The 341,317-nt window shown below is 63.1% G+C and carries 323 protein-coding genes, 2 tRNA genes, 1 pseudogene and 2 riboswitches; of the genes and pseudogenes, 163 read left to right on the top strand and 163 right to left on the bottom strand.

What is annotated here, in order from left to right; genetic code table 11:
• Nucleotides 1-127: 127 nt before the first annotated feature.
• Complete coding sequence (locus DTX69_RS10390) at nt 128-688, bottom strand: cupin domain-containing protein (protein WP_119301456.1); 561 nt, start codon at nt 686-688, stop codon at nt 128-130.
• Nucleotides 689-853: 165 nt separating this feature from the next.
• On the opposite strand from DTX69_RS10390, the gene DTX69_RS10385 reads away from it, so the two are divergent.
• A complete protein-coding gene (locus tag DTX69_RS10385) occupies nt 854-2,221 on the top strand; it encodes an aspartate aminotransferase family protein (RefSeq protein ID WP_119301455.1) in 1,368 nt (455 codons plus the stop codon).
• Nucleotides 2,222-2,312: 91 nt separating this feature from the next.
• Nucleotides 2,313-3,431, top strand: coding sequence for an alanine dehydrogenase (gene ald / locus DTX69_RS10380; protein WP_119301454.1), 1,119 nt, complete (start codon nt 2,313-2,315; stop codon nt 3,429-3,431).
• 22 nt (nt 3,432-3,453) lie between these two features.
• On the opposite strand, the gene DTX69_RS10375 is transcribed toward ald, so the two are convergent.
• Nucleotides 3,454-4,368 (bottom strand): LysR family transcriptional regulator, encoded by a 915-nt coding sequence (locus DTX69_RS10375; protein ID WP_119301453.1) that lies wholly within the window; start codon nt 4,366-4,368, stop codon nt 3,454-3,456.
• 103 nt (nt 4,369-4,471) lie between these two features.
• Here DTX69_RS10375 and speB point away from each other — a divergent pair, with 103 nt between their 5' ends.
• Nucleotides 4,472-5,275, top strand: coding sequence for an agmatinase (gene speB / locus DTX69_RS10370; protein ID WP_119301452.1), 804 nt, complete (start codon nt 4,472-4,474; stop codon nt 5,273-5,275).
• 5 nt (nt 5,276-5,280) lie between these two features.
• Here speB and DTX69_RS10365 read toward each other — a convergent pair whose 3' ends face one another.
• The gene (locus DTX69_RS10365; protein WP_119301451.1) at nt 5,281-6,015 is read right to left on the bottom strand and encodes a helix-turn-helix transcriptional regulator; all 735 of its coding nucleotides are present in this window, start codon (nt 6,013-6,015) and stop codon (nt 5,281-5,283) included.
• Nucleotides 6,016-6,083: 68 nt separating this feature from the next.
• Here DTX69_RS10365 and DTX69_RS10360 point away from each other — a divergent pair, with 68 nt between their 5' ends.
• The gene (locus DTX69_RS10360) at nt 6,084-6,416 is read left to right on the top strand and encodes a hypothetical protein (protein ID WP_284735676.1); all 333 of its coding nucleotides are present in this window, start codon (nt 6,084-6,086) and stop codon (nt 6,414-6,416) included.
• A 9-nt stretch (nt 6,417-6,425) separates the two neighbouring features.
• Complete coding sequence (locus DTX69_RS10355) at nt 6,426-7,577, top strand: DNA alkylation repair protein (RefSeq protein WP_119301450.1); 1,152 nt, start codon at nt 6,426-6,428, stop codon at nt 7,575-7,577.
• A 171-nt stretch (nt 7,578-7,748) separates the two neighbouring features.
• Here the strand turns inward: DTX69_RS10355 and DTX69_RS10350 are convergent, their stop codons facing one another.
• The 3 genes from DTX69_RS10350 to DTX69_RS10340 all read right to left on the bottom strand — a co-directional run bounded on the left by DTX69_RS10350 (nt 7,749) and on the right by DTX69_RS10340 (nt 10,198).
• On the bottom strand, nt 7,749-8,420 hold the full coding sequence (locus DTX69_RS10350) for an acyl carrier protein (RefSeq protein WP_119301449.1): 672 nt from the start codon (nt 8,418-8,420) through the stop codon (nt 7,749-7,751).
• Nucleotides 8,421-8,479: 59 nt separating this feature from the next.
• Complete coding sequence (locus DTX69_RS10345; protein ID WP_119301479.1) at nt 8,480-8,989, bottom strand: isoprenylcysteine carboxyl methyltransferase family protein; 510 nt, start codon at nt 8,987-8,989, stop codon at nt 8,480-8,482.
• Between the two features lie 135 nt (nt 8,990-9,124).
• A complete protein-coding gene (locus DTX69_RS10340) occupies nt 9,125-10,198 on the bottom strand; it encodes a type III polyketide synthase (protein ID WP_162917061.1) in 1,074 nt (357 codons plus the stop codon).
• Between the two features lie 468 nt (nt 10,199-10,666).
• Between DTX69_RS10340 and DTX69_RS10335 the strand changes: the two genes are divergently transcribed.
• The 4 genes from DTX69_RS10335 (at nt 10,667) to DTX69_RS10320 (ending at nt 13,293) form a co-directional block, all read left to right on the top strand.
• Nucleotides 10,667-10,921: a G protein-coupled receptor family protein gene (locus DTX69_RS10335; RefSeq protein WP_119301447.1), complete on the top strand. Its 255-nt coding sequence runs from the start codon at nt 10,667-10,669 to the stop codon at nt 10,919-10,921.
• A 108-nt stretch (nt 10,922-11,029) separates the two neighbouring features.
• On the top strand, nt 11,030-11,425 hold the full coding sequence (locus DTX69_RS10330; RefSeq protein ID WP_119301446.1) for a hypothetical protein: 396 nt from the start codon (nt 11,030-11,032) through the stop codon (nt 11,423-11,425).
• Nucleotides 11,426-11,534: 109 nt separating this feature from the next.
• On the top strand, nt 11,535-11,870 hold the full coding sequence (locus DTX69_RS10325) for a hypothetical protein (protein WP_119301445.1): 336 nt from the start codon (nt 11,535-11,537) through the stop codon (nt 11,868-11,870).
• 160 nt (nt 11,871-12,030) lie between these two features.
• Nucleotides 12,031-13,293, top strand: coding sequence for an MFS transporter (locus tag DTX69_RS10320; RefSeq protein ID WP_119301444.1), 1,263 nt, complete (start codon nt 12,031-12,033; stop codon nt 13,291-13,293).
• A gap of 201 nt (nt 13,294-13,494) precedes the next feature.
• Here DTX69_RS10320 and DTX69_RS30085 read toward each other — a convergent pair whose 3' ends face one another.
• From DTX69_RS30085 to DTX69_RS10310, 3 genes are read right to left on the bottom strand one after another with little or no spacing between them, the layout of a single operon-like run.
• Nucleotides 13,495-13,665: a hypothetical protein gene (locus tag DTX69_RS30085; RefSeq protein ID WP_162917060.1), complete on the bottom strand. Its 171-nt coding sequence runs from the start codon at nt 13,663-13,665 to the stop codon at nt 13,495-13,497.
• Nucleotides 13,666-13,718: 53 nt separating this feature from the next.
• Nucleotides 13,719-15,119: an ATP-binding protein gene (locus tag DTX69_RS10315; protein WP_119301443.1), complete on the bottom strand. Its 1,401-nt coding sequence runs from the start codon at nt 15,117-15,119 to the stop codon at nt 13,719-13,721.
• 5 nt (nt 15,120-15,124) lie between these two features.
• The gene (locus tag DTX69_RS10310; RefSeq protein ID WP_119301442.1) at nt 15,125-15,898 is read right to left on the bottom strand and encodes a response regulator; all 774 of its coding nucleotides are present in this window, start codon (nt 15,896-15,898) and stop codon (nt 15,125-15,127) included.
• 222 nt (nt 15,899-16,120) lie between these two features.
• On the opposite strand from DTX69_RS10310, the gene DTX69_RS10305 reads away from it, so the two are divergent.
• From DTX69_RS10305 to DTX69_RS10280, 6 genes are all read left to right on the top strand, one after another.
• On the top strand, nt 16,121-17,605 hold the full coding sequence (locus DTX69_RS10305; protein WP_119301441.1) for a DegQ family serine endoprotease: 1,485 nt from the start codon (nt 16,121-16,123) through the stop codon (nt 17,603-17,605).
• Between the two features lie 290 nt (nt 17,606-17,895).
• Entirely contained in the window at nt 17,896-18,339 is a 444-nt protein-coding gene (locus DTX69_RS10300) for a PAS domain-containing protein (protein ID WP_162917059.1), read from the top strand.
• A gap of 174 nt (nt 18,340-18,513) precedes the next feature.
• Nucleotides 18,514-19,269 (top strand): cupin domain-containing protein, encoded by a 756-nt coding sequence (locus tag DTX69_RS10295; RefSeq protein WP_119301439.1) that lies wholly within the window; start codon nt 18,514-18,516, stop codon nt 19,267-19,269.
• A gap of 7 nt (nt 19,270-19,276) precedes the next feature.
• Nucleotides 19,277-20,740: an N-acyl-D-amino-acid deacylase family protein gene (locus DTX69_RS10290; RefSeq protein ID WP_119301438.1), complete on the top strand. Its 1,464-nt coding sequence runs from the start codon at nt 19,277-19,279 to the stop codon at nt 20,738-20,740.
• Between the two features lie 215 nt (nt 20,741-20,955).
• Nucleotides 20,956-21,993: a FecR family protein gene (locus tag DTX69_RS10285; RefSeq protein ID WP_162917058.1), complete on the top strand. Its 1,038-nt coding sequence runs from the start codon at nt 20,956-20,958 to the stop codon at nt 21,991-21,993.
• Nucleotides 21,994-22,002: 9 nt separating this feature from the next.
• Nucleotides 22,003-24,312 (top strand): CHASE2 domain-containing protein, encoded by a 2,310-nt coding sequence (locus tag DTX69_RS10280; RefSeq protein WP_119301436.1) that lies wholly within the window; start codon nt 22,003-22,005, stop codon nt 24,310-24,312.
• A 3-nt stretch (nt 24,313-24,315) separates the two neighbouring features.
• On the opposite strand, the gene DTX69_RS10275 is transcribed toward DTX69_RS10280, so the two are convergent.
• Together DTX69_RS10275 and DTX69_RS10270 are read right to left on the bottom strand one after the other, a co-directional pair.
• The gene (locus DTX69_RS10275; RefSeq protein ID WP_119301435.1) at nt 24,316-25,464 is read right to left on the bottom strand and encodes an arginase family protein; all 1,149 of its coding nucleotides are present in this window, start codon (nt 25,462-25,464) and stop codon (nt 24,316-24,318) included.
• Between the two features lie 83 nt (nt 25,465-25,547).
• On the bottom strand, nt 25,548-25,796 hold the full coding sequence (locus tag DTX69_RS10270) for a PepSY domain-containing protein (protein WP_162917056.1): 249 nt from the start codon (nt 25,794-25,796) through the stop codon (nt 25,548-25,550).
• A 202-nt stretch (nt 25,797-25,998) separates the two neighbouring features.
• Between DTX69_RS10270 and DTX69_RS10265 the strand changes: the two genes are divergently transcribed.
• Entirely contained in the window at nt 25,999-27,231 is a 1,233-nt protein-coding gene (locus tag DTX69_RS10265; protein ID WP_162917055.1) for an adenylate/guanylate cyclase domain-containing protein, read from the top strand.
• 2 nt (nt 27,232-27,233) lie between these two features.
• Here the strand turns inward: DTX69_RS10265 and DTX69_RS10260 are convergent, their stop codons facing one another.
• The 5 genes from DTX69_RS10260 to DTX69_RS10240 all read right to left on the bottom strand — a co-directional run bounded on the left by DTX69_RS10260 (nt 27,234) and on the right by DTX69_RS10240 (nt 33,933).
• On the bottom strand, nt 27,234-27,524 hold the full coding sequence (locus DTX69_RS10260; protein ID WP_119301432.1) for a DUF1330 domain-containing protein: 291 nt from the start codon (nt 27,522-27,524) through the stop codon (nt 27,234-27,236).
• A gap of 216 nt (nt 27,525-27,740) precedes the next feature.
• Nucleotides 27,741-30,425, bottom strand: a complete 2,685-nt coding sequence (gene ppdK / locus DTX69_RS10255) for a pyruvate, phosphate dikinase (RefSeq protein ID WP_119301431.1) — start codon at nt 30,423-30,425, stop codon at nt 27,741-27,743.
• 20 nt (nt 30,426-30,445) lie between these two features.
• Nucleotides 30,446-32,554 (bottom strand): glycine--tRNA ligase subunit beta, encoded by a 2,109-nt coding sequence (glyS, locus tag DTX69_RS10250; RefSeq protein ID WP_119301430.1) that lies wholly within the window; start codon nt 32,552-32,554, stop codon nt 30,446-30,448.
• Nucleotides 32,555-32,557: 3 nt separating this feature from the next.
• On the bottom strand, nt 32,558-33,478 hold the full coding sequence (locus DTX69_RS10245; protein ID WP_119301429.1) for a glycine--tRNA ligase subunit alpha: 921 nt from the start codon (nt 33,476-33,478) through the stop codon (nt 32,558-32,560).
• 107 nt (nt 33,479-33,585) lie between these two features.
• Nucleotides 33,586-33,933, bottom strand: a complete 348-nt coding sequence (locus tag DTX69_RS10240; RefSeq protein WP_119301428.1) for a four-helix bundle copper-binding protein — start codon at nt 33,931-33,933, stop codon at nt 33,586-33,588.
• A gap of 192 nt (nt 33,934-34,125) precedes the next feature.
• On the opposite strand from DTX69_RS10240, the gene DTX69_RS10235 reads away from it, so the two are divergent.
• The 7 genes from DTX69_RS10235 to DTX69_RS10205 all read left to right on the top strand — a co-directional run bounded on the left by DTX69_RS10235 (nt 34,126) and on the right by DTX69_RS10205 (nt 40,245).
• Nucleotides 34,126-34,878 carry a DUF305 domain-containing protein gene (locus DTX69_RS10235; RefSeq protein WP_119301427.1) on the top strand — a complete coding sequence of 251 codons (753 nt, stop codon included), beginning with the start codon at nt 34,126-34,128 and terminating at the stop codon, nt 34,876-34,878.
• Between the two features lie 123 nt (nt 34,879-35,001).
• Nucleotides 35,002-35,271, top strand: coding sequence for a helix-turn-helix transcriptional regulator (locus DTX69_RS10230; protein ID WP_119301426.1), 270 nt, complete (start codon nt 35,002-35,004; stop codon nt 35,269-35,271).
• A 174-nt stretch (nt 35,272-35,445) separates the two neighbouring features.
• Nucleotides 35,446-36,858, top strand: coding sequence for a circularly permuted type 2 ATP-grasp protein (locus DTX69_RS10225; protein ID WP_322090884.1), 1,413 nt, complete (start codon nt 35,446-35,448; stop codon nt 36,856-36,858).
• Entirely contained in the window at nt 36,852-37,793 is a 942-nt protein-coding gene (locus tag DTX69_RS10220) for an alpha-E domain-containing protein (protein ID WP_119301425.1), read from the top strand. Before DTX69_RS10225 ends, DTX69_RS10220 begins: the two co-directional genes overlap by 7 nt.
• Before the next feature lie 2 nt (nt 37,794-37,795).
• Nucleotides 37,796-38,623 carry a transglutaminase family protein gene (locus tag DTX69_RS10215; protein WP_119301424.1) on the top strand — a complete coding sequence of 276 codons (828 nt, stop codon included), beginning with the start codon at nt 37,796-37,798 and terminating at the stop codon, nt 38,621-38,623.
• A 174-nt stretch (nt 38,624-38,797) separates the two neighbouring features.
• Nucleotides 38,798-39,553 (top strand): peptidase, encoded by a 756-nt coding sequence (locus DTX69_RS10210; protein ID WP_119301423.1) that lies wholly within the window; start codon nt 38,798-38,800, stop codon nt 39,551-39,553.
• A gap of 56 nt (nt 39,554-39,609) precedes the next feature.
• Nucleotides 39,610-40,245, top strand: coding sequence for a glutathione S-transferase family protein (locus DTX69_RS10205; protein ID WP_284735675.1), 636 nt, complete (start codon nt 39,610-39,612; stop codon nt 40,243-40,245).
• Between the two features lie 11 nt (nt 40,246-40,256).
• Here DTX69_RS10205 and DTX69_RS10200 read toward each other — a convergent pair whose 3' ends face one another.
• The 4 genes from DTX69_RS10200 to DTX69_RS10185 are packed head-to-tail and all read right to left on the bottom strand — an operon-like array spanning nt 40,257 to nt 41,998.
• Nucleotides 40,257-40,502 carry a PP0621 family protein gene (locus tag DTX69_RS10200; protein ID WP_119301421.1) on the bottom strand — a complete coding sequence of 82 codons (246 nt, stop codon included), beginning with the start codon at nt 40,500-40,502 and terminating at the stop codon, nt 40,257-40,259.
• Between the two features lie 42 nt (nt 40,503-40,544).
• Nucleotides 40,545-41,300: a tRNA1(Val) (adenine(37)-N6)-methyltransferase gene (locus DTX69_RS10195; protein ID WP_119301420.1), complete on the bottom strand. Its 756-nt coding sequence runs from the start codon at nt 41,298-41,300 to the stop codon at nt 40,545-40,547.
• A 33-nt stretch (nt 41,301-41,333) separates the two neighbouring features.
• The gene (locus DTX69_RS10190) at nt 41,334-41,759 is read right to left on the bottom strand and encodes an ASCH domain-containing protein (protein WP_284735685.1); all 426 of its coding nucleotides are present in this window, start codon (nt 41,757-41,759) and stop codon (nt 41,334-41,336) included.
• 5 nt (nt 41,760-41,764) lie between these two features.
• A complete protein-coding gene (locus DTX69_RS10185; protein ID WP_119301418.1) occupies nt 41,765-41,998 on the bottom strand; it encodes a putative signal transducing protein in 234 nt (77 codons plus the stop codon).
• A 173-nt stretch (nt 41,999-42,171) separates the two neighbouring features.
• Here DTX69_RS10185 and DTX69_RS10180 point away from each other — a divergent pair, with 173 nt between their 5' ends.
• From DTX69_RS10180 to DTX69_RS10140, 9 genes are all read left to right on the top strand, one after another.
• Nucleotides 42,172-43,191 (top strand): polyprenyl synthetase family protein, encoded by a 1,020-nt coding sequence (locus DTX69_RS10180; protein WP_119301417.1) that lies wholly within the window; start codon nt 42,172-42,174, stop codon nt 43,189-43,191.
• 80 nt (nt 43,192-43,271) lie between these two features.
• Entirely contained in the window at nt 43,272-44,162 is an 891-nt protein-coding gene (locus tag DTX69_RS10175) for a LysR substrate-binding domain-containing protein (protein WP_284735674.1), read from the top strand.
• A 107-nt stretch (nt 44,163-44,269) separates the two neighbouring features.
• The gene (locus tag DTX69_RS10170) at nt 44,270-45,205 is read left to right on the top strand and encodes a dimethylarginine dimethylaminohydrolase family protein (protein ID WP_119301415.1); all 936 of its coding nucleotides are present in this window, start codon (nt 44,270-44,272) and stop codon (nt 45,203-45,205) included.
• A 313-nt stretch (nt 45,206-45,518) separates the two neighbouring features.
• Nucleotides 45,519-47,120 (top strand): ABC transporter substrate-binding protein, encoded by a 1,602-nt coding sequence (locus tag DTX69_RS10165; RefSeq protein WP_119301414.1) that lies wholly within the window; start codon nt 45,519-45,521, stop codon nt 47,118-47,120.
• A gap of 162 nt (nt 47,121-47,282) precedes the next feature.
• On the top strand, nt 47,283-48,878 hold the full coding sequence (locus DTX69_RS10160) for an ABC transporter substrate-binding protein (protein WP_284735673.1): 1,596 nt from the start codon (nt 47,283-47,285) through the stop codon (nt 48,876-48,878).
• Nucleotides 48,879-48,990: 112 nt separating this feature from the next.
• Nucleotides 48,991-49,968, top strand: a complete 978-nt coding sequence (locus DTX69_RS10155; protein WP_119301412.1) for an ABC transporter permease — start codon at nt 48,991-48,993, stop codon at nt 49,966-49,968.
• Nucleotides 49,965-50,864 (top strand): ABC transporter permease, encoded by a 900-nt coding sequence (locus DTX69_RS10150; protein ID WP_119301411.1) that lies wholly within the window; start codon nt 49,965-49,967, stop codon nt 50,862-50,864. The genes DTX69_RS10155 and DTX69_RS10150 overlap by 4 nt, the downstream gene beginning before the upstream one ends.
• The gene (locus tag DTX69_RS10145) at nt 50,861-52,531 is read left to right on the top strand and encodes an ABC transporter ATP-binding protein (RefSeq protein WP_119301410.1); all 1,671 of its coding nucleotides are present in this window, start codon (nt 50,861-50,863) and stop codon (nt 52,529-52,531) included. The genes DTX69_RS10150 and DTX69_RS10145 overlap by 4 nt, the downstream gene beginning before the upstream one ends.
• Before the next feature lie 49 nt (nt 52,532-52,580).
• Nucleotides 52,581-52,886 carry a DUF2185 domain-containing protein gene (locus DTX69_RS10140; protein ID WP_119301409.1) on the top strand — a complete coding sequence of 102 codons (306 nt, stop codon included), beginning with the start codon at nt 52,581-52,583 and terminating at the stop codon, nt 52,884-52,886.
• A gap of 88 nt (nt 52,887-52,974) precedes the next feature.
• On the opposite strand, the gene DTX69_RS10135 is transcribed toward DTX69_RS10140, so the two are convergent.
• Nucleotides 52,975-54,552: an alkaline phosphatase D family protein gene (locus DTX69_RS10135; RefSeq protein WP_284735672.1), complete on the bottom strand. Its 1,578-nt coding sequence runs from the start codon at nt 54,550-54,552 to the stop codon at nt 52,975-52,977.
• A 303-nt stretch (nt 54,553-54,855) separates the two neighbouring features.
• Between DTX69_RS10135 and DTX69_RS10130 the strand changes: the two genes are divergently transcribed.
• From DTX69_RS10130 to DTX69_RS10115, 3 genes are all read left to right on the top strand, one after another.
• Nucleotides 54,856-54,932, top strand: a tRNA-Pro gene (locus DTX69_RS10130).
• Nucleotides 54,933-55,129: 197 nt separating this feature from the next.
• Nucleotides 55,130-55,513 (top strand): nuclear transport factor 2 family protein, encoded by a 384-nt coding sequence (locus tag DTX69_RS10125; RefSeq protein ID WP_162917054.1) that lies wholly within the window; start codon nt 55,130-55,132, stop codon nt 55,511-55,513.
• Between the two features lie 509 nt (nt 55,514-56,022).
• Nucleotides 56,023-57,246: a zinc-dependent alcohol dehydrogenase gene (locus tag DTX69_RS10115; protein WP_119301407.1), complete on the top strand. Its 1,224-nt coding sequence runs from the start codon at nt 56,023-56,025 to the stop codon at nt 57,244-57,246.
• A 53-nt stretch (nt 57,247-57,299) separates the two neighbouring features.
• Here the strand turns inward: DTX69_RS10115 and DTX69_RS10110 are convergent, their stop codons facing one another.
• The gene (locus DTX69_RS10110) at nt 57,300-57,827 is read right to left on the bottom strand and encodes a hemerythrin domain-containing protein (protein WP_119301476.1); all 528 of its coding nucleotides are present in this window, start codon (nt 57,825-57,827) and stop codon (nt 57,300-57,302) included.
• Nucleotides 57,828-57,918: 91 nt separating this feature from the next.
• Complete coding sequence (locus tag DTX69_RS10105) at nt 57,919-58,617, bottom strand: winged helix-turn-helix transcriptional regulator (RefSeq protein WP_119301406.1); 699 nt, start codon at nt 58,615-58,617, stop codon at nt 57,919-57,921.
• Nucleotides 58,618-58,875: 258 nt separating this feature from the next.
• Here DTX69_RS10105 and DTX69_RS10100 point away from each other — a divergent pair, with 258 nt between their 5' ends.
• Complete coding sequence (locus tag DTX69_RS10100; RefSeq protein ID WP_119301405.1) at nt 58,876-60,024, top strand: acyl-CoA dehydrogenase family protein; 1,149 nt, start codon at nt 58,876-58,878, stop codon at nt 60,022-60,024.
• 46 nt (nt 60,025-60,070) lie between these two features.
• On the opposite strand, the gene DTX69_RS10095 is transcribed toward DTX69_RS10100, so the two are convergent.
• From DTX69_RS10095 to DTX69_RS10085, 3 genes are read right to left on the bottom strand one after another with little or no spacing between them, the layout of a single operon-like run.
• A complete protein-coding gene (locus DTX69_RS10095; RefSeq protein WP_119301404.1) occupies nt 60,071-60,337 on the bottom strand; it encodes a hypothetical protein in 267 nt (88 codons plus the stop codon).
• 50 nt (nt 60,338-60,387) lie between these two features.
• On the bottom strand, nt 60,388-60,633 hold the full coding sequence (locus tag DTX69_RS10090; RefSeq protein ID WP_119301403.1) for a hypothetical protein: 246 nt from the start codon (nt 60,631-60,633) through the stop codon (nt 60,388-60,390).
• Between the two features lie 10 nt (nt 60,634-60,643).
• Entirely contained in the window at nt 60,644-60,967 is a 324-nt protein-coding gene (locus DTX69_RS10085) for a hypothetical protein (protein WP_162917053.1), read from the bottom strand.
• 126 nt (nt 60,968-61,093) lie between these two features.
• Between DTX69_RS10085 and DTX69_RS10080 the strand changes: the two genes are divergently transcribed.
• Genes DTX69_RS10080 through DTX69_RS10060 form a run of 5 tightly spaced genes read left to right on the top strand, consistent with a single transcriptional unit; the run spans nt 61,094 to nt 64,995 of the window.
• Nucleotides 61,094-62,455: an FAD-binding oxidoreductase gene (locus tag DTX69_RS10080; protein WP_119301401.1), complete on the top strand. Its 1,362-nt coding sequence runs from the start codon at nt 61,094-61,096 to the stop codon at nt 62,453-62,455.
• Nucleotides 62,456-63,496 (top strand): proline racemase family protein, encoded by a 1,041-nt coding sequence (locus tag DTX69_RS10075; protein WP_119301400.1) that lies wholly within the window; start codon nt 62,456-62,458, stop codon nt 63,494-63,496.
• Between the two features lie 28 nt (nt 63,497-63,524).
• The gene (locus DTX69_RS10070) at nt 63,525-64,010 is read left to right on the top strand and encodes a MarR family winged helix-turn-helix transcriptional regulator (RefSeq protein ID WP_284735671.1); all 486 of its coding nucleotides are present in this window, start codon (nt 63,525-63,527) and stop codon (nt 64,008-64,010) included.
• A gap of 55 nt (nt 64,011-64,065) precedes the next feature.
• Nucleotides 64,066-64,353 (top strand): YciI family protein, encoded by a 288-nt coding sequence (locus DTX69_RS10065; RefSeq protein ID WP_119301398.1) that lies wholly within the window; start codon nt 64,066-64,068, stop codon nt 64,351-64,353.
• A gap of 21 nt (nt 64,354-64,374) precedes the next feature.
• Nucleotides 64,375-64,995: a DNA-3-methyladenine glycosylase I gene (locus tag DTX69_RS10060; RefSeq protein ID WP_119301397.1), complete on the top strand. Its 621-nt coding sequence runs from the start codon at nt 64,375-64,377 to the stop codon at nt 64,993-64,995.
• Nucleotides 64,996-65,037: 42 nt separating this feature from the next.
• On the opposite strand, the gene DTX69_RS10055 is transcribed toward DTX69_RS10060, so the two are convergent.
• From DTX69_RS10055 to DTX69_RS10010, 10 genes are all read right to left on the bottom strand, one after another.
• Nucleotides 65,038-66,144, bottom strand: coding sequence for a DUF2336 domain-containing protein (locus DTX69_RS10055; RefSeq protein ID WP_284735670.1), 1,107 nt, complete (start codon nt 66,142-66,144; stop codon nt 65,038-65,040).
• A gap of 79 nt (nt 66,145-66,223) precedes the next feature.
• Nucleotides 66,224-67,582, bottom strand: a complete 1,359-nt coding sequence (locus DTX69_RS10050) for an aspartate aminotransferase family protein (protein WP_119301395.1) — start codon at nt 67,580-67,582, stop codon at nt 66,224-66,226.
• Nucleotides 67,583-67,596: 14 nt separating this feature from the next.
• Nucleotides 67,597-68,196 carry an ABC-type transport auxiliary lipoprotein family protein gene (locus DTX69_RS10045; protein WP_119301394.1) on the bottom strand — a complete coding sequence of 200 codons (600 nt, stop codon included), beginning with the start codon at nt 68,194-68,196 and terminating at the stop codon, nt 67,597-67,599.
• Nucleotides 68,193-69,131, bottom strand: a complete 939-nt coding sequence (locus DTX69_RS10040) for an MlaD family protein (protein WP_119301393.1) — start codon at nt 69,129-69,131, stop codon at nt 68,193-68,195. The genes DTX69_RS10045 and DTX69_RS10040 overlap by 4 nt, the downstream gene beginning before the upstream one ends.
• Nucleotides 69,132-69,147: 16 nt before the next feature.
• A complete protein-coding gene (locus DTX69_RS10035) occupies nt 69,148-69,921 on the bottom strand; it encodes an ABC transporter ATP-binding protein (RefSeq protein ID WP_119301392.1) in 774 nt (257 codons plus the stop codon).
• A 1-nt stretch (nt 69,922) separates the two neighbouring features.
• Nucleotides 69,923-71,047: an ABC transporter permease gene (locus DTX69_RS10030; RefSeq protein ID WP_119301391.1), complete on the bottom strand. Its 1,125-nt coding sequence runs from the start codon at nt 71,045-71,047 to the stop codon at nt 69,923-69,925.
• A 90-nt stretch (nt 71,048-71,137) separates the two neighbouring features.
• The gene (locus DTX69_RS10025) at nt 71,138-71,590 is read right to left on the bottom strand and encodes a host attachment protein (protein WP_119301390.1); all 453 of its coding nucleotides are present in this window, start codon (nt 71,588-71,590) and stop codon (nt 71,138-71,140) included.
• Nucleotides 71,591-71,782: 192 nt separating this feature from the next.
• Nucleotides 71,783-72,916 (bottom strand): type III PLP-dependent enzyme, encoded by a 1,134-nt coding sequence (locus DTX69_RS10020; protein WP_119301389.1) that lies wholly within the window; start codon nt 72,914-72,916, stop codon nt 71,783-71,785.
• Nucleotides 72,917-73,171: 255 nt separating this feature from the next.
• Nucleotides 73,172-73,993, bottom strand: coding sequence for a glycosyltransferase family 2 protein (locus DTX69_RS10015; RefSeq protein WP_119301388.1), 822 nt, complete (start codon nt 73,991-73,993; stop codon nt 73,172-73,174).
• A gap of 3 nt (nt 73,994-73,996) precedes the next feature.
• Entirely contained in the window at nt 73,997-74,509 is a 513-nt protein-coding gene (locus DTX69_RS10010; protein ID WP_119301387.1) for an Lrp/AsnC family transcriptional regulator, read from the bottom strand.
• A gap of 156 nt (nt 74,510-74,665) precedes the next feature.
• On the opposite strand from DTX69_RS10010, the gene DTX69_RS10005 reads away from it, so the two are divergent.
• The 3 genes from DTX69_RS10005 (at nt 74,666) to DTX69_RS09995 (ending at nt 76,187) form a co-directional block, all read left to right on the top strand.
• Nucleotides 74,666-75,181 carry an adenine phosphoribosyltransferase gene (locus DTX69_RS10005; protein WP_119301386.1) on the top strand — a complete coding sequence of 172 codons (516 nt, stop codon included), beginning with the start codon at nt 74,666-74,668 and terminating at the stop codon, nt 75,179-75,181.
• A gap of 78 nt (nt 75,182-75,259) precedes the next feature.
• Nucleotides 75,260-75,544 (top strand): hypothetical protein, encoded by a 285-nt coding sequence (locus tag DTX69_RS10000; RefSeq protein WP_284735668.1) that lies wholly within the window; start codon nt 75,260-75,262, stop codon nt 75,542-75,544.
• Between the two features lie 4 nt (nt 75,545-75,548).
• Entirely contained in the window at nt 75,549-76,187 is a 639-nt protein-coding gene (locus DTX69_RS09995) for a glutathione S-transferase family protein (protein ID WP_162917051.1), read from the top strand.
• On the opposite strand, the gene DTX69_RS09990 is transcribed toward DTX69_RS09995, so the two are convergent.
• Both DTX69_RS09990 and DTX69_RS09985 read right to left on the bottom strand, forming a co-directional pair.
• Nucleotides 76,184-77,383 (bottom strand): amidase, encoded by a 1,200-nt coding sequence (locus DTX69_RS09990; RefSeq protein ID WP_119301384.1) that lies wholly within the window; start codon nt 77,381-77,383, stop codon nt 76,184-76,186. The genes DTX69_RS09995 and DTX69_RS09990 overlap by 4 nt on opposite strands.
• Nucleotides 77,384-77,521: 138 nt before the next feature.
• On the bottom strand, nt 77,522-77,797 hold the full coding sequence (locus DTX69_RS09985; RefSeq protein ID WP_119301383.1) for a hypothetical protein: 276 nt from the start codon (nt 77,795-77,797) through the stop codon (nt 77,522-77,524).
• Nucleotides 77,798-77,925: 128 nt separating this feature from the next.
• Between DTX69_RS09985 and DTX69_RS09980 the strand changes: the two genes are divergently transcribed.
• Complete coding sequence (locus DTX69_RS09980; protein ID WP_119301382.1) at nt 77,926-79,389, top strand: pyridoxal phosphate-dependent decarboxylase family protein; 1,464 nt, start codon at nt 77,926-77,928, stop codon at nt 79,387-79,389.
• A 3-nt stretch (nt 79,390-79,392) separates the two neighbouring features.
• Here DTX69_RS09980 and DTX69_RS09975 read toward each other — a convergent pair whose 3' ends face one another.
• Nucleotides 79,393-80,256: a phosphodiesterase gene (locus DTX69_RS09975; RefSeq protein ID WP_119301381.1), complete on the bottom strand. Its 864-nt coding sequence runs from the start codon at nt 80,254-80,256 to the stop codon at nt 79,393-79,395.
• 252 nt (nt 80,257-80,508) lie between these two features.
• Between DTX69_RS09975 and DTX69_RS09970 the strand changes: the two genes are divergently transcribed.
• The 4 genes from DTX69_RS09970 (at nt 80,509) to DTX69_RS09955 (ending at nt 84,441) form a co-directional block, all read left to right on the top strand.
• The gene (locus DTX69_RS09970) at nt 80,509-82,005 is read left to right on the top strand and encodes a CoA-acylating methylmalonate-semialdehyde dehydrogenase (RefSeq protein ID WP_119301380.1); all 1,497 of its coding nucleotides are present in this window, start codon (nt 80,509-80,511) and stop codon (nt 82,003-82,005) included.
• A gap of 105 nt (nt 82,006-82,110) precedes the next feature.
• Nucleotides 82,111-83,160 (top strand): extracellular solute-binding protein, encoded by a 1,050-nt coding sequence (locus DTX69_RS09965; RefSeq protein ID WP_119301379.1) that lies wholly within the window; start codon nt 82,111-82,113, stop codon nt 83,158-83,160.
• A gap of 177 nt (nt 83,161-83,337) precedes the next feature.
• The gene (locus DTX69_RS09960) at nt 83,338-83,616 is read left to right on the top strand and encodes a DUF983 domain-containing protein (RefSeq protein WP_162917050.1); all 279 of its coding nucleotides are present in this window, start codon (nt 83,338-83,340) and stop codon (nt 83,614-83,616) included.
• A gap of 93 nt (nt 83,617-83,709) precedes the next feature.
• Nucleotides 83,710-84,441: a type 1 glutamine amidotransferase gene (locus DTX69_RS09955; protein WP_119301377.1), complete on the top strand. Its 732-nt coding sequence runs from the start codon at nt 83,710-83,712 to the stop codon at nt 84,439-84,441.
• Between the two features lies 1 nt (nt 84,442).
• Here the strand turns inward: DTX69_RS09955 and DTX69_RS09950 are convergent, their stop codons facing one another.
• Nucleotides 84,443-84,802 carry a cupin domain-containing protein gene (locus DTX69_RS09950; protein WP_119301376.1) on the bottom strand — a complete coding sequence of 120 codons (360 nt, stop codon included), beginning with the start codon at nt 84,800-84,802 and terminating at the stop codon, nt 84,443-84,445.
• A 234-nt stretch (nt 84,803-85,036) separates the two neighbouring features.
• Here DTX69_RS09950 and DTX69_RS09945 point away from each other — a divergent pair, with 234 nt between their 5' ends.
• A complete protein-coding gene (locus tag DTX69_RS09945; RefSeq protein ID WP_119301375.1) occupies nt 85,037-86,383 on the top strand; it encodes an MFS transporter in 1,347 nt (448 codons plus the stop codon).
• A gap of 11 nt (nt 86,384-86,394) precedes the next feature.
• Here DTX69_RS09945 and DTX69_RS09940 read toward each other — a convergent pair whose 3' ends face one another.
• From DTX69_RS09940 to DTX69_RS09930, 3 genes are all read right to left on the bottom strand, one after another.
• On the bottom strand, nt 86,395-88,548 hold the full coding sequence (locus DTX69_RS09940) for an ATP-binding protein (protein WP_119301374.1): 2,154 nt from the start codon (nt 88,546-88,548) through the stop codon (nt 86,395-86,397).
• 411 nt (nt 88,549-88,959) lie between these two features.
• The gene (locus DTX69_RS09935) at nt 88,960-89,502 is read right to left on the bottom strand and encodes a GNAT family N-acetyltransferase (RefSeq protein WP_284735667.1); all 543 of its coding nucleotides are present in this window, start codon (nt 89,500-89,502) and stop codon (nt 88,960-88,962) included.
• A gap of 9 nt (nt 89,503-89,511) precedes the next feature.
• The gene (locus tag DTX69_RS09930) at nt 89,512-90,453 is read right to left on the bottom strand and encodes an N-formylglutamate amidohydrolase (protein WP_119301373.1); all 942 of its coding nucleotides are present in this window, start codon (nt 90,451-90,453) and stop codon (nt 89,512-89,514) included.
• A gap of 154 nt (nt 90,454-90,607) precedes the next feature.
• Between DTX69_RS09930 and DTX69_RS09925 the strand changes: the two genes are divergently transcribed.
• From DTX69_RS09925 to DTX69_RS09910, 4 genes are all read left to right on the top strand, one after another.
• Nucleotides 90,608-90,970 carry a response regulator gene (locus DTX69_RS09925; RefSeq protein WP_119301372.1) on the top strand — a complete coding sequence of 121 codons (363 nt, stop codon included), beginning with the start codon at nt 90,608-90,610 and terminating at the stop codon, nt 90,968-90,970.
• Between the two features lie 408 nt (nt 90,971-91,378).
• Nucleotides 91,379-93,307, top strand: a complete 1,929-nt coding sequence (locus DTX69_RS09920; RefSeq protein WP_162917048.1) for a winged helix-turn-helix domain-containing protein — start codon at nt 91,379-91,381, stop codon at nt 93,305-93,307.
• A 92-nt stretch (nt 93,308-93,399) separates the two neighbouring features.
• Nucleotides 93,400-93,996 (top strand): DUF1326 domain-containing protein, encoded by a 597-nt coding sequence (locus DTX69_RS09915; protein ID WP_119301370.1) that lies wholly within the window; start codon nt 93,400-93,402, stop codon nt 93,994-93,996.
• Between the two features lie 4 nt (nt 93,997-94,000).
• Complete coding sequence (locus tag DTX69_RS09910; protein ID WP_119301369.1) at nt 94,001-94,768, top strand: DUF2182 domain-containing protein; 768 nt, start codon at nt 94,001-94,003, stop codon at nt 94,766-94,768.
• Nucleotides 94,769-95,030: 262 nt separating this feature from the next.
• Here DTX69_RS09910 and DTX69_RS09905 read toward each other — a convergent pair.
• Nucleotides 95,031-95,105, bottom strand: a tRNA-Val gene (locus tag DTX69_RS09905).
• 458 nt (nt 95,106-95,563) lie between these two features.
• Between DTX69_RS09905 and DTX69_RS09900 the strand changes: the two genes are divergently transcribed.
• On the top strand, nt 95,564-96,562 hold the full coding sequence (locus tag DTX69_RS09900) for a 2-dehydropantoate 2-reductase (RefSeq protein WP_119301368.1): 999 nt from the start codon (nt 95,564-95,566) through the stop codon (nt 96,560-96,562).
• Nucleotides 96,563-96,692: 130 nt separating this feature from the next.
• On the opposite strand, the gene DTX69_RS09895 is transcribed toward DTX69_RS09900, so the two are convergent.
• The 14 genes from DTX69_RS09895 to DTX69_RS09830 form a co-directional block, all read right to left on the bottom strand.
• Entirely contained in the window at nt 96,693-98,873 is a 2,181-nt protein-coding gene (locus tag DTX69_RS09895; protein ID WP_284735666.1) for an acetate--CoA ligase family protein, read from the bottom strand.
• Between the two features lie 170 nt (nt 98,874-99,043).
• Nucleotides 99,044-100,324, bottom strand: a complete 1,281-nt coding sequence (gene frc, locus DTX69_RS09890; RefSeq protein ID WP_119301366.1) for a formyl-CoA transferase — start codon at nt 100,322-100,324, stop codon at nt 99,044-99,046.
• A gap of 16 nt (nt 100,325-100,340) precedes the next feature.
• Complete coding sequence (gene oxc / locus DTX69_RS09885; protein ID WP_119301365.1) at nt 100,341-102,110, bottom strand: oxalyl-CoA decarboxylase; 1,770 nt, start codon at nt 102,108-102,110, stop codon at nt 100,341-100,343.
• A 93-nt stretch (nt 102,111-102,203) separates the two neighbouring features.
• Nucleotides 102,204-102,800, bottom strand: coding sequence for a GntR family transcriptional regulator (locus DTX69_RS09880; RefSeq protein ID WP_407643978.1), 597 nt, complete (start codon nt 102,798-102,800; stop codon nt 102,204-102,206).
• A 358-nt stretch (nt 102,801-103,158) separates the two neighbouring features.
• The gene (locus tag DTX69_RS09875) at nt 103,159-104,706 is read right to left on the bottom strand and encodes a tripartite tricarboxylate transporter permease (RefSeq protein ID WP_119301363.1); all 1,548 of its coding nucleotides are present in this window, start codon (nt 104,704-104,706) and stop codon (nt 103,159-103,161) included.
• Nucleotides 104,707-104,745: 39 nt separating this feature from the next.
• Nucleotides 104,746-105,252 carry a tripartite tricarboxylate transporter TctB family protein gene (locus DTX69_RS09870; protein WP_119301362.1) on the bottom strand — a complete coding sequence of 169 codons (507 nt, stop codon included), beginning with the start codon at nt 105,250-105,252 and terminating at the stop codon, nt 104,746-104,748.
• A gap of 96 nt (nt 105,253-105,348) precedes the next feature.
• Nucleotides 105,349-106,362, bottom strand: coding sequence for a Bug family tripartite tricarboxylate transporter substrate binding protein (locus tag DTX69_RS09865; protein WP_284735664.1), 1,014 nt, complete (start codon nt 106,360-106,362; stop codon nt 105,349-105,351).
• Between the two features lie 456 nt (nt 106,363-106,818).
• On the bottom strand, nt 106,819-107,037 hold the full coding sequence (locus tag DTX69_RS09860; RefSeq protein ID WP_119301361.1) for a hypothetical protein: 219 nt from the start codon (nt 107,035-107,037) through the stop codon (nt 106,819-106,821).
• A 330-nt stretch (nt 107,038-107,367) separates the two neighbouring features.
• Nucleotides 107,368-107,808, bottom strand: a complete 441-nt coding sequence (locus DTX69_RS09855) for a CBS domain-containing protein (RefSeq protein WP_119301360.1) — start codon at nt 107,806-107,808, stop codon at nt 107,368-107,370.
• Nucleotides 107,809-108,236: 428 nt separating this feature from the next.
• The gene (locus DTX69_RS09850) at nt 108,237-109,754 is read right to left on the bottom strand and encodes a malonate--CoA ligase (protein WP_119301359.1); all 1,518 of its coding nucleotides are present in this window, start codon (nt 109,752-109,754) and stop codon (nt 108,237-108,239) included.
• Entirely contained in the window at nt 109,751-111,178 is a 1,428-nt protein-coding gene (locus tag DTX69_RS09845; protein WP_119301358.1) for a malonyl-CoA decarboxylase, read from the bottom strand. Before DTX69_RS09845 ends, DTX69_RS09850 begins: the two co-directional genes overlap by 4 nt.
• Nucleotides 111,175-112,491 (bottom strand): TRAP transporter large permease, encoded by a 1,317-nt coding sequence (locus DTX69_RS09840; protein WP_119301357.1) that lies wholly within the window; start codon nt 112,489-112,491, stop codon nt 111,175-111,177. The genes DTX69_RS09845 and DTX69_RS09840 overlap by 4 nt, the downstream gene beginning before the upstream one ends.
• On the bottom strand, nt 112,488-113,012 hold the full coding sequence (locus tag DTX69_RS09835) for a TRAP transporter small permease subunit (RefSeq protein WP_284735663.1): 525 nt from the start codon (nt 113,010-113,012) through the stop codon (nt 112,488-112,490). The genes DTX69_RS09840 and DTX69_RS09835 overlap by 4 nt, the downstream gene beginning before the upstream one ends.
• A 79-nt stretch (nt 113,013-113,091) precedes the next feature.
• Nucleotides 113,092-114,090: a TRAP transporter substrate-binding protein gene (locus DTX69_RS09830; protein WP_119301355.1), complete on the bottom strand. Its 999-nt coding sequence runs from the start codon at nt 114,088-114,090 to the stop codon at nt 113,092-113,094.
• Between the two features lie 127 nt (nt 114,091-114,217).
• Between DTX69_RS09830 and DTX69_RS09825 the strand changes: the two genes are divergently transcribed.
• Nucleotides 114,218-114,907 carry a GntR family transcriptional regulator gene (locus tag DTX69_RS09825; protein WP_119301354.1) on the top strand — a complete coding sequence of 230 codons (690 nt, stop codon included), beginning with the start codon at nt 114,218-114,220 and terminating at the stop codon, nt 114,905-114,907.
• Between the two features lie 160 nt (nt 114,908-115,067).
• On the opposite strand, the gene DTX69_RS09820 is transcribed toward DTX69_RS09825, so the two are convergent.
• The 3 genes and pseudogenes from DTX69_RS09820 to DTX69_RS09815 all read right to left on the bottom strand — a co-directional run bounded on the left by DTX69_RS09820 (nt 115,068) and on the right by DTX69_RS09815 (nt 117,326).
• Nucleotides 115,068-115,631, bottom strand: coding sequence for a DeoR/GlpR family DNA-binding transcription regulator (locus DTX69_RS09820; RefSeq protein ID WP_284735683.1), 564 nt, complete (start codon nt 115,629-115,631; stop codon nt 115,068-115,070).
• 30 nt (nt 115,632-115,661) lie between these two features.
• Nucleotides 115,662-115,715, bottom strand: a pseudogene (locus DTX69_RS30600) (DeoR family transcriptional regulator); the annotation flags it as partial.
• 159 nt (nt 115,716-115,874) lie between these two features.
• On the bottom strand, nt 115,875-117,326 hold the full coding sequence (locus tag DTX69_RS09815) for a pyridoxal phosphate-dependent decarboxylase family protein (protein ID WP_162917047.1): 1,452 nt from the start codon (nt 117,324-117,326) through the stop codon (nt 115,875-115,877).
• 308 nt (nt 117,327-117,634) lie between these two features.
• Here DTX69_RS09815 and DTX69_RS09810 point away from each other — a divergent pair, with 308 nt between their 5' ends.
• Nucleotides 117,635-119,665 (top strand): BTAD domain-containing putative transcriptional regulator, encoded by a 2,031-nt coding sequence (locus DTX69_RS09810; RefSeq protein ID WP_119301353.1) that lies wholly within the window; start codon nt 117,635-117,637, stop codon nt 119,663-119,665.
• Between the two features lie 21 nt (nt 119,666-119,686).
• Here DTX69_RS09810 and DTX69_RS09805 read toward each other — a convergent pair whose 3' ends face one another.
• Nucleotides 119,687-120,481, bottom strand: coding sequence for an SDR family oxidoreductase (locus DTX69_RS09805; protein ID WP_119301352.1), 795 nt, complete (start codon nt 120,479-120,481; stop codon nt 119,687-119,689).
• Nucleotides 120,482-120,808: 327 nt separating this feature from the next.
• Between DTX69_RS09805 and DTX69_RS09795 the strand changes: the two genes are divergently transcribed.
• The 6 genes from DTX69_RS09795 to DTX69_RS09770 all read left to right on the top strand — a co-directional run bounded on the left by DTX69_RS09795 (nt 120,809) and on the right by DTX69_RS09770 (nt 128,886).
• Entirely contained in the window at nt 120,809-121,900 is a 1,092-nt protein-coding gene (locus tag DTX69_RS09795; RefSeq protein WP_119301351.1) for a fatty acid desaturase family protein, read from the top strand.
• Between the two features lie 27 nt (nt 121,901-121,927).
• A complete protein-coding gene (locus DTX69_RS09790; protein WP_119301350.1) occupies nt 121,928-122,245 on the top strand; it encodes a MocE family 2Fe-2S type ferredoxin in 318 nt (105 codons plus the stop codon).
• Nucleotides 122,246-122,251: 6 nt separating this feature from the next.
• Nucleotides 122,252-123,487 carry an NAD(P)/FAD-dependent oxidoreductase gene (locus DTX69_RS09785; RefSeq protein ID WP_119301349.1) on the top strand — a complete coding sequence of 412 codons (1,236 nt, stop codon included), beginning with the start codon at nt 122,252-122,254 and terminating at the stop codon, nt 123,485-123,487.
• 22 nt (nt 123,488-123,509) lie between these two features.
• Complete coding sequence (locus DTX69_RS09780) at nt 123,510-124,307, top strand: 3-methyl-2-oxobutanoate hydroxymethyltransferase (RefSeq protein WP_119301348.1); 798 nt, start codon at nt 123,510-123,512, stop codon at nt 124,305-124,307.
• 135 nt (nt 124,308-124,442) lie between these two features.
• Nucleotides 124,443-125,192 (top strand): DUF3750 domain-containing protein, encoded by a 750-nt coding sequence (locus DTX69_RS09775; RefSeq protein WP_119301347.1) that lies wholly within the window; start codon nt 124,443-124,445, stop codon nt 125,190-125,192.
• A gap of 340 nt (nt 125,193-125,532) precedes the next feature.
• Nucleotides 125,533-128,886, top strand: a complete 3,354-nt coding sequence (locus DTX69_RS09770; protein WP_119301346.1) for a PAS domain-containing protein — start codon at nt 125,533-125,535, stop codon at nt 128,884-128,886.
• A gap of 43 nt (nt 128,887-128,929) precedes the next feature.
• Here the strand turns inward: DTX69_RS09770 and DTX69_RS09765 are convergent, their stop codons facing one another.
• Nucleotides 128,930-130,510 (bottom strand): DEAD/DEAH box helicase, encoded by a 1,581-nt coding sequence (locus DTX69_RS09765; RefSeq protein ID WP_119301345.1) that lies wholly within the window; start codon nt 130,508-130,510, stop codon nt 128,930-128,932.
• A gap of 397 nt (nt 130,511-130,907) precedes the next feature.
• On the opposite strand from DTX69_RS09765, the gene betC reads away from it, so the two are divergent.
• A complete protein-coding gene (gene betC / locus DTX69_RS09760; RefSeq protein WP_119301344.1) occupies nt 130,908-132,506 on the top strand; it encodes a choline-sulfatase in 1,599 nt (532 codons plus the stop codon).
• A gap of 73 nt (nt 132,507-132,579) precedes the next feature.
• Nucleotides 132,580-133,356, top strand: coding sequence for an SDR family NAD(P)-dependent oxidoreductase (locus DTX69_RS09755; protein WP_284735662.1), 777 nt, complete (start codon nt 132,580-132,582; stop codon nt 133,354-133,356).
• A gap of 420 nt (nt 133,357-133,776) precedes the next feature.
• On the opposite strand, the gene DTX69_RS09750 is transcribed toward DTX69_RS09755, so the two are convergent.
• Nucleotides 133,777-134,634: a pirin family protein gene (locus tag DTX69_RS09750; protein WP_119301343.1), complete on the bottom strand. Its 858-nt coding sequence runs from the start codon at nt 134,632-134,634 to the stop codon at nt 133,777-133,779.
• A 131-nt stretch (nt 134,635-134,765) separates the two neighbouring features.
• On the opposite strand from DTX69_RS09750, the gene DTX69_RS09745 reads away from it, so the two are divergent.
• A complete protein-coding gene (locus DTX69_RS09745; RefSeq protein WP_284735661.1) occupies nt 134,766-135,470 on the top strand; it encodes a gamma-glutamylcyclotransferase in 705 nt (234 codons plus the stop codon).
• Between the two features lie 7 nt (nt 135,471-135,477).
• Here DTX69_RS09745 and DTX69_RS09740 read toward each other — a convergent pair whose 3' ends face one another.
• Together DTX69_RS09740 and DTX69_RS09735 are read right to left on the bottom strand one after the other, a co-directional pair.
• A complete protein-coding gene (locus tag DTX69_RS09740; RefSeq protein ID WP_119301341.1) occupies nt 135,478-138,657 on the bottom strand; it encodes an efflux RND transporter permease subunit in 3,180 nt (1,059 codons plus the stop codon).
• A gap of 6 nt (nt 138,658-138,663) precedes the next feature.
• Entirely contained in the window at nt 138,664-139,935 is a 1,272-nt protein-coding gene (locus tag DTX69_RS09735) for an efflux RND transporter periplasmic adaptor subunit (protein WP_119301340.1), read from the bottom strand.
• Nucleotides 139,936-140,223: 288 nt separating this feature from the next.
• On the opposite strand from DTX69_RS09735, the gene DTX69_RS09730 reads away from it, so the two are divergent.
• Nucleotides 140,224-140,526 (top strand): hypothetical protein, encoded by a 303-nt coding sequence (locus DTX69_RS09730; RefSeq protein WP_119301339.1) that lies wholly within the window; start codon nt 140,224-140,226, stop codon nt 140,524-140,526.
• A 13-nt stretch (nt 140,527-140,539) separates the two neighbouring features.
• Entirely contained in the window at nt 140,540-142,756 is a 2,217-nt protein-coding gene (locus tag DTX69_RS09725) for a N,N-dimethylformamidase beta subunit family domain-containing protein (protein ID WP_119301338.1), read from the top strand.
• A gap of 1 nt (nt 142,757) precedes the next feature.
• Here the strand turns inward: DTX69_RS09725 and DTX69_RS09720 are convergent, their stop codons facing one another.
• Nucleotides 142,758-143,489 (bottom strand): type 1 glutamine amidotransferase, encoded by a 732-nt coding sequence (locus tag DTX69_RS09720; protein ID WP_119301337.1) that lies wholly within the window; start codon nt 143,487-143,489, stop codon nt 142,758-142,760.
• A gap of 123 nt (nt 143,490-143,612) precedes the next feature.
• Between DTX69_RS09720 and DTX69_RS09715 the strand changes: the two genes are divergently transcribed.
• The gene (locus tag DTX69_RS09715) at nt 143,613-144,971 is read left to right on the top strand and encodes an aspartate aminotransferase family protein (protein ID WP_162917046.1); all 1,359 of its coding nucleotides are present in this window, start codon (nt 143,613-143,615) and stop codon (nt 144,969-144,971) included.
• A gap of 132 nt (nt 144,972-145,103) precedes the next feature.
• Here DTX69_RS09715 and DTX69_RS09710 read toward each other — a convergent pair whose 3' ends face one another.
• The 6 genes from DTX69_RS09710 to DTX69_RS09680 all read right to left on the bottom strand — a co-directional run bounded on the left by DTX69_RS09710 (nt 145,104) and on the right by DTX69_RS09680 (nt 149,001).
• Complete coding sequence (locus DTX69_RS09710) at nt 145,104-145,313, bottom strand: hypothetical protein (RefSeq protein WP_119301335.1); 210 nt, start codon at nt 145,311-145,313, stop codon at nt 145,104-145,106.
• 1,125 nt (nt 145,314-146,438) lie between these two features.
• Nucleotides 146,439-147,206 carry an MBL fold metallo-hydrolase gene (locus DTX69_RS09700; protein WP_119301333.1) on the bottom strand — a complete coding sequence of 256 codons (768 nt, stop codon included), beginning with the start codon at nt 147,204-147,206 and terminating at the stop codon, nt 146,439-146,441.
• Nucleotides 147,207-147,251: 45 nt separating this feature from the next.
• Nucleotides 147,252-147,905: a hypothetical protein gene (locus DTX69_RS09695; RefSeq protein WP_119301332.1), complete on the bottom strand. Its 654-nt coding sequence runs from the start codon at nt 147,903-147,905 to the stop codon at nt 147,252-147,254.
• Between the two features lie 89 nt (nt 147,906-147,994).
• Complete coding sequence (locus tag DTX69_RS30080) at nt 147,995-148,189, bottom strand: hypothetical protein (protein WP_162917045.1); 195 nt, start codon at nt 148,187-148,189, stop codon at nt 147,995-147,997.
• A 6-nt stretch (nt 148,190-148,195) separates the two neighbouring features.
• On the bottom strand, nt 148,196-148,507 hold the full coding sequence (locus DTX69_RS09690) for a hypothetical protein (RefSeq protein WP_119301331.1): 312 nt from the start codon (nt 148,505-148,507) through the stop codon (nt 148,196-148,198).
• Between the two features lie 227 nt (nt 148,508-148,734).
• A complete protein-coding gene (locus DTX69_RS09680; protein WP_119301329.1) occupies nt 148,735-149,001 on the bottom strand; it encodes a hypothetical protein in 267 nt (88 codons plus the stop codon).
• A 71-nt stretch (nt 149,002-149,072) separates the two neighbouring features.
• Between DTX69_RS09680 and DTX69_RS09675 the strand changes: the two genes are divergently transcribed.
• Nucleotides 149,073-149,828 carry a LexA family transcriptional regulator gene (locus tag DTX69_RS09675; RefSeq protein ID WP_119301328.1) on the top strand — a complete coding sequence of 252 codons (756 nt, stop codon included), beginning with the start codon at nt 149,073-149,075 and terminating at the stop codon, nt 149,826-149,828.
• A gap of 6 nt (nt 149,829-149,834) precedes the next feature.
• On the opposite strand, the gene DTX69_RS09670 is transcribed toward DTX69_RS09675, so the two are convergent.
• Nucleotides 149,835-150,194: a thermonuclease family protein gene (locus DTX69_RS09670; RefSeq protein ID WP_119301327.1), complete on the bottom strand. Its 360-nt coding sequence runs from the start codon at nt 150,192-150,194 to the stop codon at nt 149,835-149,837.
• Nucleotides 150,195-150,365: 171 nt separating this feature from the next.
• Between DTX69_RS09670 and DTX69_RS09665 the strand changes: the two genes are divergently transcribed.
• Entirely contained in the window at nt 150,366-150,746 is a 381-nt protein-coding gene (locus DTX69_RS09665; protein ID WP_119301326.1) for a hypothetical protein, read from the top strand.
• 9 nt (nt 150,747-150,755) lie between these two features.
• Here the strand turns inward: DTX69_RS09665 and DTX69_RS09660 are convergent, their stop codons facing one another.
• The gene (locus DTX69_RS09660) at nt 150,756-152,837 is read right to left on the bottom strand and encodes a putative bifunctional diguanylate cyclase/phosphodiesterase (protein WP_119301325.1); all 2,082 of its coding nucleotides are present in this window, start codon (nt 152,835-152,837) and stop codon (nt 150,756-150,758) included.
• A 320-nt stretch (nt 152,838-153,157) separates the two neighbouring features.
• On the opposite strand from DTX69_RS09660, the gene DTX69_RS09655 reads away from it, so the two are divergent.
• The 8 genes from DTX69_RS09655 (at nt 153,158) to DTX69_RS09620 (ending at nt 163,464) form a co-directional block, all read left to right on the top strand.
• Complete coding sequence (locus DTX69_RS09655) at nt 153,158-154,519, top strand: MATE family efflux transporter (protein ID WP_162917044.1); 1,362 nt, start codon at nt 153,158-153,160, stop codon at nt 154,517-154,519.
• Between the two features lie 23 nt (nt 154,520-154,542).
• The gene (locus DTX69_RS09650; protein WP_119301323.1) at nt 154,543-155,028 is read left to right on the top strand and encodes a YajQ family cyclic di-GMP-binding protein; all 486 of its coding nucleotides are present in this window, start codon (nt 154,543-154,545) and stop codon (nt 155,026-155,028) included.
• A gap of 23 nt (nt 155,029-155,051) precedes the next feature.
• Nucleotides 155,052-155,411: a hypothetical protein gene (locus DTX69_RS09645; RefSeq protein ID WP_119301322.1), complete on the top strand. Its 360-nt coding sequence runs from the start codon at nt 155,052-155,054 to the stop codon at nt 155,409-155,411.
• A 23-nt stretch (nt 155,412-155,434) separates the two neighbouring features.
• Nucleotides 155,435-156,853 carry an amidase gene (locus tag DTX69_RS09640; RefSeq protein WP_119301321.1) on the top strand — a complete coding sequence of 473 codons (1,419 nt, stop codon included), beginning with the start codon at nt 155,435-155,437 and terminating at the stop codon, nt 156,851-156,853.
• Between the two features lie 9 nt (nt 156,854-156,862).
• Entirely contained in the window at nt 156,863-158,068 is a 1,206-nt protein-coding gene (locus DTX69_RS09635) for a flavin monoamine oxidase family protein (protein WP_119301320.1), read from the top strand.
• A 159-nt stretch (nt 158,069-158,227) separates the two neighbouring features.
• Nucleotides 158,228-159,916, top strand: a complete 1,689-nt coding sequence (locus tag DTX69_RS09630; protein WP_119301319.1) for a thiamine pyrophosphate-binding protein — start codon at nt 158,228-158,230, stop codon at nt 159,914-159,916.
• Entirely contained in the window at nt 159,913-160,254 is a 342-nt protein-coding gene (locus DTX69_RS09625) for a DUF1491 family protein (RefSeq protein WP_119301318.1), read from the top strand. The genes DTX69_RS09630 and DTX69_RS09625 overlap by 4 nt, the downstream gene beginning before the upstream one ends.
• Nucleotides 160,255-160,332: 78 nt before the next feature.
• Nucleotides 160,333-163,464 carry a glycosyltransferase gene (locus tag DTX69_RS09620; RefSeq protein ID WP_162917043.1) on the top strand — a complete coding sequence of 1,044 codons (3,132 nt, stop codon included), beginning with the start codon at nt 160,333-160,335 and terminating at the stop codon, nt 163,462-163,464.
• A gap of 3 nt (nt 163,465-163,467) precedes the next feature.
• On the opposite strand, the gene DTX69_RS09615 is transcribed toward DTX69_RS09620, so the two are convergent.
• On the bottom strand, nt 163,468-163,851 hold the full coding sequence (locus DTX69_RS09615; RefSeq protein ID WP_119301316.1) for a RidA family protein: 384 nt from the start codon (nt 163,849-163,851) through the stop codon (nt 163,468-163,470).
• A gap of 4 nt (nt 163,852-163,855) precedes the next feature.
• Nucleotides 163,856-166,900: an aminotransferase class III-fold pyridoxal phosphate-dependent enzyme gene (locus tag DTX69_RS09610; RefSeq protein WP_119301315.1), complete on the bottom strand. Its 3,045-nt coding sequence runs from the start codon at nt 166,898-166,900 to the stop codon at nt 163,856-163,858.
• A 131-nt stretch (nt 166,901-167,031) separates the two neighbouring features.
• Here DTX69_RS09610 and DTX69_RS09605 point away from each other — a divergent pair, with 131 nt between their 5' ends.
• The 3 genes from DTX69_RS09605 to DTX69_RS09595 all read left to right on the top strand — a co-directional run bounded on the left by DTX69_RS09605 (nt 167,032) and on the right by DTX69_RS09595 (nt 170,535).
• On the top strand, nt 167,032-167,454 hold the full coding sequence (locus DTX69_RS09605; RefSeq protein ID WP_119301314.1) for an Lrp/AsnC family transcriptional regulator: 423 nt from the start codon (nt 167,032-167,034) through the stop codon (nt 167,452-167,454).
• Between the two features lie 121 nt (nt 167,455-167,575).
• Nucleotides 167,576-168,925, top strand: coding sequence for an SGNH/GDSL hydrolase family protein (locus DTX69_RS09600; RefSeq protein WP_119301313.1), 1,350 nt, complete (start codon nt 167,576-167,578; stop codon nt 168,923-168,925).
• A 185-nt stretch (nt 168,926-169,110) separates the two neighbouring features.
• The gene (locus DTX69_RS09595) at nt 169,111-170,535 is read left to right on the top strand and encodes a glycosyltransferase family 2 protein (RefSeq protein WP_119301312.1); all 1,425 of its coding nucleotides are present in this window, start codon (nt 169,111-169,113) and stop codon (nt 170,533-170,535) included.
• A gap of 91 nt (nt 170,536-170,626) precedes the next feature.
• Here the strand turns inward: DTX69_RS09595 and corA are convergent, their stop codons facing one another.
• The 3 genes from corA to DTX69_RS09580 all read right to left on the bottom strand — a co-directional run bounded on the left by corA (nt 170,627) and on the right by DTX69_RS09580 (nt 174,877).
• Entirely contained in the window at nt 170,627-171,598 is a 972-nt protein-coding gene (gene corA, locus DTX69_RS09590) for a magnesium/cobalt transporter CorA (RefSeq protein WP_119301311.1), read from the bottom strand.
• Between the two features lie 124 nt (nt 171,599-171,722).
• Nucleotides 171,723-173,945 (bottom strand): hypothetical protein, encoded by a 2,223-nt coding sequence (locus tag DTX69_RS09585; RefSeq protein ID WP_119301310.1) that lies wholly within the window; start codon nt 173,943-173,945, stop codon nt 171,723-171,725.
• 83 nt (nt 173,946-174,028) lie between these two features.
• On the bottom strand, nt 174,029-174,877 hold the full coding sequence (locus DTX69_RS09580) for a sulfotransferase family 2 domain-containing protein (protein WP_119301309.1): 849 nt from the start codon (nt 174,875-174,877) through the stop codon (nt 174,029-174,031).
• Nucleotides 174,878-175,152: 275 nt separating this feature from the next.
• Here DTX69_RS09580 and DTX69_RS09575 point away from each other — a divergent pair, with 275 nt between their 5' ends.
• The 4 genes from DTX69_RS09575 to DTX69_RS09560 all read left to right on the top strand — a co-directional run bounded on the left by DTX69_RS09575 (nt 175,153) and on the right by DTX69_RS09560 (nt 178,086).
• Nucleotides 175,153-175,740, top strand: coding sequence for a sigma-70 family RNA polymerase sigma factor (locus DTX69_RS09575; protein WP_119301308.1), 588 nt, complete (start codon nt 175,153-175,155; stop codon nt 175,738-175,740).
• A complete protein-coding gene (locus tag DTX69_RS09570; protein ID WP_119301307.1) occupies nt 175,737-176,396 on the top strand; it encodes an anti-sigma factor family protein in 660 nt (219 codons plus the stop codon). The genes DTX69_RS09575 and DTX69_RS09570 overlap by 4 nt, the downstream gene beginning before the upstream one ends.
• Before the next feature lie 87 nt (nt 176,397-176,483).
• A complete protein-coding gene (locus DTX69_RS09565) occupies nt 176,484-177,182 on the top strand; it encodes a cysteine hydrolase family protein (RefSeq protein ID WP_284735660.1) in 699 nt (232 codons plus the stop codon).
• 85 nt (nt 177,183-177,267) lie between these two features.
• Nucleotides 177,268-178,086 (top strand): dienelactone hydrolase family protein, encoded by an 819-nt coding sequence (locus tag DTX69_RS09560; RefSeq protein ID WP_162917042.1) that lies wholly within the window; start codon nt 177,268-177,270, stop codon nt 178,084-178,086.
• 12 nt (nt 178,087-178,098) lie between these two features.
• Here the strand turns inward: DTX69_RS09560 and DTX69_RS09555 are convergent, their stop codons facing one another.
• Together DTX69_RS09555 and DTX69_RS09550 are read right to left on the bottom strand one after the other, a co-directional pair.
• Nucleotides 178,099-178,932 carry a BKACE family enzyme gene (locus DTX69_RS09555; RefSeq protein WP_119301304.1) on the bottom strand — a complete coding sequence of 278 codons (834 nt, stop codon included), beginning with the start codon at nt 178,930-178,932 and terminating at the stop codon, nt 178,099-178,101.
• 15 nt (nt 178,933-178,947) lie between these two features.
• On the bottom strand, nt 178,948-179,793 hold the full coding sequence (locus DTX69_RS09550) for a squalene/phytoene synthase family protein (protein ID WP_119301303.1): 846 nt from the start codon (nt 179,791-179,793) through the stop codon (nt 178,948-178,950).
• A 102-nt stretch (nt 179,794-179,895) separates the two neighbouring features.
• Between DTX69_RS09550 and DTX69_RS09545 the strand changes: the two genes are divergently transcribed.
• Nucleotides 179,896-180,474: a urate hydroxylase PuuD gene (locus tag DTX69_RS09545; protein ID WP_119301302.1), complete on the top strand. Its 579-nt coding sequence runs from the start codon at nt 179,896-179,898 to the stop codon at nt 180,472-180,474.
• A 74-nt stretch (nt 180,475-180,548) separates the two neighbouring features.
• Nucleotides 180,549-182,447, top strand: a complete 1,899-nt coding sequence (locus DTX69_RS09540) for an O-linked N-acetylglucosamine transferase, SPINDLY family protein (protein WP_119301301.1) — start codon at nt 180,549-180,551, stop codon at nt 182,445-182,447.
• Here DTX69_RS09540 and DTX69_RS09535 read toward each other — a convergent pair.
• The 7 genes from DTX69_RS09535 to DTX69_RS09505 form a co-directional block, all read right to left on the bottom strand.
• Nucleotides 182,444-183,658, bottom strand: coding sequence for a DNA methyltransferase (locus DTX69_RS09535; RefSeq protein WP_119301300.1), 1,215 nt, complete (start codon nt 183,656-183,658; stop codon nt 182,444-182,446). The two genes, DTX69_RS09540 and DTX69_RS09535, sit on opposite strands and share 4 nt — an antisense overlap.
• A gap of 78 nt (nt 183,659-183,736) precedes the next feature.
• The gene (locus DTX69_RS09530; protein ID WP_119301299.1) at nt 183,737-184,120 is read right to left on the bottom strand and encodes an Mth938-like domain-containing protein; all 384 of its coding nucleotides are present in this window, start codon (nt 184,118-184,120) and stop codon (nt 183,737-183,739) included.
• A 35-nt stretch (nt 184,121-184,155) separates the two neighbouring features.
• Complete coding sequence (gene secF, locus DTX69_RS09525; protein ID WP_119301298.1) at nt 184,156-185,112, bottom strand: protein translocase subunit SecF; 957 nt, start codon at nt 185,110-185,112, stop codon at nt 184,156-184,158.
• A 12-nt stretch (nt 185,113-185,124) separates the two neighbouring features.
• Entirely contained in the window at nt 185,125-186,672 is a 1,548-nt protein-coding gene (gene secD, locus DTX69_RS09520; RefSeq protein WP_119301297.1) for a protein translocase subunit SecD, read from the bottom strand.
• A 36-nt stretch (nt 186,673-186,708) separates the two neighbouring features.
• A complete protein-coding gene (gene yajC, locus DTX69_RS09515) occupies nt 186,709-187,068 on the bottom strand; it encodes a preprotein translocase subunit YajC (protein ID WP_119301296.1) in 360 nt (119 codons plus the stop codon).
• Nucleotides 187,069-187,240: 172 nt separating this feature from the next.
• Entirely contained in the window at nt 187,241-188,581 is a 1,341-nt protein-coding gene (locus tag DTX69_RS09510; RefSeq protein ID WP_162917041.1) for a lytic murein transglycosylase, read from the bottom strand.
• Nucleotides 188,582-188,681: 100 nt separating this feature from the next.
• Nucleotides 188,682-189,458, bottom strand: a complete 777-nt coding sequence (locus DTX69_RS09505) for a TSUP family transporter (RefSeq protein WP_162917040.1) — start codon at nt 189,456-189,458, stop codon at nt 188,682-188,684.
• Between the two features lie 120 nt (nt 189,459-189,578).
• On the opposite strand from DTX69_RS09505, the gene DTX69_RS09500 reads away from it, so the two are divergent.
• The 6 genes from DTX69_RS09500 to DTX69_RS09475 all read left to right on the top strand — a co-directional run bounded on the left by DTX69_RS09500 (nt 189,579) and on the right by DTX69_RS09475 (nt 198,024).
• Nucleotides 189,579-190,460: a LysR substrate-binding domain-containing protein gene (locus DTX69_RS09500; RefSeq protein ID WP_119301293.1), complete on the top strand. Its 882-nt coding sequence runs from the start codon at nt 189,579-189,581 to the stop codon at nt 190,458-190,460.
• 95 nt (nt 190,461-190,555) lie between these two features.
• Entirely contained in the window at nt 190,556-191,443 is an 888-nt protein-coding gene (locus DTX69_RS09495) for a DMT family transporter (RefSeq protein ID WP_162917039.1), read from the top strand.
• Between the two features lie 3 nt (nt 191,444-191,446).
• The gene (locus DTX69_RS09490) at nt 191,447-192,703 is read left to right on the top strand and encodes an MFS transporter (protein WP_119301291.1); all 1,257 of its coding nucleotides are present in this window, start codon (nt 191,447-191,449) and stop codon (nt 192,701-192,703) included.
• Nucleotides 192,704-192,796: 93 nt separating this feature from the next.
• A complete protein-coding gene (locus DTX69_RS09485; RefSeq protein ID WP_119301290.1) occupies nt 192,797-193,519 on the top strand; it encodes a Crp/Fnr family transcriptional regulator in 723 nt (240 codons plus the stop codon).
• Between the two features lie 138 nt (nt 193,520-193,657).
• Nucleotides 193,658-194,842 carry an efflux RND transporter periplasmic adaptor subunit gene (locus DTX69_RS09480; protein WP_119301289.1) on the top strand — a complete coding sequence of 395 codons (1,185 nt, stop codon included), beginning with the start codon at nt 193,658-193,660 and terminating at the stop codon, nt 194,840-194,842.
• The gene (locus tag DTX69_RS09475; protein WP_119301288.1) at nt 194,839-198,024 is read left to right on the top strand and encodes an efflux RND transporter permease subunit; all 3,186 of its coding nucleotides are present in this window, start codon (nt 194,839-194,841) and stop codon (nt 198,022-198,024) included. Before DTX69_RS09480 ends, DTX69_RS09475 begins: the two co-directional genes overlap by 4 nt.
• Here the strand turns inward: DTX69_RS09475 and DTX69_RS09470 are convergent, their stop codons facing one another.
• The 4 genes from DTX69_RS09470 to DTX69_RS09455 are packed head-to-tail and all read right to left on the bottom strand — an operon-like array spanning nt 198,025 to nt 201,002.
• Nucleotides 198,025-198,768, bottom strand: coding sequence for a class I SAM-dependent methyltransferase (locus tag DTX69_RS09470; RefSeq protein ID WP_119301287.1), 744 nt, complete (start codon nt 198,766-198,768; stop codon nt 198,025-198,027).
• Between the two features lie 9 nt (nt 198,769-198,777).
• The gene (locus tag DTX69_RS09465) at nt 198,778-199,380 is read right to left on the bottom strand and encodes a CDP-alcohol phosphatidyltransferase family protein (protein WP_119301286.1); all 603 of its coding nucleotides are present in this window, start codon (nt 199,378-199,380) and stop codon (nt 198,778-198,780) included.
• 24 nt (nt 199,381-199,404) lie between these two features.
• The gene (locus DTX69_RS09460) at nt 199,405-200,262 is read right to left on the bottom strand and encodes a CDP-alcohol phosphatidyltransferase family protein (RefSeq protein ID WP_284735659.1); all 858 of its coding nucleotides are present in this window, start codon (nt 200,260-200,262) and stop codon (nt 199,405-199,407) included.
• A gap of 53 nt (nt 200,263-200,315) precedes the next feature.
• On the bottom strand, nt 200,316-201,002 hold the full coding sequence (locus tag DTX69_RS09455) for a phosphatidylserine decarboxylase (protein ID WP_162917038.1): 687 nt from the start codon (nt 201,000-201,002) through the stop codon (nt 200,316-200,318).
• Nucleotides 201,003-201,221: 219 nt separating this feature from the next.
• Between DTX69_RS09455 and DTX69_RS09450 the strand changes: the two genes are divergently transcribed.
• On the top strand, nt 201,222-201,680 hold the full coding sequence (locus DTX69_RS09450) for a hypothetical protein (protein ID WP_119301283.1): 459 nt from the start codon (nt 201,222-201,224) through the stop codon (nt 201,678-201,680).
• A 6-nt stretch (nt 201,681-201,686) separates the two neighbouring features.
• Here DTX69_RS09450 and DTX69_RS09445 read toward each other — a convergent pair whose 3' ends face one another.
• From DTX69_RS09445 to DTX69_RS09430, 4 genes are read right to left on the bottom strand one after another with little or no spacing between them, the layout of a single operon-like run.
• The gene (locus tag DTX69_RS09445) at nt 201,687-202,202 is read right to left on the bottom strand and encodes a GDYXXLXY domain-containing protein (protein ID WP_119301282.1); all 516 of its coding nucleotides are present in this window, start codon (nt 202,200-202,202) and stop codon (nt 201,687-201,689) included.
• Nucleotides 202,199-203,227: a DUF4401 domain-containing protein gene (locus DTX69_RS09440; RefSeq protein WP_119301281.1), complete on the bottom strand. Its 1,029-nt coding sequence runs from the start codon at nt 203,225-203,227 to the stop codon at nt 202,199-202,201. The genes DTX69_RS09445 and DTX69_RS09440 overlap by 4 nt, the downstream gene beginning before the upstream one ends.
• On the bottom strand, nt 203,224-204,240 hold the full coding sequence (locus DTX69_RS09435) for a DUF2157 domain-containing protein (protein WP_119301280.1): 1,017 nt from the start codon (nt 204,238-204,240) through the stop codon (nt 203,224-203,226). The genes DTX69_RS09440 and DTX69_RS09435 overlap by 4 nt, the downstream gene beginning before the upstream one ends.
• A gap of 29 nt (nt 204,241-204,269) precedes the next feature.
• Nucleotides 204,270-205,463 (bottom strand): LysM peptidoglycan-binding domain-containing protein, encoded by a 1,194-nt coding sequence (locus tag DTX69_RS09430; RefSeq protein ID WP_162917037.1) that lies wholly within the window; start codon nt 205,461-205,463, stop codon nt 204,270-204,272.
• 307 nt (nt 205,464-205,770) lie between these two features.
• Here DTX69_RS09430 and DTX69_RS09425 point away from each other — a divergent pair, with 307 nt between their 5' ends.
• The 3 genes from DTX69_RS09425 to DTX69_RS09415 all read left to right on the top strand — a co-directional run bounded on the left by DTX69_RS09425 (nt 205,771) and on the right by DTX69_RS09415 (nt 208,288).
• Nucleotides 205,771-206,358: an LOG family protein gene (locus tag DTX69_RS09425; RefSeq protein WP_119301278.1), complete on the top strand. Its 588-nt coding sequence runs from the start codon at nt 205,771-205,773 to the stop codon at nt 206,356-206,358.
• A gap of 133 nt (nt 206,359-206,491) precedes the next feature.
• Nucleotides 206,492-207,706, top strand: a complete 1,215-nt coding sequence (locus tag DTX69_RS09420) for an NADP-dependent isocitrate dehydrogenase (RefSeq protein ID WP_119301471.1) — start codon at nt 206,492-206,494, stop codon at nt 207,704-207,706.
• 126 nt (nt 207,707-207,832) lie between these two features.
• Complete coding sequence (locus tag DTX69_RS09415) at nt 207,833-208,288, top strand: peptidylprolyl isomerase (protein ID WP_284735682.1); 456 nt, start codon at nt 207,833-207,835, stop codon at nt 208,286-208,288.
• 12 nt (nt 208,289-208,300) lie between these two features.
• Here the strand turns inward: DTX69_RS09415 and DTX69_RS09410 are convergent, their stop codons facing one another.
• The 5 genes from DTX69_RS09410 to DTX69_RS09390 form a co-directional block, all read right to left on the bottom strand.
• Nucleotides 208,301-208,801: a PAS domain-containing protein gene (locus tag DTX69_RS09410; protein ID WP_119301276.1), complete on the bottom strand. Its 501-nt coding sequence runs from the start codon at nt 208,799-208,801 to the stop codon at nt 208,301-208,303.
• Between the two features lie 46 nt (nt 208,802-208,847).
• Nucleotides 208,848-209,354 carry a PAS domain-containing protein gene (locus DTX69_RS09405; protein ID WP_119301275.1) on the bottom strand — a complete coding sequence of 169 codons (507 nt, stop codon included), beginning with the start codon at nt 209,352-209,354 and terminating at the stop codon, nt 208,848-208,850.
• Nucleotides 209,355-209,430: 76 nt separating this feature from the next.
• A complete protein-coding gene (locus tag DTX69_RS09400) occupies nt 209,431-210,399 on the bottom strand; it encodes a PrsW family intramembrane metalloprotease (protein WP_119301274.1) in 969 nt (322 codons plus the stop codon).
• A gap of 72 nt (nt 210,400-210,471) precedes the next feature.
• Entirely contained in the window at nt 210,472-211,632 is a 1,161-nt protein-coding gene (locus DTX69_RS09395) for a pyridoxal phosphate-dependent aminotransferase (protein ID WP_119301273.1), read from the bottom strand.
• A 7-nt stretch (nt 211,633-211,639) separates the two neighbouring features.
• Complete coding sequence (locus DTX69_RS09390) at nt 211,640-213,202, bottom strand: gamma-glutamyltransferase (RefSeq protein WP_162917036.1); 1,563 nt, start codon at nt 213,200-213,202, stop codon at nt 211,640-211,642.
• A 183-nt stretch (nt 213,203-213,385) separates the two neighbouring features.
• Between DTX69_RS09390 and DTX69_RS09385 the strand changes: the two genes are divergently transcribed.
• Both DTX69_RS09385 and DTX69_RS09380 read left to right on the top strand, forming a co-directional pair.
• On the top strand, nt 213,386-214,786 hold the full coding sequence (locus DTX69_RS09385) for a M48 family metalloprotease (protein WP_119301271.1): 1,401 nt from the start codon (nt 213,386-213,388) through the stop codon (nt 214,784-214,786).
• 75 nt (nt 214,787-214,861) lie between these two features.
• Nucleotides 214,862-215,620 carry a DsbA family protein gene (locus tag DTX69_RS09380; RefSeq protein ID WP_284735681.1) on the top strand — a complete coding sequence of 253 codons (759 nt, stop codon included), beginning with the start codon at nt 214,862-214,864 and terminating at the stop codon, nt 215,618-215,620.
• A gap of 9 nt (nt 215,621-215,629) precedes the next feature.
• On the opposite strand, the gene DTX69_RS09375 is transcribed toward DTX69_RS09380, so the two are convergent.
• Complete coding sequence (locus DTX69_RS09375; RefSeq protein ID WP_119301269.1) at nt 215,630-216,040, bottom strand: VOC family protein; 411 nt, start codon at nt 216,038-216,040, stop codon at nt 215,630-215,632.
• Between the two features lie 171 nt (nt 216,041-216,211).
• Between DTX69_RS09375 and aroQ the strand changes: the two genes are divergently transcribed.
• Genes aroQ through accC form a run of 3 tightly spaced genes read left to right on the top strand, consistent with a single transcriptional unit; the run spans nt 216,212 to nt 218,472 of the window.
• On the top strand, nt 216,212-216,670 hold the full coding sequence (aroQ, locus tag DTX69_RS09370) for a type II 3-dehydroquinate dehydratase (protein WP_284735658.1): 459 nt from the start codon (nt 216,212-216,214) through the stop codon (nt 216,668-216,670).
• Complete coding sequence (gene accB, locus DTX69_RS09365) at nt 216,667-217,110, top strand: acetyl-CoA carboxylase biotin carboxyl carrier protein (protein WP_119301268.1); 444 nt, start codon at nt 216,667-216,669, stop codon at nt 217,108-217,110. The genes aroQ and accB overlap by 4 nt, the downstream gene beginning before the upstream one ends.
• A gap of 15 nt (nt 217,111-217,125) precedes the next feature.
• Nucleotides 217,126-218,472 (top strand): acetyl-CoA carboxylase biotin carboxylase subunit, encoded by a 1,347-nt coding sequence (gene accC / locus DTX69_RS09360; protein WP_119301267.1) that lies wholly within the window; start codon nt 217,126-217,128, stop codon nt 218,470-218,472.
• A gap of 76 nt (nt 218,473-218,548) precedes the next feature.
• Here the strand turns inward: accC and DTX69_RS30075 are convergent, their stop codons facing one another.
• Nucleotides 218,549-218,776: a hypothetical protein gene (locus DTX69_RS30075; protein ID WP_162917034.1), complete on the bottom strand. Its 228-nt coding sequence runs from the start codon at nt 218,774-218,776 to the stop codon at nt 218,549-218,551.
• A 74-nt stretch (nt 218,777-218,850) separates the two neighbouring features.
• Nucleotides 218,851-219,378 carry a DinB family protein gene (locus DTX69_RS09355; RefSeq protein WP_119301266.1) on the bottom strand — a complete coding sequence of 176 codons (528 nt, stop codon included), beginning with the start codon at nt 219,376-219,378 and terminating at the stop codon, nt 218,851-218,853.
• A gap of 89 nt (nt 219,379-219,467) precedes the next feature.
• Between DTX69_RS09355 and aat the strand changes: the two genes are divergently transcribed.
• Nucleotides 219,468-220,130, top strand: coding sequence for a leucyl/phenylalanyl-tRNA--protein transferase (aat, locus tag DTX69_RS09350; RefSeq protein WP_119301265.1), 663 nt, complete (start codon nt 219,468-219,470; stop codon nt 220,128-220,130).
• A 5-nt stretch (nt 220,131-220,135) separates the two neighbouring features.
• Here aat and DTX69_RS09345 read toward each other — a convergent pair whose 3' ends face one another.
• From DTX69_RS09345 to DTX69_RS09325, 5 genes are all read right to left on the bottom strand, one after another.
• On the bottom strand, nt 220,136-220,579 hold the full coding sequence (locus DTX69_RS09345; RefSeq protein WP_284735657.1) for a DUF2155 domain-containing protein: 444 nt from the start codon (nt 220,577-220,579) through the stop codon (nt 220,136-220,138).
• A gap of 11 nt (nt 220,580-220,590) precedes the next feature.
• A complete protein-coding gene (locus DTX69_RS09340) occupies nt 220,591-220,845 on the bottom strand; it encodes a hypothetical protein (protein ID WP_119301263.1) in 255 nt (84 codons plus the stop codon).
• An 18-nt stretch (nt 220,846-220,863) separates the two neighbouring features.
• The gene (gene mlaD / locus DTX69_RS09335) at nt 220,864-221,325 is read right to left on the bottom strand and encodes an outer membrane lipid asymmetry maintenance protein MlaD (RefSeq protein WP_119301262.1); all 462 of its coding nucleotides are present in this window, start codon (nt 221,323-221,325) and stop codon (nt 220,864-220,866) included.
• A 66-nt stretch (nt 221,326-221,391) separates the two neighbouring features.
• Nucleotides 221,392-221,745, bottom strand: coding sequence for an NADH:ubiquinone oxidoreductase subunit NDUFA12 (locus tag DTX69_RS09330; protein ID WP_119301261.1), 354 nt, complete (start codon nt 221,743-221,745; stop codon nt 221,392-221,394).
• 101 nt (nt 221,746-221,846) lie between these two features.
• Nucleotides 221,847-222,371, bottom strand: coding sequence for a GNAT family N-acetyltransferase (locus tag DTX69_RS09325; protein WP_119301469.1), 525 nt, complete (start codon nt 222,369-222,371; stop codon nt 221,847-221,849).
• Here DTX69_RS09325 and DTX69_RS09320 point away from each other — a divergent pair.
• The 3 genes from DTX69_RS09320 to DTX69_RS09310 all read left to right on the top strand — a co-directional run bounded on the left by DTX69_RS09320 (nt 222,361) and on the right by DTX69_RS09310 (nt 228,815).
• Entirely contained in the window at nt 222,361-223,278 is a 918-nt protein-coding gene (locus tag DTX69_RS09320) for a DMT family transporter (RefSeq protein ID WP_162917033.1), read from the top strand. The genes DTX69_RS09325 and DTX69_RS09320 overlap by 11 nt on opposite strands.
• A 271-nt stretch (nt 223,279-223,549) precedes the next feature.
• A complete protein-coding gene (locus DTX69_RS09315; RefSeq protein ID WP_119301259.1) occupies nt 223,550-227,248 on the top strand; it encodes a vitamin B12-dependent ribonucleotide reductase in 3,699 nt (1,232 codons plus the stop codon).
• 169 nt (nt 227,249-227,417) lie between these two features.
• Nucleotides 227,418-228,815, top strand: a complete 1,398-nt coding sequence (locus DTX69_RS09310; protein WP_119301258.1) for a DUF2235 domain-containing protein — start codon at nt 227,418-227,420, stop codon at nt 228,813-228,815.
• Here the strand turns inward: DTX69_RS09310 and DTX69_RS09305 are convergent.
• A complete protein-coding gene (locus tag DTX69_RS09305) occupies nt 228,812-229,330 on the bottom strand; it encodes a peptidylprolyl isomerase (RefSeq protein ID WP_119301257.1) in 519 nt (172 codons plus the stop codon). The genes DTX69_RS09310 and DTX69_RS09305 overlap by 4 nt on opposite strands.
• A gap of 43 nt (nt 229,331-229,373) precedes the next feature.
• Between DTX69_RS09305 and DTX69_RS09300 the strand changes: the two genes are divergently transcribed.
• From DTX69_RS09300 to DTX69_RS09280, 5 genes are all read left to right on the top strand, one after another.
• Nucleotides 229,374-229,802, top strand: coding sequence for a RidA family protein (locus tag DTX69_RS09300; RefSeq protein ID WP_119301256.1), 429 nt, complete (start codon nt 229,374-229,376; stop codon nt 229,800-229,802).
• A gap of 1 nt (nt 229,803) precedes the next feature.
• Nucleotides 229,804-230,595 carry a nucleotidyltransferase domain-containing protein gene (locus DTX69_RS09295; RefSeq protein WP_119301255.1) on the top strand — a complete coding sequence of 264 codons (792 nt, stop codon included), beginning with the start codon at nt 229,804-229,806 and terminating at the stop codon, nt 230,593-230,595.
• Nucleotides 230,596-230,682: 87 nt separating this feature from the next.
• Nucleotides 230,683-231,507, top strand: a complete 825-nt coding sequence (locus DTX69_RS09290) for an aspartyl/asparaginyl beta-hydroxylase domain-containing protein (RefSeq protein WP_119301254.1) — start codon at nt 230,683-230,685, stop codon at nt 231,505-231,507.
• Between the two features lie 6 nt (nt 231,508-231,513).
• Nucleotides 231,514-232,290 carry an SDR family NAD(P)-dependent oxidoreductase gene (locus DTX69_RS09285; protein WP_119301253.1) on the top strand — a complete coding sequence of 259 codons (777 nt, stop codon included), beginning with the start codon at nt 231,514-231,516 and terminating at the stop codon, nt 232,288-232,290.
• 144 nt (nt 232,291-232,434) lie between these two features.
• Nucleotides 232,435-234,201, top strand: coding sequence for a methyl-accepting chemotaxis protein (locus tag DTX69_RS09280; RefSeq protein WP_284735656.1), 1,767 nt, complete (start codon nt 232,435-232,437; stop codon nt 234,199-234,201).
• On the opposite strand, the gene DTX69_RS09275 is transcribed toward DTX69_RS09280, so the two are convergent.
• The 3 genes from DTX69_RS09275 to DTX69_RS09265 are packed head-to-tail and all read right to left on the bottom strand — an operon-like array spanning nt 234,198 to nt 237,290.
• Nucleotides 234,198-235,028, bottom strand: coding sequence for a carbohydrate ABC transporter permease (locus DTX69_RS09275; protein ID WP_119301252.1), 831 nt, complete (start codon nt 235,026-235,028; stop codon nt 234,198-234,200). The genes DTX69_RS09280 and DTX69_RS09275 overlap by 4 nt on opposite strands.
• The gene (locus DTX69_RS09270; RefSeq protein WP_322090883.1) at nt 235,025-235,996 is read right to left on the bottom strand and encodes a carbohydrate ABC transporter permease; all 972 of its coding nucleotides are present in this window, start codon (nt 235,994-235,996) and stop codon (nt 235,025-235,027) included. The genes DTX69_RS09275 and DTX69_RS09270 overlap by 4 nt, the downstream gene beginning before the upstream one ends.
• 13 nt (nt 235,997-236,009) lie before the next feature.
• Complete coding sequence (locus DTX69_RS09265) at nt 236,010-237,290, bottom strand: ABC transporter substrate-binding protein (protein WP_119301251.1); 1,281 nt, start codon at nt 237,288-237,290, stop codon at nt 236,010-236,012.
• 215 nt (nt 237,291-237,505) lie between these two features.
• Between DTX69_RS09265 and DTX69_RS09260 the strand changes: the two genes are divergently transcribed.
• Nucleotides 237,506-237,742 carry a ParB N-terminal domain-containing protein gene (locus DTX69_RS09260; protein ID WP_284735655.1) on the top strand — a complete coding sequence of 79 codons (237 nt, stop codon included), beginning with the start codon at nt 237,506-237,508 and terminating at the stop codon, nt 237,740-237,742.
• Nucleotides 237,743-237,746: 4 nt separating this feature from the next.
• Here DTX69_RS09260 and DTX69_RS09255 read toward each other — a convergent pair whose 3' ends face one another.
• From DTX69_RS09255 to DTX69_RS09235, 5 genes are all read right to left on the bottom strand, one after another.
• A complete protein-coding gene (locus DTX69_RS09255) occupies nt 237,747-238,550 on the bottom strand; it encodes a hypothetical protein (protein WP_119301249.1) in 804 nt (267 codons plus the stop codon).
• A 140-nt stretch (nt 238,551-238,690) separates the two neighbouring features.
• Nucleotides 238,691-239,581, bottom strand: a complete 891-nt coding sequence (locus DTX69_RS09250; RefSeq protein WP_119301248.1) for a protein-methionine-sulfoxide reductase heme-binding subunit MsrQ — start codon at nt 239,579-239,581, stop codon at nt 238,691-238,693.
• A 190-nt stretch (nt 239,582-239,771) separates the two neighbouring features.
• On the bottom strand, nt 239,772-240,017 hold the full coding sequence (locus DTX69_RS30070; protein WP_162917032.1) for a DUF1127 domain-containing protein: 246 nt from the start codon (nt 240,015-240,017) through the stop codon (nt 239,772-239,774).
• A 276-nt stretch (nt 240,018-240,293) separates the two neighbouring features.
• Nucleotides 240,294-241,283: a sugar-binding protein gene (locus tag DTX69_RS09240; RefSeq protein WP_119301246.1), complete on the bottom strand. Its 990-nt coding sequence runs from the start codon at nt 241,281-241,283 to the stop codon at nt 240,294-240,296.
• Between the two features lie 68 nt (nt 241,284-241,351).
• On the bottom strand, nt 241,352-242,332 hold the full coding sequence (locus DTX69_RS09235; protein WP_119301245.1) for an NAD-dependent epimerase/dehydratase family protein: 981 nt from the start codon (nt 242,330-242,332) through the stop codon (nt 241,352-241,354).
• Between the two features lie 253 nt (nt 242,333-242,585).
• Here DTX69_RS09235 and DTX69_RS09230 point away from each other — a divergent pair, with 253 nt between their 5' ends.
• The 5 genes from DTX69_RS09230 (at nt 242,586) to DTX69_RS09210 (ending at nt 248,117) form a co-directional block, all read left to right on the top strand.
• A complete protein-coding gene (locus tag DTX69_RS09230) occupies nt 242,586-243,326 on the top strand; it encodes an ATP-binding cassette domain-containing protein (protein ID WP_119301244.1) in 741 nt (246 codons plus the stop codon).
• A gap of 3 nt (nt 243,327-243,329) precedes the next feature.
• Nucleotides 243,330-244,328, top strand: a complete 999-nt coding sequence (locus tag DTX69_RS09225; RefSeq protein WP_119301243.1) for an ABC transporter permease — start codon at nt 243,330-243,332, stop codon at nt 244,326-244,328.
• 219 nt (nt 244,329-244,547) lie between these two features.
• Nucleotides 244,548-245,501 carry a sugar-binding protein gene (locus DTX69_RS09220; RefSeq protein WP_119301242.1) on the top strand — a complete coding sequence of 318 codons (954 nt, stop codon included), beginning with the start codon at nt 244,548-244,550 and terminating at the stop codon, nt 245,499-245,501.
• Between the two features lie 13 nt (nt 245,502-245,514).
• Nucleotides 245,515-247,143: a sugar ABC transporter ATP-binding protein gene (locus tag DTX69_RS09215; RefSeq protein ID WP_284735654.1), complete on the top strand. Its 1,629-nt coding sequence runs from the start codon at nt 245,515-245,517 to the stop codon at nt 247,141-247,143.
• Nucleotides 247,144-247,148: 5 nt separating this feature from the next.
• Nucleotides 247,149-248,117: an ABC transporter permease gene (locus DTX69_RS09210; RefSeq protein ID WP_284735653.1), complete on the top strand. Its 969-nt coding sequence runs from the start codon at nt 247,149-247,151 to the stop codon at nt 248,115-248,117.
• A 4-nt stretch (nt 248,118-248,121) separates the two neighbouring features.
• On the opposite strand, the gene DTX69_RS09205 is transcribed toward DTX69_RS09210, so the two are convergent.
• From DTX69_RS09205 to DTX69_RS09185, 5 genes are all read right to left on the bottom strand, one after another.
• A complete protein-coding gene (locus tag DTX69_RS09205) occupies nt 248,122-249,237 on the bottom strand; it encodes an ABC transporter ATP-binding protein (RefSeq protein WP_119301241.1) in 1,116 nt (371 codons plus the stop codon).
• A 28-nt stretch (nt 249,238-249,265) separates the two neighbouring features.
• Nucleotides 249,266-250,051 carry an ABC transporter permease gene (locus DTX69_RS09200; RefSeq protein WP_119301240.1) on the bottom strand — a complete coding sequence of 262 codons (786 nt, stop codon included), beginning with the start codon at nt 250,049-250,051 and terminating at the stop codon, nt 249,266-249,268.
• Nucleotides 250,048-250,959, bottom strand: a complete 912-nt coding sequence (locus DTX69_RS09195) for an ABC transporter permease (protein ID WP_119301239.1) — start codon at nt 250,957-250,959, stop codon at nt 250,048-250,050. Before DTX69_RS09195 ends, DTX69_RS09200 begins: the two co-directional genes overlap by 4 nt.
• 127 nt (nt 250,960-251,086) lie before the next feature.
• Nucleotides 251,087-252,295, bottom strand: a complete 1,209-nt coding sequence (locus tag DTX69_RS09190) for an ABC transporter substrate-binding protein (RefSeq protein ID WP_284735652.1) — start codon at nt 252,293-252,295, stop codon at nt 251,087-251,089.
• A gap of 328 nt (nt 252,296-252,623) precedes the next feature.
• Nucleotides 252,624-253,856 carry a phospholipase D-like domain-containing protein gene (locus DTX69_RS09185; RefSeq protein ID WP_162917031.1) on the bottom strand — a complete coding sequence of 411 codons (1,233 nt, stop codon included), beginning with the start codon at nt 253,854-253,856 and terminating at the stop codon, nt 252,624-252,626.
• Nucleotides 253,857-254,313: 457 nt separating this feature from the next.
• Here DTX69_RS09185 and DTX69_RS09180 point away from each other — a divergent pair, with 457 nt between their 5' ends.
• Complete coding sequence (locus tag DTX69_RS09180) at nt 254,314-254,640, top strand: hypothetical protein (RefSeq protein WP_119301237.1); 327 nt, start codon at nt 254,314-254,316, stop codon at nt 254,638-254,640.
• Nucleotides 254,641-254,650: 10 nt separating this feature from the next.
• Here DTX69_RS09180 and DTX69_RS09175 read toward each other — a convergent pair whose 3' ends face one another.
• Nucleotides 254,651-255,097, bottom strand: coding sequence for a VOC family protein (locus DTX69_RS09175; RefSeq protein WP_284735651.1), 447 nt, complete (start codon nt 255,095-255,097; stop codon nt 254,651-254,653).
• A complete protein-coding gene (locus DTX69_RS09170; protein WP_162917030.1) occupies nt 255,094-255,528 on the bottom strand; it encodes a VOC family protein in 435 nt (144 codons plus the stop codon). Before DTX69_RS09170 ends, DTX69_RS09175 begins: the two co-directional genes overlap by 4 nt.
• A gap of 133 nt (nt 255,529-255,661) precedes the next feature.
• Between DTX69_RS09170 and DTX69_RS09165 the strand changes: the two genes are divergently transcribed.
• The 4 genes from DTX69_RS09165 to DTX69_RS09150 all read left to right on the top strand — a co-directional run bounded on the left by DTX69_RS09165 (nt 255,662) and on the right by DTX69_RS09150 (nt 258,380).
• The gene (locus DTX69_RS09165; RefSeq protein ID WP_119301236.1) at nt 255,662-255,958 is read left to right on the top strand and encodes a hypothetical protein; all 297 of its coding nucleotides are present in this window, start codon (nt 255,662-255,664) and stop codon (nt 255,956-255,958) included.
• A 153-nt stretch (nt 255,959-256,111) separates the two neighbouring features.
• A complete protein-coding gene (locus DTX69_RS09160) occupies nt 256,112-256,576 on the top strand; it encodes a RidA family protein (protein ID WP_119301235.1) in 465 nt (154 codons plus the stop codon).
• A gap of 69 nt (nt 256,577-256,645) precedes the next feature.
• Nucleotides 256,646-257,140, top strand: coding sequence for a PAS domain-containing protein (locus DTX69_RS09155; protein WP_119301234.1), 495 nt, complete (start codon nt 256,646-256,648; stop codon nt 257,138-257,140).
• Between the two features lie 46 nt (nt 257,141-257,186).
• On the top strand, nt 257,187-258,380 hold the full coding sequence (locus tag DTX69_RS09150; protein ID WP_119301233.1) for a GNAT family N-acetyltransferase: 1,194 nt from the start codon (nt 257,187-257,189) through the stop codon (nt 258,378-258,380).
• A gap of 4 nt (nt 258,381-258,384) precedes the next feature.
• Here DTX69_RS09150 and DTX69_RS09145 read toward each other — a convergent pair whose 3' ends face one another.
• The 6 genes from DTX69_RS09145 to DTX69_RS09120 all read right to left on the bottom strand — a co-directional run bounded on the left by DTX69_RS09145 (nt 258,385) and on the right by DTX69_RS09120 (nt 263,878).
• On the bottom strand, nt 258,385-258,921 hold the full coding sequence (locus DTX69_RS09145) for a hypothetical protein (protein ID WP_162917029.1): 537 nt from the start codon (nt 258,919-258,921) through the stop codon (nt 258,385-258,387).
• A 113-nt stretch (nt 258,922-259,034) separates the two neighbouring features.
• Complete coding sequence (locus tag DTX69_RS09140) at nt 259,035-259,232, bottom strand: hypothetical protein (RefSeq protein ID WP_119301231.1); 198 nt, start codon at nt 259,230-259,232, stop codon at nt 259,035-259,037.
• A 23-nt stretch (nt 259,233-259,255) separates the two neighbouring features.
• Nucleotides 259,256-259,891, bottom strand: a complete 636-nt coding sequence (locus tag DTX69_RS09135) for a hypothetical protein (protein WP_119301230.1) — start codon at nt 259,889-259,891, stop codon at nt 259,256-259,258.
• Between the two features lie 392 nt (nt 259,892-260,283).
• Nucleotides 260,284-262,587 carry an ATP-dependent Clp protease ATP-binding subunit ClpA gene (gene clpA / locus DTX69_RS09130; RefSeq protein WP_119301229.1) on the bottom strand — a complete coding sequence of 768 codons (2,304 nt, stop codon included), beginning with the start codon at nt 262,585-262,587 and terminating at the stop codon, nt 260,284-260,286.
• A gap of 49 nt (nt 262,588-262,636) precedes the next feature.
• Nucleotides 262,637-263,002, bottom strand: coding sequence for an ATP-dependent Clp protease adapter ClpS (gene clpS / locus DTX69_RS09125; RefSeq protein ID WP_162917028.1), 366 nt, complete (start codon nt 263,000-263,002; stop codon nt 262,637-262,639).
• A gap of 159 nt (nt 263,003-263,161) precedes the next feature.
• Entirely contained in the window at nt 263,162-263,878 is a 717-nt protein-coding gene (locus tag DTX69_RS09120) for a hypothetical protein (protein WP_162917027.1), read from the bottom strand.
• Nucleotides 263,879-264,011: 133 nt separating this feature from the next.
• Between DTX69_RS09120 and DTX69_RS09115 the strand changes: the two genes are divergently transcribed.
• Entirely contained in the window at nt 264,012-265,436 is a 1,425-nt protein-coding gene (locus DTX69_RS09115) for a D-alanyl-D-alanine carboxypeptidase family protein (protein WP_119301226.1), read from the top strand.
• 33 nt (nt 265,437-265,469) lie between these two features.
• Here DTX69_RS09115 and DTX69_RS09110 read toward each other — a convergent pair whose 3' ends face one another.
• The 3 genes from DTX69_RS09110 to DTX69_RS09100 form a co-directional block, all read right to left on the bottom strand.
• Complete coding sequence (locus DTX69_RS09110) at nt 265,470-266,558, bottom strand: CapA family protein (protein ID WP_284735679.1); 1,089 nt, start codon at nt 266,556-266,558, stop codon at nt 265,470-265,472.
• Between the two features lie 120 nt (nt 266,559-266,678).
• Nucleotides 266,679-268,331 carry a response regulator gene (locus DTX69_RS09105; RefSeq protein ID WP_119301225.1) on the bottom strand — a complete coding sequence of 551 codons (1,653 nt, stop codon included), beginning with the start codon at nt 268,329-268,331 and terminating at the stop codon, nt 266,679-266,681.
• Nucleotides 268,332-268,343: 12 nt separating this feature from the next.
• A complete protein-coding gene (locus DTX69_RS09100) occupies nt 268,344-274,574 on the bottom strand; it encodes a HAMP domain-containing protein (RefSeq protein ID WP_284735650.1) in 6,231 nt (2,076 codons plus the stop codon).
• Between the two features lie 560 nt (nt 274,575-275,134).
• Between DTX69_RS09100 and DTX69_RS09095 the strand changes: the two genes are divergently transcribed.
• The 6 genes from DTX69_RS09095 to DTX69_RS09070 all read left to right on the top strand — a co-directional run bounded on the left by DTX69_RS09095 (nt 275,135) and on the right by DTX69_RS09070 (nt 281,470).
• Nucleotides 275,135-276,292: a glycosyltransferase family 4 protein gene (locus DTX69_RS09095; RefSeq protein WP_284735678.1), complete on the top strand. Its 1,158-nt coding sequence runs from the start codon at nt 275,135-275,137 to the stop codon at nt 276,290-276,292.
• Complete coding sequence (locus DTX69_RS09090; protein ID WP_119301222.1) at nt 276,292-277,278, top strand: hypothetical protein; 987 nt, start codon at nt 276,292-276,294, stop codon at nt 277,276-277,278. Before DTX69_RS09095 ends, DTX69_RS09090 begins: the two co-directional genes overlap by 1 nt.
• Nucleotides 277,275-278,336 (top strand): GNAT family N-acetyltransferase, encoded by a 1,062-nt coding sequence (locus DTX69_RS09085; protein WP_162917024.1) that lies wholly within the window; start codon nt 277,275-277,277, stop codon nt 278,334-278,336. The genes DTX69_RS09090 and DTX69_RS09085 overlap by 4 nt, the downstream gene beginning before the upstream one ends.
• Nucleotides 278,333-279,061 carry a PIG-L family deacetylase gene (locus DTX69_RS09080; RefSeq protein WP_162917023.1) on the top strand — a complete coding sequence of 243 codons (729 nt, stop codon included), beginning with the start codon at nt 278,333-278,335 and terminating at the stop codon, nt 279,059-279,061. The genes DTX69_RS09085 and DTX69_RS09080 overlap by 4 nt, the downstream gene beginning before the upstream one ends.
• Before the next feature lie 130 nt (nt 279,062-279,191).
• Nucleotides 279,192-279,950 (top strand): ABC transporter ATP-binding protein, encoded by a 759-nt coding sequence (locus DTX69_RS09075; RefSeq protein WP_284735649.1) that lies wholly within the window; start codon nt 279,192-279,194, stop codon nt 279,948-279,950.
• Complete coding sequence (locus DTX69_RS09070) at nt 279,947-281,470, top strand: permease (protein WP_162917022.1); 1,524 nt, start codon at nt 279,947-279,949, stop codon at nt 281,468-281,470. Before DTX69_RS09075 ends, DTX69_RS09070 begins: the two co-directional genes overlap by 4 nt.
• 7 nt (nt 281,471-281,477) lie before the next feature.
• Here the strand turns inward: DTX69_RS09070 and DTX69_RS09065 are convergent, their stop codons facing one another.
• Nucleotides 281,478-282,371 (bottom strand): DMT family transporter, encoded by an 894-nt coding sequence (locus DTX69_RS09065; RefSeq protein ID WP_119301218.1) that lies wholly within the window; start codon nt 282,369-282,371, stop codon nt 281,478-281,480.
• 91 nt (nt 282,372-282,462) lie between these two features.
• Here DTX69_RS09065 and DTX69_RS09060 point away from each other — a divergent pair, with 91 nt between their 5' ends.
• The 4 genes from DTX69_RS09060 (at nt 282,463) to DTX69_RS09045 (ending at nt 286,861) form a co-directional block, all read left to right on the top strand.
• Nucleotides 282,463-283,392: a LysR substrate-binding domain-containing protein gene (locus DTX69_RS09060; protein ID WP_119301217.1), complete on the top strand. Its 930-nt coding sequence runs from the start codon at nt 282,463-282,465 to the stop codon at nt 283,390-283,392.
• A 69-nt stretch (nt 283,393-283,461) separates the two neighbouring features.
• Nucleotides 283,462-284,583, top strand: a complete 1,122-nt coding sequence (ribB, locus tag DTX69_RS09055; RefSeq protein WP_119301216.1) for a 3,4-dihydroxy-2-butanone-4-phosphate synthase — start codon at nt 283,462-283,464, stop codon at nt 284,581-284,583.
• Nucleotides 284,584-284,601: 18 nt separating this feature from the next.
• Nucleotides 284,602-285,852, top strand: coding sequence for a DUF1479 domain-containing protein (locus tag DTX69_RS09050; RefSeq protein WP_119301215.1), 1,251 nt, complete (start codon nt 284,602-284,604; stop codon nt 285,850-285,852).
• A 103-nt stretch (nt 285,853-285,955) separates the two neighbouring features.
• Entirely contained in the window at nt 285,956-286,861 is a 906-nt protein-coding gene (locus DTX69_RS09045; protein ID WP_119301214.1) for a DMT family transporter, read from the top strand.
• Here the strand turns inward: DTX69_RS09045 and DTX69_RS09040 are convergent.
• Nucleotides 286,858-288,762: an AsmA family protein gene (locus DTX69_RS09040; RefSeq protein WP_119301213.1), complete on the bottom strand. Its 1,905-nt coding sequence runs from the start codon at nt 288,760-288,762 to the stop codon at nt 286,858-286,860. The two genes, DTX69_RS09045 and DTX69_RS09040, sit on opposite strands and share 4 nt — an antisense overlap.
• Nucleotides 288,763-288,840: 78 nt before the next feature.
• A complete protein-coding gene (locus tag DTX69_RS09035; protein WP_119301212.1) occupies nt 288,841-289,161 on the bottom strand; it encodes a hypothetical protein in 321 nt (106 codons plus the stop codon).
• Between the two features lie 125 nt (nt 289,162-289,286).
• Between DTX69_RS09035 and DTX69_RS09030 the strand changes: the two genes are divergently transcribed.
• The 8 genes from DTX69_RS09030 (at nt 289,287) to DTX69_RS08995 (ending at nt 293,527) form a co-directional block, all read left to right on the top strand.
• Nucleotides 289,287-289,592 (top strand): hypothetical protein, encoded by a 306-nt coding sequence (locus tag DTX69_RS09030; protein WP_284735648.1) that lies wholly within the window; start codon nt 289,287-289,289, stop codon nt 289,590-289,592.
• Between the two features lie 301 nt (nt 289,593-289,893).
• On the top strand, nt 289,894-290,754 hold the full coding sequence (locus tag DTX69_RS09025; protein ID WP_119301210.1) for an SDR family oxidoreductase: 861 nt from the start codon (nt 289,894-289,896) through the stop codon (nt 290,752-290,754).
• Nucleotides 290,747-291,085 (top strand): hypothetical protein, encoded by a 339-nt coding sequence (locus tag DTX69_RS09020; RefSeq protein ID WP_119301209.1) that lies wholly within the window; start codon nt 290,747-290,749, stop codon nt 291,083-291,085. Before DTX69_RS09025 ends, DTX69_RS09020 begins: the two co-directional genes overlap by 8 nt.
• A gap of 52 nt (nt 291,086-291,137) precedes the next feature.
• Entirely contained in the window at nt 291,138-291,722 is a 585-nt protein-coding gene (locus DTX69_RS09015; protein ID WP_119301208.1) for a uracil-DNA glycosylase family protein, read from the top strand.
• A 60-nt stretch (nt 291,723-291,782) separates the two neighbouring features.
• Nucleotides 291,783-292,169 carry a VOC family protein gene (locus DTX69_RS09010; protein ID WP_119301207.1) on the top strand — a complete coding sequence of 129 codons (387 nt, stop codon included), beginning with the start codon at nt 291,783-291,785 and terminating at the stop codon, nt 292,167-292,169.
• A 52-nt stretch (nt 292,170-292,221) separates the two neighbouring features.
• Complete coding sequence (locus DTX69_RS09005; RefSeq protein ID WP_119301206.1) at nt 292,222-292,611, top strand: response regulator; 390 nt, start codon at nt 292,222-292,224, stop codon at nt 292,609-292,611.
• A 107-nt stretch (nt 292,612-292,718) separates the two neighbouring features.
• A complete protein-coding gene (locus tag DTX69_RS09000; protein WP_119301205.1) occupies nt 292,719-293,054 on the top strand; it encodes a plasmid stabilization protein in 336 nt (111 codons plus the stop codon).
• Between the two features lie 11 nt (nt 293,055-293,065).
• Nucleotides 293,066-293,527 carry a DUF1772 domain-containing protein gene (locus tag DTX69_RS08995; protein WP_119301204.1) on the top strand — a complete coding sequence of 154 codons (462 nt, stop codon included), beginning with the start codon at nt 293,066-293,068 and terminating at the stop codon, nt 293,525-293,527.
• Here DTX69_RS08995 and DTX69_RS08990 read toward each other — a convergent pair.
• From DTX69_RS08990 to DTX69_RS08975, 4 genes are all read right to left on the bottom strand, one after another.
• Entirely contained in the window at nt 293,524-294,828 is a 1,305-nt protein-coding gene (locus tag DTX69_RS08990) for a UDP-glucose dehydrogenase family protein (protein ID WP_119301203.1), read from the bottom strand. The two genes, DTX69_RS08995 and DTX69_RS08990, sit on opposite strands and share 4 nt — an antisense overlap.
• Before the next feature lie 21 nt (nt 294,829-294,849).
• The gene (gene galU / locus DTX69_RS08985) at nt 294,850-295,734 is read right to left on the bottom strand and encodes a UTP--glucose-1-phosphate uridylyltransferase GalU (protein WP_119301202.1); all 885 of its coding nucleotides are present in this window, start codon (nt 295,732-295,734) and stop codon (nt 294,850-294,852) included.
• A gap of 133 nt (nt 295,735-295,867) precedes the next feature.
• Nucleotides 295,868-296,695, bottom strand: coding sequence for a division plane positioning ATPase MipZ (locus tag DTX69_RS08980; protein WP_284735647.1), 828 nt, complete (start codon nt 296,693-296,695; stop codon nt 295,868-295,870).
• Entirely contained in the window at nt 296,692-298,791 is a 2,100-nt protein-coding gene (locus DTX69_RS08975) for a molybdopterin oxidoreductase family protein (RefSeq protein ID WP_119301459.1), read from the bottom strand. The genes DTX69_RS08980 and DTX69_RS08975 overlap by 4 nt, the downstream gene beginning before the upstream one ends.
• Before the next feature lie 112 nt (nt 298,792-298,903).
• Between DTX69_RS08975 and DTX69_RS08970 the strand changes: the two genes are divergently transcribed.
• Together DTX69_RS08970 and DTX69_RS08965 are read left to right on the top strand one after the other, a co-directional pair.
• Nucleotides 298,904-299,788 (top strand): DMT family transporter, encoded by an 885-nt coding sequence (locus DTX69_RS08970; RefSeq protein ID WP_162917021.1) that lies wholly within the window; start codon nt 298,904-298,906, stop codon nt 299,786-299,788.
• Nucleotides 299,788-300,903 carry an NAD(P)/FAD-dependent oxidoreductase gene (locus DTX69_RS08965; protein WP_119301199.1) on the top strand — a complete coding sequence of 372 codons (1,116 nt, stop codon included), beginning with the start codon at nt 299,788-299,790 and terminating at the stop codon, nt 300,901-300,903. Before DTX69_RS08970 ends, DTX69_RS08965 begins: the two co-directional genes overlap by 1 nt.
• 60 nt (nt 300,904-300,963) lie before the next feature.
• Here DTX69_RS08965 and DTX69_RS08960 read toward each other — a convergent pair whose 3' ends face one another.
• The 3 genes from DTX69_RS08960 to DTX69_RS08950 all read right to left on the bottom strand — a co-directional run bounded on the left by DTX69_RS08960 (nt 300,964) and on the right by DTX69_RS08950 (nt 303,967).
• The gene (locus DTX69_RS08960; RefSeq protein ID WP_119301198.1) at nt 300,964-302,013 is read right to left on the bottom strand and encodes a TRAP transporter substrate-binding protein; all 1,050 of its coding nucleotides are present in this window, start codon (nt 302,011-302,013) and stop codon (nt 300,964-300,966) included.
• Between the two features lie 122 nt (nt 302,014-302,135).
• Nucleotides 302,136-303,458 carry a TRAP transporter large permease gene (locus DTX69_RS08955; protein ID WP_119301197.1) on the bottom strand — a complete coding sequence of 441 codons (1,323 nt, stop codon included), beginning with the start codon at nt 303,456-303,458 and terminating at the stop codon, nt 302,136-302,138.
• On the bottom strand, nt 303,455-303,967 hold the full coding sequence (locus DTX69_RS08950) for a TRAP transporter small permease subunit (RefSeq protein ID WP_119301196.1): 513 nt from the start codon (nt 303,965-303,967) through the stop codon (nt 303,455-303,457). Before DTX69_RS08950 ends, DTX69_RS08955 begins: the two co-directional genes overlap by 4 nt.
• 322 nt (nt 303,968-304,289) lie before the next feature.
• Nucleotides 304,290-304,399, top strand: a riboswitch (glycine riboswitch).
• A riboswitch (glycine riboswitch) is annotated at nt 304,400-304,521 on the top strand.
• Between the two features lie 55 nt (nt 304,522-304,576).
• On the opposite strand from DTX69_RS08950, the gene DTX69_RS08945 reads away from it, so the two are divergent.
• The 9 genes from DTX69_RS08945 to DTX69_RS08905 all read left to right on the top strand — a co-directional run bounded on the left by DTX69_RS08945 (nt 304,577) and on the right by DTX69_RS08905 (nt 315,849).
• Nucleotides 304,577-305,674, top strand: coding sequence for a GlxA family transcriptional regulator (locus tag DTX69_RS08945; protein WP_119301195.1), 1,098 nt, complete (start codon nt 304,577-304,579; stop codon nt 305,672-305,674).
• A 47-nt stretch (nt 305,675-305,721) separates the two neighbouring features.
• Nucleotides 305,722-307,095, top strand: a complete 1,374-nt coding sequence (locus DTX69_RS08940; protein WP_119301194.1) for a glutamine synthetase family protein — start codon at nt 305,722-305,724, stop codon at nt 307,093-307,095.
• Nucleotides 307,096-307,109: 14 nt separating this feature from the next.
• A complete protein-coding gene (locus DTX69_RS08935) occupies nt 307,110-308,498 on the top strand; it encodes an aldehyde dehydrogenase family protein (RefSeq protein ID WP_119301193.1) in 1,389 nt (462 codons plus the stop codon).
• A gap of 89 nt (nt 308,499-308,587) precedes the next feature.
• Complete coding sequence (locus DTX69_RS08930; protein WP_284735646.1) at nt 308,588-309,949, top strand: NAD(P)/FAD-dependent oxidoreductase; 1,362 nt, start codon at nt 308,588-308,590, stop codon at nt 309,947-309,949.
• Complete coding sequence (locus tag DTX69_RS08925) at nt 309,946-311,163, top strand: NAD(P)/FAD-dependent oxidoreductase (protein WP_119301192.1); 1,218 nt, start codon at nt 309,946-309,948, stop codon at nt 311,161-311,163. The genes DTX69_RS08930 and DTX69_RS08925 overlap by 4 nt, the downstream gene beginning before the upstream one ends.
• Nucleotides 311,153-312,586: an FGGY family carbohydrate kinase gene (locus DTX69_RS08920; RefSeq protein WP_119301191.1), complete on the top strand. Its 1,434-nt coding sequence runs from the start codon at nt 311,153-311,155 to the stop codon at nt 312,584-312,586. Before DTX69_RS08925 ends, DTX69_RS08920 begins: the two co-directional genes overlap by 11 nt.
• Nucleotides 312,587-312,656: 70 nt before the next feature.
• Nucleotides 312,657-313,814 carry a S1C family serine protease gene (locus tag DTX69_RS08915; RefSeq protein ID WP_119301190.1) on the top strand — a complete coding sequence of 386 codons (1,158 nt, stop codon included), beginning with the start codon at nt 312,657-312,659 and terminating at the stop codon, nt 313,812-313,814.
• A gap of 188 nt (nt 313,815-314,002) precedes the next feature.
• Nucleotides 314,003-314,578 (top strand): DUF1287 domain-containing protein, encoded by a 576-nt coding sequence (locus DTX69_RS08910; RefSeq protein WP_119301189.1) that lies wholly within the window; start codon nt 314,003-314,005, stop codon nt 314,576-314,578.
• Nucleotides 314,579-314,667: 89 nt separating this feature from the next.
• On the top strand, nt 314,668-315,849 hold the full coding sequence (locus DTX69_RS08905; protein ID WP_119301188.1) for an iron-containing alcohol dehydrogenase: 1,182 nt from the start codon (nt 314,668-314,670) through the stop codon (nt 315,847-315,849).
• A 623-nt stretch (nt 315,850-316,472) separates the two neighbouring features.
• On the opposite strand, the gene DTX69_RS08895 is transcribed toward DTX69_RS08905, so the two are convergent.
• Nucleotides 316,473-317,198, bottom strand: coding sequence for an NAD(P)H-dependent oxidoreductase (locus DTX69_RS08895; protein WP_119301186.1), 726 nt, complete (start codon nt 317,196-317,198; stop codon nt 316,473-316,475).
• 74 nt (nt 317,199-317,272) lie between these two features.
• Here DTX69_RS08895 and DTX69_RS08890 point away from each other — a divergent pair, with 74 nt between their 5' ends.
• A complete protein-coding gene (locus tag DTX69_RS08890) occupies nt 317,273-318,196 on the top strand; it encodes a LysR family transcriptional regulator (protein ID WP_119301185.1) in 924 nt (307 codons plus the stop codon).
• Here the strand turns inward: DTX69_RS08890 and DTX69_RS08885 are convergent.
• The 5 genes from DTX69_RS08885 to DTX69_RS08865 all read right to left on the bottom strand — a co-directional run bounded on the left by DTX69_RS08885 (nt 318,193) and on the right by DTX69_RS08865 (nt 324,119).
• Nucleotides 318,193-318,951, bottom strand: coding sequence for a sulfite exporter TauE/SafE family protein (locus tag DTX69_RS08885; protein WP_119301184.1), 759 nt, complete (start codon nt 318,949-318,951; stop codon nt 318,193-318,195). The genes DTX69_RS08890 and DTX69_RS08885 overlap by 4 nt on opposite strands.
• Nucleotides 318,952-319,020: 69 nt before the next feature.
• Nucleotides 319,021-319,248: a hypothetical protein gene (locus DTX69_RS08880; RefSeq protein ID WP_162917020.1), complete on the bottom strand. Its 228-nt coding sequence runs from the start codon at nt 319,246-319,248 to the stop codon at nt 319,021-319,023.
• Nucleotides 319,249-319,390: 142 nt separating this feature from the next.
• Nucleotides 319,391-320,326, bottom strand: a complete 936-nt coding sequence (locus tag DTX69_RS08875) for a cyclase family protein (protein ID WP_119301182.1) — start codon at nt 320,324-320,326, stop codon at nt 319,391-319,393.
• Between the two features lie 86 nt (nt 320,327-320,412).
• Nucleotides 320,413-322,809 (bottom strand): transketolase, encoded by a 2,397-nt coding sequence (locus DTX69_RS08870; RefSeq protein WP_119301181.1) that lies wholly within the window; start codon nt 322,807-322,809, stop codon nt 320,413-320,415.
• Nucleotides 322,810-322,835: 26 nt separating this feature from the next.
• Nucleotides 322,836-324,119: a cystathionine gamma-synthase family protein gene (locus tag DTX69_RS08865; RefSeq protein WP_119301180.1), complete on the bottom strand. Its 1,284-nt coding sequence runs from the start codon at nt 324,117-324,119 to the stop codon at nt 322,836-322,838.
• 124 nt (nt 324,120-324,243) lie between these two features.
• Between DTX69_RS08865 and DTX69_RS08860 the strand changes: the two genes are divergently transcribed.
• Genes DTX69_RS08860 through DTX69_RS08850 form a run of 3 tightly spaced genes read left to right on the top strand, consistent with a single transcriptional unit; the run spans nt 324,244 to nt 326,081 of the window.
• Nucleotides 324,244-324,750, top strand: coding sequence for an Lrp/AsnC family transcriptional regulator (locus tag DTX69_RS08860; RefSeq protein WP_119301179.1), 507 nt, complete (start codon nt 324,244-324,246; stop codon nt 324,748-324,750).
• Nucleotides 324,751-324,809: 59 nt separating this feature from the next.
• On the top strand, nt 324,810-325,436 hold the full coding sequence (locus DTX69_RS08855) for a gamma-glutamylcyclotransferase (protein ID WP_284735645.1): 627 nt from the start codon (nt 324,810-324,812) through the stop codon (nt 325,434-325,436).
• 33 nt (nt 325,437-325,469) lie between these two features.
• Complete coding sequence (locus DTX69_RS08850) at nt 325,470-326,081, top strand: glutathione S-transferase family protein (protein WP_119301177.1); 612 nt, start codon at nt 325,470-325,472, stop codon at nt 326,079-326,081.
• A gap of 2 nt (nt 326,082-326,083) precedes the next feature.
• Here DTX69_RS08850 and DTX69_RS08845 read toward each other — a convergent pair whose 3' ends face one another.
• The 3 genes from DTX69_RS08845 to def are packed head-to-tail and all read right to left on the bottom strand — an operon-like array spanning nt 326,084 to nt 327,808.
• On the bottom strand, nt 326,084-326,563 hold the full coding sequence (locus DTX69_RS08845; RefSeq protein ID WP_162917019.1) for a thiol-disulfide oxidoreductase DCC family protein: 480 nt from the start codon (nt 326,561-326,563) through the stop codon (nt 326,084-326,086).
• A 4-nt stretch (nt 326,564-326,567) separates the two neighbouring features.
• Nucleotides 326,568-327,251: a COQ9 family protein gene (locus DTX69_RS08840; RefSeq protein WP_119301175.1), complete on the bottom strand. Its 684-nt coding sequence runs from the start codon at nt 327,249-327,251 to the stop codon at nt 326,568-326,570.
• Nucleotides 327,252-327,256: 5 nt separating this feature from the next.
• Complete coding sequence (def, locus tag DTX69_RS08835; protein ID WP_119301174.1) at nt 327,257-327,808, bottom strand: peptide deformylase; 552 nt, start codon at nt 327,806-327,808, stop codon at nt 327,257-327,259.
• Nucleotides 327,809-328,011: 203 nt separating this feature from the next.
• Between def and rpsU the strand changes: the two genes are divergently transcribed.
• Entirely contained in the window at nt 328,012-328,215 is a 204-nt protein-coding gene (gene rpsU, locus DTX69_RS08830; RefSeq protein WP_119284384.1) for a 30S ribosomal protein S21, read from the top strand.
• Between the two features lie 64 nt (nt 328,216-328,279).
• Here the strand turns inward: rpsU and DTX69_RS08825 are convergent, their stop codons facing one another.
• The 3 genes from DTX69_RS08825 to DTX69_RS08815 all read right to left on the bottom strand — a co-directional run bounded on the left by DTX69_RS08825 (nt 328,280) and on the right by DTX69_RS08815 (nt 330,715).
• Nucleotides 328,280-329,080: an undecaprenyl-diphosphate phosphatase gene (locus DTX69_RS08825; protein ID WP_119301173.1), complete on the bottom strand. Its 801-nt coding sequence runs from the start codon at nt 329,078-329,080 to the stop codon at nt 328,280-328,282.
• Nucleotides 329,081-329,225: 145 nt separating this feature from the next.
• Nucleotides 329,226-330,125 carry a GGDEF domain-containing protein gene (locus DTX69_RS08820; protein WP_162917018.1) on the bottom strand — a complete coding sequence of 300 codons (900 nt, stop codon included), beginning with the start codon at nt 330,123-330,125 and terminating at the stop codon, nt 329,226-329,228.
• 242 nt (nt 330,126-330,367) lie between these two features.
• Nucleotides 330,368-330,715, bottom strand: coding sequence for a DUF6356 family protein (locus DTX69_RS08815; protein WP_284735644.1), 348 nt, complete (start codon nt 330,713-330,715; stop codon nt 330,368-330,370).
• Nucleotides 330,716-330,749: 34 nt separating this feature from the next.
• Here DTX69_RS08815 and DTX69_RS08810 point away from each other — a divergent pair, with 34 nt between their 5' ends.
• Nucleotides 330,750-331,211 carry an Lrp/AsnC family transcriptional regulator gene (locus DTX69_RS08810; RefSeq protein ID WP_284735643.1) on the top strand — a complete coding sequence of 154 codons (462 nt, stop codon included), beginning with the start codon at nt 330,750-330,752 and terminating at the stop codon, nt 331,209-331,211.
• Here the strand turns inward: DTX69_RS08810 and DTX69_RS08805 are convergent, their stop codons facing one another.
• The 3 genes from DTX69_RS08805 to DTX69_RS08795 are packed head-to-tail and all read right to left on the bottom strand — an operon-like array spanning nt 331,212 to nt 334,125.
• Entirely contained in the window at nt 331,212-332,606 is a 1,395-nt protein-coding gene (locus DTX69_RS08805) for an NAD(P)(+) transhydrogenase (Re/Si-specific) subunit beta (RefSeq protein ID WP_119301170.1), read from the bottom strand.
• 22 nt (nt 332,607-332,628) lie between these two features.
• A complete protein-coding gene (locus DTX69_RS08800; RefSeq protein WP_119301169.1) occupies nt 332,629-332,964 on the bottom strand; it encodes a proton-translocating transhydrogenase family protein in 336 nt (111 codons plus the stop codon).
• A gap of 12 nt (nt 332,965-332,976) precedes the next feature.
• Nucleotides 332,977-334,125: a Re/Si-specific NAD(P)(+) transhydrogenase subunit alpha gene (locus DTX69_RS08795; protein WP_119301168.1), complete on the bottom strand. Its 1,149-nt coding sequence runs from the start codon at nt 334,123-334,125 to the stop codon at nt 332,977-332,979.
• A gap of 380 nt (nt 334,126-334,505) precedes the next feature.
• On the opposite strand from DTX69_RS08795, the gene DTX69_RS08790 reads away from it, so the two are divergent.
• Both DTX69_RS08790 and DTX69_RS30065 read left to right on the top strand, forming a co-directional pair.
• Nucleotides 334,506-334,856 (top strand): PAS domain-containing protein, encoded by a 351-nt coding sequence (locus tag DTX69_RS08790; protein WP_162917017.1) that lies wholly within the window; start codon nt 334,506-334,508, stop codon nt 334,854-334,856.
• 106 nt (nt 334,857-334,962) lie between these two features.
• On the top strand, nt 334,963-335,118 hold the full coding sequence (locus DTX69_RS30065) for a hypothetical protein (protein WP_162917016.1): 156 nt from the start codon (nt 334,963-334,965) through the stop codon (nt 335,116-335,118).
• 9 nt (nt 335,119-335,127) lie between these two features.
• Here DTX69_RS30065 and DTX69_RS08785 read toward each other — a convergent pair whose 3' ends face one another.
• Genes DTX69_RS08785 through DTX69_RS08775 form a run of 3 tightly spaced genes read right to left on the bottom strand, consistent with a single transcriptional unit; the run spans nt 335,128 to nt 338,939 of the window.
• Nucleotides 335,128-335,772 carry a glutathione S-transferase family protein gene (locus DTX69_RS08785; RefSeq protein ID WP_119301166.1) on the bottom strand — a complete coding sequence of 215 codons (645 nt, stop codon included), beginning with the start codon at nt 335,770-335,772 and terminating at the stop codon, nt 335,128-335,130.
• A 10-nt stretch (nt 335,773-335,782) separates the two neighbouring features.
• Nucleotides 335,783-337,096 carry an ABC1 kinase family protein gene (locus DTX69_RS08780; RefSeq protein WP_407643977.1) on the bottom strand — a complete coding sequence of 438 codons (1,314 nt, stop codon included), beginning with the start codon at nt 337,094-337,096 and terminating at the stop codon, nt 335,783-335,785.
• A gap of 52 nt (nt 337,097-337,148) precedes the next feature.
• A complete protein-coding gene (locus tag DTX69_RS08775) occupies nt 337,149-338,939 on the bottom strand; it encodes a M3 family oligoendopeptidase (protein WP_119301164.1) in 1,791 nt (596 codons plus the stop codon).
• A gap of 171 nt (nt 338,940-339,110) precedes the next feature.
• On the opposite strand from DTX69_RS08775, the gene DTX69_RS08770 reads away from it, so the two are divergent.
• Nucleotides 339,111-339,644: a GNAT family N-acetyltransferase gene (locus DTX69_RS08770; protein WP_119301163.1), complete on the top strand. Its 534-nt coding sequence runs from the start codon at nt 339,111-339,113 to the stop codon at nt 339,642-339,644.
• The coding region (locus tag DTX69_RS08765; RefSeq protein ID WP_162917015.1) for an AMP-dependent synthetase/ligase at nt 339,641-341,317 on the top strand (1,677 nt) is incomplete at its 3' end. The genes DTX69_RS08770 and DTX69_RS08765, both read left to right, overlap by 4 nt.

Genomic DNA, 341,317 nt, shown 5'->3' with positions numbered 1-341,317 from the left:
TCCAGTGAATAGGGTCGTGACATCGATGCTGGCCTCCACCCCAGTCAGCATCTTGAATCACAAATCACCCCAGCTGGGAATCCCCACCAGATTCACACTTCGGGAAACGTGCTCTAGAAGCTGTATGCTAAAAACTGGGCGGCGAGTTGGCGGAGACGACTTCGCACTCTTCGTCGCCCAGATTGCGGAAGCGGTGCGGCGTGCGGCTGTCGAAGTAGTAGGCATCGCCGGAGCCGAGCACGCGCACCTGGTCGCCGACCGTCACTTCGAGCCGGCCGCGGATGATGATGCCGGCTTCCTCCGCATCGTGGGTCAGCATCTGCGCGCCGGTATCGGCGCCGGGGGCGTAGCGCTCGTGCAGCATCTGCATCGCCTTGCCCGAGAGATCCTGCCCAACCTGGCGATAGGAGATGGCACCGCCAGCCAGTTCCACCAGCTCCTTGGCGGTGAAATAGATCTGCGGCTTGGGCGGGGCCTCAAGGGCGAAAAACTCTGCTAGGGAGATGGGGAAGCCGTCGAGCAGCTTTTTCAGCATGCCGACCGAGGGCGAGGACCGGTTCTGCTCGATCATGGATATGATCGCGTTGGAGACGCCGGCGCGCTTCGCCAGTTCACGCTGTGAGAGATCGTGCGCCTCCCGCAGCGACTTGAGGCGACCGCCCAGATCGAACCCGGTGTCCTCGGCCATGTTAAATTCAGCATCCCAATGGCTTGGTCGCTTAATATAATGAACAACTGTACCCAGGATCAAGGCTCATCTGGCCTTAAATTGTAAACATCTGGGCACACTTGTTCGGTTTGTTGAACATTGCTATGGTGCCGCCAATTTCCACTGGCCTTGAGGACCAACCCCATGTCCGCCACCGCCAAAGCGGCCGCGCAGCCGTTTACTCCGAGCGCGTTCGAGCCCACGCCGAATAACCTCGAATCCTTCTGGATGCCGTTCACGGCGAACCGGCAGTTCAAGTCCAAGCCGCGCTTGTTCGTCGGCGCGGAGGGCATGCACTACACGACCATCGACAACCGCAAGGTCTTGGACGGCACCGCGGGCCTGTGGTGCGTGAACGCCGGCCACGGCCGCAAGAAGATCTCGGAAGCGGTCGCCAGGCAGATCCAGCAGATGGACTATGCCCCAGCCTTCCAGATGGGCCACCCCAGCGCCTTCGAGCTGGCCTCGCGTTTGACGCACCTAGTGCCAGGTGATCTCGACCACGTGTTCTTCACCAACTCGGGTTCAGAGTCGGTCGACACGGCGCTGAAGATCGCCCTCGCCTATCACCGCGTGAAGGGCCAGGGCGCGCGCACGCGCTTGATCGGCCGCGAGCGCGGCTATCACGGCGTCGGCTTCGGCGGCATCTCGGTCGGCGGCATCGTCGCCAACCGCAAGTTTTTCGGCCCGCTGCTGAACGGCGTCGATCACCTGCCGCACACCCACAATCTCGAGAAGAACGCCTTCACCCGCGGCCAGCCCGAGTGGGGCGCACATCTCGCAGACGATCTGGAGCGCATCGTCGCGTTGCATGACCCCTCGACCATCGCGGCTGTCATCATCGAGCCGGTCGCCGGTTCCACCGGCGTGCTGATTCCGCCCAAGGGCTACCTCGAGAAGGTCCGGCAGATCTGCGATAAGCACGGCATCCTGCTGATCTTCGACGAGGTCATCACCGGCTTCGGCCGTCTGGGCTCGCCATTCGGCGCCGAGCATTTCGGCGTGCAGCCCGACATGATCACCTGCGCCAAGGGCCTCACCAACGGCGCGGTTCCGATGGGCGCGGTGTTCGCGCGCAAGCACATCTATGACGCCTTCATGGAGAACGCCGCGGAGAACGCCATCGAGCTGTTCCACGGCTACACCTACTCCGCCCATCCGGTGGCGTGCGCAGCGGGTCTCGCCGTGCTCGACATCTACAAGGAGGAAGGCCTGTTCGAGAATTGCCGCGACCTCTCGAAGTATTGGGAAGATGCGGTGCATTCGCTGAAGGGCATCAAGAACGTCATCGATCTGCGCAACATGGGCCTGATCGCCGGCATCGAGCTCGAGCCGATCCCAGGCAAGCCGACGGCGCGCGCCTTCAATGCGTTCCTGAAGGCATATGACAAGGGGCTCCTGATCCGCACCACGGGCGACATCATCGCGCTGTCGCCACCGCTGATCATCGAGAAGAGTCATATCGACCAGATCTTCAGCATGCTCGCTGACATCCTGAAGAACCTGGACTGATATCGGCCGCGTACGCGCGGCCACTGAACCGAAACAACCGGTCGGCGGAGAGAGCTCCGCCGACTTATCCTTTAGACAGGGAGTGCTTACTATGCTGATTGGCGTGCCAAAGGAGATCAAGAATCACGAATACCGGGTGGGCCTGACGCCCTCCTCGGTGCGTGAGCTGGTCCATCACGGGCACAAGGTGCTGGTCGAGAGCAAGGCGGGCGCCGGCATCGGCTTCGATGACGCCACCTACCAGGCGGCCGGTGCCGGCATCGCGGCCAGCGCGGCGGAGGTCTTCGGTCAGGCCGAGATGATCGTAAAGGTGAAGGAGCCGCAACCGGTCGAATGCAAGATGCTGCGCAAGGGCCAGCTGCTCTACACCTACCTGCACCTGGCGCCGGATCCGGAGCAGACCGAGGGGCTTCTGAAGTCCGGCTGCACGGCCATCGCCTACGAAACGGTGACCAGCGCACGCGGCGGCCTGCCGCTGCTCGCACCGATGTCGGAGGTTGCCGGCCGCATGTCGGTGCAGGTCGGCGCGCACTACCTGGAGAAGGCGCAGGGCGGCGCCGGCATCCTGCTCGGCGGCGTGCCCGGCGTGCGCGCGGCAAACGTGGTTGTGATCGGCGGCGGCATCTCCGGCACCCATGCCGTGCGCATGGCGCTCGGCATGGAAGCCGTCGTGACCGTGATTGATAAGAACCTCGACCGCCTGCGCGAGCTGGATGAGGTATTCGGCTCCAGCCTCAATACGATCTATTCGACGGTCGACGCGATCGAGCAATACGTGGTCGAGGCGGACCTGGTGATCGGTGCCGTGCTGGTGCCGGGCGCCGCCGCACCCAAGCTGGTCACGCGCAACATGATCAAGAAGATGCGCCCCGGCTCGGTGGTGGTGGACATCGCGATCGACCAGGGCGGCTGCTTCGAGACCAGCCATGCGACGACGCATGCCGATCCGGTCTATGTGGTGGACGGCATCACGCACTACTGCGTGGCCAACATGCCGGGCGCGGTCGCGCGCACGTCGACCATCGCGCTCAACAACGCCACCCTGCCCTTTGCCGTCGCCCTCGCCAACAAGGGTGCCCGCAAGGCACTGGCGGACGATCCGCACCTCTTGAACGGCCTCAACATCCATGACGGCCAGGTGACCTACAAGGCGGTCGCGGATGCGCTGAAGCACAAATACGTGCCGGCGCAGCAGGCGTTGGGGATGTAGGCGCCCCGATCGAACGAGAGCATCAGGCGGGGCCGCGAGGCCCCGCCTTTTTCATGCCGAGGGCCGCGAGAAAGGCGCGCACCATCGGCGAGCGCGCGAGCGTGGTGCGCGTCGAGATATCGATCCGCCGGCTGAGCGGCGCGCCGCCGGGCGTGCGGATGACCACGCCCTTGGCGCCTGAAAACCGGAGCGCCAATTCCGGCACAAATCCGACCCCGAGCCCGGCCGCGACCATCCGCAGGACCAGGTCGTAATCATCGACCGTATGGGTGATCCGCGGCGCGAAGCCCGCCAGGGCGCAGGCGCGTTCGGCAAGCTGCCGGTCATCTGCTTGCCGCGATCCGACGATCCAGCCTTCCTGCGCCAGGCGTTTGAGGCTGATCGGCTCGCGGGCGCGCCGCCACCGCTCCGGCAGCGCCAGGAGCACAGGCTCGTGCATCAGCTGATGCGAAACGAGGCCGGCGATATCCGGTCGAGGCGCCAAACTGTAGGCGAAGCTCACCGCCAGGTGGCAGCGTCCGTCGCGCACGGCTTCGATTGCATCCGCCGACTCAAGCTCGTGGATGATCACGCGCGCCTCCGGATGCTTTTGCCGCATCCGGATCACGGCCGGCAGGAGGCGCGCCTTCGCGAAGGTTGAGAAGCTCGCGATCTCTAGAACGCCTTTGGGCTGGTCGGTGGAGGCTTTCAGGTCCAGCTCGGCCGCCTCGACCGCCTGCAGGATGGCTTCGGCATGCGCCGCCAGCCGGTCGCCTTCTGCGGTGAAGCGCACACGCCGACCGACACGCTCCAGCAAGGCGACCCTGGCCTCGCGCTCCAGAATCGCCAGTTGCTGCGACACGGCCGAGGATGTCATCCCGAATGCATGGCCGACTGCGGTCATGGTGCCGCGATGGGCCAGTTCCCGGAGCAGCCGGAGTCGAGTGAGATCGAACATGCAGTAAATCTAATAGATATCGTTAGACCATTGAAGTGGACCTAAGCGAATAGCAGGCGCTACAAGCGGCGACAGCTCCCATTTCCATCGAGGTAAGATCGAAATGACCGCCGTATCTCTCCTGGGAATCCCCCACGACGATAATTCTTCCTTCATGAAAGGCCCCGCGGAGGCGCCGCCGCTGATCCGCCGCGAACTGCAGAGCGATGCCTACAGCATCTGGAGCGAGATGGGCGTCGATCTGGGTGCGGCCGGCCGGCTCATCGATCATGGCGATCTCGTGTTCGACGCCGCCGCAGATCCATGGGGCGTCATCGAGCAGAATGTCGGACGCGCCCTGGAGTCGGGCGAACCGCTGATCTGCCTGGGTGGCGACCACGCCATCACGCACCCGATCATGCGCGCCGTGCGCCGCCGTCATCCCAGGTTGACCATCCTCCACATCGACGCGCACGCGGACATCTATCACGCCTACCAGGGCAATCCACGGTCGCATGCCTCACCGTTTGCACGGATCATGGAGGAGGGTCTGGCAGACCGCCTGATACAGGTTGGCCTGCGCACGATCAACGATCATCATCGCGACCAGTTCAAGCGGTTCGGTGTCGAGGTGATCGAGGCCGGCTGCTGCAGCCAGCCTTTCCGGCTCGACATCACGACGCCGGTCTATGTCTCGATGGATATCGACGGGTTGGATCCGGCCTACGCGCCGGGCGTCTCGCACCGGGAACCGGGCGGCCTGTCTCCCCGGCAGGTGATCGATCTTATCCACACCATCGATCAACCGATCGTGGCCGCCGATATCGTCGAATATAACCCGCGCTGTGATCTCTCGAATGTGACCGCGACGGTTGCCGCAAAGCTGCTGAAGGAGATCGCCGGCATGATGGTGAAGACCAGGAAATAGACGGTCTACAGCACCTCGATCCCTTCCTCGGCCTCGGCGAGGAAGGGGCGCGGGTCGGCCAGGCGGAAACTGGCTTGAAGCGGCTTCACCGACCTGATCCGGTCGATACGGAAGAAGCGGACAGCGCCGCGCAACCGGTCCCACGCCAGCAGATACCAGACCGGCACATTGAGGTAAAGGAATTGCGGCTCGACCTCACGCGAGGTGACCACGCCGTTCTGGTCGACGTATTCGATGGCAACGCATCTGGTGTTGAAGAAGGCCTCCGCGATGCCGGTGAGCGCGCTGCGCTGCGGCGGAGAGAACGATGCTATCACCCGTTCGGACGCCGGCGCGCCGACCAGGATCCGCTTGCGCAGCGCACGGATCTTGCCCTGGTAGCTTTCGGAAAAGGCGGCGACGATCTTGCGCTTGATCGCAGCCAGCTGCTGCAGGAGCAAGGGTGAGTTCATGCGTTCCGCGATCGCGATGCTGAGCAGCAAATCGATGGCTTCCGCCGGGCTGAGATGCAGGCGGCCAAGGGCCCAGTTGCGCTGCAACCGCAAGCCACCACCACGCCCGCGATCCGAATCGATCGGCACCCCGCTGTCACGGAGAATCTCGAGATCGCGGTTCAGTGTCCGGATGCTGACGCCAAGCTCGGCCGACAGCTCCGCTGCGGTCACGTGCTCCCGCGCTTTCAGGAGGCCCTTGAGTTCCTCCAGTCGGTGCAATCGTGACGGGATGGCGCGCCTGGTCATCGATCAAATATGCCATTAAGTGGCATATTCAGTAATAAGATGCCGGGGATTAAGGCAAGCAAGAACGGATGACGCAGATGAACGGACCTTATGTCATGTTGGCCCCGATTCAACTGAAGGACGGCCTGGGCGAGAAGGCGCTGATAGAGGCCTCCGACGCTTTCCAGACCCATTTCGTCAGCCGGCAGCAGGGAATCCTGAAACGCCTGCTTTTGCGGGCAAAGGACGGCAGCTATGCCGACCTCGTGTTCTTCGCGAGCAAGGGGGCCGCCGATCGGGTCGTCGAGGCCGAAAAGAGTTCAGAGGCTTGCCTGGATTACTTCAAGGTGATGGACATACCGGAGGACATGTCACCGGAGATGGGTGTGATGGGCTTCGAGCAGGTGAAAACCTACGAATAGGTCCTCTGCGTGGCCGAGCAGCTGAAGCACTTCTTCAACGAGCAGCTTGTCCGCTCCATTGCGGACGAGCTGCGGCGTGCGTATCCGTCGCTCCGCAAGGATCGCTTCGTGGCGGCGTGCATGAAGGGATTGACCGACCTCGAGCTCATCGCGCGCGGCTGGCACATTGCGGAGGTGATGCGTGCGTTCCTGCCGCACCCGTTCGCGGCGGCGGCCGACATTCTGATCGCCTCGCTGGGGCCGGAAGCAGAGCGGACCGGCGAACTCGGGATGGCGCCCTTCCGGTATCTGCCGCATGTACTGTTCGTGCAGAAATACGGCCTCGAGGATTTCGATCCGGCGATGCGTGCGCAGTATGAGCTCACCAAGCGGTTCTCCGCGGAATCGAGCATCCGGGCGTTTCTGGTGCACTACCCGGAGGCGACGTACGAGCGCCTCCAGACCTGGGCGCGCGATGACAACGTGCATGTGCGCCGTCTGGTTTCCGAGGGCACGCGGCCGCGATTGCCATGGGCGCCGCGCTTGCGGGCGTTCCAGGACGATCCGCGTCCGGTCATCGCCTTGCTTGAATTGCTTAAGGATGATGCCGAGCGGTATGTGCAGCGGTCGGTGGCCAACAACCTCAACGACATCGCCAAGGACCATCCGGACCTGGCGGTCTCGGTCTGCCGCGAATGGCTCCGTGATGCTTCGCCAGACCGCACGTGGATCGTACGGCATGCCCTCCGGTCGCTGGTCAAGAAAGGGCATCGCGGCGCGTTGGCTGTGCTGGGCGTCGGCGCAAAGCCGCAGGTCGACCTGTCGGGCGCGTGCCTGGTGCCGGCGAGTGCCAGGATCGGCGAAGAGATCCGCTTTTCCTTCGAGCTCCTGAGCACGGGCAAGCGGCTCCAGGAACTGCTGGTCGACTATGCCGTGCATTTCGTGAAGGCGAATGGCACGGCGCGCGCGAAAGTGTTCAAGCTCCGCAAGATTGCCTTGCCGCCATCCGGCCGCGTGGAGTTGGGAAGCGCGATCTCCCTCAAGGACATGACGACGCGGCGCCACTATCCCGGGCGCCATCAGATCGATGTGCTGATCAACGGCGTCCCCTACCCGCTCGGCGCATTCGATCTCCGCGCCGGCGCGGAACCATCGCGGGGCCAGAGGCGGTCCGCTCGTTGAGTGTCCTGTCCAACCATGCGCCTGCTGCTGATGCCGGCCGGAGTTCGCGGGGCTCAGCTTCTTGTCACGGTCGGGCCACACCCTCACCGTGCCGGGCACCTGCATTTCTGCACCACGAAGACGATGGGATTGTCGGCACGGTGATCATTGATCCCGCACCATAGTGCACAACTATCCGATCAAGATTGTCTGGCGGTCTATTGGATCTCTGCAGGCTGTGCTATCGCGCGCGATCCAGACGAGAGAAGACCAAACATCGCGTTCCCGTATTGCACCGTGCGACCGGGAGAGGGTCTGTGCATTCAGGGCGGCCACCGAGCGCGCCAGATCGCCGACGGTCTGAACAGGAAGGCTTCGGGTCGACCATATTGCCACGAGTATCGCCAGGGCTACAGAAAGCAAGGCGAGCCAGCCGCTTGAACGGCTTATTGCGACGAGTAACGGAATGCCTAAAAAGAGAACGAGAAAAAACAACGTGCTCCATAGGCCAAGTTGCAACGCAGGCAGTTTCAGCCCAGAAACCCGCTCCAACTTGCGCCACCAACCTGAAACCCTGCGGCCGCGCACGAGGTCTTTCAGAGGTGTGTCGGGACGAAGGTCCAAGCCAGGCCCGTCTTTGAGAATTGCCCTCTTGATGTGTCGATAGGCAGACGCGGAGAGGCACGGGAACGGGCCTCTCTCGACGGGATGCACGCGCCGGCACGTCGCGTCAAATACATCGCCGAACGTCAGCCACTTCTCCGGCTCCTCATTGCCGAATTTGATTCCGAATGCGGCTTCGATGGCCTCGATGAAGTCGACGTCGTCCAGATCCGGATTCTTGCCAAAGAGACTCTTCGTCATGACCGGCCTCAGAGGAGATCAAGCATGCAATTCTGGCACAATGGTTGGTGTAGGCATAGTTAACGCCGCGAAGCGAGCGCCGAGTTCTCGACCTTGATCCGCCATGCCAGCAGGATCACGTTCACGACGGTGAAACCGAGTGCCAGCGGCCAGGAACCGAGGGCGAGCGGCAGCAGCGCGATCTCCAGCACGACCACCAGATAGTTGGGATGCCGCAGGAAGCGATAGGGGCCGGCGCGCACCAGCGGTGCGTGTGGCACGACAATGATGCGCGTGGTCCAATAGCGCCCAAGGCTCGCCATGGTCCAGATGCGCAGCCCGAGCACCGTGAGATAGGCGATGGCGGCCCAGACCTGGAATAGCGTGAGGCCGAACAGCACGAACGCCCACAGTACGGCCAGCCAAGCAGTGTGGAGGAAGACGATGGCGGGGTAGTGCCCGCGCCCGATTTCATATGCGCCCTCCGCCAGCAGCGCCCGCGTGTTGCGGCTGGCGATCACGAGCTCGATCAGGCGCTGCAGCGTCACCAGCAGAAGCAGGCCGGCGCAAAAGAGCTGGTCCTCGGTCAACGACAATTCCCCAATCAGGCCATCGCCGGGTTCGCCCCGACGACCCAAGTGCGAAGCCACATAACGATAGCCTGGATCCCCAGGTCCCGCCACGTCGTGGCGATCCGGGGATTACAGGGCATAAGTATAGCAACATCACCCCTCAATGATCTGGAATCCGGCGCTGAAGCCGGGGCCCAAGGCGGACATCAGGTGACGGCCGGATAGGCCGCGCTGCATCGTCCGCTGCAGCACGAACAGGACGGTAACGGCCGACATGTTGCCATAGGCGCGCAGGATCTCGCGCGCTTCGGCCATCGTGCCCTGCGGCAGGCTGAAGGCCTGCTCGAGCGCGTCCAGCACCTTCACCCCACCAGGATGGCAGATATAGCCGGCGAGATCGCCTGCGCTGATCCCGCAGCGCGCGAGGAAGGAATCGGCGGCCGCACGCATCTCCTCCCGCACCAGGGTCGGGATGTCGCGCGAAAACAGGACGCCGAGACCGTCATCCTCCACGTCCCAGCCCATAACGCGCAGGGAATCGGGCCACGTCTGCATGCCGGCGGGACCAAGCCGCAGACCGGACGAGCCCGGCCGCCCGATCACCATGGCGGCGGCACCGTCACCGAACAGGGCCGCGCCGATGATGTTGCTCTTGGACATGTCGCTGCGCCGGAAAGTGACGGAGCAAAGCTCGACCGCGAGGAACAGCACGTCGCCATCCGGCACGGTGCGCGCGAGCGCCGCGGCGTGGCTGAGGCCGATCACGCCGCCCGCGCAGCCGAGGCCGAAGATCGGCAGGCGCAGAATCGTCGACGGCAGCTTCATGCGATTCAGCAGCAGCGCATCGAGGCTGGGAGTGGCGATGCCGGTGGTGGAGGCGACCACGACGGCCGCGATGTCGTCCGGTTTGCGCCCGGCCTGTTCCAGCGCCTGGCGGGTCGCGCTCTCCAGAAGCTCAACCGCATTCGCCAGGTACCGCTCATTACGCTCGCGCCAGCCGTGGGACTGGAAGTACCACTCCATCGGGACACAGGAATAGCGCGTGACGACCCCGGCATTCTCGAACACCGGCATCAGGCGTTCAATCTCCGAACGCTCGCGATCGAAGACCTGCATCGCCGCCCTTACCACGTCGGCCTGATCCAGGCGAAAGCGCGGGACGGCGGTCGTGACCGACAGAATCGCCGGCGGATCATTTTCGGCGAGGAGAGCCGCTCTTTTCATCATGCTTCCTCGCTCAGTGATCATGTGCCGCATCGGTGGCGAGCCTCTCTGCCTCTATCGGATGTTCTCCTTCGCTACGCGCCAGGACAACCGGCAGGTGATCAACTTCCCTTGAGCGAACTCGGCAGGCCTGAGGGACGCACAGAAGGCCGCCGCCAGCGTGTATTCGCGGCACGTTTCTCCTTTCCGGAGCAGAGCTGACAAAACCATGACGAGGCCGCTTTCACAACGAAGGGGCTCACGGGGTTGGGCGACGAACGAGAGTGTAATCCTGGCCCGTGGGTATGGTTCCCTCACCAAAAAACTGCGCGGCGGCCTTTGACACGGTCTGTTGCCAACTCCTCCGTCTGAGACATGCGCGCGTTACAAGCGACGCCGATATGTGCTGGTGCCGACGCGCCCCGACATCCGCGCCGACCCGCCCGCACCGCGGCGGAAAGCATCCGTGATGTCTCATGTTGGAGAATCCCTATGAAGAAGATTGTGATGGCCACCGCGATCGCCCTTGTGGCCGGCACGCCACTCGCCTTTGCCAAGCCCACGCCGATCAGCAGCCTCGAGTTGAGCACAATGCATTGCGGCCAGGCCGAGCAGGCGATCACACAGGATCGCGCTGCCTACAAGTCGTATTCCGACTTCCTGGTGGCGAAGCAGAATGCGCTCTCGGTATGCCACCAGGCCAAGAATAGCAACGACAAGGCACATGGCGGCCTGGCAAGGTCTTAAGGCGCCAACACAGCGAAAAGCCCCAACTCACTCAATCGTCGACCGCACCTTTCCCTCGCGGGAAGGGTGCGGCACAGCCTCAATCACCCGCACTCAAAGGAGAAACCGATGAACAAGCTCATTCTTGCGACCCTTGCCGCCACGATGCTGGGCGCGCCGTTCGCGTTCGCGGATAGCACTCCCGCCGCCGCAGCGCGCACCAACACTCTCTTGACGGCATCAAACCCCGGTGCGCGATGCGCGGCATTGGATGCACGTTTCGATCGGGTGGAGGCAACACACAAGGGCAGCCCCAACGTGACGGCTGCCCGCGCGCTCCGTACCGAGGGAGAGACCCTTTGCTCGTCTAACCAGCAGGTTGCCGGTGCCAAGTATCTCGCATCTGCGCTCAAGATGATCGAGGTTCAGCCAAGGTATCTCGCAGAACTTGAGGCGTCGGCCCCATGTCATCGCGCGTTACAGAACGTCCAGGCCGCAGAGACATGCGGCGCTACGCAGCTGTGAAATTGTTGCAACTGTCGACGCGAAGGACATCCACGCCGACACCTTCGAACCCGACGCCAGAGGCGTTGCGAGAAGGCTCCCTTGATGTCCGTATACGAAGGAGAGATCCGTGAGAAAGCTGATCATCGCGACCGCCGCCGCCCTCGTACTCGGCGCGCCGCTCGCACTGGCCGCCGACGCGGTCACCGCCACCCCGTTTCCGAACAAGCCAATCAGAACGCACCAGATGTATGCCGCGGCGTCCACCCTGCCGGAGCGTTGCACTGCCCTCGGTGCGCAGTTCGACAAGGCAGAAGCGACTCACAAGACCAACAAGAACTATGCGCGAGCGCTTAATCTGCGCAACGAAGCGCAGAGCATGTGCAGCACGCATCAGGCAGGTGCCGGCATCAAGAAGATCGAATCAGCCCTCACCATGATCGGCTTGAAGCCGATGAAGGGCTGAGCGTCGGCCTGCGTATCGCCCCTCTCACGCCAGGGAGGGGCGATTCACTTGGCGGAACTTGCCGCCCGCCTCCGGTTGCCGCTAAATGGCGGCGCATGTGCACACACGCTTCCGATCGCTTGTTCCGCACGACCCAGCGCTCTAGGCGCGGCTGGACCGCATGAGGTGGCGGCTGGGCGGCATCGGCGATGCGCTAGCCGATCGAAACTTCCGCATCTATACCGTCGGTTCCATCACGTCCTGGATCAGTTTCTTCGTCCAGGTAGTGGCGGTGTCGTGGACCGCGTGGGAGCTGACCCACTCCACAACCTGGCTCGCGATCATCGCGCTGCTGGATATCGCGCCGAATGTGCTGCTGGTGCCGCTCGCCAGCACGCTCGCGGACCGGATGGACCGCTTCCGCATCGTGATCGTGAGTTATGCGCTGGCGCTGGTGCAGGCGCTGGCGCTCACTGTCCTCGCTTATGCCGGATGGCTCACCATCTGGCCGCTGGCCGTCCTGGTGCTCCTGCACGGCGCGATCCACTCCTTCAGCGTGCCGGCGGCCTACGGCATGCTGCCGCGCTTCGTGGCACGCGAGCGGCTCGCCTCGGCGATTGCAGTCAACAGCGCTTATAACCAGGCCGCCATCGTCGCTGGGCCGGCACTCGCCGGTTGGCTGATCCTGCATCATGGCGTCGCCATCGCCTTCGCTGCCAACGTGCTGGGCTATCTGGTCTATCTCATCTCGGCCGCGTTCCTGCGCACGCCGGTGGACTTCAAGCAGCCGCCAAAGAGCGGCCGCTCGGTGATGGGCGATCTGACCGACGGTGCGCGCTACATCTTCGGACACCAGGGCATCAGCACGCTGCTGATCCTGATGCTGCTGGGCGATGTGCTGGCGGTTTCGCTCTATCACATGCTGCCGGCCTTTTCGGCCGAGACCCTGGGGCGCGGCGTGGAAGGCATGAGCGCGATCCTTACCGCCTATGGCGTCGGCGCGACGCTCGCGGCGCTCTGGCTGGCGCATGGCGGATCGGCGCGCGTCTCGCCGATAATCGTGCTGCGCGCCTTTGCGATCTATGCCTGTGCGATCGGCGGATTGATCCTGATGGGAAATCTGTGGCTTGCCGCTGGTGCGGCCTTGCTGTGGGGCATAGCCGGCCAGATCCGCAGCACCGGCACGATCGCGCTGCTGCAGACCTCGATCCCCGATGAGCAGCGCGGGCGTGTGATGGGCACCGAGTTCCTGTTTTCGCGGATCGCGGGAGGGATCGGCACCTATCTGGTCGGCAGCGTTGCCGAACGGCAAGGCCTGGAGCTGCCGATGCTCAGCGTGGTGGCACTATGCCTCGCAGCGTGGGGATGGGCGTATGCGAAACGCAACCGTATCGGTGCGGCGTTCGAGCCCGCAGCCGCCAGGGTGTCCCCGCCCGCGCCGTGAGGCCGGGTGCGCGCTCCGTTATCGCGCGACCGTGCCGGAGCAATGCGTATTCGCAGTCACTTCCCGCGCAAATGAGCCGATGCTGATCCGGGAGGGCAGATTGCGATCACCAGTGCTGCGAAGATGCCTGGCGCTCATCGGCATGTTCTATGGCAGAGGCCGAAACGTCCACCAGGACGTGCTGTGGCTCGGTGCCGCTCTCTAGTTGGTCACTTCCTGCTCGACCTTCTCGACGTCCTTCTGCAGGCCGCTACCGATACTCTCGACACCCTTTGCGGCACCCTTCAGCGTGTTGCAGGCGGTCATGGCCGGCAGCGCCGCGACCAAACCCACCACAAGCGCCCAGCGGGCCCATTGATTCGCGATACGCATGGCTGACCTCGTGCTCCGTGTCTCGAAAACCACAAATGCTGATGATAAGCCTTCTAGCCCGCCTTGGGCAATCTGACCAGCACCCGCAAGCCGCCTTCGGCGCGATTGGACAGGACAATGGTCCCGCCATGCGCCAAAACGACGCTGCGGGCGATGGCAAGGCCGAGGCCGGCACCACCGGACTCGCGGTTGCGGGATTCCTCCAGGCGCACGAACGGGCGGAAGACATCGTTAAGGCGATCTTCCGGAATGCCCGGCCCGGTGTCGTCGACCGTGACTTCGACCGCGCCGCCTCGATCGTGCAGCGCGATCTCGGCCGTGTTGCCGTAGCGAACGGCGTTCTCCACGAGATTATTGAAACAGCGCCGCAGCGCGACCGGACGCCCGCGCAGCGAGCAAGCTTCGCGCGTCGTTAGCCGTGCGGGCGGATGGCTTTCCGCCACCTCCTGGAGCAGCACCTGCAGATCGATGTCAGCAGTCGGCTCGTTGTCGCTGTCCTCGCGCGCAAACATCAAGGTGGAGCGGATGATCGCCTCCATCTGATCGAGGTCGGTCAGCATCTTCTGCTGCTCCTCCGCATCCTCGACGAACTCGGCGCGCAGGCGCAGGCGCGTGATCGGCGTCCGCAGATCGTGCGAGATGGCGGCGATCATCTGGGTGCGGTCTTCGATCATGCGGCGGATGCGCCGCTGCATCTGGTTGAAGGCGCGCGCCGCCTGGCGCACCTCGTCGAGGCCAGCCACCGGCACGTCGCCCGGTTTGGCGCCGCGGCCCAGCTGCTCCGCCGCATTGGCAAGGCTTGCGATCGGCCGCGTGATGACGCGCATGGCCCCGATGCCCAACGCCATCACGGCGATGATGCCCAAAGCGAGCGCCAGCAGATGCGACCATGAGGAGAAAGGCAGGCTCTTGACTGAGGCGAAACTGAAGTTGAGCCACGTCCCGTCCAGCAGTTGAAGCGAGACGGTAAAGGTCTCGCCGCGGTCCTGCAGCGATAGGATCTGATCGCTCCTTTTGTGCTCATCACTCCATAGGCTCGGGATCCACGACCACAGATGATCCGTGCCGCTATCCGGGCCGATGCCGTAGTTCACGCGTAGGTCGCGCCAGCGCATGTCGATCAGCCGCGCGGCGATGACGTCGCGCAGGCGCGCCGTCCGGTTGTCGGGCGGATGCGCGTTATCGACCATGCTAGCTGGCGTCGCGGCAATGAAGAGAGACGAGCCGCTGATGGATTCGGCGATCACCGGCCGCAGCGGCGGCGCGGAATGGTCCAGGAAGCGCGCAACGGCGGCGATGCGCTCGGCAGCGCGCAGATCCTCCAGCGCCGCGATCGCTTCGTCCCGATTAAATGCGTGAAAGGCGGAGACCGAGATGAGCGACAGCGAAATGCCGGCAGCCAGCACCAGCGCAAACCAGCTCAGCATGGAATGCGGCACCAGGCGGCGCAGCATGCGCGTCAACCTTTCGCAGCCGGCTTGGCGGAGCCAGACCTGGCCGTGTCGGAGCGCGTCACGCCGGCGGTGAACATGTAGCCGCCGCCGCGCACGGTGGCGATCAGCGCACCGCTCCCAGGTGCCGCATTCTCCAGCTTGCGGCGCAGGCGGCCGATCTGCACATCGATGGAACGGTCGAACAACGATGCCGCGCGGCCCTTGGTCAGGTCGAGCAGGCGATCACGGCTCAAGACCCGCTGCGGGCGTTCGACCAACGCCAGCAGCAGATCGAATTCGCCGCCGGTCAAGTCGACCGGCTGCCCGGCAGGGTCGAGCAGCTGGCGGCGGCCGGGGCTGATCGCCCAGCCGTCAAACGCCAGTGTGACCTCGGCTTCGGCTTCGACGCCGACCACCGCCGGCGCGCGATCATCCGCCCGGCGCAGGATGGCGCGGATGCGCGCCAGCAGCTCGCGTGGATTGAACGGCTTAGGCAGGTAATCATCGGCGCCCATCTCCAGCCCGATGATGCGGTCGGTATCTTCCGAGACCGCGGTCAGCATCAGGATCGGAATGGTCGTGGTGGCGCGCAGCTGGCCGCACAAGGTGAGGCCGGAATCGCCCGGCAGCATGACATCGAGCACGATGAGGTCGATCTTGGACTCATCCAGCATGCGGCGCATCTCGCGCCCGTCGGCTGCCACACTGACCCGAAGGCCGTTCTTGGTCAGGAATTTCGACAAGAGGGAGCGGATCTCCCTGTCGTCGTCGACCACCAGGATATGGGGGGAGCGGTCCATTCAGGCTTGCCCGAGACAGTGGTTCCAGCACGTTGGATGAATGCACCTGACCCGACGCCGGTAACAGCGGCCATTGCTGCATTGTAACGAATTGTAACAGGGCCCGTCCCGGTCGCAATCCGTTACCAAAACCGGCTTCCCAGGACACTGGCATGTTACCCGAGAGGCCCAACTTGTCCCTCAACAGGCTGCGCATGGCAGTCAAAACGATCGGAGGTGGCAATGAGTTCTCTTTCATCTTACGTCGGGTCCGGTCGCGCCCGAGCTATCGGCGGGATCGCCGCCGCGACCATTCTAGGCGCCGCCGTCGCCGCGCCGGGATATGCCGCGTCGGCTCCGGACAGCTTCGCCGACCTGGCGCAGAAGGTCTCTCCAGCGGTGGTCAATGTCTCCTCGACCCATGTGATGTCCGAGCAGGGCGTTCCAATGCCCTTCAACCTCCCACCGGGCTCGCCGTTCGAAGAATTCTTCAAGCACTTCCAGGGCCCGCAAGGCATGCAGCCCCAGCGGCATGAGCGCAAGGTCACGTCGCTCGGCTCCGGCTTCATCATCGATGCCAGCGGCTACATTGTAACCAACAACCACGTGGTCGATGACGCCAAGGACATCGAGGTGACGCTGACCGACGGCAGCGACTATCCCGCGAAGGTGATCGGTACTGATGCCAAGACCGACCTGGCGCTGCTGAAAGTCGAATCCAAGAAGCCCCTGCCCTACGTCACTTTCGGCGATTCCGACAAGGTGCGGACCGGCGACTGGGTGATGGCAGTGGGTAACCCGTTCGGGCTTGGCGGAACGGTCACGGCGGGCATCGTCTCGGCGCGCGGCCGCGATATCCACCAGGGTCCGTACGACGACTTCCTGCAGATCGACGCCCCGATCAACCAGGGCAATTCCGGCGGTCCGACCTTTTCGACCGACGGCAGCGTAGTCGGCGTCAACACCGCGATCTTCTCGCCGAGCGGCGGCTCGGTCGGTATCGGCTTCGCCATTCCGTCGAACCTTGCCAAGCCGATCATCGCGGAGCTCAAGGAGCAGGGTCGCGTCGACCGCGGCTGGCTCGGCGTTGCGATCCAGGAACTGACCCCGGACCTGACGCAGGGCATGGGCCTCAGCTCCGACAAGGGTGCCCTGATCGCTTCGGTGCAGCCAGGCAGCCCGGCGGCCAAGGCCGGCTTGAAGCAGGGTGACGTCGTGCTGGGCTTCGACGGTCAGACCATCGACTCGCCCAAGGACCTGTCGCGCGTCGTTGCCGAAACCGCGAGCGGCGCCACCGTGCCGGTGAAGGTCTGGCGCGACGGTTCGGAGCGCACGGTCGACGTCACCATCGCCAAGATGAAAGACGAGGTCGCGAGCGCCGACCAGAGTCGTCCCGACCACAGCGGTGGCCCGGCGGCGACCGACACGGTCCAGCAGCTTGGCGCAGTGCTGGCGCCGGTGACGGATGAAACCCGGCAGCAGTTCGGCCTCGCCGATGACACGCAGGGCGTGCTGATCGCTGACTTGGAGCAGGACAGCGCGCTCGCCGAGCAGGGTGTTCGCCCGGGCGACGTGATCGAGCGTGTGAACAACCGCAAGGTCACGAGCCCGAACGACGTGAGCGATGCGCTGCGCAAGGCACATGCCGATAACCGTTCGGTCGCGGTAATGCTGATCGACCGGGACGGTAGCGATCACTTCGTCGCGGTGCAGATCAGCCAGTCGTAAGGAGTGAAGTAAGAACGGTTCCCTAGGATCTCGAGCATGCCCCCCAACAAAGCTCGAGATCAACCGGCGGCCCTCATCCCCTCAGCTTGATCCCGGCTGAGTGGGCCGCCGAAAGTCCGGCGCGGTCTTCTCCCCCAAACTGTCCCGGGAGACCGCGCCGGTTCCTTTTCGCCCTCCCATTTCACACTGCCTTTTCACCGTGCGCGGCGGCGCGAAGGACGCTAGCTTTTGCCTGCGAGTCGGTCACCGTCCGAGTCGGTGGCTGGCGTTTTGAAACCGGGGGAAGCTCCTTGTCTCAGCCGCTCCGGAAGGAGTTCGAGGCGATCCAGAGCCGTTGGCAGGAGTTGTGCCGCAACGGCCACTTGCCGACGCGCGCAGATTTTCCGCCCGAAAGCCTCACGCCCTGGATGGGCCACATCCAGATCGTCGAGCGGGTGAACGAAGGCGACCAGGTGCGGCATCGCGTGCGCCTGGTCGGAACGCGCATTGTCTATTACGAGGGACGTGACAATACCGGTCTGTTCCTCGACGACGTGATCCCCACAGACCAGCGTGACGAAATCCTGGAGCCCTATCGCCGCTGCGCCGATACGCGCGCACCGGTCTACGGCGCATTCTATAGCTGCTCGGAGGCAGCCATTTCATCACAGCTCGAGCGGCTGATCCTGCCGCTAGCGACGGACGGCAAGACGATCGACCAGTTCCTCGTCGCGATCTATCGCGCGGGTACTTGAGGCGGGCACAAGACCCGGCCATCCAAGCCTGCTTCAGATCAACGCATCCAGGCGTGGATCACTGGGTCGACACTTACGTCGGCCGATGGGAGTGGGAGCGCGCAGGTGGTAGCGATTGTCGGCTGCGTACGACCTTGCTAGGGTGACCTGTCTTTCCAGAGCGGAGCGGCAGTCATGACTTCAGCGCGGTTGATGCGGATATTTCCCCATGCCGGCGGCGATGGGCTGGAGGACTGGGGCGAGATCCCGGCAGCGGACGTCAAATCCGGATCGCCGAAGCAGCACGGGCGCTACTACTTCAACGCGCCGGATATCGGTCTGAGTGCGGGCGTGTGGGACTGCACCGCCTTCGAAGGAACGATGGGCCCCTACTCGGTCGACGAGTTCATGTTTCTGCTCGAGGGCACCGTGACGGTGACGGAGGCCGATGGCCGCGTCACGCGGGTCGAGGCCGGCGAGAGCTTCATCATTCCGCGCGGGCTCAATTGCGCCTGGAAGCAGGATGGCTATGTCCGCAAGATCTTCGTGATCTATGAGAATCCCGCGATGCCGGTGCCCGCCAAGCCATCGGCGGATCATGTGATCAAGATGGATCTCGCCGCCAGGCTGGAACCCAGCGCCGGACCCGACCCCGCCATCTTGAATGGGCCGGAGCCGCGCTGCGCCGAGCGTGTTGTCTATACGGATGCCAGCGGGCAACTCGCGATCGGCCTGTGGTCGGCGACGCCCTATGATCGCAAGGCAGCGCCGTTCGGCCGGTATGAACTGATGCATTTCCTGGAAGGCCAGGTGGAACTCCATGACGGCGGAACCAGCGGCCAGGCGTTCCAGGCGGGCGAAACGATCTTCGTGCCCAAGGGCGTGCCGCTTGGCTGGCGCAACACGAGCGACGTGAAGAAGATCTTCGTGATCCTGATGCCGAAGCAGTGAGGACGATGTGACGGATCCCGACACCTGCGATCTCTTGATCCAACGAGTCTCGCTGTTCGACGGTTCGGGCGCGCCGCCTTATGTCGGCGATCTGGCGGTTATCGACGACAAGATCGTGGTGATCGGCGATCTGCACAACTGGCGTGCACGCGAAAAGGTGGATGGCCAAGGACTGGCACTGGCGCCGGGATTCATCGACGTCCACACCCACGACGACCGCGCGCTGCTGATCGGCGACATGGCGAACAAGACCAGCCAAGGTGTCACCAGCGTGGTGGTCGGCAATTGCGGCATTTCCCTCGCGCCGCTCTCGCTGCGCGCGGCGCCACCTCCGCCTTTGGACCTGATCGGCACGCAGGCCGACTACACTTACCCCACCTTCGCGGAGTACATGGACGCACTGGATCGGCAGCCGCCGGCAGTCAATGCAGCGTGCCTAGTCGGGCATTCGACCTTGCGCGTCGGGACGATGGATCGGCTGGATCGACCGGCCACGTCGGATGAGATCGCCGCCATGCGCGCGAAGTTGCAGGAGGCACTGGAGGCTGGCGCGATCGGGCTTTCGACCGGGCTCGACTATCAACCAGCGGAAGCGGCCCCGACCGAAGAGGTGCAGGCGCTGGCACAACTGCTGAAGCCGGCGGGTGCAATCCATACCACGCACATGCGCAGTGAAGGCGACCATGTGACCGAGGCGATGGACGAGGCCTTCGCGATCGGCAAGTCCGCCGACGTGCCGGTCGTGATCTCCCACTTCAAGGTGCATGGAAAGGCGAATTTCGGCCGTTCGGTCGAGACCCTGGCGAAGTTCGATACCCAGCGGCTGCGCCAGCCGCTGGGGCTGGATGCGTACCCTTACTCCGCATCCTCGACCGTGCTGAAATCACAGGAGCTCAGCGAGGCGCCCAAGGTGATGGTGACCTGGTCGACACCGCATCCCGAAGCGACGGGACGCATGCTCGACGAGCTTGCGACGGAATGGGGCTGTTCCCTGGAAGAGGCTGCGAAGAGGCTGCAACCGGCGGGCGCGGTCTATTTTGCGATGGATGAAGCGGACGTGCGGCGCATCCTCAGCTATCCGCACACCATGATCGGATCGGACGGGTTGCCGCACGATACCCATCCCCATCCACGCCTGTGGGGCAGCTTTCCGCGCGTGTTGGGGCACTATGCGCGCGAGGTGGGCCTGTTCCCGATGGAAGAGGCAATCCGGCGCATGACGTCGCTGCCGGCGGAGCGCTTCGGCCTCACCGGCCGCGGCCGCCTGAAGCAGAACTACGCCGCCGATCTGGTTCTGTTCGATCCGCAAAGCGTGAAGGACCGCGCGACGTTCGAGAATCCCAAGCAGGTTTCAGATGGCATCGTCGCAGTGTGGGTCAACGGAAAAGCGGTGTGGCGCGACGGCAGACCGACGGGCGCGCGACCCGGCCGCGCATTGCGGCGACAGCAGATGCAGACAGCACTTTCCTAAAATTCGATTGATCATCTGCATCACTTTTATAATGAATTTCTTGGTACTGCGATCTCATACATCGACCTGTATCGCTTCGGCAGTTCAGCGCCAAGCTTAACCAAGAAAAGTTAGATTCGATTAAGAAATTGGCCGCACGGTGGGGGTGTTCGTCGCGGGCCGTACGCATGGCCTCGTTGAACGGAGTGCTGGCGAAACCAACAACGAGAGTATCCATGTCGATCTCACCTCGCCTTGCGCGGCTTTGGCTCGGCCCCGTATTGCTCGCGCTTGCCGTGACGGCGACGGGCAGCGCCCGGGCCGATGACGGCATCCTCAACTGGATCGTCCGATCGATTTCCTTCAATGAGGATGGCGATGTCATCCCCGCATCGGCGATGCAAGTGCCGCAGGTCGGCACAGCACTCGCGAGCGGACAGCAGATTTCCACGGCCGGCGGCCAGCATATGGTCTTGGTCAACGGCCGCGATCTTGTGGAGATAAGCCCCAACACCACGCTTGTCATCGGCGACTCCGATTCCACGACATCGGACCCCAATCTCAATCTCGTCACCGGCACGGTTCACGTGGAGGTGGGAAAGCGCACGCCGGGGCAGACCTTCTCCGTCGGCGCGACCTATCTGGTAGCGACGGTCAAGGGCACGCAGTTCGACGTGAGCACGTCAAGCGCCGGCTCGGCCGTCTCCGTCACGGAAGGCGTCGTCGGCGTATCGTCGCTGCGGACGGGGAAGAGCGTCGATGTCACCGCCGGCAACACTGCCACGGTTAGGCGCGACGCGCCCGACGCGCCATCGCTCGTGCCGACCAACCGTTCACCCAGCAGCGTGGGCGGTGACACCAGCACCGCAAGCGCCGGCGCCAAATCCGGCAGCGACGGCGGTTCGGATGGCTCGGGCTCAGGCGGGTCGGGCTCAGGCGGGTCGGGCTCAGGCGGGTCGGACTCGGGCAGTTCAGATTCCGGCGGGTCGAGTTCCGGCAGCTCGGGCTCCAGTGATGGGTCGAGCGGCGGCGTCGGGGGTGCAGTCGGCGATACCGCGGACGCTGTTGGCGGCGCCGTCGGCGACACAGCGGATGCCGTGGGCGGCGCTGTCGGCGATGTGACCGGCGCCGTTGGAGATACCGTCGGCGGCCCTGTCGGTGGCGCGGTGTCCGGCGTGGGCGGTGCGGTCGGTGGCGCGGTGAGCGGTGTCGGCGGTGCGGTCGGTGGCGCCGTAGGCGGCCTTGGCGGGGCCGTTGGCGGATTGCTCAAGTAGCGATCGCCCGTGTCGCTCTCCCGCGCAGTGCGTCCGCTTCGGCGATACGGCCCGCGGCTCTTGCGCTGGTGCATCGGGCTCGCGGTCTGTGCGAGCATCGCCGCGCTCTATTTCACGGGCTCGCTCGCCTTCATCGAGCGTCCGCTGGCCAGCGCCCGCTTCCAGCTCGTGAAATCCGAGCCGTCCGGCGAGATCGTGCTGGTCGCGATCGATGCCCGCAGCCTGCGGGAGATGTCAGTCTGGCCGTGGCCACGATCCTGGCACGCCACGGTCATCGATCAGCTGCACGCAGCGGGCGCGCGCCAGATCGCCGTCGACATCGACTTCAGCGCAAGCTCTAGCCCGGGCGAGGACGACGCCTTGGCTGCGGCTTTGGCCCGCGCCGGCGGCACTGTCATCCTGCCGATCTTCGAGCAGCCCGCCGATGCCAAGAACAACGTGGCGGCGACTGCGCCTTTGCCGCAGTTCGCGCAGCATACGCGGATCGCATCCGCCAACGTCCGGCCGGACAGCGACGGAATCGTGCGGCGCCTGTCTCGCGTGGAATTGTGGTCCGGCACTCTGGTGCCGACCATGGCCGCCGCCGCCGCGGGTCTGCAGCCGAGCGCCATCGGCAGCTACTACATCGACTTCAGTTTCCGGCCGCAGGAGTTGAAGACCGTTTCCTATGTCGACGTGCTGCGCGGTGCGGTCGACCCACAAACCTTCGCGGGCAAGACCGTCCTGATCGGCGCTACTGCACTGGAGCTTGGCGATACGGTCGCCACACCGGCCGGTGGCGTGATGCCGGGCGTAATGCTGCAAGCGCTCGCAACCGAATCGCTGCTGCAGCAGCGCGACCTGCACAAGGTCTCGCGCTGGCTTGTGCTCGTGGTTGCCTGCATGCTGTTCTTCCTAATCGAGGCGATCTGCCGCGATCGTGGTTGGGTGCATGGCCTTGCCGCCGGAGGTGGCGTGCTGATCGCGGTCCTTCTGCTGCCGCTGGCGGTGCAAGCGAACCTGCCGCTGATGGTCGACACCGCGCCCTGGCTTGCGGCCCTGGCGGCTGCGTTCCTGGTGGCCATATTCGAGAAGCTGCGCGACCTCGATCTTCGGCTGATCGGCCAGGCGATCCTGCTGCGCCGCACGGACGCGCTGATGCGGCTGGTCGTTCAGAACAGCTATGACGGGCTTCTGATCATCGACGAGAACGGTATCGTACGCTCCGTCAATCCCGCAGTGGAGCGTATGCTGGGCCAGCCTGGCAAGGAGCTCGCCGGTCAGCACTTCTTCGACGTGATCGCGACGCCGAGCCACCAGCCGCCGATCCACAGCCTCTCGCGCATGGCCTACGCGGACCGCCCGAGCCAGGTGGAGTTGACAAGGCCGGACGGTACGACGCTGATCGCGGACGTGGCGCTGACGCGCCTGCCCGATCATCCGAATGCCGCATTCGTGGCGCTGCTGCACGATGTCACCGAGATGAAGATGCGCGAGGCGGAGCTGCGCGCAGCGCGCGACCAGGCGGAAGCCGCTAGCAACAGCAAGAGCCAGTTCCTGGCCAATATGAGCCACGAGCTGCGCACGCCGCTCAACGCCGTCATCGGCTTCTCGGAGATCATGAAGACCGAGCTGCTGGGGCCGATCGGGACCGAGACTTATCGCGGCTACAGCGAAAGCATCCACGACAGCGCCAAGCACCTGCTCGGCATCATCAACGACATTCTCGACATATCGTCGATCGAAGCGGGCACGCCGCGCTTGCATGAAGGCATCCATGAACCGGAGCAGATCTGCCAATCGGTGGTGGCGCTGGTGGCCGGCCGCGCCGAGACCGCGAAGGTGACCCTGGCTGTTCACGTCGATCCGGCCGCCGACCTGCTGTTTGCGGATGGACGCATGATGAAGCAGATGCTGATCAACCTGGTCGGGAACGCCATCAAGTTCAGCCCGAAGGGCGGCCTCGTCGAGATCCGTGTCACGGCGGCGAACGCCGAGCCGCACAGCGGCGTGATCTTCGCCGTCGCGGATCACGGCATTGGCATCGCCAAGGAAGACGTCCCGCGGATCCTGAAGCCGTTCGAGCAGGTCGAGACTGCCTTCGCCCGCAATTTCGATGGCGTCGGGCTGGGCTTGCCGCTGGTGAATTCAATGGCGCGGCTGCACGGCGCCGCGCTCACCATCGACAGCGAACTCGATGTCGGCACCACGGTGTCCATCCTGTTCCCGGCCGCCCGGACACGACCTCGCCCTTCCCTGGAAACCGAAGCCGCGCCGACTGGGGAATCCGAGCGACCCGCCGCCGAGGAGCGCAAATTGCGGATCGTCGCGGCGCAGTGAGCGTCAGCGGCGGGGCTTGGCCTTCGCCTTTTTCCAACCGAGGCCGCCGATCACCTCGACCGCGCAGCGCGCAGCCAGTTGGGCACCGAGGCCGTTCACATCGAAATCAGGGCCGAGGCACGCCATGTCGAACCCGATGACAGGCGGCCCCTCCTCGATCGCCAGGCGCAGCGCCTGCAGGATCTCGCGTGCGGTGAGACCGGCCGGATCGGGGTATTTCTGCGCCGGCAGGAAGGCGGGATCGATCACGTCGAGATCCAGCGAAAGATAGAGCGCGTCGACATCGCGGCAGATGCGCGCCAGCGCTTCGCGCACGCACTGGCGGATCCCCTTCTCTTCCACGTCCTGCAGAGTCCAGACGCCGATGTCGAGCTCGCGCGCTGCCTCATGCCAGGCCAGCGAGTTGCGCGTGCCGCGGATGCCGATCTCGGCGAAGTTCGCGGGATCGAGATAACCGCCCTCGAAGCAGCGGGCCCATTGCGAGCCGGCCCAGTAGCGCGGCTCCCACGCCAGGTCGTAGTGCGAATCGAACTTCAGAACGGCGATGCGCTGCTTGCGCTGGCGCACCACCGAGCGCACGCCGACATAGGGAATGGTGTCGTCGCCGCCTAGCAGGATGAGCGCCTTGTCCCTGCCAATCAGGCGTTCGATGCGGTCACCCGCCTTGTGCAGCATGACTTCCGCGTCGATCTCGTAATCGACGCGGATGTCGCCGCCGTCGGAGACCTTGATCCAATCCGCGATCTGGAAATCCGGTCCGCGCTCCGGAAACAAGCCGCCGGAATGATCCAGCGAGTAGTAGATCGCGTTGCGGCGGATCGCAGCCGGCGCGCCGGTCGCGCCGGTGCGCGAGTAGATCGCAGCCTGATGGGTCGCCTGTGCCGGCAGGAAACGGCGCGGATCGAGGATCTTCACGCCCTCATACGGCAGGCCGACGACCACGACATCCGCATCCGGCACCTCCTCGGCATGGGGCGCTTCCATGAAGGTCGGCACGTCCTCATAGAGAATGCGCTCCACACGCCGCACCACGCGATAAGGCGATTGCGCGGCCCTCGCCGATGCGCGCTGAAAGGCGGCTGCAATGGCGGCCTTGCTTTTCCGCGCAGGCGCGACCTGGCGCGGTGCCGACTTCTTTCCTTTAGATGGCATGTTGGATCCCCGTTCGTGTCGCAGCCGATACTGCCCAGGGATCGGCGCGATTGTCACGCTCTCCCGGCGTACAGGAGAAGAGATTACTCCATCGCCCGCAGAGCGCCGTCCGTGGGGTCGAGATAAAGCGTTCGCTTCGCGCCGGTGTTGTCGGTCGCCTGCACAACATAGCACTTCCGCTCGTTGGGCTTGATCGCACCGACATTCGTAAAGCCGTGCTGTTCCAGCATCGCCTTCACCTGCGCCGGCGGCAGCCACGCGGATTTGTCGGCGGTCGTGCATTGCACGTCGGCGGCGTAGGCGGTCGACGTCACAGCCAAACAGATTGGCACCAATAGGAGTATTCTTGAAACCGGCATGGATTGTTCTGTCCGAAGAGCCGTAGTCTTGCGTGCGAAGCGATCATAAATCATCGTGGCGGACCTTCAATCGGCCTTTTCCCGATCTGGTGGACCTCTTGCAACCGCCGGCCGTAATGTCCAACTTGGATAACCAAGCAATCAAGACTGCTCCTCTTCTGTGGATCACGATCTCATGGCGAGCGATGTGGATTCAGAAAGCAAGCTCATCTATGGGAAGCTGGCGGCCTGGCTCGCCGTGCATGCCTTGGGCGACACCGGGCTGGATGAGAGCGGGCGCCCGCTGAACAATATCGGCGCGCTGCCCTTTCCGGACTTGTTCGCAGGCTATTGCATCCGAATGGCGGAGTGGATTTGTCCGCTCTGGCGTTGTACGCTCGGGCTCGAAGTGCTCAATCCAGAGCTCAGCGGGTCGCAGCTCATCTGGCGCGATGGTGCGCTGACGCGCACCGAGATCGACCGCGCCGGCGTGATGTCGCGCGCCGATTACCTGAAGAGTCCCATCTATGTGGTCGACACCACCAACCGGCCGTTCCGGTGGCGCAAGCCGGACCCGCTGCCTGACATGGAGATTATTCAGCGGTTCCAGGAGTTCGGCCTAACCGATTACTTCGCCATGCCACTGCCGTTCCAGGATGCGACGCGCACCTGCGTCATGACCTTCGCCAGCACAGACGAAGGCGGGTTCTTCGACCTCGAGGTTGAGCGGCTGCAGATGGCGGCGCGGATCTGGTCATCGGTGGCGGAGCGCTGGCTTCTTCGCCACATCGCGCTCGACCTGTTGACGCACTATCTGGGCCGCGTGCCTTCTGAGCGGGTCTATGCGGGTCAAATCGAGCGCGGCGACGTCGCGCGCATCGAGGCCGCGATCCTGATCTGCGACCTGCGCGGTTTTACGACGATGACCGACCGGGCGCAGCATGGCGAGATCGTGACGTTGCTCAATCGCTGGTTCGAAGCGATCGGCGCCGCGATCGGCGCCCATCGTGGCGACATCCTGAAATTCATGGGCGACGGGCTGCTGGCGGTGTTTCCGCTGGAGGAGAGCCGCGCCACCACCTGCGACCGAGCGCTTGATGCTGCGCTGGCGGCCTTGGCTGGGACGGATACCCTGAATGCGGATCTCGCCAAGGAAGGACGCTCAGCGCTCGCGTTCGGGATCGGGCTGCACTGGGGCGAGGTCGAGTTCGGCAATATCGGCACGCGCGACCGGCTCGACTTCACAGTGATTGGCCCGGCCGTCAACCTCGCCAGCCGGCTGCAAGAGCTGACGAAGATTGTCGGCACGCCCATTCTGGCGTCCGCCGATTTCGCGGCAGCGACCAACCGCACGCTGCACGGCCTGGGCGGGCGGCGCGTGCGGGGATTGGGCGGCGGAGTCGAAGTCTTCGCGGCCTTGCCGGTCTGACGCTACTCGACCCCGTCCGCCACGATGAACTGGCATTCCGTGGCGTTGAGCCGGAGGGGAAGGATCTTCTGGTAGCCGGGCGAGTTGTACCAGTCCTCCGCCGCCTTGCGCGACGGGAACTCGAGCAGGGCGATACGCTCGAACGGCATCTCGCCTTCCCAAGCCGTGAACTTGCCGCCGCGCACCAGGAACTTGCCGCCATAGGCTTCGATCGTGGGCATCACTTGCTTGCGATATTCCTCGAACATCTTCGGGTCGTGCAGGCGCTCATAGACGATGCAGTAGGCTTTCATCGAACCGCTCCTTCCCGGAGACGTTGCAGTGTGCGACGCTCATCCCACACGTCATCCGGGACAGCCGCGAAACGACGTGATTCGGGATCCATTGAGCCGCCCGCACGAGCAGCTGAGAAATGGACCCCGGCTCCAGGCCGGGGTGACGGTAGAGTTGGTTGCCGTCGGCTTAGCATAACGCGGTCAATGTTAGCTGATAGAGCCCGGCTTAGCACCTCATCCCTCGCCCTTGCGGCCATCGGAGCCGGAGAGCGTGGCCTGGGCAGCTGCCAGCTTGGCGATCGGCACGCGATAGGGCGAGCATGACACATAGTCCAGCCCGACCTTGGCGCAGAAGTGGACCGACGCGGGATCGCCGCCATGTTCGCCGCAGATGCCGATCTTCAGCTTGGGGCGGACCTTGCGGCCGCGTTCGGTGCCGATCTGCACCAGTTCGCCGACGCCTTCGACATCGATGCTGATGAACGGGTCCTTCTTAATGATGCTCTGGCGCTCGTACGCAGTGATGAAGGACGCCGCGTCGTCACGGCTGAGGCCATAGGTCGTCTGCGTGAGATCGTTGGTGCCGAAGGAGAAGAACTCCGCCTCCTTGGCGATCTCGCCCGCCAGCAGGCAAGCGCGCGGCAGTTCGATCATGGTGCCGATCATGTACGGGAGCTTGAAGCCGGCCGCCTTCTCCACTTCAGCCGCGACGCGTTCCACCACGGCCTTCATCAAGGTCAGCTCCTTGGGGATGCCGACCAGCGGGATCATGATCTCCGCATCGACCGTCTCGCCGATCTCCTTGTGCACGGCGGCGGCGGCTTCGAAGATCGCGCGCGCCTGCATCTCGTAGATCTCTGGATAGGTGATGCCGAGGCGGCAGCCGCGATGGCCGAGCATCGGGTTGGTTTCGCGCAGCTGCGCCGTGCGGGCAGCGACCGCATCGGGCGTGACGCCAGCCGCCTTGGCGATCTCCGCCATTTCCTCCCGCGAGTGCGGCAGGAATTCGTGCAACGGCGGATCGAGCAGCCGGATAGTCACAGGCAGGCCGCGCATGATCTTGAACAGCTCCACGAAATCCTGGCGCTGCATTGGCAGGATCTTGGCGAGTGCCTTCTTCCGGCCTTCCACCGTGTCGGCCATGATCATCTCGCGCACCGCGACGATGCGGTCGCCGTCGAAGAACATGTGCTCGGTGCGGCAGAGGCCGATGCCCTCCGCCCCGAAATCCCGCGCCGTACGGGCGTCGGACGGCGTATCCGCATTGGTGCGCACCTTCAATTTGCGCACCTTGTCGGCCCAGGACATGAGCGTCGCGAAATCGCCGGACAGCGACGGCTGGATGGTCGGGATCTGGCCGATCATCACTTCGCCAGTGCCGCCGTCGATGGTGATGATGTCACCTTCGGCCACGCGCTGGCCCCTGACTACCATGAGCTTCTTGCCGGCATCGACCCTGATGTCGCCGGCGCCGGAGACGCAGGGGCGTCCCATGCCGCGCGCCACCACCGCCGCGTGGCTGGTCATGCCACCGCGGGTGGTGAGGATGCCGACAGCAGCATGCATGCCGTGGATGTCTTCCGGGCTGGTCTCGACCCGCACCAGGATGACGTCCGCGCCCTTCGCGGCGCGATCCTCCGCGTCGTCGGCGGTGAACACGACCTGCCCGGAGGCGGCGCCGGGACTGGCCGGCAGGCCGCGCGCGACCACTTCCTTCTTGGCCTTGGGGTCGAGGGTCGGATGCAGCAGCTGGTCGAGCGAAGCCGGGTCGATGCGCGCGACGGCGGTCGCTTCGTCGATCAAGCCTTCATTGCAGAGGTCGACCGCGATCTTCAACGCAGCGGCGGCGGTGCGTTTGCCGTTGCGGGTCTGCAGCATGTAGAGCTTGCCCTGCTGGACCGTGAACTCGACATCCTGCATGTCGCAATAGTGCTTCTCGAGCTGCGCGCGCACCTGGTCGAGCTGCTTGAAGACGGTCGGCATCACTTCTTCCATCGCGGGCAGCGTCGAGTTGTTCGCCTTCTTGCCGGCGATGGTCACCTGCTGCGGCGTGCGGATGCCGGCGACCACATCCTCGCCCTGCGCGTTGACGAGATACTCGCCGTAGAATTCCTTGGCACCGGTGGAGGGATTGCGAGTGAAGGCCACACCGGTGGCGCAATCCTCGCCCATGTTGCCGAACACCATCGCCTGGACGCTGACGGCGGTCCCCCAGTCCTCGGGTATGTGGTTCAGCTTGCGGTAGGTGACCGCGCGCTGGATGTTCCAGGAGCCGAAGACGGCGCCGATGGCGCCCCACAGCTGCTCCTTGGGATCCTGCGGGAAGGGCTTGCCGATCTCCTCCTCGACTTTCGCCTTGTAATCCTCGATCACCTTCTTCCAGTGCTCGGCCTTGAGCTTGGTGTCGGTGTCGAGGCCGAGGTCGGATTTGTGCAGCTCGAGGATCTCCTCGAAGCTGTGATGCTCCGCACCCAGAACCACGTTTCCGTACATTTGGATGAAACGCCGATAGGAATCATAAGCGAAGCGTTCATCGCCCGATTGCTTGGCAAGGCCTTTCGCGGTCTCGTCATTGAGGCCGAGATTGAGGACGGTATCCATCATGCCCGGCATGGAGACGCGTGCGCCCGAGCGCACGGAGACCAGCAGCGGCTTCTTGGCGTCGCCGAACTGCGCACCGACGATGGTCTCGATCTGGCGCAGCGCATCCTCGACCTGCACCTTCAGGTCCGCGGGATAGGTCTTTCCGTTGGCATAGAAATAGGTGCAGACCTCGGTCGTGATGGTGAATCCAGGCGGTACCGGCAGGCCCAGCGCGCTCATCTCCGCAAGATTGGCGCCTTTGCCGCCCAGCAGGTTGCGCATGTCCGCACTGCCTTCCGCGGAACCACCACCGAACCGATACACCCACTTCGCCATCTTCACTCACCCTTCGGTCGTTAAGCTTCGGCTTTGGCTTCGATCTTGGAAAAGTCCGCGACAGCGTTCAGCGTCGCGCGGATGGTGGAGAGCAGTCGCAAGCGATTGGAGCGCAGCGACGGATCGGGATCGTTGACTGTCACGCGATCGAAGAAGTCGTCGATCGGCGCACGCAGATTGGCAAGCGCACCCATGGCCGCCACGAATTCTTCGTTGGCGATGCGCTTTCGTGCAATTTGAGCTTCCTGTTCCAGGCCCTTGAAGAGCGTCCGCTCCTCGTCCTGGATGAACTTCGCGGGATCGGCGGCGCCGTCATAGCTGGCGGCGTCCTTCTTCTCCTCGATGCGCACAATGTTGCTGGCACGGCGATAGGCCGCCAGCAGATCGGCGCCCGCATCGCTTTCCACCAGATCCTGCAGCGCCTTTACCCGCGCCATCAGGCGGATCAGGTCGTCCTCATCGCCGAGCGCGAACACTGCAGCGATCAGATCATGCCGCACGCCCTGCTCTCTCAGTGCGACCTTCAGCCGGTCCGCGAAGAAGTCGAGCAGTTGGGCGATCACCGCCTTCGGTTGGTTCTGCTCGAACCCGCCCTGATCATAGAAGCCGCTGTAAGCAAAGCCGAACACGTCGCGCAGTTTCAACCTCAAGCCATTTTCCAGGATCAGCCGGATAACGCCCAGGGCTGCACGGCGCAGCGCAAAGGGATCCTTCGAGCCGGTCGGCTTCTCGTCGATCGCGAAGAACCCGACCAGACTGTCGATCTTGTCCGCCAGGGCCACGGCCAAGCTGATCGGCGCCGATGGACATAGATCGGTGGGACCGAGAGGCCGGTAATGATGGGCAATCGCATCAGCAATCTCTGGGGCGTGACCCTCGATCCCTGCGTAGTAACGCCCCATGATGCCTTGGAGTTCCGGGAACTCACCTACCATCCCGCTGGTAAGGTCCGCCTTGGCAAGGCGCGCGGCCTGGGCGGCCTGATCGGCATTGCAGCCCGGAATGAGGCCGGCCAGGTGACGGGCGAGCGCTTCAATGCGCGTGACCTTCTGGCCCACAGTCCCGAGCTGGGCATGGAAGATAATGTCCTTGAGCGCGGGCAGCCGATCCGCGAGATGCACTTTCTGGTCCTGTTCCCAGAAGAACATTGCGTCGCTGAGACGGGCGCGCAGGACGCGCTCATTGCCGGCAACGATCTGCGCGCCCTTGTCGGGCGTGTCCATGTTGGCAACCACTAGGAAGCGAGCCGCCAGCGTCCCGTTCTTGTCCTGGAGCGCGAAGTATTTCTGGTGGGTGCGCATGGAGGTGGTCAGCACCTCCGGCGGAAGAGGCATGTATTGCGGATCGATCCTGCCCATCAGCACGACCGGCCATTCCACCAAGCCGGTCACCTCATCCAGCAGCCCTTCGTCGGACTTGACCGTCAGCCCTTCCTTGAGCGCGCGGTCACGACACTGGGCCAGGATGAGGCTGCGCCGTTCCCTGGGGTCAGGAACAACTTTGGCGGCCTTGAGCTTGACGAGATAGTCGCTTGAATTTGCAACACTTATCTCACCTGGACTCAAGAAGCGGTGACCCCGCGTGCGGGAGGTGAAGGCGAGCTCCGTGTTGCCACCCATCGGCACGCCGCCTTCCAGTACCGTCCCGGCGAACACCGCCAGCACGTGGTGCAGCGGCCGCACCCAGCGCTGCGTCAAATCGGCGAAGCGCATGCTCTTGGGCCACGGCATCTGTTGGATGCAGTCGACGATGATCGCAGGAAGCACGTCCGCAGTCGGCCGGCCCTTCTTCTCGACGACAGCGAAATAGAACACGCCCTTGCCGGTATCGCGCTCCTCGCACTCCTTGATGGACTTGAGGCCCGCGGATTTCAGGAACCCGTCGATGGCGGCTTGCGGCGAACCGACCCGCGGACCCTTGCGCTCCTCGCGCACGTCGGGCTGGGCGGTCGGCAGCTCCTCGACCACCAAGGCCAGGCGGCGCGGCGTCACATAGGTGCGCGCCAAGGTGAAATGCAGGCCGGCCTCGTGCAACTTGTCCGACATCAGGCGCTGCAGGTCTTCGGCGGCGCGCGCCTGCATGCGTGCCGGGATCTCTTCAGAGAACAACTCGAGCAACAGTTCCGACATGGTTCAGGCCTTCCCCACGCGGACGTTCCCCCCGCGAACGTTCTCTGGGCGCTGGGTCGCTTCCCAGGCTTCGCAGCAGGCCTTCGCCAGGGTGCGCACGCGAGCGATATAGGCTTGGCGCTCGGTCACCGAGATCACGCCGCGCGCATCTAGCAGATTGAAAATGTGGCTGGCCTTCAGGCACTGATCATAGGCCGGCAGCGGCAGTGGCTGCGCGCCGTTCAGCAGCGCGATGCATTCCTGCTCCGCGTCCTTGAAATGCTGCAATAACAATGTGCTGTCTGAATTCTCGAAATTGTATTCTGAGAACTCGCGCTCGGCCTGCAGGTAGACATCGCCATAGGTCATGCCGTGGCCGTTGAAGTCGAGGTCGAAGATGTTCTCGACCCCCTGCACATACATCATCAGGCGCTCGAGACCATAGGTAAGCTCGGTTGAGACCGGGTTGCACTCAAGGCCGCCGACCTGCTGGAAGTAGGTGAACTGGGAGACCTCCATTCCGTCCAGCCATACCTCCCAGCCTAGGCCCCAGGCACCGAGGGTCGGGCTCTCCCAATCGTCCTCCACGAAGCGGATATCGTGGTTCATCGGGTCGATGCCGAGCGCCTTCAGGCTGCCGAGATAGAGATCCTGGCTGTCGATCGGCGAGGGCTTCAGAATGACCTGGAACTGGTAGTAGTGCTGAAGGCGGTTGGGGTTCTCGCCGTAGCGGCCGTCTTTCGGTCGGCGCGATGGCTGGACATACGCGGCGCGCCACGGCTTCGGCCCGAGCGCGCGCAGGGTGGTCGCCCAGTGGAAGGTGCCCGCCCCCATTTCCATGTCGTAGGGCTGCAGGATCACGCAGCCCTGCTTGGACCAGTAAGTCTGCAGTTTCAGAATCGCGTTCTGAAAGCAGGTCTCAGGATTGGGCTTCCGCCCCGTCATTTGCCCGCCCCACTGATTATGGTGCGGCGCACCATAATGACCGGGGCTGGAGTCTGCAAGGCAAGGAAGGGGCGGAATTTAGCCCTTTTTGGAAGCGCTCCAGCGCCTTAGGCGGCCAGCGCCCGGCTGGCCATCTGGCGGCACTCCTTGGCGCAGGCGCGGCAGGCTTTGACGCACTCCTCCATGCCGCCGATGTGTTCGCAGTCGGTGGCGCATTCCTCGCAGATCTTGGCACACAGGTCGCATTGCATCAGGTGGCTGGGCGAGCCGATCAGCATCAGTGCCGCCGAAGTCCGGCAGATCTCGGCACACGCCATCATCAGCTGGAAGTGCTTGGGCTCGGTGTGGCGGCCGCCGGCCTGCAGGCAGTGCTGCATGGCGGTCTGGAGGCAGACGGCATAGCAGCGCTGGCACGCATCGATGCAGGATTTCAATTCGCCTGAGAGCTTATGCATGGTGGCCTCACTTCACTGGAAATTCTCAACGCCGCCACGAAGGCGAGAGCCCCTCGCAATTCATGCTTCGTGGCCCAGTTAGAAACAAGTCTGACCCGTGGGAGAGTTCCGTGGGCTTACTGCAACCATGCATTGGAACGGCTGTGAGCGCCCCGCTGTTTGCACTGCGCGTTCAAGCGCGGAGGTGGATCGATGAAAACTCCAATCTGGGCAGCGATTCTCGCTTGTGCCGTTCTGCAGCCGGCGAGTTCGGCAGCAAGCCCTTATGAGGAGGACGAGGAAGAGCAGGGTCACTTCCCGGCTCCCGTTTATCGTTATTTCGATACGCGAGAAGCCGCAGAAGCAGCCATGAACCGCGACATCAAGTTCGCGGACGAGATGGGGCATCATCATCAAGGCGCAGTCGACATGTCTCGGGCCTATCTGGATGATCCGCGAGGCACCAATCCGTTCCTGCAGAAGATGGCCGGGGCCATCATCTATAATCAGGAGTTCGAGATCGCGTGGCTGGAAGACCTGAAGCGGCGGGTGAGTGCGGGACCCGATCCCCTGCTTCAGATAGGTGATATGGGCCTCATCCGTCTGCCGGCCGGTTTGACCGGAATGGAGCACAAGGCGCGCTTCCAAAAAGCGCCAGTCCTGTCCGTGATGGAACCGGTCAGCGCTCAAGTCCCGTCCGATTACGACGTGATGTTCGCCAAGGCGATGAAGATGCACCATCAGATGGGCGTGGAGATGGCGCACGAGTACAACAACGACCCAGCCGGCGGGAACAAGGTCATCCGTGAGATCAACATCGGCATCATCCGCGACCAAATGATGGAGATTGGCATCCTGTCCGACTTCATCGCGCAGTATCCGGGAAACCCCGACGCGATCCAAATCGAGCCGGAGATGCACGAGATGATGAAGATGCATGAGAGCGGGATGCCGCATCACAACTAGCGTTCCGCTCAGATTCGCATCAGAGCGGCGAACCTTGCCCAAATGCGATAGCGCGATCATTGGCCCGCTAAATGTCAGCCCGAAGAGTGCGATGGCACGCAGCCTGCCAAGGCTGAGCTCTCGGTGGCCGCCGTCGCCAAGCGCCAGGGCATCTCGCCGCGCTATTTGCACATGCTGTTCGAGTGCGAGGGAACCAGCTTCTCCCAGTTCGTGCTGGGGGAGCGCCTCGCCGCAGCGCGCCGCTTGCTCACAGATCCACGCCAGGATCATCGGACGGTCACGGAGATAGCCTACGCCGTTGGATTCGGCGATCTCTCTTACTTCAACCACGCCTTTCGCCGGCGCTACGGCGCCACGCCACGCGAGATGCGGGCGGTGAGGACAGGCCCGTGACGGCAGCGATGCTGCAGGGGCAATTAAGTTTCACGCGCAGATTCGCATCAACCTCCATGAACTTGCCTAAGATTTGAGCACCGCAGACCTCCGTCGCGCGATTTTCCTTGGCTTGGGACTGGCACAGCGCGTGCTACACTCTCCGGAAAACAAAGGGGGCGAGATCAGGGAGCGATGTCCCTCGACGAAATGAATGCGGAGGATGGCAGCGTCCGCGAGCCGTATGCGCGCGTGGCGCAATGGCTCGCGACCGTTTCGCCGGAGCAGCTGGAACGGCGGCGGGTCGAGGCGGAGCTGTTCTACCGCCGCGGCGGCATCACCTTCGCGGTCTATGGCGATGCGCAGGGCGAAGAGCGCATCATTCCTTACGACATCATCCCGCGCATCCTTTCGACCCAGGAATGGTCGAAGCTCGCTGCCGGGCTTGAGCAGCGCGTCAAGGCGCTCAACGCATATCTGCGCGACATCTACGGGCCGCAGGACATCCTGAAGGCTGGCATCGTCCCGCCTGACCTGGTGTGGCGCAATCCGGCCTTCCGGCCGGAGATGTGCGGCGTCGAGGCGCCGCACGGCATCTACGTCCATATCGGCGGCATCGACATCGTGCGCGTCGATGAAGAGGAATTCTATGTTCTGGAGGACAATGCGCGCACGCCCTCCGGCGTCTCCTACATGCTCGGCGGCAGGGAAATCTCCATCCGCCTGATGCCCGAGCTATTCCGCTCGCATCGCGTGGCGCCGATCGAGAACTATCCCAACGAGCTGCTGGCGACCCTGCGATCGGTGGCGCCGCGCGGCACGATGAGCGAGCCCACGATCGCGCTGCTGACGCCAGGCATCCATAATTCCGCCTTCTATGAGCACTCGTTCCTGGCCGATGGCATGGGCGTCGAGCTGGTCGAGGGCGTCGACCTCTTCGTGCGCGATGATGTCGTCTATATGCGCACCACCGAGGGGCCGAAGCGCGTCGACGTGATCTATCGCAGGATCGACGACGATTTCATTGACCCGCTGGTGTTCCGGCCAGATTCGGCGCTGGGCGTTCCCGGTCTCTACGGCGCCTACGTCGCCGGCAATGTCACGGTCGCGAACGCGATGGGCACAGGTGCTGCGGACGACAAGGTCATCTACTCCTATGTGCCCGACTTCGTGCGTTTCTATCTGGGCGAGAAGCCCATCCTGAAGAACGTGCAGACCTGGCGCTGCCGCGATCCGGAGGATCTGCGTTATGTACTCGACCATCTTGCGGAGCTGGTGGTGAAGGAAGTGCATGGCTCCGGCGGCTACGGCATGCTGGTCGGACCGCACGCCACCAAGGACCAGCGCGCGGATTTTGCGGAGCGGCTGAAGGTGCATCCTGAGAATTACATCGCGCAGCCGACGTTGGCACTCTCCACCTGCCCCACATTCGTCTCCAACGGGGTCGCGCCACGGCACGTCGATCTCCGGCCGTTCGTGCTGACCGGCGCCGATGGCGTGCGGATCGTTCCAGGTGGCCTCACGCGAGTTGCCTTGCGCGATGGCTCGCTGGTGGTCAATTCCAGCCAGGGCGGCGGCACCAAGGACACCTGGGTCATCGAATGCTGAGCCGCACCGCAGATAGCCTCTTCTGGTTCTCGCGCTATGTGGAGCGGGCGGACTATCTGGCACGGGTGCTGGAAGCGACGATCCGCCTCTCCTCCCTGCCGATCCGGCGCGAGGATGCGGAGAACGAATGGGCGAGCGCGCTGGCGACCGCCGGCTGCCGGGCGGACTTCGATGCGCTCTATGATTGGGTGTCGCCGGCAAAGGTGACGCGCTTCCTCGCCTTTTCCAAGCGCAACCCGACCTCGATCCGCAACTGCCTGCGCATCGCGCGGCGCAATGCACGCCAGGTGCGGACGGCGCTCACGGCCGAGATGTGGGATACCATCAACACCGCCTGGCTCGAGCTGAACAAGCTCGATTTCGACAACATGGACGCCAGCGCCATGGCGCGCTTCCTGGAGTGGGTGAAAGAGATCTCGCTGCGGGTCGACGGCTCGGGCTATCGAACCATGCTGCGCAACGATGCCTACTGGTTCGCGCGGCTCGGCATCTTCGTGGAGCGGGCGGACAACACGGCACGCATCCTGGATGTCAAATACCACGTGCTGCTGCCGGAGCATGTCGTGGTCGGCGGTGGGCTCGATTACTCGCAATGGGCGGCGATCCTGCGCGCCGTCTCCGCCCTCACCGCCTATCATCATGTCTATCACGAGAGCCTCAAGCCGATGCGCATCGCGGATCTGATGCTGCTCAATCCCAAGATGCCGCGCTCCGTCGCCTCCTGCTATGGCGCGATCTGCGCCAATCTCGACAGCTTAGCAGAGGCCTATGGCAGGCAAGGCGAGGCGCAGCGCATGGCGCGCAGCATGCACAACAAGCTGGAGAACGCGCGCATCGAGCAGATCTTCGAGACCGGGCTGCACGAGTTCTGCGAAACCGTCATTGCGGAGAACGTGCGGCTTGGCGCAGCCATCAGCGAGCAATACCTGGTCTGACCATGCGCATCTTCATCCAGCACCGCACACACTACGCCTATGGCAGCCCGGCCAAGGCCGTCATGCAGCTGCTGCGCCTGACGCCGCGCAATCATGACGGCCAGACGGTCAAGAGCTGGCGCATCGACCTCAATTGCGATGGTGTGCTGAAGGCCGGCGAGGATCCGTTCGGGAACCTGACCCACACGCTGGCGCTGAACGGACCCATTTCCGACCTCGAGGTCACGGTCGAAGGCGAGGTCGAGACTGAGGATCGCCACGGCATCGTGCGCGGCGCCTGCGAGCGCTTCCCAGCAGGACTCTACCTGCGCGAGACGCCGCTGACGGAAGCCGACGCGGCGCTCAAGGAGTTCGCGCACGACGTGACGTCGGAAGCCCGCAAGGACCGGCTCGAGATGTTGCACTGCCTGCTGGTCGGCATCTACAGCGCGATCAAGTTCGACACGACGCCGACCAACAGCGCGACCGCTGCGAGCGAAGCGTTCAAGTTGAAACGCGGCGTGTGCCAGGATCTGACCCACATCTTCATCGCCTGCGCGCGGCACCTGGGCGTGCCGGCGCGCTATGTCGGCGGATACATGCTCCGCACAGACGGCGTGACGCAGCAGGAGGCGGGCCACGCCTGGGCCGAAGCGGACGTCGAAGGACTGGGCTGGGTCGGCTTCGATCCGGCCAACGGCATCTGCCCGACCGAGGGCCACGTCCGGGTCGCCACCGGCCTCGACTACCTCGGCGCCGCCCCCATCCGCGGCACCCGCCAGGGCGGGGCGGAGGAGCAGATGCGCGTCGCCGTCCAGATCAATCAGGCGCGGTCGCAGTGGCAGAGTTGATGCTCCACAAACCGTCATCCCGGGCAGCCGCGACAGCGGCGTGACCCGGGACCCATTCGTCCTCTCCGCGTTGCGGCGATACCGCATGGGTCCCGGCGCTCGCTGCGCTCGGCCGGGATGACAGCGGAAGGACGCCCCGCTATAAATCCGGCCAGTCAGTCGAGGGGCCCTTTCATGACCTATTGCGTCGGCGTGCTGGTGCGCGACGGGCTGGTGATGATTTCGGATACCCGCACCAATGCGGGCATCGACAACATCGCCTCTTTCCGCAAGCTGCATGTGTTCGAGGAGCCGGGCGAGCGGGTGCTCACCGTCGCAAGCGCTGGCAATCTCTCCGTTACGCAATCAGTGCTGTCACTGCTGAACGAAGGATTCGCGCATCCGGATACCGGCGAGACTCTACTGCTGTCCAAGTGCGAGACCATGTTCCAGGCGGCGCAGCTAGTCGGGCGCGCGGTGCGCGAAGTCTACCGCATCGACGGGCCGAGCCTGGAGCAGCAGGGCGGGCGCTTCGAGGTCTCGTTCCTGCTGGGCGGACAGATGAAAGAACGACGCCTGCGCCTCTACATGATCTATGCCGCCGGCAATTTCATCGAGGCGACGTCGGACACGCCGTTCCTGCAGATCGGCGAGACCAAATACGGCAAACCGATCCTTGACCGCGCCGTCACCTTCAACACCGATCTCTATGACGCGCTGAAGATTGGGCTCATTTCCATGGATTCGGCCATGCGCTCGAACCTCGCGGTCGGGCTGCCGCTCGACATCATGGTGCTGCGGCGCGACGCGTTGCAAACGGAACTGAAGCATCGGATCGAGGCGGGCGATCCCTATTTCGAGGATCTGCGCCACCGCTGGTCTGAAGCGCTGAAAACCGCTCACCTCGCCATCCCGCGCCCGAGCTATAATAGCCTCAAGGCAAGCTCCTGACATTTATTGGCAGCATGCCGGACTAGCATCGGGTCAGTTTCAGGATGGAGACTCCCATGGACAAGATCATCTTCCATCACGCGCCGATGTCGCGCAGCAACATCGTGCATTGGATGCTCGAAGAGCTCGGCGTGCCGTATGAGCTCGATGCCATGAGCCTCGAGCGCGGCGATCACAAGAAGCCCGCCTATCTTGCCATCAATGCGATGGGCAAGGTGCCAGCCATCACGCACCAGGGCATCACCATCACAGAGGCGGCGGCGATCTGCGCCTATCTCGCCGACGAGTTTCCGGCGGCGAAATTGTCGGTGCCGATCGGCGATCCCAGGCGTGGTGTGTACCTCAAGTGGCTGTTCTTCGGACCGAGCTGCCTCGAGCAGGCGATCATCGACCGCATCCACAATCGGCCACTGGCGCCGCCGCAAGCCTCGTCCTATGGCGACCACGACACGGTCATGGAGACACTCGCGCAGGCGGTGGCCAAAGGTCCCTATCTGGTCGGCGGGCAGTTCACCGCGGCCGATGTCGTCATCGGGTCGGGGGTGCAGTGGGGCACGATGATGAAAGCGGTACCTGAGCGGCCGGAATTCGCCAGCTACATGGAGCGGCTGCGTGCCCGCCCCGCGGCGCAGCGCTCGTTCGCGAAGAACCAGGCGCTATACGAGCAGCTGCATCCAAAGGCGGCCGGCTAGCGCGCCGGGCACTAGAACGGGCAATTGGGGCGGCCGCAATTCTTCGCGCCGCTGGCGGGCACATAGGCCCCGCATACCTTGCACTGCGTCATGTCCTCAATCGGGTTGGCCGGCTTCGATTTCGCGCGGTTGCGGGGATTGCGCTCCAGCTCGGCCTGCTCGCGCTTCTTGATCTGGTTGCGGCGGTGCCACCACCAGACCACTGCGATCACCAGCACGATCAGCAGAATCTTGGGCAGGGTCGGAATCGTAAACATCGGGCCATTTAGCGGCCGTGACCCCGCCGGGTCAAGAAACGATCAGGCGCTGACGCTCATGGGCAACGGCGCGCCATCGCGCAACACGCGCTGCAGCACGGGCGAGAAGCTACCATCCGCCTCATGCAGGACGAGACCCGGCAGCAGCATGGCCGGCAGACGTTGATCGAGGCGGCAGGCGACGATCGTGCGATGCGCCGCCGCACCCGCTTTCGGATGCAGTGGCAGGACGACCAGTCCACCACAGCGCGCGCCCAGCAGCGCCAGCAGTTCCGGCAGCCGGTCAGCGCGGTGGATGAAGGTGATGGTGCCGCCGGGCCGGACGGCCTTTGCAGCTGCTGCAACCCACGCAGCGAGATCCGCATCGCCCTCGACATTGGCGAGCGCCTTCGCCGGATTGGCAGACGGCGTCGCCGTGCCACGCTTAAGGTAAGGCGGATTGACGATCACGTGATCCGCGGGCTCGGCATAGATCGGCAGCGACCGGTCGAGAATGTCGCCTGCCACGAAGCGCACGCGATCGGCGACCTTGTTCTCCTGCGCGTTGCGATCGGCGAGCGCTGCCAGCTCCGGCTGCAGGTCGACGCCGGTGCAGCGCACGTCCGCCACACGCCGCGCGAGGCACAGCGCGGCGGTGCCGACGCCGCAGCCGAGATCGACGATCGTCTCTCCTGCCTCGGCAGGGCACGCCGCAGCGAGCAGGATGGGATCAATGGCAACGCGGTAGCCAACCGCCGGCTGGTGCAGGGTGACTCTTCCGCCGAGAACCGTATCGAGTGTGGTCGGTGCGTCGTTCATGTCCGTGCGATCAGATAGACCAATGCGAAGCGCTCAAGGATAAACCGGCATGTCTGTGCTCGGTTCGCGGCCCAGGGCCGTGCAGCGCCGCGAGAAATAGTCCCAGTGCGCAGCGCGCCAGTAATCCGGCAAGCCGTCGCCCTCCCCTTCCGCGGCGGCGAAGACCTCATCATAGGAGCAAATCGCGACGTCCGTGGTGCGGATGATGAGCAGCGGTCCACCGGCATAGTCGGTGACGAGGCTATAGCCGCCGAGAACCGGCACTGTGGTGGGATCCGTCTCAGCCTCCCACAGCAAGCCCGCGGTCGCACGCTTCCGACCCTGCAGCACCAGATCAGCCAGCGCGCGTGCCAGCGTCTCGCTATCGCCAAAGTGCCAGACCTGATGGGCAGCTGCAGGCACCAGATCCGGCACTGCGTGGCACGCCATGCGCCAGAATTCCTGCTGCCGCGCTCTCATCGTGCTCACAGCCATCCGGTTTGTTCCGGCTCGTGCCACTCGCCGGCGCTCTTCAGGATCGCCACGGCCTCGTTATACTCGTCATCCGCCACCATCAGGCGCTGTGGCAAGACGCCGAGGCTGCCCTGGACGATGCTGGCATGGGTGTCGAACAAGACGGACGTGATGCCGCCATCGGCCAGCAGAGCGGACAGGAAGGACAGGCGGACTGGATCGGTGCTGCGGGCGATCTCTTTCACACGGACTCTCCCCGATTGACCACAAGGCCTGCGTCGATTGTTGGCATTGCGTTCGTTAATTGGGACATTATGCTGCCTACTGGCGTTCCGCACCAAATGAATGCGTGCCGGGCCGCCGCACTGGTTGAAGGGTTAAGGCGGCGCTTTGGGGAGGGCCGCCGGAAAGGGCTTGCGTGGCAGTCATCGTCAATCTGGAAACCGGGCGGGACAAGCAGCCGGACGCGCTGGATCGTCTGACGCAGTTGGTGCGCGACGATCTGGACCGGGTCAATGAGCTCATCCTGCAGCACATGCAGAGCCCGGTTTCGCTGATACCGCAGCTGGCTGGGCACATCATCGCCGCCGGCGGAAAGCGGCTGCGGCCGGTCCTGACATTGGCCGCCGCGCGGCTATGCGGACATCCCGGTCCGAGGGCCGCGGGCCTCGCAGCCTGCGTCGAGTTCATCCACACCGCCACCCTGCTGCACGACGACGTGGTCGACGAGAGCGACCTCCGCCGCGGCGAGGCCTCTGCCAACGTCCTCTGGGGCAACAAGGCCAGCGTGCTGGTCGGTGACTTCCTGTTCAGCCGCGCCTTCCAGCTGATGGTCGCGGACGGTTCGCTGCGCATCCTCGAAATACTGTGCAGCGCTTCGGCCAAGATCGCCGAGGGCGAGGTTCTGCAGCTGATGACGACCAACGACACCGCGACGACGGAGCAGGCCTATCTCGAAGTCATCAAGGGCAAGACCGCCATTCTGTTTTCGGCGGCGTGCGAAGTGGGCGCCGTGCTGGCCGATCGGCCGAAGAGCGAGCAGGAAGCACTCGCGAGCTTCGGCCTCAATCTCGGCATCGCGTTCCAGCTGATCGACGATGCGCTCGACTACTCCGCCAAGCAGGAAGCACTGGGCAAGAAGATCGGTGACGACTTCCGGGAGGGCAAGATCACGCTCCCCGTCATCCTCGCCTTCCTGCGCGGCGATAAAACCGAGCGCGAATTCTGGCGCCGCACGCTGGAGCATCAGGAACAGAAGGGTGGCGACCTCGCCGAAGCCCAGCGCCTCATCGCCAAGCACAATGCGCTCAGCGACACCGTGCAGCGCGCCGCGTATTACGGTGCCGTCGCGCGCGATGCCCTCGGCATCTTCCCCGACAGCGCCGATAAGCGCGCGCTGATCGAGGTGGTCGATTTCTGCATCCGCCGGGGACATTGAGCGAGTGGCCAGGTATCAGGGATCAGGGATCAGAAGGGCACGTTGCCCTCTGATTACTGATTTCTGATCCCTGACCTCTGATGCTGCCATCCACCAGCGCGCTCCGCGCTCTCGATGCCGTCGCGCGGCTCGGGAGCGTGACGCGGGCTGCCGCCGAGCTCAACATCACGCGCAGCGCCATTAGCCATCAATTGCGTTTCCTGGAGCGCGAGCTCGGCTTCGCCCTCATCGAGCGCGACGGACGTGGCGTCGTGCTGACGCCGCGGGGCGAATCCTATGCGCGCGAAGTGCGAAAGGCGCTGCAGACCCTGTCCGACGCACGCGCCAAGTCGGCCGATGCGGCGCTCAGCGGCCGGCTGGTGATCAGTTGCGCGCCCGGCTTTGCCAGCTTCTGGCTCTGCGCGGAGATTGGCGCCTTCCAGGACGCGCATCCACAAGCACGCATCAGCGTCGTCACACCGAAACGGTTCGACGACGTGAGCGCACCTGATATCGACATTTTCATCGCCTTCGGGCGCGGCGAATGGAGCGGCAAGTGGTACGAGCTACTCGCCAATTTGCATGAGACGCCGGTCTGCTCCCCCACCTTGATCAATGAGTGCGGGGGTTTGGGCGAACCCAACGACCTCGCCAAGGTGACGCTGCTGCATCTCGCCGACCACAGCGACTGGACACAGTGGCTGACGGCGGCGGGCGCCGACGAGGTCGATCCGGCGCAGGGCATCGTGTTCTCCGACATGCATCTGGTGATCGCCGCGGCGCTCGCGGGTCAAGGCATCGCGATCGGGGATCCGATCATCGCCGGTGGCGCGCTCTCCGCAGGCCGGCTAGTGCGGCCGTTCAGCCTCGCCATCCGCGCGCCCAACTCCTATTACCTGGTGGCTGAGCGCGGGAGGCTGCGCCAGCCGCTGGTGAAGGCGTTCCGCGGCTGGATCACCGCGCGGCTCGCCGAGGCGAGTGCACAGGACTAAAAATATCCTGTTCTGGTGAACAAAACTCACCATTTCAGCGAAATCTATTCGATTTTCTGCAAATCGCGTTCACGCTACAGTGCCTGGAAACGACAGGAGGCACGCCCATGAACGCACCCCTTGCCACTCCCGCCGCCGAGACCTTCAGCCTGAAGCGCCGCGTCGAGGGCGGCGGGACGCCGGTCATGAACTACTGGGGGTGCACGTCGGAATATGGCGTACTGACCGACGTGTTGCTGGGCAAGGCGGATCACATCAAGCATCTCTCCACCTCATCTCTGTCGCGCAAATATCTGCGCGAGGCCCCGTGCAACATCGAGGTCGCGAAGAAGCAGCATGCCGAGCTGATCGGCGCCTACGAGCATTTCGGCGTGCGGGTGCACTTCCATGACATCGATCCGAACCTGCCGTACCAGGTCTATGCGCGAGATTCGAGCTTCATGACGCCGTATGGCGCTGTGATCACCAACATGGCGAACTGGTGGCGCCGCGGCGAGAACTTCGCCGCCATCCGGACCTATCAGGCGATGGGAATCCCGATCTATGACATGATCACCGCCGGCCACTTCGAAGGCGGCGACTTCAACGTGATCGAGCCGGGGTGCGTGCTGATCGGCTGCGGCGGTGAGCGCACGCAGGACGAAGCAGTGCAGCAGGTGAAGGGCTGGTTCGAGAAGGAAGGATGGGAAGTGAAGCCCACCTATTTCGATCCCTTCTACGTCCATATCGACCTGATGGTGGTCATGATCGCGGAGAAGCTCGCGGCGGTGTGCCTGGAGACAACGGCACCGGATGTCGTTGCCTGGCTCAAGGCGAAGAAGATCGAGATCATCCCAGTGCCGTTCCAGGACACCGTAACGCTTGGCTGCAACGTGATGTCGCTGGGCAAGGACCGGGTGATCGCGCCCAAGCACAGCCGCGCCCTGATCGAGGCCTTGAAGGCCCGCGGCTTCACCGTCGCGGAGATGGACATGAGCGAGATCTCCAAGACCGGTGGCGGCATCCACTGCATGGCCCAGGCGCTGCGCCGGGATGAGGCGTAGCAAACTTAATCGGTCAACCAACCAAAAAAGGCGCGCCGAGGCGAAGATGGGTCGGAAAAAGTCAAGAAGTAGACCCGGAAAGCCGATGGGATAGATTGACGCTCTCACAGGCCAGTGACAGCGTACAGATTAAACCCGTGCGGGTGAGATCAGGCGCCACGCATCGGGAAACAAACAAGAACTGACACGCAGGGAGGGCCCACGAGCTGATGCGGAGCGACCGCCGGCCTGGCCTCTATGAAGAAGTCCCAGCCAACCCGCGCAAGGTCGCGGGCAGGATTGTTTTCGCCCAACTCGAAGGAGGGATGCATCAATGTCTGAGAGCCTGGAGAAACTGAAGCTGGCCGAGAGGCTGGTCGGCCGCGGGAAAGTCTCGCGCCGCCAGTTCGTCCAGTTGGCGCTGGCCGCCGGCTTCACGGCTGCCGCGGGCGAGGTCATGTTCGCCAAGGCCGCACGTGCGGAGCCAAAGAGGGGCGGCTCGGCCAAGTTCGGCTTGGCGCACGGCGCAACCACCGACACCATCGATCCCGCCGGTTACCCGGACACCGGAACGCAGATTCCATTCTCCGGCAGCATGTCGAACTGCCTGACCGAAGTGGATATCGCGGGCAACGTGAAGCCTGACCTCGCAGAATCGTTCGCGCCTGGCGACGACGCCTCGACATGGGTCTTCAAGCTGCGCAAGGGCTCCACGTTCCATAACGGCAAGAACGTGACGCCGGAGGACGTGATCGCCTCGTTCCAGTATCATATGGGCGAGGGTTCCAAGTCAGCGGCCAAATCGCTGCTGGGTGATATCGCTGAAATCAAAGCGGACGGTCCCGAGACCGTCGTCTTCAATCTGAAGGCCCCCAGTGCCGACTTCCCCTACGTCGCCAGCGAGTACCACATGGTCATCATGCCGGCGAAGGATGGGAAAGCCGACTGGCAGTCGGGCGTCCGGACTGGACCGTATGTCTATGGCGAATACGAACCGGGCGTCCGGGCGCACCTGACGCGTAATCCGAACTACCACAAGGAGGGCATGCCCTACTTCGACGATGTCGAGTTCCTCACCATTGCCGACGTGACAGCCCGCACTGCGGCGCTGACCGCCGGCACCGTGCATTGGATCGGCCGCGCCGACCTGAAGACGCTCAACCTGCTAAAGCGGAATCCCAATATCAATATCGTGGAAGTGACCGGCTACGGTCATTACACCCTGCCGATGCGCGTCACCGAGGCGCCGTTCGACAATGTCGACGTGCGCACAGCGCTCAAATACGCGCTGAATCGCCAGGACATCGTCGACAAGATCTTCCTTGGCCATGCCAAGCCCGGTAACGACAACCCAATCGCGCAGGGCGTGAAGTTCGCGATCGATCCCGAGCCGAAGCATACCTATGATCCGGACAAGGCAAAGTTCCACCTGAAGAAGGCGGGCATGGAGAACCTCAAGGTCAACCTGTCGGTGGCCGATGCGGCGTTCAACGGAGCTGTAGATGCCGGCGTTCTCTACCAGCAGCATGCGAAGGCCGCCGGCATCGACATCAATGTCGTGCGGGAGCCGAACGACGGCTACTGGGACAATGTGTGGCTGAAGAAGCCGTGGTGTGCCAGCTACTGGAGCGGCCGCCCCACGTGCGACTGGATGTTCTCGACCGCCTATGCCGCCGGCGCGGCGTGGAACGAGACCAACTGGTCCAATCCGCGGTTTAACGAGTTGCTGGCGCAGGGCCGCTCGGAAACCGACGACAAGAAGCGCGCCGCGATCTATGCGGAAATGCAGCAGCTGCACCACGACGATGGCGGCGGCATGGTGATCGTGTTCAACAACTATGTCGAAGCGACATCGAAGAAGATCGCGCACGGCCCCATCGCCGGCAACTGGGAAGGCGACGGCCTCAAGCTGGCCGAACGCTGGTGGTTCGCATGAGAGTTGCGAGGGCGGTGCTCGTGCGAGCGGCCGCCCCCGCGCCACTGATCGATGAAGTACGCTTCCCGGTGGTTACCTGGGAAGCGTGCCTTTAGAGGATGGTTGGCCCGCACAGGTAGCGGGCGGGATTGATTTGGCCCAACTCGAAGGAGGGGAGTTTCGATGTCTGAGAGCATGGAGAAACTGAAGCTGGCTGAAAAACTGGTGGGCCGGGGGAAGGTTTCGCGCCGCCAGTTCGTCCAGTTGGCGCTTGCCGCCGGGCTCACCGCCGGGGCCGCCGAAACGATGTTCGTGAAAGCCGCGCGCGCCGAACCCAAGAAAGGCGGATTCGCCAAGTTCGGCCTTGCCCACGGCGCAACCACGGATTCGCTCGATCCCGCCGGCTACCCCGATACCGCTACGCAAATTCCGTTCGCCGGCGCCATGTCTAATAACCTGACGGAGGTTGATGCGGACGGCAATATCCACCCGGACGTCGCCGAATCCTTCGAGCCCGGCGACGACGCGGCGACCTGGGTCTTCAAGATCCGCAACGGCATCACCTTCCATAACGGCAAGGGCGTGACTCCCGAAGACGTCATCATTTCGTTCCAGCACCATATGGGCCCGGACTCGAAGTCGGCTGCCAAATCGCTGCTGGCCGATGTCAAAGAGATCAAGGCCGACGGAAAGGACCAAGTCGTGTTTACGCTGACGGGCGCGAACGCGGACTTCCCTTACGTCGCCAGCGAATATCACATCCCGATCATGCCGGCGAAGGACGGCAAGGCCGATTGGCAGTCGGGCGTGCGGACCGGCGCCTATGTCTATGGCGAATATGAACCCGGCGTCCGGGCGCATCTGACCCGGAACCCGAACTATCATAAAACGGCATGGTTTGACGAGGTCGAGTTCCTGACGATCCCCGATGTGACGGCTCGCACCGCGGCGCTGACCGCCGGCCAGCTCCATTGGATCAGCCGTGCGGATCTCAAGACCCTGAACCTGCTGAAGCGTGATCCCAACGTCAATATCGACGAGGTGACCGGCCTCGGCCACTATACGTTCCCAATGCTGGTCGACGCTGCACCGTTCGACAATGTAGACGTGCGGACGGCGCTGAAATATGCGATCAATCGGCAGGACATTGTCGACAAGGTCTTCCTGGGTCACGCCGCGCCGGGCAACGACAATCCGATCGCTCCATCTGTCAAGTTCGCGATCGATCCCGAGCCGAAGCACACCTATGATCCGGAAAAGGCGAAGTTCCACCTGAAGAAGGCGGGAATGGAGAACCTCAAGGTCAATCTGTCGGTGGCGGATGCCGCGTTCAACGGCGCGGTGGATGCCGCCGTGCTCTACCAGCAGCATGCCAAGGCAGCGGGCATTGATATCAACGTCGTGCGCGAACCGAACGACGGCTACTGGGACAATGTGTGGCTGAAGAAGCCCTGGTGCGCCAGCTACTGGGGCGGCCGCCCCACCTGCGATTGGATGTTCACGACGACCTACGCCAAGGGAGCCGCGTGGAACGAGACGAACTTTGCTCATCCACGGTTCAATGAGTTGCTGATCCAGGGGCGAGCCGAGACGGACGAGAAGAAGCGCGCCGCCATCTATGCGGAGATGCAGCAGATTCAGCACGACGAGGGCGGTGCCATCGTCCTCGTCTTCAACAACTACGTCGATGCGTCCTCCAAGAAGCTCGCGCACGGCAAGATCGCGGGCAACTGGGAAGGCGACGGCTTCAAGATCGCCGAGCGCTGGTGGTTCGCATAGCGGTCAGTCACGTGGCCGGCCGGTTTGCCAATGTGCGAGCCGGCCGGTACAGTGAAGGCGACCTTTCCGGACGAGGCTTCGGGAAGGGACATTTTGGCTCTGAAGCAAGGCAATGAATCCAGTTCTGAGGACGATTCTGCAGCGCTTGGGGCTGGGCATCGCGACCCTGTTCGTGGTGTCCATCATCATTTCGCTCACCATCGAAATGCTGCCCGGCGATTTCGCGAGAGCGGTGCTGGGGCAGTCGGCGACGCCTGAGACCGTAGCTGCGTTCCAGCGGGAAATCGGCCTCGACCGCTCCCCGGTCGTGCGCTATTTCAATTGGATCAGCGGCGTGCTGCGCGGTGATTTCGGCGAGTCGTATGCGAGCGCGGGCAGCCTCGCCGGCCATCGCCGGCTGGTCGCCGAGATGATTGGGCCTAGGCTGCTGAACACGCTCTTCCTCGCCGGTGCCGCGGCGTTGATCGCCGTGCCTCTCTCCCTGTTCCTCGGCTTCATGGCCGCGCTCTACCGCAACAGCTTCTTCGACCGGGCAGTCAATGTCGTCAGCTTGACCTCGATCTCGTCGCCGGAATTCTTCCTGGCCTATATCCTGATCATGTTCCTGGCGGTCAAGTTCCCGATTTTCGTATCGCTGGCGAGCATAACGCCGAACATGCCGTTCCTGGACCGATTGCACGCCATTGCGCTGCCCACGCTTACACTTGTGCTGGTGATCGTCGCGCACATGATGCGGATGACCCGCGCGGCTATCATCAACCTACTCGCCAGCCCGTATATCGAGATGAGTCGCCTGAAGGGCGCAAGACCGATGCAGGTCATCTTGCGTCATGCGCTGCCGAATGCCTGGGCGCCGATCGCCAATGTCATCGCGCTCAACCTTGCCTACCTGGTGGTGGGCGTGGTGGTGGTCGAGGTGGTGTTCACCTATCCCGGTATTGGGCAATTGATGGTCGATGCGGTATCGAAACGCGATTTGCCGGTCGTGCAGGGCTGTGCCCTTGTATTCGCCGGGACATACATCCTGCTCAACCTTCTTGCCGACATCGTCACGATCGTCTCCAACCCGAGATTGCTGCATCCGCGATGACCGAGAGCGCGCACACCTCCGATAGACCTGTGGCGGCGGCGCAGCCACTGCCCGGCCGCCGCAGCAGGCGTGCGCGCGTCTGGCGCGTTCTGCGCAAGGCACCCCCAACGGCTTGGTTCGGGTTGATCGTCATCGGCCTGTATCTGTTCGTCGCGGTTGGCGCCCCCTGGCTCGCGCCTTATCCGGAAAGCGAGCTCGTGGGGGGCGCGTTCGAGCCCTGGGGAGGACAGTTCCTTCTCGGCACTGACCAGCTTGGTCGCGACATGCTCTCGCGCCTTATCTACGGCGCGCGCAACACGGTCGGTATCGCGTTCCTGACCACCATGCTGTCGTTTCTGCTGGGCGGCGGGCTGGGCTTGATGGCGGCCATATCGGGCGGCTGGCTCGACCAGGTGCTGGGCCGTGCGGTCGACGTGCTCATGTCCATTCCGCAGCTGATCTTCGCGCTGGTGCTGCTGTCCATCCTCGGTTCCTCGATCGTGAACCTGATCGTCGTCATTGCCGTGCTAGACTCCACGCGCGTGTTCCGGCTGAGCCGATCCGTCGCACAGGGCGTGGTGGTGATGGACTATGTCGAGGCAGCGCGGCTGCGCGGCGAGAAGCTGCCTTGGATCATGCGGCGCGAGATTCTGCCCAACATCATGCCGCCGCTGGTGGCAGAGTTCGGGCTTCGGTTCTGCTTCGTTTTCCTCACCATTAGCGCCCTCTCCTTCCTAGGACTCGGCATCAAGCCGCCGACGGCCGACTGGGGTTCGATGGTGCGGGACAATGCTGCTCTCATCACGTATGGGGACGTCACGCCGCTTTTGCCTGCCGGCGCGATTGCGCTGCTCACGGTCGCGGTGAATTTCGTGGTCGACTGGTTCCTGCACAAGACGAGTGGGCTGCGCGAATGAACGAGACCGCAAAGTCATCGAGGGGCGCCCGCACCAAGGGCGATGTGCTCTTGGAGATCCGCAATTTGCAGATCGAAGGCGAGAGCGACGAGGTCTGGCAGCCGATTGTGCGCGGCGTCGATCTAACACTGAAGCGTGGCGAGGTCCTGGGCCTGATCGGCGAATCCGGAGCGGGCAAGTCCACCATCGGGCTTGCGGCCATGGGATATGCGCGGGGCGGCTGTCGTATTTCGGGTGGCAGCGTCGTCTTCGACGGTATCGACCTGCTGACGGCGAGCGACGAGACGCGTCGCAAACTGCGCGGCACCCGCATCGCTTATGTAGCGCAAAGCGCCGCCGCCTCCTTTAATCCCGCCCATCGCCTGCTGGAGCAGACCATCGAGGCGGAGCTGCGTGAGGGCTTCCGCACAAAAGCAGAGGCCGAGAAGGACGCGATCGAGCTCTATCACCGCCTGCGTCTGCCGAACCCCGAGGAGATCGGCTTCCGGTATCCGCACCAGGTCTCGGGCGGCCAGCTGCAGCGCGCCATGACGGCGATGGCGATGACCTGCCGGCCCGACCTCATCATCTTCGACGAGCCGACCACGGCGCTCGACGTCACGACCCAGGTCGAAGTGCTGGCCGCGATCCGCGATATCGTGGAGCAGTTCCACACCGCCGCAATCTACATCACGCACGATCTGGCGGTGGTGGCGCAGATGGCGGACCGTATCAAGGTGCTGCGCTACGGCAAGTCGGTAGAGGAGGCACCGACGCGCGAGATGCTGACCAGCCCGCGCGAGGAATACACCAGGTCGCTCTGGTCGGTGCGCAAGCTCGGCAAGCAGGAGCAGCCGGGCGGCGAGCCAATCCTGCAGGTGAAGAACGTGACCGCCGCCTACGGCAACGCCGTGCGCGTGCTGAGCGACGTGACGGTGACGGTGCCGCGCGGCCGCACGGTGGCGGTGGTGGGCGAGTCCGGATCGGGAAAGTCCACGCTGGCGCGCGTCATCACCGGCCTGCTGCCACCGATCGAAGGCCAGATCATCTTCAATGGCAAGGCGCTGCCGCGGGCACTGAAGGAGCGCAATGCGGACACGCTACGCCGCATCCAGATGATCTACCAGATGCCGGACACCGCGCTCAATCCGCGCCAGACGGTCTATGAGGTGATCGGCAGGCCGATCGAGTTCTATCGGGGCCTGACCGGCGCCAAGAAAGAGGCGCGTATCAGCGAGCTCATGAAGCTGATCGAGATGGACGACAGCTATGTCGATCGCTTCCCCGGCGAGCTGTCGGGCGGCCAGAAGCAGCGCATCTGCATCGCCCGCGCCCTCGCCGCGGAGCCGGAACTCATCATTTGCGACGAGGTGACCTCGGCGCTCGACCAGATCGTGCAGGAAGGCATCCTGCAGCTGCTCATGCGGCTGCAGCGGGAGCTGGGCGTCTCCTACCTCTTCATCACCCACGACATCGCGACCGTGCGCGCCATCTCGGACGAGATCGTGGTGATGTTCCAGGGCCGCGTGGTGCAGCAAGGGCCGAAGACACAAGTGCTCTCGCCCCCGCACCCACCTTACACGGAGCTGCTGCTGTCCTCCGTGCCGGAGATGGACCCCGACTGGCTGACCAACCTCCTCGCCCGCCGCAAGGCGCAGCCCGAGGCGATGAAAGCGGGCGATCGGTAGTAGCGCGCCGCCATATGGCGACGAAACGCTTTGCCTTGGATCCTCGAACATGAAGCCACTGGCCGAGCGCCGAGGATCTTGCATCGCCTCCAACCGCATTACGGTGGACGGTCAGCGCGTCGGGTTCATGTATCGCGAGTTGCCTGACGATGACACGGATAGCGGCTGGCGTTTCTTTTCGAGCGAAGAAACGCAGGCATATGCCGACGATCCGGCCAACTTCGCGCTCTATGACGTCAACACCATCGCGAACTGCGATCCTGACATCATCAAGTATCTGGACGCTGCAGTCTTCTCCGCGTTTGAGCGCCATCCGGCGACGAACATGTTCGTTCCAACGGCATTTCCTGGATAAGCGGAGAAGCACCGACACCCGCCGGGCCGGTACATCCGCGGCCCGGCGGGGTGTCGGCAGCGGGCGACGATGCGGCGCCCGCTGATACTCACGCCTGCTCTGGCGTCAGATCGACCGACCACAACGCCGCGTCGGCAACGTCGCGCAGCGTGACGGTCATGACGCCGGTGTCGCCGGCGATCTTCACATGGCCGAAAAACTGCAGGCCAGCGGCCGGCGACAGGCCGTCGACGGTGCCGTCGGCCGATTTGGCGTATTTCACGTCCGGCCCAAAGGTCATGTCGAGCTCGTTGGGACCGAAGGTGCCGGCGTGGATCGGGCCGGACACGAACTCCCAGAACGGGTTGAAGTCCTGGAACGCCGCCTTGTTCGGATCATAGTAATGCGCGGCAGTGTAGTGCACGTCGGCGGTTAGCCACACCGTGTTGCGGATCTTCGCCGCCTTCATGAAGGAGAGCAGTTCCGCGAACTCCATCTCGCGGCCCCTGGGCGCGCCGGGCTCGTTGTTGGCGATGCCCTCGAAACCCTTCTTGTTCTCGGCGTCGTTCCAGATCAGCAGCGAGAGCGGCATGTCGGCGGAGATCACTTTCCACGTCGCCTTCGACGCCAGCAGCTCACGTTTCAGCCATTCGATCTGGTCGCGACCGAGGAACACGGTGTTGACGCCGGGTTCGGCCTCCAGATTGCCCCCGTTAGGCCCGCGATAGCGGCGCATGTCGACGAAAAAGACGTCGAGCAACGGCCCGTACGACACTTTGCGATAGACCCGGCCCTGTTCCGCGGCGACAGGTGCGATCGGCATGAATTCGTGGAACGCCCGCGCCGCGCGCGCCGCCAGCAGGCGCACGTTCTTCTCCGTGTAACGGTCGTCGAAGACCTTCGAGTCCGACCAGTTGTTGGTGACCTCATGGTCGTCCCACTGTGCAAGCATCGGCACCTGCGCGTTGAACGCGAGCAGGTTCTGGTCCATGAGATTGTATTTGTACTGAGCGCGGAACTCGGCCAAAGTCTCGGCGACCTTGGCTTTCTCCTCGATCATCACGTTCTTCCATTTGCTGCCGTCGGGCAGGTCGACTTCCGCCGCCAACGGGCCGTCGGCGTAGACGGTGTCGCCGCAATGGATGAAGAAGTCTGGCTGATGCTTCAGCATGGTCGCATAGGCCTTCATGCCGCCGCGGTCGAGATCGATGCCCCAGCCCTGCCCGGCCGTGTCGCCGGACCAGGTGAAGGAGACGTCGCGCAGGCCAGTGGGCGCGGTGCGGAAGCGGCCGCTCACGGGCTCGGAGATGGCATTCGCGTCGGCAAGATCAAAGAAGGTCACGCGGTAGAAGATATCGTGGCCAGCCGGCAGGTTCTCGACCAGCAGCTTGGCGACATAGTCGGTCTCCGGCAGCACATCGACATAGGGCAATGTCCGCGCGTCGCGGAACCCTTCCGTCGTCGCGACCTCGATGATCGCGCGAGCAGGCCGGTCGGCACGCGCCCAGATCACGCCGTGATCCACGCCGACGTCGCCCGCTTGCAGGCCGTGCGTCACCACCGGCCGGGAAACGGCGCGCGAGAGGCGGGGCATGGCGAGGCCGGCCGGGATCATGAGAGCGCCGGCACTGGCGACCTTCAGGAAGGTGCGCCGGGACTTCGGCCGAGAGGACGAGGTGCGAGGCATCGCGACTCTCCTTTGGGGTTCGTGCGGGTCGCGATGCTCGCCGCGAACCATGACGACCAGGAATCAACAGGATTAAGGTTTCGCGAACAAGCCCACACCCTGCCAGGGGACGGTGGCCCGCGCAGCACCGCCGTTTCCGGCACCTCCGGCGGTAGCGGAAGCGGCTGAATTCGCGGGATTTTCCGGGGAATCCTGCCATCCCCGAAAGACCCTCCGGGCGGGGCTTGCCTCAGGGCGATGGCGTCTGTATATACCGCTCGCCCAGAAGTTCCCGACCGGGGCTCATCGCCCCGTTTCATGTGTCGGAGTGTAGCTCAGCCTGGTAGAGCACTGTGTTCGGGACGCAGGGGCCGGAGGTTCGAATCCTCTCACTCCGACCATTCCCTCTGGCTTGATCCCCCTTTCATGCGGAGCCAGCGGGCGCAGTCTTGCGCCAGCAAACGCTCGCGCAGCGGAGAAAATGTCCTTTGTCAAAGGGGGCGAGGGCTGACACGCCTGAGCCATGCTTCCGCGCGCCATCTGTTAGCGCAAGCGGTCGGGTGCTGCTTCGCAGATGACGCTCTGGAAGGGAACAGCCATGTCAGTTCGCGCCGTCGAGAACGACCGCCGCCTGTTGCAACGGTCGCCCGCCGAAGTCTTCGAAGACCATCTGCGTCTCAGGGAGGCTGGCGCCCTCGAGGAGGATCTGCACCGGAACTACGCCGATGATGTGCTGCTCCTGACGTGCAACAGCATCCAGCGCGGCCATGATGGAATCAGGGAATCCGCCCGGCGGCTCAAGGCACAGCTGCCGAATGTTCATTTCCATTTCACGGCGCGCCAAGTCGCCGACCGCTACGCGCTGCTAGTTTGGGGTGCAAGTTCCAACAACTATCGTGTTGGCTGCGGCGTGGATACCTTCGTGATCTGCGATGGGAAGATTCGGGTGCAGACGATCCACTACGACCTCCTGCAGACGTAGACCAAGCCAGCTCGCTCTTTCTCGACACGCATTGCAGAATTTTATCGGTGCATAAAGCGGGCGACGGCGAAGGAGCGCGCTCGGGGGGACGGGCTTCGCCCTCGCCGCCGCCGTGGCTCAGCGATGTGAGGGGGTAAACTTCGCCAGCCACGCCACCACAAGTGGCCAACCAATAACAACTCACAAGCCGGGCAAAGGTTCCGAGCGGCTACACGTCTTCCTTGCGATGGGTGCTCACGGAGCAACGCAAGTTCTTGGTGACTGTTTTGCAGATGGAACAGTCATGAGGTCCTTGCGATGCTACGGGGACAGCAAGAGCTCCTACACCGGCAAGCAGAAGCGCAAAGCCGAGCACTACCACCAAGAGCTACAAGGAACGCGGTGTGTCGGGGAAGCGCGGGTCTGGCCGTGGCAAGACGGCCAGCAATGCCGCTGCACGCACTGGTGGACGCAAGGGCGGCAAAAAAGCCCCAAAGCGCAAGAAGTAACAAGTTTGGCGGAGTTCTTTCATGAAGGCAGTCGTATTCCACGGCATCGGCGACATTCGCATCGAAGACATTGCCGAACCCAAGATCGAGCAGCCGACCGATGCAATCGTCCGGATCACCTCCTCCGCGATCTGCGGGACCGACCTGCATTTCGTGCGTGGCACGGCGAGCGGGGTAAAGCCTGGCACCGTGCTGGGCCACGAAGGGGTTGGGATCGTGGAGAAGCTGGGCGAGATGGTGCGCAACCTGCAGGTCGGCGACCGCGTCGTGATACCGTCCACCATTGCGTGCGGCACATGCTCCTATTGCCGGGCCGGCTATTTCGCGCAATGCGACAACGCCAATCCCAACGGCAAGCGGGCCGGCACGGCGTTCTTCGGCGGGCCGGTCGCAAATGGCGGTTTTCACGGCATGCAGGCGGAGAAGGTGCGCGTTCCCTTCGCCAATGTCGGGCTGGTGAAGCTGCCAGAGGAGATCAGCGACGACCAGGCGATCCTCCTGTCCGACATCTTCCCGACCGGCTATTTCGCCGCCGAGATGGCGGAGATCGAGCCCGGCGACACTGTCGCGGTGTTCGGCTGCGGCCCCGTCGGACAGTTCGCGATCGCCAGCGCCAAGCTGATGCGCGCGGGTCGAATCATCGCTATCGACAACAAGGAGGACCGCCTGACGATGGCGCGGCGCCAGGGCGCCGAGATCGTGAACTTCGACCAGGAAGACCCGGTCAAGACCATCCTGGCGCTGACCGGGGAGATCGGCGTGGATCGTGCGATCGATGCCGTCGGCGTGGATGCGCAGCATGCCCATCACGGGCCGGCGGCCGACGCCGCGCGGAAGGAGGAGGAGAGCTTCGAACGAGAAGTCCAGGAGGTTGCGCCGGAAGCCAATCCCAACGACGAGAACTGGGTGCCGGGCGATGCGCCTTCGCAGGCGCTGCGCTGGGCGATCGACGCGCTGGCGAAGGCAGGGACGCTGTCGATCGTCGGCGTCTATCCGCCGAACGCCACGTCGTTCCCGATCGGCAAGGCGATGAACAAGAACCTCACCCTCAACATGGGGAATTGCCACCACCGGAAGTACATCCCGCTGCTGATCGATCTGGTGCGGACCGGTGCCGTGGACCCGGCGGAGATCCTGACGCAGGCCGAGCCTCTGAGCGGGGCGATCGAGGCCTACGAGGCGTTCGACCGGCGCGACCCGGGCTGGATCAAAGTGGAACTGGTGCCGGCGAGAGCGGCCGAATAACGTCGTGAACAAGCTGCCGGACGCCATGGCTGGCGTCCGGCATTAGAAGGAAATCAGGCGTCGCCCTTCAGCTCACGCATCAGCGCTTCCTTGCGGGCGGTGAGTTCCTGGCCGATCTCGGCCAGGTCCAAGTCGCTCTTGCGGATCTTCGGGAAGATCTGGCCCTCTTCTTCCTTCACGTGGTGCTTGACATATTCGCCCAGGACCTTGACGCGCGCCTCGAACAGATCGTCGTCGGGCGAGGAATCCTCGATCGCCGTGACCAGCTCCTTGATCGAGCCGTGCTCGACTTCCGCCTCGTCCAGAAGATCCTCGTCGCTGCGCATGGCCTCGCGCGCGGCGGGATAGAAGATCTCCTCCTCGATCTGCGCATGGACCGTCAACGCCATGCAGATATGCTTCGCAATGGCCACCTTGCGGTCTTTCGATAGCCGACCGCCTTCGAACTTTGCGACCAGGTCCGAGACTTCCTTGTGGTCCGCCTTCAGGAGCTTCAGCGCATCATTCTTTCCGCCGGTCGTGCGCTTGCGTGCGGCACTCCTCCGGCGGTTCGCGGTCGTGTGCTTTGCGGCAGTCGGCATGGGGCTCTCCATGTGTTGAAGAACAGGCCCTGGAGAACAAGCCTCCTGCATGGTTGGTTCCTGCGATGTTGTTCCGGCGCGATGGCTCGCTCTACGCCGCGCGGCGGTTCTTCTCGCCGGCGAAGGCGCTGAGGCCCAGCCATTGCTGCATGGAGCGCGCGAGCGCCCTATCTCCCGAGAGTTCGAGGCGGCCGGCATCGAGCTCCGCCTGGACAGTGGTCAGGCCCATCCAGATCATGGTCATGGCGCGTAGCGAGCACTCGACGAAGAGATCGACCTCGTAGCCAGGATCGACTTGGCAGAGATCGACGAGGTTGTTCTCGATCACCAGCCAATAACGCTGGCGCGAGGATGGCAGCTCCGGGAATTGGAACTGTATGGTGGAGCGCCTCGGCGAAATGGGAGTAACGTTCAGGCTTCGCCGCATGTCCCACATCAGCAGGGACGGATCGAGATTCTTCAGTGACAGTTGCGTCTCCACCCAGCGCTGCCCCCAGGTGCCCAGGGACATGACGATCGGGCGCAGCTCTTGCCCAGCCCCCGTCAGATGATACTCGACGATGCCAGGCTGGGCTGTCGGCCGCGTCTCCACGACGCCGGCCTGCTCGAGCTCCTTCAGGCGTTTTGACAGCAGGGTAGGCGACATACGCGGCACGCCGCGCCGAATGTCATTGAACCGCGTGCTGCCGCATAGCAGCTCACGCAGGATAAGCGGTGTCCACCGCGCGCACACAACCTCCGCCGCCATCGCGACGGGGCAAAACTGCCCGTAACCTCCGACCTGGTCCATGGCTCTCTCCCCTTCGTGCAAACTTCCACGTATTATGCCCAGGTTGCCACCAAATGCCACTCCAGATTCTGGACTGGTTTCACGCAGGGCTGCAGAAGTCCACTCGATTGGTTTCGAATTTCGCTTGTTTTTCAGTTAGTTGGTCAGGGAGTTCTGCCCCGCCATCAGACCGCTACAGATCCTGAACTAGATTGCGAAGGGCCACAGCGCGATGATTCGGCCCGTGGGCGTCGAGGTATCGATTTGAGGAGAGCACCAATGTCAGTCGTGGAATTGAAGACCCAGCCGGTGGTGGAGGATCTGGTCGCCGTGGCACGGCACCTGGGGCAGGATTTCGCCCAGCGCGCCGCGGAGATGGATGAGACCGACACTTTTGTCGGGGAAAACTATGAAGCATTGAAGTCCGCCGGGCTAGTCGAGGCCGGCGTGCCAAAGGAACTCGGTGGTGGCGGGCACGATGTGGATGCGCTGGCGACCATGCTGCGCGAGCTGGCGCATCATTGCAGTTCAACCGCCCTCGCCTTTGCCATGCATACGCACCAGGTGGCGATTCCCGCCTGGCGCTGGGTGCACCAGAAGGCGCCCGTGGAGCCGCTGCTGAAACGCGTGGCGGCCGAACGCATCATCCTGCTGACCAGCGGCGGGTCGGACTGGATCGCCGGCTCGGGCAAGGCGGAGAAGGTTGAGGGCGGCTATCGCATTACTGCACGCAAGATCTTCTCTTCCGGTGCGCCTGCCGGCAACCTGCTGATGACGAGTGCTGTCTGGGACAGTTCGGACGAAGGGCCGCAGGTACTACATTTCGGTGTCCCGATGACTTCGCCCAACGTGCGTATCATTCCGGTGTGGAAGACGCTCGGCATGCGCGCCACCGGCTCGCATGACGTGCTGATCGACGGGCATGTGGTGCCGGACTCCGCCGTCGCGCTGAAGCGCAAGGCCGGTGAGTGGCATCTGGTATTCCATACCATTGCGATGATCGCCTTCCCGTTGATCTACGCCGTCTATCTCGGCGTGGCGGAGAGCGCGCGCGATATCGCGCTGGAGCTGGCACGCAAGCGCCGGCCGGATCCGCATACCACCGAGTTGGCGGGCAAGATGGAGACCGAGCTGCGCGGCGCGCAACTGGCACACGCTGCCATGCTGGCGGCCGTGCGCAGCAACAAGCCCGGACCGGAAACCACCAACGAGGTTATGATCGGCCGCAGCCTGGTTGCCAGCCACGCCATTGCCACCGTCGAGCTGGCAATGGAGGCGGCCGGCGGCGCGGCTTTCTATCGCGCAGCAGGATTGGAGCGGCGTTTCCGCGACATCCAGGGCGCACGCTATCACCCGCTGCAAAGCGGGCCTCAGGCGGCCTTTGCAGGCAGCATCGCGCTTGGTTTGCCGACCAATCGGGTATTTTGAGGCCCATAGAGGCGAAAGCGGGAAGCACTTTGCTTCCCGCTCTCTCCTAATCGTGGTCGTAGTCGCGGTCGTAGTAGTAGTAATAACCGCCGTCGCCGTAGATCAGATCATCGCGATCGACGGGGACTGCCCGATACGTCGGGCGGGTATAGACCACCCTCTCGTCGTCATCATCGTCGACATAGTAGCGGTCTTCATAAGAAGGCGTGCGATACACGACATCATGATCATAATTGCGGTCGGACCTGGTACCGCCACATGCGGCCACGGTTGTTCCGGTAATGACGAGTGTCAGAAGCGCAAGCAGCTTCATGGCAAGCTCCTTTAGTCAGAATAGTGGCAGCGCGTTACTCGGTTCGCGCTTCAGTCAGGGTCGCAGTAGTAGTAGCCGTCGCCGCCGTAGATCAGATCATCACAAGCCGCAGGCACCGCCCGGTATGATGGGCGGACATATACCACCTCATCATCGTCGTAGCGATCTGCGGTGGCCCCATAGGCCGGCACGCGGTACATGACCTCGGCTTCGTTGCGGAGGGCGTCATGCGCCCCGCTGCATCCGACTACTGCAGTTCCTGCAAGGAGGAGCGTGAAGAGCGGAAGAAGCCTCATGGCAACCTCCCTAGTCAGTGTAATAGTAGTAGCGAGTTACTGGCCCGGTCGTGAAGGTCCGCTGGTAAACTGGCCGAGTGGTGACAGTTGCGTAACTTGGATCTGAGCTGATCACGCGATAGGCCGGTACCACTCGCTGATAGTAGACCCGCTCCTGATAGACCGGCGTCCGGTCCACGTAGACGACTTCCCGTTCTCTCGTCGGCTCGACGTTCTGCGACCGGTAGGCAACCACATGGTCATTGCTCTTCCCCGTTCGCGTCGGGACTGTGCCACACCCGGCGATCAGAGCGCCGGCAAGCAGACCGACCAGCACTTTTGAGAAGATGTTCATCGCCTTTAACTCCTTGTCGCCAAGCTCCCGTGCATAAACAGATGGCGCGACTATTCGTCCCCACCTCGACCGTGGTAGGCTCGGATGATTAAGATGCGCGCGGCTCATCATGGGTGGCGCTGCGTCATGTCCTTCGATCTCCTGAATTCATTGGGCGAAATGGTTTCGACCGAGCCGGCCGTGCTGGAGAAGCACGCCTGCGATTGGTCCAACGTGAACCGGCAGAGGCCGCTTGCCGTGTTGCGTCCCCGCTCGGTCGCGGAGGTATCGGCGGCGCTTAGCTTGTGCCATGAGGCCGGACTCGGCGTGGTACCGCAGGGCGGATTGACGGGCCTTGCGGGTGGCGCGACACCGCAGGCCGGCCAAGTCGTGCTCTCGCTCGAGCGGCTGAGGGGCATCGAGGAAATTGATCCCGACAGCGCGACCATAATCCTGCTGGCCGGCACGCCTCTAGAGACGGCCCAGAAGGCCGCCGAGGAAGCGGGGCTCTACCTCGCCCTCGATATCGGTTCCCGCGGCTCCTGTCAGATCGGTGGCAACATCGCGACCAACGCCGGCGGCAACCATGTCATCCGCTATGGCATGGCACGGGCGCAGGTGCTGGGCCTCGAGACGGTGCTGGCCGACGGCACGATCCTGACCTCGCTCACCAAGGTGATGAAGAACAATGCCGGCTATGATCTCAATCAGCTCTTCATCGGCTCGGAAGGAACGCTCGGGATTGTGACCCGCGTAGTGCTGCGGCTCTATCCGCGGCCGCGCTGCAAGAGCACGGCGCTGATCGCCACGAGTGGCTATGACGCGACCGTTCGTCTGCTGCGGCGATTGCAGCGCGAGCTAGGCGAAGTCAGCGCATTCGAGGCCATGTGGCCGGATTTCTATCGCTATGTGACGGACCATCCCGCGGCCGGCACCAAGCCGATGGTGGACACGCATCCCTTCTATGCCCTCACCGAGTTTCAGGGCAGCGACCCGGACCGCGACGGCGCGCGCTTGGAGGAATGCCTCGCCGCAGCAATCGAGGCTGGTGATGCGCTGGATGCGCTGATCGCACAGTCGGAGCGCGAGGTGCGCAGTTTCTGGACGATCCGCGAAGGCGAAGCGTTGGACCAGCTGCCCTATCTCATCAATTTCGACGTGAGCGCGCCGACCGCGCAGCTGGGTGGGCTGGCAGATCAACTCAAGGCGAAGCTCTCGACGCGCTGGCCGGGCGGGCTCTTCTTCGTTTATGGCCATATCGGCGACGGCAACATTCATTTGTCGGCATGGGTCGGCGAAACGCTCGAACAGGTGGCGCATGAAATGGACGAACTCGTCTACGACGAAGTGCGCCGGATCGGCGGCAGCATCTCCGCCGAGCACGGCATCGGCACCCTGAAGCGCGCCTATCTCGACCACAGCCGCTCCGCAGCCGAGATCGACGTGATGCGCCGCATCAAAGCGGCGCTCGATCCCAAGGGCATCCTCAATCCTGGCAAGGTGATCTGAATGCAGTCCATCTGCTCCATTTCCGTCGTCGGCTGCCATGCCGAAGGCGAGGTCGGCGATGTGATCACTGGCGGCGTGCTACCGCCGGCGGGTGCGACGATGTACGAGAAGATGCGCACGATGGAGCACGCGCACGACCATATCCGCAAGCTGCTGATGTGCGAGCCGCGCGGGTCGGTGGCGCGACATCTCAATTTCATCGTGCCGGCGACGCGGCCGGACTGCGATTTCGGCGTGATCATCATGGAGCCCACGGAATACGTGCCGATGTCGGGCTCCAACCTCATCTGCATCGTCACCGTGGCGCTGGAGACCGGCATCGTGCCGATGCGCGAACCAGCCACCGAGGTCACGGTCGATACGCCGGCGGGTCCGGTCGAGGCCGTCGCCACATGCCGCGACGGCAAGTGCCAGTCGGTCGAGTTCGGCAACGTGCCATGCTTCGTCGACAAGCTGGATGTGACTATCGAGATCGCCGGCATCGGATCGGTCACCCTCGACGTTGCCTATGGCGGCATGTTCTATGCGATCGTGGATGCGGCGAAGCTCGGCTACGCGATCACGCCCGACGAAGCGCGAGACCTAGCGGTGCTGGGCGAGAAGGTGCGCCTGGCGGCGCGTGAACAGTTGAAAGTCGTGCATCCGGAAAATCCCGGCATCGCCGGGGTCTCGATTGTGCAACTCAACCGCCCGTTCGAAGGTGTCGGCAAGGTGACGCGCAACACCTGCATCGTGGCGCCTGGGCGCTCCGACCGCAGTCCGACGGGCACCGGCACTTGCGCGCGCATGGCAGTCCTGCACGCGCGCGGGCAGATGAAGGTCGGCGATCACATGTACCACGAGAGCATCATCGGCTCGCGCTTCAAGGGCACCATCGCCGGCCAGACCACGATCGCCGGCCGGCCCGCTATCCTGCCCCGCATCGAGGGCCGCGCCTGGATCACCGGCTTCCACACCTACTGCCTGGACGCCAACGACCCCTATCCACAGGGCTACCTGGTCGCCGATAGCTGGGGCGTGACGGGGAGGATGCAGCAGTAGCACGACGCATCAGCGCCTTGCAGTCGGCTTGACGGGCGATGGCTCATCCCTGTATTATTCATATATGAATAAACCGAACACGCGGAACCAACACGGCATAAGTGGCAAGGACGATCGTCAGCTGATGTTCTCCCTGATCAACGCGGGGCGGGCGATCGAGCAGAGCCTGGAGGAAGCCTTGACACCGATTGGGCTGTCGCTCGCGAAGTTCGGCGCTTTGACGCATCTCGTCGAAGCGGGTGAGCCGCTCAGCCTGAGCGAATGCGCGAAAAAAATGACCTGCGTGCGCTCCAACATCACGCAGCTCATGGATCGGCTCGAGGCGGACGGGCTAGTGCGGCGCATCAAGGACCCGCAGGACCGCCGGACCGTGAAGGCAGCGCTGACGCGGCTCGGCCGCGAGCGTCAGAGCGCGGGCGCGAAGGAAGTGGCGAGGGTGCAAGCCGAACTTCGCAAAACGCTCGACGGCATCAATCAAGGCGCGCTGCGCCGCGCCCTTTCAGCGATCATGTAGTTTTGGCGAGAAGGCACAGGCTGGTCGCAGGACAGATCGAGAGGGGAAGGAATCGATGTTCATCGTGCTTTTGAGTTTTTCGGACAACAACAGCAAAGCCGGCCAATTCATGGACGGCCACAAAGAGTGGCTCAAACGCGGTTTTGATGATGGCGTGTTTCTGTTGGCCGGCAGCCTTCAGCCCAATCGGGGTGGCGGCATTGTGGCCCACAATACATCGCTGCCGGATCTGCAAAGCCGCGTAAACGATGATCCTTTCGTGGCGGAGAACGTGGTGACGGCCGAAATCCTCGAGATCACGCCATCAAGAGCCGATGCACGGCTGCAGTTTCTGCTCAACTAGCGCAAGCAGGAGGGCTGACATATGAGTGCAACGATCGCGGGGCCAGATGGGAAGTCACGGTGTCGCTGGTGCGCTGCCGCCCCGGGGTTTCTGGCCTATCACGACATCGAATGGGGCTTTCCCGTCGACAGCGATCGGCGCCTGTTCGAGAAGTTGTGCCTGGAGGGCTTTCAATCCGGACTGAGCTGGCGCACGATCCTCGCCAAGCGGGAGAACTTCCGGGCCGCCTTCCATGGCTTCGATTTCGACAAGATCGCGCGCTTCACCGAGCGCGACGTAGCCCGCCTGCTGAAGGACGAAGGGATCGTCCGCCACCGCGGCAAGATCGAGGCGGTCATCAACAATGCGCGGCGAGCCCGCGAGCTCGTCAAACAGGAAGGCTCGTTGGCAGCCTTTTTCTGGGGTTACGAACCGGACCCAAAACAGCACGCGAAGCCGCAAACCGCGTCGACCTCTGCGGAGGCGATCGCTCTTTCGAAAGACCTCAAGAAGCGGGGTTGGCAATTCGTCGGGCCGACGACCGTCTATGCGTTCATGCAGGCCATGGGCCTGATCAACGATCATGTCGAAGACTGCGTGATCCGAAGCAAGGTCGCGCGGGCGCGCAAAAGCTTCCGGCGCCCGGGAGCGCTGGCGTCCTAGCCGACGCGGCTTACCGCGGCGTCATGGGGCGCGCAGGCGGCGCTAGGCTGCCAGTTGCTGCAGGCGGTTGAGCAGATATTCGGCGTTGCGCTGGTCGAGCTGCTCGAGGCGCGTCAGGACGCGCTCGATCACCTTGGAAGCGAAGCGCTGGCGATCGCGATCGCCGCCGTCATAGTCCATGTCCCGCGCGACGTCGAAGGCGGCGCGGAAGGCAGGGAACAGGTCGAGCGGCAGGTGGGCGTACTGAAAGATCGACTGCATGCCAAGCCCGCCCTGATCGTGGATCAGGAGGCGGGCATTGATGATCGGAACTCCCGACAGCACCGACATGGCTGCCTCGAAAAAGGCGATGTCGCCGCTGCAGAGCGCGCGCAGCAGCAAGGTCGGCGACAGGCGGCCGGCGCTGTGCAGCTGCTGAGCAAACTCGATCACGTCGGTGCTCTTGGCGCCGGAGGGCAGCAGCATGATCGTCGCCTTCTCGCGTGCTGACAGCACCAGATCGGCGGCCATTTCGTCCGACATGTAGTGACACTGCACCAGGTAGTCGCGCAGGCTGCCTGAGACGATGTTCACGATGCGCTCGGATAAGGCGAGCGGCAGATTGGGACGGGCGACCAGGGAATTGGTCACCGTGGCGTCCGAACCGTGCTTGTCGAGAATCTTCTTCATCTCGGCATCACCGAGCGCGGCGCCCTTGTTGGCGGCCAAGGCGGCGACTACGCCGCTCGACTTGCCGTGATCGATGAGCGCGTTGGCAACCTTGCCGGAAACCTCGGCGCGCTTGGCGACCGCGGTTTGCTTCTCGGCGCTGGAGGAGCGCACGATCTCAATGAGGTCGGCGTCGCTCAACACCTTGGAGAACTCGAGAACGGGCAGCGCGACCTGCTCCACATCTTTCGCCATCTTGAGGGCGATGTCGTGCGGAAGATTTGCGCTCGACTTCAGATGGCTGGCGAGGGATTCGCGGACTTTGACCTCGGCGTCCTGCACCATCACGCGGAAGATCTGTTCGGCAAGCGCCCGCTCGCTAGCCGATAGTTCTCCCAACTCGAATGCTTCGGCGACCTTGACGGCGGTCTCGGCGCGCACCTCTCCACTTGGATTGGTGATCAACCGTTTGACGTCGGCCTCGGTCAGCAATTGTGCCATGAGCAAGCTCCGCTATTCGGGCGCGACTCCCTGGCTTCGCGCCGTTTGCCCAGTCAAACAAAGAAGGGTTAATAATCCGCTACTCCACGGCCCCTGCCGCGGCCACCGCACGGTCGAGCGTGCGCGAGAGTTTGTCAACAATTTCATCAACTTGCGGGTCCGCCAAAATGAATGGCGGGGCCAGGACGACGTGATCGCCACGGACGCCGTCGATACACCCGCCGGTAGGGTAGCAGACAATGCCCTCCTCGAAACCGATGCGCCGAACGCGTTGCCACAGCTTGGTCTTCGGGTCGAACGGCGCCTTGCCGTCGCGGTCCGCCACCAGTTCCAGCCCGATGAACAGGCCCCGCCCACGGATGTCTCCGACATGCGGATGCTGACCAAAGCGCTCCTGCAGCCGACCGAACAGCAAAGCGCTCAAATGCCGCACCCGCGCCAGCAATCCCTCCTGTTCAATCGCCTTCTGCACACCCAGCGCGGCCGCCACCGAGAGGGTGTGGCCCGCATAGGTATGGCCGTGCTTTAAGCTGCCTGAGCCCTCGGCAATGGCGTCGAAGATCTTCTGCGAGATCAACAGACCGCCAATCGGCTGATAGCCGCCGCCCAGTCCTTTGGCCATGGTGAGGATGTCCGGCGCGACGCCATCTTCGTTGCAGGCATACATGTGACCGGTGCGGCCCATGCCGCACATCACCTCGTCGAATATCAGCAGCACACCGTGCCGGTCGCAGATCTCGCGCAGGCGTTTCAGATAGCCCGGTACCGGCGGCGCGCAACCGAGCGAAGCTCCGACCACGGGCTCGCAGAAGAAGGCAGCGACATTCTCCGCGCCCAGGCGCTGGATCGCACGCTCCAGCTCATCGGCGACGCGGAGCCCATATTGCTCCGCGCTTTCATCAGCGCGGCGGTCGCGATATTCGTAGCAGGGCGCGATATGCGTCACGTCCATCAGCAGAGGCTGATAGGGCGCGCGGCGGTTTGCATCGCCGCCGAGCGCCAGTGCGCCCAGCGTGTTGCCGTGATAGGAGCGCTCGCGCGCGATGAACAGGCGGCGGGAGGGCCACCCAATCTCCAGGAAGTACTGGCGTGCCAGCTTCATCGCGGCTTCCACCGCTTCCGAGCCGCTACCGACGAAGAAGGTCTTGGTGAGACCGGCCGGCGCCTGAGCCACCAGGCGCTGCGACAACTCCTCGATTGCCGGCGTGGTGAAGAACATCGAATAGGCATAGGCGACGGAATTGAGCTGGCGCTTGATCTCCTCCATTACCAGCGGGTGCGAATGACCGAGGCATGAAACCGCCGGCCCGCCCGAAGCGTCGAGATAGCGCTTGCCGTCGTCATCGACGAGATAGGCGCCCTCACCCTTCACGATGACCGGCACGGGATTCTCGAGGTCGCGTTGGAACAGCGCGCTTTTCTTGGGTTCCAGTAGCATAGGGATCCTGAAGTCTAGGTCTCGGCGGTCAGGACGCGGACCACCACATCCTCGAAGGCTTCGCCGGCGGCGCGGTCGAAGGCGCGGACGATCTGCGCCAGCGAGGTGCCCTCGGCTGGCACCTTCTGCTCGGTCAGGATATTGGCGACGATGCGCCGGTCCGGCATGCGCACCAGCTTGGCCGCCAGGCGCAGATGCGCAGTCGGTTTCCCTTCCGAATATTCCGCCTGGAAATCGCGAAGCTCCGACTGCAGCACGTAATCCGGCCGCAAGCCGACGGCATCGCGCCCGACGGCGACGATCGCCTTCGAGGCCTCGAAGCTTTCGATCAGCTTGCCTTGCAATAGAACCGGAGCGTAGTCGGCCCAGGCGCCATTTGCGTAGTATTCGATGACGCCCGGGGAGCGCGTCAGAGCAATGCGCGTGGTGTTGAGATCCGCCGACGCGACCGGCGTGCCGATCACCAATTGCCAATTGACCTTGGGCAACGACCGGCCGAAATCACGCACCGGCGACAAGGTATAGAGTGGAATTGGATTGTTCACTTCGGGAATGACGCCACAGCCCGCGACCGCCGCACCGCCGGCCAGGATGAAACGACGGCGGTTGATCATGGTGCGTCGACCCCGCTGCTGCGGTCTCTAAGGAGGAAGCGCGCGGGGTCCGTTTCGAGCTGGTGCGAGATACGGGTCATGGAGGCGACCAGCCGGCGCAGCTCACTGACCAGCTCGCCGGTCTCATAGAGGGTGGTGGCGGAGAACTGTTTCAAGGGTTCGCGATTGTCTTCGATCACGGCGGCAAGCTGTTTCGACGTCCTGTTGAAGCTGTCCGCCATCAGGGCGAAGTTGCGCGCGGCCTTGCTGGCATCACCGCGCACGTCGCCCACTGCACCGCGCAGTTCCATGGCCAGGGCGGAGAATTCCTTGGCCGCCTTGTTGAGCTCTTCGATTGCACCGCCGGCGCTGGTCATGACGCCTTCGGCCGAGCTTGCCCCGCCCACCAGCTGCCGGGTAATCGCCTCGAGATTGGCGAGGGAGTTGCTGAAGGCCTGGCGGTTTTCGTCGCTGAGCAGATCGCTCATGCGCTGAGTTATATCGTCGATCTTGGTCAGGAGATCCGGCACGCGGCGCACGATCTGCTCCAGCGCGGAGGGGCCTGCTGTGATCTCGCTACCGGGCTCCAGCAGCGTGGCCGTGCTCGTGCCGCGGCTGATCTGCACGACCACGCCGCCAGCGATGCCCTGGATCTCGAGCGTCGCCCGTGAATCGACGCGGATCGGCGTGCCTTCGCGGATGGCGAGATCGACGCGTGCCAATTCGCTGTTCTCCGGATCGATGCGCACGTCGGTCACGCGGCCGACCGGGATGCCGCCGAACAAGACCGTGCTGTCGACCCGCAACTGCGACACCGAACCGGCGAAGCGGACAAAGTACTTATAATACACGGCCTCGCCCTCGAAGCGGGCAAGCCAGAATACGAAGAACGCGATCGCCAGGAGGGAAGACAGGACAAAGGCCCCGATCGTGATGTGCTTGGCGCGGGTTTCCATGGGATACAGCCCTCGATCAATCCGCCGCAATGCCGGCGGCGCGCGCACGCGGCCCGTGGAAATAGCTCTGAACCCAGGGGTGCGGATCGCGCATCAATTCTTCCAAGGTCCCCACCTTGACCTTCTTGTCTACCAGGACAGCAATCCGGTCGCAAATCGTGACCAGCGAGTCGAGGTCGTGGGTGATCATGACGACGGTCAGGCCAAGGCTCTGCTGCAGGCTGCGAATCAGCTGATCGAAGTCGGCGGCGCCGATCGGGTCGAGGCCGGCGGTCGGCTCATCCAGGAACAGGATCTCCGGATCGAGGGCCAGAGCGCGCGCCAGGCCGACGCGTTTCTTCATGCCGCCGGAGAGCTGCGAAGGATATTTGGCCATCGCGTCGATCGGCAGGCCGACCAGCTTGACCTTCAGCCCGGCCAGCTCGTCCACCAGCTCCGGCGGGATGTCGCCGCGCTCGCGCATCGGCGCCTGGATGTTCTCCGCCACCGTGAGCGAGGAGAACAAGGCGCCGTTCTGGAACAGGACCCCCCAGCGGGTCTGCAAGCGGCGCAGCGCCTCGTCGTCTAGCTCGCGCGTCAATTGGCCGAGGACGCGAATGTCGCCTGCCGTGGATCGATTGAGGCCGATGATGGTGCGCAGCAGGACCGACTTACCGCTGCCGGAGCCGCCGACCACGCCCAGCACCTCGCCCCGCCGGATGTCGAGATCGAGACCGTCATGCAGCACCTGCTCGCCGAAGCGATTCACGAGGCCGCGTATTTCGATGATGTTCGCGCTTCGCTCCGCCATCTCAGATGCTCAGGATGGAGAAAAGGACTGAGAACAAGGCATCGAAGATGATCACCAGGAAGATGCCCTCCACCACCGCGCGCGTGGTCATCTTGCCGACGCTTTCGGCGCTGCCGGTCACACGCAGGCCCTCGAAGCACCCGACCAGCGCGATCAGGATGGCGAAGACGGGCGCCTTTACCATGCCGACCCAGAACATAGTCGGCGTGATCACGTCATTCAGGCGGGTCACATACTGGCCGAAGGTCTGATCGACCAGCACGGAATACATGATGCCGCCGCCAAACAATCCCATCAGGTCCGCGAAGAACGTCAGGATCGGCAGCGTGATGATGAGGGCCGTGACCCGCGGCAGCACCAGGACCTCCATGGGATCGAGCCCCATGGTGCGCAGGGCATCCACCTCTTCGCTTACCTGCATGGTGCCGATCTGCGCAGTGAAGGCCGAGCCGGAGCGGCCGGCAACAACGATCGCAGTGAGCAGGATGCCCATTTCGCGGAGGACGGAAATACCGACCATGTTGACGGTCAAGAACTGAGCATTGAATTGCCGCAATTGGTCCGCGCCCTGATAGGCAAGAACAACGCCCACCAGGAACGAGATCAGGCCGACGATCGGCAAGGCATTGATGCCGGTCTGCTCGATATGGACCAGCAGCGAAACCCAGCGGAAGCGGCGTGGGTTGGCAATGACGCGGCCGGTAGCCAGCACGAACTCGCCAAAGAAGGCGACGAGGTTCAGGCTCTCGGCCAGCACCTCCTCGACACCGGCGCCGACATCCGCCACCCAATCGGTGATCGTGCGTGCCCTCGGCCGTTCCGGCGTGACCTTTGGCCCTGCGGTCAGCACGCGCTCAGCCAGGGGCTGGAACTCCGGCGCCAGGTTTCGCCACGGTATCTCCTGGCCCTCGCCCTGGCCACTCGCGCGCGCCAGCAGCCAGGCACCGGCAGTGTCGATCGCGTCGATCTCTGTCAGATCCAGGACCTGTGCAGCGCTCTCCTTGGGCAGGGATTCGACCTGCCGGTCCAGGTCGGCCGCGTATTCGACCGTCCAGGCACCCCCCGCCTGTAACACGGCGCCGTCGCGCTCTTGCGCGAGTTTGATCCAGCCGGGTTGGTTGGTCATGCGATCGGAGATCTACCCTGCGCGGGGCCCGCTGCCCGCGCAGGGAGAATAGCAGGTCGGGAAGTTCGAACAATGGGAGGGGGCAGAACCTCAGACCGCCAGAACAGTCTCCAGATGTTGAGGCAGCTCCTGCTCGGCATGCCGCGTCAGATCCTTTGGGATCTCTGCCGTCACCATCTTGCGCGTCGCGTCGCTGAGCTCGGTCCGCAGGTCACCCAGCGTGGCAGGCGGTGCGATCAGGATCAGGCGGTCGAACACCTTGTTGGCGGCGGCGGCGTCGAGCACTCTCGCCATTTCGCGCGCAAACTTATGCTTCTCGAAGCGGTGCCATTCGGTCGGCGGTTCCATGGCCGATCGCCCACTGCCGACGCTGCTGAAGGCGCGTCCGGGCCTGTCAGTGAGGATGTCCCGGTCATGGTGGTGCAGATCGGCCTTGTGGGTCGCGCCCGAAACTGGCTGTAGCCCCTTGCCCACTCCGTGATTCGCGTAGAGGCGCGCCCGGGCGCCATCGGCGACCAGAATATATGTAACCGTCTTTTTCATAGTTTGCTCCGGAAATGCGGAAACCCCTCTGGCGTGGGCGCCTCTCGGTGCACCCTCAATGGCATTTAGGTGCTTCAACCGCTGGCGCAATGGGAAAACACGGGCAAACCGGGTGGGTTCCAAGCACAGAAAGGGCGATGCGGCCAGGATTGCACCTGGGCTGCATCGCCGATTCCTGAACGGAGCGCCTGCTTAGATGTAGTAGGCCTTCAGCGGCTCGAAACCGTTGAAGTTCACGGCCGAGTAGGTGGTCGTGTAGGCGCCGGTCGAGAAGATGCGCACGCGGTCGCCGATCTTGAGATCGCGCGGCATGTGATAGTTTGCCTTGTCGTAGAGGATGTCGGCGGAATCGCAGGTGGGACCCGCCAGGACGACCGGCCCCTCCTCCACGCCCATCTCGCGCACCGGGCGGATGCGGTAGCGGATACCTTCGCCCTCCACCTCGGCTAGGCCACCGAAGCGGCCGATATCGAGATAGACCCAACGACGGTCCTCTCTGTAGCTCTTCGTGGAGATCAGCACGACCTCCGCCTCCAGCACGCCGGCATCGCCGACCAGATAGCGGCCCGGCTCCACGATCATGCGCGGCAAGTCGTTGCCGAAATGCTTGGTCATTGCGTTCATGATCCCGGAGCCATAGGCGCCGATCGCCTCGACTGGGGCGTTGTAGTGGGCCGGGAACCCGCCGCCGAGATCGATCATCTTGAGATCGATGCCGGCCTTGGCGACCTGCTTGAAGACCTTCTTCACCGAGGCGACAGCGGAATCCCACTGGGCCGGCTGCGTCTGCTGCGAGCCGACGTGGAACGAGACGCCGTAGGGCTCCAGCCCCAGCTCGCGCGCCTGTATGAGCAGGTCGGCCGCCATCTTGGGTGCGCAGCCGAACTTGCGGTTCAGCGGCCACAGAGCGCCCTCGGCATCGATCAGGATGCGGCAGAAGACCTGTGCGCTCGGCGCAGCCTCGGCGATCTTCTCCAGCTCGGCCTTGCTGTCGAAGGCATAGAGATTGATGCCGCGGGCATAAGCCCAGGCGATGTCGGACTGCTTCTTGATGGTGCTGCCAAAGGAGATCCGCTCCGGCGCGACGCCAAGCGACAGCACCTGGGCGATCTCGCCGGCCGAGGCGGTGTCGAAACTGGCGCCCTGCTCGGCCAGACGTGAGAGGACTTCCTGCGCCGGGTTGGCCTTGACGGCATAGAACACTTCGGCGAGCGGCAGTGCGTTCGTCAAAGCGCGATACTTCTCCGCCACCACGTCCAGGTCGACCACCAGGCACGGGGTGGCGGGACGTCGCTCATTCAGGAATTGCTCGACTTTGTCGGACATTTCTTCGTTTCCTCCGCGGCCGCGTCCACCCCGAGCAGCCAAAAGGTCTTCGCCAAAATAGAAATCGCCGCAGGGGTGCTGCAGCCCGACCTTTACCCAGTCGGCGGTGCGCCCCTTGCGGCGATTGCCGTGTTGGCTTGCCCAGAATATGGCGACAGAGGTTTAGAATTTGTCACCGATCTGGCCGGCCAGAGCGGAATATTTGAATCCCGTGGCGGCCAATGAGCAGTACCAGGTTTCGGCGCGGATCAGGCGCTAAGCCGCTTTCTTGCGGCCGCGCCACCAGCGGCCCTCCTTGTGCCCGCGCCAAGCCGCCTCGCCGAGCTCAATGACGTCCACCGAAGACTGCAGCAGATGTTTCAGACCCGATGCCAAATCAGGCTCCGAGGTCCGATAATGGTGGCTCCAGTTGTTGGCAATATCGCGGGAACGGCGGGTCGTCTCCATCATGGCGTTGCGCCGCCGCAGGTAGTCGAATCCGAGCCACTTGTAGTGCAGGAGAAGTAGCTCGTCGCGTTTCGGGTAGACGACATTGCCGGCCGGCTCGGCGACGTGGCCGCCCGGACCGAAGTTCGTCTCCTCGAGAGCATTGGGATCGAACAGGCGCAGCTTGCTCATCATGCGATGCGGCACGCCACGTCGTACGGCGGAGAGCAGCGTCTCGTCCGGCTCCGGAAAGCGATCCGACACCATCTCGTAGCCAAGCGCCGGGATGCACGTCACGCCCCGTCTGCGGCACGTCCGCAAGTAACCGAGGAAGTCCGGATGGTGCAAGAACTCGTCGATGTCCGCGACGATCACCCAGTCGGCGGTGCCGCGGCTCTCCTTCCAGCAGGTGTTGTGCAGATCCTGCAGGCTCGTGATCATGGAGTCGGGTTGCGTCCAGGTGACCTTGCGAATCTCCACCTTCGGCGTCCGGCGCAACAACTCAAGGGAGCCATCCGTCGAATCGCTGTCGCAGATGACGAACCGCTCCACCCACTGCGCATAGTGCCGGAATAGGAAGGGCAACATCAGCTCTTCGTTCCATGCTGGTGCGTAATAGTGGATGCGCGGTTTGCGCCACCAGAAGAACATTCCCTATTCCTTCGCCTGCTCCACGGGCTCGATCAGTTCCTTCAGCGGATAGCCGGAGAACTTCTTTGTCTCCGCCATGATGACATTGGTCGTGACCGAGGCGATGTTCGGCTCCTCCTCGATCAGGCTGTGATGCAGCTCGACATAGTCGCCGACCGAGCGGCAGACGAAGTGGACGATGTAGTCGAAATTGCCGGAGATCTGATAGCAGGCGATCGCCTGCGGCGTGCGCTCGATCAGCCGCTCGAACGCGCCCTGCTGGGTGCGGCCGTGCTTGTGCAACGTTACGAAGGACAAGATCTCGACATAGTCGATGAGCTTGGAGAGGTCGACGTCGGCACGGTAGCCTTGGATCACCTTGCTGCGCTCCAGCGCGCGGTGGCGAGCGTGACAGGGGCTAGCGGAGAGGCCGGCCTTGGCAGCCAGCTCCAGGTTGCTCATCCGGCCCTGTTCCTGCAGGGCCGTCAGGATCTTGAGGTCGATCCGGTCGATCTTGTGTGACTTGCGCGCGGCCATTCCGTTCCCCTAGCCGGCCCGGGAGCGGACCGCATGGCGCGATGCTTAGGCAGAATGCGGCTGGATCGCAAGGCCCCGGGAGCCCTGTCCCGCTTTGCAAGGACGGCATGGGCTGTTATCTAGGGCCACGTCGCATTCCAGCCGCCAGGTGTCTCGATGGATCTCAAGGCCCATATCCGCCACGTTCCGGATTTCCCAAAACCCGGCATCCTGTTCTACGACATCTCCACCCTGCTGGCGCACGGGCCCGCGTGGAAGGAGACGGTGAATCGGCTGGTCACCGCCGTTACGCCGCTGGAGCCGGACCTGCTGGTGGGAATCGAGTCGCGCGGTTTCCTGGTGGCGGCGCCGCTTTCCTATCTGATGGGCTGCGGCTTCGTCATGGTGCGGAAGCGCGGCAAGCTGCCCGGCGACGTGATTCAGCATCACTACGATCTGGAATATGGGACCGACACGGTGGAGATCCAGGCGGGAGCCATTACGCCCGGCCAGCGCGTGGTCGTGCTCGACGATCTGTTGGCGACCGGCGGGACACTGCAGGCCGCGATCAGCCTGCTGCGCAAGGTCGGCGCCGATGTGGTGGGTGCCGCCTGCATCATCGAGCTGGCGTTCTTGGGCGGCCGCGGCAAGCTCGACGTGCCGTTCAGGTCGATGATCTCGTACGAGTCGTGAGGGAGAGCACACTGTGCCAACCGTCACGCTCTATCGCCCCGTCGGCCCCAAGGAGCTGGCGCTGATCGAGGCCAGCGGGTGGCGCGCATTTCCGCCGCGCCTGCCGGAGCAGCCGATCTTCTATCCGTCCTCAATGAGGACTACGCGATCCAGATCGCGCGGGACTGGAACGTCAAGGCGAGCGGCGCCGGCTACGTCACCCGGTTTGAGGTCGACGCGGATTTCGTCAAGCGCTACGCGCCGCAGGTCGTTGGCTCCGCCATGCACCGCGAGCTGTGGATTCCGGCCGAGGAGCTCGACGAATTCAATCGGCACATAGCCGGGCCGATCGAAGTGACGCGGGCGTTCGTCAAGAATGGATGACGCGATGACAGGTTTGAAAATCTATGGCACAGCGCGCTCGCGGACGGCGCGGGTGCTGTGGATGGCGACGGAGCTCGGGCTGCCGTTCGAACACACTCCGCTGACGATGGGCGATGGGGCGCTGAAACAGCCGCCGTTCCTCAAGATCAATCCGGCAGGCCGCGTGCCGGCGATCGACGATAATGGCTTCGCCATGTCGGAATCGCTCGCGATCAATCTCTATTTGGCGCGGAAATATGGCGAGCGCGCGACGCCATCGCTGGCACCGGCCTCGCTCGAGGAAGAGGCCAAGATCTGGCGGTGGTCGTGCTGGGCGCTGACGGACCTGGAAATTCCCCTGAACACCATTCACCTGCATCGCAACTTCTTTCCGCCGGACAAGCGCGATGCCAAGGCAGCCGAGGATGCGGAAGCGCAGGTACAACGGCCGCTGGCGATGTTAGACAAGGTCCTCGCGGAAAGTCCCTATCTACTAGGCTCGCGATTCACGGTAGCCGATCTCAATGTGGCCTGCGTGCTGTCGGCCTCGCGCCTGTCGGCTATCGACATTGCGGCTTTTCCTCAGGTGGCGGACTGGGCCAAACGCTGCCACGAGCGGCCGGCATCCCTGGCAGTGCAGGCGATGCGGAAAGCAGACGCTTAGGCGAGGGCTCTCGCTACCTGTTCCGTCAGCCGCAGCAACGCGCGATCGCTGCCACGCGGACCGATGAGCGACAGGCCGACTGCCGCGCCGCCGACCAGGCCGGCGGGGATCTGCACCTGCGGCAGACCGCCCAGCCCGGCGATCGAGGTCAGGCTTAAAGTACGGTCGCGGAAGTCGGCCAGCTCTTCCTTGCTGGCATCAAGGCGCGGCGCAATGGTGCCGGCCGTTGGAATCAGCAGCACACCATCAGGGCCGAGAACGCGATCGAGGTGCGCCGAGACTTTCGTGCGGAATTCCTGATCGTCGCCCTCGGGCGCTTCCGCGACTGACTTGGCGAGCGCGAAACGTTCGGCGATTTCGGGCCCGAATTTCGGCTTCGTGGATTCGATCCAGGCACCGTGGATGGCCCAGATCTCGCGCGGTTGCAGGCGGCGGAAGCGCTTCAGCCATTCGCCGAGGCCGCCCAGCTCGCTCGCCAAGTCCAGTTCGGCTGCAATCGACAGTGTCCCCGCTGCCCGCGACAGCGCCTGCCGCACGGCGTTCGCGACGCTCGGTTCCGCGAGCGCGAAGGCATCCCGTATGACATAGAAGCGGCTGAGCGCGATGCCGCTTCGGTCGGCCGGCAGCAGCACCTCGCCCGCACGGTACAGCGTGTGCGCGTCACGCGCGAACCAGCCGACAGTATCGAAGCTCGGCGCCAAAGGCATAACGCCGGAAATATCGACCGCGCCGTGGGTCGAGCGAATGCCGAACATGCCATTGAGGCAGGCCGGGATGCGCACCGAACCGCCGGTATCGCTGCCCAGCGCCAGATCGACAGTGCCATGCGCGACGGCGGAGACGGATCCGCACGAGGAGCCGCCCGGAATGCGCTCCGGCGTCAGCGCGTTGCGCGGCGTGCCATAGTGGAAGTTCTGGCCATTGAGGCTGAAGGCAAGCTCGTCGGTGATGGTCTTGCCGATCATGCTCGCGCCAGCATCGAGCAGCTTCTGCGCCGCCGGCGCGGTTGCGCTCGCCGGGCCATGGCTCGCGAGCCAATCGGGATTGCCGCAGCCGGTGACGCGGCCGGCAATATCGAAGATGTCCTTGGTGGCGAAGGTCAGGCCCTTCAGCGGACCGGAAGCGGCGCCGGCAATCTCGAAATCGCCGTGCGGGCAAAACGCACCGGTGGCAAGCGCGGCGGAAGAAAGGGCCATATGAAGATACGTTCTATTTCGTCATGGTCGGACTTGGTCTTACCATCCACGAGTTTCCATCGGCGAGACCGAGCGGACGCACATAGGCTCGTGGATGGTCGTGCCGAGCATGACCACGACGCAAGTTGGTGGACAATATCAAGTCTCGATCCCGTCGCCTTTGGTCTCGATCGGCTCCTCGTCCTGCGGATCGAGGCGGCGGATGATGATGTCGCCGTTGGGCAGGACCTCGGGCGCAGCGTAGCGCGGCACGGTCATGATCAACAGATCGAGCGCCTTCATCATTTTGGCGAGCGCTTCGTTGGCGAGGCGCTCGGCTTCGGCAGTGTTATTCTGGAACGAATCCGCGCCGGCGCTCGTAAGCGGCATGGCCAACAGGCACAAGGCAAAGAACGACAAGAGACGCGTGCGCATCGCGACCTCCCTCTCAAAACCCGAACTGCGCCTATCCTGACGCGATCCGCGCGCCAATACCAGTGCCGCATGGTCGCGGATCGCGATTCTTGCTCTAATGGCGCACCACTTGCAGGGGAGTTCGGGCTATGGTGGGGGATTCCAGGCATCCATTTGTGCTGGATCGGGAGCGGTTCGACGCGCTCGGGACTGAGACGATCAAGATGCTGGCCTCCTACCTGCGCGCCTTGCCGAACGAGCCGGTCGACCGGATCGTCCCGGAAGAGGTGCGGCAAAGGCTGATCTCGCTGCCCCTGCCCGAGTATGGACAGTCGCCCGAGGAGATTCTGGACTTCCTGCGGCGCGAGATCATGCCCTGGCCGATCGCCACCGGGCACAAGCGTTCCTACGGCTGGGTGAATTCGCCGCCCGCGCCGATCTCGCTATTGGCGGACGCCATCGCCAGCACCATGGATTGCGGGTTGGACGGCTTCGACCACTCCGCCATTTTCCTGATGAAAAGCCTAGGGCGCTGGATCATGGAGCTGGTCGGGTTTCCGACCGAGGGCAGCCTGTGCCTGCTCCTGAGCGGCGGGTCGTCAGCGACGCTGAATGCGCTGACCACGGCACGGCATCGCGCCGCCGCGCGCGATGGCTGGAACCTGCGCACCGAAGGACTGCAAGGCGGGCGCAAGCGCCTCATCCTTTATGCCAGCGCAGAGAGCCATTCCTCGATCCAGAAGTGCGCCGAGCAGCTTGGCATCGGGACCGACCATCTGCGCGCAATCGAAACCGAGCCGGATTTCCGCATGAAGCCACCGGCGTTGCGGACGGCGATCGAAGCCGACTTACAGGCAGGCCACCTGCCCTTCGCCATCGTGGCGTGCGGCGGGGCGACCAATACCGGCGCAATCGATCCACTGGACGAGATCGCGGACATCGCCGCGGCATTCGATATCTGGCTGCACGTGGATGGCGCGTTCGGCGCCTGGGCAGCGCTCGATCCCTCCTATCGCGACCGGTTCCGTGCCTTCTCGCGCGTCGATTCGGTCACGCTCAATCCGCACAAGTGGCTGCAGGTGCCGGTCGATTGCGGCGCGCTGCTGACGCGCCACCCGGAGGCGCACCGCGCCGCCTATTCCCTGACCCCGGACTACCTCGAGGCGGGGCATAGCGAGGCGCCATGGCCGTACGAGCATATGTTCCAGCTGACCTACGGCAATCGCGCGCTCAAGGTGTGGGCCGCGATCGCGCGCCTGGGGCGGAACGGCGTTGCCGAATTGGTGACGCGGTGCAATGCGCTCGCCAAGCTGCTGGAGCAGCGCGTGCGCGAGACAGCCGATCTTGAGCTGCTCGCGCCGGCTTCGCTGTCGGTCGTGAACTTCCGGTATCGACCGACGGCGCATGCCATGGATGACCCAGCGTTGGACGATCTCAACGGACGGATCTCGGAGGCCATCAGTGCCAGCGGCAAAGCGCACATTCCGACGACGCGCGTGCACGGGCGCATCGCGCTGCGCGCCTGCTTCCTGCACTATGAGAACGACGAGAGCGACGTAGAGCACCTGATTGCGCTGGTTCGCCGGCTGGGATTCGAACTCGGCAGGCGTTAGCAGCTACTCGCTGACCACAGTCCGTGCTTCCAACTCTTCGACCGACCGTGCCCGCTGGGCTTCCTCCTCCGACAGATAGAAGCGCGGACTCGCATCGAGAAAGTCGTGGACATGAATGACGATCGATTCGCGATCGGCCAGTACGATCGAATAGGCTGGCGGCTCGTGGCTGCCCGGAACACGCCTGCGGCCGCCCTCTCCCCCCTCCAGCGTGAACTGCAGCGCAACCTGATGGTTGAGTGCCCGCAGAGTCGAGAACGGTATGTCGCGCCAAGCGCCATGAATGGGTCGATGAACGTGGCCGAAAAAGATGTGGCGAACGGGATGCTTGGCAAGGACGGCGCCGAGTTCCGCCTTTTGCACGAGCCCGATCGCATCCAGTGCCGGAAGTGCAACATCGAATGGCGGGTGATGCATGGCAAGCATCGCCCGCTCGCCCTTCAGGGCCGCCAGCGTGCGGTCAAGCCAAGCGATGCGCCGGTCGCAGAACCAGCCAGCCGCCGTGCCGGGTTGATTCGTGTCGAGCAGCACCAGCGGCCCGGCCGGTGTTTCCACGACGGATTGGATGAAGCCATGTTCGTCGGTTGGGACCTCGGGGAAGGCATCCCGGAACGCCTGGCGGTCATCGTGGTTGCCGAGCATGAGATGCCAGGGGACCGTCAGATCCTCCAGCGCCCGCCTCAGGACGTTGTAGGCAGCAGGTTTGCCGCGATGCGTAAGATCGCCGGTGGCGAGGACGAATGCGGCGTCCGGCTGGTTCTTATTTATGTCGGCGACAGCGGCGCGCAGCCGTGCCTCCGGATCCAGACCATAGAGCCGCTCCCCGGCCGGGACCAAGTGAGGGTCAGTCAAGTGTATGAACTTCATCAAGCTCGCCCCACGATGATGCGGGAAATAGTCGGGTTTCTTGATGGCGATTTGATTAACCTGACGCCGCGGTGTTAAGTAAACTGATCATACGATTAATATCTTGACCAACAATCGCGAGTAATTATGATCACGAAATTCCTTCGCAGCCTGTCGCCACCAGCGCCATATGATGGCAAAAACGGCGCCCGATCAGTGCCCCGAAGAGTGCTGGCGGCGAAGGTCCAATTCCGAGCGTGAAAGGTGAGGCAGATGCGTACGATCAATCACTTCGTCGGCGGCCAAGAAGTCGCCGGCAAGAGCGGCCGCTTTGGCGATGTGTTCAATCCCGCGACCGGCGAAGTACAGGCCAAAGTGGCGCTGGCCAGCAAGGCGGAGGTCGACGCCGCCGTGAAGGTCGCGGCCGAGGCCTTCCCGAAATGGTCCTCCACCCCGCCCCTCATCCGCGCCCGCGTCATGTTCCGCTTCAAGCAGCTGGTCGAAGAGAACATGGATCAGCTGGCGCACATCGTGACCTCCGAGCACGGCAAGGTCCTCTCCGACGCCAAGGGCTCCATTACGCGCGGCCTGGAGGTGGTGGAATTCGCGACCGGCATCCCGCATATGCTGAAGGCTGACTACTGCGAGAATGTCGGCACCAACGTCGATTCCTACTCGATGCGCCAGGCGCTGGGCGTCGTTGCTGGCATCACGCCGTTCAACTTCCCCGCCATGGTGCCGATGTGGATGTTCCCCCTCGCGCTGGCCTGCGGCAACACCTTCATTCTGAAGGTCTCGGAGCGCGATCCCAGCGCTGCCAATTTCATGGCCGAGCTCATGAAGAAGGCCGGCCTGCCGGACGGCGTGCTCAATGTCGTGCACGGCGACAAGGAAGCGGTGGACGCTATCCTCACCAACCCGGACATCCAGGCGGTGAGCTTCGTCGGCTCGACGCCGATCGCGGAATACATCTACCACACGGGTACCGCGCACAATAAGCGCGTGCAGGCGCTAGGCGGCGCCAAAAACCATATGATCGTGATGCCCGACGCCGACATGGACCAGGCGACCGATGCGCTGATGGGGGCGGGCTACGGCTCGGCCGGCGAGCGCTGCATGGCGATCTCCGTGGCCGTCGCGATCGGCGACAAGGTCGGCGACACGCTGATCGACAAGCTGGCGCCGCGCGTGCGCGGCCTCAAGGTCGCGCCGGGCACCGATCCCGAGGCCGAGATGGGCCCGCTGGTCACCAAGCAGCACTACGAGAAGGTGAAGGGCTATGTCGATCTTGGCGTGCAGGAAGGTGCCAAGCTGGTCGTCGACGGCCGCAGCCTGAGGCTGCAGGGCTATGAGAACGGCTACTTCCTCGGCGGGTGCCTGTTCGACCATGTCGAGCCGCATATGCGCATCTACAAGGAGGAGATCTTCGGCCCCGTTCTCTCCGTCGTGCGCGTGCCGGACTACAACAGCGCGGTCAAGCTGGTGAACGAGCATGAATACGGCAACGGCACCGCGATCTTCACCCGCGACGGTGACGCGGCGCGCGAGTTCGCCTCCAAGATCAAGGTCGGCATGGTCGGCATCAACGTGCCGATCCCGGTGCCGATGGCTTTCAACAGCTTCGGCGGCTGGAAGCGCTCGCTGTTCGGAGACCATCATATGCACGGCCCGGAGGGCGTGCGCTTCTATACCAAGCTGAAGACCGTGACATCGCGCTGGCCGACCGGCATCCGCGCCGGCGCCGAGTTCGTGATGCCAACCATGCGCTGATTCAGAGGTCAGGGATCAGGGATCAGGGATCAGGAATCAGGGATCAGAATTGGAGGCGTAGAAACGTCCTTTTTCTGATGCCTGATACCTGATACCTGATTACTGATGACTGAACTATCTCGCCGCTCCTTCCTAGGCGCCGCAGGCTCCGCCGCCCTTCTCCATGCCTACCCGCGCGAGGCGCAGGCGGCGACGAAGGAGCTGACCATCGCGACCTGGGGCGCGGGTGAGATCAAGGATTTGACGGCGGCTTTCGCGAGACCCTTCACGAGCGAGACCGGTATCAGGGTTCTGTTCGACGGCGCGGGTCCATCCGAGGGCAAGATCAAGGCCATGGTCGACCAGGGCCAGGTCGATTGGGATCTGTGCGATGTCGACGGTTATGTCGCCGTGCGCCTCGCCAATGCCGGCGTGCTCAGCATCATCGACTACAAGAAGGTCCAGCGCGAGGCGGTGATGGCGCCGTTCGCGCTGGAACATGCCATCGCCGGCTACACCTACTCCTTCGTGCTGGCCTACAACACGGCCGCCTTCCCGAAACGGCCGCCGCTGACCTGGAAGGATTTCTTCGACCGTCGGACCTTTCCGGGCCGGCGCGCGGTCTGGCGCTGGATGATCGGCGGATTCGAAGCGGCGGCCATGGCGTCGGGCGCGGCGCGCGACAAGCTCTATCCGATCGACATTGAAGCCGCGGTGGCGAAGCTGGCAACCCTCGGCGACGACCTGGTCGTCTGGGAAAGCGGCGATCATGTCCGGCAGATGCTGCTCGACGGCACCATCACCATGGCGTGCATGTGGCATAGCCGCGCGGCGCAGCTGGGCGCGGAGAGCAAGGGCGCGATCGCCTGGACGTTCGAAGGCGGTCTGTTGTGCCCCGGCATGTGGGTCGTGCCGAAGAAGAATCCCGGCGGCAATGCCGCCTTCGATCTGCTGGCGGCGATGCAGCAGCCCAAGCGTCAGCTGGAATTGACGCGCCTGCGCGGCCTTGGCCCGTCCAATCCGGCGGCCACCGCCGCCATGCCGGAAAGCCTCCGCCCGATCGACCCGACGCAGCCGCAGAACCTGGCGCTGCAGGCCTTCAGCGACAGCAACTGGTGGGCGGACAATTACGACAAGGCGCGTCTCAAGTTTCAGGACCAGTTGGAGCGGCTGTAGCCGGCATGCGGCAGCATGGCACATTGCCCCGGACCGGCGGCGACGCCATTTGTGTCCCGTCGCCATTAGAGGCATTCCAAGGGCACCGTGATGGCATCCTCCCGTCAGAGCATGAGCGCACTTGAGACCGTATGGCGGGGGTTTCGCCGGCTGTGCCCGCGCTGCGGCGAAGGGCGCATGTTCGCAGGCTATCTCTCCGTCCGAGAGGCCTGCGCGGTTTGCAAGATGGCGTTCGAGCCGCTGCGCTCGGACGATGCCCCGCCCTATTTCACCCTGTTCATTGTCGGCCATCTGGTGGTCAGCCTCTATCTGCTGCTGTGGCCTTACATGCCCTTCCCGGACTGGGTGCATGCGCTGATCTGGTGCAGCCTCACGCTGGTGCTCAGTCTCGCGCTGCTGCCCTTCATCAAGGGCGGCGTGATGGCGGTGATCTTCCGGACCAAGGCGAGTCAGTAGTCAGGTATCAGGGATCAGTAATCAGAGTTGTCAGTTTCTCGCCTCCAAGCCAATATCTGACCTCTGATTTTTGACATCTGATCCCTGACAGCCATGCGCCTCCTGGTCTTCCAGCACATCGCGATCGAGCATCCGGGGGTCTTCCGTGAATTCCTGAAGGAAGACGGCGTTCGATGGGACGCCATCGAACTGGATGAGGGCCAGCCGATTCCGGACCTGCGCGCGTATGAAGCCTTGTGGGTCATGGGCGGCCCGATGGATGTGTGGGATGTCGAGGACCATCCCTGGCTGATCCCGGAGAAGCGCGCGATCCGCCAATGGGTGCGGGAGCTGCGCCGGCCGTTCCTCGGCATCTGCCTCGGTCATCAGCTGCTTGCCGACTCGGTTGGCGGCACCTGCGGGCCGCAGCGCCCTCCCGAGGTCGGAATCATGGAGGTCTCGCTGACCGAAGACGGCAAGCGCGACCCGGTGTTCGGCCGGCAGCCCGCAACCGCAAAGGCGCTGCAATGGCATGGCGTGCGGGTGGCACAACCGCCGGAGGACGCGGTGGTGCTCGCCTCCTCGCCCGCCTGCCGCGTGCAGGCCATGCGAGTTGGCGATCGCGCGTGGAGCGCCCAGTATCACGTCGAGCTGGAGGACAGCACGATCTCGGCCTGGGGTTGCGTGCCGGAATATGCGGCTGCGCTCGAGCGCACGCAGGGCGCCGGCGCGCTGCAACGCATGGCGGACGAAGCCAAGCCGCTCATGCCGAGCTTCAAGGACTGCGCGCGGCGGCTCTACCAGGACTTCATGAAATCCGCGAGCGCGATGGCGCTCGCACAGTGAGCTACGCCTTCCTGGCTTCGAAGATCGCGTACCACTTGCGGACCGGCTCGATCGTCTCCCACGTGCCTTCGAACCCAGCTGGAATGACGAAGGCATCGCCGGCCTTGAACTCCTGTGCCTCGCCGTCCGCATTGGTCAGGATCACGCGGCCAGACAGGATCCCGCAGAACTCGTTCTCGGCATAGGACACCCGCCACTTGCCAGGCGAGCTCTCCCAGATGCCGGAAAAGAACTGACCCGTGTCGTCGCTAAAGTAATTCTGCAGGCTCGTCATCGGGTCGCCGGATAGGATGTTGCCGGGCTTGCCCGTCTCGACCGGCGGCGGGTTGGCGCCGAAACGCACCACTTGCACGGCTGCCATGCGCAATCTCCCTCTTGCTGGAGCTGTTATCATTGAGGTGGCATAGCACGCACGCCATCACGGTGCCATGTCGCAATCGCCTTGATCCGTCGTCCAAGGGCATCCATTCAACGGATGCCATAAGCTGGCTGGGAGTCTGCTCTGAAGAATCAATCAACATCGCCAGGAATCAAGGCTGCGGAAGGCGCGCGCTGGATTGATCCGTTCAAGCACGGCCTAGCGCTCTACACCATCATGCTGAATGTCGGGATCGGGCTGCACGCGCTGGATGTCTTCATCATCGCGACGGTGATGCCGCGCGTCGTACGCGACCTTGGCGGCGCTGAATACTACACCTGGGCCACCATGCTCTACATGGTCGCCTCGATCATCGGCACCGCCGCGGGCAATCCGGTACGCCAGATGCTGGGCAGCCGCATCGGCTATGCCGTGGCGGCCCTGGTCTTTGCGGTGGGATCAGCCGCCTGTGCACTTGCGCCCACGATGGCGCTGCTGCTGGTCGCGCGCACGATCCAGGGGCTGGGGGGCGGCACCATGATCGCCCTGTCCATGAGCCTGATCAGCGAATTGTTCCCGCCGCATCTGCGCAAGCGCGTGCTGGCACTGGTGTCTGCTGCCTGGGGTGTCGCGTCGCTACTCGGACCCGGCGTCGGCGGCATGTTCGCCTCCGCGGGGATGTGGCGTGGCGCCTTTTGGATCAACGTGCCGATCGTACTGCTGTTCATGCTGGCCTGCATACGCCTGCCGAAGAAGAAGGCCCGCGAGAAAGCCATCCGCTTTCCCTACTTGCAGCTGGCCCTGCTCACCGCCGGTGTGGCAGCCGTGGCGATGGCGAGCCAGGTTGCGCAGGTCTGGGCGCAGGTCGGACTACTGGCATTGGCGGCCGTGGCGGTTGCGCTGACCATCCGGCTTGATCAGAGCAGCGACAATCGCATGTTCCCCAGTCACCCGCTGTCGCTGGCGCGGCCGATCGGAACGGCGAACTGGGTGCTGTCGCTGTCGTCCATCACGCATTCGGTGATCGGCGCTTATCTGCCGCTCAGCATGCAGATCCTGCACGGCGTTTCGGACGAGGCGGCAGGCTACGCGATCACGGCTCTTGCCTTGTCCTGGACCATCGCGTCGATGATGACGTCCCACATCCATGGCCCGGCGGCGATGCGCAGCATCGTGATCGGCCAGGCGCTGTGCGTGATCGGCCTCGGCGGAATGGCGCTTGCCATCGCCGACCTGCCCTTCTTGGTCATCGTCGCGCTCAACGTGGTGGTCGGGGCCGGGCTCGGCAGCTCCAACCTGCATCTGGTCGAGGCGTCGATGCGCCACGCGCCGTCGGGAGAAGAAACGACGACCGCGGGCGCTATTCCGACGATAAGGTCCCTGGGGATCGCGTTCGGCTCCGCAGGTGCCGGCGTGATCGCCAACAAGGCCGGGCTGACCGACGCCCTTGACTACCAGGACGTCGCGCGCGCGTCGCAATGGGTGCTGTCGATCGGCGCGCTGGCGCCGCTGTTCGCCATGGTGTGCGCCATGCGGTTCGTGCGCATGGTCGGCGCCCAGCCGAAGGCCGTTGCGGCGGATTAGACCGACTAGACCTAGTGCCCGGCCGCGTGCTTTCGCGGCATGGAGAGGATCTCCGCTATCGGATGTTCAGACGGGTGGTTGGGGAAGCGCACGATCACGCTGGTGCCCTGGTTAGGCTCGCTCTTGATCTCAAGCGTGCCGCCATGCAGTTCGACGATGCCCTTGACGATTGGCAGGCCGAGGCCCGTGCCCTCATACTTGCGCGTGAACTGGCTGTCGATCTGGCCGAACGGCGCCAGCGCGACATGCATGTCCTTCTCGTCGATGCCGATGCCGGTATCGCTGACCACGAATTCCACACCGTCATGCCAGGGCCGGCTGGTGAGCGTGACTGTGCCGTTCTCCGGCGTGAACTTCACGGCATTCGACAGTAGATTGATCAGCACCTGCTTGACGGCGCGCTTGTCCGCATGCAGCACGATCGGACGCTCCGGCAGGTCGATATGCATGGTCAAGCCATGCTCAACCGTGCGCGGCCGGATCAGGCGTGCGACGCTGTGCGCGATTTCGTTGCAGTCGACCTCCTCCATGCGCAGCTGGAAGCGTCCGGCCTCGATCTTCGACAGGTCGAGAATGTCGTTGATGAGGCTGAGGAGATGCTCGCCGCTGTTGCGGATGTCGCGCACATAGGAGACGTAGCGCTCATTGCCGAGCGGGCCGAACAACTCGCGCTCCACCACTTCCGAGAAGCCGATGATGGCGTTCAACGGCGTGCGCAGCTCGTGGCTCACATTGGCCAGGAATTCGGACTTGGAGCGGTTGGCGATGACGGCCTGCTCCCAGGCCTTCACCAGCTCATCCTCGTGCTGCTTCTGCGCGGTCAGATCGCTGCAGATCGCCATGTAGCCTTCATCGCCGATCGGCAGCCGCCGCACTGACAGCAGGCGGCCGTCGGCACGGCGATAGAGCCAGTGGCCGGTCTGTTCAAAGGCCTTTGGATCGGTCGCGGGCCTGCCCCGATCATCGGTTTCGAGCCGCTGCGCGCGTCCGCTCCCGGCGAGTTCGTCCAGCATGTCATCCATGGTGATGCCGGAGCGCAGGAAGCTCTCCGGAAACTGCCACATCTGCATATAGGCGCGGTTCCAGTGCTGCAGCTTGCGGTCGCGGTCCCAGACCGCGATGCCGTCTTCGATCGACTGGATGGTGGCGCCCAGCATCTGCGCCGACTTACGCAGCGCATCGTTGCGCGCCTCGATCACTTTCATCTGCTCGCGCGTCACGCGACGGATGGCGACGATCTGCCAAAGCACGAACAAGCCGATGGCGCCCAATACGATGAAAGCCAGGAGCGCAGCCGGCGCCAATGTCGCCATCAGTGATTGGCCAGGTGCGGCAGGTGCCCACACCAGCTGGCCGAGCACGGTTCCGTCGCGACCGGTCAGATTGATCTGCTCAGGCCGGCTATCGACGTTGTCCACCAGCGTAGCCGCCAGCCGCTGCTCCGAGGGCTCTGCGTGCCGCGGCTCCACAATGCGCGGCTCGACGATTCCGTAGATCGCACTGACTTGCTCGAGATACTCGGGCGTAAGGGAGCGCAGCATGACGAGAACGGAGATACCCGGGGATTGTGCGCTCAGTTCGGCCTTTTCATAGGGCATCAGCCCGGAGGCGGCGGCGATTGCAAGCTGGCCATTGTAGGAAAGGTACCCAGCTTGCGGCGTCGGGCCGGGTGATGTGTTGGAAGCATCGGCACGGGCGGCCTCTGCCAAGTCCGCCAGGCCGCCCTCCAACACGGTCGCGGCAGGATCGAGAATCTTCCCCTGCCATTTGGCGAACAGGATCTGACTGTCGGGGCCCAACAGGATGACGCCGTCGACCGACTCGTCAGGGCCGAGCACGGTGCCCTGCTCGAAGGTCGAATCCGCCCAGTCAGGATCGTATTGGACGTGGATCTTTTCGTACGCCTCGTCCCACCAGGCATAGTCCAGGGCCACAGTCTTAGCCGCGCTGCGGAGGTTCGCGACCACGAGTTTGATGCGGGCGGACGTATCCTCGGCATATTGCCGGTCGACTTCGCGGGCGCTGAACCAGACCATGATCCCGATGGTCGCGGCCATGGCGAAGATCAGACCGACGATCGGGAAAACCGTGGCGCGGATCGGCTGCAGGACCGGGCCTCTGCGGTCGGCTGTATAACCCGGCGGCGCTACGTGCGGCGGTTGCATCGTCACTGACACTTCAACTGACGTTTCCGACTGAGGAGTGGTTGTAGCACCATCCCTGAAACCGGCCCCTTGATCCCTGCGCAGATCATTCCAAAGATTCTGGTGCACATTGGTGCCGATTTGGTTAACGGATATGAAAGTGCGGCTCGTTGCAGAGGCGCCACTGTGCAGTGCAAAAAACAAAACATGGCGATTTCGTGGCGGTTAATACATTGAAAAAATTTGTGAAAAACGTTTCACCTGTCGCGTGAGATCGAGCTTGACTTCTCGCATGCGCAACATCATATTTTGCATCGCGGCAACTGGATATCTCCCCTGACATTCCGTTGTCGCATCGCCCTTATGGGCGTTTCCTCCCAGAACTTGGGCCGTGCTAAAGCACGGCCCATTTTTTTCCGCGGATACAAAGGGTTAAGCAAGCAGCGTGGTGTCGCCTGCGCCAAGAGAGCGCTGCATCAATACGCTGTCGACCCACCGGCCGTGCTTAAACCCGATCGACCTGAAGCTCCCCACCAGCTCAAAGCCGCAGGCGCGGTGCAGCGCGATGGATCCCGCGTTGCCGGAATCGCCGATGATCGCGATCATCTGGCGCTTGCCGAGATCGGTGCAGATGTCGATCAGCCGGCCTAACAAAGCGCGCCCGATCCCCCGCCCGGCCGCGCCTGGAGCCACGTAGACCGAATCCTCGACTGTGAAGCGATAGGCGCTCCGCGGCCGATAGGCGCCAGCATAGGCATAGCCGAGGATTGGGCCGGGGCCCTCGGTCGCACAGAGGTACGGCAGGCCGGCATCGACGATGGCACGCCAGCGCCGCGTCAGTTCGGCCGTGTCGGGCGGCGTTTCCTCGAACGAGGCCAGGCCGTGCAGAACGTGATGGGCGTAGATGGCCTGGATCGCCTCCAGGTCCGCGGCCTCCACCGGCCGGATGGATATGGTCGGGGCTGGTTCGCTCACGGCGAGCAATCAGGCGGTCTTGGCGAGCTGCAGCGCCGTATTGCTCATGCGCTCGATCAGCACCTTCAAGACATCCTGGACGGCGGTGAAGCTCTTGGCGGGTTCCAGTGTCGTTTCATTCATATAGAGCGCGCGGTTGATCTCGAGCTGCAGGACGTGAACACCCTGCGCTGGCCGGCCATAGGCCTGGGCAACATAGCCGCCGGAATAGGGGTTGTTGCGGCGGACCCTGGCGCCAAGTTCGACGAGACTTGCTTCCGCCGTCCCGGTCATGCGCTCCGCACAGGAAGCGCCGAAGCAATCACCGAGCACGTAGTCAACATCGATCCGTTGCCGCGTGTGCAGCCCGTCCATCCAGGCGCCCGCCGATGGCATGGAATGGCAGTCGAGCAGCACGCAGATGCCGAACTGGCGCTTGGTGGCCGCGACCAGATCGCCCAGCGCGCGGTGATACGGACGATAGAACAGATCCAGCCGCTGCTCCGCTTCGGCCGGCGGAAGCTTCACGGCGTAGATCTCCTGCTCGTTGGCGGCAAGGCGCGGAATGACACCAAGGCCCGCAAGGACGCGCGGCGAGCTCGCATTCACCGGCAGCGTCAGGCGCTCCGCGAACATCTCCTGGTCAAGTTCGGTCGCCTCGCGGTTGGGGTCGACAAAGATGCGGGGGAACAGTGCAGAGATCAGTGGCACGCCAAGTTTGGGAGCGGCAGCCACCAGGCGATCGACGAAGCAGTCCTCCGATTGCCTGAGGATAATCTCGGCAAGGCACGATTGCTGCGCGAACTCATCCGGATAGATCCGACCGCTATGAGGCGAGGCGATGATGAGCGGGCTTGCCTGGCGCGCCGGCGCGGTGACTTCGAACGGATGGCTCGCCAGATCGGCGAGGCTCGCCTGGCGGGCGGCAAGGTCGGCCAGGCTGGCCGGCCGGGCGGCGGAGAGATCGTTCATGGCAGGCAAGGTTTACTGGAAACGATCCGGCCTGTCACGACGCGGCAATGTCACTGCCTTGCGCAAAATGGCCTTGGTCCCGACTCGGCTATGAGCATCTAATCCGATGCCATCGATCCATGAAGGATCGGCAGTGCGGGGGCTCGCAGGAAAGATGGCACGAATTCTATTGGCAGAAGATGACGCGGAGATGCGCGCGTTCCTGGCTCACTGCTTGCGCCGAGCAGGGCACGATGTGAGCGCGACGGAGGATGGGGAAAGCGCAGCCAGCCAGTTGGAGCGGTGCGATTTCGATCTGCTGCTGGCGGACGTGGTGATGCCGGGGATCGATGGCGTCGAACTGGCCAAACGCGCGACGCGCATGGCGCCCGACCTCAAGATCATGTTCATCACCGGTTTTGCGGCGGTCGCGCTGAACCAGGAATTTGGCCCGGACGGGCGGCGCAATCCGGGTCTGTCCAAGCCCTTTCACTTGAACCGGCTGGTGAATGAGGTGCGCCAGTTGCTGGCGGCCTGAGAATGGTGGGCGGTAGTGGGATTGAACCAGTGACCCCTGCGATGTCAACGCTTAGACTAAGCTAGCGGGTCCGCAAAGTTTGGCCTGAATCCGGGGAAAACGAACCTTCGTCGGTCCCGTGACCTAACGGAGATCGGTGTTCCCCGCTGCCAACTGGTAGGTATGTGCCAGGAAGATCTCTTCGTTAAGGTCGGCTACGGCCTGTACCGCGCAGCCGATCACGAGGCGCACGCGAGCCGGGACGCGTCTGTCGCGAGGGCTTCGATCCACCGTTCAGCGGCCGCGCCACGCCGACTAATCCTGTCATGTCCATTCGACACGGTTGCGCTCTGATCGGCCCTGTTGACCATCGTGTCATTCGTTAGAAGTATCGTTAAGTTGCAGAGGGTATGGGCAAGGAACGAACGTTTGCCGAAAATCCGTGACAGGCTGTCGCGCAATACCGCAACCAGCATTCTCGGCCGTGATCACGAACTGGATGTGCTGACGCGTCTCCTTGGCGATGAGGCGCCTCTCGTCGTTCACGTGCATGGGGCATCCGGAATCGGCAAGACCACGCTGCTGCGTAGCTTTGCCACGCGGGCGCCCACGCGAGGATGCAGCGTCGTTCTCATGGACGGTGCCGCCGTCGAGCCGACCCCGTCGGGCTTCATGGCCGAGCTCGCGCGGCACCTAGGACAGCGCGATGTCACGATGGATGGCCTCGCCGGTAGAATTGCCAGCCACTCCCGCCTCATCCTGGTGTTGGACAATTACGAATCCCTGCGATTGCTTGACACTTGGCTGTGCCAGGAATTTTTGCCGGCGATGCCCGATAATCTCCGCGTCGGGCTAGCCGGGCGGCTACCGCCATCGTCGCATTGGCTCATTGCGCCGGAATGGCAGGGGCTGTTTCATCCCTTGCCACTCAAGCCCCTCAGCGATGAAACGGCGAGACGCCTAGTCGCGCGCTTTGGCTTGCCGGGCGAAACGGCGAGGCGCATCGTTGCCTTCGCGCATGGCAATCCACTGGCGCTGACCCTTGCCGCCCGGCTTGCGGCCAAGGAAACGCCCGAAAAGGGCGCCTCTCTTGATGGCGTATTGCACCACTTGTCTCGGCTTTATCTCGATGGCGTGGAAGACGAGACAGTGCGCGAAGGATTGCGGGCTACCTGCGTCGTGCGGCGGATCACCCGGCCGCTCCTCGAAATCCTGCGGCCGGCCGGAAGCGACAATCTCATCGAAAGGATTGCCCGCTTGCCTTTCATCGAGGGGGATGCAGGTGGACTGACCATGACCGAAGCGGTGCGCGAAGCGCTGGCTGCCGATTTCGAAGCCTGCGACCCGGACGGGTTTCGCGATTGCCGCCGCACGGCATGGCGGCATCTGGCGCAAGCTGCGTCTTCGGCAGGTGACAGCGATCTCTGGCGCTATACGGCTGATCTCATCTACATCCTGCGCAACCCGGTAGTGCGCGAGGCATTTTTCCCGCGCAACACCCCTTTGCTCAGCGTCCAACCCGCCCGGCCGGAGCATGCCGAGGCCATTCGCGCCATCTCCTGCCGCCATGAAACGCCGGAAGCGGCGCACCTCCTGGAGAACTGGTGGGCGCGCGCGCCGCGCCATTTTTCCGTCATCCTGCATGAGGATGGAGCAGTTGCCGGCTTCTACATCCTGTTTGACACCGCGCAGGTGCCCGAAACCCAGTTGCGAGACGATCCCATAACCCATCAATGGTGGCGCCACCTCAAGGATCACCGAATTCCGGCCAACCAAACGGCCCTGTTCATCCGCCGCTGGCTGGGCGAAATCGATGGCGAACGGCCTTCCCCGGTGCAAGCGGCTGCCTGGCTCGACATCAAGCGTCACTACCTCGAAATGCGTCCCCGCCTGCGCCGCGTCTATCTGGGCTTGGCCGATCCCGCTCCCTATGCGCAGGTGGCGGAGCGGCTGGGGTTCAGTCTGCTGCCGAAATATCGCGCCGAAGTCGGAGAAGCGACCTTCGAGAGCGCCGTGCTCGACATGGGGGCGGCTTCGGTCGAGGGCTGGCTCTCCTGGCTGATGGCGTGTGAACTCGGGGCGGATGAGGGTGAAGTTCTCGATATCGCGGGCAAGGTTCTGCGCATCCAGGACGAGACAATTCCGCTGACGCGGCTGGAATTCGAGGTGATGCGCTATCTCTGGCTGCGCCGCGGCGCGGTGGTGCCCCGTCAGGAACTGCTCGACAATGTTTGGGGCCATCACTTCGACGGCGGCAGCAATGTCGTCGATACGGTGATTGCCGGGTTGCGGCGCAAGCTCGGGAGCCGAGCGGATATGATCGGCACGCAGCGCGGCCAAGGCTATGTCTGTCGGTAAGGGACTGGTCCCGCAATTCTCATCTTCGCCTCATGAAGAGAAAAGCCGCCTGGATTAAGTTTCGACGTTACCTTTTAGTGGGAGGAAGAAACATGACCTGGGATGTGAAAGGGACCTATGCAGAAATTTGCACCTGCGAGGGGGCCTGTCCCTGCATCTATCTGCAACCGCCCACCGGCGGCTCATGCACGGCGCTCGTGGCTTGGCGCATCGAGGAGGGAGGCGATGGAGAAACCGATCTGCGCGGGCTAAATGTGGCCCTTGCCCTCTATTCGCCAGGGTCGATGTCCGAGGGGAACTGGCGCGTGGCGCTCTATATCGACAAGAAAGCTGACGACAAGCAGTACGAGGCGCTGACACGCATCTTTTCGGGGTCTGCGGGCGGACATCCGGCCAATCTCGCGCCCCTGATCGGCGAGGTTGCTGGGGTTGAACGCGCGCCGATCCAGTTCGAGGGCAATAAGGGGCGCTATGAGATTACGGTGGGCTCAATGGCCGAGGCGGCTTTCTCCGCAATCGAGGGCCAGAACGGCGGACCGGTGACGGTGAGCGGCCACCCACTGGCTGTCGCGCCCGGATTCCCGGCGACGGTGGCGCGTAGCCAACGGTTGAAGCTGAATGCGGCGGGCATCAATGCCGAGGTCAGCGGCCGCACGGCCTTTTATTCACCTTTTGCCTACGCGGACTGAGATCATGGTACCGCGTTTGGTACTAGGGCTGGCGACACCCGTGACGACTGGGTTGGTCGCCACTACGTTTGTCGCTTGGGGCATCACTCTCTGGCCGACCCTCGACATGGAAAGCCCCTTGGTGGGTCTGATGATGCCGCATCATGGGGGCTGGAGTGTCGCCACTGTCGTCGCCGTCTTCCTCATGTGGGCGGTGATGATGGCCGCCATGATGATGCCCGGCGCCACGCCGATGGTGCAGCTTTATGACAATCTGGCACGCCGCACCGAAACGATCGCCGTGGCAGGCAGGCGAACGAGCCTCTTCGTGGCGGCGTATCTTGCTCTGTGGAGCTTGTTCAGCTTGGGCGCCACGATGATGCAATGGGGGTTGCAAAGCCTGTTTTTGCTGACGCCCATGGGTGCAAGCACGAGTCCCGCCGTGACGGCGGCGCTGTTCCTCATCGCCGCACTCTATCAATTCACGCCGCTGAAACGCGCCTGCCTCACCGCCTGCCGCACGCCGCTCGGGTTTCTGACGACCGAGTGGCGGAATGGCGACAAGGGGGCCTTCCTTATGGGATTGCGGCATGGCGCCCTGTGCATCGGCTGCTGCTGGGCACTGATGGCGCTTATCTTCGCTGGCGGCACCATGAATCTCACCTGGATGGCCGCTCTGACGCTGGCTGTCACGGTGGAGAAGATGGCCGTCGGCCGAAAATGGTTCGACGTCGGTCTCGGAGTCGCGCTTCTCGCTGCAGGACTTGTGTATGCCACCCAAGCCGCGGCCTGAATCCCTGCCGATCGGATCAGGAAGAATTGGCGCTGACTTTATGCCGTCCCACTTCTGGCGAGGGCCGACACGACCGACGCGGATCGTAGAGTAGGGAAGCTGAGCGTGCGCTGGCGTAGAGAAAGGTGACGATTCCAGCAAGCTGTCCAACGCGGGATAGCTGGTCGCATTCAAAAGCGCTCGACGCCGTTGCAATCCTCGCGCTTGCTGCAGAGGAGCAAATGACGCGAAGCACCCGACAAGACGATGTTCGCGGCCGAAATGGTGGGCGGTACTGGGATTGAACCAGTGACCCCTACGATGTCAACGTAGTGCTCTCCCGCTGAGCTAACCGCCCGTGACCCGGAACCGGGGATGGCCGGCTCGATACGAGCCGCCCGCGAGACCGGGGCAAATAGCATCTAGACCCAGGGAATGCAAGGCTGGCCGTCTGTGTCGTCCGGCCATCAATCTTGGTGCTAAATCGCGGCGCCGAAGCCTTACAGAGGCAGTGGCGGCGAGCTCGTGCGTTGCGCGCCAGACGTCCAGCCGAGCTGATCCGGACCGGCACACCGAAACCGAGTTCAAAGGCAGCCTTGCGGATTCGTCGGCCCGAGTTCCGAACATCTTCTGCCGATCTGAGTCCTCGGAGGCCGGTCGCGAAAATAGCTTTTGCCATCCTGGCATTTTGTGTTATGGATTTTGTGTCCCAGATCGTCTGGAGCATACCTGTGGAACGCAGAGAAGGTCGGCTGAGCCTTCTCTCTGTCCGGGTGCTGCGTGGCGTAACACGCAAAATGCGTGAGAAGGGATCACATGAAGATCTGTGTCTTCGGTGCAGGTGCCATTGGCGGTTACCTCGCGGTCGAGTTGGCCCTTGCAGGCCATGACGTTTGCGTCATCGCGCGAGGCACACACCTTCGGGCAATCCGGGAGGCAGGCCTACGGCTCCGCATCGACGGCAAAGAAAAGATCGCACGGATTCCGGCGAGCGATGATCCGCGAGCGTTCGGGCCGCAGGATTTCGTCATCTGTGCGCTCAAGGCGCAGCAGGCGTTCGAGTGTGCCGCGCTCTTCCCGCCCCTTCTGGGCCCGCACACCGCCTTCGTCACCGCGATGAACGGGATTCCGTGGTGGTACTTCTACAAGAGCGGCGGGCAGTTCGAGGGCCGATCATTGGAAGCTGTCGATCCGGGCGCCCGGCAATGGAAATTGATCGGACCTGAACGCGCGATCGGATGCGTCGTCGATCCTGCGTGTGAGACAGTCGCTCCCGGCATTATCGAGCATCATCATCTCAATCGCTTCACGCTGGGCGAACCGGATAACAGCCGATCCGAGCGTGTGACGGCGCTTGCTGAGGCGATGACGTCTGCGGGCTTCGAGGCACCCGTTCGCCAAGGCATTCGCTGGAACATCTGGCTGAAGCTGTGGGGCAATGTTTGCTTCAACCCGATCGCCACACTGACTCACGCTCGATTGGATCGCATCACGTCGGAATCAGGCCTGCGCGCCGTTTGCATCGCGGCAATGGAGGAAGCACGGGCTGTCTGCCGCGCGCTTGGCATCGATATCCCCGAAGAGATGATGCAGCGTCGACTCGAAGCCGCGCATGCCGTGACAGGACACAAGATGTCCATGCTGCAGGATCTCGAACGGGGGCGCTCGCTGGAGATCGACGCTCTGGTGACGATCGTGCAGGAGTTCGGCCGCATGACGCGCGTTGCAACTCCGACGATCGACGTGCTTCTCGCGCTCGTGCAAGAACGCGCACGCCAGGCAGAGCTCTACACGCCAACTTGCCAGATTGCTTGAGCGCTGCGCCAGCAAGTAGAAAGCCGCCGATCGACAGACGGTCGGCTTTCTTTCAACACCTCAACACGTAAGCCACAGCCAAGAGGCGGTAAGCCCCGGGGGAGGTGCATCCGGCTCGCCGCGGGCAACCTCAGAGCAGGCCCGCTCCGCGCGCCCATTTGTATTTGGCGCCCAGCACCGCGACAGGGACCTCGGTCGAATACGGATAAGCCGGGATGCCATGGTCATAGAGATATTCCGAAGCCTCCTCGACCTGGACGTCGCCTGCCAGCGAGGCGACGACCGGCTTGTGGATTCCCTTCGCCTTCATCTCTTCGACCACCTCGGCGACCAGCTTCGCGAACACCATCGGCGGCGTGATGATCGTGTGCCAATAACCGAGGATGATCGAATGAATGCGATCATCCTCGAGGCCGAGCTTGATCGTGTTCTTGTAGGTCGTCGGCGGCTCGCCACCGGTGATGTCGACAGGATTGCCGGCCGCGCCGAACGGCGGAATGAACTTCCGGAACGCGGCGTCCAGATCAGATGGCATCGACATCAGCTTGAGATCGTTGTCGATGCAGGCGTCCGACAGGAGAACGCCCGACCCACCGGCACCGGTGATAATAACGACATTCTCGCCCTTGGGCGTGGGCAGCACGGGAATGCCGCGCGCGAATTCGAGCATGTCGCGCAGACCCTTGGCGCGGATGACGCCGACCTGACGGAACACATCGTCATAGATCTTGTCATTGCCAGCCAATGCGCCGGTATGCGAGCTGGCCGCCTTCGCGCCGGCAGAGGTTCGCCCGGCCTTCAGGACGACGACCGGCTTCTTCTTCGAAACCCGCCGCGCCACCTCCGCGAAGGAGCGGCCGTCCTTCAGATCCTCGCAATGCTGCGCGATGATCTGCGTATTGTCGTCCTGCTCGAAGAAGGTCAGCAGATCGTCTTCGTCGAGGTCTGACTTGTTGCCGAGGCCGACGATCGCCGAGACGCCCATCTTGGCCGAGCGGCTGAAGCCGATGATGGCCATGCCGATGCCGCCGGACTGCGAGGAAAGCGCCGCCTTGCCCTTGACGTCGTAGGCCGTGCAGAACGTCGCGCACAGATTCTTGTGGGTATAGTAGAAACCGTAGATGTTCGGGCCCATCAGGCGCACGCCGTACTTTCGCCCGATCTCCTGAATCTCCTTCTGCCCTTCCATATTGCCGGTCTCCGCGAAGCCGGACGGGATAAGGACGGCACCGGGAATCTTCTTCTCGCCACACTCGGTCAGGGCCTGCGCCACGAACTTGGCCGGGATCGCGAACACCGCCACGTCGATTTCGCCGGGCACGTCCTTGACCGACTTGTAGGCCTTGCGACCCATGATCTCGTCGGCCTTCGGGTGGATCGGATAAATCGTCCCCTGATAGCCGCCATTGATCAGGTTCTTCATGACCGAATTGCCGATCTTTCCGTCTTCCGCGGAAGCGCCGATCACGGCCACCGCATCGGGCTTCATGATGCGGTTCATCTGCCGGACGATGTCCTCGTGCTTCGGACGATAGCGGCTTTCCTTCGGCGCAAAATCCACGACGATGCGCACGTCGGCCGCCGTTGCGCCTTTTGCCGTGGCGAACACCGGATTGAGGTCCATCTCGAAGATCTCAGGGAAATCACTGACCAGATCGCCGACCCTCTGGATGACGTCCGCAATCGCGTCGCGGTTCACCGCCTCACCGCCGCGCACGCCTTTCAGCATCTCGGCGGCCTGCACGCCGTCGAGCATGGAGAGCGCATCTTCCTTCGATGTCGGCGCGAGGCGGAAGGTGATGTCCTTGAGCACTTCGACGAGCACACCGCCGAGACCGAAGGCCACCAGCTTGCCGAAGCTGCCGTCGGTCACGGCACCGACGATCACCTCCTGCCCGCCGGTCAGCATTTGCTGAACCTGCACGCCCTCGACCTTGGCGTCAGCCTTGTACTTCTTGCCGTTGGCGAGAATGGCATCGTAGCCCTTGGCGACCTCGTCGGCGCTTTTCAAACCGACCAGCACGCCGCCCGCTTCCGTCTTGTGCAGGATGTCCGGCGAGACGATCTTGAGGACGACCGGGTAGCCCATGCCGTCGGCGAGCTTGGAGGCTTCCTGGGCAGAGCGCGCGAGCCCTTCCTTCGGCACAGGGATACCATAGGCGTCACAGACCAGCTTGCCTTCCGGCGCGGTGAGTGCCGTACGCCCGTCGGCCTTGACCGTATCGAGGACCTTCCGGACCGCGTCTCTGTCGACTGTGCGCCGTGCGCCTGACTGCGTGAGCCCCTCGGCCTTCATCGCCCCACTTGTCATGGATCCTCTCCTGCAGATGTCTTTTCACTTACCGAAGCCACAATAGCCGGCGCGCAGACCCGCATTGCCTGCTGGCAGCGATCAGCCAGATCGGCGTTGTTGCTCCCCTGGATCCCACACCATTCGCCGTTCGCGGATGGCTGCAGGCGACGCCGATCTGGCGTGATCGCCTAGCTGGCTGCTGCCTTGCGCGGCGGAGCTTCTTCCAATGCGCCCGCGGCCTTGATCTCGCGAATCTGGCTCTCGCTGAGACGCAGCACGTCGCGCAGGATCTCCTCAGTGTGCTCACCCAACAAGGGAGAGCGCGTTACCTCCGTCGGGCTATCCGACAGCTTGATCGGATTGCCGACCGAAAAATACTTGCCCCGGGTGGGATGATCGACCTCCACCACAGTTCCGGTCTGGCGTAGCGACTGCTCCTCGAGGATCTCCTTCATCGACAGGATCGGGCCGCAGGGAATGTCGTACTTGTTCAGCAGGTCCATGACCTCGAACTTCGTCTTGGTCATGGTCCATTGCTCGATCGTGTTGAAGATGTGCTTGAGCTTGGGCAACCGCGCCGCCGGTTTGGCGTAGTCGGGGTCGGTCTTCCATTCCGGCTTGCCGATAACATCGCAGATCTGCTCCCAGACCGGCGCCTGCGTGATGAAGTAGATGTATGCGTTGGGGTCGGTCTCCCACCCCTTGCACTTCAAGATCCATCCCGGCTGGCCGCCGCCGGAATCGTTGCCCGCCCGCGGCACAGCATCGCCAAAGGGAATGCCCTCGCCGTACTGGCTGTACTCCTTGAGCGGACCATGAGCCAGGCGCTGCTGATCGCGTAGCTTGACCCGGCATAGGTTGAGGACGCCGTCCTGCATAGCCGCGGTCACCCGCTGGCCGCGTCCGCTCTTGGTGCGCTGGTACAAGGCGGCAACGATGCCGAGCGCGAGATGCAGCCCGGTTCCGGAATCGCCGATCTGAGCGCCCGTGACGAGCGGCGGCCCGTCGCGGAATCCGGTGGTCGATGCGGCGCCGCCGGTGCATTGGGCGACGTTCTCGTAGACCTTGCAGTCCTCGTATGGGCCGGGACCGAAGCCCTTGATCGAGGCCAGGATGATCCTCGGGTTGAGTTGCTGGACGCGCTCCCAGCTGAAGCCCATGCGTTCCAGCGCGCCGGGGGCGAAATTCTCCACCATGACGTCGCAGACTTTCACCAGCTCCTCGAGCACCTTCTTGCCCTGCGGGTTCTTGGTGTCGAGCGTGATCGAGCGCTTATTGTGGTTCAGCATGGTGAAATAGAGGCTGTCCACGCCCGGAATGTCTTGCAGCTGTCCACGTGTGATGTCGCCGACGCCGGGGCGCTCGACCTTGATCACGTCGGCGCCGAACCATGCCAGAAGCTGGGTACAGGTCGGCCCCGACTGCACGTGGGTGAAGTCCAGAATTTTGACGCCTTCGAGAGCCTTCATTGTGTCCTCTCGCGTTTCAGGAATTTGCCGGCTTTTTCTTGGAAAGCGCGCTCTGCGGGTTGAGATTGCCGATGCGGCCGCTCTCGCTGCCCGCCGCCGGGTCGATCACCGCGTTGATGAGCGTCGGCCTGCCGGAATCCATCGCCTTGTCGACAGCGCGCTTCAGCTCGTCGGGCGTGGTCGCGTTGATGCCCACACCGCCGAACGCCTCGATCATCTTGTCGTAGCGAGAGCCTTTGACAAACACGGTCGTCGCCGGATCAGAGCCGGCCGAGTTGACATCCGTGCCGCGATAGATGCCATCATTGTTGAAAATGACGACGCAGACCGGGAGGTTGTAGCGGCAGATCGTCTCGACCTCCATGCCGGAGAAGCCGAAAGCGCTGTCGCCCTCGATCGCCAGCACTGGCTTGCCCGTCTCGATCGCGGCTGCGATCGCGAAGCCCATGCCGATGCCCATGACACCCCAGGTGCCGACATCGAGCCGCTTGCGCGGCTGGTACATGTCGATGATGCCGCGCGCCAAGTCGAGCGTGTTGGCGCCCTCATTGACCAGGATCGCGTCCGGCCGCTCCTTGATGACGGTGCGGAGCGCGCCCAGCGCACCGTGGAAGTCCATCGGCGCGCGGTTGTTCATCAGGCGCGGCGCCATCTTGGCGATGTTCTCTTCGCGCTTCGCCTTTATCGTGCCGACCCACTCGGCCGGCGGTGCGTCCCACTTGCTGTCCATGGTCTCGAGGAACGCCTGGACGCAGGAACCGATGTCACCAACCACCGGAGCTGCGATCTCGACGTTGCTGTCCATCTCCTTGGGATCGATGTCGACCTGGATGAACTTCCTCGGACCATCGCCCCAGCTCTTGCCCTTGCCATGGGAGAGCAGCCAGTTGAGGCGGGCGCCGATCAGCATCACGACATCCGAATCCTTCAGCACCAGCGAACGCGCCGCACCGGCGCATTGCGGATGCGTGTCTGGCAGCAGGCCCTTGGCCATGCTCATCGGCAGGAACGGGACGCCGCTCTTCTCGACAAAATTCCGGATCTCCTCATCCGCCTGAGCGTACGCGGCGCCCTTACCGAGGATGATCAATGGCCGCTTGGCACTCTTGAGCACGTCGAGCGCGCGCTTGATCGCCGCCGGGGCCGGAATCTGTGCCGGCGCCGCATCGATGACCTTGACCAGAGACTTGCGGCCGGCATCGGCGCCGACCACCTGCGCGAACAGCTTCGCGGGCAGGTCGAGATAGACACCGCCCGGACGGCCGGAGACCGCGGCGCGGATGGCACGCGCCACGCCGATGCCGATGTCGGCGGCGTGCAACACGCGGTACGCCGCCTTGCACATCGGCCTCGCGATGGCGAGCTGGTCCATCTCCTCGTAGTCGCCCTGCTGCAGGTCAACGATCTCGCGCTCGGACGAGCCGGAGATCAGGATCATCGGAAAGCAGTTGGTCGTGGCGTTTGCCAGCGCGACCAGGCCGTTGAGGAAGCCGGGTGCCGACACCGTGAGGCAGACGCCCGGCTTCTTGGTCAGGAACCCCGCGATGGCCGCGGCGTTGCCGGCGTTCTGCTCGTGACGGAAGGAGATGACCCGCATTCCGGAGGCTTGGGCCAGACGGCCCAGGTCCGTGATCGGGATGCCCGGTACGTTGTAGATCGTGTCGATGCCGTTGAGCTTGAGCGCGTCGATGACGAGGTGAAAGCCATCGGTCAGCGCCTGCGACGCGTCGGTTTCCGACGCAATATCGTTTTTCAATGTTTCGGCTTTGGCTGCAGCTTCAGCCATTCTTTCCTCCCAAAGACGAACCCGTGCATTTCCGGATCGGCTTACCTCAGTTGAATCCGAGGAAATCGTTGGTCAGTTGGTGTCGAACGTCTCCTAGCCTAGGAAATCTCCATGCTTCTCGACGTGCGCGTGCAGCCCGAAGGTGTGTTCGCGCACCAAGCGCTCGGCCCGATCCGCATCGCGCGCAAGCAAAGCTTCGATGATGTTCATGTGATCGATGATTGAGCGCTCGGCGCGGTTGTCCTGACCGATCGTCACCCTGCGGATCGCGCGCATATGGATGAAGAGATTCTCCGACATATCAGCGATCAGTTTGCAGCCGCCGAGGCGGATGATGGTCTGATGGAACGCGATGTTTGCGTCTGAGTATTCGCTGAGGTGGTCTCCCGGCTTCTCGTTCTCGAAATCCGAGAACAGCAGCTTGAGCCTTTTCAGATCCTGATCCGTCGCGTTCTGTGCGGCGAGCCGCGCGGACATGCTTTCCAGCGCGGCCCAGACCGTGATCATTTCCAGGATTTCGTTCTTTGTCTTCTTGACGACAAAGACACCGCGGCGTGGGACGGAACGGACGAAGCCTTCCTGTTCCAGCAGCGTGATGGCCTCGCGCACCGGCGTGCGGCTCACTGCGAGGTCCTGAGAGAGCTGACGCTCGTCCAGGCGGATCTCGCTGGGATGCGCATAAATGTCCATTTCTGTGATCGCCTTCTTCAACCTATCGTAGGCCAAGTTCCGAAAGCTCACAGACGCATCGAGCGGCTGGACCCGAAGTCTCGGGGGTGAACTCGCGTGCGATTCCACGGTTAAAACCTCCAACTTGGAAGGGCCGGCACCCTACTAAGGCCCTGCCCTAACCGTCCCATCGTATCCTTGCATCTGAAATACATTACACCAAGTTCCAGATGATTCACAAGCTCTTCCCCGGGGAGTTGCGCTCGTTCCAGGCCGGTCTATCTCTCCGGCGTTAACAAATGGAACCCCCCTCAACTGGCCTCGCTCCGCCAGTCCGCAGGCCACCGCTCCCTTCCGACGGCCTGTCTTCCCCCAAGCGCTAAGGCGCCGTCGACCGTTCTTTGCCAGCAACGTGTTCGCCTTGGCTGCGCGATGCTGTCGGCCGCAACCGACGCAGGGCATAGGAGATCGCCGGCCAGAGCAGCATGAACACCGCCAGGCCACAGATCGAACCGACAAGGCCGTTCGACCAGAAGATCGATAGGCTGCCATCGGACAGCACCATGGCGTTCCGGAAGTTGGACTCCGCCATGTCGCCGAGGACCAGCGCCAGCACCACCGGCGCCAACGGGTAGCTCAGCTTCTTGAAGACGTAGCCGATGACGCCGAAGATCAACATGAAGCTCATGTCGAGCAGCGCATTGTTCACGGTGTAAGCACCGACCGCGCAGATGGCGATGATGACCGGCGCGATGATGCTAAACGGAATGCGCAGGATCGCCGCGAACAGCGGCACCGTGGTCAGGACCACGATCAGGCCGGCAATGTTGCCGAGATACATGCTGGCGATCAGGCCCCACACGAACTCAGGCTGTTCGATGAAGAGCAGCGGTCCGGGCTGCAGACCCCAGATAAGCAATCCGCCCAGCAGCACCGCCGCGGTGGGTGAACCGGGAATGCCAAGCGTCAACATCGGCAGCAGCGCGCTGGTGCCGGCGGCATGGGCGGCCGTCTCCGGCGCCACGACCCCTTCCAGCTCGCCCTTGCCGAAATTGCCGCCGCGCTTGGACATGCGCTTGGCAAGCCCATAGCTCATGAACGAGGCCGGAGTGGCGCCGCCCGGCGTGATGCCCATCCAGCAGCCCACGATCGCGCCGCGTATCGCGGTGATCCAGTATTTCGGCATCTGTGCCCAGGTCTGGAGCACGATGCGCGGATTGATCTTCGCGCTCTTTCCTCTGAAAGCGAGCCCTTCTTCCATGGTCAGCAGAATCTCGCCGATGCCGAACAGTCCGATCACCGCGATCAGGAAATCGAAGCCGCGCAGCAGCTCGTACCAACCGAAGGTCATGCGCAGCTGACCTGTGGTCGGATCCTGGCCTACGGCCGCAAGAGCGAATCCAAACATCATGGCTGCAATCGTCTTGAAGGGCGGCTCCTTGCCCATGCCGACGAAGCTGCAGAAGGTTAGCAACTGGACCGCAAACAGCTCGGCCGGGCCAAACTCAAGCGCGAAGTCAGCGACGAGCGGCGCGAGGAACGTCAGAATGACGACGGCTATGAGCGCGCCGATGAAGGATGACGTGAAGGCGCCTGTCAGTGCTTCTCCAGCGCGCCCCTGCTGCGCCATCGGATAACCGTCGAATGTGGTCGCGACCGACCATGGCTCTCCCGGAATGTTGAAGAGCACCGAGGTGATCGCGCCGCCGAACAACGCGCCCCAGTAGATGCAGGACAGCATGATGATCGCCGAGGTGGGCGACATGCTGAATGTCAAGGGCAACAGGATCGCCACACCGTTGGCACCACCCAACCCAGGCAGCACGCCGATCAGCACCCCAAGGGTGATGCCGATGAACATGTACATGATGTTCATCGGGTCGCCGAGGACGCCGAAACCGTCGATCAAAGAGCTCAATGCTTCCACGCGACACTCCTTCGCCCAGCGGATTTACCGGATCGGCTCTTAGTAACCGAGGAGATCCTCGAGCGGCCCTTTGGGCAGCGGCACGAGGAACCAGATCTCGAACAGGAGGAACAGGGTGAACGGCACAGCGACACTGACCAGGACGATGAGCGGCCAGCGGAACCGACCGAGCCACCGCATGGACGCGCCGATGAAAAGCGCGCTCGCAACGTAGATCCCTGTAAAGCCGACCAGGGCGATGAACATGGCGGTCGGCACGAGAACTCGCACTACGTGACGCAGCTGTACGCTGTTGACAAAGGCGTCGCGGTTTTGTTTGCGGCCGAATAAGGCAATTGCGATCGTGCCAAGGCTCGCGGCTATGATGAAGAGCCCGATGTAGAACGGAAAGTAGCCGGACTGTGGGCCATCGCCTGCCCAGCCCGCACCCAATCGCAGGCTATCGATAACGACCAGCACGCCAATGCCAGCCATGATGAGCGCGACAACGATATCAATAGTACGAATCGATACCAGGCCGCCGCCGCTCTCGCCTTCATGTTGCATCGGGGAACTCCTGCCTAGCACTGTTCAGGGCCGAGCGTGCCCTGGGACGAGAACAAGGGAGAGGGCCCCGGCAGAACTACCGGGGCCCGATGTTCCTCAGCCGCTGATGAAGCCGGCTTTGGTCATGAGGTCCTTGTGGGTGTCGGCCGCTTTCTTCAGCCAGGCCTTGTATTCCTCACCCTCCATGAAGGTCGTATTGAAGGCGCCCTTGGCCATGAAATCTTGCCACTCGGGCGTCTCGCGCACCTTCTTGAACAGATCGACGTAATAGGCAACGGCATCTGCAGGCACGTCGGCCGGCATGAAGATGCCGCGCAGCATGACATAATCGATGTTCACGCCTGCTTCCTTGCAGGTCGGGATATCACTCCATGCCATGTCCGCAGTGACCTTCTCGGTCAGCTTGATCCGCTCGTTGTCGAAGACACACAGCGGCCGCGTCTTGCCTGCCTTCCAGAACGAGACCTGCTCGATCGGGTTGTTCACGGTGGACTGGGCGTGATTGCCGACCAGCGCCTTGGCGACGTCGCCGCCGCCCTTCTCGGAGATGTACTTGAACTTCGCGCCCGTGGCCTGCTCGAGTCCGACGGTAATGATCTGGTCTTCCTGCTTGGAGCCGGTGCCGGCCATCACGAACTTGCCGGCCTCGGCCTTCGCCGCATCGATGTACTCCTTCGCCGATTTGTAGGGGGAGTCGGCGTTGACCCATAGGATGAACTCGTCGAGCGCCAGCATCGCCACCGGCGTTGCATCCTCCCAGCTGAATGGGATGCCCGTGGCGAGAGGCGTGGTGAAGAGGCTGGAAAGGGTGATGATGATCTTGTGGGGATTGCCGGTTGAGTCCTTGATGTCGAGGAAGCCCTCGCCACCGGATCCACCGGCTTTGTTCACGACGACCAGCGACTGGTCCATGAGGCCGTGCTTCTGCACGATGCCTTGGATCATGCGGGCCATCTGGTCGGCACCACCGCCGGTGCCGGCAGGAATAATGAATTCAACTGTTTTGGTCGGTTTCCACTCGGCCTTGGCGTCTTCGACGCCTGCCACGGAGACCATGAGGGCGACGACCGTCGCCGGAATCAGCGATCGAACGAGCAACCTGTATGACATGGTTTTTTCCTCCCGGTGCGCCGCCGGCCACGATCCAAGCCCAGCAGGCATCCTTGTGTCTTTTTTGATCGGTTTCTGTGGAGCTGCCCCCACAGAAGAGGATCGCTGGCATTTATCATACTGTATGAAAGATTAAATCACAACGCCGGAACGGCGCTGGACGCAAAAACAGGGGCAGGAGCGGAAATAATCCTACGCCGCACGAACGCTGGATGACCAGAAGCAGATCACACTAGCAGCGCGTAAGCATCAGGATGCGCGGGACAAAAAAGGAGCGAGGATGGCTCCGCCGCGCCAAGCCGCTGGCGGATGCGTCGAGAAAATCGGATGGAGATACGGAAGAGACTGGAGCGCTTGCTACGCCAGAAGACTAGCGCATCTTTTTGCTGCCCAGCGAACTAGGGCCTGAAGGGTGCGCGCCCTGTGCGGGCGCGCGGATCTCAAGCTTCGCTGATATTAAGCAGTTGCCAAGTGCTGCTGATGGCCGCCCTTCATCTTGGGGCCACGGTCGGAAGGCTGATGAGAACTGCCCTCCGGGAGAGCTGCCTCGGCGAATACGCGTGCGCCTGCGAGCATCTCGCGGAAGGTCTCCGGCCGCTTCATGGCGATCTCCAGGATCAATGCTCCCGTCGCAAAGGCCACGGCGAAGCATACGATGGCAGTCAAAGTATCCACGGCTCCAGTTCCTTCTTAGCGTCAATTGCTGCATTGCACATAGGCGTATTGCTGTCCTTTTTCAATATCGGATTTTGGATTTGGTATACATAATACCTATGTTAAAAACACATATGAAAGGTTGCCTTCGTCAAGAACATTCCCTGTAAGCGCTTGGATTTTCTGTGAAAGTTCGCCTGATGCACTGAGAGGCATCACTGCCACAGCGGTAGGCGTCCATAGGACAATGCGGGTGCGACATAAGGCATCACCACGTCACGTCGCCCGTATCGCCTCAGGCGAGGACGCGGATGCGAAGAGGGTCGCAGATGGCGGTCGAGCTAGGTCGAGCTAGGCTGCCGGAGCCACTGTTTCCCTGGCCGGCACGAAATTCCGCATCACGTGAATCACGTCGCGGATGCCGACAACGCCGACCAGCGTATGCTCTTCCAGGACCGGCAGGTGACGAATGCTATAGCGGTCCATCTTCTCCATGACGTCCGCCAGGTCGTCGTTTGGCTCGCAGGAGACGAGCTTCTTGCTCATCAATTTCTCTACCGGCAGCCGCATGATCTCTTGACCATTTGGCCCGCTCGAAGCCAGCGCGCGCACAACGTCCCGCTCGGAAAACATGCCGAGCACCGTGCTGCCTTCCGTGGACACAATGTCCGTCACAACCAGGGCACCGATGTTCTCGGCCGCCATGAGCTTCAGTGCTGCCGCGACGGGCTCGCGCGGCCGGACGCTGACGACCCGGGCTTCTTTCTGAAGCAGGATCTGCGCAACTTTCATCGGACCCTCCCGTTCTGCATCGCCAATGGTGTTTCCAGCCCACTGCTCGAGGTTTTGTTCTGCACCTAAGAAAGCGCCGCCGTTAATACATAATTTGGTATACAGAATATCACAATAAAAATCAATCGGGAACACAAGCGATCTTGCAGATGCCGTCGATCACAGATTCCGAACCCCGCCGGGCTGAAACCCGCAGCGACACCGATACTCAATATGCGTATCGGTTCCTTCGGCCACCTCGGGCTCATAGCACTGACATTACACCCAGAGTCCGCCCGGCAGCGGCCCCGCATCTACTTTCAAGAGAATTACAGCCCCAGAAGCGTTACATCGTCCCAACGTTCTGCGGATGCCCCGCGGTGAACGCACTGATGTTCACCACGGTCATCTCGACGATCCGGCCAACCGCCCCGCCGGACCTTAGGCCACTATGACTGCCCGAAGATCGCGCCGTATGTCTCACGCAGCCGATTCTTCTGCACCTTGCCCATCGTATTGCGGGGAAGATCGTCGACGAAGAAGACCCGCTTGGGCTGCTTGAACTTCGCCAGGCGGTCGGTGAGCGACCGCAGGATGTCCGCCTCGCTCAAGGCTGAACCGGGTCTCTTCACGACCACTGCGACCACGCCCTCGCCGAAATCCGGATGCGGCACGCCGATCACCGCGCTTTCCACCACACCTGGGATCGCGTCGATCTCGTTCTCGACTTCCTTCGGGTAGACGTTGTAGCCGCCGGAGATCACCAGGTCCTTGCCGCGGCCCACGATGTGGACATAGCCGCGCGCATCGATTTTGCCGAGATCGCCGGTGATGAAGAATCCATCGGAACGGAATTCGGCCTTGGTCTTTTCAGGCATCCGCCAATAGCCCTGAAAGACGTTGGGCCCCTTCACCTCGATCACGCCGATCTCGCCCTGCGGCAGCGGATCGCCGGTTTCCGGCTGGGTGATTCGTAGCGCGGTACCCGGCAGCGGGAAGCCGACTGTCCCTGCCACCCGGTCGCCCTCATAAGGATTCGACGTGTTCATGTTGGTTTCGGTCATGCCGTAGCGTTCGAGGATCGCGTGGCCAGTGCGCTCACGCCATTGCTGGTGCACGTCGGCCAATAGTGGCGCGGAACCGGAGACGAAGAGGCGCATATGGGCAGTCGCCTCGCGCGTCAGGCGCGGATGCTGCAGCAGGCGCGCATAGAAAGTCGGCACGCCCATCATGCAGGTCGCGCGCGGCATCAGCCGCAACATCTCATCCGCATCGAAGCGCGGCAGGAACAGCATCGCGCTGCCTGTCACCAGCGTCACGTTGGTAGCGACGAAAAGGCCGTGGGTGTGGAAGATCGGCAGCGCATGCAGCAGAACGTCGGCGGCGGTGAAGCGCCAGACGTCCGTCAGCACGCGCGCATTCGATGCTAGGTTCTCGTGACTCAGCATCGCCCCTTTCGAGCGGCCGGTTGTCCCGGAGGTGTAGAGAATGGCTGCGAGATCGTCGGGGCCGCGATCAATGTCGGTAAAGGTGGGATCGCTCAGGTTTGCGATCTCGTTGAGGGAGCCCTCGCCGCCGCCGGCCAGCGTGTCGACCGCCGCGCCAACTTTGTTCGCGATCCGGCTGATCTCGCCTTCCCGGCCCGGATCGCAGATCACCAGCTGCGGCTCGGCATCGGAGAAGAAATAATCGAGCTCCGCCAGCGTGTAGGCCGTGTTCAGCGGCAGGAAGATGGCGCCGGCCCGCACACAGGCGAGATAAAGCATCAGCGCACCTGGACATTTCTCCACCTGTACGGCGACGCGGTCGCCCGGCCTTACGCCACGCGCGGCGAGCGCGTTGGCCAGATGAGCCGAGCGCGCCAGCATGTCGCCATAGGTCACGATCGCGCCGTCGGGGAGTTCGAGAAATCGGGCGCTGGCGCCGGGCATTTGTTTGCGGAATTGATCGAACAGGTGATTGGTCATGATAAGCGGTCCTGCGTGGCCAGCGCAGGCTTTTCGGATGATTGCTTGGATTTTGAACTGTTCTCGTCGGTCGCGAGGACGAGGGTCCGCGCCCCGCGATCCTCACGCAACAAGCGACGCACCTCGGGCGCCGCGGCGACCTGGCCCTTGCTGACGAACAACTCGTGATTTTTCTCGATGTCATGGAGCCGGTAGCAGTAGTTCACCATCAACCCGTGCGCCTGCTTCATGGCCCTGGCCGACAGATCGCCCAGGAAATTGAGTCGCTCGAGCCGCGCGCCGTTGCCCAGATGGAAGCGCGCCACCGGGTCGACCGGCGTGCCCTTCGGCGTGCGCGCCTTCAGGAAGTAGTAGGCGGCTGCCGAGAGCAGCGTTTTGCGCAACGCCTCCGGCGGATCGATGTGCCAGTTGTCCTCGTCCACCGCGCCGAGGGTGCGCTGATCCTCCTGCGACAAGGCCAGCGAGGCTTCCGTCCGCCGTTCGCGCGCAAGCCATGTCGCAAATCCTGGGACTGGCGACAGGGTTACGAAGTTCTCGAGCCGCGGCAGTTCGCGGCGCAGCTCATCCACTACCTGCTTGATGAGGAAGTTGCCGAACGAGATGCCGCGCAGCCCCTCCTGGCAATTGGAGATCGAGTAGAACACCGCAGTGGTGGCATCATTGGCTGCGATCGGCGTGCGTTCCTCCGCCAGCAGGTCGGCGATGGCGGATGGCGGTTCCTCAGTAAGCGCTACTTCTACGAAGATCAGGGGGTCGTCGGTCAGCTGCGGATGGAAGAACGCGAAACAGCGCCGATCGCTGGGCTCCAGACGCCGGCGCAGGTCGTTCCAATCATGGATCGTATGAACCGCTTCATACCTGATGATCTTCTCAAGGATGTTGGCCGGCGTCGACCAATCGATGCGCCGCAGCACGAGGAATCCCCGGTTGAACCAGGATGAGAACAGATGCTCGAAGTCGGCATCGACCAGCGGGAATTCGGGATGCTCCGCGCGATGCCTCAGCAGCAGCTCGCGCATCTCGACTAGCGCTTCCACGCCACCGGGCGCCAGGTTGAGGCGGCGGACGAGTTCCTGGCGGCGCGCTTCGGCCGCGCCATGCAGATGCTGCGCCATGGCTGCGCTCTTGTCGTTGAGATAGGCGGCGACTGCTTCGTCGATGCGCCCGAAATCGGGGCCGAACCGCTCCGCCAGCATTTTCAAGAACTCCAGTCTTGCCGCATCGTCCAGCGTTTCCCATCGGATCAGTATCTCGCGCGCCAGTGCGACGCCGGACGCCTCGCCTCGGCTGGACAGCAAGGTCTCGCAAGCCGCGGCGAGATCGCCCGGCGCGAGGCCGTCACTTCGCCGCACGCGCCCGAGCAGCTCGCGACCGCGGTCCGCGATGGTCTGCAGAAGGTCGGCAAAGAACGCGCTGCTCTTCATAGCGCTGGCCCCATCAGGAGATCTGGCAGCCATGTGGCGATCTCAGGCACCAAGCACAGAATGACGATGCCCACGAACATGGCTATCACGTACGGGAGTGAACCCCACAGCACGTCCTTCGTCGGCACCTGGGGCGCGATGGCATTGATCACGAACAGATTGAGGCCGATCGGGGGCGTGATCAGTCCAACCTCCATGTTGATGGTCAGGACTACGGCGAACCAGTAGGGGTCGAATCCGGCCTGGGTCACGATCGGAAACAGCAGCGGCGCGGACATGACGATGACGGCGACGGGCGGCAGGAACACCCCGGCAACCAGCAGGAAGACATTGATGATGGCCATCAGGACCCAGCGATTGACCTCCATCTCTGCGATCGCCCCTGCGACGGTCTGCGTGATGAACAGGGACGACAGGGCGAAGGCGAACAGCTCCGCCGACGCCATGATCATCATGATCATCACGCTCTCGCGCATGGCGGTGTTGAAGATGCTCGCAACCGGCCGGGCCCGGAACAGCCGGTAGACGATGACGACGACCGCCAGGGTCAAGAAGGCGCCAGCGCCGGCTGCTTCCGATGGCGTGGCGATCCCGCCATACAGGACATAGAGTATTCCGGCGATAATCAGGAGGAACGGCAATACCCGCGGCAGCGGCCGGATCTTCTCGATGAGCGAGAAGCGGAGGGCGCGATCAGCCAAGCCGTAGCCCTGGCGCCGGCACTGCAACAGCGCACAAGCCATGAACATGACCGTTAGCATCAATCCGGGCAGCGCGCCGGCAAGGAACAGACGGCCGATCGATGTCTCAGTCGCGATGCCGTAGATGATCATGGTGATGGAAGGCGGGATGAGGATACCGAGGGTTCCGCCGGCCGCGATCGAGCCGCAGGCGGCCGAGGATGGATAACCGCGTCCCATCATCTCCGGAATGCCCATCTTGCCAATCGCGGCGCAAGTTGCCGGCGAAGATCCGGTCATGCCGGAGAAAATCGCGCAAGCTCCTATATTGGAGATGATGAGGCCGCCCGGCACGCGATTGAGCCAGCGATCGAGCGCGGAGTAGAGGTCGCGCCCCGCCGGCGAGGCCGCGATCGCCGCGCCCATCAGGACGAACATCGGGATGGAGACATAGGCCAGATTGCCGATGCCGGCGAACAGGGTCTCCGGCAGCGCCAGGAAGCCGATCATGCCGCCCTCGAGCACGATCGCTGCCACTGCCGCTAAACCAAGCGCGAACGCGATAGGCATGCCCGTGCCCAACAGCGCGAACAGGGACACCACGATCAGTACGCCAGAGAGTGCGGGGCTCATGCGTGCCGCTCCTCAACCGCGGCCGCGGCGTCTTCGCGCGCACCAACCATCAGTTTCAGCATCTCGGCAACGTATTGCAGGCAGAGCAGCCCAAATCCGACCGGCATCGACAACATCGGAATCCATAGGCGCGGTGCCCATATGCTGGAGTGCTTCCAGCCGTTCACGTAGGCCTCGTGCACATAGTGCGCGCAAGTCGTGAGCATGGCTGCGGAGAACAGGAGTCCAAGAATCGCCCCGACCAGGCGGAGACGGCGGCGGGCGCGGTCCGCAAGCAGCATTTCGATGACGTCCACACCGACGTGCCCCTTGTGCAAGAGGACATAGGGCGCGCCGAGGAAGATCGCTGCAGTGGCCGAGAACACGACGAAATCGGTCTGCCAGTACGTGGGAGCGCGGAACACATAGCGCAGGAAGATCATCTCCGAGATCACTACCATCGCTGCGACAAGCAACAGCGTCGCGACAATGCCGGCCACGCGAGACAATCCGTCCGAAAGAGCGATGAAGGAACGGATCACGATTCTCTCCGTCTGGCGTTGGACAGAGGCGCCCATGGGCGGAGTTCAACCGCCTCATGGGCGCAACAGACGTAACCGGCTATTGCACGGCTAGAGCCTGCTCGATCAGCTTGTCCCCGCCCGGAACCTCGTCGGCAAACTTCTTGTAGGAGGACTCCTTGGCAACCGCGATCCAAGCGTCGTAATCTTGCTTGGACATCTCGACGACCTCCACATTGGCCTTCTTGAAGGTCTCGACCATCTTGTCGTCGCCTTTGCGGATCTCGGTCGAGAAATATTCCTCGGACTTCGTGCCGGCATCCATAATCGCCTTCTGCTGCTCCGGCGTCAGGCTATCGTAGACCTTCTTCGACATCAGCACCGGCTCATACATGAACCAGAGCGCGTTCGCGCCCGGTGCCGTCAGGCACTTCACCTGCTCGTACAAGCGGTAAGAAACGAAACTGGCGGACGAGGTATTGGTGGCGTCGAGCACTCCAGTCTGCATCGCCGAATAGATCTCTGACGATGGCATCGAGGCGATCGAGGCGCCGGCGGCCGCGAGCATCTGTTCAAAGGCGGGCCCGGCGGCGCGAATGACCTGCCCTTTCACAGTCTCGGGCGCGGTGATGCAGCCTTCCTTGGAGGCGAACGCACCGGACAGCCATGCGTCCGCGACCACGATGACGCCGGCATCTTCGATCACCTTCTTGATGCTTTCCATGAACGGCGAATCGTTGAGCCGTTCCGCGCGATCGAAATTGCCGACCAGCCCCGGCATCAGGGTCGCGGAGAATTGCGGATGACGGCCGGAGGCGTAGTCGAGGGGAAAGGACGACATGTCCAGCGCGCCCGTCGTCAAGGCGCCCCATTGCTCCGTCGGCTTGTACAAGGACGAGCCGGGATAGATCTGGAGCTTGAGATCGACATTCGCCTTCTCGACCTCGCGCGCGATGATCTGCACCATCTCGTCGCGCGGGTCGCCCTTGCCGCCCGGGAACTGGTGCGATGCCTTCAAAACGGTCTCCGCCTGAACCGCACTCGCCAAGCAAATGGAAATTCCGGTGGCGCCAAGCAGCGCCGCAATGAGCTGTCGCATGGGTCTCCTCCACTGATGAGTTGTTCTGTTCTTGGGTCCGACGACCTCACTCAAATGAAAAACCCATCTGTCGACAAAGTCAACAAACTTGTATACAATGGTCGTCGAAAGGCATGCAGAGGGGAAAATGTCAGGCAATATCCGCCAGAGGCTGCGCGACGAGATCGAGAACGAGATCCTGACGGGGCACTGGGTGCCGGGCCATCGATTGGACGAGGTGGCCTTGGCGAACCGCTTCGGGGTGTCACGCACGCCGATCCGCGAGGCGCTGCTCCAGCTTTCGGCTGCCGGCCTCATCGAAGTGCGACCGCGGCGCGGGGCGATCGTCGCAAGCGTGGGCGCTGAACGCCTCATCGAGATGTTCGAGGTGATGGCGGAACTCGAAGGGCTGGCCGGTCGCCTCGCCGTGCGACGTCACACGGATGCAGACATGAAGGCCATCCTGGAGACGCACGAAGCCTGTCGGCAGGCGGCAGAAGCCGGCGACAGCGATGCCTATTACTATGAGAATGAGCGTTTTCACTTCGCCATCTATCACGCCGGCCACAGTCAGTTCCTGTTCGAGCAATGCAGCGCACTCCATCGGCGGCTGAAACCCTATCGCCGCCTGCAGCTGCGCGTACGCAATCGCGTGGCCAAGTCGTTTGCGGAGCATGAGCAGGTGGTGGCAGCGCTGACGGCCGGAAAGGAGGAAGCCGCCGGCCGCGCCCTGCACGATCACGTCGCAATCCAGGGCGAGCGATTCAGCGATTTCATCGCGTCTCTTTCGCACGCGCGTTCGTCCGATATGCGGCAGAGCGCGGCCGCGAAAACGTAGAGTATTTGCTCTGTCCCGGTGTTGTCGTCCTCGGGGCGAGGCGGAGAATACGGTAGTGGAGCGCTTGATACTCGCGATCCACGCGATCCCCGGATAGCGGATCTTCGGCCGCTTGGGCCTCGCTGGCGGGCGTTACGGCTGGCGCTGCCCGACTCTCAGCTTATTTCTCGGTCACCGGCGTCTCGCCGTGCTCGGTAATGATCGCCCTGAAGGCGCTCATCGGCGCGAAGAAAGCACGCTGAAGCTTGCCGATCTTGCTGCTGTCCACCACGAGATAGCTTTCGCGGGCGAGCGAGATCGCCTTTTGCTTGACCCGTGCTTCATGAAAGGCGGCGCAGGTGGCGCCGCGTTGCATGTCAACCCCGGCAGCAGACAGGAAGGCGACGTTGATGCCAAAGTCTCCGAGCCTGTCCAGGTCGTAATCGGCGGCAAAGGAGGTAGAGGATGGATGATAGTGGCCGCCCAGCATGATCATCGTCACGTTGGGCTTGCGCGTCAGGCGCTCCGCCACGTTCAGCGCATAGCAAATTGCGGTGACTTGGCAGTCATCCGGGATCAGCTCGACGAGGTGAATGAGAGTCGTACCGCAATCGATGAAGATCGTCTCGTTGGAACGGAGATGGCGGGCGGCATGGATGCAAGCGTCACGCTTGGCGACGGCATGGCTGTCGGCGGCGCTCGCGATCTCGTAGCGCGTGTTGCCCTCGATCTGGGCCGGCGACATGATGTGGCCGCCGAAATAGGCGAACTGATCCGGATGCTCCGCAATGTCGCGGCGAACAGTCATTTCCGACACGCCAAGCAGCTCCGCGGCTTAACGCAGATGCAGGACGCGACGCTCCGCCAAGGCGCTGACGAGGGCGGCAATGCGCTTGGTGTTACGAGCGCTCATGGAGCATCGAACCTCTTAGCAGCAGAGGTCACTTTCGTAACACACGCCCTTGGCTTTGTTAACGTGGGGCGGCGCTCATGCAGCCTCGGCCTGGACCTGGCGCCAGGCACCGATGATCGCGGCGACCGAGTGGTCTGCATCTTCCTCGCTGGTGGCCCAGGAGGTGACGGAAAGACGCATGATCCACTGTCCTTTCCACTCGGCGCCGGCGGCGAAGCAGATACCGTCCTTTTGGATCCGCGCGATCACATGCTTCGTCAACAGATCGTCATCGCCAAACCGCACCACGACCTGATTAAGCAAGACATCGTTGAGCACGCAGATGCCGGCTTCCTCGCTCAGCACCCGCGCCATGCGCCGGGCGATCCGGCAATGATGTGCGACCAGCTGCGCGATGCCCTGCCGCCCGAACGCGCGGATCATCGCCCAGGCCGCAAAACCACGCGCACGGCGGGAAAGTTCGGGCACATAGTGCGCGGGGTTGCGCTCGTCGGCGGCAACGGCCGGCAGGTAGCTGGCCGTGATCGCCATGGCCCGGCGATGGGCTTCGGAATTCCGAACGATGGCAAAGCCGCAATCGTACGGCAGCTGCAGCCACTTGTGCCCGTCGGTCGCCCAGGAATCAGCCTTGTCCATGCCGGCTGCGAGTGGCGCCGTCTCAGGGCAAGCCCGCGCCCACAGACCGAAGGCACCGTCGACATGCACCCAGGCATTGCCGCGACGCGCGATCTCCGCGATGTCACCGATCGGATCGAAAGCGCCGGTGTTGATGTGACCGGCCTGGGTGATGACGATCGCCGGCTCGTTGCCGCGCTTCATCGCTGCTTCGAAATCGCCAAGCTTCATCCCGCCCATTGGGTCGGTCGGCACGGGGATCACGCGATCGTGGCCGAGCCCCAGCAGCTGCAGTCCAGAGAAGACAGTGGCGTGCGCTTCCTCGCCGATGAGCACGCGGATCCGTGGCGCCCCGAACAGGCCGTTGGCTTCCACATCCCAGCCGACGCGGCGCAACAACTCCCCGCGCGCGGCGGCGAGGCAAATCAGGTTCGCGAGCGTCGCGCCGGTTGCGAAGCCGACCGACGATTCCCCGGGTAGCTGGAGAAGCTCGAGCAGCCAATTGGCGGCCGCCTCCTCGCAGGCGGCGGCAGCCGGTGTCGCCGCATGGTTGCCGCAATTCTGCCCCCAGGCGCTGGTCAGCCAGTCGGCTGCGACTCCGACAGGATGCGAGGCGCCCATCACCCAACCGAAAAAGCGTGGACCCGTCATGGTCGCCAGCCCAGGCTCAGCCAGTGCGGCAAGTTCCTCGATAACGGCGAAACCGTCCATGCCCTGCTCCGGCAACGGCGCAGCAAAGGATTGCCGCATCTCCACAAAGCTTCTTTCCGGCCTTTGGAAGCGTTCATTCAGCGATCGACGAAAATCCATCGCGATCTCCGCCGCCTGCCGGAGCATCAACTCATGGTCCGCATCCCAGGCGTGCCGCAGCCGTATCGCTTGTGGTTCTGCCAATCTCGAATGGTCATCCATCCCATGTGCTCCTTGCCATTCCGGCGGTGGATCCGGGCGCGGCCTAGACGGATAGCGACCAAATGTCAGAACGAGCGCCCCTGGACGTCAAAGCGTGATCAAATCGGCCGGTTCGGCGGACTGACCGGGCTCCGATGCTGCACGTCGCGGCGGTGAAGCGTAAGAATAGTTGCTCCAGTTTCAAAAAACCACAACCTATAGAAATATGTGATAGTTCACACATTTGATGAGCAAGTCGAAAACTTTGCTGGGATTTTTAGCCAAAGGGGAGTATGAGGGCGACCACGCCTGCATAGAAGAGAGGACTTATGGCGCTTGTCCAACTGACGTTGCTTGGCGGGTTCGGCCTGCGCAGGGCCGATCGGGGGGATGTCCGGCTGCCCACACGGAAGGCCGAAGCGCTGTTGGCCTTTCTCGCCTGCCATCCGGGGGAGAAGCAGCCGCGCGACCGACTGACGGCGCTGCTGTGGGGCGATCGCGGCGACCGTCAGGCTCGCCATAGTCTCAGCCAAACTCTGCTGTCGCTACGCCAGGAACTTGGAGAAGCGAACTCCTTGCTGATCATCGAGCGCGAGGCGGTGGCGCTGCGTGCCGACGCCATTGAGTCAGACGTGCTCGAGTTTCGGCGACTCGCCAGTACGCCCGACGGCTTGCGCGCCGCGCTTGATGTCTATCGCGGCCAGTTCCTCGACGGCTTCAACCTGCGCGAGCCGGGGTTCGAGGATTGGCTGATCGAACAGCGGACGCAGCTGCAGGGCCTGGCGTTCAATACATTTCTTGCGCTGGCCGATGCGCAGGTCGCGGCTGACGACTGGAATGCGGCCATTGCAACGTTGAACAGCGCCGTTCGGTTCGATCCCCTGGCGGAAGAAGCCTATCGCCGCCTCATGGGCCTGCAGATCGAGCATGGCTTCTGCAACGATGCGATCCGCAACTACCGCTTCCTCGCGGAAGCCTTGCGGCGCGACCTGAAGACGCAGCCGGATCCCTCGACCACGGCGATCTATCAGCGCGCGATAAGTCGGCCGCAGCAGCCATTGCAGATCGTGCCCGAGCAGGCTGCACAGGCCGTCGTCGTACCAGCAGAGCGATCCGAGGCGCCTCGTCGCGATCTCGCTGGACCGCAGCGCGCCTCGGTCGCCATCATGCCGTTTGTCGACCTCGACCTGAGGATTGAAGGAAAGGCGCCGCTGGCACGGGGACTCACGCATGACGTGATCACGCGGCTTGCCAAACTGAGAAGCATGTTCGTGATCGCCCAGGGGACTGTCTTCACCCTCGCCGAGAAGGGCGTCGGCGCCGAGGAAGCGGGCCGGCTGCTGAACGTCGATTATGTCGTATCTGGCACTATTCGCAGACAGGGCAGCCATGTGACCGCTGCGGTCGAGCTGGTCGAGACGCGATGCGCCCGCATCGTCTGGGCCGACACGATCGAGCGCCAGCTGAGCGATTCGCTTTCCATTGAAGACCAGTTGGTGAACCACATCGTCACCTCGGTCGCGGCCGAGATCGAGCAAACCGAGCGTAACCGCGCCATCCTCAAGCCGCCCGGGTCGCTGGATGCCTGGGAAGCGCTGCATTGCGGCTTTTGGCACATGTATCGCTTCAATGAAGCGGATAACGAGCGGGCAAGGCGCTTCTTCAAGCTGGCCGTGCGGTTGGACCCTACGATGGCACGGGCCTATGCCGGGCTCTCGTTCACGCATTTCCAGAACGCGTTCCTGTTGCGGCCAAGCGAGCGGCAGCAGGAGATCTCCCGCGCCTACGACATGGCGGTGGAAGCGCTGAGCGCCGATGACCGCGATCCGGCTGCGCACTGGGCCCTGGGGCGTGCGTTGTGGTTGCGCGGCGAGCATGACCGTTCGTTGGGTGAACTCGGGACTGCGGTTGACCTCAGCCCGAACTTCGCGCTCGCGCATTACACCTTGTCATTCGTCCACTGCCAGTCAGGCGATGCGACGGCAGCGATCCGCTACGCGGATCGTTCGCTCGATCTCAGCCCCTACGATCCCATGACCTTTGCGATGCTCGGGTCGAAGGCGCTGGCGCATGCGAGGCTGGGCCAGTTCGATCAGGCCGCCGAATGGGCGGTCAAGGCGACCCTGCGGCCCAATGCGCATGCCCACATCTTAGCGATCGCCGCAGAATGCCTTGCCCTGGCGGATCGAGGTGACGAGGCACGCGCCTTCTCAAGGCGCATCCATGAGTGGCGACCGGAATATTCGATCGAGGACTTCTTGAGCGCGTTCCATTTCCCGGCGCAGGACACGGCGATGTTCCAGCGTGCCGCAAAGGAGGTCGGAATCTTCCAGCCCGAGAACGTGCGCCGCTGGGCTTAGACTGGCCGGCTTTCTACGGCGTCACTCCCCAATCACGCCAGCGACGTTCTGGTCGTAATCCACCAGCGCGCCGGTCATGAGGCCGGAATGCGGGCTCAGCATGTAGGCAGCAAGGATCGCCAGCTGGTCCGGTTTCACAAGCTGGCCCATGGGGCTGTTCGCTTCCGCCTTCTGCAGCCAGTCATCCGAAGCGCCGTGATACTTCTTCTGGATCTCGTGCTCCGCCGGCGTGTCCATCCACCCTGGCAGGATGGCATTGCAGCGGATGCGCTTGGCCCGATAGGCCGAGGCGACATTCTTGGTCATGGTCGCCAGCGCGCCCTTCGACGATGAATAGGGACACAGGAACGATTGTCCGGCATGGGCGGACATCGAGAGGATGTTCACGATCGAGCCAGGCATGTTGGTCTCCAGCAGCCGCCGCACGACGCCCTGCATCAACAAGAACGGACCGCGCACATTGGTATTGAAGATCTGGTCGAACAGCTGCGGCGTTGTGTCGACCAACGATCCACGTGCGGATGTGGCGGCCGCGTTGACCAGGCCGTTGATGGTGCCGAAGCGCTCGATGGCGGTTGCGACGATGCGCGCGCAATCCTCCGCCTTACTCACGTCCGCCTGCACGAACAGGGCATCGACGCCGAGGGCCTTCAGCTGATCGACGGCGCGGGCGCCCTTCTCTGCCGTGCGACCGGCGATTGCGATGGATTTGCAACCCTCCGCCGCCAGCTGACGTGCGATGGCAAACCCGATGCCCTGCGCGCCGCCTGTTACGATCGCGTTGGTATGCTGGTTCCGCGTATTCGGGTCGAGCATTGTGTCCTCTGTGTGCAAGATACGGTGGCTATGCCTTTCGGCGCTTGCGCTGCCGGTGCTGATCAATGACCACGGCCGCGACAATGATCACGCCTTTTACGATCTCCTGATAATAGGCATCGACCCTGAGGAACGTGAAGGCAGCAGCTCCTTGATCAAAAACCATCAGTACAGAAGCTTGGCTTTGAGGGAGTTTGCAAGATTATATCATTTGCCGATTGAGCCTGTCAGCGCCGGAGGTTAATTTCATTCGCAGTACGTCGGCCGCATTGGCAGCCCAGCGGCCAAATCGATAGCGGCCCAATCGGCAATAGGTTTCTGGGAGAGATGACGGCTATGCCAATGCGCGATTACAGCTTGGTCGGGCCCGAGGCGGAGAAGGCAGTCCAGAAGGGACTGACGACGGGCGAATGGTACCGCACGGACATCCCGCGCAAGCAGATGAAGGAGCTGATGCAGCGGAGCGACGGGCCGGCAATCCGTGACACGATTCTGTGGTTCGCGCTTTTCATCCTGTTCGGCGCGGGCGGGTTCTATTTCTGGGGCACCTGGTGGTGCGTGCCGTTCTTCCTCTGCTACGGCGTGCTGTACGGTTCCTCGAGCGACAGCCGCTGGCATGAATGCGGCCACGGCACGGCTTTCAAGACGCGCTGGATGAATGACGTCATCTACCACATCGCCTCGTTCATGATCATGCGTGAGCCGGTGATCTGGCGCTGGAGCCATACGCGGCATCACACCGACAGCATCATCGTAGGCCGCGATCCGGAGATCGTCGCCACACGGCCGCCCAATCTGTTCCAGATCTTCCTCTACTTCTTCGGGATCACGACCGCGCCGAAGGCGCTGCAAAAGATGGCGATCCACGCAATGGGCCGGATGACGGGCGAAGAGAAGACCTTCGTGCCGGAATCAGAGTGGACGAAGGTGTATGTGATTGCGCGAATCCATCTGGCCATCCATGCCCTGCCCTTCGCGCTCGCCCTGTATTTCGGGTCGTGGCTGCCGCTCATGTATTTCGGCGTGCTGCCGCTGATGTATGGCGCGTGGCTCGGTGTCTATTTCGGCCTGACGCAGCATGCAGGGCTGGCGGAGGACGTGCTCGACCACCGCCTGAACTCACGGACGGTGTACATGAATCCGGTCTTCCGCTTCGTGTACTGGAACATGAACTACCACATCGAGCATCACATCTTCCCGATGGTGTCGTATCACGCCCTTCCCAAGCTGCACGCGATCATGTTGCCGGATCTGCCGCGGCCCTATCCCAGTACCATCGCCGCCCATCGGGACATTGTCGGCGCGATGCTCCGACAGCAGAAGGACCCGACCTGGACCATCCAGCCGGAGCTGCCCGACACTGCCAAGCCGTACCAGCCGCACTTGCAAGCCACTATCGCTCCGATGCCGGCGGAGTAGCGACCATCGAATTCTGGGAAGAAGCATATGAGCAACAACTGGATCGAGGCCTGCCCAGCTGACGAGATCGAGGAAGAGGACGTAATTCGCTTCGATCACGGCGGACGTACCTTCGCCATCTATCGCAGCGCCGACGATGAGTATTTCGCGACGGACGGCCTCTGTACACATGAGCAGGTGCATTTGGCTGACGGGCTGGTGATGGATGATATTATCGAGTGCCCGAAGCATAACGGGCGCTTCAACTACAAGACTGGCGAGGCTAAGAGCGCGCCGGTTTGCGTGAACCTTCAGACCTACCCCGTGAAGCTCGAAGGCGGCAAAGTCTTCGTCCAGCTCGACTGACGCGTCATGCCGGCGGGAATGCTCATCGTCGGCGCCGGAGAATGCGGCGCCCGTGCTGCTCTGACGCTGCGCGACCAAAACTACGATGGACCAGTGACCCTGGTCGGCGATGAATCACACTTCCCGTACGAACGGCCGCCTCTGTCCAAGGACGCGATAGTTTCCGAAAGGGAGCCATTGCCCAAGTTCGTTGGCGATCGGCAACACTTCATCGATCGCAAGATTGAGTGCGTGACCAGCACTCGCGCCATTGCGATCGACCGTGCAAGCCGAAGTGTCGCGCTCGCCAATGGCAGCACCCTGCGTTACGACAAACTGCTGCTGGCGACGGGTGCAGCGCCACGACGGCTATCGCTGCCCGGTGCGGAGGGAAGTCGCTGCGCCTACCTCAGGACCTACGATGACGCATTGCGGGTTCGCAGGGCGCTCGGGTCGGGCTGTCATGTGGCGATCCTCGGCGGCGGATTTATCGGCCTGGAACTGGCCGCGAGCGCGCGTAAGCGCGGCGCGGTGGTAACCGTCATCGAAGCTTTACCGCGTATCCTGACCCGCGGGGTGCCGGAGGAGATCGCGCGCGTGATCGACGCGCGGCATCGCGCCGAAGACGTCGAGATCGCCTGCGGCAGAAGCGTTTTGACGTTGCGGGAGGATAGCACTGGCATCGAGGTTGGCCTTTCCGATGGCAGTTCCGTCACGGCGGATCTTCTGATCATCGGAATCGGTGCGGTGCCGGTTACCGACCTCGCGCAAGGAGCTGGGCTCGCCATGGAGAACGGCATCGCAGTGGACGAGCAATTGCAGACGTCTGATCTGGATATCTACGCCGCGGGCGACTGTTGCTCGTTCCCGCTGGCGATCTATGGCAGTCGACGTGTGCGCCTGGAATGCTGGCGCAACGCCCAGGACCAGGGCGTTCTCGCCGCGCGCAACATGCTTGGGGCCGGAGAGAAGGTATCGGCCGTGCCTTGGTTCTGGTCGGATCAGTATGACCTGACGCTGCAGATTGCAGGACTGCCGGATGGCGGCACGCGGATCGTGCGGCGCGACGTGTCGGACGGCGCGTTCATTCTGTTCCATTTGCAGGATGATGGACGCCTGATGGCGGCAAGCGGAATCGGAAGTGGCAATGTGGTCGCAAAGGACATCCGTCTGGCTGAAATGCTGATTGCCAAACGTGCGATGCCGGAGCCGGCTGCACTGGCGCAACCACAGGTCAAACTAAAGTCGCTGCTAGCGGCATAAGGCTGATATGGAGGAAGGATCGATGCGCGACCAGAGGCCGACTGTCACCGACCTGCTTGCCATCAAAGGCAAGCGTCAACTGAGCATGCTGCGGGTCGAGAGCCTGGAAGAAGCGGAAGCGGCCCAGCGAGCCGGCATCGACATGCTGTCGGTTCCGCCGGGTTTACTGGACCCGGCATTCCGCGAAGCAGTGCCCACCTGCTTCGTGTTTCCCGGCCTAGAATATGGCGAGTATGTCTCGGAGGAGGAGTATTTGCGCGCCGCGTTCAAGGCGCTCAAGTCGGGTGGTGATGCGGTGTGGTGCGCGGCGAGCCTACAGATCATTCGCAGGCTGCGCGATGAAGGCGTGCCCGTGTGTGGACACGTGGGGCTGATCCCCGCGCGACGCACTTGGACCGGCGGATTCAAGGCCGTGGGCAAGACGCTGGAGACTGCGCTGCTGGTCTGGCAGCAGACGAAGGCGCTTGAAGAAGCCGGGGCATTCTCGGCCGAGATCGAAGTGGTGCCCTCGGACGTGGCGAGCGCAATTTCAAGACGCACCTCGTTATTCATGATATCGATGGGCTCGGGCGCAGGATGTGACGCGCAATACCTGTTCGCGAGCGACGTGCTCGGCACCAATCGCGGGCATGTGCCGCGCCACTCCAAGATCTATCGCAATTTCGCCGCCGAGTATGACCGGCTCCAACAGGAGCGCGTTGCCGCTTTCTCGGAATTGGTGCGCGATATCAAATCAGGCGCCTACCCGGAAGCCCGGCATCAGGTGGGTATTCGAAGAGCGGAACTCGATCAGTTTCTACGCGCAATCGAGAAGGAGTAGGCGCCCCCACAGCGTCATGTCGTTCCCGGCCTAGTTCAACCATATGTGATTCGCGCGACCCTGACACCTCTGGCGTGTTATTGCGCGCCACCCTACTCTGTCCCAGTTTGCAGGGCGGATGCTCGAGGGCAATGCATGAAGTTAACTCTGTTGATTCTAGCAGCCTGGATCGTGATCCCGCTGACCGTCAGTTACGCGCGCTATTCGGCGCCGGGATATTCGTGGGCCACCGCGCCGCGCCATTCCTCCGGTCTCGCCCCCGACCCAGCGATGCACCGCGACGCCGTCGTGCAGATCTACAACGCACGCGCGTTCTCCTGGCGCGGGATCTTTGCCACCCATCCCTGGATCGTCGTCAAGAAATCCGACGCACCGGCTTACACGCGATACGAAGTCGTTGGTTGGAGCTCCGGCTCGAAACTGCGCACCGACTATGCGACGGTTGATGGGCTCTGGTACGGCTCGACGCCATCCTTGCTGGTCGATGTGCGCGGGCCGAAGGCCGATGCGCTGATCGAGCGCATCGAAGCCGCAGTCGCCTCTTATCCCTATAAAGACGACTACCGGACTTGGCCGGGCCCCAATAGCAACACGTTCCTGGCTCACGTGGCGCGCGAAGTGCCGGAGCTGAGCCTTGACATTCCGGCCAGCGCGATCGGCAAGGACTATCGCCCATGGCACCAACCGGTAGGATCCGCGCCGAGCGGAACGGGGGTACAGGTTTCGCTTCTGGGCCTCGTTGGCGTGACGCTCGCGGCGGAGGAAGGCGTGGAATTCAACCTGCTGGGGCTGGCCTTCGGGGTGGATGTCTTGCGCCCGGCGTTGCGCCTGCCAGCGATCGGCCGCCTCGGCATGGCTGAGGAGGCTTTGGGGCCCAGGCAGTAGGCCGTACGGTGTAGACCGGCTGGTCAATTGAGGCATTTGCAGGAACTGGAGATTTATGCCTCGTCTCAATGGTTTAAAGTCGGATTGCTGACCCTGCGGTCGAGCTGGCGAGCAAGACACTGTTAATCATAAGCGCCCCATAATGTCGGCTCCTCTGCCGGGAGCATGGCCGCCATGCCACGGCCCGCAGGAATTTGATGAGCCGGATGAGAGATAGGGCAACAACGCACGCGCAGGCGCGCATCCCAGATCCGCGGATGCGACCAAGTCTGTGTTGTGCCATGGGGCGAGATCGAGGGTCGTGCCGTTGTCGCTGATATGGGCAGGCGTTGCTTTGGCGATGGCGCTGTCGCTTGCGGCGGCATGCGTGGCCTTGGTTCGGCTGCGCGCCGAGCTGGCCGGGGAGTCTCGCCGTCGATCAGCAGCCGTCGCCGCTCTCCAGGAAAGCCAGGATCGTTTCCGCGAGTTCGCTGATTCGGCCGCCGATTGGCTATGGGAGATCGATACGGAGTATCGCTTCACCGTGGATACCGGCCGCACGCCGCGCGGTGGCCTGATAGGGTCCGATCTGATCGGGCTACGCCGATGGGAGATGCCGGGCGTTGATCCCAAAGATCCGATTTGGGACCGCTACCGCGCACTGCTGGATGCGCGTGAAGCTTTTCGGAACTTCGAGTTCTCCTATTCGGGGCAGAATGGCAGGCGATTCCACGCCAGCATCGCCGGCCACCCGCTCTACGGACCGGATGAAACATTCCTCGGGTATCGCGGGACGGCCCGCGATATCACGGTCGAGGTGGAGGCAAAGGAGCAGGCAGCACGGACCATGAGCCTGCTCGATGCGGTGCGTGCGATTCAATCGAGCTATATCGGCGGTGCCGATCCCAAGAAGGCATACGAGCAGATGCTGGCAACGCTGCTCGACGTCACCCAGAGCGCCTATGGCTTTGTGGGGGAAATCCGGCACGATCAGGCCGGCAATCGCTACCTCAAGGCTCACGCCATCACCAACATCGCCTGGAACGAGCAGACCCGTCGGCTCTATGCAGAGAGCGCAGCGCAGGGCTTGGACTTTCGCAATCTGGATACTTTGTTCGGCGCTGCGATCACCAGCGGCAAACCGGTAATCACCAACAGCCCTGCGACTGACCCGCGTCGCGGTGGCCGCCCCGGTGGCCATCCACCGCTCGAGTGTTTCCTTGGGGTTCCGCTTTATTCCCACCAGGACATGGTCGGCCTGATGGGCATCGCCAATCGTCCCGGCGGCTATGACGACGCGATCGTCGCTTTTTTGGAGCCGCTGACGGGGGCCTGCGGCGCAGTGATCGGAGCGATCCAGGCGGATGCGCAGCAGGCGACGGTCGAGGCCGAGCTCCGCGCCAGTGTCAGCCGGCTCAAGACGGCAGAGCGGCACGCGCACTTGGGGTCTTGGGAGGTGGATGTCGCAACCGGCCAAATGATCGCGAGTGACGAAGCACTGGATATCTTCGGACAGCCGCACGGCGTGCCGGTTACGCGAGACATGTTTTTCAACGCGCTGCTGGAGGAGGATCGCGAGCAGGTCAAGGCGACGGTTGCATCGCACCTCGCGGGCCCACAAACCGAATACACCATCGAGTATCGCATCAATCATCGCCGACGCGGCATTCGCCGCATCTTGGCGAGGGTTGCAGTCGAGCGCACACCGGACGGCACCGCAGTCCGGCTCAACGGCATTGCGCAGGACGTAACGGAGCTCCGCGCCGTTGAGGCGGACTTGCGCGCCAGCCAACAGCGGCTGGACCTCGTCCTGGACGGCACAGGCATCAGCCTGTGGGATTGGAACATCGTCGGCGGGGAATATAGGTTCGATCACCGCATGCTGGAGCGGATGGGCTATCGTCCGGATGAGGTGGCGTTCATCACAACCGCATGGGATGCTTTGATGCATCCTGCCGACCGTCCAGGCCTGGATTCGGCGGTCGCCGACTATCTCAGCGGCCGCTCGGAGTTCTTCCAGGCGATTTATCGCATGCGCACCAAGAGCGGCGATTGGCGCTGGATCCTGAGTCGCGGCCGGGCGGTGGAGCGTGGTACGGACGGTTCGCCGCTTCGTATGTCCGGAACACATCTGGACATAACAGACCTAAAGCACGCCGAACTTGCCCTTCGGCGCAGTGACGAACGTTTCCGCGCCTTGGCCGAATCGTCGCGCGCTATTCCATGGGAGGCGGACTACGAAACCTATCGAATTACGTACGTTGGTCCGCAGATCGAAGCCGTCGTTGGGTTCTCAGCAAAAGACTGGGTGGAGAAGGATCTATGGCCGGATCGGCTGCATCCGGGCGATCGCGATCGCGTGCTGCGGGAAGCAGCGGACTATTCGCGCGCTGGTGTCGATCACAATCTGGAATATCGTTTGGTTGCCGCCGACGGCAGGGTTGTCTGGATCCGCGACCTGGTGAGCGTCATCAAGATGGATGATGGCAAGACATGGCTGTACGGTGCCATGATCGATGTCACCGAGGAAAAGCAAACGGAAGAGGCGCTGCGCGGCAGCGAGGCGCGCTATCGCCAGGCTGAAAGTGTGGCGGGTCTCATCCACTGGAGCAGCATCGGCGACACCAATCGCTGGCAGGAGCCACGGCTTACGTTCTCTGACACAGCTTCGACCTTCTTCGGGTTATCTGCCGAGGCGTTGCCAGCGACAACTGCTGACTACATTGGCCGTGTCGTCCATCCGGAGGATCGCGAAAGATTGCGTAAGAGCTTTGCCGACTTGATGGGGGATAGGGCGAAGGAATTCACACTGGAATATCGCATCCAGCGCCAGGATGGCTCGATCGCCGTGGTCTCCGAGATCGGCCGCCGGATGCTGGACGGTGACGGCCGGCTGCAATCCGCGTTCGGTACTATCCAGGACATCACCGAGCGCAAGCAGACCGAAGACGCCTTGCGGCGCGCGCAAATGGAAGCGGAGATCGCCAACCGGGCCAAGTCGCAGTTCCTGGCCAATGTGAGCCACGAGCTGCGGACACCGCTCAACGCGATCATCGGCTTTTCCGAGATCATGACCGGCGAATTGATGGGTCCGCTTGGCTCACCGCTCTACAAGGAGTATGCGGGTGATATCCATGATAGCGGACGCCACCTGCTCGCCATCATCAACGACATTCTGGATCTGAGCCGTGTCGAAGCCGGACAGACCGCGCTGAATGAATCGATGGTGGAGATCCAGAAGCTGGTGTCAGCCTGTCTGATCCTGGTCCGGGGGAAGGCGCACACGGGTGGCCTGACGATATCGGTTGAAGAGGCAACAACCGTGCCCGACATTGTCGGCGACGAGCGGCTGTTGAAGCAGACTCTGCTTAACCTCCTATCGAATGCGATCAAGTTCACACCTAAGGGCGGCGCGATTCGGGTCTCGACCAAAGCGACACCGGCGGGAATTGAAATCGCGGTCATGGATTCCGGAATCGGCATGAGCGAAAGCGAATTGGCGAAAGTTGCCAAGCCATTCGTTCAGCTGGAGAACTGGCTGGTCCGCAAATATGAGGGTGCCGGCCTTGGTCTGTCCATCGCCAAGGCCTTCTGCGAGCTCCATGGTGGCCGGTTGGAGATCGCCAGCGCGCCCGGCAGAGGCACGACAGCGACCATTCACCTGCCCGCCTCCCGGGTCGCCCCGACCCAAAGGGTTCGGGCTCACGCGCAATAGCTTAGCGACGCTCCGCCGGCCCGGCGGAGCGTCGCTGAGAACTTTAGCTCATGCGCACGGGCTCGAAACGCTGGGGACGCGCGTTGCGCTGCTGTTGACGCGAACGCTTCAGCGGTTGATGGCCGCCCTTGCCTTGCTGTGGGTGCTGCTTGCCACGAGGCTGCTGACCGTGCGGCCGGCTGCCATGCTCGCGTGCTTCATTGCCGCGCGGGTGCGTGTGATGTGCGCGCGACCCACGATCGTGCTCCCCGTCCTGCCGCGTGTGCGCTCGATGCGCCTCGCCGTCGTGCCGATATCTTCCATCTTCGCGACGAGGATGACGCGCAGCCTCAGTTCGCTCGGCATCGTTCTGGCGATGGGCACGACGTGACGCTTGTCCACCGGCATCGCGGCGATCGGGTTTACCGTGGTTGCGGCCTTGCGCGGGGGCACCACCATTGCGTCCGGTTTGCCGTCCGCCGCTGTGGCGGTGACCATCCGCGACATGCACCGCGTGGAACGGATGGTTCTCATCCACGGTCACCTGCTGCCGGATCGTCTTTTCGATATCCCGCAGGAATGCCCGCTCATCCGCATCGCAGAAGGAGATGGCGATGCCGTCGTTTCCGGCGCGCGCGGTGCGGCCAATGCGGTGGACGTAGCTCTCAGGCTCGTTGGGCAGGTCGAAATTGATCACGTGGGTGATTCCATCCACGTCGATGCCGCGGGCAGCGATGTCGGTCGCCACCAGGACGCGAACCTTGCCGTTGCGGAAGTCGTTCAGCGCCTTCTGACGAGCGTTCTGCGACTTGTTGCCATGGATAGCATCGGCGCGGACTCCCGCCTTGGCGAGCTGATCGGCGACCTTGTTGGCACCGTGTTTGGTGCGGGCGAAGATCAGCGCTCGCGCAATTGATTGATCACTCAGCAGATGCTGCAGCAGCGCGCGCTTGTTCGCCTTCTCCACGAAATGGACACGCTGGGAAATGCGTTCGGCTGTCGTCGCCACGGGCGTGACCTCGACGCGTACCGGATCCTTGAGCAGACTACCGGCCAGACCGGCGACCGCCTGTGGCATGGTTGCGGAAAAGAGCAGCGTCTGCCGCTCCTTGGGGAGCTTGGCGACGATGCGCTTGACCGGCACGATGAAGCCCATGTCCAGCATGCGATCGGCTTCGTCAAGCACGAAGGCTTCGAGCATGTCGAACCGCACCTGGCCCTGGTTCATCAGATCCAATAGGCGGCCCGGAGTCGCCACCAGCACGTCAATGCCGCGCGACAGGCTGTGGATCTGCGGACCCTGGCTGACGCCGCCATAGACCGCAGCACGGCTGAGCCGGAGGTGGCGCCCATAAGAGCGGAAGGAATCGAGGATCTGCACGCACAGTTCGCGCGTGGGCGTCAGGATCAGGGCACGCACGCAGCGTGGTGCCGCGCGGCGGTCGGTGCTGGTCAGCCGATGCAGCAACGGCAGAGCAAAAGCCGCCGTCTTTCCGGTTCCGGTCTGGGCGATCCCCAGCAGGTCGCGTCCCTCCAGCAGCGGGGGAATCGCCTGCGCCTGGATCGGAGTGGGCTTTTCATAGCCTTCGGTGGCGAGCGCCTGCAGCAACGGGGCGCTCAGCTTCAATTCGGTAAAAGTAGTCATTTGTTCAGTTATCTTTCCGTGCATGTGCAGCCGTGCCCCCCGCACTGGCACGATGCCAAGCGCGAGCGCGGCTCTTGACAGGCGCTTCTTGTGGGAAGGGCCCGGGTTTGTGACCCGGCATGCGCGCGCTGTGCGGGACGATGTTGGAGAAACGGTCTCGGGACGGTGTGGCCGGCGAGTCTACGCCGATTACGCCTGCGCGCGGTCGCGAGAGAAGAGGCTGGATTGCCTCGGCGCCGCACATATGACGGCAGCCAGGTTAAAAGTCAATGAAGGGGCCTGCAGGGCAGGTATGCGCGATGTCGCTTCCCCGCAATCCGGAGCCGTGATCGCGCTACCAGGACGCGAGAACGGTGGATAATCTGCCGCAATCCTCGATTTCCAGCATGAACTGCTTATGGCCACGCGAACAGCTGCCTCCCGCCCCGAGATATCCAAGAAGCGCCGCCCCAACATCCTGTACGTGATGTTCGACCAGTTAGCGCCGCACTTCCTGCCGAGCTATGGGCACAAGGTCGTCAAGGCCCCAAACCTCAGCCGGCTGGCGGCGGAAGGCGTGCAGTTCGACAGTGCCTACACCAATTCGCCGCTTTGCGCGCCCGGGCGCTTTTCCATGATGGCCGGCCAGCTCTGCAGCCGGATCGGCGCATGGGATAATGCGTCGGAGTTCCCCTCCTCCGTCCCGACCTTAGCGCACTATCTGCGGCTGGCGGGCTATCGCACCTGTCTGTCCGGTAAGATGCATTTCGTTGGGCCGGATCAGCTGCATGGCTTCGAAGACCGCGTCACCACTGATATGTATCCCGGCGACTTTGGCTGGACCCCCACCTGGGAGGAACCGAAGAAGGTCCACTGGTGGTTCCACAACATGCTGAGCGTGACGGAGGCTGGCCCTTATGACCGGTCGCTCGAGATGGAGCATGACGACGAGGTCGCCTACACCTCGCAGCGCTGGCTCCACGAGCATGCGCGCGGCAGCGACGAGCGGCCTTTCATGCTCTGCGCTTCTTTCATGCAGCCGCACGACCCTTATCTGGGGCCGCGCGCCGATTACGAGAGCTATCGCGAGGATGAGATTGATCTGCCGGCCGTGCCGTACGTCCCGCCTGCGAAGCGTGAGCCGGTCGGCAAGCGCATGTACGATCTCTATGATCGCGATGAATATCGCATCACCGAGCGCCACGTGCGTGCGGCGCGGCGCGGCTACTACGCCATGATCACGTACAGCGACCGACTCCTGGGACAAGTGCTGAAAACACTCGAAGAGACCGGCCAAGCCGACAACACTATCATCATCGTGTCCGCCGATCATGGCGACATGATGGGCGAGCGCGGCTTGTGGTACAAGATGAACTTCTTTGAGCACGCGACTCGCGTGCCGATGATCATCCATGCGCCCAGAGCGCTGAAGGCCCGGCGCGTAATAGAGAACGTCTCGCTGATGGACCTGCTGCCCACTTTCTGCGACATCGCGACTGAAGGAAAGGGCGTGACTTACACTGCACCAATCGACGGCAATAGCCTTCTTGGCCTCGCAGCGGGTTTGTCAAAGGGCTGGTCCAACACCGTCTTCGGCGAATACATGGCGGAGGGAACGTGCCAGCCGGCCTTCATGATCCGACGCGACGGATGGAAATACATTTCCTGCGCTGGGGACCCGCCGCAACTGTACGACGTCGCAGCGGACCCGCACGAACTCCGCAATCTTGCGAATGATCCGAAGCACGCGAAGTTGGCCAAGGCCTTCGCGGCAGAAGCTGCGGCCAAATGGGACGGCGAGTCCATTCGCGCTCAAGTCGTGGGAAGCCAGTGCAATCGCATCCTGATCCAGGAGGCACTGCTGAAAGGCAAGATCACGCCCTGGGACTTCCAGCCGTTCCAGGATGCTTCGAAGCAGTACAATCGCAACTACGGCGCCGAGCTCTATGATACGGATCGGCGAGCCCGCATTCCGTTCCGGCCGGAACCCAAGAAAAACGGGAAGAGGGTAAAGTAGCAGATCGCTTGAGATAACTTGCCAGGTGGCAGGCTTCCACGCCAGCATGCCCCACCAAGGCAGGAGGCGCCTAGTGATTCATCTTGCGGAAAGGGTCGTGATTGTCACGGGAGGGACGCGTGGCATCGGCGCGGCCATTGCAGAACTCTGCGCGGAACTTGGAGGGAGGATCGTGCTGACGGGCCGCAATGAAGAGGCCGGCACGATGATAGAAGGCAGGATACGGGCGAAGGGATGGGCGGCTCGTTTCGTCCAGGGAGATGTGACGGCTCCGGGCTTTGCCGCCCACTTGGTGGACGACGTGCTGAGCCACGAAGGCCGGATTGATGTGCTGGTCAATAATGCGGGAATCCTGTCGCGGACCAGCGTCGCGGACTGCATGGATGCCGAGTGGGACTCAGTAAACGCGACGAACGTCACGGCAGTGTTTCAGCTGTGCCGCGCGATCGTGCCGACAATGCGCCGCCAACTCGCGGAAGATGGACGAGCCGGCGCCATCGTCAATATCGCATCGGATTGGGCACTCGTTGGAGCACGCAATGCCGCCGCCTACGGCGCCAGCAAGGGTGCGATTGCGCAGTTGACACGGTCGATGGCGATCGATCATGCGAAGGATGGAATTCGGGTCAACGCCGTCTGCCCCGGCGACACCGAGACGGACATGCTCTTGTCTGAACGCGGTGAGGAAGGGCGCGAGAGCATTTTGAACCGGCTTGGGAAGACGATCCCGCTCGGGCACGTGGGACGGCCGATCGATGTCGCCGCTGCGGTCGCGTTTCTGGCTTCGGATGCGGCGAGTTACATCACGGGTGTCCTGCTGCCGGTCGACGGCGGCAACACGAGCTGGTAGTTGCGCGAAATGCTCACGTTGCGGCCACTCTAGTAATGCGTAACGATTCGCATCGCATGACTCAGGGTTTTCCTGCTCTCAATAACGAAGATACCTCGGCCGCGCTGCTCGGCCTCCTATCCGGAAGCTTCTCAGTTTGACGGCTCTCGGTGCAAGTGCACGCGTCGGCGCCACCGCCGTGATCGCCACAGGTGAGGCGCATCCTGGATATGGGTGGGGTTTCAAGATTGCTCGAGTGGACCGGGACTTGGTGGGGCGCTGCCGCGCTGACTGAGACTTGCGTGATCATGATCGAAGCCGTGTTTTGCGCGGCCGTTGGGGCTGGTCTTCGGGTTGTCGGTAGCAGTCAATCTTGCTGGGTTCGGCGCCGTACCTCTCCACACCTTGGCTGCCGAGACCAAGCTGATGATCAGAGGCCGATCACTCCGGCAGCGGAATGAACTCCGTTTCGCCGGGAACGGCGGGAAACCGACCCAGCTTCCAATCCTGTTTGGCTTGCTCGATCCGTTCCTTTGAGCTGGAAACGAAGTTCCACCAGATATGTCGCGGCCCATCCATCGGCTCGCCACCCAGCACGATCAAGCGCGCATCGGATAGCGCCCTCACGACGCCGATAGAGCCGGACGGCAAGACCAAGAGCTGACCTTGGCCACAACGAATGCCAGCCAGCTCGATCTGCCCGCCCACCACGTAGAGCGCCCGTTCCGCATAGCTGGTGGGCGGCTCGAAGCTCGCCTCGGGCACCATCGCTACATCCATGCAAATCATCGGATGCGGTGCACTCAGTGGCGAGCGCGCACCGAAGGCTTCGCCGGCGATGAGGCGTGCCGAGACTCTTCCGTCTTCAATCACCGGCAAGTCGCCGGAGTCCAGATGAAGAAACGTCGCCGCCATCTCTTCACGGGATTTCGGCAGGGCGACCCAGAATTGAATGCCGGCCAGCATGTCATCGCCTGCGTCTGCCGGCGTCCGTTCCGAATGGGCAATCCCGCCGCCGGCCGTCATCCAGTTGACGGCGCCCGGGCGAATCATCTGGACGGTTCCCAGAGAATCCCGATGCAGGATTTTCCCCTCCAGCAGATAGGTCATCGTGCTGAGACCGATGTGCGGATGAGGCCTCACGTTCAGCCGCTGCCCCGCTGCCAATTGCGTTGGTCCCATCTGGTCGAGAAAGATGAAAGGGCCGATCATCCGCCGTTCGATCGCGGGTAGCGCGCGGCGCACCGGAAAACCGCCGATATCCCTGATCTTGGCGTTGATGACGAGAACGGGTTCCATGTTTCCGGTATGGCCGCGTCGCGCTCCATGGCGCTCCCGCCTCCTTGATATCACAGTCGATTATTGCGATAAATGTGCCTGAGAGCTATCCCGTCGCAGGAACCCGTCCCGCTATGTCGCGTCGGCACAAAATGTCGTTGACTGCGGATCTCGTTGCTCTCATCCATCGCCATGTCCTCGATCCCGGGACACCTCCGGGGTTCGAACCGCTCACCGATCAGGATCATGACCAGCGTCAAGCTGCTTTGCTGGCTTCGCACCCCAAAGGCGAGGACTTATGGCTGTTCGCCTATGGCTCCTTGATCTGGAAGCCAGCCTGCGAGGTGGATGGCCAGCGGCATGCGCTGCTGCGTGGCTGGCACCGGAAGTTCTGTCTGAAGCTGGTCCGGTATCGCGGTTCCGCCGAGTGCCCCGGCTTGATGATGGCACTCGACATCGGTGGCTCGTGCCGGGGTGTGGCGCAGCGCATCCCCGCACAGCGTGTCGAGGAATGCCTGGGCCAACTCCTCCGTCGCGAAACCAGCGTCAAACCTGCCAGCAATGTACCGCGCTGGGTGACCGTTGAGACGGACAAGGGAAAGCAGCGCGCCCTCGCCTTTGCGATCAACCGCAAAGGACCGACCTATTGCGGTCCGCATACGTTGGAACAAACAGCCGACATCCTGGCCCGGGCCTGCGGACACTGGGGATCAGGTGCGGAGTACCTGATGCACACGGTCGCGCATCTCGAAGATCTCGGAATCCACGACCGCTATCTCTGGAAGTTGCAGGAACTGGTCGCTGAGCGGATCAAGGCGGCGGCAATGGGCAGAGAGATGCCCATTGCCGCTAGCTAGGCCTACCTTATTCGGCGCTTCGCGGCGGCGCCGGGGTCGAATGCCCGGGCCGGTGGCCGCGCAGCCAGATCGCGATGTGGCGCACAACGACATAGAACACTGGCGTGAAGATCAGGCCGAAGAACGTTACGCCGATCATGCCCGCGAACACCGCCGTGCCCATCGCAATGCGCATCTCGGCACCCGCACCACTGGCGATCACCAGCGGTACGACACCCAGGATGAACGCGAAGGAGGTCATCAGGATCGGCCGGAGACGCGTACCGGCCGCGCGGACCGCAGCTTCGGTCGGGTTCTTACCCTCCTCCTCCGCCTGCCGAGCAAACTCGACGATCAGAATTGCGTTCTTGGCAGCAAGGCCGACAAGCACGACAAACCCGACCTGCGACAACACATTCACGTCCAGCCCGCGCATAAGCAGCCCGGTCACGGCTGCCAGCAGGCACATTGGCACGATCAGAATGACGGATAGCGGGAGAGCCCAGCTCTCGTATTGCGCCGCCAGCACCAAGAAGACGAAGAGCACCGCAGCACCGAACACGAAAAGACCAGTGTTGCCGGCGAGCTTCTGCTGGTAGGCGAGCTCGGTCCATTCGTACCCGAATCCTTCCGTCAGATTCTGGCTGGCGACACTCTCCATCGCCTCCAGTGCGGTGCCGGTAGAAGTTCCGGGCGCCACATTGCCTTGCACTTCCGCAGCCGGGAACAGGTTGTAGCGTGCGACGCGGTATGGGCCGGCGATGTCCTTGATCTTCGCCACGGATCCGATCGGCACCATCTCTCCGAGGTCATTACGCGTCTTGAAGTTCGCGATGCTGGCGGGGCTCTGCCGGAACTCACCCATCGCCTGCGCCGTCACCCGGAACGTCCGGTTGAGGAAGTTGAAGTCATTGATGAAGGTCGAGCCTAGATAGACCTCCAGTGTCTGAAACACGCGTTCCGCCGGCACATGGAACATCTGCGCCCGCACTCGATCGATTTCCGCGAACAACTTCGGAGTTTTGGTATTGAACAGGGTGAAGACGCCCGCCAGACCTGCAGTCTGATTGCCCGCCATCATGACCTGCGTCGCTGCTTCCTCAAGGGCCTTGAGGCCTTGGCCGCCACGGTCCTGGATCATCATCTTGAAGCCACCTGCATTGCCGATGCCACGCACCGGCGGCGGCGGAACGGTGATGATGAAGCCTTCCTCGATTGCACCCAAACGTTGGGTCATGTCGCCCAGGATCCGTCCAGCGCTCAAGCCTTTCGCAACACGCTCCTCATAGGGCGCGAGCACAGAGAAGATCGCGGCGGCATTCGAGGCGTTGGTAAAGGTCGCACCATCGAGACCCGTAAAGCCCGCCGTGTCAATGATGCCAGGCGTCTCCAGCATGATCTTGGTCGCCTGTTTGACGACCGCGTCGGTGCGAGCCAGGGACGATCCCGGCGGAAGCTGGACGATCGTGATGAGATAACCTTCGTCCTGCGTTGGAATGAAGCCAGTCGGGGCGCGATTGAATTGCCATGCCGTCAACCCGATCAGCCCTGCATAAACCAGCAGTACGATTGGCCCGATCGCGATCAGCCGCCGGGCCAACTCGGCATAGCCGCGGGCGATTGCATCAAACCCCCGATTGAATCCGCGGAAGAAGCCCGCAATCGGATGGAAGCCATGCCTGTGTTCGCCTTCGTGCTGCCGATGCGGCTTGAACAGGATACCGCTCAGAGCGGGGCTGAGGGTCAGCGATACGACGAGCGAGATGATGGTCGAGGTCGCGATCGTCACCGCGAACTGGCGGAAGAACTGGCCCGAAATTCCGGTAACAAATGCCGCGGGAATAAACACGGCTGTCAAGACCAAGGCGATTGCGACCAGCGCACCACCGACTTCATCAACGGTCCGGCGCGCTGCTTCCTTAGGCGACATACCAAGTCGCAGATTGCGCTCCACATTTTCGACAACGACGATAGCATCATCGACGACGATGCCGATGGCCAGCACCAGCCCAAATAGAGTCAGTGTATTGATCGAGTATCCGAGTGCCGCCATGACGGCAAAGCTGCCGACCAGCGATACCGGGATGGCAATAATCGGAATGATGGAAGCCCGCCAGGTCTGCAGGAAGAAGATGACCACAACGACCACGAGGGCGATCGCTTCGAAGATGGTTGTGATGACCTCGTCGATCGACTTAGCGATGAAATCCGTCGGATTGTAGATGACGTCATAGGTCAGGCCCGGCGGAAACCGCTCCTTCATCCCCTCTAGTGTCTCGAGAACGGCATCGGCCGTCTCAAGTGCGTTGCCGCCTGGGCGCTGGAAAACACCGATCGCGACGGCATCCTTCTGGCCAAGATACGCGTTGAGGCCGTAATCCTGTGCACCCAGCTCTACAGTTCCAACATCGCGCAGGCGCGTTATCTCACCGTTCTGGCCGGCCTTGACAACGATGTTCTGGAATTGCCGAGGTTCCACGAGGCGCCCCAGTGTCTCAATATTCATCTGGAAGGCACCGGGATCCGGTACTGGCGGTTGATTGAGCACGCCAGATGCCACCTGGAGGTTTTGCGATCGCACGGCATCGGCGACCTCCGGGCCGGTCAGATTGCGAGCAGCGATCTTGTCAGGATCAAGCCAGACGCGCATGGCGTATTCGCGCGCGCCAAATACTTGTACGTCACCCACACCCTCGATACGCTTCAGCACATCGACTAACTGCAGGGTCGCATAATTGGAAATGTAGAGCTGGTCGCGCGTGTCATCAGGAGAATAGACATGCACGACCATCAGAAAGTCGGGCGAGTTCTTGCGCGTCGTGACGCCGAGACGGCGAACCTCTTCCGGCAGCCGCGGTTCCGCGGCCGAGACGCGGTTCTGCACCAACACTTGCGCCTCGTCAGGGTCGGTACCGAGCTTGAAGGTGACGGTAATGGTCAGCTTTCCATCGCTCGTCGCCTGCGACAGCATGTAGAGCATGTCATCGACGCCGTTGATCTCCTGCTCCAGCGGCGTCGAGACCGTGTTGCTGATGACCTCCGCCGACGCGCCGGGGTATTGCGCGCTGACCACGACGTTGGGTGGCGCGATTTCCGGATATTGGGCGACGGGCAAGGCGAAATAGGCAATGCCGCCGATCAGCGTAATGAAGATCGAGATGACGCCGGCAAAGATCGGCCGGTCAACAAAGAAGCGCGCAAAATTCATGGCTGCCTACTCGGTTGCCGCCGCTTGCGGGCCGGGTTCAATCGTGCCCATCTGGGCCGTCACCTTGGACCCGGGCCGGGCACGCAATAGACCGTTGATGACCACTCTGTCACTGGGCTCCAGGCCCTCGCGGATGATCCGCATGTCGTCGTAATGTGGCCCAACGCGTAGGATCTTGACGCCCACGGTACCGTCCTCCGCCACGACCAAGGCAATCTTCTGCGACTGATCAGTGACGATGGCTGATTCCGGCAACAGAATGGCCTTGTAAGGCTCTGAGCCAGGAACCCTGATGTGCCCGAATTGGCCGGGTATGAACACCCCCTTCGAGTTCGGGAAAGTGGCGCGAGCCTTGATCGTTCCGGACGTTGCGTCAACCCGGTTGTCAACAAAGCCCAAAACGCCCTTGTGTCTCCAGGCGTCCTCATCGGGCAGCTTGGCAAAGACTTCAATGTTGCCCTTGCGCATCGACGGCATTACGCCGCGCTCAGTCGCACGTTGATAGGCGAGATAGTTTGCTTCGCTCACATCGAACTCGAAATAGATCGGATCCAGTGAGACGATGGTCGTGAGCAAGGTCGTGTTACCGGAATAGCCACCTGTAATCAGGTTGCCCGCGCTGACCTCGTGCCGACTAATCCGGCCTGTAACGGGCGCGCGAATTTCGGTATACCCCAGGTCCAGCTCCGCCTGCTCCAGCTCCGCCTGCGCAGCTGCTACGGCAGCCTTACCGGCACTCACCGCTTCCACGCGATCGTCGTAATCCGCCTCGCCGACGATGTTGCCTTCACGCATCTTCTCGTAGCGCTTGAGATTACGCTGGGCGAGGCTGAGCTGAGCGGTCGCCTCGGCCAATTGCGCGCGCGCTGCATCGAGCGCGATTTCGAATGGGCGCTTCTCGATCGTGAACAGCAGATCGCCCTGCCGCACGATCTGGCCATCCGTGAAATGAATCTGCTCCAGATAGCCGCTGACCCGTGCCCGCACATCGATGGCATCGACCGCGCGAAATTGCCCTGGGTACTCGTCCCATTCGACGATCTCTTTATGTATGGGATTGGCAACCGTGACCGGTGGCGCCGGTGGAGCACCGGCCCCTTGGCTCGGCTGCGCTTGCCTTGCCGCGTCGCCTTCGCCGCCGGTTGCTCCGCTTTGTTGTCCTTGCCACCAGATGCCGGCTGCCACGCCGGCTGCAAGTAAGAGTACTAGAGCCCAAATCGCGCCACGGCGTTTAGTGCGCGCCGTCAGTCGAGACTGTGAAGAATCCGAATTGGTCATGTGATCTATCCCAAAGCAGACGACTTATCCGACCCCTGACCATCGGAAGGCGCGGATCGTATCGACTAGATCAATCCCTGTCGACCCGACTGCCCCACATGGCTGACCATACAGCCATACGCTCAACGCATTCCAACAATGTTCGGGCGGGAGACCTTATTAAATTTGTGGTCGACGCAACCGCTTCGGTTCCCCACAGGTAACTGTCCCCCGATTGCGACCGCTCCCTGCCGCAGATAAGCTGCTGCCGCTCTTAGTCAAGGGCCGCCAGCTAATCAAGAGGGCTCCGTGGACAAACTTTGTCAGGATGTTGCGCAACTGGCGCAAGAATTTCGCATGCAGCCTCATGGAAGACACAGCGCTGAGCTGCAGCGTGTGCTGAACCGTATGCGCAGCGAGCCCTTCTCGGGCCGCTATGTCTTGATTCAGGAACACAGGAACCTGCCGTATCGCCTCGCTAGGCTGGGGCCCACTCCTACCGATCCCATTGGTTACACCGGTGATACCTTCTTGACGCTCGAGGAGGCGGAGTGGGCGGTCTTCAAGCTGCGCTGGTGCAAGCTCTTTGGCACCGATCTTCCGGGCGAGTAAGGAGGCAGAGGCCTTGCTCGGCATCATGGGCTATTGGGACCGGTTTTCAGCCAGACCCGGTGAAGCACCCGAGCTGAAGGTCAGCATCGAGGACGGCAGCCCGAACTTTCGCGTCGAACTGGTCCGGCTGATCTGCGGTGACGACGGGCCAGATCGCCCAGGCTTCAAGGCTGAATCAATTACCTCGGAGGTCAACGGGGTACGCCGCGGACGCCAGCAGGCCACTCACGCGGGTTCTTATGTCCACATACCGAGCCTGCGTGCAATCCGCGGGGAGGCCGTCACTCTGGCAGCTCTTGTGATGCCGACTTGGATCGGCAAGCGAGCCAACCAGTGCATCTTCAGCCGACAACATCGATCTTCTAAGGGCGTGGCATTGATAATGGACGCTTCAGGCTGCGGGGGGCTTTGGCTTCACGATGGCAACAATCAAGTGTTCGTGACATGCAGCACCGCGATGCGTGAAGGTTCTTGGTATCTGCTAGTGGCAAGCTTCAATGCATCCAATGGCACGGCCCGGGTTCTGCAGCGGCCGATCGGTGGCCATCATCGTCTCGAACGCGACGTCAAGGAAGACCGTTCGGTAGAGTTGCAAATGCCTTCGTTACCGGCTGGCGCGGCTCTGATTGCTGCAAGGCATGATCCAGTTGATGGCATCGTGGACCATTTCGACGGCAGGATCGAGGCGCCCGCGCTTTACAGCGGCGCACTGGAGACCGATCAGTTCTCCGGCCTCGTGCACCCGTTCGACATTGATCTGCCTGCGCTCGGGGGATGGAATTTCTCGCGCCACATCGGGTCGGCCGATATTGCTGACGTTTCGGGCAATGACTCCCACGGACGCTGCATCAACCTGCCGACGCGCGCCGTCACCGGTCACGCGTGGCGCGGCCAGACGGTAGACTGGCGCGCTCGGCCTGACCTCTATGGCGCGATCCACTTTCACTGCGATGATCTGGAGGACTGTAGCTGGAACACGGATGTGGTCTGGCAGGTGCCGTCGGCTATCCGAAGTGGCATCTATGCGGCACGATTGACGACCGACCAGGGCGCCGAGGATTTCGTGCCGTTATTCATCCTGCCCCCAAAAGGAAACACCACGGCACCGCTGGCTTTTCTCGCCTCCACGTTCACGTATCTCGCTTACGCCAACAGCCATCACGGGTACGAGGACCCGCTGTCGGAGCCAGCTTACGGCGCGTTGTTGGTTCTGGATCGCACGGATCTCTTTCTGAAGGAGCGACGTGACCTCGGCGTGTCACTGTATGATCGACATCGGGACGGCAGTGGATCCTGCTACAGCTCGGCCAAGCGTCCGATCCTGAACATGCGTCCGAAGCACCGGATTTGGAACTTCAATGCCGATCTACACGTCATCGATTGGTTGGAAGAGAGCGGGATCGAGTACGACGTCATCACGGACGACGTGCTGCATGAGGAGGGTGCCGGTCTGTTGAGTGGTTATCGTTGCCTAATGGCGGGAACGCATCCCGAGTACCACACGACCCGCACACTTGATGCAGTCGAAGAATGGCTCGGCAACGGCGGCCGGCTGATCTACATGGGAGGGAATGGCTTCTACTGGAAAGTCGCGACTCACGAGAACCACCTTGGCGTCATAGAAGTACGCAGGGGAGAAGCCGGGACGCGCTGCTTCGAAATGCCGCCTGGCGAACGGCATCATCAGTTCGATGGAGAATTCGGTGGCCTTTGGCGCAGCAACGGGCGCGCCCCGCAACAGCTGGTCGGCGTGGGGTTTGTCGCCGAAGGGTTCGATTCCTGCCAGTGGTACCATCGCGAGAGCGGAAGCTTCGACCCGCGGGTCGCTTTCATCTTTGAGGGAGTCGGAAAGGATGATCGTATCGGCGCGTTCGGCATTCTCGGTGGCGCGGCAGGACTCGAGCTTGATGCCACGGATCCGACTCTCGGAACGCCCGCACACGCGCTCGTTCTGGCGCGCTCAGCCGGACACAGCAACGTATATCTTGTGACGGTCGAGGAAATGATGTCGACGCATCCATCTGCCGATGGCCTGGACAATCCACTCGTTCGCGCGGAGCTCGTCTTCTTTGAAACGCCGGCCGGCGGCGCCGTCTTTTCGACCGGATCGATCGCGTGGGCTGCCTCGCTCTGCCACAATGGCTACAGCAACAATGTCGCCCAGATCATCGGCAACGTCGTCAGACGCTTCCTGGATCCCGCTCCATTTGAATGGCCGGACAAGGCCTGACTCATCCTGTCCCCCTGGCAGCCGCCACAAGATCCAACCAGCGATCGGTCATTGTCCGGCAGAAGGTGACGCCGCTGTCGAAGTGCGTCTCGATCTCGGAAAGCACCCTCTTCTCCACGGCTTCCGCTTCATCGCCATAGTGCCGCTTCATGGCTGCCCAGCAATCCCGGGGGAAGTTGCGCGCGTCCGTCAGCGTCACTTCCGGATGGGCCTGGATTCCATAGATCGACGACCCGATCCGAAAGGCCTGGTTCTCGCAAATGTCGTTGCGCATCAGGAGCACAGCATCCTTGGGCAGGTCGAAACTATCCTCATGCATTTGCATGACGCGTTGCTCGCGCGGCGTTCCGCGAAACAGCGGATCGCGCTGCCCTGCCGGCGTCAGATAGACACTCGGGTACCCGACTTCTAGCCCACCGAACCGATAGACCTTCTCCCCAAACGCACGTGCGATGAGCTGCGCGCCAAGGCATAGCCCAAGGACCGGCATATCGGCTTGGCCGCACTCCTGGATGAGGGACAACATCGGTGCAAAGGCTGGGTAGTTTGCGTCATCGCCGGCATGCATCGGACCGCCCAGGACGATGAGCGCGTCAAATCCGTCCATCGACATCGGCACGCCGTCCCCATTGTGGGGGAACAGCGTGACGAGCTCCGCGCCGCGCTCGGCCGCGCGCTCGCCCACCAATCCGACCGGCGTCACGGGACAATGCTGCAGGACGAGCAGCCGCATGAAATCAACCTGTTCTTGGTTGGCCTACCGCCAATAGTGCGAAAGGGCCCGCACTTCAAGCGAATTTGACGCGCCTTGGCGTGTCCGCTAGCAATGGCTCAGGCGCAATGGAAGACGGCGGCCATGAACCACCTCACGCACGACCTCCCGCAACCGGCTCATGGCGAGGTGCCGGATTCGAGCTTGCCGAAGATTGCCTGTGGGAGGGGAAGCCGTCTCTTTGACGTCCATGGGAAGGACTACATAGACGGGTCGGGTGGACCGGCTGTGTTTTGCCTTGGCCACGCGCATCCCGAGGTCAACGAAGCCATCAAGCGACAACTCGATCGCGTGGCACATGGGTATCGCTATAATTTCACCAGTGATCCGCTGGAGGAACTGACGGAGATTATTGCTGGCCATTGCGGACCACACTTTCGGAGGATGATCTTCACGACTGGCGGCTCGGAGGCGGTCGAGTCAGCCCTGAAGATTGCGTTGCACTATCATAGCGTGAATGGCGAGCCGTCACGCCGGCGCTTCATAGCACGGCGGCGGTCCTGGCACGGCAACACCCTAGGAGCACTATCGGTATCGGAATTCAAGGAGCGTCGAGATCCGTTCGAGGGCTCCCTCATTCCGGTTTCGCATCTCTCGCCGGTGAATGCATATCGGCCACCGGTCGGCGTGGCGCCGGCCGACGTCGCTCAGTATTGCGCGCAGGAGCTGGAGCGAGAGATCGTCCATCTTGGCTCACGAAATATTGCGGCCTTCATTTTCGAGCCGGTGGTCGGCGCGGCAGGCGGCGTGGTGCCGGCGCCCGCGGGCTATGCGCGTCTCGTGCGCGATGTCTGCGACCGGCACGGCGTCTTGTTGATTGCCGATGAGGTGATGTGCGGTGCCGGTCGTTGCGGCACCTGGCGGGCCCTTGCGTATGACGGCGTCGAGCCGGATGTCATGGCGATTGCGAAAGGACTCGCAGGCGGCTACATCCCGCTCGGCGCCACGATCTATCATGAGAGGGTTTCTGCCGTCCTCGAGGCGAAAGCCGGCGGCCCGATGACCGGCCATACCTTCACCGGCCACACGCTCGCCTGCGCTGCGGGTGTCGCGGTCCAGCGCATCGTGGCCCGGGACCGGCTGCTGCAGCGCGTGGCAACGGACGGTCCGCAATTGATGCAACGACTGCGCGAGCGGCTGGGCGACATCGAATTTTTGGGGGAGGTGCGCGGCCGCGGCTTCTTCATAGGCCTTGAGTTCGTCGCGGATCGCGTGAGCAAGGAGCCGTTTCCGGCGAGTCTGGACTTGCATCATCGGATTCGCATGCGATCGCTTGAGAACGGCCTTATCTGCTATCCGATGGGCGGCAATATCGACGGTATCGCAGGCGATACGGTCATTCTCGCGCCACCCTACAATGTCAGCGCATCGGAACTCGATGAAATTATCGATAAGCTGGAGCGTTCAGTGCGCCAGGCGTTGAAGGATATTTCAGTGGCGTAACTTATGAACCTGCTGACTGCAGCTGATCGAGTGTCCGCAGCAGGTCCCCAAGCCTGCTCATCGGAACCCCATCGCCCTCGCCGCCACACAGGCGATTGATGAAGTCACGAACCTTCGAGTCTGGATGCCGGTTCACCGCGCCTGGGACGCCTCGGGCAGCATATGCCAGTAGTTGCCGACGCGTTGCATCGCCGCGCACGCCGTCCAATGCAGGCACACCTCGTCCTTCCCCGCGCGCCGGTGCCAGACTGCGACGGCACGCTTCCCGCCAGATTCGAGATAGGTCCACAGCCGCCGCTGGTAATCGCGCGGCCGCCACTGATTCGGCAACGTGATTTCCATCGAGCGCCCCACCTTGCATGCTTTCCTGAATCGACGGCGACTCCCGCGGCGCCGCACAGGTAGCGACTCGCGCGATGGTTGCCCCAGGCCGTCGTGCCGCCCCGCCAGGTCCCGCGATCGAAAACTCCAGCAAGCCTATCCAGCGTACTCGTATCGTCATAGTGCTGCATCTTGCTGACCTTGGCGCGATAGCTGCCCTGCGGCAATGGGTCATGGTCGCGATAGGATTGATATTCCGGACCCTGCGTTCCCTGCCTACCCCATACGGCGGGCCAACTTATGATCGGCTCATCATTCTCCTGAAGCGTCAGCTTGCTTCCATCGAACTGCAGAGCGTAGTGCGGATGCGTCCGCTCTTCATAGCGGCGCAGTCGTTCGCGGAACTCGGCATCAGCCCCCGGATCATTTGTGTTGGCCATGTCACCCTCTATGAGTTGGTGATCTGCGTACGACCTCGCGCGTTATGCTTGCTTCTGACGAGCTTTCCTTATCGGCAGTAACTGTCCGTTGCGGATAGTCCATAAAGCGATCGAACATTCTCCATGCGAGATAGGTGCAGATCGCAGCCGCAATCGCCCCAAGCACGATTTCTCGTCGCGGCAGGCCCCGCCATAGCAACACTGCGGCAGAGACAACAGCGAGAGCGTCCAAAGGCGCTCCGTCCAATACGAAAGCCGGCCAGGAGCAGTAAGCCTCGGCGATACCGCAGGCGGATTCCGACCCGGCGAGGCGTTCATATTCCTCCAGCTGGAGAACCAGTATGTCGAGCCAGCCGTACGCATTGACAGCAACGAACAGAGTCAAGAAGGCTCGAACAGTCCAGCCAACAAGGCGATTCCACTTCATCGCAGCCCGCTTCGACCTGCCCGCCACCGGAGGTAAGATCGCTACCGCCGATTGTTCCCGGATACCACTCGCGCATTCCGTTCACTGGGACATTAATTGTGGCCAATCGATGGAGAGCCGTGGCCCATTTCGTGATCATCGCCCAGCACTGCGACGATGACTGGATCATGCCGCCGGCTATAACGAACGTCAAGTGTTTCCCGCTATGCGTGTATCAAACCGTCACGGAAATCGGAAGGCCTTGCGCAACTCGGGGCGCAGCGCCCCACCCGCCGTCCCTCATGCGCGCCTGGAGAGATAGGCCTCGCACAGCTCTCGTAGCCGCGCACAGCCGAAGCTTGGATCATGGCCGGCATGGACGACGGTGACCGGCAGTTCGCGGAGCCGCTTCATCGTCGCGACATAGGCGGGGATGTCCGATCCCGGTAGTTCGTCCAGCAGCGGACCGTCATAGATCGCATCGCCCGAGAACAGGATGCCAGTCTTGAACTCCCACAGGCCGATGCTGCCCGGCGAGTGTCCTGGCAAATGCAGCACCTCGAAGTGCCGATCGCCAATGTCGATGATGTCGCCTTCCTTCACGATGCGCGTCGCCGGCGCCGGCAGCACGCGATAGGAGCCGGGATCATAGTCATCGCCCGGCACGGCGGTGAACAGTTCCGGCGGCACATCGTAGCCGGAGGCGCGAATGCTCTCGAGCAGCGCATCGTCCCTTCCGCCGCCATAGAGGGATGCGCTATGACCCAAAGCTGCCCGCTCTGACTCGGCGCTGTGGATCACGCGATCGTCGAATTCGTGGAACCCGCCGATATGGTCGTAATGGGCGTGCGTGACAACCGTCGTCAGCTTCTTCTCGAACAGATGCTGCGCCGCAGACTTCAAGCTCGCCATGCCAAGACCGGTATCGATCAGCAGATCGCGATCGCGGCCGCGGACATGCCAGATGTTGCAGCGGATCAGCGGAACGACATGCGGCTCCCAGATCAGCGTAATGTCGTCATCGACGCGGCGGAACTCGAACCACTTGTCTGCGATCTGAAAGCCCATCCCGGCCTCTCGACAGCGATTGCCTGCTGGCGAGCTTAGCCAGCTTTACGAGCCAGCACCATCCTTCGGAGGTCGCCAGTATCGGTCGAGCCCGTCGGCAAGCTTGGCGACGCAGCTTGCCCAACCAAGCCTGTGCTTTCGGGCGACGGGATAGATCGCGATGCCCAGCACCGCGACGCGCAGGACGATATCCAGCGTCGCCGGCGCATCCGCCCGCAGTCGCTCCGCCCACGGCACGAAGCGCTTGGCATGGATGAATGCCGCCCGCTCCGGCAGGGACACTTCTTGCCAGCCCTTCGGCGGATCGATCTCGCAAAGACGTGAGACGCGCGCTCGGCCGGCGCGCGTAATCGCCTCATAGACCCACCTGATCTCCCGTGCCGCCCTCACCTGATCGTCATTCAGCCTGCCCTTGCCTTGCAGCAGGTCGATGGGATCGATTGCCGCCGGCCGTGTGGCGGTCTCCGCAGCGGGACCGAGATCGTCGCCTTTGGCTTTTCCGCCGAACATGCGGATCAAGCCCGCTAGATCGCTGATGCGCCGCAGCCGCTCCGCGACCGCTTCGGTAAGTTGGCTGGCCAGCGCCCCATCGCCGCCTGTGCGCTCGGCCAGAGCCTTGCGTCCTTGCAACGCCTCGACCTCGCGCTCCAGCCTTCCCGTCTCGCTCCGCACCCGCGCGACGGCGTCAGGCTTGCGCATGCGAAGGGCGTGCCTCAGTACCGCCAGATGCGCTTGCCACAGTTCAGCCTCTCCGGCTGGCCTCGCGCGTGCCGGTGATGGCATCGCTTTCACCGCTTGCCGTAGAGGTCGTTGGCGATGTTGAGAACGTGTTGCCGGTCCCACGCATCCTTGATCTTGTCCGGCCACAGAATCGCGATGCCCCGCTCCCGCCACACACGCCGGGCCATGGTCTCCAGTTCTTTTGGATCGGCCGGAGGCGCTGCCTCTCTCGATGCCGTTGCCCGCAGGCGACGCTCGATCATGGTTCCTTACCCCCCTTGTGTCCTGGTGACCTCACCAAATTTCACGATCTTGATGATCAGAGGCCGCGTTGCCGGAGTGTCTTCCGCCCCGGCCGCAGATGCTTTGCCGAAGGCCCGATTCAGCAGTTCCTGGGACGCTGCCAGAGCAACACGCTCATCCTCGCTGCGCGACAAGTCTGCAAGCCGCTTCAGCGCCGCCAAGGCAGCGTCGTGCGCCAACAAGCGCAGGTCCGCAGCGTCCGCCGCCTTGCGGCTCCGCTGAGCGCTGCTGCCGGATACCGCAGGCGTGCGAGCGCGTTTCGGTCTCTTGGCCGCCATGCAAACCCCTCCTCAGTCTGAACGTCAGCGACGGCCGGCGATTCGTCCAATTGTGGCCAGGCTGGATTCAGGCCAGACGCCAACGACCTCACGGTCCGCTCCTTTGAAGAAACCTTCCGCTGGCACGTTGGCATCCTCGAAACGGATGCCATCCGGCCAGCGCCCGATCATCCGCGAGACGCCGTTGCGCTCGCGTCTGCGGACCGGCGAAGCATGCGTATGTTCCGTCACGTCGCCACCGCTTTTGCCAGCGCGCGCCGCTTGGCCGCAAGCTCCGCCAACAGACTGGCGTTGATAAGCGGAATGCCACGCTTGGCGGCACCGTTGACGATCCGCGGCCAATAGTGGGCCGGCACGAAATCGCGATGCCGCCACTGTCGGACCAACGTCGGTGAGCAGCCGGCATCTCTTGCAAAAGCGCGGGTGGTTGGCCATCGCGCGATCAGCTCGCGGAAGCCGGTAAGCTGGATGGGGTCTGGCGTGGTGTTGAGCATAGCATGACGATACTCTATGTATCGAACAAAAGCAATACACAAAGCATCGAATTTCCGTTACGATCCGTCTCATGCCCGACCAGATCGGCCCCACCGCATCCCACCGTCTCCGCCACGCAATGCAGCTGCGGGGCGTAGGTTCGGGCGCGGAGCTTGCCCGTCTCACGGACCAGAACGAAGTCACTGTCCGTTCCCACGTCAACGGCACGCGTGATGTCTCCAAGCGGGCCGCCGAAGCCTACAGCCGCGCGCTCAACATCGACGTCGCCTGGCTGCTTTACGGAAATGGTTCGGCCCCGACCGCGCGTGGCACACAGCAGGGCAGCACCGGTCAATCGGAAGAAGCGCCGGAAGAGGATGTCGAGGGGCCATCGAACATCAGCCTCTCTTCGTCTGAAGCGCCGGATTTCCGGTTCCTTGCGAAAGATGTTCCTGTCCTCGGCCAAGCGGAATGCGGGTCCGACGGTGCCTTTACACTGAACGGAGAGACGATCGATTTCGTGCGCCGTCCGCCGGGTCAGCTGAACCGGAAGGGCGTCTATTGCATCTATGCAGCAGGCAGCTCGATGGAGCCGGTCTACGAGGCGGGCGATCTGATCTATGTGGATCCGCACCGCCCGCCACGTGCCGGCCGCGACGTTGTCATTCAGCTGGTGGCCAAGTGCCCGGGCGGCGAGGAGCGCTGTTTCCTGAAGCGTCTGGTGCGTCGCTCTGGCACCAAATGGCGCCTGAAGCAATTCAATCCGGAGAAGGAATTCGTGCTAGACGACAAGGAAGTCCGGACGGTCCATCTCGTCCTGAAGAATCAGGAGCTGCTGGGTTTTTGAGCTCTGTCAACACCAGCCGGCCCGCTTGCCCCCATCGTAGCGCCGCGCCAATCCTGCTATGATCAACTGTTCCGACAGCAACTGCCCATCGACCCAGACGTCCGCATCGATGCGGCCGCCATACTTGTCCCAGGACGGTGAGGTGAACTCGATGCTTCGTGCGGCAGAGATCATCTGACGCGTAAAAAGAGTCGCTCGCTCCGCCAGCTTGCGCTCGCCTGCACATTTGGCGCGGCCACCGCTTTCAGGTGTGTCCACGCTGCGCACGCGCACCGCGACCGGGTTGAGCGGTGGCGGCAGCCCCGGCAGGTTCACCGTCAACGTGTCCCCATCCTTGATCCCGACGACTTGCCATGCGTATCGCATCCGATCTGGCGTTGCGGCCACCGCGGCTGAAATGACGACAGCGAGGACGATGGGTGCAGCGAAAATCCTAGAAATCAACCTGGGAACTCCATTTTATGACCTTCCAATACAAATTGTATTGACGCTCGTCAACTCGTTATGTATCGTTAGGGGACGAAACTGAGAGGACCGATGCATCAGAGCCTCAGCCGATTTCTGCGTGCCGCCACGGACGCGCATTTCGAAGGGCCGATTCCGGCCGCGGAACGCGAACGCATCCGCATCGTGGAAAATGCGGAACGTGCGTTTGAACGTTCCCTCTCGCCGCTGGAGCGCGCTGTCAAGTCGCTGTCCATCGCCTATGCGGATGTTCTGAAGGACAGCGCGCTGGTTGAGGCCAGCCGGCAATTACGGTCGGATTCTGGCCTGGAAGACAGCTCCCGCTATTCGGCGCTTCATCGGCAGCGCGCGGACGTGCTGGCCGAAAGCGCATCCTGGTTGTGCGAAGCGGCGCGCCAGGTCGCGGAACGGGCGCGCGAGTTGGCTGCAGGAGCAAGCGGGAAAGGGAACTAGGCCGCCGATCTACTGAGCCACGCCCAACCGGCGGTTGGCAAACAGCACGTCCTGCCACTGCACCGCCGGCAGGGGTTTGCCATAGCGGTAGCCTTGGCCGAACTGGCAGCCGAGCGTGCGCAGCTTAAATTCGTCCGCCTCGGCCTCGATGCCCTCGGCAATGACCGTCAGGCGCAGGATCTTGGCGATCTGGATGATCGCACCCACCATGCTCTCGCCCGCGAACTCGCCGCTCATGGCAGCGATGAAGGAGCGGTCGATCTTCACGTAGTCGAGCGGCAGCCGCTGCAGCAGGCTGAGCGAGGAGTAGCCGGTCCCGAAATCGTCGAGCGCCATGTGGCAGCCCAGCACCTTCAGCTGCTTCAGCACGTCCTGGCTGCGCGCGACGTCGCGCATGACGGCGCTTTCCGTGATCTCGATATGCAGGCAGCCCGCCGGCACCGGGTGTTCGCTCATTACCATGGTGACGGCTTCCACCAGGTCGGGGCTGTCCAGCTGCCGGCTGGACACGTTTACGGACACGAACAGGTCCTGGGTTGCACCGGCCTCGTGCCACGCCCTGCCCTGGCGCAGCGCCTCGCGCAGCACGAACTTGCCGATGGGCACGATCAGGCCGCTTTCCTCCGCGACCGGAATGAACTCGAGCGGCGAGATTAGGCCACGCGTCGGATGCTCCCATCGCAGCAGCGCCTCGAAACCAGCCAGGCGGTTCGGACCCAGTTCGACGATCGGCTGCCAGAATACGCGCAACTCCTCGCGCCGCAGGGCCTGATGCAGGTCCGCCTCGATCCGCAGGCGATCGCGCGCACGCCGCTGCATGTCCGGGTCGAACACCGCCTCGTGGCCGGCGCCTGACTGCCGCGCCTTGTTGAGCGCCGCCGTCGCGTCCTTGATGATTTCGTCTGCACCGACGTGTTGGCTCGAGCCCTGCGCCATACCGATCGAGAGGGTCAGCATGACGGATTCCTCGCCCAGCGAGATCGGCTCCTCCGCCGCGCTGCGCACGCGCTGCGCCACGCGCACCAGGTCTGTGTCCTCACGCATCACGTCGACCAGGATGCACATGGTGGTGTCGCTCATGACGGTGAGCGTGTCGGTCATCCGGAGGATGCCGATGATGCGCAGCGCGACCACGCGCTGGACGTTGTCGCAGAAGGATTGGCCATAGGCCTCGCGCATGGTCTCATAACGGTCGATCTGCAGCAGGATGATGCCGAAGCTGCTGTTCTTGCGCCGGCGCGTCTTGATGATCGCCTGGTTGATGCGGTCGTACAGCACAATCCGGTTCGGCAGGCCCGTCATCGGGTCCGTCAGCTTGCGCTCGCTGATGTCGGTAAGCGACCCGGCCATGCGGCTGGTGTGGCCATAAGGGTCGCGCTGCGAGGTCCCACGGATCAGGAACCAGCGATAGGATTGGCTCTTGTGGCGCAGCCGACATTCGACTTGGAACGCCAGCGAGATGCCCTCCAGATGGTTGCGCAGCTCGCGCTTGACCGTCTCGGATTCTTCCGGATGCACGAGCGCCAGCCAGTCATCCATGGCGCTGAAACGGTCTTCCGGCTGATAGCCGAGCAATTCGCGCCAGCGGGGCGAGAAATAGACCGTATCATCAGTCAACCGCCAATCCCAGATGCCGTCGCCGGCACCGCGCACCACCAGATCGAAGCGCTGGCGCTGATCGACACCCTCTGCCATGTCCCGCAGGCGTCCCAGCAACGCGCGCACGCGAGCCACAGCCAGCGGCGCGTAGGCCGGCATTTCCAGGCAGTCATCCGTCCCGACTTCGAGCGCGCGCACCATCAGCTCTTCACGCCCCTTGGCCACGAGCATCACAATCGGCAGCGTGGCGGAGTTGAGGCTTTTGCGCAGGCGCGTCACCATGCGCAGCGCCTCATCAACCGGTGAGGCAGCGAACAGCACCAGCAGCGCCCGGCCGCGCTCCTCGATTTGCCCTTCCGCTTCGATGAGGTCGACGACACGCTCCGCCGGCAGTCCGGCCTCGGTCAAGATCGTGAACAATTCTTCAAGCGCAGGCCCTTGGCCGGCGACAATGATCGCGTCGGTCAGGGCCGTGGTCACATCAACGTTCATATTGACAGCTCTTTCGGGAGGCTGCTGGCGCCTGACCCACCCTGACGGTGCCCATAATGGCCCTCGCGACCTTTATATCGAATGTATAGGTTAATCGTTGGGCATTAACCGTTTGTTACTCATCAGCGCTACGGATATCTCGCCGCCCACCCACCTGACTCCGACTGTAGAATCAAAGACGTAAGTCTTCGGCCATGACGTGCCCCGCCGCCTGCATGCACCCTGGCAATTGGAAGGCCCCTGCCTATACTGGCGCCGGGGATGAAGCTCCCAGCTGGTATCGACCGGTGCGGGAGCCTGGTTCGGGGGAGCCTCTGGTCATGAGCGTTGATCAATCCGCAATCGAGCGTACGGCCCGGATTACCGGCCAGGCCCATCAGCCTGTCCACAGGCGAATCCTGGCCGTCGCGCTCCCGGCGATCCTGGCCAATCTGACCTCGGTGCTTCCGGCAATCGTCGATACGGCCTGGGTAGGCACCACGGGGACCAGACTCGACCTCGGCGGCATCGCGCTGGGCAGCACGATCACCGGCTTCATCCTGTGGGCCTTCAGCTTTCTGCGCATCGGGACCGCAGGTTTTGCCGCCCAGGCGTTCGGTGCGCGCGACGAGAGCGAGCAACGTTCGACGCTCCTACGCGCGCTTGGCCTCGCCATCATCTTCGGCTTTGCCCTCATGCTCCTGATGGTGCCGCTGGGCATGCTCGGCTTCGCCATCTTTGACACGGGGTCCGACGCGCTCGATATCGCGGGCCGCTACTATCACATCCGTATGTTCGCGGCGCCTTTCGACCTCGTGCTCTACGTCGTCATCGGCTGGCTCCTGGGGCGGCGGCGGGTGCGCGACATGGTGGCGCTGCAGGTGTTCCTGAACGTGCTGAACATCGCGCTTTGCTATCTCTTCGTCGTTCTGATGGGGCGCGGTGTCGATGGCGCGGCCGCTGCCACCGCCATCTCCATCGGAATAACCTGCGGCGTGGGCCTTATCATTGTGCGCACGCAGTTCCGCGTCCTTTCCCCGCGCGGTGCGGAATCCCGCCTGATCGAATCAGAAAAGCTGCTGGGCCTGATGGCGGTCAATCGCGACATCTTCCTGCGCACCTTCGTCCTGATGACATTCCTCGCCTATCTGGTGCGCGTCGGTGCCGGGATGGGCGACACTATCCTTGCCGCCAATCACATTCTGTTCGGCTTTGTCGCGATCATTGCGCAGGGCCTGGATGGTTTCGCGCAGGCAACGGAAACCTTGACCGGGCAGGCGATCGGCGCGCGCGACCGCCAGCGCCTCGGTCGCGTGGTCTGGGCGGGCAGCTTCTGGGGGCTCTTGTTCGCTCTTCTGGTCGGCTTCGGCCTCTACAAATGGGGGGTGCAGCTGCTTCCCCACTTCACCACCGACGTCGACGTGCTCGAGACAGCACGCGATCATTTCCTATGGATTGCCGCGGCTCCCCTCGTCGCCATCTGGTGCTTCCAGCTCGACGGGATCTATTTCGGCGCCACCCGCGGGGCTGAAATTCGCAACGGCATGATGATCGCGGCCATTTTCGGCCTTGCCGCCAGCCTGCTCCTCCCGCCGTTCTGGGGCAATCAAGGAATCTGGGCGGCGCTCTATGTGTTCTACGTGATGCGTGCGCTGCCTTTGGTGTTCTGGTACAGACGGATCCCACGCGCCTTGGCGCGCTGATACTATGGTCCGGAGAAACTGCAATGCCGAGCTTCGATATCGTTTCCAAGACCGATCTGGCCGAGGTCGAGAACGCCGTCCAAGGTGTGGTGCGTGAGATCGGCACGCGCTTTGACTTCAAGGGCTCGAAGTGCTCGATCGAGCGCAAGGAGGCGCTGATCACCATCCTCGCCGACGACGACATGAAGCTGCGCCAGATGCAGGAACTGCTGCGCGGCTATATGGTCCGACGCAAGCTTGATGCCACTGCCCTTGATTTCAAGGATCCGCAGAAGGCATCTGGCAACGCCTTGCGCCAGGAAGTCGTGGTGAAGCAGGGTATTGACCAGACGCTGGGCAAGCGCATTGTGAAGGAGATCAAGGACAGCAAGATGAAGGTCCAGGTGTCTATCCAGGGGGACGAGCTCAGGGTCAGCGGCAAGAAGAAGGACGACCTGCAGGACGCCATCGCTTTTGTGCGCGGTCTGAAGATCGAGCAGCCGCTCCAATTCGTGAACTTCCGCGACTGAATGCTGAATTTTGGAAATCGTCAATGGCGCAGAAAAAGAACCCGCTCAACCTCAACCCGCTCCAGCTCAAGACTCTCACCTTGTTCCAGGCTTTATCGCAGATGGAGGGCGTTGCCTCTCCGCACGATGATCCGAGCGGCGAGCCCGGCCACATCATGATCTCCCACATGCCGCGGCCGCACGGGGATCATTTCCATCTCGGCTCTTATATCGTGCGGGCCCAAGATGCCTCCGGCCTGTCCAATGAAAGCGTCTGGATCGCTCTGGAACGCAAGAAGCTGATCAAGTCACTGTTCCCGATGGCTTGTGTCCTGACGCCCGCCGGCGGTTCCTACGAAACCGGCATTAAGGATCAGATCCTGCATCAGGGCGGCCACCACTAACGTTCCGAAAACAAAGATACGTCATGTCCGTTGATCTCGACCTCTGCTACATGCCGGCGACCGAGATCGCAGGCTGTATCCGCGCTGGCTCACTAACGGCCGCGCGCGTCGTGGAGAACAGCTTGGCTCGCATCGCGGAGATCAATCCCAAGCTGAACTGCTTCTGCTTCTTCTATCCGGAGGAGGCGCTATCGATTGCCGCGGAACTTGATCGTGAAGCCAAAGCCGGCCAGTTCCGCGGGCCGCTGCACGGCGTGCCCTTCGCCATCAAGGACCTCACACCCACCAAAGGTAAGCGAACCACGCTCGGCTCCTACGCCTACGAGCATTGGGTGCCGGATCATGACGCCCCCATTGTCGAGGCGTTGAAGGCCGCGGGCGGCATCATGGTCGGCAAGACCACCACGCCGGAATTCGCCTATTCCGGCTTCACCGAGAGCCCGCTCTGGGGTATCACGCGTAACCCTTGGAACCCGGCTCTCACGGCTGGCGGCTCATCGGGCGGCGCGGGCGTGGCGGTTGCCACTGGATGCATGCCCATCGCCGAAGGCTCCGATATGGGCGGGTCGGTGCGGATCCCCGCCAGCTTCTGCGGCGTGGTCGGATTGAAGCCGAGCTTCGGCCGCATTCCCTTCACGATCTTGCCGAGCGAGTTCGACCAGCTTTCCCACTTCGGACCGCTGGCGCGAACCATCGCCGATGCCAGCCTGTTCCTCCAGGTGGCGCAAGGGCCGGATGAGCGCGACATCCAATCCCTCACGCAGCCGCAGAACTTCCTCGCGCCCTATGACACCGACCTGCGTGACGTCAGTCTTGGCTTGTGCCTCGACTTAGGGAAGCGCGCCTGGCATCCGGAGGTCGAGGCCGCCGTTCGCGCCGCTGCGAATGCCCTCGCTGAAGCCGGCGCACGGGTCGAAGAGGTGAGCCTGCCGTGGGGCGCCGAGCTCGATCACCTTTGGCTGAAGCATTGGGAGGTTTTCCTCGCGACCTTCTTCGGCCACACTTTGGAGACCCATCGCGCGAAGATGGATCCGAAGGTTGTCTCGTATCTCGATCACGGTCTCGCAGCCTCCGCCGTCGAATTCAAGAGCCTCGAGATTGCGCGTACCGCTGCGTGGCGCAACGATCTGGCGCCGATCCTCTCCCGCCATCATGCCCTGCTCTGTCCAACCATGGCCCAGCCTGCCGTGCCACATGGCGGCACGGATTCGAGCTATTGGAAAGGGGAGCCGGATGGCGCCTATCGCTGCCTTGACGTGACCTCGGTCTTCAGCCTATTCGGCATGTGCCCCGCACTGTCGGTCCCTTGCGGCTGGACGAAGGACAACTTGCCGATGGGATTGCAGATCGTCGCGCGCCGCCACGACGATCGCCTCGCGCTGCGCATCGGCGCAACCGTCGAACAGCGTATGCCCTGGGCGCATCGCCGCCCTCCGGTCTAGATCCTCTTAATGCCCGATCTCGACCTTGTCATTATAGGGGCTGGCGCGGCCGGTATCGCCGCCTCGCGCGCAGCGATCAACGCCGGCCTCACCCACCAAGTCATTGAAGCCTCCCATCGCACCGGCGGCCGCGCCTATACCGAGGATCTTGCGCCAGGTGTGCCGTTCGATCTCGGTTGCCACTGGCTGCATACGTCGGACATCAACCCGCTGGTGCCGGAGGCGGACCGGCTCGGCTTCTTCATCGATCGTGGTTTCGCGTTCTCTGCTCATCTCTGGCTGAACGGCCGGCATGGGACTGCAGCCGAGAGCAGCGCCTACGCCTCCTATTTCGATTGGGCCGAAAGCGGTGCGGGCATTGCCCTCGATCCGCGGGAAGATCGTGATGTTCTGTCGCTGCTCGACACGAGCAGTCCCTACTTCGCCCCCTATGCTCACGTGTTCTCCGTCATCCACGCGGCCGACCCGGATCAGGTGTCCGCCAGAGACGTGATGGCTCAGGTCGCCAATGGCGGTGATTGGCCCGTGCGCGATGGCCTCGGCCGCTTGCTCGCTCGCCTTGGTGCCGACATCCCGGTTTCCCTGAACACGATCGCGGAGGAGATCGATTGGTCGCAGCGCGATCGCGTCCTCGTGCACACAGACCGCGGCAGCGTCACGGCACGTGCCGTGCTCGTCACCGTCTCCATCGGCATCCTGCAATCCGGGCTTATCAAGTTCCGGCCTTCCTTGCCGGCACCGACCCTCTCCGCTATCGACGGCTTCTCTCCTGGCGTGGCCAACCGGGTCGCGCTCTACTTCGACCGCGATGTCTTCGGCGATGCGCCCAACAATTTCACCATTATCGACGGCGATGCCGAGCCGCTCGCCATCTACATCCCGCCTTTCGGCTTCAACTACGTGGTGGGCCAGACGGGCGGCCGCTATGCCAGCCATCTCACCCGCGCCGGGCAGAAGGTGGCAACCGCCTATGTCCTGGACCGCATCGCAGCAGTCTTTGGCGAAGGCATTCGCCGGCACTTCGTCCGCTCGATCGTCTCGGCCTGGGGAGACCGATCCATAGGTATTGGGCGCCTATGCCTCGGTCAGACCCGGCCATTTCGGCGCCCGAGAGGAACTGGCAAGGCCTGTCGAAAACAGGCTGTTCTTCGCAGGCGAGGCGGTCGCCATGCCGATGGTCGCGACCTGTGGCGGCGCCTATCGGAGCGGGGCTGAGGCCATTGGCCGCATCGCCGCCGCGCTCCGATCGGCTTAGGCGTTCCGGCAGGATCGGCCGCCGTTTTGCCGGCCGATCCGCGCATTCCGACGGGACCACCTTCCTTGCCGCCGGTCCCTCGCTCGGCTATGTCACTGCCAGTCAACGAGGGACACTCCATGGCGACTTCCAGCAACCTGCGCACAGGCGGTCAGGTCCTGATCGACGCGCTGAAGATTCACGGCGTCGACACTGTTTTCTGCGTTCCGGGCGAGAGCTACCTGGCTGCGCTCGACGCCCTCCACGATGCCCCTGAGATCAAGCTCATCGTCTGTCGTCAGGAAGGCGGTGCCGCCTACATGGCGGAGGCCTACGGAAAGATGACGGGCCGCCCTGGCATCTGCTTTGTCACCCGCGGTCCCGGCGCCACCAACGCCTCGATCGGCGTTCACTGCGCGTTCCAGGATTCCTCGCCGATGATCCTGTTCATCGGCCAGGTGGCGCGCGATCAGGTCGAGCGCGAAGCCTTCCAGGAGATTGATTTCCGCCGCATGTTCGGCCAGATGGCCAAGTGGGTGGCGGAGATCGACGATGCCGCCCGCGTCCCGGAATATGTCAGCCAGGCCTTCCATCGTGCCGTCAATGGCCGCCCAGGTCCCGTGGTGCTGGCACTGCCGGAGGACATGCTGACCGATCGAGTCGATGTAGCCGACGCTGGCTGCTATCAGCCGGTGCGGCCTTCCCCAAGCGCCGCTCAGTTGGAGGAGCTCCGCGACCGCCTGCGCCAAGCCAGGCGGCCTTTCATGATCCTGGGCGGAGGCGGCTGGTCGGCGGGTGCTGTCGCCGATGTCCGCGCCTTCGCGGAAACTATGAATCTGCCGGTCGGCTGCTCCTTCCGTTGCCAGGATCTGTTCGACAATGTCCACGCGAACTATGCCGGCGATGTCGGAATCGGCATCAACCCCAAGTTGGCTGAACGCGTGAAGACTGCCGATCTGTTGATTGTCGTCGGCGCTCGCCTCGGGGAGATGACGACGTCCGGCTATACGCTGGTGAGCATCCCGGTGCCGCGTCAGGCGCTGGTGCACATCCATCCGAGTGCGGAGGAACTCGGCCGAGTCTATCAGGCTGCCTTGCCCATCAATTCCGGTACAGCCGAGTTTGCCGCCATGGCGAAGGCGCTCGGTCCGCTGCCCGCACGCGCCTGGGACAACGAGACCAAGACGGCTCACGCCGACTACTTGGAATGGTCGACCCCGCCCCAGGTCGAAGGCCCGGTCCAGATGGGCGAGATCATGAACTGGCTGGAGCAGCGCCTGCCCGCCGACGCCATCCTCACGAATGGCGCGGGCAACTATGCGACCTGGATCCACCGCTTTCACCGTTATCGCCAATTCCGGACTCAGCTCGCCCCGACCAACGGCACCATGGGTTATGGTGTGCCCGCTGCAGTCGCCGCCAAGCTGATCGCGCCGGAGCGCATGGTGGTCTCCTTCAACGGCGACGGTTGCTACATGATGAACGGCCAGGAGCTCGCAACCGCCGTGCAGTACAACGCGCCGGTCGTCTTCGTGGTTGTGAACAATGGCAGTTACGGCACCATCCGCATGCACCAGGAGCGCAGCTATCCCGGTCGGGTCTCCGGCACCGATCTCGTCAATCCGGACTTCGTCGCCCTCGCCAAAGCCTATGGCGCGCACGGCGAGTTGGTCGAGCAGACCTCCGGCTTCGCCACTGCCTTTGAGCGCGCGGCAAAGGCCGGCAGGCCTGCCCTCATCGAGATCCGCCTGAGCGCAGAGGTGATCACCCCGCGGCAGACGTTGTCCCAGATCCGCGACGCCGCACTGGCGTCGAAGGCGCGCTCTTGAGCACCGACGGCCGCCTCTCGACGGAACTCTGGGTCCAGGCCCATCTACGACGCTGCAACGCGGAAGGCACGTTTGCCGCCGTGCTGCGCAAAGGCGATCAATGGGGCGGCGCAGTGATCGTGAAGCTCAATCTCCTGGACGGGAGCTTCAAAGTCCTGAGCCAAACGCGTGATATGGACGGTCGCGTCGCCTGGCTCGCCGCCCAGCAAGGCGCCCTGCTCACGGAGGGGGACGCAACCGCCTATATCGAGCGTCAGGTCAAACGCGATCCGGATCTGTGGGTCATCGAGGTCGAGGACAAACAGGGCCGCAACCCTTTCGAGGGAAAAGTCGTTTGACCCCGCCGACAATTTCGATGGTAATCTGCTGATGGTGAGATGGAATCTCACCGATTTGCGCGGTTGATCAATACTCGAATGGGTACCTCGTTGAGCGGTTTGCTGGCCCGTTTGCACGTTCCTGCCTGGCTCAAGTCGCGTGCCACGAACGCCGAAGACGTCATCCGCGGCTCCGGACTATTCGATACGCCATGGTACCTAGAAGCCTATCCCGATGTAGCAGCGCGCAAAGTCGATCCACTGCGCCATTACATCCGCTATGGAGCGCGAGAGGGGCGCGACCCCAATCGCCTCTTCAGTTCCAGCTGGTATCTAGCCAGCAATCCCGATGTGGCGAAGGCCGAGCTCAACCCGCTGCTGCACTTCATCCTATGTGGTGCCAAGGAAGGTCGTAGTCCTGGCCCGCTGTTCGATACCAAATGGTATCTGGATGCCAATCCTGACGTAGCAGCCGCAGGCATCAATCCTCTGCTGCATTTCCTGCGTCACGGTGCGAGCGAGGGGCGTCGCCCGAATAGCGCGATCGATTCCGGCACCTCGTTCGCTCCATCTGCCCAGATCGCGTCGCCGCACAGTAGGAGCGCGCAGCATAAGAGCTTCGATCACGAAGCGGCACGCACGTTTGCGGCAGCGATTCGAGCTAGCAACGGTCATGCCACCTTGCTGCGCGAACGGCCGTTGATCTCGATCGTACTTCCGACGAGAGATCGAGCCGAGCTTCTGCCGAGGGCGATCGAGAGCATCAAGGCACAAACCTACGATCAATGGGAACTCTTGATCGTCGATGACGGCAGCATCGACGCAACCCAGTCGGTGGTTGAGGCCTTTCTCGCTGATCCGCGTATCCGCTTGCTGCAAACGAGCGGAAGGGGCGTGGCTGCCGCGCGCAACCACGCGATGTCACAGGCGAAGGGGCAGTTTTTCGCCTATCTGGACAGCGACAATAGCTGGCGGCCCGACTTCCTCGAGATTGCCGCCGCCTACCTTCTCGAACGGAATCTCGACCTCGTCTATTCTGCTCTGGAAACGAACGATGGCTGGCACGCGCGCTATGTAGGCGCGGAGTACGAGTACACGGCGCTCAGCCACCGCAACTTCATCGACATCAACGTCGTCCTGCATCGTCGGGATCTCTATGACAGGCGCGGCGGATGCGATGAGGGCCTGAAGCGCATGTCCGATTGGGATTTGATCTTGCGCTATGCGAAGGACTCGCGGGTCGCCTACGTCCCATTCATCGGCTGCGTGTATGATGGGCGCCTGACACGCTCCGACCGCATCACGGTCTCGGAGCCGGTAAGCTGGATCTACGTCGTATTGGGCAAGCACCATCTTGACTGGTCCCGGCTGCAATCCGGCCTCGGCACCCGCGATCAGGACCTGGTCTCGGTTGTCATTCCGGTCCATGGCCAGCCGGAGCTGACCGCCGCTTGCCTCTCCTCCCTGTTCGATACCGAAGCTGGCTGCAGGTTCGAGCTGGTGTTGGTCGACAATGGGAGCGATTCCGCGACAGCCACCCTGCTCGACCAATGCGTTGCGGCTCATTCGAATGCACGACTGGTGCGCAACTGGGAGAACCTGAACTTCGCTCTGGGCTGCAATTTCGGCTTTGCCGCGACCCGCGGCAGCATTGTCGTGTTCCTGAACAACGACACGCGTGTGCGCCCCGGCTGGCTGCGTGCGCTTGTCGCGCCCCTCGCCGAGCCGGCGGTCGGCGCGGTGCAGCCCAAGCTGCTTTTTCCCGATGGCACGATCCAGACCTTCGGCACGGTGCTGGGCGAGCAAGGCTCTATCCCCTACGAACTCTATCGCAGCCTTCCTGGCGATGCACCGCACGTCAACGAGCCGCGGACGCTCGACATGATCAGTGGCGCGTGCCTTGCTATCCGGGCCACTGATTTTGCGGCGCTCCACGGCTTCGATCCGATGTTCATCAATGGGCAGGAAGACAGCGACCTGTGCCTGCGGCTGAAGACGCAGTTGGGCAAGACGTGCCGTGTGGAGCCCTCCTCAATCGTCATCCATCACGAAGGCGGCACGCCGGGCCGCGGCCGCTTCGCCTACAGCAACCGTCGCACCTTCGCCGAGCGTTGGAAGAGTTACCTGAGGCCGAATGACACCGAGATCTACAGCCACGACGGCTATCGCACACAACAGTACGCGCCGGACGTGCCGGAGTGGGCGCCCGCAGGGCTGGCTTCGTATCGACCAGTCCTGGAATGCATCGCGGAGGATGGTGCGGCAGCTGCCCTCTCCGTACACGCGGCCACCGCGGCGCAGCCGTCGTTCACCATCAAGATCGCCTGCCCTAGCGAAGCGGTACGCGATGAGTGGGGTGACTATCATTTTGCGCGTAGCCTCGCAGAGGCGCTGCAGCGCCTTGGCTGCCGATGCCGGATCGACTTCCACCGATCATGGAACGAGCCCGACACGGAGAGCGAGATTGACCTGGTATTGCGCGGCTTGGAGCGGTTTGCTCCAAAGCCAGACCGACCCTCGATCATGTGGGCGATTAGCCATCCCGTCCTCGTTGCACCGGAGGAGATTTCGGCTTACGGCCAAGTCTTCGTCGCATCGGATCGCCTTGCGCGCCAATGGACCGCGGAATCGGGAATTCGTGTGGAGCCGCTGATGCAGTGCACCGACAAAAACCTGTTCTTTCCCGATCCGTCCGACACCCCGAGGAGCCGAGACATTCTGTTCGTCGGCAACTCGCGCAACGTCTTCCGTCCCGCCGTTCGCGCCGCGATCGAGGCCGGCTTGACTCCAGTGGTCTATGGAACGCGGTGGGAAGCGCTCATTGATGCGCGCCATATCAAGGGAGCCCTGATCCCGAACTCGATGGTCGCGGACCTTTACCGAAAGGCGGGCGTCGTGCTCAACGATCATTGGCCTGACATGCAGCGGGCCGCGATTCTTTCCAATCGTGTGTTCGATGTCCTTGCCTGCGGAGTGCCCATCATCTCCGATCAGATCGCCGACCTGCCCGCCGGCTTCTCTGAAGCCATCATCTCCTTTGGTCCGCACCAGCCGATCGATCGCGCCATCGCGCAGGCATTGAACGAAGGCCCTGCGCAGCGGGCGGCTCGACGCACCTTTGCGGAGATCGTCCACCGCGAGCACAGCTTCGACCGCCGCGCCGCCGTCATCCTGGAAAGCGCCATGGCGCTCCTGGCAAGGCGCGAGCCGACCGCCGCTTCGGTTTCTTGATCATCACGCGGCGGCGATCGCTTCGATCTCGACCAGCCAACCGTCCTCCAGCAGCGCCGCAGCAATAACTGTTGTCGCAACGCGATGATCGCCCAGCGCTGCCGCACGCGCCTTCATGTTGGCTTCTCGATAGGATCGGTCGGCCAGATAGCAGGTGACCTTCACCAGGTTGCGCACGCTCATCCCTGCCTCCGCGAGGATTGCGCTGATATTGCGCCAAGCCAGCGCACATTGCGCTTCGATCCCGTCCGGTGCTCTGCCGTCCTTGTCCAATCCCATGGTGCCCGTGATGAACAGGAGCCGGCGCGCTTCCACCACCTCGAGGCCGTGGGTATAGGGCCCGACCGGCGCGAATATCGTCGATGGATCATGCGTTTTCATTTGCATCGCATCACTCCTCGGTATCCGCGAAGGCTTGCTCTAGCACTTGCATCAGGTGATCGGCATTGGCCTTGTTGAAAATGAGGGCCGGCCTCAGCTTGATCACATTGTCGAAGGGACCATCCGTCCCCATCAGCACGCCCAGCTCGCGGCAGCGTTCCACGACGCGCCCGGCGCGCTCCGTCGCCGGCTCCTTGCTTCTGCGGTCTGTCACCAGATCGATGCCGAGCATCAGGCCCAACCCCCGCACGTCGCCGATCACCGCGTATTTTTCCATTAGCGCACGCATGCGCGTCAGCAAGTCACCGCCAATCGCGGATGCATTCCTGAGCAACCCATCACGTGCGATGATCTCCAGCACTTTCAGCCCGACTGCGCAGGAGACCGGATTGCCGCCGAACGTGTTGAAATACTCCATGCCGTTGGCGAAGCTCTCTGCGATCTCCTCGGTCGTCACCAGGGCCGACATCGGATGGCCGTTTCCGATCGGCTTGCCCATGGTGATGATGTCGGGCGTCGCATCCTGGGTCTCGAACGCCCATAGATGGCTACCCACTCGCCCGAATCCGATCTGCACCTCGTCCGCGATCACCACGGCCCCGGCCGCCCGCGCCGCCTCGTGAGCCGCTTTCAGGTAGCCATCGGGCAGCACGATCTGACCGGCCGAACTCGGCAACGATTCGGCAATGAAGGCGGCGATACCCCTGCCCTCCTTTGCCAGCGTCGACGCGATCTCCGCGACCGGCTGGGCATAGCGCCTCCCGATTTCCGCCTTGGGCCAATCCTCCGGCGCGCGATAGGCATCGGGCAACGGCGCTTCCCAGGTGGTTCCGGGCCGTCCCCTGCCGCCCTTGCGTTTGTATTTGTAGGGACTGATGTCGATCAGCGCATGGGTATGGCCATGATACGCCCAGTCGAGCGTGATCACATCCTTCGCCCTTGCATGGGTGCGGGCCATGCGCAACGCCAGATCATTGGCTTCGCTGCCGGTGCAGCAGAAGGCCGCCACTTTGAGCTTCGCCGGCAGGGTCGCGGTCAACGCTTCGGCATAGGCAATGACATTGTCATGCAGATAGCGCGTATTGGTATTGAGGATCGCCGCTTGCCGCGCCATCGTCTCGATGATCTCAGGGTTGCTGTGGCCGAGCTGTGCAACATTGTTGTAGCAGTCGAGATAGGCACGTCCCGTCTCATCGATCAGCCATACGCCCTCGCCGCGCACGATCTTCAACGGTCTGCGATAAGAGATGCTGAGATTGCGGATCAGCTTGCTCTTGCGTGCTTTCAGCAGCACCTCTTTCGGCTTGCCGTCGGCACGCAGCGTCTCTGTCGACAATCCCGCGAAGTGCACCGGATCAGGGAACAGCTCCTCCCAGACAGCACGGTAGCCCCCCTCGCCGGCACCGATGATGTCGGCGGCACGTGCAGGCTCATAGGTGATGAGTTGAATGTGCACATGCGGCTGCCAGTTCCCGTTCTCGCGCGGCGCGCCGAGCTGGCCGATGACATCCCCTGCCTTCAGCCGCTCGCCGAGCTGGCGGTCGTGCACTGTCTGCGCCGACAGGTGACCCCACAAGCTATGGAAGATGAGGCCATCCGCGTCGTGCCTCAGCAGCACGGCGTGCCCGTAGTCAAGCGGCAGATCCGTTTCGAACAGGTCCACCACGGTGCCATCCAACGGTGTCCGGACATTGGAACCCGCCGGCGCGAACAGATCGAGCCCCAGATGCAGAGATCGTCGCTGGTCCGGCGCGAACACAGAGCGGAAGGAGTCGGAGGAATAGACCGGCCGCTCCTCGCACCAGGGACCGATGCCGAGCTCGATGCCATCCTTCTCGGCAATTTCGCGCCACAGCCGCTCCGCCTCATCCGGCTGGCGGGCCGCCGAAGCCTTGGCAATCGGGTGTGACGGATCGCCGAATGGAACCTTGGCCTTGCTGAGCAGAGCCGGCGCCTTGTCGAGCACAGGCCGCAGCCGCGCCGGGTTGTTGGCGATCCACTGGACGACCGCCCTGGCACCCGGCGCCGCCTCGAAACCGCAAGCATGCCGCAGAATGCCGGTGGCCAGCGCCGAATCCATCGCCCGCAGCCGTTCCAGCATTGCCCAAGCCGGCGCTTCGCTGACACTGAGATAGGCGTTATCCTTCACGCGCTCCCGCCGAGACGCCGAGATGGTCACGCTCGTAACCAGCCGCATCGCGATCAGGTCGAACAGCAGATCCAGCTCTTCGGACTGCAAGGGGTAGACGCGGTGGTATGCGGCCGCGATTCTGCCAGCAACATCGATCGGCGCCGCTTCGCCCAGGATGGCATAGGCGCAGGCCACCGCCAGCTCACCGATCGTCGCGCTGTGGATCGCGTCGCCAAAATCGATCAGGCCGGTGATTTCTTGCCCGATCGGCCCGTCGACCAGGAGATTGTTGTCGTTGGCATCGCCATGGATGACCTGCGCCCGCAAACGCGCCAGAGAAGATGCGACCTCGTTCTCGAAGCGCCCCAGGAAGTGCTCAAGGATGGCCCGCTGCGCCGGATCGTTGATGAATTCGAGCCGCGCCCGCGACCGCCCAGCCTGCTTGATATCCCAGTCGAAGAGCCGGTGCCCACCTGCATGTCCGAAGCCTTGCAGCGCGCGATCCAGCCTCCCCAGGATTTCACCCAGGCTGTCATGGAGATCGACGGTCTTGCGGCAGCTGGAGAAGAGCTGCCCGGGCAGCCAGCTCACCAGCCTGACGAAATGCTCCGCCCCGCCTCGCTGCCTCGTCTTGCCCAGATCCTCGCCCGCGAGCGTTGGCCGCAGGTGGGGCAAAGGCAGGGCCGGATCGACCGCCTGCACATGGCGTAATAGCGCCGCCTGGAACGCCAGCGCCTGGCTGTCCTCCGCTTCATTGGCGACCTTCAGCACCCAGTTCGTCCCGTCGGCTTCGCTCAGACGGAAGTTCTGATCCCGCTCGCTGTCGAGTGGAGTGAGGCTGCCCGTGAGGCCATAGAGCTCGCGCGCTATGCCAGCGACCTCATCCGGCGTGAAGGCGGGCGGCAGTGTCGTCAGGACCGACATGGAACTCTCCCCAAAGCCCGGTGTGGGTATCCAACCCATTGACCCGGCGCCCAATTTGCTGAGGATGGAGGCCGGAAAGCAACCGCCCTTTTGGCTTCCGTGACCGCCACTTTGACCAGACATTCCGCCTGATGCGTCCGCTCGACGGCAAGGACCGGCAGATCCTGGAACTGCTGCGGGCCGACGCCCGTCTGCCGTTGAAGAGCCTGGCTGCCAAGATCGGCCTCGCCCGCTCGACGCTGCGCGATCGGCTTTCGCGGCTGGAGGCGGATGGCATCATCCGTGGTTATCATGCCGACATCGCCGACGGCACGCCGAGCGTTTTGGCCTATCTCTTCATCCGCCTCAAGAGCACGCCCGCCCCAGGACTGGTCGCTCTTCTGCGGCAGATGCCGGAAGTGAGATCCTGCACGTCGCTGACCGGCGATATCGACCTGCTGGTGGAGATCGCCGCGCCTACGACCGATCGCGTGAACGCGCTGCGTGACCGCATCTCCTCTCACGAGACTGTAGCCGACCTGACGACATCGGTCGTTCTCGACAGGAACATCTGAGCGACTCGGCTGCGCCGGATTGCCCCGCGCGGAGTCGCTGGTTACAGTTTCCGGGTAATGCGCTGCGACTCGCCAGCGTATCGGGAAGCCTGGGACGACGGCGTTAGGGGGAGATGCGCCCATGATCCTGCCGCCCAACCATCTGGCGCTTGCCGGCTATATGCGCCCGCCAGTCATGGCGATCGGCGATTCGATGTCTAATGGCGTACGGTCGTTGACCATCCGTGACGAACTGGCGGCCCTGTCACCGGTGCAGCAATTCGCTGAGGCAGTCGGGCTTCCCATCCGACGGCCAGTCTACCCTCGAGAGGTCCTGTTCGATCTGGAGGAGATGGCGCGGAAAGGCATCATCTCCCTGTTCTCGCTGCAGTCCACCGTGCTGAAGAATGGCAAGGCGTGGCTGACGGGGAAGCCAAAGGCAAAGCCCCTCTTCCACGACAACCTGTCCTGCGCCGGAGCGGACTGGTCCGACATGTTCGAACGCCGCGGCGCCGAGGCCCGCGCGGAGGCTCAGGCCGCCTATGCGCAGCTTCAGGCTTCCGACAATCTCGACCTTGGCGCAGTGGCGCGCCTGTGGTTCAGCATCAACGATGCCTTCCTGCTCGACCCGAATGCCGGCAGCGCCTTTGCGGAGACATCGCAGCTGTCGCAACTGGAGCAGGTCGCATCTCGTCTTCCAGAGCGGCTGCTGGTCAATATTGGCGCCAATGAAGGGCTGTTCCGCTTCGGCATGCTCGGTGCGTATGACAGCACCGACTTCGAGTTCGCCACCTGTGCCGGTGCGCATGAGATCGTCAGGCAGGCAGGGCGTCTCGGCCAGTTCCTCGCAGCGCACCTGCGCAACGATCTGAAATTCGTCTACTTCAACACGCTGATCCGCCCGCGCGCGGTGCCAAATCTCGCGCCCTATCAAGACCAGGCCTTCATCGCGAATGCCACGCGCAAGGCCTTGGCCGGGAAATACTACAGCGAGTATTCGACCAAGGTGGCCTTGCGCGCGCCAATCACGCCCAAGGCCATGAAGGCATACGACCAGGTCATCAAGGCGACGAACGATGCGGCCGTTGCGGCGATCCAGGCGGAATTGTCCGGCACGCCGATCAAGCTGGTCACCGTCGACCTCTATGGCGGCATCGAGCAGTATGATTCGAAGCACTATGGCGACAGCCGCTCGATCGAGGTCAAGAAGGCCGGGAAGCTGGTGAAGCGCATTACCAACCTGCCGTTCGCTTCCTCGCTGCTCAAGTTCCAGGGCGGCATCGCTGGGCTCGACAACATGCATCCCTCGGCAATCGGCTATGCCGCCATCGCCAACGAGATGATCAAGGCCTACAACGCCGCCGAAGGCGCGAATGCCGCACTCATCGATCTCCCCAGCGTCTACCGCAAGGACAGCCTGCTCAGATCTCCGCCGAAGTCATGGGAGCCGCTGAACAGCCTAGTCTCGACCCTGGTACCATTCTTTATGTAGGCGGGGCGGCCTTGGGCTCAGCGGGATTGATCCCGACGCAGTTCGTCAGCCTTCTTACCGTCCTCTGCATCTAGTGGTAATGCAACTGAGATTGGATTGTGCTATCTGCCGCCCAAGCGCCGGCCGGAGGTCTCGTTAAGCAGACCTACGGCTGGCTACGATCAACCATCGCCAGGTTTTGACACATGGGCAATCTTATGCGCCGCCTTAATCGGCTGCGGCAGCGCGGGGCACAGGCCGTCTACACGGAATTGCGGCCAAACTGGCATCTCCTCAAGGAAACCTTGCATTCAGCTTTTCGAGATCGCTTCCTGATGCTGGACTCGCCAGAAAAGAGGGCTGTCGTAATTGGATCATCAGAAGAATTGGCGCACTGCTTAGGCATCCGCAGAGCGCACCTGCGGCTGTTGGATTTCCCGCAATTCACCATGGAGAACTTGGCACTGCTGAGCGACAGTTGCGACTTCCTAATAGCTGACAGAGTGCTGCATCGCTGCGAGAACATCAGGGACGCGGCGCGTGAGACACTGCGCGTCTTACGTCCAGGTGGTTGGTTCGTTCACACCACATCCATCTTGGATCAGACTATAGGTGTGCCGTTCCAGCCAGCCCGTTTCCGGCCACGCAGCCTCAGCCACCTGTTCGGCGGCGCAACCGAAATTTCCACAGGACCATCTACGGCCAGTTTCTCCCTGGCGTCATGGATAGTTGGTCGCAAGGCAACGGACGCTCCGACGACTGCTCCCACCGTTGCTACGCGCAAGGCAAGACGTAGGTGGTATGCTCCGCCAGCGCGCTTGCCATCGACCCGATTTGGCGTCGTAGCGATGGCACGGAATGAAGCGCCCTATCTGCTAGAGTGGATTGCTCATTATCGCCTGCTTGGCTTCAGCAGTATCACAATCTACGACAATGAAAGTAACGATGCATCTTGGCGCATCTTGGCCCCTCTTGCAAAAGCAGGCATCATCAACGCGATCCATTGGCGCAATCCGCCCGGACAAAATAAGCAGCGGAGTGCATACAACGACGCTCGTGTAAGGCTGTGCAACTCACTGGATTGGTGCCTTTTCGTGGACCTTGATGAGTTCTTGGTTCTGAAGGAGGGCGCTACGCTGGAAGATCTCCGGCCTCAAGATCCCTCAGTGAGCGCGGTTGCTATTCCTTGGCGCATATTCGGCTCCTCTGGTCAACGTCATAGGGGCACCGAATTGACTATCGAACGATTTCAACTGGCTGCAGCAAAGAATGGACATGCTCCCAAATCAATGGTTCGGCTTCGTGACGTACAGTGGATGAAGATCCACTGGCCAATTTTGTCGAATGGCCGGATGATCGATATCTCTGGCAAGGAGTTTGACCCTAACAAGAGGACTCCAAACACGTTTGACGACGTTGATGGCATTGCTCGAATTCATCACTACTTTGGACGTTCCTGGGAAGAATTCGAATGCAAGCGCGCTCGAGGAAGAGGCGGATCAAAGAGGATACGCCCCGCCAGCATTTTTGACGAGTTGGACCTGAACGAAATGGTAGTAAACGATGCGTCCAGGTATGTAGAGGCAACCAAGAAAGATGTTCAGCGACTCCTCAGGATCGTTAAGGGATAATCACTGGAATACGTCCTGCAAATAGTGCACCCGAAGCACGGTGGGATGCTCCCGTCTGCCACCTGACATCCAGTATTGATGTCGGTGGATACTAAAGCCACCCCGCCTTCTTAAAGCGCCAGTACAGCACGACGCAAATGATCGCGATGACTCCAATCACGACGAAGTAGCCGTAGCGCCAGGTCAGCTCCGGCATGAACTCGAAGTTCATGCCGTAGATGCCGGCAATCGCGGTCGGCACGGCCAGCATGGCGGCCCAGGCGGCGAGCATCCGCATCACCTCGTTCTGACGCACGCTGGACAGCAGCATCTTGGTTTCCACCACCGTCTTCACGCCTTCGCGCAGCTGCTCGATCCGGTCCAGCAGGACCACGCAATGGTCATAGACATCGCGGAAATACGGGTGCGAGTGTGGGTCGATGACCGGAACGTCGAAACGCTGGAGGCGTTGGCAAATGTCCGGCAGCGGCGCAACGGCGTGGCGCAGTTCGGTCAGCTCGCGCCGCACGGTCGAGATTTCGGCAAGCTCGTCACGATTGGTGACCCGGCTAAAGATGGATTCCTCCAGCTCCTCGATGCGCTCCTCCAGCCCATCGACCGCAGGGAAATAATTGTCGACGATGAAATCTATCAGCGCATAGAGGATGAAGTCCTCGCCCTGCCGCAACATGTTGGGAGAACCTTCGCAGCGCGCCCGCACTGCAGCGTACGACCGAGACGGTCCATGCCGCACGGTGATGACGTAACCTCGCCCAACGAACATGCAGGTCTCGCCCATCGCGAACTCGTCTCCGACCTGCTGGAATGTCTTCATAGCGAGAAACAGGGTATCGCCGTAGATCTCGATCTTCGGCCGTTGATGCGCCTTGTAGGCGTCCTCGATCGCAAGCTCGTGCAGCTTGAACTCGCGCTGCAGCTCGCTGAGCAGTTCCTGGCTCGGCTCGTGAAGCCCGATCCAGATCACGCGCCCGGGCTGGACCTTCATGTCCTCCGGTTTGCTGATATCCAGATCCCGGACCTTGAGACCACCCTCGTAAATGGCGCAATTGATGACTGGACCCATCGCCGGCTTCCCGAAACCGCAGATTCTCGCTGCTGACGTGCTTTCATCCCCGGTCCAGCCTTAATGCAAGCGGGCGCCGGAGACAAGCGATGGCCAGCTTGGTCGCGGGCGTGCGCAAGCGTCCCTAGGATGTAGCCGGACCGTGCTGATCCTTCTCCAAGGCCGATATGATCTCGCGATAGGACTGGCCAGCGCCGGCCATCCTGATGACCGCCAGGGCTCGGCCCACTGCGTCGCCTGGCAAGGCGGCGTCAGCGAAGAAGGCCTCGAGCTTGCTCCGATCGTAGAGTTCCTGCCTGACATCCTCCACGAAGCGACGCCAATCTCCGGTCTCCTCCAGGCGCGGCAGGGGATGATAGTTGTGTGCTTCAATTCCGTAGGTCACGAGTGCCACCGGCAGGCCATAGCGCGCCGCATCGAGCGCGATTGTAGATGGCGTTGTGATTACCGCCGATGCGTGGGCGAGGAAGGCATCCGCCGTGAAGCGTCGCCATTGCGCCGCCTTGGGATCTGCAATGATGATATTCGGCGGCAAGGGAATTGCCGCTGTACTGCCGCGAGTGAACCACTGCCCGCCCATGTGCGGCTTCACCAGGAAGATCTCGTTCGGTAGGGCTTCGGCCATTGCAGCCAGATCGTTCACGAACCGCTTTCGATAACCATCGTCATATCTGCGCCAATGCAGATTCTCGAATACCGCGACGAACGGTCGGTCGGCCATTGGAAAGCTCGGAAAGTCGGCCCGGCAAAAGACGCGCTTCGGACAGCCGACCGGAACGGCTTTTGCCCTGAGTTCGGCGCCGGCGGCATGGGACAGCCGTTGCGGACCGCCCCAGGTCAGAACCAGATCGCCTCGGAATGCCTTCGACGAACCCTGCGGTCCGTAGGTCATGCCGCGATTATCCAGTCCGTGCTGCAAGCTGAGGACCCGCACGCCTGCAGCCTGGCTGGCTGCGACGAAGCTTCTCGCAAAGCGTGCACCGAAGGCAGTCCCCTCTGACGCGGTGATCGCCACATCCGCCGCGAACCGTCCCGACGTGATGCGCCCGCGGAGGAGATCTGTGCCATGCCAGAACTCTATCTTGCCGCCATTGGCGCATATCGCCCGGAGCCGCCGCGAAACCGGCACGGCTATCTTCGAAAGAACGGCGATGCGCACTTCAATTTGTGAGTCGGTGCTGGCTGCCTCGGCGATCGGAACGATGAGGTCGATGTCCTGAAACTGCTGGAGCAACAGCAGGACCTTCAACCTTCTATCGACCCGAACGGCCACTTCACTTGTCGTCAGTCGAGCCGCGGGGCCTTGAGAACCTTTGATGGCTCGCCGCCATGCAGCCTCGACTGACCCTGCCTCCTGCATTCTGATGGCGGGCAGCGCGTCGCGATCCTTCGCACTGGGCACCGCCCTCTTCGCGGTCAGAGCATTCCGCATTTCCGGCAGCATCGCGTCGCCGATTATCCCAGCCACAACGGGAACGCCGAGCGCCGCTGCCAAGCGCGCACGCGCAGTCGATCGCGCCAAGCTCTTTGGATCGCCCCCGCTCGGAAGTAGGCAGAGGTCGGACTTCTCCAGGAACTGGCGTGCACGGCGCGGTGAGTAGCGATGGAACGCGATCGGGATGGGCAAAGACTTGAGCAACCGCCGCCCTGAGTCGAGCGCTCCTCCGACAATCTCGAGCCGTAACGGAAGTTCCTCCGCAAGGTCCACGAGGTCGCCTGCCGCCAGCAGTAGTTCTGCTATGCCCCCCTCGCTGTTCGGCTGATCCGAAGTGCCGAACCACACGATGCGCTTACGCGTCGCATGCGATATCCTATCGGCAGGCCATTTCCTGCGCAACTTGGCGAGGGCATCACGTATCCAATGGTTGCCCCGATTCGCCAGCATGTGCACGGCTGCGGCAGGATGAAGGCGCAATGCCGCAAGGAGGTCGTCTTGGATATCAATAGGGTCCGGCACGATGACCACAGGCTTCACGCCGAAGGAGTGCGCAACTTCGCGAGCCAGCACCTCATTGGCTGCCGTGATTGAGCTGGCCAACCCCAAAAGTTCCAGGAACTGACCGCATCGCATCTGCCCTGTCAGCTCATTTAACAGCTCGGCGCTGCCGATATCGACGATCACTGGCACTTTGGCATCTGCCGCCCGCTGCGCCGCACAAAGGGCGTGGTGGGACGCGTCGCCCGTCAGGACAACGCATTGTGCTGTGTTCAGAAGCCGCGGTTGAATGTCACCCGCGACAAGCTTTGCCGCCAGCCCAGCGCGCCGCAGCAGGCAAGCGGGCAGCCAGGCACGGGACCGCACTCGCGGCTTGTCGAGATCGAGCGTTTCGACATGAAACAGAATCATCCGAGCCGTGCCAGGCGCCGCCTCAATTCGTCAGGCGTAATCAAGAGGACAACTGAACCGTTCGGTGACAGTCGCGAGCCACATCAAGGCTGAACTTGCGAAAAACTCGCTCGGGCGATGGGTTCACCGCTTTCCGCGTCTGCCACTTGGGCTGCATCTGTCGAATAGCCGTAGCACCGAAAATCCTCCGCATAGAGCCTCGCCACTCTCCGCCGTAGGTCGTCATCATAGAACGCATTCGTCGGCGGCAATCCGTCGCGAGAGAATTGCGTGAGGTCCGCTGCCGGCCCATGCTGAGAGACGCGTTGTGTGTGATGCTCGGAAGCGAAGACTTGGTCAGTAAGGTCGGTGGCCGGCAGGCCGACAGAACGTTCCAGATCGTTCAGAGCCTTCTCCAGGCCTTGCTCGATCTTGATGATCTGGCGCGGCCTGACTCGGAACAGCGGGCGGCGCTCGACCGGCGTGACTTGCACGCGATGATGGGGATTGCATGTCCGCAGATTGATACGCTCGAGAAACGTCACGAACTCACGGAAGGAAAAGCGATGCTGGCGATTGAGGGGGCGCTGCACAACCTCGGAAACCGCGCCGTCCTCATAGCCCATGCGGTAAGCGTGAATGTAAGAGCTCACGGTCCGCTCGAACGGGTTACGCACAACCTTAACGACGGCGAGCTTTCCATGCCCGAAATCCTCCAACCGAGAGAGGTAGCGTTCGGACTTCTGGTATTGGCGCAGACGGTATCTGTGAACCCACCTGCCGTGAGCCAGTGATTCAGCAAGCAGTCCATTGTGCAGGAACACCCACTTCATGACGGTGGTGCAGGCTGCTTTGTTCGACCACATGATTGCCAGATTCGCTGATTCCACGAACGCCACGTGCGAGCGTCGCAGCTCCCGGTAGGTCGGCGGCAGAAAGTGTTTTAATCTCATTTGTTTAGATGCCCTGGATCCGCCGGTTCGCTGTCCTTGCGTGGTCGGAATGGTGATGGTTGACGACGATGCTCTTGTTGCCGGTCGGAGCCCGCCTGTCAATTGGACGAAAAAGCTACGCGCGCTGAGCGGTGATCCTCATATCGATGAGACCTATACAATCGCCGGCGGATTGGCTACGCTTGCCACCGAAAATCATAAAATAACAAGCACTTGACGCATTTGTATCGCGTTGTCGAACCAGGCATGGGCGCCTTGCGACGGATGGGTGTGGGATGGACTTGCTGAGTGCCAGGTCGGCAGACGCGGCGGCCAGCGACGGGCAATTGCTGGCGCGCATCGCGCGCGGCGACAAGGACGCCGTAACGGCGCTCTACCGCCGGCTGGAGCGACCGCTCTTTGCGTTCCTCGTGAAGACGCTGCGAGACCGGGAGGCTGCGGCTGATGTGCTGAACGAAACCATGCTCGATGTCTGGCGCCAAGCCGGCCGCTTCGAAGGCAAATCGTCAGTCGCCACCTGGATCTACAGCATTGCCCATCACAAGGCGATCAGCTGGCTGCGCAAGCGGCGCGAGGTCGAACTCGACGAAGACATGGTCGCCGCGGTTCCCGATGACGCGCCGGCCGCCGATACCAAGATTGCGGCCGAGGACCTGACCCAGACCATTGCGCGCCTGATGGAAAAGCTCAGCGTGGACCATCGTATCGTGCTGCAGTTGGCCTATTTCCAGGAGTTCAGTGTCGGACAGATCGCGGAAATCCTCGATTGCCCGGAAAATACCGTGAAGACGCGCATGTTCTATGCCCGTCAGCGCCTGCGCGCGCTGTTGGAAGCCGAAGGCATCGAGGGGGCGGCGGCATGAGGCACGATCAGCACCAGAACGGGCCGTTGGAGCCGCAGGATGTCGAGGAACTGCTACCTTGGTACGTAACAGGCCGTGTCTCGCGCGAGGAAGCGCGCGGCATCGAGGCGGCGTTGAAGACGATGCCTGATCTGGCCGAGAAGCTGGCTCAGGTTCAGCGCGAGCGAGAGGCGGTGTCGCGCGCTGCCGAAGCGGTCGAGGCTGCCCCACCCGAGACCTTGCAGCGCTTGCTCCAGCAGGTGGAAACGACGCGGCAACGGCGTGTGCAGCGCGCCGACAATCGCGACGAAGCCGGCGGTTGGCTCAAGGGCGCGATGAGCCATAGCGTCATCTGGCAAGCCGCCTTTGCAGCGGCCTGCGTCGCGATCGTGGCTTTGGGCATCCGCCTCTACAATCCGCCGGCACCCGGCGATCTGACAGGCGGGATCAATGGATCCGGCCGCGCAACCCTGCTGGTGACGTTCCAGCCGGACGCAACGGCGGCGGACATATCGAGCCTCTTGGCCGGCGCGAAGGCGGTCGTCACTGGCGGCCCGGGACCCGATGGAACCTATCTCGTTCAAGTTCCAGCAAGCCAGCCAAGCGATGTTGAAGCCGCAGTATCGCGCTTGCAGTCGCGTCAGGAGCTGGTCGCGACGGTCCGACCGGTTCAGTGATAGCCTGGCCGCAACGCCATGAACCAAATCGCCGCTAAGCCCCGAGCTTTCCCCCACAACGGCCTGGACCGAAATGGCGTTGCGCTCATGCTCATCGACATGCAGCGCGATTTTCTGGAACCCCAAGGCTATCTGGCGGGATTGGGCTATGACCTCGGCGGCGTGCGCGGCGCGATCGGGCCGGCGCAGCAATTGCTCGCTGCGGCACGCGCTGCCGGTCTCTGCATCATCCATACGCGCCAGGGTTATCGGCCGGATCTGGCCGAAGTCCCCGCGCACAAGCTTGCGCGCATTCAGGCCGGTCAATCCGCCATCGGCAAGCCGGGGCCGCTCGGTCGGTTTCTGATCCGGGGCGAGCCGGGATTCCAGATCATCTCGGAGCTGGCCCCCGTACCTGGAGAATTCGTCGTCGACAAGACGGCCAACAGCGCCTTCTGGGGCACCGATCTTGCGGCAATCCTGACCGCGCGCGGCATTCGTGCTCTGATCCTGGCTGGCGTCACCACCGACGTTTGCGTTCATTGCACGCTGCGCGAGGCCAACGATCGCGGCTTCGAATGCCTGCTGGCGGGCGACGCCTGTGGCTCCGGCGACGCGGAGGCACATCGTGCCGCCTTGCACATGGTGACAGTGGAGGATGGCGTGTTCGGCGTGCTGGCCGACGTCGACGCCATCGTCACGGCGCTCGATCGCATGGACCGACCAATCGCGACGCCCACGGCCGCCGAGATCCCGCAGGATGCCGTGCGGGAGGAGTCCAGCTATCTCGGCGACTGGTCGATCTGAGGGCGATCCGCTAGACTAAGCTCGCTGCGGCGGAGTGGAGCCCAATCCAACCATGTCGCGATGGAGACGAGCCGGAGTCAGCCGGATGCTGTTTGGCATCCTCGCCGCTGCGCTGCTCGCTGGCATGTCGCCTAAACCGCCCGCACAAACCATGGAGGCCACTCCGGCCGCCTATCAGGCATGGCGCAATGCGCTCGTGGAAGTCGGCCCTAACCTGGCCGCGGCCGGCCATCGCGGCTTCTTTGGTCGGTTGCGTCACATCGAACCGTTTCTAGCAAACATACCGGCCGATGCGAACGTGCCGGCGATCCTTTATCTGCACGATTGCCCTGGCCTGAAGATCGAGGCAGTCCGCGATGTCGCCGAGCTGGCGGCCGCTGGTTTTGCCGTCTTCGCGCCGGACAGTTTCGACAACCGAGAGCGCAAGTCCGATTGTCTGCGGTTCGACTACGTGGCTGGGCTCAATCCCGACGCCTATCTGCAACGGCAGTCGGAGATTCTCGTCGCCCTGACCGAAATGAAGAAGCTGCCCTGGATCGACAGCTCGGCCATCATCCTCTATGGGCTGGGAGAAGGCGCACTGGCGGCCGCCAACTACCCAGGGCATGAATTCCGCGGTGTCGTCCTGACCGGTTGGACCTGCGGCGGCGCTCAATACCCGCCGGATGTCGCCGGCCTGAAGACGCCGGCAGATACTCCGGTCCTTGCCTTGGTCTCACGCTACGATCCCTGGTTCGATCGCAGCGGCCATGCTGGCAATTGCGGCGCCTATATGGCCGGTCGCAAATACGCTCAATCCATCGTGATCGAGAATCAGGGTCTCCATCACATCACTTGGGCAAATGGCCGCGCGCGCGAGGCAGTCCGCCGCTTCGTCACGTCGCTGATGCCACCGAGGCTCTGACCGAACTACCGTCTATGCTGCGGGATGCAGCCCCAAGAGGGCACGCGCCTCCTGGGGCGTTGCCGGATGACGATCGTATTTGCCGCATAGATCGGCAACCCGCTTGACCAGTTCGGCGTTGCTGGCCGCCAACCGTCCCTTCTCGAAATAGATGTTGTCCTCGAGGCCGGTGCGCGCGTGGCCGCCGCGCTTCAAGGCCCAGTGGTTGACCTCGAGCTGGAATCGCCCGATTCCCGCCGCCGTCCAGGTTGCGGCCGGCAGCTGATCCGCCAGCTCTTCGATCAGGAAATCCAGTAGCTTCTCGCGCACCGGCAGGGCATTCGGAATCCCGAGTACGAACTGCACGTGCGCCGGCGCCTTCATCACGCCCTTCTCGATCAGACTCTTCGCGTTATAGAGCATCGCCGCATCGAAGATCTCGACTTCAGGCTTCACGTCGTTGGCCAGCATGTCCTTCGCCAGATCGTCGACCAGCTGCGGCGGGTTCTCATAGATGATAGTCGCGAAGTTGACCGAGCCGGTCGCGAGCGAAGCCATGTCGGGCTTCAGCTTGATGGCGCCGCCGCGTTCCTCCGCCGCCCGCCCGCGGCCGCCGGTGGAGAACTGGATGATCATGCCGGGGCAATGCTTGAGGATGCCGGCCTGCACTTCCCGGAACCGCTCGATGTCGGAGCTCGATTTGCCTTCCCGGTCGCGGACATGGATGTGCACGAGACTCGCACCGGCTTCGTACGCCTCGTGCGTACTTTCCACTTGCTCGGAGGGATGAATGGGCACCGCTGGATTCTGCGCCTTGGTCGGCTGGCTGCCGGTGATCGCCACGGTGATGATTGCTGGAGTGCTCATGTGTGTCCCATCGCGCTAGAATCGGCCGGTGATCGCGGTGCCGAGCAATCGCCAGACATCGAACGGCGCAGCCGCGATCACCTGAGGGTCGAACGGATCGTAGGCCGCCCGGCGCAGCCGCTCAAGATGCAGAGCCGTGAGCCTGGCCGTGAGCGTGAGCGGCCGAGCCCTACGCGGAATCCGCCGTCGCCGCGCGGCACTGAGCTCGTCCTGCGCCCGTTCGGCCATCATCCGAAGGCAGGCTTGCAAGGCCGGTTGTGGGCGCAGATCGAACAGCTTGTCCAGATCGACCCCCGCCTCCGTCAGCACCTCCGCTGGCAGCCGCACCTTGTGGCGGCGTGCATCCAGCAGCACGGAGCGCGCACATCCGACGGTCGCGTAGGCCCGCCCGATTTCCGAACTCGCGGCCGCCAGATCGGTCTCCATCGGATCCAACCCCACCGCTTGCAGCGACAGTCGAATCAGATTGGCCGCCGTCGCATCGCCGCGTGCGTCGAAAGTCCGTTGAGCCGGCGCCCCATCCGACTCGAGCTCCTCTTCCTTGCCTCCGATCATCGCCAGCATGCGATCGGTTGACAGCCCATGCATTCGAGTCGCCGTGGCGACGGCCTCGACCACTGGGTGCCGCCGCGTCGCGCCGCCGGCCCGAATCTCCTCCACCGCCTCGCGCCACCATTGGAGACGGACCAGTCCCAGCATCGACTCGCTGATTTCATTGGCTGCGCGTGCGAGTTCGAGGTTGAAAGCAGCGATTGCCGCCAAGCTGGCGCGCGCCTCGCCGGACGAGAACAACAAGGCGAGATATCTGTCTCGGTCGCCTTGCCGCACCTGTGTCAGGCAGTAATCGTCATGTGCGGCCAAGCATAAGCCCCAAAAAGCCTAGGGATTCCCATAAGTTCGTTGTCACTGATACCGCATTCTGTAAAATGCGGACACGGTCAACTCAGTTTCTGGGGTGGGGAAATGGACAAATTCTTCGGTAACCTGCATCGCGTACTGCTCGCGGGCCTCGTCTTGGCGATTGTGGTCGCCATCATCCTGCATTTGGACCAGATCGGCTCGCACGCTTTCTGGGCGTTCGTGATCCGCTGGATCCACGTGTGGTTCGGCATCCTGTGGATCGGCCTCCTCTACTACTTCAATTTCGTCCAGATTCCCTCCATGCCCAAGATCCCGGATGAGCAGAAGCCGGCGATCGGCAAGGTCATCGCGCCGGAAGCCTTGTTCTATTTCCGCTGGGCTGCCGCGGGCACGGTGCTGTTCGGTTTGCTGACGGCTCTCATGAATATGTATCTGGTCGAGGCCCTCACGTTCCGGGGCGGCTACGCCACCATCGGTATCGGCATGTGGCTTGCGCTGATCATGGCGTTCAACGTCTGGGTCATCATCTGGCCGAACCAGAAAAAGGTCCTCGGAATCGTCAACGCGGACGCCGACGCCAAGAAGGCGGCTGCTCGGACCGCGTTGTTTGCCTCGCGCACGAACACGCTGCTCTCCATCCCCATGCTCTATTGCATGGTGGCGCAGCAGAATGTCGGATAAGGCGTTCCGCCTGCCGAACGAGACGGGGCCCCTCGAGGCCCCGTTTTGTTTTGCGCGCTGACCGATCTTCGCGGATGTCGCGCGGCAACCTGACCTCCGCCCGATCCATCATGCAGCTGGTCGATAGCGGTCGCATCGATCAGGCGCTTGCGGAGGCACGCCGCATGACCGAGCAGTCCCCGACAGATCCTGCGGCCTGGCGGGCCCTCGGCTATGTGCAAACCGTGCGCAAGAACCTTCAGGAGGCAAAGCAGTCTCTGCTTCATGCCATCTCCCTGGCGCCCCAGGATGCGCTGTCATGGGAGCACCTGGGCTGGCTCTATCGGCGATCAAGGGACTTCGCGCGCGCAATCTCTGCCCTGCAAGAATCGCTCGCCATCGATGCCTCCAAAGCACGCCCAAGGATGATGCTGGCCAACTCGCTGGCGGATCTCGGCAAAGCCAAGAAGGCGATCGCCGAATATCAGCGGGTCCTGGAGCGGGAGCCAGGCCATGTCCGCGCGCACAACAATCTTGCCAACCTGCTGGCCAAAAGGGGTGACCTCAAATCTGCGGCCGATCACTATCTCCGGGCTGCCGAACGATCCGACGAGCTCACCTATCGCATCAGCGCCGCCCACATGGCGCGGCGCATCGGCGACTGGGCCACGGCTGAAAGGCTCGAGGAACGCCTGCTGCGGACAATGCGTACCAACGAACGGCCGGGCGATCGGGCCCAGCCCTTTCCGCTGCTGGCGATGCCGTCGGCGACCACGGCCGACCAGCTTCATGCGGCGCGCCAAATGGCGCAGGCCTATGCCGGCGCAGAACCCGTGCCCCACAAGCCGGCGTCCGTGCTGGCAGCCCAGCCGCGCCTGCGCATCGGCTACATCTCCAACGATTTCCACGAGCACGCCATGACCTACTTGCTCGTGGAAGCGCTGGAACTGCACGACCGCGAGCGGTTCGAGATCATCGCCTTCGACTACAGCGTCAATCGGACGAACGAGTCCCGCGCGCGCATCCTTAAAGCGTTCGATCGCGTGATACCTATTGCGGGTCTCTCCGATGGCGAGGCCGCGCGCCGGGTCGCAGCCGAGGACATCGCCATTGCTGTAGATCTCAAAGGCTGGACGACGGACGCTCGGCCGCAGATTTTTGCGCACCGGCCCGCGCCGCTTGTCGTGCAATGGCTGGGCCACCCGGGCACAATGGGCGCGCATTGGGTTGACTATGCCGTTGTCGATCCGATCGTCGCCCCTCCCGGCAGCGAAGGCGAGTTCAGTGAACGGCTCCTGCGCCTCCCGCATTGCTATCAGCCCAATGACCGGCAGCGGCGGATCGGCACCATTCCCACGCGCACGGAAGAAGGCCTGCCGGAGGATGCCTTCGTCTATTGCTGCTTTAATCAGCCCTTCAAGGTCAATCGGGAGGTCTTTGGGCTGTGGCTTGATCTGCTGCGCGCCGTACCGCATGCCGTGCTGTGGCTCAAGGACGACAACCGCTGGGCCACGGCTGCCCAAAGGGAGCATGCGCAGGCTGGTGGCATCGATCCCAACCGCCTCTTGTTCGGCCGCGGCCTGCCGCTGGCCGCTCACCTTGGCCGCCTGAGCCTCGCGAATCTGGCACTGGATTGCGCCCCCTATGGATCACATACGACGGCTAGCGATGCGCTGTGGGCTGGCGTACCGCAGATCGCCTATTGCGGAACGACCTTTGCGGCGCGGGTTTCCGCAAGCCTACTGGCTGCAATCGGGCTGCCGGAACTGGTCGTTCGTTCCATTCAGGAGTATCACGACTTGGCCCTCCGCCTGGCGACCGACCGCGAAGAGTTGGCGCGGGTACGGGGCCTGCTCGCTGCCAACCGTCTGACCACACCTCTGTTCGACAGTCGACGCTTCGTCCGCCATCTCGAGGCGGGCTACGATTCCATCTGGCAGCGCTGCGTCGCCGGTTTGACGCCCGATCACACCAACGTTTCGGCGATCCACTAGCGCCGCTCGAACACAACGATCCGGTTGCTGTTGGTGCCTTTGGCATTGTTGTCGACGCCCCAGCATTGCGCCGTCTTGGTGAAACTCTGTCGGTTGATCATGACCACCAGCGGCTCGAACGGCAGGTCCTTTGCGGCCGAAAGGACCGCATGCTCCAGCGCCACCTTGCCGCCACGCACCTCACCCACTTCGAAGGCGACCTTGCCGCCCGGCCGCACGATGCGGGCAAACTCCCGGAAACAGGAAGCGACGAAGGCCTCCCAGTCCGCCAGCGAGCGATGCAGCGTGATCGGCACCGCATTGGGATCGATCCCGGCAAACCAGCAGCGCAACCAATTGTCCATGGGATAGTCGACAACGTCGAGAAAGGGCGGCGAGGTTACAATCAGATCGACACTGCGGTCGGGAATGCTCGGCGTCGATTCCGCCGGACCGGTCAGCACGCGCCCAGTCGTGCCGCCAAAACCTGGCGGCAATGGCGCCTTGAGCAGCGCCTTGGTCTTGCGCAGCACGATCTCGAACACGTCGCGCTTCGATGGAACCTGCCCGCGGGCCTCGTTGATCTTGCGCTGCCGTGCGGCGGATGTCGCCTGGTTCGGCGGCAGGGTATAGACCGAAAAGAACCCGCTGGAATGGCCCGTCAGGCGGTTGAGGCAGACCATGCGAATCCACGCGTCAACGGAATCGCTAGCCGTACTGAGAAAATGAGCGCGCAGGCGCGCAATATCGCGCAGCGTCTCCGGATGATAGAAGGCCAGCAGGTCGTCCGGAACGTCTTCAGCCGGCGGCAGCATGCGCTCCAGATCGCCCAGCCGCTTGGCCACCGCCTGGACGGCAGGGGGATCGAGGCGCGGCTCGATCAACAGACGGCTCAGCGGATTGACGTCGTTGCCGATCGCGCGGCGGCCAAGCAGTGCCGCCTCGATCAGCGTGGTCCCACGGCCGGCAAAAGGGTCGTAGACGCAGCCGCCTGGCTGCGTGAACGCCTCGATGAAAAAACGCGGCAATTGCGGCTTGAAACAGGCGCGGTACGAAATCTCATGCAGCGGATGTGCCTGCCGCTGCCGGGCCGTCCAGAATTCGTTCTCAAAGACCGAGACGCCATCAAGCGCGACCTGCCGCGTCGCCGTCCCAAATGCACTGAAGCCGGCCAGTAGGCCGGCGAATCTGCCCTCATCGCGCGCCAGCGCCGGATGAGACGTGCCTTCCATGTTCGGTGGCCCCGGATTTCGACTCGATGCTGGCCGGAAGTGTGGCCGGAAGCACCGATGCCGACAAGCCCGCCCGGTTCAGGCAACCGCAATCAGGGCGGCCGCGACTCGCCTGCCTTCGGCCATCAGCACGTTGTAGGTGCGGCAGGCCGCCCCGGTGTCCATCACCTCGATGACCACGCCATTGGCGCGCAGGGCCTGCCGCAGCGTGCGGTCGATCTGCGTCATACGGGCGCCCGTGCCGACCAGGAGCAGCTCCACCGCACCGGCGCGGCCGGCTTCACTGACGGGCTCGAGATCGCCGGCGCCCATATCGGAAACCGCCGCGGTTCCCCAGGCGATGACCTTGTCGGGGAAGACGATGACCGATCCTTCGACTCGCTGGCCGGAGATGCGGAATCCACCCTCGCCATAGCCGTCGATGATCTGCTTACCCTGGGGGATCAGCGGCGTGACATCCATGCCTCTCTCCTTCCCCTCTCGATCACCGAACAGCCCTAGGCCCGGCGCGTTGCGCCCTTGCCCGCGTCCTTCTTGTCCTCGTCGCCGCCATGGATCTTCGAGCGCCGCAGGTTGGCGTAGAGCAGGAGCGGCGAGGCAACGCAGATGGTCGAGTAGGTGCCGATGATGATGCCCCAGATCAGGGCCAGGGCGAAGCCTTGCAGCACTTCGCCGCCGAACACGAATAGCGCGATGACCGAGATAAGCGTCAGGCCGCTGGTCACGGTGGTGCGGCTCAAAGTCTCGTTGATCGACAGGTTGATCAGGTCGCTCATCGGCATGGTCTTGTAGCGCCGCATTTCGTAGCGAATGCGATCGAAGATCACGACCGTATCGTTCACCGAGTAGCCGGCGACCGTCAGGATCGCCGCCACCGTCGCCAAGTCGAACTGCAGTCCGAGCAGCGAGAACAGCCCCACCGTCGTGATGACGTCATGGAACATCGCCAGCAGCGCGTTGAATCCGAACTGCCAGTCATAGCGCAGCCACACATAGCCGAAGATGCCGAGCATCGCGAGGCCGGCTGCTATCGCCGCGTTCTCGATCAGCTCGCCGCCGACCTTTGGTCCGACCGTCTCGGTCCGGCGATACTCCCACTCGTTGCCCAGCTCGCCGCGCACCTTGGTGATGGCGTCCTGCTGCGCCTGCTCGCCGCCTTCCTGCTGCGGCAGGCGGATGAGCACGTCGTTCTCCTCGCCGAACGCCTGGAGCGACACCTCGCCCAGGCCGAGGCCGCCAAGCCGCTGGCGCATGTCGGCAAGATCTGGTTGCTGCGGGGCGCGCACTTCCATCAAGATGCCGCCCGCGAAATCGATGCCGAGATTAAGTCCCTTGGTGAACAGAAGCCCGATCGAGCCCAGCACCAGGATCACTGAAATGACGAAAGTGATCTTGTGCGCGCGCATGAAGGGGATGCGCATGTTGGGCGGAACCAGATGGATCGGTTTCAACATGATCGGTGGCTCCTAGAGCGGCAGCACTTTGGGCCGCGTGCGCCGCAGCCAGACCGAGGTCATAAGCTGCGTGAACATCAGGGCCGTGAACATCGAGACAAGGATGCCGATGGTCAACGTCACGGCGAACCCCTTGATGGGACCGGTGCCGAAACTGAACAGCAGAAGCGTCGAAATGAGGGTCGTGACGTTCGCATCGATGATGGTTGCCAGCGCCTCGCGATAGCCGAACTCCATTGACGTGACGGCCGAGCGTCCGTTGCGCATCTCCTCGCGCACGCGCTCCAGGATCAGCACGTTGGCGTCCACGGCCATGCCGAGCGTCAGCACGATTCCTGCGATGCCGGGCAGCGTCAGGGTGGCGCCCAGCGCGGACAAAGCGCCCAATATCAGGATGCCGTTGAAGATCAGGGCGATATTCGCGAACACACCAAAGATGCCGTAGAGCAAGACCATCGCCACTACGATGCCGACGAGGGCGATGATGCAGGCGCGTTTGCCGGCCTCGATCGAATCGGCGCCGAGGTCGGCACCAACGGTCCGCTCCTCGATCACCGTCAGCGGCGCGGGCAGCGCGCCGGCGCGCAGCAGCAGCGCCAGATCGCGCGCACTCTCGACCGTGAAGCTGCCACTGATGATGCCGCTACCGCCGAGGATCGCATCCCGGATGACCGGTGCCGAGATGATCTTGTCATCGAGCACGATCGCAAACCGCCGGCCGACATTCTTCGATGTTGCATCACCGAACTTGCGCGCACCCAGCGAATCGAACTTGAACGAGACTACGGGCAAACCGCCTTGGTCGAAGCTCTGCTGGGCGTCCACTAGGTTCTCGCCCTCGACCAGAGGCCGCTTCTCGATGCGTAGCAGCTGACCGGTGTCCGCCTCCGGCAGATCCATCATCGTCGGCGGGACAGCGCCGGCACCGCCGGGCCCCTGGACCATGTGGAATGTAAGCTTCGCTTCCGACCTCAGAATCTTCTTGAGATGCTCGGGATCCGTGACGCCCGGCACCTGCACAACGATGCGGTCCTCGCCCTGGCGGATGATGGTCGGTTCGCGCGTGCCGGTCTCGTCGATTCGGCGGCGCACGATCTCGATCGACTGCTCGACCGTGTGCTGCTTCAGCTGGGTGAGGCCGGCCTCGCTATATCCAATGCTCAGCCGGGTGCCGTCTGCTGAGAGCTCCATTCCCTCGCCGACAAGGGGCTGTAGTTGCTCGCGCGCCGTCTCGATCGAGCCCGTATCGCGCACGTTCAACGTCACTCTGTCGTTCCTGACCGCAAGATCGGTGTAGCCGATGTTGGCCTTGCGCAGCGCTGTCCGGGTTTCGTCCAGCACGCCGGCGAGGCGATCGCTGACCAGCTTTCGCATATCCACTTCGAGCAGCAGGTGCGAGCCGCCCTGCAGATCGAGGCCGAGGCTCACGGTCTGCTTGGGGAACCACCCCGGCATCTGCTCGAGCGTGGCGCGCGGCATGAGACTGGGGATCGCCAGAATCGTGCCGACCAGCAGCACGATTAGGATGGTCGCAATCTTCCATTTCGGGAAATGCAGCATGGCTTGGCTCAGCCGGGCCTCTCGGCAGCGACCGCCTTAGCGGTCGTTGGCGCCCTGCTTCGATTCTTCCTTCTTCACCGGTTCGGGCTTGCCGGTCACGGCGCTGATCGCATCGCGCACGACCTTGATCTTCACGCCATCGGCGATTTCGACCATCAGGTGGTCGTCAGCGACATGTGAAACTTGGCCATAGATGCCGCCGGTCGTCACCACGCGGTCACCGCGCTTCAAGGCCGCGACCATGGCGCGATGTTCCTTTGCCTTCTTCTGCTGAGGCCGGATCAGCAGGAACCACATGACGATGAAGATGAGGATGAACGGCGCAAACGACATGAGCATGTCGGTGCCGCTCGCAGGCTGCCCCGCGGCCTGTGCCCAAGCTTCAGAAATGAACATGAAACGCGCTCCCTAAGTGCTTGATCCGGCACTGTTCTTTACGGCCGGTGCGAACCTGTTACAAAATTCCGGCGGACTATACAGATCGGAACCCGAAAAGCAAATGCCAAGCCCCGGCGCAGACCTCGCCGGAGCCACGCCCTAGGGATGTACCGAGGTGTGCCTATGTCGGTTAGACGTTCTTGCGGCGCCGCAATTCTTCCAGCAACGCCTTGTTGATGAAGCCATCCTGCGGCCAGCCGAGCTCCTTTTGGAACTCGCGCGCGGCCTTGCGGCTCTTCAGGCCCAGCACGCCGTCCACCTTGCCGACATCATAACCGCGAGCCAGCAGCAATGTCTGGACCTCTTCTCGCTCGGGCAGGCTGAGCGGCCGCTCGTGCACCGGCCATTTGCCGATGAAGCGCCGCCCGCCGAGGACGCGGTCGCCGAGATGAGCCACCGACAATGCATAGGAGGTTGAGTAATTGTATTTGAGGATCACCTTGAAATTCTCGGTGATCAGGAACGCTGGCCCACGATGACCCGCCAACAACAGGATCGACGTCCCGCCGGGAAGATCCGGCAGCGCCGAGCCGTCCATGCGCGTAACACCGAGCTTTTTCCAGTGACTGATCGGCTGGGTAAGATCCAGTTCCGCCTCGCCATAGGGGAACGTGGCCGGCAGCTTCACTTCCAGGCCCCAGGGCAAATTGCGCTGCCAGCCATCATCGACCAGATGATTGGCGGCCGAAGCCAGAGCGTCGGGCAGCGACTCCCAGAGATCAGGCACGCCCGAGCCATCGCGATCCACAGCCAGCGTCAGATAGTTGGACGGCAGGAACTGTGGATGTCCCATCGCGCCGGCCCAGGAACCGACCATACGTGATGCCGGCACTTTGTTGTTCGCGACGATGTCGAGCGCAGCCAGCAGCTCGGTGCAAGCAAAGCTTTGCCGGTTGGCGCGATAGCCGAGATTCGTGAGCGCTTCGAATACGTTTGCATCGCCGAAATTGTTGCCGAAATCGGTCTCGATGCCCCAGATGCCCATTACGATTTCGCGCGGCACGCCGTAATCGTGCTCGATGCCGGTCAGGAGCGCCTTGTTCTCCTGATACTTCAGCTGTCCACGCGCGACGCGGTCGTCGGAAACGGCGCGCTCGAGATAGGTCCAGACCGGCGTCACGAATTCCGGCTGCTTGGCGGCACGGTCGCTGATTTCCGGATTCTCCTTCACGCCGAGGAACGCGGTCTGGACCACGTCCTCCCGCCGGCCCTTGCTCAGGGCATAGGATTGGAACTTCGCGACCCACTCCTGATAGCTCGCGGCCGAATTCGGGCAGCTTGTCTCGTTGAACGTGCGAAAATCGATTGGCGCGGCCGCAGCCTCGGCCGTGCTCGGTGCGCTGTCACCCGCAGGGCCGCTCGGCGTCTTCGCCGGCTGCGCGGCGCACCCCGCGAGCGCCACCACAGCGCCGACGATTATGATGGTGATGGAATCTCCCAGCCTCGGCTTCCGCAGATCGCGCGTCCGCATGTCCATACCCGAAAATGACGATTGCGATTCGATGCGCAAGGATAGGCCGCACGCGGCCTTTTGTCATGGCCGCCGCGCACGAGATATGAGCAAAGGCACGCTACTGCGTCAACGCGACGCCGCCCTGCACCAGATAGACCCCGCCGATCCCCAGCACTAGGCGCCGCGACCACAGCTGGAAGGCCTCGTTGCTGAACCGGTGCAGCACCGGCTTGGCCAACGTGGTGCCGCAGATGGCCAGTCCGGCCGCCATCCCATAGACCCAGAGCGGCACGTCCAGCGCACGCGAGATCGTGGCGGGCTCCACCTTCAGCGGCGCGACCGCCACAAAGGTGAAGTAGGCGAACTTGATGGCGTGGCCGATGCTCTGGCTCATGGCCTTGGTCGCCACCACCAGTCGCCGATCCAGATCGCGGGCCAGGAAGAACATGTCGAGCACCGCCCCTGACACGCCAGCCAGCACATGCAGCCCCATCACGGACGCGCCGACCATCACGGACGCACCTTTTCGGCGGATATCCGGTGCGTGCTCCCGCGGCAGCATCCGCGCCGCGAACGGCATGATTCCCAGGCAGATATAGACCCACGCTTTCGGCGGCGTGAATTGCGCCCAGGCCAGCAGGCCGAACACGATCGCGCTGCCGAGCAGATAGCCCGGCAGGATCCGCCACATGATGTGCCGATGCCACACGACGGCGCGCCAGCCGTTGGCCGTCATCTGCGTGATCGCGTGCAGGGTCATGGCAGCCGGAACGGGCAAGAACAGCAGCAGGACGCCCATCAGCACGAGGCCACCGATCATACCGAAAACGCCGCTCAGGAATGACGTGCCCAGCGCCGCCACGGCGATCGCAACAATCATGCTCCAATCAAACATCAGGCTGGTCCCCGAATTGGCCGAGAAGCACTCTTCCACTGACGGCCAATTTCCGCCAGTATCGGCCGCAAATCAAATCCGGTTTATTCGACCTAGGCCGATGGGAGGTTGGGGTAAGCGATGTGGCTGCCGAGCCTGCGTGGATTGCGCGCCGTGGAGGCCGCGCTGCGCCTTGGCTCCTTCGCGGCGGCGGCGAAGGAGCTCGGCGTCACGCAGACCGCGATCTCCCGCCTCGTGAAGGAGGTTGAGCGCCAGCTCGCCCGCCCCCTGTTCGAGCGCAAAGCCAATCAGTCGCGCCCGACTGCCTTCGCCTTGTCGCTGCAATCTGGACTGGGCGACGGATTCCGCCGGCTGGAGACGACGGTGGCCGAGGCGCGCCGGGTGATCGACGATCCAACCGTCACCCTCTCGGTCGGGCCAACCTTCGCGATGCGGTGGCTCATCCCCCATTTGACCGAGTTTCACGCCAAGCATCCTGAGATCGATCTGCGTCTGGCGACGACGATCAGTCGCGAGGTGACGCCCGGCCCTGACACGCTCGCGGCCATTCGTCTCGCCGGCGCGCAGGTTCCCGGCTTCGTCAGCGACGCGCTGTTCTCCGGCCGCCTGATGGCGGTGTGTCGGCCCGACATTGCCAAAAGGTTGAAAGCTCCTGCCGACCTTGCGCGCGAAAAGCTGCTCGATGTCCGGCACTCGCCGGAGGACTGGCCGCGTTGGCTGGCCGCAGCCGGGCTGCCTGATCGCTCCCGGCTCCATGTCGTTTCATTCGATTTTTCCGCATTCGCCATCCAGGCCGCACTGGATGGGCTGGGCGTGGCACTCATCCGCGCGCCCTACATCACCAGCGATCTGCGTGAAGGCCGGCTGGTCGCACCGTTTTCGCTGACCATCGAGGAACCGCAGCTGCGCTGGCGCCTGATCTATCGAGCAGAGGCGCGCGGCCATATGGCCTTTCGCACTTTTCGCCGCTGGCTCCTGGCTAAGGCGCGCGCGGAGGGCTGACGCATCTCGCCCGCATGCCAGTCATGCGGCCGGCTGTCTTGCCAGACGGATCGCCGCCCTTATGCTGGCACCCCTTTGTCAGGGGATGTCCTTCTGTGTCCTGGTCGCTGCATGCGCGCGGTGTCGCGATGGTTGCCGGTGCCGCCGCGGTGTGGAGCACGGGCGGCCTCATCGTACGCCATGTCGAGGCCGATGCCTGGACCATCGTGTTTTGGCGCGGTGTCTTCGCGTCCCTGACCCTCCTGCTCTACATGGCCGTTCGTGACGGCCGGAAGATCCTCGCCCTGTTCCGCGACCTCGGCTGGGGTGGATTGGGTGTCGCGATCTGTTTCGGTGCCGCGTCGACCAGCTTCGTGATCGCGCTGCAGCACACGACGGTCGCCACCATCCTGTTCTTGCAGAGCGCGGCGCCGCTGGTCGCGGGCGTGCTGGCGTGGCTATGGCTGGGCGAGCGGATGACCTGGATCAAGGCGGCGGCCATGCTGCTGGCGCTGGCAGGCGTCGGCATCACGGTTTCCGATCAGGAGGCAACCGGCGATTTCCTCGGCATCGCCCTGTCCCTGCTTATCATGATCGCCTTTGCGCTGGCGACCGTCCTGGTGCGCCGCTTCAGTCATGTCCGCATGACGCCGGCGACCTGCCTCTCATCACTTTGGCTTGTCATGATCGGCGGCGCGCTGGGCAGTCCTGCTTCCGTGGAGGGGACAGACTTGACGCTGCTCTTTCTGTTCGGCGCCTGCCAGCTCGGCATCGGTTTCATCCTCTTCACCACCGGTGCCCGTCTGATCCCGGCAGGCGAGGCAATCCTGCTCAGCCTGCTCGAATCGATCTTGGCGCCCATTTGGGTCTGGGTTTGGCCGACCCTGCACGAATATCCAGGCGATCGCGCCTTGATCGGCGGCGCGCTTGTGATTGCCGCCGTCATCTGGAACACCGTTTCCGAAATGGGTCAGGCCAAGCGCATCGCGCCGCCGGTCGAGTGAGCCATGGCTGTGCAGAAAGCCACCGTTGTCGATCGCATTCCGTGGGCCATTGTCTTCCGTGCACTGCTGCCGTTCGCGCTCGGCTATTTCATGTCCTACCTGTTCCGCGCGGTGAATCAGGTGATCGCGCCCGATCTGATCACGGAGCTCGATCTCAGCCCGGGTGAACTCGGCCGGCTCACCGCTGCCTATCTGTTCGGCTTCACCTTGTTCCAGCTCCCGCTCGGGCTGCTGTTGGATCGCTTCGGCCCGCGCCGCGTGCAGACAGTACTGCTGCTGGTATCCGCGACCGGCGCCGCTCTGTTCGCGCTGGCGCCCGATCCCTGGTCGCTCACCGTCGCGCGCGGCATCTTGGGGCTTGGCCTGTGCGGCTGCCTCATGTCGGCTTTTAAAGCCAATGCGATCTGGTTGCCGATGCCGCGCGTGGCGCTCGGCAATTCCACGATGATCGCGATCGGTGCGCTCGGCGTCGTCACCGCAACGAGTCCGGCCGATTGGCTGGCGCAGCTGATCGGGTGGCGTTCCATGTTCGATTTGCTGGCCGCCGCCACGGTTGGCGTCGCGCTGCTGATCTTCTCTTGCGTGCCGAAGGATCAGGCCGCGGAGGGACAATCCGGCTCGCGCGAAGGCTTGACGGCACAGCTGCACGTGATCGGTCGAATCACAAGGGACGCCGTGTTCTGGCGCGTTGTGCCCATGGTCGCGACCATGTCCGGCGCCTTCATTGCCATACAGACACTGTGGGCCGGTCGCTGGTTGTCGGATGTCGCGGCGCTCGACCGCGCTTCGGTGGCGGACGTGTTGTTCATCATGGCCATTGGTTTCGTAATTGGTTCGCTGACGACCGGCTGGATCGCGGACCGGGCGCAACGCCGCGGCTTCACCATCGGGCTGGTGGTGGGCTGTTCATTCCTGCTGTTTGCGCTCAGCCAGCTGCTGATCATCCTTCACGTGCCGGTTTCCCCGTTCCTGCCCTGGTTCCTGTTTGGATTCGCAGGGCAGGCCGGCAATCTCGGCTATGCCACCTTGGCAGCTCATTTCGGCACGGCTGCGGCCGGCCGTGCGCAAAGCACCGCGAATCTGCTGCTGTTTGCCACGGCTTGGGCGCTGCAGTGGGGGATCGGCGCGATCCTCGACCAGTTCCGTGCGACCGGCGAGGGGGCTGTCGATCCGGGCGGCTATCACTGGGCCTTTGGCTTGGTCCTGGCTCTGCAGATCCTGGCCGTATTCTGGTATCTGCGCCCGAACCGGCGGAACTAACCCGTCAAAATGACGGTGACGTGACCGTTTTGCGCGCATTTATCGCGCTACCGCCATTGGAAAATCGCACCGTCTTTCGTTATTGTGGCGCGCATGTCGACGACCCTCGCCCTTCAATCGGCCCGGTCCCTGCGCGGGATCAAGCTCTTCGAGTGCATTTCGGACCCGGAACTGAAGGCCGTGGAAGGCCAGTGCCGGTTCCGCAGCTATGCCAAGGCCGAGACCCTGCTGGACAAGGGCAGCCTGACGCGCGAGGTGTTTTTCGTGCTCAAGGGCGCCGCTGCGGCTGTCACGTTTTCCCCCGCTGGACGGGAAGTAACACTCGGAATCATCCGCGCCGGCGACATGTTCGGAGAGCTGGCCGCGATCGACCAGGAGCCGCGCTCCGCCACGGTCACGGCGATGGAAGCAACCGACGTCGCCATCATGCCGGCCGAGCTCTTCCGCGATCTGCTGATGAAGCATGCGCCGATGGCGTTCGGCGTCCTGCAACGGCTCTCGAACATCGTGCGCACGACGGGCATCCGCATCATGGAACTGGCGACGCTCCAGGCCGCGCAGCGGGTCTATGCCGAGTTGTTGCGCATGGCGAAGCCGGATGCGGCGGTGCCGGGCTTATGGGTGGTCCGGCCGCTGCCGCCGATGCATGAGATTGCCAGCCTGACCGGCACGACTCGGGAAACCGTCAACAGGGCGGTCAGCCAGCTCTACCCGTCCGGCCTGTTGAAGCGGAAAGGCCGAAATCTATTTATCATGGAGCGCGATAAGCTGATGGAGATCGTGCAGAGCCTGCAAGTCCATCACGGCCGCAAATAACAAGCATAAAACCGCTCACGGCCCTTCACCCATGTTTGAGCGCTGAACTGAACCAACGACCGCCGACTGAGCGCCGAAAGCTGCTCGTTGCTGGCGCCAATTGGTGGGATTTGGATTGACGAAGCGACATCCTTCATCATGCGACGTTCATATTTGATTGCCGGAACAATTGCGCTGCTGGCCGCCGGGTGGCTGGGGTCCGGCATGCTGTTCAAGTCGGACACCGGCAGATCGGCTCCGGCGGTGAGCGCAGAAGCGGCTCAGCTCCAGGAACCCAAGCCGGATAACGATATCGATGTGGCCGCCGGCGCGGCACCGGTTGACGTGCCATCGGGGCCGCCGTTGACCAGGCCGGGCGAGCTGGTCAGCGTGCAGGTCGCGACCTCCAAGGCCGAGCCCCAGCCGCGCACCATCGTGCTGCGCGGGCGGACCGAGGCCGACCGCGTGGTGGAAGTACGCGCAGAGACCACGGGCCGCGTTGTCGAGATTCCGGTCGACGAAGGCGCTCTGGTTCATAAGGGTGATTTGATCGCGGTGCTCGATGGAGCGGACCGTGCCGCACGCCTGGCTGAAGCCAAGGCGCTGCTGCAACAGCGCCAAGCCGAATCCGAAGCCTCCAGGCGCTTGGCCGAGAAAGGCTTCGCGCCCAAGCTCAACCTCGCCGAGCTCGCCGCCAATCTGGCGCTGGCGCAGGCGCAGGTCAAAAGCATGGAGGTCGAGATTTCGCACCTCTCGATCAAGGCGCCGATCGAGGGCGTGCTAGATGACCGCAATGCCGAAGTCGGGCATTACCTGCAGATTGCCGATCCGGTCGCCACCATCATCGATCTCGACCCCATCGTGATCGTCGGCTACGCGACCGAGCGCGACGTCAGTCAGCTCGAAATCGGCGGTCCCGCTCGTGCGCGGCTGCTGGATGGACGCGAAGTCGTTGGCGCCTTGCGTTTCATCGCCGCGCGAGCGGAAACCCAGACCCGTACCTTCCGGATCGAGGTCGAGGTGCCGAATGCGGATTACGAGATCCGTGATGGACTGTCGGCCGAGCTCGTGGTGCCGGTGGAGGATGTCCCGGCGCACCGCATCTCGCCGGCCGTCCTCACGCTGGGGCCGAGCGGCGAAGTGGGCGTGAAGCTGGTCGATGAAGCCGACACCGTGCGTTTCGCGCCCGTCCAGATCTTGCGCGAGGACTCGCGCGGCTTGTGGATCACTGGCCTCGCTCCGACCGCGCGCATGATCGTGGTCGGCCAGGATTTCGTCATTGACGATCAACTGGTGCGCCCGGTCGAGACAAAATCCGGAGCGGCGGAAACCACGACGCAATGAGCCGCCTGGTCGAAGGGATCATCGCCAACAGCCGCGTCGTGCTGGCGGGGCTCGTCCTGCTGCTGCTTGCGGGTTGGGTCACCTACAAGAACCTGCCGAAGGAGCTCTGGCCAGATATCCAGCTGCCCTTCATCTACATCAGCATGACGCTGGAGGGCGTCTCGCCGGACGATGCCGAGCGCCTGCTGGCGCGGCCGATGGAGCAGCAAATTCGCTCGATCGAAGGGCTGAAGGAGTTCCGCTCCCTCACCTACCAGGGTGGCGCCAGCGTCGTGCTGGAGTTCCAGGCCGGCTACGACATCGACAAGGCCTTGGATGACGTGCGCGAGCAGGTCGATTTGGCGAAGCCCGACCTGCCCGAAGACACCGACGAGCCCTTCATCCAGGAAGTCGCCTTCAGCCGGTTCCCGGTCCTGGTCGTCACGCTCTCGGGAGACGTGCCGGAACGGTCGCTGCGTCAGCTGGCCGAGCGCCTCCAGGACAAGATCGAGAGCGTCCCCTCCGTCCTCGAAGCCACCATGAGTGGCGAGCGTGAGGAGTTGGTCGAGCTGGTCATCGATCCTCTGCGGATCGAAGCATATGGCCTCGCGCTGGACGAGATCGGCACCATCGTTGCCCGGTCCAACCGCTTGGTTGCCGCCGGAATGATGGATACCGGCCAGGGTCGGTTCGCAATCAAGGTGCCGGGTCTGTTCGAATCGGCCGACGACATCCTCTCGATGCCCGTGAAAGTCAGCGGCGATGCCGTGGTCCAGGTCAAGGACATCGCCAGCCTGCGTCGCACCTTCAAGGATCCCGAATCCGTCGCGCGCATCGATGGCCTGCCGGCCATCGGCATCGAGGTCTCCAAGCGCGCCGGCGAGAACATCATCGAAACCATCAATCAGGTCCGTACGCTGGTGTCGGCGGAAAGCCAGTCATGGCCGCCGCAGGTCAAGGTCACCTTTTCGCAGGATAGCTCCCAGCAAATCCGCGACATGTTGGGCGAGCTGGAAAATAGCCTGATCACGGCTGTCCTGCTGGTGCTGATCGTGGTCGTGGCCTCGCTCGGTCTGCGCGGCGGCCTGATCGTCGGCATCGCCGTGCCGGGATCGTTCCTCATCGGCCTGCTGATGCTGGCGGGCTTCGGCATCACGATCAACATCGTGGTTCTGTTCAGCCTCATCATGGCGACCGGCATGCTGGTCGATGGCGCCATCATCCTGGTGGAGTTCGCCGACCGCTGCATGCTGAACGGAATGGATCGCCGCGCCGCCTATGCCGAGGCGACCAAGCGCATGGCCTGGCCGATCTTTTCCTCGATCGCCACCATCATCGCCGCGTTCGGGCCGATGGCCTTCTGGCCGGGCACGACCGGCGAGTTCATGAAGTACCTGCCGATCACCTTGTCGGCGACTTTGTTTGCTTCGCTCCTGATGGCGATGGTCTTCATTCCCTGCATCGGCGCCCTGATCGGCAAGCCGAACGCGGAAGAGCGACACGCGTTTGAGGCGGAGCGCCTGTCCGGCGAGGAGCAGCTTGCCCGCGCGCGGGGACCGGACTGGCTTTACCTGATCGCCCTGCGTGGTGCCTTGCGGCGTCCGGTCCTGGTCATTCTAGGTGGCATTGGAATCTTGGTCGCCACGGTCATGGCCTTCGGATCTTATGGCGCCGGCGTCGAGTTCTTCCCGGACGTCGAGCCGGAGCGCGCCCAGGTCCAGATCCATGCCCGCGGCAACATGTCGGTCAAGGAGCGGGACGATCTGGTGAAGGCCGTCGAGCGCGAGATCCTGGCCCTCAACAGCGAGCATCACGAGCTGCGCAGCGTCTATAGCGTGACAAGGGCCGATGTCGGCGGGCGGTCCGGTGGCCAGGAGTTGGCAGAAGACGTGATCGGCACAATCGCACTGGAATTCGGCGATTGGGACAAAAGGCGCAGCGTCGATATGATCCTGTCGGAGATCCGTGAGCGCACTGCGCCGATCCCCGGCATTCGGATCGAGCTGACGGAGGAGGAAGGCGGTCCGGGCGGCGGCAAGCCCGTTTCCATCCAGCTCACCTCCACCGACTTCGTGGCGCTCGAAGCGGCCACCGAAATCGTCCGCAAGAAGCTCGAATCGATGCCAGGCTTGATCGACGTGCAGGATTCGCGGCCGGTTCCCGGCATCGAGTGGGAGCTGGCTGTCGACCGCACCGAAGCGGCAAAGTATGGCCTCGATGTCACCGCGGTGGGCGATGTCATCCAGCTGGTCACGCGCGGACTGAAGTTCGGGGACTACCGGCCGGACGACGCCGACGATGAGATCGACATCGTGGCACGCTTCCCGTCGGAGGTGCGCAACATCAGCGAGATCGACCAGCTGCGCATCCCGACCGCCAACGGGTCCGTGCCGCTGAGCAATTTCGTCGACCGGACCGCCAAGCCGAAGCTGGCGCTGGTGCGCCGGGTCGATGGTGTGCGGGTCATCGACGTCGAATCCGATGTGAAGCCGGGCGTCCAGGCCTACGCAGAGCTGGAAGCGATCAAGGCGTGGCTGGCGACCGATCCAGGGCTCGATCCATCCGTCAATGTCGCGTTCACGGGCGAGGATGAAGATCGCCAGGAGTCCGCCAACTTCCTGACACTGGCGGCAATCGCCACCATGTTCTTGATCACGCTCATCCTGCTGCTGCAGTTCAACAGCTTCTTCTCGGTGTTTCTGGTGCTGAGCGCGGTCATCATGTCCTCGATCGGCGTGATGTTCGGCCTTCTGGTCCTGCAGCAGCCGTTTGGAATCGTGATGACCGGTATCGGCGTCATCGCGCTCGCCGGCATCATCGTCAACAACAACATCGTCCTCATCGACACCTACGATCATCTCAAGAAGACCGCGAAATCGCGGCGCGAGGCGCTGCTGGTCACCGGCGTTCAGCGCTTGCGGCCCGTCATCCTGACCAAGCTGACCACGGTCCTCGGCCTGCTTCCGCTCGTCTTTCACATGACGGTCGATTTCATCGGGCGCGACATCACCTTCTATGCGCCATCTACGCAATGGTGGGCCCCGCTCGCGACCGCCATCACGTTCGGCGTGCTGTTCGCTTCGCCTTTGACGCTGATATTCACACCTTGCGCGTTGGAGCTACAGGGCCGCTTCTATGACTGGCTCGCGCGCCGGCGCGATCGTACGCGACAGATCGGCGCTGAGCCGGCGCAGGCGGAATAGCTACTTGGTACCGCTGACGATCGCGTGGCTTGCCAAGGCCCAGTAGAGGTCGACACCGCGGAAGCCGGCCTCCTCAAGCCACGCCAGATGTTCTTTGATCGTGGATGGCTGATCGATCGCGTCGTCGTCCGGATAGCGGAAATAGTTCCACCTGAGCTCGCGCAGCTTGTCCAGCATGCTGAGGTCGCCGAGTTCCTCGAGAGATCGCATGGCGACTGCGCGCTCATAGGCTTCGGCCGCGAGAGCGAAGCCGGCCTCGGATGCCGGACGCATGATATCGGCCAGCACGAACGCTCCGCCGGGCTTCAGCAGGCAATGAAGATCCCGGAACAGCTTACGCTTGCCGTTGCCGTCCAGGTGATGCACCGCCAGGGAGCTCACGATGACACGCGGCTGCTCTCGCATCCAGCGCCAATCATCGCTGCCGAGGTCGAACGTCTGCGTCGTCAGGCGGTCGCGGAAGGGCGCGCATTGCCGTGTTGTCTCCGCGAGCATCGCCGCTGATCCATCGAGTGCCACATAGCGAGCCGTCGGGAACTTCCCCAGCAGGAACACTGCCAGATCGCCCGCGCCGCAGCAGAGCTCCACGATCAGCGGCGTGCTTTCGCGTTCCACTGCCGCGCCCACGAGGTCGCCGATCACATCGAACTGGCGCTCGCGCTCCGGATTGAAAAACCGTCCATAGGCGATGAAGCTGGCGGAGGTCTCTTCACTCCAACTCTGTGTCGATTGTTTTGTCTGCATTCTTTGCCTCTATCGCAATCTCTGCACCGCGGCCCCGATGCGGCCGATCGTGGTCAGCCAGCAGAGGGTCCCATAGATATAGGCGGCAACCGGAAACCAGCCGGGAAACAGCAGGATAATCACGAAGAAAAGGATTGTCTCCGTTCCCTCCGTGATACCGCCGAGATAGTAGAAGCTCTTGTTGGTCGCCGCTTCCCCATCCAGCTTCCGCTTGGCGGCAAAAATCGCGAAGGCCAGAAAGCTCGACCCCGTCCCCATGAAGGAGAAGATCAGGAACGCCGCTGCCAGTGCACGGTCCGGCTGCGCCAATGCGAAGGCGAAAGCCGTCCCGGAATAGATGATGAAGTCGAGAACGATATCGAGGTAGCCGCCAAGATCGGTCGCGCCCACGCGGCGCGCCAGCGCGCCGTCAATGCCATCCGCCAGCCGGTTGGCCAGCAACAGCAGCAGCGCCAGTTCATAGGATTGCAGCGCGATAGCCCCGATCGTTGCCAGACCGCACGCAAACCCGACGACTGTGATCTGATTGGCGGTCAGGCCGCGCTGGTGGGCGGCGAGCGCCAGCTCGTCCAGCACGGGGTCGATCAGCCGCCGCGCGGCGCGATCCAGCATCGGAAACGATCCGCCGTCAGATGGTCAATGCAGGTCCAGATCGTGCTCGGCACGCTGCTCGATGGTCGGCGCGTGCGGCCGCTGCACCGCCAGCCTCTGATACTGGCGATAGCTGAACGGAATCGAGGCGAGATAGAGCGCACCCATCGCCAGAGCCGTGTTCCAGGTTTCGCTCACCAGCAGCGCCACGAACACCGCCACGACGACCATGGCTGGCAGCACCCATCGCTGCGTGATGGCGAGCCGCTTGAACGAGAAGGTCGGAATACGGCTGACCAGCAGACCGGAGACAATTACCATCCAACTGCCGACCAGCCACGGTGAATCGGCGATCCCGCCGCCATATTCGTTGTAGGCGATCACGGGCATCAGAACCAAACCTGCGCCGGCGGGTGCCGGCACCCCGGTGAAGAAACGCATGGTCCAGGCCGGCACGTCCGCATTGTCGAGTTTGGTATTGAAACGCGCCAGACGCAGCGCCATGCAGGCGCTGAAAAGCAAGGTCAAGCCCCAGCCGATGCGGCCCGCCTGGTCCATGGTCCAGACGTAGAGGATGACCGACGGCGCGACGCCGAAGGCGATGAAGTCGGAGAGCGAATCCAGCTCCGCGCCGAACTTGCTGGTGCTGTCCAGCAGGCGCGCGATCCGTCCGTCCAGCGCGTCAAAGACAGCGGCAACGATGATGGCGATGCAGGCCAGTTCCCATTTCCGCGCGGCCGCGTTGGCGACCGCGGATGGATCGGTATAGGCCGTGACATCCATCAGCGCCTGGGCATCGAGCGCGAACTTGATCGAGGTGAGCCCCGCGCACAAGGCGAACAGGGTCAGCATGTTGGGGATCAGACGGTTGATCGAATGATCCCGCAATCTGGTGCGCCGCATGGCTCTCATCCTCCAGGATTGAACCGGCCGCAGCCGGCTCATTGTGCCGCAGATTACCGTTGCTCGCCAAGCCTCGCGGACTCGTCGGACTTGGCATCCGCCAGCACCGTTTCGCCCGCGACCGCGCGCTGCCCGACGCAGACCAGGGGCGAGACGCCGTCCGGCAGGTAGACGTCGACCCGGCTGCCGAACCGGATCAAACCGATGCGCTCACCTGCCCGCAGCGTGCGCCCGGCCGCGAGGTCGCATTTGATGCGCCGCGCCACCAGCCCGGCGATCTGCACCATGCAGAGGTCGAGGCCGTCCGGCCCACGCAGATGGATCGACTGCCGCTCGTTGTGTTCACTCGCCTTGTCGAGCGCTGCGTTGACGAACTTGCCCGGCCGATAAGCGAGCGCGACCACGTCGCCGTCGATCGGCGAGCGGTTCACGTGCACGTCGAACACGTTCATGAAGACACTAATGCGGGTCAGCGGCCTTTGGTCCAGGCCCAGCTCCGCCGGTGGGATCGCGGGCTGGATCATCTGCACTATGCCATCCGCCGGCGAGATGATGAGGCCTGGCCGATTGGGCGTGACGCGCGCCGGATCGCGGAAGAAGAATGCGCACCAACAGGTGAGAATGACCCCGATCCACCCCAGCGGCTCCCAGATCCAGAACAGGAGCAAGGTCGCCACGGCAAACAGGGCGACAAAGCGCCATCCATCGCGATTGATCGGAGGAACCGTGAATGTGGACAAGAAGGGCACCTCGTTCAGTCAACCGGCATTCCTCAAGCTGTTCGCCACGGTCTGCCGCTAGTTCATTGATTTGACACATATCTGGCTGTTGACGCCGCGCAAGTCAATGACTGGTCGCTGGACCGGCCGGATGGCTTGGCAGCGCACTTTTCAGGTTTCGTTAATTCCCCCCTACTACCATCGCATCCGGTCCCAAACCATTCAGCTGGCGCTGATTTCATGAACATACCAACCGTCTTCAGTCACCCGCCTGCCCCTGCCGAAATAAACGAGCTCGACGTCCTTGACGATGGTTCCGTCGCGTTGAAGCGGGAGCGCGCCAACGTTGCCTTCGGTTTCAGGGCCTGCGGCCTTCCTTTTTCGGCGGAGACGCGCCTAGCCGAGACCGGGCCGGTGCTGCAGATCGCGGCGGAGATCGGCGGCGACCCCTATTCCGCCGAAGGTGTGGACCTGCGCGAAGCGGTACACGCCATCATCCGCTCCAGCCACACCTCGCCCTCTTGCCGCCTGATGGTGTCGAAGCAGAAGCGCATCTATTGTGTCGGTAAGGGGCATTTGAGCGAGAGCTGGACTCCCACAGCGCTGCTGACCGTCGCGGCGGAACTGGTTTTGGAGGCGCGGCCCTATCTCATGGTCCTGCGCGACGTCATGCCCCGCTGGGCAAAGCCAGCCGCCTGAGTTCCTCTATCTCGGCCCCGGCCTGATCCGCTCGCGATTCTCGTCTGCGAGGTCGGTCAGAACCGTCCCGCCATCCGCAGCAACGCGCAGCACGGCGTATTTGGCAGCCTGATAGACCTCTGCCTGGCCTTCCTGGAAAAAGAAGGATTGCGCGCCGTAATCCAGCCGCGGCCTGCCCCAGTCCTCGTGCCGGCGGTACTGCACACGGAGCTCGTTGTCCTTCAGCGGTGATCCGTCATCCAGGCGCGCATAGCGACCGATCCTGTTTTCGTCCAATGACAGGATCACCGTGCCGCGGTAGGGCAAGCTCTCGATCGCCGTGCTGTCGGGCATGACCGCGTCGGCCAGCGCCAGAGCCATGTAGTCGCCTTGCAGCAAGGATCTCGGATCGACCGGCCGAAGCTCCAGCATCAGAAGCTCGCCGTCGGCAATGACCGCCCTCTTCTGTGCAATATCCCAGTTGGTCAGCCCAAGGATCAGCACCAGCCCGGCAAGTGCGATCGCCAACCGTGCGGGCCTCATGACGGCCTCCGCTCGCGCATTGCGCCGATCAGCAGCCCATAGCAGGCCAGCAGAATTGCCCCGGCCGACATCAGGATGACGGACTTGGTGAGCAACGTCTCCTGCAGGTCCCAATAGAACAGCCAGATGAAATAGATCTCCGCCAACGCACCGATGATCGCCAGCGAGCGCGAACCGATTGTGTAGGCCAGCGCCAGCAGGACCAAGGCGGCCGAGGCCCCGGTCGGCAGCAGGAAGGCGACAATCGCTGCGGCCAGCGCCGCGACGGCAGCGAGAAGCTGCGCTTGGGAGTCCCCCACGCGCCGCCAGTTGATGAAGACAAGGAACGCAAACACGAAAAGGAGCAGCCCCTTTGCCGGCCAGCCGAACCAGAGCTTCCAGCCCGTGTCGAAGTTGAAGACCAGGATCTCGATAAGCTGCGGCACGACGAGCAGGGCCAATGCCGTCGGTCGCACATCGCGCATTGGCGGGTACAACAACAGCGCCACGCCGAACGGAACGAAGACCGCCGGCAGATCCGCGGTCATCTGGCCCCAATGGTCCCAGATGGCCACAAACAGCAGGATCAGCGTCACCGAGACGACCAGGAACTGCAGCAGCAGCGACCGTTGCTGCCACACGGCAGCCGCCGCGAAGGGCACAGTGGCGATGACGGCTGCCCACACGCTCTCGGCTGGGACGCCGACCCCGGCCGCAACCATCAGCGTACCGGCAGTTGCGAGGGCCACGGCAGCATGCGCGGTGAACGCGCCCTCAGGCCGGTGATGCAGGAGCCGCACACTGACGGCAAATACAATTGCACCGGCAATCGCGACGACGAGGTTCGGTTCATCGACATCGAACGCCATATCCATGACCACCCAGGCGAAGGCTAGCGCCACAACCGCCGTGACCCAGGCACCGATGCCCAGCACTGCTTGCATGTACCAGGGCGCGTCGTCGTACGGACCGCGCGCGTTCAATGCTTCGCGCGCCGGCGCCACGTCGATTCCAGTCCGTGCACAGAACGCCGTAAGCGTTGTCATGCCGGCGCTCCTTGCAGGGTTCCGCGCAGCCTCCGCATCGCCAGGGCGGCGGAACCCGTTCCGGCAATGGCCCAAACAATCATGGCGCCGAGGCTCGCCAAGGCCGGCGCTGCATCGTCGAAGTCGAATCCGATTGCCTCGTCGATCAGGCGAAATCCGATGCAGATGAAGAATGCATCGGCGACCGCGATGACGATCACGAGCGCAGCGAAATCACGCCACAGGTGCCAGTAGAGTGCGGCGGCGGCAATGATCATCAACAGGAATGCCGCCAGGCAAAGCGCCGGAGAGCCGAACCTGCCCGCATCCACCGCATGGGCCGCAGCCGGAATGAAGAGGATCACCGTCGCTGCGAACAGCAGCACCAGCCGCGTCCAGTGCGCAGACAGCCACGACAGTCCATATTGGACGGCGAACTCGCGCCCGGCGAGCGCCAGGGCAATGGTCGCTCCAACCAGCACCCACATTTCCCCCGAGGTCACATCGCTGACGACCACCAGCACCTGGCTGGCATAGAGCGCCAGCGCGACCTCCGCGACCACCAGCCAAAGCATCCAGTGGACCGCGCTGCGCGACACGAAAACCCAAGGCAGGATGAGAACGGCCCACGCGACGAACAGCTCAAAGACGTCCGCGCCGGTCTGATAGACTTGACCGATCACCGCCAGGAGAACGCCGGTCAATACCGACGCCGCGACCAGAAGCACTCGTCCGAACGCGCGATCGAGACCGATCAGCAGCGCGCCACCGGCAGCGATCACCAGCGCCGTTTCGATGACAGCAAACTTGGCGAGATCGGAAAGGTCATCCCAGTTGTAGGCGAAGAAACATACCACGCCGGCCAGAAACTGACCCGCACCCAAGGTCAACAACGCATGGCGACCCCATCTTGCCCAGAACGCCTCGTCGCGCACGACGCTGACCGCGGCGGCATATCCGCGTGCCGAGACGAGTCCGGCGGAGCGCAAGATCTGCAACTCACGCAGGCCCAACTCCGGATCGGCAGGACTCACTTGCTAGGTCTTTCGTGGATGGAATGGATTCAGTTGCCGGTGGGTACCGCGAACACCTGGCCTGGATAGATCAGGTCCGGATCCGCGATTTGATCCTTATTCGCTTCGTAGATCACGGTGTAACGGATCCCCTCTCCGTAGCTTTCACGCGCGATCCTCCAGAGAGAATTTCCTGGTTGCACGACGATTCTGCCATTGGCCATCGCCCCGCCATTGGCGTCCGGAGCGCCCGCGGCTGAGGCGGTCTGTTGCGCACTGGAGCCGGCTTGGGCCGCCAAAGGCACAGCGGCCTGTTCGAACGGCGTCTGCGCACGCGCCACCACCTTTCCGGTCTGGTCGACCTGATCCACGCGGATGACATGCAACCCGGGCGCGATCGGCGTGTTGGGCGTGAACGACCAGAAGCCATTCTCGTTCGCTGTCGTCTCGCCAATCGACTGGTTGTCCAGATAGACGAACAGCCGCACGCCGCCCGGCGCCTTGCCCGACAGGATAGCGCGGCCCTCAGAATCGTAATCAATTGCCGAAATCTCTGGAACCTTGGGCGCTCCGGCCGAAGCCTCCACCGGCTGGTCCGGCACGTTCATGACCCGCGTGGGCCCGATTCCTGACTTGGGCACCTCGATTGCCAGCGCTCCCGCGGGTTGGTCGCTCGCGCGCCCGGCGATGTCCTTGGCCACCTGCGGCACCAGCACGACGACGGATGTCTCCGACTCCCGCTTGGCGCTTGCGTCATTCTCGGAATCGTCCGGCACGCTCTCAAGCGTAAAGCTGTGTTCGCCGGGGTCGAGGGCACTGTTCGGCAGGAAGACCCATTCGCCGCGGTTGTCCGCCTGTACCGAGCCGATGACCTTGCCCTTGTCCATGATCGTGACCTCGGCATCCGGCTGGGCGCGACCGGCGATCACCGCATCGCCGCTGGGGTTGACACGCACGACGTCGAAGCTGGGCGGAATCGGCGTGGCCTCTGCCGCTTGGCCGCTCGAGGGCTGGGCGGGCGCTTGTCCGCCCGTTGTGTTCGCAGATTGGCTCGGCTGGCCTTCGGTCGCACCATCCTGGCTGCCGCTCATGCCCGACTCGGTCGCGGGAGCGGCGGACTGAGCGGCCGGCGGTGCAGTGTCGCCGCCCTCATCCTGGTCCTGCTGATAAATCGCGAAAAACAGCCCGAGCGCGACCACCAGAACCGCAGCACCGATTGTTCCGGTCAGAGCGACGCGCGTCACCCGATCCTCCTTGTGACCAACCTGTTGCACAACAGTATCAGACCACTCGGTGTGGCAGAAGAACGAAGTCGCGGAACAGAAATAGGATTTCCCTGGCGAAAAAGTAAAAACTCGCAATCCAAATGCCGCTCAAATGCTGCAAGCCGGTTCTCTTGCGCCCCTGTGGCGGGAATGCCACGGGTTTCGCTGGGCTGTGGCCCCTCAGAGCCATCCTCCAAACTTGCCCCGAGGCCCGTTTCCCTGCCATAAGTGTTGTGACCAGAGAGATGGAAATGAAAGGCCAAGGGGATGGCCCCTTGGGTTGGAAATGAGTCAGGTAATAAAGTCAGTCTGCGTCTATTGCGGCGCCTCCACGGGTGCCTCCCCCACATTCCTCAAAATCGCCACCGACGTCGGCCGCGCTCTAGGGGAGAACGGCATTCGCCTCATTTATGGCGGAGGCGGAATCGGCCTGATGGGTGCCGTTGCCGACGCCACGCTCGCGGCCGGTGGACAGGTGGTCGGCGTCATTCCGGAGCACCTGCAGCAGGCCGAGCTCGGCCATCGCGGCCTCACCGAGCTCAAGATCGTCGACAGCATGCACACCAGAAAGCGCATGATGTTCGACCTTTCCCAGGCCTTCATCGTGCTGCCCGGCGGCATGGGCACGCTCGACGAGACCTTCGAGATCATCACCTGGCGGCAGCTCGGCATGCATGACAAGCCGATCATCTTGGTCAATCACGACGATTACTGGGATCCGTTCCTGGACCTGGTTGACCACGTAATCGACAACGGCTTCGCCCGTTCCGCGACGCGGCAGCTGTTCTCCGTGGTCGGCAGCGTCGGCCGGCTGCTCGACATGCTCGAGGGCGAGCCGCAGACCCGCGAACCGAGCTATCCGGAGCGGATTTAGTTGGCCTAGCCCGTGTTTTCCGCACGCTGGAAATTCCAGCGTGCGATGCTATTCTGCGCCCGATTTTGCGATGCAACATCGGTTGCCGCGCCGGGTCGCGCGCGAGGCAGCCACCTTCGGAGGAAGCAACGGAATGGCGAAGATCAAGGTCAAGAACCCGATCGTGGAGTTGGACGGCGATGAGATGACGCGCATCATCTGGCGCTTCATCAAGGACAAGCTGATCCTGCCCTATCTCGAGGTTGACCTAAAATACTATGACCTTGGCATCGAGAGCCGCGACAAGACCAGCGACCAGATCACGGTCGACGCCGCCAATGCCATCAAGCAGCATCGCGTCGGCGTGAAGTGCGCCACCATCACGCCCGACGAAGCGCGCGTGAAGGAATTCAAGCTGAAGCAGATGTGGAAGTCGCCCAACGGGACGATCCGCAACATCCTCGATGGCACGGTCTTCCGCCAGCCGATCATCTGCAAGAATGTGCCGCGCCTGGTGCCGGGCTGGACCCAGCCCATCGTCATCGGCCGTCACGCCTTCGGCGACCAATATCGCGCCACCGATTTCATCGTGCCGGGCAAGGGCAAGCTGACCATGAAGTTCGAGCCCGCCGACGGCGGCGCACCGATCGAGAAGGAGGTCTTCAGTTTCACAGGCAGCGGTGTTGCCCTTGGCATGTACAACCTCGACGAATCCATCCGCGGCTTCGCCCGCGCCTGCTTGAACTATGGCCTTGACCTCGGCTGGCCGGTCTATCTGTCGACCAAGAACACGATTCTCAAGACCTACGACGGTCGTTTCAAGGACATCTTCCAGGAAGTGTTCGACGAGGAGTTCGCCGACCACTTCAAGGCCAAGAACATCACCTACGATCACCGCCTGATCGACGACATGGTGGCGAGCGCGCTGAAATGGTCCGGCGCGTTCGTGTGGGCGTGCAAGAACTACGACGGCGACGTGCAGTCCGACACGGTCGCGCAGGGCTTCGGCTCTCTCGGCCTCATGACTTCGGTGCTCATGTCGCCGTCCGGCGATGTGGTGGAGGCGGAGGCGGCGCACGGTACTGTCACGCGCCACTACCGCGAGCACCAGAAGGGCAAGCAGACGTCCACCAACCCGATCGCGTCGATCTATGCCTGGACGCGTGGCCTCTGGTATCGCGGCAAGTTCGACAGCACGCCCGAGGTGCAGAAATTCGCCGAGGCGCTGGAGAAGGTTTGCGTCGACACGGTCGAAGCCGGCTTCATGACGAAGGATTTGGCGTTACTGATTTCGCCCGACCAGAAGTGGATGACGACCAACGAGTTCCTCGACAAGCTCGATGAGAACCTGAAGAAGGCTATGGGCTAGGCCGGGCTCCGGGAGATTTTCATGACCAACATAACTCGCCGCGCCTTCAGCGCGTTCGTCACCTGCGCGTTCTTCACTGCCGGCGGCGCGAATGCTTTCGCGCAGGATCTCGAGAACACCCTCTACATGGATCTCAGCTACGGCCGCGTGGTGATCCAGCTTCTGCCGGACGTCGCGCCGCGGACCGTCGCCCGCATAAAGGAGCTGGCACGCCAAGGCTTCTATGATGGCACGCCGTTCCACCGCGTGCTCCCGAACTTTATGGCTCAGGGCGGCGACCCTACGGGCACCGGCACCGGTGGATCGGGAAAGCGGCTCAAGGCCGAATTCTCCGCGGTGAAGCACGTGCGCGGCACGGTCTCGATGGCGCGCTCATCGGACGTGAACAGCGCGGACAGCCAGTTCTTCATCTGCTTCGCGCCCGCGCCGCACCTGGACGGCCAGTACACCGCCTTCGGCCAGGTGGTCGAGGGCATGGAATTCGTCGACCGCATCAAGAAGGGCGACCCCGGCAACAATGGCGTGGTCAGCGCTCCCCAGGATCGCATTGTGAAGATGCAGGTTGCGGTGGACGCACAATAGTCGGCCGCCGGGCTATGGCAGCGCGCGAGGTCGCGCGCTGCCATAGACGCGCGGGAATTCGTAGTCTTCGATCCCGAAGAGCTGCATCACCGTCTCACCGTCACGGCTGAACGGAAAGAGGCCGAACTCGCACTTGCCGATATTGCCGTTCTTCTGCGTCCAGGTATAGAAGCCGTAGAGCGGTTCCTTGATCTTCACGACATCCGTGCAGGCCTCGACCAGCTGCTGCTCCTCGTCCCAGCCGATGGTTCCCAGATAAAGGCCGGTGAAATCCAGCTTGTTGAACTCGACCACGCGCGTGCCGACCAGGCGATACCGGAATCGAAGCGGCTTCTGCTCGACCTCAATGATGACGATGTTGGGCAGCAGCTCCTGCAACTCCGTTGGATCCAGATCCGCACGTAGTGGCACGATGCGCTGCGGCACGCGGCGCGCTTGCCAATAGTCCCGGAAGCGACGAATGCGAGGAGAATTGAGTTGAGAGATATTGAGCCGGTGTATCTGATGGACCATAATGTCGACGACGTCACCGCCGCCCGCTGTGAAGTGAAATTTGCGCCTACCGTGTCGTCTGCCCCCCGCTCGGCAGCGCGTCTGGCTGCGGGAAATCGTAGTCTTCCATCGCGAGGATCTGCGACACTAGCTCGCCGTCCTCGCTCAACGGAAGGCGCGCAAATTCGCATCGTCCCATGCGCCCGGTTGTCAGTTCCCATGCGAAGGCCCCGAACACCGGTCGGCGTCCCTCTACCACGGCGGCATAACTGTCGATCAGATCCTGCTCTTCCGGCCAGCCGATCTCGCCCAAGTAGCGACCGGTGAACTCCAGACCATTATATTCCACCACCCGCGTGCCGACGAGTCGATAACGAAAACGCAAGGGATCGCGCTCGACATCAACGATCATGATGTTGGGCAGCACGCCCCTGATCTGATCCGGCGCAATATCGCCGCGCTTTGGCGGCGTTCCGTCCCGGCGCTCGCATTGATGCTGCCAATAGGCGTACAGCCGATGAATGCGCGGCGACGTGATCCCTGCTATGTCCAACGCGACAGTCGGTTGCGGCATCCCCGACTCGCAGCTTCAGGTGGACGGCAAGCCAGAATTGCTTGCCGGCGCGATCTTTGCAATCGAACCTGCACCGCTAGCGCTCCGCGATGCGCGGCACGCCGATCGCTTTCTCCGGCGGCTGCAGACGCATGACCCACCCGAAGGCGTGCGGAAAAATCGACGGTGCCAGCAAGAAGGCGCCGCGATACTCGTCCGATTGCACGAGCCACAACCCAACGAGTCCAACCGCTGCGCCCGCCAGCACGAACAAGGTCCCGATCGAGCGCCACGGCCGAATCGCCCAGTGCGCCGGCAGATGAACGTCCGCGTCCTCGCTGTCCTGCGCGAAGATCTCAACCATCTCGCGCCGGCAGATCAGGAAGGCTGCCGCCCCTGAGGCTATGAGCACTGCCATCAGGAACCAGAACATTTCCCGCCAGACCTGGTTCGGATTCGCGAATGGCACGTAGGTCAGCTCGTCCCACATCATGAGCGGAAAATCATAGAAGCCGTGGCCGAGGATCGGCACGATGAGCGCCAGCGCCCAGTTCAGGCCCGGCGCCCGGCCTCGATAGGCACGCGCCGCGAACAAGCCCATGACGGCCCCGAACACCATGTGCGCCGGGATCGAGAGCACGCCCCGCATGGTGCCGAGGCCGAGCCAGTCGGGGCTGCGCAGCAGATAGAGCGTGTTCTCGAGCGCTGCAAACCCCAGGCCGAGCAGCATGGCGGCGCAGAACAGATCGCCGCCGGAATCGCAATCCTTATGTTCCCGCACGATGAAATAGAGCAGCAGAAACTTGGCGAGCTCTTCCGGTCCGGCAGCCCCGATGAAGGCGGAACTCAGCGCCGCTTCGACACCGGGCGCAGCGAAGCTCGTCGCCCAGCCGATCATGGGGCCGCCCGCCAGCACCAGCATGCCCGAGATCACGCCCAAAGACAGCGTGCGCACAATCAGCCGCCAACCCATCCGCTTGCGATAGTGGCTGACCAGAAAGGCCGTTAGCACCGCCGCAGGCAAGATCGCGAACGCGATGATGACCAGCTTACCAAGAACAGTCATTGATCTGCGCCCCCGTTACCCCGCAAAGAGAATACAGAGGACGCCAAAGATTAAAAGATTAAGAAGCAGTCGCTACCGCCGCCACGCCCTGAGTCGCTTCACCGCTTCCGCCATGTCCTCGGTCGAGCCCGCGAAGGAGAAGCGCATGGTGGCGCGGCCGCGCTGGCCGTCGAAATCAACGCCTGGCGTGGCGGCGACGCCGGTCTCGCTCAGCATGCGACGACAGAACTCGACGCTGTCGTTGGTGAGTCGCGCCACGTCAGCGTAGATGTAGAAGGCGCCGTCGGTCGCCACCAGCTTGTCGAAGCCGGCAGCGGGCAGATCGTTCAACAGCAGTTCGCGATTGGTGGCGTACCGGCGGACGTTCGCCTGGCATTCGTCATGCGCGTCGAAGGCAGCGATGCCGGCATGCTGGGACAAGGTCGGCGGCGAGATGAAGAGGTTCTGTGCCAACCGCTCGATCGGCTGCAGCAGGTCCTCGGGCACCACCAGCCAGCCCAGCCGCCATCCGGTCATCGAGAAATACTTGGAGAACGAATTGACCACGATCGCCTGGTCGTCGATCGACGCAGCGGTCACCGCATCCACGCCATAGGTGATGCCGTGATAGATCTCGTCCGAGATGAAGCGGATGCTGCGCTGCCGGCAATAGCTCGCCAGCGCCCGCATCTCCGCGTCCGGCACGATGGCGCCAACCGGATTCGACGGGCTTGCGACGATGAGGCCGTCCAGATGCTTGCCCGTCTCGCGCTGCACCTGTTCCAACGCGGCAACCGTCGGCTGATACTTGGTGTCGGCCTCCATCGGCGCGATCACCGGCTCGATGCCGAGCGCGGTCAGGATGTTGCGGTAGCAAGGATAGCCAGGACTCGCCAGGGCCACGCGGTCGCCCGGCTCGAACGCCGTCAGGAAAGCCAGCAGGAACCCGCCGGACGAGCCGGTGGTGACGACAATGCGCTCCGCCGGCACATCGGCGCCATAGAACTCCTTGTAGTGCCGCGAGATGCGCGCCCGCAGCTCGGGGATTCCGAGCGCCAGTGTATAGCCGATCAGCTCCTTCTCGAGCGCAGCCTTCGCCGCTTCCAGCACCTTGCGCGGCGCCGGCGTCGATGGTTGGCCGACCTCCAGGTGTACGACGTCGGCCCCGCTCGCAGCACGCTCCGCCGCCGCGCGCATCACTTCCATGACGATGAACGGATCGATGCGACCGCGTCGCGCGACCTTGAGCACCATGGCGGCCCTACCTGCCGCTCACCAGGGTGGCCAGGCCGTTGCCGCGATAGTCATTGCGCAGCTGGCATGAATCCGGGTCGCTTGGCGTGCCGCGCGGGCAGAAGATCGCGTTGACGCGGCCAAGCGCCTCTCTTTGCTCGGCCTGATAGCCGGCGGCAGACAATGCGGCTGACGGATTGTCGTCGCCGCTGACATCGAAATAGACCACGTCCGGATCAACACCGTGATAGACGCGCGAGCGGAGCATCGCAGCCTCCAGTGGCACACGTTCCTTCGTCACCGCATAGAGCAGCTCCGCCTGGGCCAGCACGCCGGCCATGCCGCCTGACGTCGCGGAGGCGTAGTAGAGTTCGCCGTTGTTATCGTTGGCCATGATCATCGGAGCCAGCGCCGAGAAGCCGAAGCCCCGGTCGGAGGGCGCCGGTGCGAGAATTATCCCTGTTCCTTGCGCGATGCGACCCGCGCCGAACAAGGCGTTCATGGTGAAGTTGCACGCGACTCCCAGCCCTTCCGCATCAACCGCGACGATACCCGCCGCGAACGGGTTCTCCGGCACGCGCTGCGCCGGGAATGGAAGGCTCGCTGCGGGCGTCCCGCGGCCGGACTGATGACCCTGCATCACCTGCGCGACATGCTGGTCGGAAATCAATGTGTCGCTCGGCTGTGTTACGTCGCCGTTCGGCTGCATCCATTGAGCGCGATTGGCGGTTAGCCGCAGGCTGGCATCGGCCAGGAAGGCGGCGCGATTGTTGTCGTCGGCTCCATCCAGCGCTTTCAGCATTTGCGCGACCGAGACACCGCCGGCTGCCGGCGGCTGCGGCAGGAAAACCTGCTGGTCACCCCACTTGATCGCGAGCGGCTTGTAGAATTTCGCTTGGACGCCGCGCAAATCCTCGATGGTCAGAGGCGCGCCGATCGCCTGGGCGCTTGCCGCCAATTGCTGCCCCAACACGCCGCCATAGAGCTCGTTCGGCCCCTTGGCCCTGATCTGCCCAAGCACGCCGGCCAGCTCGGGCTGCCGCAGATTGTCGCCTTCCCCGAGCATGCTGCCATCGGCGCGCGTGAACAACCCGGCCATCTGCGGATCGGCACGCAGCTTTCGCTCGGCCAGTGCCACGTCGCGCGCCAGCGCACGGCTGGCGGCCTCGCCGGTCTGTGCGATCGACTCCGCCGGCGCCACCAATTGGGCCCACGGGAGCTTGCCATAACGCGCCGACAGTGCGGCCATCCCGCGCGCCGAGGCCGGCACCGCGACCAAGCCGCCGGCGGCGGCCCGCGGCAGGAAGTCCAACACCTCGCTCGCGATTCTGTCTTCTTCCCCGCGGTGCACGACGCAGATGCCGCCGCCGCCCAGTCCAGCGGTCGATGGCATGGTCGCGGACATGACGAAATAGGCGGCTGCCACCGCGTCCGCCGCATTGCCCCCGGCGTTCAGGACCTCGCGGCCCACCAGGGCGGCACGGGGCTCGTCGGCCACAATGCCGCCATAAAAATCGTCCACCTCAAAAAGCTCGCCGGCATATTGGGCGCCCCCACGCGAGCAGGCCGCAATCGCCAGGACCGCCCCCACGAGGCCTCCCGCGATGCCCAGGGTACGCCTGAAGGCCGGTCGCCGCCCCATTCCGGTGGCCCCCGTGGGAGGTGTGTTTGCCTTGCCCGATGGGCCCCGGCCGATATGATGGCGCACGGACATAGAGGAAACTCCGCTCGACTTTAAGGTTTTAACGATTCGGCGGCGAGCATAAGTAGGACCATGGATGTGATCAACCGGCCTCCAGCCCGACCCCTGCCGGGCCCCCGAAGCGCGGCGCGGCGTGCCATCGGCCTTGTCCTGGCCGCTTCCCTGGCTCTTGCCCCAGTGTTCGAGGCCGAGGCCCAGTCGCGCCGGCTCAGCCTGATCCGCGATGCTGAGATTGAGGCGACCCTGCGGGCTTATGCGGATCCGATCTTCGCCGCGGCAGGCCTCGATACCTCGGCGGTGCAGGTCCACATCATCAACGACAAGCGGCTCAATGCATTCGTCTCCAACGGCATGCAGATCTTCATCCATACCGGGCTGCTGACGGAGACCAAGGCTCCGAACGAAGTGATCGGCGTCATCGCGCACGAGACCGGTCATATTGTGGGCGGCCACCTGGCGCGCCAGAAGGAGGAGCTGGAAAACCGTACCATCGAGTCGATCATCGGCATTCTGGCGGGCGTCGCCATCGGTGTGGCCACCGGTAGTGGCGAGGCTGGCGTCGGCGCTGCGACGCTGGGCCAGAGCATCGCGCAGCGAAACCTGCTGCAATATTCGCAGGCCCAGGAGGGCGCCGCCGATCAGGCCGCGTTCGGTCTGCTCGAAGCAACGCATCAGTCGCCGAAGGGCATGGTCGATTTCTTCCGCGTATTGGCGCGGCAGGAAGCGCTTTCCGCGATCAACCAGGATCCCTACATGCGCACGCACCCGCTCACGACCTCGCGGGTGGATTCTGCCGAGGCGGCGCTGCGGGCATCACCTTACGCCGATGCCAAGGACCCACCGGAACTGGTCGAGCGCCACGAACGGATGCTGGCGAAGCTGATCGGCTATCTCGAGCCGCTGAGCCGTGTCATGACCAAGTATCCGGAGAAGGATCAGAGGGTCGCGGCCCGTTATGCCCGCGCGATCGCCTATTTCCGCGCATCGCGCACCGAGGAAGCGCTCGCGGCGATGGACAGCCTGCTGGCCGAAGCGCCGAATGATCCGTTCTTCATCGAGCAGAAGGCGCAGATTCTCTATGACCGCGGCCGTCTTGCTGAGGCCCTGCCGCTCTATCAGCAGGCCCTTGATCTTGCCCCGCAGGAACCTTTGATCCGCATGGAACTGGCGGAAACGCAGGTGGGATTGGAGCACCCGGCGCTGCTCGAACCGGCAATTACAAACCTCAACGAAGTCGTGCGGCTGGAGCCGAAGAACGCTCGCGCGTTCCATCTGCTGGCGACGGCTTACGGCCGGTCCGGCAACACGCCCATGGCGGACTTGGCCCAGGCGGAGGAGTTCTTGGCCCGCGGCAAGAACAAGGACGCCAAGCGGTTCGCCGAACGCGCCCTGCAGGGCCTCAAGGTAGGCTCTCCGGGTTGGCTAAAGGCCCAGGACATCCAGTTCGCCGCCGACCAGGCCGAGGAAGATTGACAAGTTCGTGATGCGGGTGGCGCGGCCCCTGCCCGGGCCGCTATGCTATCGGCGGCTGCTTCCCTGTTGAAAGACGTGATCCCCATGCGCGCGATCCTGATCGCACTTGCCCTGTTCCTTGCCGCCATCGGCGGCTACGCCTTCAAGGAGTTTGCGGTCGCCCGCAACGCCGCGGAGGTCCCGACCTCCATCGATCAGCAGATCTCGCAATACCTAAAGAACCATCCCGAAGAGGTGATGACTGCGCTCAGGCTCGCGCAGGCAAAAGAGGAGCGTCGCAAAAAGGACGAGGCCCAGCAGGCGCTAGACGTGCAGCAGGATCAGATTTTCAACAATCCGGCCGATCCGGTGCTCGGCAATCTGCAGGGTGATGTCACGGTGGTCGAGTTCTTCGACTATCGCTGCCCTTACTGCAAGCGGGTTGCGGATTCGCTGATGCAGCTGCTGAAGGACGACCCCAACATCAAGCTCGTGTTCAAGGAGTTCCCGATCCTCGGTCCTGAGTCGGTCGTCGCGGCGAAGGTCGCGCTGGCTGCGCACCGCCAGGGCAAATACGAGCAAGTGCACACGGCTTTCATGTCCCACAAGGGCTCGTTCGATCAGGCCACGCTATTGGACCTCGCCGCATCGGTTGGTGCCGATCGGGCACGACTGGCGACTGACATGCAGGATCCCGCCATCCTGGGCCTTTTGCAGGCCAACGAATCCCTCGCCGCGGCGCTCGACATCACCGGAACGCCGGGTTTCCTGTTCGGAAAGCAGCTGGTTCCCGGCGCTGTTTCGCTGGACGATATGAAGGAGCTGGTCTCGGCCGCGCGGGCCCAGGCCGGCTAGCCGGCGCCGCTAGCTTTTCACGCGTGTGATGACGACAGACGGAGCCGATCGCTCGATCGGTCCGTGACAGACCGCCTCGATATTGTTGCCGTCAGGATCGAGCACAAAGGCACCGTAGTAACCGGGATGATAGTGCCGTTCGCCGGGAGCGCCGTTGTCGCGGCCGCCGGCTGTTAGCGCCGCTGCATGGAAGCGGTGGACTGCATCTCGATCCGCCGCCTGGAACGCGAGGTGCAGCCCGCTGGTGACCGGTTCGCCGTGACTGAGGCACAGCTCGTCCGCTTCAATAAGCTCGCCATAGTCCTGCGCTGGCGGCAATCCAAGGGCGTCCAGCACGGCGTCATAGAACCGGCGGCTGGCCGGGAGATCCTTCACTTTGAGGTGGACGTGGTCGATCAGGCGCCCGACATGATAGCTCATCGCGAACTCCCATCCTGCGTATGGCGGCGACACACTCGTCCACCAAACGGGGCGCATGGCTAGACGTTCCCGTGCGAGCGGCGCTTGCAGGTCCGGTCGCCGGCCCGCATTGCGCCGGCCAATGGCCGCCGCTATAAGGACTCGGATTTTCGCAGCCGCGGGGGAAGGGTCTTGGCGAAGCCGCCTAAGGTTTTGATTCTGAACGGCCCGAACCTCAACATGCTGGGGGTGCGGGAGACTGCGATCTATGGCACCGATACCCTTGCCGATATTGAGCGCACATGTACGCGCCGCGCCAAGGAACTCAGCCTCGCCGTCGATTTCCGCCAGTCCAATCTGGAAGGTGAGCTGGTGACCTGGATCCAGGAGGCGCGCACCGGCGCGGACGGCATCGTCATCAACCCCGGCGCCTATGGCCATACTTCGATCGCCTTGTTGGACGCGCTGCGCATGGCCGACAAGCCGGTGGTCGAACTGCATTTGTCCAACATCCACCGCCGCGAGGCCTTCCGCCACCACACCTATACCAGCCAAGCCGCCACCGGAGTGATTTGCGGCTTTGGCGCGCACGGCTATGTACTGGCGCTGGAGGCAATGGCGGAGCTGATCAGCGAGAAAGACCGCGCATGACCAAGTTCGACATCGATGAGGCATTGATCCGCAAGCTGGCCAAGCTCCTCAAGGAGACCGGCCTCACCGAGATCGAGTTCGAGACCGACGATGCCCGCATCCGCGTGAATGCCGGCGCAAGCGGTCCGCTGGTTGTAGCCTCCCCGGCTGCAGCTCCGGTTGCCGCGCCTGCCGCCGCGGTAGCGCCGGCCGCCGATGTACCAGCCGCTGGGTCCGTGTCCTCACCCATGGTAGGCACAGCGTATCTGGCACCTGAGCCGAATTCCCCCGCGTTTGTGAAGGTCGGCGATCGGGTCGCCAAGGGGCAGACCATCCTCATCATCGAAGCCATGAAGGTGATGAACCCGATTCCGGCGCCCCATGCCGGCACGATCACCCAGATCCTGGTCCAGGACGGCCAGCCGGTGGAGTTCGGCGAGCCGCTGATGGTCATCGCCTAGGATCGGCATCAGGCGATGTTTGAAAAGATCCTGATCGCCAATCGCGGAGAGATTGCGCTTCGCATCCATCGCGCCTGCCGCGAGATGGGCATTCGTACGGTCGCCGTGCATTCCGTTGCCGACGCCGACGCCATGCATGTGCGTCTTGCCGATGAGAGTGTGTGCATCGGCCCCGCGCCGTCGCGCGAATCCTATCTCAACATGCCGGCTATCATTTCAGCCGCCACCATCACCGGCGCCGACGCGATCCATCCCGGCATCGGGTTCCTGTCGGAGAATGCGCGCTTCGCCGCAATGGTGGAGGAGCATGGCTTCACCTTCATCGGCCCCGCCCCCGATCACCTGTCGCTAATGGGCGACAAGGTGCAGGCGAAGGATGCCGCCATCCGCTTCGGCATCCCAGTCGTGCCCGGTTCGGAAGGCGAGGTGAAGGACGAGGTCGATGCCAAGCGCTGGGCCAAGAAGATCGGCTATCCGATCCTGATCAAGGCGGCTGCGGGCGGTGGCGGCAAGGGCATGCGCGTCGCCAATGACGAGAGCGAGATCTCGCAGGCCTGGTCGATGGCGCGCAGCGAAGCGATGAAGTCGTTCGGCAACGACGCCGTCTATATGGAGAAATACCTCTCCCATCCGCGTCATATCGAGATCCAGATCCTGGCCGACAATCACGGCAACGTCGTGCATCTGGGTGAACGCGACTGCTCGCTCCAGCGCCGCCATCAGAAGCTGGTGGAGGAGGCGCCTTCGCCCGCGCTCAATAGCAAACAGCGCGCTGAGATCGGCGAGATCGCAAGCGCCGCGATGCGCAAGATGGGCTATCGCTCCGTCGGCACAATCGAGTTCCTGTTCCAGGATGGCGAGTTCTATTTTATAGAGATGAACACCCGCCTGCAGGTGGAGCATCCGGTGACCGAGATGATCACCGGCATTGATCTGGTGCGCGAGCAGATCCGCGTCGCATCTGGTGCGCCACTCGGCATGACGCAGGCCGACATCTCCTTCAACGGCCATGCCATCGAGTGCCGTATCAATGCCGAGAACCCGGAGACCTTTGCACCCTCACCCGGCAGGGTCACCGAGTTTCACGCTCCGGGCGGCCTCGGCGTGCGGGTGGATTCGGCGCTCTATGGCGGCTATCGGGTGCCGCCGCACTATGACAGCCTGATCGCCAAGCTGATCGTGCATGGCCGCAGTCGCAACGAATGCATGATGCGCCTGCGCCGCGCACTCGAGGAAATGGTGATCAACGGCATCCACACCTCGATCCCCGTGCACCGCCGCATCATCGGTGCCCCCGACTTCCTCAACGGCAGCTACGACATACGCTGGCTGGAGAAATTCGTCGCCGAACAGCAAGCCTGAAGCGCCGGAAAAAAACCGCCAAAAACAGGAGCGCCGGCTGCAAGGCCGGCGCTCGAAACCACACGACGCGCGACGACTATTCCTGTGTCTGAACGGTCGTCTGCTTTGTCTGGTTTTGTGTCAGGATCACTGCGTCTTCCGTGGCCGCACCCGTCGAAGCGGGTGCAGGCGTCGATTGGGCAGCCGGCGCCGGCGTGCTTTGGCTTTGCGCCGTTACGCTGGAATGACCCGGACATTCGGCGAACGCCGGAGCCGCGACCAGGACAGCCGCGAGCCCCAGCGCCAGCCTTGAAACATATTTCATGGGCACCTCCTCTCGCTATGACGGTCGGGAATTCATCCTGACCGCTTCGACGCAAATGTAAAGGCCTCCCCTGATCACAACTGCGTCGCGCTCAGCACCCTCCCGTCATAGAGCGCAGGCAACCATGGCAAATCCGTGACACCCGGATCGATCCCGAGTTGCTTCATCAGGGCCGTCAATTGGCCGCGGTGATGGGTTCCGTGATTGAACATGTGCGTCACCAGCACCCAGCGTGGCAGGATACGCGTCTTGCCGTCACTGACGCTGATAAAGGACATCGTCTCGGAGAGCCACTCTTCGGTGACCTGGGCCGCCCAGGCGCCAATGCGGTTATCCATGGCGCGCCGGGCGGCGTCCAGCTCGCTCCAGGATTCGTAGACGATGTCGCCGATTCCATTGGTCGGCATGGGGCTGCCGGTGAACCGCCCCATCCAGGCGACATCGCCATAGATCAGATGGTCGAAAGTGCCGTGAACCGACTTGAAGAACGCACCCAGGTCGCGCTTACGCTCGGCGTCGCTGAGCCCGCCGCACAGATCCAGCATGCGCCCGTTCATCCACGAGCCATAGGCGGCCATCGTCCGGACATAGATCGGTGTCATGCCTTCTCCTTCCCGCTGTTCACGCCTGAGCGTGGCGACTATGCCACGGCCGCTGTTTGCGTTAGGCTTGTGTTGTTAGAGGAGGCGCCATGTCGAACCGTGCTGGCTCGCCCCGCATTACGCCGGAGATGCTGCTCCGGGCTTACGCCATTGGGATCTTCCCCATGGCCGAATCGCGGCACGATCCGCATCTCTATTGGATCGACCCGGATGCGCGCGGCATCCTGCCCCTCGACGATTTCCATGTTCCGCGCAGCCTCAAGAAGACCGTTCTGAAAGGGTCGTTCCAGGTGACGGCCGACCGCGCCTTTGAGGACGTGGTGGCCGGCTGCGCCGAACCGGCCCCCGGCCGCCGGCAGACCTGGATCAACGACACGATCTTCGACCTGTGCCGGAAGCTGCACGTCATGGGCTATGCCCACTCGGTCGAAACCTGGCTGGATGGCGAGCTGGTGGGCGGGCTCTATGGTGTGGCGCTCGGCGGAGCGTTCTTCGGCGAAAGCATGTTCAGCCGTGAGACCGACGCCAGCAAGGTGGCCCTGGTGCACCTGGTGGCACGGCTGAAGCGGGGCGGCTTTGCCCTGCTCGACACCCAGTTTGTCACCAAGCACCTGGAACGTTTCGGCGCGATTGAGATCTCGCGCGACATCTACCGCAAGCACCTCACCGAGGCGCTGAAGCATCGCGCGTCCTTCCCGACCGAACTGCCGATGAATGCGCTCTCGGAGACGCTGAACGGGATCGCCCGGTAGCGAGTCTAGTCGGCAGGCGCCGCCTCTTCTGGCAGGGCCTCTCCTTGCGACGCCGGCGCTTGTTCCGGCTGAGGCCCCTGCTCCGCCTCGGCAGTGCCCTTGTTCTCGCAATCCAGCACCCACAGGTCATAGACCGGATGCTCCATCGCAGAGAGTGCTGGACTGGACGCGAACATCCAGCCGGAGAAACGCGTCACCGGCTGCTCGCCCGGCTTCTGCTCGACCACCTGCAGGAAGGCGGCACTTTCTGGCGTCTCCTCGGGCGGACGCTTGTCGCAGGCCCGCAAGGTGATCTGTAGCGACCCGAAACTGACGGTCTCGCCCACGGCCACCTTGATCGTAGAGATACGGGCCGTGATCTTGTCGAGGCCCTGCAGCACGGCCTCTTCCATCTGGATCGCGTACGCGGGCGTTGCTGCGGCGACCAGGGCCGCCACAACGGGGGCCATCGGCCAAAGTCTCATTTCTGCTTCCGGTAGGGGTTCTGCAAATCCTCGATCACGCTTTGGAGGACGGCGCGCACCTGCGCCTCGTCGCATCCCATCAGGATGGCGTCCTCCAGCGCGTCCTGCGCCAGTTGCCGGATCTCATCGAGATTCTGGTTCAATACTTTGATCTTTTCGACGCAGGAGACGGGATTGCCGTCCGGCTGCCGCCAAACGCGGCCACCTTTGCTTTCCCGCTCGCCGACCTTGTCCTTGCTCTTGGATGACATGAGCACCTATCTCTGCGGCTAGTTGCTGGCGCCGCCGCTATCTGTGCCAACCACGAACTTGTTGATCAAATCCGCCAAATTTATGGCGCCCTGCACATTGCGGATGCGATCGCCCGCAGCCAGCATCTCTGTATCGCCCCCGATATTCAGCAGGATGTAGTTGTCGCCCAGCAAGCCATCGCTGGTAACGACGGCGGAGGTATCCTTCGGCAGCTTGACCGAATCATCCATCTCGATCGTCACCACCGCCTGATAGGCCTTCGGATCGAATTGCTGATTGATGACCGTGCCCACCTTGACGCCGGCGATCCGAACATCGGTACCGATGCCGGTCGATCCGCCACTATCGAACCGCAGCTCCAGCTGATAGCCGCTCGCTTCCGCGCCGACATTGGTCTGCGAGTAGACCAGAAACAGGAAATATCCCGCGACCAGCAGCACCACGGCGCCGAGAACGGTTTCGAGTGTGTTTCGCTCCATGGCCCTCTCGTTCCCTCCTGTCCCGGCGGGAACAGCCCCACCTGTTCCCTTGCCATCGTTCCGATATCAGTTCGGTACCCAGGGCTCGTAATCGCCGCTGCCCGGTGCCCGCGCGCCCCCTTTGAGAATATGACCGGGCGGCCGGTAGGCCAGATCGGTGCCGGTCAGGTTCGGCACATGCGGCTTCTGCCAGGGCCGTTGCGGCGCGCGGCTGACCGGCACTTGTACAATCGTGCGATGCAGCCAGGCATTCCACTCCGGTGGCACCTTGCTGGCCTCCGGGATGCCCTTGTAGAGCACCCAGCGCCGTTCCCGTTGCTTTCCCTTGGTGCGCTTGTCGACATAGTAACGGTTGCCGAACTCGTCGGTGCCGACATGCTCGCCGTGCAGCCAGGTAAAGACGCGGGTACCAAAAGACATGGGACTTGTTGGCCTCGAAATCACGAAACGCCGCGGACTATATCGGCGGGTCCGGGCTCTGGCAAGCCGACCTAAAACCCGGCCCGGCCGCCAAGTAGCCGTCAAATCAGGGTTTTCTGCAGTTCGACATAGGTCGGATAGGCGAACCCGGCGTGGCAGTGCTGGGCACGCTCCACGAACCCCAGCGCCTGGAAGAACGCACGATTCTCAGTCAGGGCGAGGCGCGTCTCCACCCCGAGGCGGGAGATCCCGAGCCGACGCGCCACCTCCTCCGCCTCGGCCACGAGCGCGCGGCCGACTCCGGCGCCCCGCTCCCCCGGTTCGACCGCCAGCCGGCGGGCAAAGACGATATCGGGGCGTTGCTGGACTGAAACGCAGCCGATGACCCTGCCCGCACGCCGAGCGACGACGACCGATTCCGTCTCCAGGACCGATCTGATCGAATCCGTGCTTTCCCTGAGCGCACTCGGCTCCGGCTGCAGCCTGCCGCGATATTGCGCAAAAGCGCGGCGGATCAGCGCTGCGATCGCCTCGGCCTCCTCCGCACGCGCTGGACCAATCGATACGGGGTTGCTCTCTGCCGGCTCTTTCCGCACCTTGCCGTCCTTCCGACTCGTGGGGGCCATCCTGTCGTCTTCCGAACTCGCCGACCAGCGCCGCAAGCGACTCCTGGGACTCGGCGCAACGTTGCTGGCGGCACTTTTCGTCAGCCTGGTTACGACCTTTGCGCGGATCACTTACGATGACGGAAGTAATCCCGCGACGCAGGTCTTCCTGCGCTCCCTCTGTATGATGCTGGTGCTGGGTGGCCTGCAATGTGCGCTGGGGCGCAGGCTTATGCTGCCGCGCCGCACCATCCTGACCACCATCGGACTCGGCCTCTGCATCCTCGTGATGTCATTCGGCTATCTCTCCTCGGTCTTCTACATCAGCGTCAGCCTGGCGGTGCTGCTCCTTTATACCTACCCACTGATGGTTGGCATTGCTTCGCCCCTGCTCGGGCGGGAGCGCATGACCTGGATCAAGGCGCTCTGCCTAGTCGGCGCTTTTGCCGGACTCGTGGTTGCTTCTTCAGAAGCATTCGGGACCCTCGACTGGCGCGGCATTGCACTCGCGTTAGCCGCCGCGGGTGGTGTCGCCTTCATTGCGCTGTTCGGCGGCAGTGCCATGTCGTACGCGCACCCGTTCGTCATGAATGCGTGGATGAACCTCTGGGTCGTGCTAGCCGTGGCGGTCTATTTGGGCTTCAGCGGCGGACCACAATTCCCGCAAACATTTGACGGCTGGCTGGCAACCTTGGCCGTCTGCTTTTGCTATACACTCGGTCTCTTGTTCCTGTTTCTCGGCTTGATGCTGATCTCGCCGGCGCAGTCGGCGCTCACCATGAACCTGGAGCCGCTTTTCTCGACCCTCGCTGCAATTCTGCTGCTGCACGAAGCGATCGCCCTTCGGCAGTGGATCGGCATGGCTATGCTTTTGATCTTTCTCGCGATTTCGACGCTCGCCGGAATGTCGCGACGCGGAAAAGCCTGAAATTGCTGACACTACTTATCCACAGGCAGGCGCAACACCTACAAGATGCTGGGGGGAGCCACTAGATCTAGGTTCGTCAAGTGCCAAATGTGACAATATGTAGAAATGTTTGCTTGCGCCGACGCGCTGCCCGCGCTCAATATTAAGCATGTCGCTGCGGGGCCACCCGCAAAATATAGCGGCCGATCTAAACAACTTAGACCACTTTGTTGAAGCGGTTTCTTCAGCGGGGTGGAGGATTCCGCGTCAGCGGGCTTAGCGGGGGATTAGCATGCGCATCGAACGCCGTTTCACCAAAGCCGACCAGTCTCCTTACGCGGAGATTGCGTTCCAGAGGACCACCAGCGAGATCCGCAACCCGGATGGCTCGATCGTCTTCCAGCTGAAGGACATCGAGGTTCCGGCCGAATGGTCGCAGGTCGCCTCCGACGTGCTGGCGCAGAAATACTTCCGCAAAGCCGGTGTGCCGGCGAAGCTGCGCCCGGTCGTGGAGCGCGACGTGCCCGAGTGGCTGTGGCGCAAGGAGGCCGACCGCGAAGAGTTGCTGAAGCTGCCCGCCGAGGACCGCTATGTGGGCGAGCATTCCGCCCAGCAGGTATTCGATCGCCTGGCCGGCACCTGGACTTATTGGGGCTGGAAGGGCGGCTATTTCGATTCGGAGGAGGATGCCCGCGCCTTCTTCGACGAGATGCGCTTCATGCTCGCCCTCCAGATGGGCGCGCCGAACTCGCCGCAATGGTTCAACACCGGCCTGCACTGGGCCTATGGCATCGACGGACCGGCCCAGGGCCACTACTACGTCGACTTCCGCACCGGCATGCTGACCGCCTCGGCGTCGGCATACGAGCATCCGCAGCCTCATGCCTGCTTCATCCAGGGCGTCGCCGACGATCTGGTGAACGAAGGCGGCATCATGGATCTCTGGGTGCGCGAGGCGCGCCTGTTCAAATACGGCTCCGGCACCGGCTCGAACTTCTCCAAGCTCCGCGGTGCGAATGAGAAGCTGTCGGGCGGCGGCAAGTCCTCCGGTCTCATGAGCTTCCTCAAGATCGGCGATCGCGCCGCCGGCGCCATCAAGTCCGGCGGCACGACCCGCCGCGCCGCCAAGATGGTGACGGTGGACCTCGATCACCCGGACATCGAGGAATACATCGACTGGAAGGTGGTGGAGGAGCAGAAGGTCGCGGCCTTGGTCGCCGGTTCGCAGGCGTGCAACGTCCACCTCAACCGCGTGATGAAGGCTGCCCATTCCGGTGAGGGCGAGGGCAAGTTCGATCCTCAGAAGAACCCCGCACTGAAGGCCGCGATCCGCGAGGCGCGCAAGTCCAAGATCTCCGAGAACTACATCCAGCGCGTGATCCACTTCGCGCAGCAGGGCTACAAGCAGATCGATTTCAGGACCTACGACACCGACTGGGACAGCGAGGCCTACCTCACCGTCTCCGGCCAGAACTCGAACAACTCGGTCCGGATCAGCAACGACTTCATCCAGAAGGTGATCGAGGATGGCGACTGGAACCTGATCCGCCGCACCGATCACAAGGTCCACAAGACCGTGAAGGCACGCGACCTGTGGGAGAAGATCGGCGCCGCGGCCTGGCAGTCGGCCGACCCGGGCGTGCAGTTCGACACCACGATCAACGAATGGCACACCTGCCCGGAATCGGGGCGCATCAATGCCTCCAACCCGTGCTCGGAATACATGTTCCTGGACGACACGGCCTGCAATCTCGCCTCGCTCAACCTGATGACGTTCCTCAAGGAAGACGGCCGGGTTGACATCGAGGCCTACAGCCACGCCGTGCGCCTGTGGACTATCGTGCTCGAGATCTCGGTCATGATGGCACAGTTCCCGTCCAAGGAGATCGCGCAGCTCTCCTATGACTTCCGTACCCTCGGCCTCGGCTACGCCAATGTCGGCGGCCTCTTGATGGCCATGGGGCTGCCCTATAACAGCGACGAGGGCCGCGCACTGACCGCAGCCTTGACCGCGATCATGACCGGCGTCTCCTACGCCACGTCGGCGGAAATGGCCGGAGAGCTCGGCACCTTCCCAAGCTTCGACAAGAACCGCGAGGCGATGCTGCGGGTCATCCGCAATCACCGCCGCGCCGCCTACGGCGAGACCGCGGACTATGAAGGCCTCTCGGTCCTCCCGGTCGTGCTGGATCACGACAATTGCCCGGATGCCGCTTTGCTCGATGCCGCGCATCAGGCGTGGGATCAGGCGCTGACGCTGGGCGAGCTGCACGGCTATCGCAATGCCCAAGCCACGGTGATCGCGCCGACCGGCACGATTGGCTTGGTCATGGATTGCGACACCACCGGCATCGAACCCGACTTCGCGCTGGTCAAATACAAGAAGCTGGCCGGCGGCGGTTACTTCAAGATCATCAACCGCACGGTTCCGGCTGCTCTGCACAAGCTGGGCTATGCGGAGGACGAGATCGAAGAGATTATCCGCTACGCCGTTGGCCACGGCACGCTCTCCGACGCGCCCGGCATCAACCACGATGCGCTGAAGGCGAAGGGCTTTACCACCGGCTCAATCCAGGCGATCGAGAACGCGCTCGGCTCTGCTTTCGATATCCGCTTCGTGTTCAACAAGTGGACGCTGGGCGAGGAGTTCTGCCAGGCTGCCCTCGGCCTCACCACAGAGCAGCTGAACGATCCGACGTTCGACATGCTCGCGACCCTGGGTTTCACCAGGGCCGAGATCGAGGCGGCCAACACCTACTGCTCCGGCGCCATGACGCTGGAAGGCGCGCCGTTCCTCAAGGAAGAGCATCTGGCGATCTTCGACTGCGCCAATCCGTGCGGCCGCATCGGCAAGCGCTATCTGTCGGTGGAAAGCCACATCCGCATGATGGCGGCGGCGCAAAGCTTCATCTCTGGCGCCATCTCCAAGACCATCAACATGCCGAACCAGAGCACGGTCGAGTCCTGCAAGGACGCCTACATGCTCTCGTGGCGGCTCGGCATCAAGGCAAACGCGCTCTATCGCGACGGCTCCAAGCTGTCGCAGCCGCTCGCCAGCTCGGTCCTCGGCGATGACGATCTGGTCGAGGACGTGATCGAAGCGCCGGCCGCGGCCCGCGCCCCGATCGTGGCGGAGCGGATCGTCGAGCGCATCATCGAGCGCCAGGTCCAGCAGGGCCGCAAGCGCCTGCCGGAACGCCGCAAGGGCTATACGCAGAAGGCCATTGTCGGCGGCCACAAGGTCTATCTGCGCACCGGCGAATACGAGGATGGCACGCTGGGCGAAGTCTTCATCGACATGCACAAGGAAGGTGCCGCCTTCCGTAGCCTGATGAACAACTTCGCGATCGCGATCTCGATCGGCCTGCAGTACGGCGTGCCGCTCGAGGAGTATGTCGAGGCCTACACCTTCACGCGGTTCGAGCCGAACGGCATCGTCGAAGGTAACGACGCAATCAAGATGTCGACCTCGATCCTGGACTACATGTTCCGGGAGCTCGCCATCTCCTATCTCGGGCGCAACGACCTGGCGCACGTCCAGTCGCACGACCTCTATCCCGATGCGCTGGGGAGCGGCGTGGCGCAGAGCGACCTGCCCGAATCGCAGCGTGAGATCGCCAGCGTGAAGCGGATCGCTTCCACCGGCTATGTGCGCTCGAACCTGGTGGTGCTCTCCAACGTCGCGCGTGGCGCTGTTGTCGGCAACACGGCCCTGGCGCCGAGCCCGCACGAAGTCCATAGCCATGCGCACGGACATGGTCAGGACGAGACGCAGCTTCATGTGCACATGGAGCGCCATGAGGAGGTGGATGCGCTGATTGCCTCGAACGACCTCGCCAGGGAGATCGAGAGCAAACTTGACCGCATCCGCGAAGCCAAGATGAAAGGCTATGAGGGTGATGCCTGCGGCGAATGCGGCAACTTCACGCTCGTGCGAAATGGGACGTGCATGAAATGCACGACCTGCGGATCAACAAGCGGGTGTTCGTAAGGCTCTCTTTATCCCTTGCTCTGACGAGGGCTCGCTTGTTGCTCACCCCGCCCGCCTTCAGCTAGGCCCTGAAGGCGGGCGGGAGCGTTTTTGGGATTGGGTACACCATTTCCACAGGTCAGCAATTTATAGTAGACTAGCGACCTGACCTCCGTTACGCGAGGGGGACATGTCCCGGAACTTCGTCATCTATTCCGACGGCACCGGACAGCGCGGCGGTGTGCTGTTCGATGAGCGCCGCAGCAACATCTACAAACTCTACCGCGCGACGCGATGCGGCCCTGACTGCTCGGTCGATCCCAAGGAGCAATACGCGTTCTACGATCCCGGCATCGGCACCAGCAAAGGCGCGCGCGGCCTCCTCGGCACGGCCTGGGACTTCATCTACAACCTGATCTGCCAGGCAACCGGTCTCGGCCTCACCGGCAATATCATCGATTGCTACGCGGCATTGGTCCGCAATTGGCGGCCCGATGATCGCATCTTCCTCTTCGGCTTCAGCCGCGGCGCCTACACGGTGCGCTGCCTCGGCGCCGTGATCGCGCTGTGTGGCATCCCCACGATGGATGGCGACCAGCCCCTCAAGCGCGACATGAAGACATCCAAGCGCATCGCGAAGCAGGCCGTGAAGCGCGTCTACCAGCACACTCACTCCTGGGAGCAGGACGAAATCACGCCGCGTCAGAAGGAACAATTGGATCAGCGGCGTGAGCTGGCCGAGCGCTTCCGGGCGAAATACCGCTCCAACTCCGCCGATGGCAGTGGTGCCAATGTCTACCCGCACTTCATTGGCGTGTTTGACACCGTCGCCGCGATCAGCAACATGACGCTGGCAACCATCGTGCTCGGGATCGCTGCGCTCGCCATCAACTTCAGCGCGGTCCTCGGTGTAGCGGGCTGGTTCGGTTGGGACTTCGGCTGGCCGAGCCTGCTCGGCATCTCCATCGGCGTCATCGTCGCTCTCGCCATTCTCGGCAACCTACTCTACCGCGTGCGCTGGGAAATCGGCCTTCGCCACAGTCGATGGTGGCGGCCCTTTCATCTGCTGAAATGGCGGATGCGGTTCTACGACAAGACTCTCAATCCGAAGGTCCAATACGCTCGCCATGCCTTGGCGATCGACGAGCGGCGGAAGGACTTCAACCGGGTGAAATGGGGCACGCCCGGCGACAATCCGGAGCGGCCCACGGACGGACCTGAATGGTTCCAGCAGATCTGGTTTTCCGGATGTCACTCCGATATCGGCGGCAGCTATCTGGAAGAGGAATCACGCCTCTCCGACATTCCTCTCAAATGGATGCTCGAGGCTGCCGAGAGCGCCGGACTGAAATATGATCCCGCTGTCCTGAAGCTCTATCCTGACGCGCTTGGAATGCAGCATGACGAAACCAGGGGCATTCCGTTCAAGTGGTTTGCAAAGATCGACCGCGAGATACCGGTCGATGCGCCCCTACATGCATCGGTGTTCCAGCGGTTCGCGGCCAAAGACGTGCAGCTCTACGATGTGTTCGGCCCCTACCGGCCGGAAGCACTGCGCCGTCACAGCGCTACCGGCGAATTCTATTAGACCGGCAACACAGCGGCGCGTCTGATCGCGATCTCGTTCTTCAAATACTCTGTCTCCTCCGCCCGCGCGAAGATGCGCTCCACCACGTCGAAGCCTTGCGCCACGTCCCCGAACGCCGCGAATCCCTGGCCGTCCGGATGGCGCGCGCCGCCGAAATCCAGCGCCGGTTCGTCGCGTAGGCAGATGAAGAAGGAATGATAGACCGCGCCCGGCGCGAAGCGCGCCAGCGACACCGTTCCCTTCAGGTGTCTCAGTCCCGTCATGACTGTCGCCTCGTGCGGAATCATGGGAGGCAGATCCTCGCGCTTGTGCTTGAGGCCGCCCTGGACGACCTCGATCTTCCGGGCCTCCTCGGCATTCTGATTCGCCACCGTGACGATGCGGAAGAAGCTGCTGTCGTCATAGCGGCCGACCCGCACGGCCGACAGGAAATACACCGCGCTGGCCGGCGCCTGCGCTTCAAAGACCTCGATGTCGATCTCCCCCAAGGCCGTTTCAATTCTGACGCGACTCATGTCCAATGCACCAGGCCTCAACCCAAGAGAACGGGAGCACGAAATGGCATTGGGCTTCAATCCGCCCGGAATCTGGGCACCGAATGGCCGCGCCTTTTCCCAGGGCGTGGTCGCGCCCGCCGGACGCACGGTCTATGTGACGGGTCAGGTCGCCTGGGATGAGCATTCCAATGTCGTCGGAGTGGGTGACGTGCGCGCCCAGATGGTGAAGAGTATCGAGAACATCGAGGCGATCCTGCGCGAGGTCGGCGGCACCCTCGACGACATCGTCTCCATGACCATCTATTTCCTGGACCGCGCCCACCTGCCCATCATCCAGGAGGTTCGTTCGCGGTATTTTAAAGGCGGCACGGCGCCGGCCAGTATTCTGATCCAGGTCTCAGGGCTGGTGTTCCCGGAGCTCCTGATCGAGCTGGTTCCGGTTGCGGTTGTCCCGCCCGACCGCTACCGGGCGCCACGGCCGGGCGCATGACATGGCCCATCCCGCCATTCCCAGAGATCGCTGGGCGGAAGCGCAGCGTCGTCTCGACCTGATCGAGCGCGCGCATGGCTGCCGCATCCTGTTCGCCGTGGAATCCGGCAGTCGCGCTTGGGGCTTTCCGTCGCCCGACAGCGACTACGACGTACGCTTCGTCTATGCCATGCCGGCCGATTGGTATCTCAGCGTCTACCCTGGCCGCGATGTGATCGAGACGCCGATCGAGGACGGCATGGACGTCAGCGGCTGGGACATTCGCAAGGCCCTGCATCTCGTTCTCAAATCGAACGCGGTCATTTCGGAATGGATGGAATCGCCGATCATCTATCGGCGCGAGGCCGCTGCGCTGAAGCGGCTGCGCACCTTCGCCGATCGCATGTTGAATCCGCGTGCCTTGACCTACCACTACCTGCATCTGGCGCGGCGCCAGGCGGCGGCGAAGCTCGCGCGCGATCGGATCGCCCTCAAGCGCTACTTCTACGCCCTGCGGCCGGCGCTCGCGCTGCGCTTCTTGCGCCTGCGAAGCGGTCGCCGCCCGCCCATGCATCTTCAGGCCCTGATCGACGGCACAGACCCTCCCGCCGCCACGATCAAGATCATCGGGCGATTGGTGGCCGCCAAGAGCCGGATACGGGAAATGGGTTCCGGGCCGCGCATTCCGGCTCTCGACCGGCTGATCGCAGTCGAGATCGCGGCAGCGACCGAGGCAGCCGGCGAGGCTCCGGGCCGTCTCCCGGCGGACATGGACGCAGCAGACAGGCTGTTCCGCAGCGTGATTGCCCACTGACGGCGCACCCGCGACACGATCGGCCCTTGCGCCCCCTGAGCTCTGCCCCTTATGAATCCGCGCACCAGATCGGGATAACGGGGGCAAATGGCAGGGGCAACGGCAACACGCGGGAGCGAGGGTAAATCGCCCTGGAAGGCCTGGCGGCGCGCGCGGGTCAAGATGCTCGGAATTGGCATCCTGAAGCTGTTGGCCAAGCTGTATGGCCGGCAGTCGCTGGTCCCGAACGTCGCGTTCATTCCCAATGAGCACTTCCCCTTCCTCGACAAGCTGGAGGCGAACTGGAAGGATATCAGGGCCGAGCTTGATGTCCTCCTACAGGACCGGGAGAGCATCCCCTTCTTTGACAAGATCTCGCCCGACCAGGCGCGCATTTCGCATTCACAGAAATGGCGTGCCTACTTCCTGTGGGGCCTGGGCGAGGAGTTGACCAGTAACACGGCACGCTGTCCGAAGACCGCGGCGCTGTTGCGCACGGTGCCGGGATTGCGCTCCGCCTGGTTTTCGATCCTGGCACCGAACTACCGGATCAAGCCTCATCGCGGGATCACCAAAGGGGTGCTGCGCTCGCATCTCGGCCTCATTGTTCCACAAAATTGGCGGCGATGCCGCATGGTGGTAGACGATCAGACCGTCCGCTGGCGCGAAGGCAAGTGCTTCGTGTTCGATGATTCGCGTACACACCACGTCTCCAATCACACCGACGAGGAGCGCATCATCCTGCTGTTCGACTTCGACCGGCCGATGCGGTGGCCTTCCAGCGCGCTCAATCGCCTCATGATGTCGCTGATGAAGCGCACCGCCTATTTCAAGGATGCCCGCCGCAACCTGAAGAAGCACGACCGTGCGCAGATGACCGATGCGGCGCGCGACCAGGCGCTCGCCGACGCCATGCAGCGTATTGCGGACTAGGGCGCGTTGGCTGAGACCGGCAGGCCGATCACCCTCATCACCGGCGCTTCGTCGGGCATTGGAGCCGCGCTGGCCAAGCGGCTCGCGCGGCATGGCGATCATGTGATCCTGGTGGCGCGGCGCCTGCGGCTGTTGCAGGACGTGGCCGATGAGATCACGAAGGCAGGCGGAAGCAGCGAAATATCGGTCTGCGACGTGACGATCGGCGAGGCCGCGCGGACCTGCGTGACCGAAACCCTGCGCAAGCACGGCCGCATCGACCGCTTGATCCTCAATGCCGGAGGCGGCGGCCGCGCCCTGCCGGAGAACCTGACCAGCGAGGAAATCCGCGCTGTGCTTGAGCTCAACCTGTTCGGTGTGGTGAATTTCATCGAGGCGGCGCTGCCGACGTTACTGCAGCAAAGCCGCGGCCAGATCGTTGCCGTGGGCAGCATCGCCGGCTACCGCGGGCTACCGCGCGCCGCCTCCTACGGCGCCGCCAAGGCCGCGCTGATGAACTACATGGAGAGCCTGCGTATCGACCTGGCGCCGAAGGGAATCTCGGTGACCCTGGCCGCGCCCGGCTTCGTCGTCACCAAAGATACCAAGAAGCAGCGTGCCAAGCCTATGGCGATGCAGCTCGACCGCGCAGCCGACATTCTCACTCGGTCGATCCTGAAGAAGAAACGATACGTGGCATTTCCCTGGCCATTGGTCTGGCTCGCGCATGTCATGCGCTTGCTTCCTGCGGGCCTCTACGATCGCTTGATCCGCCGCCTCGACAGGAATTCGCCCGGTTCCTAGGAATTTCAAACGAACGATCGGCGCTCGCAGGCAGATAGCTAACAATTCGATCACCCGGACGCGAGCGAGAGCAGAACGCGCTACGTCGATTGAACTATATCCTGAAGGATAGATCGGACGATTTACTAACCACATCGCGCGACTGTGCAACACCTCATTAATGAATCACTCGCACTGTCCACTCCCGCGCGCACGCCCGGTGTACGCATAAGACTCGGAGAGCTGGCGATGCTTACCAATACCAAAATCTTTGTCAGGTTGGCGGTCCTAGTGGCTGCGCTTCTCACCCTGATGACTGGCGTAGCCATCGTCGGACTCATCGGCCTATCGGACATCAAGCACGGACTACAGTCCGTCTATCTGGATCGAGTCGTTCCGTTGAAGAACCTTTCCAAGATCACCGATGACTATTATCGCGTGCGGATTCTTGTCATTGAGTCAGTAAACTCCACCGACACAAGCGCCATTGCCCAAAACAAAGAGCAGATCGACCAGCTCGTCTCTGCGGCGCGGGAAACTTGGGGCGCGTATCTCCAGACCTACCTGACATCGGACGAGAAAGCGCTCGCGAACGACGCCGATGCCGCCTTCAAGACCTACGACGGCGTGCGCGAGCGTGTGCTTGGTACGCTCGTTTCTGGCGATTTCACCGGTGGAAGAGATCTCGCCAAGAAAGAGGGGGGACCAGCTCTCGCAGCGGTCATGAAGAAGGTCCAGGACCTGACAGCCCTTCAAGTCAGGGCCGCCGAAGAGGAATATGGCAAGGCACAGGACTCCTACTCCTTTAATCGCATGTTTCTGATTGGTGGTCTGATCATCGCCGCCCTGCTGGGTGCCGGGATTGCCACCCTAATCGCCCGATCCGTCACCGTGCCGCTGCGTCGCATCATCGACGTGATGGCTGCGCTCACCGCCGGCAATCTCGCCGTCGAAGTCAAAGGAAGCGATCGCAAGGATGAAGTGGGAGAAGTCGCCAAGGCCGTCCTGGTCTTCAAGGATGGGCTGGTCGAGGCAGAGCGTCTCCGCCAAGAGCAGGAAGACTCCAAGAAGCGCGCCGAGGTGGAACGTAGGCAGATGATGCACGACTTGGCCGATCGTTTCGAGGCGAGCGTCGGCGGCGTCCTCAATAGTGTGACCGGCGCCGCCACTGAACTGCAGGTAACTGCCGAATCGATGTCGGCCACCGCCGAGGAAACGACCCGCCAATCTTCGGCGGTCTCCGCGGCGGCGGAGCAGACGACGCAAAACGTGCAGACGGTCGCTTCCGCCACCGAGGAGCTGTCGACCTCAATCCGCGAAATCAACGGCCGCGTCAACGAATCCAATCGCATCGTCAGCGAAGCCGTCACGCAGGCAAACGACACGAATGGTAAGGTCCAAGGCTTGGCCGACGCCGCCAAGAAGATTGGCGAAGTGGTGAGCCTGATCAACGACATCGCGGGCCAGACCAACCTACTCGCGCTCAATGCAACGATCGAGGCGGCGCGCGCCGGGGAAGCCGGCAAGGGCTTCGCGGTCGTCGCTTCCGAGGTCAAGGCGCTGGCGAACCAGACCGCACGCGCGACCGAGGAAATCGCCAACCAGGTCGGCGCCATCCAGGACGCCACTGACAGCTCGGCACAGGCGATCCAATCGATCACGAGCACGATCCACCGGGTCAACGAGATTGCGACGACGATTGCGGCGGCAGTGGAGCAGCAGGGCGCGGCGACGCAGGAGATTTCTCGCAACGTGCAGCAGGCCGCGACCGGAACGACCGAAGTCGCGTCCAATATCGTCAACGTCTCGCAAGCCGCACAGGATACCGGCGCAGCCGCGGCCCAGGTCTTGTCCTCCGCGGGCGAGCTGGCGCGCAACGGCACCGTCCTCAAGGATCAGGTCGACACCTTCCTGCGCCAGGTGCGCGGCTAGCCCTTCACGGCGCCGGCTGTCAGGCCGGAGATGATGTAGCGCTGGAGTACCAGCACCAGGACGATGAGCGGCACCGTGACGATGACGCAGGCCGCCATCACCTTGCCCCAGGGCAGCTCATAGGCAGTGGCCCCTGAGATCAAGGCGATGGCAACCGGCACGGTCCGCTGCTCGGTGGACAGCGTGAAGGTCAGCGCGAACATGAACTCGTTCCATGCCAGGATGAAAGCCAGCAGCCCGGTTGCCGAAAGCGCTGGCCCCATGATCGGCAGGAACACCCGGGTCAGGATCCGCCAGTCGTTGGCGCCGTCGACAATCGCCGCCTGCTCCAGTTCGCGCGGCATTTCGCGCATGAAGGTCGTCAGCACCCAGGTCACAAACGGCAGCGTGAGGATCAGGTTGGCGAGCACCAGTCCCGACAGCGTGTCATAGAGGCCTATGGCGCGAATCAGCTCGAACAGGCCGGACAGCACCGCGATCTGCGGGAACATGGAGACGCTGAGAATGATCATCAGCATCGAAGTCCGCCCGCGGAAGCGGATGCGACCGAGCGCATAGGCGGAAGTCACCGAGAGGAACAGCGAGATGCCGGTCGCCACCACCGCGACGACCAGCGAATTGATGATATTGCGCGCGAACGGCTGCTCCTCGAACAAGGCGACATAGTTCGCAACTGTGGGGTTGCTTGGCCAGAACTCGACCTGGAACAGGCTGGTGCCGGTCTTCAATGAAGAGACGATCGCCCAGTAGAATGGGAACACCGCATAGAAGATGATTCCAGCGATCAGCAGATAGAAGGCGAGCCTGCCGAGGCGCTTGCGGATCATCGCCGTTCTCCCGTCGCGCTGACATTGACCCGGCCGACGGTGATGACGATCGCCGTGGCGATCGCGACGATGAGGAACAGGGATGTCGCCGCCGCCGAACCGTATCCCACGTCCTGGAAGTCGACCAGCTGCTGCCTGGCATAGACCGACATGGTGGTGGTCGCCGGATTGTTGCCCGTGAGCACGTAGATCACATCGAATACCCGCATGGCATCGAGGCCGCGGAAGATGACCGCGACCAGCAAGGCCGGCCGGATCAGCGGCAAGGTCACGCGCAGGAACATCCGGATCGGTGGCACGCCATCGACCTTGCCTGCTTGATAAATCTCCTTCGGCAGCACCTGCAATGCCGCAAGGATGAGCAACGTCATAAAGGGCGTCGCCTTCCAGACATCGACGGCGACCACGGCGGCGAAGGCGAGCCTCGGCTCGGCCAACCAGGCCCACGGCGCATCGATCAGCCCGAGCTTCAGCAACGCCGCATTCACCACGCCATAGAGGTCGTGCAGCATCCAGCCCCACATCTTCGCGGAGATCACCGTCGGGATGGCCCAGGGAATGAGCACGGCCGCCCGCAGCAATCCGCGCCCCGGCATGTGCGCGTTCAATGTGAGCGCGATCGCCAGTCCGAATAGTGTCTCGAGGCCGACGGACGTAACGGTGAACAGCAAGGTGGTCCAGACTGCCTGCCACCAGAGCGGATCCTCGAACAACGCGATGTAGTTGGCGAACCCGATGGCAGCCCAGCTTTCCAGGTCCGAGAGATAGGCATCGGTGAAGCTGAAGGCGATGGTGCGCGCCAACGGCCAAGCCGCCACGAGCGCGACCGCCGCCAGCATCGGCGCCACAAACAGCCACGCAACCCGCGTGCGCTGTTGCTCCAGCGTCCGGCCGACCCTGCCGGACATCGACCCGGGCATGGCGCTGACCAGATTCCGCGCCGCCGAATGCGGCTGCGCTGCCGGCATTACAGGACGATTCCTACCACTTGCCGCCGCGGCTCAACCGCTCCAGCTCCTTGTTCAGGTCCACCAGAACAGCCGACGCCGTTCTTTGGCCGGATAGCGTGCCATGCACCGTGCGGACGAAGGCGCTGGACACCTGATTATAGCGCCGCCCCGTCACCGTCGACGGCCGCGGCACGGCGCTTTCGACGATCGGCAGGAAGTCTTCGTAGAAGGGATTGGCGGTAAGCAGCTCCGTGTCCGAATAGAGGCTTCGCAGAGTCGGATTGAACGAGCCTTCCAACGCACGCCGCTTCTGTTCCTGCGCCGAGGTCAGATAGCGCACCAGGTCCGCCGCCTCCTCCGGATGCGCCGAATAGCTCGATACCGCAAGGTTCTGGCCACCCAGGGCGGAGGCATTGCGCGCATCCGGCCCCTCGCCGTGCGGCAAGACTGCGACGCCGACCTTGCCCTTGACCGGGCTGTCGTCGGCGTTGGCCAGCGCCCAGGCATAGGGCCAGTTGCGCATGAAGACCGCATTGCCGGACTGGAACACGCCGCGCGATTCCTCTTCCGAATAGGAGAGCACGCCCTTGGGCGAGATGGTGCCGATCCAGTTCTTCGCCATGTCCAGCGCCTGCGCCGCTTGCGGATTGTCGATGGTAACCTCTCCGTCCGCATTGACGATGCTGCCGCCGCCATAGCTCGCGATCCACTCCAGCGCGTTGCAGGTCAGGCCCTCATAGGCGCGGCCCTGCCACACATAACCCTGCAGTCCCGATTTGCCCGCCTGCTTCTCGCCTTCCATGATGGCCTTGGCCGTATCGGTGAGCTCGGTCCAGGTCTTGGGAACCTCCTTGCCGTACTTCTCCAGCAGGTCCTTGCGGTAATAGAGCAGGCCGGCATCCATGAACCATGGAACGGCCACCAGCTTGCCATCGACGGTGTTGTTATCGACCAGGACCTTGAAATGATCGCTGCGATCCTGCTCCGACAGCATGGCGGTAAGATCCATGAGATGCGGCGCCAGAATGGCCGGCCAGATCACGTCGATCTGGAACACATCGATATCCTTGGCCTGCGCCGCCAGCATGGTCTGGTAGAGCGCCAACCGTTCATTGGCATCGGCGGGTGTCGAGACCAGCTTGACCTTGTTGCCGGTCGCCTTGGCCCAGGCGTCGCTGCTCGATTTGCAGAGCTGTTGCTCGATGCCGAGCGAACTGCAGGAGATCGAGATCGTCACTTCCGCGCGTGCGTTCGCGCTGAGACCGGCATTGACGACGAGGATGGCTGCCGCAACGGCGAAGATACGGAGCATCTTGGTCCTCCCAGATCTTGTGGTCGATACCCTCCCCCAGTGGTCGTTAAATGCAGCGCGTCACGCGCTGTTCCGCGCCCTCAGCGGAATATTTGCCATTATTGCTCGATATCGGGGAAATCCAAGGAGTAATTCGACCTTGACCAGTGGCAATCCCGCGGGCCAGGCTCGCTACCTTGCTACAGCGATCAGGGCCCACGCGACCGATGAAGCCGGTGACCATCAAGATCGAAGAGATTTATGTACCTCAGGCGCTTCGCAAGCCGGTCGATCCGGCGAAAGTGACCGCGCTGGCCGAGAGCATCGCGGACAAGGGGCAGGAAGCGCCGATCCTGGTGCGGTCGGACAAGGCCCGCTATGTACTGGTCAGCGGCCTGCACCGCATCGAGGCCTGCAAGGCGCTGGGCGAGACCACGATCATAGCCAACGTTGTGCAGGCGCGGAAGTTTTGATCCTTTAGACGATCAACCAGCCGATCGCCAGGATTGCGACCAGTCCAAAAGCGAGAACAGCGGGCCGCAGCCAGAACGGCTGTTCCATCACCACGCCTTCCCACTCCTGCACCGGGCGATCGATATTGCGTAGAGTCGCAGCCGCGCGCCGGATGCCGGCAGGGTTGAGATTTGACCCCAGGCTCGACAATTGCAGGGCACTGGTTTCAAGGCCGAGCTGTGATCGCGGGATCGCGTGGCTTTCGGCTGCCTCGCCCAGCCTTGCCAAGAGCGTGCCGGACGGCACCTCACGGTCGCGCAGCAGCAGATACTCGCCGGCGCCAGTACGCGACGCGATCCCATCATAGGCGTCGTTGAGCACGACTTGATCGAACGCCGCCTGCAAATTGGCACGCGTTTCCGGCGAAGCCGCCATCTCATCCGTCAGGATCGCCGCATTCACCCGCATCAGGTCCAGCCGCTCGCCCGCCTGCTGAGCGGCGCTTTCCACCAGCAGCATGAATTCATGGCCCGATGCCAGAGGGGGCTTGTCCGGCTTGCGCACCGCCGCGCGCAGTGCTTCGGGCAGGTTGGCGGCCAGCATCAGCCACCACTTGCCCTCGCCTTTCGCAGGTCGCGCGGTCACGAAGAATGGTTGCGGCGCGACGGCGCCGGTCTGCAGGTCGGCCGTGATGATGCCGAGCTCCTCGCCCGCCGTCACTTTCACGATGCAGCGCCGAAACCAGGCCCGCTGCGCCGGCGTGACAAAATCGATGAAGGCGCGGTTCGCAATGTGCCGCAACTCCATGCCCAGGTGCTGCATGGTCATGCCACGCGCATCGTGGATGCGGGTTCCCTTGTCGATCAGGGCTGAAACGTCCCAGGTTTCCTACATGGCCGGTCGAGATTCTGCTTTGGGATTGCCAGCAAAGCGCAGGTCAAATTAAGGAAACGTTAGGGCAGTCGTCCTCAGGCCGCCGCGACCTGCCGCCGGCCTCCCGAACGCCTGCTCCAGAGTGGCTGCAATGCCGCACCTACCGCGACTGCCAGACCGGCGCCGCCGACTACCGAGGCAGGCCGCAGGCCGATTCCCGTCATCCAGTTGGTTGCTAAAATTCGCGTCAAATCGGCTCCGGTCTTGAGGTAATAGTAAATCGCCTCCGCACCGGCCGCTGCAGCGGCCGAGACGACAGCCAACAAGACCAGGACAACGACGGACTGAATCCCACCTTGCAGCCGGCCGCGTCGCGCCAGCAAGCGCCACAGCATCAGCCACAAGTACAGCCCGCCCATGATGAAGGGCTCGGTCACGTCCGCCTTGGATTGGATGAAGAAGTGCACGACCGCGAGTACGCCCGCCGCGTAGACCAGGCGATGCAAGGCTGCCCATTTCTTGCCGCCCATGCGCCGCACCATGCCATCGGTGGAGGTGGCGGCCAGCGCCAGCAGGATCAGTAAGCCGACGAAACCGATCGCCAGGTAGTAACGCAGCGCAATCTCGCGCGCGACCACGTCGAACTGCAGAGACTTGTCGAGCGCAAAGAACAGAAAGTGCGCCAGGGCGTAGCAGAACGCCGCCACGCCGATCATGCGCCGTACCAGGATCAGCTTCGGCAGACCAAGCGACTGGCGGAACGGCGTCACCGCCAGCGTGACGAAGAGCAGCCGAATCGCCCAGTCGCCGAGATCATGATTCGCAAGGATGTAGGGCCGCGCATAGCCCCCGATCGCCAATTGCCACGCCACATAGACCCCTGGCAAGAGCAACAGCGCGAACACCAGTGCTTTGAACGTGGAAACCCGCCCCGACCGGTCGAGCCAGGGAATGTAGGAACTGAGCCGCGCCGCTGCCTGGGCCATGGAAGGCAATTTTGTCCGCTCGTGAATTGGGACATCGATATAACAAGCAACTTAGCCTGTCGACCGACGTCCACAATTCACGGCAGCGTGTACGTATACTCCTATTCCGACAGGCACCCTAAGCGCCTGTCATATATGCGGATTCTAACATGCCGGCTTTGCATCATATCGATGCACACGGCCGGGCTCCTCAAATATCCCATCCATTGCGGACAATGTGCGGGATGTGCTCCCGCCGGATTCCAATGTCGCGTAGTTGATGATCGCTCAGTTCCTGCAGCAGCTTTTCGTCGGCATGCCTCGTCCAGGCGCGCCGCAGTGTGCGCACCAGTGCGCGCGGAAATGCCAACAAGAAATCACCGGTCCAGCCAAGCGAAGCTTCGCTCTGCGCCTGCAACTGGAAGCAATCTGATCTGCGTGAAATCATTTGTGACATGACCGACTCCCTAAAACCTGTCGCTGTTCTCTCACTTCCTTGCACGTGTTGAGTTCTACCGCAGCCCAGTGACAAGAATTGGCAGTAGCCTTTCGCCGACCAACCACATGGATTCGCGCTCATTCTTTCGAGGTGAAGCATGTCGAGAGCGGTCGCGCTCTGGAATCGCATGCGAGCAAGACCGTGCGCCACGCGGACAACATCGCATCCAATTGTTTGAAGCAAAAAAAGGGGCGCCTGTTTCCAGGCGCCCCTCGTTGCAGATTTGTATCCGCCTTACTTCTGAATGCAGGTATCGACCGTGTCCTTGGTGCATTCGTCGAGGCCCGTGAATACCGGGTCTTCTACCTTCTTGCCTTCGATCAGATCGATCATGACCGATGGCGCCTTGTAGCCCATTTCGAACGGCCGTTGGCCGACCAGGGCTGTCACCAGACCTTCGCGGGCGATCGCGACTTCGTCACCGATCGTGTCCGCGGCGGAGATGACGAAATCGCCGCTGGCGATGCGATCCGCGTACGGCTTGAACAGGTCGCGGTACGGCTGCGGTGCGCCGAACAGCGGCCAGCCACCTTCGACCGCGAAGGCGTCGAGTTTCGGATTGGCGGCCAGAATGTCGGTCATCGCTTGTACGCCCTTGGCGCCATCGTCGTTGGTGAAGACCGGGCAACCTGCCACTTCCGTCCATCCGCCTTCGCCCTTCAGCGCCGGCAGCCCTTGCTGGCCGCTGAGCGCGTCACGAGTGCCTTGCGCACGACGCAGGATGTTGTCTGCACCAGGATTGCCCTGGATCGTGCAGACGGTTCCGCCATTCGGCTTGTGCTTCTTGATGTATTCGCCGATGCGATAGCCCATCAGGTAGTTGTCGGTGCCGAGATATGTCAGACGCAGCGCCGAATCCTCCTTCGCGAGGTCAGCATCGAGCGTCATTACCGGCACCGACGGATTGGCGGTCTTGATGGTCTGCGCGATCAGCTTGGCATTGGAGGGCGAAATGGCAATTGCCGCCGTCGTCGCCTTGCCGAGCATATCTTGGACGATCTGCGCCTCGCCCGCCTCGTCAGAGGTCGATGCTGGGCCGGTATAGAAGCACTCGTATTCGGAGTTTGCGTTCTCCTTGTTCCATTTCTGGCAGCCTTGGTTGATTGCCTCGAAGAACGGATTGTCGAGGCCCTTCACCACGATGACGAGCTGCTTCTTGGCCAGCGCCGGTCCGGCGCTCAACGCCAGAGCCGCTGCGGCTATGAGTAAGGATAGCTTTTTCATTCATTCCTCCCGCTGATGCACACTTTCCTTTCGTTGAACACACGGGCACGCTGTGCCCGCCATACAAATCAACCCGGATACCAGACCCTACGCGGGTCGTCCTTCGAACGCTGGTAGGTCCAGGCCGAGTCGATCAGCATCTCCAAGTCATAATCCGGCTTCCAACCGAGCAGGTACTTCGCCTTGCTGTTGTCCATCCAGTTCGAGTGGTACCGGCTCGGGATCTCGACGGAGTTGAGCCCGCGGGTGCGACGCAGATACGCGGCCACTTCGCCGTAATCGACCGGCCGGTCCATGCATACATTGAAAAGCTGCCGCTCCGCGCGCGGATTGTCGATCGCCGCCACGATGGCGGAGACCAGATCGTCGACATGAACGAAATTCCTCTTGAGAGGTCGTCCGTCGGCATCGCTCAAGAGCGGAACGGTACCGTCCTTGGCATAGCGTCTTGCGTCCTCCGCCGGCACCATTGTCTTCCAGTCGGGCCCGCCGAACACGTCGTCGCCGAATGACAACGAGTATTTGAAGTCATCCTTCTCCATGATCCAAGGCGCGCGCAGGCAGCATCCGTTGAGACCGTACTGGATTCCGAACTGTTCCAGCATCACTTCTTCGAGAACTTTGGACAGCGCATAGCAACCGGGATAGGCCATGTGCGGCGCGTCCTCGGTGATTGGTCCGTCATGCCGATAGTAGAAGTGGCCGACGCCCGCATCGCCGCCAATCAGGATGAACTGCCGGGCCGCCGCGCTGAGGCGAAACCCCTCAAGCAACCAGAACAGGCCCTTTACCGTAACGTCCATGACGTCGAGGGGCGTTTCCTTGCAGGTGGCGAGGTGCACGACGTGCGTGACGCCGGCCAACGCGTCATTGACGACGGCGCGGTCGGCGATCGTGCCGCGCGCAATTTCGACGCGTTCATGCGCTCCCCAGGTGCGGGTGTGACAGAGCGCACGAATGCGAGCCGCGGAGAATCGCGGGTCCTCGAGCAGGCGAGCTATCAGGTTCCGCCCAACCTTTCCCGTCGCGCCGGTAACGAGGATCAGCATCTGCCCCTCCCGCGGCTAGCTAATATCGGAGCGATGCAGGCGTCAACGATTTTGTCCTACAAAATGGATCGTTGAGGTCTTTGAGGGGCTTGATTCTTCAGACAATAGATTGACGCCCCGAATGGTGTTTGCATAAATTCACCGCAGCTTTCCGCCCGTCAGGGATGGGCAAGAGTGCATCGCAGCAAAAACCGCGTTCACGGTTCAGGCGAGACCGGCAACAACGAACGACGCGGAACGGGAGGCAGGACGGGTGGCACTTCTCGAACTCGCTAGTATCTCGAAACATTTCGGCGCGATCCAGGCCGTGAACGACGTGTCGCTATCGCTCGAAGCCGGCGAAGTGACGGGTCTCATGGGGGACAATGGCGCCGGCAAGTCGACCCTGGTCAAGATGATTGCCGGCAATTTCCGGCCCAGTCACGGCGCGATGCGGTTGGAAGGAACCGAGCTTGTCATGCATCGCCCGGTGGATGCGCGGCGGCATGGGATCGAGATCGTCCACCAGGATCTGGCACTGTGCGACAACCTGACGGCGGCGGCGAACGTATTTCTGGGGCGCGAGCTGCGCGTCGGCGTCGGGCCCTTCAGAATCCTCGACTATGCCTCGATGTACAAGCGCGCCGGCCAGATCTTTGCAGAACTCAAGTCCGAGACGCGGCCGCGCGATCTGGTCAAGCAGATGTCGGGCGGCCAGCGCCAGGCGGTCGCCATTGCCCGCACCATGCTGTCCAAGGCCAAGATCGTGTTGATGGACGAGCCAACGGCCGCGATCTCCGTCCGCCAGGTGGCCGAGGTGCTGAACCTCATCCGTCACCTGCGCGATCAAGGGCTCGCGGTTGTGCTCATCAGCCACCGCATGCCGGACGTTTTCTCGGTCGCAGACCGCGTCATCGTCATGCGCCGCGGGCGCAAGGTCGCCGACAAGAAGATCGCAGACAGCTCACCCGAGGAAGTCACCGGCCTCATCACCGGCGCAATTGAGCGGGCATAACCCATGACAACCACCCTTGACCAGACGATTGAGCAGAAGCAGCACACCTGGCTGACGTCGATCACCAGCAACCAGACCTTCTGGGTCGTGATCGCCGTCATTCTGGCCTGCATCTTCCTGTCCTTTGCCACGGAATCGTTCGCGACCAGCAAAAACCTCTACAACATCACACGGAACGTCACGTTCGTCGCCATTATTGCCCTTGGCATGACATTGGTGATCATCACCGGCGGCATCGATTTATCGGTTGGATCCGTCCTATGTCTGTGCAGCATGGTGCTCGCCGTCACCATGAATGCCGGCTACAGCCTCGAGATCGGCATTCTGGCCTCGCTCGGCACGGCCATTATCGTCGGCCTGTTCAACGGGATCCTCATAGCCTATCTCGGATTTCCACCTTTTGTCGTGACGCTCGGCATGCTCTCCCTCGCGCGCAGCCTGGCGATGGTTGCCTCGAACAACACCGTGGTTTTCCAGTTCGGGCCGGACCACGACTTGCTGCTCGCGCTGGGTGGTGGCGCGTGGCTGTTCGGCATCGCCAACCCGGTCCTTTACATGATTGCGCTGGCGCTGCTGACCGGTTTCGTTCTGCGCTGGACCAGGTTCGGCCGCCATGTCTTTGCCATCGGCGGCAATGAGCACGCGGCGACCCTGACCGGTGTCCCCGTCCGCCCGATCAAGGTTGCGGTCTACGTCATCTCGGCCTTGTCGGCGGGCATCGCGGGCATCATCCAAACCGGCTGGCTTGGCGCAGTCACGACCAACATCGGTGCCGGCATGGAGTTGCAGGTGATCGCCGCCGCGGTCATCGGCGGCGCCAATCTCGCCGGCGGCGTTGGCACCGCCTTCGGCGCTCTCGTGGGTGCGGCCCTGATCGAGGTCATTCGGAACAGCCTGGGCCTCCTGGGCATCAACGCCTTCTGGCAAGGGACTTTCATCGGCGGCGCCATCATCCTGGCAGTTCTGTTCGATCGCATCCGCAACCTGCGCCAAAGCCAATAGCACTCGCGCATCGACCGCGCTTTATCATTTTGTCACGTGCGCATTACGCATCTTTTTGAGGTGTGGTTGTGCAGTTGGCGTAATCATTGCTGCTTTCGTTGACGCCCCCCGCCTATCTCGCGTATTGAGATATTGTCAGACAAATGAGCTGACCAAGATCGGCGGCGAAAATGTCCGATCGCTGCTGCAAACGCACTTTGGTACGCGTGGGAGGAAACGATGAAGCGACTTTTTCTGGCTGGTGCCGCCGTGGCGCTGGCGATGAGCATCGGCATTGCCGCTGAGGCTGCCGACAAGAAGACCTTGGCCTTTGTGGTCAACGGAGCATCCGACTTCTGGAAGGCGGCGGAAGCCGGCGTTGCGAAGGCGCAAGAGGAACTGCCCAACTACGAACTGGTGTTCAAGTATCCAGAAACCGCATCTGCCGCGGTGCAGCAGCGTCTGATGGATGACTTGGTGGCGGCGGGTGTCGCCGGCATCATGGTCAGCCCGGACGATCCGAAGCACTCGACGGAGGCGCTCAATCGCATTGCCAGCCAGGCGGCCTTGTTCACCACCGACAGCGACGCGCCCGATTCCAACCGCATCGCCTATATCGGCAGCTCCAACATCGATGCCGGCGTGCAGGCGGGCGAACTGATGAAGAAGGCGCTGCCGGACGGCGGCAAGTGCATCATGTTCGTCGGCATCCTGGCCAACGACAACGCCCGCGAGCGCGTCGAAGGCATCAAGGAGGCCATCGGCGGCACCAAGATCGAGATCCTGGATATCCGCGAGGACGACATCGACATGGCGCGCGCCAAGCGCAATGTCGAGGACGCCTTGGCCGCCAATCCCGATATCGACTGCCTGGCCGGGCTCTACTCCTACAACACGCCGCGGATCTACGAGGTGGTGAAGAATTCCGGCCAGCTCGGCAAGATCAAGATCATCGCCTTTGACGAGGACCCGGTGACCCTGGGCGGCGTCAAGGAAGGCACCATCGTCGGCACGGTGGTGCAGCAGCCCTATCAGTGGGGCTATGAAGGCATGAAGATGATGGCCAAGTACCTGGAAGGCGACAAGAGCTTCATTCCAGAGAACAAGCTGATCATCGTGCCCACCAAGATCATCGACCAGTCCAATGTCGATGCATTCTGGGAAGAGCTGAAGAAGCAGCAGGGCCGAAGCTGATAGGGACGGACCGATGGAGGGGGAGCCGGCGCGGTGCTATGATCGCGCCGGCTTCATCGCTCCTCGCACCGACGACCGGCACATGTCAGCATTGCAAGCGGCTTCGGCCGCGCCGTTTCTCGACCTGATCGATATCGGCAAGACCTATCCCGGGGTCGTTGCCCTCTCCGCCGTCAACCTGTCGGTCGCGCCGGGGGAGGTCATCGGCCTGGTCGGCGAGAACGGCGCCGGCAAGTCCACCTTGATGAAGATCCTGGGCGGCGTGACGGCACCGAGCGAGGGCACCATCCGCATAGACGCGGCAGAGCACGCCGCGATGAGCGTCAAGGATGCGACCAAGGCCGGCATCGCGTTCGTCCACCAGGAGCTCAACCTGTTCGACAATCTGGACGTTGCCGCCAACGTCTTCATCGGGCGTGAGCCGCGCTTTGGGGGGCTGCTCAACCTGATCGACACGCGAGCACTGCACGAAAAGGTGACGCCTCTGCTGCGCCGGCTGGGCGCCGATTTCGGCCCCGCCACACCGGTCGCAATCCTGTCCCTGGCGCAGCGCCAGCTGGTGGAGATCGCCAAGGCGCTGTCGCTCGACGCACGCCTCGTGATCATGGACGAGCCGACCTCCAGCTTGACCGCCAGCGAGACCGCGCGCCTGCTGGACGTGATCGCCGACCTCAAGAAGAACCATGTGAGCGTCATTTTCATTTCGCACCGCCTGCAGGAGGTGGAGCGCTGCGCCGATCGCGTCATCGTGCTGCGCGACGGCAAGGTGGTCGGCCGGCTCGATCGCGCGCAGATCCAGCACGATGCGATGATCCGCCTGATGATCGGGCGCGATCTGAAGTCGCTCTACATCCCGCCCGCCGCGCCGCCGCGGGAAGTCGCGCTCGATCTTGCCGAGGTCCGCACCGCCGCCTTTCCATCGCAGTCGGTCACGCTTGGCTTGCGCGGAGGTGAGATCCTGGGGCTGGCCGGCCTGGTCGGCTCCGGACGCACGGAGCTGGCCCGGGCGATTTTCGGCATCGACCGGCGCCTGGGCGGCCAGATCAAGCTACTCGGCCAGGTTCTGGAGATCGCCGAACCGCGCAACGCCATCCACCGCGGCCTCTATCTCATCCCCGAGGACCGCAAGCAGAGCGGCCTGGTGCTGGATTTCTCCGTCGCGGAGAACATCTCGCTGGCGAATCTGCCGGCCTATGCCCGGGCTTCTCTCGTGCAGGACAATGCCGAAACCCGCAATGCCGAGCAGCAGAAGGCCAAGCTCAAGATCAAGGTGCCGTCGGTCGCTACCCGGACCTCTTCGCTCTCCGGCGGCAACCAGCAGAAGGTCGTCCTCGCCAAGTGGCTCAGCATGAGCCCGAAGGTCATCATCTTCGACGAGCCGACGCGCGGCATCGATGTCGGCGCGAAGGGCGAGATCTACGAGCTGATGCGCGCCCTTGCCGATGCCGGCGTGGCGATCCTGATGATCTCCAGCGACATGGAAGAGGTGATCGGGGTCAGCGACCGGATCGCCGTCATGCATGAGGGGCGCATCAGCGGCATCCTGGAGCGCAACGAGTTCAGTGAGGATCGCGTCCTGCAGCTCGCCATCGGCAAGAGCCTGCGGGAGCCGCCGGCGATGAAACTGGCGATGGGAGGATAAATCCGATGATGTTCAAGAAGGACCTATCGCTTCTCGTCCTCATCCTGGTGGTGGGAACGATCGTGGCCATCATCAATCCTCGCTTTCTCTCGCCCATCAACATCGCGAACACAGCCAACCTGATCGGTTTGTTCGGCATGTTCTCCATCGGCATGGGTTTCGTGATCATTACCGGCGGCATTGAGCTGTCGGTCGGCTCCATGTTTGCGCTGCTCGGCGTGATCTTCATCGACCTCCTGGTCAATTACGAGATGAACTGGCCGTTGGCCATGCTGCTGATGGTTCTGGCCGGCACTGCGCTTGGCTGGCTGCATGGCTATCTGGTCACCGAAATGCGGCTGCAGCCTTTCGTCGTGACTCTGTGCGGCCTGCTGATCTACCGCGGCATCGCCCGCTATTACACTAATGACGGAACGGCCGGCTTCGCCTTCGGCATGAATTTTCCAGCGCTGGAGTGGCTGACCACGGGTCGCGCCTTCGGCCTCATCCCGCACAGCTTCATCGTCTTCATCCTGCTCGCCCTTGTCATGGGAATCGTCCTGCACAAGTCGGTGTTCGGACGGTATCTGTTTGCGGTCGGCAAGAATGAGGAAGCGGCGCGCTATTCTGGCATCCGTACCCATCGCATCATCACGGCGGCTTACGTGATCTCCGGCGCCTTGTGCGGCCTGTCGGCGATCTATCTCGCCATGTATACCCGCTCGATCTCGCCGGCTTCCCACGGCAGTTTCTACGAGCTCTACGCGATCGCGGCCGCGGTGCTCGGCGGCTGTTCGCTGCGTGGCGGCGAAGGCTCGGTGCTCGGCATCGTGCTCGGCGCCATACTGCTGCAAGTGCTGCAGAACCTGGTCAACCTGCTTGGTATTCCTTCGTCGCTCAATTTCGCGGTGATCGGCGGGGTGATCCTGATCGGCGTACTGGCCGATCAGCAGATCGTCCGCCGGCGCGCACAGCTCAAGCTGGCGAAGACGTAGAGGGCTACCCCTCCGCCCCTTCCAGCACCAGCAGATCCTCGCGCGCGAAGCTCACGGTCACCTGCATTCCACGCGCGGGCGGGGTGGTGTTGGGATTATTGAAAGTATCGAGCGAGACCGCGTTCTCCTTAAATCGCACGCGGATGCGCACGACGGAGCCGAGGAAGCTCACCTCCTCGATCGTGCCCACCATGCGGTTGCGCGGGCCGCTTTCCCGGCCGAAAGCACTGGCGATCTTGGCGGCCTCCTGTAGCTCGCTCTGATGCAGGCTTGCCGCTTCGGGGCGCAACGCCGCGGAACAAGCTTCACCAGCCTGCAGGTGCGCGATGCGCTTGGAGGCGAAGAGCTCCTGCCCGTCAATGACGATCTTGCCGGCAGCGGGATCGACCACCTTGCCCTTCAGGATGTTGAGCGTGCCGACGAAGGAGGCGACGAAACGGGTTCTGGGGTGATTGTAGATCTCGAACGGCGTGCCGATCTGCTCCACCCGTCCCTCGTTCATCACCACGATGCGGTCGGACATGGAGAGCGCTTCTTCCTGGTCGTGCGTCACATAGATGGTGGTGATGCCGAGGCTGCGCTGCAGCGACCGGATCTCCTCGCGCAGCGAGACACGGATCTTGGCATCCAGCGCCGACAGGGGTTCATCCAGCAGCAAGACTTGGGGCTTGATGGCGAGGGCGCGGGCCAGCGCCACGCGCTGCTGCTGACCGCCGGAGAGCTGGTAGGGATAGCGCCCGCCGAGATGCGGCAGCTTGATGATGTTCAGCATCTCCTCGACCCGCGCCTTGATCTCGCTCGACGGCTTGTTGGCGATCTTGAGGCCGAAGGCGACGTTGTCCGCCACCGTCATATTGGGGAACAATGCGTAGGATTGGAACACCATGCCGACATTGCGCTGGTTGGGCCTGAGGCGCGTGATGTCTCTGCCGTCGATACGGATTGCGCCGGCGGTTGGCACCTCGAAGCCTGCCACCATGCGCAGCGTCGTGGTCTTGCCGCAACCGGATGGCCCCAGGAAGGAAACAAATTCGCCGCGTTCCACGTCCAGGTCGAACTTGTGCACGACCGTGTTCGGCCCATAGTTCTTGCGCACGTCGCTCAGATCCAGGAACGCCATTCTTACTTCCCCTTTAGACGACGCGTATTCACGGCGCCGCCTTGATCTGCTTCCCGTGCCCGACCACGTTGATGAGGCCCATGCAGGCCCAGGTCACCAGGAACGCAATGACGGCCAGCGCCGCCGGCTCATAGGCCCGGTTGGCGCCGATCAATTGCAGATAGGGCCCGAAGGCCGGCCGGTTGAGCAGGCTTGCCATGGTGAATTCGCCGATGACCGTGGCGAAGGTCAGGAACGCCCCGCTCAGGATCGCCGCCCGCACATTGGGCAGGATCACGCGGAACAGGATCGTCGGCCATCGCGCGCCGAGATTCTCGGCGGCTTCGGTCAGGACGCGCACGTCGATCGCCCGCATGCCCGTGTCCACGGCGCGATACATGTAGGGCAAGGCCAGCGCGACATAGCTGAACACCAGCAGCAGGTCAGTCGAGTGCGCGCTCCCCGTCAGCGGCAGGATCGAAGATGTGTTGTAAAGCCGCAAATAGCCGAACACGATGACGATCGCGGGGATCACCAGCGGCATCAAGGTGATGAATTCCACCAGCGGCCGCAGCTTGGGCAGGCGGAGCTGGATCCAATAGGATGTCGGCACGACGATCAGCACCCCCACCGCGATGGTGAGCAGCGCCATGAGCGTGGAATAGCCGAAGGTCGCCTGGAACCGCGGGTCTGCGAACACGACCCGGTAGGCATCGAAGCTGTATTCCCCGCGGCGCATGCGCAGCGAGAATTCGAAGGTTCCGATCAGCGGCACGACGAAATAGAGGGTGCCGATGATGATCGCGATCCAGGAACCGATCTTCTGCTGCTTCATCGCTGCCACCGGTCGCTGCGGGCGCGCAGCCAGATGTAGGCGCCATTGGAAAGCCCCGTGATGACGATCATGCCGAGTGCCAGCGCATAGCCGAGGTTCTGGTCATGCAGCACGTCGCCCCGGATCTGCGCATAGAGCAGGATAGTCACGATGTTGAGCGAAGAGCCGGTCAGCGCATAGGCTGTGGCGATCGCGCCGAAGGAATTGGCGAACAGTAGCAGGGTCGTTCCGACGATTGCCGGCCACAGGATGGGCAGAGCGACGTAGCGCCAGTATTGCCAGTAGCTGGCGCCCAGAATCTCCGAGGCCTCGCGCCATTCGCGTCGCAGGCCGTCCAAGGCCGGCGTGATGATGAGGATCATCAGCGGAATCTGGAAATAGAGATAGGTGAGCGTCAGGCCCCAGAAGCTGAGCAGGTTGAAACCAGTGGAATAGATGTTGAAATCGAACAACATGACGAGCAGCGTGGTCACGAGGCCGGTCCGGCCGAGCGTCGCCAGGAAGGCGAAGGCGAGCGGCACGCCGGCAAACTGCGACGCCACGCCGGAGAAGGTCATCAAGGTTGGCCGGAGCCATTGCGGCAGCCCGCCGATCACCGCCGCATACGCCAGCGCAAAACCGAACAGCCCACCGATGACGGCCGACGCGACGCTGATCTTGATGCTGATCCAATACGCGCTGCGGATCGAGGCCTGGGTGAAGAGCTGCGCGACGTTGACGAGGGTGAAGTTGCCCTGCGCATCCTGGAACGCACCGATCACCAGATAAAGGGTCGGTAAGATCAGGAACATCAGCGCGAAGATGAAAAACGGCGAGACGCCGATCCAGGCCCAGGCATTCTGCCCGAGCTGAACCGTTCGCGCCGGCGGCGCGGAAGCCTGCGATAGGGCTTGCCCCTCTTGAGCCATTGAATTCTCTAGCGAACCTGGCGGCGATCTGCCTGGTGGATACAGACCTCCCCCGCCCCCGCCGGATCATTGGCGGGAGCGGGGGAGCGTTGCAAGGCAAAAAGCCTGTTGGACCGGTTGGTCCGGGCTACTGGACGTTCGCGCCGACCACCGAATCCCATTGTTTGGTGATCACTTCCTTGCCCGCCGCCTGCTCATCCAGGGTCGGGAACACGGCCGCCTCATAGGCAGCGGCCGGCGGAAGCTTGTCCAGCATCTCCTGCGGCACCTTGCCGTTCTTCACCAGGTCGTTGAACCGGATCGGATGGCAGTAGCCCTTGAGCCACAGCAGCTGGCCTTCGTCGGAATAGAGATGCTCCATCCACAGCTTTGCCGCGTTCGGGTGCGGAGCGTAGGCGCTGATCGCCTGCACATAGACGCCGGCGACCACGCCGGTCTTCGGAATGACCACCTCGACGTTGGGATTGCCCTTCAGTGTGTCGCGATCGGCCAGTGCATTATAGTCCCAACGAATGACGATCGGCGTGGAGCCCTGTGCCAGCGAGGCCGCCTTGCCGATGACCGGCACGAAGTTGCCGGCCTTGTTGAGGTCGGCAAAGAACGCCAGGCCCGCTTCCCCGGCCTTCGCAGCATCGCCGCCGGCGGCTGACAGACCCGCCGCGTAGACGCCCTGGATCGCCTGGTTGGATGCGCGCGGATCGCCGGCCAGCGCGACCGCGTTGGCGTAGTCCGGCTTCAACAGATCGTTCCAATCCTGCGGCAGCGTCTTCACGATGTCGGAATTCACCTGGAAGGCGAGCACGCCGTAGTAGTCGCCGTACCAATATCCTTCCGCATCCTTCGCGCTATCCGGAATGCTGTCCCAGGTCGCAACCTTGTAGGGCTGGAGCAATCCTTCCGCCTTCGAAGAAGGGCCGAACGACAGACCGACGTCGATCACGTCGGGCGCCTGCGGACCCTTATTGTCCTTGTTCGCCTTGATCGCCTCGATCTCGTCGCCGGACCCGGCGTCGGGATTGAGCTCGTTCACCTGCAGGCCATACTTATCCTTGAAGCTCTGGATCAACTCGCCGTAGTTGCACCAATCGTGCGGCAGAGCGATCGTCGTGAGCTGCCCCTCCTTCTTGGCCGCTTCAACCAGAGCGGCCATCGGATCAGCAGCAGGGGCTTGCGTTTCGGTTGCCGCCGTCTGCGCGCCGGTTGCCGGCTGCGCAGCTTGTTCGGTCGTCGCTGGTGCTGCGGCTTGCTGTTCCTTTTTCTCTTCACCGCATCCAGCAATAGCCAGCACCGCCGCAAACGACGCGGCGGCCGCGTATAATTTCCATCGGTATGTCACGTTTGTCTCCCTCTTGACAGGTGCATGCTCGCAAGCGCGATCAGGGGCCGGCACCCTCGGCATCGGAATGGGCTTGTGTCATCAAACCTTCACTTGACGGTCGGAAGTCTCACGAACTGACAGTTATTGTCAAGGCGAGTTCCTTCCGCATAACGTGTCATGTGGCTCCCCCCGAAAGCGGCACCGCTTAGAGCACAAGGGTCGCTTCAGTCTCGTGGCACTTCGAAGTCACTTTGATGGACGAGACCGGACTTCCAGCCTATTGGACAATGCAGATGCCCAATGTAAGTAGCGGCAGACATTGGAACATTTGCGCCATCGGACTGGCTCAAAGGAAGTATTGCCAGGTGCGGTGGAAGAGCTCGGAAAGACGATCCGTCAGCGGTCGCTTCTTCCAGTCCGTCAGCTTGATCTCCTTCGTCTGATTCTCTCCCAGGATTTGCTCCAAGCTCCGCGCCGCCTTCCTGCCAAGCACGATGGCATCGACCTCGTCATTGAACAGCACGCTGCGGTGATCGAGGTTCGATGAGCCAACGGCCGACCACACGCCGTCGATCGTCACTGCCTTGGAATGCAGGATGACATGATCGATCTCGAAGATGCGAACGCCTGCCTCCAGCAAATCGGAATAGTGCGAGCGCGCGACCGCGACGGCTTGGGGAGCATCGCTGACGGCGGGCAAGACCAGCCGAACGTCCACGCCGCGCTCGGCGGCTGCCATCAGTTCGCGTCTCTCCTCGAACGTGGGTACGAAGTACGCCGTGGTGAGCCAGATGCGCCGTTCCGCATGACGGATGGCCGATATCAAGGTCACGTAGTAGCGCGACGTGTCCTGCTGCGGAGAGCTGCCGATGATGCGCACGATCTCACTGCCGCGCGCTGGTAGCTTCGGGAAGAAATTCTCCTGACTGAGCTTCGGCCCGCCTTCGCTTCGCCAGTGACCTAAGAATAGGCCCTGCAACTGTGCCACGGCGGGCCCCTCGATGCGGATCGATAGATCGCGCCAGGTGTTTGGCCGCCCGTCTCCGGCTTGCGCTTCCCTGTCAGTCCCGTCGCTGCCGGGCGTCTTGCTCTGATAATAGGTTGCGAGATTGACGCCGCCGATTACGGCGATTCGCCCATCGACAATCATGATCTTGCGGTGATTGCGGTCGTTGGGCGAGTAGCCGCTTGCCGCGGCTTCCAGCGGATTGACAGGGCGGAACTCCAGCAGATTGACCCCCGCGTCCTTGAGCCGCCTGAAAAATCCGCCAGGCGTGGTGCTGGAGCCATAGGAATCGTAGATGACGTTGACGGCAACGCCCGCCCGGCGCTTGGCGATCAATAGGTCGCTCAGACGCGTTCCATCGAACACTACATCCTCAAAAGTGTAATACTCAAGGTTGACGTGATCCCGTGCGCTTTCGATTGCTTCGAACACGGCGGCAAAAGTGCCATCGCCGTCCCGCAGCAATCCCGTTGCATTGCCTACGGTAAGGGGAATGCCAGCCAGCGCCTGCTCGACCTCAAGATGGCGCTCCAGGAGTGCATCCTGCTCTGTGTCACCGCCAATGCTGCTCAACAGACGGCGGCTTTGCGAAACACTCAGCACCCCCTCCGGGCCAAGGATGCTGGGGCTGCTGGGCGAAAGTGCGGTTGCTTCAGCAATGTCATTGTTGGCGTTGGGCACTGTTGCACAGCCACCCGCGATCAGCATGAAGACCACTAAGATCGCGTAATTTCGAGGCTTTCGGCGTGCCGCTATGACGTGGCCGTGCATGGCGGCGAACAACGCCCGGATGCGACAAAAAGTTCCACCGACGTGTGCTCGCCCGAATCGCGTACCGGCGCAGGGAACCTTGCCTCTCATTCGTTGTTTCTTCGAGCAATGGCACGCGCGTCGACCCGGTGCGCCACCCCACGCCCCGGTCCCGCTCCAGCATCCCCCCATGCATCGGGACCTTCAGGGTGCGGCGCGCGTCGCCATTGCTAAATTCTTTGGGCGTCATTCTTTGTTGGCGTGACCGGGAGATCTTCCAATGTTGAAGCTTAACTTGTTGGCGCTGGCGATGTTTGCCATTGCGGCTGCGCCAGTTCATGCGCAGACTTCGACGTCAAATCAGGTTCCGACCAGCTTGTCTCCAGACACCACCGTGGTCGGCGTTCCCGGCTGCCATTTCGGTGAAAAGATCGACAGCACGACCGCGGATGACGCTCAACGCATCCTGAGCCAGGCCGGCTACACCTCCATCAGCGGTCTCACCAAGGGCTGCGATAATTATTGGCACGGGCAAGCGATGTTTAACGGCGTCATGACCAACGTGATGGTTACGCCGGATGGCCGTGTCGTGCAGGAAGGCTCGTGACGCCGGGACTTTAGCTCGCTGGCGGTCCCTTTAGTTCGATTACGTTCCCGGATGGGTCGCGGACGTAGAACGATAAGCTCTCGCCGCGGCTACCTCCATGGGCTCTTTCTTCGATGATGTCGACGCGGTGGCGCGCCAAGTGACGGCGCAACTTCGCTTCATCATGAGCGCCGAGCGCCAGGCAGAGATGATCGAAGTTTCGACCGCCCGCAACCGGCGGGACGGCCCAGGCCGCCCGCTCGTCTGAGATATCAACCAGATCGATTAGCGCTGAACCCGCCCGCAATTGCAGCATGCCGTATTGTGGCAGCCTTCCCTCGATCTTGCAGCCGAGGACGCTGGTATAGAACCGCACGGCCGGCTTCATTCCCTTGACCAGCAGCAGAATGTGATCGATGCCCTCCAGCACGAACGGGGGCTTGGATCGCGTGGCGGGTTTGCGGCCCCTCCTCGTCACTCTCCGGCTTGTCGCTGCCACGGTTGTCCCTTCAGTTCCACCACGTTGCCTTCGGGATCAGTCACGTACAGCGAGGGCCCCTCGCCCTCCGCCCCGTAGCGCGATCCGGCCTCTCCAGCCTGGACGCCGTGCGCGGTCAAATAGGCCCGGATCTTGGCTTCATCATAGCCCTCGATCGTGATGCAGAAATGATCGAGATTGCGCCCTTCCTTGCCTGGAGCGGCGCCGCCCATCCGACCCAGCTTGCCGTCCACCGGGACCAGATCGATCAGAGAGCGGCCGGCCCGAACCTGCGTCAACCCAATCTCCGCCTGCACTCGTTCCATCGAGCACCCCAGGATATCGCAATAGAACCGTAGCATGCGGTCCAGATCGCGCACACGAAGCACGATGTGATCGAGCCCCTTGATCGCGAAGGGAATAGAACTCACGGCAGGAAGCACCCCTTTTTCAAGGCCTTATAGGAACGCGCCAAAGCCACATTTGCGCCACCTTGCCACCATCTTGCCGGCCTCTTGTTGCGGTGTCATCAGGCAACGAAAAGCCACAGGGGATCAGTGCACCATGAAACTGCGTCTTAATCTCCTTCTCCCCGCTTTCCTGATTGCGACCGCCGGCCTTGAGGTGGTGGCGGCGCCAGATGTACTGCCCGGCTCGCGCGCGGATCAAGCCTGCCAGATCGACGAAAGATCCGAGGGCCCAACTCGGATCGAGGCTGAACAGCGCATCCTTGCCGAGGGCTATACGGAAATCAGTCGGCTCGCAAAGGGTTGCGACGATGCCTGGCACGCCCTGGCCCTGGCCGAAGGCGACCCCGTAAATGTCCTGGTCACGCCAGAGGGCGCCGTGCTGACGGAGTGACGGGATCCGGACCACGCGCTCCTCTGCGTCGCATCTCGATATGTCTCGTGACAAGTACGGCGCACCGGTGGCTGAGAGTGTCGTGCTCAGTCTGGATTTGCGGTCCGGCTTGCGGCTATGCTCCGCGGCGATTTCAAGTTTGGGAGCTGACCTATGTCCGGAAGAATTGCCGCCCGCCTCGCGGAACTGAAGATCGAATTGCCGAAAGCCGCTGCACCGGTCGCGAACTATGTGCCGGTCGTCATCACCGGCAATCAGGCGTTCGTGTCCGGTCAAGTCACGGTCTGGAACGGCGAGCTCAAATATGTCGGTCAGCTCGGCAAGGACTTTCAGATCGAGGATGGACAAAAGGCCGCACGGATCTGCGGTCACAACATCCTCGCGCAACTGCAAGCGGCCCTGGGCGATCTCGATCGTGTTAAACGTTGTGTCAAATTGAACGTTTTTGTGAATTCGGCGCCCGGTTTTACCGACCAGCCGAAGGTTGCCAATGGCGTTTCGGACTTCATGGTCGAGGTACTCGGCGATGCAGGCAAGCATGCGCGCTCTGCCGTGGGCGTGGCGCAACTGCCACTCGGCGTTGCAGTAGAGGTTGACGCCACCTTCGAAATCGTCTGATCTTGAGGCTGGCGGTTTTGGTGGGCGTATTTTAGTGGGGAATGGGACCGAAGCTGCGACCGGGGGACCATGTACCTGCCCAGCCAGATGCCGATGCCGGTAATCACGCATCCACAGCTGCGTACGCTGGTGGAACTCTGGGCATCCAAGCGGCAAGGCGACATGCTGCCAAGCCGCAGCAACTTCTCTGATGACGACCTGCGTCCGTGGTTCGGCAATCTGCTGATGGTTGATGTCGTCGAGGGACCGCACCGCTTTCGCTTCCGCCTGATGGGCACCTCTCTGGTCGATGCGGCCTGCCGCGAGCTGACCGGGAAGTTCTTCGACGAGGCGGACATTTCCGGCTATGAGCCGGACGTCCTGGACGACTATGCCGACGTGCTCCGAACCAAAGCGCCAGTCTGCAAGACTCGGCGTTACAATCCCAACCCCGGAGCCTTCATGGATCATTGGCGGGTCTATGAGCGATTGCTGCTGCCGCTTGCGAGCGACGGCAAGGCTATCGATCGCATTCTCGGTTGTTCCTTTCCGATGGCGGATCGGCAGAACCTGACCCTGCTCTGAACATCAGGTTGCTTGACCCGCCGCGCCAGCGCCGCACAATGCGGGTATGAACCGTCCTGCTTCGACTTTGTCCGCGCGCGTCGTCGATGGCGTCGCACGCATTCCGGCCGCCGCTTGGGATGCCTGCGCCGCTGGCGAATCCGCGCTGGCGGGGGACTGCCCCGAAAATCCCTTTGTCGGCCACGCCTTTCTGGATGCCCTGGAGCAATCCGGATCGGTCGGGCGCAAGGCCGGCTGGCTGCCGCAGCATCTGGTGATCGAGGATGGAAGCGGCACGCTTCTGGCCGCCGCGCCGCTCTACGTGAAATCCCACAGCCAGGGCGAATATGTGTTCGATCATGGCTGGGCCGATGCCTATGAGCGGGCCGGCGGACGCTACTATCCGAAGCTCCAGGTCGCTGCCCCCTTCACCCCGGTGCCGGGACCGCGTCTGCTGGTGCGCGCGGGGCCGCGCGCAAAAGAAGCGCGTGCCGCCCTGATCTCGGCGCTCATCTCCGCAGTCGAGAATTCAGGCATGTCGTCGCTGCACGTCACCTTCGCGACGCGCGAGGAGAGCGATTTGCTGGAGCAGGTCGGGTTCTTGACGCGCATCGGCGTGCAATATCACTGGGCCAACGAGGGCTACGCTGAGTTCGGCGATTTCCTCAGCGCACTTAATTCGCGCAAGCGCAAGGCGATCCGGAAGGAGCGCGCGGCCGTTGCCGAATACGGCCTCGCCATCCATGCCTATGAGGGCGCTGAGTTGACGGCCAAGCACTGGGACGGCTTCTTCGCCTTCTACATGGATACCGGCAGCCGCAAATGGGGCCGCCCCTATCTCAACCGCGATTTTTTCGCCCGCATTGCCGATAGCTTGCGCGATCGCATCGTCCTGATGCTGGCGGAGAATGATGGGCAATTGGTCGCCGGCGCGCTCAATCTCAAAGGCCCGCAAGCCCTCTACGGCCGCAACTGGGGTTGCCTGGAGGATTACCGGTTCCTGCATTTCGAGCTGTGCTATTACCGCGCGATCGACTACGCGATCGCGCACAAGCTATCGCGCGTCGAGGCTGGCGCCCAGGGCGAGCACAAGATCCAGCGCGGCTATTTGCCGACCGATACATACAGCTCTCACTGGATCTCAGACCCACGCCTCAGGGCCGCGATTTCCGATTTCCTGGACCGCGAACGCGCTTACATGGCGCAGGAAAAGACGGCGCTGGAGGAGTTCACACCCTATCGTCATGCCGAGCGGAGCTGAGGCGTTACCTTCGTAGGTAATAATATCTGCCCGCACATTCCCGGCCACCGACGAGCCTTGCGATTCCATCTTCATCAACGAGGTCGTAGAACACAGCGCGATCGAGATTGCCTTGGTTGTACATCCCTCCCGACCATTCTCCGCAAGGATCATTCGCACGTTTAGCATAAGCCAATATGTCCGATCGCTCGGGGGTAAACGGCCCCTTGTCCCGTACGTAGTGTGCAAGGCACTCGAATGTCGAGACGATCTCCAGAGGGATTTCCGCACTCACCGGCTCCGCCTGAAGGCGAGCCATGACCTCGCCCGAGACCGGCGAAATACGACCGAACTTTGGAATAACGCCGACACAGACAAGTGACGGCTGTTTCAGGACGTTGCGAACGCGCTGCAGCTGATCCGATAGGATCAGATAGCTCACAGTGTCCAGTTCTCCGAAATCCGTCGCCTTGATGCGAGCCGATGGGTCGGCACAAGCCGACAGCAACATGCATGCGGCGACGAAGCCGAGATTGCATCGGCGTATATAGCTGCGAAACACGCGGAACCCCGTTCGAAGAACAGGGAGAGAGTGCCGCGTTACGGGGCGTCACGCAACCAATCGGCCATGGCGCGGCAGGAGAGGTTCCCAATCTGCCGGAAAAAGCAAAATACCTATATCAGCGCCTGGCCATTGCAGCCGCGCGCTGCCAGCCGGCGAATGTGGGTGACGTGAGCTGCCTCATGGAAATCGCCATGCTTGTCCGCCAGGGCACTGCCAAATGCCTGCTCAAGCCGGTCCAGAACCAGATCGAACCGGTGGAGCAGCCGCTCGCTCCAGTTCGTCGATACTCGGAGAGTAACATCGGCCATCTACGCCTCCTCTATTCGTACCGCTACCGCGCCAGCTCGCAGCCAAGCTTGCGGGCGACGGCGCCGCCATTGACGGTATAGAAGTCGAAGTCGCTGTCATCGGTGGCGCGGACGAAGCCGCCGACATAGTCGCCGCAGCCGCTCATCAAGCCCTTCATGTCGGCCTCCATCGGGCCGGCGACGATCATCATCGCGCGCTCATGGGTCTCGCGATCGACGACGCGCTTGCCCGTGCTTTGGCACTCGGTGGCATGCTTCAGCGTAAAGAGGCTGTCTTCCACTTCTGCGTTGTCCGCCTCGAGCTGTGTCATCAGGGTGCGGGAAATTGTTTCGGCACCGCCGTCCTCGGTGCTTACGGCGATGCACATCACTGCGGGCAGTGCCGACTTGCGGCGCATCTCGCTGATCTGGTCGGAGATGATGTTGTAGAGGATCACATCCTTGGTGGTCATGGCGCCCTGCTTCGGGCGCGTCGCCTCCGCGTCAGCGACCTCTTCCGGCGCCGCCATAGCAGGCTCGGCGGTACCGGCGGCCGCCGCTCGATTTCTCGGCAGCTTGTCGTCCGTGTCGCGGGCAGCCGAGGCGACCGTGGCGCCGGCGCCCAGGCTCAAGGGCAGGGCTATGGCCATGGCAGCGGAAAGGATGGTCGTTCGCAGCATGCGAGGGCCTCCGTTTGGCGTGACGGCGTGCAGATGCACCCCGCCAGGTTTCACAGGCCCCCATCGATACGAACCAGCGCACCCCTTCCCGTCCGCCAGGTGCTCACCGGCCCAGTCCTGGACGGACATCCGGGTTCCCAACCGGACATCCGGACAAAGCCGGCGCTGCTGATTCGCGCGTTAATACTCTTCGCGAGAGTTCTTAAAATTCGGTAAGCATTGGTGTGACAAGGCCATGACCCGCCCAGACCTGCTGCCACACCTAGATCACAGAGTGTGTGGTCTGGGCGGGAAAGAAAAACCACAGCGCAGGGATCGTTCCCCGGCTGCGGCTAACATGGTCGTGATTGCCTAGGACAGAGCAATAAAGCTAACGCCAACAACCAGTTCGGTCAGGCGTCGACTGGTTCGACCGTCTCTTCCCGCGGCGCGGACTTGCCCTCGGCGATGTCGAAGGTCAGCTTGTCCGCCTCGCGATCGAGCCCGATCCGCACCATTCCGCCCTTTTCGAGCCTGCCGAACAGGATGTCCTCGGCCAGCGGCTTCTTGATGTTCTCTTGGATGACCCTGGCGAGCGGGCGGGCACCATAGAGCGGATCGAAGCCCTTCTGCGCCAGCCATTTCCGGGCATCCTCGGCCAGCTCGATGGTGACGTGCCGGTCGGCCAACTGAGCCTCGAGCTGCATCACGAACTTGTCCACGACCTGGGCCACAATCTCTGGCGGCAGGTTGCTGAAGGCGATGATCTGGTCCAGGCGATTGCGGAATTCCGGCGTGAACATCCGGTTGATCGCCTCCGTATCGTCACCCTCGCGCCGATCGCGAGCGAAGCCAATGGCCGCCTTGGACATTTCCGAGGCGCCGGCATTGGTGGTCATGATCAGGATCACATTTCGGAAGTCCACGACCTTGCCATTGTGGTCTGTGAGCTTTCCGTGATCCATTACCTGTAACAATATGTTGAACAGATCCGGATGGGCCTTCTCAATCTCATCGAGCAGTAGAACCGAGTGCGGATGCTGATCGATTGCATCGGTCAACAAGCCGCCCTGGTCGAACCCGACATAGCCCGGCGGGGCGCCGATCAGGCGGGAAACCGTGTGCCGCTCCATATATTCGGACATGTCGAATCGAGTCAGCTCGATCCCCATGCAAATCGCGAGCTGGCGGGCGACCTCAGTCTTGCCGACCCCAGTCGGGCCGGAGAACAAGTAGCAGCCGATCGGCTTTTCGGGCTCCCGCAGGCCCGCGCGGCTGAGCTTGATCGCTGCGACCAGAGTCTCGATCGCCTTGTCCTGGCCGAACACCATGGTCCTCAGGTCGCGCAGCAGGTTCTTCAGCGTGTTCTTGTCGTCCTTGCTGACCGACTTCGGAGGAATTCTGGCGATGGTGGCGACAGTCGCCTCCACGTCCCGCACGGTGATGGTCTTCTTGCGCTTGGATTCGGGCAGGAGCATCTGCGCCGCACCGACCTCGTCGATCACATCGATCGCCTTGTCCGGCAGCTTGCGGTCATTGATGTAGCGCGCCGCCAGCTCCACCGAGGCGCGGATTGCCTCTTGCGTGTAGCGCACCGAGTGGTGCTTCTCGTAATAAGGCTTCAGGCCGCGCAGGATCTTCACGGCATCCTCGACCGACGGCTCGTTGACGTCGATCTTCTGGAAGCGGCGGACCAGCGCCCGGTCCTTCTCGAAATACTGCCGGTATTCCTTATAGGTGGTCGAACCGATGCAGCGCAGCAGACCGGACTGGAGAGCCGGCTTCAGCAGGTTGGAGGCATCCATCGAGCCGCCGGAGGTCGCGCCGGCGCCGATCACGGTGTGGATCTCGTCGATGAAGAGGATGGCGCCTTCCGTCGCCTCCAGTTCCTTCACCACCGCCTTCAGCCGTTCCTCGAAATCGCCGCGATAGCGGGTGCCGGCCAGCAGCGCGCCCATATCGAGGGCAAAGATCGCGGCATTTTTCAGAACGTCCGGCACGTCCTCGTTGACGATCCGGCGTGCCAGCCCTTCGGCAATGGCGGTCTTGCCGACTCCCGGATCGCCTACATAGAGCGGATTGTTCTTGGTCCGGCGGCAGAGGACCTGGATGGTGCGGTTGACCTCCGCCTCGCGCCCGATCAGCGGGTCGATGCGGCCGTCCTTGGCTTTCTGATTGAGGTTGACGCAATAGGCCTCGAGTGCGTCGCTGCCGGTCTTCACACCGCCATTGCCCTCGGCCTCCGGATCGGCGCCGCGCACGCGCCGCGTTTCGGAGCGGCCGGGCGCCTTGGCGATGCCGTGGCTGATGTAATTGACGGCGTCGAGCCGCGACATCTCCTGCTCCTGCAGGAAGAAGACGGCATGGCTCTCGCGCTCGGAGAACAAGGCGACCAGGATATTGGCGCCCGTCACTTCCTCGCGTCCGGACGACTGCACGTGGATGGCGGCACGCTGCAGCACCCGCTGGAAGCCGGACGTCGGCTTCGCCTCGTTATGGTGGGTGCCAACGATGTTGCCGAGCTGGTTGTCGACATAGTCGATCAAATCGCGGCGTAGCCGCTCGACGTCGACATTGCAGGCCCGCATGACCGCGATCGCGTCCTGGTCATCCACCAGAGCCAGCAGGAGATGCTCGAGGGTCGCGTAGTCGTGCCGCCGCTCATTCGCGTAGGCCAGGGCCCGGCGCAGGGTTTGTTCTAGGTTCGGCGACAACATTCTACCCTCTCCTTCACTCAAACCGGCGCCCGGGGATCGTCGGAACGCCTCATTCCTTCTCCATCGTGCATTGCAACGGATGCTGATGTCGGCGCGCGAAGTCTATGGTCTGCGTGACCTTGGTCTCCGCCACTTCATAGGTATAGACGCCGCACACCCCCACGCCGCGATGGTGCACGTGGAGCATGATCTCGGTGGCTGCTTCCCGGCTCTTGTTGAAGAACCGCTCCAGGACGTGGACGACGAACTCCATCGGCGTGTAGTCGTCGTTCAATAGCAGCACCCGATACATCGAGGGCTTCTTGGTCTTTGGGCGTGTCTTGACGACCGTGCCGGTGCCGGTTCCCGTGCCGCCGGTCGCGTCGCCGTCATTCCGGTCTGGTCCGCTCGCGCGCGGTACCGTTACACCCGCCATTACGCCCTGGGCCCTATCGGTGTCGCTTCTCCACATTGCTCTATAATATTGGAAGTCAATGCCAAGTTAAAAGATAGAGCACGTGGGCCAGCGATCAACCACGATAAAGGTGGGTGAATCCGCCACTGATGGCAATGGACCATTGGATCAAATGGGCGCTCAGAAGGCATTGAGCAGCCCACCGATCCCCTCGCCCGACACGGTCAAGACGAAAATCGTCGCGGAGCGATCGCGTGCCCGGCCATGCTCCACCCGATCGCGCGGCAGCACCGGAACAGGGTTTCGGAAGGCCAGGCCGGTCCTGTCCCGCGCCAGCAGAAACTCCTGGAACTTGATTTGCGGGAAATCGCCTTGGGCATGGACCCAAGCGTCGAAATGGAACTGACCATTCCGGCAACCGGACGCCACCCAGTAGAAATCGCGCGAATGGAGAATCTTGCCCTGTGGTGCGCCCTGGCCCCATCCACTTTGCAGCAAGAGGTCGCGGAACTGATCGAACTCCGCATCGCTCAGTTGCGTCTCGGACCTCTGCCAGCGCCACGGCGCCAGCAGGTCACTGAGTTCCACTTGGGCAAGATTGGTCGGACCCATCGCCCGCGCAACGAAATAGGCACCACCGGGAGTGGGACTGGCCTGGGTGATTTCGTATGACCGAATCTGCTTCTCATATTGGCTGTTGTAAACCAGTCGATAGCGATCGGCCGCGCCCTCTGTGCAGCGCTCACGGATATCGTTGCCATCGAGATAACTGAACCAGGCAACCTTACGAACGGCCGGGTTATCGATATCCGTCCTGGGCTGACCGTGATAGGCGCACCCACTGAGGACATACACCATTAAGGTTACTTTGAGTGCCGCTCTCAGCATGTCGCCCACGTCCCCGAAATGTTTGACTCATTTTTGCGTTAAGGGGCCATAAACCAAGATCTTGGTATAGACAAGATTCAGTCGGATTCGTATCATCTGTTAACAAATTGCGCCGCGTTTGTCGGCATGAGGGGAAGTGTTGATGACGTCCCAAATCGCGGTCAGGACAAGACGCGGCAGTTTGTCCCAGTTCCGGATCACGGTTGCGTTTGCCCTCGCGCTGGTGGTGCTGGTGATTTTGGGGCGGACAACGTCTGCTGAAGCCCGCCCGGTGCAGGCCAACATCGTGGTCGACGTCGCCACTGGCCAGATCTTGCAGGCTTCCAACGCGGATACATCGACCTACCCCGCCTCTCTGACCAAGATGATGACGCTGTACCTGCTGTTCGAGGCGATGCAGGACGGTCGCGTCAAGCTGACTGACACCATCACCTTCTCGAAATACGCGGCCAGCCAAGCGGCCACCAATCTGAATGTGCGCGGCGGCGATCGCATCTCGGTCGAGACCGCGGTCCTCGCATTGGTCGTGCGCTCGGCAAACGATGTTGCGACCGCGGTCGCCGAGCATCTGGGTGGCACGGAGTCCGGCTTCGCCAAGCTGATGACGAACAGGGCCAAGTCGTTGGGCATGTCACGGACCACTTTCCGCAACGCCAACGGCCTGCCGGATTCGAATCAGCGGACGACAGCGCGTGACATGGCGACCCTTTCGGTCGCCCTCATCCGCGACTTCCCGCAATATTACGGCTACTTCAAGCGGACCAGCTTCAAGTATCGCGGCGTCACTTATGCCGGCCACAACAAGCTGCTGAAGAGCTTCAAAGGCTACGATGGCATCAAGACCGGCTATATCCGCGCATCCGGCTTCAACCTCGCCAGCTCGGCCGAGCGCGACGGCCGTCGGCTCGTCGTGGTCGTGCTGGGCGGCAGCAGCCCCTCGATGCGCGACCGACAGGTTGCCGACCTTCTGACCGACGGCTTCAAGACGGCACGCGGCACTGGCACGCTGCTGGCCGCGAAGGCGCCGCCGCTCGGTGGCCATGTCAAGGCAGCCGCGCCTGCCCCGGCGGACACGACGGCGGAATCAATGGTCGAAGACGTGATCGCCAACATCCTGATCAAGCCGGCCCAGGCCGACACAGGCGGGACGATCGACGAGAGCGATAGCGCGGTCAGGCTTGCTGGCATCAAGGGGATGATGCCGCTCCTGAAGCCCGGCACGCGATCCAACATTGTCACCATCGCCAGCGCTGCGGCGCCCGACTCCCAAGCCACCACCATGGTCTGGAAGCCCGCCGGCGATTACGGCATCCAGGTCGGTGCCTATTCCAAGTACAACGCAGCGCAGCAGGCTGCGCAGACCGCAACCAAGTCGGAAGCCGAGTTGCTGGCCGACGCGCGCATCATCATCGACACTCAGAAGATGAACAACGGCAGCAAGCTCTATCGCGCCCGGGTCGCCGGCCTCAGCAAGAGCGATGCCCAGATCGCCTGCCGCAACCTCCAGGCAAAGCGCACCGACTGCCTGGTTCTGAAGATCGATCCCGCCCTGGCAATGGGGAACTGACGTTCGGTCTACGTCAGGGGCGGCGGCTATGTTTTATCGCCATGACAGTGCCATCGCCCCGGTCGGCATCACATCAACATGTGTACCGAACCGCTTTCCTTCCCGATTGAGAAGATGCGCCAGCCAAGCAACGTCCGGCCTCGATGGGTGATTCAGGCGAAATTTCTTGATCTGAAAGGGACAAAGCTCGAGCCGAACCAGCTTGCCGGTGCCCCCATCGATCTCTGCCAGATACATGAGGACCAGATCGTCACGAAACTCCTCGTAGCCAGATATCCCTTCATAGTCATCGATGAAATCCCCGCAGCCATACAGGATCAGCTTGCCTCTATGGACCTCGATCGCCTTCGGATGATGCGATGAGTGACCGTGAACGATGTCGACGCCACCGGCCTCGACGAGCCGGCGAGCGAAGGCTCGCTCCTCCTCCGCAATCTGATACCCCCAGTTGGCACCCCAGTGGATCGAAACCACTGCAACGTCACCCGGCTGTTTCTGTCCTAGAACCGCGGCACCAACCTGCGCGGCCGTGTCGGCAGACCGATCGGGCAAGAGATTCACGCCCGCACGGCTCGGCGCCGCTGCCCACATGGGAGGAATGCCGCTGGTCACGCAGCCGAAGCTGAACACCAGCACCCGGCCGCCGGCACAGTCGAGTATCGCCGCCGCGCGTGCTTGCGTCTCGTTTTCGCCCGCTCCTGCAAAGGCGATATCGGCGTGTCGAAGCGCCTCGATGGTGTCCGTCAGTCCGGTGTACCCGCAATCCAGCACATGGTTGTTTGCCAGACAGCAGCAATCGATACGGGCGGCCCCAAAGCACGGCAAGTTCGCCGGATGCATGCGGTAGTTGATGCCCTTTGGCCAGAGCTCGGGGCTTGCGGTGACGCTGGTTTCGAGATTGATGATGCGCGCGTCTGGCCGCGCAACATCGAGCTCTGCCAACGCGTCGCCCCAGATGTAGCCGAAGGGGACCGGTGCCGGGATGGGGCCGTTGGCGGCTTCGGCCAGCTCCACGTAACGCCGCGCGGATCGCACATAGGGCTCGCGGATTTGAGGATCACCAGGGTGCGGCAGGACCTGATCGATTCCCCGCCCCGTCATGACATCGCCGCAGAGGAACAACTTCAATCTGGACTGGCCTCCTCCCAGAATGACCGAGGCACGTCTGGACCCTGCACGTTACCACAACCACGCGCTTTCGTGATGCACGCGGGCGGGAGCGGGCCGAATGCCCCGTCGCCGTCAGCTCGCCAGCGGCCGCTGTTGCAGGGCCGTCAGGATAGAGCGGAGTTCATGGGAACCGAACGGCTTCGACAGCCGCGGCAGGTCCTGCGCATTGCTGTTCGGAAAGTCCGCATAGCCGGTCGCCAGGATAATCGGCAAATCGGGTCGCAGACGACGGATGTGCGTCGCCAGCTCGGCGCCGGTCATGTCCGGCATGGCATAGTCGGTGATGACCGCGTCAATCGACCCATCGGAACGCAGGACACGCAGCGCCGATGCACCGGATGGCACGACTTGGCTTTCATGGCCGAGGTCTTCGAGCATGGATGCGGTCAGCAGCGCGACCAGCGGCTCGTCATCCACGACCAGGACGCGATAGCGCGGCATCGTGCTATTCGGCGCCTGCACGGCTTCGGCCCCTACGATGTGTGCCACCCCGGCCGCAACGGGAAACCACAGCTCGACCATCGTGCCTTCACCTTGCTGGCTGGAAATGCGCATGCCGCCGCCGGATTGAACAGCAAGGCCATGCACGGTCGAAAGTCCCAGGCCCGTGCCGCGCCCGACCTCCTTGGTCGTGAAGAACGGCTCGCTGCATCGTTTGAGGATGGCTTCGTCCATGCCGGTTCCCGTGTCGGTCACGGTCATGCGCACATAGTCGCCGGGCTCAAGCGACCGCAGTCCCGTCGCCCCGGTTTCGCTCTGCGCCGAAATGCGCAGGCGCCCACCGTCCGGCATGGCATCGCGCGCATTGAGCGCAAGGTTGAGAATTGCAAGCTCGAGCTGGTTGGGATCGACCGAAATCAGCGCCAGACCTTGATCGAAATCCATTTCGATCTGGATCGTGGGTCCGATCGACCGCTGCAGCATCTCCGCCATGCCCTCGGTCAGTCGCCGCACGTCGACTGCTTCCGGTTTCAGCTCCTGGCGTCGGGCGAAGGCGAGCAATCGCTTGGTGAGAGCAGCGCCGCGTTCGGCGCTCTCGCGCGCGGCGGTCAGGAAGTGCTTGGCCTTGGGATCGCTGAACGACTGCTTCGCCAGGTAGTCGAGGCTGCCGATAATGCCCATCAGCAGGTTGTTGAAATCGTGCGCCAGACCACCGGTCAGCTGGCCGAGGCTCTCCATCTTCTGCATCTCGTGAACCTGGGCAAGGGCAGCCTCCCGCTCCCGCGTCCGCTCTTCGACCCGTTGCTCGAGCTTCAGGTTCGCCTCCGCCAGCGCAGCGGTTCGCTCCTGCACGCGGCGCTCGAGTTCGGCGTTCAGCCGCTCCAGCTGCCGGGTCTTGCGATAGAGCTCGGCGAATATCTTGACCTTGGCGCGCAAGAGGTCCGGCACGACCGGCACCGAGATGTAGTCGACCGCGCCATGCTGATAACCCTTGAGCCGGTCGAGCTCGGTTACTGAGATAGCCGAAACAAAGATGATCGAGAGCGTGTGAAAACGTGGATGATCGCGAATCATCGAGGCAAGCTCGAACCCGTTCAGATCCGGCATCACCACGTCGATCAGGACGACCGCGATGTCTTTCTTCAGGATCTGTTCCAGCGCCTCACGACCGGACGACGCCTTGATCAGGTTTTCCCCCAAATCGCGTAAAATGACTTCATAGCTCAGCAGCTTGGCCGGCTGATCATCGACCAGAAGGATGTTGACCGGCTCGTTCGCGTTCATCAGTCGTCGTCCTCAGCGGTGCAGCCACATGCGCAGGACGGACAGCAACTGTTCCGTATTGACCGGCTTGGCGAGATAGTCGGACGCGCCGGCCTCCAGGCACTTTTCGCGGTCGCCTTTCATCGCCTTGGCCGTCAGCGCGACGATCGGAAGGCGGCGGTACGCCGAGTTGGTGCGGATCGCCTGCATGGTCTGATAGCCGTCCATCTCCGGCATCATGATGTCCATCAGCACCATCGCGATCTCCGGCGTGGAATCGAGAAGCTGAATCGCCTCCTTGCCGGTGGTTGCCGTCAAAACGTTCATGCCGCGCCGCTCGAGCACGCTGCTCAGCGCAAAGATGTTCCGGGCGTCGTCGTCGACCAACAGGACCGTCCGGCCGATCAGGTCCTCGTCGGAGCCGTAAAGCCGCTCCAACATGCGCTGCTTGTCGGGCGGCAGCTCGGCCACGACGCGATGCAGGAACAAGGCGGTCTCATCCAGCAGCCGCTCCGGTGATTCGACGCCCTTGACCACCACGCTGCGGGCCATGGTGTGCAGTTGCGCGTCCTCCTCGGGAGTAAGCTCCCGGCCGGTAAAGACCACGACCGGAACGTCGGCCAGGCAGGCTTCCTCACGCAGCTCATCCAGGACGTCGAAGCCGGACATGTCCGGAAGCCGCAGATCGAGAACCACGCAATCGATCTGCTCCGACCGCAGCCTTTCCAGCGCCTCCGCGCCGGTTTCCACCGCGACGATGTCGATGTCTTCGTGACCCAGCAGCTCGGTGATGCTGAGCCGCTCGGCCGCATTGTCCTCGACCACCAGCAGGCGCTTGCGCCGGGGCGCGATGAAGCGCTCGATGCGCGACATGATTTCCGCCAGCCCCTCCTTGCTGGAGGGCTTCGTCACGAACCCGAACGCCCCGCGCGCCAGGCCATGCTGCCGGTCCTCGTCCAGCGTGACGATTTGAACCGGGATGTGACGGGTCGCCGGGTCCTGCTTCAGTTGACTGAGGATGCTCCAACCCAACATGTCAGGCAGGAAGATGTCGAGCGAGACGGCGCTGGGCAGATGTTCGCGCGCAAGGCTCAAGGCATCGGCGCCGCACTGCGCGATCAGCACCTTCAGCCCTGAATTGTGCGCCAGATCGGCGAGGATCCGCGCGTAGTGCGGGTCGTCCTCCACGATCAGCAGCGTCTTGTCTTCCGGTCCGATCTCGGCGCGATCGTCAGGCATCTGTTCGACCGGCAGTTCGGCCGAGCGCCCACTCGCGAGCGCCAAGGAGCCGTTGCCCATCTTGGCCGGGGCGGTACGCTGCTCGGCTGCTGGCTCCGCATATTTCAAGGGCAAATAGAGCGTAAAAGTGCTGCCCTGGCCGGGCGTGCTGCGCAGGTGGATCTCGCCCCCCAGCAGGTTGGCCAACTCGCGGCTGATCGCAAGGCCCAGACCGGTGCCGCCATACTTGCGGCTGGTGCTGGAATCGGCCTGCTGGAAGGCCTCGAAGATGATCTTCTGCTTTTCCGGCAGAATACCGATTCCGGTATCGGAGACCTCGAAGGCGATCACCGAGGGCGCGTGGCGCAGCGCCGCGTGGTCCGGTGTCCAGCCGCCGGCAACCTCCGTGATGCTCAGCCGGACGCCGCCATGCTCGGTGAATTTGAAGGCGTTCGACAGCAGGTTCTTCAGGATCTGCTGCAGACGCTTCGAGTCCGTGATCATGCTGCGGTCGAGACGCGGGTCGACGCTGGTGTCGAAGTTCAGCTTCCGGTTCTCCGCCTCGTGCCGGAACGGCCGCGCCACCATGTCTACCAGATTGCTGAAGAACACTTCCTCCGCTTCCACCGATACCGTGCCCGATTCGATCTTCGACAGATCCAGGATATCGGTGATGAGATTAAGCAGGTCGGTACCCGCACCGTGGATCGTGCGCGCAAACTCGACCTGCTTGGGCGCGAGGTTGCCCTCCGGGTTCTCGGAAAGCTGCTGGCCGAGGATGAGGATGCTGTTCAGGGGCGTGCGCAGCTCATGCGACATGTTCGCCAGGAACTCGGACTTGTATTTCGAGGTCAGGGCCAGCTCCGCCGCCTTTTCCTCCACCGCACGGCGGGCCTGGTCGATCTCCTGGTTCTTGCGCTCCACCTCCACATTGCGCTCGGCCAGCTGCTGGGCCTTCTGCTCCAGCTGCTCGTTGGTCTGCTGCAACTCGCGCTGCTGCGCCTGTAGCTCCGCCGCCAGCTTCTGCGATTGCTTCAGCAGGCCTTCGGTCTGCATGGTCGCTTCGATGCTGTTCAGCACGATGCCGATGCTGGCGGTGAGCTGATCGAGGAACGAGATCTGCAAGTCCGTGAAGGCGCTGACGGAGGCCAGCTCGATCACCGCCTTCACCTGCCCTTCGAACAGGACCGGCAGCACGATATCGTTCTTCGGCAGCGCCTTGAACAAAGCGGAGCCGATCGGCACGACATTCTCGGGCATATCGCTGATCAGCATGCGCCGTCCGTCGGCGGCACATTGCCCGATCAGCCCCTCACCGACCGCCAGGCGCTCGGGATGCCCGTCCGCGCCATGGTCGGCATAGGAAGAGAGCAGCTTCAGGCTTGGTTCCAAGTCGTTATCGACCAGATAGATGACGCCGTTCTGCGCATTGACCAGCGGCGCAAGCTCCGACAGCAGCATCCGGCCGACGATGCCGAGGTCGCGCTGACCCTGCAGCATGTTGGTGAAGCGCGCGAGATTTGTTTTCAGCCAATCCTGCTCGGTGTTGCGGTCGGTCGTCAGGCGCAGATTGCCGATCATCGTGTTGATGTTGTCCTTGAGTTCGGCCACTTCCCCGCGCGCATCGACCTGGATCGATCGCGTCAGGTCGCCCTTAGTCACCGCCGTCGCCACCTCCGCGATCGCGCGCACCTGGGTGGTGAGGTTGGCCGCCAGCAGGTTCACGTTGCCGGTCAGATCCTTCCAGGTGCCCGCCGCGCCCGGCACGTTCGCCTGGCCGCCAAGGCGCCCTTCCACGCCGACCTCGCGCGCCACGGTCGTCACCTGGTCCGCGAAGGTCGCGAGCGTGTTAGTCATGTTGTTGATGGTCTCCGCCAGGGCCGCGACCTCGCCCTTCGACTTCACCGTCAGGTTCTGCTTGAGATCGCCGTTGGCGACGGCCGTCACCACTTTCACGATGCCGCGCACCTGTTCCGTCAGGTTGGCGGCCATGACGTTGACGGTGTCAGTGAGATCTTTCCACGTGCCGGCGACGCCCGAGACCTGGGCCTGGCCGCCCAACTTGCCTTCGGTGCCGACCTCGCGCGCCACACGCGTCACTTCCGAGGCGAAGGCGTTGAGCTGATCCACCATGGTGTTGATGGTGTCCTTCAGCTCCAGGATCTCGCCACGCACATCCACGGTGATCTTGCGCGACAGGTCGCCGCGCGCCACCGCCGTCGTCACCTGCGCGATGTTGCGCACTTGGGTCGTGAGATTCGCCGCCAGCAGGTTGACGTTATCGGTCAGGTCCTTCCACGTGCCGGCGACACCCGGCACGACGGCCTGGCCACCCAGCCGGCCTTCGGTTGCGACTTCGCGCGCCACGCGCGTCACTTCCGCCGCGAAGGAACGAAGCTGCTCCACCATCGTGTTCAGCGTCTCCTTCAGCAGAAGGATCTCGCCGCGAACATCGACCGTGATCTTCTTCGACAAATCGCCATTTGCGATGGCGGTCGCCACCTCCGCGATGTTGCGCACCTGGCCGGTCAGGTTACTGGCCATGAAGTTGACGTTGTCGGTCAGGTCCTTCCACGTTCCCGCGACGCCCGGCACCACGGCCTGGCCGCCCAGCTTGCCTTCGGTGCCGACCTCGCGCGCCACGCGCGTCACTTCCGACGCGAACGCATTGAGCTGGTCGACCATGGTGTTGATGGTGTTCTTCAGCTCCAGGATCTCGCCCTTCACATCGACGGTGATCTTGCGCGAGAGGTCGCCGCGCGCCACGGCCGTGGTCACCTCGGCGATGTTGCGCACCTGCGCCGTCAGGTTGCCGGCCATGGAATTGACGTTGTCGGTCAGGTCCTTCCAGGTTCCGGCCACGCCCGGCACCTGTGCCTGGCCGCCCAGGCGCCCTTCGGTGCCGACCTCGCGCGCCACGCGTGTCACCTCCGAGGCGAAGGAGTTGAGCTGATCCACCATCGTGTTCAGCGTTTCCTTGAGTTGGAGGATTTCGCCCTTCACGTCGACGGTGATCTTGCGTGACAGGTCGCCGTTGGCGATGGCGGTCGCGACTTCGGCGATGTTGCGCACTTGGCCGGTCAGGTTGCCGGCCATCGAGTTCACGCTGTCGGTCAGGTCCTTCCAGGTGCCGGCAACGCCCGGCACCTGCGCTTGGCCGCCCAGGCGCCCTTCGGTGCCGACTTCGCGTGCCACGCGCGTCACCTCGCCGGCGAAGGCGTTCAACTGGTCGACCATCGTGTTGATGGTCTCCTTCAGCTGCAAGATCTCGCCGCTGACGTTGACGGTGACCTTCTTGGACAGGTTACCCTGCGCCACCGCGGTCGCCACTTCGGCGATGTTGCGCACCTGACCAGTCAGGTTGCTGGCCATGGAATTGACGCTGTCGGTCAGGTGCTTCCAGGTGCCGGCGACGCCCTTCACCTCCGCCTGGCCACCAAGTTTGCCCTCCGTGCCGACCTCGCGCGCGACGCGCGTCACCTCGCCGGCAAAGGCGTTGAGCTGATCCACCATGGTGTTGATGGTATTCTTCAGCTCCAGGATTTCACCGCTGACATTGACGGTGATCTTCTTGGACAGATCGCCGTTCGCGATGGCGGTCGAGACCTCCGCAATATTGCGCACCTGGGCCGTCAGGTTGCTGGCCATCGAGTTGACGCTCTCGGTCAGGTCCTTCCAGGTACCGGCGACGCCCAGGACGTTGGCCTGTCCGCCAAGACGCCCGTCTGTGCCCACTTCGCGCGCCACACGCGTCACCTCGCCCGCGAAGGCATTCAACTGATCCACCATCGTGTTGATGGTTTCCTTCAACTGCAGGATCTCGCCGCTGACATTGACCGTGATCTTCTTCGACAAGTCGCCGCCTGCGATGGCGGTCGCCACCTCCGCGATGTTGCGCACCTGCGCCGTCAGATTGCTCGCCATTGAGTTGACGTTGTCCGTCAGATCCTTCCATGTGCCGGCGACGCCAGGCACCTGCGCCTGGCCGCCCAGGCGCCCTTCGGTGCCGACCTCGCGCGCGACGCGCGTCACTTCCGACGCGAAGGCGTTGAGCTGGTCCACCATCGTGTTAATGGTGTCCTTCAGCTCCAGGATCTCGCCGCGCACGTCGACAGTGATCTTGCGCGAGAGGTCACCACGTGCAACGGCCGTCGTCACCTGCGCGATGTTGCGCACCTGATCGGTGAGATTGCCGCACATGGCGTTGACCGAATCCGTCAGATCCTTCCAGGTGCCGGCGACACCCGGCACCAGCGCTTGGCCGCCCAGCTTGCCCTCGGTGCCGACCTCGCGCGCCACGCGCGTCACTTCCGATGCAAAGGAACGCAGCTGATCCACCATCGTGTTTATGGCTTCCTTGAGCTGCAGGATCTCGCCGCGCACGTCGACGGTGATCTTCTTCGAGAGGTCGCCCATCGCGACGGCGATGGTGACTTCCGAGATGTTGCGGACCTGCGCCGTCAGGTTGTTCGCCATGGAGTTGACGCTCTCGGTCAAGTCCTTCCACACGCCAGTCACCTCTGAGACCTGGGCTTGCCCGCCCAGCTTGCCGTCGGTGCCGACTTCGCGCGCCACGCGCGTCACTTCCGAGGTGAAGACGCTGAGCTGCTTGATCATCGTGTTGACGATGGTGGCGGAACGCAGGAACTCGCCCTTGAGCGGCCTGCCGTCCACTTCGAGTTGCACGGTCTGCAACAGGTCGCCTTGAGCCACGGCGGAGACGGCGCGCGTCAGCTCAGTGGTCGGCCACAGCAGATCGTCAATGAGCGTGTTGATGGAACTCTCCATCTCCGCCCAGGAGCCGCTGGGCACGCCAAGCCGGACGCGCTTGCGAGTCTTGCCTTGCCGGCCGACCACTTCGCCCACCTGCTCCAGCTGCTGGGCCATGCGCTCGTTCGCGGCGACGATGTCGTTGAAGGTATCCGCGATCTTGCCGGCCAGACCGACCTGATCGCGCGGCAGACGGACGGAGAAATCGCCCACGCGCATTGCCTGCAAGGCATGCAGCAGGCTACGCATCGCCCCCGTCGGGTCTTCAAGATCCACGCCGGGTGGTGCTCCAGCCGGCGCTGGGCTTGGCTCGAGCAAGCCGCTTGGTTCGACCTGAGAAGAGCGTTTGGCACCACGCATTGACGGCTCCCGAATCCTAAAGGGGCTGCAACCGACGAGATCTTGTAACGGGAGTGAGATCGACGGAGACGGCGCGCGCGCCCGTTCGACTGGCTCCGCACCGCGAAACACGGCCGGGCCGTCGCGACGACAGCTCGTTTATCCCACATCTTTTGGCTGATCCCCGCATCCCCAAGCAAGCCTTGAGCAGACTTCTCCGGGACCTCAACCCTACTGAGGGCGATTCGTTCCCGAAAGACTGAGCTTTTTTTGCCACCGATACGCAGCTCCGGACGAGCCGTTGTCCAGTTACGACGGTTAGTTGCATCGGCGATTGCAGCCGAGAAGGAGATGTGGCAGGTTCTACACCCATCTTCCGACTTTCAACATACACCTCGGGGGACTCATTGGGTGGCCAGCGGATTGAGGTGCTGCGGATTGCCCCGCATTTTTTCCGCGAGGGTATCTGGCCAGTGGCCTATGACCCCGTCGGGGGCATGCAGAACCAGGTCTGGCAATTAGTCAGGAGTCTTGACTCAGCTGGCATTTCCCAAACCATCGTGACCACCTACATACCCGGCTCTCCGCGGGAATATCGTCTCCTCAGCGCCACGACCGTGAAGTGCCCCGGGCCCTCGCTACCGGCGTTCCTGGCCGGCCATTTCCTGACGGCATCCTGGTTCCTTGCACTAATTCCCTATTTGCTCCTCAATCTGAGGAAATTCGACATCGTGCACCTCCATTTCGACCATTCGATCTGGTGCAGGTTGCTGGCGGTGCTCATCAAGCTCGCCGACATGCCAGTGGTCGTCTCCCTGAACGTATCTCTGCTGAGCGACGGCGAGGGCAGCGACCGGGGTAACCGCATTGCTCGATGGCTGGAGCGCTGCGCCTTGCGCGCAGCCGATCGCGTCATCGCGCTGACGCGTCGCCAGTCGGAGACAGTCCGCAGGCTTTTGCCCGGCCACGGCGACCGCGTCTGGATCATTCCGGACGCCATCGACGCTCAGGCCTTTGCCGAAGGGATTGATGCGCAGGCGATGCAAGCCTTCCGGACGCGGTACGCAATTCCCGAAGGAATGCCGGTCGTGGCCTATATCGGGCGAATCAGCGAGGAGAAGGGCTGGCGCGATCTGCCTCTGCTGGCTCAGCGGCTTACCAGTGCGGGCAAGTTCGTGCTGATCTGCGGCGATGGTCCACGCCGCAAGCAGCTGGAGAAAAGCCTGCGAAGTGCCTGCGGCGATGATCTTCATTGGTGCGTGACCGGTTTCATTCCGCAGCAGGAGGTCAAGGCGGCCCTGCGAGTTGCCGACGTCATCATGCTCCCGTCGCGGCGGGAGGCATTCGGCAGCATCCTGCTGGAGGCCATGGCGCTGGAAGTTGCCGCAGTCGCTTATGGCGTAGGAGGCATCGTCGATGTCGCGGGCGAACCCAATGCGATCTCGCTTGTGAGCCCCAGGGACACCGAAGAGTTCCTGACCAAGGTCTTCCAGGTGCTCAATGATCGTGACCTGCGCCGGGATCTCGTCAGCCGTGGCCGGCAGAGAGTCCAGGCATTCTCCGTCCACCTGGCCCAGCAGCAGTTCTTGCGGCTCTATCGCGGCATAGAGCCACGCGGATCGCTGCGTCCATCCGAGATGGGCGCCGGGAACTGATGATCCATTTCGTCACCACCCGCCCTCACGGCACAACGCTTCGCTTCCTGATCCCCAGGCTCGGCCGTAGTCGCTGCCGCGACTGGTACTATGACGATGTATTCCGCCGCAAGAAATTGCCGTCAGGCACCTGGATATTCACCGACCACGAACGCTTGTCGCCCTTCGAGCTCACGTTAGCGGCACGCGTCGCCTTCCATCTCGAGCGCGGCGGCGCGCGCATTCTCAATCATCCGGCGCGCGTTCTTCGCCGCTTCGACCTGCTGCGGACGTTGAAGGCGGCAGGCATCAACGACTTTTCCGCTTGGCGTGCCGAGAGCTCTCCGAAGCCGGATTCATTCCCCGTCTTCATTCGCAATGAATATGACCACTGGCTGGGCGATCCTCCACTGATCCCTGATCAGGCCACGCTGCAGGCCGAGCTCGCTGCGCTCCAGAGATCGGGGTATCCGCTGGTCGGGAAGCTCGTCATCGAATATGCGGGCGAGGAGGTCAGTCCCGGCGTCTGGCAACGCCTCCAGACCTACCATATTGGCGGCGAGACGATCGCCCATACGAACGTCATGGACTTCAAGTGGGTGGCGAAGGATGTAAAGGACATGAAGCGCCTGGAAAGCCATCCACTGTTTGATCACTTCATCGCCAAAGAACAGGAGTTCATATCGAAAAACCTGTATGCGGACGTGCTCAGTCGCGCTTTCGAACTCGCAGGAATCGATTATGGCCGCGCCGACTTCGCCATCGTGAATGGAAAGCCGCAGATCTACGAGATCAACACCAACCCCTATCATGGCGATCACGAGGCGCTCTTCCGCACGATTCATCCGCGCCGCGCCGCCATCCAGAAATACAGCGAAGACCTGGTGGAAAAGGCGCTGCTCAAGACGGACCTGAGTGCGGACGGCACGGTCAAGATCAAGGATCCCATGCTGCAGCGGTACCAGGCATGGTGGAAGCCGCGCCCCGAACCAGTTTGGCGTCCGTGACTGCCATCGACGACGTCGCGGAGTGCTCTGGACTGGAGAAGGGCCTGGTCGTTGCCGCATCGCCTAGCTTCAATTTCGGTTCGGCTGAATATCGGACCCTGTTCCAGCGTGCAAATTGCTCGGCATTTCAACATCCGGACTGGCTCACGGCGTTCTATATCAGCTTGGTACAGGCCCGGTGCGTCGAGCCGGTTGTTGTCATCGGGCGATGGGCTGAAACGGGACGCTTGGCATTCGTCGTTCCGCTGCTGAAGCGAAAGACCGGCGGGTCGACGGTCGTCGAGTACGCCTCACTCGGTGTCACCGACTACGCCTTGCCCATCGTCTGCCCAACGCTGCTGGCGACAGGGCGTGGAAAGATCGAATTGGCGCGCGCTTTCCTTCAGGCTGCCGGATCACATGATGCGATCCGGATCGCGCCCGTGCCTCCTCATGGGTTAACCGCCTGGGAGGCATTGATCGGAGAACCGCCGGTGCGGCTTGGCTTCGGTGCACATGAGGTGAAATGCGACCGATCCTTTGCCGATTGGTACGAGCGAACCCGAAGCCCACGTCGACGCGCCGATGTCCGGCGCAAGATCCGGAGGCTCGCGACTGCAATAGGCCCTCTCCGCCTCGAGGTCATTGATCGCACTGGCATTCGCGACGTGTTTGCGGCGGCAAGGTGTTTCAGGGAGGGCCGATTTGCGGACGATCCTCTCCAGCAAGAGCGATTCTTCGAGTTCTATGTCGACGTCGCCACGCGCGGCGCTGCATCCGGATTCTCCCGGACCTATCGCCTATCTGCTGGTGGAGAAACCGTCGCCGTTTTGTTCGGCATCATCCATCGCAACCGCTTTTGCTATCTTGTGCTTGGCGCCGACTATGTAGGCTACGGCAAATACTCGCCCGGCACGATCATGTTCGATCGGGTGATGGAGCACTGGTTTGACGGCGGCGGCCAGATCTTCGATTTCACCATCGGCGACGAGGCGTTCAAGGCAGGGTTCGGCTGCAGCCGCAGTCCGATGCACGAGGTCGTGCGCATGCCCATGACAGGCATGAGCGCGGAGGATTGACGATGTTCGAGCGATCGGTGCTCATCGTCGCGCATCCGGATGACGAAGTGCTGTGGTTCGGCTCGATTCTGTGGAAGGTCGATAGGATCGTGGTCGCCTTTCGGGACTACGATGCGAAGCCCGAGCTCGGCCGACGCCGCGCCGATGCTCTGGCAGAACTGCCTTACCGCAACATGACATGTCTCGGAATTCCAGAGGCCGGATCATGGCACCTGGCAGACTGGACAAAGCCGCTCGTAACCGAATTTGGCCTCGCGCTAAGCTCCTCTGATGGCAGCAGCGGGGCTGCTCTGCGGTACGAGACGAACTTTCGCACCCTTCATTCCAGACTGCACTCGGAGCTGACACCGGACACTACTGTGTTCACACACAACCCGTGGGGCGAATACGGACACGAGGATCATGTCCAGCTGTTCAGAGTGCTCGATGGACTACGCAGTGAGATCGGCTTTCCGATGTGGATGCCGACCTATTGTTCAGCGTGGTCGGCGGTTCTCGCCGCTCGCTATGGGCCTGCCCCCGGTTCTGAGCTACGCTGCTTTCCCGTCGACCGCGCCGCAGCCGAGCGCATTGTCGGTATCTACAAGAAGCATGAGTGCTGGACTTGGTGGAACGATGGCGATTGGCCGGCTGAAGAGGGCTTCATTTCGATGCCGCTAAGCGAGGTAGCCGGCCGGCAGGGGCCGGGCCCGATTCGCTTGACCAACGTCGCGCTTCCTCCATGAATCCAGGGGCGCCCGTCCCGAAGCGCCGCCGCCTGCCTGAGGCGTGAACGAATATTTAACCAGGCACGGCAACTCTCCCTCTAGGTCCAGAGAATCCCGGTAGTTCGGTCACGATTGTGAAGAACCATCCATGAACATGGTGCAAAGCGTTTCCGCGCTGCGGGTCGCCAGCTTGCGCAAGGTGTTCCAGCGCCCGGCGGTCGACGGGCTCGATCTTCGGGTCGGTCAGGGCGAGTTCTATGCTCTCCTGGGTCCCAACGGTGCGGGCAAAACCACGACCCTGCGGATGATCGCCGGACTGATGCAGCCCGACGCCGGCGAGGTATCGATCTTCGGCATCGATGCTTTGGCCAATCCGATCGCCGCCAAGCGCATCACTGCCTGGGTCAGCGACGAGCCCATGATCTATGACAAGCTCTCGCCCACCGAATATCTCGCCTTCGTCGCGGGCCTGTGGGGGATGGATCCCACCCTCGCCGAAAAGAAATCGGCGGCCCTGCTGGACTGGCTGGAGCTCAAGCCGCATGCTCACGAAAGGTGTGAAGACTTCTCCAAAGGCATGCGCCAGAAAGTCGCCTTGGCCGGCGCCCTGGTCCACGAGCCGAAGCTCATCATCCTTGACGAGCCGCTGACCGGCCTCGATGCGCGCGCCGCGCGGCTGGTCAAGGACGCGCTGCTGGCACGCGTGCGCGAGGGCTGTACCGTTATCATGACGACCCATATCCTCGAGGTCGCCGAACGCATGGCGGAGCGGATCGGTGTCATCTCCCGGGGGCGCCTGATCGCGGAGGGAACGCTGGAAGAGTTGCGCAAGCAATCCGGCTCCAGCAACACCAGCCTTGAGGACGTCTTCCTGACGCTGGTCGCCGAACAAGAGACCACGCAGTGAGCACACCCGCCTCTTGGCTGTGGCTCGCGCGGCATGAGGCCCGCCTGGCCATCCGCGATTTACGCCATTTGATGACCGCCGGCGGACGATGGCGCATACGGAACGTCGCCATCAGCTTCGCGCTCCTGGCCGTCGGCCTGCATCTGCTCGCCTTCGGCATCGTGGCGCCCCACGCCGAAATGACGTTGGAGGCGGGCACGCGCGGTTTCACCTCCATCACCGGCACCTTGCTGCTGACCTTCTTCCTCCTGCTCTCGCAATCGCTCGAGCACGTGACGCGTCTATTCTACGGGCGTGGCGATCTCGACCTGTTTCGATCCTCTCCCGCGCCGCTCCGTCGCCTGTTCGCGATCCGCGTGCTGGCCATCGCCGTTTCCAGCATCCTGATGTCTCTGGTGGTGGCCCTGCCCGCTGTGAATATGCTTGCCCTGCTCGGCGGCCTACGCTGGTTCGCGGCGCTCGGCGTCGCCGTTGCGACGGCGCTCGCGGCTGCCGGTATCGCGCTTGTCCTCGCCGCGCTCCTGTTCGACACGCTGGGGCCGAGGCGGACCCGCTTCGCAGCACAGGTTGCCTCCGCGATCATCGGGTCGGCCTTTATCATCGGCGTGCAAGCGGTGGCGATCCTGTCGATCGGAACCTTGTCGCCCCGGGACTTCTTCGATTCCGATCTGGTCTTGAGCTACATGCCGCCGCCCGACAACGCGCTGTGGATTCCGGCGCGCGCGGTTCTCGGCAGCGTGCCGGACCTTGCTCTCACGATCGTCAGCGCTGCTTCTGTGCTGATCGTGCCGATGGTGATCTTGTCCGGCCGGCTCGGCGGCTACGCGATCGCGACTGCGAGCGTCAGCCATGGCGGAAGTCGCCCTGTCTGGGGCGCGCGCTTGTTCCGCACGGCATCTCCGCGGCAGCTACTCCAGCGCAAGGAGTGGATGCTGCTGGTCCGTGACCCGTGGCTGGCGTCGCAAAGTCTGATGCAGCTGTTATACCTCATTCCAGCGGGCCTGCTGCTGTGGCGCTTCTATGGCGATAGTCGCGGCGCCTTGCTCGTGCTGGCGCCAGTGCTGACAATGGCCGCAGGACAATTGGGCGGCGGCCTCGCCTGGCTGGCGGTCTCTGGCGAAGATGCACCGGATCTCATCGCAACTGCGCCAATTTCCCCGACCTACAATCTGACAGCCAAGGTCGAAGCGGTCTTGATCGCGGTCTTTGCGGTCTTTGCGCCCTTCCTGATTGGCGTCTTCATGCACTCATGGCTTATGGCGCTCGTCATCGCGGGCGCCATCTTCCTCGCTGCGGCGTCCTCGACGCTGATCCAGATCTGGTTCCGCAGTCAGGCCAAGCGCCGCTACTTCCGGCGACGTCAGACGTCGTCGCGGATCGCCACGTTTGCGGAAGCGTTTTCATCCGTCGCCTGGGCCTCGGCTGCGGCGCTGGCTATGAACGAGTCCTGGTATGCAGTCGCACCGACCATCATTGCGATGCTGGTCCTCACCGCCACCTGGAGCATTCGGCCGCGCTGAAGTGGCTCTATCGCCGCAGATTGACCAGGATCACGCCACCTAGTGCCATGGCACCGCCGACCAGGCTGAGCACCGAGGGCGTCTCACCCAGCCACACGAATCCCATCAAGGTTGCCACCGGCGGCACGCAATACATGAAGTTGGAGGCGCGGCTAGCAGGCAGACGCGACAACACGATCGTCCAGCTCGCATAGGCGATGAGACTGGGCACGAGGCCAAGATAGATCGCCGCAACCAGCCCTTCGGTCGACGCCGATGGCACCTGCGCGACCGCGGATGGCAGAGCCGGAGCCAGCAGCACAGCACCGATCACCATGTTCCAGGCCGATACCGTCAAAGGCTTATGCCGGGCGAACAGCGGCTTCTGCACGACCGAGGTGATCGAATTGCAGAAGGCGGAGCCAAGAATGAGCAGCGCGCCTGCATCGAGCTTCAGTTCATCGCCTTCGCCGAGCGCGATCAGGCCGATGCCAGCAAACGACACGGCTGTTCCAGCCCAAGCGCGGCGGCCAAATCGCTCGCCCAGGAACATCATGGCGAGGACGGCCGTGATGATCGGATTGACATTGATGATGAAACTGGCGGGGCCTGACGACACCGTCTGCTCGCCGATATTGAGCAGCGTCGTATAGAGCGCCACAAAGAACAGCCCGCCGACGAAGAACCGCCAGGCCTCCGACCAGCGCGGCAAGGCCGGGCGCGCGATAAGCAGGAACGCTGCCGCAGGCAGCGCAGCGATAGCAAAGCGCGCTGCTCCGAGCTCGAGCGGGCCGAATGCAGCGAGACCTGCCCGGATAGCAGGGAATGCTGACGCCCAGGCGACGATCGTGATCACCAGCGCTGTTGCCGTGGCGGCATCGAACGAGTGCCCGGCATTCGGACGATCTGTAATGACACTCATGAAAGGGACCCTTGGATTCGGAACGATCCTCGGGAATTAAGGGCGCCGGCAGCCTATTGACAAACGAGCAATTAAGGCCTGAGCTGTGCGCATGGCTCACAGCTTGGAAACCCTGCCGCCTCTGGACACCTTGCGCGCCTTCGAGGCCGCCGCTCGTGCCGGCAGCTTTTCGGCGGCAGCCGCCGCCCTGAACCTGACCCACGGCGCCATCAGCCGCCGAATTGCCCGGCTGGAGGGCTGGCTGGGCCTGCGCGTGTTCGAGCGGCGGGCGCGCGGGATCGCCCTGACCCCGGAGGGCCAGCGCCTGTTCCAGCGCACGCAGGAGGCCTTCGCCCTCATCGCCGACACCTCCGATCGCTGGAGCGAGCCGCGGGGCCCGGCGGTGGTGCGGGTCAATTCCATGCCGTCCGTCTGCAGCCTGTGGCTCATGCCGCGCGTGGCGCGGTTCGAGGCCGGCAATCCACCGCTTCGCGTCATCCTGCTGATCGACCAACGCACGGTCGACCTTGCGGACCAGGGCGTCGACCTCGCCGTCCGCTGCGGCCGGGGCGGATTGCCGGGACGCATATCGGTCAAGCTGTTCGAAGAATGGTGCTTTCCCATCGCCGCGCCGGACGTGGCCAAGCGGATCGGGAGCGGCGCTCCGGAGCGGCTGCTGGCCTCGCCCTTGATCCACGATTCCGACGCGTCCGGCTGGCGGGCCTGGTTCGCGGCGCACGGCCTGGACTACCGCCCACGCCCGCAGGACCGCCGGTTCGAGGACTACAACCTAGTGCTGGACGCAGCGGCCTGCGGCCTCGGCATTGCCCTGGCCCGGCCGCCTTTGGCGCAGGCGTTGATGGCGTCCGGTCGGCTGGCCGCTGTCGATGAGCGGACCGTCCTCAATCCCGTCTCGTACTGGCTGGACCGGCCCAACGGGACAATCCGGCCCGCGGCCGCGACGCTCGCCCAGCGCATCGCCGAGGAGGCCGGGATGGGCGCGGATACCTTGGCTGCGTTCCTCAAGTCCGTCCGCAAGTGAAAAGCCCTTGATCGGGACCGGCTTCGCCGCCAAGAAGACCCGCCGAAGAGGCTCACTGCCAGGACCATCATGAAACTCGATACCGTCAAAGACGCCATCGCCGCCATGCGCCAGGGAGAACTGGTGATCGTGGTCGACGACACCGATCGCGAGAACGAGGGCGACCTCATCATGGCGGCCGGCGCTGCCACGCCGGAAAAGATGGCCTTCATGATCCGCCACACCAGCGGCATCATCTGCGTGCCAATGACGGCAGACCGCGCGCAGCGCCTTCATCTCGATCCGATGGTCGCCAACAACCTCGACCCGATGCGGACTGCCTTCACCGTCAGCGTCGATTACCGCGTCGGCATGACCACGGGCATTTCCGCGGAGGAGCGCTCCAGCACCGCCCGCGCGCTTGCCAACGACAACTGTGGCGCCAGTGACTTCCTGCGGCCCGGCCATGTCTTTCCGCTGATCGCCCGCGCGGGCGGCGTCCTGACGCGCTCCGGCCACACGGAAGCGGCCACCGATCTGGCGCGACTTGCTGGGTTCGAGCCGGTCGGCGTGCTGGCGGAAGTCGTCAGTGATGACGGTACGGTGAAGCGGCTGCCCGAGCTGCTAACCTTCGCGGCCGAGCACAAGCTGAAGATCGTCACGATCGAGGATCTCATCCAATACCGGATGCAGAACGAACAGTTGCTGGAGCGCATCGGCCCGCGCGAGCTGGCGGTCGACAGCATGAAGGCTGCGGCCTACGCATTTCAGTCGCCATTCGAAACCTTGCAACATGTCGTTGCTGTATTCGGCGACGTGGGGGATGGTATCGATGTCCCTTGCCGCATCCACCGCGAACAGCCGGTGGTCGACATGCTGCGCCGCGCGGTGCACCAGGGAACCTGGTTCGAGAACGCGGTCAATCATTTCAAGCGGGAAGGCCGCGGCATCCTGATCGTGATCCGCAATCCGGTGGCCGACGAATTGCTGCGGCCTGATGCGGAGCCGATCTCCAGCAATTCCGCCGCCGGCGAGAAGCACAACAGCGCCCGCACCCGCATGCAGCGCTGGCGTGATATCGGGGTCGGTGCGCAGATCCTGAAGAGCCTGGGCGTGAAGTCCATTGCACTGCTGGCGCCGCAGGAGCAACGCTATATCGGCTTGGCGGGTTTCGGCATCGAAATCAGCCGCACCATTCTGGTGGAAGATTAGGCGCGAAAGGCGGATGCCATGAGCATCGATGTGAGCAAGCTGCCTGAACTCATTCGCGGCAAGAAAGCCCAGATACGCAGACAGATCGGCGATGTCGAAAAGGTTCTGGCTGAGATCGAGGCCGATCTGCACGCCGAGGTCGATGACATCGCAACGCGCCGCGCGGCCGGCAAGCCCGTCATCCCCGAGATAGACTTTGCGGAGGTTCGCGCGGGCAAGGTGTCCGATGCCACCAAGGCCGAGATCCGCCGGCGCGGCACGGCGGTCATACGCAACGTCTTTCCGAGATCTCAGGCTGAAGCCTGGAATGATGAGATCGGAGAATACCTGGCGCGCAATGATTACGTGACCAAAGCGGCCACGCGCGACGCCGGCGATCGCTACTTCACCTCACTCAAATCAAGCCGTCCGCAGATCTTCGGCATCTACTGGTCGAAGCCGCAGATGGAGGCGCGGCAGGGCGTCTCGATGGCGGAGGCCCGTGCTTTTCTCAATCGCCTCTGGCGCTTCGAGAGCGACGGCAAGCAGCACTTCGACCCCGACCGCGAATGCACCTATGCCGATCGCATCCGGCGTCGCGAGCCAGGCGATGTCAGCCTCGGCCTCTCTCCTCACATGGATGCCGGATCGGTGGAACGCTGGCTGGATCCTGCTTATTCCCAAGTCTATCGGGAAGTCTTCGCCGGCAATTGGCGCGCCTATGACCCGTTCGACGGCACCTTCAGGACCGAGACGGAGGAAATCCCCTCGCCCGCCGTCTGCAGTGCCTTTCGCACCTTCCAAGGCTGGACCGCTTTGACGCGCCAAGGGCGAGGCGACGGTACCCTGCAGTTGCTGCCGATCGCACGTTCCATCATCTATTTCCTGCTGCGTCCGATGGCAAAGGACGTGCCCGAGGATGATCTATGCGGCGCCAAGCCTGGGCGCGCCTTGTCGCTGGTCGATCAATGGCATGCGCTGCTGAAGCCCGCCATAACGCCGATCCCGCTGGTCGAGCCGGGCGATACCGTCTGGTGGCACACCGATATCATTCACGCGGTCGAGGATCGGCACACGGGAAAGGGCTACAGCAACGTTATCTATATCGGTGCGGCACCCTATTGCACCAAGAACGCGGCCTATCTTCAACGCCAGAAGCTCGCTTTCCTCTCCGGCGAAAGCGCACCCGATTTCTCCGCGGAGAACTTCGAGGTCGATTTTGAAGGCCGGGCGCAGGCCGATGATCTGACGGCGCTGGGCAAGAAGCAGATGGGCCTCGCCGCCTGGTAGCATTCGACGCAATTTAGCGCGATCTCCGCCAAGACACTATCTTCGCAGCCGGTGCTTGGCGTGCTACCTACAAGCGTACAATTCCCTTCTCCTCATTTCTTGCATGTCTCCCGCCCATTCGCCGATCAAGGGCATTGCCCTGGGTTTCCTCGCCTACTTTCTGTTTTCGTGCAGCGATGCGAACGTGAAAGCCTTGGGCGGGCAACTGCCGGTCTTCGAGATCGGGTTCTTCTCGACCCTCTTCGCGGCTCTGGTGCTGCTGTTTCTGAGGCCGCGCGACGAGCGCTGGCGTGATGCGATCCTGGTGCATCGTCCTGGACTGGTGGCCCTGCGCGGCCTGACCGGCGCAGCGGCCGGCATCCTTGGCATCTACGCGTTCACGACACTGCCTTTTGCCGAAGCGTACGCGCTCATCTTTCTGTCGCCGTCCATTGCAACGATCCTGTCGATCTTCATCCTCAGCGAGCAGGTCGGCTGGCGGCGCTGGCTGGCGGTTGCGCTGGGCTTTGGCGGCGTGCTTGCTATCGTGCGGCCCGGGTTCGAGACGCTGGGGCTAGGCCATCTCGCGGCTTTTGCAGTGTCCTTCTGCGCGGCCGGCACGGTCATCATCCTGCGCACCCTCGGTCAGACCGAGCGGCGCGTCAGCCTGCTGGCCGCCGTCATCCTGACATCGCTGCTGATGAACGGCGTTCTGATGCTCAAGGGTTTCCGCTGGCCGGTCCTTGAGGACCTGCCATACCTGATCGCAGCCGGAGTCTTCGCCGGAACTGCGCAGCTCTGCCTGATCCTCGCCACCCACTCAGCTCCTGCCAACCGGGTGGCGCCGGCGCAATACAGCCAGATGGTCTGGGCGATTGTCATCGGCGGATTATTCTTCGCGGAATTTCCGGATCTGCCGGCGATCATCGGGATGTGCCTGATCGGCATCTCCGGCCTTTTCACCTTCCTGCGCGAAGAGACCAAGGGCCGCTGGTGGTCGCGCACCATCCTGCAGCGCGATCGCGTCTAGAGCTTGCCTTCAAGTAGCAGGTCGCAGGAAATGTTCTCTGCGTCGCCGGGTTCGATCAGTGGGATTGGAACGCCCTTGCCGATGGAGATGGCCGGCTCGCGAATCTTGCCCTCCAGATGCACGGGTGCATCCATGTCGAGAATGCTGAAATCCTTCGCGTCTGCAAAGATGTCCATGACGATGGTTTGCTGCCGCAAATTGCTCTGACCGCGGAAGTAGAGGACGGAGTCGGTTGTATCCATGATGAAGCGGTCGAATCTTGCGACACCCTTGGTGAGTTCGATCTCGCCCGCCGCGCAGCGGATCGGGACACGCGCATCCTCGCCAATGTAGAGCGCCAGAGCTTCCGCAATATCCAGACCCGCCGCTTCAATCAGGAGTCCACTCATCGCGCCGCCATTCATTGTGAGAAACATCTTGCCGTTGGACGTGCCCATGACCTCCGCCAGGGACTTGCCCTGACCCTCGATATCGACCTCCGCACCGACCTTCCCGCCGGTGGTATCGAAATACTGCGTGCCCTGGAAGAACGCCTTGAAGTCCACATTCCGCATCGCGAGATCCGCCGCCGCGACGGACGGCTTATGATTCGCATCCAGCGAAAGCGCTCCTTCCAGACTGCCCCCGGCAATCGCAATCTGCAGCGGTTTTACGACCGCCTTGCCACCCTCGATCGTGACTGTGCCCGCCAGCGCTTCGACCGGCAGGTAGTTCTCTGCCGTCACCTTCTTGGCATCGAGCTTCACTTCCATGTCCATGACGTCGAGCAGATTGAGGTTCAGGGGTATGTCTGGAAACAGCTCGTCTTGCTGTTTCAGCTGCGCCGCCGCCTCCTTCTGCTCTGCCGAGGCCGTTTCATCCGTGTCCGGCGGTGCGCCCACCAGTGGCGCCAAGTCGTCGAAGTCCAATTTGTCCGAAACCAGATCGGCCGTGAGCAGCGGCTTCTCCCTGCCGTAGTCGATGGTGATGTCGCCGGCCATGTCGCTGTCACCAACTCTCCCTTCCACGTTCGTGAATTGCCATTTGTCACCGTCACGCAGCAGATGGCCCTTGAGCTCATAAGGCGGCGTCGGTGGCGCGGGCACGCCCAGCAGCGGAAATACGTCTGCAAGATCGGGCCCTTTCAAGGTGATATCCAGATCAGCGGCTTCGAGCTTGAACGGATCCAGAGCGGTGCCTTTGACCGTGACTTCGGTGGCGCTGTACTTGGCCGCGAGGTCGAGCGGATAGGGCTTGTCTCCCTCACGCAGCGCCAAAACGGACCCGCCATCGAATTTCACGATCAACGGCCTGCCTTCCAGCTTCCCTTTTCCGTCAAGCTGGATCCTTTCCGTCTTCTCCGCCTCGCCAATTGCCGTCGCGATGGCGCCTTCCAACTGCAGGTCCTTCACCTGATCTTCGTATTTGAAGTGGCCGTCCTTGATCACCAGCTTCCCGATCACCGGGGCTTCCGTGCGCTCTTCCGGTGCTGCAACTTCGGCCGCTGCCGCAGCGGTTGGATTCTTCGAGAAGCTCCAGTTCGGCACGCCCTTTTCGTCGATTGAGAGGGCGAGCTCAGGTTTCTCGAGCTCCAGTTCCGGCAGCACCACTTCACCGCGCAGCAGAGGAGGAAGGCGCAGTTGAACCAAAATGGATTGCGCTTCAAGCAGAGGCGGCGCGTCCTTCGCCGCCCCGCCCAACATCACTTCGCGCATCCGGATGCGTGGAGACCAAGACCAGTCGATCTGCAGATCGCCCAACTTGACTTCCCGGCCGAGTGCCACGCCCGCCCGCCGTTCCACTTCGCCGCGGAACGCGCTCGAGCCGGCATAGGTGATCAGCGCTGTCATCGCTGCGATAACGAGAAGAACCAGCGCTCCCAAAGTAATCGCCGCGGTGCGCGCGATGCGCCGACCAGGCATCGTTTTTGCCTTGCTCCGTGCCACAAACGTGAAACCCGGCCTATGCGGGCTGAGTTCCAGCCCACGCGCGTTCCGCGATCAATTGCCCACGCCGCCGGCGCCGCCTTGAGTTCCGGGACCGCTATCGCGGGTCTCACCATCAGGCTCGTCAGGGAAAGTCGGCGGGCTCACCGTTCCAGGAGTCCTTTCTTCGGCGCCGGTCGTCGAGCGATGCTCATTCAGATCGTCGCCGACCTCCGGGCTGAGCTGTGACTCTTCGCACGCTTCGCGCTCTGATCCCCCAGGAATGCTCGTGCAATCCAAGCCCGGCGGGTATTGCGACTGTGCTATGTCCTGCGCCGTGCCCGTCGTGGCCAAGGCCAGCGTCAGGGTCGGGACGAGCACATAGATGCGTTTCATCCGACGCTCCTCTCCTTCGATCGGGCGTCCTTCTACAACAGCTCGGAACGAGTGCTGTTCCGGCTATCCACCTTTACAAATCAGAGCATTAGGCCCGAAACTGGAAGGAGCTTGGCTCCTGCTGATTGAAAGGCATCGCCATGACGCTTTCCGAGTTTGAATCCTCTCTGGAAACGAAGGAACCGCCTTCTTCGCTGCACCTCGCGTTGCAGGCGCTCTGGTGGGACGCGAAAGGCGACTGGGACAAGGCGCATCAATGCGCGCAGGCGGACGAAGGCGATTCGTCTTGCGATTGGGTGCACGCCTATTTGCACCGCAAGGAGGGTGACGCCTCCAACGCCGGTTATTGGTATCGCCGCGTCGGCAAGCCGATGGCCGAGACGCCGCTTCCCGACGAATGGCGCGCAATTGCCAAAGCGCTGACCAGCTAGCGGGGACGCTGATTGACATTCGTCAAAGCCCCTGTCGCCCCGCTCAGCCGCGTTCCCGGCTCTCATCCGCCGCGCTGCTGATGTCGTCGTTTTTCGAGGTTGGAGGCGTTTAGGGTGGCCGTTCGGTTTTCGGCCAGCCCTTCGGCTTAGACTCCCGGCAGGCGCTGTTTTTCCGGTCGCTCATGTGAAGCCTCCTGCTGGTAACAACCCCCGTCGGCAGCCGATGTTGCCGGCCTAACCTGCAACGCCGCTTGATGGCCGATGTTGATTGCCTGTCTTTTCCGCAGATGGGCATGAAAACATGACCGATAGACCCGACAAGGTTCCTCCGCAGTCGCAACCGCACCAGCCCGGTATCGAGACCGAGATGCGTCCCCAACCACAGGATGAGGGCCGCGGCTACAAGCCGTCCGGCAAGCTGGCTGGCAAGGTTGCGATCGTCACCGGCGGCGACAGCGGCATTGGCCGCGCCGTCGCAGTGATGTTCGCGATGGAAGGCGCCGATGTTGCCATCACCTATCTCGTGGAACACGACGATGCAGCCAAGACCCAGCAGCTGGTTCAGGCACAAGGGCGCAAGTGCCTCAAGCTCGACGGCGACGTCGGAGTGAAGAAGGCATGCGAGAGGTTCGTGGAACGCGTGGTGAAAGAATTCGGCCGGCTGGATATCCTGGTCAACAATGCCGGCGAACAGCATGAGAGCGACGACCTGACCAACATCAGCGAAGATCAGCTCCTGCGCACCTTCCGCACCAACTTCTTCGGCACCTTCTTCATGACCCAGGCCGCGCTGAAGCACATGCGCGAAGGCGCTTCGATCATCAACTGCACCTCCGTGACGGCCTATCGCGGCAGCAAGCATCTTGTGGACTACGCCTCGACCAAGGGCGCAATGGTGGCCTTCACACGCTCCTTGTCCACCCAACTGGCGGACAAGGGCATCCGCGTCAACGCCGTGGCGCCCGGTCCGATCTGGACGCCGCTCATCCCCGCGAGCTTCGAAGCCAAGGACGTGGGCGCATTCGGCCAGAGCGTCCCGCTGGGGAGGCCCGGCCAGCCGGATGAAGTGGCACCCTGTTTCGTTTTTCTGGCGAGTTCCGATTCCAGCTACATGACCGGCCAAGCGCTGCATCCCAATGGCGGCGAGATCATCAATGGCTGAGGAGAAAGTCGAAACCGGAATGAAACTGTGGCTGATCGAGCCGGTGGCCGATGCCGGCGATCAGATGTGGCAGGACCGGCCGATCTGGGCTGAGATCGTGGTCGCCGCGCCCAACCCCGCCTTCGCGCGGCTCGCGGCGGAACAGCGCGCCCTCTCGCCGGACTGGACGCCAGTCGGCAACGAAAGTCCCAGCCGCCGCTCCGGCCTCAATGACGAGCAGCTTTATCACGTGCGCGCGCTGCCGCCGGAAAGGCGTGCCAGCTTTCCGGCAACCGCCCGTGATGGCGAGGTGCTGCTGATGCGGCAGCTCCGTCCCGCCCGGCGCTCTTAGCGCCGACGGCGACGCATAGCTTTCTGGCGCCGCTACGCCTATCTACAACTCCATGACCGATACCAACGACTGGGCGCGGCTGCTGAGGCGGGTTCGTGCCTGTGCCGCGTGCGAACTGCCGCTTGGGCCGCGGCCCATCCTGTCCGCCACGCCGACCGCACGTCTGCTGATCACCAGCCAGGCGCCCGGCCGGCGCGCCCATGAGGCGGGCCGCACCTTCGCCGATGCATCCGGCGACCGGCTGCGCGCCTGGCTCGGCCTGCCGCCGGAGCTGTTCTATGATTCCACGCGCATCGCCATCATCCCCATGGGCCTCTGCTATCCCGGCACGCAGGAAGATGGGGGCGACTTTCTGCCTGAAGCGCGCTGCTCCCAGACCTGGCATGCGCCTTTGTTCGCGCACCTCACACAGGTCAGGTTGACCCTGCTGGTGGGCAGGCTGGCGCAGCTGCGCTACCTGCCGGACCCGCGCGGCTCGATGTCCGAGGCCGTCGCCCATTGGCGGGATTACCTCCCCACTCATGTGCCGCTGCCGCATCCGTCCTGGCGCACGCTGGGATGGGCGCGGCGCAATCCTTGGTTCGAGGCCGAGATGCTGCCGGAGTTGCGCGCCCGTATCGCCGATATCCTGAAATAGCGCCATCCATTCCGGCCGGGTAAGATCGCCGCCTGATCCCAGTTCGGAAGGAGACGTCGCATGCCCGTGCGCGCCATGAACCATTTCACCATCCTGGCCGAGAACCTGCGCGAGACCTGCGATTTCTATCGCGATCTGCTCGGTCTGACCGAAGGCTATCGCCCCGACATGGGCTTCCCTGGCGCCTGGCTCTATGCCGGCGAGCAGGCGGTGCTGCATGTGGTGATCCGGACTCCCCTGCCGCAGCCGCGTGCCGGCGTGCTCGACCACATGGCGTTCAGCGCCGTCGACCTTGCCAACACCGTTCGCAAGCTCGAGGAAAAAGGCGTAAAGTACCAGCTTGGCCGACAGGCTGAGACGGGGACGTGGCAGCTATTCTTCCATGATCCGAACGGCGCGCGTGTCGAACTGGATTTCGTGCCGACGGAAGAAGCGCCGGTGAGATAACATCCGGCTCGCGGGAGAGCACGCCCAGTTCATTCCTCAGTCAGGAGACAGGATGTCCAGTCAGGACAAAGCGTGGGAGTCTCTTCGAGGCCTGCAAATCCTCCTGGTGGAGGACGATCCACTGATTTGTCTCGATCTGGAATCGAGTCTGTCGGAAATGGGCGCTGTGGTAGTAACCTCTGCCAATGTCGCTGCCGCGCTTCAGGTTGTAGCAAGCTCGGCGCTGGATTTCGCCGTGCTCGATTTCGAACTGGGCCGCGAGACCAGTGAACCGATCGCCAAAGCTGCGCGCGAACGGCAGGTGCCTTTCCTCTATCTCTCAGGCTACGACCAGGAGGACGAACGGTTCCGTCGTTGGCCAGGCGTCGCTGTCCTGGTGAAACCGATTTCCGCCGTCATGATCGCGCGTCGCATCCGGGAAATAGTTGGCGGCCGGCCCTAGTCCATCACTCATGAGGCGTTGTGCTTGCTACCGATCCGGGCGTCCAACCGGGAACATTGGTGCGGGCAGCCTGTTGGCTGTTCACAAAGTGTTCTGAGGAGGTATTGATGCCCCGAGGTGACAAATCGAAATATTCGCGCAAGCAGAAACGCCAGGCGGAGAAGATTGAGACAGGGTACGAGAAGCGCGGTGTTAGCGAAGGGGAAGCAGAGCGGCGGGCCTGGGCGACTATCAACAAGATGACCGGCGGTGGCCGGAGAGCCGGTGGATCTGGTCGCGGCAAAAAGACCAACAAGGCGCCGGCACGCAAGGGCGGGCGTCTTGGCAGCAAGGCTGCTGCCAAGCGATCGGCCGCGGCGCGCTCCGCCTCGGCGCGGAAGGCGGCCGCCACACGCAAGCGCAGAGCAAAAAGCGGACGCAAGACGGCCAAGAGATCGCGCTGATCGCTCGGTTGATGGCTACCAAGACATTCCAGTTTGTAGCCACCATCCTTACCGCTCTCGCGCTTGTTCCGGCTGGCGCACATCTAATCGAGCTGCCCGCGAAGATCGACATGCCGGAGCAGCCTTACTTCGTTGTCCAGCAGATCTATCGCGGCTGGGCCTTATTTGGCGTGGTGATTCTTGCTGCGATGTTCGCGAACTTCGCGAGTGCGTTCCTCGCACGTCGTAACGCACGGCAGTTTTGGTTGTCGATGACCGCGGGGCTGCTGATCGCGGCGATGTTGGCTATCTTCTTCGCCTGGACCTTTCCCGCCAATCAGGCGACGGCAAACTGGACCTCTGCTCCGGAAGATTGGGAGCAGCTCCGCACTCAGTGGGAGTATTCCCACGCAGTCAATGCGTTTGTGACTTTTGCGGCTCTTCTATGCGCCGTCGGGGCTGCACTTTCCTACGGTGGCCGCCACACCGACTAAGCGCGCCCGATGCTCGAATAGCGGAAGCCGGCCGCACGCATTTCCGCCGGCCGATAGATGTTGCGCAGATCGACCACGACCGGCTGCCTGAGAAGCGCCTTCATCCGAGTGAGATCGAGCGCGCGATAGGAGTTCCACTCTGTCAGGAAGACCACTGCGTCAGCGCCGGTCATCGCTTCGTACGGATCGGCGCAGTAGATCACGTCCGGCACCAGCTTCTTGGCTTCCGCCATGCCTTCCGGATCGTGCGCCCTGACTTCGGCGCCGGCCTCGATCAGGGCCGGCGCGATGGCGAGGCTGGGCGCTTCGCGCATATCATCGGTATTGGGTTTGAAGGTCAGGCCCAGCAGCGCAATCACTTTGCCCGCCACCGATCCGCCGAGGACCGCGATGACGCGGTCGGCCATCTTCAGCTTGCGCGCTTCGTTGAATTCCTGGGTCGCCTCGATCAAGCTGAGCGGTGCGCCGGCTTGGCGTGCGATCTCGACGAGCGCGCGCGTGTCCTTCGGGAAACAGGACCCGCCATAGCCGGGCCCGGGGTGCAGGAACTTCTGGCCAATGCGCCCATCGAGGCCGACGCCACGCGCCACATCGTGAACGTCCGCGCTCACCTTCTCGCACAGATCTGCAATCTGGTTGATGAAGGAGATCTTCATCGCGAGAAAACCATTGGCCGCATATTTGATGAGTTCCGCCGTCTCCAATCCCGTGAACAGAATCGGCGTCTCGATCAAGTAGAGCGGCCGATAGAGCTCACGCATCCTTTCGCGGGCACGCTCGCTCTCCGCGCCGATCACGACACGGTTCGGGCGCATGAAATCGTCAATCGCCGAGCCTTCGCGTAGGAACTCCGGATTGGAGACCACATCGAACTCGGCCTTGGGATTGGTCGCGCGGATGATCTCCGCGACCTCCCGCCCCGTGCCGACCGGGACGGTGGACTTGGTGACGACCACGGTGTAACGGCGGATCGCCTGGGCGATCTGCTTGGCTGCCTCGCGCACATAGGTCAGATCGGCATGGCCGTCGCCGCGCCGGCTTGGCGTGCCGACCGCGATGAATACTAGGTCGGCATCCGCGACGGCCGCCGATAGATCCTTCTCGAACTTGAGCCGGCCGGCCGCGGCGTTGCGGGCGACCAGCGGTTCGAGCCCAGGCTCATAGATCGGAATCTCATTGCGGCGCAGCCGGCCGATCTTCAGCTCATCCTGGTCGATGCAGGTGACGCGGTGACCGAACTCGGAGAAGCAGGCGCCAGACACCAGGCCAACGTAGCCGGCTCCAATCATTGCGATTTGCATGGCGCCTGTTCCCCTGTCGTTTCAGTGCTGCAGATCTCGCGCGAGAGCGAGTACGGCCTCCCGCACCTTGCTTCCGATCTTCGGGTGATTGAGGGCATAGGCGATGTTGGCCTCGATGAAGCCGGCCTTGTCGCCGCAATCGAAACGCCGGCCTTCGAAGCGGTAGCCGTGGAACCGGCCGCGGCCGCACATCTTGGCCATCGCGTCGGTCAGCTGGATCTCGCCGCCGGCCCCCGGCGTCTGCTGGTCAAGATGCGCGAACACGTCCGGCTGCAGGATGTAGCGCCCGATGATCGAGAGCGTCGACGGCGCCACGTCCGGCTTCGGCTTCTCGACCAGCCCAGCCGCTTCCACCAGGCGGCCGCTTTCCTTGCCGGTCTTCAGGATGCCATAGCGGTCGGTGTGCGCCTTCGGCACGTCCATCACCGCGACGACGTTGCCGCCGACCTCGTTGTAGACCTCCACCATCTGCTTCAGGCACGGTGTCTTGGCCTGCACCAGGTCGTCGGCCAGCAGCACCGCAAACGGCTCGTTGCCGACCAGGTTGCGGGCGCACCAGACCGCGTGGCCCAAGCCCCGCGCCTCCTGCTGGCGCACATAGGCGAACTCCCCCGGGTTCGGCAGCAAATTGTCGATCATCGCCAGCTCGGCGTCCTTGTTCCGCTCCTTCAGCAGATCCTGCAGCTCGTAGGAATAGTCGAAGTGATCCTCGATCGCGCTCTTGCCCCGGCCCGTCACGAAGATCATCTCCTCGATGCCCGCGGCGCGCGCTTCCTCCACCGCATACTGGATCAGCGGCTTGTCCACCACGGGGAGCATTTCCTTCGGCATCGCCTTGGTCGCCGGCAAGAACCGCGTCCCCAACCCGCCGACCGGAAAGATCGCCTTGCGTAGCGGCTTGCGCATTCCTTGATCCTTGTTCCCGAGTGTTGTTCTCGTGCTGATAGTGGCCGAGGTTGTGCCACAGCAGACCCTGAGCGGCAACGGGCAGCTCTAGCGCAGAAGGCTATGCTATTGAATTAATTTATCTTTATTCCAACTAGGCGGCGTGCGCGTTGTTGAGGCCCAGGGCGGCTACCAGCTCCCGCACTTCCTGGCGGGCCGCGACATGGGAAATGCGCCAGGTGATGCCTGCATCCTTGCGGCTGAGGTCCAGTAGGGTGAGGCCTCGCGGGAACAGCTCGCGGAAGATGACGCGCTCGGTGAAGCCGGGCGCGAGCCGGAATCCGATGCGGCGCGACAGCTGCTCCAGCAGGCGGCCGATATCGCGCTTGTTCTTGGCATCGAGGCTGCTGAGACGGTTGCGCATCACGATCCAGTCGATCGGCCGGCCGCGATTGACCGCGCGCTGCTTGCGCTGGTCCCACACCATCTCGCTATAGACGCTGGGCTTCAGGATCTTCTCGCCGGCGCCATCGATGCGCCCGAGCAGGTCGAGATCGAGGAAACTATCGTTCAGCGGTGTGATCAGCGTATCCGCCAGCGTATGCGCCAGTCGCGACAGCGAGGTATCGGAACCCGGCGTGTCGATCACGATGAAATCGCAATCCGCAAGCTCGGAAAGCGCGCCGCCCAGCCGGTCGGCTTCATCGTCCCGCCTGGCGATTGCGCTGTCGGCTGTTGAATTCTCGACCGGGATGTGCCGCGGCATCGGCAAAGGCACCAGCATCGCGGCCGCCGTCGCCTTGCGGTTCTCCACATAGCGGCTGAAGGAGCCCTGCCGCGCGTCGCAATCGATCGAGCCGACCTTGTAGCCGTCATGCAGCAGGGCGACGACCAGATGCATGGCAGTGGTCGACTTGCCCGACCCGCCCTTTTCGTTGCCCAGCACAATAGTATGCGGCTTTCCCGCGCGCTGCGGCGTCACGCTCCCGACTCGGCTGCTTTGCCAATCCATACCGCAGTGTCATGAAACACAGCACCGCCGTTTGGCAAGCCCGGCTCGTCGCTGGTCAGCGTGTTGATGCCGTTGCCGCCCACGAAGGCCGCGTTGGGCCAGATCGACTCGACGATCACGACGCCCGGCAGCAGGCCATGGAAGGGCTTCACATGAATGAAGACTAGGCCCCTCTCGTTGCCGACCTCCGCCAGGTCGCCCTCGAGGAGCCCGAGTCGCGCTGCGTCGTCTGGGTGGATCAGCAAGGTCGGGCGCCCTTCCCGCTTCTTGGATCCTGGCGTTTCCGTGAAGGTGGAATTGAGGAACGACCGGGCCGGCGCGGTCACCATGCGGAACGGCCGCTCCGGCGTCGGCGCATCGAACACCGGCGCCATGTCCGGCAGGCTGGGCAGGCGGGCATGGTTGGGCCCGATCTTCGCCCAGTCGGCCTTGAAGTGGAACTTCTCGTCGGCATGGCCGAAGCCGTTCAAAAAATGCGCGGTCTCGAAATCCAGCGCGCATTCCTGCCAATGCTTTTCATACATCTCATCCGGCGCGGGCCAGTTGGAGCGCTTCAGCGTCTCCGCGATGATCTCCCACTCGGTCATGGCAAAGGCCGGATGCTGGCAGCCCAGACGCTTGGCCAGTTCGCAAATCACGTAGTGATTGGTCCGCGCTTCGGCATAGGGCTCCACGACCTTGCGCGTCACCTGCAGGAAGGTATGGCCACTGCCGCGATAGATGTCGTCATGCTCCAGGAATGTGGTGGCCGGCAGCACGATGTCCGCCATCGCCGCGGTCTCGGTCATGAACTGCTCATGCACGCACAGGAACAGATCAGAGCGCGATAGCCCCTTCCGTACCAGATTGGTGTTCGGGCAGACCATCATCGGATTGGTGTTCTGCACGATCATCGCCATCACCGGCGGTCCGTCGCCCAGGTCGCGCTGGTCGCCCGTCAGCACCGCACCGATGCGCGACTGATCCAACTCCCGCACGCTGCGGTCCAGCAGATCGCTTCCGATGATGAAGGAATTGTCGATCCGGTAGAGCGAGCGGTTGGAATAGAGCGCGCCGCCGCCCTTGTGCGCCCACGCGCCGGTGATGGTCGGGAGGCAGGTGACCGCATGCAAGGACACCGCACCATTGCGGGCGCGCGAGAAGCCGAAGCCGACCCGGATGTAGGCGCGCTTGGACCGCCCATAGAGCCGCGCGAATTCGCGGATTGTTTCGGCCGGCACGCCGGTCACTACTTCGGCCCAGTCCGGCGTGCGGTCGCGCACATGCGCCTCGAGCGCGGCGGGATCATCGGCGTAGCGCGCCATGTAGTCGCGATCGGCATACCCCTCCGCGAACAGCACGTGCATCATACCGAGCACCAAGGCGGCATCGGTGCCGGGCCGCAGCATGATGTGTTGGTCCGCGACCTCCGCCGTCGGATTGCGATACGGATCGACGCAGATGAACTTGGCGCCGCGCTCTTTCCGAGCGCGCGCCACATGGGTCATCACATTCACCTGGGTCGAAACCGGATTGGTGCCCCAGGCGATGATCAGGTCGCTCTCCGCGATCTCGCGTGCATCGACGCCGCGCATCACGCCGACGCCAGCCATCCAGCCGGAATCCGACAGTTGGACGCAGATCGTGTCCTTCTGCCGGGAATACTTCTTCTCGTGCCGGAGGCGGTGTATGCCGTCGCGCTGCACCAGCCCCATGGTGCCGGCGTAATAGTACGGCCAGACCGACTCCGCACCCCAGGTCTGCTCGGCCTGCATGAAGCGCTCGGCGATTTCATCGAGCGCCTGTTTCCACGGGATCGGTTCAAAGGCGGCGATGCCGACGCCCTTTTCACCGACGCGCCGCATCGGCTGCGCCAGCCTGTCGGGATGATGCTGCCGCTCGGCGTAGCGCGCGACCTTGGCGCAGATCACGCCGGCCGTATAGGGATTGTCCTTTGCGCCGTGCACGCGGCCGATCCGGGTTGGGCTCAGGCGTTCGACCTCCAACGCGCACGTCGAAGGACAGTCGTGCGGGCAGGCGCTATGCACGATCTCCGGTTTGGCGTTCGGGGTAGTGTCCAAGGGCATCGAAATCTCGGGGCCGCTCTTGGCGGCACGCTCCAAAATACCTAGAGTGCCGCGACTTTACCCGCCGACGCTCCGCACTTCCAGGGGCCGGTCGGCTCATTGGGGATGTATCGTGACAAGTTTGGCGGCGGCCGGCCAGCTCCAGTTCAAGCCCAGATTGGGCGTGCTCTACATGCTGGGAGCAATCTTCGTGCTCGGCAGCACCGATGCCATCGTCAAATGGTCGACCAACAATGTCGACCCGATCCAGATCGGATTCTCGCGCTTCGTCGTGTCGCTGATCATGGTGCTCTGGCTGGTGGGGCGGTCGCAGCCGGGCTTCACAGCCCTGCGCACCAAGCGGCCGATCGAGCATGCCGCGCGCGCCTTCTGCGCGGCGGTTGAACTGACGGCGTTCTATTTCGCGATCAGCCTCATTCCCTTGCCGACTGCAATGAGCATCGTCGCTGCGTCTCCGATCTTCGGTACGCTGCTCGGCATTGTGTTCCTGCGCGAGCGGCTGCGCCTCCGCGGCTGGTTCGCCGTGTTCGCGGGCTTCATCGGCATGCTCCTGGTGGTGCAGCCCGAAGAAGGCGCGAACAGTCTCTTAGGGACAGGTGCTGTGCTCACGTCGGTTGTTCTCTGGTGCTTCGCCCAGCTGTTCGCGCGGCGGCTCAGCACAACTGAGAGCAATCTCACGATCCTGTTCTACTACGCGGTCGGCGGCGTGATCATCCTCGGGATCGCGACGCCGTTCGTCTGGGTCAATCCGACGCCGCTGGAATGGGCGGCGATTATTGCCGTCGGGATCTTCGGCTGCCTCGGCCAGTATTTCCTGATCCTCGCCCTGCGCTATGCGCCGATGTCCCTGCTGGCGCCCTTCGAATACAGCGCGCTGGTCTGGGCCTGCTTCTACGGCTACATTTTCTGGGGTGACGTGCTGGGGCCGGTCGCCATCATCGGCGTTGTCATCATCGTCGCGGCCTGCCTCTACATCACGCGCACCATGGAGCATTGATGGAGCGGGCGCAGATCGATTGCGTCATCGTCGGCGCCGGTGTGATCGGCCTCGCCTGCGCGCGCCGCCTTGCGCAAGCCGGCCGCGAGGTTCTGATCCTGGAGGCGGAAGGCGAGATCGGATCGGGCGTCTCCGCGCGCAACAGCGAAGTCATCCATGCCGGCCTCTATTATCCGACCGGCAGCTTGAAAGCGCGCTTGTGCGTCACCGGCCGCGAGATGCTCTACGCCTATTGCGCAGGGCACAGCGTCACGGCGCGCAAGGTCGGGAAGCTGGTGGTCGCCACGACTTCGGAGCAGATCCCGGCCTTGCACAAATTGATGGAGCAGGCGCAGGCCAACGGCGTCGACGATCTCGCCCTGCTGAGCGCGGACGACGCGCGCAGGCTGGAACCTGAACTCAACTGCGTCGCGGCTTTCCACTCACCATCAACCGGCATCATCGACACGCACGGATTGATGCTGAGCCTGCTGGGCCAAGCGGAAACGCGCGGTGCCGCGCTCGCGCTCCATGCCCCAGTCGAACGCAGCTGGATGGAGGACGATGGGCGGGTGACACTCGCGGTCGGCGGTGCGGAGCCGATGCAAGTGACGGCGCGGCTGCTCGTGAATGCAGCCGGCCTCGGAGCACAGAAGATCGCGCGCAATTTGCGGGGGTATCCAGCCGATCGCATCCCGCCGCTTTACTATGCGAAGGGCAACTATTTCAGCCTCAGCGGGCGTTCGCCCTTTTCGCGACTGATCTATCCTATGCCCGAAGCCGCCGGCCTCGGGGTGCACCTGACGCTCGATCTGGCCGGGCAGGCTCGCTTCGGACCGGATGTCGAATGGATCGATCAGCCTCAATATGATGTCGCCGCCAAGCGCGGCGACGCATTCTATGCCGCGATCCGCACCTATTGGCCGGGCCTGCGCGACGGGACGCTGCAGCCCGCCTATGCCGGCATCCGGCCAAAGATCCAGCCCCCTGGCACCCCTGCGCTGGACTTTCGTATTGACGGGCCGGAGGTGCATGGCCTGTCGGGCCAGGTGCATCTCTATGGCATTGAGTCGCCGGGCCTGACGTCGTCCCTTGCCATTGCGGATGAGGTCGCCGCGCGGCTCGGGCTCGGATGAGCAAGAAAAAGCGCGCGCGACCGTGGCATCGCGCGCGCTTCAACGTCTGCTGCAAACCGATCAGCCGTAGCGGTACGGCGGGCCCGCCTTGCGCATGGTTTCGGCGTAGTCGCGCAGGATCTTCACGATCTTCGCGCTCCGCTCGCTCTTGGCCGCGATCTCGTCCCAGAACTTGTGCGCCTCTTCCTCGACCTGGTTCCATTCGGATTCGGGAATGGTGGTGAGCTCGAGCTTGCCGCCCGTCGTGCGGTAGTGCGCCTCACCCCACCAGTACCAATGCTGCCGGTAGTAGTGCGAGGAATCGATCGAGAGCTGGAACAGCGTCTTCAGATGCTCGGGCACCTCTTTCCACTTCGCCGAGTTGACGAAGTAGGAGCCAGCCCACGCGCCCGAGATGTTGTTGGTGAGGTAGTACTTGGTCACGTCCGCCCAGCCGACCGTATAGGTCTCCGTCGCGCCGCACCAGGCGATGCCGTCAAGCTCGCCGGTCTGGATCGCGACCTGGATGTCTTCCCAAGGCAGCGTGACAGGCACCACCCCGAAGCGGGTGAGGAAGCGCCCGGCCGTTGGCGGCGAGAAGACTCGCAAGCCCTTCAGATCCCCGAGCGAGCGGATCGGCTTCGTGGTCGCGAAGTTACACGGATCCCAGGCACCTGTCGAAAGCCAGGTGACGTTCGGCACGTCCTTATAGGCTTCTTCCCAGATCTCCTTGATGCCGTAATGGTGCCACAGCACCGGGATGTCGAGCGAATAGCGATATCCCAGCGGGAAATAGGCCGAGAACACCGCCACGTCGACCGGTGCGCCGACGGAATCGTCGTCCGTCTGGATTGCGTCGAGGGTGCCGTCCTGTACGGCACGGAACAGCTCCGCAGTCGGCACCAGTTGGTCCGACGTGTAGAGCTCGATCATCATCTGACCGTTCGCCGCCTTGTTGAATGCGTCAAGCGACGGCTTGATCACATGCTCGGCCAGCGCCGGGCCGGCATAGGTTTGAAGACGCCACTTGATGGTGGACTGCGCCTTCACGTGCGGCGCGGCGATCACCGATCCGGCGGCGGCCGCGGCTACGCCCGCCGTTCGCAGGAACTTGCGTCTGTTCTTATCCATTTGACCTCCCCTTTATCTGGACCGTTCTTGGGTCCGCTTCTCCAATTGGAGCTCTCTGACCTTTTCACAGTAAGAAAAAGTATGAACTGACGGTGCAAGCCAAGGCAAGCCCCAAAAGCGCGCTATTGTCCGCGATAAAGCTGCGGCAGATAAAGCGCGATCTCCGGGAATATCATCACCAGCGCCAATGCAATCACCATCACGACGACGAACGGATAAATCGAGTGATAGATGTCGCGCATCGTGATGCCGGGCGGGGCCATGGTGCGCATCAGGAATAAATTGTAGCCGAATGGTGGCGTGATGTAGGCGATCTGGCAGGTGATCGTGTAGAGCACGCCGTACCAGATGAGGTCGAATCCCAGCACCCGCACCAGTGGAATGTAGAGCGGCGCGACAATCACCAGCATGGCCGTGTCGTCCAGGAACATGCCCATGACCAGGAAGGAAAGCTGCATCAGGATCAGCACTTCCCACGGCTCCAGGCCCAGCTTCTCCAGGAACAGCGATTTCACGGCATTGACAGCACCTAGTCCGTCGAACACGGCACCGAAGCACAGTGCTGCCAGGATGATCCACATGAACATGCAAGTGACATCGAGAGTCTTCCGGAACGTACTCTCGATCAATGCCTTGTTCATTTTGCCCTTGAGCAGTGCAGCCAGGCAGGCTGCCGCGGCGCCGACAGCTGAACTCTCGACCAGGCTGGTGATGCCGGTGACAAACAGGCCGATCATCAACCCGAACACCAGGAGCGGCACGATCCCCACCCAGAGCAGCTTCAGCTTCTCCCGCATCGGGATGTTGCGCTCTTCCTTGGGAAGCGCAGGTCCCAGATGCGGCTGCAGCCAGCAGCGCCCGGCGATATAGATCATGAACAATCCGGCCAACAGCAGACCGGGAAAGATGCCGGCGAGCCACAGCTGGTCGACCGGCTGGCGTGCGATCATCGCGTAGAGAACGAGCACGACGCTCGGCGGGATAAGAATCCCAAGCGTGCTGCCGGCCTGCACCACACCCGTAACCATCAGCTTGTCGTAGCCGCGCCGCAGCAACTCGGGCAGTGCGATGGTCGCACCGATCGCCATGCCGGCGATGGACAGGCCGTTGATGACGGAAATCATGACCATGAGCCCGATGGTGCCGAGGGCAAGCCCACCACGGATGCCGCCCATCCACACGTGAAACATCCGATAGAGGTCGCCCGCGATGCCGGATTCGGCGAGCACGTAGCCCATCAAGATGAACATCGGCACGGTAACGAGCGCATACCAGCTCTCAAGCTTGCCTGCGCCAGCGAAAGCCATGTTGCTGCCACCATCGCCCCAGAGCAGCAACGCGGCCGTTGCGCCGACAAAACCGATCATGCCGAAGACTCGCTGGCCCGTGGCCAGCAGCATCAGCATGGATACGAACATCGTCAGGGCGATGAGTTCGTAGCTCATTCGATCGGCTTCCCGCGCGCGATCGCCAGGTCCTTGAAAAAGGTCGCAATCGCCTGCAACAGCATCATTAGGACGCCAATCGACATGATCGTGCGGATCGGCCAGAGATAGGGCTGCCAAGCGCTCGGCCTGCGCTGTCCGATCTCGAAGGTGTAATGCGTGCTGATCACGGCGCCGTAAAGCAGGATAGCAAGATAGATCAGTAGCCCGATGATCGTGATGCAGTCGACGATCGCACGCGTCCTGGGTTTCCAGTGGCTGTAGAACAGGTCCATGCGCACCAGCGCGTTGTTCTGCAACGCGTAGGCGCCTCCGAGCATGAAGTACGCCGTCAGCGTGAACTGGGCCATTTCTACGGTCCAGATCGGCGAGATATCGGTGCTTGCCTTTGAAAAGGCGGCATACAGCAAGATCCCGAGCAGCAGCAGGATCAGGTACATGGCGAACTTGCCAACGGCCCGGTTGAACGCTTCGACGTACCGGACGTAAGCCACGATGAATCTAGGCATAGACTGCTACCTGCGTCCGGGACCGCTTGCCTGTCCGATCGGTCATCATGCGCACACCACCGCGTCGCCTCCCCTTTTTTCTTATTGCTGCCTCGCCCAAAAAGCCCGACGCTCCGGTGAACCGGTTAACCATCGGCCCAACTTCAGGGAAGATGAGGCAGAGCGAACCCCATGCTTGAATATCAGGGCAGCTTGGCCGGCTGCAAGCGTAACCGGTACAGACGGTTGGTGCCCGATGGTGCCAGCCATCGTGCAGGGCCCAGTCCTGGTCCTTGGCGGGACTTGACGGAGCATGGGCGGCAACACAGACTTGCCGCTTGTTTCGCCGCCGTCGGGAGAGACTGCGACCCGAATGAGAGACTACTGGGGATCGTAGCGCCGAAGGAGCAACCGCCCCCGGAACCTCTCAGGCAAAAGGACCGATCGCGGCCGAATGCTCTGGAAAGCGGGCATGGCGGCGGTCGGCCGTTGATGCCTCACCGAAGGGGTAAGCCGTTCTCGCTGATCGCGGTGTGACGGTGAATCTCTCAGGTCCAATAGACAGAGGGGGGACCGCTCGCCTGCCGCGGGGCAGGAGGACGGACCATCGGTCAGCCCGGGGGAAGCTTGATGGCGGAAGGTGAGGATCATCGTGCGTGGCGGCCGCCCAGTATGGCGGAGACGTTGCGCGCGCCGGCTTCGCCCTTCGCGCTCGATATCGAGCGCCGCGCGCGCCTCAGCCTCGTCTTGATGAACGGATTCGCGCTGGGCGATCTGGCACGTCTGCTTGATGTCTTCACCTCAGCCAACGAACTGGCGCATCGCCGCATGTTCCTATGGGAGGTCGTGGCCATTTCGGGCCGCTCTGTGACCAGTTCCGCCGGCATTCCGGTTGCGGCCGATGGCGACGTGACGGAGCTGCGCCCGTTTTCCACGGTCATGGTGTTCAGCGATTCCGATGCTTCTGGCGACGATTGCGCCGGGCTCGCCGCCTGGCTCAGCGCCCATCCGGCATCAATCCAGCGGCTCGGCGGCGTTGGCGGCGGCTGCTCTGTCCTGGGGCGCATTTCCGCGATGCCCAAGGAGCGCGCGCGCGGCCACGCCCAGCGCAAGGAACTGTTCTGGCGCAAGGACGATTTCTTCGGCTGCCGCGGTGGCTGCGCGACCTCGGATTTCGCCCTCGCCAATGTCGAAGCGTTGCTGGGAGCGCCGATCGCGCAACAGGTGATGATGCGCCTCGCCCGCCAGCGGATGCGCAAGAAGATCGAGCCGGCAGCTGACCAGCAGCAATCGATCGAGACCCAGGTGGCACCGCCGATCAAGCGGGCGGTCGCGCTGATGCGCAGCACGGTCTCCGATCCCGTTCCGCTGCCCAGGATCGCGGCGGAGGCCGGCATTCACCTGCGTCACCTGGAACGACTGTTCCACCGCCATCTCGGCGTCAGTCCGCGCGGCTATTATCAGCGCTTACGTCTGGCTCGCGCGCGCGACTTGGTGCAGGGCACGATGATGGGGCTGGCGCAGGTGGCGGAAGCGGTGGGTTTCGACTCGCTTTCGCATTTCTCGAAATGCTATATGGACGCCCACGGAATCAGGCCAAGCGAGGACCGCCAACGTCACTTCACCACGCCCGGCGACCAGCCGGGAGACGGCCTCACGGGGGACGCGCCGACGCTCAAGCACTCACCCACCAAACGCCCTTCCGGCGCGCGTCGCCACGCCGCCTAGAGATCCATCCACGATAAAATCACGACGATAAAACGGGGGTTTACGTCATGCCTTTGAAGCCGGAGCAGGTGAAGAGCGTCGCTGACGCCAAAAAGATCGTGGAGGAGCGCGGCCTCGCCCACATCAAGGTCGGCGTGTTCGATGGCGATGCGATCCTGCGTGGCAAGTACGTGTCGAAGGCGAAGTTCCTCTCGGCGCTGGAAAACGGCTTCGGATTCTGCGACGTGGTGCTGGGCTGGGACAGCAACGACCAGCTGTTCGACAACGTCAAATATACCGGCTGGCACACCGCCTACCCCGACGCCTGGGTGCGCGTGATTCCGGAGACTTGCCGCGAGATCCCGTTCGAGGACGGGATGCTCTTTTTTCTCTGCGAGTTCGTGAACAAGGCGGAGGAGATCTGCCCTCGCGGCGTCCTGCGCCGCGTGCTCGGCAAGGCGGCGAAGATGGGTTACGAGGCCTATGCCGCCGCCGAATACGAGTTCTTCATGTTCGACGAGACGCCGGAGAGCGTGCGCGAGAAGGGCTTCCGCAATCTGGTGCCCATGACGCCGGGCTATTTCGGCTATTCGGTGCTGCGCGGCTCGGTCTGGGCGGAGCTCTATCACGAGATCCTGGATACCTGCGAGAAGATGCGCATGCCGATCGAGGGCCTGCACACTGAAACCGGTCCCGGCGTGCTGGAAGCGGCCTTGACCGTCGACAAGGCGCTGGAAAGTGCCGATCGCGCGGCCCTGTTCAAGACCTTCATGAAGGTGCTGGCACAGCGCCGCGGCCTGATGGCGACGTTCATGGCTAAGTGGTCCAACAACTGGCCGGGCCAGAGCGGCCACATTCACGTCAGCCTTAAAAACAAGGACGGCAAGTCCGCCTTCTACGACGCCAAGAAGCCGCATACCATGAGCGACAAGCAGCGCTGGTTTGTCGGCGGTCAGCAGGCCCTGATGCCGGAACTGCTGTCGATGGTGAGCAACACGGTCAATTCCTATTCGCGCCTCATTCCCGGCTTCTGGGCGCCGACCAATTCCACCTGGGGCGTCGAGAACCGCACCTGCGCACTGCGCGTCATTCCGGGCAGCGAAAAGTCGCAGCGGGTTGAATACCGGATCGCCGCCGCCGATATGAATCCCTATCTGGCTATTGCAGTCGCCATCGGATCGGGCCTCTATGGCATCGAGAACAAGATCGAGCCGACGGAAGCGATCGTGGGCAACTCTTATGACATGAAGCATCCAGCCAAGCTCGACCTGCCGCGAACGCTCTGGGAAGCAGCGCAGCGGCTGCGCAAATCGAAGGCGGCCGCCGAACTGTTCGGCGAAGCCTTCGTCGATCATTGGGCTTCGACCCGCGAGTGGGAGGAGCGCGAGTTCCGCAAGCACATCACGGATTGGGAACTGGCGCGTTACTTCGAGATCATCTAACGGACGGCATCACCATGGCAGCCACGCAGAAAACCATCACCCCGATCGATAACAGCGTCTATGTCGAGCGGCCCTACGCCACCCCGGCGGAAATCGCCGCCACGTTGAAGGCCGCGGCGGAGGCGCAACAGCAGTGGAAGGTCACACCCGTTGCCGAGCGTGCGAAGATCCTGAGCAAGGCGATCGACATCTTCCTCTCGCACAAGGACGCGCACGCCGAGCAGATCACACGCCAGATGGGCCGGCCGATCGCCCAGAGCCCAGGCGAGATGCGCGGCTTCGAGGAGCGTGCCCGCTACATGATCCAGATCGCCGGGGAGGCGCTGGCCGACATCGAAGCGAAGGACAAGGCTGGTTTCGTGCGGTTCATCCGGCGTGAGCCGCTGGGTGTCGTCTTCATCGTTGCGCCGTGGAACTATCCGTATCTCACGTCAGTGAATGGCGTGGTGCCCGCGCTGATGGCGGGCAACGCGGTGGTGCTCAAGCACTCCGCCCAGACGCCGATCTGTGCCGAGGACTACCAGCAGGCCTTCGATGCCGCGGGCCTGCCCAAGGGCCTGTTCCAGCATCTGGTGCTGACCCATGACGACACGGCGAAGGTTATTGCGGCACCCGAAGTCGCCTACTGCAATTTCACCGGCTCGGTCGCCGGCGGCCATGCCGTTCAGCAGGCCGCGCTCGGCAAGTTCATCGGTCTCGGGCTCGAGCTCGGCGGCAAGGACCCGGCCTATGTGCGCGCCGATGCCAACCTCGACCATGCCATCGAGAACCTGGTCGATGGCGCCATGTTCAACTCCGGCCAATGCTGCTGCGCCATCGAGCGCATCTATGTGCACGAGAAGCTGTTCGACAAGTTCGTCGAGGGCTTCGCCGATCTCACCAAGAAATACAAGCTCGGCAACCCGCTCGACCCGAGCACCAACCTTGGCCCCATGGTGCGCACGTCGGCGGCCGAGTTCGTACGCGGCCAGATCGCCGATGCGGTGAAGCACGGCGCCAAGCCGCTGATCGATCCCAAAAGCTTCGCCGCCGACAAGCCGGGCACGCCCTATCTGGCGCCGCAGGTCCTGGTGAATGTCGACCATTCCATGGGCGTGATGTCGGAGGAGAGCTTTGGCCCCGTGATCGGCATCATGAAGGTGAAGTCAGACGACGAGGCGATCCGCCTCATGAATGACAGCAAATACGGCCTCACCGCCGCGCTCTGGACGTCTGACGAGAAGGAAGCCGAGAAGATCGGTGATCGCCTGGAGACCGGAACGATCTACATGAACCGCTGCGACTATCTGGACCCCGCCCTCGCCTGGGTCGGCGTCAAGGATTCCGGCCGCGGCGCCACCTTGAGCCGGGTGGGCTACGAGATGCTGACGCGGCCCAAGTCGTTCCATCTGCGGAAGATCTGATCCAAGGCTTCGACGAACGGCCGCCGCGAGGCGGCCGTTTCCTTTTGAGCCTCTGGACAGACCCTCAAACCCCTGCAAATCTGCGCCCCGTGAGGGAACCCATCGCAAGCAGCAGGGTGGTCATTATCGGCGGCGGAGTGGTCGGTTGCGCCATCTTTCGGCGCTTGGCCATCGCCGGTCTCCAGCCGATCCTGGTCGAAGCGGCTGCGGACATCCTCGACGGCGCGAGCAAGGGCAACAGCGCTTTGCTGCATACCGGCTTCGACGCGCCGGAGAATAGCATCGAACTCGCCTGCGTGCAGGCCGGCTATCGCGAATACATGGCGATCAAGCACAAGCTCAACCTGCCGCTGGTGGAAAGCGGCGCGCTGGTGGTGGCGTGGGATGAGGAGCAGTTCGCGAAGCTGCCTGCCATCGTCGAGAGGGCGCACCGCAACGGCGTCACCGACGTGATGCAGATCGAACGCGACGAGCTGCGCAAGCGCGAGCCGTTCCTTAGCGACCGGGCACTCGGTGCCGTACTGATTCCCGGTGAGCACATCATCGATCCATGGTCCGCGCCGCTCGCCTACGCGCATCAGGGACTGGCGCACGGGGGGCGGATCCTGCGGCGCTGCCGCGTCACCGGCGGCGAACTCGACGGTCAGCGCTGGATGCTGCAGACGACGCTCGGCGATATCGCCGCGGATGTGGTGATCAACGCCGCCGGCAACTACGGCGACCTGGTGGAAGCGATCAACCGGGAGAGCCCCTTCACCATCACGCCGCGCAAAGGCCAGTTTGTCGTGTTTGATAAGCCGGCTTCCAAGCTGCTGCACGCCATCATCCTGCCGGTGCCGACGGAGCGCAGCAAGGGCATCGTCGCCTGCCGCACCGCTTTCGGCAATCTGCTGGTCGGTCCGACCGCGGAGGATCAGCAGGACCGCAGCCGTGCCGAAGTGGACCAGGCGACCTTGGAGCGCCTGATCGCAAAAGGGATCGAGATGATCCCCGGCCTTGCGGACCATTCGGTCAATGCGATCTATGCCGGCCTCAGGCCCGCGACGCAATTCAAGGACTATCAGATCGCGGTCGACCGCCAGCGCCGCTGGGTCACGGTCGGCGGCATCCGCTCCACCGGCCTCACCGCCGCGCTCGGCATTGCGCAGATGGTCGGGCGCGACTTCGCCGAGGCGTTCGACGGCGTGCGCGACGAGGAGCCGATCTGGACACCAGTGCCCAACCTCGCGGAGGACCGTGCACGCCCGTACTTGACCGAGGCTGGCGGCGATGTCGTTTGCCACTGTGAGCTGGTGACGCGTAGCGAGATCGAGGCCGCGCTCGCAGGCCCCTTGCCTGCTGGCGATCTTGGCGGCCTCAAACGCCGCACGCGCTGCATGATGGGCCGCTGCCAGGGTTTTTATTGCAGCGCTCAAGTCTTCGCGTTGGCCGAAGGACGGCTGGCGTCATGACCCACAAGAGCGACGTGCTGATCCTGGGCGGCGGACCGGCAGGCCTGTCCTGCGCACGCGCCCTGCGTGGCCTTGGCGTCCACAACGCAGTGCTGCTGGAACGCGAGAGCGCGCTCGGCGGCATTCCGCGTCACTGCGGCCATGTCGGCTTTGGTCTGCGCGAGTTCGGCAGGATCTGTAGCGGTCCCGACTATGCGAAGCGTCTGGCTGATCAGGCGGCCGGCACTGACCTGCGTTTGCGCATGACGGCCCTGAAGCTCGAGCCCGGCGGGCTGGTGCGCACGACCGGGCCCAACGGCCCGGAAGACTTCCAGGCCAAGGCCGTCGTGCTGGCGTTCGGCGCGCGCGAAACGCCGCGCAGCGCGCGCCTCATCTCCGGCTCACGGCCGTTCGGCGTCATGAATACCGGCGCGCTGCAGCAATTCGTCTATCTGCACGGCAAATGCCCGTTCCAGCGGCCTGTCGTCATCGGCAGCGAGCTGGTCGCCTTCTCCACCCTGCTCACCCTGCGCCACGTCGGCATCAAGCCGCTCGCCATCATCGAGGAGAACGAACGCATTACCGCGCGCGAGCCGGGCACCTGGGTAGCACGGCTGGGCTTCGGCGTGCCCGTGCTGACCCGCACGCGCCTCATCCGCATCATCGGCCGGGACAAGGTGACGGGGATCGAGATCGATCGCGGTCTTGGCTCGGAAGAGATGGAATGCGATGGCGTCATCCTGACCGGCAAATTCCGACCTGAGACGGCGCTGATCGCACCTAGCCATCTCGAGATCGATGCCGGTACCAGAGGTCCCTCGATCGATCCCTACTTCCGGTGCTCCGACCATAACTACTTCGCAGCCGGCAACATGCTGCGCGGCATCGAAACGGCTGGTCAATGCTGGCGCGAAGGCCGTGCGGTGGCGGAAATGGTGATCGCTGAGCTGGAGAACCGCTTGCCCGCGAGAGAGCCCGACGCGCACGTCACGCTGCAGGGCCCGCTCGCCTATGTCTATCCCCAGCGCATCTATCGCGACGCGCCGGACCATCCCTTGCTGTTCAAGGCCCGCGTGTCGCGCGCGGTGCGCGGCCGCCTGTCGGTTGTGGTCGATGGCAAGGTCGTGTGGTCGCGCCGCATCTCCGCCCTGCCCGAGCGCCGCATCGCCTGGCGGCTGCCCAATCGGGACATGAGGTCTTGCCAGCAAGTGTCGGTGGAAGTCGATGCCGCCTGAAGCTTCCGTCATCGCCATCGATCAGGGCACCACGGGCACCAAGGCGCACCGGCTGCGCAGCGACGGCACGTTCGAAACCATCGCCGCATTCGAGCATCGCCAGATCTATCCGCGGCAGGGTTGGGTCGAGCACGATCCCGAGGAGATCGCGCGCCATGTCGAGGCGGCCCTCGACCAAGCAGGTGATGCAGGCGCCATCGGCATCGCGAACCAGGGCGAGACGGTGATCGCCTGGGACGCCGCGACCAAGCGGCCGATCCACAACGCCATCGTCTGGCAGGATGCGCGCACGTCCGATGTCACGGAGCGCACGAAATCCGAGGGCGCGGAGACCTTGACGCTGCAAGTCGCCGGCCTGCCGCTCGATCCCTACTACTCCGCAACCAAGCTGCGGTGGCTGCTAGACAACGTGCCGGAAGCGCAAGAGCTGCGCCGCGCCGGCCGCTTGCGGCTTGGCACCAGCGATGCCTTTTTCCTCGACCGCTTCACCGGGCGGTTCGCGACCGACGTCACCACAGCCTCGCGCACCAGCCTGATGAATCTCGAGACACTGCAGTGGGACGAACGACTGGCCGATCTCTTCGGCGTGCCGATCGAGTGCCTGCCGGAGATCCGACCGACCGCCGGCGTGTTCGGCGACGCGCGCGGCATTCCCGTCGCCGCCAGCCTGGTCGATCAGCAGGCGGCCTTGTTCGGCCACGGCTGCCGCCGCAAGGGCGACGCCAAGATCACCTTCGGCACCGGCGCCTTCGCGCTCGCGGTGGCGGACGCCGCCGTCCCGCGCGACACCGAAAGCGGACTCGAAGCCACCATCGCGTGGAAGATCGGCGATGCGCCCTGCGCCTACGCGCTCCAGGGCGGCATCTACAACGCGGCCTCTGCGGTCAATTGGGCGCGTAATCTCGGTCTTTTCGCCGACTACAAGGAGATCGACGATTTCGCCGCCGAGCCGGCCATTGCGCGCGGCCTGGTCTTCGTGCCGGCGTTGAGTGGCCTCTCCTGCCCCTACTGGGACCGACGCGCCGCCGGCTTGTGGCTTGGCATGGGATTGGACACAACCCGCGCCGACATGATGCAGGCACTGCTCGAAGGCATCGCGCTCCTGTCGGAGCGCGTTCTGGCGGCGATCGATCGACTGTCTCCACTCGGCGGCACGATTTCGGTGGATGGCGGCCTGACACGGAACCGCTACTTCAACCGCTTCCTGGCGGACGCCGCGGGCAAGCGGGTGCGCGTCCCAGCCAGCACCGAGCTGACCGGTCTCGGCGCGGCCCAGTTCGCCGCCATCGGCGCCGGTCTCGCAACAATCGACACGCTGCCAGCGGCACCTCCACCCCGATCGGAGATTGAGCCCGGGCTCCTGCCGGATCAGGCCCGGGCGCGGTTCGAGCGTGCCGTGGAACGTGCGAAAGCATGGCGGTGACGCGATAACCACTTGCCATTCTGCTTCCTTCGGTTAACCCTCGAAATTCGACCAGGGGGTGAGGGCCGCAATGCTGGGCGGGATATCGACAAGCCGTCGGGCGCTCCTTTCGCTCGCCGCCATGGCGATCGTGCTGAGCGCAGCGGCCTGTAGCGGCGATGCACGTCGCGATGCCGGCGGCGCGCATTATCAGCGCGCGCATTATTGCTACGAACCGAACAGCGATCGGTACTACGAGCACACTTCGTACGACTGTCCGGCTGACCATTTTCCCGCCACCGAGGAGGCATATCGGAACTATCTCGAGCGCGCGTCACAACCTCAACCCACTTATCGCTACTGCTGGGATCTCGCGAAAGGCCACCCCTATGCGATCGCGGTCGGGACATGTCAGCACGACGACGTCGCGATGTCGGATGCTGAGATGGCCGCCTATCGCCGCTCGGGCCAGCCGCCCGCGTCAGCCGTGACTCAGCCGGTGGTGGCTGCGAGCCCGGCGCCACCGCAGCCTGCGCCGGCCGCCGCTCCGCCGCCAGCCGTACCGACACCGGCACGGCTACCTGCCAAGGCAAAGCCCAGCGCGACCGAGCCTAAGGACGAACTCGTCCCGGTCGGATACGGAAGCGCCTTCTTCGTCTCTTCCGACGGCCATCTACTCACCAACCATCATGTCGTGGCGGGTTGCGACGCGATGATGGTAATCACCGCCGACAACACGTATCCAGCAAAGGTCGTGGCTGCCAACGAGTGGTTGGATCTTGCGATCCTCAAAGTTCGGAAGGCAGGCATGCCGTTCGCTGCGTTCGCGGAATGGCTGCCCGAGCCTGGCGATGATGCCTATGCCGTCGGCTATCCGCTACTCGGCGACTTGTCGGGTATCAAGATCACGGACGGGATCGTCTCCGGCCTGACCGGCCCAGGGGGCGACGACACGCGGCTCCAGCTCACCATCCCCGTTCAACCGGGCAATTCCGGCGGCCCGGTGCTGGATGCAAGCGGCCTCGTGATCGGCGTGGTTACCGGAAAGTACTCGGGCCAAGTGAATGACGGCGGCACGTACATCGAAGGCGTATCCTTCGCGATCATTCCGGAGGCGGCTGCCGCCTACCTGAAGCATTACAACGTGCGGCCGACGATCTACCGGTCCGATGTGGAGCGCAAGGCGCGCGATATCATGCGCGAGGCGGAACGCTACACCTGGCCGGCCGTATGCCTGGCACGAACATAGTCATCCGAGAGTCTGTCCGGATCGTGGATCGGCCTGCGTCCGCCGGCGCTTCAACGAACGAGCGCGCCGTGGTTCAGCCCGTACTTGCTCACGTTCCTGGTACTGTGCTGGATGAGGAAGGATTCGACGCCCTGGAATTGCCATGATCGTCGGTCAGCGTCGCTCCGCAGTAGGTCTGAGGGCTCCGGATGCACCGGCTGGTAGTCGCCGTTCTGTTCTTGCTGACCCAATCAGCCAATGCTGACGAGTCCCCGTCCAGGGATCTGCTCGCTGCCGCCCGCGCGCAGGTCGGCGTCACGCTCATCTACGATCCCAGCTATCAGCGCATCGCCTATCCGATGGGCGATGTGCCGCTGGAGCGCGGCGTGTGCAGCGACGTCGTGATCCGCGCCTTTCGTGCCGTCGGGATCGACCTGCAGCAGGAGCTGCACCGTGACATGAAGCGGCACTTCGCCGCATACCCGAAGAGCTGGGGCCTCTCGGCACCGGATCCGAACATCGATCACCGGCGCGTGCCGAACCTCGGCACCTGGTTCAAACGGCAAGGCTATGCACTGCCCGTGAAGCAAGAGCCTGCCGCATATCAGCCAGGCGACATCGTGACCTGGACCTTGGCCAATGGCCGGCCACATATCGGCATCGTGTCGGATCAGCGGTCCGCGGATGGCGCAAGGCCGCTCGTCATCCACAATATCGGCTGGGGCACCAGAGAAGAGGACGCGTTGTTCGCATACCGGATTACCGGGCACTTCCGCGCCTTCTAGGCGGATTTTCAGCCCCTTCCCTGCCGCCGGGAACCGGCTAGAATGCCGCCACTCCGGCCTTCAGGCTAAACCCAAGGACCCTAGAGACAATGACCACCGACGCCGCCGCGCTTCGCGGCAATTGGAACTACCCGACCTCGGTCAAGTTCGGCTGCGGCCGCATCAAGGAGCTGGCCGATCACTGCAAGGCGCTGGGCATGAGGCGCCCATTGCTCATCACCGATCCCGGCCTCGCCAGCCTTCCGATGATCAAGGATGCGATCGCGCGCAACGAAGCGGCCGGCGTGCCGACCGGCCTGTTCAGCAACGTGCAAGGCAATCCCACGGGCAAGAACGTCGAGGATGGCATCGCGGCCTACAAGGCCGGCGACCATGATGGCGTGATCGCGTTCGGCGGCGGCTCTGCGCTCGACGCGGCCAAGGCGGTCGCGCTGATGATCGGACAGAAACGTCCGATCTGGGATTTCGAAGATATCGGTGATTGGTGGACCCGCGTCGACCCCAATGGCATCGCCACCATCATCGCGGTGCCAACCACGTCGGGCACCGGCTCGGAAGTGGGTCGCGCCTCGGTCATCACCGACGAGAGCATCCACGTAAAGAAGATCATCTTCCACCCGAAGATGCTGCCCTCGATCGTGATCGACGATCCGGAGCTGACGGTCGGTCTGCCGCCGCATATCACGGCGGCCACGGGCATGGATGCGCTCTCCCACTGCCTCGAGGCCTATTGCGCGCCCGGCTATCATCCGCTGGCCGACGGCATCGCGCTCGAGGGCATGCGCCTCATCAAGGACGCATTGCCGGCGGCGGTGAAGGACGGCAAGAGCCTGGTCGCGCGCTCGAACATGATGGCGGCCGCAAGCATGGGCGCGACTGCGTTCCAGAAGGGTCTCGGCGGCATGCACGCCATCAGCCATCCCTTGGGTGCGCTCTACAACACGCACCATGGCCTCACCAACGCGGTCGTGATGCCGTATGTGCTGGAGTTCAATCGCACCGCGATCGACGAGAAGCTGACGCGGCTGGCCGCTTATCTGCGGCTGCCGAACCCCTCCTATAAAGCGGTGCTGGACTGGATCCTCGCCCTGCGCAAGGAGATCGGCATCCCGCACACGCTGAAGGAGATCGGTGTCGACGACAAGCAGGTCGACAAGGTGGCAGAGATGGCCGCCGCCGATCCCAGCGCCGGCGGCAACCCGATCCAGGTCGGCGCCAAGGAGCTGCGCGTAATGTTCGTCAACGGCCTCGAAGGCAAGCTGGCGGCGTAGACCACGATCCCTTCCAACGCGAAAGGGCCGGCAGTCATGCCGGCCCCACTCGCCTGATTAGTGGAATTCCCGCAAGCGATCCGCCAGTAGCTGACCTGCGACGGAGCGGCCTGGTGTGCTTACGAAAGAAAGGCCCGTTCCGAATTTTAGCGAAGCAACGCGCGGCAGAGTGGGCTGAGGTGCGCTGCAACGCGATCAACTGTGGGCATTGACGGCATCGTCCAACTCGTGGGGGGTTCATGAGGAACGTTAGTTGGGTCCTCGCGGTCGTGCTACTGGCTAGCTGCGCAAGCGAACCGGGGGGCATTGATAAAGAAGAGCCAACGGAGTGGGGCACTGCGCGCCACCTGCTCTTTGGCTTTGCGCTCGCGAACGGAGTGCCGCGCGATAAAGCGGTCTGCGTAGTCGATGAGATTATGCGAACAACGGATCCAGCGGAGATGGAGCGCCTCGAGGCGATTGCGCAGGGTGACCAGAAGCTGACAGAAAACGAAATGAGGGCGTTCCATCGAATCTATTCGATCCGAACGAACACTGATCAACCGAGTGTTGCCGCTGCCTGCGGTCTCTAGGATGCCGGGCCTCTCTCCCAAGCCCGGCAGTCGTGCCCGCCCTTTTTGCATTCAGTATTGCCCCACTACGATCGGCTCCTCCTGGGCGATGCGTGTCAAACGCTCGCGCCAAGCGGTCAGGGCCGCCGTGCGCTTCTCCTCCGTCATCTGCGCGGGTCCCCAGACGATCTGCGGCTGCAGCACATCGTAGCCGATGAATTGCAGCATGCCACGCTGGATCGGGCGCAGAATGCCGTTGATGTCGCCGTTGAAACCACCGGGCTGGTAGGCTGCTATGCCCTCACCGCCGGTCGTCAAGGAGAGTAGTGCGCAGCGGCCGCGATAGAGTCCCTTCTCGTAGAACCGGCCGCGGCCATAGATCCGGTTGAACGCAAACACCTTGTCCACCCAGCCCTTGAGGATACCCGGCAGACCGAACCACCAGAGCGGAAACTGCCAGATCATAAGGTCGGCGGCTTCCAGCTTGGCGATCTCGGCCTCCACGTCCGGCGCAAAGCCATTGGATTCGGTGGCGTGATCTTCTTCCATCTGCTGCTTGAAGAAGTCGGGATTCTTCACGGTCGCGAAATTGCGCCGGTCCGAGACCGGATCCCAACCCATCCGGTAAAGGTCCGAGAAGGCGACGTCGTGGCCAAGCCCGCGTAGCGTCTCCAGCGCGGTGTCCGCCATGGCTCCATTGAAACTGCGCCGCTCCGGATGCGCCAGGACGAGAAAGACCTTAAGCGGCGCTCCGATTTTGGCCGTGGCTGGGGTGTCTTGGCGGCTGATCGTGTCCATCGGGGCCTCGCAGGTGACATTGCTCGGCTCCCGATGTATGGAGTCCACGTCATGAATGTAATTGAAATAGCTTTATGAAGGATATTAACGACATTGAACTCCGCCGGCTGGACCTGACGCTGCTCATGGTGCTGGACGGCGCCCTCAGGCATCGCAAGCTGACGACCGTCGCCGATCAGCTCGGCTTGACCCAGCCCGCGATCAGCCACGCCGTGACGAGATTGCGCGACATTCTCGGCGACCCGCTGTTCGTGCGCCGCGCCAATGGCGTGCAACCGACACCACGCGCGCTCGCGCTCGCCCAACCGGTCGCACAGGCGCTGGCCACCTTGCGCGACGCGCTGCAGCAAGGCCGCTGCTTTGACCCGAGCTGTGCCACCCGCGAGTTCCGCGTCGCGGCCCTGGACTACGCGATTGCGATGCTGGTGCCCGACTTCCTGGCGCGCTTCAGCACCATCGCCCCAGGCTGTCGCTTGGCCTTCCGCTCCATGGGCTACGAAGCGGGCAGAACGGCACTCGCCAGCGGATCGATCGACCTGATCCTGGGCATTCCAGCACCTAGCGGACCATTCCTGCAGCGCACGCTGATGACGGAGGATTTCGTGGTTCTGGCGCGTCCTCATCATCCGGTCGTCGGCCGCAAGCTGGACCTTGCGCGGTATCTGAAATGCGGGCACCTGCTGGTTTCGGCAGCGGGTGACGCGCGCGGAACGGTGGACAACGCGCTGGTGAAAATCGGCAAGGAGCGCCGTGTCGTCGCGGCCGTGCCGCAATTCCTCGCCGGCTTTGCCGCAGTCGCCGGATCAGACATGATCACGACCGCCCCGCGCCGGCTCGCCAAACGTCACGCCGCCGCCTTCGGACTCAAGCAGTACGAGGTGCCGTTTCCCCTGGCCGGTTTCGAGGTCGCCACGCTCCGTCACGAGAACACGGCGCAAGACGCGGGCCTCACCTGGCTCGAGAACGAGCTCGCCCAGGCGCTCGGCAGGGTTCGCTAGAGCCAGTATTTGTTCGCGTAGATCGCGGTTGCCGCGGTGCCGAAGGCGATGATGCCGAGGCGCACGGCGCGCGGCGGCAGGATGCGGATGAGGTGCCCGCCGGCATAGCCCCCGCCGACCGAACCAGCCATCAGCACCATCATCGCCGGCCACACGACGGCACCCTGCCAGACATAGACCCAGACCGACGACGCACTCACGCCCGTGATGAGGATGTTCTTCAGCACGTTCGTGCTGCGCAGATCCGTCAATCCTCCGATCGAGAGGATTGCGAGATTGATGACGCCAAGCGCCGCCCCGAAATAGCCGCCATAGATCGCGGACAGGAACAGTGGCAAGGCCACGCGCCACGCCTGCAGCACGTTGTCGCCCTTGCCCGGCAGTTTCCCCTGCACCCAGGGCCCGACGGCGAACAGCAGGGTGGCACCGCCGATCAAGGCCGGCACCAGCAGGACCAGGAGATCCGCCGGCGTCTCCAACATCAGGAATGCGCCAATGGCTCCGCCGATCACGTTGATGATGAACAGCCAGCTCAAGGAGCGGCCCCAGCTCGGCCGCCGACGCCAGTCCGCGAGCGCCGCCATGAAATTGCTGAGCGACAGGCCGACGGCGTTCGTGGCGTTAGCCGCTACCGGCGGCAGGCCCATGGCAAGCAAGGTCGGAAAGGTGACCAGGGATGCGCCGCCCGCAATCGCCGCGGCGATCCCGCCGCCAAACCCCGCAGCGAACAACAGCGCCGCGCTCGATAGATCCATGTAGCTGCGCCCCCGGGAGGCAGCCCCGCCGGACGGCGAGACCCAAAACGATCGACGCAGACTACAGGGCTATCGGTTCGCGACCAAGATGCAAGAATTGGCGCGCGTGCAGTAATAGAGCGCGCCGCTCCTGGTGTTCAGCTTCCACACCGCAGGCCCGGGGCTTGCAGAGATGTGCCATTCGCCGGGTCCCTCATTCTCGCCCAGCACGTCCTGCACATCCGATCCGACCACGCCCGCCGTGATGGTGCTCAACACGAACAGCGCTCCAAGGAATATCGCTGTGGTTCTCGGCAAGGGTACCTCCATCGAGCCTCCCCGGTGTATGAACCCGTTGCCGAATGGCCGCAGTGATGCCGTTCACACCATCCAAAGGCCCTTGAACAAAAGGCCCCGCCGAACAGCGGGGCCTCGCGCATTCCAGACTGCACAGCAATGGTCAGGGTGTCGGCACCAGCACACCGTCGGCGTTGCGCTTCAGGGGATATGGCTGCTTGGGCAACGGCGCGCCGGGCGCGTCGATGACCGAGACGCCATGAGGCCAGCTCGGCGGGCAGATCGCGATGTAACGCGCATAGCCGCCGACACCGCCCTTGGGCTTGGCGAAGCCGATGGCGATCAGCGCGCCGGCCTCCGGCACCTGGTCGAGATTGGCGACGCCCTCTGCCTGGGCGAAGTGGTTGTGCATCAGCCAGTACTCGCCTTCCAGAGTCGGCGTGGTGTCGGTATCCAGCGGCTCGTGACCGTGGAACAGGATCTTGCGCTCGTTGTGCAGGAATTGCAGCGTGTCGAGCTTCACGCCCGGGAACGGGGCCTTGGCGAAGTTCGCGACATCGCTCCACCTCTTGTACCAGTCGGAGCGGAACATCACCACCGAGCCTTCCGGCACCCTGCCGTGCTTGGCCTCCCATGCTTTCACGTCCTCGATGGTGGCATGGTAGCCAGGGTCTTTTGCGACCTGCCCATGGATGTCGACCACTACCAGCGGCCGCAACGTGAAGCTCGCCGGCAAATCGCTGATGGTCGCGCCGAGATTGTCCCAATGCGCCGGCGGGTCGAGCTGGGTGCCGTACTGATCCGTGGTGAGTTCGTAAGCAGTGGCGATGAACCCATGCTTCTCGTACGTGAACTCGTCGCCCTTCTTGGCGAAGTCGCCGAGATCGGCGCCGGCGATCGCGGGCTTGAACTTCGCCGGGCCGAAGCCGGGCCACACCGGTTGGGTCGGCTCGAACGCGTGGGTCAGATCGACATATTTCGCGGTCTTGAATGTGCTCTCATAGAGAGCCCAGAACGAGTCCCTCTCCTTGTCCTGCGGCGACGCGCACGCAGTGACCAGCACGGCGGCAACGGCCGCGCCTATAAAAGGCACTTTCATCTGATTGCCTCCCTCAAATGATCAGCAACCCTCGATCATTGAGCGGAGCCAGCGACTCATCAACAGATTTTGTGACAATGCGATGGCTACGTCCTGCGGCGGGGCGCGAGCGCTGCTTCCACGATCGCCGCGGCGTCGATGCGGTAATGGCGATAGAGGTCGGGGATGGTGCCCGTCTGGCCGAAATGCTCGACGCCCAGCGCGTGCACGCGGTGCCCGTGGACACCGCCCAGCCAGGACAAGGTGGTTGGATGCCCATCCAGCACGGTCACGATCCGGGCATTGTGCGCCAATGGCGCCAACAGCTGCTCGATGTGCGATTCCGTTGGCTGGCCGTGCTGCTGTGCGGTCTGCGCCGCTTTCCAGCCGGCATTCAAGCGATCGGCTGAAGTGACTGCCAGCAGGCCCGCACCGGGGAAATACTCGAGCAACTCGCCCATAGCCGTTGCGGCCTCTGGCGCTACGGCGCCGGTGAAGGCGATGGCGAGCGGCGCGCCCTCGGCCGGCGGGCGCATCCAATAGCCACCCTGGATGATCCCGTCGCGCAACTCCGGCGTCATCGGCCGCAGCACCTGGTCGATCGCCCGCGTCGACAAGCGCAGATAGACCGAGCCGCCGTCCCGCTCATGCAGCCAGGCATCGCCCTTCTCCGCCTTCGGCGCGCGCTGGATGTATTCCAGCGCCCATTCCAGGATGACGGCCAGCTCGTCGACATAGGACGGCTCGAAGCTCGCGATGCCGTCTTGCACCATGCCGATCAGCGGCGTGCCGATGGATTGATGCGCGCCGCCTTCGGGCGCCAGCGTGATGCCGGACGGCGTCGCCACCAGGATGAAGCGCGCATCCTGATAGCAGGCGTAGTTGAGCGCATCGAGGCCGCGCGCGATGAAAGGATCATAGAGGGTGCCGATCGGCAGCAGCCGCTCGCCGAAGATGCTGTGGCTGATGCCCATCGCCGCCAGCATAAGGAACAGATTGTTCTCCGCGATGCCGAGCTCGATGTGCTGCCCGGCCGGCCCCTTGCTCCAGCGCTGCGCCGACATCAGCTTGCGTGCCTGGAACACGTCCTCCTGCGGCTGCATGGCGAATACGCCGCGGCGATTGACCCACGGGCCCAGGTTAGTCGACACCGTCACATCGGGCGATGTGGTGACGATCCGCTCCGCCAATTTGCCACCCGCTCGGGCGATCTCCGCCAGAATCTGGCCGAACCCTTGCTGGGTCGACATCGCGCCCTTGATCGGCGGCAAGGGCAGCGTGCCCACCTCGATCCGCTCTGCGTTCAGCCGCCGCGTCCCCTTGGCGTTGAACGGCGTCTCTGCCAGCAGCGCCTCGAAATCGCTTTCCGAGCGGTTGAGGCCGGCGCTCTTGGACCATTCCTGTCCGTCCAGGATGTTGTTCGCCGCCTTGAAGCCCCGCATCTGCTCCGGCGTCATCAGTCCGGCGTGATTGTCCTTGTGCCCTGCCAGAGGCAGGCCGTAGCCCTTGATGGTGTAGCAGATGAAACAGACCGGCTGATCGGTGCTGCTCGCCTCCGAGAACGCCTCGAGCAGGCTTTCCAGGCAATGGCCGCCGAGGTCCGTCATGGTGGCAGCCAGCGTCTCGTCATCCATCCCATCGATCAGCGCGCGCGCATCCTTGTCGGCCAGATCCTCGGCCAGCTGCGCGCGCCAACCGGCAGCGCCCTGGAAGGTCAACGCCGAATAGAGGCTGTTGTCGCATGCATCGATCCAGTCGAGGATCGCCTGTCCGCCCGGCTTCGCGCGCAAAGCCTGCAGGCGCCTACCGTATTTCACGGTGACGACCCGCCAGCCCATGTTCTCGAACACGTTGGTGAGCTTGCCGGTCAAGGGCGCGGAGATCACCGCGTCCAGGCTCTGCCGGTTGTAATCCACCACCCACCAGGTATTGCGCAGATCGTGCTTCCACCCCTCGATCAGCGCCTCATAGATATTGCCTTCATCCAGCTCCGCATCGCCGACCAGTGCCACCATGCGCCCTTCCGGCCAATGGCGACCCCAGCCATGGGCGCGGATGTAGTCCTGCACCAGGCTGGCGAACGAAGTCATGGCAACGCCGAGCCCGACAGAACCGGTGGAGAAATCCACGTCGTCTACGTCTTTCGTACGCGACGGATAGGATTGCGCGCCGCCCAAGCCGCGGAAGGCCTTCAGCTGACCGAGACTCTGGTTGCCCAGCAGATACTGGATCGCGTGGAACACCGGCGAGGCATGCGGCTTCACGGCGACGCGGTCCTGTGGCCGCAGGATCGCGAAATAGAGCGCAGTCATGATGGTGACGAGCGACGCGGAGGAGGCCTGATGCCCGCCGACCTTCAGCCCGTCGTCGCTGTCGCGCTCGTGGTTGGCATGGTGGATGATCTGGGTCGACAGCCACAGCACTTTGTGCTCGATGTCCCGCAGCACATCGATCGGAAAGGTCTGCGCGCCAATCACCGCCGGCGCATTCGCCGCCTGAGCCATCAATCCGCCCCCACCCCAGTTCCGTTCTAGGCCGCCTGCATCGCCTGCTCAAGGTCGGCGAGCAGATCGCCCGGATCCTCGACACCGATCGACAGCCGGATGGTGCCTTCGGTGATGCCCAGCGCCTTGCGCTCCTCCGCCTTGATGCCGGAATGAGTCGTCGAAGCCGGATGGCAGATCAGCGACTCCGTCCCGCCCAGACTGACCGCCAGCTTGATCAGTTGGATCCTGTTGAGGATGCGGAACGCCACCTCTCGCCCGCCCTTGACATTGAAGGTGAAGGTCGAACCGGCGCTATGGCATTGCTTTGCGAAGATCGTGGCCTCGCGCGTGCCGGGTTTGATGAAGCCGAGATAATTGACGCTCTCCACCATCGGATGCTCGCGCAGGCGCTCCGCGATGATGCGCGCACTCTCGTTGGCGCGCTGCATGCGCAGGCTCAACGTTTCCAGCGAGCGGCCGATCAGCCAAGCACTGTGCGGGTCGAGTTGCGTGCCAAGCAGGCCGCGCAACTTGCGCACAGCGAACATGAGGTCCTCGCGCCCGGCGACCGCGCCCGCCACCAAATCGCTGTGACCGGCGAGATACTTGGTCACCGAATAGGCGACGATGTCGGCGCCGTGCAGGATCGGCTTCTGATAGATGGGCCCCAGGAAGGTATTGTCCACGACCAGGATCGGCTTGTGCCCCGTGCGCAACCCGTGCTGCAAACACTGTCCGCCGACCAGGCTGATATCGATGAGCGTGTTGGTCGGGTTGGCTGGCGTTTCTACCAGCACCAAGCCAAGCTGGCCGTGCCGCGCCGCCTCGTTCATGGCCGAGGTAATGCCTTCCACGCTAAGACCATCGGTCATCGGCACTACGGTGATTCCGAAATCCGGGAAGAAGCTGGAGAACAAGGACGAGGTGCCGCCATAGATCGGCTTCGACATCACCATCGACATCCCAGGGCGCAGGAACGCCATCGCCGCCGTGGTGATCGCCGACATGCCGCTCGAGAAGACGCAGGCGTCATCCGCCTCTTCTAGGATCGAGAGGCGGTCCTCCAGCATCTCCAGGTTCGGATTGTTGAAGCGGGAATAGACCAGGCCCGCGGTCTCTTCGGTGTTCAGCTTGACGCGGCCTGCGGTCACGTCGAAGAAGTGGGCGCCCTCCTCCGCCGAGCGGAACGCGAAGGTCGAACTCATGAACAAGGGCGGCTTGACCGCGCCCTCGGAGAACTTCGGGTCATACCCGTAGCTCATCATCAGAGTGTCGGGGCTGAGCTTGTGGGTGCCCACAAAGCGCTTGTGATAGGGCTGCTGTTTCATGGCGGTCTTCCCAGACTCGAGACGTCGTTCAGGTTAACCACGTTACGCCGCGCGTTGCGCAAAGATGCGCCTAATTCCACCTCGCAATTGACTTTGGCGGCAAAATTCACCAAAAATTGGCGCCATGGCGCAAAATATTGCCAACGCTGAGCTGGACGCCCTGGACATCAAGATCCTGGCGGCGCTGCAGAAGAATTGCCGCCTTACGCTAGCAGAATTGTCGGAGCATGTCGGGCTCTCCCAATCGCCCTGCATGCGCAGATGGCGGCGCTTGGAGGAGGAAGGCTACATCACCGGCTACACCGCGCTGGTCGACCGGCGCAAGCTCGGGCGCAAGATGATGGCCTTCGTCGAGATCAAGCTCGCCATCCACAGCGACGAAGCAATCGAGCGGTTCGAGCGAGCCATCAGCGAGGCGCCGCAGGTGCAGGAATGCTTCCTGATGACCGGCCAGCGCGACTATTACCTGCGCGTGCTGGTGGACGATCTCGAGGAATATGACGAGTTCGTCAAGACCGTCCTGCGTTCCGTCGGCAACATCAGCTCGATGGAGACGGCCTTCGCCCTACGCGAGGTGGAGATGCGCCCGCGTGCCTTCGAGCCACGCCCCGCGCCCAGCGCCAGGCGATGAAGCAAAGGCGCCAACCTTCTCTCACCCGCGCGATGATCTCCGCGCGCTTTCCAGATTCCGTGAAAGACGATCCCGGCGCCCACAAGCAATTGACCGAAGAAGAGCTCTCCGCATGGCTCGATCGCATCCTGTTGGAGCATGACGAGGGAGATCTGTGGCTGTTCGGCTATGGCTCGCTCATGTGGAAACCCGACCTGGACTTTGCGGAAAGCCGCCCGGCCTTGCTCAAGGGCTGGCATCGGCGCTTCTGCCTGTGGCAATGGCGTTGGCGCGGTTCGCGCCATCACCCAGGCCTGATGCTGGCGCTTGATCGCGGCGGCGCCTGCCGCGGCGTCGCCTATCGCATCGCGGCGCCCAGGGTGCGGGAGAAGGTTGCGAAGGTCTGGGAGCGCGAAATGGGCGGCAACGGCTATCGCCCGCGCTGGGTGAACCTGACAACCATGCAGGGCGCGCTGCGCGGCCTCACCTTCGTCGTGAATCACGAAGGCGGGCGTTACGCTGGCCGCATCTCCGACGAGATCGCCGCCGATCACATCGCGAGTGCCTGCGGCGAAGCCGGCACCAGTGCGGAATACCTGCTCGAAACCGTGCTCAGATGCGAGGAGCTTGGCATCCACGATCCATTCCTGTGGCGCTTGCAGGAGCTGGTCGCGGAACGGATGCGCACGGTGGACGAAACGCGTTAGGATGGGGTCGAGAGCTTCCCCGCTGGTGATGTTATGGAATTCATCCTCTACGGCAATCGCGAGTCCGGCCATTCCTACAAGGCTAGGCTGATGCTGACGCTGACGCAAACGCCGCACGAATATCGGCCGATCGATATCGAGCTGCCGCGCGATCGGCGCCCCGCCGAGTTTCAGCAGGTGAGCAGGTATGGCGAGGTTCCGGTGTTGCTGGATCGCGGCCAAGCTTATGTCCAGTCCAACGCGATCCTATTGCACCTGGCGCAGCGCACCATGAAGTTCTACGGGCGCGATGCCGTCGACCACGACCAGGTGCGCGAATGGCTGTTCTGGGAAGCCAACCGCATCGGCATCTCGGTTCCCAATCTGCGCTTCTGCTTGCGGTGGATCCCCGATACCAAGCCGGAGGTGCTGGATTGGCTGCGCGCCCGCGCTTTGGCGGATCTCGACCGCATGAACAGCGAATTTGGCGAACGCAAGTTCCTGCTGGGCGAGATCCCGACCGTCGCGGACATCAGCTGCTGCGGCTACCTGTTCTGGGCGGATCAGGCCGATATCGACCTCTCGGCGTGGCCGCACGTCCAGCGCTGGCTGGGCGACATCAGCGCCCTGCCCGGCTGGAAGCATCCATATGATTTGATGTCCTGAGGCTACAGGAAGCGCTCGGCGTGCGCTTCGTCGGCCACCAGGCACAACTCGCGCCGCCCGAACCAGCGGTAGCGGTTCCGCGCGATGAAATCGTAGAGACGATCAAGCGAACGCGTGGGCAGGATCGAGAACACCGCAAGCCACGGCCAGGGCCAGCGTAGGTACTGCACCATGCTGAGGAAGCCGCGTGATTTGTGCAGGATCACCGCGTTCTCGACCAGGTAGAAGCTGTCGAAGGTCTGCGCGGGCAAACCGGCGCGCTTCAGAAATTCCTGGCCCAGCGGCGATTGGGCCGCGAGGAACTTCAGGCGTTCGTGGCGGTCGCGCTTCAGCGCAAAACGCACCCAGCCGTGGCAGAGATTGCAGGCGCCGTCATAGACCATGACAGGCGCCCCGCGCGACAAGCCGGTCAGGATGGGATCAAACCCGACTCGGCCGGCTTCGCGCGGCCGCTCTGTGCGCGCTGGCCGCGTCGCCAGCATGCGACTAGCCGCGGGCCGCCCTGGCGCCGCGGAAGCCGCGTGGGCGCATGCGTTGCGCGACGCGGAACGGATTGGGCAGGCGGCTGGTGATGGCGCCGACCTTGCCGAGCACTTTCGGTACCTGCATGACCTCATCGATGCGGCGATCGAGGAAGGACCAGGTATCGGCCGCACCCGCCGACTTGTCGTTCAGCCAATAGAGGACGGTCGAGGAATAGACGCCCGCCAGCAGCGCGCGCTTGGTATAGAAGTTGAAATCAGTCGCCGTGTCGCCCGCGCCGTACCACATCGCATCCACCGAGCGATAGAGCACTCGTAAAGCCAACGCCGCATTGTGCGGCATGGCCAGGAAGCTGCAGGCGGACTTGATGGCTTCGCGATGCCGCATATTGCGTTGCAGCCGCGTCTTCACGGCGAAGGCGATGCGGTCACGCACGCGCATGTCGGCGACGTTCGCCCGCGCCATCGCTTCCAGCATGTGGCGGTCCTCGACCTCGTGATAGAAGGCGAGCAGCTCCGCCATCCCGCCCGGGAACGCGTTGAGCGCGCGGTCGAGGGGAATGCCGGCGTCCTTGGCGCCGAGATCGAGCGCCTTCTGCGACCAGCCATCGAAGGCGGCGTGCGACAAGGTCGCCTCCAGCAGCGCCAGCCGGTCTGCGTCGCGGTCATAGGTGCGCTCATGGCTCATGGGCTCTACTCCTCTTCCAGTTTCTGCCCGTCGCCGAAGCGGCGCAGTTCCTCAACAAACGCCAGTTGCGAAAGGTCCGTCATCCGCATCGGATAGAGGATGCCGTCCAGATGATCGCATTCATGCTGCACCACGCGCGCATGATAGCCCCTGGCCTCGCGCTCGAACATGCGGCCATGCAAATCGAGCGCGCGGTAGCGGATGTGGGTGAAACGCGGCACTGGGCCGGCCAGCCCAGGCACGGACAGGCACGCCTCGACGCCCGCGGCCTTCTCTTCCGATAAAGGCTCGATCTCCGGGTTGATCAGGACGGTCAGCGGGATGTCCTCGGCGGGCTCGCCACTGGCTGCCCGGCGCTCCCCCGGCACGTAGAAGATCACGATTCGCTTGGTGACGTGGACCTGTGGCGCGGCCAACCCGATCCCGCCTACATCCTCCAGCGTCTCCACCATGTCGCGAACAAGCCATTGAATCTCTTTGGATTTGGGATCTGGAACAGGCTCCGCCCGGGCCTTCAGAACCGGGTGCCCCATGCGCGCGATTTTCAAGATCGCCATCTCGCGATTTCTCCCTTTCCCTTTGAAATATGGGACAGAATCACTGCCATCGGAAGCCCCGAGAGCCCTTCACAAGGTGGCCGGCCTGTGCTACACACCGCGCCAATCAACGGGCGGCCGAACGTCGCCCGATGTTTTTTTGCGGTTTCAACCGGCCGGTGGATGGACTGGCCGATGTGACAGAGATAGGAGCTGAGTCAACCGTGCAAGTCCTCGTCCGTGACAACAATGTCGACCAGGCCCTGCGCGCGCTGAAGAAGAAGATGCAGCGCGAGGGTATTTTCCGCGAAATGAAGATGCGCCGGAACTACGAGAAGCCCTCGGAGCGGAAGGCGCGGGAGAAGGCGGAAGCTGTGCGGCGTCACCGGAAGTTGTTGCGCAAGCGCCTGGAGCGCGAAGGCTACTAGTCCCCACGCTGTTTGGAGCGAAGGTTCGTCGGGGTCGGCTCGCCGGCCCCGATTTGTTTTTGGGCTACCACAGCACGATCAGGATGATCGCGCCGAGCGCGATGCGGTACCAGGCGAAGATGTTGAAGGTGTGGCTAGCGACGTAGCGCAGCAGCCAGCGGATGCAGACCAGCGCCGAGATGAAGGACACGATCAATCCGACCGAGAGGATCTCGACATCGTCGGCCGAGAACTCGCTCCGGTGCTGCATGAGGTCGTAGCCGCCGGCTGCGATCAGGGTTGGCACGGCAAGGAAGAAGGAGAACTCGGTCGCCGCCTTGCGCGACAGGCCGCACAGCATGCCGCCGATGATTGTAGCGCCGGCGCGCGAAACGCCGGGGACGAGCGAGAAACACTGGGCAATGCCGATCAGGAAGGCATCGCGCCAGGTCATGGCGTCGATGCTTTCCACGCGCCAGCTCTTGTAGAAGCGCTCCACCGCCAAGATGACGAAAGCGCCGGCAATCAGCGCGATCGCCACGGGGATCGACCCGAACAGATGCGCCTTGATCAGGCTGCCGAACAACAGACCGATGATTGCAGCAGGCAGGAACGCGACGAACAGTTTGCCCACGAAGATCTGGGCGTCGCGCTGCGTGAAGAGGCCAACGGTCAGGCCCCAGAACTTGACACGGTATTGCCACATCACCGCCAGCATCGCGCCGGTCTGGATCATGATGAGAAAGGCCTTGCCCTTCTCGTCATTGAAGGCGAGCAGCTCGCCGGCGAGGATCAGGTGCCCGGTGCTGGAAATCGGCAGGAATTCGGTGAGACCTTCGACGATGCCAAGGATAGCGGCTTTGATAAGCGGACCGAGTTCTTGCATTCAGGATTTCCGAGTCGCGGGAAGAAAACGGGCGGACCCTAGCCAATTCCGGCGGCCCTAGCGACCGAATTTGCTGTGACGTCCGGAGCAATTTCCGCCGAAGTGGATGCCGGTTCGGCGTAGAAAATGCGACCACTTAGCCCCATCAGGGCAGCGTCTTCAGCTGATTGCGCCCGCCCTGCTTCGCGGAAGAGAGCGCGTCGGCGGCAAGGCTCAGGAATTCCGGCAGTCCGTCGCGCGATTTCGGCTCCAGGGTCGCGAGGCCGATCGAGATCGTGACGTGGCCGCCGTTGTTGTCGGCGTAGGGCAAACGCAGGTTGCGCACGCGGCTGAGCAGCCGGTCGGCGACGTGGCTGGCTCCCGTCCCATCAGTATCGGGCAGCAGGGCCACGAACTGGTCACCATGATAGCGCGCCAGCAAGTCCGACGGGCGGCGGATCTCGTCAGCCAAAGCGCCGGCCAATTGGCGCAGCACCTCGTCGCCGGCGATATAGCCGTGCTGCTCGTTGTACGCGCGAAAATTGTCGATGTCGATCACAGCCACCGAAACCTTGGTGTGATGGCGCAGCGCGCGGCGCCATTCGCGGTCGGCGTGAGCGTCGAAGTGCGACAGGCTGGCGACGCCGCTCACCTCGTCGATGCCAGAGTGGTGCGCGAGTGTGTCGCGCTCCTGCTTGAGGTCCAAATGGCGCTGCACGCGCGCCGCCAGCACCAGCGGGCTCAGCGGCTTGGAAATGAAATCGACCGCGCCCAGGGCCAGGCCGCGGATCGCGATTGGCTCCTGGGCCGTGCTGGCCAGCAGCACGATCGGCGTGTTGCGCGTGCTCGGCGCGTTGCGGAAATGCCTGATCATGCCATGGACGATGCCGGCGCCCTGGTCATCGCCGATATCGAGGGCGATCAGGTCGGGCGGTATGCGATCGGCGAAGCGCATTGCCTCGCCGGCGTCATTCGCGGCCTGAATGTCGCGGCGGCCCTTGAAGGTAATCTTGAACACCGCCCGATTCGCAATCGAGGCGTTGATCAGCAACAACTTATCTGCCATCGGTATATTCATTGGTTGAACTTGGCCCCCGCAGGAAAGGCGTCTAGCACGGTGACGCCGAGACTTTCCAGCCCAAGACTCGACCGAAACTCACACATAGTAGCGCAAGTCGAGCAATAGCGCGCCGCAATCCTACCGGGAATATGGTTTACGATTCCTTGCCGGCGCTCCGGGCAGGCAAAAAGAAGACATCCGCTCCGCTCCAGCGAACTGAGCCGGCATGCGACGAGACGTGTTGGATATCAGATATACTCAGCGAAGCCGAACGAGGGCGTCGGCGTCTGCACCTGGTTCGACTTCGCGCGGCGCGCCACGATGTCGGCGTTCATCGCCAGGATGATGCGCGATGCCGTGGTCTGGCACAGGCACGGCACGACCGCGTGGATCAGAGCCGCCGATCCGGCCGCCAGAAGCCGAGCGCCGATGCGCAAGGCAAAGGCGCAGTGCTGCAGGTAGGTCTCACCAACAGTGTGCGGATGGGCCAGGAAAACGCGATCCAGCAATTGCATGACAATCTCCAGCAGAGAGGTGAGACCATACACCGGATCGCGCGAGAATTTGTCCCAATATGTCCCCTGATATGCTATCATTGCAGGATGATATCCCAGCTTACTGGAAGATTCTGTGATAGATGACATAGATCGCGCTCTGCTCGGCGCCTTGCAGAAGGATGCCAGCCTCTCCGTCGACGAGCTGTCGGAGCGGGTGCATCTGTCGCGCAACGCCTGCTGGCGGCGTGTCAAACGGCTGGAGGAAGAAGGCATCATCAAGGCCCGGGTTGCGCTGCTGGACGCGGCGAAGCTCAATCTCGGCCTCACCGCTTTTATCGCGGTGCGGACGGCCCATCACGAAGCGGGCTGGCTCGAGAAGTTCTCCGCCGCCGTGCGAGACATCCCGGAGATCGTCGGCGTCTATCGCACGACCGGCGATATCGACTATCTGCTGCAGGCGGTGGTGCCCGACGTTGCGGGCTATGACGCGCTCTACAAGCGGCTGATCGCCCGCATCGCGCTCAGCGACGTGTCGTCGAGCTTCGTGATGGAGAAGATCAAGGAGACGACGGCCCTGCCCCTCACGCAGGTCTGATCACCCCAGCGACTTTACGATGTCCTCGCACATCTTCTTGGCATCGCCGAACAGCATCATGGTGTTGTTGCGGAAGAACAGCTCGTTGTCGACGCCGGCATAGCCGGATGCCATCGAGCGCTTCACGAACAACACCGTCTTCGCCTGCTCCACATCCAGGATCGGCATGCCATAGATTGGGCTCTTGGGGTCGGTCTTGGCGGCAGGGTTGGTGACGTCGTTGGCGCCGATCACAAAGGCGACGTCGGCTTGCGCGAAGTCGCGGTTGATGTCCTCCAGCTCGAACACCTCGTCGTACGGCACGCTGGCCTCGGCCAGCAGCACGTTCATGTGGCCCGGCATGCGGCCCGCCACCGGGTGGATAGCGTAGGAGATCTTGGCGCCCTCATCCTTCAGCAGGTCGGCCATCTCGCGCAGGGCGTGCTGCGCCTGCGCCACCGCCATACCGTAGCCTGGCACGATGATGACGCTGGAGGCGTTCTTCATGATGAAGGCCGCGTCCTCCGCACTGCCGGCCTTGATCGGCTTGTCACCGCTCTTGGCGCCTGCTGCGGCTGCACCGCTGTCCGTGCCGAAGCCGCCCAGGATCACATTGAAGATCGAGCGGTTCATGCCCTTGCACATGATGTAGCTGAGGATGGCGCCCGAGGAGCCGACCAGCGCGCCGGTGATGATCAGCAAGCTGTTCGACAGCGTGAAGCCGATGCCGCAGGCCGCCCAGCCGGAATAGGAGTTCAGCATCGAGACCACGACCGGCATGTCCGCACCGCCGATCGGCAGGATCAGCAGGAAGCCGAGCAGCAGCGAGACCACCACCAGGGCCCAGAAGGCAGCCTGCGACTGTGTGACGATGAGCGCAACGATGAGCACAACGATGGCGATGCCCAGTGCCGCATTGAGGATGTGTTGGCCCGTGAACACCAGCGGCGCACCGGACATCAGCGCCTGCAGCTTCGCGAAGGCGATGACCGAGCCGGTGAAGGTAACGGCGCCGACTGCAACACCGAGCCCCATTTCCACCAGACTGCCGGCATGGATGTTGCCCACTTCGCCGATGCCGAACTTGTGCGGCGCGTAGAAGGCCGCCGCAGCCACGGCAACCGCGGCGAGACCGACCAGCGAGTGGAAGGCAGCGACCAACTGCGGCAGGGCCGTCATCTGGATGCGCTGGGCGATCACGGTGCCGACCAAGCCGCCGGCGATGATGCCGCCGACAATCCACCAGTAACTCTGCACGATCGGAAGCGCGACCGTCGTGACGATCGCGATCACCATGCCAACCACGCCGTAGAGCAGGCCGCCGCGCGAGGTCTCCGGCGAGGACAGTCCGCGCAACGCCATGATGAAGCAGACCGATGCGATCAGGTAGAGGAAGGCGATCAGGGTCTCGTTCATGTCTTTGTTCCCTCGATCCGCCTCAGCGGCCCTTCTTCTTGAACATGGACAACATGCGGTAGGTCACCAGGAATCCGCCGAAGATGTTGACCGAGGCGAGCGTCACGCCGATGAAGCCCATGATCTGGCTGAAGCTGAAATCGGCCGGACCCGCTGCGATCAGCGCACCAACGATGATGACCGAGGAGATGCCGTTGGTGACCGCCATCAGCGGCGAGTGCAAGGCGGGCGTCACCCGCCAGACCACGTAGTAGCCGACGAAGCACGCGAGCACGAACACGGTGAACAGGAACACGAAGGGCGCGTGGGCAATGCCTTCGGCCATCTGTCCTGCGGTTTCCGCGACGGTGGTTTCCATGGCGCGCTCTCCTTACGCCTTGAAGTTCGGATGGATGATCTGGCCGTCGCGGGTCAGCGCCACGCCTTTCACGATCTCATCCTCCCAGTTGATCTTCAGCCCCTTGGTCTCCTTGTCGATCAGGAGCGTCAGGAAGTTCAGCAGGTTCCGGGCATAAAGCGAGCTCGCATCGGCGGCGAGGCGGCTCGGCACGTTGGCATGGCCAACAATCTTGACGCCTTGCTTCTCCACCACCTTGCCGACTTCCGAGAGCGGGCAGTTGCCGCCCTGCTCCACCGCCAGATCGACGATGATCGAGCCCGGTTTCATACTTTTCACCATCTCCTCGGTGACCAGCACCGGCGCCTTGCGGCCGGGGATCAAAGCGGTGGTGATGATGACATCCTGCTTCTTGATGTGCTCGGCGACCAAAGCGGCCTGCTTCGCCTTGTAGGTGTCGCTCATTTCCTTGGCGTAGCCGCCGGCCGTTTCGGCCTGCTTGAACTCCTCATCTTCGACCGCGATGAAGGTGGCACCCAAACTTTCCACCTGCTCCTTGGTCGCCGGTCGCACGTCAGTGGCCGAGACGATGGCGCCCAAGCGCCGTGCGGTCGCGATCGCCTGCAGGCCCGCGACGCCGACGCCCATCACGAACACGCGGGCCGGTGCGACCGTGCCCGCCGCGGTCATCATCATGGGGAAGGCGCGGCCGAATTCCGCCGCCGCGTCGATCACGGCCTTGTAGCCCGCCAGGTTCGATTGCGAGCTGAGCACGTCCATGTTCTGCGCGCGGCTGATGCGCGGCATCAGCTCCATGGCGCAGGCGATGATGCCGGCCTGGGCATAGCCACCGATCTGGTCCTTGGCGACATAGGGATTGAGGCTGGCGACCAGCATGGCGCCGCGCTTCATGAAGGAGAGTTCGTCCGGCCCGCCTTCCGCGGCGGTTAGCGGGCGCTGGACCTTCAGCACCACATCGGCCTCGGAGAGGGCCGCGCGCGCATCCGGCACGATCTTGGCCCCTGCCGCCTCCAGGACGCTGTCCGGGATCGAGCAGCCTTCGCCGGCACCGGCCTCGACCAGCACCTCCACGCCCATACCCACATATTTCTTGATCGTATCGGGAGAAACCGCGCAGCGCTTTTCGTCAGGCCGCCGCTCCTTCGCCACGCCGATTTTCATGCTCTCTCCCCGGTTTACAAATCCGGTGTTACCCCTGAAGGCAGGCTTCAAGGCTAGCGTCGCCGTCTCGCCAGAATGTGCGATTCTCCCCTGCGATTGGCCGATTTTCGACCGTTTGCCGCGTCGAATCCACTCACCCGCCCCTAGGCGCGCGCATATTGCACAGTTTGGCCGGAGTGAACAAGGCGTGCCAAAGGCCAAGTTGATGTGTGAAATGAGCGCAGGCGACGCGATTGTCTGCTACCACCCTTTTGCACCGACTAGCCGGAGACGAACTGGGACTAGAATGCCTTTAGACCGACCGCGCATCGTGTGGATCCATGCCTGATACGCAGCTCGGCTCCGAGGCTGATGAAGTCGACCTGCAGACGGTAGGCCGGATGGCCGAGGAGCTGGCGAAATCGAGTTTCTCCCCAACTGCAGATGACCTTTTTACGGCGCTTGATCGGGCGGCACCCATCGTCGTTTGGTCGCCGCCCCCGGGCTCTTTGCCGCTCGATGGGCTGCGCTTTCTCCTCAAATATTGGGACGACGCGCGCGACCAGGCAACGATGCCGCCGGTTTCAGCCATCGACGCATTGGCGCTGAAGCCGGTGCTGGGCAACATCATCATCCTCGATGTGCTCGAGGGTGGCGCGGACTTCCGCTTCCGCCTATTCGGCACGGCAGTAGCGGAAGCCGCCCGGCTCGACTGGACCGGCCGGACAGTGGACGACATGGGCGGACCCTGAAGGGACCGGGTCCCGCGTTTTACCTGGCAGGCTATCGCGCGCTGCTGCAGCGGCGAGAGCCGCTCTTCACCGTCAGCCCTGCGATGGTCATTTTCGGAAACCGCTCTTGGGTGCGGCTCATTCTGCCCATGGCAACGATCACCGCGTGGAACGCATCCTGGTCGGCAACTACGCGATCGGCGACACCTTCGTCAGTGACGAGGACGAACGCAAGCTCACCGCGCTACGCGAGCAGGTGCGGGCAGCGCGCGACCCAAGCTGACGCAGCGCGTCATGCCTTCCAATGCGGCGGGATCGTGCGCTCGAAATAGGGCAACGCCTCGATGCGTTTCATCCAGGCGGCGATGTTCGCCGGCAGCTCCTCCCGCTTGATGCCCTGACCCGGCACACGTTCCTCCACCCGCACCGGTATCCGCATATACGGATAGATTGCGAAATCGGCGAGGCTGAGCCGGTCGGCGAAGAAATCACCCTTCAGGGAATTTGCCCAGAAGGGAAGCTCGGCCCTTACCTTGGCCTTGGCTTCTTCGATACGCGCGGGGCTGCGCTCCGAGGGCGACACGTAAAGCGTCTGTTCCATCAGGGCACTGCCGGCGGCATAGAGATAGTTGTCCGCTTCGGCGATCAAGCGGCGGATGATCGCACGAGCCTGCACATCCTTCGGCAGCAGCGGATTCTGCGGATACTTCTCTTCCAGATACTCGCAGATCGCATTGGACTCGTAGAGCGCGAAACCGTCATCCACGATGGCCGGCACGCGGCCGCGCGGATTGACCTTCAGGAAATCGGGTGACTTGGTGTCGTCATTGTCGAACGACAGGCGCGTGGCCGTATGCGGAATGGCCTTGTGCTCCAGCACCAGCCAAACCTTCCAGGCAAAAGGCGAGCCGGATCCGAAATAGAACGTGAGTGCCATGATGTTTTCCTTAGCGCTGTTTCTTGACGCCGGCTTCCTTGAGCGCGGCCTTCTGCCGCTTGTCGAGCGCCTTGATGTCGAAGCCGGTGATGAGCTCGTGGAACAGGCGGTACCAGTTGATCTCGGCCTTGAGATGCATGAAGACCGAGCCGAGGCCGATGGCCGCGCGGTCCATGAACACGAATTCCTTGGGCGGCGTCACCGGGCCTAAGCGGCGCAGCTCCGCATGCACGCCTTCCGCCACTTCGCGGCCATAGACACCCGTCTCGGCGTCCTGGATCTTGCGCTCCTTGTCCTCGAGCAGCGGGCCATAAACGAAGTGGGCCCAGCGATTGAGGACATCGATCACCTCGCGCGATAGTCCCTTGAAGCCCCAACTCTCATAGGCGGAGACCGCCAGGTCCCGGTCGTCGTTGAGCAGAGCGTAATAGAGATCGATCACGCCCTGCACGAATTTCGGCTCGAAGATCCGGATGCAGCCGAAATCCATCAGATTCACATCGCCGTTCGGCCGCGTCGTGTAGTTGCCGAGATGCGGGTCGCCGTGGATCACGCCGTAGTCGTAGAACGGGACGTACCAGGCGCGGAACATGTTGTAGGCGATGCGGTTCCTGAGCTCGAGCGAGGGCTTGCCCGACAGCACCTGCATGATCGGCTTGCCCTCGATCCAGCTCATGGTCAACAAGCGTTTGGTCGAGAGCGTCGGCATCGGTTCCGGCAGATGCACGTGCTTCTCGCCCGCCAGCATGCGCCGATAGAGGCCCATGTGCCGCGCCTCCAGCTCGTAATCCAGCTCCTCGCGCAGCCGGTCCGCGATCTCGCCATGGATCTCCTTGGTGTGGATCGCGCGGTCGTAGCGCTCGTAGATCGAGAAGATGATGCTGAGCTGAGAGAGGTCGGCTTCCACTGCTGACGCCATATCCGGGTATTGCAGCTTGCAGGCCAGCGCTTCGCCATCGTGCGATACCGCGCGGTGCACCTGGCCCAGCGAAGCCGCCGCGGCCGCCACATGCTCGAACTTCTTGAACTTGGACAACCAGTCGTGGCCGAGCTCCGCCGCCATACGGCGCTTGACGAACGGCCAACCCATGGCCGGCGCGTTGGCCTGAAGTTGCTGCAGCTCCTCCACGTATTCCTTGGGCAGAGCATCGGGGATGGTGGCCATGATCTGCGCCACCTTCATCAGCGGCCCCTTCAGCCCGCCAAGCGCGGCCTTCAGCTCCGCCGCGTGCTCGGCACGATCGATCTTGAGGCCGAGGTAACGCTGCCCCGCCACGCGCGCCGCTAAGCCGCCGACCGCGCGGCCGACGCGGGCATAACGCATGACGCGTCCGCCGAGAGAGTTGCGCTCGTCTGTCATTTAGGCGGCTGGGCCGTCACCCCATCTTTTCCAGTTCGTCGATGAACCCGGAAATCACGCCGAGCCCTTTGGACCAGAAAGCCGGATCGGCGGCATTGAGACCGAAAGGCGCCAGCAGTTCCTTATGCCGCTTGGTGCCGCCGGCCCTCAGCATGTCGAGGTATTTCTCCGCAAATCCCGCTTCGGCCTGTTGATAGGCCGCATAGAGCGAGTTCACCAGGCAATCGCCGAAGGCGTACGCATAGACGTAGAAGGGCGTGTGGATGAAATGCGGGATATAGGCCCAGTAGATCGCGTATCCGACGCCGTCCGGCAGATCGACGCCGTCACCCAGCGCTTCGCGCTGGGTCGATAACCAGATCTCCGAGATCTGCTCCGGCATCAGCTCGCCCTCGCGCCGCGCATCGTGCAGCCGCCGCTCGAATTCATGCATGGCGATCTGGCGCACCACCGTGTTCAGCATGTCCTCGACCTTGCCGGCCAGCAGGACCTTGCGTTCCTCCGGATCGGTCTCGCGCTTCAACAGCGCCTGGAAGGTCAGCATCTCGCCGAACACCGATGCGGTCTCCGCCAGGGTCGGTGGCGTGTCGCACAGGAGCTGGCCCTGCGGCGCGGCCAGCACCTGATGCACGCCATGGCCCAGTTCGTGCGCCAGGGTCATCAAGTCGCGCGTGCGGCCGTGATAGTTCAATAGCAGATAGGGATGCGCGCTCGGCACCGTGGGATGCGCAAAAGCGCCGGGCGCCTTGCCGGGACGCGGCGGCACGTCGATCCAGCCCTTCTCGAAGAACGTGCGGCCGACCTCCGCCAGCTTGGGCGAGAACGCATTGTAGGCATTGAGCACCAGAGATTGCGCCTCGCCCCACGCGATCGGCTTGTCCTCCTTGTCAGGCAGCGGCGCGTTGCGGTCCCAGTAATTGAGCTTCGGCATGCCGAGCCATTTGGCTTTCAGGCTGTAGTAACGATGCGAGAGCTTCGGGTAGCCGGCCTTCACCGCGGCAACCAGCGCATCCACCACCTCGTCCTCGACCTGGTTGGCCAAGTTGCGGGAAGAAACCGGACGCGCGAACTTGCGCCATTTGTCGTCGATCTCTTTTTCCTTCGCGAGCGTGTTGGTGACGAGCGCGAAGATGCGCTTGTTCTCGCCGAGGCCCTTCGCGATGGCATGGGCCGCCGCCTTGCGCTTGGCCGGATCCTGCTCGTAGAGCAGGTTCAAGGCCTCGTTGCTGGTCAGCTTCTTGCCGTCCACCTCGAAGCGCAGGTCGGCCATGGTTTCGTCGAACAGGCGCATCCAGGCCTGCCGGCCGGCCACGTCGCGCTCGTGCAACATCTTCTCCAGGTCATCGGACAGCTGATGCGGGCGGAACGAACGCACGACGTCGAGCCACGGCCTATAGCGGCGCAGGGGCTCGTGCTGGAACTTCGCCTCCATCTCGGAGTCGGGGACCTTGTTGATCTCGAGCGTGAAGAACAGGGTCTCGAGCGAGATCTGCGTCGCACGCTCGTTGATGTTCTGCTGGAACCGTCCGTATTCGGGATTGGACATGTCGCCGGCATAGAGCAGCTGGGCATAGCTCATCACCCGCCCGAGCGTTTCCTGGATCCGTTCATAGTCCAGGACCGCCGCCAGGAACTCCACGCCGCCGAGGCTGGCCAGCTTCCCCTCATATTGCTGGCGGAAGGCGGCGGCCTTGGTCCCCGCGTCCTTCAAGTCGCGCTCCACCTCCGGCGCGTTCGGGCCGGCATAGAGATCGCCGAGATTCCAGGTCGGGAGGGCTTGAGGGGTGGCGCCGTGGTCGGGGGTCATGGCAGTGATCCTGATGATATCCTGAGTTCGTTCGGGGCTTTGGCATTTGGCTCGACCTGATTTATATGGGAACACCCACCGCCCCGCCAAGTGAGGCAACTGTCACAAATTCAGCACTGAAATGACGTGTTCCTGCCCCTTCCTTCATCAGATCCGCGCGGTGGCCGCATCATGAGCGCGCCGATTGTGATCCGCGTCGAGCAGCCGGGCGACATTCCGCACATCCGTGACATCGTCGCGCACGCGTTCGGCCAGCGCGCGGAAGCCGACTTGGTCGACCGGCTGCGGGCCGACGGCGACGCCCTCATCTCGCTGGTTGCAGTTGCCGAGAGGGGCGAACTGGTGGGGCACATCCTGTTCAGCCGCCTTCCGATCAAAGGGGCGAAAGGCCGCGTGACAGAGGCCGCCGCGCTCGCGCCCCTCGCGGTCCGGCCGGAGCATCAAGGCAAGGGCGTCGGGAGCGCGCTCACCAAAGCCGGGATCAGGGCCTGCACAGCGTTGGATCTGGCAGCCATCATCGTGGTCGGTGATCCGAGATTCTATCAGCGCTTCGGCTTTTCGGCCGCCGCCGCGCGGAGCCTGCAATCGCCTTATCCGGGTGACGCGTTCATGGCGCTGGAGCTGAAGCCTGGCGCCTTGCGTGCCAAGGGAACTGTCCGCTACGCCGAGGCATTCGGCGCTCTGCCGGTCGAGGAAGATCCATGAACTACGATTCAATCCCGAGCCTGCCGCGGTTGTTCTTCGACCAGGCGCAAGAGTTCGGCGGAAAACCGTTTCTGTGGCGCAAGGAGGACGGGACGTTCCGGCCGATCCGCTGGGCGCGGGTCGCGGCCGATGTGCGGGCGCTGGCGCGCGGCCTGATCGCGCTCGGCGTGAAGCCAGGCGATCGCGTGGCGCTCATCGCGGAAAACCGTCCGGAGTGGCTGATCTCCGATCTCGCGATCATGTCGGTCGGCGCCATCACTGTCCCGGCCTTCTCCACCAACACCGTCGATGACAATAGGCACGTTCTGACACACAGCGGAGCGCGCGGGGTCATCATCTCCGGTCCCTCGATCGCGAAGCGCGCCTTGCCGGCGGCCATCCTGGCGCCGGAGCTGAACTTCCTCATCGCGATGGAGAAGCTGGACCGGGTGCACCAGCTTCCGCTGCGTTCCCTGAGCTGGGCCGAGGCGATGAGCCTGGGCGACGCCAAGCTCGACTCCGATATCGAGGAGCGCATTGGTGCGCTGGCCCGCGATGAGACCTGCTGCATCATCTACACGTCCGGCACCGGCGGCGTGCCTAAGGGCGTGATGCTGACCCACGGATCCATCCTGTGCAACATCACGGGCGCCTACAGGCTGCTGCAGGAAGTGGGCATGGGCAACGATGTGTTCCTGTCCTTCCTGCCCCTGTCGCACTCCTACGAACACACTGCGGGCCAGTTCCTGCCGATCTCCATCGGCGCGCAGATCTATTACGCCGAGAGCATCGACAAGCTGACGGAGAACATGGCGGAAGCCAGGCCGACCATCATGACGGCAGTGCCGCGGCTCTATGAAGTGATTCACCAGCGCATCCAGCGCGGCCTTGTCAAGGCCACGCCGTTCCAGCGCAAGATGTTTGATCTCGCCTATACGCTCGGCCGCAAGAACTACGAACATCCCGGCAGCCTGACCTTCAAGCAACGTCTCCAGAATCTCGTCTGCGAGCTGCTGGTGCGTCGCAAGGTGCGCAAGCGCTTCGGCGGCCGGCTCAAGGCCTTCGTCTCCGGCGGCGCGGCGCTGAACTACGAGATCGGCGTGTTTTTCCTGGCGCTCGGCGTTCCGCTGCTGCAGGGCTATGGGCAGACCGAGGCTTCGCCCGTCATCAGCGCCAACCGCCCGAAAAGGATCAAGATCGATACCGTCGGGCCGATCTGCGATGGGCTGCAGGCGCGCATCGCCGAGGATGGCGAGATCCTGGTCAAGGGCGAAGCCGTCATGAAAGGCTACTGGCGCGATCCGGAAGCGACCGAGCGCGCCATCGGTGACGGCTGGCTCTATACCGGCGATATCGGCGAGTTCGATGCCGACGGCTATCTCAAGATCACCGACCGCAAGAAGGACATCATCGTGCTGTCCGGCGGCGACAATGTGTCGCCCGCACGGATCGAGGGTTTCCTGGTGCTGCAGCCGGAGGTCGCCCAGGCCATGGTACATGGCGACCGCCACCCGCACCTCGTGGCGGTGATCGTCCCGGACCCGGAGTTCGCGAAGGACTGGGCGGCGCGCAACGGCGTTGAAAACGATCTCGCGACATTGGCCGGAAATTCGGCGTTCAACCGTGCGGTGGGCGCGGCCGTCGAACGCGTCAATGCCAGCCTCTCGCCGCTCGAACGTATCCGCCGCTTCGCG

Origin of the sequence: Dongia deserti (assembly GCF_003574735.1) — a bacterium.
Taxonomy (GTDB): domain Bacteria; phylum Pseudomonadota; class Alphaproteobacteria; order Dongiales; family Dongiaceae; genus Dongia_A; species Dongia_A deserti.
This window is presented reverse-complemented; position numbering and strand designations above follow the sequence as displayed.

Coding starts and splice junctions, on each gene's coding strand:
- DTX69_RS10390 (WP_119301456.1), bottom strand. CDS start 688: ATGGCCGAGGACACCGGGTTCGATCTGGGCGGTCGCCTCAAGTCGCTG.
- DTX69_RS10385 (WP_119301455.1), top strand. CDS start 854: ATGTCCGCCACCGCCAAAGCGGCCGCGCAGCCGTTTACTCCGAGCGCG.
- ald (WP_119301454.1), top strand. CDS start 2,313: ATGCTGATTGGCGTGCCAAAGGAGATCAAGAATCACGAATACCGGGTG.
- DTX69_RS10375 (WP_119301453.1), bottom strand. CDS start 4,368: ATGTTCGATCTCACTCGACTCCGGCTGCTCCGGGAACTGGCCCATCGC.
- speB (WP_119301452.1), top strand. CDS start 4,472: ATGACCGCCGTATCTCTCCTGGGAATCCCCCACGACGATAATTCTTCC.
- DTX69_RS10365 (WP_119301451.1), bottom strand. CDS start 6,015: ATGACCAGGCGCGCCATCCCGTCACGATTGCACCGACTGGAGGAACTC.
- DTX69_RS10360 (WP_284735676.1), top strand. CDS start 6,084: ATGACGCAGATGAACGGACCTTATGTCATGTTGGCCCCGATTCAACTG.
- DTX69_RS10350 (WP_119301449.1), bottom strand. CDS start 8,420: ATGACGAAGAGTCTCTTTGGCAAGAATCCGGATCTGGACGACGTCGAC.
- DTX69_RS10340 (WP_162917061.1), bottom strand. CDS start 10,198: ATGATGAAAAGAGCGGCTCTCCTCGCCGAAAATGATCCGCCGGCGATT.
- DTX69_RS10335 (WP_119301447.1), top strand. CDS start 10,667: ATGAAGAAGATTGTGATGGCCACCGCGATCGCCCTTGTGGCCGGCACG.
- DTX69_RS10330 (WP_119301446.1), top strand. CDS start 11,030: ATGAACAAGCTCATTCTTGCGACCCTTGCCGCCACGATGCTGGGCGCG.
- DTX69_RS10320 (WP_119301444.1), top strand. CDS start 12,031: ATGAGGTGGCGGCTGGGCGGCATCGGCGATGCGCTAGCCGATCGAAAC.
- DTX69_RS30085 (WP_162917060.1), bottom strand. CDS start 13,665: ATGCGTATCGCGAATCAATGGGCCCGCTGGGCGCTTGTGGTGGGTTTG.
- DTX69_RS10315 (WP_119301443.1), bottom strand. CDS start 15,119: ATGCTGCGCCGCCTGGTGCCGCATTCCATGCTGAGCTGGTTTGCGCTG.
- DTX69_RS10310 (WP_119301442.1), bottom strand. CDS start 15,898: ATGGACCGCTCCCCCCATATCCTGGTGGTCGACGACGACAGGGAGATC.
- DTX69_RS10305 (WP_119301441.1), top strand. CDS start 16,121: ATGAGTTCTCTTTCATCTTACGTCGGGTCCGGTCGCGCCCGAGCTATC.
- DTX69_RS10295 (WP_119301439.1), top strand. CDS start 18,514: ATGACTTCAGCGCGGTTGATGCGGATATTTCCCCATGCCGGCGGCGAT.
- DTX69_RS10285 (WP_162917058.1), top strand. CDS start 20,956: ATGTCGATCTCACCTCGCCTTGCGCGGCTTTGGCTCGGCCCCGTATTG.
- DTX69_RS10275 (WP_119301435.1), bottom strand. CDS start 25,464: ATGCCATCTAAAGGAAAGAAGTCGGCACCGCGCCAGGTCGCGCCTGCG.
- DTX69_RS10265 (WP_162917055.1), top strand. CDS start 25,999: ATGGCGAGCGATGTGGATTCAGAAAGCAAGCTCATCTATGGGAAGCTG.
- DTX69_RS10260 (WP_119301432.1), bottom strand. CDS start 27,524: ATGAAAGCCTACTGCATCGTCTATGAGCGCCTGCACGACCCGAAGATG.
- ppdK (WP_119301431.1), bottom strand. CDS start 30,425: ATGGCGAAGTGGGTGTATCGGTTCGGTGGTGGTTCCGCGGAAGGCAGT.
- glyS (WP_119301430.1), bottom strand. CDS start 32,554: ATGTCGGAACTGTTGCTCGAGTTGTTCTCTGAAGAGATCCCGGCACGC.
- DTX69_RS10245 (WP_119301429.1), bottom strand. CDS start 33,478: ATGACGGGGCGGAAGCCCAATCCTGAGACCTGCTTTCAGAACGCGATT.
- DTX69_RS10240 (WP_119301428.1), bottom strand. CDS start 33,933: ATGCATAAGCTCTCAGGCGAATTGAAATCCTGCATCGATGCGTGCCAG.
- DTX69_RS10235 (WP_119301427.1), top strand. CDS start 34,126: ATGAAAACTCCAATCTGGGCAGCGATTCTCGCTTGTGCCGTTCTGCAG.
- DTX69_RS10225 (WP_322090884.1), top strand. CDS start 35,446: ATGTCCCTCGACGAAATGAATGCGGAGGATGGCAGCGTCCGCGAGCCG.
- DTX69_RS10220 (WP_119301425.1), top strand. CDS start 36,852: ATGCTGAGCCGCACCGCAGATAGCCTCTTCTGGTTCTCGCGCTATGTG.
- DTX69_RS10215 (WP_119301424.1), top strand. CDS start 37,796: ATGCGCATCTTCATCCAGCACCGCACACACTACGCCTATGGCAGCCCG.
- DTX69_RS10210 (WP_119301423.1), top strand. CDS start 38,798: ATGACCTATTGCGTCGGCGTGCTGGTGCGCGACGGGCTGGTGATGATT.
- DTX69_RS10205 (WP_284735675.1), top strand. CDS start 39,610: ATGGACAAGATCATCTTCCATCACGCGCCGATGTCGCGCAGCAACATC.
- DTX69_RS10200 (WP_119301421.1), bottom strand. CDS start 40,502: ATGTTTACGATTCCGACCCTGCCCAAGATTCTGCTGATCGTGCTGGTG.
- DTX69_RS10195 (WP_119301420.1), bottom strand. CDS start 41,300: ATGAACGACGCACCGACCACACTCGATACGGTTCTCGGCGGAAGAGTC.
- DTX69_RS10190 (WP_284735685.1), bottom strand. CDS start 41,759: ATGAGAGCGCGGCAGCAGGAATTCTGGCGCATGGCGTGCCACGCAGTG.
- DTX69_RS10175 (WP_284735674.1), top strand. CDS start 43,272: ATGCTGCCATCCACCAGCGCGCTCCGCGCTCTCGATGCCGTCGCGCGG.
- DTX69_RS10170 (WP_119301415.1), top strand. CDS start 44,270: ATGAACGCACCCCTTGCCACTCCCGCCGCCGAGACCTTCAGCCTGAAG.
- DTX69_RS10165 (WP_119301414.1), top strand. CDS start 45,519: ATGTCTGAGAGCCTGGAGAAACTGAAGCTGGCCGAGAGGCTGGTCGGC.
- DTX69_RS10160 (WP_284735673.1), top strand. CDS start 47,283: ATGTCTGAGAGCATGGAGAAACTGAAGCTGGCTGAAAAACTGGTGGGC.
- DTX69_RS10155 (WP_119301412.1), top strand. CDS start 48,991: ATGAATCCAGTTCTGAGGACGATTCTGCAGCGCTTGGGGCTGGGCATC.
- DTX69_RS10150 (WP_119301411.1), top strand. CDS start 49,965: ATGACCGAGAGCGCGCACACCTCCGATAGACCTGTGGCGGCGGCGCAG.
- DTX69_RS10145 (WP_119301410.1), top strand. CDS start 50,861: ATGAACGAGACCGCAAAGTCATCGAGGGGCGCCCGCACCAAGGGCGAT.
- DTX69_RS10140 (WP_119301409.1), top strand. CDS start 52,581: ATGAAGCCACTGGCCGAGCGCCGAGGATCTTGCATCGCCTCCAACCGC.
- DTX69_RS10135 (WP_284735672.1), bottom strand. CDS start 54,552: ATGCCTCGCACCTCGTCCTCTCGGCCGAAGTCCCGGCGCACCTTCCTG.
- DTX69_RS10125 (WP_162917054.1), top strand. CDS start 55,130: ATGTCAGTTCGCGCCGTCGAGAACGACCGCCGCCTGTTGCAACGGTCG.
- DTX69_RS10115 (WP_119301407.1), top strand. CDS start 56,023: ATGAAGGCAGTCGTATTCCACGGCATCGGCGACATTCGCATCGAAGAC.
- DTX69_RS10110 (WP_119301476.1), bottom strand. CDS start 57,827: ATGCCGACTGCCGCAAAGCACACGACCGCGAACCGCCGGAGGAGTGCC.
- DTX69_RS10105 (WP_119301406.1), bottom strand. CDS start 58,617: ATGGACCAGGTCGGAGGTTACGGGCAGTTTTGCCCCGTCGCGATGGCG.
- DTX69_RS10100 (WP_119301405.1), top strand. CDS start 58,876: ATGTCAGTCGTGGAATTGAAGACCCAGCCGGTGGTGGAGGATCTGGTC.
- DTX69_RS10095 (WP_119301404.1), bottom strand. CDS start 60,337: ATGAAGCTGCTTGCGCTTCTGACACTCGTCATTACCGGAACAACCGTG.
- DTX69_RS10090 (WP_119301403.1), bottom strand. CDS start 60,633: ATGAGGCTTCTTCCGCTCTTCACGCTCCTCCTTGCAGGAACTGCAGTA.
- DTX69_RS10085 (WP_162917053.1), bottom strand. CDS start 60,967: ATGAACATCTTCTCAAAAGTGCTGGTCGGTCTGCTTGCCGGCGCTCTG.
- DTX69_RS10080 (WP_119301401.1), top strand. CDS start 61,094: ATGTCCTTCGATCTCCTGAATTCATTGGGCGAAATGGTTTCGACCGAG.
- DTX69_RS10075 (WP_119301400.1), top strand. CDS start 62,456: ATGCAGTCCATCTGCTCCATTTCCGTCGTCGGCTGCCATGCCGAAGGC.
- DTX69_RS10065 (WP_119301398.1), top strand. CDS start 64,066: ATGTTCATCGTGCTTTTGAGTTTTTCGGACAACAACAGCAAAGCCGGC.
- DTX69_RS10060 (WP_119301397.1), top strand. CDS start 64,375: ATGAGTGCAACGATCGCGGGGCCAGATGGGAAGTCACGGTGTCGCTGG.
- DTX69_RS10055 (WP_284735670.1), bottom strand. CDS start 66,144: ATGGCACAATTGCTGACCGAGGCCGACGTCAAACGGTTGATCACCAAT.
- DTX69_RS10050 (WP_119301395.1), bottom strand. CDS start 67,582: ATGCTACTGGAACCCAAGAAAAGCGCGCTGTTCCAACGCGACCTCGAG.
- DTX69_RS10045 (WP_119301394.1), bottom strand. CDS start 68,196: ATGATCAACCGCCGTCGTTTCATCCTGGCCGGCGGTGCGGCGGTCGCG.
- DTX69_RS10040 (WP_119301393.1), bottom strand. CDS start 69,131: ATGGAAACCCGCGCCAAGCACATCACGATCGGGGCCTTTGTCCTGTCT.
- DTX69_RS10035 (WP_119301392.1), bottom strand. CDS start 69,921: ATGGCGGAGCGAAGCGCGAACATCATCGAAATACGCGGCCTCGTGAAT.
- DTX69_RS10030 (WP_119301391.1), bottom strand. CDS start 71,047: ATGACCAACCAACCCGGCTGGATCAAACTCGCGCAAGAGCGCGACGGC.
- DTX69_RS10025 (WP_119301390.1), bottom strand. CDS start 71,590: ATGAAAAAGACGGTTACATATATTCTGGTCGCCGATGGCGCCCGGGCG.
- DTX69_RS10020 (WP_119301389.1), bottom strand. CDS start 72,916: ATGTCCGACAAAGTCGAGCAATTCCTGAATGAGCGACGTCCCGCCACC.
- DTX69_RS10015 (WP_119301388.1), bottom strand. CDS start 73,993: ATGTTCTTCTGGTGGCGCAAACCGCGCATCCACTATTACGCACCAGCA.
- DTX69_RS10010 (WP_119301387.1), bottom strand. CDS start 74,509: ATGGCCGCGCGCAAGTCACACAAGATCGACCGGATCGACCTCAAGATC.
- DTX69_RS10005 (WP_119301386.1), top strand. CDS start 74,666: ATGGATCTCAAGGCCCATATCCGCCACGTTCCGGATTTCCCAAAACCC.
- DTX69_RS09995 (WP_162917051.1), top strand. CDS start 75,549: ATGACAGGTTTGAAAATCTATGGCACAGCGCGCTCGCGGACGGCGCGG.
- DTX69_RS09990 (WP_119301384.1), bottom strand. CDS start 77,383: ATGGCCCTTTCTTCCGCCGCGCTTGCCACCGGTGCGTTTTGCCCGCAC.
- DTX69_RS09985 (WP_119301383.1), bottom strand. CDS start 77,797: ATGCGCACGCGTCTCTTGTCGTTCTTTGCCTTGTGCCTGTTGGCCATG.
- DTX69_RS09980 (WP_119301382.1), top strand. CDS start 77,926: ATGGTGGGGGATTCCAGGCATCCATTTGTGCTGGATCGGGAGCGGTTC.
- DTX69_RS09975 (WP_119301381.1), bottom strand. CDS start 80,256: ATGAAGTTCATACACTTGACTGACCCTCACTTGGTCCCGGCCGGGGAG.
- DTX69_RS09970 (WP_119301380.1), top strand. CDS start 80,509: ATGCGTACGATCAATCACTTCGTCGGCGGCCAAGAAGTCGCCGGCAAG.
- DTX69_RS09965 (WP_119301379.1), top strand. CDS start 82,111: ATGACTGAACTATCTCGCCGCTCCTTCCTAGGCGCCGCAGGCTCCGCC.
- DTX69_RS09960 (WP_162917050.1), top strand. CDS start 83,338: ATGTTCGCAGGCTATCTCTCCGTCCGAGAGGCCTGCGCGGTTTGCAAG.
- DTX69_RS09955 (WP_119301377.1), top strand. CDS start 83,710: ATGCGCCTCCTGGTCTTCCAGCACATCGCGATCGAGCATCCGGGGGTC.
- DTX69_RS09950 (WP_119301376.1), bottom strand. CDS start 84,802: ATGGCAGCCGTGCAAGTGGTGCGTTTCGGCGCCAACCCGCCGCCGGTC.
- DTX69_RS09945 (WP_119301375.1), top strand. CDS start 85,037: ATGCTGAATGTCGGGATCGGGCTGCACGCGCTGGATGTCTTCATCATC.
- DTX69_RS09940 (WP_119301374.1), bottom strand. CDS start 88,548: ATGCAACCGCCGCACGTAGCGCCGCCGGGTTATACAGCCGACCGCAGA.
- DTX69_RS09930 (WP_119301373.1), bottom strand. CDS start 90,453: ATGAACGATCTCTCCGCCGCCCGGCCGGCCAGCCTGGCCGACCTTGCC.
- DTX69_RS09925 (WP_119301372.1), top strand. CDS start 90,608: ATGGCACGAATTCTATTGGCAGAAGATGACGCGGAGATGCGCGCGTTC.
- DTX69_RS09915 (WP_119301370.1), top strand. CDS start 93,400: ATGACCTGGGATGTGAAAGGGACCTATGCAGAAATTTGCACCTGCGAG.
- DTX69_RS09910 (WP_119301369.1), top strand. CDS start 94,001: ATGGTACCGCGTTTGGTACTAGGGCTGGCGACACCCGTGACGACTGGG.
- DTX69_RS09900 (WP_119301368.1), top strand. CDS start 95,564: ATGAAGATCTGTGTCTTCGGTGCAGGTGCCATTGGCGGTTACCTCGCG.
- DTX69_RS09895 (WP_284735666.1), bottom strand. CDS start 98,873: ATGACAAGTGGGGCGATGAAGGCCGAGGGGCTCACGCAGTCAGGCGCA.
- frc (WP_119301366.1), bottom strand. CDS start 100,324: ATGAAGGCTCTCGAAGGCGTCAAAATTCTGGACTTCACCCACGTGCAG.
- oxc (WP_119301365.1), bottom strand. CDS start 102,110: ATGGCTGAAGCTGCAGCCAAAGCCGAAACATTGAAAAACGATATTGCG.
- DTX69_RS09880 (WP_407643978.1), bottom strand. CDS start 102,800: ATGGACATTTATGCGCATCCCAGCGAGATCCGCCTGGACGAGCGTCAG.
- DTX69_RS09870 (WP_119301362.1), bottom strand. CDS start 105,252: ATGCAACATGAAGGCGAGAGCGGCGGCGGCCTGGTATCGATTCGTACT.
- DTX69_RS09865 (WP_284735664.1), bottom strand. CDS start 106,362: ATGTCATACAGGTTGCTCGTTCGATCGCTGATTCCGGCGACGGTCGTC.
- DTX69_RS09855 (WP_119301360.1), bottom strand. CDS start 107,808: ATGAAAGTTGCGCAGATCCTGCTTCAGAAAGAAGCCCGGGTCGTCAGC.
- DTX69_RS09850 (WP_119301359.1), bottom strand. CDS start 109,754: ATGACCAATCACCTGTTCGATCAATTCCGCAAACAAATGCCCGGCGCC.
- DTX69_RS09845 (WP_119301358.1), bottom strand. CDS start 111,178: ATGAAGAGCAGCGCGTTCTTTGCCGACCTTCTGCAGACCATCGCGGAC.
- DTX69_RS09840 (WP_119301357.1), bottom strand. CDS start 112,491: ATGAGCCCCGCACTCTCTGGCGTACTGATCGTGGTGTCCCTGTTCGCG.
- DTX69_RS09830 (WP_119301355.1), bottom strand. CDS start 114,090: ATGCGACAGCTCATTGCGGCGCTGCTTGGCGCCACCGGAATTTCCATT.
- DTX69_RS09825 (WP_119301354.1), top strand. CDS start 114,218: ATGTCAGGCAATATCCGCCAGAGGCTGCGCGACGAGATCGAGAACGAG.
- DTX69_RS09820 (WP_284735683.1), bottom strand. CDS start 115,631: ATGTCGCCGGCCCAGATCGAGGGCAACACGCGCTACGAGATCGCGAGC.
- DTX69_RS09815 (WP_162917047.1), bottom strand. CDS start 117,326: ATGGATGACCATTCGAGATTGGCAGAACCACAAGCGATACGGCTGCGG.
- DTX69_RS09810 (WP_119301353.1), top strand. CDS start 117,635: ATGGCGCTTGTCCAACTGACGTTGCTTGGCGGGTTCGGCCTGCGCAGG.
- DTX69_RS09805 (WP_119301352.1), bottom strand. CDS start 120,481: ATGCTCGACCCGAATACGCGGAACCAGCATACCAACGCGATCGTAACA.
- DTX69_RS09795 (WP_119301351.1), top strand. CDS start 120,809: ATGACGGCTATGCCAATGCGCGATTACAGCTTGGTCGGGCCCGAGGCG.
- DTX69_RS09790 (WP_119301350.1), top strand. CDS start 121,928: ATGAGCAACAACTGGATCGAGGCCTGCCCAGCTGACGAGATCGAGGAA.
- DTX69_RS09785 (WP_119301349.1), top strand. CDS start 122,252: ATGCCGGCGGGAATGCTCATCGTCGGCGCCGGAGAATGCGGCGCCCGT.
- DTX69_RS09780 (WP_119301348.1), top strand. CDS start 123,510: ATGCGCGACCAGAGGCCGACTGTCACCGACCTGCTTGCCATCAAAGGC.
- DTX69_RS09775 (WP_119301347.1), top strand. CDS start 124,443: ATGAAGTTAACTCTGTTGATTCTAGCAGCCTGGATCGTGATCCCGCTG.
- DTX69_RS09770 (WP_119301346.1), top strand. CDS start 125,533: ATGGCGCTGTCGCTTGCGGCGGCATGCGTGGCCTTGGTTCGGCTGCGC.
- DTX69_RS09765 (WP_119301345.1), bottom strand. CDS start 130,510: ATGACTACTTTTACCGAATTGAAGCTGAGCGCCCCGTTGCTGCAGGCG.
- betC (WP_119301344.1), top strand. CDS start 130,908: ATGGCCACGCGAACAGCTGCCTCCCGCCCCGAGATATCCAAGAAGCGC.
- DTX69_RS09750 (WP_119301343.1), bottom strand. CDS start 134,634: ATGGAACCCGTTCTCGTCATCAACGCCAAGATCAGGGATATCGGCGGT.
- DTX69_RS09745 (WP_284735661.1), top strand. CDS start 134,766: ATGTCGTTGACTGCGGATCTCGTTGCTCTCATCCATCGCCATGTCCTC.
- DTX69_RS09740 (WP_119301341.1), bottom strand. CDS start 138,657: ATGAATTTTGCGCGCTTCTTTGTTGACCGGCCGATCTTTGCCGGCGTC.
- DTX69_RS09735 (WP_119301340.1), bottom strand. CDS start 139,935: ATGACCAATTCGGATTCTTCACAGTCTCGACTGACGGCGCGCACTAAA.
- DTX69_RS09720 (WP_119301337.1), bottom strand. CDS start 143,489: ATGCGGCTGCTCGTCCTGCAGCATTGTCCCGTGACGCCGGTCGGATTG.
- DTX69_RS09715 (WP_162917046.1), top strand. CDS start 143,613: ATGAACCACCTCACGCACGACCTCCCGCAACCGGCTCATGGCGAGGTG.
- DTX69_RS09710 (WP_119301335.1), bottom strand. CDS start 145,313: ATGGAAATCACGTTGCCGAATCAGTGGCGGCCGCGCGATTACCAGCGG.
- DTX69_RS09700 (WP_119301333.1), bottom strand. CDS start 147,206: ATGGGCTTTCAGATCGCAGACAAGTGGTTCGAGTTCCGCCGCGTCGAT.
- DTX69_RS09695 (WP_119301332.1), bottom strand. CDS start 147,905: ATGCGCAAGCCTGACGCCGTCGCGCGGGTGCGGAGCGAGACGGGAAGG.
- DTX69_RS30080 (WP_162917045.1), bottom strand. CDS start 148,189: ATGATCGAGCGTCGCCTGCGGGCAACGGCATCGAGAGAGGCAGCGCCT.
- DTX69_RS09690 (WP_119301331.1), bottom strand. CDS start 148,507: ATGGCGGCCAAGAGACCGAAACGCGCTCGCACGCCTGCGGTATCCGGC.
- DTX69_RS09680 (WP_119301329.1), bottom strand. CDS start 149,001: ATGCTCAACACCACGCCAGACCCCATCCAGCTTACCGGCTTCCGCGAG.
- DTX69_RS09675 (WP_119301328.1), top strand. CDS start 149,073: ATGCCCGACCAGATCGGCCCCACCGCATCCCACCGTCTCCGCCACGCA.
- DTX69_RS09670 (WP_119301327.1), bottom strand. CDS start 150,194: ATGCGATACGCATGGCAAGTCGTCGGGATCAAGGATGGGGACACGTTG.
- DTX69_RS09665 (WP_119301326.1), top strand. CDS start 150,366: ATGCATCAGAGCCTCAGCCGATTTCTGCGTGCCGCCACGGACGCGCAT.
- DTX69_RS09660 (WP_119301325.1), bottom strand. CDS start 152,837: ATGAACGTTGATGTGACCACGGCCCTGACCGACGCGATCATTGTCGCC.
- DTX69_RS09655 (WP_162917044.1), top strand. CDS start 153,158: ATGAGCGTTGATCAATCCGCAATCGAGCGTACGGCCCGGATTACCGGC.
- DTX69_RS09650 (WP_119301323.1), top strand. CDS start 154,543: ATGCCGAGCTTCGATATCGTTTCCAAGACCGATCTGGCCGAGGTCGAG.
- DTX69_RS09645 (WP_119301322.1), top strand. CDS start 155,052: ATGGCGCAGAAAAAGAACCCGCTCAACCTCAACCCGCTCCAGCTCAAG.
- DTX69_RS09640 (WP_119301321.1), top strand. CDS start 155,435: ATGTCCGTTGATCTCGACCTCTGCTACATGCCGGCGACCGAGATCGCA.
- DTX69_RS09635 (WP_119301320.1), top strand. CDS start 156,863: ATGCCCGATCTCGACCTTGTCATTATAGGGGCTGGCGCGGCCGGTATC.
- DTX69_RS09630 (WP_119301319.1), top strand. CDS start 158,228: ATGGCGACTTCCAGCAACCTGCGCACAGGCGGTCAGGTCCTGATCGAC.
- DTX69_RS09620 (WP_162917043.1), top strand. CDS start 160,333: ATGGGTACCTCGTTGAGCGGTTTGCTGGCCCGTTTGCACGTTCCTGCC.
- DTX69_RS09615 (WP_119301316.1), bottom strand. CDS start 163,851: ATGCAAATGAAAACGCATGATCCATCGACGATATTCGCGCCGGTCGGG.
- DTX69_RS09610 (WP_119301315.1), bottom strand. CDS start 166,900: ATGTCGGTCCTGACGACACTGCCGCCCGCCTTCACGCCGGATGAGGTC.
- DTX69_RS09605 (WP_119301314.1), top strand. CDS start 167,032: ATGCGTCCGCTCGACGGCAAGGACCGGCAGATCCTGGAACTGCTGCGG.
- DTX69_RS09600 (WP_119301313.1), top strand. CDS start 167,576: ATGATCCTGCCGCCCAACCATCTGGCGCTTGCCGGCTATATGCGCCCG.
- DTX69_RS09595 (WP_119301312.1), top strand. CDS start 169,111: ATGGGCAATCTTATGCGCCGCCTTAATCGGCTGCGGCAGCGCGGGGCA.
- corA (WP_119301311.1), bottom strand. CDS start 171,598: ATGGGTCCAGTCATCAATTGCGCCATTTACGAGGGTGGTCTCAAGGTC.
- DTX69_RS09585 (WP_119301310.1), bottom strand. CDS start 173,945: ATGATTCTGTTTCATGTCGAAACGCTCGATCTCGACAAGCCGCGAGTG.
- DTX69_RS09580 (WP_119301309.1), bottom strand. CDS start 174,877: ATGAGATTAAAACACTTTCTGCCGCCGACCTACCGGGAGCTGCGACGC.
- DTX69_RS09575 (WP_119301308.1), top strand. CDS start 175,153: ATGGACTTGCTGAGTGCCAGGTCGGCAGACGCGGCGGCCAGCGACGGG.
- DTX69_RS09570 (WP_119301307.1), top strand. CDS start 175,737: ATGAGGCACGATCAGCACCAGAACGGGCCGTTGGAGCCGCAGGATGTC.
- DTX69_RS09565 (WP_284735660.1), top strand. CDS start 176,484: ATGCTCATCGACATGCAGCGCGATTTTCTGGAACCCCAAGGCTATCTG.
- DTX69_RS09560 (WP_162917042.1), top strand. CDS start 177,268: ATGCTGTTTGGCATCCTCGCCGCTGCGCTGCTCGCTGGCATGTCGCCT.
- DTX69_RS09555 (WP_119301304.1), bottom strand. CDS start 178,932: ATGAGCACTCCAGCAATCATCACCGTGGCGATCACCGGCAGCCAGCCG.
- DTX69_RS09545 (WP_119301302.1), top strand. CDS start 179,896: ATGGACAAATTCTTCGGTAACCTGCATCGCGTACTGCTCGCGGGCCTC.
- DTX69_RS09540 (WP_119301301.1), top strand. CDS start 180,549: ATGTCGCGCGGCAACCTGACCTCCGCCCGATCCATCATGCAGCTGGTC.
- DTX69_RS09535 (WP_119301300.1), bottom strand. CDS start 183,658: ATGGAAGGCACGTCTCATCCGGCGCTGGCGCGCGATGAGGGCAGATTC.
- DTX69_RS09530 (WP_119301299.1), bottom strand. CDS start 184,120: ATGGATGTCACGCCGCTGATCCCCCAGGGTAAGCAGATCATCGACGGC.
- secF (WP_119301298.1), bottom strand. CDS start 185,112: ATGTTGAAACCGATCCATCTGGTTCCGCCCAACATGCGCATCCCCTTC.
- secD (WP_119301297.1), bottom strand. CDS start 186,672: ATGCTGCATTTCCCGAAATGGAAGATTGCGACCATCCTAATCGTGCTG.
- yajC (WP_119301296.1), bottom strand. CDS start 187,068: ATGTTCATTTCTGAAGCTTGGGCACAGGCCGCGGGGCAGCCTGCGAGC.
- DTX69_RS09510 (WP_162917041.1), bottom strand. CDS start 188,581: ATGCGGACGCGCGATCTGCGGAAGCCGAGGCTGGGAGATTCCATCACC.
- DTX69_RS09505 (WP_162917040.1), bottom strand. CDS start 189,458: ATGTTTGATTGGAGCATGATTGTTGCGATCGCCGTGGCGGCGCTGGGC.
- DTX69_RS09500 (WP_119301293.1), top strand. CDS start 189,579: ATGTGGCTGCCGAGCCTGCGTGGATTGCGCGCCGTGGAGGCCGCGCTG.
- DTX69_RS09490 (WP_119301291.1), top strand. CDS start 191,447: ATGGCTGTGCAGAAAGCCACCGTTGTCGATCGCATTCCGTGGGCCATT.
- DTX69_RS09485 (WP_119301290.1), top strand. CDS start 192,797: ATGTCGACGACCCTCGCCCTTCAATCGGCCCGGTCCCTGCGCGGGATC.
- DTX69_RS09480 (WP_119301289.1), top strand. CDS start 193,658: ATGCGACGTTCATATTTGATTGCCGGAACAATTGCGCTGCTGGCCGCC.
- DTX69_RS09475 (WP_119301288.1), top strand. CDS start 194,839: ATGAGCCGCCTGGTCGAAGGGATCATCGCCAACAGCCGCGTCGTGCTG.
- DTX69_RS09470 (WP_119301287.1), bottom strand. CDS start 198,768: ATGCAGACAAAACAATCGACACAGAGTTGGAGTGAAGAGACCTCCGCC.
- DTX69_RS09465 (WP_119301286.1), bottom strand. CDS start 199,380: ATGCTGGATCGCGCCGCGCGGCGGCTGATCGACCCCGTGCTGGACGAG.
- DTX69_RS09460 (WP_284735659.1), bottom strand. CDS start 200,262: ATGCGGCGCACCAGATTGCGGGATCATTCGATCAACCGTCTGATCCCC.
- DTX69_RS09450 (WP_119301283.1), top strand. CDS start 201,222: ATGAACATACCAACCGTCTTCAGTCACCCGCCTGCCCCTGCCGAAATA.
- DTX69_RS09445 (WP_119301282.1), bottom strand. CDS start 202,202: ATGAGGCCCGCACGGTTGGCGATCGCACTTGCCGGGCTGGTGCTGATC.
- DTX69_RS09440 (WP_119301281.1), bottom strand. CDS start 203,227: ATGACAACGCTTACGGCGTTCTGTGCACGGACTGGAATCGACGTGGCG.
- DTX69_RS09425 (WP_119301278.1), top strand. CDS start 205,771: ATGAGTCAGGTAATAAAGTCAGTCTGCGTCTATTGCGGCGCCTCCACG.
- DTX69_RS09420 (WP_119301471.1), top strand. CDS start 206,492: ATGGCGAAGATCAAGGTCAAGAACCCGATCGTGGAGTTGGACGGCGAT.
- DTX69_RS09415 (WP_284735682.1), top strand. CDS start 207,833: ATGGATCTCAGCTACGGCCGCGTGGTGATCCAGCTTCTGCCGGACGTC.
- DTX69_RS09410 (WP_119301276.1), bottom strand. CDS start 208,801: ATGGTCCATCAGATACACCGGCTCAATATCTCTCAACTCAATTCTCCT.
- DTX69_RS09405 (WP_119301275.1), bottom strand. CDS start 209,354: ATGCCGCAACCGACTGTCGCGTTGGACATAGCAGGGATCACGTCGCCG.
- DTX69_RS09400 (WP_119301274.1), bottom strand. CDS start 210,399: ATGACTGTTCTTGGTAAGCTGGTCATCATCGCGTTCGCGATCTTGCCT.
- DTX69_RS09395 (WP_119301273.1), bottom strand. CDS start 211,632: ATGGTGCTCAAGGTCGCGCGACGCGGTCGCATCGATCCGTTCATCGTC.
- DTX69_RS09385 (WP_119301271.1), top strand. CDS start 213,386: ATGGATGTGATCAACCGGCCTCCAGCCCGACCCCTGCCGGGCCCCCGA.
- DTX69_RS09375 (WP_119301269.1), bottom strand. CDS start 216,040: ATGAGCTATCATGTCGGGCGCCTGATCGACCACGTCCACCTCAAAGTG.
- accB (WP_119301268.1), top strand. CDS start 216,667: ATGACCAAGTTCGACATCGATGAGGCATTGATCCGCAAGCTGGCCAAG.
- accC (WP_119301267.1), top strand. CDS start 217,126: ATGTTTGAAAAGATCCTGATCGCCAATCGCGGAGAGATTGCGCTTCGC.
- DTX69_RS30075 (WP_162917034.1), bottom strand. CDS start 218,776: ATGAAATATGTTTCAAGGCTGGCGCTGGGGCTCGCGGCTGTCCTGGTC.
- DTX69_RS09355 (WP_119301266.1), bottom strand. CDS start 219,378: ATGACACCGATCTATGTCCGGACGATGGCCGCCTATGGCTCGTGGATG.
- aat (WP_119301265.1), top strand. CDS start 219,468: ATGTCGAACCGTGCTGGCTCGCCCCGCATTACGCCGGAGATGCTGCTC.
- DTX69_RS09345 (WP_284735657.1), bottom strand. CDS start 220,579: ATGGCCCCCGTTGTGGCGGCCCTGGTCGCCGCAGCAACGCCCGCGTAC.
- DTX69_RS09340 (WP_119301263.1), bottom strand. CDS start 220,845: ATGTCATCCAAGAGCAAGGACAAGGTCGGCGAGCGGGAAAGCAAAGGT.
- mlaD (WP_119301262.1), bottom strand. CDS start 221,325: ATGGAGCGAAACACACTCGAAACCGTTCTCGGCGCCGTGGTGCTGCTG.
- DTX69_RS09330 (WP_119301261.1), bottom strand. CDS start 221,745: ATGTCTTTTGGTACCCGCGTCTTTACCTGGCTGCACGGCGAGCATGTC.
- DTX69_RS09325 (WP_119301469.1), bottom strand. CDS start 222,371: ATGGCCCCCACGAGTCGGAAGGACGGCAAGGTGCGGAAAGAGCCGGCA.
- DTX69_RS09315 (WP_119301259.1), top strand. CDS start 223,550: ATGCGCATCGAACGCCGTTTCACCAAAGCCGACCAGTCTCCTTACGCG.
- DTX69_RS09310 (WP_119301258.1), top strand. CDS start 227,418: ATGTCCCGGAACTTCGTCATCTATTCCGACGGCACCGGACAGCGCGGC.
- DTX69_RS09305 (WP_119301257.1), bottom strand. CDS start 229,330: ATGAGTCGCGTCAGAATTGAAACGGCCTTGGGGGAGATCGACATCGAG.
- DTX69_RS09300 (WP_119301256.1), top strand. CDS start 229,374: ATGGCATTGGGCTTCAATCCGCCCGGAATCTGGGCACCGAATGGCCGC.
- DTX69_RS09295 (WP_119301255.1), top strand. CDS start 229,804: ATGGCCCATCCCGCCATTCCCAGAGATCGCTGGGCGGAAGCGCAGCGT.
- DTX69_RS09290 (WP_119301254.1), top strand. CDS start 230,683: ATGGCAGGGGCAACGGCAACACGCGGGAGCGAGGGTAAATCGCCCTGG.
- DTX69_RS09275 (WP_119301252.1), bottom strand. CDS start 235,028: ATGATCCGCAAGCGCCTCGGCAGGCTCGCCTTCTATCTGCTGATCGCT.
- DTX69_RS09270 (WP_322090883.1), bottom strand. CDS start 235,996: ATGCCGGCAGCGCAGCCGCATTCGGCGGCGCGGAATCTGGTCAGCGCC.
- DTX69_RS09265 (WP_119301251.1), bottom strand. CDS start 237,290: ATGCTCCGTATCTTCGCCGTTGCGGCAGCCATCCTCGTCGTCAATGCC.
- DTX69_RS09255 (WP_119301249.1), bottom strand. CDS start 238,550: ATGACCATGCAGCACCTGGGCATGGAGTTGCGGCACATTGCGAACCGC.
- DTX69_RS09250 (WP_119301248.1), bottom strand. CDS start 239,581: ATGGCCCAGGCAGCGGCGCGGCTCAGTTCCTACATTCCCTGGCTCGAC.
- DTX69_RS30070 (WP_162917032.1), bottom strand. CDS start 240,017: ATGTCACAAATGATTTCACGCAGATCAGATTGCTTCCAGTTGCAGGCG.
- DTX69_RS09240 (WP_119301246.1), bottom strand. CDS start 241,283: ATGAAAAAGCTATCCTTACTCATAGCCGCAGCGGCTCTGGCGTTGAGC.
- DTX69_RS09235 (WP_119301245.1), bottom strand. CDS start 242,332: ATGCTGATCCTCGTTACCGGCGCGACGGGAAAGGTTGGGCGGAACCTG.
- DTX69_RS09225 (WP_119301243.1), top strand. CDS start 243,330: ATGACAACCACCCTTGACCAGACGATTGAGCAGAAGCAGCACACCTGG.
- DTX69_RS09220 (WP_119301242.1), top strand. CDS start 244,548: ATGAAGCGACTTTTTCTGGCTGGTGCCGCCGTGGCGCTGGCGATGAGC.
- DTX69_RS09215 (WP_284735654.1), top strand. CDS start 245,515: ATGGAGGGGGAGCCGGCGCGGTGCTATGATCGCGCCGGCTTCATCGCT.
- DTX69_RS09210 (WP_284735653.1), top strand. CDS start 247,149: ATGATGTTCAAGAAGGACCTATCGCTTCTCGTCCTCATCCTGGTGGTG.
- DTX69_RS09205 (WP_119301241.1), bottom strand. CDS start 249,237: ATGGCGTTCCTGGATCTGAGCGACGTGCGCAAGAACTATGGGCCGAAC.
- DTX69_RS09200 (WP_119301240.1), bottom strand. CDS start 250,051: ATGAAGCAGCAGAAGATCGGTTCCTGGATCGCGATCATCATCGGCACC.
- DTX69_RS09195 (WP_119301239.1), bottom strand. CDS start 250,959: ATGGCTCAAGAGGGGCAAGCCCTATCGCAGGCTTCCGCGCCGCCGGCG.
- DTX69_RS09180 (WP_119301237.1), top strand. CDS start 254,314: ATGTTGAAGCTTAACTTGTTGGCGCTGGCGATGTTTGCCATTGCGGCT.
- DTX69_RS09165 (WP_119301236.1), top strand. CDS start 255,662: ATGAAACTGCGTCTTAATCTCCTTCTCCCCGCTTTCCTGATTGCGACC.
- DTX69_RS09160 (WP_119301235.1), top strand. CDS start 256,112: ATGTCCGGAAGAATTGCCGCCCGCCTCGCGGAACTGAAGATCGAATTG.
- DTX69_RS09155 (WP_119301234.1), top strand. CDS start 256,646: ATGTACCTGCCCAGCCAGATGCCGATGCCGGTAATCACGCATCCACAG.
- DTX69_RS09150 (WP_119301233.1), top strand. CDS start 257,187: ATGAACCGTCCTGCTTCGACTTTGTCCGCGCGCGTCGTCGATGGCGTC.
- DTX69_RS09140 (WP_119301231.1), bottom strand. CDS start 259,232: ATGGCCGATGTTACTCTCCGAGTATCGACGAACTGGAGCGAGCGGCTG.
- DTX69_RS09135 (WP_119301230.1), bottom strand. CDS start 259,891: ATGCTGCGAACGACCATCCTTTCCGCTGCCATGGCCATAGCCCTGCCC.
- clpA (WP_119301229.1), bottom strand. CDS start 262,587: ATGTTGTCGCCGAACCTAGAACAAACCCTGCGCCGGGCCCTGGCCTAC.
- clpS (WP_162917028.1), bottom strand. CDS start 263,002: ATGGCGGGTGTAACGGTACCGCGCGCGAGCGGACCAGACCGGAATGAC.
- DTX69_RS09115 (WP_119301226.1), top strand. CDS start 264,012: ATGACGTCCCAAATCGCGGTCAGGACAAGACGCGGCAGTTTGTCCCAG.
- DTX69_RS09105 (WP_119301225.1), bottom strand. CDS start 268,331: ATGAACGCGAACGAGCCGGTCAACATCCTTCTGGTCGATGATCAGCCG.
- DTX69_RS09095 (WP_284735678.1), top strand. CDS start 275,135: ATGCAGAACCAGGTCTGGCAATTAGTCAGGAGTCTTGACTCAGCTGGC.
- DTX69_RS09090 (WP_119301222.1), top strand. CDS start 276,292: ATGATCCATTTCGTCACCACCCGCCCTCACGGCACAACGCTTCGCTTC.
- DTX69_RS09075 (WP_284735649.1), top strand. CDS start 279,192: ATGAACATGGTGCAAAGCGTTTCCGCGCTGCGGGTCGCCAGCTTGCGC.
- DTX69_RS09065 (WP_119301218.1), bottom strand. CDS start 282,371: ATGAGTGTCATTACAGATCGTCCGAATGCCGGGCACTCGTTCGATGCC.
- DTX69_RS09060 (WP_119301217.1), top strand. CDS start 282,463: ATGGCTCACAGCTTGGAAACCCTGCCGCCTCTGGACACCTTGCGCGCC.
- ribB (WP_119301216.1), top strand. CDS start 283,462: ATGAAACTCGATACCGTCAAAGACGCCATCGCCGCCATGCGCCAGGGA.
- DTX69_RS09050 (WP_119301215.1), top strand. CDS start 284,602: ATGAGCATCGATGTGAGCAAGCTGCCTGAACTCATTCGCGGCAAGAAA.
- DTX69_RS09045 (WP_119301214.1), top strand. CDS start 285,956: ATGTCTCCCGCCCATTCGCCGATCAAGGGCATTGCCCTGGGTTTCCTC.
- DTX69_RS09040 (WP_119301213.1), bottom strand. CDS start 288,762: ATGCCTGGTCGGCGCATCGCGCGCACCGCGGCGATTACTTTGGGAGCG.
- DTX69_RS09035 (WP_119301212.1), bottom strand. CDS start 289,161: ATGAAACGCATCTATGTGCTCGTCCCGACCCTGACGCTGGCCTTGGCC.
- DTX69_RS09025 (WP_119301210.1), top strand. CDS start 289,894: ATGACCGATAGACCCGACAAGGTTCCTCCGCAGTCGCAACCGCACCAG.
- DTX69_RS09020 (WP_119301209.1), top strand. CDS start 290,747: ATGGCTGAGGAGAAAGTCGAAACCGGAATGAAACTGTGGCTGATCGAG.
- DTX69_RS09015 (WP_119301208.1), top strand. CDS start 291,138: ATGACCGATACCAACGACTGGGCGCGGCTGCTGAGGCGGGTTCGTGCC.
- DTX69_RS09010 (WP_119301207.1), top strand. CDS start 291,783: ATGCCCGTGCGCGCCATGAACCATTTCACCATCCTGGCCGAGAACCTG.
- DTX69_RS09005 (WP_119301206.1), top strand. CDS start 292,222: ATGTCCAGTCAGGACAAAGCGTGGGAGTCTCTTCGAGGCCTGCAAATC.
- DTX69_RS09000 (WP_119301205.1), top strand. CDS start 292,719: ATGCCCCGAGGTGACAAATCGAAATATTCGCGCAAGCAGAAACGCCAG.
- DTX69_RS08995 (WP_119301204.1), top strand. CDS start 293,066: ATGGCTACCAAGACATTCCAGTTTGTAGCCACCATCCTTACCGCTCTC.
- DTX69_RS08990 (WP_119301203.1), bottom strand. CDS start 294,828: ATGCAAATCGCAATGATTGGAGCCGGCTACGTTGGCCTGGTGTCTGGC.
- galU (WP_119301202.1), bottom strand. CDS start 295,734: ATGCGCAAGCCGCTACGCAAGGCGATCTTTCCGGTCGGCGGGTTGGGG.
- DTX69_RS08975 (WP_119301459.1), bottom strand. CDS start 298,791: ATGCCCTTGGACACTACCCCGAACGCCAAACCGGAGATCGTGCATAGC.
- DTX69_RS08965 (WP_119301199.1), top strand. CDS start 299,788: ATGGAGCGGGCGCAGATCGATTGCGTCATCGTCGGCGCCGGTGTGATC.
- DTX69_RS08960 (WP_119301198.1), bottom strand. CDS start 302,013: ATGGATAAGAACAGACGCAAGTTCCTGCGAACGGCGGGCGTAGCCGCG.
- DTX69_RS08955 (WP_119301197.1), bottom strand. CDS start 303,458: ATGAGCTACGAACTCATCGCCCTGACGATGTTCGTATCCATGCTGATG.
- DTX69_RS08950 (WP_119301196.1), bottom strand. CDS start 303,967: ATGCCTAGATTCATCGTGGCTTACGTCCGGTACGTCGAAGCGTTCAAC.
- DTX69_RS08945 (WP_119301195.1), top strand. CDS start 304,577: ATGGCGGAAGGTGAGGATCATCGTGCGTGGCGGCCGCCCAGTATGGCG.
- DTX69_RS08940 (WP_119301194.1), top strand. CDS start 305,722: ATGCCTTTGAAGCCGGAGCAGGTGAAGAGCGTCGCTGACGCCAAAAAG.
- DTX69_RS08935 (WP_119301193.1), top strand. CDS start 307,110: ATGGCAGCCACGCAGAAAACCATCACCCCGATCGATAACAGCGTCTAT.
- DTX69_RS08925 (WP_119301192.1), top strand. CDS start 309,946: ATGACCCACAAGAGCGACGTGCTGATCCTGGGCGGCGGACCGGCAGGC.
- DTX69_RS08920 (WP_119301191.1), top strand. CDS start 311,153: ATGCCGCCTGAAGCTTCCGTCATCGCCATCGATCAGGGCACCACGGGC.
- DTX69_RS08915 (WP_119301190.1), top strand. CDS start 312,657: ATGCTGGGCGGGATATCGACAAGCCGTCGGGCGCTCCTTTCGCTCGCC.
- DTX69_RS08910 (WP_119301189.1), top strand. CDS start 314,003: ATGCACCGGCTGGTAGTCGCCGTTCTGTTCTTGCTGACCCAATCAGCC.
- DTX69_RS08905 (WP_119301188.1), top strand. CDS start 314,668: ATGACCACCGACGCCGCCGCGCTTCGCGGCAATTGGAACTACCCGACC.
- DTX69_RS08895 (WP_119301186.1), bottom strand. CDS start 317,198: ATGGACACGATCAGCCGCCAAGACACCCCAGCCACGGCCAAAATCGGA.
- DTX69_RS08890 (WP_119301185.1), top strand. CDS start 317,273: ATGAAGGATATTAACGACATTGAACTCCGCCGGCTGGACCTGACGCTG.
- DTX69_RS08885 (WP_119301184.1), bottom strand. CDS start 318,951: ATGGATCTATCGAGCGCGGCGCTGTTGTTCGCTGCGGGGTTTGGCGGC.
- DTX69_RS08875 (WP_119301182.1), bottom strand. CDS start 320,326: ATGAAAGTGCCTTTTATAGGCGCGGCCGTTGCCGCCGTGCTGGTCACT.
- DTX69_RS08870 (WP_119301181.1), bottom strand. CDS start 322,809: ATGGCTCAGGCGGCGAATGCGCCGGCGGTGATTGGCGCGCAGACCTTT.
- DTX69_RS08865 (WP_119301180.1), bottom strand. CDS start 324,119: ATGAAACAGCAGCCCTATCACAAGCGCTTTGTGGGCACCCACAAGCTC.
- DTX69_RS08860 (WP_119301179.1), top strand. CDS start 324,244: ATGGCGCAAAATATTGCCAACGCTGAGCTGGACGCCCTGGACATCAAG.
- DTX69_RS08850 (WP_119301177.1), top strand. CDS start 325,470: ATGGAATTCATCCTCTACGGCAATCGCGAGTCCGGCCATTCCTACAAG.
- DTX69_RS08845 (WP_162917019.1), bottom strand. CDS start 326,563: ATGCTGGCGACGCGGCCAGCGCGCACAGAGCGGCCGCGCGAAGCCGGC.
- DTX69_RS08840 (WP_119301175.1), bottom strand. CDS start 327,251: ATGAGCCATGAGCGCACCTATGACCGCGACGCAGACCGGCTGGCGCTG.
- def (WP_119301174.1), bottom strand. CDS start 327,808: ATGGCGATCTTGAAAATCGCGCGCATGGGGCACCCGGTTCTGAAGGCC.
- DTX69_RS08825 (WP_119301173.1), bottom strand. CDS start 329,080: ATGCAAGAACTCGGTCCGCTTATCAAAGCCGCTATCCTTGGCATCGTC.
- DTX69_RS08820 (WP_162917018.1), bottom strand. CDS start 330,125: ATGGCAGATAAGTTGTTGCTGATCAACGCCTCGATTGCGAATCGGGCG.
- DTX69_RS08815 (WP_284735644.1), bottom strand. CDS start 330,715: ATGATAGCATATCAGGGGACATATTGGGACAAATTCTCGCGCGATCCG.
- DTX69_RS08805 (WP_119301170.1), bottom strand. CDS start 332,606: ATGAACGAGACCCTGATCGCCTTCCTCTACCTGATCGCATCGGTCTGC.
- DTX69_RS08800 (WP_119301169.1), bottom strand. CDS start 332,964: ATGGAAACCACCGTCGCGGAAACCGCAGGACAGATGGCCGAAGGCATT.
- DTX69_RS08795 (WP_119301168.1), bottom strand. CDS start 334,125: ATGAAAATCGGCGTGGCGAAGGAGCGGCGGCCTGACGAAAAGCGCTGC.
- DTX69_RS08790 (WP_162917017.1), top strand. CDS start 334,506: ATGGCCGAGGAGCTGGCGAAATCGAGTTTCTCCCCAACTGCAGATGAC.
- DTX69_RS08785 (WP_119301166.1), bottom strand. CDS start 335,772: ATGGCACTCACGTTCTATTTCGGATCCGGCTCGCCTTTTGCCTGGAAG.
- DTX69_RS08780 (WP_407643977.1), bottom strand. CDS start 337,096: ATGCGTTATGCCCGCGTCGGCCGCGCGGTCGGCGGCTTAGCGGCGCGC.
- DTX69_RS08775 (WP_119301164.1), bottom strand. CDS start 338,939: ATGACCCCCGACCACGGCGCCACCCCTCAAGCCCTCCCGACCTGGAAT.
- DTX69_RS08770 (WP_119301163.1), top strand. CDS start 339,111: ATGAGCGCGCCGATTGTGATCCGCGTCGAGCAGCCGGGCGACATTCCG.